The sequence below is a fragment of the Idiomarina sp. 017G genome, assembly GCF_004362265.1.
In the GTDB taxonomy this organism is placed as follows: Bacteria; Pseudomonadota; Gammaproteobacteria; order Enterobacterales; family Alteromonadaceae; genus Idiomarina; species Idiomarina loihiensis.
The window spans coordinates 633,137-1,060,579 of sequence record NZ_SNWT01000001.1 but is presented as its reverse complement, the minus strand read 5'-3'; the positions used below and the strand labels follow the sequence as shown (position 1 = coordinate 1,060,579).

The 427,443-nt window shown below is 46.0% G+C and carries 396 protein-coding genes, 3 tRNA genes, 1 other RNA gene, 4 pseudogenes and 1 riboswitch (1 of these 405 running past the window's edge); of the genes and pseudogenes, 249 read left to right on the top strand and 155 right to left on the bottom strand.

From position 1 onward, the window contains the following. The first annotated feature begins 129 nt into the window (after positions 1-129). Together DEU30_RS05140 and tyrA are read left to right on the top strand one after the other, a co-directional pair. Positions 130-732, top strand: a complete 603-nt coding sequence (locus DEU30_RS05140) for a DNA-J related domain-containing protein (RefSeq protein ID WP_011234958.1) — start codon at positions 130-132, stop codon at positions 730-732. Between the two features lie 11 nt (positions 733-743). After that, positions 744-1,886, top strand: coding sequence for a bifunctional chorismate mutase/prephenate dehydrogenase (gene tyrA, locus DEU30_RS05135; RefSeq protein ID WP_011234957.1), 1,143 nt, complete (start codon positions 744-746; stop codon positions 1,884-1,886). A 19-nt stretch (positions 1,887-1,905) separates the two neighbouring features. Here the strand turns inward: tyrA and DEU30_RS05130 are convergent, their stop codons facing one another. Then, the gene (locus DEU30_RS05130) at positions 1,906-2,262 is read right to left on the bottom strand and encodes a response regulator (RefSeq protein ID WP_011234956.1); all 357 of its coding nucleotides are present in this window, start codon (positions 2,260-2,262) and stop codon (positions 1,906-1,908) included. Between the two features lie 78 nt (positions 2,263-2,340). Here DEU30_RS05130 and DEU30_RS05125 point away from each other — a divergent pair, with 78 nt between their 5' ends. Then, entirely contained in the window at positions 2,341-2,988 is a 648-nt protein-coding gene (locus tag DEU30_RS05125; RefSeq protein ID WP_011234955.1) for a cytochrome b/b6 domain-containing protein, read from the top strand. Here DEU30_RS05125 and DEU30_RS05120 read toward each other — a convergent pair. Then, positions 2,985-3,449, bottom strand: a complete 465-nt coding sequence (locus tag DEU30_RS05120) for a cytochrome c (protein ID WP_011234954.1) — start codon at positions 3,447-3,449, stop codon at positions 2,985-2,987. The genes DEU30_RS05125 and DEU30_RS05120 overlap by 4 nt on opposite strands. A 141-nt stretch (positions 3,450-3,590) precedes the next feature. On the opposite strand from DEU30_RS05120, the gene DEU30_RS05115 reads away from it, so the two are divergent. Further along, positions 3,591-6,671: an amidohydrolase family protein gene (locus tag DEU30_RS05115; RefSeq protein ID WP_110013836.1), complete on the top strand. Its 3,081-nt coding sequence runs from the start codon at positions 3,591-3,593 to the stop codon at positions 6,669-6,671. Further along, positions 6,671-7,972, top strand: coding sequence for an amidohydrolase family protein (locus tag DEU30_RS05110; RefSeq protein ID WP_110013835.1), 1,302 nt, complete (start codon positions 6,671-6,673; stop codon positions 7,970-7,972). Before DEU30_RS05115 ends, DEU30_RS05110 begins: the two co-directional genes overlap by 1 nt. A gap of 97 nt (positions 7,973-8,069) precedes the next feature. Here the strand turns inward: DEU30_RS05110 and DEU30_RS05105 are convergent, their stop codons facing one another. Continuing rightward, a complete protein-coding gene (locus tag DEU30_RS05105; RefSeq protein ID WP_011234951.1) occupies positions 8,070-8,864 on the bottom strand; it encodes a response regulator in 795 nt (264 codons plus the stop codon). Positions 8,865-8,965: 101 nt separating this feature from the next. On the opposite strand from DEU30_RS05105, the gene DEU30_RS05100 reads away from it, so the two are divergent. Both DEU30_RS05100 and DEU30_RS05095 read left to right on the top strand, forming a co-directional pair. Beyond that, positions 8,966-9,271, top strand: coding sequence for an STAS domain-containing protein (locus DEU30_RS05100; RefSeq protein WP_011234950.1), 306 nt, complete (start codon positions 8,966-8,968; stop codon positions 9,269-9,271). Beyond that, positions 9,271-10,941, top strand: a complete 1,671-nt coding sequence (locus tag DEU30_RS05095) for a SpoIIE family protein phosphatase (RefSeq protein ID WP_110013834.1) — start codon at positions 9,271-9,273, stop codon at positions 10,939-10,941. The genes DEU30_RS05100 and DEU30_RS05095 overlap by 1 nt, the downstream gene beginning before the upstream one ends. Here DEU30_RS05095 and yciH read toward each other — a convergent pair. The 3 genes from yciH to DEU30_RS05080 form a co-directional block, all read right to left on the bottom strand. Continuing rightward, positions 10,922-11,257, bottom strand: a complete 336-nt coding sequence (gene yciH / locus DEU30_RS05090; protein WP_011234948.1) for a stress response translation initiation inhibitor YciH — start codon at positions 11,255-11,257, stop codon at positions 10,922-10,924. The two genes, DEU30_RS05095 and yciH, sit on opposite strands and share 20 nt — an antisense overlap. 5 nt (positions 11,258-11,262) lie before the next feature. Next, entirely contained in the window at positions 11,263-11,976 is a 714-nt protein-coding gene (locus DEU30_RS05085; RefSeq protein WP_227016289.1) for a hypothetical protein, read from the bottom strand. A 73-nt stretch (positions 11,977-12,049) separates the two neighbouring features. Then, on the bottom strand, positions 12,050-12,733 hold the full coding sequence (locus DEU30_RS05080; protein WP_110013832.1) for a HAMP domain-containing sensor histidine kinase: 684 nt from the start codon (positions 12,731-12,733) through the stop codon (positions 12,050-12,052). A 137-nt stretch (positions 12,734-12,870) separates the two neighbouring features. Between DEU30_RS05080 and cysB the strand changes: the two genes are divergently transcribed. Continuing rightward, positions 12,871-13,845 carry an HTH-type transcriptional regulator CysB gene (gene cysB / locus DEU30_RS05075; RefSeq protein WP_110013831.1) on the top strand — a complete coding sequence of 325 codons (975 nt, stop codon included), beginning with the start codon at positions 12,871-12,873 and terminating at the stop codon, positions 13,843-13,845. A 23-nt stretch (positions 13,846-13,868) separates the two neighbouring features. On the opposite strand, the gene DEU30_RS05070 is transcribed toward cysB, so the two are convergent. The 3 genes from DEU30_RS05070 to pabB form a co-directional block, all read right to left on the bottom strand. Beyond that, positions 13,869-15,242, bottom strand: coding sequence for an L-serine ammonia-lyase (locus tag DEU30_RS05070; protein ID WP_110013830.1), 1,374 nt, complete (start codon positions 15,240-15,242; stop codon positions 13,869-13,871). A gap of 96 nt (positions 15,243-15,338) precedes the next feature. Next, positions 15,339-15,953, bottom strand: coding sequence for a CoA pyrophosphatase (locus tag DEU30_RS05065; protein ID WP_110013829.1), 615 nt, complete (start codon positions 15,951-15,953; stop codon positions 15,339-15,341). Further along, entirely contained in the window at positions 15,950-17,332 is a 1,383-nt protein-coding gene (pabB, locus tag DEU30_RS05060) for an aminodeoxychorismate synthase component I (protein ID WP_011234942.1), read from the bottom strand. The genes DEU30_RS05065 and pabB overlap by 4 nt, the downstream gene beginning before the upstream one ends. 137 nt (positions 17,333-17,469) lie before the next feature. Between pabB and DEU30_RS05055 the strand changes: the two genes are divergently transcribed. Beyond that, on the top strand, positions 17,470-18,993 hold the full coding sequence (locus DEU30_RS05055; protein ID WP_011234941.1) for a fumarate hydratase: 1,524 nt from the start codon (positions 17,470-17,472) through the stop codon (positions 18,991-18,993). Beyond that, complete coding sequence (gene rmuC / locus DEU30_RS05050) at positions 18,993-20,336, top strand: DNA recombination protein RmuC (RefSeq protein WP_011234940.1); 1,344 nt, start codon at positions 18,993-18,995, stop codon at positions 20,334-20,336. The genes DEU30_RS05055 and rmuC overlap by 1 nt, the downstream gene beginning before the upstream one ends. A gap of 25 nt (positions 20,337-20,361) precedes the next feature. On the opposite strand, the gene cysZ is transcribed toward rmuC, so the two are convergent. After that, on the bottom strand, positions 20,362-21,102 hold the full coding sequence (gene cysZ / locus DEU30_RS05045; protein ID WP_011234939.1) for a sulfate transporter CysZ: 741 nt from the start codon (positions 21,100-21,102) through the stop codon (positions 20,362-20,364). A 145-nt stretch (positions 21,103-21,247) separates the two neighbouring features. Between cysZ and smc the strand changes: the two genes are divergently transcribed. The 3 genes from smc to ligA are packed head-to-tail and all read left to right on the top strand — an operon-like array spanning position 21,248 to position 27,733. Next, a complete protein-coding gene (gene smc / locus DEU30_RS05040) occupies positions 21,248-24,706 on the top strand; it encodes a chromosome segregation protein SMC (RefSeq protein ID WP_011234938.1) in 3,459 nt (1,152 codons plus the stop codon). Between the two features lie 24 nt (positions 24,707-24,730). After that, on the top strand, positions 24,731-25,708 hold the full coding sequence (gene zipA, locus DEU30_RS05035) for a cell division protein ZipA (protein WP_011234937.1): 978 nt from the start codon (positions 24,731-24,733) through the stop codon (positions 25,706-25,708). Positions 25,709-25,720: 12 nt separating this feature from the next. Continuing rightward, positions 25,721-27,733 carry an NAD-dependent DNA ligase LigA gene (ligA, locus tag DEU30_RS05030; protein ID WP_011234936.1) on the top strand — a complete coding sequence of 671 codons (2,013 nt, stop codon included), beginning with the start codon at positions 25,721-25,723 and terminating at the stop codon, positions 27,731-27,733. On the opposite strand, the gene DEU30_RS05025 is transcribed toward ligA, so the two are convergent. Genes DEU30_RS05025 through gloB form a run of 3 tightly spaced genes read right to left on the bottom strand, consistent with a single transcriptional unit; the run spans position 27,730 to position 30,689 of the window. Then, complete coding sequence (locus DEU30_RS05025) at positions 27,730-28,236, bottom strand: hypothetical protein (RefSeq protein WP_011234935.1); 507 nt, start codon at positions 28,234-28,236, stop codon at positions 27,730-27,732. The two genes, ligA and DEU30_RS05025, sit on opposite strands and share 4 nt — an antisense overlap. Positions 28,237-28,244: 8 nt before the next feature. Further along, positions 28,245-29,879, bottom strand: coding sequence for a LysM peptidoglycan-binding domain-containing protein (locus DEU30_RS05020; protein WP_011234934.1), 1,635 nt, complete (start codon positions 29,877-29,879; stop codon positions 28,245-28,247). 48 nt (positions 29,880-29,927) lie between these two features. Next, positions 29,928-30,689 carry a hydroxyacylglutathione hydrolase gene (gloB, locus tag DEU30_RS05015; RefSeq protein WP_011234933.1) on the bottom strand — a complete coding sequence of 254 codons (762 nt, stop codon included), beginning with the start codon at positions 30,687-30,689 and terminating at the stop codon, positions 29,928-29,930. A 74-nt stretch (positions 30,690-30,763) separates the two neighbouring features. Between gloB and DEU30_RS05010 the strand changes: the two genes are divergently transcribed. Together DEU30_RS05010 and DEU30_RS05005 are read left to right on the top strand one after the other, a co-directional pair. After that, positions 30,764-31,534, top strand: a complete 771-nt coding sequence (locus DEU30_RS05010) for a methyltransferase domain-containing protein (RefSeq protein ID WP_011234932.1) — start codon at positions 30,764-30,766, stop codon at positions 31,532-31,534. After that, positions 31,531-31,920, top strand: coding sequence for a rhodanese-like domain-containing protein (locus DEU30_RS05005; RefSeq protein WP_011234931.1), 390 nt, complete (start codon positions 31,531-31,533; stop codon positions 31,918-31,920). The genes DEU30_RS05010 and DEU30_RS05005 overlap by 4 nt, the downstream gene beginning before the upstream one ends. Before the next feature lies 1 nt (position 31,921). Here DEU30_RS05005 and rnhA read toward each other — a convergent pair whose 3' ends face one another. Beyond that, a complete protein-coding gene (gene rnhA, locus DEU30_RS05000) occupies positions 31,922-32,395 on the bottom strand; it encodes a ribonuclease HI (protein ID WP_011234930.1) in 474 nt (157 codons plus the stop codon). 51 nt (positions 32,396-32,446) lie between these two features. Here rnhA and dnaQ point away from each other — a divergent pair, with 51 nt between their 5' ends. The 9 genes from dnaQ (at position 32,447) to tilS (ending at position 44,464) form a co-directional block, all read left to right on the top strand. Next, positions 32,447-33,154: a DNA polymerase III subunit epsilon gene (gene dnaQ, locus DEU30_RS04995; RefSeq protein WP_011234929.1), complete on the top strand. Its 708-nt coding sequence runs from the start codon at positions 32,447-32,449 to the stop codon at positions 33,152-33,154. Then, on the top strand, positions 33,139-34,473 hold the full coding sequence (locus DEU30_RS04990; protein WP_016341366.1) for a TIGR03503 family protein: 1,335 nt from the start codon (positions 33,139-33,141) through the stop codon (positions 34,471-34,473). The genes dnaQ and DEU30_RS04990 overlap by 16 nt, the downstream gene beginning before the upstream one ends. A gap of 140 nt (positions 34,474-34,613) precedes the next feature. Further along, positions 34,614-34,690: transfer RNA gene (locus DEU30_RS04985), tRNA-Asp, on the top strand. Between the two features lie 26 nt (positions 34,691-34,716). Continuing rightward, positions 34,717-34,793, top strand: a tRNA-Asp gene (locus tag DEU30_RS04980). Between the two features lie 205 nt (positions 34,794-34,998). Then, on the top strand, positions 34,999-37,188 hold the full coding sequence (locus tag DEU30_RS04975; protein ID WP_011234927.1) for a M3 family metallopeptidase: 2,190 nt from the start codon (positions 34,999-35,001) through the stop codon (positions 37,186-37,188). A gap of 100 nt (positions 37,189-37,288) precedes the next feature. After that, complete coding sequence (locus tag DEU30_RS04970) at positions 37,289-38,584, top strand: NAD(P)/FAD-dependent oxidoreductase (RefSeq protein ID WP_011234926.1); 1,296 nt, start codon at positions 37,289-37,291, stop codon at positions 38,582-38,584. Between the two features lie 78 nt (positions 38,585-38,662). Further along, positions 38,663-42,139, top strand: coding sequence for a DNA polymerase III subunit alpha (dnaE, locus tag DEU30_RS04965; protein WP_011234925.1), 3,477 nt, complete (start codon positions 38,663-38,665; stop codon positions 42,137-42,139). A 15-nt stretch (positions 42,140-42,154) separates the two neighbouring features. Beyond that, positions 42,155-43,111 carry an acetyl-CoA carboxylase carboxyl transferase subunit alpha gene (accA, locus tag DEU30_RS04960; protein ID WP_011234924.1) on the top strand — a complete coding sequence of 319 codons (957 nt, stop codon included), beginning with the start codon at positions 42,155-42,157 and terminating at the stop codon, positions 43,109-43,111. Positions 43,112-43,117: 6 nt separating this feature from the next. Continuing rightward, positions 43,118-44,464, top strand: coding sequence for a tRNA lysidine(34) synthetase TilS (tilS, locus tag DEU30_RS04955; RefSeq protein ID WP_114981121.1), 1,347 nt, complete (start codon positions 43,118-43,120; stop codon positions 44,462-44,464). Here the strand turns inward: tilS and DEU30_RS04950 are convergent. Further along, the gene (locus DEU30_RS04950) at positions 44,430-45,335 is read right to left on the bottom strand and encodes a GGDEF domain-containing protein (protein WP_011234922.1); all 906 of its coding nucleotides are present in this window, start codon (positions 45,333-45,335) and stop codon (positions 44,430-44,432) included. The two genes, tilS and DEU30_RS04950, sit on opposite strands and share 35 nt — an antisense overlap. Before the next feature lie 167 nt (positions 45,336-45,502). Here DEU30_RS04950 and DEU30_RS04945 point away from each other — a divergent pair, with 167 nt between their 5' ends. The 9 genes from DEU30_RS04945 (at position 45,503) to DEU30_RS04905 (ending at position 59,227) form a co-directional block, all read left to right on the top strand. Then, on the top strand, positions 45,503-47,470 hold the full coding sequence (locus DEU30_RS04945; RefSeq protein WP_114981122.1) for a monovalent cation:proton antiporter family protein: 1,968 nt from the start codon (positions 45,503-45,505) through the stop codon (positions 47,468-47,470). A 120-nt stretch (positions 47,471-47,590) separates the two neighbouring features. Beyond that, on the top strand, positions 47,591-48,820 hold the full coding sequence (locus DEU30_RS04940) for an efflux RND transporter periplasmic adaptor subunit (RefSeq protein WP_011234920.1): 1,230 nt from the start codon (positions 47,591-47,593) through the stop codon (positions 48,818-48,820). A gap of 5 nt (positions 48,821-48,825) precedes the next feature. Beyond that, entirely contained in the window at positions 48,826-52,002 is a 3,177-nt protein-coding gene (locus DEU30_RS04935; RefSeq protein ID WP_114981123.1) for an efflux RND transporter permease subunit, read from the top strand. A 131-nt stretch (positions 52,003-52,133) separates the two neighbouring features. After that, the gene (locus DEU30_RS04930; RefSeq protein WP_110013812.1) at positions 52,134-52,844 is read left to right on the top strand and encodes a DUF599 domain-containing protein; all 711 of its coding nucleotides are present in this window, start codon (positions 52,134-52,136) and stop codon (positions 52,842-52,844) included. Positions 52,845-52,853: 9 nt separating this feature from the next. Then, complete coding sequence (gene astE / locus DEU30_RS04925; protein WP_114981124.1) at positions 52,854-53,885, top strand: succinylglutamate desuccinylase; 1,032 nt, start codon at positions 52,854-52,856, stop codon at positions 53,883-53,885. A 157-nt stretch (positions 53,886-54,042) separates the two neighbouring features. Then, positions 54,043-55,230, top strand: coding sequence for a thiamine pyrophosphate-dependent dehydrogenase E1 component subunit alpha (locus DEU30_RS04920; RefSeq protein WP_011234916.1), 1,188 nt, complete (start codon positions 54,043-54,045; stop codon positions 55,228-55,230). Then, the gene (locus tag DEU30_RS04915) at positions 55,230-56,207 is read left to right on the top strand and encodes a transketolase C-terminal domain-containing protein (protein ID WP_011234915.1); all 978 of its coding nucleotides are present in this window, start codon (positions 55,230-55,232) and stop codon (positions 56,205-56,207) included. The genes DEU30_RS04920 and DEU30_RS04915 overlap by 1 nt, the downstream gene beginning before the upstream one ends. A gap of 12 nt (positions 56,208-56,219) precedes the next feature. Next, positions 56,220-57,797 (top strand): dihydrolipoyllysine-residue acetyltransferase, encoded by a 1,578-nt coding sequence (locus tag DEU30_RS04910; RefSeq protein ID WP_011234914.1) that lies wholly within the window; start codon positions 56,220-56,222, stop codon positions 57,795-57,797. Between the two features lie 374 nt (positions 57,798-58,171). After that, positions 58,172-59,227, top strand: coding sequence for an endonuclease/exonuclease/phosphatase family protein (locus DEU30_RS04905; RefSeq protein WP_011234913.1), 1,056 nt, complete (start codon positions 58,172-58,174; stop codon positions 59,225-59,227). Here DEU30_RS04905 and DEU30_RS04900 read toward each other — a convergent pair. Both DEU30_RS04900 and DEU30_RS04895 read right to left on the bottom strand, forming a co-directional pair. Beyond that, positions 59,217-60,077, bottom strand: a complete 861-nt coding sequence (locus tag DEU30_RS04900; RefSeq protein WP_227016315.1) for a DMT family transporter — start codon at positions 60,075-60,077, stop codon at positions 59,217-59,219. The genes DEU30_RS04905 and DEU30_RS04900 overlap by 11 nt on opposite strands. 60 nt (positions 60,078-60,137) lie before the next feature. Next, positions 60,138-60,551: a DUF3293 domain-containing protein gene (locus tag DEU30_RS04895; protein ID WP_011234911.1), complete on the bottom strand. Its 414-nt coding sequence runs from the start codon at positions 60,549-60,551 to the stop codon at positions 60,138-60,140. 70 nt (positions 60,552-60,621) lie between these two features. Between DEU30_RS04895 and DEU30_RS04890 the strand changes: the two genes are divergently transcribed. Continuing rightward, positions 60,622-61,035 carry a VOC family protein gene (locus tag DEU30_RS04890; protein WP_011234910.1) on the top strand — a complete coding sequence of 138 codons (414 nt, stop codon included), beginning with the start codon at positions 60,622-60,624 and terminating at the stop codon, positions 61,033-61,035. A 142-nt stretch (positions 61,036-61,177) separates the two neighbouring features. After that, positions 61,178-62,473 (top strand): PAS domain-containing methyl-accepting chemotaxis protein, encoded by a 1,296-nt coding sequence (locus tag DEU30_RS04885; RefSeq protein ID WP_011234909.1) that lies wholly within the window; start codon positions 61,178-61,180, stop codon positions 62,471-62,473. A gap of 41 nt (positions 62,474-62,514) precedes the next feature. Here the strand turns inward: DEU30_RS04885 and DEU30_RS04880 are convergent. Continuing rightward, positions 62,515-64,087, bottom strand: a pseudogene (locus DEU30_RS04880) (AbgT family transporter). A gap of 39 nt (positions 64,088-64,126) precedes the next feature. Between DEU30_RS04880 and rnhB the strand changes: the two are divergent. The 4 genes from rnhB (at position 64,127) to DEU30_RS04860 (ending at position 68,775) form a co-directional block, all read left to right on the top strand. Beyond that, positions 64,127-64,753, top strand: a complete 627-nt coding sequence (rnhB, locus tag DEU30_RS04875; protein ID WP_114981632.1) for a ribonuclease HII — start codon at positions 64,127-64,129, stop codon at positions 64,751-64,753. A 66-nt stretch (positions 64,754-64,819) separates the two neighbouring features. Continuing rightward, a complete protein-coding gene (locus DEU30_RS04870; RefSeq protein WP_011234905.1) occupies positions 64,820-65,755 on the top strand; it encodes a 2-oxoglutarate and iron-dependent oxygenase domain-containing protein in 936 nt (311 codons plus the stop codon). Positions 65,756-65,767: 12 nt separating this feature from the next. Beyond that, positions 65,768-67,573, top strand: a complete 1,806-nt coding sequence (locus DEU30_RS04865; protein ID WP_011234904.1) for a 5'-nucleotidase C-terminal domain-containing protein — start codon at positions 65,768-65,770, stop codon at positions 67,571-67,573. Further along, positions 67,573-68,775 (top strand): multidrug effflux MFS transporter, encoded by a 1,203-nt coding sequence (locus tag DEU30_RS04860; RefSeq protein WP_011234903.1) that lies wholly within the window; start codon positions 67,573-67,575, stop codon positions 68,773-68,775. Before DEU30_RS04865 ends, DEU30_RS04860 begins: the two co-directional genes overlap by 1 nt. Positions 68,776-68,780: 5 nt before the next feature. Here the strand turns inward: DEU30_RS04860 and DEU30_RS04855 are convergent, their stop codons facing one another. Both DEU30_RS04855 and fadE read right to left on the bottom strand, forming a co-directional pair. Next, the gene (locus tag DEU30_RS04855) at positions 68,781-70,349 is read right to left on the bottom strand and encodes an AbgT family transporter (protein WP_114981125.1); all 1,569 of its coding nucleotides are present in this window, start codon (positions 70,347-70,349) and stop codon (positions 68,781-68,783) included. 103 nt (positions 70,350-70,452) lie between these two features. Beyond that, positions 70,453-72,906: an acyl-CoA dehydrogenase FadE gene (gene fadE / locus DEU30_RS04850; protein WP_114981126.1), complete on the bottom strand. Its 2,454-nt coding sequence runs from the start codon at positions 72,904-72,906 to the stop codon at positions 70,453-70,455. Between the two features lie 147 nt (positions 72,907-73,053). Here fadE and DEU30_RS04845 point away from each other — a divergent pair, with 147 nt between their 5' ends. After that, positions 73,054-73,803 (top strand): DUF3108 domain-containing protein, encoded by a 750-nt coding sequence (locus tag DEU30_RS04845; RefSeq protein ID WP_011234900.1) that lies wholly within the window; start codon positions 73,054-73,056, stop codon positions 73,801-73,803. A 171-nt stretch (positions 73,804-73,974) separates the two neighbouring features. Here DEU30_RS04845 and purN read toward each other — a convergent pair whose 3' ends face one another. The 5 genes from purN to DEU30_RS04820 form a co-directional block, all read right to left on the bottom strand. Next, positions 73,975-74,613 carry a phosphoribosylglycinamide formyltransferase gene (gene purN, locus DEU30_RS04840; RefSeq protein WP_011234899.1) on the bottom strand — a complete coding sequence of 213 codons (639 nt, stop codon included), beginning with the start codon at positions 74,611-74,613 and terminating at the stop codon, positions 73,975-73,977. Then, positions 74,613-75,668 carry a phosphoribosylformylglycinamidine cyclo-ligase gene (gene purM, locus DEU30_RS04835; RefSeq protein WP_011234898.1) on the bottom strand — a complete coding sequence of 352 codons (1,056 nt, stop codon included), beginning with the start codon at positions 75,666-75,668 and terminating at the stop codon, positions 74,613-74,615. Before purM ends, purN begins: the two co-directional genes overlap by 1 nt. 84 nt (positions 75,669-75,752) lie before the next feature. After that, positions 75,753-76,466, bottom strand: a complete 714-nt coding sequence (locus tag DEU30_RS04830; RefSeq protein ID WP_011234897.1) for a response regulator transcription factor — start codon at positions 76,464-76,466, stop codon at positions 75,753-75,755. Further along, a complete protein-coding gene (locus tag DEU30_RS04825; protein ID WP_011234896.1) occupies positions 76,463-77,494 on the bottom strand; it encodes a DUF4118 domain-containing protein in 1,032 nt (343 codons plus the stop codon). Before DEU30_RS04825 ends, DEU30_RS04830 begins: the two co-directional genes overlap by 4 nt. A 16-nt stretch (positions 77,495-77,510) precedes the next feature. Beyond that, entirely contained in the window at positions 77,511-78,962 is a 1,452-nt protein-coding gene (locus DEU30_RS04820; protein ID WP_016341364.1) for a TrkH family potassium uptake protein, read from the bottom strand. 121 nt (positions 78,963-79,083) lie between these two features. On the opposite strand from DEU30_RS04820, the gene DEU30_RS04815 reads away from it, so the two are divergent. From DEU30_RS04815 to DEU30_RS04795, 5 genes are all read left to right on the top strand, one after another. Continuing rightward, positions 79,084-80,226 (top strand): peptidase C39 family protein, encoded by a 1,143-nt coding sequence (locus DEU30_RS04815; protein WP_011234894.1) that lies wholly within the window; start codon positions 79,084-79,086, stop codon positions 80,224-80,226. Between the two features lie 72 nt (positions 80,227-80,298). Continuing rightward, positions 80,299-81,417, top strand: coding sequence for an NADH:flavin oxidoreductase (locus DEU30_RS04810; protein ID WP_011234893.1), 1,119 nt, complete (start codon positions 80,299-80,301; stop codon positions 81,415-81,417). Positions 81,418-81,452: 35 nt separating this feature from the next. After that, positions 81,453-82,106 carry an isoprenoid biosynthesis glyoxalase ElbB gene (gene elbB / locus DEU30_RS04805; protein ID WP_114981127.1) on the top strand — a complete coding sequence of 218 codons (654 nt, stop codon included), beginning with the start codon at positions 81,453-81,455 and terminating at the stop codon, positions 82,104-82,106. A gap of 101 nt (positions 82,107-82,207) precedes the next feature. Then, positions 82,208-82,566: a transfer-messenger RNA gene (gene ssrA / locus DEU30_RS04800) on the top strand. A gap of 192 nt (positions 82,567-82,758) precedes the next feature. Then, a complete protein-coding gene (locus DEU30_RS04795) occupies positions 82,759-83,976 on the top strand; it encodes an integrase domain-containing protein (RefSeq protein WP_110013793.1) in 1,218 nt (405 codons plus the stop codon). A gap of 539 nt (positions 83,977-84,515) precedes the next feature. On the opposite strand, the gene DEU30_RS04790 is transcribed toward DEU30_RS04795, so the two are convergent. Further along, on the bottom strand, positions 84,516-84,788 hold the full coding sequence (locus DEU30_RS04790; RefSeq protein WP_110013792.1) for a type II toxin-antitoxin system RelE/ParE family toxin: 273 nt from the start codon (positions 84,786-84,788) through the stop codon (positions 84,516-84,518). Between the two features lie 15 nt (positions 84,789-84,803). Next, positions 84,804-86,777 (bottom strand): LTA synthase family protein, encoded by a 1,974-nt coding sequence (locus tag DEU30_RS04785; RefSeq protein WP_011234889.1) that lies wholly within the window; start codon positions 86,775-86,777, stop codon positions 84,804-84,806. A gap of 116 nt (positions 86,778-86,893) precedes the next feature. On the opposite strand from DEU30_RS04785, the gene DEU30_RS04780 reads away from it, so the two are divergent. From DEU30_RS04780 to DEU30_RS04760, 5 genes are read left to right on the top strand one after another with little or no spacing between them, the layout of a single operon-like run. After that, positions 86,894-87,256 (top strand): diacylglycerol kinase, encoded by a 363-nt coding sequence (locus tag DEU30_RS04780; protein ID WP_011234888.1) that lies wholly within the window; start codon positions 86,894-86,896, stop codon positions 87,254-87,256. After that, positions 87,244-87,939 carry a phosphatase PAP2 family protein gene (locus tag DEU30_RS04775; protein ID WP_114981128.1) on the top strand — a complete coding sequence of 232 codons (696 nt, stop codon included), beginning with the start codon at positions 87,244-87,246 and terminating at the stop codon, positions 87,937-87,939. Before DEU30_RS04780 ends, DEU30_RS04775 begins: the two co-directional genes overlap by 13 nt. Further along, complete coding sequence (locus DEU30_RS04770) at positions 87,920-89,482, top strand: phosphoethanolamine--lipid A transferase (protein WP_114981129.1); 1,563 nt, start codon at positions 87,920-87,922, stop codon at positions 89,480-89,482. The genes DEU30_RS04775 and DEU30_RS04770 overlap by 20 nt, the downstream gene beginning before the upstream one ends. Further along, entirely contained in the window at positions 89,483-90,148 is a 666-nt protein-coding gene (locus tag DEU30_RS04765) for a response regulator (RefSeq protein WP_011234885.1), read from the top strand. Continuing rightward, positions 90,145-91,554: an ATP-binding protein gene (locus DEU30_RS04760; protein WP_114981130.1), complete on the top strand. Its 1,410-nt coding sequence runs from the start codon at positions 90,145-90,147 to the stop codon at positions 91,552-91,554. The genes DEU30_RS04765 and DEU30_RS04760 overlap by 4 nt, the downstream gene beginning before the upstream one ends. Positions 91,555-92,035: 481 nt before the next feature. Here DEU30_RS04760 and merA read toward each other — a convergent pair whose 3' ends face one another. From merA to merT, 3 genes are read right to left on the bottom strand one after another with little or no spacing between them, the layout of a single operon-like run. Continuing rightward, positions 92,036-93,439 carry a mercury(II) reductase gene (gene merA / locus DEU30_RS04755; protein ID WP_011234883.1) on the bottom strand — a complete coding sequence of 468 codons (1,404 nt, stop codon included), beginning with the start codon at positions 93,437-93,439 and terminating at the stop codon, positions 92,036-92,038. Positions 93,440-93,494: 55 nt separating this feature from the next. Beyond that, complete coding sequence (gene merP, locus DEU30_RS04750; RefSeq protein ID WP_114981132.1) at positions 93,495-93,794, bottom strand: mercury resistance system periplasmic binding protein MerP; 300 nt, start codon at positions 93,792-93,794, stop codon at positions 93,495-93,497. A 13-nt stretch (positions 93,795-93,807) separates the two neighbouring features. After that, on the bottom strand, positions 93,808-94,158 hold the full coding sequence (gene merT / locus DEU30_RS04745; protein ID WP_105307079.1) for a mercuric ion transporter MerT: 351 nt from the start codon (positions 94,156-94,158) through the stop codon (positions 93,808-93,810). A gap of 74 nt (positions 94,159-94,232) precedes the next feature. Here merT and merR point away from each other — a divergent pair, with 74 nt between their 5' ends. Continuing rightward, positions 94,233-94,676: an Hg(II)-responsive transcriptional regulator gene (gene merR, locus DEU30_RS04740; RefSeq protein ID WP_054490603.1), complete on the top strand. Its 444-nt coding sequence runs from the start codon at positions 94,233-94,235 to the stop codon at positions 94,674-94,676. A 48-nt stretch (positions 94,677-94,724) separates the two neighbouring features. Here the strand turns inward: merR and DEU30_RS04735 are convergent, their stop codons facing one another. The 5 genes from DEU30_RS04735 to DEU30_RS04715 all read right to left on the bottom strand — a co-directional run bounded on the left by DEU30_RS04735 (position 94,725) and on the right by DEU30_RS04715 (position 101,621). Then, the gene (locus tag DEU30_RS04735) at positions 94,725-95,060 is read right to left on the bottom strand and encodes a YnfA family protein (protein ID WP_006956209.1); all 336 of its coding nucleotides are present in this window, start codon (positions 95,058-95,060) and stop codon (positions 94,725-94,727) included. Between the two features lie 2 nt (positions 95,061-95,062). After that, positions 95,063-95,950 carry a cation diffusion facilitator family transporter gene (locus DEU30_RS04730; RefSeq protein WP_114981134.1) on the bottom strand — a complete coding sequence of 296 codons (888 nt, stop codon included), beginning with the start codon at positions 95,948-95,950 and terminating at the stop codon, positions 95,063-95,065. Between the two features lie 62 nt (positions 95,951-96,012). Beyond that, positions 96,013-99,210, bottom strand: coding sequence for a CusA/CzcA family heavy metal efflux RND transporter (locus DEU30_RS04725; RefSeq protein WP_011234877.1), 3,198 nt, complete (start codon positions 99,208-99,210; stop codon positions 96,013-96,015). A gap of 11 nt (positions 99,211-99,221) precedes the next feature. Continuing rightward, complete coding sequence (locus DEU30_RS04720) at positions 99,222-100,367, bottom strand: efflux RND transporter periplasmic adaptor subunit (RefSeq protein ID WP_114981136.1); 1,146 nt, start codon at positions 100,365-100,367, stop codon at positions 99,222-99,224. 3 nt (positions 100,368-100,370) lie between these two features. Further along, entirely contained in the window at positions 100,371-101,621 is a 1,251-nt protein-coding gene (locus DEU30_RS04715; RefSeq protein WP_011234875.1) for a TolC family protein, read from the bottom strand. Positions 101,622-101,832: 211 nt separating this feature from the next. Between DEU30_RS04715 and DEU30_RS04710 the strand changes: the two genes are divergently transcribed. Then, complete coding sequence (locus tag DEU30_RS04710) at positions 101,833-102,018, top strand: hypothetical protein (protein WP_016341360.1); 186 nt, start codon at positions 101,833-101,835, stop codon at positions 102,016-102,018. Positions 102,019-102,204: 186 nt separating this feature from the next. On the opposite strand, the gene cadR is transcribed toward DEU30_RS04710, so the two are convergent. Further along, the gene (cadR, locus tag DEU30_RS04705; protein ID WP_011234874.1) at positions 102,205-102,624 is read right to left on the bottom strand and encodes a Cd(II)/Pb(II)-responsive transcriptional regulator; all 420 of its coding nucleotides are present in this window, start codon (positions 102,622-102,624) and stop codon (positions 102,205-102,207) included. Positions 102,625-102,718: 94 nt separating this feature from the next. On the opposite strand from cadR, the pseudogene DEU30_RS04700 reads away from it, so the two are divergent. From DEU30_RS04700 to DEU30_RS04660, 9 genes and pseudogenes are all read left to right on the top strand, one after another. Continuing rightward, a pseudogene (locus tag DEU30_RS04700) lies at positions 102,719-103,596 on the top strand (cation transporter). Then, complete coding sequence (gene lspA, locus DEU30_RS04695) at positions 103,597-104,100, top strand: signal peptidase II (protein WP_011234872.1); 504 nt, start codon at positions 103,597-103,599, stop codon at positions 104,098-104,100. Positions 104,101-104,175: 75 nt separating this feature from the next. Continuing rightward, the gene (locus DEU30_RS04690; protein WP_006955685.1) at positions 104,176-104,499 is read left to right on the top strand and encodes a hypothetical protein; all 324 of its coding nucleotides are present in this window, start codon (positions 104,176-104,178) and stop codon (positions 104,497-104,499) included. A gap of 47 nt (positions 104,500-104,546) precedes the next feature. Further along, the gene (locus DEU30_RS04685; protein WP_011234871.1) at positions 104,547-105,794 is read left to right on the top strand and encodes a TolC family protein; all 1,248 of its coding nucleotides are present in this window, start codon (positions 104,547-104,549) and stop codon (positions 105,792-105,794) included. Beyond that, entirely contained in the window at positions 105,791-106,693 is a 903-nt protein-coding gene (locus DEU30_RS04680) for an efflux RND transporter periplasmic adaptor subunit (protein ID WP_011234870.1), read from the top strand. The genes DEU30_RS04685 and DEU30_RS04680 overlap by 4 nt, the downstream gene beginning before the upstream one ends. Positions 106,694-106,705: 12 nt before the next feature. Beyond that, a complete protein-coding gene (locus tag DEU30_RS04675) occupies positions 106,706-109,837 on the top strand; it encodes a CusA/CzcA family heavy metal efflux RND transporter (protein ID WP_011234869.1) in 3,132 nt (1,043 codons plus the stop codon). Positions 109,838-110,130: 293 nt separating this feature from the next. Further along, on the top strand, positions 110,131-110,691 hold the full coding sequence (locus DEU30_RS04670; protein ID WP_011234868.1) for a tyrosine-type recombinase/integrase: 561 nt from the start codon (positions 110,131-110,133) through the stop codon (positions 110,689-110,691). A gap of 122 nt (positions 110,692-110,813) precedes the next feature. Beyond that, positions 110,814-111,191 carry a hypothetical protein gene (locus DEU30_RS04665; protein ID WP_011234867.1) on the top strand — a complete coding sequence of 126 codons (378 nt, stop codon included), beginning with the start codon at positions 110,814-110,816 and terminating at the stop codon, positions 111,189-111,191. A 2-nt stretch (positions 111,192-111,193) separates the two neighbouring features. Then, complete coding sequence (locus DEU30_RS04660) at positions 111,194-111,385, top strand: LytTR family DNA-binding domain-containing protein (protein WP_011234866.1); 192 nt, start codon at positions 111,194-111,196, stop codon at positions 111,383-111,385. A gap of 7 nt (positions 111,386-111,392) precedes the next feature. On the opposite strand, the gene DEU30_RS04655 is transcribed toward DEU30_RS04660, so the two are convergent. Beyond that, positions 111,393-112,549, bottom strand: a protein-coding gene (locus DEU30_RS04655; protein WP_114981137.1) for an IS3 family transposase whose coding sequence is annotated in 2 segments (ribosomal slippage) — positions 111,393-112,303 and positions 112,303-112,549 — 1,158 coding nt in all. Because the reading frame shifts where the segments join, the coding sequence is not laid out codon by codon here. A 61-nt stretch (positions 112,550-112,610) separates the two neighbouring features. On the opposite strand from DEU30_RS04655, the pseudogene DEU30_RS04650 reads away from it, so the two are divergent. Next, positions 112,611-113,389 (top strand): annotated as a pseudogene (locus DEU30_RS04650) (IS256 family transposase); the annotation flags it as partial. Between the two features lie 173 nt (positions 113,390-113,562). Here the strand turns inward: DEU30_RS04650 and DEU30_RS04640 are convergent. Then, positions 113,563-114,780: a hypothetical protein gene (locus tag DEU30_RS04640; RefSeq protein WP_011234862.1), complete on the bottom strand. Its 1,218-nt coding sequence runs from the start codon at positions 114,778-114,780 to the stop codon at positions 113,563-113,565. 227 nt (positions 114,781-115,007) lie between these two features. On the opposite strand from DEU30_RS04640, the gene DEU30_RS04635 reads away from it, so the two are divergent. Beyond that, on the top strand, positions 115,008-115,805 hold the full coding sequence (locus DEU30_RS04635; protein WP_011234861.1) for a class III extradiol ring-cleavage dioxygenase: 798 nt from the start codon (positions 115,008-115,010) through the stop codon (positions 115,803-115,805). Positions 115,806-116,049: 244 nt separating this feature from the next. Here DEU30_RS04635 and DEU30_RS04630 read toward each other — a convergent pair whose 3' ends face one another. The 10 genes and pseudogenes from DEU30_RS04630 to DEU30_RS04580 form a co-directional block, all read right to left on the bottom strand. Then, on the bottom strand, positions 116,050-116,853 hold the full coding sequence (locus DEU30_RS04630) for a DUF3037 domain-containing protein (RefSeq protein WP_011234860.1): 804 nt from the start codon (positions 116,851-116,853) through the stop codon (positions 116,050-116,052). Further along, positions 116,853-117,368, bottom strand: a complete 516-nt coding sequence (locus DEU30_RS04625; RefSeq protein ID WP_011234859.1) for a HipA family kinase — start codon at positions 117,366-117,368, stop codon at positions 116,853-116,855. The genes DEU30_RS04630 and DEU30_RS04625 overlap by 1 nt, the downstream gene beginning before the upstream one ends. A 173-nt stretch (positions 117,369-117,541) precedes the next feature. Next, on the bottom strand, positions 117,542-118,546 hold the full coding sequence (locus tag DEU30_RS04620; protein ID WP_011234858.1) for an SEC-C metal-binding domain-containing protein: 1,005 nt from the start codon (positions 118,544-118,546) through the stop codon (positions 117,542-117,544). Between the two features lie 37 nt (positions 118,547-118,583). After that, positions 118,584-118,874 carry a type I restriction-modification system subunit M N-terminal domain-containing protein gene (locus tag DEU30_RS04615; protein WP_016341359.1) on the bottom strand — a complete coding sequence of 97 codons (291 nt, stop codon included), beginning with the start codon at positions 118,872-118,874 and terminating at the stop codon, positions 118,584-118,586. 191 nt (positions 118,875-119,065) lie between these two features. Then, a complete protein-coding gene (locus tag DEU30_RS04610; RefSeq protein ID WP_011234857.1) occupies positions 119,066-120,133 on the bottom strand; it encodes a macro domain-containing protein in 1,068 nt (355 codons plus the stop codon). 220 nt (positions 120,134-120,353) lie between these two features. After that, positions 120,354-121,506: pseudogene (locus tag DEU30_RS04600) on the bottom strand (IS3 family transposase). Continuing rightward, a complete protein-coding gene (locus DEU30_RS04595; RefSeq protein ID WP_011234854.1) occupies positions 121,472-121,999 on the bottom strand; it encodes a DUF4433 domain-containing protein in 528 nt (175 codons plus the stop codon). The pseudogene DEU30_RS04600 and the gene DEU30_RS04595 overlap by 35 nt, the downstream one beginning before the upstream one ends. A gap of 44 nt (positions 122,000-122,043) precedes the next feature. Then, positions 122,044-124,776 carry an AAA domain-containing protein gene (locus tag DEU30_RS04590; RefSeq protein ID WP_011234853.1) on the bottom strand — a complete coding sequence of 911 codons (2,733 nt, stop codon included), beginning with the start codon at positions 124,774-124,776 and terminating at the stop codon, positions 122,044-122,046. 49 nt (positions 124,777-124,825) lie between these two features. Further along, positions 124,826-125,386, bottom strand: a complete 561-nt coding sequence (locus tag DEU30_RS04585) for a hypothetical protein (RefSeq protein WP_011234852.1) — start codon at positions 125,384-125,386, stop codon at positions 124,826-124,828. 179 nt (positions 125,387-125,565) lie between these two features. Beyond that, entirely contained in the window at positions 125,566-126,417 is an 852-nt protein-coding gene (locus DEU30_RS04580; protein ID WP_011234851.1) for a LysR family transcriptional regulator, read from the bottom strand. 139 nt (positions 126,418-126,556) lie between these two features. Here DEU30_RS04580 and DEU30_RS04575 point away from each other — a divergent pair, with 139 nt between their 5' ends. Beyond that, positions 126,557-127,279 carry an NAD(P)H-dependent oxidoreductase gene (locus DEU30_RS04575; protein WP_011234850.1) on the top strand — a complete coding sequence of 241 codons (723 nt, stop codon included), beginning with the start codon at positions 126,557-126,559 and terminating at the stop codon, positions 127,277-127,279. A gap of 45 nt (positions 127,280-127,324) precedes the next feature. Here the strand turns inward: DEU30_RS04575 and DEU30_RS04570 are convergent, their stop codons facing one another. Continuing rightward, positions 127,325-128,242, bottom strand: a complete 918-nt coding sequence (locus DEU30_RS04570) for a LysR family transcriptional regulator (RefSeq protein WP_011234849.1) — start codon at positions 128,240-128,242, stop codon at positions 127,325-127,327. Positions 128,243-128,384: 142 nt separating this feature from the next. Between DEU30_RS04570 and DEU30_RS04565 the strand changes: the two genes are divergently transcribed. Continuing rightward, positions 128,385-129,251 (top strand): SDR family NAD(P)-dependent oxidoreductase, encoded by an 867-nt coding sequence (locus DEU30_RS04565; RefSeq protein ID WP_011234848.1) that lies wholly within the window; start codon positions 128,385-128,387, stop codon positions 129,249-129,251. Here the strand turns inward: DEU30_RS04565 and DEU30_RS04560 are convergent. After that, positions 129,191-130,018: a helix-turn-helix transcriptional regulator gene (locus DEU30_RS04560; protein WP_011234847.1), complete on the bottom strand. Its 828-nt coding sequence runs from the start codon at positions 130,016-130,018 to the stop codon at positions 129,191-129,193. The two genes, DEU30_RS04565 and DEU30_RS04560, sit on opposite strands and share 61 nt — an antisense overlap. Positions 130,019-130,116: 98 nt before the next feature. Here DEU30_RS04560 and DEU30_RS04555 point away from each other — a divergent pair, with 98 nt between their 5' ends. Continuing rightward, positions 130,117-131,292, top strand: coding sequence for an MFS transporter (locus DEU30_RS04555; RefSeq protein ID WP_011234846.1), 1,176 nt, complete (start codon positions 130,117-130,119; stop codon positions 131,290-131,292). Between the two features lie 125 nt (positions 131,293-131,417). On the opposite strand, the gene DEU30_RS04550 is transcribed toward DEU30_RS04555, so the two are convergent. After that, entirely contained in the window at positions 131,418-132,005 is a 588-nt protein-coding gene (locus DEU30_RS04550) for an ABATE domain-containing protein (RefSeq protein WP_011234845.1), read from the bottom strand. A gap of 101 nt (positions 132,006-132,106) precedes the next feature. On the opposite strand from DEU30_RS04550, the gene DEU30_RS04545 reads away from it, so the two are divergent. Further along, complete coding sequence (locus DEU30_RS04545) at positions 132,107-133,054, top strand: alpha/beta hydrolase (RefSeq protein ID WP_011234844.1); 948 nt, start codon at positions 132,107-132,109, stop codon at positions 133,052-133,054. Between the two features lie 56 nt (positions 133,055-133,110). On the opposite strand, the gene DEU30_RS04540 is transcribed toward DEU30_RS04545, so the two are convergent. After that, positions 133,111-133,527 (bottom strand): Rrf2 family transcriptional regulator, encoded by a 417-nt coding sequence (locus tag DEU30_RS04540; RefSeq protein WP_011234843.1) that lies wholly within the window; start codon positions 133,525-133,527, stop codon positions 133,111-133,113. 117 nt (positions 133,528-133,644) lie between these two features. Between DEU30_RS04540 and DEU30_RS04535 the strand changes: the two genes are divergently transcribed. Continuing rightward, entirely contained in the window at positions 133,645-134,340 is a 696-nt protein-coding gene (locus DEU30_RS04535) for a class I SAM-dependent methyltransferase (RefSeq protein WP_011234842.1), read from the top strand. Here DEU30_RS04535 and DEU30_RS04530 read toward each other — a convergent pair whose 3' ends face one another. After that, positions 134,341-134,940: a TetR/AcrR family transcriptional regulator gene (locus DEU30_RS04530; protein ID WP_011234841.1), complete on the bottom strand. Its 600-nt coding sequence runs from the start codon at positions 134,938-134,940 to the stop codon at positions 134,341-134,343. It lies immediately after the preceding gene. A 191-nt stretch (positions 134,941-135,131) separates the two neighbouring features. Here DEU30_RS04530 and DEU30_RS04525 point away from each other — a divergent pair, with 191 nt between their 5' ends. Beyond that, positions 135,132-135,521, top strand: coding sequence for a RidA family protein (locus DEU30_RS04525; protein WP_011234840.1), 390 nt, complete (start codon positions 135,132-135,134; stop codon positions 135,519-135,521). Between the two features lie 122 nt (positions 135,522-135,643). On the opposite strand, the gene DEU30_RS04520 is transcribed toward DEU30_RS04525, so the two are convergent. Further along, positions 135,644-137,632 (bottom strand): oleate hydratase, encoded by a 1,989-nt coding sequence (locus DEU30_RS04520; protein ID WP_114981143.1) that lies wholly within the window; start codon positions 137,630-137,632, stop codon positions 135,644-135,646. 229 nt (positions 137,633-137,861) lie between these two features. Between DEU30_RS04520 and DEU30_RS04515 the strand changes: the two genes are divergently transcribed. The 5 genes from DEU30_RS04515 (at position 137,862) to DEU30_RS04495 (ending at position 143,393) form a co-directional block, all read left to right on the top strand. Further along, entirely contained in the window at positions 137,862-138,881 is a 1,020-nt protein-coding gene (locus DEU30_RS04515) for an NAD(P)-dependent alcohol dehydrogenase (protein ID WP_114981145.1), read from the top strand. A gap of 93 nt (positions 138,882-138,974) precedes the next feature. Then, positions 138,975-139,496 carry a cytochrome b/b6 domain-containing protein gene (locus tag DEU30_RS04510; protein WP_114981147.1) on the top strand — a complete coding sequence of 174 codons (522 nt, stop codon included), beginning with the start codon at positions 138,975-138,977 and terminating at the stop codon, positions 139,494-139,496. A gap of 98 nt (positions 139,497-139,594) precedes the next feature. Further along, on the top strand, positions 139,595-141,019 hold the full coding sequence (locus DEU30_RS04505; protein ID WP_114981148.1) for a PLP-dependent aminotransferase family protein: 1,425 nt from the start codon (positions 139,595-139,597) through the stop codon (positions 141,017-141,019). 87 nt (positions 141,020-141,106) lie between these two features. After that, on the top strand, positions 141,107-142,465 hold the full coding sequence (gene ccoG / locus DEU30_RS04500; protein ID WP_114981150.1) for a cytochrome c oxidase accessory protein CcoG: 1,359 nt from the start codon (positions 141,107-141,109) through the stop codon (positions 142,463-142,465). A gap of 79 nt (positions 142,466-142,544) precedes the next feature. Further along, positions 142,545-143,393 (top strand): MBL fold metallo-hydrolase, encoded by an 849-nt coding sequence (locus DEU30_RS04495; protein WP_114981152.1) that lies wholly within the window; start codon positions 142,545-142,547, stop codon positions 143,391-143,393. 6 nt (positions 143,394-143,399) lie between these two features. On the opposite strand, the gene DEU30_RS04490 is transcribed toward DEU30_RS04495, so the two are convergent. After that, positions 143,400-143,615 (bottom strand): hypothetical protein, encoded by a 216-nt coding sequence (locus tag DEU30_RS04490; RefSeq protein ID WP_114981154.1) that lies wholly within the window; start codon positions 143,613-143,615, stop codon positions 143,400-143,402. A 230-nt stretch (positions 143,616-143,845) separates the two neighbouring features. Here DEU30_RS04490 and DEU30_RS04485 point away from each other — a divergent pair, with 230 nt between their 5' ends. The 3 genes from DEU30_RS04485 (at position 143,846) to DEU30_RS04475 (ending at position 145,729) form a co-directional block, all read left to right on the top strand. Further along, a complete protein-coding gene (locus DEU30_RS04485) occupies positions 143,846-144,061 on the top strand; it encodes a DUF1653 domain-containing protein (RefSeq protein WP_114981155.1) in 216 nt (71 codons plus the stop codon). Positions 144,062-144,070: 9 nt separating this feature from the next. Next, positions 144,071-144,604, top strand: a complete 534-nt coding sequence (locus tag DEU30_RS04480; RefSeq protein ID WP_114981157.1) for a DUF1543 domain-containing protein — start codon at positions 144,071-144,073, stop codon at positions 144,602-144,604. Positions 144,605-144,718: 114 nt separating this feature from the next. Then, positions 144,719-145,729, top strand: a complete 1,011-nt coding sequence (locus DEU30_RS04475; RefSeq protein ID WP_114981159.1) for a prolyl oligopeptidase family serine peptidase — start codon at positions 144,719-144,721, stop codon at positions 145,727-145,729. A 41-nt stretch (positions 145,730-145,770) separates the two neighbouring features. Here DEU30_RS04475 and DEU30_RS04470 read toward each other — a convergent pair whose 3' ends face one another. From DEU30_RS04470 to DEU30_RS04455, 4 genes are all read right to left on the bottom strand, one after another. Then, on the bottom strand, positions 145,771-146,211 hold the full coding sequence (locus DEU30_RS04470) for a histidine phosphatase family protein (protein WP_114981161.1): 441 nt from the start codon (positions 146,209-146,211) through the stop codon (positions 145,771-145,773). A 148-nt stretch (positions 146,212-146,359) separates the two neighbouring features. After that, positions 146,360-146,659, bottom strand: coding sequence for a DUF3325 domain-containing protein (locus DEU30_RS04465; protein ID WP_114981163.1), 300 nt, complete (start codon positions 146,657-146,659; stop codon positions 146,360-146,362). Continuing rightward, positions 146,656-146,997 carry a hypothetical protein gene (locus DEU30_RS04460; RefSeq protein ID WP_114981165.1) on the bottom strand — a complete coding sequence of 114 codons (342 nt, stop codon included), beginning with the start codon at positions 146,995-146,997 and terminating at the stop codon, positions 146,656-146,658. The genes DEU30_RS04465 and DEU30_RS04460 overlap by 4 nt, the downstream gene beginning before the upstream one ends. Continuing rightward, the gene (locus tag DEU30_RS04455) at positions 146,997-148,499 is read right to left on the bottom strand and encodes a PepSY-associated TM helix domain-containing protein (protein ID WP_114981167.1); all 1,503 of its coding nucleotides are present in this window, start codon (positions 148,497-148,499) and stop codon (positions 146,997-146,999) included. The genes DEU30_RS04460 and DEU30_RS04455 overlap by 1 nt, the downstream gene beginning before the upstream one ends. A gap of 143 nt (positions 148,500-148,642) precedes the next feature. On the opposite strand from DEU30_RS04455, the gene DEU30_RS04450 reads away from it, so the two are divergent. Continuing rightward, positions 148,643-149,188, top strand: a complete 546-nt coding sequence (locus tag DEU30_RS04450) for a DUF924 family protein (protein WP_114981169.1) — start codon at positions 148,643-148,645, stop codon at positions 149,186-149,188. Positions 149,189-149,286: 98 nt separating this feature from the next. Then, entirely contained in the window at positions 149,287-151,338 is a 2,052-nt protein-coding gene (locus tag DEU30_RS04445; RefSeq protein ID WP_114981170.1) for a TonB-dependent receptor, read from the top strand. A 3-nt stretch (positions 151,339-151,341) separates the two neighbouring features. Here DEU30_RS04445 and DEU30_RS04440 read toward each other — a convergent pair whose 3' ends face one another. Continuing rightward, the gene (locus DEU30_RS04440; protein WP_114981171.1) at positions 151,342-152,010 is read right to left on the bottom strand and encodes a haloacid dehalogenase type II; all 669 of its coding nucleotides are present in this window, start codon (positions 152,008-152,010) and stop codon (positions 151,342-151,344) included. A 169-nt stretch (positions 152,011-152,179) separates the two neighbouring features. On the opposite strand from DEU30_RS04440, the gene DEU30_RS04435 reads away from it, so the two are divergent. The 6 genes from DEU30_RS04435 to DEU30_RS04410 all read left to right on the top strand — a co-directional run bounded on the left by DEU30_RS04435 (position 152,180) and on the right by DEU30_RS04410 (position 161,110). After that, positions 152,180-154,555, top strand: coding sequence for a TonB-dependent receptor (locus DEU30_RS04435; protein ID WP_114981172.1), 2,376 nt, complete (start codon positions 152,180-152,182; stop codon positions 154,553-154,555). 65 nt (positions 154,556-154,620) lie between these two features. Next, positions 154,621-155,415: a DUF817 domain-containing protein gene (locus tag DEU30_RS04430; protein WP_011234816.1), complete on the top strand. Its 795-nt coding sequence runs from the start codon at positions 154,621-154,623 to the stop codon at positions 155,413-155,415. A gap of 21 nt (positions 155,416-155,436) precedes the next feature. Next, entirely contained in the window at positions 155,437-156,597 is a 1,161-nt protein-coding gene (locus DEU30_RS04425; RefSeq protein WP_114981173.1) for a benzoate/H(+) symporter BenE family transporter, read from the top strand. Beyond that, complete coding sequence (locus DEU30_RS04420) at positions 156,598-156,948, top strand: hypothetical protein (RefSeq protein WP_114981174.1); 351 nt, start codon at positions 156,598-156,600, stop codon at positions 156,946-156,948. 122 nt (positions 156,949-157,070) lie between these two features. Beyond that, the gene (locus tag DEU30_RS04415; RefSeq protein ID WP_114981175.1) at positions 157,071-159,386 is read left to right on the top strand and encodes a hypothetical protein; all 2,316 of its coding nucleotides are present in this window, start codon (positions 157,071-157,073) and stop codon (positions 159,384-159,386) included. Then, complete coding sequence (locus DEU30_RS04410; RefSeq protein WP_114981176.1) at positions 159,386-161,110, top strand: toxin-antitoxin system YwqK family antitoxin; 1,725 nt, start codon at positions 159,386-159,388, stop codon at positions 161,108-161,110. The genes DEU30_RS04415 and DEU30_RS04410 overlap by 1 nt, the downstream gene beginning before the upstream one ends. An 86-nt stretch (positions 161,111-161,196) precedes the next feature. Here the strand turns inward: DEU30_RS04410 and DEU30_RS04405 are convergent, their stop codons facing one another. After that, positions 161,197-162,132, bottom strand: coding sequence for a D-2-hydroxyacid dehydrogenase (locus DEU30_RS04405; protein WP_114981177.1), 936 nt, complete (start codon positions 162,130-162,132; stop codon positions 161,197-161,199). Between the two features lie 202 nt (positions 162,133-162,334). Between DEU30_RS04405 and DEU30_RS04400 the strand changes: the two genes are divergently transcribed. Beyond that, positions 162,335-163,378, top strand: a complete 1,044-nt coding sequence (locus DEU30_RS04400; RefSeq protein ID WP_011234810.1) for a hypothetical protein — start codon at positions 162,335-162,337, stop codon at positions 163,376-163,378. A 10-nt stretch (positions 163,379-163,388) separates the two neighbouring features. Next, positions 163,389-163,958, top strand: coding sequence for a LemA family protein (locus DEU30_RS04395; protein ID WP_011234809.1), 570 nt, complete (start codon positions 163,389-163,391; stop codon positions 163,956-163,958). Positions 163,959-164,030: 72 nt separating this feature from the next. Here DEU30_RS04395 and DEU30_RS04390 read toward each other — a convergent pair whose 3' ends face one another. Beyond that, complete coding sequence (locus DEU30_RS04390; RefSeq protein WP_114981178.1) at positions 164,031-164,846, bottom strand: NAD-dependent protein deacetylase; 816 nt, start codon at positions 164,844-164,846, stop codon at positions 164,031-164,033. Between the two features lie 160 nt (positions 164,847-165,006). On the opposite strand from DEU30_RS04390, the gene DEU30_RS04385 reads away from it, so the two are divergent. Then, positions 165,007-165,633, top strand: a complete 627-nt coding sequence (locus tag DEU30_RS04385; RefSeq protein ID WP_114981179.1) for an OmpA family protein — start codon at positions 165,007-165,009, stop codon at positions 165,631-165,633. A 38-nt stretch (positions 165,634-165,671) separates the two neighbouring features. Here the strand turns inward: DEU30_RS04385 and DEU30_RS04380 are convergent, their stop codons facing one another. The 7 genes from DEU30_RS04380 to DEU30_RS04350 all read right to left on the bottom strand — a co-directional run bounded on the left by DEU30_RS04380 (position 165,672) and on the right by DEU30_RS04350 (position 169,865). Continuing rightward, positions 165,672-166,259 (bottom strand): DUF938 domain-containing protein, encoded by a 588-nt coding sequence (locus tag DEU30_RS04380; RefSeq protein WP_114981180.1) that lies wholly within the window; start codon positions 166,257-166,259, stop codon positions 165,672-165,674. A gap of 1 nt (position 166,260) precedes the next feature. Beyond that, positions 166,261-167,769: a PH domain-containing protein gene (locus DEU30_RS04375; RefSeq protein ID WP_114981181.1), complete on the bottom strand. Its 1,509-nt coding sequence runs from the start codon at positions 167,767-167,769 to the stop codon at positions 166,261-166,263. Further along, positions 167,762-168,304: a PH domain-containing protein gene (locus tag DEU30_RS04370; RefSeq protein WP_114981182.1), complete on the bottom strand. Its 543-nt coding sequence runs from the start codon at positions 168,302-168,304 to the stop codon at positions 167,762-167,764. The genes DEU30_RS04375 and DEU30_RS04370 overlap by 8 nt, the downstream gene beginning before the upstream one ends. Before the next feature lie 124 nt (positions 168,305-168,428). After that, positions 168,429-168,869, bottom strand: a complete 441-nt coding sequence (locus DEU30_RS04365) for a BON domain-containing protein (RefSeq protein WP_011234803.1) — start codon at positions 168,867-168,869, stop codon at positions 168,429-168,431. A 72-nt stretch (positions 168,870-168,941) separates the two neighbouring features. Then, positions 168,942-169,238 carry a hypothetical protein gene (locus tag DEU30_RS04360; RefSeq protein WP_011234802.1) on the bottom strand — a complete coding sequence of 99 codons (297 nt, stop codon included), beginning with the start codon at positions 169,236-169,238 and terminating at the stop codon, positions 168,942-168,944. An 11-nt stretch (positions 169,239-169,249) separates the two neighbouring features. Then, entirely contained in the window at positions 169,250-169,621 is a 372-nt protein-coding gene (locus DEU30_RS04355; protein ID WP_114981183.1) for a phage holin family protein, read from the bottom strand. After that, positions 169,608-169,865 (bottom strand): DUF883 family protein, encoded by a 258-nt coding sequence (locus tag DEU30_RS04350; protein ID WP_011234800.1) that lies wholly within the window; start codon positions 169,863-169,865, stop codon positions 169,608-169,610. Before DEU30_RS04350 ends, DEU30_RS04355 begins: the two co-directional genes overlap by 14 nt. 234 nt (positions 169,866-170,099) lie before the next feature. Here DEU30_RS04350 and DEU30_RS04345 point away from each other — a divergent pair, with 234 nt between their 5' ends. Then, positions 170,100-170,240, top strand: coding sequence for a DUF3149 domain-containing protein (locus tag DEU30_RS04345; RefSeq protein ID WP_081423223.1), 141 nt, complete (start codon positions 170,100-170,102; stop codon positions 170,238-170,240). Positions 170,241-170,256: 16 nt separating this feature from the next. Continuing rightward, positions 170,257-170,571 carry an antibiotic biosynthesis monooxygenase gene (locus tag DEU30_RS04340; RefSeq protein ID WP_011234799.1) on the top strand — a complete coding sequence of 105 codons (315 nt, stop codon included), beginning with the start codon at positions 170,257-170,259 and terminating at the stop codon, positions 170,569-170,571. On the opposite strand, the gene DEU30_RS04335 is transcribed toward DEU30_RS04340, so the two are convergent. Further along, complete coding sequence (locus DEU30_RS04335) at positions 170,568-171,563, bottom strand: branched-chain amino acid aminotransferase (RefSeq protein WP_114981184.1); 996 nt, start codon at positions 171,561-171,563, stop codon at positions 170,568-170,570. The two genes, DEU30_RS04340 and DEU30_RS04335, sit on opposite strands and share 4 nt — an antisense overlap. A gap of 274 nt (positions 171,564-171,837) precedes the next feature. Here DEU30_RS04335 and DEU30_RS04330 point away from each other — a divergent pair, with 274 nt between their 5' ends. Both DEU30_RS04330 and arfB read left to right on the top strand, forming a co-directional pair. Next, positions 171,838-172,080 carry a hypothetical protein gene (locus DEU30_RS04330; protein ID WP_034821363.1) on the top strand — a complete coding sequence of 81 codons (243 nt, stop codon included), beginning with the start codon at positions 171,838-171,840 and terminating at the stop codon, positions 172,078-172,080. Positions 172,081-172,122: 42 nt separating this feature from the next. Continuing rightward, the gene (gene arfB, locus DEU30_RS04325; RefSeq protein WP_114981185.1) at positions 172,123-172,533 is read left to right on the top strand and encodes an alternative ribosome rescue aminoacyl-tRNA hydrolase ArfB; all 411 of its coding nucleotides are present in this window, start codon (positions 172,123-172,125) and stop codon (positions 172,531-172,533) included. Here the strand turns inward: arfB and DEU30_RS04320 are convergent. Together DEU30_RS04320 and DEU30_RS04315 are read right to left on the bottom strand one after the other, a co-directional pair. Continuing rightward, positions 172,530-172,724, bottom strand: coding sequence for a hypothetical protein (locus DEU30_RS04320; RefSeq protein ID WP_011234794.1), 195 nt, complete (start codon positions 172,722-172,724; stop codon positions 172,530-172,532). The two genes, arfB and DEU30_RS04320, sit on opposite strands and share 4 nt — an antisense overlap. Next, positions 172,705-173,124, bottom strand: coding sequence for a hypothetical protein (locus tag DEU30_RS04315; protein WP_114981186.1), 420 nt, complete (start codon positions 173,122-173,124; stop codon positions 172,705-172,707). Before DEU30_RS04315 ends, DEU30_RS04320 begins: the two co-directional genes overlap by 20 nt. A 133-nt stretch (positions 173,125-173,257) precedes the next feature. On the opposite strand from DEU30_RS04315, the gene DEU30_RS04310 reads away from it, so the two are divergent. Next, positions 173,258-173,914 (top strand): flavin reductase family protein, encoded by a 657-nt coding sequence (locus DEU30_RS04310; protein WP_011234792.1) that lies wholly within the window; start codon positions 173,258-173,260, stop codon positions 173,912-173,914. Here the strand turns inward: DEU30_RS04310 and DEU30_RS04305 are convergent. Then, entirely contained in the window at positions 173,904-175,085 is a 1,182-nt protein-coding gene (locus tag DEU30_RS04305; protein WP_114981187.1) for an MFS transporter, read from the bottom strand. The genes DEU30_RS04310 and DEU30_RS04305 overlap by 11 nt on opposite strands. 135 nt (positions 175,086-175,220) lie before the next feature. On the opposite strand from DEU30_RS04305, the gene DEU30_RS04300 reads away from it, so the two are divergent. Both DEU30_RS04300 and DEU30_RS04295 read left to right on the top strand, forming a co-directional pair. Then, entirely contained in the window at positions 175,221-175,535 is a 315-nt protein-coding gene (locus DEU30_RS04300) for a YebG family protein (protein WP_114981188.1), read from the top strand. Between the two features lie 76 nt (positions 175,536-175,611). Then, positions 175,612-176,523: a M14 family metallocarboxypeptidase gene (locus tag DEU30_RS04295; RefSeq protein WP_114981189.1), complete on the top strand. Its 912-nt coding sequence runs from the start codon at positions 175,612-175,614 to the stop codon at positions 176,521-176,523. Positions 176,524-176,551: 28 nt separating this feature from the next. Here the strand turns inward: DEU30_RS04295 and DEU30_RS04290 are convergent, their stop codons facing one another. Beyond that, complete coding sequence (locus DEU30_RS04290; RefSeq protein ID WP_011234788.1) at positions 176,552-177,802, bottom strand: DEAD/DEAH box helicase; 1,251 nt, start codon at positions 177,800-177,802, stop codon at positions 176,552-176,554. A 187-nt stretch (positions 177,803-177,989) separates the two neighbouring features. Between DEU30_RS04290 and DEU30_RS04285 the strand changes: the two genes are divergently transcribed. From DEU30_RS04285 to DEU30_RS04275, 3 genes are all read left to right on the top strand, one after another. Then, the gene (locus DEU30_RS04285; protein ID WP_034821361.1) at positions 177,990-178,532 is read left to right on the top strand and encodes a DUF6436 domain-containing protein; all 543 of its coding nucleotides are present in this window, start codon (positions 177,990-177,992) and stop codon (positions 178,530-178,532) included. Positions 178,533-178,557: 25 nt separating this feature from the next. Next, complete coding sequence (locus DEU30_RS04280; protein ID WP_227016290.1) at positions 178,558-179,463, top strand: sensor domain-containing diguanylate cyclase; 906 nt, start codon at positions 178,558-178,560, stop codon at positions 179,461-179,463. A gap of 77 nt (positions 179,464-179,540) precedes the next feature. Further along, positions 179,541-180,047, top strand: a complete 507-nt coding sequence (locus tag DEU30_RS04275) for a DUF2937 family protein (RefSeq protein WP_114981190.1) — start codon at positions 179,541-179,543, stop codon at positions 180,045-180,047. On the opposite strand, the gene DEU30_RS04270 is transcribed toward DEU30_RS04275, so the two are convergent. After that, the gene (locus tag DEU30_RS04270; protein WP_114981191.1) at positions 179,998-181,677 is read right to left on the bottom strand and encodes an isovaleryl-CoA dehydrogenase; all 1,680 of its coding nucleotides are present in this window, start codon (positions 181,675-181,677) and stop codon (positions 179,998-180,000) included. The genes DEU30_RS04275 and DEU30_RS04270 overlap by 50 nt on opposite strands. Before the next feature lie 133 nt (positions 181,678-181,810). Here DEU30_RS04270 and DEU30_RS04265 point away from each other — a divergent pair, with 133 nt between their 5' ends. From DEU30_RS04265 to DEU30_RS04250, 4 genes are all read left to right on the top strand, one after another. Next, positions 181,811-183,169 (top strand): MBL fold metallo-hydrolase, encoded by a 1,359-nt coding sequence (locus DEU30_RS04265; RefSeq protein WP_114981192.1) that lies wholly within the window; start codon positions 181,811-181,813, stop codon positions 183,167-183,169. A 54-nt stretch (positions 183,170-183,223) separates the two neighbouring features. Next, a complete protein-coding gene (locus tag DEU30_RS04260) occupies positions 183,224-183,742 on the top strand; it encodes a porin family protein (protein WP_011234782.1) in 519 nt (172 codons plus the stop codon). Positions 183,743-183,841: 99 nt separating this feature from the next. Beyond that, complete coding sequence (locus tag DEU30_RS04255) at positions 183,842-185,431, top strand: EAL domain-containing protein (protein ID WP_114981193.1); 1,590 nt, start codon at positions 183,842-183,844, stop codon at positions 185,429-185,431. Between the two features lie 54 nt (positions 185,432-185,485). Then, the gene (locus DEU30_RS04250) at positions 185,486-186,181 is read left to right on the top strand and encodes a 2OG-Fe(II) oxygenase (RefSeq protein ID WP_114981194.1); all 696 of its coding nucleotides are present in this window, start codon (positions 185,486-185,488) and stop codon (positions 186,179-186,181) included. 44 nt (positions 186,182-186,225) lie between these two features. On the opposite strand, the gene DEU30_RS04245 is transcribed toward DEU30_RS04250, so the two are convergent. Next, positions 186,226-189,000 carry a pitrilysin family protein gene (locus tag DEU30_RS04245; RefSeq protein ID WP_114981195.1) on the bottom strand — a complete coding sequence of 925 codons (2,775 nt, stop codon included), beginning with the start codon at positions 188,998-189,000 and terminating at the stop codon, positions 186,226-186,228. 215 nt (positions 189,001-189,215) lie between these two features. On the opposite strand from DEU30_RS04245, the gene udk reads away from it, so the two are divergent. Continuing rightward, entirely contained in the window at positions 189,216-189,848 is a 633-nt protein-coding gene (gene udk / locus DEU30_RS04240) for a uridine kinase (protein WP_011234778.1), read from the top strand. 13 nt (positions 189,849-189,861) lie between these two features. Continuing rightward, on the top strand, positions 189,862-191,070 hold the full coding sequence (locus DEU30_RS04235; RefSeq protein WP_034821333.1) for a NupC/NupG family nucleoside CNT transporter: 1,209 nt from the start codon (positions 189,862-189,864) through the stop codon (positions 191,068-191,070). Between the two features lie 38 nt (positions 191,071-191,108). Here DEU30_RS04235 and tesB read toward each other — a convergent pair whose 3' ends face one another. After that, a complete protein-coding gene (tesB, locus tag DEU30_RS04230) occupies positions 191,109-191,969 on the bottom strand; it encodes an acyl-CoA thioesterase II (RefSeq protein ID WP_011234776.1) in 861 nt (286 codons plus the stop codon). A 258-nt stretch (positions 191,970-192,227) separates the two neighbouring features. On the opposite strand from tesB, the gene acnA reads away from it, so the two are divergent. After that, complete coding sequence (acnA, locus tag DEU30_RS04225) at positions 192,228-194,897, top strand: aconitate hydratase AcnA (protein ID WP_011234775.1); 2,670 nt, start codon at positions 192,228-192,230, stop codon at positions 194,895-194,897. Positions 194,898-194,942: 45 nt separating this feature from the next. On the opposite strand, the gene DEU30_RS04220 is transcribed toward acnA, so the two are convergent. After that, entirely contained in the window at positions 194,943-195,650 is a 708-nt protein-coding gene (locus tag DEU30_RS04220) for an SDR family NAD(P)-dependent oxidoreductase (protein ID WP_011234774.1), read from the bottom strand. Next, positions 195,647-196,018, bottom strand: coding sequence for a 2-amino-4-hydroxy-6-hydroxymethyldihydropteridine diphosphokinase (folK, locus tag DEU30_RS04215; RefSeq protein ID WP_011234773.1), 372 nt, complete (start codon positions 196,016-196,018; stop codon positions 195,647-195,649). The genes DEU30_RS04220 and folK overlap by 4 nt, the downstream gene beginning before the upstream one ends. A gap of 145 nt (positions 196,019-196,163) precedes the next feature. On the opposite strand from folK, the gene DEU30_RS04210 reads away from it, so the two are divergent. Genes DEU30_RS04210 through asnB form a run of 5 tightly spaced genes read left to right on the top strand, consistent with a single transcriptional unit; the run spans position 196,164 to position 201,296 of the window. After that, the gene (locus DEU30_RS04210; protein ID WP_011234772.1) at positions 196,164-196,652 is read left to right on the top strand and encodes a hypothetical protein; all 489 of its coding nucleotides are present in this window, start codon (positions 196,164-196,166) and stop codon (positions 196,650-196,652) included. Then, complete coding sequence (locus DEU30_RS04205; protein WP_114981196.1) at positions 196,645-198,081, top strand: sodium:solute symporter family protein; 1,437 nt, start codon at positions 196,645-196,647, stop codon at positions 198,079-198,081. The genes DEU30_RS04210 and DEU30_RS04205 overlap by 8 nt, the downstream gene beginning before the upstream one ends. Next, the gene (locus DEU30_RS13720) at positions 198,068-198,190 is read left to right on the top strand and encodes a hypothetical protein (RefSeq protein ID WP_255801631.1); all 123 of its coding nucleotides are present in this window, start codon (positions 198,068-198,070) and stop codon (positions 198,188-198,190) included. Before DEU30_RS04205 ends, DEU30_RS13720 begins: the two co-directional genes overlap by 14 nt. 4 nt (positions 198,191-198,194) lie before the next feature. Next, positions 198,195-199,262, top strand: a complete 1,068-nt coding sequence (locus tag DEU30_RS04200; protein WP_011234770.1) for an aspartate carbamoyltransferase — start codon at positions 198,195-198,197, stop codon at positions 199,260-199,262. Between the two features lie 18 nt (positions 199,263-199,280). Then, a complete protein-coding gene (gene asnB, locus DEU30_RS04195; RefSeq protein ID WP_114981197.1) occupies positions 199,281-201,296 on the top strand; it encodes an asparagine synthase (glutamine-hydrolyzing) in 2,016 nt (671 codons plus the stop codon). A 14-nt stretch (positions 201,297-201,310) separates the two neighbouring features. Here the strand turns inward: asnB and msrB are convergent, their stop codons facing one another. Continuing rightward, positions 201,311-202,369 (bottom strand): peptide-methionine (R)-S-oxide reductase MsrB, encoded by a 1,059-nt coding sequence (gene msrB, locus DEU30_RS04190; RefSeq protein WP_279512849.1) that lies wholly within the window; start codon positions 202,367-202,369, stop codon positions 201,311-201,313. Positions 202,370-202,468: 99 nt separating this feature from the next. Here msrB and DEU30_RS04185 point away from each other — a divergent pair, with 99 nt between their 5' ends. Beyond that, positions 202,469-203,518 carry a hypothetical protein gene (locus tag DEU30_RS04185; protein ID WP_114981201.1) on the top strand — a complete coding sequence of 350 codons (1,050 nt, stop codon included), beginning with the start codon at positions 202,469-202,471 and terminating at the stop codon, positions 203,516-203,518. Here the strand turns inward: DEU30_RS04185 and DEU30_RS04180 are convergent. From DEU30_RS04180 to DEU30_RS04160, 5 genes are read right to left on the bottom strand one after another with little or no spacing between them, the layout of a single operon-like run. Next, positions 203,422-205,191, bottom strand: a complete 1,770-nt coding sequence (locus DEU30_RS04180; protein ID WP_114981203.1) for an ExeM/NucH family extracellular endonuclease — start codon at positions 205,189-205,191, stop codon at positions 203,422-203,424. The genes DEU30_RS04185 and DEU30_RS04180 overlap by 97 nt on opposite strands. Before the next feature lies 1 nt (position 205,192). Continuing rightward, the gene (locus DEU30_RS04175) at positions 205,193-205,672 is read right to left on the bottom strand and encodes a MarR family transcriptional regulator (RefSeq protein WP_114981205.1); all 480 of its coding nucleotides are present in this window, start codon (positions 205,670-205,672) and stop codon (positions 205,193-205,195) included. Positions 205,673-205,689: 17 nt separating this feature from the next. Continuing rightward, the gene (locus DEU30_RS04170; RefSeq protein ID WP_034821312.1) at positions 205,690-206,787 is read right to left on the bottom strand and encodes a peptidoglycan binding protein CsiV; all 1,098 of its coding nucleotides are present in this window, start codon (positions 206,785-206,787) and stop codon (positions 205,690-205,692) included. Between the two features lie 15 nt (positions 206,788-206,802). After that, on the bottom strand, positions 206,803-210,285 hold the full coding sequence (mfd, locus tag DEU30_RS04165; protein ID WP_114981207.1) for a transcription-repair coupling factor: 3,483 nt from the start codon (positions 210,283-210,285) through the stop codon (positions 206,803-206,805). Between the two features lie 47 nt (positions 210,286-210,332). After that, positions 210,333-210,941 (bottom strand): PilZ domain-containing protein, encoded by a 609-nt coding sequence (locus tag DEU30_RS04160; protein WP_016341348.1) that lies wholly within the window; start codon positions 210,939-210,941, stop codon positions 210,333-210,335. A 106-nt stretch (positions 210,942-211,047) separates the two neighbouring features. On the opposite strand from DEU30_RS04160, the gene DEU30_RS04155 reads away from it, so the two are divergent. From DEU30_RS04155 to DEU30_RS04145, 3 genes are read left to right on the top strand one after another with little or no spacing between them, the layout of a single operon-like run. Then, positions 211,048-212,277 (top strand): lipoprotein-releasing ABC transporter permease subunit, encoded by a 1,230-nt coding sequence (locus DEU30_RS04155; RefSeq protein WP_011234761.1) that lies wholly within the window; start codon positions 211,048-211,050, stop codon positions 212,275-212,277. Further along, a complete protein-coding gene (gene lolD, locus DEU30_RS04150) occupies positions 212,270-212,956 on the top strand; it encodes a lipoprotein-releasing ABC transporter ATP-binding protein LolD (RefSeq protein WP_114981209.1) in 687 nt (228 codons plus the stop codon). Before DEU30_RS04155 ends, lolD begins: the two co-directional genes overlap by 8 nt. Continuing rightward, the gene (locus tag DEU30_RS04145; RefSeq protein WP_114981211.1) at positions 212,956-214,191 is read left to right on the top strand and encodes a lipoprotein-releasing ABC transporter permease subunit; all 1,236 of its coding nucleotides are present in this window, start codon (positions 212,956-212,958) and stop codon (positions 214,189-214,191) included. Before lolD ends, DEU30_RS04145 begins: the two co-directional genes overlap by 1 nt. Here the strand turns inward: DEU30_RS04145 and DEU30_RS04140 are convergent. After that, entirely contained in the window at positions 214,188-214,703 is a 516-nt protein-coding gene (locus tag DEU30_RS04140; RefSeq protein ID WP_110013285.1) for a DUF2062 domain-containing protein, read from the bottom strand. The two genes, DEU30_RS04145 and DEU30_RS04140, sit on opposite strands and share 4 nt — an antisense overlap. A 50-nt stretch (positions 214,704-214,753) precedes the next feature. On the opposite strand from DEU30_RS04140, the gene DEU30_RS04135 reads away from it, so the two are divergent. The 5 genes from DEU30_RS04135 to kdsB are packed head-to-tail and all read left to right on the top strand — an operon-like array spanning position 214,754 to position 220,766. Further along, a complete protein-coding gene (locus DEU30_RS04135; RefSeq protein WP_114981213.1) occupies positions 214,754-217,051 on the top strand; it encodes a DNA internalization-related competence protein ComEC/Rec2 in 2,298 nt (765 codons plus the stop codon). 35 nt (positions 217,052-217,086) lie between these two features. Next, complete coding sequence (gene msbA / locus DEU30_RS04130; RefSeq protein ID WP_114981214.1) at positions 217,087-218,835, top strand: lipid A export permease/ATP-binding protein MsbA; 1,749 nt, start codon at positions 217,087-217,089, stop codon at positions 218,833-218,835. Then, on the top strand, positions 218,835-219,824 hold the full coding sequence (gene lpxK / locus DEU30_RS04125) for a tetraacyldisaccharide 4'-kinase (protein WP_011234755.1): 990 nt from the start codon (positions 218,835-218,837) through the stop codon (positions 219,822-219,824). Before msbA ends, lpxK begins: the two co-directional genes overlap by 1 nt. After that, complete coding sequence (locus DEU30_RS04120) at positions 219,811-220,008, top strand: Trm112 family protein (RefSeq protein ID WP_011234754.1); 198 nt, start codon at positions 219,811-219,813, stop codon at positions 220,006-220,008. The genes lpxK and DEU30_RS04120 overlap by 14 nt, the downstream gene beginning before the upstream one ends. Next, positions 220,005-220,766, top strand: a complete 762-nt coding sequence (gene kdsB / locus DEU30_RS04115; protein WP_034821294.1) for a 3-deoxy-manno-octulosonate cytidylyltransferase — start codon at positions 220,005-220,007, stop codon at positions 220,764-220,766. Before DEU30_RS04120 ends, kdsB begins: the two co-directional genes overlap by 4 nt. Here kdsB and DEU30_RS04110 read toward each other — a convergent pair. After that, positions 220,763-222,109: a 4Fe-4S cluster-binding domain-containing protein gene (locus DEU30_RS04110; protein WP_011234752.1), complete on the bottom strand. Its 1,347-nt coding sequence runs from the start codon at positions 222,107-222,109 to the stop codon at positions 220,763-220,765. The two genes, kdsB and DEU30_RS04110, sit on opposite strands and share 4 nt — an antisense overlap. Positions 222,110-222,325: 216 nt before the next feature. Then, positions 222,326-223,606 (bottom strand): citrate synthase, encoded by a 1,281-nt coding sequence (gene gltA / locus DEU30_RS04105; RefSeq protein WP_011234751.1) that lies wholly within the window; start codon positions 223,604-223,606, stop codon positions 222,326-222,328. 326 nt (positions 223,607-223,932) lie between these two features. On the opposite strand from gltA, the gene sdhC reads away from it, so the two are divergent. The 8 genes from sdhC to sucD all read left to right on the top strand — a co-directional run bounded on the left by sdhC (position 223,933) and on the right by sucD (position 233,811). Next, positions 223,933-224,307, top strand: a complete 375-nt coding sequence (sdhC, locus tag DEU30_RS04100; protein ID WP_011234750.1) for a succinate dehydrogenase, cytochrome b556 subunit — start codon at positions 223,933-223,935, stop codon at positions 224,305-224,307. Continuing rightward, entirely contained in the window at positions 224,301-224,648 is a 348-nt protein-coding gene (sdhD, locus tag DEU30_RS04095) for a succinate dehydrogenase, hydrophobic membrane anchor protein (RefSeq protein ID WP_011234749.1), read from the top strand. Before sdhC ends, sdhD begins: the two co-directional genes overlap by 7 nt. Then, positions 224,649-226,415 carry a succinate dehydrogenase flavoprotein subunit gene (gene sdhA / locus DEU30_RS04090; protein ID WP_114981215.1) on the top strand — a complete coding sequence of 589 codons (1,767 nt, stop codon included), beginning with the start codon at positions 224,649-224,651 and terminating at the stop codon, positions 226,413-226,415. Between the two features lie 12 nt (positions 226,416-226,427). Then, positions 226,428-227,141 carry a succinate dehydrogenase iron-sulfur subunit gene (locus DEU30_RS04085; RefSeq protein WP_011234747.1) on the top strand — a complete coding sequence of 238 codons (714 nt, stop codon included), beginning with the start codon at positions 226,428-226,430 and terminating at the stop codon, positions 227,139-227,141. Between the two features lie 111 nt (positions 227,142-227,252). Then, on the top strand, positions 227,253-230,060 hold the full coding sequence (locus DEU30_RS04080) for a 2-oxoglutarate dehydrogenase E1 component (protein WP_114981216.1): 2,808 nt from the start codon (positions 227,253-227,255) through the stop codon (positions 230,058-230,060). A 13-nt stretch (positions 230,061-230,073) separates the two neighbouring features. Next, positions 230,074-231,636, top strand: coding sequence for a 2-oxoglutarate dehydrogenase complex dihydrolipoyllysine-residue succinyltransferase (odhB, locus tag DEU30_RS04075; protein ID WP_114981217.1), 1,563 nt, complete (start codon positions 230,074-230,076; stop codon positions 231,634-231,636). Positions 231,637-231,772: 136 nt separating this feature from the next. Next, positions 231,773-232,939, top strand: a complete 1,167-nt coding sequence (gene sucC / locus DEU30_RS04070; protein WP_011234744.1) for an ADP-forming succinate--CoA ligase subunit beta — start codon at positions 231,773-231,775, stop codon at positions 232,937-232,939. After that, a complete protein-coding gene (gene sucD, locus DEU30_RS04065; RefSeq protein ID WP_011234743.1) occupies positions 232,939-233,811 on the top strand; it encodes a succinate--CoA ligase subunit alpha in 873 nt (290 codons plus the stop codon). The genes sucC and sucD overlap by 1 nt, the downstream gene beginning before the upstream one ends. Before the next feature lie 216 nt (positions 233,812-234,027). Here the strand turns inward: sucD and DEU30_RS04060 are convergent, their stop codons facing one another. The 3 genes from DEU30_RS04060 to DEU30_RS04050 form a co-directional block, all read right to left on the bottom strand. After that, a complete protein-coding gene (locus DEU30_RS04060; protein ID WP_114981218.1) occupies positions 234,028-234,393 on the bottom strand; it encodes a hypothetical protein in 366 nt (121 codons plus the stop codon). A gap of 125 nt (positions 234,394-234,518) precedes the next feature. Beyond that, a complete protein-coding gene (locus tag DEU30_RS04055) occupies positions 234,519-235,751 on the bottom strand; it encodes a PepSY-associated TM helix domain-containing protein (RefSeq protein WP_114981219.1) in 1,233 nt (410 codons plus the stop codon). Positions 235,752-235,763: 12 nt separating this feature from the next. Continuing rightward, complete coding sequence (locus DEU30_RS04050; protein WP_114981220.1) at positions 235,764-237,914, bottom strand: TonB-dependent siderophore receptor; 2,151 nt, start codon at positions 237,912-237,914, stop codon at positions 235,764-235,766. Between the two features lie 408 nt (positions 237,915-238,322). On the opposite strand from DEU30_RS04050, the gene DEU30_RS04045 reads away from it, so the two are divergent. Beyond that, positions 238,323-239,561: a M1 family aminopeptidase gene (locus tag DEU30_RS04045; RefSeq protein ID WP_114981221.1), complete on the top strand. Its 1,239-nt coding sequence runs from the start codon at positions 238,323-238,325 to the stop codon at positions 239,559-239,561. 35 nt (positions 239,562-239,596) lie between these two features. Here DEU30_RS04045 and DEU30_RS04040 read toward each other — a convergent pair whose 3' ends face one another. Together DEU30_RS04040 and DEU30_RS04035 are read right to left on the bottom strand one after the other, a co-directional pair. Then, positions 239,597-239,773, bottom strand: coding sequence for a DUF6435 family protein (locus tag DEU30_RS04040; RefSeq protein ID WP_114981222.1), 177 nt, complete (start codon positions 239,771-239,773; stop codon positions 239,597-239,599). A 219-nt stretch (positions 239,774-239,992) separates the two neighbouring features. Then, positions 239,993-241,567: a winged helix-turn-helix domain-containing protein gene (locus DEU30_RS04035; RefSeq protein WP_114981223.1), complete on the bottom strand. Its 1,575-nt coding sequence runs from the start codon at positions 241,565-241,567 to the stop codon at positions 239,993-239,995. Between the two features lie 169 nt (positions 241,568-241,736). Between DEU30_RS04035 and DEU30_RS04030 the strand changes: the two genes are divergently transcribed. From DEU30_RS04030 to DEU30_RS04015, 4 genes are all read left to right on the top strand, one after another. Further along, positions 241,737-243,176: a serine hydrolase domain-containing protein gene (locus DEU30_RS04030; protein WP_114981224.1), complete on the top strand. Its 1,440-nt coding sequence runs from the start codon at positions 241,737-241,739 to the stop codon at positions 243,174-243,176. Positions 243,177-243,305: 129 nt separating this feature from the next. Beyond that, a complete protein-coding gene (locus tag DEU30_RS04025) occupies positions 243,306-244,256 on the top strand; it encodes a prolyl oligopeptidase family serine peptidase (RefSeq protein WP_114981225.1) in 951 nt (316 codons plus the stop codon). A 251-nt stretch (positions 244,257-244,507) separates the two neighbouring features. Next, positions 244,508-245,056 (top strand): nucleotidyltransferase family protein, encoded by a 549-nt coding sequence (locus DEU30_RS04020; protein WP_114981226.1) that lies wholly within the window; start codon positions 244,508-244,510, stop codon positions 245,054-245,056. A 62-nt stretch (positions 245,057-245,118) separates the two neighbouring features. Next, positions 245,119-245,925, top strand: coding sequence for an alpha/beta hydrolase (locus DEU30_RS04015; protein ID WP_114981227.1), 807 nt, complete (start codon positions 245,119-245,121; stop codon positions 245,923-245,925). Between the two features lie 93 nt (positions 245,926-246,018). Here the strand turns inward: DEU30_RS04015 and DEU30_RS04010 are convergent, their stop codons facing one another. Further along, complete coding sequence (locus tag DEU30_RS04010; protein WP_114981228.1) at positions 246,019-247,257, bottom strand: aspartyl protease family protein; 1,239 nt, start codon at positions 247,255-247,257, stop codon at positions 246,019-246,021. 151 nt (positions 247,258-247,408) lie between these two features. On the opposite strand from DEU30_RS04010, the gene DEU30_RS04005 reads away from it, so the two are divergent. The 3 genes from DEU30_RS04005 to DEU30_RS03995 all read left to right on the top strand — a co-directional run bounded on the left by DEU30_RS04005 (position 247,409) and on the right by DEU30_RS03995 (position 249,727). Further along, entirely contained in the window at positions 247,409-248,218 is an 810-nt protein-coding gene (locus DEU30_RS04005) for an AraC family transcriptional regulator (protein WP_166649023.1), read from the top strand. Between the two features lie 31 nt (positions 248,219-248,249). Next, positions 248,250-248,654 carry a hypothetical protein gene (locus DEU30_RS04000; RefSeq protein ID WP_114981230.1) on the top strand — a complete coding sequence of 135 codons (405 nt, stop codon included), beginning with the start codon at positions 248,250-248,252 and terminating at the stop codon, positions 248,652-248,654. Positions 248,655-248,734: 80 nt separating this feature from the next. Continuing rightward, the gene (locus tag DEU30_RS03995; protein ID WP_114981231.1) at positions 248,735-249,727 is read left to right on the top strand and encodes a S41 family peptidase; all 993 of its coding nucleotides are present in this window, start codon (positions 248,735-248,737) and stop codon (positions 249,725-249,727) included. Between the two features lie 43 nt (positions 249,728-249,770). Here the strand turns inward: DEU30_RS03995 and DEU30_RS03990 are convergent, their stop codons facing one another. Continuing rightward, entirely contained in the window at positions 249,771-250,886 is a 1,116-nt protein-coding gene (locus DEU30_RS03990) for a DEAD/DEAH box helicase (RefSeq protein WP_114981232.1), read from the bottom strand. A gap of 276 nt (positions 250,887-251,162) precedes the next feature. Between DEU30_RS03990 and DEU30_RS03985 the strand changes: the two genes are divergently transcribed. The 3 genes from DEU30_RS03985 to DEU30_RS03975 all read left to right on the top strand — a co-directional run bounded on the left by DEU30_RS03985 (position 251,163) and on the right by DEU30_RS03975 (position 253,380). After that, the gene (locus tag DEU30_RS03985) at positions 251,163-251,594 is read left to right on the top strand and encodes a nuclear transport factor 2 family protein (protein ID WP_114981233.1); all 432 of its coding nucleotides are present in this window, start codon (positions 251,163-251,165) and stop codon (positions 251,592-251,594) included. 62 nt (positions 251,595-251,656) lie between these two features. Then, complete coding sequence (locus DEU30_RS03980; protein ID WP_114981234.1) at positions 251,657-252,658, top strand: hypothetical protein; 1,002 nt, start codon at positions 251,657-251,659, stop codon at positions 252,656-252,658. A gap of 278 nt (positions 252,659-252,936) precedes the next feature. After that, a complete protein-coding gene (locus DEU30_RS03975; protein WP_114981235.1) occupies positions 252,937-253,380 on the top strand; it encodes a CopD family protein in 444 nt (147 codons plus the stop codon). Between the two features lie 20 nt (positions 253,381-253,400). On the opposite strand, the gene DEU30_RS03970 is transcribed toward DEU30_RS03975, so the two are convergent. Continuing rightward, on the bottom strand, positions 253,401-254,174 hold the full coding sequence (locus DEU30_RS03970) for an MBL fold metallo-hydrolase (protein ID WP_114981236.1): 774 nt from the start codon (positions 254,172-254,174) through the stop codon (positions 253,401-253,403). Positions 254,175-254,282: 108 nt separating this feature from the next. On the opposite strand from DEU30_RS03970, the gene DEU30_RS03965 reads away from it, so the two are divergent. From DEU30_RS03965 to DEU30_RS03945, 5 genes are all read left to right on the top strand, one after another. Beyond that, positions 254,283-254,660 (top strand): hypothetical protein, encoded by a 378-nt coding sequence (locus DEU30_RS03965; RefSeq protein WP_133493647.1) that lies wholly within the window; start codon positions 254,283-254,285, stop codon positions 254,658-254,660. Further along, positions 254,644-255,285, top strand: coding sequence for a helix-turn-helix domain-containing protein (locus tag DEU30_RS03960; RefSeq protein ID WP_114981238.1), 642 nt, complete (start codon positions 254,644-254,646; stop codon positions 255,283-255,285). The genes DEU30_RS03965 and DEU30_RS03960 overlap by 17 nt, the downstream gene beginning before the upstream one ends. A gap of 125 nt (positions 255,286-255,410) precedes the next feature. Then, on the top strand, positions 255,411-256,658 hold the full coding sequence (locus tag DEU30_RS03955) for an acyl-CoA dehydrogenase family protein (protein WP_114981239.1): 1,248 nt from the start codon (positions 255,411-255,413) through the stop codon (positions 256,656-256,658). Beyond that, positions 256,651-257,736, top strand: a complete 1,086-nt coding sequence (locus DEU30_RS03950) for a phosphotransferase family protein (protein ID WP_114981240.1) — start codon at positions 256,651-256,653, stop codon at positions 257,734-257,736. Before DEU30_RS03955 ends, DEU30_RS03950 begins: the two co-directional genes overlap by 8 nt. Positions 257,737-257,778: 42 nt before the next feature. Then, the gene (locus DEU30_RS03945) at positions 257,779-258,549 is read left to right on the top strand and encodes an SDR family oxidoreductase (RefSeq protein WP_114981241.1); all 771 of its coding nucleotides are present in this window, start codon (positions 257,779-257,781) and stop codon (positions 258,547-258,549) included. 7 nt (positions 258,550-258,556) lie between these two features. Here DEU30_RS03945 and DEU30_RS03940 read toward each other — a convergent pair whose 3' ends face one another. Then, positions 258,557-259,015: a hypothetical protein gene (locus tag DEU30_RS03940; RefSeq protein WP_114981242.1), complete on the bottom strand. Its 459-nt coding sequence runs from the start codon at positions 259,013-259,015 to the stop codon at positions 258,557-258,559. Between the two features lie 76 nt (positions 259,016-259,091). Here DEU30_RS03940 and DEU30_RS03935 point away from each other — a divergent pair, with 76 nt between their 5' ends. Genes DEU30_RS03935 through glnS form a run of 6 tightly spaced genes read left to right on the top strand, consistent with a single transcriptional unit; the run spans position 259,092 to position 263,980 of the window. Next, positions 259,092-259,352, top strand: a complete 261-nt coding sequence (locus DEU30_RS03935; protein ID WP_110013260.1) for a hypothetical protein — start codon at positions 259,092-259,094, stop codon at positions 259,350-259,352. Positions 259,353-259,379: 27 nt separating this feature from the next. Then, the gene (locus tag DEU30_RS03930; RefSeq protein ID WP_110013259.1) at positions 259,380-259,784 is read left to right on the top strand and encodes a hypothetical protein; all 405 of its coding nucleotides are present in this window, start codon (positions 259,380-259,382) and stop codon (positions 259,782-259,784) included. Beyond that, positions 259,781-260,557 (top strand): 5-oxoprolinase subunit PxpA, encoded by a 777-nt coding sequence (locus DEU30_RS03925; RefSeq protein ID WP_114981243.1) that lies wholly within the window; start codon positions 259,781-259,783, stop codon positions 260,555-260,557. Before DEU30_RS03930 ends, DEU30_RS03925 begins: the two co-directional genes overlap by 4 nt. Positions 260,558-260,582: 25 nt before the next feature. After that, a complete protein-coding gene (gene pxpB / locus DEU30_RS03920) occupies positions 260,583-261,296 on the top strand; it encodes a 5-oxoprolinase subunit PxpB (RefSeq protein ID WP_114981244.1) in 714 nt (237 codons plus the stop codon). Continuing rightward, positions 261,293-262,246, top strand: coding sequence for a biotin-dependent carboxyltransferase family protein (locus DEU30_RS03915; protein ID WP_114981245.1), 954 nt, complete (start codon positions 261,293-261,295; stop codon positions 262,244-262,246). The genes pxpB and DEU30_RS03915 overlap by 4 nt, the downstream gene beginning before the upstream one ends. 48 nt (positions 262,247-262,294) lie before the next feature. Then, positions 262,295-263,980 (top strand): glutamine--tRNA ligase, encoded by a 1,686-nt coding sequence (gene glnS / locus DEU30_RS03910; RefSeq protein ID WP_114981246.1) that lies wholly within the window; start codon positions 262,295-262,297, stop codon positions 263,978-263,980. Here glnS and DEU30_RS03905 read toward each other — a convergent pair. The 5 genes from DEU30_RS03905 to DEU30_RS03885 all read right to left on the bottom strand — a co-directional run bounded on the left by DEU30_RS03905 (position 263,967) and on the right by DEU30_RS03885 (position 267,204). Continuing rightward, complete coding sequence (locus DEU30_RS03905) at positions 263,967-265,004, bottom strand: saccharopine dehydrogenase NADP-binding domain-containing protein (RefSeq protein ID WP_011234723.1); 1,038 nt, start codon at positions 265,002-265,004, stop codon at positions 263,967-263,969. The two genes, glnS and DEU30_RS03905, sit on opposite strands and share 14 nt — an antisense overlap. Before the next feature lie 4 nt (positions 265,005-265,008). Further along, positions 265,009-265,455: a ferric iron uptake transcriptional regulator gene (gene fur / locus DEU30_RS03900; RefSeq protein WP_011234722.1), complete on the bottom strand. Its 447-nt coding sequence runs from the start codon at positions 265,453-265,455 to the stop codon at positions 265,009-265,011. Positions 265,456-265,500: 45 nt separating this feature from the next. Then, positions 265,501-266,034, bottom strand: a complete 534-nt coding sequence (gene fldA / locus DEU30_RS03895; RefSeq protein WP_011234721.1) for a flavodoxin FldA — start codon at positions 266,032-266,034, stop codon at positions 265,501-265,503. 77 nt (positions 266,035-266,111) lie between these two features. Beyond that, complete coding sequence (locus tag DEU30_RS03890) at positions 266,112-266,327, bottom strand: DUF2788 domain-containing protein (protein ID WP_011234720.1); 216 nt, start codon at positions 266,325-266,327, stop codon at positions 266,112-266,114. A 100-nt stretch (positions 266,328-266,427) separates the two neighbouring features. Then, the gene (locus tag DEU30_RS03885) at positions 266,428-267,204 is read right to left on the bottom strand and encodes an alpha/beta fold hydrolase (RefSeq protein WP_114981247.1); all 777 of its coding nucleotides are present in this window, start codon (positions 267,202-267,204) and stop codon (positions 266,428-266,430) included. 106 nt (positions 267,205-267,310) lie between these two features. Here DEU30_RS03885 and DEU30_RS03880 point away from each other — a divergent pair, with 106 nt between their 5' ends. Together DEU30_RS03880 and pgm are read left to right on the top strand one after the other, a co-directional pair. Beyond that, entirely contained in the window at positions 267,311-267,793 is a 483-nt protein-coding gene (locus DEU30_RS03880; protein ID WP_011234718.1) for a replication initiation negative regulator SeqA, read from the top strand. Continuing rightward, positions 267,793-269,430 (top strand): phosphoglucomutase (alpha-D-glucose-1,6-bisphosphate-dependent), encoded by a 1,638-nt coding sequence (pgm, locus tag DEU30_RS03875; RefSeq protein ID WP_114981248.1) that lies wholly within the window; start codon positions 267,793-267,795, stop codon positions 269,428-269,430. Before DEU30_RS03880 ends, pgm begins: the two co-directional genes overlap by 1 nt. 4 nt (positions 269,431-269,434) lie before the next feature. Here the strand turns inward: pgm and DEU30_RS03870 are convergent, their stop codons facing one another. Next, positions 269,435-270,721: an MFS transporter gene (locus tag DEU30_RS03870; protein WP_011234716.1), complete on the bottom strand. Its 1,287-nt coding sequence runs from the start codon at positions 270,719-270,721 to the stop codon at positions 269,435-269,437. Positions 270,722-270,873: 152 nt separating this feature from the next. Between DEU30_RS03870 and DEU30_RS03865 the strand changes: the two genes are divergently transcribed. Both DEU30_RS03865 and hda read left to right on the top strand, forming a co-directional pair. Continuing rightward, positions 270,874-271,959: a DUF2066 domain-containing protein gene (locus tag DEU30_RS03865; protein ID WP_227016291.1), complete on the top strand. Its 1,086-nt coding sequence runs from the start codon at positions 270,874-270,876 to the stop codon at positions 271,957-271,959. After that, positions 271,959-272,672, top strand: coding sequence for a DnaA regulatory inactivator Hda (gene hda, locus DEU30_RS03860; RefSeq protein WP_011234714.1), 714 nt, complete (start codon positions 271,959-271,961; stop codon positions 272,670-272,672). The genes DEU30_RS03865 and hda overlap by 1 nt, the downstream gene beginning before the upstream one ends. Here hda and DEU30_RS03855 read toward each other — a convergent pair. From DEU30_RS03855 to arsC, 3 genes are read right to left on the bottom strand one after another with little or no spacing between them, the layout of a single operon-like run. Further along, positions 272,669-273,058 (bottom strand): DUF2069 domain-containing protein, encoded by a 390-nt coding sequence (locus tag DEU30_RS03855; RefSeq protein WP_011234713.1) that lies wholly within the window; start codon positions 273,056-273,058, stop codon positions 272,669-272,671. The genes hda and DEU30_RS03855 overlap by 4 nt on opposite strands. 9 nt (positions 273,059-273,067) lie before the next feature. After that, positions 273,068-273,625, bottom strand: coding sequence for an NAD(P)H:quinone oxidoreductase (gene wrbA / locus DEU30_RS03850; protein WP_011234712.1), 558 nt, complete (start codon positions 273,623-273,625; stop codon positions 273,068-273,070). Next, a complete protein-coding gene (gene arsC, locus DEU30_RS03845; protein WP_011234711.1) occupies positions 273,625-273,972 on the bottom strand; it encodes an arsenate reductase (glutaredoxin) in 348 nt (115 codons plus the stop codon). The genes wrbA and arsC overlap by 1 nt, the downstream gene beginning before the upstream one ends. Before the next feature lie 70 nt (positions 273,973-274,042). On the opposite strand from arsC, the gene DEU30_RS03840 reads away from it, so the two are divergent. After that, the gene (locus tag DEU30_RS03840) at positions 274,043-274,492 is read left to right on the top strand and encodes a TlpA disulfide reductase family protein (RefSeq protein ID WP_011234710.1); all 450 of its coding nucleotides are present in this window, start codon (positions 274,043-274,045) and stop codon (positions 274,490-274,492) included. On the opposite strand, the gene DEU30_RS03835 is transcribed toward DEU30_RS03840, so the two are convergent. Next, the gene (locus DEU30_RS03835) at positions 274,484-275,935 is read right to left on the bottom strand and encodes a M48 family metalloprotease (RefSeq protein WP_016341340.1); all 1,452 of its coding nucleotides are present in this window, start codon (positions 275,933-275,935) and stop codon (positions 274,484-274,486) included. The genes DEU30_RS03840 and DEU30_RS03835 overlap by 9 nt on opposite strands. 145 nt (positions 275,936-276,080) lie before the next feature. Here DEU30_RS03835 and DEU30_RS03830 point away from each other — a divergent pair, with 145 nt between their 5' ends. Next, positions 276,081-277,160, top strand: coding sequence for an AI-2E family transporter (locus DEU30_RS03830; RefSeq protein ID WP_011234708.1), 1,080 nt, complete (start codon positions 276,081-276,083; stop codon positions 277,158-277,160). Positions 277,161-277,182: 22 nt separating this feature from the next. Here DEU30_RS03830 and bcp read toward each other — a convergent pair whose 3' ends face one another. Then, the gene (bcp, locus tag DEU30_RS03825; RefSeq protein WP_011234707.1) at positions 277,183-277,653 is read right to left on the bottom strand and encodes a thioredoxin-dependent thiol peroxidase; all 471 of its coding nucleotides are present in this window, start codon (positions 277,651-277,653) and stop codon (positions 277,183-277,185) included. Between the two features lie 177 nt (positions 277,654-277,830). Between bcp and dapA the strand changes: the two genes are divergently transcribed. Genes dapA through purC form a run of 3 tightly spaced genes read left to right on the top strand, consistent with a single transcriptional unit; the run spans position 277,831 to position 280,546 of the window. Further along, the gene (gene dapA, locus DEU30_RS03820; RefSeq protein WP_011234706.1) at positions 277,831-278,721 is read left to right on the top strand and encodes a 4-hydroxy-tetrahydrodipicolinate synthase; all 891 of its coding nucleotides are present in this window, start codon (positions 277,831-277,833) and stop codon (positions 278,719-278,721) included. Next, positions 278,721-279,809 carry an outer membrane protein assembly factor BamC gene (gene bamC / locus DEU30_RS03815; RefSeq protein WP_011234705.1) on the top strand — a complete coding sequence of 363 codons (1,089 nt, stop codon included), beginning with the start codon at positions 278,721-278,723 and terminating at the stop codon, positions 279,807-279,809. Before dapA ends, bamC begins: the two co-directional genes overlap by 1 nt. Positions 279,810-279,832: 23 nt before the next feature. After that, positions 279,833-280,546 (top strand): phosphoribosylaminoimidazolesuccinocarboxamide synthase, encoded by a 714-nt coding sequence (gene purC, locus DEU30_RS03810; RefSeq protein WP_011234704.1) that lies wholly within the window; start codon positions 279,833-279,835, stop codon positions 280,544-280,546. Here the strand turns inward: purC and DEU30_RS13650 are convergent. The 5 genes from DEU30_RS13650 to DEU30_RS03785 are packed head-to-tail and all read right to left on the bottom strand — an operon-like array spanning position 280,543 to position 283,346. Next, positions 280,543-280,644: a hypothetical protein gene (locus tag DEU30_RS13650; protein WP_231378638.1), complete on the bottom strand. Its 102-nt coding sequence runs from the start codon at positions 280,642-280,644 to the stop codon at positions 280,543-280,545. The genes purC and DEU30_RS13650 overlap by 4 nt on opposite strands. A gap of 38 nt (positions 280,645-280,682) precedes the next feature. Then, the gene (locus tag DEU30_RS03800) at positions 280,683-281,387 is read right to left on the bottom strand and encodes a M15 family metallopeptidase (protein ID WP_011234702.1); all 705 of its coding nucleotides are present in this window, start codon (positions 281,385-281,387) and stop codon (positions 280,683-280,685) included. Continuing rightward, entirely contained in the window at positions 281,381-282,511 is a 1,131-nt protein-coding gene (gene dapE / locus DEU30_RS03795; RefSeq protein WP_114981250.1) for a succinyl-diaminopimelate desuccinylase, read from the bottom strand. The genes DEU30_RS03800 and dapE overlap by 7 nt, the downstream gene beginning before the upstream one ends. Further along, a complete protein-coding gene (locus DEU30_RS03790; protein WP_011234700.1) occupies positions 282,508-282,852 on the bottom strand; it encodes an arsenate reductase in 345 nt (114 codons plus the stop codon). Before DEU30_RS03790 ends, dapE begins: the two co-directional genes overlap by 4 nt. 20 nt (positions 282,853-282,872) lie before the next feature. Continuing rightward, positions 282,873-283,346 carry a PTS glucose transporter subunit IIA gene (locus DEU30_RS03785; protein ID WP_227016292.1) on the bottom strand — a complete coding sequence of 158 codons (474 nt, stop codon included), beginning with the start codon at positions 283,344-283,346 and terminating at the stop codon, positions 282,873-282,875. Between the two features lie 214 nt (positions 283,347-283,560). Here DEU30_RS03785 and yfbV point away from each other — a divergent pair, with 214 nt between their 5' ends. After that, positions 283,561-283,995: a terminus macrodomain insulation protein YfbV gene (gene yfbV / locus DEU30_RS03780; RefSeq protein WP_011234698.1), complete on the top strand. Its 435-nt coding sequence runs from the start codon at positions 283,561-283,563 to the stop codon at positions 283,993-283,995. A gap of 24 nt (positions 283,996-284,019) precedes the next feature. On the opposite strand, the gene xthA is transcribed toward yfbV, so the two are convergent. Then, positions 284,020-284,829 carry an exodeoxyribonuclease III gene (gene xthA / locus DEU30_RS03775; protein ID WP_011234697.1) on the bottom strand — a complete coding sequence of 270 codons (810 nt, stop codon included), beginning with the start codon at positions 284,827-284,829 and terminating at the stop codon, positions 284,020-284,022. Between the two features lie 121 nt (positions 284,830-284,950). Here xthA and DEU30_RS03770 point away from each other — a divergent pair, with 121 nt between their 5' ends. Beyond that, on the top strand, positions 284,951-285,274 hold the full coding sequence (locus tag DEU30_RS03770; protein WP_011234696.1) for a DUF3392 domain-containing protein: 324 nt from the start codon (positions 284,951-284,953) through the stop codon (positions 285,272-285,274). A gap of 14 nt (positions 285,275-285,288) precedes the next feature. Then, positions 285,289-286,356, top strand: coding sequence for a hypothetical protein (locus DEU30_RS03765; RefSeq protein ID WP_034821206.1), 1,068 nt, complete (start codon positions 285,289-285,291; stop codon positions 286,354-286,356). A gap of 1 nt (position 286,357) precedes the next feature. Here the strand turns inward: DEU30_RS03765 and DEU30_RS03760 are convergent, their stop codons facing one another. Next, positions 286,358-286,828 (bottom strand): hypothetical protein, encoded by a 471-nt coding sequence (locus DEU30_RS03760; RefSeq protein ID WP_011234694.1) that lies wholly within the window; start codon positions 286,826-286,828, stop codon positions 286,358-286,360. Between the two features lie 101 nt (positions 286,829-286,929). On the opposite strand from DEU30_RS03760, the gene DEU30_RS03755 reads away from it, so the two are divergent. From DEU30_RS03755 to DEU30_RS03740, 4 genes are all read left to right on the top strand, one after another. After that, a complete protein-coding gene (locus DEU30_RS03755; RefSeq protein ID WP_034821205.1) occupies positions 286,930-288,864 on the top strand; it encodes a PAS domain-containing protein in 1,935 nt (644 codons plus the stop codon). Between the two features lie 61 nt (positions 288,865-288,925). Next, complete coding sequence (locus tag DEU30_RS03750) at positions 288,926-289,762, top strand: MoxR family ATPase (RefSeq protein ID WP_034821203.1); 837 nt, start codon at positions 288,926-288,928, stop codon at positions 289,760-289,762. A gap of 8 nt (positions 289,763-289,770) precedes the next feature. Beyond that, positions 289,771-290,940 (top strand): VWA domain-containing protein, encoded by a 1,170-nt coding sequence (locus DEU30_RS03745; RefSeq protein WP_034821201.1) that lies wholly within the window; start codon positions 289,771-289,773, stop codon positions 290,938-290,940. Next, complete coding sequence (locus DEU30_RS03740) at positions 290,937-292,334, top strand: phospholipase D family protein (protein WP_114981251.1); 1,398 nt, start codon at positions 290,937-290,939, stop codon at positions 292,332-292,334. Before DEU30_RS03745 ends, DEU30_RS03740 begins: the two co-directional genes overlap by 4 nt. Before the next feature lies 1 nt (position 292,335). On the opposite strand, the gene DEU30_RS03735 is transcribed toward DEU30_RS03740, so the two are convergent. Genes DEU30_RS03735 through DEU30_RS03725 form a run of 3 tightly spaced genes read right to left on the bottom strand, consistent with a single transcriptional unit; the run spans position 292,336 to position 297,954 of the window. Continuing rightward, on the bottom strand, positions 292,336-294,150 hold the full coding sequence (locus tag DEU30_RS03735; RefSeq protein ID WP_114981252.1) for a DUF885 domain-containing protein: 1,815 nt from the start codon (positions 294,148-294,150) through the stop codon (positions 292,336-292,338). A 16-nt stretch (positions 294,151-294,166) separates the two neighbouring features. Beyond that, positions 294,167-295,045, bottom strand: a complete 879-nt coding sequence (locus DEU30_RS03730) for an MBL fold metallo-hydrolase (RefSeq protein WP_034821194.1) — start codon at positions 295,043-295,045, stop codon at positions 294,167-294,169. After that, positions 295,042-297,954, bottom strand: a complete 2,913-nt coding sequence (locus DEU30_RS03725; protein ID WP_114981253.1) for a ligand-binding sensor domain-containing diguanylate cyclase — start codon at positions 297,952-297,954, stop codon at positions 295,042-295,044. The genes DEU30_RS03730 and DEU30_RS03725 overlap by 4 nt, the downstream gene beginning before the upstream one ends. Positions 297,955-298,090: 136 nt before the next feature. On the opposite strand from DEU30_RS03725, the gene DEU30_RS03720 reads away from it, so the two are divergent. From DEU30_RS03720 to DEU30_RS03680, 9 genes are all read left to right on the top strand, one after another. After that, on the top strand, positions 298,091-299,140 hold the full coding sequence (locus DEU30_RS03720; RefSeq protein WP_011234686.1) for an NAD(P)-dependent alcohol dehydrogenase: 1,050 nt from the start codon (positions 298,091-298,093) through the stop codon (positions 299,138-299,140). Between the two features lie 44 nt (positions 299,141-299,184). Further along, a riboswitch (Lysine riboswitch) is annotated at positions 299,185-299,362 on the top strand. A gap of 95 nt (positions 299,363-299,457) precedes the next feature. Then, entirely contained in the window at positions 299,458-300,798 is a 1,341-nt protein-coding gene (gene lysC, locus DEU30_RS03715) for a lysine-sensitive aspartokinase 3 (protein ID WP_011234685.1), read from the top strand. Between the two features lie 81 nt (positions 300,799-300,879). Next, on the top strand, positions 300,880-301,224 hold the full coding sequence (locus DEU30_RS03710) for a hypothetical protein (protein WP_011234684.1): 345 nt from the start codon (positions 300,880-300,882) through the stop codon (positions 301,222-301,224). Positions 301,225-301,309: 85 nt separating this feature from the next. Continuing rightward, complete coding sequence (locus DEU30_RS03705) at positions 301,310-302,107, top strand: undecaprenyl-diphosphate phosphatase (protein WP_011234683.1); 798 nt, start codon at positions 301,310-301,312, stop codon at positions 302,105-302,107. An 11-nt stretch (positions 302,108-302,118) separates the two neighbouring features. Then, on the top strand, positions 302,119-302,946 hold the full coding sequence (locus DEU30_RS03700; RefSeq protein WP_011234682.1) for an ion transporter: 828 nt from the start codon (positions 302,119-302,121) through the stop codon (positions 302,944-302,946). After that, on the top strand, positions 302,930-303,646 hold the full coding sequence (locus DEU30_RS03695) for a SprT family zinc-dependent metalloprotease (protein ID WP_114981254.1): 717 nt from the start codon (positions 302,930-302,932) through the stop codon (positions 303,644-303,646). Before DEU30_RS03700 ends, DEU30_RS03695 begins: the two co-directional genes overlap by 17 nt. Before the next feature lie 110 nt (positions 303,647-303,756). Continuing rightward, on the top strand, positions 303,757-304,197 hold the full coding sequence (locus tag DEU30_RS03690; RefSeq protein WP_011234680.1) for a VOC family protein: 441 nt from the start codon (positions 303,757-303,759) through the stop codon (positions 304,195-304,197). A gap of 89 nt (positions 304,198-304,286) precedes the next feature. Beyond that, on the top strand, positions 304,287-306,512 hold the full coding sequence (locus DEU30_RS03685) for an NADP-dependent isocitrate dehydrogenase (RefSeq protein ID WP_114981255.1): 2,226 nt from the start codon (positions 304,287-304,289) through the stop codon (positions 306,510-306,512). A 103-nt stretch (positions 306,513-306,615) separates the two neighbouring features. Continuing rightward, positions 306,616-307,086 (top strand): hotdog fold domain-containing protein, encoded by a 471-nt coding sequence (locus tag DEU30_RS03680; RefSeq protein WP_034821246.1) that lies wholly within the window; start codon positions 306,616-306,618, stop codon positions 307,084-307,086. On the opposite strand, the gene DEU30_RS03675 is transcribed toward DEU30_RS03680, so the two are convergent. From DEU30_RS03675 to DEU30_RS03665, 3 genes are all read right to left on the bottom strand, one after another. Then, positions 307,076-308,392, bottom strand: a complete 1,317-nt coding sequence (locus DEU30_RS03675; protein ID WP_034821166.1) for a M24 family metallopeptidase — start codon at positions 308,390-308,392, stop codon at positions 307,076-307,078. The genes DEU30_RS03680 and DEU30_RS03675 overlap by 11 nt on opposite strands. A gap of 66 nt (positions 308,393-308,458) precedes the next feature. Continuing rightward, positions 308,459-310,021, bottom strand: coding sequence for an oligopeptide:H+ symporter (locus DEU30_RS03670; RefSeq protein WP_011234676.1), 1,563 nt, complete (start codon positions 310,019-310,021; stop codon positions 308,459-308,461). A 118-nt stretch (positions 310,022-310,139) separates the two neighbouring features. Next, positions 310,140-310,907 carry a TerC family protein gene (locus DEU30_RS03665; RefSeq protein WP_011234675.1) on the bottom strand — a complete coding sequence of 256 codons (768 nt, stop codon included), beginning with the start codon at positions 310,905-310,907 and terminating at the stop codon, positions 310,140-310,142. 161 nt (positions 310,908-311,068) lie between these two features. Here DEU30_RS03665 and DEU30_RS03660 point away from each other — a divergent pair, with 161 nt between their 5' ends. From DEU30_RS03660 to DEU30_RS03635, 6 genes are all read left to right on the top strand, one after another. Continuing rightward, a complete protein-coding gene (locus DEU30_RS03660) occupies positions 311,069-311,758 on the top strand; it encodes a GntR family transcriptional regulator (RefSeq protein ID WP_011234674.1) in 690 nt (229 codons plus the stop codon). Then, positions 311,755-312,633, top strand: a complete 879-nt coding sequence (prpB, locus tag DEU30_RS03655; protein ID WP_011234673.1) for a methylisocitrate lyase — start codon at positions 311,755-311,757, stop codon at positions 312,631-312,633. The genes DEU30_RS03660 and prpB overlap by 4 nt, the downstream gene beginning before the upstream one ends. Before the next feature lie 99 nt (positions 312,634-312,732). Next, positions 312,733-313,857, top strand: coding sequence for a 2-methylcitrate synthase (gene prpC / locus DEU30_RS03650; RefSeq protein ID WP_011234672.1), 1,125 nt, complete (start codon positions 312,733-312,735; stop codon positions 313,855-313,857). 83 nt (positions 313,858-313,940) lie between these two features. Next, positions 313,941-316,535, top strand: a complete 2,595-nt coding sequence (gene acnD, locus DEU30_RS03645; protein ID WP_011234671.1) for a Fe/S-dependent 2-methylisocitrate dehydratase AcnD — start codon at positions 313,941-313,943, stop codon at positions 316,533-316,535. Positions 316,536-316,547: 12 nt separating this feature from the next. Then, complete coding sequence (prpF, locus tag DEU30_RS03640) at positions 316,548-317,726, top strand: 2-methylaconitate cis-trans isomerase PrpF (RefSeq protein WP_114981256.1); 1,179 nt, start codon at positions 316,548-316,550, stop codon at positions 317,724-317,726. Beyond that, positions 317,727-317,981, top strand: a complete 255-nt coding sequence (locus DEU30_RS03635; RefSeq protein ID WP_110013224.1) for a hypothetical protein — start codon at positions 317,727-317,729, stop codon at positions 317,979-317,981. It begins immediately after the preceding gene. Between the two features lie 16 nt (positions 317,982-317,997). Here the strand turns inward: DEU30_RS03635 and DEU30_RS03630 are convergent, their stop codons facing one another. From DEU30_RS03630 to DEU30_RS03595, 8 genes are all read right to left on the bottom strand, one after another. After that, positions 317,998-318,612 carry a hypothetical protein gene (locus DEU30_RS03630; protein WP_110013223.1) on the bottom strand — a complete coding sequence of 205 codons (615 nt, stop codon included), beginning with the start codon at positions 318,610-318,612 and terminating at the stop codon, positions 317,998-318,000. A gap of 222 nt (positions 318,613-318,834) precedes the next feature. Continuing rightward, a complete protein-coding gene (locus DEU30_RS03625) occupies positions 318,835-320,802 on the bottom strand; it encodes a methyl-accepting chemotaxis protein (protein ID WP_237699331.1) in 1,968 nt (655 codons plus the stop codon). Positions 320,803-320,922: 120 nt separating this feature from the next. Further along, a complete protein-coding gene (locus tag DEU30_RS03620; RefSeq protein WP_011234666.1) occupies positions 320,923-321,669 on the bottom strand; it encodes a 3'-5' exonuclease in 747 nt (248 codons plus the stop codon). Between the two features lie 3 nt (positions 321,670-321,672). Further along, a complete protein-coding gene (locus DEU30_RS03615; protein WP_011234665.1) occupies positions 321,673-323,526 on the bottom strand; it encodes a DUF294 nucleotidyltransferase-like domain-containing protein in 1,854 nt (617 codons plus the stop codon). Between the two features lie 71 nt (positions 323,527-323,597). Next, a complete protein-coding gene (locus DEU30_RS03610) occupies positions 323,598-325,220 on the bottom strand; it encodes a BCCT family transporter (protein WP_034821243.1) in 1,623 nt (540 codons plus the stop codon). A gap of 292 nt (positions 325,221-325,512) precedes the next feature. Further along, positions 325,513-326,121, bottom strand: coding sequence for an outer membrane beta-barrel protein (locus tag DEU30_RS03605; RefSeq protein WP_011234663.1), 609 nt, complete (start codon positions 326,119-326,121; stop codon positions 325,513-325,515). Positions 326,122-326,227: 106 nt separating this feature from the next. Then, complete coding sequence (locus tag DEU30_RS03600; RefSeq protein ID WP_011234662.1) at positions 326,228-327,397, bottom strand: M14 family metallopeptidase; 1,170 nt, start codon at positions 327,395-327,397, stop codon at positions 326,228-326,230. Between the two features lie 8 nt (positions 327,398-327,405). Beyond that, complete coding sequence (locus DEU30_RS03595) at positions 327,406-330,222, bottom strand: TonB-dependent receptor (protein WP_016341337.1); 2,817 nt, start codon at positions 330,220-330,222, stop codon at positions 327,406-327,408. Positions 330,223-330,456: 234 nt separating this feature from the next. Here DEU30_RS03595 and katG point away from each other — a divergent pair, with 234 nt between their 5' ends. Then, on the top strand, positions 330,457-332,712 hold the full coding sequence (katG, locus tag DEU30_RS03590) for a catalase/peroxidase HPI (protein WP_114981257.1): 2,256 nt from the start codon (positions 330,457-330,459) through the stop codon (positions 332,710-332,712). 97 nt (positions 332,713-332,809) lie between these two features. On the opposite strand, the gene dbpA is transcribed toward katG, so the two are convergent. The 3 genes from dbpA to DEU30_RS03575 all read right to left on the bottom strand — a co-directional run bounded on the left by dbpA (position 332,810) and on the right by DEU30_RS03575 (position 336,517). Beyond that, a complete protein-coding gene (dbpA, locus tag DEU30_RS03585; protein WP_011234659.1) occupies positions 332,810-334,234 on the bottom strand; it encodes an ATP-dependent RNA helicase DbpA in 1,425 nt (474 codons plus the stop codon). Positions 334,235-334,320: 86 nt separating this feature from the next. After that, the gene (locus DEU30_RS03580) at positions 334,321-335,193 is read right to left on the bottom strand and encodes a DMT family transporter (protein WP_011234658.1); all 873 of its coding nucleotides are present in this window, start codon (positions 335,191-335,193) and stop codon (positions 334,321-334,323) included. 163 nt (positions 335,194-335,356) lie between these two features. After that, positions 335,357-336,517 (bottom strand): porin, encoded by a 1,161-nt coding sequence (locus DEU30_RS03575; protein WP_011234657.1) that lies wholly within the window; start codon positions 336,515-336,517, stop codon positions 335,357-335,359. Positions 336,518-336,829: 312 nt separating this feature from the next. Between DEU30_RS03575 and DEU30_RS03570 the strand changes: the two genes are divergently transcribed. The 6 genes from DEU30_RS03570 to DEU30_RS03545 all read left to right on the top strand — a co-directional run bounded on the left by DEU30_RS03570 (position 336,830) and on the right by DEU30_RS03545 (position 344,017). Next, on the top strand, positions 336,830-337,993 hold the full coding sequence (locus tag DEU30_RS03570) for an iron-containing alcohol dehydrogenase (RefSeq protein WP_016341336.1): 1,164 nt from the start codon (positions 336,830-336,832) through the stop codon (positions 337,991-337,993). A gap of 11 nt (positions 337,994-338,004) precedes the next feature. Next, complete coding sequence (locus DEU30_RS03565) at positions 338,005-339,366, top strand: hypothetical protein (RefSeq protein WP_011234655.1); 1,362 nt, start codon at positions 338,005-338,007, stop codon at positions 339,364-339,366. Continuing rightward, entirely contained in the window at positions 339,356-340,732 is a 1,377-nt protein-coding gene (locus tag DEU30_RS03560; RefSeq protein ID WP_011234654.1) for a sigma 54-interacting transcriptional regulator, read from the top strand. Before DEU30_RS03565 ends, DEU30_RS03560 begins: the two co-directional genes overlap by 11 nt. After that, the gene (locus DEU30_RS03555) at positions 340,725-342,173 is read left to right on the top strand and encodes an NAD-dependent succinate-semialdehyde dehydrogenase (RefSeq protein WP_011234653.1); all 1,449 of its coding nucleotides are present in this window, start codon (positions 340,725-340,727) and stop codon (positions 342,171-342,173) included. The genes DEU30_RS03560 and DEU30_RS03555 overlap by 8 nt, the downstream gene beginning before the upstream one ends. 33 nt (positions 342,174-342,206) lie before the next feature. Next, entirely contained in the window at positions 342,207-343,241 is a 1,035-nt protein-coding gene (locus tag DEU30_RS03550; protein ID WP_011234652.1) for a cyclase family protein, read from the top strand. A gap of 221 nt (positions 343,242-343,462) precedes the next feature. Next, a complete protein-coding gene (locus DEU30_RS03545; protein WP_011234651.1) occupies positions 343,463-344,017 on the top strand; it encodes a porin in 555 nt (184 codons plus the stop codon). Between the two features lie 263 nt (positions 344,018-344,280). Here DEU30_RS03545 and DEU30_RS03540 read toward each other — a convergent pair. Then, positions 344,281-344,357 (bottom strand) — tRNA-Val (locus tag DEU30_RS03540). Positions 344,358-344,552: 195 nt separating this feature from the next. On the opposite strand from DEU30_RS03540, the gene DEU30_RS03535 reads away from it, so the two are divergent. Further along, a complete protein-coding gene (locus tag DEU30_RS03535) occupies positions 344,553-344,816 on the top strand; it encodes a hypothetical protein (RefSeq protein WP_011234650.1) in 264 nt (87 codons plus the stop codon). 8 nt (positions 344,817-344,824) lie between these two features. Here the strand turns inward: DEU30_RS03535 and DEU30_RS03530 are convergent, their stop codons facing one another. Beyond that, positions 344,825-345,859, bottom strand: coding sequence for a DUF3080 domain-containing protein (locus DEU30_RS03530; RefSeq protein WP_011234649.1), 1,035 nt, complete (start codon positions 345,857-345,859; stop codon positions 344,825-344,827). Between the two features lie 31 nt (positions 345,860-345,890). Between DEU30_RS03530 and DEU30_RS03525 the strand changes: the two genes are divergently transcribed. Beyond that, positions 345,891-346,499: a riboflavin synthase gene (locus DEU30_RS03525; RefSeq protein WP_011234648.1), complete on the top strand. Its 609-nt coding sequence runs from the start codon at positions 345,891-345,893 to the stop codon at positions 346,497-346,499. On the opposite strand, the gene DEU30_RS03520 is transcribed toward DEU30_RS03525, so the two are convergent. Together DEU30_RS03520 and DEU30_RS03515 are read right to left on the bottom strand one after the other, a co-directional pair. Beyond that, positions 346,493-346,702, bottom strand: a complete 210-nt coding sequence (locus DEU30_RS03520) for a CPXCG motif-containing cysteine-rich protein (RefSeq protein WP_011234647.1) — start codon at positions 346,700-346,702, stop codon at positions 346,493-346,495. The genes DEU30_RS03525 and DEU30_RS03520 overlap by 7 nt on opposite strands. A gap of 33 nt (positions 346,703-346,735) precedes the next feature. Continuing rightward, positions 346,736-347,629, bottom strand: a complete 894-nt coding sequence (locus DEU30_RS03515; RefSeq protein WP_011234646.1) for a DMT family transporter — start codon at positions 347,627-347,629, stop codon at positions 346,736-346,738. Positions 347,630-347,795: 166 nt separating this feature from the next. Here DEU30_RS03515 and thrS point away from each other — a divergent pair, with 166 nt between their 5' ends. The 7 genes from thrS (at position 347,796) to DEU30_RS03480 (ending at position 354,720) form a co-directional block, all read left to right on the top strand. Next, complete coding sequence (gene thrS, locus DEU30_RS03510) at positions 347,796-349,712, top strand: threonine--tRNA ligase (protein WP_011234645.1); 1,917 nt, start codon at positions 347,796-347,798, stop codon at positions 349,710-349,712. A gap of 19 nt (positions 349,713-349,731) precedes the next feature. Further along, on the top strand, positions 349,732-350,277 hold the full coding sequence (gene infC, locus DEU30_RS03505) for a translation initiation factor IF-3 (RefSeq protein ID WP_011234644.1): 546 nt from the start codon (positions 349,732-349,734) through the stop codon (positions 350,275-350,277). A 73-nt stretch (positions 350,278-350,350) separates the two neighbouring features. Continuing rightward, a complete protein-coding gene (gene rpmI, locus DEU30_RS03500; RefSeq protein ID WP_011234643.1) occupies positions 350,351-350,548 on the top strand; it encodes a 50S ribosomal protein L35 in 198 nt (65 codons plus the stop codon). Positions 350,549-350,561: 13 nt separating this feature from the next. After that, entirely contained in the window at positions 350,562-350,915 is a 354-nt protein-coding gene (gene rplT, locus DEU30_RS03495) for a 50S ribosomal protein L20 (RefSeq protein WP_011234642.1), read from the top strand. Between the two features lie 123 nt (positions 350,916-351,038). Continuing rightward, the gene (gene pheS / locus DEU30_RS03490) at positions 351,039-352,019 is read left to right on the top strand and encodes a phenylalanine--tRNA ligase subunit alpha (protein WP_011234641.1); all 981 of its coding nucleotides are present in this window, start codon (positions 351,039-351,041) and stop codon (positions 352,017-352,019) included. Between the two features lie 13 nt (positions 352,020-352,032). Beyond that, complete coding sequence (gene pheT / locus DEU30_RS03485; RefSeq protein WP_011234640.1) at positions 352,033-354,420, top strand: phenylalanine--tRNA ligase subunit beta; 2,388 nt, start codon at positions 352,033-352,035, stop codon at positions 354,418-354,420. A gap of 3 nt (positions 354,421-354,423) precedes the next feature. Then, entirely contained in the window at positions 354,424-354,720 is a 297-nt protein-coding gene (locus DEU30_RS03480) for an integration host factor subunit alpha (RefSeq protein WP_011234639.1), read from the top strand. Positions 354,721-354,764: 44 nt separating this feature from the next. Here the strand turns inward: DEU30_RS03480 and DEU30_RS03475 are convergent, their stop codons facing one another. From DEU30_RS03475 to DEU30_RS03465, 3 genes are all read right to left on the bottom strand, one after another. After that, positions 354,765-355,442 (bottom strand): ChrR family anti-sigma-E factor, encoded by a 678-nt coding sequence (locus DEU30_RS03475; protein WP_011234638.1) that lies wholly within the window; start codon positions 355,440-355,442, stop codon positions 354,765-354,767. Further along, positions 355,432-356,052 carry a sigma-70 family RNA polymerase sigma factor gene (locus tag DEU30_RS03470; protein ID WP_034821078.1) on the bottom strand — a complete coding sequence of 207 codons (621 nt, stop codon included), beginning with the start codon at positions 356,050-356,052 and terminating at the stop codon, positions 355,432-355,434. The genes DEU30_RS03475 and DEU30_RS03470 overlap by 11 nt, the downstream gene beginning before the upstream one ends. 88 nt (positions 356,053-356,140) lie before the next feature. Next, on the bottom strand, positions 356,141-356,719 hold the full coding sequence (locus DEU30_RS03465) for an LON peptidase substrate-binding domain-containing protein (RefSeq protein ID WP_114981259.1): 579 nt from the start codon (positions 356,717-356,719) through the stop codon (positions 356,141-356,143). 145 nt (positions 356,720-356,864) lie between these two features. On the opposite strand from DEU30_RS03465, the gene DEU30_RS03460 reads away from it, so the two are divergent. The 11 genes from DEU30_RS03460 (at position 356,865) to DEU30_RS03410 (ending at position 365,494) form a co-directional block, all read left to right on the top strand. Continuing rightward, entirely contained in the window at positions 356,865-357,800 is a 936-nt protein-coding gene (locus tag DEU30_RS03460) for a DUF523 and DUF1722 domain-containing protein (RefSeq protein ID WP_114981261.1), read from the top strand. A gap of 2 nt (positions 357,801-357,802) precedes the next feature. Further along, positions 357,803-359,209 (top strand): deoxyribodipyrimidine photo-lyase, encoded by a 1,407-nt coding sequence (phrB, locus tag DEU30_RS03455; RefSeq protein WP_011234634.1) that lies wholly within the window; start codon positions 357,803-357,805, stop codon positions 359,207-359,209. Further along, positions 359,202-359,636, top strand: coding sequence for a nuclear transport factor 2 family protein (locus DEU30_RS03450; protein WP_011234633.1), 435 nt, complete (start codon positions 359,202-359,204; stop codon positions 359,634-359,636). The genes phrB and DEU30_RS03450 overlap by 8 nt, the downstream gene beginning before the upstream one ends. Beyond that, positions 359,633-360,364 (top strand): SDR family NAD(P)-dependent oxidoreductase, encoded by a 732-nt coding sequence (locus tag DEU30_RS03445; RefSeq protein WP_011234632.1) that lies wholly within the window; start codon positions 359,633-359,635, stop codon positions 360,362-360,364. The genes DEU30_RS03450 and DEU30_RS03445 overlap by 4 nt, the downstream gene beginning before the upstream one ends. Continuing rightward, on the top strand, positions 360,361-361,635 hold the full coding sequence (locus DEU30_RS03440; RefSeq protein ID WP_011234631.1) for an FAD-dependent oxidoreductase: 1,275 nt from the start codon (positions 360,361-360,363) through the stop codon (positions 361,633-361,635). The genes DEU30_RS03445 and DEU30_RS03440 overlap by 4 nt, the downstream gene beginning before the upstream one ends. After that, positions 361,632-362,354 (top strand): DUF1365 domain-containing protein, encoded by a 723-nt coding sequence (locus tag DEU30_RS03435; RefSeq protein WP_011234630.1) that lies wholly within the window; start codon positions 361,632-361,634, stop codon positions 362,352-362,354. Before DEU30_RS03440 ends, DEU30_RS03435 begins: the two co-directional genes overlap by 4 nt. Before the next feature lie 21 nt (positions 362,355-362,375). Beyond that, the gene (locus DEU30_RS03430; protein ID WP_011234629.1) at positions 362,376-363,614 is read left to right on the top strand and encodes a cyclopropane-fatty-acyl-phospholipid synthase family protein; all 1,239 of its coding nucleotides are present in this window, start codon (positions 362,376-362,378) and stop codon (positions 363,612-363,614) included. Continuing rightward, a complete protein-coding gene (locus DEU30_RS03425; protein ID WP_011234628.1) occupies positions 363,614-364,114 on the top strand; it encodes a DUF2878 domain-containing protein in 501 nt (166 codons plus the stop codon). Before DEU30_RS03430 ends, DEU30_RS03425 begins: the two co-directional genes overlap by 1 nt. Positions 364,115-364,117: 3 nt before the next feature. After that, positions 364,118-364,624 carry a chalcone isomerase family protein gene (locus tag DEU30_RS03420; protein WP_011234627.1) on the top strand — a complete coding sequence of 169 codons (507 nt, stop codon included), beginning with the start codon at positions 364,118-364,120 and terminating at the stop codon, positions 364,622-364,624. Position 364,625: 1 nt separating this feature from the next. Further along, a complete protein-coding gene (locus tag DEU30_RS03415) occupies positions 364,626-365,153 on the top strand; it encodes a DUF3833 domain-containing protein (RefSeq protein ID WP_011234626.1) in 528 nt (175 codons plus the stop codon). An 83-nt stretch (positions 365,154-365,236) separates the two neighbouring features. After that, complete coding sequence (locus DEU30_RS03410; protein WP_011234625.1) at positions 365,237-365,494, top strand: DUF3912 family protein; 258 nt, start codon at positions 365,237-365,239, stop codon at positions 365,492-365,494. Positions 365,495-365,541: 47 nt separating this feature from the next. Here DEU30_RS03410 and DEU30_RS03405 read toward each other — a convergent pair whose 3' ends face one another. Further along, positions 365,542-365,916, bottom strand: a complete 375-nt coding sequence (locus DEU30_RS03405; protein ID WP_114981262.1) for a hypothetical protein — start codon at positions 365,914-365,916, stop codon at positions 365,542-365,544. Positions 365,917-366,055: 139 nt separating this feature from the next. Here DEU30_RS03405 and DEU30_RS03400 point away from each other — a divergent pair, with 139 nt between their 5' ends. The 3 genes from DEU30_RS03400 to DEU30_RS03390 are packed head-to-tail and all read left to right on the top strand — an operon-like array spanning position 366,056 to position 368,494. Then, a complete protein-coding gene (locus DEU30_RS03400; protein ID WP_114981633.1) occupies positions 366,056-366,817 on the top strand; it encodes a Nif3-like dinuclear metal center hexameric protein in 762 nt (253 codons plus the stop codon). Between the two features lie 16 nt (positions 366,818-366,833). Then, positions 366,834-367,622: a methyltransferase domain-containing protein gene (locus tag DEU30_RS03395; protein ID WP_114981264.1), complete on the top strand. Its 789-nt coding sequence runs from the start codon at positions 366,834-366,836 to the stop codon at positions 367,620-367,622. A 2-nt stretch (positions 367,623-367,624) separates the two neighbouring features. Next, positions 367,625-368,494, top strand: coding sequence for an NAD(P)-dependent oxidoreductase (locus DEU30_RS03390; RefSeq protein ID WP_011234621.1), 870 nt, complete (start codon positions 367,625-367,627; stop codon positions 368,492-368,494). Positions 368,495-368,649: 155 nt separating this feature from the next. Here the strand turns inward: DEU30_RS03390 and DEU30_RS03385 are convergent, their stop codons facing one another. After that, complete coding sequence (locus DEU30_RS03385) at positions 368,650-369,999, bottom strand: DUF1329 domain-containing protein (protein WP_011234620.1); 1,350 nt, start codon at positions 369,997-369,999, stop codon at positions 368,650-368,652. 162 nt (positions 370,000-370,161) lie between these two features. On the opposite strand from DEU30_RS03385, the gene DEU30_RS03380 reads away from it, so the two are divergent. Next, positions 370,162-371,334: a YCF48-related protein gene (locus tag DEU30_RS03380; RefSeq protein ID WP_011234619.1), complete on the top strand. Its 1,173-nt coding sequence runs from the start codon at positions 370,162-370,164 to the stop codon at positions 371,332-371,334. Continuing rightward, a complete protein-coding gene (locus tag DEU30_RS03375; protein WP_114981266.1) occupies positions 371,335-373,665 on the top strand; it encodes an MMPL family transporter in 2,331 nt (776 codons plus the stop codon). Positions 373,666-373,750: 85 nt separating this feature from the next. Here DEU30_RS03375 and sbcB read toward each other — a convergent pair whose 3' ends face one another. Further along, complete coding sequence (gene sbcB / locus DEU30_RS03370; RefSeq protein WP_114981268.1) at positions 373,751-375,190, bottom strand: exodeoxyribonuclease I; 1,440 nt, start codon at positions 375,188-375,190, stop codon at positions 373,751-373,753. A gap of 62 nt (positions 375,191-375,252) precedes the next feature. Next, positions 375,253-375,489, bottom strand: a complete 237-nt coding sequence (locus tag DEU30_RS03365; protein WP_114981270.1) for a hypothetical protein — start codon at positions 375,487-375,489, stop codon at positions 375,253-375,255. Positions 375,490-375,578: 89 nt separating this feature from the next. Between DEU30_RS03365 and DEU30_RS03360 the strand changes: the two genes are divergently transcribed. Together DEU30_RS03360 and hrpA are read left to right on the top strand one after the other, a co-directional pair. After that, positions 375,579-376,616 (top strand): isoaspartyl peptidase/L-asparaginase, encoded by a 1,038-nt coding sequence (locus DEU30_RS03360; protein WP_114981271.1) that lies wholly within the window; start codon positions 375,579-375,581, stop codon positions 376,614-376,616. An 11-nt stretch (positions 376,617-376,627) separates the two neighbouring features. Further along, complete coding sequence (hrpA, locus tag DEU30_RS03355; RefSeq protein WP_114981272.1) at positions 376,628-380,557, top strand: ATP-dependent RNA helicase HrpA; 3,930 nt, start codon at positions 376,628-376,630, stop codon at positions 380,555-380,557. Between the two features lie 36 nt (positions 380,558-380,593). On the opposite strand, the gene DEU30_RS03350 is transcribed toward hrpA, so the two are convergent. The 6 genes from DEU30_RS03350 to ubiG form a co-directional block, all read right to left on the bottom strand. Then, positions 380,594-380,860, bottom strand: coding sequence for a GrxA family glutaredoxin (locus tag DEU30_RS03350; protein WP_011234612.1), 267 nt, complete (start codon positions 380,858-380,860; stop codon positions 380,594-380,596). A 102-nt stretch (positions 380,861-380,962) separates the two neighbouring features. Then, entirely contained in the window at positions 380,963-381,223 is a 261-nt protein-coding gene (gene yfaE, locus DEU30_RS03345) for a class I ribonucleotide reductase maintenance protein YfaE (protein WP_011234611.1), read from the bottom strand. Positions 381,224-381,226: 3 nt separating this feature from the next. Beyond that, positions 381,227-382,360 carry a class Ia ribonucleoside-diphosphate reductase subunit beta gene (gene nrdB, locus DEU30_RS03340; RefSeq protein ID WP_011234610.1) on the bottom strand — a complete coding sequence of 378 codons (1,134 nt, stop codon included), beginning with the start codon at positions 382,358-382,360 and terminating at the stop codon, positions 381,227-381,229. Between the two features lie 18 nt (positions 382,361-382,378). Next, complete coding sequence (nrdA, locus tag DEU30_RS03335; protein WP_114981274.1) at positions 382,379-384,709, bottom strand: class 1a ribonucleoside-diphosphate reductase subunit alpha; 2,331 nt, start codon at positions 384,707-384,709, stop codon at positions 382,379-382,381. Positions 384,710-384,981: 272 nt separating this feature from the next. Beyond that, positions 384,982-385,665, bottom strand: coding sequence for an HAD-IA family hydrolase (locus tag DEU30_RS03330; RefSeq protein WP_114981276.1), 684 nt, complete (start codon positions 385,663-385,665; stop codon positions 384,982-384,984). Continuing rightward, positions 385,666-386,397, bottom strand: a complete 732-nt coding sequence (ubiG, locus tag DEU30_RS03325; protein ID WP_114981278.1) for a bifunctional 2-polyprenyl-6-hydroxyphenol methylase/3-demethylubiquinol 3-O-methyltransferase UbiG — start codon at positions 386,395-386,397, stop codon at positions 385,666-385,668. A 149-nt stretch (positions 386,398-386,546) separates the two neighbouring features. On the opposite strand from ubiG, the gene gyrA reads away from it, so the two are divergent. The 11 genes from gyrA to DEU30_RS03270 all read left to right on the top strand — a co-directional run bounded on the left by gyrA (position 386,547) and on the right by DEU30_RS03270 (position 398,218). Further along, the gene (gene gyrA, locus DEU30_RS03320) at positions 386,547-389,186 is read left to right on the top strand and encodes a DNA gyrase subunit A (RefSeq protein ID WP_114981280.1); all 2,640 of its coding nucleotides are present in this window, start codon (positions 386,547-386,549) and stop codon (positions 389,184-389,186) included. Continuing rightward, the gene (serC, locus tag DEU30_RS03315) at positions 389,183-390,268 is read left to right on the top strand and encodes a 3-phosphoserine/phosphohydroxythreonine transaminase (RefSeq protein WP_114981282.1); all 1,086 of its coding nucleotides are present in this window, start codon (positions 389,183-389,185) and stop codon (positions 390,266-390,268) included. The genes gyrA and serC overlap by 4 nt, the downstream gene beginning before the upstream one ends. Before the next feature lie 31 nt (positions 390,269-390,299). Further along, a complete protein-coding gene (gene hisC, locus DEU30_RS03310; RefSeq protein ID WP_114981284.1) occupies positions 390,300-391,403 on the top strand; it encodes a histidinol-phosphate transaminase in 1,104 nt (367 codons plus the stop codon). Beyond that, positions 391,396-392,685 carry a 3-phosphoshikimate 1-carboxyvinyltransferase gene (aroA, locus tag DEU30_RS03305; RefSeq protein WP_114981286.1) on the top strand — a complete coding sequence of 430 codons (1,290 nt, stop codon included), beginning with the start codon at positions 391,396-391,398 and terminating at the stop codon, positions 392,683-392,685. The genes hisC and aroA overlap by 8 nt, the downstream gene beginning before the upstream one ends. 97 nt (positions 392,686-392,782) lie before the next feature. Further along, positions 392,783-393,475, top strand: a complete 693-nt coding sequence (cmk, locus tag DEU30_RS03300) for a (d)CMP kinase (protein WP_016341331.1) — start codon at positions 392,783-392,785, stop codon at positions 393,473-393,475. Between the two features lie 114 nt (positions 393,476-393,589). Next, complete coding sequence (gene rpsA / locus DEU30_RS03295) at positions 393,590-395,272, top strand: 30S ribosomal protein S1 (protein ID WP_034823106.1); 1,683 nt, start codon at positions 393,590-393,592, stop codon at positions 395,270-395,272. A gap of 38 nt (positions 395,273-395,310) precedes the next feature. After that, entirely contained in the window at positions 395,311-395,592 is a 282-nt protein-coding gene (gene ihfB, locus DEU30_RS03290) for an integration host factor subunit beta (RefSeq protein ID WP_011234600.1), read from the top strand. Positions 395,593-395,666: 74 nt separating this feature from the next. Further along, complete coding sequence (locus tag DEU30_RS03285; RefSeq protein ID WP_011234599.1) at positions 395,667-395,927, top strand: LapA family protein; 261 nt, start codon at positions 395,667-395,669, stop codon at positions 395,925-395,927. Positions 395,928-395,933: 6 nt separating this feature from the next. Then, positions 395,934-397,091: a lipopolysaccharide assembly protein LapB gene (gene lapB / locus DEU30_RS03280; RefSeq protein WP_114981288.1), complete on the top strand. Its 1,158-nt coding sequence runs from the start codon at positions 395,934-395,936 to the stop codon at positions 397,089-397,091. 4 nt (positions 397,092-397,095) lie between these two features. Next, positions 397,096-397,791, top strand: a complete 696-nt coding sequence (gene pyrF, locus DEU30_RS03275; protein WP_034823158.1) for an orotidine-5'-phosphate decarboxylase — start codon at positions 397,096-397,098, stop codon at positions 397,789-397,791. Positions 397,792-397,897: 106 nt separating this feature from the next. Further along, positions 397,898-398,218, top strand: coding sequence for a ComEA family DNA-binding protein (locus DEU30_RS03270; RefSeq protein ID WP_034823110.1), 321 nt, complete (start codon positions 397,898-397,900; stop codon positions 398,216-398,218). An 89-nt stretch (positions 398,219-398,307) separates the two neighbouring features. On the opposite strand, the gene rne is transcribed toward DEU30_RS03270, so the two are convergent. Beyond that, positions 398,308-401,265, bottom strand: a complete 2,958-nt coding sequence (gene rne, locus DEU30_RS03265; protein WP_114981289.1) for a ribonuclease E — start codon at positions 401,263-401,265, stop codon at positions 398,308-398,310. A 452-nt stretch (positions 401,266-401,717) separates the two neighbouring features. On the opposite strand from rne, the gene rluC reads away from it, so the two are divergent. The 17 genes from rluC to DEU30_RS03180 all read left to right on the top strand — a co-directional run bounded on the left by rluC (position 401,718) and on the right by DEU30_RS03180 (position 415,090). Continuing rightward, complete coding sequence (gene rluC / locus DEU30_RS03260) at positions 401,718-402,665, top strand: 23S rRNA pseudouridine(955/2504/2580) synthase RluC (RefSeq protein ID WP_114981290.1); 948 nt, start codon at positions 401,718-401,720, stop codon at positions 402,663-402,665. Positions 402,666-402,680: 15 nt separating this feature from the next. Then, the gene (locus DEU30_RS03255; protein WP_114981291.1) at positions 402,681-403,343 is read left to right on the top strand and encodes an HAD-IA family hydrolase; all 663 of its coding nucleotides are present in this window, start codon (positions 402,681-402,683) and stop codon (positions 403,341-403,343) included. Next, positions 403,340-403,936: a Maf family protein gene (locus DEU30_RS03250; RefSeq protein WP_034823118.1), complete on the top strand. Its 597-nt coding sequence runs from the start codon at positions 403,340-403,342 to the stop codon at positions 403,934-403,936. Before DEU30_RS03255 ends, DEU30_RS03250 begins: the two co-directional genes overlap by 4 nt. A 51-nt stretch (positions 403,937-403,987) precedes the next feature. Then, positions 403,988-404,515, top strand: a complete 528-nt coding sequence (yceD, locus tag DEU30_RS03245; RefSeq protein ID WP_011234591.1) for a 23S rRNA accumulation protein YceD — start codon at positions 403,988-403,990, stop codon at positions 404,513-404,515. Positions 404,516-404,531: 16 nt separating this feature from the next. Continuing rightward, entirely contained in the window at positions 404,532-404,702 is a 171-nt protein-coding gene (gene rpmF / locus DEU30_RS03240; protein WP_011234590.1) for a 50S ribosomal protein L32, read from the top strand. Positions 404,703-404,710: 8 nt separating this feature from the next. Further along, a complete protein-coding gene (gene plsX / locus DEU30_RS03235; protein ID WP_011234589.1) occupies positions 404,711-405,736 on the top strand; it encodes a phosphate acyltransferase PlsX in 1,026 nt (341 codons plus the stop codon). A gap of 16 nt (positions 405,737-405,752) precedes the next feature. After that, positions 405,753-406,715, top strand: coding sequence for a beta-ketoacyl-ACP synthase III (locus tag DEU30_RS03230; RefSeq protein WP_114981292.1), 963 nt, complete (start codon positions 405,753-405,755; stop codon positions 406,713-406,715). Between the two features lie 10 nt (positions 406,716-406,725). Beyond that, a complete protein-coding gene (gene fabD / locus DEU30_RS03225; protein ID WP_114981293.1) occupies positions 406,726-407,646 on the top strand; it encodes an ACP S-malonyltransferase in 921 nt (306 codons plus the stop codon). Between the two features lie 16 nt (positions 407,647-407,662). Then, positions 407,663-408,400 (top strand): 3-oxoacyl-ACP reductase FabG, encoded by a 738-nt coding sequence (fabG, locus tag DEU30_RS03220; RefSeq protein ID WP_011234586.1) that lies wholly within the window; start codon positions 407,663-407,665, stop codon positions 408,398-408,400. A gap of 118 nt (positions 408,401-408,518) precedes the next feature. After that, positions 408,519-408,758 (top strand): acyl carrier protein, encoded by a 240-nt coding sequence (gene acpP / locus DEU30_RS03215; RefSeq protein WP_011234585.1) that lies wholly within the window; start codon positions 408,519-408,521, stop codon positions 408,756-408,758. Positions 408,759-408,812: 54 nt separating this feature from the next. After that, positions 408,813-409,601, top strand: a complete 789-nt coding sequence (gene pabC, locus DEU30_RS03210; RefSeq protein ID WP_082815474.1) for an aminodeoxychorismate lyase — start codon at positions 408,813-408,815, stop codon at positions 409,599-409,601. Beyond that, positions 409,598-410,602, top strand: coding sequence for an endolytic transglycosylase MltG (mltG, locus tag DEU30_RS03205; RefSeq protein ID WP_114981294.1), 1,005 nt, complete (start codon positions 409,598-409,600; stop codon positions 410,600-410,602). Before pabC ends, mltG begins: the two co-directional genes overlap by 4 nt. Before the next feature lie 2 nt (positions 410,603-410,604). Then, complete coding sequence (tmk, locus tag DEU30_RS03200) at positions 410,605-411,222, top strand: dTMP kinase (protein WP_114981295.1); 618 nt, start codon at positions 410,605-410,607, stop codon at positions 411,220-411,222. Beyond that, positions 411,222-412,082, top strand: coding sequence for a DNA polymerase III subunit delta' (locus DEU30_RS03195; protein ID WP_114981296.1), 861 nt, complete (start codon positions 411,222-411,224; stop codon positions 412,080-412,082). Before tmk ends, DEU30_RS03195 begins: the two co-directional genes overlap by 1 nt. A gap of 23 nt (positions 412,083-412,105) precedes the next feature. Then, positions 412,106-412,462: a hypothetical protein gene (locus DEU30_RS03190; protein WP_114981297.1), complete on the top strand. Its 357-nt coding sequence runs from the start codon at positions 412,106-412,108 to the stop codon at positions 412,460-412,462. Between the two features lie 12 nt (positions 412,463-412,474). After that, positions 412,475-413,263, top strand: coding sequence for a YchF/TatD family DNA exonuclease (locus tag DEU30_RS03185; protein ID WP_114981298.1), 789 nt, complete (start codon positions 412,475-412,477; stop codon positions 413,261-413,263). A gap of 342 nt (positions 413,264-413,605) precedes the next feature. Beyond that, positions 413,606-415,090: a bifunctional 2-methylcitrate dehydratase/aconitate hydratase gene (locus DEU30_RS03180; protein WP_114981299.1), complete on the top strand. Its 1,485-nt coding sequence runs from the start codon at positions 413,606-413,608 to the stop codon at positions 415,088-415,090. Between the two features lie 54 nt (positions 415,091-415,144). On the opposite strand, the gene DEU30_RS03175 is transcribed toward DEU30_RS03180, so the two are convergent. From DEU30_RS03175 to sppA, 3 genes are read right to left on the bottom strand one after another with little or no spacing between them, the layout of a single operon-like run. Beyond that, on the bottom strand, positions 415,145-416,488 hold the full coding sequence (locus tag DEU30_RS03175) for a sodium-dependent transporter (protein WP_011234577.1): 1,344 nt from the start codon (positions 416,486-416,488) through the stop codon (positions 415,145-415,147). 33 nt (positions 416,489-416,521) lie between these two features. Next, positions 416,522-417,535: an asparaginase gene (gene ansA / locus DEU30_RS03170; protein WP_011234576.1), complete on the bottom strand. Its 1,014-nt coding sequence runs from the start codon at positions 417,533-417,535 to the stop codon at positions 416,522-416,524. Positions 417,536-417,573: 38 nt separating this feature from the next. Then, positions 417,574-419,424, bottom strand: a complete 1,851-nt coding sequence (gene sppA, locus DEU30_RS03165; RefSeq protein ID WP_114981300.1) for a signal peptide peptidase SppA — start codon at positions 419,422-419,424, stop codon at positions 417,574-417,576. A 108-nt stretch (positions 419,425-419,532) separates the two neighbouring features. Here sppA and DEU30_RS03160 point away from each other — a divergent pair, with 108 nt between their 5' ends. Beyond that, positions 419,533-420,099 (top strand): nitroreductase family protein, encoded by a 567-nt coding sequence (locus DEU30_RS03160; RefSeq protein ID WP_011234574.1) that lies wholly within the window; start codon positions 419,533-419,535, stop codon positions 420,097-420,099. Here DEU30_RS03160 and asnS read toward each other — a convergent pair. Next, positions 420,096-421,496 carry an asparagine--tRNA ligase gene (asnS, locus tag DEU30_RS03155; protein WP_011234573.1) on the bottom strand — a complete coding sequence of 467 codons (1,401 nt, stop codon included), beginning with the start codon at positions 421,494-421,496 and terminating at the stop codon, positions 420,096-420,098. The two genes, DEU30_RS03160 and asnS, sit on opposite strands and share 4 nt — an antisense overlap. A 107-nt stretch (positions 421,497-421,603) precedes the next feature. Between asnS and DEU30_RS03150 the strand changes: the two genes are divergently transcribed. After that, the gene (locus tag DEU30_RS03150; protein WP_011234572.1) at positions 421,604-421,963 is read left to right on the top strand and encodes a hypothetical protein; all 360 of its coding nucleotides are present in this window, start codon (positions 421,604-421,606) and stop codon (positions 421,961-421,963) included. On the opposite strand, the gene bioA is transcribed toward DEU30_RS03150, so the two are convergent. Continuing rightward, a complete protein-coding gene (gene bioA / locus DEU30_RS03145; protein WP_114981301.1) occupies positions 421,960-423,255 on the bottom strand; it encodes an adenosylmethionine--8-amino-7-oxononanoate transaminase in 1,296 nt (431 codons plus the stop codon). The genes DEU30_RS03150 and bioA overlap by 4 nt on opposite strands. Positions 423,256-423,356: 101 nt before the next feature. Between bioA and bioB the strand changes: the two genes are divergently transcribed. The 5 genes from bioB to htpX all read left to right on the top strand — a co-directional run. Then, complete coding sequence (bioB, locus tag DEU30_RS03140) at positions 423,357-424,394, top strand: biotin synthase BioB (protein ID WP_011234570.1); 1,038 nt, start codon at positions 423,357-423,359, stop codon at positions 424,392-424,394. A 24-nt stretch (positions 424,395-424,418) separates the two neighbouring features. After that, a complete protein-coding gene (locus DEU30_RS03135) occupies positions 424,419-425,549 on the top strand; it encodes an 8-amino-7-oxononanoate synthase (RefSeq protein WP_227016293.1) in 1,131 nt (376 codons plus the stop codon). Between the two features lie 38 nt (positions 425,550-425,587). Next, positions 425,588-426,355, top strand: a complete 768-nt coding sequence (locus tag DEU30_RS03130; RefSeq protein WP_114981303.1) for a methyltransferase domain-containing protein — start codon at positions 425,588-425,590, stop codon at positions 426,353-426,355. An 18-nt stretch (positions 426,356-426,373) separates the two neighbouring features. Continuing rightward, positions 426,374-427,042 (top strand): dethiobiotin synthase, encoded by a 669-nt coding sequence (bioD, locus tag DEU30_RS03125; protein ID WP_114981304.1) that lies wholly within the window; start codon positions 426,374-426,376, stop codon positions 427,040-427,042. A gap of 63 nt (positions 427,043-427,105) precedes the next feature. Beyond that, on the top strand, positions 427,106-427,443 hold the beginning of the coding sequence (htpX, locus tag DEU30_RS03120) for a protease HtpX (protein ID WP_034823144.1). The gene runs 526 nt beyond the window's last position; 338 of the gene's 864 nt are visible here — the first part of the coding sequence; the start codon lies at positions 427,106-427,108; its stop codon lies beyond the right edge, outside the window.

The following is a 427,443-nucleotide window of genomic DNA, read 5'->3' as shown; positions in this document are numbered from 1 at the left end:
GATATTACCCTCGTTCAATAAAAAGGCGGCCGCAACGTTATCCGATGCGACCGCCTTCTAAACCGACAGCCAGTTAGCTTAACTGACAAGCATTAAGCCTTGTGCTGGGTTTTTTGATAGTGTTTTAGAATGAACGAAGATATCGAAATATTAACCCAGATTTTAGCTGAAAATTTGGATACTCAGCACCACTGGACTGAGCATGAACTGATTGCGTCTTTGCAGGGGCCGCCTTATGAGTTCTTTGATAAAGAAGCTCTGCGTGATCCCTTGACCTTGTTTCAGACTCACTTTTTATTGTTTCACTGTCTTTATAAATTGCGTGAACGCTGGCGGAAAGAAAAAAAGTACGAGCTTTTTATTCATACCCTGAATATTGAGTGTCAGCCATGGCAACGTGGCGTTTCTGCATTGACAGAAAAGGACGCGTTAGCAGAATATTATTTAGATCTGAATCAACTGGGCTCGACATCCGGCGCTGATGTTGAATCTATGCTGGATGATTTTTGGCGGCGCATGGGGCATTCTTCTTCTAAGGTAGAAACCAGCATGCCTGTGAACGATGCCTGGCAGATTATGGAAGTTGAACCGCCGGCAAGTCAGGCCTTTATCAAAAAGCAATATCGTAAACTAGTACACAAGTACCACCCCGATAAAGGCGGGAGTGTGGCTAAAATGCAAAAAATTCAGAAAGCCTACCATAGTGTTATAGAAGCCATAAAAGAGGAATAAGATAACAGCTCATGAGCCATGACCCGGACCAACAATTATCAGAACTGCGTAATGCAATTGATGCCACTGATAACGAATTAATTGAGATAATTGCCCGGCGAGCAAAGTTAACTGCCGCTGTGGGAGAAACCAAACGTGCGTTGAAACAGCCTCTTTACGTTCCACAGAGAGAACGTTCTTTAATAAAAGCGCGCAGAAGCAAAGCCAAAGAGGCAGGCTTGTCGGAAGACTTAATCGAAGATGTTATTCGTCGTATTATTCGAGAGTCGTATCGGACGCAAACAGCACAGGCGGCTGCAACTTCGACTCAACTTGAACGACCGGTTTTTGTGTTTGGCGGTAAAGGGGCTTTGGGTGCGCGTCTGGTCAGTCAGTTAAGGCAAACAGGCTATTCGGTAATAACCATTGATAAAGACGATGACTGGCCAGATAAGGACGATTTAAGCCAAGCGCAGTTGGTATTGATGAGTGTGCCGGTCAATAAGACCGTTGAATTGATAAAGCAGTTACCACCTTTAGCGGAGGACTGTGTTCTGGCTGATGTAACCAGTATTAAAGCGGCTCCTTTAAACGCCATGCTGGCACAGCATAGCGGGCCGGTCGTTGGTTTGCATCCTATGTTCGGTCCTTCTGTGCAGAATTTGGCGAAGCAGCTGGTAGTTGTTACTCACGGCCGACAGCCTGAGCGTTATCAGTGGTTACTGGACCAGTTTGTTAACTGGGGCGCCCATTTACACGAAGTGAATGCCGATAAACATGACGACGCCATGGGCTGGATCCAGGCGATGCGCCATTTAAGCACTTTTGCTTACGGTGTTCACCTGGCTAATGAACGCGTCGATATTAAAGAGCTGTTGGAATTGAGCTCGCCTATTTATCGGATGGAATTAATGATGATAGGTCGTTTGTTTGCGCAAAATGCGGAACTTTATGCCGATATTATTGCTGCGAACAAAGGACAATTTGCATCGATCAGACGTTATCTGCAGCAATTCTCGGCAATCATTGATGATATCGAAAACGGTAAAAAATCTGACTTTATATCGCTTTTCGATGAAGTTAGCCAGTATTTCGGTGAATTTTCCAGTCAGTTCCTGAAAGAAAGCGAATCTTTGGTGCAGCTGGCAGACGACCAAAGATTAAAGCATCAATAATAGTTGCTGGCTACAAGCTTTATAAGTATTCAGTCATTAACTCGCTAAGCGCTTCTGGTGAAACTGGCTTATGCAATGTTGCATTCATGCCGGCTTCACGACAAGCGCTCATTTCGCTAGCGCTTTGATGACTGGTGATAGCGATAACCGGTGTGTTCTTGTGCATATCGCTTTGTCGCAACTCCTGGCAGACTTCAGCTCCCGACATGTCCGGCATTTCGTAATCCAGAAAGATAAGAACCGGAGCCTCTCCTGCCAGGTTCAAGGCTTCTTCCCCTGTCATTGCTGTTAATATACTTACCTCAAAATTGGCCAGCATCGCTTTTAACACTTCAAGGCTGATAAAGTCGTCGTCAGCAATAAGAACTTTGCGCATAGTCACTACCCATTTAATGGAATTAATTATACCCTAGCACTTAGCTTTTTATATTCCCAGTAATTTGGAGCTAACAACATGAATCAGAAAGGAAATTCTATAAAAGTTTGGGATAGCTTTATTCGTGTGTTTCACGGTTTGCTTATTGTTCTTTTAGGCGGGCTATGGTGGACCGTCGAAAATGGCCGCATGGAGCTGCATAAGGATATTGGAATTGCCTTACTTGCGTTACTTTTAGTCAGAGTTTGCTGGGGAATATTTGGTAGCGAAAATGCCCGTTTTAAAACCTTTTTAAAGTCTCCTAAGGCTATCTTGAAGCATCTGCATAATGTTTTTAAAGGGCGCTATGAAGCAGAAAACACCCACAGCACTGCTGGTGGCTGGGCTGTCATCATTATGCTTGGGTTGCTTTTAAGCCAGGTTATTACGGGGCTATTTTCAACCGACGGCATTTTATTTTCGGGGCCATTATCTAATTGGCTATCTTCGGATGGGCAAAAAGCGGTAACCAGCTGGCATAAAACCCAGTTCGACGTAATATTAATTGTTATTGCCGTACATATTCTGGCCGTGCTTTTTTATCGCTTTAAAGGAACACCTTTAGTGGCTTCCATGGTGCATGGTTACAGAATCACCAGTCAGCAAGCGCCAAATCTAAAACCCGGTTGGCAGGGGCTCATTTTAGCGGTTGCTGTCTGGTTAATCTTAATGTTGCTGCTTAACTAGTCTTTATATTCGTCGTGGCAACCTTTGCAGGTTTTTGCGGCGTCCATAAAAACGGGTTTTATTGAGTCAATAGAGCCTTCTTGGCTAACTTCAGCCAGTTTCGCAGCGTACTCTTGCAAGTCATTAGCGCGCTGCTGAAAGTCATCCCAGTTATCCCATATGGCAGTTAATGCATCAGAGTTATTGCCTGGCATTGCGCCTTCAACGGCAAAACCGGCCCACGGAATACCTGACATTTTCTCGAAATCATTTGCACGACGTTGAAAAAAATCTGCGTTGTATTCAACTTCGCCTTTTACCATAGCGGCCATAGCGGAAAAGTTTTCTTTCATAACAGACAATGCTTTTTGACGGTACTCTACGGCTTTCTCGGCATCGTTAAAGGCGGTTTCATCAGCGGCTACATTGAATGACAGAGTCATCAGGCCAGCTAGAGCTGTTGTTAGTAATTGTTTTTTCATTGAAACACTCCGTTTATTGAATTCACTGATCGTTAATAATACACGATCTGTCGGTTAATGCTTGTCACCTCTATGTATAACAAAGTAACTTATCTAATGAGATAACTAAATGACAAGAATAAGTCAAAATGGGGACAATTCATGAAAAAAGTGCATCAGTTCAGTGCTTTGACGTTAGCGGTAACGTCGGTACTGACCGCTTCGGTTGCGGCTGATCAGACTTCCCGGACAAACGGGATGCGGGATAACACACCAAGTCTGACGGCAATTCAGAATGCAACAATTATTACTGAGCCGGGAAAATCTATTACTAACGCCACTTTGGTTATTGAAAATGGCGCCGTTCAGTCAATTGAGCGAAATAATCGGGCTCCTGCCGGAGCGCGGGTGATTGACGGAACCGGGTACACGATTTACCCGGGATTTATTGACCCCTACAGCAGCTACGGAATTAACGTTAGCAGTGAGCAAGAACGTTCAGATACGCCAATTTATAACAATGAGCGTGAGGGCGGTAACGCGGCAAATGACGCGATTCACTCGCAAAAACACTGGTTCAGCGAGTTTAAAACCAACTCTGAAGATGCGAATAAATGGGTGTCACAAGGTTTCACCAGTGTGCAGTCAGCTAACTTAGACGGTATTTTTCAGGGGCAGGCGGTAACGGTTTCGCTGGCAGACAAAATACCTAATGACGTTATTTACCAAAGTGAGGCAAAGCACTTCGGTTCATTTGATAAAGGCTCCTCACAGCAGCAGTACCCGTCATCGCTAATGGGCAGTATTGCGCTGGTCAGACAAACCTTATCTGATGCTAACTGGTATGAAAACTCTTATGGAAAGCAGTCGCATAATCAATCGGTTGAATTTAATGCGGCGCTTGATTCACTGACAGATATCGAGAATACCGGAATTGTTTTTAAAGTAAGCAATGAAAAGTCATTGTTACGTGCTGATGATGTCTTTGATCAGTTCAAAGTGCCGTCGGTTTACGTTGCCTCTGGTTATGAATATGCGCGCTTAGGCGCGGTAAAAAATGCCGGGAGTGATTTAATTCTTCCACTTAACTTTCCGGCTGCACCAGATGTTGGCGATGTTGATGGGCACCTCGATGTCGATTTAGCAAAATTGCGCCACTGGGAGCGCGCTCCGTCTAACCCGGCAATGCTAGCCGAGGCCGGTGTCAACTTTGCTCTGACTTTGCACGACTTAGAAAAGGCGGACAGCTTCTGGCCTAACCTGCGCAAAGCCGTGAAGCATGGCTTGAGCGAAGAACGGGCTCTTGCTGCGTTGACGACTATTCCGGCGAAAATTGCCGGGGTAGACAACAAAGCAGGGAAGCTGGCTCAGGGTTACAAGGCTGACTTTGTTATGGTCAAAGGCGATTTGTTTGCAGATGGCACCATTCAGTCAGTTTGGTTGCAGGGCGAAGAAAACGAGCTGGTATCCCGGGATAAAGTCGATTTTGTCGGCAATTACAACATGAAACTGAATAACCAGGATATCGAAATTGCGATTAATTCTGGTGCTACGCTTAGCGGTGAAGTTAAGGTTAATGAAAAGACCAGCGCTTTACGTCACGTGCAGTCGGGTAATGAGTCTTTGTCTTTTGTTGCCGACCTGGACGCAGAACCGGCTGGAAGCTGGCGCTTTAAGCTGGAACCTGAAGCCCAGGGAACCTTTTCAGTAACGGCTGTCTCTCCTGATGGTGAGGAAGTCAGTTTACAGGCTCAAATGGATTCAGCCGAAAGCGAGACTGAAACAAGCGATGAAGCAGAACCAGTGGAATATGTTAGTGAACTAACGTTCCCGAATGTGGCATACGGCCTGGACGGTTTGCCGGAGCGTCAGGATGTTCTTATCCGCAACGTAACGGTCTGGACTGCAACTGACGACGGTATTCTTGAAGAAACGGATGTGCTGGTTCGAGATGGCGAATTTGCAGCCATCGGCAAAGACTTGTCTGCACCTTCCGGCGTGACTGAAATTGATGGCGCAGGAATGCATTTGACTCCGGGCATTATCGACGAGCATTCACATATTGCTATTGAAGGTGGTGTTAACGAAGGTTCTGAAGCGGTGACATCTGAAGTTCGAATTGGTGATGTGGTTAATCCGGACGATATTCACATTTACCGTTCGTTGGCCGGCGGGACGACCATGGCACAGTTGCTCCATGGTTCAGCTAACCCTATTGGCGGTCAGGCGCAAGTGATCAAGTTACGCTGGGGAGCCGATGCTAATGTCATGAAGTTCGATGCAGCCCCTGAGTCTATCAAGTTTGCATTGGGCGAAAACGTTAAACAGAGTAACTGGGGCGACAACATGACCGTTCGTTACCCTCAAACTCGTTTGGGCGTTGAAACCATTGTGCGTGACGGTTTCCAGGCGGCGCTTGAGTACCAGCAGCGGAAACAGGCTTATGAACGTATGAGCCGTTCTGAGCGTAATAAAGCTGCAGCTCCACGGCCGGATTATCGTCTGGAGACGTTACTGGAAATTCTGAACAGCGAACGCTTTGTTCATGCGCACTCTTACGTTGCGTCAGAAATTTTGATGTTAATGGAAGTCGCCGAGGACTTTGGTTTTACTCTGGATACCTTTACTCACATTCTGGAAGGCTACAAGGTAGCTGACGAAATGGCAGAGCATGGCGCCAGCGGTTCAACCTTTGCGGACTGGTGGGCTTATAAGTTCGAGGTTTATGATGCTATTCCACACAACGCGTGCCTGATGAGCGAACGAGGTGTGCTAACCAGTATCAATTCTGATAGTAACGATTTACAACGTCGTTTAAACACTGAAGCCGCTAAGTCTGTTCGTTATTGTGGTATGGATCCACACGAAGCATTGAAAATGGTCACCATTAACCCGGCTAAACAGTTGAAAGTGGACAGTTATGTAGGGTCTGTTGAAAAAGGCAAACACGCCGATTTCGTACTTTGGAGCCATTATCCGTTAAGTGCTTATGCGCGAGCAGAGCAAACCTGGATTAACGGCCGTAAGTTCTTCGACCGCGAACTGGATAAACAACGACAGCAGGCGGTTAAACAAGAAAAGAACGCACTTATCCAAAAAGTTTTAGCGGCAGGTGATGATGCAAAAATAGGGGCTAAAGACGGTTATAAGTCGGATCAGCCTACCTGGCATTGTGATACTGAACACGACTTTTGGTTAGATCACTTTACCGGTAAAGGGCATCAGCACGGAGGACAACACTAATGAATAAATTACTTACAACCGTTAGTGCCGCATTAGTCAGTGCGCTGACGCTTAATAGTGCTGCGGCACATGATGAAGTTCCGGGCGAAAAGCAAAGCAACCCTATTGTACTTCAGGGTGGAACCTTGCATACCGTTTCTGACGGAGTGCTTACCAACTCAGACTTGGTGTTTGAAAACGGTAAAATCACCGCTATTGGGCAGGATGTCAGTATTCCGGACGGCGCTGAAGTTATCGATATTTCCGGTCAGCACGTGTATCCGGGAGTTATTGCCATGGATACCACTATTGGCCTGAATGAAATTGAAGCCGTACGGGCAACCCGCGACGCGCGTGAAGTGGGTGATGTGCACCCGGAAGTTGCCGGTCACATTGCCTTTAATGCTGATTCGGAAATTATCCCGACGGTACGTTATCATGGCATTACACACGCTCAGGTAGCTCCTGAGGGCTCGCTGGTAGCCGGTCAGTCATCTTTAATGAACTTAGATGGGTGGAACTATCAGGACGCTCTGGTCGCCGGAGAAATAGGTGTGCACGTTTCCTGGCCGCGCACATATGTAGTAAATACCTGGTGGGAAAGACGTTCACCTGAAGAACAGCGTAAAGCGAACGAGGAATCCCGTCAGCAACTAATGAAAGTCTTCGCTGATGCAAAGGCTTACTACGATGCGAAGCAGGCCGATCGTAAAATTGATCTGGACCAGCGCTGGGAAGCTATGACGGGCTTGTTTGACGGCAGTAAGAAGCTGTACGTACACGCAGACGACAAACGTCAGCTGGAGCAGGCCATTGATACTGCTCAGGAGTATGGCTTTGAACTGGTGCTTATGGGAGCCAGAGATGCCTGGCGTATTGCCGATAAGCTAGCCGAGCTTAATGTTCCTGTTGTTTTTGGCTCGCCTTACGGTCTGCCGGCACGCAATGATGAAGGTTATGATCAGGACTTTGCTTCACCAGCGCGTTTGGCTGAAGCAGGAGTTAACTTTGCTATTTCTTATCCGGGTTACTGGGACGTACGTAACTTACCTTTTGCTGCCGGAAATGCGGTTGCTTTTGGCCTGGATCAACAGCAGGCTCTTGCAGCTATTACATTGAAGCCGGCTGAGATTATGGGAGTTGCCGATAAGCTGGGTTCACTGGAAGTGGGTAAAAGTGCCTCACTGAGTGTCTCTGAAGGTGACTTACTTGATCCAATAGGACAAAAGTTAACGCATCTTTATATTGATGGACGCAAAGTAAGCTTAAGCAGCCGACATACTGAGCTTTACGAGAAGTATCGTCAGAAACCATCTGAATAGCCGCTCTTTGGCTAAGTCTAAAACGAAAAAGCCCCTGTCAGTTCAACTGGCAGGGGCTTTTCATTTTAACGGACAATATTAATTCTTAAATTCAGGCTCAACTGTTTAATAAACGGGCGATGAGTTTTCTTAGCGTTGCCGGTTCAAAGGGTTTGTCGGTTAAGGCATCGACACCGCTTTGTTTTACGTTAGCAAGTTGTGGCTCATTGGCGCGTGCAGTCACCATCAGTACCGGAGTGTGAGCATGTGCTGAGCTATTGCGAATGTATTGGGTGAGTTCACTGCCGTTTACCTCCGGCATATGAAAGTCGGTGACGATCAAGTCAAATTGATGTTCCACTAAGATATCAATTGCCTGCTGACCATTTTCTGCTTCAACAAAGCTCTCCACACCCAGATTTTCAAATACACGTCTTAAGACATGGCGCGAGGTCATGCTGTCATCAACAATTAATACCCGCAAATCCTCGACATCATAAAGCTCAAGATGAAGTGGCTCGGGTTCCATCATGTCCATGGTAGCGGTAATAGCCCGCTGGAGCTGATCCGGCGTAAAAGGTTTTGGTAAAATGGCAATAATACCCGCTTGTTTGAATTGCTCCAGCTGATCGGCACGATGTTCGGATGACACCAACATAAAATGTAAAGTATCTTTTAAGTCGTTACTATTAATGAATTCAATGAGTTCATGTGAAGTGCCGTCAGAAAAATACATAGCGCTGGTGACAATATCGGGTTGCCAGCGAAGTATTTCTTCTTTTGCTTCAGCAATGGTTGAAGCGCCACGGGTATGTTGAATGCCCGCCTGGTTCAGGTGCTGAGTAATTACTTTTCTTTGCACATCGGAAGGTTCGATAAGCAAAATACGGAGTTCGTCAAAGGCTATTGCCATAATCACATAATTAGGATTTATTGTGACCGAAAGAGTAGGGTATTCAGCAGATAAACTCAATCAGAAAATCTGTGTTATGCTCATTAAAAAAAGAGGTGAGTATGAACGTTAGTCGCGACTTTTCAAATGATGGTAAGCAGTTAGTTATTGCTATTAAAGGGAAATTTGATTTTAGCCTGGTACAGGAATTCCGTCAGGCCTACAGTCATATTGGTGATTCACAACCAACCGTAATTATCGACCTGAGGGAAACCGATTATCTGGACAGCTCGGCGCTCGGTATGCTGCTCAACATGCGTAAGTCTTTAGGCAGCAGCGTTAAAGGTATTCAACTGATTAATGCTAAACCGGACGTGCGTCGTATTCTCGATATATCCCGCTTTGATAAGATGTTTGTTATTGCCTGATGAAGGTACTGATTGTCGATGATCAGCCTGCTAACCAGGTGATGCTGAGTGGTCTGATTAAACGCTTTGGCCATCAGGTCACCTGCGCTGATAACGGCATTGAGGCTATAGACATTTTCGCCAGTCTGGCGCCGGACGTGGTGCTACTGGACGTTATGATGCCGGTTATGGATGGGCTTAAGACTGCTCCCCGGTTAAAAGCCCTAAGCGGCGATGTCCATTTGCCGATTTTATTTATTACGGCACTGGATGATCAGGAAACCTTGTTGAAATGCCTTGAGGCCGGAGGGGATGATTTTATTAGCGTGCCTTTTGAGCCGGTTGTCCTGCAGGCAAAACTAAATGCTCATGCGCGGGTTCGCGAGTTGAGTTATTCCCTCAAAGGTAAAAATGAAACTCTGGCTTATCATTCTAACCGAATGGAGCGAGAGCAGAATGTGGTCAGGCACATGCTGGCTAACGCGCTGCAGGAAAACGAAACAGAATATCCGTTCTTAAAAACCTATCTTGCACCGGCCAGCGAGTTTAACGGTGACTTAGTTCTCTCTAAAGCCGGACCTCTGGGAAATTTTTATCTGTTTGTCGGTGACTTCACCGGACACGGGTTAGCTCCTGCTACCGGTGCTCTTCCCGTTGCTCAAACCTTTTTTGATTCAGCTGAAAAAGGGCTCTCAATAGCTAACATGGTTGAAGAGTTTAACCGCAAACTGGTTAAGCTGTTACCCGATGACATGTTTTGTGCTGCTTTTGTTGCTGAGTTGTCAGCCAATGGCGATCGTTTAACTTATTGGAATGGTGGCATTCCTGATGCTCTGCTGATAAATGAAGCCGGAGAAGTCGAGAAGCGACTGGTGCCTGAGCATATGGCATTGGGCATTTTGTCTCCGGAAGAGTTCAGTAGTCAGGTTAGTCATTGTTTTGTTGAGAAAAACATCCGCCTGATAACCTATACCGACGGTGTGGTGGAGATGACCAACAAGGCTGATGAACGATTATCTGAACGGGGATTCGAGGCTCTGTTGTTACGCTATGCCCGCGAGCGAGACTTTGAGGGGTTAGTCGGATCATTCCAGACTTTTCAGCAAGGGCAAGAACAGTTTGATGATATTTCATTGGTGTGTCTGGATTGTGAAGCCACCAATTTACCCGTTAGCCAGCCTGATACTAATGTAACTCATCTGCCCTTTCGGTTAGTGGTTTATTTAAAAGAAAATGAGATTAAAGGGCGCGATCCAATTATCAAGCTGGTGGATTCTTTAAGCCATCTTGAAGGTATCCGCGCGCACAAAACAACCTTGTATTTATTGTTAGCAGAAGCTTTTAACAATACCCTGGAACACAGCGTTTTGCAGCTGGACTCGGGAATTAAAGAGACCGGGCAGGGGTTCGATGAATACTACCGGACACGGGAAGCGCGGTTGGCTGTTTTAGAAGGGGTAGAAATAGAAATTGATATTGAATACAAACCGGATAACAAATTGCTTTCGTTTAGTATTTCATCCAATAGCGGAAATGGTTTTTCGGAATATCAGCAAGTATCCGACGATGACGAACAACAGGCGTTTGGTCGTGGATTACAGCTGATAAGAAACTTTTCAAGCCATGTTGAGTGGCGTGATGACGGACGACGTCTATATATTGAATACGACCTTAGCCGCCCGCACGCTTAACTTTATAGCCTTCCTTTTTTAACCAGCTTTCAATGCTGTCGCGCTGGTCGCCTTGTAGTTCTATTTCGTACTCTTTAACCGCGCCACCAACGCCACAGAACTGCTTGAGTTTTTTTGCAATCGACTTTAACTCTGTTTGCGGTTTATCCAGCCCAGTGACAATGGTTACTCCTTTGCCCTTTCGACCTTTGGTTTCGCGGCGAAGGCGGACAATACCATCACCTTCAGGAACTTCCTCCGGTTCAGGTTCCGGATCAATACGTCCCGAGTCTGTTGAATATACCATTTGGCTTAGCTGGTCTTTCCAGTCCGGCATTCTCTCTACCATTTTCTCTTAGGTTGAAACAGTTCTTCTAAATCGTCTTCTTTTTTATGTTTTTCTTTGTCTCGCGTATGAGCATCTTTCAACTCTTGTGCAATTTGTTCCAGCGCTTTTTTAATCGATTGCTGGCGCGACGTAGCGTAGTCGTCGCTAAAGCTCTGGTCTTCTATGGTGCGTAATGCTTTTTCATAATACTGTCTGGCGGAACCTAACATCTGACTTTCGTAAGCATGACGGCCCCGGCGTATTAAGGTTTCAATACTAATTTTCAGTTGCAACTTGGTTAAACGCTGATCTTCGACACTAAAAACATTGCTGTCGACCCGACCGCGGGAATGCTCATTGCGTAAAGTAGAACGTAAACGCTTCAGCCCATTGATCATTGCTATGATTTGCTTGTTGTTTTCCGGGATCTCAAAGTCTTCACTGATTAACGAGGTGTCGTTACGGTCAACACTTTGTATGCGCTCTTCGTAATCCTGTATTCGCGCCTTATAGTCTTTTGACGGCGATGCTGCGTTCATACCTTTAAGTATTTCTAACGCACGGCTATTAAGAACCACCAGCATGGATTTACCAATAGGGAAGAAGCTCGACATATGAATGAGATCTTCGATCTGTTCAAGCGAACTGCGAAAGCGCGCCAACTTCTTACGCCGCTCTAGTTCTAAACGCTGTCTGTTCTGTTGTACCGCACCAACTATAATTGCCATTATTATTAGTAATATAATCAATGCGATGACAATGGTGTAAATCATATTACGCTCGTTAAGTTATAATTATTTTTCAGGGTAATGTTAAAGAGAAAACACCACCACCTAAGTGTCCATTATTTTTCAGCTCGATAAAACCTTTTTTATTATTTCGCTCATGCGCGCTTGCAATCATCTGAGCAAAGTATAGACCTAATCCCGTCCGGGATTGCTGAATATTCAATTGTTGTATCGGCATAGCGGCGTTTTCCAGCATACTAGCAGGAAAACCATCGCCATTGTCGTGAACCATAATACGACATCCACCATCTTCGGTTATCTCTACTTTTATAAAGAGCTTATCGGCTGTGTAGCGCATTGCATTAATGATGATGTCATTAAGCAGATTAAAGATCAGGTCCCTGTCGAACCAGCCTGTTGCTGTTTCATCAATGTCGGTGCTGACAGTAATGTTCCGCTGCTCAAGGTAAAGCTCGTTATTTAGCAACAGCTCTTCGACAAGTTCGTCGACGTGGTGCTGGTCGCTATTGAGTGGTAAAGCGTTATTGTCGTTGCGATAAAGCGTGAGCATTTGCATCAAACTTGAATTGATACGCTGAGCCTCATAATGGACTTTCGCCATTTTTTCTGTTGCACTGCTGTCAGCGACCTGTTCTGATACTTCTTCTATCATCTGAATGAGTAAGCACAGTGAATTTTTCATGTCGTGCACAGAAGAAGCCAGGACGGTTGAAAAATCAAATGCGGGTTGGGTCATAGATGACAGTTCCTGTGGTCCAAAGAGAAGCCTCGACAAAATACTGTTGCGATAGCTTTTATATTTGTCATAGTTATCAAGATTATTATAGTATTTTCTTATATCACATTTAGCAAACTAGAGTGGCACGTTCCTCAATGAAATTACAGCAGTTACGTTACATTGTTGAAGTAACAAATCATAACCTGAATGTTTCTGCTACGGCTGAAAGCTTATTCACCTCGCAGCCGGGCATTAGTAAACAAGTCAGAATGCTGGAAGACGAGCTGGGCGTGCAGATATTTGGACGAACAGGCAAACACCTGACTCACATAACGCCCGCGGGTAAAGACATCATAGCAGTTGCTCAGCAGGTTCTGGATAACGTCCAGTCGATTAAGACGGTTGCTGCTGAGTACACCTTGCCAAACCAAGGCAAACTTAATATTGCGACGACCCATACTCAGGCTCGTTATGCCTTGCCGTCCGTTATTCAGCGATTTATTCAGCAATATCCCAAAGTGTCACTGCATATGCATCAGGGGTCTCCAGAGCAAATTAGTGAGGCGGCGGCGAAAGGGCGGGCAGATTTTGCCATTGCGACCGAGGCGCTGCATTTATATCACGACCTTATTATGTTGCCCTGCTATCACTGGAACCGCTCTATAGTAGTGCCTAAATCGCATCCGCTGACGCAACTGAGTAAGCTAACTATTGATGATATTGCTCAGTTTCCTTTGGTCACTTATGTGCATGGTTTTACCGGTCGTTCCGAGTTGGATAAAGCCTTTGCCGATGCGGGACATGAGCCTAAAATTGTCTTTACAGCAACCGATGCCGATGTGATAAAAACCTACGTCAGAATGGGATTGGGTATTGGGGTTCTGGCGAGTATGGCTTACGACCCGAAAGAAGATACCGATTTAGTGGCGATACCTGCGGAGCACATGTTTGCTCATAGTACGACTAAGATAGGTTTCCGGCGCGGAACATTTTTACGTACTTATATGTACGATTTTATTGAGAATTTTGCACCACACTTAACTCGCGATAGGGTGCAAAAAGCTACTCAGCTAAAAAGTCAGGATGAGATTGATAAACTCTTTGATAGTTGCTCACTGCCGATGCGCTAAGCACCGGCAGCAGCATCAACTGGTTAACATTCAATAATATTGACTGCCAAACCGCCGCGAGCGGTTTCTTTGTATTTGGTTTTCATATCGTTGCCGGTGTCCCACATGGTTTTAATCACTTTATCCAGAGACACTTTATGATCGCCTTCGCCTCGCATGGCTAAGCGGGCGGCATTAATGGCTTTAACCGAGCCCATGGCGTTTCGTTCAATACAGGGTACTTGTACTAAACCTCCCACCGGGTCGCAGGTTAGACCCAGGTTATGCTCCATACCTATTTCTGCCGCATTCTCGACTCTTGACGGGTCACCGCCCATAAATTCGGCCAGGGCACCAGCGGCCATTGAACAGGCAACACCCACTTCACCCTGACAACCGACTTCAGCACCTGAAATTGAAGCATTTTTCTTATAAAGAATACCGATAGCAGCTGAAGTCAGTAAGAAGCGCACGACTGCATCTTCGTCCAGCGTTTCGATGAATCTGTCAGCGTAGCTCATTACCGCAGGAATAATGCCAGCGGCTCCGTTAGTCGGGGCTGTTACAATGCGCCCGCCTGCGGCATTTTCTTCGTTAACGGCTAAAGCGTATAAATCGACCCAGTCCATGACCTGCATGGCATCGCTGGATTTTTCTTTCTTCAGTCGCTGATATAAAGACGATGCGCGGCGACGCACTTTAAGTCCACCCGGCAGAATGCCTTCGGTAGTAATACCGTTTTTGATGCTTTCCTGCATGGTGCGCCAAATCTTCATTAATCCGGCCCGAATATCCTCTTCACTGCGGAAGACTTTTTCGTTAGCCATCATTAATGAACTCATGCGCATACCGTGCTCTTTGCAATGCGCCAGAAGATCCGCTGCACTGTCAAACGGATATGGAATAGGTTTAGACGACTGTTCTATCGCTTCTTCCAGCGTCTCGTCAAAATCTTCATCGCGCACAATGAAGCCACCGCCGATGGAGTAATATAGGTCGCTATAGATGATCTCACCGTCCTTTAGCAGCTTGAGTTCCATGGCGTTGGCGTGTTTGGGCATGGTTTTGCGGCGGTGAAAAGTAATGGCGCCTTCGCTGGGAAAGGAGACTTCTTTCTCACCAAGCAAGTTTAGCTTTTCAGTCTTACGAGTTTGCTCCAGAAAATCTTCCACGCTGTCAGTGTCTACTGTTTCTGGTGTCTCGCCCACGAGCCCAAGGATAACAGCTTTGCCGGTACCATGACCTTTACCCGTTTGGCCAAGTGATCCGAACAGTTCGACTTTTATGCCATCGGCGTTATTTAGATGCCCTGATTTTTTTGCGGCATGCAAAAATTCATAGGCTGCTTTCATCGGCCCCACAGTGTGAGAACTGGAAGGACCAATACCAATTTTGTAGATATCAAAAACGCTGATCATATTTATCCTTACCTGTCGCGCATGCGTATTCTGTTTATTATAGTATTGTCGCATGATTCATGTGGGGGGAAGCAAGTTTTAAGCAAAAATAAGTGGTCAGTTCAGTGGTCTGAAGTAATTTTTGCCGTCGGGTTGTAACTGTTCTGATAATTCACGCAAGATACCGGCGGTTGCGCCCCAAATATTGCGGTGTTGCCAGGGAATAAAATACACCCGATCATAAATAAATTTACGAATACGGTACACGTAGTGGTTTCCGTGGTCGAGAATATCAGCCAGCGGTACTTCAAAAATCTCAGCGACTTCACTTTCCTCGGCAACCAAGGGCTGTTGTGGTGAGACAAAAGCCACATAGGGGCGAATCATAAAATACGATAAGACAGGGTAGTCGTGTAAACGTCCTATGACTTCGACCTGACTGCGGGGCAGGCCAATCTCCTCTTCGGTTTCCCGCAGAGCCGTGTCCAGTAAATCGCTATCGGTTTCGTCAAAGCGACCTCCGGGGAAGCTGATTTGACCCGCATGCTTGCGTAATTTGCTGGATCGCCGGGTGAGTATTAACGACAACCCATGCGGACGCTCAATAATTGGGATTAACACCGCCGCGGGGCGCAAACGTTTGCGCAAAGGCTCATCAATTCTGCGCTCAACCGGCGGCGAAGGATAAAGGCTAAATCGACGAATAAAGTCTGCGCGAGTATTGATTGTCATGAAGTTAACACCGGCAGTATGCGTGACACTTTGTCTTTGGTTTCCTGGTATTCATCTGCTGCTGTCGAGTCCGCGACCAGACCGCCACCGGCCCAGCAATATAAGTGATCATTTTCGGCGAGCAGTGTACGAATGGTTATGCTGGTGTCGCTACGACCGTGCTGAGAAAAGTAGCCCATACTGCCACAGTAGATACTACGGCGATGGGGCTCCAGCTCTTCAATAATTTGCATGGCCCGAATTTTCGGTGCGCCAGTAATAGAACCGCCCGGGAAAGCGCCGTTAAACAAACTTAATGCGGTACGGTCGGGTTGCAGTTTGCCAATAACTGTCGATACCAGGTGGTGAACCGCCGGAAAACTCTCTATGGCAAACAGGCTTGGCGTTTTGATGCTGCCCGGCTTACAGTTTTTACTGAGGTCATTACGCAGCAAATCCACAATCATCAGGTTTTCTGCGCGGTCCTTTTCTGAGGTTAACAGAGCCTGCTGACTAGCCTGATCTTTAAGCGAATTTTCAAACCGCGGACGCGTGCCTTTAATGGGTTTTGTTTCTACCAGTCCCTTGGCGTCGGTTAGCAGAAAGCGTTCCGGCGACAGGCTCAGAATAGCGCTGCCGGGAAGGCGCATAAAGGCAGAAAACGGTGCTGAATTCGCTTGTCGTAATTTAAGGTAAGCGGACCATTCACTGCCTTGATAACGGGCTGAATACCGTTGCGCTAAATTAATTTGGTAGGCATCTCCGGCCAGCAGATAGTTTTGCACGGCCTTAAATTTCTCGGTGTACTGCTGCTCGCTCATATTGCTTTGCCAGTCGCTTAGCAATTGAAAAGCGTCGGGCTTTTTTGTTGCTACTGGCTGTTCCCAGAATTCTCGAAGCTCTTCTGACCCTTCTATTGGTGCAACTAACCAGATCGCGTTGCTCTGCCTATCGATAATCAACGCCTGGCTGTAGTAGGCCAGTACTGCATCGGGAGACTGATAGATGTCTGCATTAAACTCAGGTATGACTTCCAGCGAACGGCCATGGTCATAGCCGACAGCCCCGGCAAACCCGCCCTGAAAAGGCAGTTCAGCAGGCCCCGAATAATGACCTGATAACTGATTCAATTGCCCGGCATAACGGCAAAGCTCGGCTGCGTCTTCGGGGGCTGGCGGTAGTTCTAAAGGAGCGTCTGTTGATACATTTAACTTGCCTGCTTTGCAGTTTAAAATCAGTTCTGGCTGTCGGAAGATAATATCGTAGGCACAGTTCTGGTGGCTTTGCGCGGCAGAGTCCAGTAATAGAGCGTAGCTTTCATGCTGACAACGCTGAAATAACTCAATAGCTGAGGCTTCGCAATCAAGTTTTATCGCACAGAGATCCGGGAAAACACTCACATCATGCTCGCAATTCAGGCTGGTTATTCATTACCAATATACTATCACAGCAAATATTCGCCGGTCAGTGGCACTGGTCAGTTGTTAGCGAAAACGCTATTATAGCGCCACGCAAAAGTTAACCAAGAGGCAGTTCCATGACCACCATTCGTCAGGCCGATTTTATTGACAGTATTGCCGATGCGTTGCAGTACATTTCTTATTATCACCCACTGGACTTTATTAAAGCACTGGACGAGGCATACCAGCGTGAAGAGAACGAAGCGGCGAAAAACGCCATTGCTCAGGTGCTGACTAACTCGCGTATGTCTGCGCAAGGGCACCGTCCAATTTGCCAGGACACCGGTATTGTCACCTGCTTTGTGAAAGTGGGCATGGGCGTGCAATGGGATAAAACCGACCTGACCGTTCAGCAAATGGTGGATGAAGGTACTCGTCGAGCCTACAACAACCCGGACAACCCACTGCGTGCTTCTATTGTGGCTGACCCGGCGGGCGCTCGTAAAAACACTGGCGATAACACGCCAGCTGTGGTGCATATTGATATGGTGGCGGGCAATGAAATTGAAGTGATGATTGCCGCTAAAGGTGGTGGTTCTGAGAATAAATCGAAAATGGCCATGTTAAACCCCAGCGATTCGATTGCCGATTGGGTTGTTGAAACCTTGCCGAAGATGGGCGCTGGCTGGTGTCCGCCGGGTATGCTGGGTATAGGTATTGGTGGTACAGCGGAAAAGTCTGCGGTATTGGCAAAAGAATCTTTAATGGAGTCTGTCGATATCCATGAGCTTATTGAGCGCGGCCCGCAGAATGCCGAAGAAGAGCTGCGTTTAGAAATTTTGAACCGCGTTAACGCATTAGGTATTGGTGCTCAGGGTTTGGGAGGTTTAACAACGGTGCTGGATGTGAAGATTAAGTCACTACCAACCCACGCAGCCTCTAAGCCTGTCACTTTAATTCCGAACTGTGCAGCCACCCGTCACGTTCACTTTACGTTAGACGGCAGCGGAGCAGCAGATTTAACCCCGCCGAAACTGGAAGATTGGCCGGATGTGACTTTTGAACTGGGTGATGATGCCCGCCGTGTGAACCTGGATGAAGTGACCAAAGAAGACATTCAGGACTGGAAAATGGGTGAAACCGTGCTCTTGTCCGGTAAGTTGCTGACCGGTCGTGATGCGGCGCACAAACGCATTAAAGGTATGCTGGATAACGGTGAAGAGCTGCCAGTTGATTTCAACAACCGCTTTATTTACTACGTAGGGCCGGTAGATCCTGTGGGTGATGAAGTTGTTGGTCCGGCAGGTCCTACAACCTCTACGCGTATGGATAAATTCACTGATCAGATGCTCGAAGAAGCCGGTATTATTGGTATGGTAGGCAAAGCAGAGCGTGGCCCTGAAGCTGTGGAAAGTATTCGTAAGCACAAAGCGGTTTACCTGATGGCCGTGGGTGGTGCCGCGTATTTGGTCGCTAAAGCCATTAAAAAATCCCGGGTTGTTGCCTTTGAAGACTTAGGTATGGAAGCCATTTATGAGTTTGAAGTGGAAGACATGCCGGTCACTGTTGCTGTGGATAGCGACGGTCAAAACGCGCATACCCAAGGGCCTGCTATCTGGAAAGCGAAAATTGCTGACCTCAATGAAAAATTAGGAGCTTAATGATGTCGCTGGCACTGTGGCAATGGATGGCAATAATTGGAGTGCCGGTTGTGACTGTCATTACGGCGTTGTTGTTGCTTTGGCAACAGCAGCGCCGTTTGCGTTTACAGGCAGAACAACAAAATGCGGCACTGGAGCAAGACGCGGATATTCTTCGTGAGCGCGTCGATGAACTTCAGCTCGAAGTCTATGAAAAAGACAGCCGTCTGCGTGAAACTCTGGCTAGATCTGAGCATGAGCAGAAAACCGCAGAAGAAAAGCTGAACCTACTGAAGGTTAGCGAAGAACGGCTGACCCAGCAGTTTGAAAATTTAGCCAACCGTATTTTTGATGAGAAGTCCAAAGGGCTGCAGCAACATCATCAGCAGTCGTTGCAGGCAACATTAGAGCCGTTCAAACAGCAAATTGATGCGTTTAAAAAGCAAATTACTCAGCAGTATACCGATGAGACCAAAGAGCGCTCGGCACTTAAAAATGAAGTGATGTCGCTTAAGGACTTAAATCGCCAAATGGCGTCTGAAGCTGAAGCCTTAACCCGGGCATTAAAAGGTGACACCAAGCAGCAAGGTAACTGGGGCGAAGTGGTACTGGAGCGTATTCTGGAGCAGTCCGGGTTACGTGAAGGGCACGAGTATCAGACACAGGAGCATCACCGCGATGAAGACGGTAAGTCGTTCAAGCCGGATGTGATTGTGCATTTGCCGAATAAAAAAGACGTGATTATCGACTCGAAAGTCAGTTTGTCGGCCTACGAGCGGTACTTCAACTCTGATGACGATACAGAACGTGAACGGGCGTTAAATGAGCACGTTCAGTCGCTGAAGCAACACATAAAACAGTTGGGTAAAAAGAGCTACCATCAACTGGAAGGGTTGCGTACGCTGGATTATGTATTGATGTTTATTCCGATTGAGCCGGCATTTTTGCTGGCTGTTGATCGTGACCCGGAGCTTATCCGGCTGGCGCTGGACAACCAAATTATGTTGGTAAGCCCGACTAACCTACTGGTTGCGCTGCGCACGGTGCATAACATCTGGCAGTATGAGTATCAGAATCAGAACGCCGAGAAAATAGCGACCGATGCGGCACGTTTGTACGACAAGTTTGTGGGCTTTGTCGAAGACTTAGAGAAAATTGGTAACGGCTTACAAACTCTGGATAACCGTTATCAGGAAGCTATGAAGAAGCTGAGTACCGGGCGCGGTAACCTTATTGGTCGGGTCGATAAGTTCCGCCAGATGGGAGTTCAAACGAATAAGCGATTAAACCCGGATTACCTCGACTCCGATGAAACAGGTCAGGAAGGTATTGAATCTGACGATGCTGATAAGAAAAACGACTGAGCCAATGCTCAGTCGCTTACTTTTATCAACTTAATGCACTGCGACGATAATGATCAACCCACAGTGAGGTTGCTCCACAAACCGCCAGCGGCATAATAATCAGGTTAATCAGCGGTATCATAGTCAGCACGGTTACCCCGAATCCAAACCCTAGTGTTTTACTGCGCTGTTGGTGTAATTCAGACCGCATACGCGGAAACGACAGTTTGTGATTATCGAACGGGTAATCTAAGTATTGTATCGACATCATCCAGCAGACAAAGATATACCAAAGGACCTGTCCAATTACCGGAATAACGAGCGATAACAGAAAAAAGCCAAGTGCTCGGGGAATGTAATACATGAGTTTCTGCATTTCCCGTTTTAAAGTCCTTGGAATGTCTTTAAACAAACCTAAGAATCCCTCGTCTCCTAAGCTCTCGCCGCTTTCATAGCGTTCCACTTTTTCCGCCAGAAGTCCGTTAAAAGGGGCTGCAATTAAATGCATGATGGTACTAAAAATAAACGAGAAGAGCGCAATAATGGTAATAACCGCCAGTGGCCATAAAATAAACTCCAGCCATTGGAAAAAGTCGGGCAGCCAGCTCATAAAGCGGTTCAGCCAATAGTCGACTTCGCCATACAGCCAGGTGAAAGCAAGTGAGAACAGGATAAGGTTGGTCAGAATAGGCACCACAACATAGCGACGCAGACCTTTGGTTCGGATAAGTTCTAAACCGCGTCCTATGTAAGCTAATCCCGAGTTGCTGTAGGCTGCTTTTTGCATGAAAACTCCAGAGGTTTTAATTTGCTTAGTATAATAAGGCAATACAATGGCAATGTGCGGGCTAAATTGTTACAAATGGCTACCGGATCTGCTAGAGTCTTGTGATAATAAACCGTCGTATTAAATTGATAATAAAAACAACTGAATGCGCCTAAAACACATCAAATTAGTTGGCTTCAAATCCTTTGTGGATCCAACCAAAGTTCCCTTTCCTGACCAAATGACCTGCGTCGTCGGTCCGAACGGCTGTGGCAAATCCAATGTGATTGATGCCGTGCGCTGGGTGCTGGGTGAAAGTTCAGCAAAAAACTTGCGTGGCGATGCCATGAGCGACGTGATTTTTAATGGCTCCAGTGCCCGTAAGCCGGTCTCTCAGGCCAGTGTCGAACTGGTTTTTGATAACAGTTCGGGACGTATTCAGGGCGAGTACGCGGCATTCAATGAAATTTCGGTTAAGCGCCTGGTGACCCGTGACGGCCAGTCTAATTACTTTTTGAACGGCAGTCGTTGTCGTCGCCGTGATATTACCGATTTATTTCTGGGAACCGGGCTGGGTCCGCGCAGCTACGCCATTATTGAGCAGGGCATGATTTCCCGCCTGATTGAATCACGTCCGCAGGAACTGCGGGTGTTTATTGAAGAAGCCGCAGGCATTTCAAAATACAAAGAACGTCGCAAAGAAACTGAAAACCGGATGCTGCATACGCGCGAGAACCTGGAGCGCTTGAGTGACGTTCGCGAAGAGCTGGGTCAACAGTTGGAGAAGCTGGAGCGTCAGGCCGCGGCTGCCATTCGTTACAAGGAGTTGAAAGCCAGTGAGCGTAAATTTAAAGGTGAACTGCAGGCCCTACGCTGGCTAAAACTGGATAATCAACGACAGCAGTTGCAGACACAATACGCCGAACAACAAACCGAGCTTGAACGCTGGCAGGCACAGCAAAGTGGTGATGAACGGGGCGCTATTGAACTGAAAGAGCAGGCTGAAGAAGCGCGCGACAGAGTAGAGCTGTCGCAGGAACAAATGTTTTCAGTGGGCAATGAAATTACCCGTATTGAACAAACTTTGAAACATCAGCAAGAACTAAAAGAGCAGCGCAGCCAGCGGCAACAGCAGTTAAATGAAGAAATAGATCAGCTTAATGAGCAGTTGGCGGATGATCGCCTGCAAAGAGAACAATTGGAAGAACAGCAGCTGATGCTGGAGCCACAACTGGAGCAGGTTGAGGAACAGATGGAAAGCGTGGCTGAACAGTCTCAGCAAGCTAATGAGAAATGGCGTCAGTGGCAGCAACAACAACGACAGCAGCAACAGCAGCAACGCGATGTCGAAAAACAGCAACAGCAGGCGCAACTTAAACTGCAGCAGCTGAAACAGAGCCAACAATATGCGTTGCAACAAGTGGAGCAATTTCACAGCCAGCAACAAGAGTTGCAGCAACAGGAACAAGCATTATCTGTTGACGAGAACGAACAGGCTCTGGTCGAACTAAAACGTCAGCTGGAGCAGGAAGAAACTCGGTATCAGCACAGTAAGCAGCAACTGCAGGCTCTGCAGCAAGGGTTTAAAGAACAGCAGCAACAGCACCGACAGAATCAGCAGCAACAAGATAAAGCTCAGGCTCAGTTAACAGCCATTGAGCAACTGTTGGAAGGGAAGCAAAATAACGATAGCCGCAGTGAAAAATGGTTACAGCAAAACTATCCAGACAGCTTGAAAGTGAGGGAGTTACTGCAGGCTGAAAGTGGCTGGGAAATGGCGGTTGAGCAGTTGGCTTACGACTGGCTGGATGCCGTGGTTCTGGAACAAACTCCGGAAGAATTGAAAGCGGTTTCTGGGGTGAAGCTGGTGTGGCCTGTGAGTGGACAAGAGCCTGAAAACTGGTCTCTGGCCAGTAAGGTTAAAGGTCCGTTACGTTATTGGGCGCCGTTGCAGCAGTGTCTGGCGATTGAACAGGATGCTGATGCGAAGCAGCAATTACAACAAAGCAATGCCAGTTTTGCGGTATCAAAAACCGGCAATTGGTATTGGCAGGACGGTTTTATCGCGGCTCGAGTTGACGAAGATAACAGTGTTCTTCATTTGCAGACACAGCGCCAAAATTTACTAGAACAACTGCAAGTGCTGGCTTCCAGGTTGTCTGAAAGTGAAACGCAGCTGGAGCAAACTCAGACGCAGGTTGAACAGGCGCAAGAGCAGCTGGAGCAGGTTAATGAGCAGGTTCAACAGACCCGTAACGAGCAGGGGAAAGTTGAAGAGCGGCTGCAGTGGAACTTACAGCAGGCCGAGCAAATACAGCAGCAGTTAATGAGTCTGCGAGATAAGCAGCAAGAGCAACGATTGCATGCGGAAAACGCCGCTGAGCAGCAACAGCAAATCGAAATGCAGTTGGAAGAGTATGAGTTGTTACTGGAGCAAACGGAGCAGGTTGATGAAGACTACGGTGAGCAACTGGAGTCTACAGTGCGTGCCGAAGATGAACAGTTACAGCAACTGCGTAGCCAACAGCAGCAGATGACAATGCAACAGCAGAATTTACAGGCTCAGGCTGCACAGTTACAGAAATTACTGCAGCGCAGTGAACAACGTTACCAGCAACTTCGGCAGGAACGCAGTGAGCAACAGACTAACGAGACAGATGAAAATCAGAGTGCTCTTGATGATCAGTTAACCGAATTGCTGGATAAGCGTGGTGAAGTTTCAGAACAATTGCAGGAACAACGTCAGCAATTGTCGCGGTTAGAGCACGACTTGCAGCAAATAACTCAAGGACAATCTGCAATTCAGGTCAAAATAAGCCAGGCCAAAGAGGCTATGCAGAGTACTGAAATTGAGCAGGCTAAATTGCAGGAACGTAGTCAGGCTGTGCTGGAAACGCTGGCTGAAACAGGCCTTACATTGAAAAATATACTGGAAGAACTCTCTTCCGACGCTGATGAAAAGCAGTGGCAGCAAGAGCTGGAGTCAATACAAAATAAAATAAAACGCTTAGGCGCTATTAACCTGGCGGCAATTGATGAAGCCGAAGCGCAAAGAGAACGTAAACAGTACCTCGACCAGCAAGTGGATGATCTATCATCGGCGCTAGACACTTTAGAAGCGGCGATTCGTAAGATTGATAAGGAAACGCGACATCGGTTTAAAACCACTTTTGATGCGATAAACCATGATTTACAAATTCTGTTTCCGAAAGTTTTTGGTGGTGGCAGTGCCACTCTGGAACTTACCGATGATGACTTACTGGAAACCGGGGTTACCATCATGGCAAGGCCACCGGGCAAGAAAAACAGTACAATTCATTTGCTTAGCGGTGGAGAAAAGGCACTGACCGCATTATCATTGGTATTCGCGATATTTCGCTTGAATCCGGCACCTTTTTGCCTGTTAGATGAGGTTGATGCGCCATTAGATGATGCCAACGTAGGACGGTTCTGCCGTCTGGTGAGTGAAATGTCGGAATCGGTGCAATTTATTTATATAAGTCACAATAAAGTGGCAATGGAAATGGCTACCCATCTGGCAGGGGTAACAATGCAGGAAGCGGGCGTTTCGAGATTGGTAGCGGTTGATGTTGAACAGGCTGTGGCGATGACAGACGCCGGATAACAAAATAAGCTTGATGGAGCAAAAATGGGCAGTTTACAAATAACCCTCAGTATTCTTGGGATCTTGGCAATCGCAGGTATTGTTGCGCATGGCGTATGGAAGATACGTAAAGGTAACCAGCAACAACGGCAGCGTGAACAACGGGTTGCAGAAAATCGTCAGCAGCAATCGTCCGGTTTTGATGACGACGGCATTGGCGAAGTTCGGATTTTAAAGAAAGAGACTTCAGATGACGGCTTTAACCATGACCAAGCCGTTGAACCAAAAGCAAAAACATCGTCGCACAGTAATGTGAGAACACAGGACAATGATGCGGAGGCTGTCGAGCAAATGTCGATGGACCTTAGCAATGATGACGATATGTCTGACTCATTACCGTCTATGCGTGTCAGCAATGATGAAACGGTTGAAGTAGAGCAAACTGAGCTTAAGTTTGATGGGGATGTTCCTTCAGAGCCTGATGACTCTTATAAAAGTGCCGCCGAACAGAGCTCTTTGCAAGAGTCGGAGCAGGAGCTTGAGCAAGAACCTGAACCTGAAACTGAAACAGAAGTCAGTGCAGATACGACTGATGATTTTGAATCAGCTCCGGAAGAAGTTATTGCGTTACATGTTAAAGGGCCGGTACAGGGCGCAGTGTTGTTGCAAATGATGACCGAGCTGGGCTGTAAATTTGGCGAACTGGGTATTTTCCACCGCTATGAAAACACCGCAGGCACCGGCCCCATGATTTTTAGTGTCGCCAACATGTTCAACCCCGGCACGTTTGACCTGGATAACATGGAAAACTTTGAAACCGAAGGCGTCGCGTTTTTTATGGCCTTACCTATGAAATTTGACGGTCAGCAGGCCTTTAATATGATGTTGAATGCGGCTAAAAAGCTCGCTACCGAAATTCCTCAGGGGCAGGTTTTGGATGGCCAGCGCCAATTATTGACCCGCCAGTCTATTCACGAAGCACGCCAGCGTATTCGTGAATTTGAACGTAAACACTCAGCTTAATTACAGGTCACTATGAATCAGTCTGTTCACCAGCGCATGCAAGAGCTGGAGCAATTACTTAATCGTTACAACCAGGAATATTATGAGAATGACGAACCATCAGTGCCGGACGCTGAATATGATCGTCTTTTTCGGGAACTGAAAACTCTGGAAACTGAACACCCGGATTTAAAAAGTGCCCAGTCTCCGACTATGAAAGTGGGTGGTAAACCCTTAGGTCAATTTAGAAGTGTTGAACACGAAGTTCCGATGTTGTCACTGGATAACGCTTTTTCTGTCGATGAGTTTGAAGCTTTTAGCAAGCGCGTTGAACAGCGGCTGGATACCAATCAAACTGTGACTTTTTGTTGTGAGCCTAAGCTTGATGGCGCTGCGGTCAGTTTACTCTATGAAAATGGCCTGTTAGTGCGTGGCGCAACCCGTGGCGATGGACAAAGCGGTGAAGATATTACCGAGAACGTTAAGACCATACGCAATGTGCCGCTAAAGCTCTCTGGCGATGTTCCTGAGCGACTGGAAGTACGGGGTGAAGTGGTTATGCCATTGGGAGCTTTTGAGCGCTTTAATGAGCAGGCCCGGCAGCGCGAAGAAAAGGTCTTTGCTAACCCCCGAAATGCGGCGGCAGGCAGTTTACGCCAGTTAGACTCCAGAATTACCGCAAAACGTCCTTTGCACTTTTATGCTTATAGTCTTGGGTTAATATCAGAAACCACACAACTTCCCGACAGTCATCACCAGCGTTTGTTACAGTTGAAAGACTGGGGACTGCCGGTGAATATTGAAATAAAGACGGTAGACTCGGTGCAGGGTTGCGACGATTACTACGAAGCTATTTTGGCCCGCCGGGATACCTTAAATTACGATATTGATGGCGTAGTTTTTAAAGTGGATTCTATTCGCTTGCAACAAGACTTAGGCTTTGTCGCACGTGCGCCGCGCTGGGCTATTGCACGTAAGTTTCCCGCGCAGGAACAACTGACGACCATTACCGGAGTTGACTTCCAGGTTGGCCGTACCGGCGCGATAACGCCGGTTGCGCGCTTAGAGCCGGTTAATGTGGGCGGCGTTACAGTATCTAATGCGACTTTGCATAATGCGGATGAAATTGAACGACTGGGTGTGCGTATCGGCGACTGTGTCAGTATTCGCCGCGCGGGTGACGTTATTCCGCAAGTGGTCAGCGTCATAAAAGATAAACGTCCTGAAAACACGAAGGCAATTGAATTTCCTCAGCATTGCCCGATTTGTCAATCCGATATTGAACGCGTTGAAGGCGAAGCCGTTGCCCGCTGTACCGGTGGTCTGTATTGCGCGGCTCAGCGAAAGGAAGCGATTAAACATTTTGCTTCCCGCAAAGCCATGGATATTGATGGACTAGGCGATAAAATTGTCGAGCAACTGGTAGAGCGGGACTGGATAAAATCGCCGGCCGATCTTTATCGTCTGTCCAAAGCTGAATTGGCAACTTTGCCGAGAATGGGCGCTAAATCTGCAGAAAATCTTCGAAATGCCATTAAAGCGACACAGGAAACAACTTTAGCCCGTTTTATTTATGCATTAGGTATTCGGGAAGTCGGGGAAGCGACGGCAAACGCGCTGGCGAACCACTTCAAAAACCTGGATGCTTTAATTGCTGCTGAAAGTGAACAGCTACAGGAAGTTCCGGATGTCGGTGCTGTTGTCGCTAAGCATATTGTGGCTTTTTTCCATGAAGCCCATAACCAGCAGGTGGTTGCGGAATTGCGTGAGTTTATTTCCTGGCCTGAGGGTGAGGAGGCAAGCTCCGTGCAAAGTGACCGCTTATCGGGCAATACCTATGTTATTACCGGTACTTTGTCGACTATGACTCGTGACGAGGCGAAGTCTGCTTTAGAAGCCTTAGGGGCGAAAGTTGCTTCTAGTGTTTCTAAAAAGACAACCGCGCTGGTTGCCGGAGAAAATGCCGGCTCAAAACTGACCAAAGCCCAGTCCCTCGGGCTTGATATATTAGATGAGAATGCGTTAGCTGAGCTGCTCAGCGACTAACGTCCTTTAACGCTCAGGTCTTTCAGAAGGCCTGAGCCATTGATATCGACAATGCCTTTTTCTTCATCAAACTCGAACCGGATAGTCGGGTGTGTGGTTTCCAGCAGATAGCTACGGTCATCAATCTGCACTCGCAGATGACTCAGTGGTTCATCTTCATCAAACTCTTGCCGGTGATTCATGCTGACTTTGTGATCACCAATATTGAGCTCGAAACCTTTGAAGAAACCATTAGCAAACTCTGCGACATAAACCTGTCCCTGCTTATTTACAAACAGATTAAGAATGTAATTTGGCGGCATTTCGGACGTACGCATTTGCGACTTTCCGGCAGTAAAAATAATGGTGTCATAAACCTTTTTATACTCAAAACCAAAGGTTAAAGGTTCCGTACGGCCTGATGGATAAATGACTTTACCACTACCTTCGGCTTTCCAGTCAGCTAAAGTCTGAGCGCTAAATAGTAGCGCTGCAAAGAAAAAAAAGTATTTTACGCTATTCATAGGTTGCCTCAACTACTTACCTCGGTAACATCTACTTTTAACTTAAGCATTTGTCCGGGTTGTAGATAACGATTGCGTTGAATGTTGTTCCATTGTTCAATTTGACGAATGGTGACATTAAATTTATCAGCAATCCTGGCTAATGAGTCACCGCTACGCACACGGTATCTTATATTACGCATGATACTGTTAATACTGCTTTGTATCGTCGAAGAAGGCTCGGCTTCCGTCCAAACCACGAGTTCTTGTCCTGGCCTTAAATAATCCCCCGGAGCCATTGAGTTCCAGCGAGCCAAGTCACGAAGGTTTACCTGATAAGCGCGACTGAGATCCCAGAGCGTATCGCCAGACTGAACAACGTGTTCAATACGTTTACCTGAACGTTTCTGATCTTGACGGTCTTCACGGCGCTGATCTTGCGATAACGTGTAATTGTCGATATCGAGTGTGGCAACTGGCACTAGCAAATGATCGCCTGCGCGGATGATATCACTGCTGATGTCATTAACCTGCTGTATCACGTCAACAGACGTATTGTATTTTTTGGAAATAACGAGCAGGCTCTCACCCGATTTAACCTCGTGGCGGGTCCAGCTCAGCCAGTCTTTTGGCTCTGTTTTATCCAAAGCCTGTTTAAATTTATCCGCATTTTGATTAGGCAGAAGTAAACGATGTGGGCCGTTCGGCGCCGTTGCCCAGCGGTTATAACCAGAGTTATACTGGTGCAGTAAATCCAGAGGCATATCAGCCATATCAGCAGCTAATGCTAAGTCGATTTGTGCTGGTGTCTCAACAACCTCAAGCTTTGGCTGATTTTCGATCGGGTACCATGCCACACCATACTCTTCACTGTTGGCTAATATTTCTGCTAAAGCTAATAGCTTGGGCACGTATGCGCGAGTTTCGCGAGGTAGCGACAGATTCCAGAAGTCAGTTGGTTTGTTCAGACGCTCATTCTTGCGAATTGCAGCGGCAACTCGGCCTTCACCTGAATTATAGGCTGCCAGTGCGTGCATCCAGTCACCGTCGAAGTATCGATGAAGTGCCTGTAAATAATCGAGTGCAGCGTGTGTTGCGGCAAAAACATCGCGACGACCATCGTACCACCAGTTGATATCCAAACCATATTGACGCGCGGTACCCGGAATAAACTGCCAGACACCAGAGGCACTGCCGTGCGAATAAGCAAACGGGTCGAAAGCACTTTCGACTATCGGCAATAAAGCCAGATCTACTGGCATATCACGTTTTTCCAGCTCTTCAACAATGAGATGCAGGTAAGGTTCAGCGCGTTTAGCAACGCGGTCTAAATACTCCGGGTGGCTGGCATACCAGTTGCGCTGGCTTTGCACTCTGGGTACATCAGGCACATGAAAGCTCAATTGCTGGCGAATACGCACCCATAAATCTTCCTGCTCTTGCGGGGTAAGCTTTACAGGTTCGCTGATTTTGATTTCTTCTTCGGCGTGCCGACTGATCACTTCTTCCGGAATGACCGTCAGTTTAAGCTCTGTAGTTTCGTTTTTTGTATTTACCGGTTCATTATTACTAAACAGCATTGTGCTCTGGCAGCCGCTTAATGCCAAACCACTGGCCACCATACAATACTTTAACCATACGTTCTTTTGCTTGCTGTTTATCATGCGTAATCTACTTCCGATAATTATTAAAATCTTGAGGAGTTTAAAGAATCACGCATTATCTTTCCACTGTCTAATTGTATAAAAAACATCCTCGGGGCTATTTTTTACACTTTCTGCATGCTTATTTGCTGCTGCAATAACACTTTTTTGGTCAAACCGGAGAAAAGGATTAATGGCTAACTCTAGTTGCAGCGTGCTTGGCAGAGTTATTTGCTCTTGTTCACGTAACATTCTGACCTTTTCAGCGTAACTTTGCAGCACAGCGTTCTCTGGCTCAACTTTCAATGCGAAATTTACATTCGCCTGAGTATATTCGTGGGCACAGAAGACTCGAGTTTCGCCCGGCAGCTTACGCAGCTTTAATAACGACTGCGTGAATTGTTCTGGCGTACCTTCAAACATACGGCCACAGCCACCGGAAAACAGTGTGTCACCGCAAAACAAAAAGCCGGGAGTATAAAAACTGATGTGGTCCAGTGTGTGTCCCGGAGTGGTTAATACCTGCCACTGAATACCTCCAACGGTCAGCTCATCGCCTTCTGTAACTGTCTTGGTGAGCGTTTTTATCTCTGGGTTTTCCGGACCGATGACCGGACACGGGCTCTGTTCTATTAATTCAGCTATGCCACCAGTGTGGTCGTAATGGTGATGAGTGACTAAAATAGTCTCAATACTTTTACTATTTTGTTCCAACCATTGTTGAACGGGTTGGGCTTCGCCGGGGTCTACAATAATAACCTTGTCTTTATCGTTGGTTTCAATTGCCCATATGTAGTTGTCGTCGAAAGCTTCAATAGCGTGCACTCGCATGTTAACCCCTATAACGCTAGGATGAGAAACCCAGCGAGTAAGTTGAAGATAAGTTCATAATACAGGAATTAGCCGTGTTAATTAAACCAGCATATTCGAAAATTGATTTAGCGGCTCCCGGGGACTGGCAGCAAATGGCCTGCGGGCACTACATGATGGAACAGACGGCTGAGTTAATTCGCGCTCATCAGCGACGGTTGAAACCAGGAAAAACCGTGGCTATAGGCTCTTTGAGTCCGGGGCTTAACGAGTGTATTAAAAATGGAGCTCAGTGGCTGACTGTCGGCACAGGTAGTGACGTAGCGGTTCGCAGCAAATTAACGGAGCTGGCTTTGAAGGAAGACAGTGTCGATAACCTAGTTGCTCCTTTTGTCCTTGAATTTTGTCGGCATCCGCACCAGCTACTTAGAGAGGCAACGCGAGTCCTGGACGACGATGGTGTATTAATACTTACAGGGTTTAATCCCTACAGTCCGGCGGTGGCCAGTGGCTTTTTCATTCGCCATAAAAAGAGTTTCCCATGGTGTGGAAGGTACTTTACGCCAGTACGAGTTAAAGACTGGCTGGAGCTGCTGGGGTTCGAAGTTCTGGAATCTGAATTTTATGTTTCCAATTTCCTGCATCATAGCGAGCACCGGGGAAGTGACTGGTCAACGAAGCTGAGCAACCTGGTCCCAGGGCTGCGTGCAGCTTATTTCATAGTGGCACGCAAACAAACTCTGATTAACAGATTAAAACCGTCAGCTCAAAGAAAGCAGCTTGCGGTTAATGGAAGACAGGCAGCAACAGCAATGACGACGAAACAGTTTTCAAAGTCGAATAAACAAATAAGAGGTAAATTATGATTACAGCACAAGAGTTATGTGGAAAAGCGAAATCGAACGTCAAAGAAGTAAACACCGAAGAACTACAAAAGGCCATAGAGCAGGGCGCGCGCGTTATTGATGTAAGAGAACCGGCTGAATATGGACAGGGGCACATTCGACAAGCGGTGAACATGCCCCGTGGTGTGTTGGAAATGCAGCTAAATCAGCACCCTGATGTGGCTGGATATGACAATGCTCTGGAACGCATCGCCGAAAAGCCTTTGTACCTTATTTGTCGAACCGGTGGTCGCTCAGCTCTGGCGGCAGAGAGCTTGCAACGCATGGGGCTGGATAATGTCTATAGCGTAGATGGCGGCATGAGTGCCTGGCAGGAAAATAAACTGCCGGTAGTTGCCGGCGAGTAATTTACTCGCCCCCAAATCCTTCATCTTCAAGCATAGGCTCGCGCGTTGCGGCGTCGCGGGCCAGTTCATCACAACGCTCATTTTGTTTATGCCCGGAATGGCCTTTAATCCATTTCCATTCAACTTTATGACGGTTAACTTCTTCGTCCAGTTGTTGCCATAAGTCTTTATTTTTAACCGCTTTACGAGCAGAAGTACGCCAGCCGTTTTGCTTCCAGCGATGCATCCACTGCTCGACACCTTGTTTCACATACTGGCTGTCGGTAGTCAGAATGACATGACAGGAGCGCTTTAACTCTCGCAGGCCAGCGATAGTAGCCAGCATCTCCATGCGGTTATTGGTGGTCAGACGATAGCCCTGACTTAATTCTTTGTGATGTTTTCCATATTCCAGTACAGCGCCATAGCCACCCGGCCCCGGGTTTCCCAGACAAGAACCATCAGTATATAAATGAACAGTTTTTGAGTTCGACATGTTACTTGCTACTATATCCTCTGTTTCCAGCGAGTATATCAGGATTTCACCATGCGTCAGGTCGTATTAGATACAGAAACTACCGGAATTGACCCTGCAAAGGGACACAGAATTATTGAAATAGGCTGTGTGGAGCTTATTAATCGCAAATTAACCGGTAATCATTTTCATGTTTACATTAATCCGGAGCGGGTGGTCGAGCAGGAAGCAATTGAAGTTCACGGTATAACCAATGACTTTTTAACCGACAAGCCCGTATTCGCTCAGGTGGTGCAAGATTTCATTGAATTTATTAAAGGCTCTCAGTTAGTTATTCATAATGCGCCATTTGACGTGGGCTTTATGGATGCTGAATTTAGTCGTATTCGCCCGGCGGTTGGCCTGACCAATGATTTTTGCTCGGTACTCGATACCTTGCAGCTTGCCCGTGAAATGCGCCCGGGGCAAAGAAACAGTTTGGATGCACTATGCCGCGCCTACGACGTTGATAACTCTGCGCGTGAACTGCACGGTGCCTTACTGGATGCCGAGATTCTTGCTGACGTCTATTTGATGATGACTGGTGGGCAAACGGCATTAAACCTGGCCAGCCACGGAAAAGACAATCAGGGTGGCTCACAAAAAGTGGAACATCAACGAATAACCAATCGTCCCGCATTAAAGGTTTTACGGGCAACGGCCGATGAAGAAGCATTACATCAGGAGCGTTTGGCGCGAGTCAAAGAAGAAGGTGGACATTGTCTGTGGCAAGACTCTTAGCAGTATTATTGGTTTTAATAAGTAGCTCATCAGCCTACGCGGTACAGAGTTTTAGCACGGTTGACTCTGACTCGAAAGAGGAAGTTGAAAAGCGTGCGATGAGCCTTATTGAAGGCGATCTTACTAATAAATTGCCAATTAAAGGGCAAAGTTTCCGCATAGACGAGAACGTTGAAGAGATTACTCTATTATTTTTCCGCGAGCCGGGTAGCAAGCCCCTGATTCTCATCAAGCCTGATGGGAGCAAGTGGTACGATACTCGTTATCCAGCGGAAAAAGTAACTTGGTATACCGATCCTAACTTTGACATTATCCGGATAAAAGAACCTCAGCCTGGTCCCTGGCAGGCGGCTGGTCGCATCGATGAAGAAAATAAAGCCTTAGTTATTTCTGATATTCGCTTTGAAGCTGAGCCTTTACCTAGTCCATTATTCCAGAACGAAGAGCTGAAAGTAGAAGGAAAACTCTATAATGGCGACGAAGTGGTTAAAACTTCACGTTTTCGTCAGACCGTTTTGCTGGATGTTCTATTTGTCAGTACCAATAACTCAGACTTTGATAACTTCGGCTCGAATCCGTCACGTGTGGCACAATTTGAAGACGACGGGCGAGGGCATGACGAAAGAGCGGGTGATGGTATATTTACCGGTTTCTTTAATCTGGATGTTGTACCAGGTGAGTGGATGGCCACTTATGAAATGACCACCCCTCTGTACCAACGAGTGTTTGAATCAGGCCCTGTTGAGGTTAAGCCGTTACCAGTTGAATTTAATGTTATTCAGTCAGAGTCTGTGGACGATAATCATCAATTAGTCGTTCGTGTTAATGAAGACTGGATAGATCCACAGAGCCTGGTGATTAATGGTGAAACCAGCTTCCCTAACGGAGAGGTTCGTAAATTTACGGTCAGCCAGATAGAGGGTTTTCCGCACAGTGTCGAAATTGCCAACCTGGCTTTTGGTAAACACCTTATAGACTTAGATATTTTTGCCACTAGTGTCGGGGGGCGTGAGTTTGAAGCCAGAATTGATGACTTTAGTTTTATTGCAAAGGAACCGCCTCCACCTGAACCGACAGCCGCAGAGCTGGCTGAACGACAGCAAATAGAGCTTGAGCGTCAACGTGAACAGGCAAGACTAGAACGCGAGGCCAAGCAAAAACAGGCGATGACCAATCTGATCATTATTGTTGTTGTTAATATTGTTCTCATTGCGTTAGCTTTAGTTGGGCTGTGGTGGTTTAAGTTTCGTCGGAAAAAAGTTGCCGTTGAGAGCGATGAAGCGGAAGCTGAAAAACCAGAGAAAAGTGGTAAAAAGTGACCTTTGTGGTTAAAAAAGCACAGATCTGAATATAAATCAGACAGTCGGTTAAAATCTTTAAAAAAAGTGTTGACTCATTTGCCCCTCACTCGTAATATGCACGCCGCGTTGAGGGAGACTTCAACGTGTAGTACTAATGCGGAGTGGTAGTTCAGTTGGTTAGAATGCCGGCCTGTCACGCCGGAGGTCGCGGGTTCGAGTCCCGTCCACTCCGCCATTTAGTACGCCTCAAAGAATTTTTGCGGAGTGGTAGTTCAGTTGGTTAGAATGCCGGCCTGTCACGCCGGAGGTCGCGGGTTCGAGTCCCGTCCACTCCGCCATTATTCTCTCTCTTAGTAATCCCCCCTGTAAAATCTAAATTAATTATCTTTTTTATTTTCTTTCGTTTGTTGTATTTTTTATCCATCTTAAGTTTTACCCCGAAGATCATGCTTTTTGCCGTTTAGCTCTTGAGCCTGAGCCTCCACAGGGCTAGAGTATTGTCACCAAAATCACAATGATAAACATAGACAACGGGAGATACCCATGCGGAAAACTTTACTGGCTGTAGCTGTGAGTGCGGCAGTATCGTTGGGAGCTTGCAGTGATGCAAATGACTCATCGACAACTGAGAACAAAACGGCTTCAACTGAAGCTTCTAAAGACAGCAGTCAACAAGCAAAAGAAACCAACCCATTCTACAAACCCAGTCCTCTGCTGTATCAGGCACCTGACTTCGATGCCATTGAGTTCAAACATTTTGAGCCTGCGTTTGAAAAGGGTATGGAAGAGCACATGGCTGAAATTGAAGCCATTGCAAATAACTCAGCAGAGCCAACATTTGAGAATACCATTGTAGCGATGGAAAAATCGGGTGCGATCCTTGGCCGTGTTTCATCAGTTTTCTACAACCTGTCATCGTCCAATAGTAATGAACAAATTCGCGAGTTGCAGGGTAAGTTAGCTCCTAAGTTAGCGGCTCATAGCGATAATATTCGTCTGAACGCTAAATTGTTTGCCCGAATTAAGTCACTTCATGACAAACGCGACGAATTAGAGCTGGATACTGCGTCAGAACGTTTATTAGAAGACACCTACAAAGGTTTTGTCCGTGCTGGTGCTGAACTAAATGAAGATGAGCAACAACAGATTCGCGATGTTAATTCGCAACTTTCCAGCCTGACCACAGAATTTCGCAACAGCTTAATGAAGTTGACCAAGGAAAACGTGATTGTCGTTGATTCTAAAGAAGAATTAGCCGGCTTAAGTGATAGTCAAATCAGTAGCTTGGCGAGTGCGGCTGAAAGCCGTGATATGCCGGGTAAATACGCCATTACTTTAACTAACACAACACGTCAGTCTATTTTGACGGATCTTGAAAACCGCGAATTGCGTCAGCGCATTTGGGAAGCGTCCTCAAACCGTGGCACAGGGAATACCGAAACCGATACTCGCCCAATGGTTGCAAAGCTAACTCAGTTGCGTGCAGAAAAGGCGAATCTATTAGGTTATGACACCTGGGGTGATTACGTTCTTGAAGAAAACATGGCCGGTAATCCAGAAGCCGCTCAAAAAATGTTGCGTGATCTGGTTCCTGCAGTTGTAAGCAACGTTGAAAGCGAAGCCGAAGAGATTCGTGCGATGATTAAGGCTGAAGGCGAACAGCATGAACTGAAACCGTGGGACTGGTTCTACTACGCAGAGAAAGTTCGCGAAGAAAAATACGCGATTGACTCTGACGAAGTGAAAAAATACTTCGAATTTAATCGTGTTCTGGAAGACGGCGTGTTCTATGCAATGAACCAACTGTTTGGCATCACTTTTGAAGAGCGTAACGATATCCCTGTTTATCAGGATGATGTTGTTGTTTATGAAGTGAAAGACGTAGACGGCTCAAGTTTAGGTTTGTTCTATGCGGACTATTATGCTCGCGACAGCAAACGCGGTGGAGCCTGGATGAGCTCGTTCCGTACTCAGTCTGAATTGATGAACCAGAAGCCGGTTATTTTGAATAACATGAACATCACTAAAGCGCCTGAGGGTGAACCAACCTTGTTAAGCTTTGATGAAGTTTCAACCATGTTCCATGAAATGGGCCATGCGTTGCACGGCATGTTCTCTGACGTGAAGTATCCATCTCAGGCAGGTACGTCTGTGCCGCGTGACTACGTTGAGTTCCCTTCAACTTTCCAGGAAGACTGGACGCTGAACCCGAAAGTTATTGCAAATTATGCAAAGCATTACGAAACGGGTGAACAGATTCCTGACGAGTTACTGCAAAAAGTACTGGATGCACGTAACTTTAACCAGGGCTTTGATACTTTAGAGTATATTTCCGCTGCGTTACTGGATCTTGAGTATCATACAGTGGAGCCGGGTACAGAAATTAGCGACGTTGAGAAGTTTGAGCAGGACGCGCTGGAGAAAAACGGTGTAGCGATTGAAGCTGTACCACCACGCTACCGTTCAACTTACTTTGCTCACGTATTTGCTGGCGGCTACTCAGCAGGTTACTACGCTTACATGTGGAGTGAAGTTCTGGCAGCCGATGCGTTTAAACACATGGGCAATAACGGTGGTTTGAGCCTTGAAAATGGCCAGGCTTTCCGTAAAGAAATTCTGTCCAAAGGCAGCAGTAAAGATCCTATGCAACAGTACATCGACTGGCGTGGTCAGGAGCCAACTGTTGAAGCCTTACTTGAGCGTCGCGGACTAACGAATCCTAGTATTGACTAAGTCATACTGAAATAATTTCGACTGAACAGTCGTTATCTAAAGCCACTGGCGTTATCATCGTCAGTGGCTTTTTTATTATCTGCAGATAGGCGAGGCACAAATGCAAGAACGGATTGTAATAGTTGGTGGCGGTGCAGGCGGATTAGAATTGGCTACTATGCTGGGAAGAAAGCTGGGTCGCAAGAAGAAAGCAAAGATAATGCTAATTGACAGAAACAGTACCCACTTGTGGAAGCCGTTGTTGCACGAAGTTGCCTCAGGTGCTCTGGACTCGCGGCTGGCTGAATTGGATTATCGCGGACAAAGTGCCCGCGAGGGTTTTCAGTTTCTGGTTGGCACTTTAGAGGCTGTGAATAAAAACGAAAAGTCTATTCAATTAGCGGCAATAAAAGATGAGCAGGGTAATGAAGTGTTGGCGCCGCGCAGTATTCAATACGATAGATTAATTCTTTCCATTGGCAGTGTTACCGCAGATTTTGGAACCCCCGGAGTTAGCGAACATTGCTACTTTCTGGACTCATTACGTCAGGCCGATGAGTTCCATGAACATTTATTAAATGAATTTTTACGAGTAAACCAGTCGATCGAAGACGGCGAAAATACGAAATTGTCACTGGCTATTGTGGGCGGCGGGGCGACCGGAGTTGAGCTGGCTGCTGAACTCATTCACTCAGTGTCATTGTTGTCTATTTATGGTCTTTCTTTCCTTGATCAAAAGCATTTTGAAGTTCGTTTGGTCGAAGCCGGTAAACGATTACTGCCTGCGTTACCTGAGCGTTTGTCAGCATCGGTAGAGAAGAAACTGAAATCGTTAGGTGTCGAAGTCATATTGGGTAACCCGGTTACTGAAGTAAAAGAAAACACTCTGGTGTTGTCTGAAGGAGAGAATATCAACGCCAATTTAATGGTTTGGGCAGCTGGTGTCCGGGCTCCCGATTTTGTCAGTGAATGGGGCCTGAAAGTTCGCAAAAACAATCAAATTGAGGTAAATGAGTATCTCCAGTCAGTATCTGACGAAAGCATTTATGCTATTGGTGACTGTGCGGGTTGCCGCATAGATGATGAACGTTGGGTACCACCAAGGGCCCAGTCCGCACATCAGATGGCTGAATGTTTGTATCAGAATATTGTACGTGAGTACCGCAACAAACCGGCAAAAGCCTTCAAATATAAAGACCGGGGTTCACTCGTCTCACTGAGTCGTTTTTCGGCGGTGGGTAATTTAATGCAAAGTAAAAGTCTGTCAATGTCGCTTGAAGGCACTTTAGCGCGTTGGGCGTACGCCAGTTTATATCGTATGCACCAGAGAGCCTTACACGGCTGGTGGAAGATGTTTTTGTTGTTAATGGTGGACAAACTTAACCATGTTGTAAAACCGCGACTGAAGTTACACTGACGATATACTTCAGAGGCTGCTTAAGGCACAATAACGACCCTAAAATGATAATGAAAAAAGCCAGACTGTATCCGTAAAATGACTGCACCAAATTTTGTTCACTTAAGAGTTCATAGCGACTTTTCCATGATAGATGGGCTGGCGAAAGTTGGTCCAATTTGTGAGGCTGTTGCTGAAGCGGGTATGCCTGCTTTAGCCATTACCGACCAAATGAACTTTTGTGGTCTGGTTCGCTACTATGGAAAAGCGCACCAATTGGGCTTAAAGCCTTTAATAGGGTGCGATTTCTGGGTGCAGGCTGACTATCCTGAATCTGAAATTTTCCGCCTGACCGCACTGGCAATGGATAATGAAGGTTATCAGCAGATAACTCAGCTTATTTCAAAAGCTTATTTGCGCGGTAATATTAAAGGCAAGCCGGTTATCGATAAAGACTGGCTGAAGGAGCATAACGAGGGCATTATTTTGTTGTCCGGAAGCCGTCAGGGTGATGTAGGACAGGCTCTAATTAAAGGCCATGACAGCCAGCTGGATGCTGCCCTCGATTTCTACCAGCAATATTTTCCTGACCGCTATTATCTTGAGCTTGTGCGCACCGGCCGGCCTCAGGAAGAAAACTATTTACATAAAGCGGTGGCTTTAGCCGGGGAAACAGGCCTACCCGTTGTCGCTACTAATGAAGTGGTTTTCCTGAAAGAAGAAGACTTTGATGCTCACGAAATTCGTGTGGCTATTCACGACGGGTACCAGTTGGAAGATAAACGTCGGCCGAAAAAATATTCACCACAACAATATTTGCGCTCCAGCGAAGAAATGAGTGAGTTGTTTTCTGACATTCCTGAAGCAATAGAAAATACTGTTGAAATAGCCAAGCGCTGTAATGTCACTGTGCGTTTGGGCGAATACTTCCTGCCTAAGTTTCCCACTGGCGACCTGACGACTGAAGAGTTCTTAATTAAGGTTTCGGAAGAAGGGCTGGAAGAACGTTTAGAGTTTTTGTTTCCTGACGCGGAAGAGCGAGAGCAGAAACGACCAGAATACGACGAACGACTTAAGCGCGAGCTTGGTGTTATAAACGATATGGGCTTCCCCGGGTATTTCCTTATCGTTATGGAGTTCATTCAGTGGAGTAAAGATAACGGCATACCCGTAGGCCCGGGGCGCGGTTCAGGTGCAGGCTCTCTGGTGGCTTATGCACTTAAAATAACAGATTTGGATCCGCTTGAATTTGACTTACTTTTTGAGCGATTCCTTAACCCTGAACGGGTTTCTATGCCAGATTTCGATGTCGACTTCTGTATGGATCGTCGGGATGAAGTTATCGATCACGTTGCTGACCTGTATGGTCGTGAAGCGGTTTCGCAAATTATTACCTTCGGTACTATGGCGGCTAAGGCTGCGATACGCGATGTCGGACGGGTACTGGCTCATCCCTATGGTTTTGTCGACCGAATTTCCAAGTTAATACCGGGCGATCCGGGCATGACTCTGGCCAAAGCCTTTGAAATTGAGCCCCAGCTTGGCGCCGCGTACGACCAGGATGAAGAAGTTAAGGCCATTATTGATATGGCTCGTATTCTTGAAGGCGTGACTCGTAATGCTGGTAAACACGCTGGTGGCGTGGTTATTTCTCCAACCAAAATAACCGACTTCTCGCCACTGTATTGCGATGATGAAGGTAACAACCCGGTCACTCAGTTTGATAAAGACGATGTTGAGTCGGCAGGTCTGGTTAAGTTCGACTTTTTGGGTTTGAGAACGCTGACCATTATTCAGTGGGCGGTTGATATGGTGAACCGCCGGCATGCTAAGAGCGGTAAAGATCCTATTGATATTACGTCGATTGATTTAACTGATCCGGCGTGTTTTAAACTGTTGAAAAAAGCCGAAACAACGGCGGTGTTTCAGTTAGAGTCGCGTGGCATGAAAGAGCTTATTAAAAAGCTTTTGCCAGACTCTTTCGAAGACATTATCGCCCTGGTGGCGCTATTCCGGCCGGGGCCACTGCAGTCTGGCATGGTTGATAACTTTATTGACCGGAAGCACGGCAGGGAAGAAATTTCGTACCCCGATGCTGAGTATCAGCATGAGAGTTTGCAGCCCATACTAGAGCCGACTTACGGTGTCATCCTCTACCAGGAACAGGTCATGCAAATTGCCCAGGTTCTGGCTGGCTACACTTTGGGTGGCGCAGATTTGTTACGCCGTGCAATGGGTAAGAAAAAGCCCGAGGAAATGGCTAAGCAACGAGAAATTTTTGCTAAGGGTGCGGCGCAAAATAATATTGACCCTGAACTGGCGACGAAAATCTTCGACTTGGTAGAGAAATTTGCCGGTTATGGCTTTAACAAGTCGCACTCGGCTGCCTACGCTTTAGTTTCATACCAGACTTTATGGATGAAAACCCACTTCCCGGCAGAGTTTATGGCTGCGGTGATGTCCGCCGATATGGATAATACCGACAAAATTGTCACTTTGGCGGACGAATGTGAACGCATGGGACTGGACTTGTTGCCTCCGGACGTAAACAAAGGCGAATATAAGTTTACCGTCGATGAACAGCAACGAGTGGTGTACGGTATAGGCGCAATAAAAGGTGTGGGTGAAGCGCCAATTGAGTCTATTATTAAAGCCCGGCAAGAAGGCGGGCCGTTCCGGGATTTATTCGACTTCTGTTGCCGGGTTGATCTGAAGCGAATGAATAAGCGCATTCTGCAGCGCTTAATTCGTGCTGGCGCAATGGACAACTTAGGACCTCACCGTGCTTCATTAATGGCGACGCTGGAAAAAGCCATTCGTCAGGCCGAACAGCATTTGAATGCGGAAAAAATTGGTCAGTCGGATATGTTTGGGGTACTTACCACCGAACCTGAAGCGGTTGAACAGGAGTTTGTCAGCGTACGTAAATGGTCGGAAGCGGTCTGGTTGGAAGGAGAGCGCGATACCCTCGGTCTTTATTTGACTGGTCACCCCATTAACCGTTTTCGTGCAGAGCTCAAACATTACATTAATAGTACATTGTCCAATGTTACTCCTACCCGTAAAGATGAGAGTATTGCTATTGCCGGGCTGGTGATTGATGTGAGAGTACTGACCAATAAAAGAGGTCAGCGTTTTGCTATAGTGACTTTAGATGACAAAACAGCGCGCATGGATGTACGCTTATTTAGTAACGAATACGAAAGTTATCAGGAATTGCTCGAAAAAGACCGAATTTTGTGGATAAAAGGTGAGGTCAGATTTGATAACTTCAGTAATAGCAATACAATGACTGCCAGAGAAGTGATGGCAATTGAGCAGGCTCGGGAAACTTATCTCCGGCATTTAGCAATTACAGTAACGGATGAGCAGCTTGCTAAAGGTCTTGCCGGAAAACTGGAAAAGCTATTACAGCCCTTTGCTGAAGGGACTTGTCCGATAAAAATGCGGTATCAGTCGGAACGCGTTGAAGCCACGTTAAATGTTGGCGCACAATGGTATGTGAATCCGTCTGATGAATTAATATACGAATTACAGAATTTGCTGGGAACTCAGCAAGTTTCACTTGAATTTTAAAGGAAATGACAGCGAATGAGCCTTAATTTTCTGGATTTTGAACAACCTATTGCGGAACTTGAAGCGCAAATCGAAGAACTGAAGTCTGTTGGCAACCGCGGGCAACTGGATCTTAACTTAGAAGAGGAAGTGCAGCGACTGACCACCAAGAGTCAGGAACTGACAGAGAAAATCTTTTCTGATTTAGGTGCGTGGCAGGTTGCACAGCTGGCGCGTCATCCGTTGCGTCCTTACACGCTTGACTATATTCGCATGATATTCACCGAGTTTGACGAAATGGCGGGTGATCGCTCTTTTGCTAATGACGAGGCGATTGTTGGCGGTATTGCGCGTTTAGACGGCACTCCGGTTATGGTTATAGGCCAGCAAAAAGGCCGTGAAACCAAAGAGAAGATCCGTCGTAACTTTGGTATGCCAAAGCCGGAAGGTTATCGTAAGGCGCTACGCCTGATGCAAACCGCCGAGCGTTTTAAAATGCCAATTGTTACCTTCATTGATACACCTGGAGCTTACCCGGGAATTGGTGCGGAAGAGCGCGGTCAGAGTGAAGCCATTGCACGTAACCTGAAAGTTATGGCTCGTTTAACCGTTCCTATTGTTTGTACTGTTATTGGAGAAGGTGGTTCTGGTGGTGCTCTGGCTATTGGTGTCGGTGACCGCGTTAACATGCTGCAATACAGTACGTACTCGGTTATTTCTCCGGAAGGTTGTGCTTCTATTTTGTGGAAAAGTGCCAGCAAAGCGCCATTAGCGGCAGAAGCTATGGGCGTAACCGCAGAGCGGAGTAAAGAGCTGGGTCTGGTTGATTCTGTGATACCTGAACCTTTAGGTGGCGCACACCGCCATCAGGAAGAAATGGCGGTACGCCTTAAGCGTCAGCTGATTGCTGATTTAGGAAGCTTACAGGGCTTAAGCCATGAGGAATTGCTGGACCAGCGTTATCGTAAACTCATGTCTTTTGGTTACTGCTAATTACCAATGATGAAAGATGGTCTTTACGACCTGTTTTGTGAAAGCTTAGAGTCTCTTGCATTAAAGCCGGGGCAGCAATTAGTTGCTGCCCTCGGTGGAGGGGCTGACTCGCAAACTATCCTCGATTTGCTGATGCGCTTTCGTCAGCAGAATCCTCAGTATCAGTATTTAGCCATTCATTTAGATCATAGTTTTCACCCCAGTTCAGCTGACTGGTCGTCGACTATTGAGCATGCTGCTAAGGCCTATGGTGTAAAAACGGTTTTTGAGCCGCTTACTGTTTCCGTACAAAATCGCCAAAGCAAAGAGGCCGCAGGGCGTGAAAGCCGTTACCGGAGAATGGCCGAGCTGACTGAGGATGATGCGGTATTGCTGTTAGGGCAACACCGCAATGATCAGATCGAGACCTTTTTTCTGCAATTAAAACGCGGCAGCGGGCCAAAAGGCTTATCCTCAATGGCTGTTATTCAGCCTTGGGTTGGCAGCCGTCGTCTCTGCCGGCCTTTGCTTAGTGTGAGTAAAGAAGACATTTTAAGCTACGCGCAGCAACAGAAATTAACCTGGATTGAAGACGATACGAACTACGATACCCGTATTGAGCGGAATTTTTTGCGGCATAAAGTGGTGCCGTTATTAGAGCAGCGTTGGCCTCAGTTTGGGAATAGCGTGCTGAGGTCAGCAAAACTTTGTGCCGAGCAACAGCAGGTGATGGATGAACTCTTGCAGGAAAAGCTGTATAAGGCGCAGAAGCACAAAAGTCACTTTCCCCTCAGTTTACTGAGTGAGCATTCTGCGGCTATGCAGCGAGCGTTACTGCGAGTCTGGCTGCAAGGACAAGAATACTCATTGCCCAGTTACGAGCAACTGGAGCAAATTCGCTTACAAGCTCAAAGCGCAACAGACGATAGCCAAATGCAGGTTCAGTGTGATGGCTACAGTGTGCGCTACTTTCAATACGCACTATGGTGTGACAACAATACCGGGCAATTACCGGCAGATTGTTGGTTAGCTGAGGCTAATGTCAATTTGGGGGAGTGGGGCACATTAAGCGTGCCAGATGCATTGCTGACGAATAATAATGAGTTGAGATTAACCTTTTCGTTAACCTCAGAAAAACTGGCAAAGCCTGGGCGTCAGGGGCGCAAAAAACTGAAAGACTGGCTGAAGCAGGCGGGAATTCCGCCGTGGTTGAGAGCCAGGCGGCCGATACTTGAGCTGAACGGTAAGTACGTGTGGGTAGCCGGACTTGGCTGGTTCAGCTACCAGGTTATTGAGAAAACAGAATTCGACAGCCTTCAGTTACCTGAGCCAGACTGGGTTAGCTCAGGTGCTGATTCTTACCGGCAACTTTAGCGGCGTAAAGGCGTCTGTCGGCTTCATCAATAATATCCTGGGGGCTATGAAAACTTTCCATAACCAGGCTACCGGCGCTAACGCCAATATTGAAAGTGGCAAGACTAATATCGTTATCGAGCGCATCCCGAATACGCCGAAAAACGTCCTCCGCTTGTGCTGGTCGCGTGTTTTCCAGTATTAATACGAATTCATCGCCACCATAGCGAAATACCCGATCCGTATCGCGCAATTGCTGTTGCAATAAATTGCCGAACAGCTTCAGTACTTCATCGCCTTGTTGGTGCCCATGACGGTCGTTGACGTTTTTAAATCCATCCATATCCAATAACATGACAATATGAGACTGTTTGTTATCGCGCTTTAAACGGGCACTGATGTGCTCAAGCGTTTCGTCCAGTAAGGCTCTGTTGCCAAGGCCGGTTAAATGGTCTCGTATTGCAACTTTTCTTAAACGTGAGAAATGCATAGCGTTACGCAAAGGGAAAGTCAGCTGTCGGTGCATTTGCTCCAGGCGCACTTTATTCACATAGGATGGTTGACGTTTGAATTGGTAAACCATTTGTCCTAAGTATTCTTTATCGGCATAAAGCATTACCGAGTATTCGCTCTCAAGGCTTTCGTAGTCACCAATTAAATTAATAATTTGGTCATCAGAGATAAATTGCAGGGCACTTACCGGTAAACGCTGAACCATGTAATCTGCGTAAATAGATAATACCTGATGCAAATCGAGAGATGTCTGCAACCGTTCAGTTAACGGGGTTGATTTGCTTTGCAAGTCAGCCGATGAGGTTAATTGACTGATAATTGCCTGAGTTTTGTTCTCAGTTGCCTTACTCTCAGTTTTTGCTACAGCTCTGTTTAGCATGACAAACCTTTTTGCCTGAATTTGATAATTGAAAATTTATCTGCAAATATTAGGCCAAGAATAGAAAAGCTATATTTTACAAAACGTTATAAGAGATAGTTTTTCTGAAACAAAAGAGTGTTACTATTTTGACACTCATAAAAACACAGAAATCCAGGAGTTTATGAATGAACGGTACATTTTCCAGCCTTCTGCTTTTATTAGCGGTTGCCGTTATTCTTGTCTGGCTCTTCAGAAGGGTGAAATTGCCGGCAATTTTAGCCTACCTGGTTGCCGGTATTATTGCCGGCCCCGACGTTATGGGCTGGATAGCTGACCCGGATGATTATCATCTGGTTGCTGAGCTGGGTATTGTCTTGCTCCTGTTTTCGCTGGGGCTTGAATTCTCTTTACCTAAGATGATCGCCATGCGGCGATGGGTATTCGGGTTAGGCGCGGCTCAGGTTCTTGGTTCCTTGTTAATCTTTTTGCTTATCGGCTTTATCTGGCTGGATGAATGGGCTGCATCTTTGGCTATTGCCGGAGCGCTGGCCTTGTCCTCTACTGCGGTTGTTATCAAGCAACTAAAGGAAAGCGCACAGACGTCAACCCGTCGCGGGCAGATGAGTGTCGCCATTTTGCTATTCCAGGATATAGCGGTGGTGCCACTGCTAATTATTATTCCTTTGCTGGCCTCCGATAACGGTAATATTGGCTACACCTTATTACTGGCTCTGGCGAAAGGTGCCGCCGTTATTGCTGTACTAATGACAATAGGAAAATGGGTCTTACCCTATTTATTCAAAGAAATAGCCAAGCAAAGAACCGATGAGCTGTTTGTTCTGGCGACGCTTCTGGTCGCACTGGTTGCCGGTGGTATGACTCATGTTTTTGGTCTTTCTATGGCGTTAGGTGCTTTTTTAGCCGGAATGATGCTAGGGGAAAGCCAGTATAAACATCAGCTGGAAGCCGATATTCGCCCGTTTCGCGATATTTTAATGGGCTTGTTCTTTACGACCGTAGGCATGCAGCTTCAGCTTTATGGGTTTGTCCAGAATTTTCATTGGATACTCCTCGCTTTAATTGTAATGGCCGTGATTAAAATTGCGTTAATTAGCTCAGTAGCACGTTTTATGGGCGAGCGGGATGAGGATGCCTGGGGCAGTGGTATTTCACTATTTCAAATGGGGGAGTTTGGCTTTGTCATTGTCGCCTTGGCTAGCAGCCATGGATTACTGAGCAAAGAGATTGTCACCAGTATGATAGGTATTGGTGTATTGAGTATGGCGATAACACCTATTGTTATCCACCGTTTGAAACCTTTAGTGAATCTGGTTGTTCGCCACCCTGATCCTCTGGTCGATATTGAACAGCAACGAACAACCGGTAGTGAAGGGCTGGAGAACCAGGTACTGATTTGCGGCTTTGGACGGGTTGGGCAAACCATGAGTCGATTTTTAGACGCAGAGGGAATTACTCATATAGCTGTCGATAATGACCCCATGCGAGTTCAGGAAGCCGTTGCCGGTGGTGCCCGGGTCTACTTTGGTGACAGTGCCAGAAAAGATATTTTACGTGCGGTAGGAGCCGAGAGTGTCGATCTGATTATTATCAGTTTCGCCGATGACCTGCGCGCTCTCGAAGTACTAAAAGAGCTTCGCCAGTTAAACCCCGATGCCTACATTATTGTACGGAGTCGTGACGATACAAGACTGACTCAGTTACAGGAAGCCGGAGCGTCTCAGGTGGTTCCAGACACACTGGAAGCGAGCTTAATGCTGATTTCTCATGTGCTCAGCCGCAGTGGTATTCCAATACGCCGTATTCTTGCGCGGCTGGATAAAGAAAGACGCAACCATTACGGTGAAATGCATGGCTTCTTTCAAGGGGATGAAACTGAGATTACGCCAGAACTTGCTGACAAACTTGAGTTTTTACGTGCTTTAACCTTACCTGAAGGTGCCTGGGCGACGGGCAAACGCATTGATGAATTAGACTGGGAAAAACATCAGGTACAGTTAAAAGCTTTAAGGCGTGACGACGAGGAAATTCAGGAGCCCGATGGTGATACCGAGTTACAACCGCAGGACGTGGTCTTGCTGGTGGGTAAACCGCGTTATGTTGAGGCCGCGGAACGTTGGTTACTGGAAGGCTGAAACAGTCAGTTACAACTTAGTGCCGGAATCACACAACTGGCAACAGTTAACGCCTAACATTTTACATTATTAACAGTAATAATAATGCTGTGAGTTAACCAATTATGAGAACAATAAAAAATGAAATTTAAAAAACGAGCCTTTATTCCGCCGTTAATTATTGTTGGAGCTATCGTTTTATCGATACTTGCAAGCATGTCTGCGGAGCCGCCAAAACAAAAAGAGCGAAGTAAGCCTGCTGCGATGGTTGAAGTTCTGGAAGTCAGCCCTCGTGACATGACGTTTATTGTTGATTCTCAGGGCACGGTAAAACCAAAGCATTCCACTACTCTGGTTGCAGAAGTGACCGGGCAAATTGTTGATGTCGCTGCGAATTACCATGCCGGTGGTTTCTTCAAAAAAGGCGATATGCTGGTTCAGGTCGATCCGTCTGACTATGAAGTTGCGGTCCAACAGGCCCGGGCTAACTTGTTGCAGGCCCAGTCCGAGTTAGAACAAGAGAAAGCACGTGCCCGCGTTGCTGAAGAAGAATGGTCGGCCTTCAAAGAAGGGAAAGCACCTGAACTGGGCTTGCGCAAACCGCAGCTTGCCAGTGCCATTGCCGCGGTAGAGTCAGCCGAAGCGAACCTGGCTAAAGCCGAGCGTGATTTAGAGCGAACCACCATAAAAGCGCCTTACGATAGCGTACTTCGTAGTAAAGAAGCCAATTTGGGGCAGTTTGTTTCAACGGGTAGCCAGATAGCCTTGGTATTTGATACCCGTACGGCAGAAGTTCGGTTGCCATTAAGTGACCTTGATATGACTTATATTCTAGATCCGGCTCTTGCTGAAGAAGCGCCCCGAGTGCAGTTAGAATCTATGGTTTCCGGTGAGTCGGCAACCTGGCAGGGACGTCTGGTTCGGACAGAAGGCGTTTTAGATGAAAACAGCCGGGTTATCTATGGTGTTGTAGAAGTTTCTGACCCTTACAACCTGGGTGAAGAGACACATCCTATTCCTTTGCGCTATGGGCGTTTCGTGCAGGCTAAAGTTGAGGGCACTGTGGCTCAGGGAGTTATGGAAATTCCTACCTATGCACTGAATCCTGATGGGTCTGTCTGGATTGTTCCTGAGAGTCGCGAGCTGGAAAAACGTGATGTTGAGGTTGTGCGAACTCAGGGCAATACAAGCCTTATAAGCTCCGGACTGGAAAGTGGAGATAAAGTGGTGCTGACGCAGCTGAAGAATGCGTTACCGGGTATGAAGGTACGTTTGCCCGGCGATCCACTGCCAGAGCAAATGGAAACAACGGCTAAAACAGATGAAAACGGTGAGAAAAAAGCCGAAGACTCTGAAAATGTAGGCGGGTAAACATCATGACGACTGAAAAACAAACCGGTCTGATTGCGTGGTTTGCACGCAACTCGGTAGCCGCAAATTTATTGATGATCATTATTCTGGTTGCAGGCGCGCTGTCAGTATTTACTGTGCGCAAGCAAATGTTTCCTGAAATTGAACTGAATATTATCAGTATCCAGGTACCTTTCCCCGGTGCTGCGCCACAGGAAGTGGAGCAGGGCGTTATTATGCTGATAGAAGATGCCATTGAGGATGTTGATGGTATCGAAGAGATGACCTCTCAGTCGCGCGAAGGCGGCGGTAGTGTCACTTTGGAAGTTGAACCTGACTATGACGTGCAAGTTGTCATGGACGAGGTGAAAATGCTGGTGGATGCCATTCCTAACTTCCCTCAGCAAATCGAGAAACCGAATATCTATCGGGTAAGACCACAGCGACAAGTTATCTGGATGTCGGTTTATGGCGACCTGGATGAGCGCTCCCGTAAAGAGCTGGCGAAGGAAGTCAGAGATGAGCTCAAGACTGTCGGCGGCATAACCAAAGTTGATGTGGTTGGTGACCGTGATTATGAAATTTCGGTTGAGATTTCTCAGCAGGATCTTGAACGCTACGGACTGACCTTCTCACAAATTGTTGACGCGGTTCGCGGAACCTCAATTGATGTTGCTGGTGGTTCAATAAAGACCCCTAACGGTGACATTTTACTGCGAGCCAATAACCAGGCTTACGTTGGCGGTGAGTTTGAGAAAATTGTTTTATTAAGCCGTGCTGACGGTACGCGTTTAACTCTGGGTGATATAGCCAAAGTAGAAGACGGTTTTATTGAAGAAGAGTCTTATACCCGCTTTGACGGTAAGCCGGCAACTTTTGTCCGCGTACAGTCAGTGGGCGATCAGAACGATCTTAAAATAGCAGAGTACGTCCGGGGCTATACGGAAAGAAAAAATGAAGAGCTGCCCGACGGCGTTCAGGTAGCAAAGTGGGGCGATTCGTCTTATTACCTGCAAGGCCGCTTAGACTTAATGATGAATAATATGTGGATGGGCGGGCTGTTGGTCTTCCTTATGTTGTCGTTATTCTTACAACTGCGTTTGGCGTTCTGGGTCATGATAGGTATTCCGGTGTGCTTTTTAGGCACCATTGCGTTAATGCCGCTGCCGATGTTTGATATCTCAATTAATATGATATCGCTGTTCGGCTTTATACTCGTGTTAGGGATAGTGGTGGATGACGCGATAGTCATAGGGGAAAGTGCCTATACCGAAATAGAGGAAAACGGTAAAAGTATCGATAACGTTATTGCCGGAGCTAAGCGTGTGGCAATGCCGGCCACCTTTGGCGTACTAACAACTATGGTTGCCTTTGTGCCCATGTTGACGGTTGAAGGAGGTATGGGTGCTATTTGGGAGTCTATTGCCTGGGTCGTTATTCTTTGTTTGGCCTTTTCCTTAGTGGAGTCAAAACTCATATTGCCAGCGCACATCGCTAATATGAAGTATTCCAAACAGAAAGGTGAAAAAGCCAACGCTTTCCAACGTTTTCGCAATAAATTCGCGAATGCAATTAAGTCTTTCGTAGATAATTACTATCGACCGTTCCTCAAAAAATGTCTGCACTACCGTTATACAACGTTAGCAACCTTTGTCGGTATGCTGATTCTGATGGTCGGTCTTATGAGTGGCGGTATTGTACGTTGGGTTTTCTTCCCGGATATTCCTAGCGATTTTATTCAGGCGAATGTGGAGATGCAGCCCGGCACCTCAGAAACTCGCACCATTGAAGTCCTGAACAGCGTGGAAAAGTCACTCAACGACGTGAACAGTCGGATTAAAGAAAACGACGGTGAAGCCGTTGTCCGTCATACCAATATCTGGATGGATGGCAATACTGCCGGTACGGTATTTGTAGAACTGAAAAAAGGTGAAGACCGCCAGATAGACGGGTTTGAAATTGTGAACCAATGGCGTGAAGCTGTTCCCGAATTGGCTGGAGTGCGAGCCCTTAATTTCCAGGGAAGCATGAGTGGCGGTAGTGGCTTTGATATTGAGTTTCAGTTAGTCGGTGAAAACCTGGATGAACTGAAAGCCGCAGCTGATGAGCTTAAGCTGGAACTTGCCGACTATGACGGGGTATTTGATATTGAAGATACCTTTGGCGACGGTAAAGAAGAAATTCTTCTGCAGACCAAACCGTTAGCGACTGCTATGGGGATTAATCTGGCTGAACTGGCTACTCAGGTGCGCTATGCCTTCTACGGTGCTGAAGCCCAGCGCATACAGCGAGGCGACGAAGAAGTTAAAGTCATGGTTCGTTACCCCCGTGACCAGCGTGAGTCCGTTGGCAACTTGCAGGATATGAAGCTGCGTGGTCCTGATGGTTCTGAAATTCCATTTACAGAATTGGCTGATATTGAGTTCGCTGAGGGTTATAGCACCATTACCCGTATTGACCGCCAACGCTCTGTGAACGTTCGTGCGCGGGTCGATAAAGATACAGTAGAACCTTTCCGCGTTGTAAATGAAGTTCGTGAACAAAAAATCCAACCAATTCTGGATAAGTACCCTAGTGTTAACTTCCAACTCCAGGGTGCGACTCAGGATGAAGCTGAAGCAACAGGCTCTCTTGCTCTTGGCGGTTTTTTGGCAATGTTTGCGGTCTACGCACTAATGGCCATTCCGCTGAAGTCCTATAGTCAGCCGCTGATAATTATGTCGGTGATACCCTTTGGTATTATTGGTGCAATTATTGGACACTGGGTTATTGGTATGCCGGTTAGTATTTTGAGCTTGTTTGGTATTATTGCGTTAGCCGGGGTTGTGGTGAACGACAGTCTGGTCATGGTTGATTACGTTAACCGGGCCCGGGAGATGGGAACGGATTTACGTAAGGCGGTGCTGGATGCCGGTTGTCGTCGCTTTCGCGCAATAACCTTAACCTCGTTAACGACTTTCTTCGGTTTGCTTCCGATAGTGCTGGAGAAGAGTCTGCAGGCTAAAATAGTGATACCAATGGCAATATCACTGGCCTTCGGTATTATTTTCGCAACGGTTATTACCTTGTTGTTAATACCTTGTTTGTACTTGATTTTGGCTGATACTAAGCGAGGGATGCGTACCATGCTGTCCTGGTATGGGCTGGCAACGCCGCCTGAACCTAAAGATATGAGTACCAAAGAGGCACTGGAGCACTACTAAGTGTCTGAGGAAATGAAAGAAAGCCGGAGCTAAGTCTCCGGCTTTATCGTATGGTTAGTCATAAACTGGTAAACTAATTACTCTAAACTGTTAAATTATTAATAACCGAACACTCCAGAGGAAACCCTGACATGTTGCTGTCGCTTCTTGATCTTGCCGCATTGCTATTTTTCTTTTTCTGCTGGATAGGCTATTCATTGTTTGCCCGCAAACGAGCCCGAACCACGCATTGTTTGTCGAGTATTCTGTGCTCGTTAAGAATTGACTGGTTTACCACTGTCATGCACAAAGAAAATCAAGTTGCTGACGCGTCACTTATTGGCAATGTCGAGAGAACTGTCACCTTTTTCGCCTCCTCTACCATTTTAGTTTTGGCCGGTGTTATTACGGTCTTAGCACATGCCGATGAAGTTGTGTTGGTGCTAAATGAAATTCCGATGAGTCCCGCTACCAGTTCTATTTTGGTGCAGTTTAAGCTGTCGGTGTTAGCCATTATCTTTATCTACGCCTTTTTTAAGTTTACCTGGTCTATTCGTCAGTTCGGCTTTGTGTCCGTCCTGCTGGGAGCCTCGGTCGAGTATCACCAGGGCAATAAACCGGAAGAAGAGCGTCAGCGTTTTGCTATGCACGCAGCAAAAGTACTGGATCAGTCCGGGCATGAGTACAATAAGGGTCTGCGAACATATTATTTTGCTTTGGCCTATTTATCCTGGTTTCTGCATCCCGTCATCTTAATTGCTTCAAGTGCTGTGGTGGTCGCAGTGCTTTATCGTCGTGAATATCGCTCACGAGTATTACGTGAATTGTTGGCAACGAAAGGCTATGTGCCGGGAAAAAAATAGGAGAAGGTTGTGAATAAGGTATTTTCTGATTTTCTGGCCTGGACTCGTGAACATGAGTGGGGTTGTAGCGAGAGCCATGACTTAACACTGGGCAATGGCACGAAACTGTCGGTCTGGGATAGCGGAGTGTTAGAAGTTTCACCGGCTAATCCGGGACACAAGGATATTGTGTTATCTTGTGCGGTGCATGGAAATGAAACGGCTCCTATCGAAATATGCCGGGATATCATTAATGACATTATTAATGAAAAACAGACAGTAACGCACCGCACGCTGTTTTTAATTGCAAACCCCGCCTCAATAAACAAAGGTGAGCGGTTTGTTGAAGAAAATATGAACCGGCTGTTTAGTGGTGAGCACAGTAAAGGCAGTACGCAAAATAAAGAACGCGAGCGCGCAGCAAAGATAGAAAGCTATGTGGAGCGTTTCTATCAATTGGCTCCGGAAGGAACCCGCGAACGTTTTCATTATGACTTACATACTGCTATTCGCGACTCAAAACGTGAGAAATTTGCGGTTTATCCGTTCACTCACGGCGCACCTTACAGCCGCCAACAGCTTCAGTTTTTGCTGTCTTGTGGTGTTGATACGGTATTATTAAATCAGGCACCGACAACGACATTTTCATATTTTAGCGCGCGTCAGTTTAACGCCCATGCGTTTACCGTTGAGCTGGGTAAAGTCCGTCCATTTGGCGAAAATGACAGGACTAAGTTTGCCGCAGCGGAAAGCACATTACGCAACTTAATTTCGCAAACTGAGCTGGATTTCGGTCCCTTTGAACCAGAACAACACTATGTGTTCAAAGAAGCGCAAACCATTAACCGCACACAACCTGACTTTGAGCTAAACTTTGCGGATGATGTGGCTAACTTCACCTCTTTTAATAAAGGGGAGCTACTGGCCTGGGATGGTGACAAGGCATGTTACGCGCAGCATGATGGTGAACATATTATTTTCCCTAATGCCAAAGTGGCGCTGGGGCACCGGGCGTTATTAACTGTGGTTAGAGTACCCACAGAGTCGCTCGATTTAGTCTGAAATTATTGAGCCTAAGTTGCCGAACTTTGTTAAGACTGTTCGTTTCTATTTACACTTAGCGCACTCAGTTTTCATTAGGGTGTGGTTTGCATGTCACTTTACGTAAAGGTAAAGTAGCGGCAATTTCCAACCCAGCTTAAAACCGAAAGAGAAGGTTATGGTCAAGGATAAAAAACACGACACAGAAATTGTGACGAAACCGAAATGGTTTGATAAAGACTCAGTCACAATTCCAATGCTGCAAATCTTAAAAGAAGATGGCAGTTTTCATAAAGATGCGGATATGCCGGAGTACGATAAAGAGCTGATCGTGAAAATTCACGACACCATGCAATTTATCCGTATTCTCGATGAACGCATGATCGCCGCACAGCGCCAGGGCCGTATCAGTTTTTACCTGGCCTCACGAGGTGAGGAAGCCGAGAGTGTGGCGTCTGCCGCCGCGCTGGATGCTGGTGATATGATCATGGGTCAATACCGTGAGCAGGGCGCATTAGCTTACCGTGGTTTTACCGTTGAACAGTTTATGAATCAGCTGTTTTCGAACGAAAAAGACTTAGGTAAAGGCCGTCAGATGCCGGTTCACTACGGTTGCGCTGACTTAAACTTTATGACCATTTCTTCGCCGTTGGGAACACAGATTCCACAGGCAACAGGTTATGCGTTTGGTCAGAAAATGGATAAAACCGAGAAGTGCACTATCTGTTACTTTGGTGAAGGTGCTGCCTCTGAAGGTGACTTCCACGCCGCCTTGAACATGGCATCGGTTTATAAAGTGCCGGTCATCTTCTTCTGCCGTAATAATGGCTACGCTATTTCTACACCGGCGCAAGGCGAACAGTATGCTGGTGACGGTATTGCCCCGCGTGGTATCGGCTATGGTATGAAAACCATACGTATTGACGGTAACGACGTTTTCGCTGTACTAAAAGCGACACAGGAAGCTCGTCGTCTGGCTGTAGAAGAAAACGAACCTGTTTTAATTGAAGCCATGTCTTATCGCATGTCTGGTCACTCGACTTCGGATGACCCTACTGGTTACCGTACGCGTGATGAAGAAGCTGGTTGGCAGGCGAAAGATCCGCTTGAGCGTTTACAAAAGTGGATGACGGATGAAGGCTGGTTGGATAAAGACCACGTTGAAGAGCATCACGCTGAAGTGAAGGCGAAAGTTCTGGCGGCGTTAAAAGAGTCAGAAAAAGTGCCGGTCCCGCACATTGATGAGCTGATCAATGATGTTTACGACGAACCGACTGACATGCTGAAAGAGCAGTTAGACGAGTTGAAAGAGCACATCCGTAAATACCCGGATGCCTATAGTAAAACGTCGGGGAGACTGGACTAATGGCTAAAATGAATTTATTACAGGCCATCAACAGCGCGCTAGACCTGGCGATGGCTAAGCATGACAACGTATACAGCTTTGGTGAAGATACCGGTGGTTTTGGTGGTGTATTCCGCGCCACTTCCGGCTTGACTGAAAAATACGGCAAGCATCGTAACTTTAATACCCCACTGGTTGAGCAGGGTATTATTGGTTTTGCTAATGGCCTGGCGTCACAAGGCAGTTATGCCATTGCCGAAATTCAGTTCGGGGACTACATTTTCCCGGCGTTTGACCAAATAGTGAACGAGACGGCCAAGTTCCGTTATCGTTCAGGTAATGAGTTCAATGTGGGTGGTTTAACCATTCGTACTCCGTACGGTGGCGGTATCGCCGGTGGTCATTATCACTCACAGTCTCCGGAAGCCTACTTTGCCCACACGCCGGGCATTAAAATTGTGACCCCGCGTAACCCGTACGAGGCCAAAGGGTTATTGCTAAGCGCTATTTTTGACAAAAACCCGGTGTTGTTCATGGAGCCTAAGCGGTTGTACCGCGCGTCAACAGGCGATGTTCCGGAAGAAGAATACACCATTCCATTAGGCAAAGCTGACGTGGTCAAAGAAGGTAAAGATATTACCGTTCTTGGCTGGGGCGCGCAGATGGAAATGATTGAAAAAGCGGTGGAAAAATCTGAAGAAGACGGCGTTTCGTGCGAAGTCATTGATTTGCGTACTATTTCTCCATGGGATGTTGAAACCGTTACAGAATCGGTTTTAAAAACCGGTCGTTTGGTGATCACTCAGGAAGCACCTATTACCGGTGGCTTCGCCAGCGAAATTGCAGCAACAGTTCAGGACAAATGCTTCCTGTATCTGGAATCGCCAATTGGTCGAGTGTGCGGTATCGACGTACCGTATCCGCTGTGTCACGAAAAAGAGTACATGGCTGATCACTTGAAGATTTATGAAGCGATCAAACGCTCAATGAACTACTAAGGACCCATCGACATGAGTAAAGACTTTATTCTGCCCGATATCGGCGAAGGGATCGTAGAGTGCGAAATCGTTGAGTGGCTGGTTGCCGAAGGTGACGAAGTTAAAGAAGACCAACCCGTAGTTGAGGTTATGACCGACAAAGCTATGGTTGAGATCCCGGCCAAAGACGACGGCATTGTGGAAAAACTGTATTACCAGAAAGGTGATATTGCCAAGGTTCACGAACCGTTATTTGCGATAAAGCCAGCTGACGGCTCTTCTGATGAGGCGCCTGCTAAAGAAAGCGAGCCGACTAAAAAAGAAGAACCGAAAACAGAGGAAGAACAAACCTCAAGCAGCGGTGATACAACTGACTTTATTTTGCCTGATATTGGCGAAGGTATTGTTGAGTGCGAAATCGTTGAATGGCTGGTGTCTGAAGGCGACGAAGTGAAAGAAGATCAGCCGGTTGTTGAAGTCATGACGGACAAAGCTACGGTTGAAATTCCGGCTAAAGACGACGGTACTGTGGTTAAGTTGTATCACAAAAAAGGTGATATCGCGGAAGTACATAAACCGCTGTTTGCACTGCAGCCAGCGGGTGGCGTTCAGTCATCTGGTTCAAATGCTCCACAGAGCCATGTTGACCCCGACGCTAAGACTTCGCCATCGGATTCCAAAGCAGAAGCGGAGCCACCCGCGAAGGCGCGTCAGGGCAAAGCTATTGCCAGCCCGGCTGTGCGTCGTCTGGCACGTGAGAGCGATATTAACATTGCTGAAGTACCAGGTTCAGGTAAAAAAGGCCGGGTTCTGAAGAAAGATATTGAAGCCTTTAAATCGGGTGAGCAGAAGTCAGCCGCATCAAGCGATAGCCAGCAACCGCAGAAAGCCGCGGCTACTAGCGGTGGTACTCGTACTGAAGCTATCCGTGGTGTGAAAGCGGCTATGGCTAAGCAGATGATGAGCTCGGTCAGTACGATTCCACATTTCACTTACGCCGATGAGTTCGATGTTACTGACTTAATCGCATTGCGTGAAAAGCTAAAAGAGCAATACAAAGAGAAGGGTATTCGTTTAACTGTTATGCCATTCTTTATCAAAGCTCTTTCGCTGGCACTGAAAGAATTCCCTGTGATGAATGCACAGGTGAATGAAGACTGTACTGAGATCACTTATTTTGATGATCACAACATTGGCATGGCCGTTGACACCAAGATTGGCCTGTTAGTACCTAACGTAAAACAGGTACAAAACAAAAGCATCATTGATGTAGCCAATGAGGTCACTCGTCTGACTCAGGCATCGCGTGAAGGTAAGTTGCCACAAGCCGATATGAAAGGCGGTACCATCAGCATTTCAAACATTGGTGTTATTGGCGGTACGGTGGCAACTCCTATCATCAATAAACCTGAAGCCGCGATTGTCGCTTTAGGTAAGGTGCAGGAACTGCCGCGCTTTGATGCCAACGGTAACGTGGTAGCCCGTAAAATAATGACGGTAAGCTGGTCAGGCGACCATCGTATTATCGATGGCGGCACCATTGCCCGTTTCAACAAACTCTGGCAGGAATACCTCGAAGACCCAACCAGCATGCTGGTTAACATGGTCTAGTCAGAAACAAAGAGTTAGATAAAGCTTCGGAACACGCCGTAAACCCATCCTTGGGGGCTTGGGTGACGCCATCCTTGGCGTCACACAGCTCCCGGGGGACTTTTAGTTTCGCTAGGAGTTAAGACCCTCTACTACAGGAGACGCGACGAGCTCATCCATGAGGGCTTGACGAAGGCCATCCATGGCCTTCGACACTCCTGTAGTAGAGGGCCTTAACTCTTACCGCTTCACTAAGTCCCGCCGGGAGCTGTAATGAGCAGAGGGTTTTGACTCCAAGCGGAGCGCTCTATCCGTAGGAGCGTTAACACTTCCTTTCACCTTATCCTTTGCAGCTGTGCTATTGTTTTCTTATCTGAGAAGTATTGAGAGTCAGCATGTTTGAAGTCATTTATCTTTCCTTAGCGGTATTACTGTTGGTGCTTACCCTGGCGCCATTGTCCCGAGCGCAAGTTTGGTGGATACGTGGTTTGGATTTTCCGCGTTTGCAGCTGTCGGTGTTATTAGCTGCCCTTCTCATAGTAGGGTTGGTTGTTATACGCGACTGGAATTCAATTAACGCGGTAACGCTGGGTCTGATTATTGGTTGTCTGGTCTGTCAGCTCTGGTGGGTTGTGCCTTATACCTTTTTCTTTCCTAAGGAAGTTGAAGCTGTCCGGCCGGGTAATGCTAACGGGCGCTTGCGCATTATGACCGCGAATGTTCTTACTCCTAACCATAATAGTGATGGCTTGCTAAAGCTTGTTCATGATTTTACGCCAGATGTGCTGGTCACACTTGAGTCTGATGACTGGTGGCAGGAGAAGCTGGATGCGATTGAATCGGATTATCCGCATACGGTAAAGGTACCTTTAGATAACCTCTACGGCATGCATGTGTATTCTCGTTATGCTTTGTCTGATGTCAGTGTTGAATATCTGGTTGAAGACGATAAACCGTCGGTACATTGTTTTATTGAGCTGCCTTGTGGACAGAAAGTAAAAGCGCATTTTGTGCACCCTGCGCCACCCAGCCCTTCTGAAAATGAAGAGTCGGCAGAGCGGGATGCTGAACTGGTGCTGGTTGCTCGTCGGGTTGAGCCGGAGAAATATCCGACTATAGTCACTGGAGATTTGAACGATGTTGCCTGGTCGCGCACGACGCTTCTTTTCCGCAAGCTTAGTGGCTTGTTAGACCCCCGTATCGGGCGTGGTATGTTTAATACTTTCCATGCGGAGTACTGGTTTGCCCGCTGGCCGCTGGATCATATATTCCACAGCCACCATTTTGCTCTGGTTTCAATGACTCGCCTACCGGGTTTTGGGTCAGATCATTTTCCATTACTGACAGAGCTTGCTTTAGCACCGGGAGAAAATGGTGCCGGCGATGGTCCGTCGCCGGATAAAGATGACAAAGAAGCCGCTGATGAGATTGTGAATAAGGCTATGGCTTAAGCTTACGCCGAAAGTGAATACGTTGAACTAACAGTCCGAAAATAATAAGCATAAGCCCAACTAGCGTACTTGGATAAATGGTTTCGCCAATCACGACCGAGAGCAGCAACAGCGAGATAAAGGGCGAAATAAAAATTAAGTTGCTGATAAGTGCCGTATTGGTGGCTGTTTTCATGGCTTTCAACCAGAATAGGAAGGTTATTCCCATTTCAAATAAGCCTACGTAGCTTACCGCTGCCCAGCCTTGCCAGGGTATTGCAGACCAGTCACTCCATATGAAGCTGGCGACAATAAGTATGGGTAAGGCTAAGCCGAAAGAAAGTACTAAGCTAACAACAGAGTCGGCGTTACGGCGTGTATTCAGGATCCAGTAGCCAGCCCACAAGAAAGTGGAAATTAACGCCAGTGTAACGCCCCAGGGGTCGCTGAAACTAAGCTCCAGCACATTACCTCGTGTGGCAATAACCAGCACTCCAAAATAACCTAAGGCGCAGGCTACCCAGTCGCGACGGCGTATGCTTTGTTTTAAAAACAGAGCGGCCATAATGCTAAGGGCAATGGCCCAGGTGTAATTAAGTGGTTGAGCTTCGGAGGCTGGCAGCAGTTTATATGCCTGAAAAAGCACCAGATAGTAAATAAGCGGATTAATAAGTCCCATGAGCAGGTAATACAAGGGCATTTTACGTAGCTCAAGTATCAGTTCACCGGTCTTTTTCTGAATAAGGCAGACCAGGCCTAAAATGACAAAAGAAACACTACTGGCAGCAGTAACCATCTGCAATGGGGTCATGTACTGCAGGGTTATTTTGAATGCGGTAGCCACCGTTGACCATAAAAGTACGGCGATGATCGCATAAATAAAGGCTTGTTTATCAGCGGCTATGGTGTGATGGCATGGTGACCCCTTAACTCATACGTCGATGAGTACTGCAGCTTGTTGGTATTCAATCCAGACCAGCGCATTTTGCTGGTACTCTCGTGCCAGGTCAATGGCTGTTTTTTTCTTGAGGCCTAAGACCATAAAACTGGCTTCCGGCGGCCATTGCTTGTCGCGGTCCTGACCTTCTCCTGAAAAACAGTGAATTTCATTCATTTGTTCTAAACGAGTCACTAATTGCTCGTTTCTGCTTTTATTTTCGCTCTTTGTAAGCAGTTGGCTTTGTGGGTTAAAGGCTGTGATAAAGGTGCCTGTAGTTTGACCAAGGCGCTCGCATAAACGGTCAAAGTCATTATTCTTTTGACCTATAGTCAAAGTGATTGCCTTTTTCCCAACTGCGAACCAATAATCCGTATTTTTATAGTTGTTTAGCAGCTCTTTATCCATGCTTTGACCCGAGTATCGATGCTATGTAGAGTACATAGCAAGAGTTTAGCGTTAACCGTGAAGATGTTCTATGAACCCCAGTATTAGTGTGATCACTTTAGGTGTTGATGATCTGAAACGTTCATTGGCGTTTTATCAGGACGGCCTGGGTTGGGAAACCGATGGCATTATTGGTGAAGAGTTTGAGCATGGTGCTGTCGTGTTCTTTAAGCTACCCAGTGGGCTCAGACTGGCTTTATGGCCACGTAAGAGTATTGCTGCAGAAATGGGCGTTGAAGTTGCTCGTGCAGCAAATGAAGTGTTGTTAAGCCATAACGTCAAGTCGCGCACTGCGGTTGACGACGTTATGGTGGAAGCCGAACGGGCAGGGGCCGATATTCTTAAACCCGCAAAGGACTTGTTTTGGGGTGGCTACGGTGGTTTCTTCAAAGATCCAGACGGACATATTTGGGAAGTAACCTGGAATCCTGCCTGGAGTGCTTAGCAGAAGTAAGAAATCCCATCAGCGAGTCATTGATATATTTCAATTTATCTGAATTTCCACTCAATAAAACGCTCACAAATGATCCTGAATCATTTTGCTGAGCGTATCTACTCATAATATTTATTATGAGTAGGAAAGCCCCATGTTTGGCTCAAAAAAGAAGTATCAGCTTGCACAAACCAGTAAAGAGCTGAGTGAATACGAGCAACTGATAAACGCCATTGACGGTAATATCGCCCGAATTGATTTTACCCCTCAAGGTGACATCTTAAATGCCAATAACCTGTTTTTGGAAACCATGGGTTATCGGCTTGACGAGATAGTGTCCAAGCACCATAAAATCTTTTGCGATAACAACTATGCGACAAGCGCAGAGTACCAGAACTTTTGGAAGCAATTGGCTCAGGGGCAGTCTCACCATGGCCGTTTTAAGCGATTCCGTAATAATGGCGATGTTGTCTGGCTGGAGGCTTCTTATTTTCCGATTAAAAACTCGGAGGGGCTGGTCGAATATATAACTAAAATAGCGAAAGATGTGACTCGCGAAGTTCTGGAGTTAGAACATCAGGTCGCTGTTAGTACTGCAATTGATAAGTCTATGGCAACAATAGAGTTTTCTCCATCGGGCGAGATTATTCGTGCCAATAAGAACTTTTTAGACACAATAGGTTACCGTGCAGATGAAATTAAAGGGCGCCATCACAGCATGTTTTGTGAACAGGCGTTTTATGATGAAAACCCCAGCTTTTGGAAAGAACTGAGTAACGGCCAGTTTAAAACAGGGCAATTTAAACGGCTGAGTAAGCATGGAGAGGCGATTTGGCTTGAAGCCAGCTACAACCCCATTTTTGATGAGAATGGGCAGGTGACAAAAGTTATTAAATTCGCCAGTGACGTAACGGCCAGCGTGGTGAAAGCTCAGCAAACTGCGGAAGCTGCTGCAGTGGCTTATTCTACCTCAAAGCAAACGGCTGCTATTGTCAGAGATGGAAAAGCCTCGATAGAGGTTTCTGTAGAAACCTCGAATGAGATTTTGTCTAAAAGTAATAAAACAGATGAAGTTATTGAACAGCTTCATGAGCAGGCTCGCAATATCGAGGATATTGTGAAAACGATTAATGGTCTGGCAGACCAAACGAATTTATTGGCGTTGAACGCAGCTATTGAGGCGGCCAGAGCCGGAGAACACGGACGGGGATTCGCCGTTGTTGCAGATGAAGTAAGAAACTTAGCGTCACGGACGACACAGGCAACCAGTCAAATTTCCGGAGTTATGGAACGCAGCTCTGAAGTCTCGCATGCGATATCGACATCGATAGATGATATTCAAAAGATGGCAGAACTGAGCAAAGAGCAAATTGAAAAAGTGAAAAACTTGATAGAAGAGATAGACGAAGGTGCGACGAATGTCGTAAATGCAGTGAGCCACCTTTCTTAAGGTGACTCACTGGTTTTTCATACGAGTTTAAATTCAGATATTTAGCCCGCAGGGTAAACGTAATTTGCCTGGATACCCAGAGGAAAGCCAAGAGTCCAGTAGAGAATAAGGAAGGCAGACCATAGTATTAAGAGCGCTACAGTATAGGGCAGCATCATTGCCACTAAAGTACCTATACCTGTGCCTTTAACATAACGCTGACAATAAAGAACGACCAGCGGGAAGTAAGGCAACAACGGCGTAATAATATTACTGGATGAATCACCTACACGATACGCCGCCTGAGTTAAGTCGGGTGAATAGCCTAACTGCATTAGCATAGGAACGAAAATAGGGGATATTAGTGCCCATTTTGCCGATGCTGAACCCACAAATAAGTTAATGAAAGCTACCAGAAACACAATTCCCACCATAGTGACTCCACCGGACAGCTCTAAGCTGGCCAGGAAGTTAGCCCCTTTTACGGAAATTAACGTGCCGAGTTGTGAGTCTCCGAACGCTTTTATGAATAAGGCACAGAAGAACGCCATAACCATATAGTAGGCCATGCCTTCCATTGACTTAGTCATTGCGCCGATAACGTCCTGCGAGTTGGTAAAGTTACCGGAAACATAGCCGTGAACAATGCCCGGAATAATAAACAGCAAGAAAATGAGCGGTACAATCATACCCATAAGAGGTGCTGAGTAAGATGCCAATTCACCGGTTGTCGGGTCAGCCAAAGGAGTATTTTCAGCCGTTGCTGAGAAATATAACAGAGTCAAACCTACGGCCATGGTGATTACACCAGCATAAAACGCTTTGCGGTCACGTGGGGAGACTTCGTCTAGCGCAGGCATATCTTCGGCGTCACCATCAATTTCGGCACCACGTAAACGGGGCTCAACCACTTTGTCCGTCAGGAACCAGCCAATAGCAACGACGACAATTGACGAAGCGGCTGTAAAGTAATAGTTGTTCAGCGGATTCAACTGCATGTCGGCGTCAATAATTTGCGCGGCACTTTCAGTAAAGCCCTGCAGTAATGGGTCTATTGCCGAAGGTACGAAGTTGGCACTGAAGCCGCCGGAAACACCAGCAAAGGCTGCAGCAATCCCCGCCAGCGGATGTCTGCCGGCCGCGTAGAAAATAACACCGCCTAAAGGAATAACCAGAACGTAGCCGGCATCAACTGCCGTATGACTGACTATAGCAACCAGAATCAAAACCGGCGTCAGCAACATTTTCGGCGTAACGTTCAACATGAGTTTTATGGCAACATTAATAAAGCCCGAGCGTTCGGCTACACCGACACCCAGCATAGCGACCAGCACAACCCCCAGGGGGCGCAAAACCCATAAAGGTATCAACCATATTGGCAAGAAAAGCCGCAAATTCGGTGCCGCTTAATAAGTTGATTACGCCAATAGAGTCACCCGTAAGCGGGTGTTTCTCATCAAAACTCACGCCGGACAACAGCCACGACATTACCCAGACAATGATTAATAAGCCAAAGAACATGACGGCCGGATCGGGCAGTTTATTACCGACCTTTTCAACGCCATCTAGAAGGCGATTTAACAGACTGTCTGGCTTATCCTTTTGCGAACGGTCTGGTTGTGGAGATTGAGCCATGGTGAAACCCCTGGTTGTTATTTTATTGGTCTAATTATTATGCGCAGGTATCATAACCATTATTGTAAGGTGGAACAAAGCGAACAAGGTGAAAAAGTGTCAATGATTTGTGGTACAGATGAAGCGGGTCGTGGGCCTATTGCCGGGCCGGTTGTGGCAGCGGCTGTCATTTTAGATCCGGACAATCCCATTGAAGGGCTTAACGACTCAAAAAAACTGAGCGAGAAGAAGCGTGAAAAACTGAGTCTGGAAATAAAAGAAAAGGCACTTTACTGGGCTATTGCTCAGTCTGACCCCGACGAAATAGAAGCCATTAATATTCTCTGGGCGTCGATGAAAGCCATGCAGCGAGCTGTGGAAGCGCTTCCGGTAAAACCCGATATGGTGCTGGTGGACGGTAACCGGGTTCCGGAGTTGAAGGTTCCGGCAAAAGCCATTGTTGGCGGCGATGCCAGCGAACAATGCATTGCTGCTGCTTCAATTTTAGCGAAAGTGGAGCGGGACAGACAGATGCTAAAGTGGCATGAATTGTACCCACAGTATGAATTCGATAAACACAAGGCTTATGGTACTCCCAAACACTTGGAGTTATTGGAAAAACACGGGCCTTGTCCTATACACCGTAAAGGTTTTAACCCGGTTAAGCGGCTCCTTGCTAACTTGTGATTTAACCCGAAAATTCATACAATAACGGCCTATTCACTAAGCTCTTTCAGGAAGTTGGAATTCACCATGCAGTCTATCCCGCACGTTGATATGCGCCGTTATCAGAATGATTTTGATGCTTTTACTCAAGATGTCGGTAATGGTTACGAAAAATACGGTTTTATTGCCTTAACCCAGCACGGCGTCGATACTGCGCTTATTGAACGGGCACTGGATACCTGTCGTGAATTGTTTGCATTACCTGAAGATGTAAAAAAACAATATCACCGCCCGGGTCAGGGCGGTGCCAGAGGCTACACGCCCTTTGGTACTGAAGTGGCTAAAGACGCGAAACATGTCGACTTAAAAGAGTTTTGGCATGTGGGTCGTGAAGTTGAAGGGGAGCCCGCATACCCACAACTATTGCCAAACGTCTGGCCACAAGAGCTGCCTAAATTTAAAGACGATATGCTGGCTATTTACGCAGCATTGGATAACTTAGGTAATCAGGTGCTGGAAGCTCTGTCCGTTTATCTGGGGCAGCCGAAAGACTTTTTCCGCAACAAAGTGAATAACGGCAATTCAATTTTGCGGCCTTTACACTATCCACCTATTATTGATGAAGATACGCCATCGGTTCGTGCTGGTGCGCATGAAGACATCAACGTTCTGACGCTCCTGGTGGGGTCGCGAGAACCGGGGTTGGAAGTGCTGGCGAAAGACGGCACCTGGGTGCCGGTAACGATTATTGAAGGTGCTATTATTTGTAACGTGGGTGACATGCTGCAGCGCTTAACGAATCATGTGCTGCCATCGACAACGCATCGGGTGGTTAATCCTCCGGCACCATTTAATGAAAAGTCGCGTTACTCAATACCTTTCTTTTTACATTTTAATCCGGATGTGATGATCACGCCGCTGGAAAGCTGTATTTCAGATGAAAATCCTCAGCGAGATGAACCTATTACAGCTGATGACTATCTAATGCAGCGCTTACGTGAAATTGGTTTGATAAAAGACTAAAAGGAACAGCTGGTGAAAACAGGCGAGTTTAATCTAAAACGCATAGTTCGGGGTGTGGCTGCTGTCACTGTTTCTGCATTATTAATCAGTTGCGCATCTGCTCCGCAGGAGCCTGAAAGCAATGAGTTTCGATTGACGTTGCTGCACATTGACGACCACCACTCTAATTTGGATGCCAAGCGGCAAACCTTAGTGTGGGGAGAGCAGGAGTGGCAAGTGGAAGCCGGCGGTTTCCCTCGTGTTGGCGCGCAAATCAAAAAGCTACGCGCGGCTAACGAAAATGTACTGACATTGCATGCCGGTGATGCCCTGACAGGCAGCTTATATTTCACCTTGTTTGGTAGTGAAGCCGACGCCCGCATGATGAACAACATTTGTTTCGATGCCTTCACTATTGGTAACCATGAGTTTGATACTGGCGATGCCGGACTGGCCGAGTTCCTGCAGGAATTGGGGACCAAAAGCTGTCCTACCGTGAAGCTTGGAGCAAATATTAAGCCAAAAGTTGGGCAGTCGGCTCTAACCCCCGACCGCGAATGGCAAATGTTTCAGCCCTACACAATAGTCGAACGTGGCGGTGAAGAAATAGCCATTATAGGTCTGGATATTGCCAGTAAAACCAAAAAGTCATCGCAGCCTGATGAATCCACTGAGTTTTTAGACGAGTTGGAAACGGCGCGCAAGTATATCGCGGAAGTTCAACAGCAGGGTATCGAGAAAATAGTGCTGCTGACGCACATTCAATACGAGCGGGACAAAGAGCTGGTGCAGCAGTTGCCAGGCGTGGATATTGTTATTGGTGGTGATTCGCATACGCTGTTAGGCGATTTCAGTGATTTTGGTATGGAGTCTGACGGGCCTTATCCAACCGAACTGACCAATGCCGACGGCGACAAAGTTTGTATTGGCCATGCTTATCAATATTCATTGGTAGTTGGCGAGATGCAGGCCGTATTTGAAGGTGACAAAATTGCAGAGTGCGGCGGGCGTCCGCATTATCTTCTGAGTGAAGACATTCAGGTCAGCGACGGCATTGTGACAACTTACGAGCCGATTAAAACCGCACTGGAAGAAAGTGAAGTCTTCAGCTTTGTTGAACCTGACGCTGAGCTGCAAAGCATGTTGCAGGAGTATCAAGGCAAAGTTGAAGAGTTTTCTGCCGAAGTGCTGGCGCAGGCGCCACAGCAAATTTGCAGTCAGGAAATTGACTTGCCGAGACGCGATGGTTGTGCTGACATTATGAGTTCTGGTGCTCATCGTCTGGTTGCTGAAGCTTTCCTGAACTCAGTGCCGGAAGCCGACTTTGCTATTCAAAATGGTGGTGGTGTCCGCTCTGGTATTAGTCAGGGGGACTTTACCGTGGGCGACGCTTTCAATGTACTGCCTTTTGCGAATACCCTGGTTAAGCTAGAACTGAGCGGCTCTGAGTTCAAACAGGCAATGGAAGAAGCACTGGCCTATTCCATTTCTGATGGCGGCTCAACCCGAGCTTATCCCTATGGTGCCGGTATTCGTTATTCGGTGGACTTAACCAAAGAAAAAGGCAGTCGTGTGTCTAACCTGCAAGTGTGGGATAAAGGCAGCAGCAGTTGGCAGCCAATGACCGCCAGAGCAACCTACGTGATGGTGACAAACAGCTTTATTGCAGGCGGTCAGGACGGTTATGACACCTTTTACCGTGTTAGTGAGCGCGGACGTGCCCGTAATACCGGAATAGACTATGCCCAGTCGCTGGTGGATTATGCCAGAGAGCAGGAGGTTTTGAAGCGTCCGCAAGAATTTGCGACGCAGTCATATGTTCCTGTGGGAGATAAATAATGGCTCGAGCATTCGAGCCAGCCCCGGTTTCCGATAACGCCAGATTCGATTTTATTGTTGTTATTCTGGCGTTATTGACGGCCTTTGCGCCACTTTCCATTGATATGTACCTGCCGGCTTTCAGCGCTATTGCGTCGGACTATGCGACCGATACACACCACGTTGAACTGTCGCTGACGGCATTTTTCTTCGGTCTTTTTATTGGGCAGCTGCTCTATGGTACAGCGACCGATAAATTTGGGCGTAAGAACCCGCTGTATATCGGTTTGGCTATATACGTAGTGACATCCATTGGCTGTGCCTTTGCGCCGGATATTCAGTGGCTTATTGCTTTACGTTTCCTGCAGGCTATAGGGGCTTGTGCCGGTATTGTTATTGCCCGCGCTGTGGTGCGTGATTTGTATACCCCGCAGGCTTCAGCTCGCGTGTTTTCGTTCCTGATACTGGTAATGGGGGTTGCACCTATTCTGGCGCCTCTGTTTGGTGCCTATGTCACCGAATGGATGGGATGGCGTGCTCTGTTCTTAATTGTTGCCGGTTTAGGTGTGGCCTCCGCTGTGACTATTCACTTTGTTTTGCCGGAAACCCGCGGGCGCCGTTACGACGTGCGTATGCGCAATACCGGCAGCACTTACTGGGCGGTTTTACGAGATCCCTCATTCCTGCGTTACTCGTTAACGGGTGCTATTGCTCAGTCGGGGTTGTTTGCCTACATCACAGGTTCGCCAAAAATGTTTATTGAGGTTTTTGGTCTTGAGCCCATGCACTACAGTTGGCTGTTTGGATTAAACGCTATTGGTATTATTGGCTTTTCGCAGCTGAATGGCTGGTTACTGAAATACCACTCCTCACGCAAGATCCTTAATGTTTCTTTACCGATATTGGCCGTAGTATCCATTGTAATGTGCGTTATGGCGTATTTTAATGCCGGCTTCTGGGGAATATTGCTGCCGTTATTTGCCTATATTTCGACTTTAGGCATGGTTTTCCCGAACGCTATGGCCGGGGCTTTGGCTGAACAGAAAGAACGCGCAGGTTCGGCATCTGCAGTAACCGGTAGCTTACAGTTTTTAATTGCTGGTTTAGTTTCTGCCGGAGTGAGTCAGGCTGGCTCATTCACTGATTACGCCATGGCCTGGGTCATAGGTGTGGCCGGCTTACTCGCGGTAATTGCATACCGCGTAATGCGCCGGCCAGAATAAGCTTTTTAGTTATAATAAGTCGGTGCGGCTGGTCCTACAGGGAATCCAAATACAAAGACCCAAAGGAAGAAAAGCACCGACCAGCCAACAAAGAAGAACATAGAATAAGGGAGCATCATGGCAACCAGAGTGCCAATACCTAAATCCTTCTTGTAACGAGCCGCAACGGCCAATATTAAGCCAAAGTAACTCATCATTGGTGTAATAACATTGGTGACTGAGTCACCAATGCGGTACGCCGCCTGAATGACTTCCGGCGAATAGCCAACCAGCATCAGCATCGGCACAAAAATAGGAGCGGTAATAGCCCACTGTGCAGAAGCCGAGCCAAGCATCAGGTTCACAAAGCCGCAGACCATAATGAAGAACAGGAAAATGATAGGGCCGGTCATGCCAATATTGGTCAGGAACTCTGCACCATTAATGGCAAAAATAGTCCCGAAATTAGTCCACTTAAAGAAGTTAACGAATTGCGCCGCAAAAAATACCAGCACAATATACATACCCATGGTACTCATGCTGTGCGACATCGCGTCGATAACATCGCGGTCGTTTCGCATGGTCTCAACCGTGCGGCCATAGACAAAGCCGGGAATGGCGAAAAAGAAGAAGATGTAAACAACCACGCCTTTCAGGAATGGCGAACCTTTAACATCACCGGTTTCCGGGTGACGTAAAATACCCCACTCAGGTACAACGGTTAGTGCCAGAATACCGGCCAGAACCAGAACGCTTAATCCTGCGTAAATTAATCCCCGTTTTTCCTGTTTGTTCAGAGGGTCCATTGAGGATTGATCGGACAAATCAATAGAGGCTTCGTCTTTGTTGTATTTACCCAGTTTGGGTTCGACAATTTTGTCGGTTATAAACGCGCCCATAATCGCAATCAGGAAGGTACTGACCATCATAAAGTACCAGTTGGCTTCTGCGCCAACGGTATAGGTCGGGTCAATAATTTTAGCGGCTTCTTCGGTAATACCTGACAGTAAAGGGTCTACTGTACCAATTAGCAGGTTGGCACTGTAGCCTGCGGAAACCCCGGCAAAAGCGGCCGACAAACCGGCTAACGGGTGACGTCCCAGACCGTAAAAAATCATGGCCGCAAGTGGTACCAGAACAACATAGCCCAGTTCTGCTGCGGTGTTAGAAATAACACCGGCAAAGACGATGGTTACGGTTACCAGACGCGGCGGAGCTTTCATAACCAGTCCCCGCATAGCCGCAGAAATTAAGCCCGAACGCTCAGCAACGCCAACACCTAAAAGAGCAACTAACACCGTCCCTAAAGGCGTGAAGCCGGTAAAGTTTGTGACCAGATTAGTGACAATGCGCTGTATGCCCTCAGCATTAAGCAAGCTGACGGCTTTAATAACGGTTTCACCATCTCTGGGGTCTACTGCGCTGACGCCAAAATAAGCAGCGACGCCACTAATGAAAATAATGAATAAGCAGAAAACTGCGAATAGGGTAATAGGGTGGGGTAACAGGTTACCAAGCCACTCAACGCCATCGAGAAAACGGGTAAACCAGCCTCGTTTGCTGGTAGCGTTATAGTCATTATTGGGAGACTGCATAACTCGCGCCTTTATTATAAGTTTTAGACCAGCGCAAGATTCTAGCATAAAAAAACGGCGCCGCTGAAATCAGGGGCGCCGTTTGTAGGTTAACCTTCAGCTGTTATGCAGCTTCATCTTTCTTAAGGTTTTTCAGGGCATAATCGAATGCTGCCTGACCGGCTAATAAATCTTCCGGAGCAAAGTCATCAACGTTTATGGTACGCAGGCGACCAACTTCCGTGCGCTCAAGCAGAGCAACTTCGTCGTCACTCAATACACCCAGCTCTTTACCTTTAGCGGCCAGCTGGTCTAATTGAGTAAAGCTGAAGCGTTTACCGGCTGCTTTACAAACTTTGTCGTACAGTGGCTCTGCGGCAATCACGTTCTTCAGGGTTTCTTCAAGGAAACCAAAGTGACCTTCAGGGCTCAGGAACTGGCCTTCACCTAAACGTGTACGGACGTCGTTTGGTGACATTAGCATACGGGCAATTTCATGATCGTTTTTATCTGTAGGACGTTTAGCAATACGGCCTAACGGATACATAACGGCGCGCATGAAGCTACCCACACCACCAAAGTTCGCCAGCATTTCCAGCTGCGCTTCCTGAAGCTTATGCAGAGTATCCTGCATAGCCCAGTGAACTAACGGCAAGTCTTCTTTAATGCGACCCTGGTCATGATAACGCTTCAGTACACAAGAACCGATGTACAAGTAGCTGAGCATGTCACCTAAGCGCGCAGAAACGCGCTCTTTACGTTTAAGGCTACCACCCAGTTTACCCATGGCAATGTCTGACAATAACGCCATGTTGGCACTAAAGCGGTTCATTTGCTGGTAGTACTTACGGGTTTCGTCGCTAGCCGGAACAGAGCTCAGACGGTGACCACCAAAACCATAGAACAGTGAACGAACAAAGTTACTGATGGCAAAGCCAATATGACCAAACACGGCTTTATCAAATTTCTTCAAGGCATCCGGGCCTTTTTCAGCCGAGGCTTCCATTTCTTTCAAAACAAATGGATGGCAACGAATAGCGCCCTGACCGTATATCATCATACTACGGGTAAGAATGTTGGCGCCTTCTACTGTAATGGCGACCGGAACACCCTGGTAACCACGACCAAGATAGTTATTCGGGCCTAAACAGATACCTTTACCACCGTGAACGTCCATAGCGTCGTCCATGCAAGCACGTAGCTTCTCAGTCATGTGGTATTTCGCAATGGCACCGATAACGCCAGGCTTCTCGCCTAAATCAATACCTTTGGTGGATAACATAGTCACCGCATCCATCAGGTACGCGTTACCACCGATGCGAGCCATTGGCTCTTCAACACCTTCCATTTTACCAATAGGTAATTTGAACTGACGACGGATGCGTGAATAAGCACCAGTTGCCAGAGCCATTTGTTTAATGCCACCGGCACTGTTTGAAGGCAAGGTAATTGAACGGCCGACTGACAGACATTCAACCAGCATACGCCAGCCCTTACCAGCCATTTTCTGTCCACCAATAATGTAATCTAATGGAACGAATACGTCGTTACCGCGAATTGGGCCGTTCTGGAATGGCACGTTCAGCGGGAAGTGACGGCGGCCAATTTCAACGCCTTTGGTGTCACGAGGAATAAGCGCACAGGTAATACCCAGCTCTTCTTCTTCACCAATAAGGTTGTCAGGGTCGTACATTTTAAATGCCAGACCTAAAACAGTAGCTACTGGTGCTAAGGTAATATAGCGCTTATTGAAATTCAGTTTAATACCGACAATTTCCTCGCCGTTCCACTCACCTTTACACACCACACCTGAGTCAGGAATAGCGCCTGCGTCAGAACCGGCTTCCGGGCTGGTTAGTGCGAAACATGGAATTTCGTCACCGCTGGCTAGGCGTGGCAGGTAATGGTCTTGCTGTTCTTTGGTGCCATAATGCTGCAACAATTCGCCCGGGCCTAATGAGTTAGGTACGCCGACGGTTGAGGCCAGCACCGTGCTAACACCGGCAAGCTTCTGTAAAACACGAGACTGCGCGTAGGCAGAGAATTCAAGACCACCGTACTCTTTCTTGATGATCATGGCGAAGAATTTCTCGTCTTTAAGATACTGCCAGACGTGCTCAGGCATGTCCGTTAATTCGTGGGTCACTTCCCAGTCGTCCAGCATTTTGCAGACTTCTTCACAAGGCCCGTCCAGAAAGGCTTTTTCTTCAGCCGTTAACTCGGCTTTAGGTACCTTATGAAGTTTTGACCAGTCAGGGTCACCACTGAATAAATCGCCGTCCCACCAGACCGTACCGGCTTCCAGTGCATCACGCTCGGTATCAGACATTTCTGGCATTACTTTGCGATATGCGCTAAGAATAGGCTTAGTCAGCAGGTTTAAACGAATTGGCGCTATGTTAAGCGGAACCAGAACAATTGCCAGAATAGCCCAAAGCACCGGGCCAACAATGTCGATTGCGCTACCAATAGCGAACATAATAACCAGACCGGCGCTGAACATAGCCAGGCTGGCTCGTTTGTAGATTAATGCAGCCGCGACTATAACAGTAGCGACAATCCAAAGTGCAATACTCATAATGTAATACTCCGATTTGGAGGTCTGACCAGTGATACTGTGCAAGTTAGATCAACCGGAGTATATTTTCAAGGAAAAATTGAACGGGCGTTTGAATTTTGTTGTCAATATAAACGTCCAGTAGTGAACAGAAGGGGAGAAGTGAAAGTGAAAAGGACCGTCAGTTGGCTGGTATCCAGCGTATTATTAAGTGGCTTGGCAATGAATACCGCTGTTGCAGATAGTCAGCAGAAAGCCGGGCAACCCATCGAACAATCAATGAAGCCGTATCAGGCTGACTACGTGATCACGCGTGGTGACAGCGAGTATGGGGAAGGTTACCGTTATCTTGAGGTGTCGCCGGAGGACGAATGGCAACTGCGAACAAAGTCGGATATTTCCTGGTTTATTTTGTCGGACACCCGTGAAGCTCGTTCAGTATTTATTGTGGATGAAGAGAATAGCCGGTTGGAGCCTCGCGAATTTATTTACATGAGAACCGGCACCGGATCGGATAAGTCCTTTCATGGTGAATTCAAACCGAATGAGAAAAAGGTTCGTAATGTGGACACCGGACGCATGCTGGGTGTGAACTGGGAAGACGCGTTATTTGATGAAGCCAATGTGACCGAACAATTACGTGTAGATTTGGCCAGCGGAGCTGAAACTTTTAAGTACCGGTTGGTTGATGAAAAAGGTCAAGAAGACGAATACCGTTTTGAGGTGCTGACAACAGAAGAGTTGTCGTTGCCTTACGGTGAGGTTGAAGCAATAAAAGTCGGGCGTATAAGGGATAATAACCGGCGCCAGACCTTTTTGTGGTTTGCGCCGGAGCTAAATTACGTGATGGTGAAAATGAAACAGTTTAAAGAAGGTGACGAGCAGGCCACCATGTCGCTGAAAAGCTTGTCTATGTGATCTGGTTTTTATGTAATTGGTATTTATGTAGCCTGACATTCATGTCAGGTGAGATATCAAACCGAGAAGCATTACCTAATGCATCAGGTAATATATCGAACCCAACTTAAAATCTAACGTATTGGGTAATATATTGGACATTGGACCTGACATAAATGTCAGGCTACGCAATTATTCGGTTGCGTAGCCTTGAGCGCCCAGAACTTCGCCGTCTAGTGTAACGCGACCGCCTTGCAGCTTAAGACGCTCCTGACAAAACCAGTTAACCACCAGCGGATAAATACGGTGTTCCTGCTCGTGCACGCGAGCCTGAACTTCTTCCACTGTGTCGCCCTCAAAAATAGGTACTTTAGCCTGCAATACCACTGGGCCACCGTCGAGTTCTTCTGTCACAAAATGCACACTCACGCCGTGTTCGGTATCGCCCGCGTCTAATGCCCGCTGGTGCGTATTCACACCTTTATATTTAGGAAGAAGAGAAGGGTGAATGTTGAACATGCGGCCTTCGTAGTGGCGCGTAAACTCACCCGTCAGAATGCGCATAAAGCCAGCAAGAACCACTAAATCGGGCTGATAACTGTCAATCAGCGACTTCAGTTCGGCGTCATAAGCCTCGCGAGAGTCAAACTCTTTATGACTCAATACCTCGGTATCAATGCCTTTAGCAGCAGCTTTTTCCAGGCCTTTAGCCGAGGCTTTATTGGAAATAACCGCAACGATTTCACCTGTTACTTTTTCATCTTCGCAGGCCTGTTGAATGGCCTGCATATTACTACCGGTACCTGAAATTAGTACAACAATACGTTTCATTAGTGAGTCTCGTCGGCCAGAATGTCGACTTGCTCTTCGCCTTCAGCCGCGTTTGCAATACGGCCAATTTTCCAGGCGTCTTCACCGGCGTCTGTCAGAATTTGAATGGCTTTATCTGCTTGCTCGTTGGGTACCGCAATAACCATACCCACACCACAGTTAAAGGTGCGGTACATTTCTTTCATGCTGATATTGCCGTTCTCTTTTAACCAGTCAAAAATAACTGGCCAGTCCCAGCTGTTGCCATCAATAACGGCTTTGCTGCCTTTCGGTAAAACGCGTGGAATGTTTTCCCAGAAGCCGCCACCGGTAATGTGTGACAATGCATGTACAGGTACGTGTTTAATCAGCTCCAGAACCGGTTTAACGTAAATGCGGGTAGGTTCTAATAAATGATCAGCCAGTGTTTTGCCTTGCAGATGAGACTCTAAATCGGCACCGCTCACTTCAATAATTTTGCGAATAAGCGAGTAACCATTTGAATGAGGTCCGCTTGAAGCCAGAGCAATTAAGGCATCGCCGTCGGCAACTTTGGTGCCGTCAATAATTTCAGACTTTTCCACCACACCGGTACAGAAACCGGCTAAGTCATAATCGCCGCCTTCGTACATGCCTGGCATTTCTGCGGTTTCCCCACCAATAAGAGCACAACCCGACTGTTCACAGCCGTCGCCGATACCGGCAACCACGTCAGCTGCTACGTCTACGTCCAGTTTGCCGGTTGCATAATAGTCGAGAAAAAACAGCGGCTCAGCACCCTGTACAATAAGGTCGTTGACGCACATGGCAACCAAGTCGATACCCACACCGCGGTGGCGCTTAAGGTCTATGGCTAAACGCAGCTTGGTACCTACACCGTCGGTGCCGGACACCAAAACCGGCTGTTTATAACCCGCCGGAATTTCACACAGAGCACCAAACCCACCAATGTTACCCATGACTTCAGGCCGGTGCGTGCGCTTGGTAACGCCTTTAATACGTTCAACCAATGCATTACCAGCGTCAATGTCGACGCCCGCGTCTTTATAACTTAAAGAAGGTTTTTTATCGCTCACAGAATAATCCCGACTGGCAAAATTTGCGCGCAAGTTTAACACGATTTAAGCCAGAAAAGGTAGCTTAAGCGGCTCCTTATTGTGTCAGGATTTCTCTGCGATAAACCGGTAACCGACACCGGGTTCTGTTTCTATATACTTTGGCTGCGCCGGGTCATCTTTGAGCTTTTTACGTACCTGGCTGACAAAAATACGCAAATAGTGGGTGTCTTCCTGGTGTGTTTGGCCCCAAATTTTCTCCAGCAACTGTTGCTGAGTAACGAGTTTTTGCGGGTGGCTGACTAAGAAGTCCAGTAAGGCGTATTCTTTACGGGACAAGTTAACTATCTCGTTTTGCAGAAACACTTTGTGTTGCTCGCGGTCGATGAGTAACTCACCAAAACGAAGCTGAGCCTCGGCTGTGGGTTGTTCAATGGAGAGGTCGCGTAATAAAACATGAATACGCGCCATAAGCTCCCGAATACCAAAGGGTTTGGTCAGGTAGTCGTTAGCACCACCTTCCAGCAGTTTCACTTTCTGCAGTTCGTCGTCGCGCGCCGTCAGTACCAATACCGGCACCTGACTCCATTCGCGCAGCTGGCGCATGACCTGATAGCCGTCAGCGTCAGGCAGACCTAAGTCCAGAATAACCAAATGCGGGTTCTGGCTGGTAATCTGCTTTATCCCTTGCTCGGCTGTCGCTGCTTCCAGGTAGGTATAACCTTCGGCAGTGAGAGAGGCCCGCATAAAGCGTCGTATCTGTGGTTCGTCATCAATGACTAAAATGCGGGGGCCGTCGGTGCGGGCTTGTGCATTCATGAGACTTCCTCTGTGATGTTGGCGCGTGGTAATTTAATTCGGACAAGGCAGCCATCAGGACTTTCTTCAATACCTATGTGGCCGTTATGAATATCGATTATTCCTTTAGCAACAGACAGCCCCAGACCGGTTCCGCCAGTGCCTGAGTCTTTCTCGCGCGACGAATAAAAAACATTAAATACAAGCGAGCGCTTACTGGTTTCTATGCCGGGGCCTTCATCTTTAATATCAATGACAATGAACTTGTCGGTTTCTGACAGTGACAAAGTAACCGGCGCTGTCTCGCCGGAAAAGCGCATCGCGTTATCAATAACATTAAACAATGCCTGCTCCAGCAGCGAGGACTGAACCTCAACCATAGCGTGCTGCAGGTTATCTTTAACCAGTAACCGTTCTTGTGAAGCAAAGCGCGAAAGCGTTTTACTGATAACCGGACGAATATCCTGCACTGCATGGGTCAAACGAATTTCGCCGTGCTGTAGTCGGGTAGCCTGTAACAGGTTTTCAATATAACGATGCAAGCGGTCACTCTCATCGAGCGCACCCTGTAACAGCTCGGCCCGTTCTTGTTCCGGCAAACGCTCCTGATACGCCTGCAATGTACTTAAATTGCCAATGACGCTGGCCAGCGGGGTTCTCAGGTCGTGTGAAACCGATAGCAGAATGTTTGAGCGCAGCTGGGCCTGACGTAAGCTTTCTTTTTGGTTTCTGAACAAGGTGACTAAGTGGCTGGTAATAACGCCCACGGCAATAAATACAATTGCAGTAACCATTTCGTCTATGTCAGTCATGTGCAGCGAATAGCGCGGTTCTGTAAATAAAAAATTAAACAGCAGCAAGGCCAGAACAACGGCAAGTAGTGCCGCGCGAAAATTGGTTAAAAATGCAATAAGCAACACCGCCAGTTGCAGAATGAGTACCGTGCCGGAGGTGGGCAATAACCAGTGATCGAGCAGGTAAGCAAGACCCGCCGCGGTGCAGGTGATGGCAACGGAGGCCAGGTAACCTAACCAGGGCTGTTTACTCATGTTCTAATCTCATGTGCTAGTCCCGCCAGAATTGAGGAAGTAACAATGTTAGCAAAGTAAAGTATTCAAGGCGTCCTAAAATCATTGCTAACGTCAGTACCCAGGTTCCGGTGTCTGATACCGGAATAAAGTTACTGGAAACTTCGCCAAAACCCGGACCAAGTACGTTCAGACACGCCGAAACGGCGGTAAATGCCGAGAAAAAATCCAGCCCGGTCAGCATCAGTATGAGGGTAAGCACCATGGAACTAATTGCGACCATTAGCATAAAGCTCATTACCGCCTGAATCACGTCGTTAGTCACCGCTTTTCCCTGATACACCACTTTCAGAATGGCACGCGGGTGGATGGCCTGCAGCATTTGGTGTTTCAGGATGCGTAAGGTAATGACATTACGGACAAATTTGTTGCCTCCGGCAGTTGACCCGGCGCAGCCGCCCAGGTAACTGGCTGCCACTAAAAAACCAGCCGTAGCCGCAGGCCACGCCGAAAGGTCATCGGCACCGTAACCGGTACTGGTCATAAAGGAAACGACATGAAAAACCGCCTGATTCAGAGACTCCCCGAAGGAATGATGAGTTTGAGCGTTAAATGCCAGAGCGGTAAGAATAACGCTGAAAACGGCCAATGCAATTAAAAACCAGCGAGTTTCCTCGTCTTTCCAGTAGCCACTTATGGCTCTGGCTGTAAACAGTTTATGGTGCAGGGCAAAACTGATAGCCCCCAGAATCATAAACACATCGGCAACTATAAGAATAATTGGTTGCTGAAAGTGGCCCATACTGGCGTCGTAGGGCGAAAACCCGCCGGTTGATACGGTCGTCAGACTATGGGCTATGGCATCGAAAGGAGACATTCCGGCCAACCAGTAACTGCCGGCACAGCCTATTGTCAGGCACAGGTAAACTAACCAGAGGTAACGGCTTGTACTCGCAACACGTGGTGCTAACTTCTCATTTTTAATGGGACCCGGAGTTTCAGCCTTAAGCAGGCGCATGCCACCCACGTTTAGCATGGGAAGAATGGCGACTACAAAAATCACGATACCGAGCCCGCCCATCCATTGCAGAAACTGGCGGTACAGTAAAAAGCTTTTGGGCATTTCATCAAGGCCGGTGAGAATGGTGGCACCGGTGGTGGTCATAGCGCTGACCGACTCAAATACTGCGTCGGTAAAGCTAACCCCGGTAACGGACATAATGGGTAATGCTCCCAGAACGCCTATTAAAATCCAGGTGAATGAAGCGAACGCCAAGGCTTCGCGGAAAAAGATTTTCTTTTGCTCGCCGTTATTAGTGCGTATGAATAGAAAGAGCGCGAGAACAAGGCAGAGCAAAGAGGAATAAATAAAGTCGGTAAAGGTTTTGTCCCTAAAGACAAAAACCGAAAGCAAACCAAAAAAACACTGAATTGAGGCAATCCAGATCATAGGCCAGGTTAATAGGCGCAACGTTGCTTTTAGATTCACTGTTACCTCATGCGACGAACCGACTTTTTCTATTGCTAAGGGTAATTCTGCAGGGCGTAAAATCTCTATACCGAAAGCGTCTTTAGGCGTAAAATCTGCGTAAAATTAAGGGGTTTATTTTATGGCCAGTATTCAACCGGCACGTAATGAGCATTTAGACGCGGTAGCGGCGCTAGAAGCTGTCACTTTCCCCGAAGATGCGATCAGTAAGCGCAGTTTTCGGCGGTTTATTGAGTCGCCTAGCGCCGATTTTCAGGTGTTACTGCTGAACGAAAAGGTCATTGGTTATACCGTTGTCCTGTACCGAAATAATACAAATCTGGCTCGACTCTATGCTTTGGTTGTCGAAAAGGAACATCGTAGTAAAGGCTATGGTCGACGTTTGTTGCAAGCTGCAGAAGACCTGGCCGATGAACGACACTCCCTGTTTTTACGTACCGAGGTAGCAACCTCTAATACAGTAGGGCAACAGCTGATGAACAGCGAAGGCTTCCGTGCAATAGAGCTGCGCGAAGCCTATTTCCCGCCTTCTGCATCGCAATCGACAGATGCTCTGGTTCTGCAAAAACTGTTGCCTCGTTACGAAATGGGCGAAGATGCGGGCGTGGGAGCAACCGAAGAATACGTTCCTATGCTGACCCAGTCGACGGAGTTTACCTGCGGCCCCGCAAGCCTGCTAATGGCTATGGACTACTTCGGCCGGCCCAGTAGCGACCCGCAAGCCGAAGAGCTGGAAATTTGGCGTCAGGCGACGACCATTTATATGACCTCCGGGCACGGCGGCTGTGGCCCTCATGGGCTGGCGCGGGCGGCGTTTCAGCGTGGCCTGAAAGTTCGGGTGGAAGTGAATACCGACCAGCCACTATTTGTGGATTCGGTTCGTCAAGAGCAGAAAAAAACGGTTATGCAGCGCATACAGCAGGCCGATATGACCTACCTGGAAAAACATGGTGTTCCCATTGTTGTACGCGACTATGACGTGACGTTAATAAAAGAGGACTTAAGCCAGGGCTGTCTGGTTATGGTGCTTATCTCTACTTATCAGTTTGACGGTATTAGGGCACCGCATTGGGTCTTAATTTGCGCGGCCGACGATGACTTTATCTACATAAACGACCCCGATTACGACACTTTACCCTGGGAATCTCCTACCGAACGTCAGTATTTACCTGTGCCTATAAGTACCTTCAGCAAAGCCTTTGGCTACGGTGGTCGTAAGCAAAAAGCAGCGGTTGTACTTTCAGCTGATTTAACAACAAAGTGATCAATTCCCCTTGAATTCTGCGTAATTATGCTCAAAGTCATATAACAGTATTAGATGAAAAAGGAATTCCGTATGAGTTCAGCATTTGATGATTTTGAATTAAAAGGCCACAAGCTTGAAAACCGTTTTGTTGTGGCTCCCATGACACGAACCAGTGCCGACAAGAAGGGCAAGCCAACGGAGTTAATGGGCGAGTATTACGAGCGTTTCGCGAAAGGTGGTTGGAGTATGATCATCAGCGAAGGCGTATACACAGACCGGCAGGCAAGCCAGGGGTATGAAAATCAGCCGGGCATTACCGACGCACCACAAACCGACGCCTGGAAAGAAATTGTCGAACGAGTACACAAACATGACTGCAAGTTCATTATGCAGTTGATGCATGCTGGCGCTCAGTTCCAGCATAATGAATACACAGACACACCCATTGCGCCCAGCGAAGTAAAGCCTAAAGGTGAACCGCTGGACTTGTATGGCAAAACCGACGGCTGGCCTGAAGTGAAAGCCATGGATGAAACCGATTTTGATGCCGTTATGAACGGTTTTGTCGGTGCCGTAAACCGGGCTAAAGAGGCAGGTTTTGACGGGGTTGAGTTGCACGCAGCTAATGGGTATTTACTGAATGAGTTTTTAAGTGACTACTTTAACCAGCGCCCTGATCAGTGGGGCGGAGACATGGCAAAACGCATGCATTTTCTGGAATTAGTGGTTAAGGCCGCGAAATCCGCCGCAGGCGACGACTTCATTGTCGGTGTGCGTTTAAGCCAAATTACCGTGACTGACTCTGATTATCAGTGGCCGGAAGGCGAGGACGCCATGATAAAAGTGGTGAAGGCCATGGAGAAAGCCGGTGTGGATTACATTCACACAACAGATACGGACGTAATGCGTAAGCCATTTAAAGGTGGCAGTAATAAGTCATTGGGCGACATTGTGCAGGAGTTTTCGGACATTCCGTTAATTGTAAATGGCGGTATTAGCGAGAAAAACTATGAGCATGTCGCGGGGCATTATCCTAATGCTTTGCTTGCTATGGCTAAAACGTCATTAGCGAATCCGGACTTTCCAATTCGCATTAAGTCTTCCGAGCCAATACGTCAGCTCGATTTTGCCATGCTGCAACCAACCGCTACACTTGAAAATGAGTGGAAGTGGCGCGATGAAAACGACGCGCACATTGAACTGGATTAAAGCGAATTTTAAGTAGCGGACAGGAGGTTTCGACTATGAAAAAAGTAGCAGTTATTTTATCCGGCTCCGGTGTTTTTGACGGAGCCGAAGTGAACGAAGCTGTATTAACCTTATTGCACATAGCAAAGCAGGGAGCCAGCTACGAATGCTTTGCACCAGACATTGAACAAATGCACACCATTAACCACCTTAAGGGTAAGGAAAGCGGTGATAAGCGCAATGTTCTGGAAGAGGCGGCGCGCATTACCCGCGGTGAAGTAAAACCTTTAACCGACTTAGATTCGTCTGAGTTTGATGCGTTGATATTGCCGGGCGGTTTTGGTGTTGCCAAAAACTTCTGCGATTTTGCCGTTAAAGGTGCTGATATGACGGTAAACGACCAGGTGTTGAAAGTTGGTAAAGCCTTCGTTGAGGCGAAGAAACCAGCAGGCTATATGTGCATTTCTCCTGTATTGTTGCCACACATATACGGAAAGGGTGTGAAAGTCACCATTGGTAGCGACGGCGAAGTTGCCAGCGCCATTAATAAAATGGGCGGCGAGCATGTGAACTGCGGTGTTCGCGATATTGTAGTGGATGACAAGCACCAGTTAGTGACCACACCGGCCTATATGCTGGCTGAAAACCTGCCGGATGCGGAAGAGGGCATTAGTAAGCTGGTTGAAAAAGTTTTGTATATGGCGGCTTAATACCTGACTTAGCGTCCAATAAATAACCGCTTGAGTGCAGAACTTATAGCACTTAAGCGGTGTCTGAGTTATAGTACACAAGTTACGTAAGTAATAGCTTTGGGGCTGATCTGGATTCGACGGGATACACGAAACCCAAGGTGCATGCCGAGGTGAGGCAGGCCTCGTAAAAAGCCTCAACCTAATAGTTGCAAACGACGACAACTACGCTCTAGCGGCTTAATAACCCGCTAAGCCCATCCCCCGGCGCTTTGTCTGCGAGACCGGACCAGGATGGCTCAAACTAATGTAGACTCGCGTGGAGGCTTTGTCCGGAGCTGAAGCGTTAAAACCAATCGGACTCGTCAGTTGTGAAGCCTGTCAGTCGGCGTCACACTGATTAACTAAAAGACTGACTAAGCATGTAGGACCGAGGATGTAGGTATTGCGGACGCGGGTTCAACTCCCGCCAGCTCCACCACATTATTAAATCAGGGCGCTCCAGTAGCGCCCTTTTTTATGCCTAGAGCCCCTTTCATAGAGCCTCTTAAGCTATTTTAGATTCTCAAGTAATCTCACGATATTCCAGGGAAGCCTAACGTTTTTGTATTCCAGGTTGTATTCCTGAGCGATGGGTATACAATCCAGGAATACAACGATTGGAGATTTTGATATGCCACGGCCTGTGACTCCGCTTAACGACAGTCAAATAAAAAAAGCTAAGCCAAAGGAAAAAGACTGTGTTTTTTCTGATGGTGGGGGGCTTCAGTTGCGCATTAGAGCTTCCAGTGGTTCAAAGTTATGGAATTTTAATTACCTGCATCCAGTTACAAAGAAACGTATGAATATGGGGTTGGGGATGTACCCTGAGGTTAGCCTAAAAAAGGCCAGAAGCTTAGCGGAAGAGGCTCGGGCAAAAGTTGCTGAAGGCATAGACCCTAAGCTTTCTAGAGATGAAAGTATTCGGACTCAGCGAACTGAGCAAGAGTCGACTTTACGTAAAGTTGCTGAAGATTGGTTTGAAACTAAGAAAACCAAAGTCACGGATGATTATGCGGATGACATTTGGCGATCACTAGAGCTTCATGTATTCCCAGACTTAGGCAAAAAGCCGATAAATGAAATTACTGCGCCGATGTTTATCCAGGTACTTAAACCGATAGAAAAGTCGGGGCGCTTGGAAACTGTGAAGCGTGTTATTCAACGTGTTAATGAAATCATGGTCTTCGCCACGAATACTGGTGTTATCCAGGCTAATCCCCTAGCTGGAGTGAAAGCAGCTTTTCAGTCGCCCAAAAAGCAGCATTTACCAACAATAGGAAAGGATGAACTACCGGTATTCTTGGATAAACTCCAAAACACTAGCGTCAGTAAGGTTACTAGGCATTTAATTAAATGGCAGTTACTTACGATGGTTCGGCCATCTGAAGCTGCTGGCGCTAGGTGGGAAGAAATTGAAAGGTTAGATAACGGTGAGGTTAATTGGATTATACCGGCTGAACGAATGAAAAAGCGACGTCAGCACATTGTTCCTCTACCGACGCAAGCCATAAAAGTGCTGGATAAAATGAAAGAGATTAGCGGTAACAGAGAGCATATTTTCATTTCAATGAAGAACCCTAACACGCATGTAAACAGTCAAACTGCGAATATGGCGATACGACGCATGGATTATAAAGATAAGCTCGTTAGCCACGGTTTAAGAGCTTTGGCGAGTACTATTCTAAATGAAGAAGGGAAGGATCCTGATCTGATTGAATCTGCGTTGGCGCATACTGACCCTAACCAGATACGCAGTGCTTACAATAGATCTCAGTATTTGGAACGCCGTCGGGAATTGATGCAGTGGTGGGGGGACTATCTTGATGAAGCCTTCCGCGCGGGCATATGAGACGGTATGGGATAAACGAGGGGCTCCTGAGAAGGCGTAGTAGCTCCACCGTGCTTTAATTAGCTTTTACAGCCTTTTTTGTCACAATTTATTTTTTCGTGTGAGTTCACCCAGTGACTTGAGTTTTCTTTAGTGTTGAATCCGCAACCAGTTCTCCCGCCTTTACTTCCTTGATGCACAACTCCGGTTGGTGTGTGTTTTACTGCCATAATTAACCTTCCTATTTTAAGCTTAGTGTTTAACTCTAATGTGAATTTTGTATATAGGTGATATTTTTTGAATGTGCAAACTAAACTCTGGATGAGAGAGGTTAGTGACAATGAAAATTAATTTTTTAGGCTCTATACCGCTTCTTCAACTCTTTCATTGCCGATTCTTGGCAGTCATCAATCTTTTTGCGTAACTTTTCACACGTATCGTTAGCAGTTGAATACTGAAAGCCTTCAATAATTTCTATAGTGCAGAAAAACTTAAGAATCGCCTGTACTTCGTACACTGATTCAATTAGAGAAACATGTTTGCTTTTGTCAATCGGTATCTTAGAGTGAACCGGCAAGCACTGCTAGGATGATCGTTTCAAAACCATCGTAACGGTACAGTGCGAGATGGCCACTCTGGCCAAAATCAATGAGCCACTCTCTAAATTCGACGGGCATATCATTCAGAGGGCGGCCATTTTCGGGTTGATGAGCCAAAACAAGGACGTCCTGGTGGATGTTTTTAACGGCCTCGCGGGCAGCTATCAGAGCCTTGTTTCGCAAAGGTACCTTAGAAATCCAGCACTTATGAAAGGAGGTTAGCGCCTCAACCATAGCCGAACGAATATGCTAATTTAGATCCTCCGGCACAAAGTAAGCAAGGTTTTGGTAAAGCCATGAAGGTAAAAGTGCGTGTGCTAAAGCGTCGTTATACAATGTGTCATGTACTTTGCTGCTTCTGACAAAACTGTTTTTATGGAAATCATAGTAACCAGCCATACTTCCGCTTGGCGTTAAAATGATCACAGCGTCGTTAGTCATCCACGCATAGTTATTACCAAATTGCATCATCGCACGATTGGCAAACGGTACATTTTCTGCAGATAGATCCTGCCCTATTGACGGAGTCCAGGAAGAAACACCCGCAAGCGATATAACAGTCGGTAACAAATCAATTTGACTGACTATTGAATCTATTTTCCTGGGTTTAATAGACCCTCCCAAAATAAGCCCGGGTATATGGAATTTATTAATGGGCACTAATTCGTTGCCGTAGACACGCGTATCATGGTCTGCAACAATTAGAAAAATCGTGTCCTCCCAATATTCACTTCTTTTTGCCTTTTTAATGAATTCACCCAGAGCGAAATCTGCGTATTTAACCGCATTTTCAACCGTATTCTTTGACTTCGAATAGAGCTCAATTGCATTGTCCGGAAACTCAAACGGCTCATGATTGGACGATGTAAAAACTAAACTAAAAAAAGGTTGCCCGATTTTTTCCAGTTCCTTAAATCGCTGATGCGCCGTATTAAATAAATCGCCGTCACTAGCCCCCCAACTGCCCACAAATTGTGGGTTAACAATGTCACCTTGCCCCAGTATTGATTGAAATCCGTTGCCGGTAAAAAAGCTCCCCATATTGTCGAAGTGGGTTTCACCACCGTAAATAAACTCGGTAAAATAGCCTTTACGCGACAACAAATCCGCCGCGGTATAAAAGTTTTGCTGCGATAAAGAGAGTTTTACGGTGCTTCTTGCAGGCGTTGGTAAAAAGCTTGAGATGACCGCCTCAATACCGCGAACCGAGCGAGTTCCTGTCGCGTACAACTGCTTAAACCACCAACCTTCCTGTCGTAACTGTTCAAGATTTGGTGTCACACCAACCCCACCTAAATCTTTAACAAAAGTAGCCCCCAGACTCTCCTCCAAAATAACAACAATATTTTTGGGTTTGTTGTAATTACGGGAGGCGGGATTAAAATGCACTGTTGGGTATTTTTCAGACGGAAAAGTTTTCTCAACTAAGTGAGGTTGTTTTTTCACGGTATTAAGTATCTGATCGATGGGAACCTTACCATACACACTGGCAGCGCTTGCCTCATGACGCATATTATAAATTGCATATTCGACAGAGTAAGCTGAACTAATAACTAAACTATTCACAAGCGCATCAGACGTCACTGCAAAAAAGGCTGGGTTAGCCGGCCGGTGCGCCAGAGTTGAGCGGACACCAGCAAAGACAAGGATCACTAACAACGGCCAGACAACCAGAGAACTGACAACCTTCTTGTTATCGATGGGGGGTGATGTATTCAAGCGCTTCGCTAATTTAGTTAACCCATATAAACAGCCAATCACAACCACGCCGCTTACAAATAACCAGGGTTTAAAACCAGCCCAGAGCATACTAAACACTTCTTTGGGATATTCTAAATATTCAATGAACAAGCGGTTAGGTCGCAAATCGTATTGCATAACAAAAGCTGGCGTTGATATCTCCATAAACGCAATATAGGTAATAGCGATAATCAACCAGATGCTCTGAAGTTTTTGCCATAGCCCCAAACCCCATCGGTTTAGAAATAACGGCGCAAATAACAATAATGGCAGTGTCAGATATCCCATTTGAACAACGTCAGCCCTCAATCCCATCACCATCAGATAGCCAATATTCGCCGCCTCCGTTACACGATCAAACTGCCAGATAAACAGCAGCAGACGGCTGACACTCAAAATGATTAAGCCAAGCGCAAATCCTACAATCAGCGTCTGATAGTGCGCTAAAGACCGCGTCGCTTTTTTTAGCAAAACATTCCACATTAAGAATCCAATCCATTTGTAGCTTTAGTGATGCGATGGATAGTAAAGGGGGAACCTTAAGCTGAACTTAATATTGGTCGTTTAGGATGTATTTTTTTATCGTGACAGGACTCATCATGAAACCAGGCAAAACAGGAGTAATCCGAATACTTCATGCAACGCGGTATTCCATAAAGGGGCTAAAAGCTGCATGGCTTTTTGAAGCCGCATTTCGGCAAGAAGTGTTACTGTTCATTTTATTAGCGCCTATTTTAGTGCTGGCACCGTTGGCGTTAGCAGAGCGGTTGTTAATGTTTTTGTCTCTGTCCGGCTTACTCATTACTGAGTTGCTTAATTCCGCTGTAGAAGCTGTAGTCGACCGTATCGGCGCAGACTTTCATGAGCTTAGCGCGCGAGCGAAAGATATCGCGTCGGCCGCTGTATTTCTTGCGATCATTCAGTTCATCATCGTTTGGGCAGCACTCTTATGCCAGCTTTGAAGATGACAACAACCAGCCAACGTTGGCTGATTACTCTGGTCATTTTTATTGCGGTGTTAACAACGGCAGAATTATTTGATCTCAAATTCCTATTTGCCAATGCACTCTATCGGCTAGAAGGGGGGCAGTGGTCACTTAAACACCACTTCATTACTGAAACCATTTTTCATGAAGGTGCTCGGAATCTCAATCTCATCGCTGTCATTTCGCTACTGGCCTTAACCTTATTCCAGTTTTTTCCGGGAAAAAATAACGCTCAGCGGCGTCGCTATGTGCTGCTGCTCTTATCTATTTTACTGTCTTTTGGCTTGGTTAATTACCTTAAAGCGACTCTGGGGATGGACTGTCCCTGGGATCTGCGTGTATACGGCGGCACCAAACCTTACTTCAGTTTGTGGTCGTTGAATGACAGCCCCTTTAGCTCAGGACGATGCTTTCCGTCGGGGCATTCGAGTATCGGTTTTGCCTGGATCGGGCTTTATTTTTTCTGGCGTAAAAGTCAGCCCGTCCTTGCTAATACATCGGCTGTTTTCTCACTTTTTGTTGGCTTCACTCTCGGCTTTGCACAACAACTGCGTGGCGCCCACTTCTTCGTCGACGATATCACTACAGCGTTTATTTGCTGGAGCATCGCGTTACTTATTTTTCATATAGGTGAGCATCATGAAACGACTGACACTTAATTTTTCAATACTGTTAATGGTTGTTGCAACTTGGTTAACCTTTGCCTACTCAGCGCCTTTATTAAACGCTTTGGAGGCTTATGGTGTCCAGTCATTCACACAGTTTAAGTTAATGGTATTCACACTCTGTTTTTATGCTTTTGTGCTGGCCTTAAGCCGGTTTATTAATGCGTTCAAGCCACTGGCGATTATTTTAATTATTGTGGCTGCGCCGGCCTCATTTTATATGCTGGAATACGGCATTGTTATTGACTCCGACATGCTCATCAATACCATGGAGACCGACCCAGCAGAGGCCGGAGACCAACTTTCTACCAGTTTTTTTATCACCTTAATGGCACTGGGTATCATCCCTTCGTTATTGCTGATGTACATAAAAATCCCCAAAGCAAGAACACTTACACAGATCAAACAAAGTCTTGTTACAGCAGCCTGCTTCTGTTTTTTAGCGGTCGGTATTGTTTATACAAGTTATGACGACTTTGCCTCCTTATTTCGTAACCATCGGGATGTAAAATATCGGATCGTCCCATTCAATGTCATCTCGGCGAGTGTTTCAGTCATAAGACAAAAACTAGAAAAGCCGGCTCAGTTTACCTCTTTGGGGCAGGACGCGGTGCAAACTAAAACTTCGGCAAAGCCAAAAGTAATGGTTGTCATATTGGGCGAAACAGCGCGTGCAGATCACTTTTCACTGAATGGTTATGAGCGTCCGACAACACCCATGCTTTCCCAGTTAGCAACTTCAGAACCAATCTTGAGCTACAAAGCTGCCATGTCATGCGGCACAGCTACGGCTGTTTCTGTTCCCTGTATGTTCAGTTTTTTAACGGCTGACACTTATTCCAATGCCGCCAGAAATTCCAGTAACGTATTAGATGTTTTAGAAAATGCCGGTATCAAAGCAACCTGGATTGAAAACAACTCCGGGTGCAAGGACGTCTGTAACCGTATTCATACCATTGTGATGGATGAAGATCGGTGCGGAGAAACGGGCTGCTACGACTTTGAGATGCTTGATGACTTGAGCTCCTGGTTACGAAACATCACTCAGGATTCGATTATTGTGCTTCACCAAATGGGTAGTCATGGGCCAGCATATTACAAACGCTCGCCAGAGAAACTCAAACATTTTTTACCAGAGTGTAAAAGCGAGGAATTAACAAACTGCACAAAAGAAGAAATTATTAATGCGTACGACAACAGTTTATTGATAACTGATCGGCTCGTGAGTCAGGCCATTAGGTTATTGAGGAGCCACAAAGAGCTGGAGAGCAGTATGATGTATGTATCCGACCACGGTGAGTCCCTGGGTGATAACGGTATCTACCTGCATGGTTTACCAAATTGGTTAGCGCCCGAGGAGCAACGACATATCCCTTGGATAGTTTGGCCTTCAGAGACATTTGAAATGACGGGGAATAATACAGACGCCAATATTAATCACGATAATTTCTCGCATACTGTATTAGGTTACTTTAATGTAGAAACGTCACTTTATAATGCAAGCCTTGATTTAACCCGTTTAACGAGAGATATGTAAATGCGTCTACTACTCCTTGAAGATGACAAAACCTTGGCAGAAGGTATCATTAAGGGTCTGAATCGTATGGGTTATATGGTCGAACTCGCTATGAATCTGTCGCAAGCGGAAAGTGCCCTTAAAACTGACCAATTCGAACTGGCAATTTTTGATCTTGGCCTGCCTGATGGCAATGCCGTATCCTTGATCAAAAAACTGAGAAAGGCAGGGCAACCCGTTCCTATTGTCGTACTCACCGCCTGGGATGATGTTGATACGAAGGTGCTGGCACTGAATGAGGGCGCCAATGATTACGTAGTAAAGCCGTTTGAGTTACGTGAGTTAGAAGCCCGTGTTCGGGTTCAGGTGCGAAAAGCAAACCTCCAACTCAATGATGTTATAAATTGCGGCGATCTGAGCGTTGATATTGCATCACAACAATGTCGCTTTCAGCGCAAACTAATTAATTTAACCCGGTTAGAATGGATATTACTCAAACAACTCGCGTTGCATGTCGGAAAGATAGTGAGTAAAGAGCAGTTAGAAACTGCATGTTATGGCTGGGATAGCGATAACGAAAGCAATTCGTTAGAGGTCCATATTCACCATTTACGAAAAAAACTGAACCCTAGCCTGATAACCACCATCCGAGGTTTAGGCTATCTGTTAAAAGATGAGTCATCATGAAATTCTGGTCGCTTCGCCGCTCATTGGTTATTGGCATTAACTTAGCTGTAGTTGCTGTATTAGCGTTCACAGCCTGGGCTAGCTATCGGGATATTCTGCACGAGTTAGATGAAGTTTTTGATGCGCAACTCGCACAAACCGCAAAGTCGCTGGCAGCATTTTATACACCCTCTTCGGAAACTCAGTCTGTACCTAAAAGGATCCCAATATCAAACTACAATGATACCGGTGAAGATGAGTCCGCTAATGAGAGAGGCCCTAGCGGCCATAAGTACGAATCTAAAATCGGCTATCACATATACAACTCTGAAGGTAAATTGCTGGCCTTAACTAATCAGTTGAAGATACTGCCGCTGAAAAATTTAGACGCAGGCTACCATACGTTAGAAAATGATGCGCAGACATGGTTTATCTTTAGTTATTTTTCGAAATCTAAGGGCATTTGGGTGCGTACCTTTCAACGGGAGGATGTACGCAGTGAGCTCAGTGGTTACTTGGCTACAGAACAGCTGTACCCGCTACTATTGATGTGGGTACCGATAAGCTTAATAATACTCTTTATTGTTTATCTTGTACTGAAACCGGTTAATCGATTCGCCATTCATTTAAGAGCCAGAGCGTTAAACAACCTGTCACCAATTGAGTCAGAACTGCCCAAAGAGTTGATCCCGATAAAGCAGGCAATTAATAAATTATTACATCAAATTAAGATGTTTTCAGAGAGGGAAAAGCGTTTTATTGCTGATGCGTCACATGAGTTACGAACACCGTTAAGCGCAATTCAAGTACATGCGGAAAATATTATTCACGCTGAATCGCTGGAGGATTCCAAACAGTCCGGTAAAGCCATTTTTAGTACCGTAGAGCGCATGTCGCATTTAGTTAATCAACTCTTGCGCTTAAATCGACTGGATAGTTTGGATAAGTCTACTGATTTCTCCGAGATTGAACTCAAAACGCTTGTTTCTGCAGCCATCAACGCTCTCCCCACAAACACGGTCGAGAATTATCAATGGCAAATCGACGCTCCCACAATCAAGATAGCCTGCAATGAAACTTTGATAATAAGCGCGTTGACCAATCTTCTATCCAACGCCATGAAATTTTCACCCGCAGATTCCAAGATACAAATAAATGCAGTTGAAACATCAGAAAGCATTACTATCAAAATAATGGATCAAGGCACCGGAGTACCCACAGAAATGCTTCAGCGAATGGGAGAGCGGTTTTATCGGTTTCAAGGGCATAGTGGAATCGACGGCTCTGGTCTTGGTTTATCCATTACCTCGAAGATAATACAATTGCACGATGGAAAAATATCATTCAACAATATTCATCCAACCGGATTTGCAGTACAAATAGAGCTTCCAAAAAGCACAGTTTTGGAAGCTAAGTTAAATTCATAAGTTAGGCGATAAGAAATAGTTGCCGTCAGGTTGAGTTGTTCGGATCCTGATGATTTAAACTTTACTTCAAGAATAATGTTTAAGTTACCAAGTCGTTAGCTCTAATTTGGCGATTTCTGTACAAATCTCGGCTTACCATCCCTCTCAAATCCACTAAATTTAGCAGTGTCTCTACCAGGTCATTATCAATTCCGTATTGGCGGTGTGCTTCTTTAATAAATAGATCATCAATGTGCATAATACCGTCGTCAATGGTACAAATTTAGGTGCCCGAGCCTTACTGACGGTACTTGCTCGCGAACAGTCTGAAAATTCTCAATGTTTCACGATGTATTGCATGCAATGAACCCGTATCTTTTGTTTTATAAATGTACTACTGCTCTTGGTAGGAGCCAGCAGCTCGTAGTTGCGAACCCTTCTCAAGCGTACTTTTACTGCTTATTGATCTGCCGTTGGTCTTGTCTTCTCCCTATCAATTGTCTCATCCAGCGCAGCAAGATAATTGCTTAACATCTTTAGTGAATGTTTGAGCACATAACTTTAAGCCTTCTACCATCGTAAGGTATGGGAAGAGCTCATCAGCCAACTCATTGACTGTCATTCCTGCTCTTATCGCCATTACAGCAGCTTGAATCAACTCACCAGCTTCTCCTGCGACGACTTGAACACCGAGCAGCCGGCCGCTGCCACTTTCTGCGAGAATTTTTATAAACCCTTGGGTATCGAAGTTAACCAATGCCCGTGGGACATTTTCAAGGCCCAACGTGCGGCTTTCGGTGACGTAACCACCAGTTTTAGCATCAGCTTCTGATAAACCCACCGTGGCGACTTGTGGATCAGTAAAGATAACCTCGGGCATGGCACTGAGATCAAGATGCGCATCACCGCCCGTCATGTTAATAGCGGCTCGGCTGCCGCCTGCGGCGGCGACATAGACAAACTTCGGCTGATTCGTACAGTCGCCTGCCGCATATACTCTTGAGTTAGAGGTTTGCATGCGATCGTTAATCGTTATTGCACCGCGTTCAGTTTGTACACCGATGGTTTTTAAATCGAGGTTTTCCGTATTGGGCGTACGGCCTGTGGCCACGAGCAGTTGTTCTGCTTTTAATGTTCCGGCATTGGTTTTGAGAATGAAGTGTTGTCCGTCGTAACGCACTTCGCTGGCTTCTGTATGCTCAAGCACATTGATGCCTTCGCGATCAAAAACAGTCGCTATTGCTTCACCAATGGCAGGCTCGTCTTGGGATAACACTCGACTGCGGGCCAAAACAGTAACGTCACTACCGAGACGCGCGAAGGCTTGTGCTAACTCAAGAGCAACGACCGAGGCTCCAATAATAAGGAGGCTCTTAGGAATGTCATTTAGCTCTAATGCGCTTGTCGAAGTAAGGTAAGGGGTTTCAGCTAAGCCGGGGATGGGTGGTTGTGCGGGTCGGGCCCCGGTGCCGATAAAAGCACGGTCAAAGTGAACCGTTTGCTCACCGCCATCGCAAAGTGATACGGAAAGAGTTTCATCGTCTATAAAGCGGGCTTCGCCGTTAATAACGGTAATGGCGGAATTCTCTCTAAGAATACTCTGGTATTTGGATTCACGGAGTTCTTCTATCCGAGCCTGTTGTTGCTCGAGGAGAGTTGATCGATTTACCTTAAGAGTATGAGTACTTAAGCCTTTATCAAAAGGGCTTTCTCGCCGCAGTTGGGCGATATGAGCCGCTCGGATCATGATTTTAGACGGGACACAGCCAATATTGACACAAGTTCCGCCAATAGTACCTCTCTCAATGAGCGTCACTCGGGCACCTCCTTCAGTCGCTTTGAGTGCCGCAGCCATCGCACTGCCGCCGCTACCAATGACAGCAATGTGTAAATTGTTACTACTCATAACGGTTACTCCTTGGTCTTTCAGTTTTACAGTAGCTATAAGGTATTGTGATGTTTCATGACTGATTTTTTGCCGCCGTTGCTTTCAGTGTTGATGGGTATCCTGCATTTGTCGTTGCTTCAGTAAGCTCCTTAACTGACGTTTTTTCGTCGTCGAATGTCACTGTTGCATCCCGCTCTTCAAAACGGACATCGACGGCGCTCACACCTGCGACTTCACCGAGTGCAGCTTTGACAGTAATTGGGCAGGTGACGCATGTCATACCGTGTACTGATAGCGTGACGGTTTTCTCAGCCGCCAATGCGGGCATACTAAACAGTAAAAATAAAATGGTTGTTATCATTGCTTTTTTCATTGTGTATTGCCTCCTAGTAAAAGAAAGGAACAACATAGGGGTAAGCCAGTGCTGTTAAAGTAAGTACCGCAACGAGCCAAAACATCACTTTGTAGCTCTTACGAGCATTTGGCGTTGCGCAGGTGTCATCAGGGTTGCAGTCATCAGCACGCCGGTATATTCGACGCCAGGCAAAGAATATGGCAATCAATGCAATGGCAATAAAAATGGGTCGATAAGGCTCAAGTGCTGTGAGGCTCCCAATCCAGGCCCCGGATACACCGAGTGCAAGTAATATGAGGGGACCCAGACAACACGCAGATGCCAGAGTCGCTGCGATCCCTCCTGCGAGAAGAGAGCCCCGACCAGATTTTGAATTTGACATAATAGTAACTCCTTCGGGCATTTTGCTTTAATGTGTTAATCTTAGGCCCGTACCTCACTACGGAAGCAATAGCTATGTTAAAAAAACGCAACGTAATGACAATTGGCACGCTGGCCAAAACAGCCGGCGTGGGCGTGGAAACGGTGCGCTATTATCAGCGCCGAGGGCTAATGAGCGAGCCGGAGAAGCCGTATGGGGGAATTCGACATTACGACGAACAAGCGCTTGCTCGGCTTCATTTTATTCGCGCGTCTCAATGGCTTGGATTTAGTCTGGATGAAATTGGTGAGCTATTAACTCTGCAAGATGGCGCTCATTGCGATGAAGCACGGGAGCTTGGAGAGCAAAAGCTCATCAGTGTTCGTCGAAAGATATCGCACTTACAGCAAATTGAACAAGCGCTGAATGAGTTGGTGCAAAAATGCAGCGCCGGACACGGAGATGTCTATTGTCCACTGATGGCGTCGCTTAATGATGGGTTTGAGGACGCTACGACGGACAAACATAAGGTGCGCTAGTCTGTGTAAAACTTTTGAGTGGAGTTCTTTAACTGAATTGCTTTATAGCTAACGCCAGCCATACACAAGAATCCCCATACCGGTTAGCACAAACGTCGTGCCAATCAGGTCGAAATTGGATAGTGGCGATTTATCGACAATTCGCAGCCAGACTATGGCAGTTAACACGTAAATACCACCATAAGCTGCGTAGACCCGCCCGCTTTCCGCTGGATGAAGTGTTAATAAGTAAGCAAATAAAGCTAAGCTTATTGCTGCCGGAATGAGCAACCAAACGGAATGGCCCTCTTTGAGCCATAGGTAGGGTAAATAGCAACCGACAATTTCGGCAATTGCGGTTGCAATAAATAACCCGAGCGTTTTCAATAAAAATAATGCACTCATTATCAGTTGTCCCTACACGCTTCATCAGGATCTTCTAGTTCTACCGTTGTATGGCTTAAAGCATAGGGCGCAAGGACGTCATCGATGCGCTGTTTTAAATTGCTACGGGCCTCGATATCAAGATTTTCAGTTAACACCAAATGAACGGTTAATACATGCTCCTCGCCATCTAGTGACCAAAAATGCAGATGGTGTAGGTCAGCAACATGAGGTAGCTCCAGTAAAGTGTCAGCGACTTGTCTGTAGGTTTCTTTGTCCGGAGTTGCTTGTATGAAGAGTTTCAGCGTTGCCCACAGGTTGCGCAGCACATTCACTAAAATAAATAGAGTAAAACCAATCGACAGTAGCGGATCGAGAATTGGCCAATCCACAAACAGCAAAACAATACCAACGATAAGTACAGCGACCCAGCCGAGAACATCCTCCAGCAAGTGCCAGTTAATAACGCGTTCGTTTAACGTTTTGCCCTCTGACAATTTGTAAGCAGCAAATCCATTAACTGTAATGCCAACGACGGCTAAAGCAATCATGCCATCAGCGACGGGCATCAGAGGGTTCCAGAGTCTGGGAATTGCTTCCACAAGTACCCAGGCAGAGCCTGCGATTAACACAACGGCATTAATAAATGCACCGGCAAGATTCAGTCTCTTATAACCGTAGGTAAAGTGTTGGTTAGCCTGTTTTTTGCCAAGTTTATTTAGTATCCACGCGAGACCTAACGACAGGCTATCGCCAAGATCATGAACGGCATCAGCTAAAATGGCGGTACTGTTGGTAAGAAAACCACCAATGAACTCAATAATGGTAAAAACAAAGTTAAGCAGAAATGCCCAACCTAATCGGTTGGACGGCATGTCCTTTGAGTGATCATGGTTATGGTGATGTCCCATAATACGTTCCTCTTTTAATAAAAGGGGGCGACAATAACCGCCCCCTTAAATGCTATTGAACCCTAACGGCTTAAATCCTTAATTTTTTGTTTCGAAAACCAAGGATAGAGCACGGGTAAGATAACCAATGTCAGCAGAGTAGCTGATACCAAACCACCAACAATGACGGTAGCCAGTGGGCGTTGAATTTCAGCCCCTGCACCGGTTGCAAACAGCATGGGAATGAGTCCTAACGCTGAGGTTATTGCAGTCATCAATACTGGGCGTAGTCGCGACCACGCGCCATCAAACACGGCATCATTAACCGCATGCCCATCGGTTATTCTCTGGTTAATACTCTCGACCAGAACCACACCGTTTAGTACCGCCACACCAAACAGTGTGATGAAACCCACGGCGCTGGGCACCGATAAGTACTGTCCTGACACATAGAGTGCCACAATACCGCCGATGACTGCCAATGGTACATTCACCAAAATCAACATGGCTTGACCCATGGTGCCGAAAGCAAAATAAAGCAGCAGGGCGATGAGTGCCAGCGATATGGGAACGACAATGGACAAGCGCTCCTGTGCTCGTTGTTGACTTTCGAACTGGCCACCAATGTCGACTGAGTAACCGGTTGGTAAATCCACCTTCTCGTCAATCGCCTTCCTAATATCGGCAACCACGCTACCCATGTCACGACCCTGAACGTTCGATTGAATCACAACGCGACGCTGTACGTCATCACGACGGATTTGCGGTGGTCCTGATTCAATTGCGACGTGGGCGACTTCGCCTAAGGTTACCCAGGCCCCTGAGGGAGTTAACAGGCGTAACGAACGAATAGACTCCGGCGTATCGCGGAATTGCTTGGCCAGCCGCACGTAAATATCATAGCGCTCATTACCGCGAATGATCTGGCCTGCCGAAGCGCCACCCAAGCCATTGTCGACAACGCTCAGTACATCGGTGACATTTAAGCCGTAGCGTGAGAGTTGCTGGCGTTTCGGCGAAACCACGAGTTGTGCTTCACCTTTTATTTGCTCCATCGCTACAGCAACCGCCCCGTCAACTTGCTTGACGGCACCTTCTATTTCCTGGCCTTTACGGGCCAACACGTCAAGCTCGGGTCCAAATAGTTTGATGGCTAGCTGCGATTTTACACCTGAGAGCAGTTCATCAACCCGTGTTGCAATAGGTTGTGAAAAATTAAACAACAAGCCTGGGTGAGCATCTAGTTTTGCCTCCATTTTTTCTTGTAAGGCGTAGCGATCGGATGCCGTTGTCCATTCGGATTGCGGCTTAAGGCCCACATATATCTCGATGTTGCTGATAGGCTCTGGATCACCGCCCACTTCAGCTCGTCCAATGCGGCTGAGTGCGTAGGTGGTTTCCGGGAACGACATCAGGATTTTTTCAAGCTTCGGAGCCACCTCTAAGGCCGTTTCAAGGTTAGAGGAGGGGGCTAATGTCACGCGAATATTAATCGTGCCTTCTTCCAATTCGGGCGCAAATTCTGTGCCGAGACGAGGCACTAACACCAAAGCGCCGACAAACAGCACACCGGCCAGGGTAATAACAGCCTTTTTACTGCGTAACGCCACCGATAATAGTCTTTTATAACCATTATCTAGTGGTTTAAGCAGTTTATTTTCACGAGGCTTAATACCCCGACTGAAAAAGTAACTGGCTAATGCCGGTACAACCATGATGGCCACAAAAACCGCGGAGATAATGGCCAACATAATACTGATAGCCATGGGCTCAAATAATTTAGCTTCAACACCCTGAAAACTAAACAGTGGCATAAAGACCACCAAGATAATCATGGCGGCAAAGAATACCGGTCGTGCCACTTCGTTCGCCGCTTCCTTAACTCGCAGCTTGATACCATGGCTATCGAGTTTGGCTGCCTGAGGATCTGGGTCGCGGTGCTCTGTGCGTTGCTCGGCGTCGTCTTGGTGTTCACTATCCGGACGACTTAAGTGCTTAAAGATGTTTTCAACCATCACCACGGAGCCGTCGACCAGCATACCAATGGCAACAGCAATCCCGCCCAGCGACATCAGGTTAGCTGACATGCCCATCGCGGACATTACCATCAGGGCAATGGCGATAGAAACGGGAATGGACAGTAACACTAAAAAAGTAGCGCGTATGTTGAGCAAAAACAGTGCTAATACTGCGATAATAAAGACAAAGGCAATGAGCAGTGAATACGCGACCGTAGATACGGCTTTTTGTATTAAATCGGCCTGATCATAATACGGCTCAAAGGTGACACCCTCGGGTAATGCTTGCTGAATAAGCGGAATGCGCTTTTTAATACCGTCGATAGTGGCTTTGGTATTCGAGCCCATGCGTTTGAGCACAATACCCGATACCACTTCGCCCAGCTGGTTGACCTCGCCGTCGACTTTACGCGACATTGAGACCGCCCCCTGGCGAATTTCACTACCGATTTCGACGTCGGCAACCTGGCCCAGTGTTACGGAAACGCCGTCAACGGTTTTGAGCGGTATTTGTCGTATTTGTTGCAGGCCTTTTTTACCGCTATCCAACCAACCGGTGCCGCGAATAACCAACTGCTCCTGACCGCGGGGCATATACCAACCACCAACGTTACCGTTATTCTTGTTGACCGCGCCCATTACGTCTTGCTGGGTAAGGTCGTAAGACAACAGCTTAGCGGGATTGAGGTTAACCTGATATTGCTTAACTTCGCCGCCAAAGGACAAGACTTCGGTAATTCCCTCAACGGGCATTAGTAGCAGTTTAACCACATAGTCGTTTAGACTGCGTAACTCCATACTGCTGACACCGGAGCCCGGTTCGGCAAGTAGCAGATACTGATAAACCTGGCCTAGGCCGGAGGAGTTAGGACCCATTTCGGGTGTACCTACGCCTTCGGGTATCAACTCCTTTGCCGCCTGCAGTCGTTCAAACACCAGTTGCCGGGCAAAGTAGATATCGACACTCTCGTCAAACACCACTGTAATGCCCGATAAACCTGTTTTTGAGATTGACCGAACCTCTTTGACGTCGGGCAGAGCATACATCACCGACTCTATCGGATAGGTAATCAGCTGCTCGACTTCGGTCGCTGCTAACCCGGGGGCCTCCGTATTTACCGTTACCTGAACGTTGGTAACATCGGGGAAGGCATCCAGATTAAGTTTGGGAATAACAAAAAATGACGCAATGCTGATGCTGAATAAAGCCAATACCAATAACAGGCGATTAGCGACAGCAAACTGAATAATGCGCTGAAACATACAACCTCCTGTTAGTGGTTATGTGGGTCAAAACCGCCTTTAGCGATTTGAGAGCGAATGAAAAACGCGCCGTTATCGACGTACTCTGTGCCTTCCTTAACGCCTCGAATGACTTTCCACGGACCTTTTTCATCAACCAATTCGACTTTCTTCGGTTCAAACTTTCCGGGTTCGTGCTCAATGAATATCTGCCAGTCACCATCAGATGCCCGCATTAAGGCTGAGTCCTTAACTGCAAGCACCGGTCCATCCGACTTGACTGAGAAATAAACATCCGCAAATAAACCAGGGTGTAATTGGTCCTTTTCGTTATTTACCGCAAGTCGTACCGTTCGGGTGCGGGTTTTATGGTCTATTGTGTGGCCTTCCTGAATGACTTTTGCCGCAAAGCGCTGATTGTCGACACTCACTGTAACAGGATCACCAAACTGCACATTAAGGTCAGCTGAGCCCGGTAGCCGAGCATTCACCCACAAGGTTTCTTCTTGCAGAACTTCAACCAAGTGGTTACCGGCATTGACTGGCTGACCCTGCTTGAAGTTATCGCTAACCACAATCCCGCCAATTTCTGAGGTCAGTTGGTATTCGCCGATAGGGTAGTCAGGTTTACTTAAACGCTTAATATCACTGGCTGACATACCAAATGCTTTGAGTTGCGCTTGCGCTGAGGTAAAGGCGTTTTTCGCTTCAACAAAGCGTTTTTCACCAACCGTTGACTCACCGAGTGACTGCACGCGTTGCCATTCGTTAAGTGTGACCAAATACTGACTTTGCGCCTCCGCCATGGTGGCGCTGAAGAGGGTGGCTAGTGGTTCACCTTTTTCGACGTGGTCGCCAATACTGACAAAACGTTTGAGAACGGTCGAATCGATGCGCGGACTCACGATATAGCTATTAAAGTCGTTAGCAACCACCTCGCCCGGAGCATAAACCGGGTATTCAATAACTTGAGTTTGCAAGGTTCGCGTGGTGATATCCGCCATGGACAGCTGCTTGCTGGATAGCTCCACGCCTGCACTTTCCTTATGTTCACCTTGCTCGTGTTTGCCTTTTTCCTTGTGGGTATCTTCTTTTTCGTCGTGTCCGTGTTCATCCTGCGCCATAACCGAAAAGCTCAGCGCAAGTGCTATTGCTGCGTATAAAGGTTTTACTGACATCGTTTACTCTCCAATCTCTGCGTTTGTTGGCTGGCTTAACGGCGATAACGTCAGCGCTTTACTGAGTTCGCCCGAACGGTACAACCATTCAATGGCGGCCAACCGATATTGTGTTTGCAGCGCTATCCCTGCAAATTGGCTATCGAGCTGCTGTTGCACAGCGGTGAGGTAGTCTGTGGTGGATAGGTCACCGGCGAGCCAGGACTGCTCAATCACCTGCATCGACTCATCCTGCCGAGATTGAAAGTCTTTTTGCCAGCTTTGCCACTGTTTTTTCACAAAACGATAATTGTTAAGAGATGATTTCAGTGCTGCTTGCCATTGTTGCCTTAGTGCAATCAAACGTTTTTCTTCAGCAACAGCTTCGCTATTGGCTGCGCGTACCGCATCGCTGTAGTTATTGCGAATCTGTAGTGGAATGCTGAATGATAAGCCAACTACTGTTTCGTTATCGCTCTCGCCCGCTTCGACGCCTATGGTTGGGTTGGCGGTGGTTAACGAGCGTTTCCAGTCGACATCGGCGCGCTTTAATTGCCATTGCAGGTAAGCGGCTTTTAACGCTGGATGTTGTTGCCAACGAGTCGTTAACGCAGGTTCAACGTTAAATAGCTCCTCATTAATGGAGAGTTGACCGACATCAGACGTTGTTAGCAGAGCGTTTAACTCTGCTTCAGCGGATTGCAGTTGTTGATAAGCCGCTGCCGTTTGTTGCAGTTGCCGACTTAGTGCGAGTACCGTCAGTTGTTCGTCGACGGCACCTAAGTCACCGGCTTTACGTCGTTCGGCAACCAAGCTTATCGCCTGTTTAACGATTTTCTCTTGTTGCTCGGCCAGTGCGTAACGCTGTTTTGCATCCAGCCATTGCACATAGGCATTCAACAGAGTTTTAGCATGCGATGTCGCCGACTGGCGATAAATACTCACTGCCATAGCCGTCATGGCGTCACTCTGACTGGCTCTTGCTTCATTGCGAGTGCTCCAGTCCAGCGTTTGGCTTAGGCCAACAGTGTAATTATTGATGTCACCCTCACGCTCTAAGCGTGACGATAAGCTAGGGTTGTACAAAGGCTGATTTAATTGTTTGCCCTGTTGGATCAGCGCTTCAGCCTGCTGTTGAGCGGCTTCAACACTGGGGTGTTGCTGCACAGTTTTTTGCCATTGATCGGGCAACTGTTGTGCATTGGCGTAGCTTGAACTTATTGCCAGACTAACGGCAATAAACAAGCGTTTGCTATGTGTCGAAAACGGACCCATAGATAGACTCCTCAGTCATATTACTGCGTAAAATAATGATTTTCTTGCGCTGCTAAAGCAGCTTATTAGGCAGTTATGAGGAGATAGGAGGCCGGAACAGCGGCGATGATAGAAGGTTAGTGTAAAACTCAGTATACCCAAGACGTATTGTGCCCATTCGTGGTAACGCGAGAGTTTTTTCAGCCTTCATGGCATATAAATGAAATGAACCATGGCAGTGACAGCAATGATGGCAGTCAAAGCTGATTTCGCCACTTTTAGGGAGATTGCGCTTATCGATGTGGGATTCGTCATGCTCAAAATTGAGGTGTTGCTCAGAAGAGGACTGGTGAGATTGATGCACATCAGCAACCGCCTGACTGATTTGAGTCAGAACAGCAACAAGCACCAGTATTAAAAATCCGAGTCTAAGCATCATTACCTACGGTTCTAAATAAGCAGCTTAACGGTACATTAATTAAAAATAGTTCTCAACTAGTGCATTCTGAATCGCCACTAGTTCACTAGACACTCAGTAGCCTAACGAAGCTCCGCTGGACAACCTTAAAAAATTGTGTAAGTACGTTGTGTAACCTCCGGAAATTTAGACGTCTCGGTTACAACTAACAGATTCTATTTCATCAATTTTATTAAGAACTGTACACGCAATAACTTTGCTTTGGCCAGTACAACTTGTTCTAATTGAAGTGAGTTGCTTCTCAAGATCTTGCAAAGAAGTAATTTGAGAGCGTATGTGCATTATGTGTTCATCAATCAGGGTATTAACGGCTGAGCAAGGTTGATGTGGATTGTCTTGATAATCTTGTAATCTGCGGGTTTCAGATAATGAAAGGCCTATAGCTCTGCAGCTACATACAAACTTAAGTCTTTTGTAATGTTTTTCAGTGTATACTCGATATCCGTTATAACTACGAGCTGGTAAAGGTAACAAACCCTTTTTTTCATAGAACCTTATTGTCTGGGTTTGAATTCCTAATAAGTCTGCTAGTTGACCAATACGCATAAGAAAATTTCCTATCTAGTTAAGTAATTTCTTGACCTTATAGTAACTTTATAGTTTTTAATTGTGAAACTATATATTTAAGGTAAGTAATACGATGGCTAGTTCCTTTGATACGGTTCGAACAAATGGCGACTCAAAAAATGCCTACGAAGAGTCAGGTAAACGGCTCATCGTTTACTCTGTAGCAAAAATGGATTGCCCATCAGAAGAACGAATGATTCGCTTGGCCTGAATGGGTTTGAGGAAATTCATTCATTATCCTTCGACTTGTCAAACCGTCGGCTGAAGGTATTACATGATGGTGAGACAGCCTTTATTACTTCTAAATTAGAGACTCTAGGTTTGGGTGCCTCGCTTGAAAGAGACACTGCTGCGGACTCCGAGGCAATCAAAGCTGAGGAGTTTTCGGCAAGTTCGGATAAGCAGGAGTCCCGCACCTTGTGTTGGTTGCTCACCATCAATACTCTTCTGTTCTTGGTGGAAATGACTGCCGGACTGCTTTGGCAGTCTGCTGGTTTGATTGGGGAATCTTTAGATAATTTTGCCGATGCGGCAGTTTACGGGCTTTCTCTTTATGCCGTAGCGCGTAGTGTTAATATGCAAATACGTGCTGCGCACCTAGCTGGCGTACTACAACTGGTTTTGGCTCTGGGTGTACTTGCAGAAGTTGTGAGACGCTTCGTATTCGGGAGTGAACCTGAGTCACTTGCGATGATGGGGATTGCATTTGTCGCGTTGATTGGCAATACCATCTGTCTTCTACTTATCTCCAAACATAGAGGAGGTGGTGCGCATATGAAAGCAAGTTGGATTTTTTCAGCTAATGATGTAGTGATTAACCTTGGCGTAATCATCGCTGGCATCCTCGTTGCGTTGACCGGGTCGAATTACCCAGATCTTATTATAGGTAGCATAGCAGGTTTAATCGTGCTTAACGGGTCAAGACGCATTTTTGCACTGAAGGGGAACTGAATGTCCTGCGTTGATAAAGGATTTTCGCCCTATATTTCTCTGTTAATTTCTGGTTTAACTGTAGTCTTTGACCAAGTGATCAAGTGGCAGACGCAGCAATCAATAGCTTACGGTGATTCGATTTCATTGACCCCTTTTTTCAATTGGGTACACACTTGGAACACTGGTGCGGCATTTGGCCTGCTTTCAAATGGTGGAGGTTGGCAGCGCTATTTTTTTATTGGGGTTGCTCTGCTAATGTCTGTGGCTTTAACGAGGTTGATCTTTAATAAAGTAAGTAAACGGGATGGCATTAGTTACGGGCTGATTCTTGGGGGGGCGGTTGGGAACCTCATTGACCGACTGTTTCGTGGCTATGTTGTCGACTCCCTTCATCTAGGTTGGCAAACGTGGCAATTGCCAGTTTTTAATATTGCCGATATTGCAATTACCCTAGGAGTTATCCTATTACTGTTAAGCAACTTGCAGGTCTCAATGATACCGAATCTACCGGGTTCTAAGTAAATAGTAAGTATAATAATTAATATGGCCGAGCTTATTTTGGATGGATTAGGAATTTATATTGAGTAGGGTAATTGAATGAAAATATCTTGGTTTTTAATACTGACTGTGCTCATTCATAGCTCTTTTGCCTGTGCTCCTGTGGCTGGTACTTTCAGTCAGTCTTCAATAAAGAGTGCAGGAGTTGCGTATGACTTAGTCTTAGAAATTGAGCGTGAAAATCAAGACTTAAATAAATCAATATATGATAGTAAACAACAAACACAACCTCATATTAGTTGCATTACTGGTTATAACCTCTTAATTTCAGCCGTGCCTGTTATTTTGGCACCCAACTCAAACTCGGTAGGTTTTGACCAAAGCCTGACTCACCAACCCCCTGTACCTCCACCAAACGCGTAACCGTTAACTTAGACTTTTTAAAACCTATAAGTTAATGGAGAAGCAACATGAAGTATTTATACTTCGTGGCAGCCTTTTGCTTAGGTGCGCTAGTGCCTGTGGCGACGGCTGCGACGACAGATTTAAAGCTGAAAGAAGCGTTACAAAAAACGATCAAGAATAACCCTGAGTTACTGGAGTATGATTATAAAATACGAGCTGCAGGAGCACTGATAGAGCAGGCTGAGTTTTCAGCGAACCCAAGGGTATCTGCGGAAATAGAAAACTTTGCCGGCTCAGGACGGCTAGAAGGTATCAGTAACTCACAATTGACCGTATCCTTTTCTCAGCTCATAGAGTTAGGGGACAAACGGCAGTTACGAGTTAAAGCTGCAACCGAAAAAGAGAAAGCTCAGCGAGCAGAGTTTGAGTATCGTCAAATTGAGGTTTTGGCAGAAACCACACAGCGTTTCTATGACATTTTAAAACTTCAGCAAGTCGCGCATACCAGCGAGCGTCAAATTCAGCGAACTGAGCGACTGATAAAAGTGGCACAGGAGCGTGTAGAAGCTGGCGCGGTGCCTAAATCCGAGGTTATTCGCATTAAATTACAGTTAGAGCGCCAATACGCTTTCTCTGACGAGTTGAACGGTAAACTGAAAAAGCAACAAGCTGAACTGGCTTCAATGTGGGCAGGCGAGCTCAATTTTACGCGCGTCTCTGGAGACTTTACTTTTCCGCTAAGCCTCCCGGAAAAAGCCAACGTGTTATCGGCTGTTAATCGGGCGCCGGAGTATTTGCGTTTACTGGACTCTGAGCAACTTCTACAAGCGCAAGCCAGAGCGTTAGCAGCGGACTCAAAGTCGGATATTACCGTTGGTGTCGGGGCTCGCTACAATAATGAGTTCGATGATGTAGGTTTAATCGTCCAGGCATCGATGCCATTGCAGTTCACTGACCCTAACGTCGGTCGCATAAAACAAAGCCGATTACTGCATCAGTCTATCCTGGCGCAGCAAAAACAGGTTCGGCAGCAACTAAAATCACTGGCTTTATCGCTAGTGCACAGTTTGCAAACTCACCAAAGTTATCTGCAAAAGATAAACCAGCGACTGATGCCGCTATCTGAACAGTTACTCGCACAAACTCAACAGGGTTACGCACGCGGAACGCACTCTTTGTTGCAAGTGTTAGACGCGCAAACAGAGTTAGCAAAACTCGAGTATGAAAAAATCTCCCGTCAACATGCGATTTACAGCGACATCATCGAATTAGAGCGCATGACCGGACAGCCGTTTTTAGGAGTACAACAATGAAACTCAACACATTGATTACAATTATCTGCATTGCCAGTTTTTCACTGCCCGTATTGGCTTATGAGAAAAAACACGAAGAGCATGAAGCACCCCATACCAATTTAAGTGATGCAGCAATAGAAAACGCGAAATTAACGTTGGCAACAGCGAGCGCTCAAAGCATTCGAGTAAAGCAAACAATTTTCGGTGTAATAGCCCCCAATAATAACAATATTGTGCATATCGGAGCGAAGTACAAAGGTATTGTTACGTCACTAAAGGCCAATATCGGCGATGACATAAAAGCCGGGCAAACTCTGGCTGTTGTTGAGAATGTTACGACAGGCACGGCATTTGAAGTCATCAGCCCAATTAGCGGAGAGGTAACTGCACGTTTTACCAATGTTGGTGAAGTGGTTGAGCAAAAGCCATTATTTGAAGTCCTGGATCCATCATCGGTCTGGGTAGAGCTTTCAGCGTTCCCGGAGAACATTGAGTCGTTAGAAGAAGAGCAAACGACCTATGTGTACGACTTGCATCATCATAAAACCGTCGAAGGAACTGTGTCTTATATCTCGCCACAAATGACTGGCGGACATATTGCACGCGCACTTATCGAGTTGCCCAATCAGTCGGGGCATTGGCGACCGGGAATGCACGTAAAAGCGGATGTCGTTACAGACAGCTTTAACGCGAGCTTGGCGATAAACAATGATGCTGTTCAACGTTTAGAAGATAACCCCGTTGTTTTTATTAAAGAGGGTAATCGTTTCGAAGCCAGGGAAGTTGAGTTAGGCCGAACTGACGGTGAATACACCGAGGTGTTATCGGGTATTGAGAATGGCGAAAGTTATGTCGTTGAAAACAGCTACTTGATAAAGGCTGACATTCTAAAACAAGGCGCAGGCCAAAGCCATTAGGGAGAGTAAACAATGATAGATGCACTCATTCGCTTTGCGGTTGATCGTCGATGGCTGGTGCTTGCCGCAACCTTGTTAGTAGCAGCTGCGGGCGTTTATAGCACATTAAAGCTACCCATCGATGCTGTGCCGGATATTACCAATGTTCAGGTACAGATAAATTCAGAAGCGCCAGGCTATTCGCCATTAGAAACCGAACAACGTATTTCTTATCCGGTGGAAACCGCGATGGCAGGTTTACCAAAGCTGGACTACACCCGCTCGATCTCACGCTATGGGTTGTCGCAAGTTACCGTGGTGTTTGAAGAGGGCACCGATATTTACTGGGCTAGACAGCAAATCAGTGAGCGATTGCAAAAGGTAAGGGGAGGAGTACCCGACGGTATCGAGCCGACGATGGGGCCAATAGCCTCCGGCCTTGGTGAAATTGTTAATTATGTAGTACGCGCGAAAGAGGGGGCTACCAATGCCGATGGCGAGGCGTATACGCCCGAGCAGTTGCGTACCATCCAGGATTGGATCATTAAGCCGCAACTGGTCAAGGTGCCCGGTGTTACCGAGATTAATAGTGTGGGGGGTTATGAAAAGCAATACCAGGTGGCTCCCATCCCCGGTCGTATGCTGGCCTATAAAGTGACCATGCAGGACCTTTTGGCAGCATTGGATCTTAACAATAGAAACGCTGGTGCCGGTTATATCGAGAAAAATGGTGAGCAATGGTTGGTGCGTTCGCCTGGACAGCTTAAGACACTTGACGATATTCGTGATGTGGTCGTGACAAAACGTGATGATGCACCGGTGCGCGTGAGTGACGTGGCTGAGGTCAAACTGGGAGAACAATTACGCACTGGCGCTTCAACCTCGGGCGAGAGCGAGGTGGTATTGGGCACGGCCATGATGCTTATTGGCGAAAACAGTCGCATCGTTGCACAGAATGTCGCCAATAAAATTGAGGAGGTGCAACGAAGCTTGCCAGACGGGGTGGTGATTGAAACGGTGTATAACCGTACTTCTCTCGTTGATAAAACTATTGCAACGGTCGAGAAAAACCTGTTTGAAGGTGCGGTGCTGGTTATTGTGGTGCTTTTCATTCTGCTTGGAAATGTCCGTGCAGCACTGATTACGGCGTGCGTTATTCCCTTGAGTATGCTGTTTGCGGTAAGCGGCATGGTCGCCAACAAGGTGTCTGGTAATTTAATGAGCCTGGGCGCAATTGATTTTGGTATTATCGTCGATGGTGCGGTCATTGTGGTTGAAAACGCTTTGCGACGGCTTGGAATTGCACAGCAACGCTTAGGCCGGGTACTTACCACTAAAGAGCGCTTAATTGAAGTAACCCATAGTACTCGTGAGGTATTTAACCCTGCGGTATTTGGTGTGCTTATCATTATGCTGGTGTACTTGCCCATATTTGCGTTAAGTGGTGTTGAAGGCAAAATGTTTCATCCCATGGCGTTTACTGTCGTAGCCGCGCTTTTAGGGGCTCTGATTTTCAGCGTTACCTTTGTACCCGCTGCTATTGCAATATTTGTCCGTGGCAATATTAAGCACGGTGAAAACCGAATAATGCGAGCCGCCCGCAAAGTGTATCAGCCGGTTTTACGGCAAACACTGAAGCTTCCAGTTGTCATTATTTTGCTTGGCTTTGGGCTGTTTGCGGTATCAATGTTTCAGGCGAGTCGCATGGGAACTGAGTTTTTGCCACAGCTTGATGAAGGCGATATTGCCATGCAAGCCTTGCGCATTCCGGGGACTGGCTTGCAGCAATCTATAGCAATGCAAAAAGATGTCGAGTCTGTGGTGTCACGCTTTGACGAAGTTAAACTGGTATTCTCAAAAATTGGTACCCCGGATGTTGCGACCGACCCTATGCCACCGAGCGTCGCTGATACCATTATTATTTTAAAGGAGCGTGAGGACTGGCTAAACCCAGAAAAAACCAAAGAGCAACTGGTTGCTGAAATACGAACTGCTGTGCAAGAGCTTCCCGGTAATAAGTACGAGTTCATTCAACCGATTGAAATGCGGTTTAACGAACTTATTGCAGGCGTTCGAGCTGACTTGGGGGTTCGTATTTATGGCGATGACTTGCAAACGCTTAAACGGTTAGGCGACTCAGCCGCCGCAGTCATTCGCACCGTTAATGGCGCTGCTGATGTTCGGGTTGAACAAATGACGGGTTTATCGACACTCTCAGTGATACCTAAGCGTGATCATTTAGCGTTATTAGGCCTAACAGTCGCTGATGTACAGCGAGCAGTTCAAGCTGCGGTTGGTGGAGTTCAGTCAGGGATTATTTACGAGGGGGATAAACGCTTCAAGCTAATGGTACGTCTCGACAAAGAATGGCGTAAGAGCATTGAACAGCTTAAATCACTGCCTATTGATCTGCCTGCCGGCAACCCTGAGCTGCGCTATGTGCCGTTGGGAGAGGTCGCCGAATTGAGTTTGGAAAGTGGACCGAACCAAATTAACCGAGAAAGCAGCAAACGCAATGTTATTGTGAGTGCGAATGTTGAAGATCGTGATTTGGGCTCTTTTGTGGCAGATGTTCAGGATGCGCTAACGACTGAGGTTGATTTGCCAGCAGGTTATTGGGTTAACTACGACGGTACCTTTGAACAGCTGCAATCAGCTTCCCAACGGTTGAGTTTGGTTGTGCCATTAGCGCTGCTATTAATTATTGGCCTGCTATACAGTGCGTTTAATTCGCTGAGCAGTGCACTCGTCATATTCACAGGCGTTCCCTTAGGGCTGACCGGCGGGATATTCGCATTAGCGCTGCGTGATATGCCGCTATCAATTTCCGCTGCAGTCGGCTTCATTGCACTGTCGGGCGTGGCGGTTTTGAACGGCGTGGTCATGCTGACATTCATACGGCAACTGCTGCGCGACGGACTGCCATTGAAAGATGCGGTGTTTGAAGGCGCGCAACAGCGGTTAAGACCTGTACTGATGACTGCTCTCGTAGCTAGCCTGGGCTTTGTCCCTATGGCACTTAATACCGGTGTCGGCGCTGAGGTACAGCGACCACTGGCTACTGTGGTAATCGGCGGCATTGTCTCGTCGACATTATTGACTTTGGTGGTGCTGCCAGCGCTTTACTACTTAGTGCAGCGCTTCAATGGAACTGCAAAAGCCTAAGTGGAGGCCTTAGCTAATTGCAAAGCACGCCCCGACTTGGGCGTGCTTTTTTATTGCTATATCGATGAGGAAGGTAAGAAGTTTTTGGCGACTCAGTGCTTAGAGTTGTGTCGTTCAGGTAATACTGATGTGTAATATTCTTAAATATATATTATGCCGAGTGAGCCTCAATTGCTAATGTTCCCAAATTGCAATAACGGGAACAAGCAAACCCACTAAAAACGGGCTATTTCCCCCTTTATACCCTCTTAAGTACTCAAAATCACGTTTTACAGCAAAAAAGGAACTCGATCATGGCCGAAGTACAAGCGGTTAAAGATCTGGATACCGTGAAGCTGATTAGCTACCTTCTCAAACGAACTTATGGTCAGCAAATTGCTGATGTTTGGGATGTTGGCTTAAACCTGGCGTTACGGATCTCGGATCTGCTATCCATCAAGTTTGAAAATATACACGATGAGCGTCTGACCTTGGTTGAGGGAAAGACGTCAAAACAAGCGACTATTAAATTGAACGACAAAGCACGGTCTATTATTGGTCGCATTAAAGAAGAGCATCCCGAGCATATCTACCTGTTTCAGTCTTACCGGAACCAATGGTCCAAAGGTTTGGACGAGGCCCCGATTAGCCGCCGTTACGTTTCGCGGGCGTTCGCGGCGATAGGGGAGGAGGTTGGCATTAAACTTGGAACTCATTCAATGCGAAAGACCCGAGGCTATCACCTTTACAAGAATACAAATGATATCGCTAGGGTGATGAAGATGTTGCGACATAGCTCTGAGGCTGTGACGCTGCGTTATATTGGCATTACTCAGGAGGATGTTGACCGTGACTTTGCTGAATTAGAGCTATAGGGGCTGAGTGCCCCTATTTTTTGTTTCGTATACCTAGAGTAACAACCAAGCGAAATTAAAACCTATATCACCTAATGGCAGTTACGGCTGCAGTTAATTAACTGTCAATTAGGAGAACATGTATGTCGAATGTAACGGTCGTATACACCAAGTCAGAGCTCGAGCGAGCTATCGAAAGGCAAGACAAAACGATAGCCGTAAAAAGTGCCTCGTTGGCTGATGACGTGAAAACATTAAAGTCAGCATCATCCGGTGCTTTTGCGTTAGCTGTCGGCTCAGCAGGAGTCTTTGCCACCAACTTCTGGAATCCGTTGGGGTGGGGCTCAGGTATTATTGGGACGTTATCTACAGGGACACTAGTCACTGCGATTATAGCCATTGGTCTCAGTTCGACATTGCTATTCGCTATCTACAACGATTACTCAATTAAGGGGCGAACATCGATTCAGCTGGCTGGTGGTAACAGCATTGATGCGGATTTGGTCATGGAGAGGGACTAACTATGGCTAGCATGAAACGAAACATTATTGCTGTTAAAACGCGCCCCGGTGAAATCCGTTTTGTTGCTGTTGCATCCATAGAGCGTGTGGAAGCGTTTGGTAACTACGTGAAGCTCTACTTCGGTAGTGAGCGCGTTCTTCATAGAGCGACTTTATCTGATATGGAAGAATTACTGGACGATAGATTCTTGTGAATCGCCACTAGTTCACTAGACACTCAGTAGCCGTTTTTTCAAAACGTTTTTCATACTCTACCGGCGATAACTGATCATTGGAACTGTGCCGGCGTTTCGAGTTGTAAAACATCTCAATATAGTCAAACACATCTCGACGAGCTTCAGCTCGGTTTGAATATATTTTCCGCTTAATACGCTCTCGTTTAAGTAGCTGGAAAAAGCTCTCAGCAACAGCGTTATCATGACAATTTCCACGGCGACTCATGCTGCCTTCCAGATTATTGCTCTTTAGGAATGAGCTCCAGTCATGGCTTGTATATTGGCTTCCTTGGTCGGAGTGCACCACGACTTTCTGTTTAGGCTTTCGTCGCCATATCGCCATGAGTAGCGCATCAAGAACTAACTCTTTTGTCATTCGTTGCTGCATTGACCAGCCGATCACTCGTCGCGAGAACAGATCAACAACCACCGCTAAGTAGAGCCAGCCTTCATGGGTTTTAATGTAGGTGACATCGGTTACCCAGGCCTGGTTAGGCTGCTCAGTATTAAACACCCGGTTTAATCTATTAGGCGTAACGATATGAGAGACACCACCACGGTGGCGAGGCTTACGATAACCAACCTGAGCCTTAAGCTGGCTTAGTTTCATCAACCGGTGAACTCGATTGATACCAATCCGCTCACCATATTCGCGCAGGTCGCTGTGGATTTTTCGATAACCGTAGACGCCACCAGATTCCAGCCAGAATTGCTTAATAAGACCCGTCTGACGAGCATCGCGCTTTTGTCGACGCGAGCAAGGCTCTTTGAGCCACGCATAATAACCACTCGGGTGGACGTCCAGTAAGCGGCATAACTTACGTATCGGCCAACAGTCCTTGTGATGTTTAATAAAGGCGTACCTTAGTCGGACTGCTTCGCGAAGTACGCCGCGGCTTTTTTTAATATGTCACGCTCTTCAGTGACACGCTGTAACTCTTTTCTTAAACGTTTTAGTTCAGCCTGCTCTTCGGTTTGAGCTGCGTGTTTTTCTGCTTCTGGACCGTACTTCTTAACCCAGGCATATAAACTATGAACGGAAACATCGAGCCGTCTTGAAACGTCAGCAACAGAATAACCTTTATCGGTAATTTGCCGGACAGCTTCGATTTTAAATTCTTCAGGGTATCGGTTGTTACTCATAAGCACCTCTTTTATGCCATTATCTATAGCTATGAGGTGTCTAGCAAATCAGTGGCGATTCATTATTTCCCAGGTGACCAACGCCGTCATGGACGAAGTAAAGGTCTGGCAACATCGACCACTGACAAAGCTTTACCCGGTCGTTTACCTCTATTGTCTGGTGGTTCGTAGCCGTGACTCCGGCGTTGTTCAAAATAAGTCGGTCTACCTGGCGCTTGGCATTAACACCGACGGTGAAAAGGGCTCCTCGGCCTGTGGGTGGCACAATCTGAAGGCGCTAAGTTCTGGTTATCCGTGATGAACGAGCTTAAAAACCACGGTGTCGATGACATCTTTATCGCCTGTTGCGATGGCCTGAAGGGCTTCCCGGAAGCCATTGAAGCGGTTTACCCAAAAACTCAGGTGCAACTGTGCATTGTGCATCAAATTTGCCACTCGCTACGCTACGTAAACTGGAAACAACGCAAGACCATCGCAGCTGACCTCAAATTGATTTATGGCGCAGCAACACGGGCTGAAGCCGAGCAGGCTCTCGAGCTGTTTGCAGAAAAGTGGGATGAAGAGCATCCGACCATCAGCCGTTCATGGCGTGCAAACTGGAAGCGGCTGAGCGTGTTCTTTGAGTACCCGGTAGAAATCCGAAAAGCTATTTACACCACCAATGCCATTGAGTCGCTAAACGCGTCACTGCGCAAAATCACCAAGACGCGGCGGTCATTCCCGAATGACGAAGCCGTCATGAATGTGTTGTACTTGGCCTTGCATCAGGCCTCGAAAAAGTGGACGATGCCCATACGCAACTGGAAACCGGCCATGGCGCAATTCGAGATCATGAACTAGGATTGGATTTAACAGTGCAATCAGTCATTTACACAAAATCTTTTACAGTCTCATTGTCGGCATTCTTATGCTTCGTTTATGCTTTCGAACGGCTACAATTATATGTGGGTAGCGAACCAGTTAGGGCATTCTAACTGGAATATGCTCGTACTAAGGTATGGACGATGGATTAACTAAGTTTCAGGACTGCTATCGTCTTTTTGAGCTTTTTTGCTTGTTTGCAATGAAAATTCTGACTTCCATTTTTCAGCCATTAACTCACCGATGACCATCGCTTTTTGTTTGTTAATTTCTTCTACTGAAAAATCTTTACTAGCTTCATCATTCGTTTGATCTACTACATGCTTTGCAAGCACCGAAAACTTAGTTAGCTCTAAGGATTGGTTATTAATATTATTTATAATGTTGATGCAATACTTCGCAAGACTTAGCAAAACAAACGAGACAGTTACCATGGCGGCAGTGACCGGGAATTTTGCTACTAAGAAGTTCAACGCGTCATCGAGATCATCAAATTCTTTACCAGAAAATGACAGGGCTTGTTCAATAATCACATCTACTGAACACCAAAGCAAAATCAAACATACAATAATAGCAAAGTAATAAAAATAGTTTATATTTCTGCTATGACTTCTATAGCCTTTAACTGTGTCGTTATAGTTACCGATTTCGCGATTTAAACTTTTAAGCTCAAGATTCTTGCCTTTGACTGACTTGTCTAACCTGGATAACTCTGCATTCTGTTTTTGAATAATTTCATTTTTAGTTTGGGTTTGATCTAAGAGCTTATTGAACCGCTCTTCGGCTCTTTCACGCTCTATTTCAAAAGTTTTAACCTCTCCACGGACTTCGGCCACGTGAGTTTCTAATTCTTCAATTTGACGTAGTAATATGTCATTGTCTTTTATTAACTCATTGTGTTTTTCTTTTTTATTATTAATTTCGCTTATAACCTCTCGGATATCACTAATATCAGATAAAATACCTGAGAAATCAGATTCTTCGTAGTAATAAATTGTTATGGACTCAATGAGAGTTTCGTCTTTTAGGCGAATTTGTATTTCATCGCAAGAAGAAAAAATATCGCAAAATATTCCTGCTTTTGATTCATTAACTTCGTATTTTTTGTATTGAGGTTCACCTGCAAGCTTTGAGACAACTGATAGAGAGTCACTGGTCAATTCTTTTGCTGTGATAATTATCTCTGCTACAAATCGACGTTCTCTAAATTTTAAGTTGATTTCACCATCTATACTATCAAAACCTAACTGATCCTCTTGGTTTATTAGATATCGATTATTATTTGCTATACGACCGTCTACGTCTTTTTTTTGTAGTTTTCGATAGTATTTTTCAGTTTTTATTTCTTCCAAACGCTCAAAGCTTGACATATAAATTTTTAAAGTTAATAGTTGTTGCGTTAACAATGCTGAAATTTAAAGTGGTTGTCAATTAATGGCACATATATTTGATAAATATAGAAGGTTTGTGGGTTCAACGCCCGCCAGATCCACCAATTCCATATAAAAAGCCGCTCATTCTGAAGTGACCCCATAAAGTTGCACGTCAGGTGTAGACTCTATCCTAAGAAGTAAACCGGATAAATGAGGAGTGATAGATGAGACAGGCATTATATATCGCCCACGGTGGCGGCCCTATGCCACTATTAGGCGACAAAACTCATGAGAGCCTGAATAAAGTGCTTCAAGGTGTGGCCGCACGTATGCCTAAACCCGATGCCATTCTTGTCGTTAGCGCTCATTGGGAAACTGATATACCGCATGTAACCACGGGTGAGAAACCGGAACTCATTTATGATTATTACGGCTTTCCACCGGAATCTTACCAAATCACTTATCCGGCACCTGGCGAGCCGGATCTGGCTAAGGAACTACTGGGCGCAATAACGGCGGCGGGTATCGAGTCGGTGGGGGAGTCGGAGCGTGGTTTTGACCACGGACTTTTTGTGCCTCTTAAAATTATGTTTCCGCAAGCCGATATTCCCTGCGTGCAGCTGTCTTTGATGAATACGCTTGATGCTAATGCTCACATGAAATTGGGAAAAGCCCTGGCTAACCTAGATTATGACAACCTGTTAATTTTGGGATCCGGTTTTTCATTTCACAATATGAAGGCATTTTTCTCCCCGGAAGACGCAAAAGCAGATAGTAAAAACGCAGAATTTCAAAACTGGTTAGAGCAAGTATGCAGCAGTGAAACGCTAAATGAAGAAGAGCGCGCCGATAAGCTCAGCCATTGGCAACAAGCACCATTTGCCGAGTTTTGTCATCCGCGCGAAGAACACTTGTTACCGTTGCACGTTTGCTACGGCGCCGCTGGCAAAGCTTGTGACGAAGCTATTACCGTAACAGCGCTTAATAAAGAAGCTCGGATGTTTTACTGGCAGCTAAATTAGTCTGTAGTTAGATATCTTTTCGAAGGTAATGCTCGCCTTAGTATGGTTACAAGACCATTAATTAAATGGCAACTGCTGATTATGGTTCGGCCATCTGAGGTTGCTGGCGCTGCGCTATATTGGCATTACTCAAGAGGATGCTGATAGGGCCTTTGCTGAACTCGAGCTATAGGGGCTTATAGCCCCTATTTTTTGATTTGAACGCTCATGAATGAGTTTGTCTTGTCAGAGTAAACCGGGTGAATCACGTGTTATTAGCAAAACTCAAAATTTCTGGAGAATCATTGGCGTTAGCGACAATTATCTCTCTTTGAGAAGCGATGTTAACGGCTTCAAAGTACGCTTCTTCAAACCCTTTGTCTGTTGGCTTTTCTACTGCCAGCATCATGTTGTGAGGCAACACTATCTGTTCATGTTGTAGGCGTGTGAGTCTATCTATCCACTGAGCTGCATGTTCGTAGGCTGCTAATGGCGTTTTTTGTTCAAACGCAAGAGGCCGAATGACTTTTGTACTGTTAGCACTTTTTTTAACGAATGGCAGCTTGAATTCACTGAGCTTTGTTTCGAGCACTTGAGCCTTAAAGTCTTTTACATTTTCACGTTTCAACAGTTGACGAATGTTTTGTTCTATTATGCTCTCGCGATACTTTTCGCTAAGGAAGCTTCTTTCGACATAATGCTCGTACAATTCGATGAGCTTATCGTCAATGTTATTAACTACTGCAGTGCTAACTCCCCCAAAAGAGATCACGCCTTCTCGGTGCCGGGTCAGCTCCTGAAATAACGCAGCGGTAGCTTTTCCTGGCTTGTCTATGGCGAATTCTTTTAGGCGATTAAGTTCGGCCTCTAAAAGTTGTAATGTGCTGCCGAACAACTTGCCATCGAGGTCTTCAAAGAATTGATTAACACGACCAAAACGCTTACGTGCAAGTTTAAACTTAATTTTACCGGTATCGGGGGCACAAACGACCACACCAACATTAGCAAACTCTTGGGTTTCAGCGAACGGCATAAAACGCACAGTGGCATACATGCATAACGTATTCATTATATCCGCTCCCAGAAGTTGTCATGGTTTATTAGACCTAATGTTAACCGAATCTGTTCCATAAAGTCATCTGTTAGATCCCACTCATCTGGTACCAGCGAGAATATTTCATCAAGCTGTCGAAGACAGTTACTCGCGCGATCTTGATAAAGTTGTCGCGATAATAAATCCCGCTGTTGTATCCAGGCGTCTCTGCCGAGGTGATCTTTAGTAAAGTCGTAAAATTCGAAGCTATCATCAAATGCCAAGTTATGATCTAAAGCCCAAAAGCGCTGCTCGGCAGGTTGATAGAATACATTTGGGTTGCCGCCCTTCATTGACAAAGTACGATCGCCGTTACGGACCCAAAGATCGAATATAAATAAGTTTGCAGCTACTTCCTGTCCAAAGTTCATCATTAGTTGATAGTTGACTTCTTGAAGACCATCGATAAATTCGGAAGCAAACGCATCATCTTCGCCGAGAGAGTCTTGTGCCTCCTCGTTGTCCTTTAACAACGTATTTTTTGCCATCATCGGCGACACATAAAAAGGGCTGAGTGCTGCCTTGCTCTAAGGGCCTGATAATTTCTTTTATCTCAATCATGTGTGGCTTCTGATCCTTACGCTCACCAAGGTTCTCAGATTATCGACTATCTCAACAAATCACAAACCTACTTTACCAGTAGGCGGTTAACGACAATCTAATTTTATTCAATCCTGAAGTTAAACGTCTCGTGCATTGACCGTAAACAGGTCACCTGGGCCGCCACTCGTTTACCATCAATAACGCGCCTAGGGTCAACCATGACAAATCCAAAGAATTGCAGAAAGCGATGAATAAAGCGTGATTCAATCAAAACGGCAAGTTTGTCTCTGTCCGACATGTATTCTTCCTCGTAGAGTTCATTGAGCAAATCAGGAAATGCCTGAATCATCTCATCCACCAACCGTTCGTGTGACTTATGATGCTGAAGTCGCCACAGCATGAATAGCCAGAAGTGCTGTAAAGGAATTTCATTTTCCCAAAGGTCAAAATAACCCCAATTGTATTTGTAAACGGCTGTTTCTAGCATGATGGGGAAAAACGATTCCAGGCCAGCTCGCTGGTATTGGTGTTTAGCCCAGGCAGAGACGTGGAACTTATTACTTTTTAGCTTAAAAATCCCCGCGATTTTAGCAAGAACACGGCAGTAATGCAGTGCGTTAAACTTGTCTTCATTGGCGCCTGCAAATTCACTAATGCTGATGGCCCGCTCGAATGGAGCAACAGCAAATTCGGGTAAAAATGCGCTGGCTTCTTTCACTAGCGCCGCCGGGAGATTCCCCTTGGCGGTCGCCTTAATCTGCCCACCGTTAGCTAATGCTGTCTCCAGCATCAGTTTTAAATAACGCATTACCGGACTGGTGCTTAAATCAGATGGCGTATTTATCGTGATGCCTTCTAACTCGGGAAAAGGGGCATAAAGCCAGTTATTAACTTGCCCAGGAGCCAGGCCGCAGAAGTCTTTGTGAGGTGTGGTATTAATTTTATTGGATTGGTGCTCGGCGATAATATTCAGCTCGTCCATCGAAAGATCAGGATTCATCGCCAACATCTGCTCGATGCTATCAACAAAGTCAGCTTGTTGTTTACCAACACCACTCATGCAACATCGCTTATATTTTTTACCGCTGCCGCAGGGGCAGGGTTCATTGCGACCGATCTTTGCCATTAATCGACACCTTATTTAAATTTATTCAGCCTATCCATTAAAAATCCGTCCAGCCATCTGATCCAACCTGTCCTTTACACTCTCCTAGTTCGGCATCACGCGGTAACACGAAGCGCTCGTTTTTCATCATTTCAATGATGAACTGTGGCTCATCACCATACTCTTCTGCATATTGGTCGTAATGGTCCTGCCATACATCCGAGATGTATTTTAGGAAGAGAGTGGTCAGAATGAAGTCTTTATAGGTGTCGGCACTGACTGTACCACGAAAGGTGTCACAAGCGTTCCAGAGTGCTTTGTTGATGCTGTCCTGGCTAATCGTTGTCATTGTTATTAACGTCCCCGTACAACTGATACTAAGCGTTATTGTTATCGCTCATTTGCAGTCATTATGCCACGGATAGCATTGATGTCACGGGTTCAAGTTTGGAGGAATGGTGCGACAGTTTGGGTCGCACTCTCATCGAGTATGGGTAGTCAGGGTAATACCAGTTCGATTGGGCAAGCTACTTGGGCTTGTTAGTGCAGCTTTCTCATTAATGCGGTGATAGCAATTGAGATGGCCTTTTTATCAAACATATTTAGTTTGCGCTGCGCCCATTTAGCACCAGCAGGCCAATAGGTTAATGCTTCTATTACACTATCCGCGTCTGGATTTACGTTCCCCTCAGTCATCAGCCAGTCAACTGTCGCGAGCAGCTCGAGTCCAAAGGGAGATTCGAACCCTTCAATAATTTCTGTCGCTTTGTCCAATGCATATTGAAACTCAGTTGCTTCGGCTTGTAGGAAAGCTGCAACGGTTTCCCGCTTATTATCATTAAAGGCAATCACATCTGTCGCTTTTGCGTCGGGAATACGCTTGTCCGACTGTAAATAGCTGCCATCTAATCGATTTAATAAGTGCGTTAAGTCACTGGCATAGGGTCCGTAATTTCTGGGCTGAAAGGTCAGTCTAAGTGGGCTCTCTTTCCCTTCTTGCTGTATGGCTCGTTGCAGGAACCATGCAAGCTTTTGCACCTCAAGTAGGGTACATTCATTACCTAATACCCAGTAACGTCTTATCAGCTCTGCAATCATTGCTCGAGCAGCTGTTAGTTGCTCAACTCCAGATTGTTTGCTGACGTTTTGGTACTGCTGCGTAGGCTGATAAATTTGAATATCGATGTCAGTCATATCGCCCAGATGCTTTTGTATCAGGGGAAGAACGTTATCCCAGTCTAAGCCACCATTGCCTGCTCCTAGAGGAGGGATAGCAATTGAGCGAATGTTATTATCAATAATGAAAGCTCTTAAATCTTTTAACCCTTCTTCAATCCATTCTATTTTTGATTTGGCACGCCAATGTTGCTTTGTCGGAAAGTTCACGATCCATTGAGGGTTGACCAGTTCGTTGGTGTGAGTAACGAACATTTTGCCTGTCTTCACTTTATTCTCTTTACAGGCCTGAGAATAGGCTTCCATATTTGCAGGAAACCTTTCTTTAAACATCAAAGCGATCCCTTTACCCATAACACCGACGGTATTTACGGTATTAACAAGGGCTTCAGCTTCAGATTCTAATAAATTGCCTGTCTTATAATTGAGCATCAAAAGTACCAATCTGGGCGGTTTATGACTTTTATATTTTGACCGTAGTTACCGACTTTTTGTTCGATAAATTGTTTTACTTTTTCGTCATAACACACAATACCTTTTAAAAGTGTAATAGGGAAGTGACGGTGGATTAAAGCCTCTGCCTGGTATCTATCGAGCTTGCCTAAGTCATTGAAGTCACGTTTAAAGTCACGCCGTTGGATGAGGTCGGGTTCTACCCCGTTATTACGGACGGTTTAAAATCGCACTAAACTGCTGATCTTGTTTTGCCAGTCTACGACGCATTCTTGGATTATGAAACCGTTCAATATAATCAAAGATGTCTGAACGTGCTTCATCTCTTGTTCGATAGCGGCGGTAATTCACTCTTTCACGCTTCAGTATCCCAAAAAATCCTTCACAGGCAGCGTTGTCGCTGCAATGACCGACTGCGCTCATGCTGCTGATCAGGTTATTAAATTTGAGAGCACGCTGATAATCACCGCTGGTAAATTGAGCGCCGCGATCCGAATGTAAAATCACAGGCTGACTACTTGTTCGTTGCCAGACGGCCATTTCCACTGCGCGAATGACCATGTACCGATCCTGACGGTGATGCATGGACCAGCCCACTATCAGCTTGCTGTACAAGTCTAGCACAACGCACAGAAACAACTTGCCTTCGGTGGTTGTCACCTCGGTAATATCGGTGACCCATTTAGTTTCAGGCTCTGCCGCTGTGAAGTCACGTGCCAGATGATTTTTAAGACCTTCGGGCCTAGCGGCCTGTCGCTTTCGGCCTCGTCCTTTCTTACGAGGCCAGCCCTGAACGCCATTGACGGCCATTAAGCGGGCAACCCGATTCAGACTCAGTCGTTCACCTTCAATAGACAGATCTTCATGCATACGTGGTGCGCCAATGACACCACCACTGTCCTCGTGGATCTCCTTAATGCGGGTCAGAATGCGCTGATTTTCCACATCACGGGCACTGGCCGGTCGTACTGCCCAGGCGTAATATCCGCTGGGTGACACTTGCAGGCATCGACACATTAAGCGTATCGGAAATTTATCGCGGCAACGCTCTATCGCCTGATATCTCAGGACGACTCTTTTGCGAAGAACGTTGCCGCTTCTCGCAAAAAATCCCGTTCCTTTTTAAGTCGGGCATTCTCGCGTTTAAGCCGCGCCATTTCTTCGTCGCGGGGGTTACCTGAGCCTTTGAAAGCTTCTTTAGAGGATGGCTCGGCTTCACGCCGCCAACGGCTGAGCAAATTGGGGTTAATACCGATTTCTATAGCCACCTGGCGACAACTTACACCGGGCTGTTTTGTCAACGCTACGGCTTCACGTTTAAACTCTGGGCTGTACTTTTTTCGTTTGGTCATGAACACTCCTTATGGGCATATTATGCCTCGTTTTGGATGTGTCCGTAAAATCTGGGTAGAACCCGTCCCAGTCGATCGTTCTAATGCTGTTCAGATCGGAGTAGTAATTAGCTAGTGCTGAGTATGCATGGCTGTCTGTATAAACGTAGTTTAAACCAGCCTCATTAACGTCGTACAGACTTGAAACGAGTATGATGATTTCATCATTGTTGCGTTGGACTACACCACCTCGCCCTGTTTTTATGTTGTAAAGCATCGGCGAAAAAGGAGTGAAATAGAAGGGAACATAATCACTTAGCATTCCTCCTGGCGCAATTGGGACCTCTTTCTTCGACCGCTTATCAATGAGCTCTTCACTGCCTATACTTACCCAGTCATCAGACTTATATTCACTGCTTGAAGCGTAAACCCCGTGCTGAAGAATCCACTCGAGATTATCTCGGTGGATAATCCGCCATATGAGCGCTTTTTCGGGATTTAAACTTTTAGACATGCTTTTCGTCCGCTATTCAGAATAGAGTATGGATATTAACTGACTTAGCCGGTGAGTTCGAGATCGTTCGGCTTATCACAGGCTTGCCTTAAAGTATCAAGAAAAGAGCTTATATTTCTAGAGACATGGGCTTCATCTGTATTCAAACGAAGTAGGGGGAGTCCAGCTTTCTCTAAAATACTATTTTTAAGCGCGTCTCGGCGCTTTTGCTCCGGAGTGTTATGGTGTCCACCATCAACCTCAATAACAGCTAATGGTTGCTTGCCAACTCTGTAATAGAAAACGAAGTCACATCTCGATAGATTCCTCATGAATGTGAGCTCGGCTTGAGTCAGGTCCTCTAAGTTGGGAGAGACTAACTGGATGAGCGCAACCTCAGCATGAAACGTAAACTCTCTATACTTTTCGTCGGATAACAACTGACGCAGTTCTTGAGCAACGATTTGTTCTGACTTGTACTGTGAGTCTTCAGGTCTTAATTTTGTTCTTAGCTTTTCTAGTGACCGATCGTACTCGTCATACAGTAAATCGAAGGAAGAAATAACAGGCGCGTGATATATACTTGATTGATCACCGTAATACTCCATATAACGAACTAATGCGGCGATACTGCTGTTACCAGCAGTAAAAACATTGTCGCCAGTGACTAGAGTAAACTTCTCTTTAGCACGAGAAACGGCAACGTTGACAAGGTTAGGGTTGTCGACGAACGTAATCTTACGTTCACTTTGATTGCTTAGCTTTTTATCTAAGACGGTCGAAAACACAATCTCATCACACTCGCGTCCTTGAAATTTATGCGTTGTCTTTCTAACAAAGTCTGTCGGTAAGTGAGAGCGAGATAGGTTAACTTGTGCATTGTATGGTGCTATGAACCCTTTACTATTCCTTTCGTCCCATCCCGCTCCTTCATTTTCAGTCTGAACTTTAATGAGTGATTCTAACTCTCTTTTGTTAGAGTAACCTCGTGCGTGATTGCCTTTAGCTGTGACGATAAGCTCCAGAGGATTTTTAGCGGTGTCGTCCCTCATTGGAATGAGTTCATTATTATAGAACTGTTGGTTACAGAACTGAATGATCTTAGGGTGACACCGATAATGCTCTTTAAGCAAAGTTATTGGAATGGATCCGCTGAACACTCGAGTAAAAGATTCAAGCAAGCTGTGTTTTTCACAGTCATACATGTCACTTGGCGGTAGTATTCCCGTCTGATTAGGAATATGTGGAAGCTGTTTTCGGTCACCTACAATGATCACGTTTCTCGCGCATCCTAAAGCTAGTATCCCAGGAATAATATCTTGCTGAGAAGCTTCATCGATGATGGCAAAATCTAGGATCGTTCCTTGATCGAGAGAGTTTATAATCGAATGAGTACTGCTACCCATTATAGGAAAACGCTGCAAAAATTGATGAAAATTTTGACGGTAATTTTCTGAATCAAAGTCTTCATGGGATGATACTTGATCAAATAGTGAGCTTTTCAGGTACGCCATTGAGGAATTAGTAACTGTTTCGAGCAAAACCTTAAAGTTACTCTGCTCAAGTATTTCTTCTTGCGTTTTTAATGCTGCTGTTTTCTCTTGTAAGGCGTAGTCGTAATAAAGAAGCTGAAGCGCATGAATGACGCTTTTTCGCTTCTCCCATGTATTAAAGAGTTTGGTTCTGAGAATACGGAAATGTAGCCATAGTTCGAGCCGATTCCATAGCGTAATGCGCTTTTCAGAAATATCGGTAAGGTAAGCGATAAAGTCCGTTATTTTTTGTGGAGACAGCTTATATTTGTTCGGTTGCATTATCGGCTTATGAATACTTTTGTCCTGCCAACCTAACAAACGTTTGCGCTCGATTTTTAATTCACTGATTTGGCTTCGTAGCTTAGATGCTTCATTTTGAGCGCTGAGAAGCTGCTCTAGTCGTTGTATTTGGCTTGTTATATCTTCAAGTGGCTTAGCCTGGTTAGGTTTTTCCTTTGGCTTCATAGGTAAACTTGCGAAGAAGTCTTTTCGATTCTGAACACTACCTAATTTGGCAGCTAAGTAACCTAAACTACTTTTTTCTAACTTTTCGTAAACGTTCTCTACTGCAGGATTGTTATTGGAAAGAATGGCTGCCTTTTCCCCTCGTAAAGCGATATTAGCGAGAATATTTAGTATTGTTTGTGTTTTCCCTGTACCAGGCGGCCCCTCAATAATACTGACTTGAGAGCAAAAAGCCTGCTGGACAGCTTGTTGCTGACTTAAGTTAATTCCGAACGGGTATACTAGACCGTTCGGCTTGGCCCTTTGTTGACTTTTTCCTGTGCAATAAGAGAATAGAGCAGTTTCTGGATAAGGTTCTATTTTTTCTAGTTGCTTAGCTATGTTCTCGGCAATATCCCGCTCTTCTCCCGAGGGAGCTAGGTTCATTCGAGCATTGGTTACTGAGGTAAAATAATTAAAGACGGTGCCGTTTTTGATGTTGGCCGTATCAGTAAATTCGATAGCGTCCATCTTCATTAGATATGGCTCTGATGAGCCAGGGTAGTGAACAATGGCATATTTATTAGCGTAGATTAACGCACTCTCGATAGTACTTACTTTGGAGCCATTCTTTGTTATAAGAAGCTTGTCTTTGACTTCTTCAGTAGGAGTGATCTCACATTCTTCTAGAGAACGAAAGAAGGCTTTATCAGAGCGAAAGATGCACTTAAGAACGAACTGTCCCTCTGAACCTTTAAATATTTTCCAATCAGCTATTTGTCGGGTTTTATCCTGGCCATTTACTATTAGTGAGAACATAAACATTCCGTGTTGTGATGAAAAATGTATGGATCGGCACTGACATTATTTATGCGGCACTGTTTTTCTTCACTTCGTCAGCCAGGCTTTCAAGCAAAGTTGTTTCAAAGACTTGTACTTCATTTGATAGGAAAGACTTATAGCTAACTTTTAAGCGGCAGAACTTGAGCAAATCTTGTCTTACTTCTTTTATGCTATCCGGCGAGACCAAAAATTGTAGATTTTTGTCATCTTCTAACTGCCAGAAACTGATTACTAAAAAGCTCTCATTTGCTGCTATAGCAAAGTGTTCAGAAAACTCACCAACTTGTACGCCGAATCTTTTACCGAGCTTTTCCTCTAGTTTGGATTGAAGCTCTTTCATCGTTATGGCTTTTCCATCCCAAGTCATCTCGAAGCTTTGAATTAAAGCAGGGCCCAACCCTTTATTGGTAAGCGTGTAGGAAAATATTAGCGGGTTTGTTTTTTCATCAAGGAAGTCTGATAAATAGGGTTTCACACTTGCTAAGTAGTTTCTTTTATTCCATGCATGCTGGCGCCAGGCTACCGCGCATGAAATGGCTGCTGTTAATGCGGTAAAAAATGTTGCGATGACCACAAAGCTATTCATTTTGAGTAGCGTCCACGTTTTAGATTTATCGGATTAGTTTTTCAGTATATCAACTGAGTTCTCAGCGAGCGAATTGGAGTTGCCGAGAGTCATATAAAATTCCACACAGTTAAGTTTCTGAATAATTTTCGTGTCGTTTCTGTCGTTTTTTATTGCTACGTGCTCCTTTGCATTATGGGTTAAGGGCTTAAAAGCCCCTCAATCCAATCTAAAAACGGAACGGCACTTCTGGTTTCGAAGCTTCTTTTATTTGGTACGTAATAGCACAAATCAGATTCTACCGGCTGGGTTTTAAATTGCTGGAGAAGGTTAGCGTTTAGCAACCGTTTTGTAAGCGTCGTAGAGCAGAATACCAGTCCATTTTCTGCCATAGCCTGCTGGATCCCGAACAGCTCCTGGTCAAATTTTTTGAGTTTAATATTCGACCCTTCCAGTCCATTCATTGCTAACCAGGCCTCTAAAGGCGAGTCTGGTAACGCTTTATTTTTCCATTCAGTGGTAAAAAGGGTAATGGGCTCATTTGACCAGGAAGGGGGCTTCATTCCAGAAGCACCGAAAACATTGAAGGATTCGGATTTAATGACATCTGACGGCTCAATGGCTGTAGAATCACCAAAACGAATTGGAATAATGTAGGACTGATTGTCGACCGACTCACCGGTAGATATTTCGACAGAAATACCAGGGTTGATTTGCTCAAATTCATTCTGCGAAGGAATAAGCACCATAGCAGCTAATGATGATGTTGTTGTTACTCTAACTGTATTGCCGGCGGTTAGCAGCTCTTCCAGAGAATTTTCAATTTTCCGGAATCCGTCAGAGGTCGCTTCAGCTAATCTTCTACCAGCCCCGGTTAACGCTATTCGCCTTCCTTGTCGGTGAAACAAGTTTACATTTAACCGACCTTCCAGATTGCTAATGTGGTGAGAGATGGCTGTTGGTGTCAGCGAAAGCTCTTCTGCAGCCAACTTGAAACTTCCCCGACGGGCTGCCGCTTCAAAGGCTTTAAGTGCTTGTAGCGAAACCTGCAATGTTATCCCCTGGCCAGTAATCAACTTAGTAAATAGTATAGATGAGTTAAATTCATCTATAAATGTATTTTTCTCGTTTGTCTTACTCTGCTCAGACTCACAAAATAGCTCCTGTTATTCAGCAACTAAGGTAATGAACATGAGCACGTTATTACATATAGATTCAAGCGTGAGAGCCGTAAGCAACACGAATCCAGACCACAATTCTATATCGAAGAGTATCGCTCTACGATTTATTGAGACATGGAAACAGCATCGGCCTCAAGATGAGTATATTTATCGTGATGTTGGAGTGAACCCGCCGGATTTTATTAATCAGGATTGGGTTGGTGCGGTGTTTACCCCCGATGATAAAAGGACTCCAGAGCAGAAAGAGAGACTGGCGTTATCAGATAAACTGATAGATGAAGTGTCAGCAGCCGACGTTATCGTAATTTCATCACCCATGTATAACTACGGAATGCCGGCGCAGCTAAAAGCTTGGTTTGATCAAATTGTGCGGATAAACAAAACCTTTGATTTTGATCTTTCACGAGGGGATTTTCCTTTGCAGCCTATACTTTCAGGTAAGACATTGATAACAGTGACTTCCAGCGGCGAGTTTGGTTTTGAAAAGGGAGGAGTAAGAGAAGGTTCTGGTCACCTGGCACCACACCTACGAACACTGAGCAAATATTTAGGCGTGGATACAATGTATGAAATAGTCTCTGAATACCAAGAGTTTGGTGATGATAGACACCGTGTGTCGGTAGCCAACGCAAAAGACCGGGCAGAATGTCTTGCATCAGAACTTAGTCTTTCAACTACGGACTCATTGTTGAAGAGTGATAGCGTTGGTTCTGATTTAGGCATAACCCCTTAATCTTCCAAAGTACCTTCCACTATCTTCCGGGCTTCCTTAGCCGCATTAAGGTTGCCCTGAACGTACGCTTCTTACTCCAATAGAGCGGACGAATGCCTTTGCTGATGGCGATAAGTGGCGGTGACTTAGGGTCAAATCGAATTCGGGTTCAGAACCCGTTAATGGATGATAGCTTATCTGGTCTCCTCGAAAGCCACTCATACTTTGAGGGACCACGGATACTCCTGCTCCAACAGACACTAACGACAGTACCGCGTGCATCCCGTGAGCCTCCTGAGTAACCGTCGGCACAAAACCAACGTTTGCACATAGTCGAATAACCTGTAAATGAAAGCCGCGCCCCTCAACCATTGGCCATAATATGAAAGGCTCTTCTGAAAGGTCAGTCAGTGTCAAATTTGACCGTTTATTGAGGGGATGCTCTTTCGGAATAGCTAAGCACAAGCGATCGGAGTCAAATGGTATCTGTTCAATATCTTCAGCATTCACAAGAGGTGGAATCAAAATGCCAACATCTAATGCGTTATTGCGTAGTGCTGCGACCTGCGCTGCGGTAGTTGCCTCTTTCAGCTCAAGACGTACGTCCGGATGACTCTGCCGAAAATCACGAATGACATCAGGTAATCTCCCATAAAGTGAGCTTCCCACATAACCCAGACGCACTAAACCTGTTCGTCCGGCAGCTGCATCTTGTGTGGCCGTGACGACTTGTTCTGCTTGCCTAAGAGTTTCACGTGCTTCATCAATAAAGTTCTTTCCCGCAGGAGTTAATCCAAGTACGCGTTTCCCTCGCTCAATCAATGTAACACCAATATCATCCTCCAGCTTACGTATAGCACTGGTAAGAGGAGGCTGTGACATATTCAGTCGTTCTGCAGCACGGTGAAAGTGTAATTCTTCTGCTACTGCAATAAATTGCTCCATTGCACGTAAAGTAATCCGTGTTCTGGTACTTATCGCCATTCTTGTCCTCACGAAGATTCATTTGAACATCATATTTTTAATACTCTAAATATATTATCTGTAATTAAAAATAGTATTTTTTATATCGTTAGATCAATTTTATTCTATTTCCTCAATCACATTCGTGAACGAAGGGAACGAGATGGTAGATTTCAATGATCAAGTAGTATTAATAACCGGAGCTGGCCAAGGGCTTGGTTTCTCTTATGCCAGAACCATCGCTCAGCTTGGTGCGATGGTTCTGATCCAGGATATCGGGGCCGACTCCGACGGCAATGGAGCTGATCCAAATGTCGCAGAGGCTGCGGCAGAAAAGCTGAGATTGGAAGGGTTGAATGCACAAGCACTCCTCGGAGAAATAGGATCGCGTGAAGGCTGCCATAAACTTTGTAAGGACGCTTTGAAAATTGGCGGACGACTAGATGCTTTGATCCATAACGCGGGTTGGGTTGCTTATGAAAATATTGAGTTGATAGAGGAAAGTTCTTTTGATCATATGATGGCTATTTCGGCCAAGGCTCCTCTATGGCTCGCACAGACGGCGTGGCCCTCAATGAAAGGCGCAGGATATGGTCGGATCGTTGTGACGACCTCTTGCCGGGCTCTCTATCCGCAATACGTTCAGAATGGCCTTGCGTCATACGCAGCGGCCAAAATGGCTGTAGTGGGGCTGATGAATGTCCTTGCTTCTGAAGGTGAAAAGGACGGCATTATCGTTAATGCGGTTTCTCCAGTCGCCAAAACACGTATGTGGGGTATAGAGGGAGAACCTGACGAACTACGCCCAGCCGATGTGGCGCCAGGGGTCGCGTATCTAGCATCCAAGGAATGCTATGAAGGTGGATGGATACTTCGCGCCGCGAATGGCCAGTTTCATGCGACTAAAGCCATGGAGGCCAAAGATATCGACTATCCTAGAAATCTTCGAGCGACTAAGGCCTCAACAGCTCAAGAGGTTGCGGAGAACTGGTCGTTGATTGCTATTCCTTGTGCCGAGCCCCGCGCATAAACAACCAATCGCAAATGGCGATCAGCATCGACAGTCATCGAAGTGTGCTCGAATGACACGGTTTCATTTTCTATTTTCATATCCCTGACGCCCTGACATGGGGCGTCGACATCGTGGCGATTCCACCATTGGCTGAAGTCAGGAGAAGCCTTTTGTAAATTGGTAACCAGAGCCTGAATATCTGCTTCTTGCGTTGCGTGAGCGTAATCGCGTCTGAAGCTGGATAACATTTGAACGGCTTGACTGTCCCAATCTACTAGTCGCTCGCGGAGAACGGTATCCGTGAACAGCATCCAGAGTAGGTTGCGTTGCCCCGGAGGGTGACGATTGAAGCCAAAAAGCAGATCCGCCTGCTTGTTGAAGGCCAGTACGTCCCATCTTAGGTTGAGCACATAGGCTGCGTGAGGTGAGAGATCTCTCATCAGCCTCAATATCAAAGGCGGAACTTCACAAAAGGTCTTGCCCGGTTCTGGCGGTAGTCGGCCATGGGCTAGCAAAAATAGGTGCCTGCGTTCAGCGGCATCCAGTTTTAGTGCTCGTGCCAGATTATCGAGAAAAGAGGAGGAGGCACTAATATCGCGCCCTTGTTCAAGCCATGTATACCAAGTCAGCCCTACGCCCGAGAGCGCTGCAACTTCTTCGCGCCGCAACCCTGGTGTACGTCGACGGCCTCCACAGGGAAGACCGACTTGCGTTGGAGATAGGCGCTCCCTCCGTGATTTTAGGAAAGTAGCAAGTTCGTGACGCTTGCGTTCTAGTTTACTCATCACATTCCTGTTGCTTTTAGTAATAGTATAAATAGTTAAATTGTAACACTTTAAACCGGCTCGTAGAATGCTCATTTTTCTTCACCGGAGAATCTACCATGAGTTTCAAAAGTACATCCTCAGTGTCGCCCACTGTTTACTTAATTGCATTAGGCGCTTTTGCGCTTGGTATGGCTTCCTACGTTACAGCGGGACTTATTCCAATGATTGAGCAGGCGTTTAGTGTATCTACTGGTGTCGCTGCACAGCTTGTAACAGCTTTCACTCTCGCTTACGGGATAGGCTCGCCAGTTGTTGTTGCTTTATTGCCCGGGAACCGACAGCGAAATGGGCTATTGGCGGCCCTTGGCTTGTTTGTAATCTCGAACGCCGCCAGTGCATTGTCGACTGACTTTTTGTGGCTGCTTATATTTAGGGCGTTAGCAGGAGTTGGCTCGGGTGTTTACCTTGCTGTAGGGATTTCAGCCGCAGCAACATTGTCGCCTGCCGGACGGGGTAAAGCTATAGCGGTGATTATGGGAGGGATGGCTGCGGGAACCGTTCTGGGTGTTCCTATCGGGCTTATTCTCGCAGAGCAATTAGGTTGGTCATCCGCATTTTGGTTGGTAACACTGTTGGGGGGAATTTCGCTTACTGGACTTTTTTGGCGCCTGCCAGTTTTATCCGGAGCTGAATTTATCCCTTTGCGTCGGAAACTTTCTGTGTTGGTCGATGGTCAGGTAACCGTTATTCTGTCCGTATCATTACTTGCAGCTATAGCCAGTCTCGGAATGTACACCTTTTTAGTTCCTCTAATGTCGGCTCCGGAGTACGGCGGGGTGGAATCAATTACTCCTTTTCTTTGGGTGTGGGGTATCGGTGGTGTTGCTGGAAGTTTTCTGGTAGGGCCCATGGCTGATCGTATTAAAGGGCCTCGGATGACTCTATTTATTATGTTAACCCTTGCTCTGTCTCTAGCGGTGTTACCGTTAATTGCATTCTGGAGTGTATGGTTGGCAATGGTTCCAATCTTGATCTGGGGAGCTGTCGGCTGGGCTTTGCAGGTGCCACAGAATAATCAGTTGCTCCACGTTAGGGGATCACAAGGTGATGGTAATCTCGCTGTTGCCCTCAATGAATCAGCTTTGTATCTAGGAAGTGCTATCGGAGCTGCGGTAGGTGGTCTGGCTTTAACATTCAATCCGCCGATATGGTCGTTACCTGCTGGTGCTGCGCTCATCGCGGCAATAGGGGCATTATTACAATTCATCAGCGTGCGTAAAAATGTACTTTAATTAACGAACAACTTAGGGTTGTTGTGTATCCAGGGCTAAGGATTGAAATCCGTACCCCTAGATACCTTAATTTTTAAGCAAACTAAACTGAAGCGCGAATTTTATTTCGTGCCATACTAATGTCACTAGTACTCGCGTTTTTTATTTTCGCTTCGGTTTCTTTTTCTATGAGCAGCCGCTTTCATGCGATTTCCACACAATGCCATGCTGCACCACCGCCGTCTGTGAGACTTGGTTTGGTCATGAAACATCAGTACGCAATCATCTGCCTCGCACTGTTTAACTAAACTGAAATCCAACTCAGTTAGCAAATGAAGAAACGCATGAGCTACTGGCTGCAAAAGTGCTTCGACCGTGAGTGTTGCGTGGTGGTAGTTAATGACAAACTTTTTCTCATTTTCCTGCCAGGCTATCTGTGGGTAGGGTGACCCCTTTTTCAGAATAGAGTTGGCGCACTTCGTTTCATAACCTATTCCTTTTTTAGCGTGAGCTATTGTCTGGTTCATTTCAGCGCGAAGCTCTTTCGCCAGAGGTAACAAATTAGGTAAAGCTTCAGGCTGCTTTGCGCTGATGAGGCTAGCGGCATGAAGCCATTCAAGTACGTTTTCTGCGCTTTCAAGTTTGTCTGAATATTGCTCGCCGACCCCAACCTCAGTGTTTACAAAATCCAGAGCTAAATTGTTAGCCACAAATATAAACTGCTCTGACTCCATAAATAACTACCTCGGAATAGTAACCTTTAAAATTATATTTGACAGGTTATCACTTCATTGCGTAACCTTCAAAGTGGTATTTTAATGGTTACGGAGGTTTTATGAATAAGAAGTCCATTCCTGCAACAGTTTTAGCTGCAAGTTTAACCGCCGGAGCTTCCGGCGGTGAGGTTGTAAAAGTACCCAGTGAGGTAGCCTTTAAGTATGAGCAGGTAGATAACGTGAGAGTCTTTTATCGCGAAGCGGGTAACGAAAATGATCCCACAGTATTGATGCTTCATGGGTTTGCAGCTTCGTCATTTATGTGGCGTGACGTTATAGACGCGCTTGCCGATGATTACCATGTAGTAGCACTAGATTTACCAGCCTTTGGCTTTACAGAGGTATCGGGTGATGATGAATACAGTTACACATTTGCAAATTTAACTGAAACCGTAGAAAAGTTCATTGAGCAAAAGGAGTTAACGAAATTTGCTTTAGCAGTGCATGATTATGGAGCACCTGTTGGCTGGAGGCTGGCTGTTGATAATCCAGAAAAAATCACTGCTATTGTTTCTCAAAACGGTAATGCATACGAAGAGGGCCTCGCTGATGGGTGGAAACCAATAAAAAAATATTGGAATAACCCAACGCAGGAGAACCGGGAGGCTTTGAGCGATTTCCCTACACCCGAGTCCATTAAGTGGCAATATGAAGAAGGGGTATCTGACTTAAGTAAGGTTTCTCCGGATGGATACACACTTGAAGGTTTTCACATATCTAAACCTGGCATGGCGGATATTCAACTCGATTTGCTGCTCGACTATGCTTCTAATGTAGAGCAATACCCAGAATATCAGGCGTACTTTAGAAAGCATCAGCCACCACTTCTTGCTGTCTGGGGGAAAAATGACCCGTTTTTCTTACAAGAGGGTGCTAAAGCCTGGAAACGGGATATTCCTGATGCCGAAATCCACCTGTATGATACTGGGCACTTCGCGCTTGAAACACATCACTCTGTCATTATTCCCGTTATAAAACAGTTTCTGGACAAGAATCTGAAATTATAATTTTTTAAAAGTAGATCAAGCTTGGTTGGCTACTTTCACTTGGCTGAAAGTAGCCTCTAGCTTTCTGAATCCGAGATATTTAAATCGTTAAGAGTAACCTTTGCAAACTTATCAAGTAACACTGCTTCTGCATCTTTCATTGTTTGCTCAAGCTGTGTGTTAACCGCTTTTTCTATCAAACATTTGGAATCAGGTTCAGTAAAGCCAATAGTAAATAGGTTCTTGTCACCCAAAGCCTTGTGTATGTCGAGTAGCGTTATCTCCCTCAATGATCGGGATAGTGACCATCCGCCGTTATGTCCTTTTACTGAGGTTACATACCCATTTTCACGAAGTCTTCCCATCATTCGCCGAACTACAACCGGGTTCGTCTTCAGCATTTTTGAAATAGTTTCGGATGTTACTGGATGAGGCTTCTGCCCAAGGTGTATTAATATATGCAGGGCTCGGGATAACTGACTGTCTTTTCTCACAATATTTTCTCGAATCTATTTTATGTTCTATTTTGTAACTTTTATTGTTACATACTTGATGCTATTCTTCATGATACTTTAAATATTACATGATATTAAGAGTTGGCTGGAGGGTGTGTGAATCAAGACGAACTTAAAGAAGCTTTTGATCAGCAAGCGACTGGTTACGAAGAGCGACAAATGAAACTCGCTCCCGTATACGAAGGGATCTACTTTCAACTTCAATGGGTTTTTTCTGGGTTACCTGACAATGCGAGGATACTCTGTGTGGGGTCTGGGGTCGGGACTGAAATATCTTATCTGGCTAAAAGGTTTCCTAACTGGCGATTTATTGCGGTGGAGCCTTCCGGTGGAATGCTCGATATTTGTCGAAAACGAGCAGAGCAGGAAGGGTTCAGTTCACGGTGCGTGTTCCATGAAGGCTATCTGGACTCGCTTTCAGGGTTAGAACCATGCGATGGAGCTACTTGCCTCATGGTCTCTCAGTTCTTTTTGGATAAAGAGGATCGCGTGTCCTTTTTTCAGTCAATTGCCAAAAGCTTAAAGCCCGGTGGCATTTTAGTCAGTTCAGATTTATCAGAAATGGTTGGCTCAAATGAATACAGTACTCTAATTAATTTATGGGCCAAAATGCTACATGGCTCAAATGTGTCATCTGACACGGTAGATAAGATACATTCTGCCTGGTTAAAGGATGTTGCAATTCTTCCTCCTGAAGAGATAAAACATCTCATACATAGAGGAGGCTTTGAACTGGCAGTCCAGACTTATCAAGCCTGCCTTGTACGAGCCTGGGTTGCGCGACGTTTATAGCTAAAAGAAGTCAGGACTCAATCTCTTTAGTCCTGACGCTAATAGTCGAAATGCTTCGATTGCTTTTGGGGTGACCTCCTGAGGGGTAGAGCTGGCAGCAATCCATAGGGCTGCATTGAGTGCAGAGCCATTAAGTAGTCTGGCAGCTGCCTCCGTGTCAACTTGCTTCATAACGCCTTGAGCTACCAGTTCCCTTACGGTTTGTCTGGTCGCTTCGAGGCAATTGCTCTGGCTAGGCCATTGTGAAGGGTCTCCCAGCACCGCCGGCCCATCAAGCAATACAATACGTTGCACTTCAGGATCAAGTGCCATGCGTATATAAGCTTCACCTTCTGCAAGCAGTCCTTCCCATACATTCTCGGCCTGTGAGCCAATTTCTTTCGCACGTAGTGCCATTTCTGTGTCAATTTGCTCTACAACTGCAGCGAGAAGTCCGCGTTTGTCACCAAAGTTGTGATACAAGGCTCCTCTTGTTAAACCGACTTCAGCAGTTAATTCATCCATCGAGGCCGACGTGTAGCCTTTCTCAGCAAAGGCTTTTCTTGCTGCTGAAATAATCTTTGCACGGTTTTCTGCCATTGTCTTTGTGCGCTGGTTCAATTGTTTATCCTTACTTTCATATACGCTCTGTATATTAAATTGACATACGATGCGTATAATTGTAGTTTACATACACGGCGTATATTAACGTGATCTAGTAACGCTTTGTACCTAAATCGCTGCCATTTGTGGTGTTCTGATAGCTAGTTTTAGCGGCTATTAGCTACTGTTAACTCAATGAGGTAAGAAATATGAACCAGCGCGAAGCAGTTTTCCCTGCCAACAGGCATAAACTTTATGAAGAACACGGCTACTCAGCAGCTATTCGCTCGGGCGATCTGTTATTTGTATCCGGACAAGTAGGAAGTCGTGAAAACGGTAGCCCTGAGCCTGAATTTGAACGTCAGGTTGAACTGGCTTTTGAAAACCTGCAGGCGACATTAAACGCCGCGGGCTGCACACTAGATGATTTAGTGGATGTAACAACTTTTCATACCGATCCGGAGAATCAGTTCGATACCATCATGAAAGTAAAACAAAAAATGTTTAGCTCACCTCCTTACCCGAATTGGACAGCAGTAGGCGTGAATTGGTTAGCCGGTTTTGACTTTGAAATAAAAGTTATCGCTCGCATTCCTTAAACCTTTTGTATTCCTGATCGATCGGTTGTTTACAAAAGGCTTTTATAAACAGCTCCACCAATTCCATATAAGAAGCCGCTCATTCGAGCGGCTTTTTTGTGCAAAAAACAAAACCTAACCCGCTATTTATCTTTGCTCGAAAAATTCTCCCTCAGCGAGTTAACCCAGCTTGAAAATTTATGTATTAAGTCACCGCCTTTACCCAGCAGTTCCCTTAGCTCTTCTTCAAAGTGCGTTTGCTTTTTCTCCTCCGGTTCGGGCAGCGGCGGCAGTATGTGGGCAAAGTAGGTTTTGTCGAGTAAGCGATGCAACATACGCTCGCCAATAAAAGGCTTATTGCTATTGAGCGCTCTGGCACCTTTTATGATGTTGCGAATATCGTATTGGGTGGGGCTTATATCCGGCACCTGTTTGGGAATATTCAGCAGCTTATACACACCAATACGGGCGGTGCGAATGGAGGCTTCCATGGTGAATATTATGTCATTGCGAGTTTCTACAAATTGTCCCACTAGGCCTAAATTGGTGCAGCCGTCAGGCACTACTCTGGGTCTGTCGCCCGCTGCTCTGGGCATAAACTGGGCAGTAATATAAGGCATAAGCGCAATGCGTATTTTGGTGTTGGCTATAATCTCATCTAACTGCTCTTCAATACCCAGATGATGGCAAAGCTCGGTCAGAATTTCTTTGCCGGTACATTCCGGCATGGTTTTGTTAATACGGTTGCCTTGCTTATCCATCAATAGACCATAAACCCACAAAACTAAGGTATCGTCTGGCTGGTCGGGGAAGTGAGGTTGGCGATTACAGGTAACGCTTAACAGCCAGTTAGAGTCAGTAAAAGTCACTATGCCGCCGGTTACGGTTCGACCGGAGTATGGGTTGTTTACTGATAAGGTTTTCAGTTTATCGACAAGGGGTGAGGGCTTGCAGGTAAGGGTGGCCGACTCCCATATAGACTTGTCTACGTCACCATAAAATTTTTCTGGCTTACCGAAAACAGGAGATTTCTTGGCGAGGTTCTTCCATAAGTTCCAGCCACTTTCGCTACCCGGGTCATGCCTTTCACAGTTAATCTCCGGCGCATCATCCATACCGGCATAAGCCGTCTGTTCAGTCATTGATCCGGTGAGGGCGAACACTAAATCATTCTTGCCAACTTCAATATATTGCTCTTCACCTTTAACAACGGCCTGAATTCCGGTTACCGTCTTGTTGTCTCCGGTAAAGCTCATATCAAGGTCATCTACTCTGGCTTCAAAGGTAAATTTCACTCCTTTTTCACGCAGAAAATTGGTCAGTGGCTTTATAAAGGTGTCGTACTGATTGTATTTAGGGAAAAGCAGAACAGACATGTCACCAAAGCCGTCAATTGAGTCCAGAAAACGATGCAAATAGAGCTTGGTTTCCAACAGGCTGTGGCAGTTTTTAAAAGCAAACATAGTACGGAATAAAAACCAGAAGTTGCTTTGTAAAAAGCCTTCACTGAAATATTCCTCAATGCTGGTGTCGTCTAGCTCTTCCTTTCTTTTCAGCATTAAGCGGATAAGTTCCCATTGCTGAGATTTACTCAGCCCCAGGTCTTCTGAGTCAAGAATTTCGCCGGACTTGTTAATTAAACGGGCCTTAGAATAATTCGGGTCGTTGTCGTTTATCATTCGGTATTCATCGAGAACAGAATACCCTTCAGGAAGCTCAAGGGCAGGAATGTCCTGGAATAGATCCCAGAGGGTGTCGTAGTTCCAGTTCATTTCACGACCACCGCGAATGATGTAACCGTCTTCAGGGTTACCCGCACCATCCATAGAGCCGCCTTCTACACTCATTTCTTCTAAAATAGTGATATTTTCGGCGGGCATATGACCATCGCGAATTAAATAAAATGCAGCAGCAAGCCCCCCGACACCGCCACCAATTATCCAGGCTTTACGCTTTTCGACTCCCGGAGTAGGTAAGGTTTTATGACGCGAGTAGGGCGATATAAAATCACCCGGTGGCAAAGTGTTAATCGGTTTATGGCACCAAAAACCGCCTGCTGCGTCAGGCTCATGCTCAAAACCTTCTGGTGCAGTTGCCGAGATATCAAATTTCGCAATTGTCTTTTTAGCCATTACGGATTCCTTCCCTTACTGAATAGAAATATTTGCTGTTCTCGCTGATACCCTTAGTGGTATTGCGAACGGCACTTTCAGTATAGTCGGCATCATGAGTTACCTAATGTAGTTAGATCAATTTAATTCCCGTTAATGAGCTTTCTCGGATTTTACAGCTTAGCTTTGATCCAATAACCCCTCATAAGAACTACAATTGAATACACACTCTAGTTAAAGGACTACCAACATGACTGAGAAAATTAAAGCGCTACGGCTCAAAAAACCGTTTGGCCTGGATAATATTCAAGTAACCGAAATGGAAGACCCTGGCCAGCCCGGGCCGGGAGAAATTCGCGTTAAAGTTAAAGCAAGTTCGCTTAATTTTCATGACTACGGCGTAGCTGCCGGTTTTATCCCAACAGAAGATGGACGCATTCCAATGTCTGATGGTGCAGGCGTTGTTGAAGCCGTTGGCGAAGGAGTGGAAGAATTCGCGGTAGGCGACAATGTTGTTTCTACATTTTTCCCGTATTGGCAAAGTGGACCGGCGCCAGTCGGCGACTTCCGCAATACGCCGGGTGATGGCATTGATGGCTACGCCCGAGAAGTTGTCGTGCGCCCGACTCAGTTTTTCACTCATCAGCCTAAAAACTACAGCCATGCTGAATCGGCAACGCTGACGACTGCGGGGTTGACGGCCTGGCGCGCTTTGGTCGTGGACGGTGGCATTAAACCGGGCAATACGGTGCTGGTGCTCGGCAGTGGTGGTGTTTCTGTATTTGCCTGCCAATTAGCGAAAAGCCTGGGGGCAACGGTATTTGCGACATCATCGTCTGACGACAAACTCCAGCAGTATAAAGAGCTCGGTGCGGATCATTTGATTAACTACAAAGAAGACCCGGAATGGGGCAAAACGGTTCGTAAATTAACTGGTGGCCGTGGTGTCGACCATGTGATTGAAGTTGGCGGTCCTGGCACCTTGCCGCAGTCTATTAACGCGGTCGCGATAGCGGGGCACATTGCGTTAATTGGTGTGCTGACTGGAAGCGAAGGTGAAGTTCCAACCGCCAAATTAATGGCCAAGCAAGCCAAGTTACAGGGGTTAATTGTTGGCAGTCGCGACAATCAGAAAGACTTTGTGCGAGCCCTGGAAGCCAATGGTGTGAAGCCGGTAATTGATAAAATTTTTGCTCTGGATGAATTAGCGGATGCATTCCGTTACGAGGAGTCTGGCAAGCACTTCGGCAAAATTTGCATAGAGTTTTAGCTTTCTGAAAAATATTTTAAGAAAATGTGCATTCTCATACTAATATCAGATAGGTAGCCTAAGGCGATATTTGATTAGTATGGGTACTCAAAAATGATGAATGACTCTAAAGCGCGTTATGGTTCTATAACGCGCTTCTTCCACTGGTCGATGGCCATTCTGGTTAGCTGGCAATTTCTAAAATTCTTTGACCGTATAAACGATGGTGAACACTGGGTGGGTGAAACGCTGGTTCCCTGGCACATATCCATTGGTTCCCTTCTATTGGTACTTATTGTTTTACGCTTAGGTTGGACAGCAAAAGAAAAGGGAAACCGGCCCGAACATGAGTCTATTATTGGCGTTCTGGCAAAAATCGGCCACGGTTTGTTGTATGCCGCGTTGGTATTGATGCCTGTGACCGGAATTTGCTACATGGTGGGTAACGGTTATGGGCTGAGTGCATTTAACCTTGAAATTATTGCAAAAGGTGAGGAAGTTAGCTGGCTGATAAACATTGGTAATCTGCATTCTTACATAGCCTGGGGCTTATTGTTTCTAGTTGCAGGTCATATCGGTATGGCTTTCATCCATCAGTTTATTATAAAAGATGGAACACTAAAACGGATGATGTAAAAGCCTTGCTGCTTTGATTTTGCCGTAACGGGCTTTCTATAACAGTTAAAACAATAATCTGTTATTATTTAGCTCGTTCGGTTCATCAGAGTATTTTCATGAAAAAGTATGAGCTACTGGCAAATCAGCTAAGGCTTCAAATTGAGAAAGGCATATGGTTACCCGGTGAAAAGCTACCTTCTTTAAGAAGACAGGCGGAGCAGTCCGGTTACAGCCTGATGACGGTTTTACACGCTTATCAAATGCTTGAGTCTCAGGGCGTTCTGGCGGCGCGTGAGCGTTCAGGCTACAGCGTTTCTGCCTCGGTAAAATATCCTCAAAATCCGTCTCATTCTATTCAGCCAACTGAAGCTGTTAGTGTGAACGATTTTGTATTTGAAGTGCTGCAGGCGTCTCGTAACGTTCATACGTTAAGTTTAGGTTTTGCGTATCCTGACCCTTCTTTGTCTCCGCGTCACCAACTGAATAAGGCGGTTGTTTCAGCAGCAAAACAGTCTTCTTTAATGACTGCGCTGGATAACCTGCCACCCGGTAACGAAGAGTTGCGGCATCTAATTGCTAAGCGTTACGCGGCACGGGGTATGAATATTTCTCCCGATGAAATTGTAATAACCGCAGGGGCGCTGGAGGCGCTGAATTTGAGTCTTCAGGCCGCGACTCAACCCGGCGACTGGGTGGTGATTGAAGCACCTGCTTTTTATGGCGCCATGCAGACCTTAGAGCGGCTTGGTCTTAAAGCTATTTCTGTGGCGGTTGATCCTGAGCATGGTTTGGATATGTCGTCTCTGGAGCGGGCGTTTCAGAGCTATGATGTTAAGGCCTGCTGGTTAATGTCGAATTTTCAAAACCCGGTGGGCTATTCGCTAAGCAATGAAAAAAAGCAGCAGGTGGCGCAACTGCTGGAAAAGTACAACGTGGTCTTAATTGAGGACGATGTGTACAGCGAGTTGTATGAAGGAGATACGGCACCGCTGGCGGTAAAACAGTTTGATAACAGCGATAACGTGATGCTGTGTTCATCATTTTCTAAATCGCTTGTAGCCGGGTTTCGTATTGGCTGGGTGGCCGCCGGTAACCGCGCACTGGAAGTACAAAAACGTCAGCTAATGAGCACCTTAGCGACCAGCGCGCCTATTCAGTTATCCTTAGTGGAATATCTGTCGACAAAAAATTACGAGAAGCACCTTAAAGAATTACGCAAAACGTTGGCTTCCCGAAAACGTAAAATGCACGAGTTTTTGCAGCAGCAGCAGCTAAGCGACATTGCCAAAATCTATAACCATAGTGGCGGTTATTTTTTGTGGCTGGAGTTTGACGCCAGCGTCGATACCACGGTGTTATACCGGGAGGCGCTGGATAAAAATATTACGCTGGCTCCGGGCAAACTGTTCGCGTTACAGGATGAGTTTAATCATTGTTTACGGGTGAATGCCTCATTTGAATTAACCGACGCTAACAAACAGCTTCTGCAACAACTTTGCCGCCACCTGAGGGAGCACATTGCTCGCCGTTCTGCTGACTGATCTAGCTTTTTAGTCCGTTTCTGTATCTACCCCCGAAAACCACGGTAATTAGAATTCCTCTGTGTTGTTCATTGCGGAGTAATTACGGTGAGTTCCAAGCAAGTTTCAAAAAAGGATGTCATTTTCCAGACTGGCGTGCCAGATGGGAAAATTTATATAAAAGAGGAAACCGGTAAATATCAGCGAAACCGCCGTTACCTGAACGTTTTCCTGATGCTTCTTTTCATTGCCATTCCATTTATTCAATACAATGGACAACAGGCTATTTTGTTCGACGTAGCACAGCAGACCCTCAGGTTTTTCTCCATTAAGTTGTTTCCGCAAGACCTCATCATATTCAGCCTGATATTTATCCTTGCTGCCTTTGCTTTGTTTTTTGTGACGGTTCGTTATGGCCGGGTGTGGTGTGGTTTTACTTGTCCGCAGACAGTCTGGATGTTGATGTTCAACTGGATCGAGCGTCGTATTGAAGGAACTGCGAACCAGAGTAGGGCGTTAGATAAAGCGTCTCTGAGCGTTGAAAAAGTCGCGAAAAAAGGATTTAAACACTTCATATGGGTGACGGTTGCTTTACTTACTTCGCTAACTTTTATGTCCTACTTTACTCCCGTAAAAGAACTTTATTCTGGCTTTTTTACCCTTTCAAGTTCTGGTCTTATTTACGGCTGGGTTCTTGTTCTGGCTGCCTGCACATACGGCAATGCTGGCTGGTTGCGTGAAAAAATGTGCCAGCACATGTGCCCCTATGCCCGCTTTCAATCCGCAATGTTTGATTCCGGTACCAAACTCGTGACTTACGACGCTACCCGTGGTGAAGACAGAGGGCCGAGGAAAAGAGGGAGTGCTCCTTCGGAGCTGGGTGATTGCGTTGATTGTAAGCTATGCGTACAAGTTTGCCCGGCGGGTATCGATATTCGCAACGGCTTGCAATATGAGTGCATTAACTGCGGTTTGTGTGTGGATGCCTGCAATAAAGTGATGGATAACTTTGGTTATGAAAGGGAGCTCATCGGTTTTCGTAGTGAGCAAAAGTCTGCACGCAATGGCGGCGGGCAATGGTTATATGGCGTGGTGTCTGCGCTCATCATTACCGGGATAATTGTCTGGATGCTGACATGGCAGAGTTTTGAAGTAGGCGTGATAAGAGACCGTCAGGCTCTGTATCGCATTAATAACGAGGGGCTGGTTGAAAACGCCTACACCGTCACTTTGCTGAATAAATCCAGTTACGTAAAAAACTTTGAAGTAACGGCCTCCGGATTGGCTGGTGCTCAACTTTCTGAAAATGGTCCTTTTGCCGTAGGCCCCGGAGAGAAGCGAAGTGTTGTACTGACATTAACGACGGAAGAAGAACCGCAGACTACAATCTCACATTTTGATTTCGTTATTGAGTCTCGGGAGTCTGACGAAACCGTTGTTCATGAAACTATGTTCTATTCAGGGTGATGCTTAACGCTTAGTTTTAAAGTGCTCTTAATTGCTTCCTGAGACGTAGGTATTTAATAGATAAAACCAGGAGTAATTTATGAAAGTACTGTTTAGTCTGATTTTATGGCTCGGTATTTGTGGTGCTTTGGCGGCAACCGAGTATTCAATAGAGAAGGTTAAGGGTAATGTTTATCGGTTTTCTGCCGGGCATTACCATTCGGTGTTTATGGTAACTGAGCGGGGGATTTTTGTTACTGATCCTATTAATGCGGATGCGGCAGCTTACCTTATAAAGGAACTCAACGAGCGTTTTGAGCAACCGGTACGATACTTAGCTTATAGTCATAACCACGTTGATCACACCTTGGGCGGTGATGTTATCGCCACGGATAATGTAGAGGTGATTGCGCATGAGTATGCGGATGAAGATTTACGCTGGACTAAAACGCCAACCGCTTTGCCCACAATGACGTTTAGCGATGAGCTGACTATTAAACTCGGCGAACAATCGGTTCAAATGAAATATTACGGACCAAACAATGGGCGTGGTTCTGTTAGCATGCGCTTTATGCCTGAGAATGTGCTGTTTGTGGCTGACTGGATTGTGCTGGGCCGCATGCCTTATCAAACGCTTCCGGGCTATGATATTCACGGAATGATACGCTCGACAAAAGCCGTGTTAGATGAAAAGCCATTTGATGTGTTTGTTGGTGCTCATGCGGATATGGGAACGCGTAAAGATGTTGAACGCTATTTAAGCTATCTTCAAGCCTTATACGCTGAGGTTCGCGACGGTATGTTGGCTGGCAAAAGTTTGGAAACACTTCAACAGGACATAAAGCTTGATGAATTCTCTGATTTAAAAATGTACGACCAGTGGCTGCCGCAGAATATCGAAGGTGTTTATAACACGCTAAATGAGCAGTCTTATTTTGACCGACGTTAGGGGGAATTAAAGCTGCTCATTTTTCGCCTTCTCTTTACGCGCTTTCCACCAGTGGTATAGCGCTGAAAAAACGAGCGCTATGATAAGATCCTTAAACTCGAGATTGTGTAGAGTAACCTCACCCGATTTAAAAGAGCTGGCGATGGTACCACCAACAAGGTAGGCGCCAATAAAAACCAGCGCCAAGTATATGGTCGAAAGTATTTTATTATCTGTTTTCATATCTGCAACTCATAGCATTCTCAGTGTTTCTGAAACCATCCTCGCATGGCAGCCAGTGCGGAGTCATTAATACTGTTGCCATTTTCTTTTCAAGATTATTAGTTAAGCCCTTTAATCACAAACCATTCTTTTCGGGGTGACCGGGAGCAAATGAATAAACGCTAAACGACAACTTTTGGTAGCATGCTTTCAAAGTATTTTAGTAACCATAAGCATTGGAATAAACCAACATGACCATAAAGCCGGGTATTTACGAACACTACAAAGGCGGACGTTACCGCGTTATTGATACCGCCCGTCATAGCGAAACTGAAGAGTGGATGGTGATTTATCAGCCCCTTTACGGTGAACAAAAGCTTTGGGTTCGACCCTTTGAGATATTCGTGGAAACGGTCAACATAGACGGCAATAACGTGCCCCGATTCTGTTTTATTGGCAATGAGTAAGGGAAGACAATGAACGAAACCGATAACAAACTCTTTTTAGTTTATGTGGGCGGCACGGCGCCTGGAGCCAACATTGAGCTGCATGACATTCGCTTTGTAGTAGGGCCAAGCATAGAAGAGACTTATTCGGCTATTAGAAAAGGCTGGTTCGGCATGCAAAAAGGACTGCACCTGGACAGCTTTGTTCATTTGCACCATGTGGATGGCTACCGAATTCATCTTACCTCTAAACCGCCTGAGAAACCTGCGCAAAAACACTTGTACTTCGTTAACTTCGGTGGTTATTTTCCGAATAAGCTGGCCGAGTATCATGACTTTACCGTGGTGGTCGCAGACTCACTGCAATCTGCAAAACAACTGGCTCGCGCACAAGTTTCCAAAGCCGGCTTAGCGGACGCTGAGCAAATTCATAAAGACGACTTACTGACGGTGGACGACTGCTTGTGTGTCGATTTGGTGGATAACCACTATGTGACGCTTGAATTTGACGGTGAACAGCAGCCGTTGGTGCCGGACTGGAAAGGGTATCAGCCGTTACCATAAATTTTGCACCTAAATTTATCCAGCTTTTCGTTTTCTTGTTATTTTAATCATCATAAAGTAAGTTGTTAAAAGTGTTGATTAAATGTTTTTTAGCGACAAGTCGGAGAAAAAAAAGTGATAAAAATAATTAAACAAACCGTAGTTTTTACACTGCTTACGGTAGCTGGTTTTATCGCTATGCCTGCGCAGGCGGAACTGGATGTCGAGTTAAAGGGCTCAAGTGAGTGTTTTAGAGGCCCTTTTGCCAATTACGATAGCTGGCTAAAAATGCTAACTAGCCGAGGTTCTGATGATGCTGACCCTGAGCAGTTAATGGAAAAAATGAAGGCCTTTTATAAAAAGGAAGACTTTGAAAGATACAAGGAAAGCCTTGAATGCAAGAACTTCATATATAAAGTCAATGACGCCATGGTTCATGGCTATTATGTGGCTCCTAAAGGTCAGTCAGACTTACCAGTGATTATCCATAATCGCGGGGGGAACGGGAGCTATGGTGCCTGGGTTTTTACCAGAGCTTATAACCAGCTTTTTGGTTTAGCTAAAGAAGAAAATGTTGCTATTTTTGCCTCCAATTATAGGGGCACAGCACCTAAACTACCCGGTAAAGATGAGTTTGGTGGTGCCGATGTGAATGACGTGGTTGCTTTACCACAGCTGTTTAAACACTTCCCTAACGTTAATCCAGAAAAGGTTGGGGTGTATGGTGCCAGTCGCGGTGGCATGCAATCTTTGTTAGCGGTAAAGCGTGGTTTAGAGGTTGATGCAATAGTTCTTTATGCGGGTCAGTACGATTTATTCGAGGGACAAAAGCATCGCCCTAAAATGGAACGGGTACATAAAGCACGTATTCCAAATTATGATGAAAATAGAGATGAAGAGTTAAGAAAGCGCTCAGCTGTTTTCTGGATGGACGAAATTGATAACGACATTCCTATTCTGCTAATACATGGCGATAAAGACGAACGTGTTTCAGTGGAGTCCAGTATTGCTTTGGATAAAGTGCTTGAGAAAGAAGGGTTCACGCATAAACTTTCGATTTATGAAGGGCTAGGCCATCGTTCTTTCCCCAAGAAAAAAGAAATAAGAAGCGAAATGATGTCCTGGTTCAGAACGCACTGGGAATAATATGTTGCGGTAGCAAGGCTACTTGCCGGTTGTGTGTTCTGCTAACGCACAACCGGAACATAAAGCCTGTTTGTCACTACGCTGTCACCGTTAACAACAACCTGAAATAAGTCACCGTAGTCATCTTCTTCAAGTGTTTTGGCGGTTCCGCCTGCGGCTTTTACTAACTCCGATATCGTGTTGCTGTGACCGATAATAAGTGCATTCTTTTTCAGGCCTTTGATACTGGCTATTATTCCATCAAAATCTTTAGAAGGGTAACTCTGAACGGAGAGGCCAAGATGCTTTCCAAGAGCTTCGCCTGTCTGTTTGGTGCGTTTAAAATTGGTAGAAAATATAGCCTCAATATTACTGTTTTTTAAAGTTTGAGCCAGCATGTGCGCCCGCTGTTGACCCGCAATACTTAGCTCGGGGTCAGTTTTCTCATCGGTTTTCTCCATGTGACGAGTAAAGTAAAGAGTATAAGTGTCTGCAAATGCCATAGTAGTGAAAGTACTAACGAAAATTAAAAGACAAAGTAAACGGCGCATAAGATTTAGAGGTCATAGTTTGTGTTTGGTTTTTGAGAGTAAAACATAACTTTATGTTCCTTCTGGAGCAAGTTTGTGGCGCATTCTTTTTATTAAGCTTTTAACGTTTAAAAACCTTATGCTCTCGTTTGCGTTGCTGCTGAACAGCTAATAGCGCGGAAATAAGCAGTGAAGCGAAAGTCAGAATACCAAACCAGACCAGTATTCCGTCTACAGGGTTTGGCATTAAGCTTGTGCCGGCCAGAGCAAGACTGAGCAATATAAAGCCTGCAATTTTATAGATCCGCTCGGCACGCTGGCTTAACGGCTTTAAATGAAATAGCTTTCGGTGCCGGGCTGTGACAATACACAATAACCAAAAGCCCGCTACGCTCAGAAGCCAAAGGGTAATAGATATCATGATGTCACCTCTGTTGAGGTTGGCTGGTTTGAATTATGTGACTGCAGTTGCGTAAAGCCAATAGTCAGAGCAATGCCACACAGCAACAGTATGAGACTTGTTTTCAGTAATTTGCGAGTGGCGATAATCCACATAATCAGGCCGCAGTAGACGCCGAAACTCAGTAACATCATCCACATTAAGCTTGTGGCTTTATTCCAGCCAAAAACCGATAAAAACAGTTCAGGTGTGAAGACTGTAATAATAAGCGTAAAAATAAACCCACCGACTGTTGCTAGCAAAACTCGATAACTTACGGACAGTTTAGACGGCGCATTTGCTATTTTATCTTTAAACATTACTTGTCACTCTCCTTTGAATTCCATTTGCGGAATAGGTACCAGTTAAGTCCTAAAAACGCGGCTGCTGTTAAAATGAAACTGGTATCCATGCCAAATAGAGGCCAGTCGCGCGGATACTGATAATTCAGAAGGTGCCGGTCGACAGTAATAAAGCTGATAAAAGGCAAGCTTAGGTAGGCAAGACCATTAAGCAGTGCACCGTCTCGCCAGGTTTTTTTGGCGCCGCGAAGCAGCGGGTAGCAGACCATTAACAACCAGCCAAAGAAGAACCAGGCAATTTCAAGTTCAGCCCGGTTATCGGCAGCTATGGGCAGCAAACGATTACTGAGGAAGTAGGTGGCAACGGCAAGTGGAAGACCCATAATAAAACCTGCGTTTAACCCGCTTACTAAGTAATGGCCGAATGACAGGTTGCCACTGGCTTGCAGTTTCTTTTTGCGTTTTTCAAACCATAAGACCAAGCCTGTGGCTATCATCAAGGTGCCTAGAATTCCTGAGAAGAAGTACAGCCAACGCAGCTGAGTATCGGCAAAGCGACCAGCGTGCAGGCCTATCATGGTCCGCCGTGTCAGCTCTGCGCTATTTTCTACGGGTTGGACATGCAGTTGCTCACCAGTTACGGCTGAATAAGTCAGCGTCGTATAGTCTGACATAAGCGATTGGGTAGGCGCTTCGTAAAAAGTGACGGTGGCATTCGTATCTCCGGGATGACTAATTTGAGCTAAACGAATGGGGTTGCCCTTTATGTCTTCCCGCGCTTTAAAATAAAGCTCCTGCAAGTCAGCTAAATCTGCGCTTTCACCACTTGCCTGTAGCGTAGGGGGTTGGGACTGTAAGTCGTTAAAAAACTCACCCCTGTCGCCATAGCTTAATGACACCGCCGAGGACATATACATCAGCATTAATGTGACTAAGCCGGTGTAGGTGATCATAAAATGGAAAGGTAGAGCTAATACCGACGTAATGGTATGGCCGTCGAGCCAGCTGCGTGGACCTTTGCCGGGCTGAAAGGTGAAAAAGTCTTTGAATATTTTTTTATGTATGACTATGCCGGTAACTATGGCTATCAGCATAAGCATGGCGCATATGCCGACCAGCCAGCGAGCAATAAATACCGGCATATAATGCAGATCAAAATGAAAGCGATAGAGGAAGTTGCCGCCGCGGGTTTCACGTTGCTCAATTTTTTTACCATCGCCGTCAAGAACGGCGAACTCAAAACCACGGCCATTACTGGCATTAGGGTCACGCCAAAAGACCGTGGTAATGGGAGAACGCTCATCGGGCAAGGTAATGGACCAGCCTGGCGAGTCAGCGGCTTGCTCTTCAAGGTAGTCTTGTGCTTGTGCAACCGCTTTTTCGGGGGTGGCATGTTGCTTTACATCGGGAAGCATCCATTGTGTAATCTCGAACTGAAAATAGGCTAATGTTCCGGTCAAAAAAACCGCAAACAGTATCCAGCCTACAACTAATCCAGCCCACGTATGGAGCCAGGTCATACTGTCTCTGAATCGTGCTTTCATAATAGTAAAAGTGATTTGTTTAGTTTTTGTCAGAGCAGTATTAAATCACAAAATGCATATTAATGAAAACCATTATCATTTGCGTTATCAGTGTTTAACTTAACTTTTGGAGACTTTATATGGTTGCTAAAGCGAACGAGGTTATCGAGTTCTGGTTCAATGAGCTGACGCCAAAGCAATGGTTCGTCAAAAGTGACGAGCTGGATAAATCGATTAAGAAGCGGTTTTCTGACACCCTGGAAGCCGCTGAAAAAGGGGAGCTTTGGCATTGGCGTGGGACTGAAAAAGGGCGTTTAGCCGAGATTATTGTACTTGATCAATTTTCGCGCAATATCTATCGGGATACGCCGAAAGCCTTTGCACAGGACGCTATAGCTTTGGTGCTGGCGCAGGAAGCAGTAGCTCAGTGTGCAGACGAATCGTTAAAATCCCATGAAAAATCTTTTTTATACATGCCTTATATGCACAGTGAGTCGAAGTTGATTCACAAGCAGGCTATTGAGCTTTTCGACCAACCAGGCCTAGAAAACAACTATCAGTTCGAAGTGAGGCATAAAGAAATTATTGATCGTTTTGGTCGTTACCCGCACCGAAATGCCATATTAGGTCGTGAATCCACCTCTGAAGAGGAAGCGTTCCTTAAACAGCCGGGGTCCAGTTTTTAACTTTGTCGCCAGATTCAGCCTTTTGCTCTCAAATTTTCACCGCGAGCGCTTTCCGTAAGGTAAACTGCGAAAAATTTTGAGAAGGGATAACTCCGTCAATGAAGACTTTTAAGTTCGCGTTTCTTTCTGTGGTTGTTTCAGGTGCTTTGTTTAACTCCGCGCAGGTAGATGCGCACGATGGTATTGAACGAATATTAGTTTCTGGGCATCAGGCGAATTTGCTGGGGCAGGCCATGTCGGCTTCTGAAGGTGTGCTGGGGCAACCTGAAATAGAAATTCGGCCTATGTTGCGCACCGGCGAGTTAATGGAACTGATTCCGGGAATGAGTGCAACTCAGCACAGTGGCAGCGGCAAAGCGAACCAGTACTTTTTACGTGGCTTCAACCTCGACCACGGCACTGATTTCGCCACTTATATTGATGGTATGCCAGTTAATATGCCAACTCATGGACACGGTCACGGCTATACCGATATTAACTTTCTTATTCCTGAGCTGATTGAACAGGTGACCTATCAGAAAGGTTCTTATCACGGTGATGTGGGCGACTTTTCCAGTGCCGGTAGCGTGGGTTTCAGTACCCAAATGAACCGGAAAAAAGGCCTTGCAAAAGTGAGCCTGGGTGAAGACGCTTATCAGCGGGTTTTGCTGGCTGACAGCGTTTCTCAGAACAGTACTAATACGACATTATATGGGCTTGAGTATCAGACTTATGATGGCCCCTGGACGGATATTGACGAGGACGTTGATAAAATCAATGCGGTAATACGTCACAGCATCCGTACTTCTGAGGGTGTTCTCACCTTTGGAGCTATGGGTTACGAGAATGAGTGGAACAGTGCTGACCAAATTCCTTCCCGGGCGGTAAGTCAGGGCATTATTGATGAGCTGGGTTCTATTGATGACACTCTGGGCGGCAAAACTCATCGCTACAGCGTCAATGCCATTTACACAACGGCCGATTACGCGCTAACCGCCTATGTTATCGACTACGAGTTGTCGTTATTCTCAAACTTTACGTATTACCTTGATGATCCTGTGCTGGGCGACCAGTTTGAGCAAGTTGATGACAGAAAAATTTACGGTGCATCGGGTAGTTGGCATCCGGATGACAACCTGACTCTGGGCTTCTCAACCCGCTACGACGACATTGGCGAAGTCGGCCTGCACAAGTCGCAACAACGAGAACGACTGGGTACGGTAAGAAGCGATGAGGTTAACGAATGGAGCACCGGCGTTTATGCCAGCTACGACTATCAGTGGACGAGTAGACTACGAACGAATGTGTCATTGCGCTATGACTACTTTGATTTTGACGTTAACTCCTTAGTTGATACTAATATCTATAACGTGGCTCTTGCTCCGAACGACGGTGAAACTTCGGATGACCTCTGGTCTTTTAAAGGAAGTGCCAACTATTTATTAACTGACGACGCGGAGTTGTATCTGTCAGCGGGGCAGGGCTTTCATTCCAACGATGCAAGAGGCACTGTGACAAGTGTTGACCCGAATAATGGCGACGCCGTTGATTCAGTTGATCCGTTGGTCAGAACCTTTGGTTACGAAGTTGGTGTGCGCTGGCGGCCTAATGCCAAATTTAACAGTTCACTGGCACTGTGGTCATTAGAACAGGACAGCGAGTTATTGTTTGTGGGAGACGCTGGTAATACAGAGGCCAGCCGTCCATCAAAACGGCAGGGCATCGAATTGGCTGCCTATTACAATTACAGTGACCAGCTAAGTTTTGATCTTGAATACGCCTATACCGATGCGGAGTTTGATGACAGCAATGTGCTTGAACAGGAAATACCCGGTGCTATGGAAGACATTCTTCAACTGGGCGTGACAAAACGCTTTGATGACAACTGGTTTTCAACGGTTCGTCTGCGCTATTTGGGAGAGCGTCCGTTGGTTGAAAATAACTCAGAGCGTTCCGACAGCTCGACGGTTGTAAACTTCATGGTTGGCAAGAAATGGAACGCATGGGCGGTGAACCTACAGGTTCTTAATGTGTTTGACAGCAATGATCATGACATAGACTACTTTTACGCATCGCGGTTGCCGGGCGAGCCGGCAACCGGTGTGGAAGACTTGCATTATCATGTAATGGAGCCAAGAACCGTTCGTTTTGAACTGTCGTACGAGTTTTAAACCTCACTTTATATTTTCAATCAGCTGTGAAAGCGAGCTTACGGTAATAGTAGGCTCGACTCCCCATGGGTCAAACTGAGCCTCTTTAGTCCGTTTTACCCAGGCGGTTTTCCAGCCCGCGGCGTTAGCTCCAATAATGTCAAAACTGTTACTGGAGATAAGCCAGGTGCTGTCAGCCTGACCGTCCGTTTTATCAAGAAAGTATTGATAAACTTCCGGGTCAGGCTTGAAGCTTTTAATGTCTTTGCAGCTTATAACCTCATTAAAATAGCTGCTTAACTCGGCTTTCTCCAGTAACCCGGAAACGGCCTCCTGGCTGCCATTGGAAAAAGCAAAGCAACCCATGCCCGATAAGCTCAACTTGCTAAGCGCCGCCCTGGCATCATCAAATGCGGGTAGACGCGTATAGGTATCGAGCAAGTCTTCTTTTTGCTCTTCATTTAAAGGTGAACCGTATTCGTTGTTGGTAAACTCCAGGGCTTCTTTAGTGCAAATTGCAAAGTCCTGATATTGCCGCATAAGTCCGCGACGAAACGAATATTCTAATTGCTTATCACGCCAACGACCGGAAAAACTCTCTGCTTTGTCTGTGCCAAGGTATGAACTTAATGTTGAAACCACACCTTGTGCGTCGATAAGCGTGCCATAAACGTCAAAAGCCAAATTCGTCAAAACTACACTCCAGATACTTTAAATACAGGTTCTTCTTCTACGAAAAAAATGAGGATTTAGCTCGCTTTTGTTTTTAGTAATGCGAATTGTTGTTATTTGTATTTACATTTGTAAACAGCATGGGTAGCATACGCAACCGCTTAACTCACACATTTAAGGATAAACAGAAATGGATAAACTTCTACCCAGTTCACTGGCAATACTTATTGCATCGGCTCTAGGAAGTAGTGCCTTGGCAGACGAATACACGGTTCCTGACGATATTGAGCGTATTGTCGTAACAGCCGCTGGATTTGAGCAGAAAATTACCGAGGCACCTGCAAGTATTTCTGTTATCTCAAATGAAGAAATCCGCTCGCGTTCTTTCACTTCGCTGCTCGATGCGGTGAAGTATCAGGAAGGTATCGATATAGGAACCAGCCGCGATAAAACCGGTCAGGGCAGTATCAGTATGCGGGGGTTAACCGGCGACTACACGTTAATACTGGTGGACGGTATACGACAGAACAACCATGGTGATATTTATCCGAATAACTTCGGTGGCAATGCTTTTAACCATATTCCTCCACTGGAAACCATTGACCGAATTGAAGTTATTCGTGGTCCGGCTTCCACCTTATATGGCGCCGATGCGCTTGGCGGTGTCATTAACGTCATTACTAAAAAACACACGGAGGACTGGTCAGGTGCTGTAACCTTCGGACGTAGTCTGCAAACGAACGACAATTTTGGTGATGACTTTACAACGGACTTCAGTGCCACAGGTCCGTTAATTAAAAATGTTTTAAGTCTGGGAGTACGTGGAAGCCTGTATGACCAGCAGGCGTCTTCTCCAGAATTTGAGCCGGCAGTTGATCCAAATGGCACAATACATGTTCGTCAGCTGGGTTTTGGCAGTGGCGGGCGTACTGTTGACAACAAAGACGAGCACTACGGGTTTTCCTTGTCTTACACGCCAGCAAAGAATCATCATATAAAATTTGATTACGATGACTCACATCAGTCTTACGACAATACGCCTTCTTATGATGTTGAAAATGACACTATTACTTATCCTCTGGGCACCAAAGACAGCATAGAAGCTCTTTGGCAGGCGCGTGGAGGAAATGTAAACCCTCGTGCAGGTTATGCGGCGGATCAGACTTTTGATCGTACCTGGTGGTCAATCGCGCATGATGCGGACTGGTCGTTTGGTACCAGCATGATTTCCTTATCCTATGTAGACACACAAAATAATGGCAGAACTTTGCCGTTAAGCGTGGATGAGCGTTTGTTATTGCAGGAAATGTACGATGGCACCGGTGAGTATGCTGGCTTGGGCGAAGATGAGCGGCGCTCAATTGCAGAAGAAACTTTCTTGCCACGGCCGGCTCGTCAGTTAGACAGCAGTCAGTATACCGTTGATGCACGACTGGACATTCCTGTCTCTGGTTTTGCCGGACATCATAACTTTGTTATTGGCGGTCAGCTTATTGATGGTGAACTGGAAGACGGTGTATTTGGTTTAGAGGAAGGCAGTGCTGGCGCTATTCAAGAGCAGAAAATGTACTCTTTGTTTGTGGAAGATAACTGGATGCCAATTGCTGACTTCACCCTGACCGGTGGTGTTCGTTACGACAAACACGACGTTTTCGGAAGTCAGGTATCGCCGCGCCTTTATGCGGTTTATAACCTGAGTTCCGCATGGACGCTGAAAGGAGGCGTTAGCACCGGTTATAAAACGCCGAAAACCACCGACTTGTATGATGGCATCGTTGGGTTTGGTGGACAGGGAACCATGCCTTTTGCCGGTAATCCGGAGCTACAGCCTGAAACCAGCGTAAACTCTGAAATTGCAGTTTACTGGAATTCAGATAACGGCGATCACAACTTTAACATCACCTACTTTAATACGCGGTTTGAGGACAAAATTGCCCGTGGCGATACAGTTTTAAGCTGTGAAGCAACCGATAACGTGCGTCCTTGCGTTAACTTAGGTGAATATGAGCAGCTGGGTTATGACTCATGGGCGCAAAGTATCAACATTGACGAAGTCGATGTGCAGGGCGTTGAGGTTGCAGCGCGTTACGCAATAAGCGAAGCCTGGTCACTACGCGGTAATTATACATGGACAGACAGCGAGCAGAAAAGCGGTAGTCAGATTGGTCAGCCTTTAACGAATACAGCGGAGCACATGGCCAATTTATGGCTGAACTGGAGTGCTTCGGATGATCTTTCTATCTACTTACAAGGTGAATTCCGTTCCGATCGCTACCGTGGTTATGACAGTGTTACCGAACAACAACTGTACTTTGAGAACTACAGCTTGTTTAACTTAGGCGCTAACTACAAGTTAACGGAGTCGGTAGACTTGAACCTGCGCATCAATAACTTATTGGATCGCGATTTCACAACCTACTCAACAACTTATACTGACCTTAACGGTGATGGTGAGTTTGAATACATTACCGGACGAGGTGCCGTTAGCGAAGTTGTTTTCACTGATGATTACAATGTGAAAGATAAAGCCAGAAACTTCTGGTTTGGTGTTACCATTAGCTTCTAAATTGCCAGCAGGTAAGGCACTATTATTCAGTGCCTTACCTGTTCTGAATTCTCTGGATTGAAGATATGGACATCAAAACGTTTGCAAAGGAACTGTGGTTATTTGGTGTAAAACAAGCTTACGCCTGCGTTTTCGGTGGTTTTTTACTGGCACTCATGTTGATAACCAAGTTCTGGTATCCGCTGGAAGCATTACATCGTTACGACTTCATTTTCCTGGCCGCCATCGGCTTTCAAATTCTTCTTTTAGTCTTCAGGCTTGAGACTCTGCGTGAATGCGTTGTCATTCTGGTGTTCCATATTGTAGCAACGATTATGGAGTTGTTTAAAACCTCAGACGCAATAGGTGCCTGGGTTTATCCGGAAGATTATGTCTTTGGTATTGCCAACGTGCCTCTATTTACAGGGTTCATGTATAGTGCCGTCGGAAGTTATATTGCCCGGGTCTGGCGCATCTTCGAATTTGAATACTCTTATTATCCGCCCAAGAGCCTCACTTTGGTGTTAGTAACTCTGGTTTATATCAACTTTTTTAGTCACCACTATATTTGGGATATGCGCTGGGTTTTACTGGCTTTTACATTCTTTCTGTTTTATCGGACAGCTATTTATTACAAAATCAACAGCACACATCGTAGTATGCCTATTTTACTGGGATGGTTCCTGGTTGCGCTATTTATCTGGTTTGCTGAAAATATTGCCACTTATGCCAATATCTGGATTTATCCGAACCAGTCTGGCGAGTGGCAAATGGTGCCGCTTGCCAAATTAAGCTCCTGGTTTTTATTAATGCTACTGAGCTTCGTATTAGTGGCTTCAATTAATAGAATTAAAATACGCAGAAGAAACGAAGCGATATAAACAGACCACAAAGGAAGTGCCATGAGGTTTTCCATTTCTCATATTATGGCTGGGGCGACAGCTGTTTTTGTTGGTTACAGCAGTGCGGTTGTTTTAATTCTCGAAGCCGTAAAAAGCCTCAATGGCTCGGTGGCGTTGCAGAGTTCCTGGTTGCTGGCTTTAGGTTTAGCTATGGGGCTAAGCAGTATTATTCTGTCGTGGCGATATAAAGCCCCGATATTGACTGCATGGTCCACACCGGGTGTTGCACTACTCATTATTGCACTTGCCGGTGTTTCAGTCGCTGAAGCGGTTGGCATTTTTATTTTTTCATCGGGTTTAATTTTACTTAGCGGCCTAAGCGGTATCTCTGACCGACTTTTAAAATACATTCCTGTCGAAATAGCGGCTGCTATATTGGCCGGAATTTTACTTAAGTTTGTGCTCGCTTTAGTTCCGGCCTTTGATAATCAGCCTTTAATTACTGCAACTTTAGTCATTGTTTATTTTGTGATGCGGAAGCTTACACCCAAGCTGGTTTTTTTCTGGGTGTTGCTGGCTGCAGTGGGCTTGCCAGTACTGACGAAGCAGTTTGATGCAAGCAAATTGATTGTCTCCGCTCCAGATTGGGTCTGGGTATGGCCTGATTTCAACTTCTCTTTACTGGTTGGGGTTGGCATTCCTTTGTATGTTGTCACTATGGTTTCCCAGAACCTGCCGGGCATTATGATGTTGCGCAGTAACGGCTATGCGGTGCCGCTGTCACCGCTGTTACGGGTGACTGGGTTATTCGGTGTCATTATGGCTCCACTTGGGGTTTTCGCAATAAATCTGGCCGCAATTACAGCCGCAATTTGTCAAACCACAGATGCCGATACTGATCGCAATCAGCGTTACAAAGCGGCCATAGCAGCGGGCGTTTTCTATATTATTGCCGGGCTTGCTGGCTCATTAATTGTTGGGCTGTTTCTGGCTTTACCAACCGAAGCAACGTCGGCTCTGGCTGGCTTAGCTTTACTACCTGTGCTTGCGGTTAATTTTCGGCAGGCGTTTAGTTCTGAAGATACTTTGCTTGCTTCGGTTATGGCTTTTATTGTTACAGCATCTGGGGTCAATTTCTTAGGTATTAATAGCTCATTCTGGGGCTTATTAATTGGTTTAGTCGGGTATTATTTTCTGAGTAATGTCAGCAGGGAAAAGTAGATGAAAAAATTTATTTTATTAAGTGCATTCATATTATCTGGTGCAGCATTCGGAGATACGCTGACAACAGAACACTATATTGTTGAAATTGAACGCCACTGTCAGGAGGGTTCTGTTACATGCGATAACGTGAGTTATGTCGGCGTGTCGAAAATATCAGGCAATCGCATAGAGCTTAACGGCAAAACTCTTCATTCACTTTGTGCTGATGGAGTGACTCCTTGCCGTTTTCAGGGGTATCAATTCAAAAACGGGAATACGACTTATAAAGTCTTTGAATCAGGTTTACTTCAAATTATTCAAAATAATGAAGATGTTCTGGTGGAAGAACAGGGCGACTGGTCATATTAAGTACTTAATTGAATTATCAGTGTAAAGGATCTGTTAAGACTGGCAGTCTGTATTGAGCCAGGATTTAATACTGCTTATTATATGACTTTATTCATATTCGTTTATAAATTTTAAGGAAGCTTATGTTAGGGCGTCTATCATTCGTGGCTTTTTCAGCTCTTCTCGTTGTAGCTTGTTCTGAAAGTGGCCCTCCAACGACCTTATCGTTTAACCCCGATGACGGTGAGCAGCGACGGTATCAAATGTACTCGGATACCAACATCAAAGTTGAGAGTAAGCATTACGGCAACCGTTCAGAAAGACTCAAAACTATGATGTTACTGGACTATGAAGTGTCCGATAAATCCGATGTCTACAGCATAAGAATGAAACCTCAGTATATGCGAATGGAGTTTCCGCAAGGAGATTTTACGAGCTTTGAAGATGATGGTCGTGGAAGCTCTGGTGATAGCATTCGGAAAATGATGGATGCCGGGTTCACGGTTGATATTGATAAAGACACCAGTGCAATGGTGGACTTTACTATTCATGAAGAGCCGGAAGATCTTCGTAAGCAAGGGTTGGATCCTTTACAAGAAATATTAAACGACGAGTTCGGACGTCCGGGTTTTATTAATGACTTAAAAGTTGAAAAAGGCGCAACTCAGACCATAGAGCTAAAAAAACCATTACCGGAAATTACCTTTCAAGTAGAAGACTTTACCGATAGTACGGTGACTTTATCAGCGACTGGTGAAAATAATGAGGCAAAAGTGTTCGGTTATGTTGTGCTGGAACGTGACACTGGCTGGACTGAACGTTTAACTATGATTATGGATATGCCGCTTCCTGAAGAAGCTGCGGTATCTAATGGCTCAATGCGAATGGTGACGTCAATTTACCCGGAAGACTGGCTGTATGGTCAGAACCTGGAGCATTTGGGTTATGACGAGCCTTTTACCATTGATAATACGGACTTTAGCGAACTTAACTCAAACAACAAAGCGACCGATGCAGAAGTATTAGCTAATGATTCAGGAAAAATCGATTTTTACGGCGGTCATATTTCTTTGACATATAGCCATCCCGGGGTAAGTTTTGAAAGTATGGGCTCTATGTCGATAAAAGCGAAAGACTTTATAGCTAAAGATAGTGAGGGGAACGCTCTTGATATTAAGCTTCATGAAAATGGGGTTTTTACATATACAGACAGTAGTAACGAAAAATCAGAAACGTTAATGCATTTACTCCCTTTGGGCTGGACTGATGTCGTTGATGATTTTGAGCAAATGACATCAATAGAAGCGACTCTGGAACGCTATGAAACAAGCTATGAAATTGTTGAGTTTCCAATAGATAAAGATGGCTCGAGCATAGAAATGCATGGCGCCAAAGCGATTTTGGTTCCCACCAAAAAGGACAAAGAGTTTGAACTGAAATTAACGGCCACTAATGACGCTTATTTCGATAGCCAGGTAAATGGGGTTAGCCGGGCGGTTTTAAATTACGACACAGATGCATCGGCACCTGACTGGGTATCTAGTGCAGAGAGCCGCGCGTTAGCTATTGCCAAACGAGGAGACTATGCGGTAACTCTGAGAATAGCGTTTGAGGATGAATTGCCTGAGACAATTGAGCTTAAATTTAACCGTGTTACAGATAATAAAACTTCTGAGAAGAAAATTGTTTTTTATGATGAAGAAACGCTTAGAAGTGATACCTCGATTGCCCCGGTTGATACCGTTCCTTTGTTCAAATCGGATGAGATGGCGGTCTCAGTTAATGATCGGGATCTTGAGTTTTCTACATCGACATTGGGTGAGTTAGAGCCTACCAGTTTTGACCGCCCTCAGCTGTACTTAACTCTAAGCCCTGAACAGGCGGGTGTTTGTGAGCTGGATACCGAGGGCAAAAGTGAGGGAAACAAACATAAGCTGGTCATGAGAGAAAATGCTGATCCCAATAGACGTAATGTTGTTTCGCATTTAAAAATGCCGAAAAAAGTGGTCTATCAATTAATGACAGACGACGGTGTACAGCGTTTCTTTTACGATACTGAAGTTGTCTTAGAACTTCGTTGTGACGGGCGGCCGGAATGGCAGTCAGTCGATATCGCTTTAGGTGAAAAAAGCTGGATGATTCCGGTTGAATCTCTATTGGGTGAAGACTGGGACGAACAGCAAGCAGAAGTCGTTATGAGTGAGTTCTTAAGAAAGTATCGTTTTTTGAACGCTAAAGGAAAGGCGTTAGCAGTCCTGCCACAGAACGATGGAGGCTATTCTGTCGACTACTTAAATTCAGAGTTTAGTGACTTTGTGTCCGATGACGGTTTTTTACGCATTGGTGGGCGAGTAGACAAAGTTGAGCAACTTATTGCTAAAGGTGACCCGGTAACAAAAGAATGGACTCACCAACTGCCCCCTATGCCTGATTTTGAATCTTTACAGGAGGCCAATTAATGACTTTCAGTAAAGTACTTTTTGCTATCGCTTCCAGTTTAATTGTGTCTAATGCCTTTGCATTTTCTGCCGAGCAAAATGGTCAGAATAATGAAGTGCCGGAAACAGTGGCTGAAGCTGAGAAGTCAATTAAATGGCTGGATGATGAATTACAGCCAACAGATGACAGAAGTGAAGCCGAATATTTATTAGATAAAGTAGAAAAGACAGACGACGGTTTTCGTCTTTTTATCAACTACATTGATGGCGGGCCTTATTATGAAACCGGCTCAGATTCCCTTAATTTTGCTGAGGCCATAGCGATTGGGCCGTATAAAACCTACTTTGAATCTGGTGTTTTAAGATCGGAAGGTCAGCGGGATACTAATGGTGAACAGCAAGGTGAAACTACCGTTTACTCCAAAAATGGTCATAAAAAACGTGAGATGACCTATAAAGATGGTGAGCTCAATGGACCTTACAGAACTTATGCGTCGACAGGTTACTTATTGACCGAAAAAACCATGAAGGACGGCGAGCGTAATGGTTTGATGCGTCATTATTATGAAAATGGTCAGGTTAAGTATGAAGCTGAATATAAAGATGATGTTGAGCAAGGAATAGGAAAACGTTGGGACTTTGAAGGGAATTTGGTTAAAGAATCCTTTTATGAGGATGGTGTGCTCAATGGTTTGTCAACTGACTATTATGAGGATGGTTCGGTTAAACGAACGCAAGAATATAAAAATCGTAAACGGGTAGGCGAAACTAAGCTGTATCACAAAAACGGCGAATTAAGGCAATATGAAAAGCGTAACGACGATGGAAAACTGCTTACATCCCGTAGCTATGATGAAAACGGTCAGTTAATTCGTTCAAGCGAACATGTTGAAACCGCCGAACACGGCTTAGTTAAAGTAAAAAAATGGTACAACGATTCGGAGCAACTGACCCGCTTAAACCGTCAGGCTGTTGATAACAGCTGGCGATTAAATGAAAGTTATGACGAAGATGGAAACGTGCGAGACCGCCGTGAGTTTAAAGGCTACGATCTGCATGGCCTTTATATTTCTCGATATGGAAATGGTCTGGAAAAAGTCCGTTTTGTTGAAGGTAAGCGGCATGGCCCCTATACGATAACCGATAAAGACGGAAAGGTTACGACCTCCGGTGAATACGATCATGGGAAGAAAGTTGGTGAATGGGTTTCAAAAGACAGCTACGGTGAGATAAACGAGCATTACGACCAAGAGGGTAAGCTTGATGGTGTCCGTGAAGTCTATGGTGAAAATGGTGATTTGCGTTTACGCGAGCACTATAAAGATGACTTGCTAGACGGGGCTTATCAGGAATACGCCGACGGTGAACTCGTTGTTGAAGGCGAGTATGTCGAGGGTAAACGCGAGGGAGAGTGGCAAGTTGCTCTTGGCTATGCGCCTTATGAAATATCCCGGGGAAGCTATGAAAACGGCGTTAAAGTAGGGGAGTGGCGTACTTATTCTCCACAAGGTTACTTGCGTGGCGTTGAGTCATTCGATAGTGAAGGCTACCTGGACGGTATTGTTGTGAACTTCACTGATGAAGGCGCGTTATACAATATCAGCGAGTATAAAAGAGACAGGCGACATGGAAAAAGCTGGTCTTATACACAATCAGGGCAGCCGTTTTCAATCTCTGTTTACGAGGATGGCAGGTTGAAAGAGGAGCGCTTTGAGGATGAATTTGAACTGAGTGAATTTCCTTAAACGGAAGCTTATTAACCTTGATTAATACGTGTTGGCAGCCTGAAAACAGTTGCCAACACATTAATATTCGAAAGTTAACTCAAGTTTTAGTTCTTGCCCTGAATACTCTGAATATTTTCGGCAGTAAGCTCCACAATGCGCTGCCGCGCTTCAGGTGATGTCCAGGCGTTGTGAGGTGTGACAATCATGTTTAATCCCTCGTTCATCGCATCCAACAAGGGGTTGCCACCTTTAGGCGGTTCCTGAGGCAGAACATCAGCGGCAACACCACCTATTTCTCCCGCTCGTAGCGCCTCGGTAACATCCTGTTCATTGATAACACCACCCCGGGCATTATTAATAATTAGAGCGTCTTTTTTACAAAGTTTGAGATTATCTGCGTTAAGCAAGTTTTTGGTGTCATCCGTTAACGGACAATGAAAAGAGATAACGTCCGCCGAAGGTAGTAGCTCATTTAGCGTTGGCCGCGGATCATCTTTCTTTCCGGGGCGTGCTGAGAACTCAACGTGCATCCCCAAAGCTTCTGCCAGAGTTTTTACCTCCTGGCCGAGCTCACCAGAACCAACAATAACTAACTTCTTGCCGGCCAGTTGAATAATGGATGGGTCTAACAGGCAGAACATGGACGAACTTTGCCAGTCACCGGCGGCAACTCGTTTTTGCATAATGGGTTGCTTAGTCGCCAGCGAAAGCATCATCATCAAAGTATGCTGAACCACGCTTTGTGTACCGTAAGCTTCAACATTTTTAACCGGAATACTCCGTTTTTTGGCAGCAGCTAAATCAATATTGTTCATTCCCGTGGCTAACACGCAAATTAGCTTTAACTGTTCAGCGGACTCAAGGGCCTGTTCATTAATGACGACTTTATTTGTGATAACAATTTCAGCATCGTTAATTCGCTCATTAAGCTGTTCGGTCGTTGTTGAATCATATAAAACCAGTTCGTCGACGGACTTTTCAATAGCGGAGAGATCAATTCCCTTGCCCAGGGTTTCTGCATCGAGTATGACAGCTTTCATTAATTACCTCTTAATGGCGTCTTTATTTGCATAGGAGCTAAGCATCTTAGCAGAAATTATAAAAGCTCATTTAGTTAAGCTTAATTTTTTAGCGCTATTTACACTCATAAAATGAGTCCGTTAAGGGCTGAGTTTTACAAATATTAACTGGTATCGAAAAGACCGAAGCATTAAACTGGACACCTATTTTTAACTAATTCCTATGTTGATTGCCGTGCTCTATCAGAAAAACAACAAAGCCCTTATTGAATTGCTAAAGCGCACTGAAACGCAGGCGCATAACAGCCGTACCCGAGAGAATCTCGACGCGGTTATTGATGACTTGAAAGGTTTTTCCGGAAGCTACCAGTTTAATATGAAAGCTTACTGGATAGCTTTTGCCGTGTTTTTGTTAGCAACTGCCGCATTAACTTACTGGGACTGGTCTCAGTGGCAACGCTTTCAGCAAAGTACCTGGATTATTCTGGCCGTAGGTAGTGTTTTAACTTTGGTTGCCGGAATAACTGCTTTTTACCCGGGCAGGCTGATGGCAAAGGCGTCGCATGCTTTACTGCAACGCGATGGTTTACTGGACAACGACTTGTCGCCCGCTGTATTTGAAAGCAGAGCCGCATCAAATGAGTTCCAGCAGCGCTTCAGTGATTTTAATCGGGGGAATTACAAACGTGAAATTCGTGCGCTTTATGATGGAAGCTACAGTGGCAGCGAATATTCGTTTCAGTATCAGTATTATCACTTTCACTATGTTGATGAGCGGATTGTCACTGAAACCTATACGGACAGCAAAGGTGAGGTAAGAACACGCAGAAAGAAAGTGTACGATCATTATGATCGCTACGGGCTTATTTTGCCTTTTGGCTTGTTACGCAATGTTGCTGTTGTAGGTTTTGGCCTTCCGGGGGCAGGAAAAGCCACTTATAAGCCAGCTTCCAACCGTTTTAACAAAGAATTTAAAGTGGTTGCAGCCAGTGAATTAGAAGCTGCAAAAGCGATGAAACCAACCGTGGTTATCGCTTTTGAAGAGTTCTCTGAGGTATTATCGCAAGTGAATTTCGAGGTGAATGACGCCGGTGACTTGTGTCTTTCGTTTGCGGATAAAGACCTTATTGCTACAACGAAAGAGGCTAAGATATGCGACTATGAGGCATTTATTGAAGCCTTGGATGGCGAGCAGGAGTTTGCAAAATTAAAGACATCGCTTGATTTTATCCACTATGTAATGACCAAACTGGACAGTAACTTTTAGGAGTAAAAAAATGACAGGAACATGGATAGCCATTGGCATAGCCCTTGTTTTAGTAATAGCCGTTATTGCGATATATAACGCCATTATTAGCCGCGCAAATGCTGTCGAGAGAGCATGGGCTAACGTTATTACACAAGAGCGTCAAAAAAATAAAATTATTCCGCACTTAGAAGATGTCGTGAAAGATTATAAAGAGTTCGAACAGGGCACTTTGACCAAAGTGACCGAACTGCGTAGTGCTCTGCAGGGTCTGGATAGTGGTAAAGTCGATACGGCTAAGCTTGAGCAGGCGGAAGCCAGAACTGGCGAACTGCTTAAAAGCCTTAACGTTACTGTCGAGAACTACCCGGAACTGAAGGCCTCAGAAACTTATCAGAAATTGATGAGAGAAATTACCGACCAGCAAGAAAACATTGGTGCGGCAATTCGTATCTTTAACCAGAACGTAGAAGACTTTAACAACGGTATTGAAGTGTTCCCAAATTCATTGGTTAACTCTATGCTGAACCATAAAGAAAAAATAAAAACTTTCTCCGACTCTCAGGCTGAAGAAGGTTTTGAGTACAAGCCGAATATTTAATACTCTTGTTTTTCCCTACAGCCCGTTAATTTCATAACGGGCACTTAACTGGAAAGAATAACAGCATCTGGTTCATGCCAGTACGTCCTTGATAGAGCAGTTGAGCTTTAGAGTTGCCAGCTCATCGGCTCGTGTTTTCCCCAGAGTTAACAGAGCAACAGGTTGATTGTTTTGGTGAGCCTGACGTGCAAAGCGATAACCCGAAAAGACCATAAGCGAGGTGCCAATAGCGAGTAGGGCGTTACTGTTCTCTAGCGCTTTTTGAGCTTCTTCAACTCGCGGGCGGGGTACGTTGTCACCAAAGTACACGACATCGGGTTTTAGAATACCACCGCAGCTTCGGCAGTCGGCGACTTTGAATTGTTCAAAGTCGGCTTCAAGGTCTGCATCACCGTCCGGAGCGGCGGTTGCCTCTAAAGCAGCAAAGTCCGGGTTCAATTTCAGACTGCGTTCATGCATCTCCAACCGTGGGGTTATTTTCCTACAGCTCATGCAGACCATGTCGTTGGCGTATCCGTGTAAGTTAATGACACGAGTGGCTCCGGCTTTTTGGTGTAGGCCGTCCACATTCTGCGTGATAACACAGCCAATAAGCCCTTGCTGCTGCAATTTGGCTATCGCGTAATGCGCTGAGTTAGGCCTGGCGTGATAAAGCACTGGCCAGCCAAACAAGCTTCGCGCCCAGTACCTTTTTCGTACCGCTTCGCTGCGCATGTAATCCTGATGCTGAACCGGAGGCGTACGCTTCCATTCGCCATCATTATCGCGATAGTCGGGAATTCCTGAGTCTGTACTTATGCCGGCGCCGGTAATGACTGTTACGGGGGCATTGTCTCGCAAGAATGTCATTAGGGCCTTACGAGCCTGGGTAGGGTCAGTTATTGTCATATAAATGGAAACGCATATGTGAGTTACTACTTTTCTTATAAGTTATCACTGCTGGGCATTAAGAGAAAATAAGTTAAGTAAAAAATCTGCAAATCTTATCAGAGACTATACTAAAGCATGCTAGCTTTTTGGGCATTCATTGTTTTGATGGAGTTAGAGTATGAAAAAGTTAGTTTTGACTATGATGTTCTCTTCGTTAGCACTTGTGGGTTGTGCAAATATGAGTAACACCCAGAAAGGTGCGTCTATTGGTGCGGTCACTGGCGCTTTGCTGGGTAAAGGCACGGGCGACCATGATAAAAGCCGGTATGTATGGGGCGCGGCGGTTGGCGCCTTAGCCGGAGGTGCCATTGGTTCCTATATGGATAAGCAGGAAGAAGAGTTTCGGGAAGAACTGGCCGACAGTGGTGTGAAGGTAATACGTGACGGCGATAATCTCCGTTTGCAGTTACCTAGTAACATTACCTTTGCTACCGGTAGTGCAAATATTTCTCAAAGCTTCAACCCAGTACTGGACGATGTTGCGCGAGTGCTGAAAAAGTATGAAAAAACCACCATGCTGATAGAAGGACACACCGACAGTACAGGTTCTGCTGAATACAATCAGCAACTGTCGTTAAATCGTGCTAATGCCGTACGCAATAATTTAGTGGGTAACGGCGTGGACTCCCGCAGGGTAACAACCGAAGGTTATGGAGAAAGTATGCCGGTTGCAGATAACGATACCGAAAGCGGACGTCAGTTAAACCGTCGGGTAGAGTTACGTATTGTTCCTAATACTAAATAACGCGTCTTAGCTTTTGTTAGCCCTTGATTGATAAAGGGCTAACGTTTAAATTCCAGCAGCTGGTTATTGGCCGGCAAAGCGTGCATCTTTTTCAGCTCAAAGCCTTGCTGATTGGCCAGCTCTGCAATCCATTGCCAATCGCGTATTCCCATGTCGCTGTTACGCGACTGCAGCGACTGGTGAAAGCGACGGTTACTGTCGCTGGTAAAATGACCGTTGTCGTTAAAAGGCCCGTAAATACATAAAGACTTCACACTACTAAGACTGTCTCCCAAATGCTCGAAGAGCCTTTCAACCCCTTCTTTGGGCATAATATGGCAGGTGTTTGCGGTGAAAAGAGCGTTGAATGTTCCTTCCGGTGCGTCTGCAAATACATCAAATTCAACCGGTAATGGCTGGTTAGTTACGCCTTCCTGTTTTATCCGTGCCGTCACTCCCGGCAGGTACTCTTTTTGATCACTGGCTTGCCAATGAATATTAGGCATTTGGCTGGCAAAGTACACGGCATGTTGACCTGTGCCACTGCCTACTTCCAGAACACGAGTGCAGTTTGAAAATGCCGTTTTAAGAACCCGGAGTATAGGGTCTTTGTTGTTTTCACAGGCTTGCGAGAAAGGTAGTTCCATATCACATCCAGGATTTTTTCAAAGCTTCCACCTGATAAAGACAGGTGTCTATGAGTTCTTCACCGATTCGAGCGTTAATAAAAGGCAGGGTTTGCCCACCAGAGGCTAGTACAAATTTTACTGAACACAACTGAAAGCGGCGCATAAACCAGCTTTGCGAAAACTTTGTCTGCTGAACTTTATGAATAGGGAAGCAGCGGTAATTAACCCCAATCAGGCCCTTTCTGAGATAAATAAAGTTGTTATCAATTGCATAGCCGCGGCGCTTCCAAGCCAGAATGATAAAGCCGGTAGCTAGCACAAAAGCAGTAATTGAAGCTGCTGCCAGCTCTGTTTTTTCAAAATAAGCAAGCACGGAAGCAAAAGGAACAAACAGCCAAAAAGCGATGAGTGTGTTTCTAATAGCTAGTCGCTTGCTGACCGGGTTATAGCTTATGCTGCTTAATTGATTATTGGGCCAGGTTTCTGTTGCCAGGTTATGTGCTTCTTCGAGAGTAACCGATGGCACAATAATTTTGCCACCTGAAGTTCCTGCGGACTGGCGTTCAAAGTTGGCGTTGAGCTGCTCGAACTTTAAGTTAACTCTTTGCAGTAAGCGATCAAGCCAGTTTTGTTGTAAAGCAATCATTTGCAGTCGTGACAGTTTCATAACGACTTCGTGACGGGTAAAAAGTCCGTTTCGGCGAATATAGCGATCGTCACTGCGAGTTAACTTAAAGTCGTAGAAGGTGATGACAGAGCCTAAGACAGAAATTAATGCCATTAGGGCAATAACAATAAAGGCGATAGAAAAGAAGAATAATATGTATTGCCAGAAAGCGTATTGTGAAGAGGCCATAAGCGCATCAACATCCACTCCGAAGCTTTCTACGCTTTCAACAACCTTGTCTGAAAAGGAGTTAAAGAAAGGGGCTAACGCACCCAGCACAATCCAGATACGATTACTGGCCAGGCCATGAATAACTAAGTCTCGCATGGAACGGGAATTTAGCAGGCGTTCTTCATTAAACTGAGCTTGGTGATCTGTTGTTTCATGAGTATCTTCGGTTTTATAAGCGAGTATTTCTTGTTTTAGAGACTCGGCTACGTTTTTGGGTAAAGCAATAATTTTTGCTTCGAGTTTATTGGAACCGGCCGTGTCCAGAAGCATGCAGACATGATTCGTCGGGCGGTAAAAAATGGGTTGTTCAAAACGGACATTCTGTATGCGCTCGAAGGGAAGGTCTATATGCGTTTTCTGGAACACGCCGGAATGAATCTGAACTCGACCTTCGCTCAACCGGTACTGATAGAAATAAAATTTGAGCAAAGCGGAGATGGCGACAAAGACTAATAGAGCACCAAGCCCGGACAGTATTATCAAGGCATTTTCTGAAAACTGATTGTAGCCAACAAAAATAGCCGGCAGTAAATAAAATAAGTTGTTACCAATGGTTTTGATGAACTGAACAGCGAAATAAATAATCGCTACAGGTGATAGCTTCAGCCATTGGTTCTGGTAACTAGTCATTGGCTGCGATGTCGCTATGGGTTAGTACGTAGGAACGTATTTCGCGAGCTTTCTCTTCTGGTAAGCCCGGTATTGCGAAAGTGTGCATGGCACCGCCGGCACTGAAAATCTCCAGACTGGCCAGTCCAAAGTGTCGGTCAATCGGTCCGTGTTTTAATTCAACATGCTGAATACGTAAAATAGGCTGACTGACTACTGACTGGAATATAACACCACTACGATAGCTAAAGTCGTGCTCTCTTATGGCGTACCCTTTGTTTTTGTCAGCTAAAATTCCATAAACCGAACTTAATAAGCCAAAAACTCCTGCGGTTAATTGTATCTGGGGCAGATAAACTTCTAGCAGCCTGGGAAGAGCAACCCAGGGCTGCCAATAAAGAATTAATAAGGCGCTCACCACCATCAACCAAAAAATTAAGCGACACATTAGGTTGACCTTAATATAGGTATTACTTAATGGTGTAAAGGACTGAGAGTTTATCTGAGGAAGTTCTTCAGGTGTTATGGGGTGATTGCTAAATTCATCTTTTGACATAGTTTAGATTCTTATTTTTGTTATGTCGTAAAGTTATCAGTAATTTACTTGATGTTCTAGTTCTGAGGATATAAAAAAAGCGGCTAAGAAGCCGCTTTTTATCAGGGAGTATTAAAAAATATGATTAATTTTCTTCGCGAACCTGAATATCGTTTTCGATGTCTTTAACACCTTTTACGGTAGCCGCTAGATTCTCTGCTGTGTCGATATCGGCATCGCTTTCAACGAAACCTGACAACTGAACAATTCCGTTGTTCGTTTCTACATTGATATCCATGCTGCTCAGATTGTCGTCTTCGAATATAACGGCTTTGACTTTAGTGGTGATGACAGCATCATCAACATATTCACCCGCGTCTTCAGCCTTTTGCTCAGTGTAGCTTTTTGCTTCCTGAGCTTTTTCTTTAGTTTCTTGCATCGCGTTTTCAGTTTTATCTTCAGCTTCCTGCATAGCGCTTTCAGCTTTCGACTCTGCTTTTTCTGTTTCAGCATCACTGCAACCCGAAAGTGTCAGCATTGAAATTGCGATTAAACTTGCTGGTAGTGCCATTTTAAAGTTCTTCATGGGTAACCTCCTGTTATTAAAAATTATTACCACGCTCACTATAACTGGAACTGCGTGAGTTTACGGTTATCTTTACAGATGTTTTGCAAAAGTGCTGGCACTTTGTACGCCAGCAATAAGTCTTAATACTTTAATAACTCTATCTGTGGCAGATTTTTTCCCACCGGAAGACTTTGTCTGCTTTTTCGGCCGATTTGCCATTTCTCCGATAAAGAAACCTGCACCTGCGGCAACGCAAAGAGCCGTGGGAGAGGCTAGTTTGTCATGAGTTGTCGAAATAACGCTTTGTGAACGAACCTTAACAGCTAATTTGCGAAGCTGAAGGTCTTTTTGCGTTTGCGCTATTTGATAATCAAGGTCTGATGCCATAAGCCCTCCACTTAGAGACTGCTACTGGTTTCTGCAAACAGTAGGTCGCGACTTCTTCGTTTTATATATCTGACAATATAAAAAGCCGCTGCCAAATGAGCGACGGCAACAATGACTAATGCTGTTGTTAAAGACATTACACTACTATTTACAATCGCTATTACAGCAGCTGTAACTAAAACAGCCCACGCCGTAAAAGCTAAGCAAGCGGCCAGCACAGCGAAGGCGACCATACGCACAAAACTCTCCCCAGCTCTGCGGGTTTCCATACCCGCGAGCTGGAGTTGTGTTTTTACAACGGCGCGAACTTCACTCTCCAGTGCTTGAACTTGCTCAAGCAAACTTTCTGTTTCGTTCGCTTCAGGTTGCTTATGAGCGGTCACTGAACAACCTACTCAGTAAATAACCACTTGCAGCCGCAATACCTAAAGATTTAATCGGGTTATCTTTAACGTAATCAGTTGCAGTCGAAAGCCATTTTTCCTGAGTTTCTTTAAGATTATGTCCTTTTTCACCCAGGTTGTCAGATGCATGTTTCGCTGCGTCTGCCACTTTATCGATGGTGTCGTGAGCTTTATTTGCTGACTTGTTTACCGCGTCTTCTGCTTTTGCTTGATTGTTACTCATAATACCCTCGGTTTTTATTGAATGTACCTATTAAGGAAAGACGCAAATTCGGATATACGCAAATTTTTTACACTGCTTTACAAACTGTAAAGATGAATACTTTTCGGTATTCGATGGGAATAAACTAAAAAGCCCCTAAAAAAATCAGTGTTATTCTTGTTATTGATTGGGATCAATATCGTCATTGTCAAGTTTGAATAAACTGAAATCAAGAATTCAAACAGGGGAATAACCATGAGTTTATGGCAAGAGTTTTTTAAAGATCCGGTCATCTTTTTTTCTTTTACAGGCTTAGCGATTGTTATTGGAATGTGTGTTTTTTACGCTATTTTCTTTTACTTAAAAATGGTTAAATCAGAGAATAAACGTAAGTAGCGCTAAAAGAGGAACTATGAAGTATATTTTTCAGGTTCGTATCAAAGAAGGTCATACGGCAGAGGAGTATGCAGAGGCTTGGGTAAAAGCCAGTGAAATAATCCAGCAAGCACCAGGAGCCCGAGGTACGGAGTTACACCGCAAAATCGGTGATGACAAAACGTTAATAGCCATAGCGTCGTGGGATAGCAAAGAAAAACGCGACGCTATGGAAGGACAGCATAACTCCGAAGTGGCTAAGATTATTCGCAGTGCTGCCCCATTTTGTGAAATAACACCTTTAGGTGAATTCAGAGATCCTGAATGGGTGGTGTTGCCGCCGGAAGGTTAGATTTTAGTTAGCCAACTGTGTTTATCTTCCGCCTTACCCCACTGAATATCGTTCAGCGCTTTGCGTAATTTCAGTGTGGTAGCGCCTGATTTCCCACTACCGACAGAAAATTCTTTTCCGTTATGAATCAAAGTACCAACTGGCGCAAGTACCGCTGCCGTGCCAGACAAAGCGGCTTCGCAATCAGGTTTTGAAGCACGCTCCAGTAGTTCATCTACGCTAAGCTCTCGTTCAGATACAGTCATTCCCATATCACGCGCAATGGTGAGAATAGAGTCTCGGGTTACGCCATGCAGAAAGCTACTGTCCAGTGCTTTGGTGATAATTTCGTTGCCGTCAATAAGCAAAAAGTTGGCGGCTCCAGTTTCCTGTACGTCGCCATTAGGGCAGAACAGAACTTGATCTGCATTCACGGATTCCCGTGCCTGAAGAATGGGTTGTAACGCACTGGCGTAGTTGCCGCCGCTTTTAACCATACCCATATGAGCCGCGCAACGTGAACCGTCTTCCTCGAGCAATAAGCGTAAGGTTTTATCGCCGCCGGAAAAATAATCACCGACAGGCGATAGCAATACATAGAGCATTGATGAGCTGGTTGGCGAGGCTGCCTTGCCAATAGCCGCTTCGGTACCAATGTGAGTAGGGCGTATATACATTGACCCCGGTGGTTTTGGAACTTCGTCGCTGAAGTGTTTCACTACATCTGTAATCATTTTTTGCAGCAAGCCAGCATCAAATGCCGGTAAGGAAAGCAAACGGCTGCTTTGCTGCATGCGCTCAATGTTGCGGTTCATACGAAATAGATTGATAGAGCCATCTTCATGGCGAAACGCCTTTAATCCTTCAAAGCAAGTGCTGGCGTAATGCAGAACATGAGCTCCGGGGTGTAACTGTATTGCGTCAGAAGAGACTAATTCAGGTTTATTCCAGTCTGAATTCTCGAAAGTTGCCATCGTCATTTGTGGCATAAATACGGTGCCAAAGGCTGCCATAGGGTTGTCCTGATCTAGAAAATAATGCGCAGTAATATACCATAATTTTTAACATTCGGATGACTCTGGCGGTTTGCTTCTTTCGCATCATGCTCTTACATTGAGGAATTTGTGGGTAGTTGGGAAGTGACAGGCTAATACATTGCTGGTGAACAAGGATTTAACGAGCATGACTTTGTGCGGGATGTACTCGAAGCTCTATAAAAATTCCCTCAGAGTATGCCGAACAGTGATAGACTGTTGCCACCATACGGACGTATACCGAGACCTTATTATGAACGAAGAACAGCAAGTAACTCAAAGCAAACATACCCAACAATACAGTGCTGACGGTAAAAATGTAGAGATAGATATTTACCGTACCGAGGACAGCGGCTGGATTCTGGAAATTGTTGATGAGAATAATAATTCAACGCTTTGGGAAGATGCGTTTGAGAACGAAGATGATGCGCTTGCTGAAGCCCTCGACGCTTTGAAAGAAGAAGGCATAGATAACTTTATCCAGCCCGCTGAGTGATGTGGGTAAAATCGTTTAATTTTTTTGGTAATAAAGAGAAAAATGATTCAGATATCGCAACGAGTTGAGTTAGCAGAGAGCGAAATTGAATGGCAGTTTATCCGTTCCAGTGGAGCGGGTGGGCAAAACGTGAATAAAGTAGCAACTGCGGCTCAACTCATTTTTGATATTCAGGCCTCTTCACTTCCTGACTTTTATAAAAATCGCTTGCTGAAAAAATCTGACCACCGTATTACCCAAAGCGGAAAAGTGATTATAAAGTCTCAGGAAACTCGCAGTCAGGCACGTAATAGAGAGTTGGCACTGGAACAACTAATTGATTTAATCCGCAGCGCATCCCAGATTCAGAAAAAACGCATTCCGACGAAACCCAGCCGCTCGGCTAAAGAAAGACGACTAACCACTAAAAAGCAGCAGGGACAGAAAAAAGCACTTCGAAAGAAAGACTTCTAACCGTCGAAGTTCTGCAATGAGCCGGAACAGTTTATTCTGGCGCATTCAAGTATCAACTGTTTAAGCTCGCACTGACTGCAGTAATCACTGCAACGAATATCACTCGCCACTAACTTTTGCTCAAGCAGCAGTTTTTTAAGTTGCTCTTTACTCATTGAAAGTTGCAAGCGTTCAGGTTTGTTCATGCGCATAACCGGATTCCTCTAATTGTTGCATACAGTGCCCCAGGCAACGAGAATGCTGACAACCGGTAATTAGGAGTTGATAGCAGTAGCGACATAACTCTTCTAGTGGCCGAGTTTTAGCCTGATTAAGCCATGACGTTAGTTGCTCAACACTCTCTTGTTGAAACTCATACGCCTGTAGCTTTTGCTGGCAGCGAATATGGGTAGCAATTAACAAAATAGAACAGGTTGTAAAGCTTTGGATGGCATTACCCACCAGTACAGGTTCACTGAAGGCCCGTTTTGCTGAGTCGCGTGCCTGACTGAGAAATGTCGTTGCAGCGCGATAATCTTTTTGGTTGAGCAGTGAGCTCGCTATTTTTAGCTTTTCCTGAGAGTTAAAGTACTCTTGATAGGCGTTAGTCATTATGCATCCTTTATTCTGGCTTTGATTAAACAAGCTAACGCAAATGATAATAGTTCGCAATAAGTTATTTGTAAACGATCGTAATTGCAAAATAAAACGTATAGATAGCCGACAAAAATAAACTGGAGCTTTAATGAAAACCTACAAACAGCAAGATTTAGCGAAAATGAATGACCGCGATCGCGCACGTTTTGTGAATTGTTTATCCGGGTTTAAAAGTGCCAATGTCATTGGTACCCGAGACCGGCATCAGCAAAATAATTTAGCCATGATAAGTTCTGTTGTTCATCTGGGAAGTAACCCACCTCTGTTAGGGTTTGTTATGCGCCCTCAGTCAGTAACCCGACACACCTGGGAAAACATTGAAGAGAGTGGTGTTTATACGATTAATCAAGTTAACGAAAATTTTTTTCGCCAAGCACATCAGACCTCAGCACGGTATCCCAGAGAAACATCAGAGTTTGAAGCTTGTGGCCTGACGCCCGAATTTGTCGACGGTTTTCATGCGCCGTATGTGGCCGAAAGTTCGCTCAGAATAGGTATGCAGCAGGTTGAAATTATTCCGATACAACATAACGACACTGCATTAATTGTTGGGGAAGTTCGTTGGGTTGAAGTTAAAGAAGAGGCGGTGAAAAGCGATGGTTTCATTGATATAGAATCGCTCGGCACAATGACAATTTCAGGCCTTGATGGGTATCATCGCACTCAGCGGGCTGCGCGTTTGTCTTATGCGAAACCCGATGAGGAGCTTAGTGAATTAGATGCAGAAGGCGAGCCTAAAGACTAACTATGTTGGGTGTTCTGCGACTGTGCTTTTTAGTAACCCAAAAGAGTAGCAGACCGGCCAGCGATAGCGCGCACCCAACCCAGCCGGTTCCTTGCCAACTAAGTGGAGAAATAATAGCAAGACCACCCAGCCAGGCACCTAAGGCGTTAGCCGCATTAAAAGCGGAGTGGTTTAACGATGCTGCTAAAGTCTGGGCTTCTCCGGCAACGTCCATTAAACGTACCTGCAGAGCCGGAACCAGCGCGGCGGAACTACCAAGTAATAACACCATAGGCATCACCGTCCAGAGACTCTGCAGTGTTAAGGGATAAATTGCCAGCACAATTGCCGACCATACCAGAGAACCGCCAATGGTTAATTTCAGATTTCTGTCGGCAGCCCAGCCGCCGACCAAACTACCCGCCAAGGATCCCAGTCCGTAGATAAATAAAGCAACAGGTATCCAGTGAGAATCCAAGCCGGTGGCGTTTATTAGTGTTGGAGCTATGTAGCTCAGTACCGCAAACATGCCGCCGAAGCCAATGGCCCCTATGGCTAAAGTCAGCCAGACTTGAGGGTTTTGTAATGCCTGCATCTCTCCACGGGCAGAAGTTTTCTTTTCATTCGGGTGTTTGGGTACCACAATGAAAATCATGACAAAGGCCAGTAAGCCTAGAGCTCCCACGGTATGATATACGGTGCGCCAGTCAATAAGCTGCCCTAACCAGGTGGCTAAAGGATTTCCGACCAGGATAGCTACCGTGAGTCCCATCATCACCATAGTTACTGCCATACCACGTTGATTTTTACGAACCATATCGGCCGCAACCAAACAGGCAATCCCGAAATAAGCACCGTGAGGCAGGCCAGTTAAGAAACGTAACACCTGAAGTAATGTGTAATTGTCTGCTGAGGCACTGGCGAAGTTGCCCAGAGAAAATGCCAGCATTAGTGCAAGTAACATAGGTTTGCGTGGCAGCCTGGCAAATAAAATGGTAATAAGCGGAGCTCCGATAACCACACCAAGCGCATAAAGACTGATTAAGTGGCCTGTTTCCCGGGTGTCGGTATTAAAGTCTGCAGCGACGTCGGGCAGCAGCCCCATAATGACAAACTCACCAATACCAATGGCAAAGCTTCCAATTGCCATTGCAAAAATGGCCAGTAGAACTTGTATTTTTGAGAACTGCATAGGGCGGATTTACTTCCTGTCGTAACGAAGGCCTGTTCGGAGTGCGCAGTTTAGCGAATGCTACAACTATTGCAATCTATGTCACTTTACTGTACAAATAAACAGTATATTTACACATCAGCAAAGGACCATACCATGGCTGTAGTAACCCAATATGTAGTTATTCGCGACGGAGCCGAGAAAATGACCTTCACTTCAAAAGCCGAAGCCGATGCGCACGATAAAATTCTGGATATGGCAGAAGCCCTGAACCCATTAATTAAAAGTAGCGAACTGTTTACTGATGAGCAACAGCTTGAGGATATGGCTCTGTTTTTAGCGAAAGAGCGTGAAAATGTACTTATTGCATTAGGGGCTAAAAAGCCCAAAAAACCTAAGACCGAAAAAACATCGACAGAAAAAGCCGAAGTGTCTAAGCCTGCGGATAAAGAATCGACCAAAGCGGCTTAGTTACCGGTATTTCATTTGGTGCCGGCAAAGACTTTGCTAATATAGCCGCCTTGTTTTAAGTGAATAGGATTAAAATATGACGCAACAAACGATTTACCATATCGGAACACCGGGCACCCCATGGGGAGCGACAGAAAAAGCTCAGTGGCTGGCCGAGCAAACGAAAAAGCGCTCTTACTTCGATGATGTGGTTAGTAAGATTGAAACCTTTAAAAGCGATTTCGATGTAGACCAATATGGTGAACTTGCGTACGACAGCGGTACTTATCCTTTATTTGTGGTCAGAACAAAAAACTGGGATGACTCGAAGCCAACGGTTTTGGTTACCGGCGGAGTACATGGGTATGAAACCAGTGGTGTCCATGGTGCGTTGCGCTTTATTGAAACCAAAGCGAAAGATTACCAGCCACACTTCAATGTGGTGGTAGCGCCATGTTTGAGTCCCTGGGGCTATGAAACCATCAACCGTTGGAATCCGGCGGCCATTGATCCTAATCGCTCTTTTGTCGCTGATTCTCCTGCCGGGGAATGCGCGCACATTATGAATTATGTTGCTGGCTTAGGCGTAGATATTCTGGCCCACATAGATTTACACGAAACAACGGATACGGATAACAGCGAGTTTCGTCCGGCCAAAGCGGCGATGGATGGAAAAGTGAATACGAACTGGAATATTCCGGATGGGTTCTATTTGGTTGGAAATTCAGAAAAGCCTTATCCTGAGTTTCAGAAGGCGGTGTTAGATTCGGTGGAAGAGGTCACTCATATTGCCGATGCCGACGACGAAAATAAACTGATAGGCGAGGATATTGCTCAGCGTGGCGTTATTTTATTGCCAACGGCGAAAATGGGTTTGTGCATTAGCTTTAGCAAAGCAGAGTATGCGACGACTACAGAAGTGTATCCCGACAGCCCGAAAGCAGAGCCTGAACAGTGTATTCAAGCACAAGTTGCTGCGGTAACCGGAGGACTGGACTTCTTAAAGTAAAGTCCGGTCCTACAGGTCTGCGGTAGAATTAACGTCGTGTGTCCGGGCGCTTCTGGCGAGGCGCACGACGAGAGTTTTGAGGACGCCCCGTACGAGGCTTCTGAATCGGCTCCGGCTTTATGCTGGGGTCTGGTTCAAAACCCGGAATAACTTCCCTGGGTATCTCATTTTTAGTTAGCTTTTCTATATCGCGCAGCAATTTATGCTCATCAACACAGACTAAAGACGCCGCTTCACCTTCACTTCCTGCACGACCTGTACGGCCAATACGGTGTACATAGTCTTCAGCGACCTGAGGCAGTTCAAAGTTAATAACGTGTGGCAATTCATCAATATCAATACCGCGTGCAGCGATATCCGTTGCAACCAATACTCGTAATTTACCGGCTTTAAACTGTGCTAAAGCCTTGGTTCTTGCGCCCTGACTTTTGTTACCGTGGATTGCCATAGCGGGGAGGCCATCATCAGTTAACTGTGTTGCCAGTCTGTTAGCACCATGCTTGGTACGCGTAAAGACCAGCACTTGTCGCCAGTTACGGCTGCCAATTAAGTAACTGAGTAGCTCTCTTTTACGTTTTTTATCCACCGGATAAACACGTTGCTCAATGGTATCGGCTGCGGCATTTTGGCGTGCTACTTCAATCAGCTTGGGTTGCTGCATAAACTGCTGAGACAGTGCCTTAATTTCACTAGAAAAAGTCGCTGAAAACAGCAGTGTCTGGCGTTTTTCAGGAATGAGCTTCATGACCTTTTTAATGTCATGAATAAATCCCATATCCAGCATGCGGTCAGCTTCGTCCAGAATCAGTACGTCAATTTTACTTAAATCAACGGTTCCCTGACGACTGTGATCCAGCAAACGGCCGGGTGTTGCAACAAGAATATCAACACCACGACGCAAGGCACTAATTTGTGGGTTAATACCAACACCACCAAAAATCACCAGGGACTTAAGACCGGTATATTTTGCATAGGTATTCAAATTGTCTTCAACCTGTGCTGCCAGCTCTCTGGTTGGCGTAAGAATTAACGCCTTAATAACAGGCTTTCCGTCGGTCTTTGTCTGCGACAATTTGTGCAGCAAAGGTAGCGTAAAACCAGCTGTCTTACCGGTACCCGTTTGCGCGGCGGCTAATAAGTCGTGGCCGGCCATAACGGTCGGAATGGCTTGCTGTTGAATTGGTGTTGGGGTGGTGTAACCGCATTCAGTAACGGCTCGTAAAATATCGTCGCTCAATCCGAGTGACTGGAATGAGGATGGGTTTTGTTCTGTGGACATGAAGCTCCGGGAATTATGATAGTAGATACCGCGCTAATGAGCGGCTTTTCGACATTGTATCACAAACGAGACTAAACCTTTATTTAGAAAAGTACCCTGAAACTGAAGTTTTTCTTGATCCGCTGAAAAAGCGGGCGCATCATTTCCGCAAAATGTCATTTCGCAGTAGGGCGTTTCATTGTCATTCATGAAATCAGGTAAGGCTCGTTCCCGTTGGCTTATTATCGCCGTTGTGGCCTGGTTTGGGCTGGTGCTTCTGGGTATCAGTTATTTACTGGAACAGCGGCTGGTCTGGTTTGATGAAAAAGGTGAATTACTGGAGCTCAGCAATAACGAAAAGCTGGAACCTCAGTTAGTGGCTGAGCTCACGCGTCTTGGTTATTCCGTTGCTGGCAGCGTTTTTCATATTACCTCCGGGGACTGTTCTTGTAACTGGCGCTCATCCGGGCATATGGCCAGCGTAAAAAGAAAGGTAGCGGAATCTGAAGGAGAAAACCGGGTTGTTGATATCGATCAATATCCAACCTTAAAGCGCTTCGTTCCTGCAACTCCAGCGATTATCATGTTTAATAAATCATCAAAACTGATTTACATTGGCCCATATGCCGATGGTGCTTTTTGTACTACTGATAGTAGCTTTGTAGAAGAGCTGATACCTTCCGTTTCGGGGGAATCAGCGGCTCCTAAATGGGTTAATACCGTTGCAAAAGGGTGTTATTGCAAAGTTTAATGCGGCAGAACAGTGGAGCCACATAATGATGGAAGTAAAACAAACCTTTATTGAGTTCCTTGAAGTGATACCGGACGGTGCAATAGTTATTAATTCTCAGGGACTCATTGTTGGTGTTAACCAGGCTGCCGCGGCAATGTTTCGCTATTCCTCGTCATCTATGCTTGAACTGCATCTTAATGAACTGTTACCTGAAGGTATGCGTGAAAAGCATGATCAGCACTTAGAAAAGTTTTTTAAGTACCCGGGCAGGCGCTCTATGGGGAATGGCTTGATTTTCCCCGCAATTCGTCGGGATGGTTCAACTTTTTATGCCGATATTATGCTGAATCAGCTGGATATCGAAGAGCAGTTGTACGGCATAGCAATAGTGCGGGATTACACTCTGCAGAAAAAATCGGAAGATAAAATCCGTCTCGAACTGGAATTTGAGAAACGTCAGGCTCTTACCGACCACTTAACCGGAATAATGAACCGACGTGCCTTTACCGCACAGTTACAAGATGAAATAAACCAACTGGAAACCCATGGTACGCCCTTTGCTGTGAGTTTTATCGATTTGGATGACTTTAAAGAAATAAACGATGAACATGGACATCACTTCGGCGACCTGGTTTTGCAAAAGATAGCCGATTTAATTCGTTTGCACAGTCGACATACCGATTATGTTGCCCGTATTGGAGGTGACGAGTTTGCTACCATTCACCCTATGATTTCCGCTGAAGACGCCAGACTTATGATGCACCGTTTACGTTGCCAGTTAGTGAGTGGAATAGGGCATGCCGAGTTACCTGTCACCTTGTCTATCGGCCTTTGTCAATGCGATAAGCCCTCAGAGCATTACACCATTGAAGGCATTATGGCCCGGGCAGACAAAGCTATGTATCAGGCAAAGAGCGAAGGTAAAAACGCGGTCGTGCTGACAAGTTAAGTGTAATGAAGCGTAATTAAGTTTGATTGTCGCTTAAGGTCTGCTCTAAAGTGGTTCAGGGCTTTTAAGGAGAGACCATGGCAATCTTCACTTCCTATCTACGAATTATTCTGCTGATTTCGGGTGTACTCGCCGGAATACAGTTGCCCGGCTTTGTTGATCAGTACGGTAAAAGTTTGCAGGCTCATATGATTGAGTCAGAGCGCAGCCTGAACGAGTTTCGTGATGAAGCCGAAAAATTTTTCGACGGTAGTATTGAGGAACTTATTGCTCACTATCAGGCCAGTGACGACAGAGTGTTTCAGGAAGGCGGGCAAAGCATCAGTGCCATTTACCAACGTAATCAACTGTTAGAACAAGCCTTTCGTAGCTTCAGTAAAAATTCCTGGAGTGCTTATCAACAGGCATTTTTTACCCCAGTTGAGGACATTCAGCGCGAGGTTCGCAGCAGCTTTTCTTATACTGTAAAACTCAACCCCGGCGCTATTTTGTTTGGTTTAGTTTCAGGCTTGTTGCTGGCTGTATTTGGCGAACTTATTGTGCGTCTGCTGGCGAGGCCCTTTCGACAATCGCAGCACAATTAAGCCCTGTGGGTAATGTGCCATAGTTGAGTCCGGCATTTGCTGCTAAGCGGCTGGCACAAAAGGCATCGGCAACGTCCGTACCGGCGTGTTGAACTAATAAAGCGGCTTGTAACCCAACGGCCATACTGTCCGTTATAGTGCGTGCACGATACTGAAGCATATTCCTGTCAGTAAACTCACTTTTCAACCGCATAATAAACTGGTCGAGTCGTTTATCTGCACCTTGTGCGCGTTGCAGTTCGGCAAAATAGACATCGAGAACCTCTGGTTGTTTTTCTATTGCTCTGAGAACATCAAGACATTGAATATTACCGCTGCCTTCCCATATAGCGTTTACTGGCGACTCTCTGAACAGTCTCGGCATAATGTGGTTTTCCATAACACCGCTACCGCCAATCACTTCCATAGCTTCATAAGCATGATTCGGTGTGCGCTTACAAATCCAGTATTTGCCTATGGGTGTGGCAATACGGGACAAAAGCATTTCATGCTCGTCGTCCTGGTTATCCATCGCCCGCGCTATGCGCATCATGTAAGTCATGGCGGCTTCGCTTTCAATGGCTAAGTCCGCCAGCAAATTTTGCATTAGTGGTTGTTCACTTAACTTAGCACCAAAAGCTTCGCGGTGGCTGGCGTGGTGAATGGCCTGAACCACGGCTTGCCGCATGCCGGAAGAGGAACCAATCATGCAGTCGTAGCGGGTAGTTGCCACCATTTCTATAATAGTGCGAACGCCTTTACCTTCTTGACCTACCATCCAGCCCAGTGCACCTCGCAACTCAGTTTCACTGGAAGCATTGGCCGCGTTTCCCATCTTTTGTTTCAGTTGTTGAATCTGAATTGGATTCTTTGAACCGTCCGGACGCCAGCGCGGCACCAGAAAACAGGATAACCCGCTGGCTGTTTGAGCAAGCACCAGAAAAGCATCGCACATTGGTGCTGACACAAACCATTTGTGACCAACCAGTTCGTAAGTCTGGCCTGAACCTTCTTTGTCTATTGGGTAAGCGCGAGTGCTGTTCAGCCGGACATCAGAGCCACCTTGTTTTTCGGTCATCGCCATACCAATGGTCACGGCACTTTTTTCGGTATGGGGGATATTCCTGGGGTCGTATTGCCTGGCGGTAATTTTTGGTCCCCACTCTTTGAACAAATCGGGTTGGTGTCTTAGTGCGGGTATAGAGGCAAAGGTCATGGTAATAGGACAGCCATGAGAGGCTTCAACCTGAGTGTGTAGATAATATTTAGCGGCACGTGCAACATGAGCCCCTAATTTAGGTTCGCTCCAGGGACTCGCGTGTAAGCCATGCTCGATGGCTGTCGACATAAGCTGGTGATAGGTCGGGTGAAAATCAATGAGATCGATACGGTGCCCGTAGCGATCGTGAGTTCTCAGTTCAGGCTGGTATTTATTTGCCTGAAAACCCTGTTCGATACTGTCTGCTTTACCCGCCAGTTCGCCAAAAGCGATAAGATCGGAATAAGCCCAGCTGGCACCTTCGCGCTCAACGGCTTTTCGTAGTGCTTTATCAGCCAGGTAAAGATTATAGTTTTCCAGCGCCGTCGGCTGATTCTCAACCTGATGAGTGCTGGCCATAAACTGATCGGCTCGGGGATATTTATGAGTCATGTTCTTACTCCTTATCTTAATTGAGTGAAGCAAGATTATTAATGATCGTCAATGCACGAATAGTTGTCTTTCGTCTATTTTTCTACGACAGTGAAGTGAGATACTTTATCGTCGGTTTAAATAAGGACACGCAATGAGAGTCGTATTTTTAGGTGGTGCGGAAACGGTTACCGGTTCCAAATATTTAGTTGAAACAGAGTCAACCCGAATTCTAATAGACTGTGGCCTTTTTCAGGGCTACAAGTGGTTACGGCGACGTAATTGGCAGCCTTTGCCAATGGGGATTAATCAGGTTGACGGTGTCGTATTAACCCATGCTCATCTTGATCATTCGGGGTTTGTTCCTGTGCTATATAAAGAAGGTTTCCGGGGAGCTGTTTTCGCGCATCATGCAACATCTGGTTTGTGCGATATCCTGTGGGCCGATAGCGGAAGAATTCAGGAAGAAGATGCGAAATACCTCGGTAAACATAAGTTGAGCCGTCATGAAAAACCAGAACCTTTGTATGATGAGGCAACGGCAAAGTCAGCTATACGGCTGCTTCAGGGCGTTGAGTTTCATCAACAATTTGAAATTGGCGATATTAAAGTGACTTTGCAGCCAGCCGGTCATATTTTGGGGGCTTCAAGCGTGATTATTGAAGCCGAAGGTAAGCGTGTTGGCTTTTCCGGTGATATCGGGCGTCCGCAGGATATTATGATGTATCCACCTGAACCTCTACCGGATTTGGACTTGCTACTGCTTGAGTCAACATACGGCAATCGACTTCATGCTAAAACCGAAAATGCGGAAGAGCAGTTGGCAGAAGTCGTTAATGAGACGGCTCGATCCGGCGGTGTGTTATTAATTCCGAGCTTTTCTGTCGGCAGAGCACAATTGCTGCAATATCTGTTAGTAAAGTTGATGGATGAGGGGCGGGTACCTAAGCAACCTATTTATTTGGATTCTCCCATGGCTATTAACGTTTCAGGGCTTTACCAGCGCTTTCATAGCCTTCACAAACTGACGGACTCAGACTGCTCCCGAACCTTTGCAAGAGTCGAGTACACGCGTTCTGTCGATGAATCAAAAGCTATTGCGTCTCAGTCGGGGCCTCATATTATTATTGCGGGCAGCGGTATGGCGACAGGCGGGCGAATTCTGCATCACTTTAAACGCTGGCTGAGTGATCATCGCGCGACGGTTTTATTCAGTGGGCATCAGGCAGGGGGGACTCGTGGTGCCAAAATGCTGCAGGGCGTGGAGTCGATAAAACTGCATGGCCAATGGTTACCGGTAAAAGCTCGAATCCGTTCTTTAGAAGGGCTGTCAGGGCATGCTGACTACCAAGAAATTGCTGATTGGTTAGAGCAGTCCAGTTTAAAACCAAACACACCAATTCAATTGGTACATGGTGAGTTAGATGCATTGGAAACTTTCCGTGACTATTTAATGCAGAACACCACTTATAATGTCGATGTTGCTGATTACCAAGGGGTATATCACCTCTAACAGAGTCTGGTAAACTACTCTTACTTAGGTGTACCAGATTAATAAGGAAGTCGTATGAAGTTTTTGAAAGCTGTTTTCTGTGGTAGTACGCTTTTATTTGTCAGTGTGTTTGCCCAGGCGCAGGACAGTGGTTACTACGGTGCCGCATCCTTAGCTCAGTTGAATGTTGATACCGAGCTTGAGGGCGCCCCGTCATTTACCCCTCATACGATGAACCTGATGCTGGGTTATCGTTACAGCAACAGCCTTTCGGCAGAAGCACGCTACGGTTTTGGCGTACACAGCAGCAGTGATAAAGGCACCAAGTTTGAAACCGATTACACGGCCAGCATTTTAGCTAAGCCTCGTTTGTATTTGTCACCCGACGTCGCTCTGTATCTTACCGGTGGTTTTTCGCGGGGAAAATTTACGGTAGGTGGTCAAAATACAACACTTAACAGTATCAGTTACGGCGGCGGAGTTCAGTATGATCATAACCCCAGAACAACTTACTTTATCGACTGGATAAAATTGATTGATAAAGACGAATACACAATTGATGCGCTAAATATAGGCGTAACCTATCGATTTTGATCAAACTATCTGTGGTAACAGGCTGTCATTATTGAGGCGGATTCGGTACATTACAAAAAAGTAACATCTAATTTGTTGACCTTGACTGAGCAGGCATTGATGCGTAATCCATTTTTATTAAAGCAGTATATAAATACGTTAGAGTCTGCTGCAATATGTGCGCGCTTGTCGCCGGACGGTAATATTCGCTGGATGAGTGAATCTCTGCATAAATTGTTAGGAGTTCACTACTTAAAGCGCACAACCGCATTTTCTGAGTTTCTCCACATTGATAGTCGCAACGATGTGACTGGCGAGATAAATCAAGCTGCCGCTAATGGTGAAGTCTGGAATGGACGACTTTGCCTGACAAGTACCAACCGCAGGCGCTGGTGTCGCTGTATTGCAATTCCCTTATACGAAACTGATGGCTTTTTAGCTGAGCAAATATTGTTGTTTCAGGATATCTCACGAGAGATTCATCTTGATGAACTGCTACAGGAAGCGCGCTTTGATCAGGTTACCGCTCTTCCTACCCGAATAGACTTGCTCAACGACCTTAAACAGATAGGGGCTCAATGCCTTGCCGTACTGGATATTCGTAAGTTTCGAAGTTACGCCGACTTCTACGGTTTAGAATTTGGTGATGCGTTACTGCGTGAATTTAGTGACTGGGCTTCGGCATTTTTGCGAACCAAACACATCAACATTTACCGTTTGCATGGCGATAAATTTGCGTTAATTCCAGATTTCAGAATGATCCCCAGTTTATTCGAGAGACAATTGCTTAGCTTTTATAAGGCGTTGTCGTTACACAAACTCAAAGTAGAAAATAGTGATGTCACTCTGGATGTTGCCATAGGCATGGGTGTTGGGCGTAAAAAGCAGTTACAGCTTGCGGAAAGCGCCTTGTCGAAAGCGAAAGCCATTTACTCCGGCTACAAGGTGGAAGTGGTTTATGAACGTGAGTTGCTTGACGAGAATAAAGTGAACTGGCTTCCTAAAATTCAGTCAGCGCTGGTTGATCATCGCTTTGTCAATTACTACCAGCCCATTCAAAGTACGAACAAAAATCAGCCCAGCTATTACGAGGCGCTGGTCCGGTTAAGAGATAACAATAAGGATTTAGTGCCAGGGCTGTTTTTAGACGAGGCAAAAACAACACGTTATTATTGTGAAATTACCCGCTCTGTTATTGAACAGGCGGTGCTCACGTCCGAGCAATACCAAGTCGCAATATCCGTGAATGTCTCCATCGAAGATATTTTGAATGAAGAGACGGTCAGTTTTATTCATTATGTGCTGTCAGAACATAAGAAAGCACAACTTATTTTCGAAATTACGGAAACCGAATCCACAGAAGATTTTACCAAGGTTCAGGCTTTTGCCAGAGATGTCAGACGTTTAGGTGGACAAATTGCGATAGATGATTTTGGTGTCGGTTATTCAAACTTCTCGCGGCTGATAAGTCTTCGTCCGGATTATTTGAAGATTGATGGCAGCATAGTTCAAAACGTATTACATGACCCGACAAGTGCCAGTATTCTGAATGGCCTGATCAGTATCTGTAAGGAATTACATATTCCTATCGTGGCTGAATTTGTTGAAAATAAGGAAGTAAATAGCTACTTGTGTGACCAGCAAATTGAGTACTTACAGGGCTATTACATTGGTAAGCCATCGCCGGAAGTCAGTCGCGTATTGAATTAATTTTTTAGCATGTTATCTCGGCCAAACGTATAGCAATTAGAAAGAGTCATGTTTATGAATGATTTTATCGAAACCTATGATAATGCCTTATCCTCCGAATTGTGCCAGCAGCTCATCACAGTTTTCGAAAAATCAGCGCATACCTTTCAAGGCCGCACCGGCGGTGGTGTTGATGTGAGTAAAAAGTCGAGTACGGACTTAGCATTGAACGCTCACCCGGAGTACCAGAAGCTGCTGCTGGAAATACAGAAAATCACAGCCCGATATGCGTTGGAGTATTTTAAAAAATATCATTTTGCCTTGATAGCGCCAGTCGCGCTAACGTTGCAGCACCCTAAAACTCAGCAGCCAGCCGCTTTAACACATGATAATTTTGATGAGATAGCGAAAGGCAAAGAAATGGCAATTATGCAAAAGCTGTTTCGTGTCGGTGCAATACAAATGCAGCGTTATCGCAAAGGTGAAGGAAATTATAATTACTGGCACTGCGAAGCGTATCCTCAGAAAGGCTCAACGGAGCCATTGCATCGGGCTCTGTTGTTTATGTATTACTTAAACGATGTAGACGAAGGTGGCGAAACGGACTTTTATTATCAGGAACGGTCGCTAAAACCCCAAGCGGGTCAAATGGTTATAGCGCCAGCTTACTTTACTCACACGCATAGAGGCAGAATACCTGTATCAAATGATAAGTATATTTTAACCAGCTGGATCCTTCATAGTCGCGCAGAGCAATTATTTGGTGAGTAATGAGAGAGAAATTCCCCCAGTCAGAAAGACTGGGGGAGACGATGTTACTTCACGTCGCTTTCTTTTAGAATAGTTACCTCACCTAAATTCAGTGAACGTACTTTTTCTTCAATTTCAGCCAGGTCACCAACGATAACCCAGGTCATAGCGTCAGGTTTTAGAACCTTGTCCGCATTATCCTGAATATCGTTAAGCGTAATGGCGTTTATGCGCTGACCATAGTTCTCGAGATACTCAACATCTTTGCCTTTATTAAAGGTGCTGACTAAACCGTTCAGCAAGCTGCCTTTGGTTTCGTAGGCGCCAGGTAATTTAGCTGTTTTGTTGGCTTTTACTTTTGCCAGCTCGTCTGCGGTTGCTGGTTTGTCACCTTCGTATTGAGTAAATTCTTTCATAATTTCCTGAATCGACTCTTTAGTTTTATCGGTTTGAACCGGAGCCAGTGCAATTAGTAACCCTGGGCCTTCGTTATCTAACCAAATAGAGCGAGCACCATAAGACCAGCCTTTGTCTTCACGTAAGTTCATGTTCAGACGACTGGTGAAACTGCCGCCAAGAATGGTGTTCATTACGTCAATAGTATCAGCATTGTCGACTTGGCCAGAAGGAGCCAACTGACCCGCTATTATCACTGACTGAGGGTTTCCTGGTTTATCAATCAGGAATACGCGACTGGTTTCAGATGCCATCGAAGTATCAAGAGTCTTTTCTGGTTTATCAGAAGCCGGAGCCTGCCAGCTGGCAAACTGCTCTTCTAATAAAGATTGAGCTTGTTCAACGTTGGTATCACCCACAATCACCAGTTTTGCGTTGTCCGGGCGTAACCAGGTTTGAGCGTGCTGGACTAAGTCTTCACGAGTTAATGACTTAATGGATTCAGGAGTACCTGAGCCAGTTAATGGCTGGCTGTAAGCGTGTCCTTCCCCAAACATTAAGCCGGGCAACACGCGTAAAGCTTGAGTTTGAGGGCGAGCTTCTTCCTTGCGAATGCCTTCTATCCAGTTTGAACGCTTGCGTTCAATTTCTTCGTCAGAAAAAGCCGGATTCTGCAGCACATCATTCATCAGTGCTAAGCTCTCGGCAAAGTTTACACTAAGTGTATCCATACTAATGCGTGAACTATCGAGGCTGGCTGACGCATTTAAGTTGGTTCCTAAAGACTCTAAACGCTCATTTAATTCCAGTGCGCTTAGGTTTTCAGTGCCTTCTTTTAGCATCGACATGGTGTAACTTGCTGTTCCGAGTTTGCCGCCAACATCCGAAGCATAACCACTGTCAAAGACCAGACTCATTTCAATGGTTGGCGTATCGCTACGTTGAGCCAGATAAACTTCTAAACCATTAGATAAGGTGAAAGTTTTAACTTCAGGCAATTCTAGCTGTGGCAAGTCGCCAACGTCAGGTAATTGTGAGCGATCGGCATTAGTTTCCTGGGTAATATATTCAGGTTGTGGTACAACATTAAGCACAAAGTCACCAGAGCTTAACCATTGTTCTGCCGCATTTTGTAGGTCATTGACGGAAGCTTGTTTTGTCCATTCCATCTCTTGTTGGTAGAAGCCGGGGTTATCATGGTAAACCGCTCCCGAAGCCAGAATGTCAGATTTACCACCAAAGCCGCCAACTTTTTCAGCGCGACGAACAAAGTCAGCTGTGGTGCTGAATTTGGTGCGTTGCAATTCTGCCGCCGTTGGACCTTCCGTAATTAAACGCTCAAGCTCTTCATCAATAATTTTTTCAATTTGCTCAAGCTCAACACCTGGTTTGGCATCAGCCGTAATAAAGAATTGACCAGAGAGTTTGCGACCATATTGGAAGGCACCAACAGAGCTGGCAATTTGTTCGTTATAAACTAAGCGTTCATAAAGTCGTGAGTTTTTACCGTTAGCCAGAATGTCCGCCAACAGGTTAAGGTATTCGGAGTCGGCAGTCCCCATTTGTGCGGTATTCCATACCTTATAAATCCGTGGGGCCGGAACACGATCTTCCATAGTCGAGCGTTTTTGCTCATCGCGTTTAGCAACCCAGGCTTCCTGTTTTTGCAGTGGTTTACCAGGACCAATATCAGCAAAGTATTTGGTCACTTTTTCTTTCGCGGTTTCAACATCAATATCACCGGCTAAAACCAAAACTGCGTTAGCTGCACCGTAGTAATCCTCAAACCATTGGTGAACGTCGTCCAGAGAAGCTGCGTTCAAGTCTTCCATAGAGCCAATAACCGACCATGAGTACGGATGTCCTTCGGGGAAGGTCTGTTCGGCGATATAACTCCAGGCCTTACCATACGGCTGAGCTTCACCCTGGCGCTTTTCGTTTTGCACAACGCCGCGCTGCTCGTCTAGTTTGTCTTGAGTTATGGCTCCTAACAGATGGCCCATACGATCAGACTCCATCCACAAGGCCATATCCAATGCCGGTGTAGGAACATTTTCAAAATAGTTGGTACGGTCATTGTTGGTGGTGCCGTTCATTTCTGTTGCACCAGCGCGTTCAAAAGGACCGAAGTACTCGTCATCGTAGTTTTCGGTACCGTTAAACATTAAGTGCTCAAATAAGTGGGCAAAACCCGTTTGGCCCATTTTTTCGTCTTTAGAGCCAACGGCGTACCAAACATTAACCGCAACGATAGGCGCTTTGCGATCTTCATGAACAACAACCGTTAAACCGTTATCCAATGTAAATGTCTCGTAGTTGACCTTTACTTCGGGAAATTGTGACTGGCTGACATCCTGCCCGTTATTAGCTAACTGAGTTGTCTGACAACCGCCTAGTAACACAGTTGCTACAGCAACGGCGGTTAAAGTTTTCATCATTTTCATAGTGGTTCCTGGATTATTTTTTTATTTAGCGAACTTACTATAAGAGAGGGGGCACTGATATGCATGCTTATGTTCAGGCTAAATTGTAACGAAATTAAACATATGAGGGATTATCGGCCAAAGTTATGACAATAAAGGTGTCAGTCAAGTCTTTTAATTACGCAGACAATCAAGGATAATTGCGCGCGGTTTGCAGCAATTAGAAACGGAAGCTTGTGAGTAAAATAACAGTTATAGCGATAGCTGGCGCCTCAGCGTCGGGAAAAAGTCTGTTTGCCTCCACGGTGTATCAGGAGTTAGTGGCTGAATTAGGAACTGACGGCATTGCTATTCTGGCCGAAGACGCTTACTACCGTGACCAGAGTCATATGACCATGGAGCAGCGGGTGTTAACTAACTATGATCAACCTGCTGCTTTTGAACATGATTTGCTGATGCAACATTTACGGCAGTTAAAGGCCGGTGAAGCGGTCGATATGCCACAGTACAGTCATACTACGCATACCCGCCTGGAAAAATCTATACGGGTTGCTCCGGCAAAAGTCGTAATGGTTGAGGGTATTTTGCTGTTAACCGACGAAAAGTTACGTGAACAGTTTGATATCTCGGTATTTATGGACACGCCATTGGATATTTGCCTGCTGCGCCGTATCAAGCGCGATATTGAAGAGCGTGGACGTACGCTGCAGTCGGTTACTGAGCAATATGAGCAGTATGTTCGTCCCGCATTCTTTGACTTTATATTCCCGTCTAAGCAGTTTGCCGATCTCGTTGTCACTCGCGGTGGTCAGAACGAAATCGCCATTGATATAATAAAAACAAAAATACGTCAGTTGCTGGCGGAATAAAATTGGTTCTTCTATGAATAGTATTCTCGGCATTGCCGTCATCTTTATCGTTGCCTATTTAGTTTCAACGAATCGTAAAGCTATCCGCTGGCGAACGGTTATTGGAGCCTTTGCTATACAGGTTATTCTTGCAGGCTTTGTGCTTTATATTCCTATTGGGCGTGAGCTGTTGTTTGGTTTTGCCCAAGGAGTTTCCGCTGTAATTGGTTACACGCAGGCGGGCATCGACTTCTTGTTTGGTAATCTGGCATCTGAAGATTTTGGTTTTGTTTTTGCCATTCAAGTTTTGTCAGTCATTGTTTTCTTCTCCTCTCTTATTTCCGTTTTGTACTACTTAGGCATTATGAAATGGGTTATTCGCATTTTGGGCGGGGGGCTACAAAAGCTCTTGGGCACCAGTCGCCCGGAGTCCATGTCCGCCGCTGCTAATATTTTTGTCGGACAGACCGAAGCACCTATGATGGTGCGGCCATTTATCGGAACGATGACCCGTTCTGAGCTTTTTGCCGTGATGGTGGGGGGAATGGCGTCGGTGTCCGGTTCAGTTTTAGCGGGTTACGCCGGTGTTGGAGTTGAGTTGAAATACCTGATCGCCGCAAGCTTTATGGCAGCTCCCGGTGGTTTCCTCATGGCGAAGATGATGATTCCCGAGTGCGAGAAACCGCGTAACGATTTAGAAGAAGTGGAAGTAGAAGACAATTCTGCAAACGTGATTGATGCCGCGGCTACGGGCGCGTCGAGCGGTCTGCAATTAGCCATGAACGTTGGTGCTATGTTGTTAGCCTTCGTTGCGCTTATTGCACTGGTTAACGGTATTTTTGGCTGGGTTGGCGGTTGGTTTGGGTATTCTGAAATCACCTTACAGCAAATTTTTGGTTATGTATTTCAGCCCGTTGCCTATGTATTAGGGGTCAGTTGGGATGAAGCTAACCTGGCGGGAAGCTTTATTGGTCAGAAGCTGGTTATTAATGAATTTGTCGCCTACCTCGATTTTGTCAATTACAAAGATCAGTTAAGTGAAAACTCGCAGGTTATCATTACCTTTGTGCTTTGCGGGTTTGCGAACTTTTCGTCTATTGCTATTTTGCTGGGCGGGTTAGGCGGTATGGCGCCCAGCCGACGCCATGACATTGCTCGTTTAGGTATGCGGGCTTTATTAGCAGCGACTTTGGCAAACATGATGAGTGCTGCAATTGCCGGTTTCTTTGTTTCTCTGACCTAATCAGTAAACGTCAATACGCCCTAATATCGGGGTCGCGTTTAGCCGCGATCCCGAATCACTCCTTCTTGAATTGTCGATGCTACTAGCACACCATCACGCGTGAATATTTGCCCGCGCACTAAACCGCGCTGACCACTGGCAGAAGGGCTATCTATTGCGTAGAGCAGCCAGTCATCCATACGGAAGTCGCGATGGAACCACATGGCATGATCAACGGTTGCAACCTGCATATGGGGTTGAGCAAAGCTCACGCCATGAGGCTGCAGTGCTGTCGGTAAAAAGTTAAAGTCTGACGCATAAGCCAGCAAGTATTTGTGCACACGCTGATCGTCCGGCATGTTGCCGTTAGCTCTGAACCAGACATAACGGCGAGGCTCGTCTTTTTCAGGTTTAAATGGGTTATATGGGGTAACAAAGCGCATTTCTATGGGCTTGTCGCAAATGAACTTTTTGCGTAATGGTGCCGGTATTAACTCTTCGTGTTCACGATAAATATCCAAGTCTGAAACTAAGCCTTCAGGACCCGGCACTTCAGGCATGGTGTCCTGATGCTCAAAGCCTTCTTCCTGTTGCTGGAAAGACGCCGTCATGTAGAAAATGGGTTTACCATATTGTATGGCTTTGACTCTGCGTGCGGAAAAACTTTTGCCGTCACGTATGGTTTCAACGTCATAAACAATGGGTTTTTTGGCGTCACCCGGGCGTAAAAAGTAACTGTGAAACGAATGGCACACTCGCTCCTGAGGTAAAGTTTCTTTAGCCGCCGACAGCGCCTGTCCAATGACCTGACCACCAAAAACTGCGCCAAAGCCTAGATCCTGACTTTGTCCACGGTAAAGACCGTCCTCAATGCTCTCCAGGGTTAGCAGGTCGAGTAAATCATCGAGTACCTGACTCATCCATTATATCCTTATTTTATTCACTAAGACTGATGTCTGATTGATCTTAAACACTTTTTACCGACTATGTAATATAAACACAATTTATAATAAAAATAGTTGCTTAACTGAGTACTTAACCAGCAGTTAATTGGCACAAACTTTTGATTTATGTTTTCATCAAAGCACACATTTGATGGCTGAAACGGTTCTGTTTGTCTATATTTAAGAGACCGTTTAGTTCACAACGACGCTTTGGAAGCGAATGGGAGAGAATCTATGTCAGGCAAAGACAGTCTGAAAACCTTAAGTTCGTTAGATGTTAAAGGAAAAACCTTTCATTATTATAGCCTGCCTAAAGCAGAGGAAGCCTTAGGAGACATTTCTAAACTTCCTGCTTCAATGAAGGTTTTACTCGAAAACCTATTGCGTAATGAAGATGGCGAAACCGTCACGAAAGACGATTTGCAAGCCATGGTCGACTGGTCGAAGAAGAAGAAAATTGACCGCGAGATTCAGTACCGGCCTGCGCGGGTTCTGATGCAGGACTTCACCGGTGTTCCGGGTATTGTCGATTTAGCGGCAATGCGTGACGCCGTGGCGAAAGCCGGGCATGACCCTGAAGTCATTAACCCGTTGTCGCCGGTCGACCTGGTCATTGACCACTCGGTAATGGTAGACAAATACGCAACTGAAGGGGCCTTTAAAGAAAACGTCCGCTTTGAGATGGAACGTAATAAAGAGCGTTACGAGTTCCTGAAATGGGGGCAGGGTGCCTTTGAGAACTTCCGCGTAGTACCGCCGGGGACCGGTATTTGCCACCAGGTGAACCTGGAGTATTTAGGCAAGAGTGTCTGGACGAAAGAAGAAGACGGCAAAACTTTTGCTTATCCTGACACTTTGGTTGGCACCGATTCGCACACCACCATGATCAACGGTATTGGCGTACTTGGCTGGGGCGTTGGCGGTATCGAAGCCGAAGCTGCAATGCTGGGGCAGCCTGTTTCTATGTTAATACCGGAAGTTGTCGGCTTCCGTATGACCGGAGCGCTGAAAGAAGGTGTAACCGCGACAGACTTGGTATTAACAGTTACTCAAATGCTGCGTGAAAAAGGCGTAGTAGGTAAATTTGTTGAGTTTTACGGTCCTGGTCTGGACAACTTACCGTTAGCTGACCGCGCAACCATTTCAAACATGTCGCCGGAATATGGCGCAACCTGTGGTTTCTTCCCGGTAGATGATGAAACCCTGCGCTATTTCCGTCTGTCAGGTCGTGATGAAGAAACCATTGAGTTGGTTGAGAAGTACTCTAAAGCTCAGGGTTTGTGGCGCGACAATGATAACGAACCGGAGTACACCGATACGCTGGAATTAGACTTAAGCACCGTAACAGCCTCGCTTGCCGGTCCAAAACGCCCGCAGGATCGAGTGAATATGGAGCAGCTTGGCAGTAATTTCGACCTGATACTGGAAACTAACGGTAAATCGGGTGAGAAAGACAAAGAAGTAAAAGTTAAAGGTAAGGACTATTCCTTATCGCACGGTGATGTTGTCATCGCTGCTATAACTTCTTGTACCAATACGTCAAACCCAAGCGTCATGATGGCAGCAGGCTTACTGGCTAAAAAAGCAGTGGAAAAAGGGCTGGTTCGTAAGCCATGGGTGAAATCGTCATTGGCTCCGGGTTCTAAAGTAGTTACTGATTATTTCGCAAAAGCCGGTTTAGATGAGTACCTTGATAAACTTGGCTTTAACTTAGTGGGCTACGGTTGTACTACCTGTATTGGTAACTCTGGTCCGCTGGACGATGAAATAACGGAAGCCATTAATGAAGGTGACCTGACGGTATCTTCTGTGTTGTCAGGAAACCGTAACTTTGAAGGCCGTGTTCACCCTGAAGTTAAAGCGAACTGGCTGGCGTCACCACCGCTAGTGGTTGCCTACGCGCTGTCGGGTACAACGCGTACTGACTTGAGTAAAGATCCTTTAGGTAAAGACTCTGACGGTAATGATGTATTCCTGAAAGACATTTGGCCTAGCAGTTCAGAAATTGCTGAAGCTGTGAAAATGGTTGATAACGAGATGTTCGGCAAAGAATACGGAGAAGTCTTTGAAGGTGATGAAGAATGGCAGTCAATTAGTGTTGCCAAAGGCAATACCTATAACTGGCAGGACGACTCTACTTACGTTAAGAACCCACCGTTCTTTGAAGGTATTGATAAGCCACTGCAGGCACCGAGCGACATTAAAGACGCTAACGTGTTGGCGGTATTTGCGGACTCAATTACGACGGATCACATTTCACCGGCAGGTTCTATTAAGCCAGATTCGCCAGCAGGTAAGTATCTGCAGGAAAATGGCGTCGAAATTAAAGACTTTAACTCTTATGGTTCGCGTCGTGGTAACCACGAAGTCATGATGCGCGGTACTTTTGCCAATATTCGTATTAAAAACCAGATGCTGGATGATGTTGAAGGTGGTTACACCAAGTACATTCCAACTGGCGAGCAAATGGCCATTTACGATGCCGCCATGAAGTATATGGAAAATGACACACCATTGGTTGTATTAGCTGGTAAAGAGTACGGTACCGGTTCTAGCCGTGACTGGGCTGCCAAAGGTACAACGCTGTTAGGTGTTAAGGCCGTACTGGCTGAGAGCTATGAACGTATTCACCGTTCTAACCTGGTGGGTATGGGCGTTCTGCCGCTGCAATTTGTTGAAGGTGAAGGTGTTAAAGAACACAAGCTGACTGGCGAAGAGCAGATATCGATTTTAGGCCTTGATGATAACCTCAAGCCTGGACAAATGCTGAAAGTTGTTGCTAAACGCAAAGACGGAAGCGAAGTCGAGTTTGAGGTTAAGTGCCGTATCGATACTGGTAATGAAATGAGCTACTACAAAAGTGGTGGTATCTTACATTACGTATTGCGCGGAATGCTTAAATAAGAGTCGCTATAGTGAACTGAAACCCGGCCACCGTGCCGGGTTTTTTTATATCATTAAGCCGCGACCGCCGTCGACTTTAATGGACTCGCCCGTAATAAACGGGTTGTCGCGTAAAAAGCGAACGGTTTCTATCATTGGCTCTAAACCCCCTTCAACCCGCAATGGTGTCTCATCCAGAACCTGCATACGATGTTCTTTATCGTGCTCTGGTAAAAATAGAATAGGGCCTGGCTGAATGGCGTTGACTCTTACTGATGGCGCTAAACTTTTAGCAAAGGCCTGGGTCATGTTGGCGAGCCCGGCTTTCGCTGCGCAATAAGCAATATAGTCTGTAGACGGGCGGTCAGCGTAGATGTCCGTAATATTAATAACCAGTCCATTCCCGGAATGGCTTAATTGCCGTTGCAAGCCGCTTATAAGCAGATAGGGTGCCATTCCGTGTACCTGGAATACCGCAGCTAACGCGTTGTTGTCGTTATCAACGGTTTCGTTGTCGAAAAAACAGGAAGCGTTGTTAACCAATAGATCGACAGAGTCCGTAGCGCTGCTAATAGTACGCACCATGGCCTGAATACTGTCTATGTTGGTGAAATCTGCTTGTACGCCCTGAGCGCCAAGTGCTTCCAGCTCGTCAATACCGTCACGCGAGCTATTGTAGTGAGCAAATAACTGGTAGCCTTCAGTCAGCAAGGCTTTGGCCAGTTCAAAACCAAAACGTCGTCCGGCGCCTGTAATAACTGCTGTTTTTCTCATGAGGTGAGTCCTAAATCTGGTAATAAAGAGGTTAAATATTCCGGTACCGGAGGTTTCTCTTCAAGCCGTCCCAGGATATCAATATCTATGGTGCGATCTTTAAAGCTTCTTTGTGGGTCTGAGCGGTCGCGGCCCATAGCCTCTTCGATAGCATTAAACTTTTGCTTTAATTCATTCGCAGACATAGGCGTGCGAATAATAAATAAGGCGTTCAAAAAATCGTTATTCGTATCCATGTCGACTGGTGAAGTCGGTATGTTTCGTGAAAAGCGTATATCGTCGGATAAAGCTTTAAGGGCCACTTGTGCCTGAGGAAAATGTGTTTCAGGCTCAAGGTTTGAACCGAGACTGCATAAATACTTTTGCATTGAATGACTGACCACTAAACGTAAATAATATGTTGAACTGATTACGAGCAATAACAGTAAACAGATGACTATTTTAAACAGTTGAAATTAAAAAATTCTGCTGCTAGCCTGAGATTTCAACTAATGCTAATGAGCAGAAGTTTTAATGACAACGCAGAAAAACGGCTTTAACTATTGCTATATTTTGTTTGCTTTATGTTTGTTGGTAATGTTGCCAACAACTGCGCATGCGAGCTCGTTAAAACTGAGCGGGCCGGACTCCGTTGTAAAAGAAGGTTACTTCACTGTTTCTGTTAGCGCTCTGAATTTTGACGAGCTTAACAGAGTTACTATTGAAGTTGCCAGCAATTCAGAGTTTGCCAAGAGTACTCGTCAGTTTCCTACACTAGGTGACTTCCAGGATATTTCACTTACCGGTTTTAGCAATGGAACTTATTATTTGCGTGCTAGAGCCGAAGGTCCTGATAACCAAATTTATACCAGCAATACTATTGAGATAACGGTGGAGCACTATCCGCTCTGGCAATCTCTGACTTTATTCTTCGTCGGCCTGGTTATTTTCATTACTTTGGTAGCAACCTTATTATTGCTTCATCGGCAATGGATCCACTCCAGACAAGAGCGCCATGACTGAATTCGCACTGGATACGAGTACCGGCATCACGATTATCGTCCTGTTTGGGGTGTTCTGGGTAGCCTTTGGTTATTGGCTGGGGCGGAAGAACCGCAGCCACGAGGACTTTGCTCTGGCAGGGCGGAATGTTGGTTTTGCGTTTGCAGCGGCAACGGCTATGGCCACCTGGGTTACCAGTAACACCACGCTGGTTGCTCCCCAGTTAACCTATCAATTCGGCATTTGGGGCATGGTAGGGTATTCCTTTGCTGCTCTGGGCTTAGTGCTGTTTGCACCTATGGCTAAACGCATTAAGGAACTGCTTCCTAACGGTTATACATCGGGCGACTTTGTGCGTTTGCGTTATGGCAATCTGGCCTGGCTCGTCTTTATCATCATTTCTGTGGTTTATGCTTTTGGCTGGTTAATTAGTCTGGGTATGGCTGGTGGTATTTTGCTTGAGTCACTCAGTGGGCTCGATTATCACATTGGCATGACCACCATACTGGTAATTTGTGTCGGCTATACACTTTTTGGCGGAATGCGGGCGGTTATTGCTACCGACTTTATTCAGGCTTTAATCATCATTGTCGGTGTCAGTTTTATCGCGTACTGGATAATTGATAATGTTGGCCTGGAGAGCATCCACAGCAACCTGACAAGTGAGCATCCGCAGCTTTTGGACATGCTGTTTCCGGCTGCCGTCATGTTTCTGTTTAACAATATCTTCTTCGGCCTTGGGGAAATCTTTCATTCCAATGTCTGGTGGTCACGGGCGCTGTCTTTTAAAAAGAATGTGGCTTACAAGGCTTACTTAACTGGTGGCTTATTATGGCTGCCCATTCCTATTGTTACCGGGTTTATTGCGTTAGCAGCGCCTCAGCTGGGAATTTTTCCACCAAGCCCCGATATGATTGGCCCTACCGTTGCCGCTGCTGTACTCGGTAAAGCCGGAGCCATTATTGTTTTTATTGTTATTTTTTCTGCGTTGGCGTCCAGCCTGGACTCGTTACTGGCAGCGACTTCAGATTTAGTCACACAGGATATTTTCCATAAAAAACTGAAACCTAAAGCCAGCGACAAAACATTAATGCGCTTTAATCGCAGTTGTATCCTAGGCTTAGGAATCGTTACCTGGTTATTGTGCCTGCCGCGCGTTGCAACCTTAGGTGCTTTATTGAATTTTGCCGGAGCTTTTGTTGCCAGCACCATCTGGCCAATAGTACTGGGGCTGTATCATCGTCGGCTGACAGGAACATACGCGGCGTGCGCTATGGCGTTCGGTACGGCGTTTGGTATGCTGAGTTATTTTGTTGTCGGCTTCTATGTCGCTGCTTTGGTGTCATGTGCGGTTTCCGGTCTAATATGTCTAATAGGCATTTTACGCAGTAGCGAAGAGTTTGACTGGGACGGGCTAAATGAGAAGGAGCAGCCAAATGCTGATCAGTGAACTGGCTTTTGAGTGGTTAATTTCTCTGGCGCTAATAATGACTTGCTTAGCTCCGGTTTTGTTACTGGGGCTTTTTATTAAAGATTTTATTTCTAAAACCATATGGTAATTGTATGACTATAAAGGATGTCTCCTTTGAACGAGAGCGCCCCGACGTTTGCGGCGATGCTCATCCAAAGGCGTTATTAAAAGCAATTCAGGAAGATGGTGATTACTTGCTGAACTTGTCGAATCAGCATGTTGTGTCTGCTGATCAGTTTTCGCAGCTGGGCATGCTGCAACTGTTCCGGCTTGCTGCAAAGTACGAGGCTAATCCTCGTCGTTTTAGTACCTCATTACAGGGCAAAATTTTAATCAGCGCGTTTTACGAGCCAAGTACTCGTACTCGTTTGTCATTTGAAAGTGCCTGGCACCGTCTGGGCGGCGATATTATGTCAATTACGGATCGTTCTACTACCGGCATAGCCAAAGGCGAACGTTTAGCCGATGTGGCTGAAATGTTTAATAACTATGGTGATTGCGTGGTGTTGAGGGACAATAATGAAACCTCACTGGAAGAGATGATCGATTCGCTGCGCATTCCCATTATTAATGCGGGTAATGGTTCAGATGAACACCCGACTCAGGCGCTTACGGACATGTATGCACTGTTTAAATGGCGTCCCGATTTAGTCACGGACGAAGCCGATAAAGCGCCGATAAAAATTGGCATTATTGGTGTGCCAAATAAAATGCGCACCGTGCGTAGCTTTATTAAATGTTTAGTAAAGTTTCCAAAAGCAATTGATGAAATTGTCATTATTCATGACGAGGAATCGTCGACTCAGCTGTTTGGAAGTGAGCAACGAGAACAGATTGAGCAAGCCGGAATAAAGATTCGTACGACCCGGGATTTAGAGCAGGTACTACCAGAGCTCGACGTGGTTTATATCAACGCGATTTCGTGGGAAGGTGATACCTTTAGTACTTATGGCAGTGAGTTTCACTTAACGGCGCAGTCTCCGCTAAAAGACAGCGCTATTATTTTACACCCTTTAGCGCGCGGTGAAGAATTATCCGCCGATCTCGACCATACGCCTCATAACTGGTATTTCAGCCAGGCACGGGGTGCGGTGTTTTTACGTATGGCGCTACTGACCTGTATGGTACAGCGAGCTGAACGCGTCATTGATGTCGTCTGATACGAGGAAAAGCAAAGAATGTGCGGAATTGCTGGCGTTTTTCATCATCAAACGGAAAGAGCGATTGAACCCCAAATCTTAGTGAATATGGCTGCGATAATGCATCATCGTGGCCCCGACGGGTTTGGTTATGAAGTACAACAAGACTATGGCGTTGGATTTAGTCACGCCCGTTTATCCATTATCGACCTGGATGAAAAGCGAGGTCGGCAACCTTTTATATCAGCCGATAAAAGACTGATGCTGACCCATAACGGTGAGTTTTACGACTTTAAACGCATACGTGCGGATTTAACCGCTCGTGGCGCACGGTTTAACAGTAAAAGCGACTCTGAAATTGTTCTTCACCTGTTTGAGCGTTACGGACTGGAGGACACCCTAAAGGAGCTTCGTGGAGAGTTTGCTTTCGGCCTGTTCGATGCCGAAGACGAAAGCCTTTACCTGGTGCGCGACAGATTTGGAATTAAGCCTTTATACTGGACGGAAACGGAGCACGGTGTGGTGTTTGGCTCTGAGCTGAAAGTCTTGTTCGCTCATCCGGATGTTAAACGAGAGTTTTCGGCAGAGGGCTTATACCACCAACTGATTCAAGTGATGGTTCCGGGCTCTACGGCTTTTGAAGGGATTAACCAGGTTCAGCCGGGTTATGTGGTCAAGTTGCAGCGTAAAAATGGCAAAGTGGTTGCAACAGAGCATAAGTACTGGGATGTCGATTTTCCGCCGGAGGAGAGCTACCCGGGCGCCGATGTTGATGAGGAATCTTATATTGAAGGGGTCCGCGCTAAGCTACTGGAAGCCGTTCAGCACCGAATGACAGCTGATGTACCTGTAGGTTGCTATTTGTCCGGTGGTATTGATTCATGTGCCATTCTGGGACTTGCATCCGCCTCAACCCAGACTTCGGTAAAAGCTTTTACCATAGGTTTTGATTCTGCCGACTACGATGAGACACCTATTGCAGAAGAAATGGCTGAAGCCACTCAGGCTGATCACCATATTATGCGGCTGAAAGCCGATGATCTCTATGACCATTTTGTGAAAACCTTATGGCATACCGAGCGAACAATATACAACACTCTGGGTGTAGCCAAGTACTTAATGAGTAAAGAAGTACACGAGGCGGGTTATAAAGTTGTGATGACAGGTGAGGGTTCCGATGAACTCTTTGCCGGTTACCCGGCTTTTAGAAAGGACATGTTCCTGCATGGACTCGACCATTTACCGGAAGTAGAGCGGGTTGAGTGGCAGGAGCTGTTGGAGAAAAACAATAAACTCTTTAAAGGCGCGATGTTGGCTCGCGAAGAGTTTGTCAGCGACGCTTTTAACCAGAAAATGGGTTTTACTCCAAGTTGTGTGCAGCCGTGGCTTTCCTGCTCATCGGTTGCGCTGCCGCTTATGTCGGAGAACAAGCGAAAACAGGTTGAAGGCTATGACCCCAGCCTGGCTATTGCCAACACACTTGATAAAGACATGCTGGATGGTCGGCATCCGCTGGACAGAGCTCAGTATGTCTGGATTAAAACCATGCTGGAAGGGCAAATTCTGACCTGGGGCGGCGACCGGGTGGATATGGCTAATTCAATGGAGGCGCGCCCGGCATTTTTAGATCATCACTTGGCGGAATACGCTTTCACTGTGCCGCCGCACCTGCGTATTAAAGGCAATAAAGAAAAATATGTGTTGCGTGAAGCCATGAAAGGCTTGTTGCCTGAAACGCTGTATAAACGGGAGAAGTTCGCTTTTATGGCGCCGCCGGCGCACACTGACCCAGAGAAGTGGAAAGCTGTTGAGAAGCTGGCGGAGCAATTCCTGAATGCTGAGGCAGTTAAGTCAGCCGGTTTGCTTGACTACGACGAAGTGGTGCGGACCTTTGAACGGCATCAGGATGAGAATGTTCCGAATGAAGAGCGTGTGCAGCTTGATGCCGTCATCAACCATATGCTTGGTGTTCAGGTGCTGCATCATCACTTTGTGGCAACTGATGTGCCCAAGCAAGCTCAGCAGCGCGCTACTGAGCTGGGCTGGACGGCCTGATTATTACCGCTTAACTAATCATCGGTGACTGCAGGAATGTAGTCGCCGTACCCTTCTTCCTCCATTTCTTCTAAAGGAATAAAGCGCAGCGCCGCCGAGTTCATGCAATACCTTAAACCGGTAGGCTGAGGGCCATCCTTAAAGACATGGCCTACATGAGAGTCCGCTTTGCGGCTGCGAATTTCAGTGCGGGTGTAGAACCAACTGCTGTCATCTTTTTCTACTACCGCATCAGGGCTTATGGGTTTGGTAAAGCTTGGCCAGCCGGTGCCTGACTCGTATTTATCTGCTGAAGAAAAAAGCGGTTCACCGCTTACTACATCCACATAGATGCCATCGCGCTCATTGTCCCAGTAGCGGTTATCAAAGGCGGGTTCCGTTTGGTCTTCCTGAGTCACCGCATACTGAATATCCGTTAGGCGTTGTTTCAGTTCACTGTCGCTGGGTTTAACAAAGCTTTGCTGCCCAGATTCACCTGTCGGGTTGTCATTCGTAAATTGCTGATAGTCAACGTCCGAGGTATCGCCCCAATGCTTTTCAACGAAGTCATAACGTCCTGAGTTGTAGGTATAAATACGGTAGCGAACGGGGTTCTTGTCGTAATAGTCCTGGTGGTATTCTTCCGCTTTGTAGAAGCTCTTAAAGGGTGTTATTTCAATAACCACCGGGTCAGGGAAGGGACCATTTTTATCCAGCCACTCGCGCGACTTCATAGCTATACGCTTTTGTTCGTCATTGTGATAAAAAACAGCGGGGCGATATTGTTTACCGCGGTCAACAAACTGTCCGTCGTTGTCGGTCGGATCACTGATACGCCATAACTTCTGAAGTAGTGCTGCGTAGCTTACGACATCGGGGTTGTAGTATATCTGGGCTGCTTCCGTATGCCCGGTTTTACCTGCTGAAACCTGCTCATAGGTTGGGTTAGCTTCATCACCTCCGCTGTATCCTGAGATGACTTCCCGGACTCCGGCCATTTTCTCGAAAGCTTCTTCAACACACCAGAAACAGCCGCCGGCAAAAGTCGCGACTTTTTCATTTTTTTGCTTTGTTGGCTCGCTATTCTGTGCCATGCTGAAACATGATACTAACAAACCGACAATAACAAATATAAGGCGAAACGACATAGTGTTCTCCAACCAAAGGTGATGTTTAGTTATAGACCATTCAATATGAAAAAGATTACTTGGTTAGCTTTTATTTTTAGTCTTGGTTGCCAGTCAGCTACAGCAGCTCAACAGGCTGATGAAGAAGATGATATGTGGCTGGACAGTTTCCGCAGCGGACTTGGAACCTCGGTAGATGCAACCGCGCGCTGGTTTGACGGCTTGTTCGGAGATGAAAGTATTAATCAATATGAACGCTCTTACGGGCGGCTTTCGGTTGCGCCGCAATGGGATCAGCACGATGGCTTTGAAGTTAAGTCCCGATTCAGAGCCCGGGTAACCTTACCTAAGCTAAAAGAAAACGTTTCAGCTTTCATTGGCCGGGTGGATGAAAATGAGTTTCTGGATGATGACTCTACTGGTCGCCCTTCAGTTATTCGTTCTCCACAGTCAGACGAAGAATGGCTAGTGGGTTTAGGCTTCGACCCTGAAATTAATGAAGCGCACCGAGTGTCTTACAGTATAGGGATACGTGGTGGGTTAAGGTTTGATACCTATGCCAGAGCCCGCTATATGACAGGTTTTGTTTTTTCAGGCAATCAGCAAGTTCGTATGCAGTCTTCAGCTTTCTGGCGCGACAGTGACGGCTTTGGTGTTGCACAGAGAGTAGATTATGAAGCCACATTAACTGATACATGGTTATTACGGTGGGCTTCTAAAGGCACTTTTGCAGAAGAAACAGACGGTATTCGCTGGAACAGTACTGCGCGTTTATATCATTTGTATGGGCAGGAAAAAGCCTGGGCGACAGAAACCTGGATAGAGGGCAATACTGACCATGAAGTGCCTGTTCAGGACTATGGATTGCGCTTTCTTAATCGTCAGCGATACTTACGGGAATGGTTTTTTGTGGAAACTTGGGTTGGGTACCACTGGCCTCACAATCTTATGACGGAACAGCGTAGCGGCCAGTGGTTGGTTGGTGTTGAGTTCGAGGTTCACTTCGGAACCAATAATGCCTACATGCCAGAGCCGGAAAAAACTAAGTCCAGTACTAATGGATCATGGTCAGAAGAGCGGAATGGACCTTCTGCAAAGTATGCCTCATCGCGGTAATCATATAGCTGGGGTTCGTCAGCATTAAAGGGTAGGTGATACACTTCCTGAATCGCGTCTTTAAGTGAGTCGGCAACAAAAACGTGATCTAAAGCCCCGGCCTGACTGTCATAAACGTAAGAATAGTCTTTTGCGCCTGAAGGGTTATAAAAACCATTGTCAGCAAAATAACGCACCGGGTCTTCCTGATAATAAGCGTTAAAGTCACCCAGTAATACCGGGTTTGTTAAAGACTCGCTCTGAATCCATTGCGTTAATTCCCGCGAGGACTGAAGTCTTAAATCGTTCCAGCACGCCTGCCCATCATTTTGATTACTGTTTGGGCTTTCAGAGTCCTCCGGACAACTGCCCTTCGACTTGAAGTGGTTTACCACAACACTGAATTCTTGATCGGTGTTGGTGGCGATAAAGCTTTGCGCAAGAGGAGGGCGACTTCCCCAGGAGAAAGGCCCCTGACGTGTAAATATCGCGTGAGAACTTGGCTTTACACGCTTGGGTTGATAAATAATACCGACAGTAATTTGGTCTGTTCCGATTTTTTCTGCACGCGGCTCAGCTATTGCGTAATCTTTTCCTGACGCTTTCTCCAGTGCCTTGACCAGTTGCATTATTGCGCTGCGCTCACCAAATCCGTCATTCTCAATTTCCATTAAGCCAATAACATCAGCATCAATAGCCGTTAGTGCGGCAACAATTTTTTTCTGTTGTCGTTGCATTTGCTCAGGCGTGTCGGCTCCTCTGGGAGTCGGAAAACCTTGTCCGGCGCCGTTTCCATTAAAGAAGTTCAGTACATTAAAACTGGCGATGCGCAGGGCCTTATCGGACTTCTCCGCCAGTTGCGGTTGCACAGACGGTGCTTCTAGTTCTAAGTCGTCGGTTGGCTGAATTCGGTAACGGTTATTGAACTGGCTGATAATACCGGAGAAGCTTTTTAGGGTAGAGCCGGAACGCAAACTACTTTGTTCACCATGCTGAAGCTCGGAATAAGGCAGCGGACGTGGTTCGGTGACATTGCTGTTGTCATCAACCTGCAAGCGGTTCAATTCGTTTTCCTGTGCCTGAAGTTTTGCATCTTTTCCCGGCATAACGATTTGAGTCGGCGTCCATAAGCGCCCGCCGGAAATATCGAAAAAACCGTAGCGAGGGTAATTGTAATTGCCTGAAACCGTCAGGCTCTCGCCTTTAGTCGCGGATAAAATAACAGGCATACCTTCTAAGGCTTCAAGCTGGTCAAGTGATCCAACCGGGAGGTTCAGTTCAGTTGTCGCAGGAAGTGTTTTTGCTTCACCACAGGTCGTTATATTGGATACCTCAATTAACGAGGTTAATTCCGAACGCTCTTCAACTTGTCCCGTCACTCTTACCCATTCACCGCTATTAACTTGTGAATGCTGCTTATTGGTAACTATAAATAAACCCTCTGAGGTGGCAGAGTTTTCATCTATATCCTCAGGCAAACTGTGAATAAAAAAGCCGCCAAGTTGCTCAGACGGCTGCCAGCTTGCGGTAACAATACCGCGCACGGTTACTTGCTTATCAACTTTTGGAGACTGGTTACTGTCTCCTTGTACCTGTGAAATAGGAATAATCTCTTTGTCACTTCCACAGGTTTCTGCAATTGCAGTTCCCGATAAAAGCAGAGCTGGTAATAAGCTAAGTAGTTGTTTGTGCATGTTAGTGGTCCAGTTTATGGTAGCTTCCAACTTCAAGTACGGGGGCGGCGTCAAGACGTTCCGCATCCATCATATTGGCAATTCTTTGCATTGACGAGAGCAGCAACGACTGCTCCCATTCATCCAGTGCCTGAAACTTTTCGATAAAATCTTCCTGTAACGGCTGTGGTGCCTTTTCCAGAAGACTAAGCCCCTGTTCAGTCAGATAAAGAGACACACGGCGTTTATCTTGTTCACTGCGGTGTCTGTGGATTAACTGTCGGTGTTCAAGGCGTTCGATGACATTAGAGACGGTTGCCGGGCTTAGGTTGATATTTTGTGCAACCTTACTGGCGGTTATACCGTTTGCAGCATTTATTTCACGCAAAATTAGTAACTGAGGTGCGGTTAATCCGGAATACTTATTTAGCTGCTTAGAGTATAAGTCGATGGCGCGAATAACTTTTCTTAAGGCCAGTAGCAGTTCTTCGTACTTTTCCATAATTGCCTCGTAACTTATTAGTACCTTGGAGCCGATAAGTCAGTACGGCGAATTTGAACGACAACCCCGAGTTTGGGGTGATCAAAGTAATGTGTTTCGTGACTGATAACGCGCCGTAACTGAGAAAAGTAATAGCTACGTAAATAAGGTGTTTGTTCACTCGCTCCATTAAGAGCATACGCCGCCTGAGTTTCTAAGTTGTTGGCAATACGTTTGATTTCATCTTGTTCGCGTAAGTTGAACTCACCGTCAATATGCAGATAGTTACCGACCAGAAAAATATGCATTAAGCCATCAAATTCCCAGGCGAGCTGAGGGTTCCCGGCTGCCGTGAGAGGCGGGCGAACCGGGGTGTTATCTTTCGGGCTGATAAAGGGAGCGGTGCCGGATTCAATAAGGTTGAACAGGCGTTGGATATTATCCATGCGCTGCTCCTGACCGGCACTGGACAGCGGTGTATCGAGTGGTTCCTGCTCTTTGGGAAAACCATTATAGAAGAAGTCCTTGCCATAGTTTTTGCCGCCAAATAAGCGCATTTTACGACCGACACTCCGGGTAAAAACTGGTTGTCTCCAGGCTAGATGCAACAGCGATTTAGCCTGACCTTTGCGCTCGAGTTCGGTTCTGACTGGAGATAGTTCAAGGGCATCTGCAGGCATCAGGAACGGCTGCGAGGCCTGCTCTATATCGCCACCGGGGCCATCGATAACAACCTCAGTAGAGGCCATTTCAGATAACTTGTGTTCCGGTGCGAATGGGTTACCGGCAATAGGGATCCATTGTTCTTCGTTGTCATACTGGCAGGCAATATCAATTTGCCAGTTTTGTTCAGAGAATGCTTCGCAAACAGGCAGAGCGCTGCGAAGAGAGCGATTTTGTCGGCTGTAGTGAGGGGTTAATAAATCCCGGCTTTTATTAACCGCAATAGGCTGCATGGTTAAAGAAAAGTTTTCACCGGACTGATCGGTAGCGGTTTGTTTGAAGACCAGAACTTCAACTTCAAACCAGCGCCAATAATCTTTATTTGCCTGGGCCATAGCATTTACAGACACTAAAGCCGTTAATGCGGTTGCTAAACCCAGTATCGATTTTACACCCCGATGTACCAGCGCCATTTATTCACTCCTGTGTTACGCCGCCTGAGATTGCTCTGCAAACTCGTCTAGCAGAGACTCTACCAGTTTTAAGCGGCTTTGAGTATCTTCCAGTGGTTGACTCAAACGTAAACGGTTTGGCCCGTCCAGCTTATAATAGCTGGGCGCTTTTTGAATTAACCCAATAATTATCTCGGGGTTAATTTTCGTGTCGTCGGCAAACTCAATAATACCGCCCTGATTACCAATATCAATTTTGCGTATACCTAACTGTTCCGCATTATTGCGAAGTTGTGTCTGCCGAATCAGGTTTTTTGCGGCGTCCGGTAACAGGCCAAAACGATCAATCAATTCTACTTGCAGATCATCAAGCTCTTTGCTTGTTTCGCAGTTGGCTATTCGCTTATACAAACTTAAACGATTATTGACGTCTGGTATGTAAGCTTCAGGTAAAAGTGCCGGCAGTTTCAGGTCAATTTCAGCACGTTCGTGTAGCAGTTGCGCAAGCGCGGGTTCTTTGCCTTCTTTTAAAGCTTTAACCGCTTGCTCCAGCATGTCCATGTATAAAGTAAAGCCAATGCTTTCAATCTGACCACTCTGATCATCGCCCAGCAGCTCGCCGGCACCACGAATTTCCAGGTCGTGAGTTGCAAGCATAAAGCCGGCACCCAGGTCTTCCAGCTGAGAAATCGCTTCGAGGCGCTTGTGTGCGTCTTTGGTCATGCGTTTGGGGTGTGGCGTCAATAAATAGGCGTAAGCCTGATGATGCGAACGTCCGACCCGGCCCCGCAGCTGGTGCATCTGCGCCAGACCCAGGTGATCGGCGCGATCCATAATAATGGTGTTGGCGCTGGGTATGTCGATACCGGTTTCAATAATGGTGGTACAGACCAGCACGTTAAACCGCTGATGGTAGAAGTCCGACATAATGCGCTCAAGGTCACGTTCACGCATCTGTCCGTGAGCAACCACAACCCGCGCTTCCGGAACCAGAGCTTCAATATCGGCCGCAGTTTTTTCAATGGTGTCGACATTGTTGTGTAAGAAATAAACCTGACCACCGCGCAGAATCTCACGCAATATTGCCTCACGAACCGTTGGCTCGTCGTATTCGCGGACAAAGGTTTTTACTGCCAGTCGCTTAGCTGGTGGCGTGGCTATAATTGAAAGGTCACGAATGTTGTTCATGGCCATATTCAGGGTACGCGGAATCGGTGTTGCGGTTAGCGTCAGAATATCTACGTCAGCGCGCAGGCGTTTAATTGTATCTTTTTGTCTTACACCAAAGCGGTGTTCTTCGTCGACAATAAGCAGACCTAAGTCATGACACTTAACATTGTCTTGCAGTAACTTGTGGGTACCAATAACAATGTCGACTTTGCCGTTGGATAAGTCTTCAAGAATGCCTTTTGACTGCTTGGCGGTTTTAAAGCGCGACAGCACTTCAACCCGAATGGCCTGATCAGCAAAACGGTCACTGAAGTTTTCGTAGTGTTGCTGGGCAAGTAGGGTGGTAGGAACCAGCACCATTACTTGTTTACCTTCATTAACTGCAATAAAGGCCGCGCGCATGGCCACTTCAGTTTTACCAAAGCCCACGTCGCCGCAAACCAGTCTGTCCATAGCGCGGGGCTGTTGCATGTCCTGCTTAACCGCATCAATTGCAGTCTGTTGGTCAATGGTTTCTTCAAACGGAAAGCCGGCGGCAAAACGTTGGTAATCTTCTTCGTTAATGTTAAATGCATAGCCGGGTTTCGCTTCGCGGCGAGCGTAAATGTCGAGCAGTTCTGCCGCAACATCACGGACTTTTTCCGCAGCACGTTTTTTGGCCTTGTCCCAGCTGTCGTTCCCCAGTTTGTTTAACGGCGCATGGCTTTCTTCACCGCCACTGTAGCGGCTTAAAACATTAAGGTTGGCGACCGGAACGTAGAGCTTAGCGCCGCCAGCGTACTCAATGGTAACAAATTCGGTGGTGACATTTCCGGCATCTAAGGTTGTCAGCCCCTGATAACGACCAACACCGTGGTCCAGGTGAACAACCGGCTGACCGGCTTGCAGTTCTGCTAAATTGCGAATCAGTGTATCGGCGCTGACAGTGGCTTTTTGCTGACGTCGACGGCTTTGTACCACGCGGTTACCAAACAATTCGGTTTCGGTAATAAACCAAAGTTTGGCGTCTGGTAAATAAAATGAATTAATAATGGGGCTAATGATTAACCCAATTTGTTGGGTTGGGCATTCATCCAGCCCCGAGCAAAGTCTTACCTGAAAACCAAGCTTGCTGACAATTTCCCGGAAGGCTTCGCGGCGGCCTGCGCTCTCGGCTGACAGCAGAACTTTGTCACCCGTTGTCAAAGCCTGTTCCAGTTTGGTCTTTAACTTGGCAAAGGGTTGCTTTTGCTGATGGTCAGCTGCTATTTCCGTTACTGCCTCTGTCAAAAACGGCGTGGGACCGGGTTGTGCCATTTCTGCAGGTACATTGGCACGCACCCGTCGGTACTGTTTGAAACCGGCGTGAATATTATCGACCGGAAGAAACAGCTCATTTGGGTGCAGTAACGGCCGTAAAGGGTCAAACTGACGCTGATCGTAGCGGTGGTTAATATCCTGCCACAGTCGTTCCAGGCTCGCCTGAATGTTGCCGAAAGTAACCAATACCGTGTCTTCGGGAAGGTAATCAAACAAGCTGGCAGTTTCTTCAAAAAATAACGGCAGATAGTACTCTATACCACCAGGTAACTGGCCTTTACTGACTTGTTGATACACCGATTCACGCTCAGTGCTCGCCTCAAAGTGCTCACGGTAATTTGCGCGAAAGCGTTCAATTGCCGTTTTTGTCAGTGGAAACTCGTGTGCGGGCAGCAAGTTAATGCCGTCTATTGGATCTTTTGATAGCTGAGTCTCAGGGTCAAACGGCCGAATGGTATCGACTTCGTCGTCAAAAAAGTCGAGTCGGTAAGGTGTCTGGCTGCCCATAGGGTATAAGTCTAAGATAGAGCCGCGGGCACTGAACTCGCCATGCTCCATTACTTGATTAACATGACGGTAACCGGCATTCTCAAGTTGCTGGCGCAGCTTCAGGCTATCGAGTTGCTGGCCTTTTTCAATTTGTAACGCTTGCCCCTGCACAAAAGAGGTTGGAGCAATTCGGTGCAGCAGGGTATTAATGCTGACAATCAGTGCGCCGCGCTTTGCATCAGGAAGGCGTGCCAGCACACTGAGTCGGTCAGAAATAATGTCCTGATGCGGCGAAAAGCTGTCGTAAGGCAAAGTTTCCCAGTCGGGAAAAAGCGTAATGTCGTCATGGTATTCGGTGTGCTCACCGGCAAAGTATTTCACTTCCTGTTCTAACCGGTGTGCCTGGTTAGCATCTGCGGTGACAATTAAAACCCGCCCTGGCGTGGCGTCAATTAGCCTCGCTATCGCCATTGCCGGCGAGCTGCCATGCAACTCCTGCCAGGTAAGGTCTTTGTTTGCTGCCGGAGGAAAAGGGGGTCTTAATACAGATGCCTTAGTCATGACTACTCAACTGGTTTGGAAAAACGTCGGTATTATACCGAAATCAATCAGGATTTGGATGACAGGTTGTCGTTTTGTTTTTCTTCGCGGCGTTGTTTGGAACGCTCTTTAAGCTGGCGACTCTGGGCATGAAGACTGGCCCGAATCAATAGCTCCTGATCTTCCTCGCGAATTTGAGCAAAGCTGAGAGTGCAACGATAAGTCTCACCCTCGTCTTCTGGTTCTGAGTTTTCAGCTGTCAGATAACAGTAAATTGCCAGAGCTTCTTCTTTAAAAAATAGTTTTGCCTGAAATGTCTGACCTTCGGTTAGTGGCGACTCATTTATTATGCGAATACCACCGCCGCCGTATTCAACGCCTTCAAAGCGGTGAGCCGGATCATCCTCGTTGCGGAGCATGTAGCCCAACAATATGTTCATGCGTTTGTGTTGCTGTTCTAGAAAGGCGACCAGAGCGCTGCCTGATGACTGTTCAACTTTAATACTTTGCAGTTGCTGCTGGTCACTTTCAGCCATGCTGGACGCAATAGTGAACAGTTCCGGGATTTCAGCAATAAACGCGTCTTCGTCAGGGATACTGTCAGCCGAATCCAGCGCAATTAAATTGACCGGGAAACGATCTCTTACGGTGAAGAAATCTCCGATTGGTGATGTCATTGATGTCTGCGATTGCGTCATTGTGTCGGCTTTTAGTTGTCAGGCTCAATACAACTCATTATCCTTGCTCGTTATGAATTAGCAACCATCAAATAATTGAGGGTATATGTTTCAGCCGGTCGTGCTGTTTATTGGCCTGCGCTATAGTCGGGCAAGGCAGGGGTCTGCGTTTACCGCCTTTATCAACCGCTTTGCCTTTGCCGGTATTGCCCTTGGGGTTATGGCTCTGGTGGTTGTCATGTCGGTTATGAACGGTTTTGAAGGCCAATTGAAAGAACGGATTTTGGGCGCAGTCCCTCAGGTAACCCTAACCGACGCTGACAGCACTACGGAACTGACAAACTGGCGTAAAACCCAGGAGCAACTGCCCGAACTAGAGGCTATTAAAGGGTCAATGCCGTATGTGCAAACGCAGGGCATATTGCAGTTTTCAGAAAAGATGTCGGTAGCCAATATACAGGGCATTTACCCGGATGCGGGCGAGGTACCTCTTTCACTCGAAGATAAAATGGTGGTTGGTGACTGGCTCAGTCTAACCCCGGGCAGTTATCACTTGATAATAGGTCAGCGACTGGCGCAAAAACAAGGAATAACCGTTGGCGATAACATTCGAATTATTGCCGCGCAGGGCGGTGTTTATACACCTTTTGGACTAGTGCCGTCGCAGCGCCGCTTTGTCGTTACCGGGTTCTTTTCTATGGGCTCAGAGGTGGATGAATCGGTTGTTTTTGCCCACGGTAGTGACTTAGCTCGTTTAATTCGCTTACCTGAAGGAAAAGTGAGTGGGCTGCAGTTGTTTTTAGATGACGCTTTTAAAGCCCCCCAAGTGGCAGAAAGTCTGCGCAATAAAACGCAATTAACGACCAGCGACTGGCGACAAAATTATGGCCAGTTATTTGAAGCAGTTGGCATGGAAAAACGCATGATGTGGTTAATGCTGGCGCTAATCATTGCTGTTGCTGCGTTTAATACTTTATCGGCTCTTATTATGGTGATAAACGACAAACGCCACGATATCGCCATATTACAAACGTTGGGTTTATCTAACGGGCGTATACGCACGGTATTTTTATTGCAGGGGCTTTATAACGGCGTTCTGGGATCATTAATTGGCGTTATTCTGGGGCTGATATTGAGCTGGTATCTGAATGATATTCTGGCTTTATTCGGTGCACAGATCTTTGCCGGATCAGATGAAGGTTTGCCAATTATTATTAACGTGTCTCAGGTTATTATTACCGTGGTTGCCGCAATTACCTTAACTTTGGTGGCAACGCTATATCCCGCATCACAAGCCGCACATGTTCAACCCTCGGAGGCATTACGCTATGACTGACGCGCTGTTGCGTTGCAAAGAATTGAGTAAATCCTATCAGGACGGGGGCGACCAGGTTACCGTTTTAAAAGACATTGATTTTGCGCTGCAAGCCGGAGAAATGGTTGCCGTAGTCGGAGCGTCAGGCTCGGGTAAAAGCACTTTGCTGCATTTGTTGGGTGGACTGGATAAACCCTCATCGGGTCAATTATTTTATAAAGATCAGGAAATGACGCCCTGGAAAGCCGACAAGTTGGCGCAGTGGCGTAACCAGAACCTTGGCTTTGTGTATCAGTTTCATCATTTATTGCCGGAATTTTCAGCGTTGGAAAACGTTGCAATGCCGCAAATGATAGCGGGTAAGAGCCCTGTTGAGGCTAAAAAAAACGCGAAGCAGTTACTAGTGCGTGTGGGATTAGAGCACCGGTTATCGCATCGTCCGGCACAGCTTTCCGGTGGTGAACGTCAACGGGTTGCTATAGCCAGGGCTTTTGTGAATAAACCACAGGTGGTGCTGGCCGATGAGCCAACCGGTAATCTGGATGGTAAAGCGGCTGAGAGTATTTATCAGTTAATGCTGGAGCTAAATCAGGAAATGGGCACGGCCTTTATTGTGGTCACTCATGACTTACAGCTGGCTGAGCAACTGCAGCGCGTAGAAGTTTTAAAAAATGGAATTTTGCATAAGGAGCAAGGCTAATGCAGCTTGCCTGGTTAATTGCCCGACGCTTTCGTAAAGGTACTGCGAAACAGGGCTTTTTGTCATTTATATCGGCTTCATCCACTATTGGTATAGCGCTTGGTTGCGCGGTTTTAATTGCGGCCTTGTCGATGATGAACGGTTTTAATCAGGTGCTGCAGGAGCGGTTACTGGCGGTTGTTCCGCAGGTTGAGTACAGTGCAGTAGAAGGCGCGCTGGATGACTGGCAAAAAATAGCAAAAATCGCGCGGGAGCACCCGCAAGTTATAGCGGCGGCTCCGGGAATTAATTCCACCGTTATGGTGCAAACCCAGTCAACTTTTCATGGCATACAGGTTCGGGGAATATCCGCAGAGCAGGAACAAAAAGTATCGGATATATCCAACTATGTAAGTAACGAAGACTGGCAAAGGTGGCAGCAAAAAGGCGGTTTATTGCTTGGGGCAGGTTTGGCCGAGAAGCTTGACTTAGCTGTTGGCGACTCTGTTTCCTTACTAACCCCGGAAAAATCTGAGCGAGGGTTTCGTTCGCCAGAGCGGGTGCGACTGGAAGTCACCGGGTTGTTTAAATTTGGCGGACAAATTGACTATCAAAATGCCTACGTCTCTCTGGAAACGGCTAAGAATGAGTTGAGTTTTGCTAGTGATGTCAGCTCCGTACGCTTGCGGTTAAAGGATGTTTTTTCGGCTCCTGCGGTTGCCCGGGAAATAGGTAACCAGTTGCCAGAATTGGTCTATCTGGATGACTGGACCCGAAGTCACGGCCATTTATATCGCGATATTGAGTTGGTGCGCTGGGTAGTGTATCTGGTTTTGATTCTGGTTATGGCTGTAGCCTGTTTTAATATTGTTTCAACACTCATTATGACGGTAGCGAAAAAGCGCAGCCAAATTGCCATGTTGAAAACCTTAGGTATGAAAGATAGTTCCTTACTGCAGTCCTTTGTGTTTCAGGGGTTAATGAATGGACTATATGGAGTGGCTATCGGTTGCTTCTGCGGGATACTTCTGGCGCAGTTTCTACCGGATATTATGCTAACGCTTGAATCCTGGTTCCACTTTGAGCTGCTTTCCAACGATATCTACTTTGTTGGTGAGGTGCCCTCTGAATGGGTTTGGGGCGACGTTATTTTAGTCGCCAGCGTGGCACTGGTAATGAGTTTGCTGGCCACTATTTATCCAGCCTGGAGGGCGGTCAAAGTTGAACCCGCCAAGGCCCTGCACGAAAGTACTTAATTGCCTTCAGGGTTGCGACGGCGCCAGGCTTTGACCACCGACTGGCGCCAAAGCAGGCGAATACCGATGTAACCGATAAAGCTGGATAACGTGCCAAGGATCAAACACCCAAGCAGTAATGCCGGACCGATGGTCGAAATGCTGTGCATTAGCCATTCCCAGCTAAGTTCAAAAGCAAAGGGTTGTGGTGGCTCTGCGAGCAGGGCATTACCGACTAAATAGCACAGATAGAACATTGGCGGCATAGTAATAGGGTTTGAGACCCAGACAAGCCCGACCGAAAGTGGCAAGTTAACGCGAAAAGGAATTGCCGCCGCTGCCGCCAATAACATTTGAAAGGGTACTGGTATAAAAGCGCAGAATAAGCCGACTGCAAAGGCGCCTGAAGCTGAACGTCGATTTAAATGCCACAAGTTTGCATCGTGCAGAAGGCTGCCGAACAAACGAATCGCTTTGGATTCGCGCACTTTTTGATGATCAGGCATTAAGCGTTTAATGAAGCGTCTGGCCATAATGTGACGTTTATTACCTATCCGGTTACTGCCCCAGGGAAGGAGCAACGATGGATCGTTGGTTACTGGTCTTTGTTGGCGGAATATTGTCCGCCTCGTTACACTCTGACATCAAATTTTGGCTAATTTTTTCAACTATCGCACTACTACTTTTGGCGACAGTTAATGCCTTTTTTTATTTTAGACAGAGGGAAGTAAAACAGCGAACCATCGTACTACGACTGATGGTGTTATTTTGCGGCATTTTATGGGGTAATGCCAACCTTTATTGGCAAAATTTACGCGCGATACCAGACGAATTGATGGGTAATGAAATTCAATTGACGCTTGTCGTGGATGAAATGTCGCGTCGTTATCCTTTTCATTTGCGTATGACGGGCAGAGTAGAAGTTCTGGCTGGTAAAGTTTTGCCATTCTGGCTGCAACCCCGGGTTCAACTGAGTTGGTATAACAGCCACCATAAACAGGTGCCGAAAGCTGGTGAGCGTTGGCAACTGGAAGTGAAGCTGAAACAGGCAACGGACTACCGCAACCAAGGGAGTTTTCGATACCGGAAATACTTATTACGTAATAATATTTATGCCTTAGGAACGGTCAAAGATGGCGAAAAACTGACTCGTGTAATCAGTTTTCGGCAGAGAGTTTTCGATGGCATAGAACGAGCTGATTTATCTGAACCGGGTATATTGGCTGCATTAACTATTGGCGAACGTAGCCTGTTAACCTCTGCCACTCGTGAAAGCTGGCAAAAAACGGGGTTAGCTCATAGTCTGGCCATATCCGGCTTGCATCTGGGGATGGTTGCAGGCTCAACTATTCTATTCTTTCGTTTTTGTTTTTACTGTTTTCCTATCAGCTTAAAAAATAGAGAGCGACTAGACATTCGGCTGTGGTCGCTGGTCTTCGCGGCAATTGTGGTAAGCGGCTATGCGGGCATGTCAGGTTTTTCAATATCGACTGTAAGAGCTTTAACCATGTTTCTGGTGGTTCTTCTGCATATTGTGTTAAAGCTCAAGTTAAATCCGCTAAGCTTATTGTTGCGAGTGGTGGCTGCGGTACTAGTGGTTGATGTTTTTGCCTGGCAGGATCCCGGTTTTTGGTTATCTATTACTGCCGTTGCCGCACTTTTTCTTGCCAGTTGGCGCTGGAGCAAAAGTCGTGGCCGTTTCTCCGCGGTAAAAAGCCTTTGGTCAATTCAATGGCAGCTGTTGGTGGTGATGTCTCCTTTATCATTTTTATTATTTGGCGGCTTTTCGCTTTTTGCTCCCGTAGTCAATTTGTTGGTGTTGCCTGTTATCAGCTTTTGGTTATTGCCGCTGGCATTAATAGGAACTGTTTTTGCGTTGTTTGGTTCTGATATTGCTGTGTCGTTCTGGCAGTTGTCTGAACTACCGGTTACCTGTTTGACCCCACTATTGGACGCTTTAGCAGGGCACCCGGCTAATTGGTTGGAACTGAATCAATGGCCGATAACCCGCGCAGCACGGTTTGCTGTTTTGTTCGCACTTACTGCGGCCATGCTGTTGCCTGTAAGTCGTGGTTGGCAAAGGTTAGGTTTATTATTGTGCTTGCCTGTTGCGGCTTTTTCATTTTTTAATCAACGGGACGGGAAGTTGCGTCTTCATGTTCTGGATGTGGGGCAAAGCCAGGCTTTAGTAATAGAGAAGGACGGCAAAGCCATGCTCATTGATACCGGTATTGAGTTTAGTTCGGGTTTCAGTGTTGCAGAAGCGGTTATTGAACCTTTTCTTAATTATCATGGTTTGCGGCCTGAGCTGGCTTTTATCAGCCATGGCGATAGAGATCATAACGGCGGCAGAGATTTTCTTAGACAAAGGTATCCTCAGCTAGAGTGGCGCGGAGATGCCAGTGATAAACCCTGTCGCGCCGGTGATACAGGTGAATGGAACAGCATACAATGGGAGGTTCTGTGGCCAACGTCTGCTTATCAGGATGCAAATCGGTTAAGTAAAAATAATCGTTCATGTGTATTACGCGTCAGTTATAAAGACTTCAGTGTTTTTCTGCCCGGAGACATTGAAATGATGGCGGAGCAATTATTGTTGAAGTCTTTACATAAGCTGCCTGAAGCTAACTCCGATGTTCTGTTGATTCCACACCATGGCAGTAAAACATCCACTAGCTGGCCTTTGTTACAGGCGGTCGATGCGGACATCTATCTTATCAGTTACGGTAAACATAAAGGATATGACTTTCCCCATCGCTATACACAGGAAAGACTTTCCCGTACTCAAAAGCCTTGGTTTGGAACCAGAGACAGCGGACAACTGACCATAGTTAGTGACGGCAACACATGGAGTTTGGAGTTACCCTTTGAAAACAGGTAGAATATCAGAAGTGTTAATGACTAATATGAGATTACATGGATTCTCAGCTTAAAAAAAAGACGACCTTTAAACGCTTATTAGGTTATATCAAACCTTATAAGGCAGCTTTTATTGCTGCGGTCTTATGTATGATTGGTTACTCTGCCATTGATACATTGTTTTTATCCCAAATTGAAACCTTAATAGATGACGGGTTAACAGAGCAGGACTCTAATATACTGCTTTATGGTGCGCTTTTTGTTCCTTTTATTTTCATCCTTCGCGGTTCTTTGAATGTTGCCTCCAGCTATTTCCTGCATTGGGTTGGCTTTAAAGTTGTTACTAAAATGCGGCAGCAATTGTTTGACCATATGATGAAACTACCGGTCGGTTTCCATGATCAGCACTCAACTGGCGACTTGATTTCAAAAATAACTTATGACACTCAGCAGGTGGCAGAAGCGAGTAGTCGGGCCGTTCTGGTTTTGGTAAAAGAAGGAGCCTTCGTCGCCGGATTATTAGGTCTAATGTTTTACCAAAGCTGGCAATTGTCATTAGTATTTTTAGTGATAGGCCCTCTGGTTGCAAAAGTTGTTGGGGTCGTTTCTCGCCGCTTTCGTAAAGTAAGTAGCCGTATTCAGACAGCTATGGGTAACGTAACCACAACCGCAGAGCAGATGATCAACGGCCATAAGGTTGTGATTATGCATCAGGGGCAAAAAGGTGAGTCTGCCCGCTTTTCGAACATAAACAATATTACTCGTAACCAGAATATGAAGCTGGTGAATACCCGCGCTATTAGCACTTCGGTTATTCAGTTTATAGCGTCCTTAAGTCTTTCTATGGTCTTAGTTATTGCCAGTTTCCCCGAAATGCTGGGAGAATTATCTGCTGGTGCCTTTACTACGTTACTTACCGCTATGATCATGCTGCTGCGTCCTTTGAAGCAGCTTACTAACGTAAACAGTGATTTCCAGCGCGGTATTGCGGCGGCGACCAGTGTGTTTGCGATTCTTGACGAACCGATTGAAGTTGATAAAGGCTCGCGGGTGGTTGACCGGGCTGCGGGCGATATTGTTTTTGATGACGTGACCTTTTCTTATCAAAAAGGTGATGAACCCGCGCTTCAGCACATTAACTTTAAAGTTGATCAGGGCAAAACCATTGCGCTGGTAGGTCGTTCAGGCAGTGGTAAGTCAACAATATCGAATTTGCTCACGCGCTTCTACGATGTCGAGCAGGGCCGCATTCTGCTTGATGGCCATAATATTAACGACTATAAATTGAAATGCTTAAGGCGTCAGTTTGCGCTGGTATCTCAGCACGTAACCCTGTTTAACGACACCATAGCAAACAATATTGCTTATGGTGCCTCGAAAGATGTCTCGCGTGAAGACATCACTAAAGCCGCTGAGCAAGCTTACGTTACTGAGTTCACCGACAGCATGCCAAAAGGCCTGGATACTATGGTGGGCGAGAACGGGGTGATGCTGTCCGGTGGTCAACGTCAGCGTATTGCTATAGCCCGTGCGCTACTACAAGACGCGCCTATTCTGATACTGGATGAAGCAACATCGGCTCTGGATACCGAGTCCGAACGCCATATTCAGGATGCGTTAGGAACCCTGAGAAAAAACAGGACAGCTATTGTTATTGCGCACCGTTTATCAACTATTGAAAATGCCGATGAAATTTTGGTTATGGACAACGGTGAGATTATTGAGCGCGGTACACACCAGCAATTGCTTGATCAGGAAGGCGCATATTTTCAGCTGCATAACTTGCAGTTTAGCGGGAGCGCCTAATGTGGCTTCAAAAGCAGTGGTATAAAGCCAGGCTGCACCCTTTACTGTTTTTGCTGACACCACTGTCGCTGGTGTTTTGGCTGGTAACAAATTTGCGTCGCAGTTTTTATGCTTTGGGGTTAATGCCACGCTATAAAGCTGATGTTCCGGTCATAGTAGTGGGAAACATTAGCGTGGGCGGCACTGGCAAAACACCTATGGTTGTGGCCTTAAGTCAATGGCTCAAAGATGAGGGCTGGAATCCGGGCATTATCAGTCGTGGTTACGGTGCAAAAGGGCCTTTTCCTTATGAGGTTTTAGAGAGCGACTCTCCGGAAAAAGCCGGTGATGAACCTTTGCTCATGCGTCGTCGCACTGGCTGCCCTGTTGTTATTGCGCCCAAACGAGCTCAGGCTGCAAAGCTTATGGCGGAACAACACCCCAAAGTAGACGTTATTATCTGTGATGACGGGTTACAGCATTATGCACTCAAACGCGATATTGAATTAATTATGATAGACGCTGAACGAGGCACCGGAAATGGATGGCTTTTGCCTGCGGGCCCATTACGGGAAGGCCCATGGCGTCTCAAAGGTGCGGACTGGGTTATTTCTAACTATGGTCGTCATGCATTCGCCCGACATGTTGTGGATGTCGAGCCTGGCAACTGGTACCGGGTTGATAATAACGAGCAAGTTGCGTTAAAAACCGAGAGCAAATTTAATGCCGTGGCTGGTATTGGTTATCCGCAGCGATTTTTTAACTCGCTAATTGAGCAGGGTATTGAACTGGAGAACAGTCAGAGCTTTGCGGATCATCACGCTTTTAGTCAACAGGACTTTTCTAACCTGGCTAGTAACCCTATATTAATGACAGAAAAAGATGCTGGTAAATGCCAGTCTTTTGCGCAAGCTGACTGGTATTACCAAACAATTGAAGCGAAGCTGCCCGAAGTGATGAAAACTAACTTATTGGCAGAGCTGGAAAGGAAGAAAAATGGCCATCGATAAAACGACATTAGCAATATTGGCGTGTCCAAAGTGTAAAGGGAAACTGACCTATTACGCCGATAAAGACGAGTTAGTATGCCGCGGAGAACGCCTCGCATATCCAATAGACGAGAATATTCCCGTGCTTATAGCGGATAAGGCTCGCGAGTTATCATCAGAAGAGTTAGAAAAGGTTCCTTCATGAGTTTTACCGTTGTCATTCCAGCTCGCTACGGTTCCAGCCGCTTGCCGGGCAAACCTTTAGCCGATATTGCCGGTAAACCGATGATTCAGCATGTGGTTGAGCGAGCTGAGGCTAGTGGCGCTGCCGAAGTCATAGTTGCTACCGATGATATGCGGATTAAAGAGGGCGTTGATAAGTTTGGTGGTCGCGTCATGATGACCTCAAGTGAACACTCCTCGGGTACGGAACGTTTGGCTGAAGTTATCGAACAATTAGCTCTGGCAGAAAACGAGGTGGTGGTTAATGTTCAGGGTGATGAGCCCTTTATTCCGCCTGAAATTATTCGACAGGTTGCCGATAACTTAGCCAATCAACGGCAGGCACCTATGGCGACACTGGCCGTGCCCATTACTGACGCTGAAGATATTTTTAACCCGAATACAGTAAAAGTGGTTACCGATGCTGCGGGTTATGCGCTGTACTTTAGCCGTGCCGCAATTCCGTGGGACAGAGAGCACTTTTCTGCCGACCGGGCGACAAATGTCGTTACTGAGCATTATCATCGTCACATTGGTATTTATGCTTATCGGGCGGGTTTTGTCAGACGTTATATTGAATGGGAGCCAAGCCCTATTGAACAGCTTGAGTCGTTAGAACAATTGCGGGTGCTTTGGCACGGAGAACGTATTCATGTCGCTGAAGCCATTCTCGCACCGGCTACAGGCATTGATACTGAAGAGGACCTGCAGCGGGCACGAAAACTGGCAGGCGATGATTAATCCATCGCCGACATTTTTGAATACTCATCTTCGAAAAAGAATTTTTCCTCACCAAAAGCTGGTTTTAAGTGATGCAGCCAGGTGGCATCCGGATCATATTTAGCGAAGAAGGGACGTTGTACCCAGTCCGGATTGCGCCCCTGGATAAAGCGTAAGGCAAAGACTTTCTCACCAGCAATTTCAGTAACACCCTGAACTTCTACTTTCCCCGGGCCGGCACTCATCGAGGGGCCTCGCACGGTACGAGCTATACCTGAAACCTGCTGGTACGCTTTCTGGAAAATTTCCCAGGTACGCTCCAGCGGTACTTCAAAGTAACGTTTTGCTCCGGTATCCCGCTCGACAAACATATAATAAGGGATTAATCCGAGTTGTACCTGCTTCTCCCACATAGAAGCCCAGACATCCGGGTCGTCATTAATGTGCTTGAGTAAAGGAGCCTGACAGCGGATTTGAACACCTGTAGCGCGCAGGCGACGAATGGCCTCCTGACATACTTCAGTGCGTAATTCATTCGGGTGGTTTAAATGCGCCATTATCGACACATGCTTGCCACCATCAACTAAGCGCTCTAATAAACGCAGTAAATCGTCCGCGTCGGGGTCGGTGATAAAGCGATATGGCCAGAAGGTTAATGATTTAGTGCCAATGCGTATGGTTTTAATGTGCTCGAACTCAGGTTGCAGTAAACCCTCTAAGTAATGGGCCAGCTTGCGCGTGCGCATAACCATAGGGTCGCCGCCGGTCACCAGCAAGTCAGTAACTTCTTTGTGCTGAGCCAGATAGCGGTGCAATTGATCCGCGTCATTTGAATTAAAGCGGGTAGCTTTACCGACAAATTGCGCCCAACGGAAGCAGAAAGTGCAGTAAGAATGGCAGTACTGCCCCTGAGCCGGGAAAAAGAGCACCGTTTCGCGGTACTTATGCTGCATGCCCGGCAAAGGCTCACCGTCAACATGCGGCACATTCATTTGCATTTGTCCGGCAGGGTGAGGGTTCATTTCATCGCGTAGCTGAGTCGCCAAATCAAACACTTCATTGGTGGTGTGCTTGCCTGACATTAGGTCTGCCATGCGCTGGTACGCAGAAGGCTCCAGCATATCTTTTTGCGGGAAAGTTAGCTGAAACAGCGGGTCATTGGGTACATTTTCCCAGTCAATCAGTTCGTTAAATACATATTCATTAACTCTGAATGGCAGTACATTAGCGACGACTTTCATTTCAAAACGCATGTCATCAGGAACTTTCTTTAACGCCTCAATTTTATCTAACTGGCGATGCTGATATACCTTGAATTTACGTGGTGTAATGATGGGTTGTTGTACATTGACTACTTGCTGCATAAGCCTCTCTGTAATTATCTGCAACTTGCTAAAGCACGTTGAAAATGAATTTGTCTGTCAGCTCTCTCTTTGGCGACCAACGAAATGCGACGTAGTATAAAGAATTTAAGGCTTCGTTGCACGTTCTGTAAGGTGTGAAAAGCAATGTACTCAAACTAATTAAGAGCGGGCATAAAAAAAGGCGCTCAACCGAGCGCCTTCTTAACTCAAACCAATTTATTTTTTAATTGGTGAAAACTCACGTTTTGTATAACCAGTATATAACTGACGAGGACGACCAATTTTCTGGTTTTCTTCGCCCATCATTTCGTGCCAGTGAGAAACCCAGCCGACAGTACGTGACAGCGCAAAGATAACGGTGAACATATTGGTAGGAATACCAATAGCTTTCAGTACGATACCTGAGTAGAAGTCAACGTTAGGGAAGAGTTTCTTTTCAATGAAGTAGTCGTCTTCCAGAGCGATACGCTCCAGTTCCATTGCGACGTCAAGTAATGGATCATCACGATCCAATTCTTTCAGTACTTCGTGGCAAGATTCACGCATTACCGTTGCACGAGGGTCGGTGTTTTTGTATACACGGTGACCAAAGCCCATTAGACGGAAAGGATCGTCTTTGTCTTTTGCTTTCTCAATATATTTTGGAATGTTTTCAACAGAGCCAATTTCAGCCAGCATACGCAAGCAAGCTTCGTTTGCACCACCATGGGCTGGTCCCCATAAAGACGCAACACCCGCAGCGATACATGCGTAAGGGTTAGCACCAGAAGAACCGGCAAGGCGTACTGTTGACGTTGATGCGTTTTGCTCGTGGTCAGCATGCAAAGTAAAGATGCGATCCATAGCGCGAGCTACCGCAGGGCTTATTTTGTAGTCTTCCGCAGGAACCGAGAACATCATGTTCAGGAAGTTTTCTGCATAACCTAAGTCGTTACGTGGGTAAACGAAAGGTTGACCAATGCTGAATTTATAAGCCATTGCTGCAATTGTTGGAATTTTTGCAATCAGACGGTAAGCACTACGTAAACGTTGGTTTTCATCGTGAATCTCCAGATCATCATGATAGAACGATGATAAAGCTCCCGTTACGGCACATAACATTGCCATAGGGTGAGCATCGCGACGGAAACCATTAAAGAAATTGTGAATTCCCTGATGCACCATAGTGTGTTTAGTAATGGTGTTTTTGAATTCATGGTATTGCTTTTCGGTAGGAGCTTCGCCGTGCAACAACATGTAGCAAACTTCTAAGTAATCTGCTTTAGTTGCTAACTCACCAATAGGGTAACCGCGGTGCAGTAAAACGCCGTTTTCACCATCTATATAGGTGATAGCCGACTCGCAAGAGCCTGTAGCCAGAAACCCTGGGTCAAAAGTAAAATAACCATGTTTTCCCAGAGTTCGGACGTCAACTACATCCTTTCCTGCCGTTGGTGATAGTACCGGCAATTCAATGGATTGGCCGTCAATCTGTAAAGTGGCTTTACGATCAGCCATAAGGAATTCTCCTCGCTATCTACTTTGAAAAAGTGCGCTAATTTAACTCGATCATGCCCGTAAATGTCAATTTTAATCGGGGAACATGAACCAATTATAGCGAAATATACGTAATAAACATGACGAAAAGATTACTCAGATTGAAGAATTATCTTGTTAGGTTAGACTTTAGTAGTAAAGCGTATTTTAGTCAGCGTTCAAATCTGAGTTTGTCGTTGTAATTAATAGCTTGGCTAGATATACTTTGCGCCGTATTGGTGGCATGTTTCTGTGTCGCGCAAACGAAAATTGCATTTCTTTTGTGCTTTATTAAAAGGCAATCTATCGTGAAAAAAGAAAGACCTGTTAATTTAGACTTATCAACTATCAAGCTTCCTGCCGCTGCCAAAGCATCCATACTGCATCGTATTTCCGGTGTTGCTATGCTGTTCTCTCTGGCTTTTCTAATTTGGGCTTTTGCCGTGTCACTTAGTGGCCCTGAAGGCTTTGCTCAAATCGAGAGTATCATGACCAGCTTTATCGCTAAATTTATTGGCTGGGGTATTTTGACAGCGCTAGGATTTCACTTAATCATTGGTCTGCGTCACTTAGTAATGGACATGGGCTACTGGGAAGAACTCGATTCCGGAAGAATCAGCGCAATTGTCTCAATTGCTCTTTCTGTGATCTTTTCCGTATTAGTAGGAGTTTGGCTATGGTAACAGCAGCAGCTACTTTTGGTCGTAGCGGTTCTCATGACTTTATTTTATTGAGAGCCAGCGCGATTGTAATGGTTCTATATTCACTGTTCATGGCTGGGTTCTTCCTTTCTACGCCAGATGTAACTTATCAAGTGTGGAGTGGGTTGTTTGCCAACATTTGGATGAAAGTGTTCACTATGCTGGCCTTATCTTCTGTGTTAATTCACGGCTGGATTGGCATTTGGCAAGTATCAACAGACTACGTGAAAGCGTCCGGTCTCAGAGCTTTTATCCAACTGGTTTTCAGCGTTGGTCTGATCGCTGTTTGGCTCACTGGCTTATTCGTACTGTGGGGTGTTTAAGTGACTGTTAAAACTTTAGAATATGATGCAGTGGTGATTGGTGCTGGCGGTGCCGGCATGCGAGCAGCACTGCAAATTTCCCAAGAGGGATTGAGCTGCGCGTTGATGTCCAAAGTGTTTCCAACACGCTCTCACACAGTTTCTGCTCAGGGTGGTATTACTGTAGCATTAGGTAATGCGCATGAAGATAACTGGGAATGGCACATGTTCGATACCGTTAAAGGTTCGGACTATATTGGTGACCAGGACGCTATCGAATACATGTGTAAAGCTGGCCCTGAAGCTATTTTAGAAATGGAAAACTTAGGTTTACCATTCTCGCGTTTTGAAAACGGCAAAGTTTATCAACGTCCATTTGGTGGTCAGTCGAAGAACTTTGGTGGCGAGCAGGCTGCTCGTACTGCCGCTGCAGCTGACCGTACCGGTCACGCTTTGCTGCATTTGCTTTATCAGCAAAACGTGAAGAAAAAAACCACCGTATTTTCAGAATGGTACGCGCTGGATATCGTTAAGAACCAAGACGGCGAAGTTTGTGGTGTAACCACCATGGATATCGAAAGCGGCGAAGTTTACTTTGTTAAAGCTAAGGCCGTTGTTCTTGCTACCGGCGGTGCGGGTCGTATTTATTCTTCAACGACCAATGCTCATATCAACACCGGTGACGGTATTGGTATGGCACTGCGTGCCGGCGTTCCTGTACAAGATATGGAGATGTGGCAGTTCCACCCAACCGGTATTGCCGGAGCGGGCTCGCTTGTTACAGAAGGTTGTCGTGGTGAAGGTGGTTACCTGCTGAACAAAGACGGTGAACGCTTTATGGAGCGTTATGCGCCAAACGCGAAAGATTTGGCATCACGCGACGTTGTTTCACGCGCTATGATGACTGAAATCCGTGAAGGACGTGGTTGTGAAGGCCCATGGGGTACTCACCTTAAACTGAAACTGGATCATCTGGGTAAAGAAACCCTGGAAAGCCGTTTGCCGGGTGTTTGTGATTTATCACGTACATTCGCACACGTTGATCCGGTGAAAGAGCCTATTCCGGTTATTCCTACCTGTCACTATATGATGGGCGGTATTCCGACGGACGTTAACGGACAAGTGTTGTCTGTAGACGACAATGGTCAGACATCTCACGTTAAAGGCCTGTTTGCTTGTGGTGAAATTGCTTGTGTATCCGTACACGGTGCTAACCGCTTAGGCGGTAACTCACTGCTTGACCTGGTGGTATTCGGTCGTTCAACTGGTATGCATCTGGGTGAAACGCTTGCAGCTAACGTAGAAGCCAGAGAAGCAAGTAGCGACGACATTGACGCGGCACTAGCGCGTTATAATCGTTGGGAAAACACTCAGAAAGGCGAAGATCCGGCACAAATTAAGAAAGACCTGCAACAGTGCATGCAACTTAATTTCTCGGTTTTCCGCGAAGGCGATTCAATGAAAGAAGGGCTTGCTGAGCTGCGCGAAATTCGCGAACGTCTGAAAAACGCCCGTCTTGATGACACCTCTAAAGAGTTTAATACTCAGCGCGTCGAGTGCCTTGAGCTAGATAACTTGATGGAAACGGCTTACTCAACTGCAGTTGCTGCCAGCTTCCGTACAGAAAGTCGCGGTGCTCACAGCCGTGCAGACTACCCGGATCGTGATGATGAGAAGTGGTTAGTACACACTGTTTATCGTCCTGAAAAGGAAGATATGGTGACGCGGGAAGTCAATATGGCGCCTAAACTGCGTGAAGCTTTCCCTCCGAAAGCTCGTACCTACTAAGTTGGAGGGTATATGAAAAAATACACATTTTCAGTTTATCGTTATAATCCTGATGTCGACAACGCGCCTCATATGAAAGAGTACACGTTGGAAGTAGAAGATAATCAGGATTTGATGGTGCTAGAAGCACTGATCAAATTGAAAGAACAAGATCCATCGCTGGCATTCCGCCGCTCGTGCCGTGAAGGTGTTTGTGGCTCCGATGGTATGAATATTAATGGTAAAAATGGTTTGGCTTGTATCACTCATTTGTCTTCTTTGAAATCAGACAAAATTGTGATTCGTCCGCTACCAGGCTTGCCTGTCATTCGTGATTTGATTGTTGATATGAGCCAGTTCTATCAACAGTACGAGAAAATCAAACCGTACCTTATCAACGATGACAAAACGCCACCAGCGCGTGAACGACTGCAGTCGCCGGAAGACCGTGCTAAGCTTGATGGTCTTTACGAATGTATTTTATGTGCATGTTGTTCATCTTCGTGCCCGTCGTTCTGGTGGAACCCAGATAAATTTGTTGGGCCAGCTGGTCTGCTGCACGCTTATCGTTTCTTAATTGATAGTCGTGACACAGCAACGGACGAGCGTCTGGACGAACTTGATGATGCCTTTAGTGTATTCCGTTGTCACGGAATCATGAACTGCGTTAACGTATGTCCAAAAGGGTTGAATCCAACAAAGGCTATTGGACACATCAAATCGATGCTTTTGAGTCGCGCTGTTTAACTCGTTAAATTGTCGCGCCAATTTGAACGGTTGATGTTGTGGATGGCCATCCCACAAAGGATGGCTATTTTTTTATAAAAACGGTTTATCTATTCAGGTGAAGGAAACGCAATGCAAGATGGTGTAATGCGTGAATGGTTAGAAACATCGCATCTAGCCGGTGGTAACGTTGCCTACATTGAACAAATGTTTGAGGCGTATCTGGATGATCCGACGGCAGTCAGTGATGAATGGCGTCAAATGTTCGATGCGTTGCCGAAGGATAATCACATTGTTGATACTAAACTCAGCGATGTCCGGGAGCAGTTTCGCCAGGCCGCTAAGAATAAGCTCAAGCAATCTCAAACAGGCAGCACGACTGCCGCAGATCAGAAGCAAGTTAAAGTTTTACAGCTCATTAATGCTTACCGATTCCGCGGCCATCAGCACGCCAACCTTGATCCTCTTGGTTTATGGAAACAGGAAACCGTTCCAGACCTTTCATTAAACTTCCACGATTTAAGCAAAGACGACTTAGAACGCGAGTTTAATGTCGGCTCTTTAGCTGTTGGCAAAGACACAATGAAGCTGAGTGATATTCACGAGGCGTTGGAAAATATTTATTGTGGCTCTATTGGTGCCGAGTACATGCACATTGTTTCAACCGAGGAAAAACGCTGGATTCAGCAACGGTTGGAGGGTGTTCTTGGAAAGCCCAAGTTTGAAAAAGAACAGCAGACTAAAATTTTAAAAGAGCTGATAGCCGCTGACGGACTGGAAAAGTATCTTGGGTCAAAATTCCCGGGAGCTAAGCGCTTTTCATTAGAAGGTGGCGACAGTCTGGTTCCGTTGTTGAAAGAACTCATTTCACGCTCTGGTGAGCAAGGTGCCAAGGAAGTCGTTATTGGTATGGCTCACCGAGGTCGTTTGAACGTTTTGGTCAACGTTCTGGGTAAAAAACCACAGGACTTATTTGACGAGTTTGCCGGCAAGCATGACAGCACAAAGGGCTCAGGTGATGTTAAATATCATATGGGCTTTTCTTCTGATTATGCGACCCCGGGCGGCGACGTCCACCTTGCATTGGCCTTTAACCCGTCGCACCTTGAAATTGTAAACCCGGTTGTTATGGGATCGGTTCGTGCGCGCATGGACCGCCTGAAAGACCCGGAAGGCAAAAAAGTGCTGCCTATTACCATTCACGGTGACGCTGCTGTTGCCGGTCAGGGTGTGGTACAAGAAACCTTTAATATGTCGCAGACACGTGCTTACCGTGTAGGCGGCTCTATCCGTATCGTGGTGAATAACCAGGTTGGTTTCACTACATCTAAACAGGAAGATGCGCGCTCTACTCAGTATTGTACTGACATTGCCAAGATGGTGCAGGCGCCAATTTTCCACGTTAATGCGGATGACCCTGAAGCCGTTGTTTTTGTCACTCAGTTAGCGCTTGATTACCGTAATGCATTTCAGCGCGACGTGGTTATTGATTTGGTTTGTTATCGTCGTCATGGACATAACGAAGCCGATGAGCCAAGTGCAACACAGCCGCTGATGTATGCAAAAGTTAAAAAACAACCCGTTGCCCGCGAGCTTTATGGCAAGCGTCTGATAGAGAAGTCGATAGTAGATGAAGACACAGCTAAGCAGTGGATGTCTGACTATCGTGATGCATTAGATAAAGGCGAAGTGGTGGTTGATGAACACCGTCCTATGCGTCAGCACTCTGTTGACTGGTCTCCCTACATAGGAAACGACTGGGACGTTGAGTACGACTACAAAGTCTCAGCAGATAAGCTGAAAGATCTGGGCGAAAAAATCACTCAGTATCCGGAAGAAGACAAGCTGAATTCCCGCGTTGAAAAAGTGTATCAAGAACGTCTGAAAATGGCGAAAGGCGATAAACCAATGGACTGGGGTTTCGCTGAAACTTTGGCTTATGCCACCTTAGTTAACGACGGCACTCATATTCGTTTGACCGGTCAGGACAGCGGCCGTGGTACCTTCTTCCACCGCCACGCGGTATTGCATAACCAAAAAGATGGTTCTACCTATATGCCACTGAACAATTTAGGTTCAGATCAGGGGCAAATTGAAATTTATGACTCAGTTTTATCAGAAGCTGCAGTTGTGGCCTTCGAATACGGTTACGCTACGGCTGAACCGCAGTCTCTGGTTATGTGGGAAGCTCAATTTGGTGATTTCGTTAACGGCGCCCAGGTTGTTATTGACCAGTTCTTAAGTTCTGGCGAGCAGAAATGGGGACGTTTATGTGGTTTAACATTGCTATTGCCGCACGGTTACGAAGGGCAGGGTCCTGAGCACAGTTCAGCCCGTCTTGAGCGTTTCCTGCAATTATCGGCCGATCACAACTGGTCAGTCTGTGTACCGACAACGCCTGCACAGGTTTTCCACATGATCCGTCGTCAGCACTTACGTCCGGTTCGCCGTCCGTTAGTTGTTATGACGCCTAAGTCATTGTTACGTCATCCGTTAGCGGTTTCAGAAATGGATGATTTAGCGGATCTTGGATTCCAGAACGCGATTGGTGAAATCGATGATCTGAATCCGAAAAAAGTAAAACGCGTGGTATTTTGCTCAGGTAAAGTCTACTACGATTTACTGAAAGAACGCCGCGAGCGTGAACAAGAAGATGTTGCCATTATTCGTATCGAACAGCTGTATCCGTTCCCTGCGGAAGAAGTGGCAGAAATTATGAAAGATTATCAGCACGTTAAAGATTTTGTCTGGTGTCAGGAAGAGCCTCAGAACCAGGGTGCATGGTATAGCAGCCAGCATCACTTCTGGGCCGCAATTCCGAAAGGAGCTCAGTTGTCTTATCGTGGTCGTAGTGCGTCAGCCGCACCGGCGGTCGGATACATTTCAGAGCACAACAAGCAGCAGCAAAACCTTGTTGACGAAGCGCTAACCATTAAATAGGTGAAGATGAACCATGGCGATTGATATTAAAGTTCCTCAATTACCCGAGTCTGTTGCAGATGCAACAATTGCAACATGGCACGTAAAACCTGGCGATAAAGTGTCTCGCGACCAGAATCTGGTTGACATCGAAACCGACAAGGTAGTGCTGGAAGTGGTTGCGGAAGCAGACGGTGTTTTGGGCGAAATTACTGCCGAAGAAGGCACTACCGTAACAGCTGAAGAAGTTATCGGAAAAATTGAAGAAGGTGACGGTGCGTCGGCATCTGACGATAAATCAGACAATAAAGACTCAGACGACGACAAGAAGTCAGAGAAAAAAGAATCTGATTCTTCAGAAGACAAAGGCTCTGACAAAAAAGGTTCTGGCGAGAAAATGGAAGTTAAAGTTCCTCAACTGCCAGAATCAGTCTCTGATGCCACTGTTTCTATCTGGCACGTTAAAGCTGGCGATGCAGTAAAACGTGACCAGAACCTGGTTGATATTGAAACCGATAAAGTGGTTCTGGAAGTGGTTGCTCCGGCTGATGGCGTTTTAGCTGAAATTAAGCACGAAGAAGGCGCGACAGTCGGTGCTGATGACGTTATCGGTATTGTCGAAGCTGGTGGGTCTGCTGGCGGTAGTTCAAGCAAGTCCGATGACAGCAAATCTGAATCTTCTTCAGAAAGTAAAGACGATGACGGTGACAACGAAGTAGCGGGTCCTGCGGTTCGTCGTTTACTTGGTGAACACGGCCTTAAGCCAAGTGACGTTAAAGGCACTGGTAAGGGCGGTCGCGTCACTAAAGAAGACGTGGAAAAACACGTGAAAGCTCAGTCTTCTAAGTCTTCGGATAGCAGCAAACAGCAGTCTTCACAGCCAGCCGTTTCAGGTGACCGTGACCAGAAACGTGTACCAATGACACGTCTGCGTAAACGTATCGCTGAGCGTCTGTTGCAAGCTAAGAACGACACCGCGATGTTGACCACGTTTAACGAAATCAACATGAAGCCAATTATGGACTTGCGTAAGAAGTACAAAGACGTGTTTGAAGAAACTCACGGCACGCGTCTTGGTTTCATGGGCTTCTACGTCAAAGCTGTAACTGAAGCACTGAAACGTTTCCCAGACGTCAACGCATCCATTGATGGCGACGATATTGTTTACCACAATTTCTTCGATATCAGCATTGCGGTATCAACGCCTCGTGGTCTGGTAACTCCAGTTCTGCGCGACACTGACCGTTTAAGCATTGCGGATATGGAAAATGGTATTCGTGACCTGGCTATCAAAGGCCGTGACGGTAAGTTAACTATGGATGAAATGCAGGGTGGTAATTTCACCATTACTAACGGTGGTGTATTTGGTTCACTGCTTTCAACGCCAATTTTGAACCCACCACAAAGCGCAATTCTGGGTATGCACAAAATCCAGGAGCGGGCGATGGTGGTAGACGGTAAGATTGAAATTTTACCGATGATGTACCTGGCTCTTTCTTATGACCATCGAATTATTGATGGTAAACAATCGGTAGGTTTCCTGGTTACCGTGAAAGAGCTATTAGAAGATCCTCAACGTCTTATCCTGGATATCTAAAGACGCTGAGAACCAGCCGCAATGCAATTTAGCTTGCGGCTGTTAATTATGCGCCGAGCAGGTTAAAATTCGGCGCGGTATTCGGGTAGGCAGCACTTTAGCTGCTTAAGTTGTTTCAACGAATCGGAAGAGCATCATGAATTTGCATGAGTATCAGGGTAAACAACTCTTTAAAGAGTTTGGTTTGCCAGTATCTGAAGGTTATGCCTGCGACACTGCTGATGAAGCGGTAGAAGCGGCAAAACGTATTGGTGGCGACATTTGGGTTGTCAAATGTCAGGTTCACGCTGGTGGCCGCGGTAAAGCGGGTGGCGTGAAATTAGTGAAAAGTTTAGACGACGTTCGCGCATTCGCTGAGCAGTGGTTAGGTAAAAACTTAGTAACTTTCCAGACCGACGAGAAAGGTCAGCCGGTTGCTAAGATTTTAGTTGAAAGCTGCACTGACATTGCAGACGAGCTTTACTTAGGTGCAGTTGTTGACCGTGCTTCACGCAAAATCGTGTTCATGGCATCAACCGAAGGCGGCGTAGAAATTGAAACCGTTGCTGAAGAAACACCTGAGAAAATCTTGAAAGCTGAAATTGACCCTACGGTTGGTGCGCAGCCATACCAAGGTCGCGAGCTAGGCTTTAAACTGGGTCTGACTCCAGACCAGGTTAAGCAGTTCACTAAGGTCTTCATGGGCCTGGCGAAAATGTTCGAACAGTACGACTTAGCGCTGTTAGAAATTAACCCATTGGTTATTACTGACGAAGGCAACGTTCACTGTCTGGATGCGAAAGTTGGCATCGACAGCAACGCATTGTACCGTCAGCCTAAAATCCGTGAAATGCACGATCCGTCACAAGACGACGCACGTGAAGCAGAAGCGGCTAAATGGGAACTGAACTACGTAGCACTAGACGGCAACATTGGTTGCATGGTTAACGGTGCTGGTTTGGCGATGGGTACTATGGACATCGTTAAACTGAGTGGCGGCGAACCAGCTAACTTCCTTGACGTTGGTGGCGGCGCGACAAAAGAACGTGTTTCTGAAGCGTTCAAAATTATCCTGTCAGACAGCTCTGTTAAAGCCGTATTGGTTAACATCTTCGGTGGTATCGTACGTTGCGATATGATTGCTGAAGGTATTATCGGCGCTGTTGAAGAAGTGGGTGTTAAAGTACCGGTTATTGTTCGCCTTGAAGGTAACAACGCTGAACTGGGTACCCAGAAATTGAACGAAAGTGGCCTGAACATTATCGCTGCAGAGAGCTTATCTGATGCTGCCGATAAAGTGGTTGCTGCGGCAGGAGGTCAATAATGAGCATTTTGATCGATAAAAATACCAAAGTTATCTGCCAGGGCTTTACTGGCGGTCAGGGTACTTTCCACTCTGAACAAGCTATTGCTTACGGTACGCAAATGGTTGGCGGTGTTACACCTGGTAAAGGTGGTCAAGAGCACTTAGGTCTGCCTGTATTCAATACTGTAAGAGAAGCTGTAGAAGCAACTGGCGCAACTGCTTCAGTTATCTACGTACCAGCTCCTTTCTGTAAAGATTCAATCATCGAAGCAGCAGACGCTGGTATCGAACTGATTGTTTGTATTACTGAAGGCATTCCTACACTGGATATGCTGTACGTTAAAGAATACCTGACGCACAAAGGCGTGCGCATGATCGGTCCAAACTGCCCGGGTGTTATCACTCCGGACGAGTGCAAAATCGGTATCATGCCTGGTCACATCCACAAGAAAGGTAAAGTGGGTATCGTGTCACGTTCAGGTACATTAACGTACGAAGCAGTTAAGCAGACTACTGACGCTGGTTTTGGTCAGTCTAGCTGTGTTGGTATCGGTGGCGACCCTATCCCGGGTTCTAACTTCATCGATATTCTGGAACTGTTCGAGAAAGATCCAGAAACCGAAGCTATCGTTATGATCGGTGAAATCGGCGGAACAGCAGAAGAAGAAGCGGCAGAGTACATTAAAAACAATGTATCTAAGCCGGTTGTTTCTTACATTGCTGGTGTTACTGCTCCTCCGGGCAAACGTATGGGCCACGCTGGTGCCATCATTGCCGGCGGTAAAGGTACTGCTGACGAGAAATTTGCTGCACTTGAAGCCGCAGGCGTTAAAACTGTACGCAGCCTGGCCGATATCGGCAAAGCTGTAGCAGAGAAAACTGGCTGGTAATAACTGCCAACGCTTAAACAAAACCCGGCCTTCGAGCCGGGTTTTTTTGTTTCTGGCTCTGAGGGAATAAGGACTCGGCATCACGGAGACGCTACGAGCACGTCCGTGTGCGCTTGTCTCAGGCCATCCTTGGCCTTCGACACTCCGTGAGGACGAGCCCTTATTCCCTTGCCTAGCAACAAACTCCGCTGCTCTGACGAAGGTTCTTTCTGAAAATTAAATTAATACGGAATTGAACAGCAGGGCGGGCATAAAAAAGCTGAAGGAGAAGGCCATTGAGCCTGTAATAGCAAGCGCGGCGCAGCAGAATGTTGCCTGGGTAATAAACACAGATGGCTTGGTCGACGCGCTTTGCGTGAACGACAGATAAGCGGTAAATAGCTTAACTTCTAGTTCGCTGTATTTAGCCTGGAGCCACAGCAAAGTGGGTTTGAGGTACAAAAGTAAAAATGCGAAAGCGACTTCAATGCCACCAAATTGAACCAGCATAGCAAACTCGGGAGCAAGCAGTGCTAAAGCCATTAGAACAACACCAGCTACCGCCTTTTGTAAAAAGGTTAAATCTTCCCACTTTTTCTTCATAAAATCCCTTTAATAAACAGCCTACTATGGCTGGAATCCTTATCTGATAATTATTTTAAGTTACACTAAACTTTGTGCGTTGTACAGATTGCGACCATTTGTAGGTTTAGTGTTAAGGAATAAATTTACTCTGAGTAGTTAGATTTTTTGGTTTTAAGCTGTTCAAGCTGCGGAGAAATTGACGTGGAGGTGTTGCTGTAGTCGTCGAAGACAACGGTAGTGTAGATGAGTGCTACAACGCTTAGTACAAGCGATAAACTGCCGGTAATTCCCAGCCATTTGGCGGTGTTTGGGTCGCGCTTTTGAGTCCGTAAATAGTGCATTCTCATTCCGCCTGCAACTAATGCCACTAGCATAAGCCCGAAGAAGGCGTAAATAAGTTTTACGGTCAGTCCGGAGAAGTCACCAAAGTGGAGTGGGTCGGCTGTATCAGAAATTCTGGCAACAATACCTAAATTGCCGGCGTACTGAGTTCCTGCAATCTCTCCGGTAACCGGGTCAAGATATACTCTGTTAGCGCGGTCACGCACCAGTATTGAACCATTTTGTCCGGTAAAAGACATGGGTTGGTTGTATTGGTGCGGATAGTAGAATCGGGTAATGTCCATATCTGGTCGGGCGGCTTGCGCAATACTAACGAGCTCCGTGAGTGAAAGCGCGGGTTGTTGCTGTTGCGCTTTGGTATGCTCAATTTTTGGTGCTGCCGGGTAATGTTCAATGTCAAAATTGAACATCATATGTTCGGCTAAATACCATATTCCCGTAATTGTAATGGTAGCGATAAACCACCAACTCCAAAGCCCCATCCATTTGTGCCAGGAGGACCACTCCGTTCGTTTTTTCCAACTGAGCTTAGCGGGTTTCGCGAGAAATCCGCGCCACCATTTGCGGTAAACATAAAAGCTGGAAATAAGCGAAATAAGAAGCAGGAGGCTGGTGAGGGTAACAATGTATTTACCTATTCCACCCATAGACAAATACATGTGAATGTCGCGTAAGTAGCGTGAAACTTGCCCCCAGCCACCTTCACCCAGTAATTGTCCGCTGGCCGCATCGAAATAAACAAAGCGAAAGCCATTTGGGGTCATTAAACGGACTTCGCCGGAGAGGTAGTCTTGCGAGTGCACCTGCGCCCCTAAAATATGGCTCTCAGGGTAGTTTTCACTCAGGCTAGACTCTAGCTCTTTCCAGGCCACCGGGCCTTCACGTTCTTCTAGAGCCCGGTATTTTTCGTCACTAAGGTATTGAATTTCGTAACTCAAAGTAGCTAAAACGCCAGTGATACAAATGAGCAGCAGAAGCCCCGCAAAGGCGAAGCCAGCCCAGGAATGAAATTTGAACCACTGGCGGTTAGTCATTGAGCAAAGTCCTTAAAAACGATATTTAACCGATGCGTAAATGCGGCGAGGTTCGCCCGGGAAGTGTCCGGTACGGGTTAAGAAGCCGCTTGAAGCATATTCCTTATCAAATAAGTTTTTGATATTAACCTGAACTAACCACTGGTCAAACTCTGTCTGCCAGCTGACATCAAACACTGTGTAGGGTTTAACTCGTTGAGCCGGGTTCGAAAAGCTTATTTGCTCGCTCACGTAATCCATACCACCGCTGATAGAGGAGTTCAGTGCAGGCAAGTCATAGCGCGTCCATACACCCATTTGGTGCATAGGAGCGTTTGCGAACTGGTCACCGACTGCGTTGGTAATACCCTGGCCAGGTACGGTTTCTACCACTTTTGCGTCGTTGTACGCATAGTTAGCATTAATGACCCATTGGTCGGTAATGTCGCCCAGCACATCAATTTCAAACCCACGGCTGCGTACTTTGCCTACGTTGCCTAAAACATTGCGACCGTCTTCGCTGACTTCACCGGTTGCCTGCAAAATGTTTTCGCGGTTAATTTCGTAAACTGCGGTGCTGACGCGAATGCTGTCGTTAATCAATGACCAACGGGCGCCCAACTCCTTAATATCCGATTGTTCCGGCTCGAAAGGACCGCCAACCTCTGATTCCTGATCACCGGCAGACTGTGGCGAGAACCCTGTACCGTATAGCGCATAAGCCCGAACCCAATCAGCAAATTCGTAGGTTCCACCAATACGGTAGGTTAAGTCACTGTCATCAAAATCTGCTGCATTGGTCTCGTCTTCAAACTGGTCGTAACGCAAACCCAGTAACAGGTTTACTTTTTCGTTAAACGAAATTTGATCTTGCAGGTAGAAGCCGTCGCGCTGAGTTTTGGTAACTCTTGGGGTCGCATTTTCTAATGCGGTAGAGTAGGGGCCTGAGGTCAGTCCGTAAACTGGGTTATGGATCTCTAAATTGGGAACTTCGCCAGGGTTTGCGTTGTTGCCAATAAAGGTGTTGTCTGCCGTATAACTCTCAGCACCCATCAAAACCGTATGTTCAATGCCGGAAATGCTGAGTTCACCAATCAAGTTGCCGGTAACACTGGTGGCTTCGTTTTCACGATACTGATTACGGAATTGTCGTTGACTGTAAACCGCCTCTCTAGGGTCGTCCACCGGATTTAAGTCGGCATCAAGCAGGCCGCGAGGCTCATGATAATTCTGACGCTCGGTGTTTTCATAATGGCGAACGGTTAAGTCGCCGCGCCAGTTAAGCGAGAAGTCGTGATTAATACGAGCCTGATAAACGGTAGCTTCTAATCTTTGGAAGTCGCTCGCTTCGTTATGGTTCCATTTACGGTCGGTGACAAAGTTACCGTCATTATCAACCGGCACGCCGCGGAGGCGAGCGCCCTGGTAGTCTTGCTCATAGTCGGTTAGCTGAAGAATGACTTCGCTGCTGCTTCCGATATCAAAAGCGTAACCTAAGTCGAGAATTTTATTGGTTTGCTCTGTGTTATAGCGAAACGGTTTTTCGTTATCGTAATAGTAACCGGCACGGTAACGCTGCGAAGCATCTTCTGTGAGCGGTCCGCTTAATTCAACAGAACCGCGTTTGTAGTCGTAATTTCCGAGCCCCAGTTCAATGGAACGCTCCGCTGTTGCTGTCGGCTTTTTAGTCACATAGTTAATAACACCGCCGGGCTGACCGCTACCAAACATGGCACCACTCGGGCCTTTCAATACCTGAATTTGCCCAATGTTGAACAGCTGGGGAACCGCGAATCCGTTAAAGGGGTCACCACGAACACCGTCATAAAAAATGTCATCCTGACGGAAACCGCGGAAAGTAATGGTGGAGTAACTGAACGAATTCACACCACTAATACTGCGGTACAAATCGGTTATTTGGCGGGCGGCCTGATCTTTCATGAGTTCTTCGGTCAGCACCTGAACGCTTTGTGGAATTTCTTCAATAGGCGTATTCGTGCGTGTAGCAACACTGCTTGAGTCCTGACGGTATAGCGTTTGGGCACGACCCTTAACGTTAATGTGCTCAATGTTCTCGTGAGCCTCAGTTGTGTCAGATTTTGTTGTTTGTGTCTCTTGTGCCAGTAGTGGTGTGTTTGTCATACCGGCCAGAGTCAGTGCGATAAAGCATTTTGTCAGTTTCATTGATACCCCCGTGAAATGTCGGAGGAGGATCATAAATGAGAATGATTTGCGTTTCAATGTAAAGCTAAAATAAGTTTTCAGTTTATTTGTATACAAGTGGTATGCGGGCTTTGGAGTGTGTTGAAGGTGGCCTTAGTAAAAAAAGTTCCCTAGCCGAAGCTAGGGAACAAATTTGCACTTCCAGAGAGAGGAAAAGCAAAGACCTGTAAAAGCAAAACTTAAGAGTGCTTAAGTAATTGCGGGGAGGGTAATAATGAGAATTATTACTATTTGAAAGTTTGTTTTAGATATTATTAATGGGGAGTGGGTGCATAGATTTCAGAAGCCAATATTTTGTAACAAATAGGTTAGTGAGAAACCTGACCGGGACTGCTAGTGTAAGGCACAAATAATACACAGGGAACGAACATGAGAATAGCCTTTTTGCTCTCTATTTTATTTCTTCTGCCAGGTGCCGCTATTGCCCAGAGCCCGGGAGACTTCGCGCAATACGATACCTCAGCCAAGTTTGATATTGAGTCTGGGGAGTTGAAAGTAACGACAGAGTTAACGATTCCGGCGTCGGCTTTAACGAGTAATGAGGCTCGGTTATTTCTCAACAAGAGTTTTACTATTGCTGATATTTCAGGTGAAGGTTTAAAAGGATACTCGGTTAATCCTTCGGAAAAAGTACCACCATGGAACGAAATTGCTTTGGCCTTTGAAGAGTCCTCAAAAACACACGAAATTACGCTTTCTTATGCTGGTGTAGTCGACAATACCGGTGGGCATGGCAACTTTATTACTGAGGACGGTATTCATCTGAGTATAGATTCTGCCTGGCACCCGTTCTATACGAATTTCGCAACACCTATGCAGGGCGAACTTGAAGTGAAATTACCGTCTGATTGGAAGATGTATGGCCCCGGAACTGTTGTTCAGAATGGCAACCAATACAGACTAAAGAGTACAAAAGGCTGGATTGATGTGTCTTTTTACGCGACTTCAAGCGGTAGCGAGTACAACGACGGGAGTTTCTCTGTTGTTTATGACAAAGCAAATGAAGAGCACGCCAGACCACTGGCAGCATTAGGTAGTAGCTGTCAGGCCTCGTTGAACCAAAAATATGGTCAGGAAGACAAATTGGAGTCAGCTACTTTAGTGATTTTAGATCGTGACGGCCCCAGCTTCGCGCGCGGAAATTATTTGTCAGTCAGTAGCCAACGGCTGCAATCAAAGCAACAGAGTTATCACTATATTTGTCACGAGCTTTCTCATAACTGGACAGCATTTGGCGATGCCATGTCGCATGATTACTGGATGATGGAGTCCTTTGCCGAATACGTGGCTGCCCAAGAGGTGAAATCAAGTTTTGGCGTTGAGGCATACGAGCAAATACTGGCTGAGTGGAAAGCACGTGCAAAAGGGCAGAGCTATGTCTGGCGTGCTGACACTGAACAACGAGCTTCTTTCAAAGTGAATTACGGCCTTGGCCCGCTTATGTTGAAAAAGTTAAAAGACAGAATTGGTGAGGAGAAATTTGAGCAGTTACTGCATTGGTATATGACAGAACCCGTAACCGAGACTGAACAACTTCTAGAACACTTAGAACAGGTGACCAGCAATGAGAACGAAGAGTGGTTTAAGCTATTGCTGGAAGGACGGTAGGCGAAAAGTGGGTTGCCAGTTAGCAACCCATAACCTTATTTATTCTGGCTTTCCAACGCCTGAATCTTGTTCCAGAGTTCGTCTGCTTGTTGGCTGATATGCGAACTATCGCGAATGTTTCCGTTACGCTGCATTTCCATGGCTTTTTCTTGCAGCTGCTTTAGTTCTTTGCGCATTTTCTTCGTAGGGTCTGACTTAAAAAGTCCAAGCATTAATGACTGCCTCAAATTATTAAATGTATTTAGCAGTACGATAAAATCTGGTTAAAAGTTTATTTTTCGTTTAGGGACTTGAACTTTAGGCGAGTCCATATAAAGGTGGTTATCGGAACTAATATTAGAATACTGAGGCCGAAGAATAGCCAACTGGTACTAGCCGTCCAGGCATTCTTTCTTCGTCTCCTGAATTTAAATATCGCAAAAGCGCTTTCTTTAAGTTGCAGGAGGAATACGTTTTGGCATCTTCTCTCTGTTTTTTGATTCAATCAAATCCAGTAAACGATTAAAACGCTTTGAAGCCGTAACTGATGAATTTAGAGGCAGATGAGTATATCGATAGGTGTTGGTGAATCCTTCCTCGACTGCAAGTTCGAGTTTCTCTACTGCTTGCTCAGTCTGGTTATTGGCCATTAATACTATTCCCTCCAGAAAAGTTAGTTCAGCCCACTGGTTTCCATGAAATTTGAGTTCTGCAACTTGTGCCCCTAAGTCAGTTAATTTTGAGCTGTCCATTTTAAGTGCGGCCAGATAGACTTTCGCTGGCAGACTATATCGTCCTCCTAGTCGGGATGCCTCGGCAAACTCGTTAATTGCTTTTTCAGTTTGTGTATCTATTAATAGCGCCATCCCCATTAGCCAATGGGCTTGCTGCGAATACTGCTCTTTTTGAATCACTTCACGTAACAAGGGAATAGCTTCAATATGTCGCCCGCTTGCAAGAAGGTACTCACTAAAAAATAACCGGGATATAAGAGAATTAGGTTCTTTATTTAATGTTTCGTTGAATTGCTCCTCGGCTGCAGAGAAACGATATGATTGCCGGTAAAGCTCTCCGAGAGACGCGTTAGTCAATGGATTTCCGGGGTCGAGTTCAACCGCCGATGTTGCAAGCTTGTGTGCCTCGATTAGGTGACCTAATTGAATGTGTGCAAGTGAGGTATAGGCTGATACCTCTCCCCAGTTGGGTTCTATTTGACGAGCAAGATTGAATGAAGCAATTGAGTTTTCAAACTGCCCGGATAAATAGTAGGCAAGCCCAAGAGATTTGTGACTCCAGGCTAAGCTGTCATTAAGCCGCATAGCTTTCTCCGCATACTTTTTTCCAAGTTCCAACCAAGTTTCGTTCTTACCATAATGCCAATACCCTTGGAGATATGCGTCAGCCAGACCGCTATAGTTTGAAGCTTTTTCAGGAGCGCTATCTATCGCATCCTGATATAAGGAAATCGCAGTGTCGTTATCTTTTTCAGTATATTTAAAATAGTACTGAGCGGCTTTGTAACTGAGAACCTCGTTTCTTTGATTAAATGGGCCCTCCTTATGAGGGGTAAGGATTAGGAATAAAATGGTTCCTATGGCGAGTAAACCAAGGGCGAAAAATGACACCACCGGCAAGCTGGAGGTCGGTCTTTTATTTGAAGAAGTAGATTGGGAGTCGGCACCATTACTATTGTTATTCCCCTCTGAATTCATGATTTTTGTGACCGGAGCAATGCATCGATACCCCATGCCGCGTTCGGCGACAATGTACTTTGGTTCAGAATAAGTATCTGATAGTGATTCTCTTAAGCGGGATACTCGCTTTTTAAGGTTCTCATCAGAGACGACCCTCTCTTTCCAGACGGCTTCAATAAGCTGGTCATGGGTCACAATATCGGGAGCATTTTCAACAAGCACTTTCAGTAAGCGATAAGACAGCTCAGGTAAAGGGATATTGTCCCCATCCTTTACTACCTTTCTGTTTAAAGTATCCAGGGTTAGGTCGTTCCCCACTTTAAAGACATTCATTATCAAACTCACTTCTTTAATTTTAACTAATTGATTTTAATTACTTTATTTAGTCGTCACTATAAGTCACCGAAAAAGACCTGCTGAGTCATGCTTCTTTTTATATATTCAGTACGGTTCCTCAACTTAGTGTGAACCTTATCTTATTTCGAACGACATAAGGATATTTATGTACATAAAATTATTGAGCATTTCCTTCCTGCTTGTGGCGACTGCCACTGCCGTAGCGACGGAAGGCAAAGCCAAAAAATTAGATGATTTTATTGAGTCATACGCTGAAAATCGCGAGTTTAATGGTTCGGCGTTGATTTCTTATAAAGACAATGTACTGCTGGAAAAAGGTTATGGCTATGCCAATATGGAGTGGAAAATTCCCAATTCGGTTGATACAAAATTCAGGATAGCCTCCACAACCAAGCCTTTTACAGCTGCTTTGGTTCTAAAGTTAGTCGAAGAAGGAAAGATAAAGCTAAGCCATCCTATCAGTGACTACCTGCCTGATTATCGCAGTGACACTGGCGGAAAAGTTAGTATTCATCAGTTGTTAAATCATACATCAGGCATTCCAAACGTCTTTAGTCACCCTGAGTTCAGAAATATAGAAGCAAATAACCCTTATGGCCTGGATGATTTTATCTCAAAATTTTGTAGTGGCGATCTGCAGTTCGAACCTGGCACTCAGTTTCGTTACAGTAATGCTGGCTACACTATTTTGGGGAAAATAGTAGAGCAGGTAAGCGAGTTAAGTTATCAACAGGCTTTGCAGAAGTATATTTTCGATCCATTGAAAATGCACAACAGTGGAGATTCCTACGCCGAAGCTGTTGTTCCGAAATTAGCCGAAGGTTACGAGAGAACGTTAGCAGGGTTTAAACCAGCGAAGAACATTGACATGACCGTTACGTATGCAGCTGGATCGATTTATTCAACAGTTAGGGATTTATATCAGTTCAGCAAGGCTTTACATTCAGGTGGACTATTGAGTGAAGAGCTAAAGCAAAAAGCTTTTTCAGTGTCACCTCACCGCAACTATGGTTACGGCTGGTTAATTACTGACTTACCGAAGGACGAGTTCGGTAGAAAACTAACTCAAATACACCATCCAGGAATGATGCCCGGCTTCAATGGTGACGTGGTTCGGATTATTGAAGACGATATTACTATCATCATTCAAAATAATACTGGAGGCGCTCCACTTCGTGCTATGACTGAGGGGATCCTGAATATTATTTACAATAAGCCAGTTACTTTTGCGAAAATCGGTATTGAAGATAAGCTCTATTCTACACTTCGCCAAAATGGGCTCGAAGCTGCCATTAATGCGTATATGCAATTTCAGAAATTGGACCGTGGTTTCAGTGAGCGAGGTTTGAATTCTTTTGGTTATCAATTGATGGAAGTAGGAAATAAAGAAGCGGCGATAGCTTTCTTTCAGATTAACTCTGAAGAGCACCCAAACTCATCCAATGCCTATGACAGTCTCGGTGAGGCTTACCTTGCGAACAAGGAATTTAAGAAAGCATTGGTAGCTTACGAGAAAGCACTTTTACTGGATGAAGATAATCGAAATGCGGCTGAAGCTATCGTTAAGATAAAAAAGTCACTATGAGCCATGGCTGACTTGTGAATCGTTTATATACTCATTGTTAAAAGAACTAATAACAATATTTTGAGTCAGATAACATTCCATCGCTATCACGCGAATAACACTTTAATTATGGCAATCTGAGACTGAAATATGATAGGGAACATCACAAAATTAGCTTTAATATTTATTCCGTTAATATTTTCAGACAGCTCATTGGCGAATGAATCTGGCGATATTCTTAGAGAGAAAAAGTGCCTCGGGGATACTTATGAAGAGGCCAAGCACTCAAGAATAAACAAAAAAGAGTTCCTGGATTTAAAAGCTAATTTTACCTGTAAGGTCATTGTCTACCAAAGCGGCCAGTATCCTGTTGGCGGAATACTGTTAACTCCGAAAATCGAGAACGACGAGAAAGTCCCCGTGGTCATTTTCAATCGGGGAGGTAATGGCCGCTTTGGGGCTCTAAATTACTCCAGTATTTTCCTGCATTTGAAACCTATAGCAGAAATGGGCGTTGCTGTTTTAGCCACTCAATACAGAGGTGGAATGGAGTTAACTGATGGACCGGCCGAGAGTGTTGATGAGTTTGGCGGAAGCGATGTGAAAGACGTTATTAATATTGTTCGGCTAGCCTCTCAGTTACCATACGTAGATGAAAACCAAATTCATATGGTTGGGTTTAGTCGGGGAGCAATGTCGGCTTTTATATCACTAAAAGAACTGAGCAATATAAAATCATTGACGGTTCTTGGTGCCCCCTCGGATTTATTCAAAACAATTGAAGAAAGGCCTGAAATGGAAAAGGTCTTCGATTATAGAGTCCCCAGTTTCACGAGTAACAAAGAGTCGGAATTAAGGAAGCGCTCAGTAGTTTATTGGTTAGATGAGCTGCCTGATGAATTACCTATCCTGATACTTCACGGAGCCAAGGATGAAAGGGTTTCGGTGGAGCAAGCAAAGATCTTAGCGGATAAGTTATCCGATATTAATCATCCCCATAAGCTGGTTATTTATGATGATTACCACGGTTTACCGTTTTCGCAAGGCCTAATGTATAAAGAGATAAAAGCATGGATAACGGGAGAGCGCAGGACAGAATAAACGGTAAACTAGCCTGCAACGGCAACCGTACTGTTTTTAACAGGAACTTGGGCTAATAGTCGAGCAAGGTGTATTAAGAGTAGGTACTGGGAAGCCGTTCATGGGTATGTGTTTGAATTGCCGTTTTAATTCGTTTAATGTCAGTTACATAACGAAATTAAAATTAGCGTTATCGGTGCGATGCAGAATGCCGTCAGTAATTGGTCGAGTTACTAAGTACGTATGCACAATATATAAATATCAGGCATCCAATGGACTACGAAGAACAGCTCAAAAAATGGATAAAAGAAGACTCGGAACGCATGAAGGCACTTTATTTGGCTGCTGAACAGCGTCTGCCGGACTGGTGTCTTGCTGCAGGCTTTGTCCGCAACCTCGCGTGGGACAAGATGCATAGTTTTTCATCTGCAACGCCGTTTAACGATATAGATTTAATCTACTTCGATCCGAAAGATATCGCCAAGACTAGAGATCGCGGTATAGAAGAGAAGCTCAACGGCATTTCTGATTTTCCCTGGTCGGTAAAGAATCAAGCGAGAATGCATGAGCGGAACTCGGATAAACCATATACGTCAGCTTCAAACGCTATGAGTTACTGGATTGAAGTGGAAACAGCTGTCGGAGCTAGGTTGGATGATAATGGGGAGGTCACCATTGTTGCCCCTTTCGGCGTCGAGCCTCTATTTAATTACTCCATTACGCTGAATAACAAGAGGCCCAAGCCAATTGATTTTAGAAAGCGCATAGCTGAAAAAAGATGGTTGGAAATTTGGCAGAAACTAACGGTGAAAAGTGTTTAACCAAGCGCTGCATATAATAATCCTGTGAGTGCAGTATTAGCACTCTATAGTAAGGAAACCCTGTGCAAAAACTGATAGGTACTTTTCTTTTTATCTTTCTAAGCGCTCAGGCAGGTGCATCATCCATGATAGAAGTGGATGGCGGTCGTATCGAATATGAGATAAAAGCAGGTGGCGACACTGTCGTTCTATTTGATGCGGGCGCGTTGTCCGGAATGGCTGGCTGGGACTCAATCTGGAGTGATTTGCCAGAGGGAATAACCGCCGTACGTTTTTCCCGGCTGGGTGAGGGTAACTCCGACCCCTGCACAGGACAGCGGAATATTTCAGACTACGTGAATGAAGTTGACCAGTTGCTTACCAAGTTGAATATAGACAGACCTGTCGTTTATGTGAGTCATTCTCTTGGTGGAGTAACAGCGAGAAACTTTGCTGCTAAACATAAGCACGATGTCGCGGCATTACTTATGATTGATCCTGCAAACCCTCGCGATGTTGATATCGTTAAAGAGCTGAATCCGTCAGGTGGCCAGGATGAAATCGATGCAATTAAAAAGAACGATTACGAGATGGGCGAGGGGAAATGGTGCTTTTTGGATGTGATTTGGGATAAATCTGAGGCTGTAGGTTTTTCAGAGATTGGTGATATACCTGTCACCTTGATAGCAGGTGTTAAGGTGGCAGAACAACCGTCAAACGCATTTGAGACAGCGCGAGGTCGTGAACTGTGGGGACAATATCAAAGCGAGTGGGTGAATCAATTCCCTCAAGGTGAAGCGATTCTGACAGAGAATAGTGGCCATTTTGTTCAGGTCGATGAGCCTGAGCTTGTGCTGAATGAGTTAAATAAGCTTTTAGGTAAACTATAAATGCCTAAAAGCTCATTCGATGGCCACTTCTGACATTGCCGAAATCATCGATATGAGAGAGTCTGCGGCTTTCTTAGTAAAAGCTAAAGTCAGTTATAATGAGATGCGATCTTCCAGCTTTAAATTACCGCATTCTGTTCGGTCATTTGCTTGCCAGCATAGGTTCACAGATGACTCCTTACTGCTTAATAACGCGCGCAGTTCATCAAAGTTGTCTTCAGTTATTTCTTCGCCGTTAATTTCTCTCATTATCGCTGGTGCAGTAATGCCAAGTTCTGCTGCATGAGAGTTTTCTGCTACCTGTTCTATTAGGCCTCCCAGCCGGTGTGGTTCCATTACCAAGCCACTGCGGTCAATATAAGTTTTATTACTAAACAACTTATTTTTTACGAGCGTAATAGTGCCTTCCTCGTAATTAAAATGGACATCAAATTTCCGAAGCAGCCCGCTGCCTATCAAACCAACTCCGTGAGAGTCTTTAAAATGTGGTAAATCATGTGCTGCTACATTCTGAAATTCTGCATCGCCCAGTCCCAAAACGTCGATGCGGCTGGTTTTAAATACCTGTTTGCCGTCAAAGTTTTGTGTTTGAGTTTCAAAATATTCCACTGGAAACTCTACACCATCTGCCAATTTTTCATTCAAATAAACATAGTCAGGGGCACCTGTGTCTACCACAAAAGCATATTTTGTCTTAACGTCGTCTTTGTTTTTCATTGTGGCATCAACGTAAGGAATTCGGCCATGAATCGACAATGGTAAAGTAATGCTGTTTTCGTTGCTGAATGCACTTTTCGTGTCTCTTTGAGAGAACTGTAGTGACTGTTCTGCGAAAAGAACCGTTATATTGAAGTGGTTCAGTAAGTCGTAGCCAATCGCGCCGTCAAAATAAGCTGTGTCATAGTCGTTAAAGAGCGGGTTTTGCTCAATAGGAATCTGGATAAAGGTTAATTCTGAAAGCTCTAGTTCTCCAATTCGGATAACTCCATTATTAACCACGTTGACTTGCCGGCCCTGAAGATTAAGCTGTCTTTCCACATCTAACGGCAGGTTTTGAGTTCGGGGAGTATCAAAAATAACGGTCGCAGCGGCAGCTGAATCAAAAGCGAGCCTTAAAGGTTCGGTATCATTTACGTTTACTTCAATAATGATATGGCCGTCATGCCAAACGAAGGGAACTTTGAAGCTTTCTTCTTTACTTAACCATGTTTGCGACGCCAGAGCATTGCCGCTTTGTAGGTTGATGATCCCTTTGGCTGAGCAACTTGCCGTTAATAATGCGACGGTTACCACTGCAATCAATTTAGCGAAAACGACGTAGTGTTTAATCAAGATATATACTCCCAATGAATGTTTGGGCTATAGTAGCTCGGCTAGCCTATATGTTATTGAACGATATTGCGATTATATGAATAAAGTGACATGAGGCATTAAAAAGGCTTTGGCATAGCTTGAAATGAGTCAATTCAGGAGTACCGCAGGGATGGGGAAGAACAAGAGTTGGGTGAGCAGAGCCGACGGCGAAACAGAACGAATCGAAGCCTGTTTTAGTGGACTTGCTTATGCACCACACAGCCATGACACATACACTTTAGCTTTAACGACACAAGGTGTTCAAAGCTTCAATTATCGCGGTGAATTACGACACTCCCTTCCCGGTGAAGTGGTGATACTGCATCCTGATGAAACTCACGATGGTCAGGCCGGGACAGATGACCCTTTTGCTTACCGAGCGATAACCATTGATCCTGTTGACGTGCAAAATATATTGCAAGGCTTCAGCCTGCCATTTTTGGACGGAGGAGTAACAAAGCAGCCTCAGTTTATTGAAATTGCGAAAAAGCTATTATCTGAATTTAATCGGCCGCTGGAAAAGTTAGAGCATCAGGATCTTATTTATGCTTTTGCCAACTGTTTACAGCAGACTACGTCGAACAGTATTAAGCATACTCAAGCAAACTACCATGCAATGAAGCGAGTGCGCGAATATATTGACGATATCATTACCATAGATTCCAGTTTATCTGTCGACATTACATTGGATGAACTGGCTGTGATTTCCGACTATAGTAAGTGGCAGGTAACACGCGATTTCAGAGCTCTATATGGCACCACCCCTTATCGCTACGTAACCCTGAAACGCTTACAAAAAGCAAAAGCTTTAATTGAGTGTGGCATACCATTGTCTCAAGTGTCATTCAGCAGTGGTTTTGCAGACCAAAGCCATATGACGAGACATTTTAAAAAATGTTTTGGCACAACCCCGAAAACCTGGGCAAACTTGAGTCAGTGATGTTCAAATTTAATATAGAACGAGACTTATAATGGTTAATTCAGCCAGAAAATATGCCTTTCAGGCTGTTAAGGTCACAATTACGGCGATTATGCTGTGCGTGTTCTGCTGGCTGTTTTTCAGTAACCCGGACTCGACTACAAATACTCAGTTCGTCGTAGCCGATACGTCTGTTACGTCCCAGGCAAATGGCGACACTGTTGTCTCGGCTTCAACATACTCAAGCGCTAGTCAATTTGAACACCATAAACAGTCGGCAAACTGGCAGTTTGAGCGTGTTGATGAAACTAAGTTCAGCGTTGCCGTTGCTAATATTTATTTGCTCACCGAACCCATTCTTACTGATTGGTTTTTAATAAAGCCATCAAGTCGTTTTCACCTGTCCGGGTGGAAAGACGTTGGCATACAATTCAAAATTAAGAACGCCTTTATCTGAATCCATTAGTTCCTAAACGAATAACGAAAACTGGACTGGTTCAAGCCAGCCCTTACTAATGGATTTTTAAAGGTAAACTCATGAAAAGTATTTTATTTAAACCGTGCAGACTCATTGCTCTGCTACTGTTGCTTATTTCTCTGCTGTCCAATTCGGAACTCTCTCAGGCAGATGAGAATAACCTGTCGCCAGATCATGTTCGTCAGCTGATGACTAAAACGTTCGATGTTATGCAGGCCAATTACATAGAACCGGAAGTGGTTCCCGAGTTAAGGGCGTTATTTCTAAACAAGCTAGAGTTGGGACAGTACGATTCGCTGACGTCTCTTGATGACTTCGCGCACGTATTGGGACAAGATTTACGAGCAGTTACGGGCGATAACCATCTAAGTTTGTATACCGTTAACCCAGACGAAGAAATTACCCATATATTGACCCATAAAGAAGGGAAGTTAACCAATAACTATGGGTTCGAGGAAGTGCGTTACCTGAGCGGTAACATTGGCTATGTGAAGTTTAATAAGTTTTCGCCGGACAAGCAGGCCAGAGACGCCGTTGACGCAAGCTTCAACTTTCTGGAGCAGAGCGACGGTATCATTATTGACTTGCGAGATACCGTTGGCGGCTCGCCCGATTTAGTTCAGTACATGCTGAGCTATTTTCTGCCCGACGAAACGCCTCTTTGGTATGTGCTTGATTCTGTAAACGAGAAGACGGCAGAGATTTCAGCATCTGATACGGCAGCTCACCAAGGCTTTCGCGGTGATTTCCCGGTTTGGGTATTAACCAGTCGCAACACAGCCAGTGCTTCTGAAATTTTCGCTGGTGTCTTGCAGGCTAATTCAAAGGCCGTACTGGTTGGTGATACCACCGCTAGTGCCGGCTTTTATGTCGGAGTACGCCGAATTACCGACACGCTTGCGTTTCGCATATCACTATTTAAACCAATAATAACGGCAACCGGGAATAACTGGGAGCGCACGGGAATTATTCCGGATATTGAAGTGCCAGCTATGGATGCTTTAGACCGTGCTCATGAACTGAGTGCTAAAACTATCCGCGCTGATCTTTAGTCGAAGCCGGCGTAGTTCCAATAAGTTCGACGTCGGCAAAGCCTTACAGCTCGCGCTGCTCAATCCGCTCCCCTATAAGATCCTCAATGGCCTTCAGCGCTTCAGCGTCCTCGTCCGTTACCAACGATATAGCATGACCGGTTTGGCTTGCGCGGCCAGTGCGACCAATACGGTGTATGTAGTCTTCCGCAACGTGGGGGAGGTCGTAGTTGATCACGTACGGCAGCTTTTCAATGTCGATGCCGCGTGATGCGATATCGGTGGCGACAAGCACCTGCACTTTGCCACTTTTAAAGTCAGCCAGCGCTTTGGTACGGGCACCCTGGCTTTTGGCGCTGTGAATAGCCGCTGCCAAGAAGCCGGCTTTATCCAGCTGTTTGACTAACCGGTTAGCGCCTTGCTTGGTGCGCGAAAACAGAAGCACCTGGGGTAAGTTAAGACTTTTCAGTAGCTTTAATAGCAGCCCCAGCTTTTGGCTTTTTTGTACTTCACACACTGTTTGCTCAATAGGCTCGGCTGTGGAGTTGGGTGGTGCCACGGCAACTTCTACCGGGCTTTTCAGCAAGCCCTTAGCCAGCGTACGAATGTCATCGGAAAAGGTTGCCGAGAACAGAAGTGTTTGGCGCTTAGCCGGAAGTAACTTAATAATTTTCTTTATGTCGTGAATAAAGCCCATGTCGAGCATACGGTCGGCTTCATCAAGCACCAATACTTCTAACTTGGGGAAGCGAACCGCGTTTTGTTTGTACAAGTCGAGTAGGCGACCGGGTGTGGCGACAAGAATATCCACGCCTTTGCAAAGCTTTATCATCTGAGGATTAATTTTCACACCACCAAATACCACCGCATAATTCAGTGGCAGACCGGCGCTTAATTTAGCAACACTTTCACCCACCTGAGCCGCCAACTCGCGAGTGGGCGTTAAAATGAGCACGCGAGTTGTGTTTGCCTTGGCACGCTCGTTACTTTTCAGAAGCTCTAAAATAGGTGCGGTAAAAGCGGTTGTCTTTCCCGTGCCCGTTTGCGCCGCCGCCATGACATCTTTCCCCGCGAGCACCAACGGAATAGCTTTCGCCTGAATGGGCGTGGGTTCGCTATAACCCTGACGTGAGAGGGCAGTAAGGGTTTCAGGAGAAAGTCCGAGATCAGAAAAAGTCATGTATTAATAAGCAACTCAATGGTGATGATTATTGGCATTCTACCTGAGAGCCGTGGGTGCTGCATTTCATTTAATTGTTGGGTAAGGTCTGAATCCAATAGGGGCTCTCGCTCAATTTAAATGTTTTATGTCTGGGTTGCTTTATTGTTATAAAAGAGTAGTTTAATTGGTTGATAATTAAACTGATCAGAGAACTGCGCGTAATGAAACTCTATAATGCTTAATAGGAATAACTAGCGCTTCGGTAGTTAATTAACAGATCCTCAAGGAGGAGAAATGAAATATTGTTATGTAATTTTTGCTTCGCTATTACTCTCTAGCGTGGCCTCTGCAAGTGACTTAACAGCCAGAGTTAACCAGTATTTCGAAGCGCAAAAAGCCGTAGAGCATAGAAATTCGACTAAAAGCGATGTGACTAGTTTATTAGCACTGCTAACGGAAGACGCAACATTTGAACACCCCAGATTTAATGCTGTTCAATCCAAAGATGAATATGAGAAAGGCCTGCTTTACTATTTAGGAAGTTATGGCGAATGCGATATCCAGGTAAAGAATGTCATTGAAGGGCTTAATGCTATCATCGTCGAATACTTACATCCCTGCATTGATAAAAATGGAAACTCTGATCCTGAAAATAACAAGCAAGAACTAGTTACTTTATTCGAATTTGAAAACAACAAGATAACGCTGATTAGGCACTACTTCTGATCGGTGGCTTAACAAGCGAATAAGTTGCGTATCAACTGTATACAAAATGAAGGATCTCTAAGATGGGATGGAAGGGAACGGTTAGGTCTATCGGTGCAGCGGTTCGTGCAGCAGAACGAGATGCGAAACGCAGACAGAAAGAATTAGAAAGAAAGCATAAGCAATATGCGAAAATGCAAGAGTTAGAGCAAGCTGCATACGAAGTTGATGTTTATGAAAACCATATCGAGGTGATTCAGTCGACCCATAAAGAATGCAGCTCGCTTGTAGACTGGTCGAGTGTTGCAAGCTCTAAACCACCTAAAGAGCCCAAAAGAACGAACCATAGAGAGGAAAAAGCTCAGCTTAAATTAGAACAATACAAGCCTGGAGTATTCGCTCGACTTTTCAATAACGAGGAAAAGAAAAAAGCGATCATCGCACAAGAAATTGAAATAGCGATAAAAGCTGATAACGATGAATATGAATCGAGAGTCTCGCTCTGGAAACAAGGATTTGCAGAATGGAAAGAGAGTGTGGATATAGCTGAAGCTCTATTAAAAGGGGAGCCCAAAGCTAAGCTCGAAGCAATAGACAATCTACAGCCTTTTACCGAAATTTCTAATCTTGGCTCGAGCATATCGGTGGTTGTATATGACAATGGTCTGTTGGAAGCGACAATTAACGTTCATGGTAACGATATCGTGCCAATCGAGTCGAAGAGTCTTTTAAAGAGCGGAAAGCTGTCTGTTAAAAATATGCCGAAAGGAAAATTTAATGAAATATATCAAGACTATGTGTGCAGCTGCGTGTTAAGAGTAGCTAATGAGCTGTTTTCATGTATTCCAGATAGCTTGGTGATTGTTACAGCTGTAGATGAACTACTTAACTCTAAAACAGGGCATTTAGAAGAACCCCCGGTATTATCTGCCGCCATATCCCGCAGTACGATGAATAGTCTCAATCTCGAAACAATAGATCCTTCAGATTCGATGAGTAATTTTATACATAATATGTCTTTTAAAAAAACAAAAGGTTTTGAACGGGTAGAACGCCTAGACTCAGAAAATTTAAGCCGTACATAGCTTATCCGGTCTTGTAATAGTATCTAGAAATAGTTGTGATACGTGAAACTAACAAAATTTGAAATGAAACTTCGATGATAAGTACAAAAACCTTTGGAGTGGACCGAGATCGATGTAGTGGCAGACTTAAGCTCAAGGACTCCTTTAAGTGGCAGTACTACCTTTGAAGAGGTACTCCATGGCAATTCGGGTATGACGCTGCTAATTTAGTGGTTGAACAAGGCTAGAGCTCTTGCCCCAAGTTTTCCGCCGTCGCTGGCGTTATCCAAGAGGTACCAATGTACGGCTCACTTTTACTACTCCACATTCTTGCAGCAACCATATGGACCGGTGGGCACATTGTCTTATCTGTCGTTATACTGCCCAAGGTTTTGAAGGAGCGGTCACCTCAGTTACTCCTCGATTTTGAGTCTGTGTATGAAAAAATTGGCATGCCCGCGCTCATCATTCAAATAATTACAGGCGTAATGCTGGCGCACAGGCTGCTCCCAGATGTCAGCCTGTGGTTCAATACCAGTAACCCGGTTGCTTATCCAATAATGACAAAACTGGGTTTGCTTGCGTTGACGATTGGTTTTGCTATTAGCGCAAGGTTTTTCGTCATACCCAACCTTTCGCCAGCAAACCTCAAAGTAATGGCATGGCACATTGTGTCGGTTACTGTTATTTCCATTCTATTCGTTGTTGTGGGTGTCTCGTTTCGAACAGGCTGGTTTTATTGAAGAACCCTGAAAGGGCGCTCTCACGAAGCCAAAATAGTCGCTCCGTCGAGCGGTATATGAACTTTGTCTGTTAATAGCTGCTCTTTAACAGAATCCATGAGTTGGCTACGAGTTACCGGGCAATGATCCAGTGCCTCTAAGTGATTGGCGACAATATTTCCTTTGCTTAATGTGCTCACTTCCAGAACCTCTTCAATACCCATAATGATATGTCCTCCAACATCAAACTGTGCTCCTCCAGCGGGCAGTACTATCCACTCTGGCTGTTCTGAAGTAATACAGTGGCGAACGTCGTCAGTTAATAAGGTGTCACCGGTAATATATAAGCTGGGTTCATTGGCTTGCTTAATTAAAAAGCCATGACCATGCTCCATGAGTCGGCCAATAATGCCTTCTCCGTGAACACAGGGAGTAAGGTTAATAGTACCGTCTAAAAAGGGGTTAGTTTGTTCAGTACTTAGCGACTGCACGTTCAGTCCTTTACGTGCCAGAAATCGTGCGTCTTTATCGGAGCAATAAACAGGAATTTGGTGCTGTCTAAGCCACTTTGTTGCAGCTTTGTCTAAGTGGTCAAAGTGTCCTTTTTGACAATGCGTGATCAAGCACGCTGTGACGCTATCCAATAGTTTATCGGTATTGTCAGGCAGCGGGGCTGTTGGGTTCCTTGTCCGCGTAGTAGTGAGATATTTCAGTGGTGGAATAGCGCCTTTCGGTGCAAGCATTGGGTCAACAAGAATAACTTCATTTTCGTAATGGATAACAATGGTCGCGTTTCTTATTTGGGTAATCTTCATCGTTGGTAGCTTCCTTATTGGTAATGAAGCCATTGTATTTTTATTGAGCACTCATCATAATGGCTGTTTACGACATTAATCATTCAATATCAGCCACGCGGGTGTGAAATGAGAATTGGTCTGGTGGTTTACCCAGGATGCATGGCGTCCGGTCTGCTGGCTTTCGCGGAGTTGCTCGAGGCTGCCAATCAACGCTCTGGAAAAACGCAATTTGATGTTGTCTGGACAGGCGTTAACGATAAGCCTGTAAATATTCAAGTGACTCGGTACGGGGCTAATGTTTCTGTCGTACCCGCGTTGCCAATGACAGACGATTCACTAGAAGCATTGCTTATCTCAGGTTTCTGGACGGGCGGTGAGGACGACCTAAGCGGTTTACTGGATAACTATGATGACCTTATCAGTACCCTGAAGGGGATATCTCCATCGACCCAGCTTTGGGCTTATTGCTCCGCGGTGAGTCTCCGCGGTGAGTCTATTGGCTGAAGCCGGTCTTTTGAAGAACAGGAGAGCAACATCAACCTGGTGGCTTACTGATTTTCTTTCTGCCCGAAACCGCGAAACGTTCTGGCGTTTTACTCAGACCTTTGTTGCCGACGGAAATGTCATGACAGCCTCAGGGGTTAATGGGCATTTGCCTATCGCACAGGCGATTATTGAACAGGAGCTTGGACACAACATACTGAGGGATATTATTGAAGTTATGGTTGTTCCCAAGCCGGAACATAAGGTAACCCCCTTACGTGCTGTCAATATGATGCAGTTTGAAGAACCATTGATCCGTCAGGTTTATGCCTGGGTTGAAGAAACAGCAGCGAATTGTTTAATGGTATCTGCTCTGGCTCAAGTACTTCATACAACTGAACGGACACTTGCGAGAAAAGTGAAGGCAATAACCGGGCTGTCATGCGCTCACTTTATGCGGCTTGTGAAAGTTAAACAGGCATCGGATTATTTAATCTATAGTTCTCAATCGGTTTCGCAGATCAGCGACCAGATAGGTTTCACTGACGACAGCTCATTTCGCAGAACCTTTAAAAGCATTATCGGCTATACTCCTTCCGATTATCGCAGTCATTTTGGGCGTCTCAGCTTCACTTCAGGTAATTGAATCGAATCTTCCTGTTTGACGAGTTGGAATCCGAATGTGCAATAAAGTTTTGTGGTCAACTCTGGTTGTACCACCAGCCCTTTCATGTCTACAATGCTGTTTAACGTTGGCTGGGAGCGGGCATTATGGACTTTTCCTACAGTGCGAAAACAAAGGACTACTTAGCGCGGCTAGATGCGTTTATGCGCGAGCATATTGAGCCGTATGAAAACCAGTATCAAAAAGAGAATTACCGGCTGAACAGCACATCGAACTGGCGTGAGTGGCAGGTGCCGCCGCGGGTGGCTGAGCTTAAGCAAATGGCGAAAGAGCAGGGGCTTTGGAACCTGTTTTTGCCCGACGAAGAGCTTGGTGCTGGTTTGACAACCTTAGAGTACGCTCCGTTGGCTGAGCGCATGGGGCGCAGCCTCTTAGCACCCGAGGTCTTCAACTGCAACGCACCCGACACGGGTAATATGGAAGTGCTCTATCACTTTGGTGATGACCCGCAGCAAGAGCAGTGGTTAAAACCGCTTTTAAACGGCGACATCCGCTCGGTGTTTTGTATGACAGAGCCCGATGTCGCCTCCTCCGACGCCACCAATATGCAAACCACCATTAAAGCTGACGGCTCCGACTGGGTCATAAACGGTCGTAAGTGGTGGAGTACTGGTTTGGGTCATCCGGACGCTGAGATTGCCATTGTTATGGGTCTGACCGACGAGGACGCCGACAAACATCATCGCCATTCCATGGTATTGTTGCCGTTAAACACGCCGGGCGTGAATATTGAACGTATGTTACCTGCTCTGGGCGAGTACGATGCCCCTTATGGCCATGGCGAGGTGGTGTTCGATAACGTGCGCGTACCGAAAGAGAACATTATTGTTGGCCCTGGTGCCGGTTTTAAAATTGCGCAGGGGCGTTTAGGCCCGGGGCGCATTCACCATTGCATGCGCGCTATTGGCGCGGCTGAACGTGCGTTGGAGCTTTTCATTGAGCGTGGTGTATCGCGCATTGCCTTTGGCGAGCCATTAATGAAGCTTGGCGGCAACACCGAGCGTTTAGCTGACTTGCGCGTAGCCATTGATCAGGCAAGGTTACTGACACTGCACGCGGCGTGGCAAATCGACAACGTTGGTGCCATGAAAGCCATTAAAGAAATATCGGCCATTAAGCTGGTGGCACCCAATGTGCTGCAGCGGGTGGTGGATGAAACCATGCAGTTGTTCGGTGGTGCTTCTATGTGTCATGACACGCCACTGCCGGGCTTATTAACCGTTGCGCGTTCGCTGCGCATTGCCGATGGACCCGACGCGGTGCACCGCGCGACTATTGCAAAAACAGAGTTGAAACAAAGAGAAAAACAATTGAAAGGGCGCTCTAATGACTGATCCATCATCCGCCGTAGTCGATCAGGCGAGTGACGTACGCGAAGAAGAAACTTTGCCCGTAGAGGCATTAGATAATTGGCTGGCGGAGCACATTGGTGACGAGCTACCCGAAGACCGCGGTACTTTGCGCATTACCCAATATACCGGTGGCGTGTCGAACTGGACTTACCGTTTAGATTACAACGGCCTGGCACTGGTGCTGCGTCGACCACCAGACGGCACAAAAGCCAAGTCAGCCCATGATATGGGACGTGAGTTCCGTCTGCAAAAACGCCTGAGACCGGCGTTTCCTCATGTGCCCCGAATGCTGGCATATTGCCGTGACGAGTCGGTTATTGGTGCTGAGTTTTATGTGATGGAGCACGTGACCGGCATTATTCCGCGGAGGCGTTTTCCTAAAGGACTGGAGTTAAGTTCTGAGCAGGCGCGGCAGCTATGCACTAACGCGCTGGATAAACTGATAAAGCTGCACCAGGTGGATTTAGACAGCACCGGACTACGAAAAATAGCTAAAGGTAAAGGCTATACCGAGCGTCAGGTAAATGGCTGGTGTGGCCGTTATGAAAAAGCAAAGACCTGGAATGTATTCGGCGCGGGTTCGGTTATGCGTTGGCTTAAAGAGAACCAGCCGCCAAGCGAGAAAATTTGTCTGGTTCACAACGACTTTCGTTTGGACAACCTGATACTCAACCCGGATGACCCAACCGACATTATCGGCATTCTGGACTGGGAGCTGGCGACCTTAGGCAATCCGTTAATGGATTTAGGTAACTCTCTGGCTTATTGGATAGAAGCAGGCGATGACAAAGTGGCGCGTGCGACCAAGCGTCAGCCGAGCGACTACCCGGGCATGCTAACCCGCAAAGAAGTTATCGATTATTACTGTGAGCGCACCGGAACCAAGGTAGAAGACTTTGCCTTTTACGAGGTGTTTGGCCTATTCCGTTTAGCGGTGATAGCCCAGCAAATTTATTACCGGTATCACCACAAACAAACCACCAATAAAGCCTTTAAGAACTTCTGGTTTTTGGTGAACTACTTGCTATGGCGTTGCCGCCGTCGTATTGCCAAAGCTTAAAAAATACGAATAAAAAACAATAACAATAAAGAGAGCTCAATAATGTCTCAACAACGGAAGACCATTTTAATTACCGGTGCCAGCTCTGGTCTGGGGCAGGGTATGGCTCGCGAGTTTGCCGCTCAGGGCAAAGATTTGTGCCTGTGCGCACGTCGGTTAGACCGGCTGGAAGCCTTAAAAATCGAACTGGAAGAAAAGTATTCCGGTATAAAAGTGAGCATTAAAGCCCTGGATGTAAATGCTCATGAAGACGTATTCCGCGTGTTTCAGGAATTTAAGCAAGAGCAGGGGCAAGTTGACCGTTTTATTATTAATGCGGGCATGGGTAAAGGCGCGGCGCTTGGCACTGGCTACTTTGAAGCGAACAAAGCTACAGCTGAAACGAACTTCGTAGCCGCGTTGGCGCAGTGCGAAGCGGCTATGGAAATTCTCCGCGAACAAAAGCAAGGCCATTTGGTAACGATTTCGTCCATGAGTGCTTTCCGCGGTATGCCACGAGCCATGACGGTGTATGCAGCAACCAAAGCTGGTTTGGCGTCGTTAACCGAGGGCATTCGTGCGGACTTAATGAAAACCTACGGCAGCAACAGCCCAATAAAGGTTTCGACTATTTACCCGGGCTATATTCGTTCGGAAATTAACGAGAAGGTGAAAAACACACCTTTTATGGTGGACACCGAAACTGGCTGTCGCTTATTAGCAAAAGCCATTAATAAAGAGCCAGTGAAAGCGTATGTCCCTTACTGGCCCTGGGCATTAATGGCGTTTTTAATGAAGCGTTTGCCGTTAAAGTGGGTGTTAAAGCTAGCTTAACTTTCGGTTATTCACCAGAGTCAGAGCACACGGCGTCGCCACGGGTAGACACCTGTACCGACAGAGACTGGCTGACGCCTTGTGCATCGTTAAACAAAAATACCGGTTCGACTAAAAACATGTCGCCGCGCTTGCCATCGTGGTTTATTTCCAGTCTCTGATCAGATAGTTCCAGTTTAATGCAGCCATCGTGTTCGGTGGTCATTATGCGTTCCCATTTATCCGGCTGTGGTTCGTGCAGCCAAATTTCATGGCCCTGCCAACTTTGTTTTTCACCCCGTTCGCACCAATAGCTGTGAACCTCCAGCGCGCCGTCTTCACTGGTTTCCAATTGGCGGATCTGGCACTCGTCTTCATGCGGTAATTCAGGCTCCATAGCGGTGTACTGGTACACAACAACACTGACAAAAATGACGAGAAGTGTGACGGCCGAAGCGCCTAACCAGATAAGAATTTGCTTTAACATATGGCTCCAGAACCTGATACAGTATAAGTTCATAGTATAAAGACAATAATTATAAGAACAATGACTTGGGGGAAGTATGTGGCAACGTGTTTTGGCATTACTGATTCTTATTGTGGGTTTGCTTCTGGCCGTTCTGGGTGTGGTCAGTGACAACGATACTCCCGTTAGGTTAACCGGCGCGGTTCTGATGTTAATAGGTATTATCTGGTTGTATAAGCAACCGACTTTACAGTCGCTTAACCGCACGGATAAACCCATTTTGAAATGGTATCAATCTCCAATTCTCTGGATACCGATTATTGCTATCATCTTCTTTATTATCAGTTTGTTTATGTAGGCTGAAAATCAGTTAGGAATCGAATTCATGAATATAGCAAAACGGATTGTTATTTTGGCCGGCGCGGTGGGGCTGTTTTTTTATACCGCGGAACAGGAAGAACTGATTACTTTAATTGCGAATTTTAATCTGAGTTGGTACAAACTGGGCGTTCCTGTTGCCTGGGGCTTAGTCATTGGCGGGCTGTGCGCACTGTTAAAGTTCCGTTGGCTGCTGTCCTGGATGGCACCTGTTACCTTAGTTGCCAGCGCCATAACGACTATGGGGCTCACTGGTGCAGCAGCGGTATTTGTGAAACATCAACTGGTGGTGCTTTGCTTGCCGCCGTTACAACTCGCCGCGGTAGGCGTTGGTTTGTACTTGTTTGCCGTGGGTCTGGCTAAGCTAATGGGAGACATTGAAGCCAGAAAATCGGAAAAAGGTGAGGAATGAATCGTCAAAGTAGCCAGGGAATTACATTAAACAGCGATATTGGTGAAAGCTTCGGAACCTGGAAAATGGGTGCCGATGACTTAATTATGCCGCACATCGACTGCGCTAATGTGGCTTGTGGTTTTCATGCGTCAGACCCGTTAACTATGCTTAAAACAGTAAAGTTAGCCAAGCAGCATAACGTGACGATAGGCGCGCACCCTGCGTATCCCGATCTCGTTGGTTTCGGCCGACGTCATATGGCGTTAAAACCCGATGAAGTAACCGCTTTAATTCAGTATCAGGTGGGGGCTTTACAGGGCATTTGTGCCGGCCAGAAAACCGAAGTGAAATATGTGAAGCCACACGGCGCACTTTATAACGACATGTTAAGCGACGGTCAGCAATTCGATGCTGTTTGTCAGGCCATTGCCGCTTTGCAGGAAGACAGACATGAGCCCTTGCCGTTAATGGTTATGGCAACACCCGAAAATGACGCCTGGCGCCACCGCGCGCAGCAGTTTGGTGTTGAATTATGGTTTGAAGGTTTTGCCGACCGCGCTTATGACGACAATGGGCAGTTGCGCTCGCGGAGCAACCCTGATGCCGTGCACGGTGATGTTGAAGCCATGTATGCTCAGGCGGAGGCTTTTGCGACAGGTCGTGCTATTGAGAGTGTGTCGGGCAAGTCGCTGCAAATTGAAATTGATTCTCTTTGTGTTCACGGGGATAACCCTAAAGCGATAGAAACCGTAGAGAAGCTGCGGAATATTGTCCGGCAAGCTAACGAATAAACTCAGGAATGACTAAAGTTCAGTTATGAAAGAAGAGTCTGATTTTCCAAAACTCGTTTCAGCCGGCGCCGATGCCGTTATAGTCTATTTAGGCGAGGGCATTAGTGTGTCGGTTAACCAGCGTGTTCTGGCTGCGGTTAAGGCAGTAAAGGAGCAACTGTCTGATGTTGTGCTGGATTTAGTGCCCTCCTATAACTCCTTAATGGTTTACTACAATGTGTTGAACATTGATGAGCCTGAAATACGTGAACGCTTGCGCGAAGCTCTAGCTGACCTCAGCTCTGATACTAGCGAGCAGAGTGGCAAGCGGCATCGCATTCCGGTTTTTTATGATGAAAGTGTCGGGCCTGATCTTGCCCGCATTGCTGAAATGAACAACTGCTCTGTTGATGATGTAATAAAAACGCACGCCGAGCAAACGTACCGCGTGTACGCCATGGGCTTTGCACCGGGCTTTGCTTATTTAGGTGAAGTGAGTGAGAAAATCAGAACGCCTCGTTTAGATAACCCCAGAAAGCGCATTACCGCAGGCAGCGTCGCCATTGCTGAGAGTCAGACGGCAGTTTATCCGTCGGCATCGCCCGGAGGCTGGAACATTATTGGCCGTACTTCTACTCAGTTATATGACCCGTCATCGGGGACTATCAGCCCGCTGAACGTAGGCGATGAAGTAGAATTTTACGCGGTAAGCAAAGAGCAGTTTATTGAGGAAGGCGGTGACACGGAGGCCTTGTCATGATGCGTATTATTGAGCCGGGTATGCGCTCAGCCGTTCAGGATTTTGGGCGCTTTGGGTATTTGTCGAAAGGCCTGACCCGCGGCGGCCCCATGGATGAACACGCGTTCTTATGGGCTAACCGCTTATTGAGCAACCATTTTAATGCCGCTCAAATAGAAATTACCCTGGGTGGCTTTGAGGTAGAATTTGACCGAGACTGCCAGTGTGCTGTGACCGGTGCCGATGTCGAATTGACGCTGGATGACGAAGTGTTAAATACCTGGCAAAACTTTAAAGTACGCGCGGGGCAACGCCTGAAGATGGGCTACGCCAGTGCTGGTGTCAGAGCCTATTTAGCGGTGCAGGGCGGTTTTCAGGTGGAGCCTAAGTGGGGCAGTTGCGCAACCGTTACTCGCGACGCGGTCGGCGGCTTGCACGGCGATGGAGCGTTTTTACAAGCGGGTGACGAACTGAGCTTTAATGAGCAGAACTATCAGGTATCGCGGCGCGTGGGCTGGGCCTACAGATCCGACTATCAGAAAACTCCGGTTATTGGCTTAATACCGGGCTTTCAGTACGACGCCTTTCCCATGTCTGCAAGAGAAGCTTTCTGCTACGAAGATTACGAAGTGACTAAAGACAGCGACCGCATGGGCATTCGCTTGTCCGGTAAAGCGTTGGAATATAACGGTGAGGGTTTGGTGTCTGAAGGCGTGAATGTGGGGTCTGTACAGGTGCCCGCAAATGGCCAGCCTATTATTATGATGAACGACCGCCAGACCTTAGGTGGCTACCCGAAACTGGGCACCATTAACCCGTTCGATTTAGGTCGGCTGGCACAATGCCAGCCGGGGCAGACCGTTCGTTTTACCCGCATTGAGGGTAAAGTTGCACAGCAGCAATTGCGCCGTTTTTATCAGTTTTTTAATGTTCGCTTAGCTTGTCAGGCTGACGATAACCTGCGATCATAGCCGCTTCATATTATCCGGTGTTGATTTTGTAGCGGAGACAAAAGGTTCATGGCAGATACTGACTCTCGTCCCAGTAATTTTATTCGTCAAATCATTGATAAATATTTGGCCAGTGGTAAGCACGCAACTGTACACACCCGTTTTCCTCCGGAGCCGAATGGTTACCTGCATATTGGCCATGCCAAATCGATAGTGCTGAACTTCGGTATTGCCGAAGACTACAACGGCACCTGTAACCTGCGTTTTGATGATACCAACCCACTGAAAGAAAAAGTGGACTATGTGAACTCCATTAAAAAAGACGTGGAATGGCTGGGGTATCACTGGGAAGGCGAGCCGCGTTATTCCTCTAATTACTTTGATCAGCTACACGCGTTTGCGGTTGAGCTGATTGAAAAAGGCCTGGCCTACGTTGATTTCAGTTCGCAGGATAAAATGCGCGAAATGCGCGGTACTCTGAAAGAGCCGGGCGTAAACAGCCCTTACCGTGATACTTCTGTGGAAGAGAACTTAAAGCACTTTGCTGACATGACAGCAGGTAAGCACGAAGAAGGCACCGCCGCATTACGGGCAAAAATTGATATGAGCTCGCCGTTTATGTGTATGCGCGATCCGGTAATTTACCGTGTGCGCTTTGTACACCATCACCAGACCGGTGATAAATGGTGCGTTTACCCAATGTACGACTTCACCCACTGTATTTCGGATGCGCTGGAAGGTATTACACATTCACTGTGTACGCTGGAATTCCAGGACAACCGTCGCTTGTATGACTGGGTACTGGATAACATCAGCATTGACTGCCATCCACAGCAAATTGAATTCTCGCGTCTGAATCTGCAATACACGGTAATGAGTAAACGCATTATTAATACGTTGGTAGATGAGAATAAAGTAAGCGGCTGGGATGACCCGCGTATTGCCAGCATTGCTGGTTTGCGTCGCCGTGGTTATACACCAGATTCAGTTCGTGAGTTCTGCCGTCGTATTGGTGTGACCAAAATGGATAACCAGGTAGAAATGAGCATGCTGGAAGCCTGCATTCGTGATGACCTGAACGTTAATGCACCACGCGCTATGGCGGTGATGGATCCGGTTAAAATTGTTATTGAGAACTACCCGGAAGGCGAACAGGAATTGCTGGATGCGCCAAACCACCCGAATGACCCGGAAATGGGCTCGCGTCAGGTGACTTTTAGCCGCGAAATCTGGATTGAACGTGAAGACTTCCGTGAGTCGGCTAACAAGAAGTTCAAGCGTCTGGTGCTGGATAAAGAAGTGCGTTTACGTAATGCCTATGTTATTCGTGCAGACCGGATAGAAACCGACGATAACGGCGAGATCCAGACCATTTACTGTCATTACGACGCTGACACTCTGGGTAAAGACCCGGCAGACGGTCGTAAGGTGAAGGGCGTTATTCACTGGGTGTCTGCAGAAACTGCAAAAGCAGCAGAATTCCGTGTGTATGACCGCTTATTCCAGGTGCCTAACCCGGCAGCCGAGGAAGACTTGTTCTCAACCCTGAATCCGGAGTCTTTGGTTATTAAGAAAGGCTTTGTGGAAGCTAACTTAGCGAGTGCGAAACTGGGCGAGAACTTCCAGTTTGAACGTCTGGGCTACTATTGTCTGGATCAGGATGCTGAGACTGAAGGCCGTTTAATATTCAACCAGACCGTTGGTTTACGTGACAGCTGGGCGAAAATAGAACAGGAACAAACTACTGGATCTTAAACTGGTCCAGTAGCTTAGCGCCGTACAAACGTGAGGGGGGGTAAAAGCCCCCTGACTGCTTCTGGCTTAAGGTATGAATGGCTATCTCAACAGCTCCTTCGGCAGTTAGCGAATAGCCGTTTTTCACTTTAACCCGCATACTTTTCTTATTGCCTTTGGCATCGCTGATTTCACCCCAAACGTAAGTGGGGTTATTCTTCCGTTCTTTTTCTTCAGGGCCAGCAGGCTGTGATTCGAGCTTTTTCTTCAGTTTAGCCTGAACCCATTTCCACTTAAATACCCAACGGAACCAGTTCATCCGGCGCATTTTCTTCACTAAGCGTGGGCTGGCCGGTATGTACACTTCAATATTGGGTATTTCCGTGGTGTAGTAGGCGGTAGAGACATCGCCCCAGGGAATGGTCATGGCATATTTTTCGCCATTACCAAAATCTATCCAGCGAGAATGCCATGCGTGAGGGACATCGGTAATTTGTCCTTTAATACGAGCGGCGCCACCACGACCTAAACGTTCTATGCTGGTTCTGGCAGTGCCACGACTCATGCGTGAACCTGAATCAAAGCCTAAGGCCAAGTGTGTAGCTTCCGGCATCTGCGCATTGAGTCGCGCGGCAATACAATCGGTTGGAATAACATCGAACCCAACGCCCGGGCATAAAACAATACCGGCTTCACGCGCGGTTTTGTGCATAGAGTGAGCGTATTCAAATACGTCTATCTCGCCGGTAATGTCTAAATAGTGGGTTTTGGTATCAATACAGGCTTGAATAAGGGGAATTGCGGTCTGGCTGAATGGGCCTGCGCAATTAACGACTAAGTCTACGTCTTCTAACTGCTTTTGAACTTCATCAATACTGTCGAGCGAGAAGACCTTGTATTGAAAGTCTAAGTGACGTGCTACTGGCTCAAGGGCGTTTTCGTTACGGCCGGCTAAAATAGGTTGGTAACCGCGTTTTTTAGCCTGATGGGCAATAAGTTTGCCTGAATAACCGTATGCACCGTAAATGAGCCAGCGCAGTGCCATATTATTACTCTGCCTCAGCGGCAGCTTTGTATTCGCAGCCTTCGCCACGCTGACATTCACCGTAAAGGTACAAACTGTGGTTAGTCAGTTTAATTTTATTTGCTGCGGCTACTTTTTCCTGACGCTCTTCGATTACGTCATCTTCAAATTCAAAAACGTGGCCACAGGTTAAACACACCAGATGATCGTGGTGGTGCTTTGCACTCAACTCAAATACCGAACGCCCACCTTCAAAGTGGTGGCGAGTAATAATACCAGCGTCATCAAACTGGTTTAGTACCCGGTAAACGGTAGCCAGGCCAATTTCATCTTTTTGTTCCAGCAGAATTTTATAGACATCTTCGGCACTGATGTGTTGGTTATCTGGTTTTTTCAAAATCTCCAGAATCTTCATCCGTGGGGAAGTGACTTTTAGTCCTGCTTTTTTCAGCTGTTCGTCGTTACTCGCCATAATAATTAGTATCTCAGTTAAACATGTATAACAGCATACCCTGTATTAGCTGTCACTTGCCAGTTCTGCCAGACACATTTCTTCATAAACTTGCTGGCACCATTTGCTAACGCGTTCTTTGGTTAACTCTGGCTGACGGTCTTCATCTATGCCCAAACCGACAAAGTGTGTGTCGTCGGCCATACCTTTAGAGGCTTCAAAATTGTAGCTCTCGGTAGGCCAGTGTCCGACAATAATGCCACCACGAGCTTCCACAATGTCGCGAACCATGCCCATGGCATCAAGAAAGTATTCAGCGTAATCTTCCTGATCACCACAGCCAAAAATGGCAATGAGCTTGTCCGTAAAATCGATTTCTTCCAGTTCGGGGAAAAAGTCATCCCAATCGCACTGAGCTTCGCCGTAATACCACGTCGGAATACCGAACAATAGTAAGTCGTAATTGGCAATATCTTCTTTACTGGATTTGGCGATGTCTTTTACATCAACGAGCTTTTTACCAAGCTCTTTCTGAATCATCTGTGCGACGGCTTCGGTGTTACCGGTGTCGCTTCCAAAGAAAATTCCAACAGTTGCCATAAGTCAATTTTCACCTGATTATACGAATAAACAGTACTGAACGGGTTGCCATTCAGCGGCGTAAATTATCAATTGGGTTAAACTCCGGATTCCCAGAGCACCTGAATAATACCTTTAGCGATAAAGCCAAAACAGCCAAGAAAGAGCACCATCCAGACAATAACCTGGCCAAATTTGGGCACTGCAGAACGTTTTAACACGTCCCGAATGGCTAAGCCTATTAGTAAGAATAGTATGCCCAGCGTAAAATTGGTGGCCAGAACTTCAATTTGTTCGTAATACTCAGCTAACATACTGCTTAACCTCGCTGGTACTTAACCTAAGAATGCTTAATGCGGTCTTGACTGTTTTTTACGGCGCTTAGATTACCATAAAGCACGGCTGGTGGCGAGATTACTGCGCTATAAACTCAATGACCAGGCGGTTAAATATTCTTGGTTTCTCGGCATGTAGCCAGTGGCCTGCACCTTCAATAACTTTTACCGAGGCATTGCTAAATCGGGCTGCCACGTCTTGTTGATGCTTTTCTGCGAGGTAGTTTGAGCTACCTCCTTTTATAAAAAGCACCGGACCGTCGTATTGGCCTTTGCTGACAGCCGCTGAAATTTGCTGATAATTTTCTCTTAGCGCTTTTAGGTTAAGCCGCCATTGGTAACCGTCGTCAGTTTTTTTCAGGTTTTTCAGCAGAAACTGGCGTATACCTTTTTCTGAAATTGTCTCGGCTAACTGTTTGTCGGCGTCGCCGCGGCTTTTTACCTGGTCTATGTCCAGGTTAGAAAGAGCGTCTAATATGCTGTCGTGGGTACCGTCGTAAGCGGCGGGTGAAATATCGGCAAATATCGCCGCTTGAATTCGTTCAGGGGCTTTTATGCAAGTTTCCATTGCTATTTTGCCCCCCATAGAATGACCCACTAAATAAAACTGTTTCAGGTTCAGCGAGTCAGCCAGTTTGATAATGTCCTCTGCCATGTCCGGGTAAGTCATGCTGTCGCTGTGAAACGATTCACCATGATTACGGGCGTCGGGCAAAATGCAGTAGTAGTTTTCTGACAGTTCACGGGCAAGACTTTTTAAATTGTCTTTATCGCCAAACAGGCCGTGAATAATGATGATAGCCGGATTGCTATCCGTACCTAATGTTTCGTGATTCAACAATGAAGAGTCTGCCATCGAACTGCCTTTAGTGATAAACTTTGGTCTATATTTTCAAGGCTTTGTCGGGGTGTTGCAAGTGACAAAGCGCAACCTTTCAATTTTTAGAGGTAGAAAGTCAACAATGAAGCGGATTGACATTGACGATGACTTATACACGTACATTGCAAGCCACACCAGGCAAATAGGCGAGAGCGCATCGGATATTCTGCGTCGTTTGCTGGACGTGAATAGCAGTGAACCTGAAGCCGACAGCAAAAGCGAACCCACTGAGTCGGTTTTTAACCGTTTGAATGAGCAGGATGTGCGTATTCAGAAAAGCGTAGTAGCGCGCTTTCTGTATATTTTAAGCATGTTGTACCGCTGCCACCCGAGCGAATTTTCGCAAGTGCTGGATATTCGCGGTCGTGATCGTCAATATTTTGCCCGCTCAGAAGAAGCTTTACTGACATCGGGGAACAGCACGAACCCGAAGCAGATTCCGGACTCTCCATTTTGGGTAATTACCAATACCAATACGACTAAGAAAAAAGCCATGCTGACTCAGGTAGCAGAAAAACTGGGTTATCAATCGGCTGATGCAGAAAAAATTAGGGACTTTTTATAATGGCGGATCACGAGCGAGCAGGCCAGTTGGCGCAGGCCAGCGACTTGACCAATATAGCGCAATTGACCAGTGCGTATTATGTTTATGAGCCGGACCCACGCAAAGCGGCTGAAAAAGTCAGTTTTGGTACCTCGGGTCATCGAGGCAGTTCATTGAAGCGTTCCTTTAATGAAGCGCATATTCTGGCTATTGCTCAGGCTATTTGTGCTTATCGCGAGGAGCAGGGCATTACCGGACCTATTATGGTGGCTAAAGACACTCATGCGCTGTCTGAGTCTGCTTACATTAGTGCGTTAGATGTTTTTATTGGCTATGGCGTAGAGGTTCAGGTTCAGACTGAGCATGACTACACACCAACTCCGGTTTTAAGCCGCGCGATTATTGAGTGGAACCGTGAGAACACAGCTAAAGCCGATGGCGTGGTGATTACACCCTCGCATAACCCACCAGAAGATGGCGGTTTTAAATACAACCCGTCACATGGTGGTCCGGCAGACTCTGACGTGACCCGAACCATAGAGAAATACGCAAACGCGTTACTGTCTTCAGGACTTGTCGGCGTGAATACCTGTGAGAGTGAAGACGTATTACAGCACCCGAAACTAACCTTTGTTGATTGGCGCACGCAGTATATTAGCCAGCTTGATGACTGCATTGATATGTCGGCTATTCAGGATGCGAAACTGAGACTGGCGGTTGATGCCATGGGTGGCTCGGGCGCTAAGTACTGGACGCAAATTGCAGAGCATTACAACTTATCGATTGAGGTTCGTAATGCCGTGGTCGACCCGACATTCTCTTTTATGCCGTTGGATAAAGACGGAAAGATTAGAATGGATTGCTCGTCGCCTTTTGCCATGGCCAGCTTGCTCGAGCTGAAAGACAATTACGATTTGGCTTTTGGTAACGACCCGGACTATGACCGTCACGGCATAGTGACTCCGACACACGGTTTACTGAATCCGAATCATTATTTGTCTGTGGCAATAGATTACTTATGTAAGAACCGCGACTGGGATAGCAGTATTGCTATTGGAAAAACTCTAGTGTCCAGTGCCATGATTGACCGCGTGGTGGGCGCAAACGAGCGACCATTGATGGAAGTACCGGTGGGTTTTAAATGGTTTGCTAAAGGGTTGTTTGAACGTTCAATTGCGTTTGCCGGTGAAGAAAGTGCCGGTGCTACTTTACTTGACCGTAAAGGCAATACCTGGACGACCGATAAAGACGGCATTGTCATGGCACTGCTGGCGGCTGAAATACTGGCGAAAACCGGTAAAAACCCCGGCCAGTATTACGATGACTTATGCCAGCAACATGGTACGGCTTATTATCGTCGCGTTGATACGGCTTCCAGTGTGCAAAAGAATGCGCGCTTTAAAGACATTCGTGCCTACAAAGTAAAGCTGCCTGAACTGGCGGGTGACAGTGTGTCTGATATTTCTACCAAAGCGGCAGGGAATGACGCCCAGTTTGGTGGGATAAAAGTGACTACTGATAACGGCTGGTTTGCTGCCAGACCTTCAGGCACAGAGCCTGTTTATAAAATTTACGCAGAAAGCTTTGTCAGCGAGCAACATCTGGATGACATTCTGGAGCAGGCCACCACCTGGGTGAATGACCTGCTGTCAGACTAAGCCTTTAACGAAGGACGGCGTTGGATTCCATTTCCTCGTCGTCTTCTTCTTCCGTTTCCGGGGCTTCCTCAGCCATTGACGTTAAAAGCTCATCAGAAGTTTGTGACGGTGCCAGTATGGCAAAGTTGCTGTGCAGCTGGTCTTCTGCTTTTGCCCGACGTGTAATGCGGTACAGAGAATAAAAGCCAACACAGGAGGTAAGCGCGGCTAAAAGTAAAAAGAAGTAATTAATGGCACCAAACTGCATTAACGCAGCTACCGCAGGCGCACCAATAATAGAGCCTGCTCCTCCAATTTTAATGATGGCACCGGTTGCTCCCACCATTTGATCTCGTTCCAGAAAATCGTTTGTGTGCGCCATGCCGAGTGAATATAAAGGCAAGATGAACGCACCGAGCAGACCAACGTTTAAATAAATGAAAATAGCGTTAGATGCACTAAGCTGTGAAAGGGTCGCCGCGGTAAGTGTCCCTCCGGCGGCACAAATAGCCATAACAAAACGACGGTCGATGCGGTCCGACAATAAGCCAAATGGTGCCTGCGAAATTAAGCCTCCGGCAATAAAGGCGGCCATGAAAAAGGTAATTTGCAGAACACTAAGGCCTATGTAGGACGCATACATTGGCCCTATACCGTAAAACATGGCGTAGCAGGCCTGCATTATAAACGCATTAATTACGCCCAGTGGAACGGTTTTCAGCAGCAGTGAAATGGGGACTTTTCTGTTTTCGTGCGTTGTAGGCTCAGCCGTAACGCTGACCAGAATTGGAATAAGCGCTAAGTTAATGAGCAGAGCAACAATAGCGAAAGCAACAAAGCCAGCCGGGTCGGCGACACCGAGAATCAGCTGCCCGACAATGAGTCCGCTGTATATAATGACCAGATAAACTGACAGCAGGGTACCGCGGCTACGGTTATCGGCCATGGTATTAAGCCAGCTTTCAACAATGACGAAAATACCAGAAATAGCGAAACCGGTTATAAAACGCATGACGAACCAGACCACCGGATCGACCCAGATGGCCTGCATCAGAATACTAAAGGCAGCCAGCGCGGCAAGGCCGCCGAATGAACGAATATAGCCTACCCTGCGAATATCTTTTGGTGCGCGGGTCGAGCCAAATAAATAGCCGATAAAATAAGCCGACATGATAAAGCCGGTGACTAAGGTACCAAAACCTTCAATGGTAGCGCGCAAACTTAACAGGGTGCTGGTCATGCCGACACAAACCCCAATTAAACTGATACTGCCGAGCAGAGAGCTGATACCGCGAAGTTGTTGTTTTAGCATGCCTTTGTCACCCTTCGTCCGTTTGTCGCAATACTACCGTTAGTGGCTTTATTTTCCTAGTGAAGATTCCCACAAGCTTATCCACAAGTTGTTACTTGCTGTTCGCTACCTAGCTGTTTAATATGCTCTCAAAGTCTTATTTGGATAATGACATGTCAAAGTCGCAGATTCATTACTTCGCTGCCAGTTTATTTTTTCTGTTTAGCCTTTTTAAGGTGACAGGTGCCGAAGCGCGGTTAATAGAAAATTTGTATTCGGCAGAAGTGGCAGTGGCCTCGCAAAGTTCATCTGACCGGCAACAGGCAATAGGACAAGCGTTTGACCGTGTTATCACAAAATTAACGGGGCAAACCGAATTGGCCGGGCATGATGCGATACAGCGAGCAAAACGTGATGTGAATAATTATCTGGTTCAATACGGTTACAGTGAAAATGAAGGACAGCGAACTTTAACGGCGACATTTGACGGCCGCAAGTTACGCGCACTTCTGGCTGAGCAGCAGTTACCCTACTGGGGCAGCCGGAGACCACAACTGATGCTGTGGATAGCGAAGGAAAACAGCAACGGTCAGCGCGTAATCATTGATAGTAATAGTGAATCAGTATTTACCCAGCAACTGAGATTCTTTGCGCAGCAATACAGTATTCCAATTCAGCTGCCGCTGATGGATTTGACCGACAGTTTCACCATAAATGCGACCGATGTCTGGGGGCGCTTTTTAGACCCGGTGAGAACCACTACAGAGCGTTACGGCACAGACGGTTTATTGATCGGTCGTATCATTCGTCAGGACAACGAGGAAAAGCCCTGGAGTTTAAACTGGTTTGTTGAAGTGGGAGACGACCGTTTCTCCGGTGAAGTGACAGCGACCAGTCCAGACTGGCTAGCGGAGCCTCTGGTCGAGCAGCTAATGGCGCAGTTGGCTAAGCAGTACAGTGTTACTGCGGGTGATGAGAATGTTCGTAATACGTTGATGATTAAAGTTGAAAAATTAAGTAGCTTAAATCGTGTTTTAGAGTTGGAAGCGTTTTTAGATAGCATTGTCTCTGTTAGCGACGTTCGTTTACTTGAATACTCGCAAGCTATGAGTGAATTCGAGATTGTGGTTAACGGCCCGGTCGATCAAATATTGCAGGCTATCAACTTGGATGGACGCCTGGTTTCACAGGAACTCGGGCCGTTTGTTGCTGCGCGACAGACTGAAACACCGGTTTATCGTTGGAATGAGAGCCGCTGATGTCACCACAGCAATTACCGTTAGCCGTACAGTTGCCGGATGACGAGATATTTTCTACTTTTCTTGCGGGCGACAACTCAACCTTATTAAGTTGGTTAGAGAGTTTGCCTACAACTGAGCCACCGCTGAGGAGAAGCCAGCAATTGACCTGGTTGTCGGGAGCGAGTGGGGTAGGAAAAAGCCACTTAATGCACAGCGTTATAGCTTCGGCCGGGTCGCAATACCGCATTGCGTATTTACCTTTGCGTGAGTTGGCTAAAGCCGATGCATCGGCCGTTCTGCAAGGAATTGATCAGGCTGATCTTATTTGTCTGGATGATATTGATACGGTAACGCTGGAACAGAATTGGAGTTTTGAGTTGTTCTCGCTTATTAATCGCGTAACCGATAATGAGTCGACACGTTTGGTCATGACGGCTAAACAGTCTGCTGCTCAAACTAAAGTTCTGTTACCGGATTTACAGTCGCGTTTCCAATGGGCAACGGGCTTTCAGGTTCAGCCGCTGAACGACGAAGAAAAAATTAATGCGTTAATTTTGCGGGCACAATGGCGTGGACTGGAGTTGCCGAACGATGTTGCGGCTTTTATGACTCAACGACTGGGTCGTTCCATGCGGGATTTAATGAAAGCGTTAAACGAGCTTGATAAAGCCTCTATTACTTACCAACGCCGCTTAACAATTCCTTTTGTTAAGCAGGTTCTCGAAATTTAGTCGTAGTCTTTTAGTTTTTTCAGCCCTAACCCCTGAGCTCTTCCCTGATAGCGGGCATAACCTGTTGCGCCAATAAATGCGCCGGTTGTAAATATCAGTTCCAGTATTGACCACACACGCTCATCCGGGTGGGTGTAGACCACGGTTAAGCCATGCAGAAAGTAAAACATTAAAACAAAATTAGTCCATGCGTGGGTATAAGGTTTGCCTTTAACCAGACCATGCAGAGGGAATAACAACGGCAGCACCCAGAGGAACAAAGCAATATAAACTGGCAATGTACCCGGCGCGTCGGTTGGCATACCGTGCCACAGTGCAACTAAAATGAGCAGTGGCCAGTAACAAACTTGTGTTAACCAGCGATAAAAGCGTGGAGAAGTCGGCATTGATAATTCCTATGATGAGAGCTTAGAAGCGGTTTGCGTGACTCGTTTACCCAAAGCGATAGCGCATTGCTTTTCATGGTCAGTTAACTTATTGCTGTGCTCATGGTGGCTGGCACCATAAGGTGAACCGCCGGACTGAGTCTGATGCAGAGCCGGTTCAGAATAAGGAATGCCAACCAGCATCATACCATGATGCAGCAGCGGTAAAGCCAGAGTCAGCAGGGTCGATTCTTGTCCCCCATGAAGAGAACTGGAGGAAGTGAACACCGCACCGGGTTTGTCAGTTAACGTAGCCTGCAACCATTCGCGCGAGGTGCCTTCCCAGAATTTTTGCAGGCTTGAGGCCATATGCCCAAATCGAGTCGGACTGCCCAGAATAAGAGCATCGCAGGTTTCAAGGTCAGCGTTTTCAACTTCCAGATCGCGGTCACTGACGGCATCACTGCCGTGCCCGGTGCTGCGTAAAACAGCTTCGCCTCCAGCCGCCGTAACGCCTTCGGCTATCGCGTCAGCAAGCTGCTGAGTAGCCCCGTTACGGCTGTAATAAAGAATAACGACGCGGGTCATTATAAAATATCCAGTACAGCTTCAGGAGGGCGGCCAATGGCCGCTTTATTACCCCGAATAACAATAGGGCGCTCAATAAGCTTAGGGTTATTGACCATTGCGGTAATCAATTCATCTTCGTTATTGATACCGGCCAGACCAAGTTCTTTATATGCGTCTTCTTTTTTGCGCATTAGCTGATCGGCAGAAAGCCCTAACTTTTCCAGTATATCTTTTAATTCTGCAGCGTTAGGCGGAGTTTTAAGGTATTCAACAACTTCCGGCTCAACGTCATTCTGCTTGAGTAATTCAAGAGTTTGTCTTGATTTTGAGCAACGCGGGTTATGATAAATTGTTACTTGGCTCATAAGTATCGTACCTTGTAGTATCTGATTATTAGGTAAGTATAAGTTAATAGTAACGTAATTGAGGTAAGGAATGAAACTGAGAACGCTAGTGTGCGCGGCAGCTGCTGTGCTGATAACAGCTTGTTCGCAAGAGCCGGATGTGGTTACCGATGCCGACAATGAGTTTCGCTGGGGCGACCTTGGTGAAAAAACGGTGGTGGTAAACTACTTTGCTGAGTGGTGCGCTCCTTGTTTAAGAGAGTTACCCGAGTTAAACGAATTTAACCAGCACAAAGCAAAAGATGTTGAGTTAGTCGGTGTCAGTTTCGATCCAATGTCTAACGCTGAACTGGCTGAGCTGAAACAGCGTCATGGAATAGAGTTTCAGTTGGCGTTGATGGAGCCTGCGCCAAAGTTTCCGTTTCAGCGCCCGCAGATGTTACCGGCTACCTACGTAATAAAGCCGGACGGCAGCGTCAAAGGGCCTTTAATGGGAGAGCAGGACTTAGAATCGCTGGAAAATGCGGTTAACTCACATTAACGATTTTATTTGCTGCTCTAAGCTGCGCATTTGCTCAATACGTGCATTCAGACGTTTATGCGTCAGATCGCTATCGGTATGGTTATGTGCAGTGTGCAGCTGATCAATGGCGAGCCGGAAGTTTCCTCTTAACGCCAGTGATTCCGCTCGGGTTTCGTACATAGCCGCTCGCTTGCCACTACGCTCGTACACTTGAGTGAGAAGATCAAGCGCCAGCGGGTGGTCCGGTTGTTTTAGTAAAAAATCGCGCAGAAGCTTCTCAGCTAACTCGGTGTCTTCTGCTTGAAGGGCCGCGTTAGCAAAGTTAAGAGTAATAACAGGCTCGGTTGGCTGCTGAATGTACTTGCCTCGTAGCCAGCTTAAAACCGTCTCGTAATCTTTTTGTGCCAGTAGAATGTCGGTCTGGACATCAATATAGAATGGATCATTAGGATAGCGCTCTAGTAGTGGCTGCATAAGCTTATAAGCTACATCAATGTTGCCACCGTCTAACGCGCGTATGGCTAAACCATATTGCCCTGCTTGTTGGTTAATTGAATTGCTACTGGAGCGCATAGATTCAAAGTCACTATTCGTGGTGTTGCCAATATACCGAGCCTGAACTCTGGTTTTAGCCAGGGCAAAGTCGAGGCTGGGGGGGACGTCCACTCTTTGCATATTTTCAGCGCGAGCACGAGTGTCTGCTATGCGGGACTCAGGCAATGGGTGAGTCATGAGCATTTCCGGGGGCTTGCTTACATAGCGGTATTTTTCTGCCAACCGACCAAAAAAGTCGGGTGCGCCACGGGGATCAAAACCTGCGGCTAACAACGTAGAGAGACCGATGCGGTCGGCTTCCATTTCATACAACCTAGTGTAATTAATTTGTGACTGACCGGCCATACCCATTGTGGCGTAAAGGCCTGCAGCACCGGCTTCAGGGTTGGCCATGCCGACTAAAATAGAGCCAATGATACCAGCAATGGTCATAGGCATACTGCGCTGTTGTTCCTGCATTCGACGAACCATGTGACGTTGAGTAATGTGCGCGACCTCGTGTCCAAGTACCGCCGCGAGCTCTGACTCGGTTCTTGCTTCGTCAATTAAGCCCGTATGCACACCTACGTAGCCGCCCATGAAGGCGAAGGCGTTTATTTCCTTATTGTTAATCCAAAAAAAGTTGAAAGGATAGCGCACACCGCTGGTGTTTCTGACTAACCGCTGGCCAATGCTGTTTAAATAGCTGTCTAATACCGGATCGTGAACAATAGGGGCTTGTGAGCGTACCTGACGCATGTAAAAGTCGCCTACAACACGTTCACGTTCGATACTCATGAAAGCCGCGCCGGTAGTTCCAATTTCTGGTAAACGTTGGTTATCCTGCATAGCGTTGCTGACAGCACTAAAGCTGATTGCAAAGATCAATAAACAAGCGGTGAAAGTGTGTAATATTTTGGTGGACATCAACTACTCATAGGCCAAATGAAACGGATTTAATCTTCTCTTAAGAGCAAAATTCTTATCTTTAGTTCCTTTTTACTCTATGGGGTTATGGAAAGATTGCAAGGACTGATATTATCATCTCAACAAAGGTTAAGAGATAGTGGTTATGTGGGAATACATTCAACAGTGGTATCAACGGAAATTTTCTGACCCTAATGCAGTAACTTTATTTCTGTTACTGGTTGTTGTGGTATTAGTCATTGTGTTTTTCGGTAGCTTAATTGCGCCGTTGTTAATTGCTATATCTCTGGCCTATTTGCTAGACTGGCCGGTAATGCGATTGATGGGGCTTGGTTTATCCCGTTTAACCGCCACGATTATTACCTTTTCGTTATTCCTGGCATTAATGATTGTTACTTTGCTGACTCTGGTTCCCGTTATTTGGCAACAAAGTACGACTTTGATTCAGGAAATGCCTGATATGGTTACGAACCTGCAAATTTGGCTGCATAAACTACCTGAAATGTTCCCGACTATTGTCGATGACAGCCAAATTACTGAGTTTACTCAGGAAGTAAAAAGACGAGCAGTGAGTTTAGGAGAAAGCCTGTTAACGGTTTCCCTGACCTCTATTGTGAACGTCATGGCCATGCTGGTTTATCTCATTATCGTGCCGCTTTTAATCTTTTTTATGCTAAAAGACCGCGATATATTGATTGCTCATTTCAGCCGTCTGTTGCCTTCAAACCGTCAGTTAATTTCGCAGGTCGGGCAGGAGATGAACCTGCAAATTATGAACTACATTCGTGGCAAAGCAATTGAAGTGGTGGTGGTTGCGATAGTCACTTTTGTTACCTTTAGCTTATTTGGGCTGCGCTACTCGGCATTACTGTCCATTATGGTCGGTTTATCGGTTTTAATTCCCTACGTAGGCGCTGCGGTCGCAACCATTCCGGTGGTATTAGTGGCTTTATTTCAGTTTGGGCCAACGGCGGCATTTGTTTGGGTGACCGTAGCCTATCTGGTTATTCAGGCTCTGGATGGTAACTTACTGGTACCGCTATTGTTCTCAGAGGCAATAAGCTTAAACCCAGTCTACATTATTGGCGCGGTATTAATTTTTGGCGGCATATGGGGGTTCTGGGGCGTGTTTTTTGCTATTCCGCTGGCCAGTCTGGTCAAGGCGGTACTAACAGCATGGGACAGTGGCACCGGGGAAAAGGCAGAAGAGCAAACACCGCTTTAGTGCGGTGTCTGCTCTATAGAGCTTAAGCTTGCTTAAGGTGCTCCAGCACCACTTCGTGATGCTCTTTAGTTTTAAATTTATTGAAGACTTTTGAAATGCTTCCGTCCTGTTCTACTAAAAAGCTAATACGGTGAATACCATCGTATTCTTTACCCATAAACTTTTTCAGGCCCCATACGCCAAAGTCTTCAGCCACTTTATGGTCTTCGTCGCTTAACAAGGTGAAGTTTAACTCATCTCTATCAGTAAACTTAGCTAAGCGTTTAGGCGCATCAGGGCTTATACCAACAGAGACAACATTAAATTCCTCAAGCTGCTTACGGCTGTCGCGTAAGTTTTGTGCCTGCACAGTGCAGCCCGGTGTCATGGCTTTTGGATAAAAGTAAACCAGTACCCGGTTCTCTTTTAATAACTCCGATAAGGTCACTGAGTTCTCGTTCGCATCCGGTAAAGTAAAGTCAGGCGCTTTATCGCCCTGTTGTAGTGTCTGCATTGCATTCTCCTGGAACTTAGTTAACAGTGCCAACATCATAGCGGACAGATGCCGTCTTGGAAAATGCCATACCGGCAAAAGTTTACGGAACCTTCTTGGCAAGTTACGTTCCTATCACTTGTGTTTCGTCAGGGCTGGCATTACCATTGGAGCCCCAATTTAGGACTTGGAGAATGTATGCTTAAGGGCAGTATTGTCGCTTTAGTTACCCCTTTTACAAAATATGGCAATGTTGATTACAGTGAACTTGAGTTTCTGGTTAACAAACATTGCGAAGCGGGTACCGACGCTATTGTAGCGGTTGGCACGACAGGGGAGTCAACAACCTTAACGCATGAAGAACATATCGCTGTCGTTAATGCCATGGTCGAACTCAGTGCCGGGCGCATCGATATTATTGCTGGAAACGGTTCAAACTCGACCAGCGAAGCCGTGCAACTGACAGAAAAAATGACCCAGGCGGGTGTAAGTGGCTTTTTAAATGTTACGCCATATTACAATAAACCTTCTTTAGCAGGCTTAATTGCACATTATCAGGCCTGTGCCGATGCTACGGATAAACCCCAAATTCTATATAATGTTCCGGGGCGCACCAGTCTTGATATGACACCGGACATGGTCGAACAGCTGGCAAAAATTGATAACGTTATTGGTATAAAAGAAGCTACCGGTGACGTGAGTCGGGTTCAGGAACTTAAAGAGCGCTGCGGCGATGACTTTATCTTATTAAGCGGTGATGACCCTACTGCACGCGAATTTATGTTTGCGGGTGGTCATGGTGTTATCAGTGTTACCGCTAATATTGTTCCGGCAAAAATGAAAGAACTGGTAACGGCGGCACTTGCTGGTGATAAAGAAAGTGCGAATCAGATCGATGCTGAGCTGGCACCTTTGCATAATATGTTATTTGTTGAATCCAACCCCATTCCGGTAAAATGGTCGCTCGCTTTAATGGGTTGGGTCAGCGCAAATTATCGTCTGCCACTGACACCTCCGGAAGAGAGTAATCAACAATTGATTGAGTCAGTGTTACAGAAAGCAAACCTACTGAATATTCAGGAGTCGTAATGAAATTGTCTCGCCTTGCGTGGATGGGCGTAGCTGCCGTAGTTGTAACAGGTTGTTCGTCGGTAGAGAAAGAACGTGCCAGCGGCGGGTTTGAATACGTGAACATTCAACCTACTGCCTCACTGAATATTCCAGGTGGTCTGGAGAAGCCGGAAAAAGGAACTCAGTATCAAATTCCGGATACGAACATAGCACCAGCTCCTGTTGGTTATAAAGTCAATATAATGGCTCCGCAGCAGGTTCGTCCTATTGGACTGGGCAGCCGGGTGTTAGAAACTGAAACCGAAACCCGGGTGTACTTTGATATTGTCGATGGCATGGGAGACTCAGTAACCGAGTTTGTTCGTCAGGCGGCATTTGATGTACTGGAAAGACGCGACATTCAATGGGAAAAGGTGGGTGATAACCGTTGGCTTACCGAGCAAATGACGGTACAGCAAACCATTGAGGGCGACAGCGGCTTTTTCGGATTTGGCGGAGAGAGCGACAGTGATCTGGAAAGAACTTTCCGCTATGAACTAACTCAGGAAACCGAATCGCATCAGCGCAGCACCGCACTACGAGTCGATGTTAACGACTTTACTCAGGTGATTGGTGGTGAAGAGCAAGAGGTTGCTCCTTTGGTTGTTCGTAATTTGGAAGCTGATTTACTTAATGCGATTATTTCGGAAGTTAACCGGAAACAACAACTGGCTGTAGCTCGTGAAAAAGCGGCCGGTATTGAAACTAGCTTGTCAAAAGCCGCAGAAGGACATTCAGTTTTCATTGTTGAAGACAATTTTGAGCAAGCATGGCCATTAGTTAACTTGGCTCTTCAGAATATTGGTTTTGAGGTTGAAGATTTAAACCGCGAGACAGGAACCTATTTTGTTGAGTACAGCGAACCCGGCAGCGGCTTCCTGTTCATTGGTGGCGATGACTACGAAGACCTGGGCATAGCCGAAGGTGAGTACGAATTCCGATTACTGGAAGACGGTGAAAATACCTCGGTTACGGTTTACCAGGGTGAGGAAATTGTTTCCGACGAATGGATTAATCAAGTATTTGAAGCCTTTAAAAACGCTGTTAAACAGCAAAGCCAACTTTAACTTAAGCGCGAGTGGAAAGATTCATGGAAAAACGCAGTGAACTGTATCGGGGAAAAGCAAAGACGGTCTATCATACCGACGATCCTAACCGCCTGGTGCTGGAGTTTCGTAATGACACTTCGGCGTTCGACGGCGAGAAGGTCGAGCAGCTTGATGACAAAGGCATGGTGAATAATAAGTTTAACCATTTTATTATGTCTAAGCTGGAAGAAGCGGGCATTCCGACGCAGTTAGATGAGCGTTTGAGCGATACCGAGTCTTTGGTTAAAAAGCTGGATATGATACCGGTAGAATGTGTTGTCCGTAACGTGGCAGCAGGTTCTCTGGTGCGCCGTTTAGGCGTTGAAGAAGGTAAAGAGCTTAACCCTCCGACATTCGAGTTTTTCTTAAAGAACGATGCGCTGCACGACCCTATGGTTAACGAGTATCATATTCAGGCCTTTGGATGGGCAACAGCAGAGCAAATTGAGAAAATGAAAGAACTCACCTTTAAAGTGAACGACGTTTTAAAAGCTTTGTTTGCTGATGCTGGTCTGTTGTTAGTAGATTACAAGCTTGAGTTTGGTGTGTTTGACGGCGAAATTATGCTGGGTGACGAGTTTACTCCAGATGGCTGCCGCCTTTGGGACGCAGAGACTCGTGAGAAGCTCGATAAAGACCGTTTTCGCCAGGGCTTAGGCGGTGTTGTTGAAGCTTACCGCGAAGTGGCTAAGCGCCTTGGCGTAACGCTGGATTAATCTTTATTTTTGTTTTTAGGGTCCTGGTCGGAGTCATCTTCGGTTTTAGATGATTTCGTACCAGGCCATTTAAACTTAGCGGTATACTTCAGCACCATAAGGTTACTCACAACCACGCCTACTACCAATAATATTATTAGCCACACCAAATAGTCGTCCATCCGTCATCCTCCGTTATTGTATCAATGTACTGATTTTTTATTTGAGCCAGGTTATCCAGAATAATGGGTTTTCCCTCTATGGCTAATGAGTCTACGGTTTCGGCTAGCAGCTCAAGGTTCAATTGCTTATGGCATGGCTGTGAAACGGCGCGGAAGCTCAAGTGCCAGGGCTCCTGTGCAACACCGCCCTGATAGCGTGCATAAGGAAAGAAAAAACCACTTTCATGCGCATGCCGGGTTAGCCATTGCCACAGTTCATGACAGGGGCCTGATTGGTCAATATACTCGCCGGGCACTAATTGCAGTTTTAGTTCACTGTCCTGAAAAGGGCGGGGGTCGTAAATATCGAAATCACTTCCCCAGTGGTGACGGCTACTTCCCGGTAACGAAGACCAATGTAAAATTGCGTGCATTTTCTCAACGTCGCTTAAGTTTGATGCATCCAGTAGCTCACCCTCTTTGGAGCGAAGGGGCAGCTTTCCTCGCCATTTTCTATTCCAGATAGACAGTTGCCTGTCCAGTGAGCGGAAACCACTGGCTATGGCCAGTTCAATACCCTCAGCCGCTGCTGCTTTTTGCATGGCGAGATAAGCTTCTGCTGCATCAGGATGCAGTTTATGCCCATCTACTGCAGTTAAGTGTGTTTCGCAGGCACCTGTCAGTTCTGTGCTGCTTAACATAAAAGCTTCTCCAGACAGCGGTAATAAACATCACTGAGTTTATCCAAATCACTGATTTTAACGCATTCGTTCACTTTGTGAATGGTAGCATTTACGGGTCCCAGCTCAATGACCTGAGCACCGGTTGGTGCAATAAAGCGCCCGTCGGATGTGCCGCCCGCGGTAGAGAGGGTAGTTGAAAACCCACATTCGTGTTCAATGGCCGCCTGAACGGCTTCAACTAATGCGCCTGATTCAGTTAAAAAAGGCGGTCCGTTAAGCTTCCATTGCAGGTGGTATTTTAGCGAGTGCTTATCGAGAATGGCTTCAACTCGTTGCTTAATTTTCTCGGCTGTGAGTTCTGTCGAGAAGCGGAAGTTAAACTGGGTATCAATACGCCCGGGTATCACATTGCCGGCACCAGTTCCTGCCTGAATATTAGATACCTGAAACGTGGTTGGCGGAAAACTGGCGTTGCCTTGGTCCCATTCTTCGTTAATTAGCTCGCTGAGGGCTGGTGCAAGATCATGTACCGGGTTTTTTGCTAAATGTGGATAAGCAACGTGACCCTGTATACCCAGTACGGTCAAGTCTCCGGTTAAGCTGCCTCTGCGCCCGTTTTTAACGATGTCCCCCAGGGTATCAGTACTGGATGGCTCCCCGACAATACACCAGTCTATGTTTTCGTTACGCTCCTGCAGTGTTTCAATGACACGTTTGGTGCCATTAATAAAGGGGCCTTCTTCGTCACTGGTTATGAGAAAACCAATGTCGGCGTCCACATTCGGATAGTCTTTAATAAACCGCTCCGTCGCGGTTATCATCGCTGCCAGGCTGCCTTTCATATCAGCGGCTCCGCGACCGTATAAATACCCTTCGTGCGTTGTAGGTTCAAAGGGCGGAAACTGCCAATTGTTGATGTCACCGGGTGGCACAACGTCGGTATGGCCGGCAAAGCAAAACAATTTACGGCCTTGCCCGCGTCGCGCCCATAAGTTGGTGGTATCTTCAAATATCATAGACTCAAGGTTGAAACCCTGAGCCGCAAGCCGTTCACCTATGAGTTGCTGACAACCTTCGTCTTCCGGCGTAATGGACGGGCGGGAAATGAGCTCACGGGCAAACTTTAATGTCTCTGAACTCATAAGTAGCGTTCACTCCAGAGTTTCTCATTAAAACCGCAATGAACAGCCTGACCGGACTCAACTAACGGACGCTTAAACAATGTTGGTTGTTCGGCAACTAATTCAGCTATGGCATTAGCGTCGACAACAGATTTTTGTTCATCTGACAGGTTGCGCCAGCTGGTGCTGCGCTTGTTCAATAAAGATTCCGCCGGCAGTTTTTGTAACCAGCCGCTAACGGTTTCTTTTTGTAGTGGTTGCTGGCGAACATCAATAAATTCGTAGGCGACTTCGTTTTTATCTAACCATTTAAGTGATTTTTTAACGGTGTCGCAGTTTTTAATGCCATAAACGCGCAACATAGGTACAGCTCCTGTCGGTGTTAATAAGTAATAAGTGGACTGTCTTTCGCAGTAATAAGCCCCGGGGTTAGCCATTCGGGCGATTCGCTATCGTGCCCGGAATTCAATGAACAAAGCAAAACAGCAAGACGCTGCTGCGAGGGTTTAAGGCTGCGCAGTAATGACTGGTTAATCTTAACCAGAGGATCACCACACTTAACCTCTGTCTGTTCGCGACAAAGCACAGTTAAAGCGTCGTGGTTGCCGAACGCATCGCCGGAACCTATGACTAATTGTAAGGAATAGGTGTCGTTTAAGCGTAACGACAAGTAATCGCCACCACTGCTGATATGGCTCAGTGAGCCATCAGCCGGGGCGTATAGCGTACTGCCGGTCATTTCTATGACAATGCCTTTGCCAAGCAGGCCATGCTGGCATACTGCGGCCGAAGGTTGTGCTGCTATGATGCGACCGGTAACCGGCGCATAAAGAGAAGGAAGCTGACTTGTTGTCACTGCTGACACCATGCGACTGACTAATTCAGTTAGTATAGTGGCAAAGCTAAAGCTCCGGTGCAACTGTATCCACATTAACTGTGGATATCTTTGTGAACTACACGGTTGTAACAGTGTAACTTTATGAAAAATAAAGATAATATTAAAAGTGCGAATATCGTACAATAGCTCAGTAATCGATTATAATTACAGCAGGTTTGTCTAAGAGGTCACCATGAGTCGTTCATTTTTTGCGGTTTTAAGAGATGGAAAGAGGTATGCCGATAAATGGCCTCATCATTCAGTTGTTGCCGCTATGGCAGAGTCGCGAATTATCCCTATAACTCGCAAAGCCATTAGCTGGACTCCGGGAATAGCAGTACTCAATGCTGCGCTGACCTGGCAGTTTATGCCGCAGGAGCAGTTAGCCCCGGGGCTGATGTTGTCACTTATTATGTTGAGCTTACCCTTGCAGGGTTTGTACTGGCTCGGCTGGCGTTCCAGACAACCTTTAAAGCCAATGTTACGGAACTGGTATAAAGAGCTGAGAGATAAGCTGAGAAAGCAGGGCGTTGAGTGTCAGCCACAGGGTGAGAAAGGCCCTGAATACATGGATTTGGCGATTATTTTGCGTAAAGCACTGGAAACATTGCCGCCGGAAGAGCACTAAGGCCAACCGACGGCAAAATGACTATCAGTCTTTAAATGTAGACCAGACGGGGGCATGATCCGAAGGTTTTTCTATGCCTCTGAGCTCATAGTCTATACCGCTGTCTTCGCATTGCTTGGCGAGAGCTTTAGTGGCAAGGATAAGGTCGATGCGTAAACCTCTGTTGTCATCAAAGCCACGTGAGCGGTAATCAAACCAGCTGAACTGGTTATCCACATCCGGGTTTAGCTGACGATAAGTGTCAGTAAAACCCCAGTCCATTAATCTTTGTATCCATTCCCGTTCTTCCGGAAGGAAGCTGCATTTCCCGGTTTTAAGCCAGCGTTTGGCGTTGTTTTCGCCAATACCAATATCTAAATCGATACGGGATATATTTACATCGCCCATAACAATCACTGGCTGTTCCGGCGAAAGATCGTTATCCAGATAGCTCATTAAGTCCTGATAAAACTTTTCTTTAGCTGGAAATTTCGTAGGGTGGTCACGACTTTCGCCCTGCGGGAAGTAGCCATTTAGAATACGTACATGGCCACCATCTGCCAGTGGATAATCACCCATTATCATGCGGCGCTGTGCTTCATCATCGTCAGTAGGGAAGCCAAACTGCGGGTTTTCCAGTGGCTTTTTACTGAGCATGGCCACGCCGTAATGACCTTTCTGGCCGTGGTAAATAACGTGATAACCCATGGCTTCCACGTCTTTTAGCGGAAACTGGTCGTCATGTACTTTGGTTTCCTGCAGACCGATAACATCGGGCTGATGTTTATCAATTACTGCCTGTAACTGATGCAGTCGCGCTCGTATACCATTGATATTGAATGAAATGATTTTCATGGAATGTCCTGTAAATAAGCTTCTTTATGAGCTTAGGATAACACAGCAAATCGTAAACTTGGGATGCGAAAACGACAGAAAATTCGTATACTCGGACGATGCTTTTCAGAGGGGTACTAGCGTGCAGAATGTGTTGAATAATTTGGGCATGATGATCCGTCCACATTTCTATGAACTGGCTATGGCGATCATTGCCACACTACTGGTGATTTATGGCGCAGAAGTGAACCGCATGGTGCAAAGGCAAGTGGCGCACTGGCATTTTGTATTCAGGACTTTGGTCTTCATCGTGGTTTGTGCATTTGGTTACGGTTGGCTGACCGTCTGGTTTACGCCAGTTTTAGCCGGCTGGTTAAGCCTTATTCCTTTGCACCTGCTGGCAGTCAGTACCATTGGAATATTGTTTTTCTTAGGTTTTCTCGCAGAAAGAAAACGACAACTGTAAAACAGGGAAGTTGTATGACGGATTGGATTAACATAAAAGCAGGCTCGTCGGCTTATCAACATATTCAGGAGCAGGGACTGAAAGCCGATGATATCGGTTTGCTGCTAGGTGCTTCAGGCGGGCCGAAGTGGTTTGTGCTTCAGGGGCTTGATAAATGGATGTTCGGTGAATTCTTTAAAGACAAGAAAGCGCCGCTGAATACCCTGGGGACTTCCGCAGGTGCCTGGCGTTTCGCAGCATTGGGGCAGCAAGACCCTGTTGCCGCCAGTGATTTATTTTGTCGTTTATACAGAACCCAGACTTACAGCGCGAAACCCGACCGGAATGAAATTACCAGTGAAGCTAAAGCCTTGCTGGCCAAGTACGTTCCTGATCAGGCGGTAACAGAAATACTGGGACAGTCGGCGGTTCGACATCATTTTATTGTTGCACGTTGTAGAGGCTGGACGGCAGCCGAAACGAAAAAGCAGATGCTGGGATTGTTAAGTTCTGCTTTTGCTAACAGTATGAACCGTCGCTGGCTGGGCCGGTTTTATGAGCGCGTTATCTTTCATCATCCACAGTCAGACTTAAGCTTTGCAAAAGGCTGGAACGACTTACCGACACATCATGTTGAATTAACTCAAAATAACTTTCAGCAGGCGTTACTGGCGACTGGTTCAATTCCTTTAGTACTGGATGGCGTGGTTGATATTCCCGGAGCACCTAAAGGCATTTATCGTGATGGCGGTGTTACCGACTATCACTTTGACCTGGACTTCTCTGACGTGAATGGTTTGGTGCTTTACCCTCACTTTCATAAAGAAGCGATTCCGGGCTGGTTTGACAAGCGTTTGAGTTGGCGCAGAACTACCGGTAAGAAATGGCCAGGCGTGGTATTTATTACGCCGTCGGAAGACTTTATTCAATCACTGCCTTACGGGAAAATTCCTGATCGCACTGACTTTGCCAAGCTGGACGCTGCGACTCGTATTGATTACTGGGAAAAAGCGGTGGATGCAGGAAAACGTATGGCGGATCAGCTTCAGGATTGGGTTGCTACAGGAAAAATACGAGAAAAAACAAAGCTGTGGTTACCTTAAACTACAAACCATGAACATCGAAACTGGCATCACAAATTTGTTCAAAGCGCTCGGCGGCAAGCTGACGGGCGCTGTTTAATTGCCTTGCCGTAAGCTGGTGTAGAAAACCATCAATGATTTTAGCCGCTTCGCTTTCACCGGCGCGATCCGCTAGCGTTAGCCAGCAACAAGCGTGAAATATACTTTCTGGTAAATCCTTGCCTTGCAAAAACATTTGTCCTAAATACAACATGGCCTTGCTGTGGCCAAATAACGCGGCGCGCCGAAAGTGCTTGGCGGCTTCAAACCCTTGTCCGGTTTTAAGTAAGTCTGCGGCTCGCACATAATGATGTTTTGCAAAACGTTGCCAGTATTCAGGCCCCCGGATAGTTGGCTTCTGTCGACCAGGCAAACGGGTTTGCGCCAACTCTATGAGTTGATCAACTTGTGTCAGTAGAGCTGTTTGCCATTCATTGACGTTTGCCTGAGTCATTCGGATGTCGTTGTTTTTATGTTATCGTTTTTGCCAGTGTACACCAAGTTGCTACTGCGGCAAACTGGTTGCAAGAAAGCCTTTAAAGTGAGTCCGAATAAATGCCAACACGTATTTCCAATGAAAACCTCGCAGCTCTGCTGAATGTGGGAAGTCATTTAAGTCTGTTTATTTGGGAGGATGCTCCGGGGTGGCCAGTACGTTTTGTTTCAGACAACATACAAGACCTTTTAGGCTATAAAAAAACGCGCTTAGAAAGCCATGAAATTCAGTACCGGGATCTCATTAATCAGGACGATTTGCCCCGTGTCATGGAGGAGGTCAATTCACTTCTTAGCAAGGAATCCGGCTCTTCATTGACTCATCAGGATTATCGGGTAAAGCATGCTAAAGGACACGATGTATGGGTATCTGATACAACGGTACTATTACGATACGAAGATGGTAAGAACCATCTTTATGGTTACTTGATTGATGTGACTGAACGTAAACAGTTGCAAATTGCGCTCGAGATGGAGCGTAACCGATTACAGCTTATTTTAGATGCGACCCGTTTAGGTACCTGGGAATGGAACCCGCAAACCGGCGTTACTATTTTTAACCAACGCTGGGCTAGTATGTTTGGCTGGGATGTCTGCGAGTTGGAAACGAATGTAGAAAGCTGGTCGAGTCGTTTGCACCCTGAAGATTACGACGACGTATGGCAGGCGATTAAGAATCACCTGGACGGAGTGACTCCTTTCTATGAAAGCCTTCATCGCATAAGGCATCGTGACGGTCATTGGGTTTATGTACTGGACAGAGGAAAGATTATAGAGCGGGACAACCAAGGCCGGGCCATTCGCTACACCGGAACGGTTACCGATGTCACAGAACAGAAAAAAGCCGAGTTGAATGCGTTAAAAGCCGCTCATGCAAAAAATGTGTTTCTGGCGAATATGTCACACGAAATTCGAACCCCTCTACACGGTATACTGGGTATCGCCTCTGTGTTGGAGTCAACAGACCTCAATCCATATCAGCAGCAATTACTGGGTACAATAAAGAACAGCGGCGACTATCTGCTGACAACGTTGAATGATGTGCTCGATTTAACCCAGGCCGAAGAAGGGCAGCTAAAAGTCAAAAGAGGTGTTCACTCGCCGGCAAAAGTGTTGGGCCATGTTATTCAGCTGTTTGAACAGCCTGTAAAAGATAAAGGTCTGGAATTTATTATCGATATTGATGCTGATATTCCGGAGCGAACATTAATGGATCGGGCTCGTATTGCCCAGGTGATCAGTAATTTAGTCAGTAACGCTTTAAAGTTTACCGAGCGAGGCTCTATAGCGATTAAAGCAAGTTGGGAAGTTGATAGCGAAAAACAAAGCGAAGGCGACCTTATCGTAAAAGTACAGGATACCGGAGTTGGTATTTATGATACTCAGCGTATTTGGCAACTTTTTGAGCAAGAGCAGGATGGGTTAAACCGTCCGGAAGGCGGCAGCGGACTGGGGCTTGCCATAGTACGTAACCTGGTGCAGTTATTAAGCGGCACGATTCAGGTGGACAGCGAGCCTGAACAGGGATCCTGCTTCACGCTCTGCATACCAATGAGCGTTCAGTCTGAAAGCACACACCAACCGGAGCAAAATGTTCTGCCTAAGCTATCGAAAAAACAGGTGTTGGTCGTTGATGATAATAAAATCAACCAATTGATAATAAAAGAAATGCTGCTGTCACTTAACCAATATGTTGATTTGGTAAGCGATGCCCATAATGCGTTAAAGATGATGCAGGCCAGAGACTACGACGTACTCTTTATGGATCTTCATATGCCGCATATGGATGGTATGGAAGCAACCAGAGCGTTGCGGGATATGCACATTCACCAACCTTATGTGATTGCGCTTACCGCGGACGCTTACCCTGAGACACGCACTCAGGCGTTGCGTTCCGGTATGGACGATTACGTGACAAAACCCTTTGTCAAAGCCGATATAGCCAGAGTGCTTGAACGCTTTGATATGCTGTTATCCAGAAAGCCCACTGATTAGCACCGCCAGAGTGTGTGTTGTATCATAGACTCAGTTTCAAGCTTAATGTAAGGGATATAGAATGGATTTTAGCAGTAGCTCTCAGTATGTCGTGTCGCAAGAACTGGCGACAGCCGTTAACGCCGCCGTAACGCTAGAGAAACCTTTATTACTGAAAGGCGAGCCGGGCACAGGCAAAACTCGCCTTGCCGAGGAACTGGCAAATGCTTTAGATACCCAGTTACTGCAATGGTCAATTAAATCCACAACGAAAGCACAGCAGGGCTTGTACGAGTACGATGCTGTCTCTCGTTTACGTGATAGTCAGCTGGGCAGTGAAAAAGTACACGAGATTAGTAATTATATTCGCCCCGGTAAATTGTGGCAGGCGTTTACCGCGGAGAAGCGTCCCGTTCTGCTCATTGATGAAATCGATAAAGCGGATGTTGAGTTTCCGAATGACTTATTGCACGAGCTGGATCAAATGGCGTTTCACGTTTATGAAACCGGTGAGCAGATTAAAGCCGAGCAGCGTCCCATTGTGCTGATTACCTCGAACAATGAAAAAGCCTTGCCCGATGCGTTTTTACGCCGCTGCTTTTTCCACTACATTCAGTTTCCTGACAGCGACACATTAAAAGCCATTGTCGATGTACACTTCCCTGATTTACATCGTGATTTACTGGATACCGCGCTAGCGTTGTTTTTTGAGTTGAGAGATGTGCCCGGGCTAAAGAAAAAGCCGTCGACATCGGAGTTACTGGACTGGTTACGCTTGTTATTGGTCGAAGATATTGATGCCAATGAATTGCGTAAAAGCCGTGAACAGGGCGGCTTGCTGCCTTTATCTGGTGCTTTACTCAAGCACGAACAAGATGTGGAGCGCTTAGCTGAATACGCTCGCATTCAACGGCGCTAATTCACTCTATGTTTATTGATTATTTCCAAACCCTGCGGCGGCACGGGCTAAAAACCAGTATTACCGAATGGCTGGATTTACTCAGTGCCATGAAAGCAAACTTAGCGTTTGCCGATGTGGAGCAATTTTATTATTTATCGCGACTTATTCTGGTAAAAGATGAGTCCCAGTATGACAAATTCGACCGTGCCTTCAGCGAATATGTGGATAAAGTTGCCAAGGTTGATGTGACTGAGAAAATCCCGGGAGACTGGCTGGAAAACGCGTTGAAACGCAACTTGAGCGATGAAGAAAAAAGCAAAGTTCAGCAGTTGGGCAGTCTGGATGAGCTCATGAAAACTTTTCAGGAGCGCTTAAAAGAACAGCAAAAGCGTCATCAGGGCGGCTCGAAGTGGATAGGTACAGGCGGAACTTCGCCTTTTGGAGCGTATGGTTATCACCCCGGTGGTATCCGCATTGGACAGGACGGTAACCGTAATCGCAGTGCGGCGAAAGTATGGGACAAGCGCGAATTCCGTGATCTGGATGACAATGCCCGGCTTGAGCAGCGCGGTTTTCAGGTGGCGCTCAGAAAGCTACGTCAGTTCGCCCGCACCGGTGCCGCGACTGAACTTGATTTAAACAGCACCATTGAAGCCACTTCAAAAAAAGGTGGTCTACTTGATTTGAAGTGGCAGTCCGAGCGTCATAATGCGGTTAAAATTATTCTACTGTTAGACGTTGGCGGTTCAATGGACGACTATGTTTACCAGTGCGAGCAATTGTTCACCGCGTTAAAAAACGAGTTCAAGCATCTGGAGTTGTTTTACTTTCATAACTGCGTATATGAAGGCGTGTGGCGGGAGAATTCACGCCGGCGCGAGGAGCAAATTCCGACTAAACAGTTAATCCAGACTTACGGCGAGGACTATAAGCTGTTGTTTGTCGGCGATGCTACTATGGGGCCGTACGAGATAGCGTATCCGGGGGGCAGTGTAGAACACTGGAATGAAGAGCCCGGCGAAGCCTGGATGAACCGTTTAACCCGTCACTTTGACAAAGTGGCCTGGCTTAACCCGCAGCCAGAAAAACATTGGCGTTATTATATGTCGGTTAGAATGATACATGACATAGTGGATGGAAGAATGTACCCATTGACTCTCGAAGGGCTTGAAAGGGCGATGAGTGGATTGCGATGACACCTTTACTGCCCGCGGCGTGCCCGGACAATCAGTTTCAATTGCTGGAAAATGCTCACCGGGCGCTGATTGAACGGGTGAGGTTAATACGTCAGGCCAGGCATCATATTGCGTTACAATACTATTTGTGGCGCCCCGACAGCAGTGGCCTCACTCTGCTTAAGGAATTACTGGATGCCGTCGAGCGTGGCGTGCGGGTCGACCTTCTGCTGGATGATTTGCACAGCAAACCTTTAGAACCTTTATTGCGAGATTTATCCTCCCGCGCTAATTTCAATATTAGGCTTTTTAATCCGTTTAAGCACAGACGCTGGCGCTGGCTAAACTGGTTAACCGACTTTAAGCGCATGAATCGGCGAATGCATAATAAATCGATGCTGGTCGATGCGGAAGTGGGGATTGTCGGTGGGAGAAATGTTGGTAACGAGTATTTTGGTACACATGCCGGACAACTGTTTTCCGATCTTGATGTAATAGCGAAAGGCAAAATCGTTAAGACGTTACTTGATGACTGGCGGCAATACTGGAACTGCACTTTATCGGTTGCGGTTAACGCAATAAGCTCGTCGGATAAACCGAGATTGTTTAACGATATTTGGAAAGGTTATCAAAAACAACCGGAACTTCGAGATTTACACCAGTTTGTTCTTTCTGACGAACACTTGACAGAAACTCCCCAGAGCGACGCTGAAACTTGGTATCAGGCAACCGCAACGGTTGTCAGTGATGATCCTTTAAAGGCTCTGCCTGATAGTAAGCCGAGCCGGTTGGTGACGCAGCAGTTAACGCAAACTCTTGGCTTGGCAAAGCAATCTATTGTTTTGGTTTCTCCTTATTTTGTGCCGACGCCTACAGGTGTTAAAGAGCTGGAGAATTTGTCGGAGCAGGGAGTAAAAGTTCGCGTGCTGACTAATTCACTGGCAGTGACAGATGTCCCGGCCGTACATGCGGGCTACCAGCGACACCGACGAAGGCTGTTGTTGTCAGGTGTAAAACTGTTTGAGCTGAAACGAACCGAGGAAAAACCTTTACGCAAAGATGTGCGTCCTTATTTCAGACGCTCGGCGTCTAGCCTGCATGCTAAAACCGTGACAGTGGACAGTGAGAAAGTCTTTGTTGGATCATTTAATTTTGACCCGCGTTCTGCGCAAATTAACACAGAGTCGGGGCTTTTAATTGAGTCAGCGGAGATGGCAGAGAGAATTAACGCGATGTTTGAGCACGAACTACCGCTGCGATCGTATGAGGCTCGACTCAACCGTTTTTATAAACTGTATTGGCTGGATAAAAGTAAAATACCGGCGTTACGGCTCTACAAAGAGCCGGGAGCCGGTATTTGGCGACGGTTGGCGGTTTGGTTAACCGCCAGGTTGCCGGTTGATCATTTACTCTAGCTTATAGTTGTTGGGCAACCCAACGTTTCACTTTACGCTCAAGTACGGTAAGCGGAACAGCTCCGTCCTCTAGTACCACTCGGTGGAAGGCTTTTATATCAAAGTTCTCACCGAGCTTTCTCTCTGCGTCGCGACGCAATTCACTAATTTTTAGCTGCCCAATTTTGTAAGCCAGCGCTTGTCCCGGCAGTGCCATAAAACGTTCTGCCTCAGACACCGCTCTTGCTTCGGCTACCGGTGCGTTGTCGTACATGTAATCCAATACCTGCTGACGGCTCCAGCCTTTTGCATGAATACCGGTATCCACTACTAGCCGAATAGAGCGCCAGAGTTCGGCCGCAAGCTGACCAAAACGTTGGTATGGGTCATTATAAAGTCCCATGTCGTAGCCCAAAGATTCAGAATAAAGCCCCCAGCCCTCGGTATAGGCAGTTTCCCGGCCAAACTTACGAAACTTGGGTAAGTCTTCCAGTTCTTGTTGTATCGAAATCTGGAAGTGGTGTCCTGGAGCGGCTTCGTGCAGAAACAGCGCGGTTTTAGCCCAACTGGGACGAGACGATAAGTCGTAAGTGTTCAGGTAGAAAATGGCCGGACGTGAATTATCTGTAGGGGCTGCCTGATAAGACCCTGAGCTCGCCGATTGTTCGCGAAACTCTTCAACTTTACGAATTTCGTATTCGGCTTGAGGGAAGATATCAAACAATTTATCCACGGTATTATCAACGGAACCGCGTAAAGAACGGTAATCCTCCAGCATTTCATTTCTGCTTTCGTAAATGAATTGCTCGTCGTTGGTCATGAAATCGAAGAACGACTGTAAATCGCCTTCAAATTCCGTTTCTTCCATAATGTCGCGCATTTCATCATGAATACGGGAAACTTCGTCTTTACCTATTTTATGGATGCGATCAGCACTGAGCTCTGTCGATGTATTGGCTTTTATTTGATAGTCATACCAGCCCTTGCCGCCGGGGAGTTGCCCCAGACCAAAGCTCTCGGTGCGAGTTTCCGGCAAGTACTCGTTACTCAGGTAATCGCTCAGCTTCTGGTAAGCGGGGATGACCGTATTGGTAATAATGTCGCGGTACTGTTTACGAATAGCATCGGCATCGGTGTCTGCAATGTCGTCTGGTAACTCAGTAACAGGTCGCCAGAAAATACTCTCGGTGACATCCTCTGTAATTTGAGCCTCAATTTGAGGAATGGCTTTTTCAATTAACACCCGGGGTTGAACAATATCCTGTTCAACGCCTTTTTTCATGTTCTCAATGGCCTGATCAAACAGTCTTGGGATTTTCTCCATGCGACTGGCCCAGGCACGATAATCTTCGGCTGTATCAAAAGGTTGTGCTGAAGTACCTGATGCCAGCATCGCAAGTTGTCCGGCTATATTATAAAACTGGTTAATAGGTATCAGGTGGTCAGGGTATTGAGCTCCCTCAATGGCTAACTCGCGGTTACGTTTAAAGATTTCGTAGCTGATTCTTTCAGCGCGTGGTAATTGCTCTGCGTTTATCTTCTTAACTTGCTCTAGATAGCGAGTTTCTAACTGGAGAGAGCTAGTCCGGTGACTTTCAGAATAAAAATTAGGTAACTGGTCATTGTAGCGGTCATCACCAATGTAAGTAGCTAATAAAGGGTTTAGCTGCAGTTGTTCATCAAAGTAGTTATTATAAATCTCTTTTAACTGCTCTGTTTGAGACGTTTGTTTGATTGTACTCTTTTGTGATTCAGCGTTTTGTCCTGCTTGCTGGGGTTGGCCACAACCGGCCATAAGCAGCGACAATGAAATAGCGAGAGTGGTTTTCTTTATCATGTTAAATACCTGCTGATTACAAGCGATTCAGTGGAACCTTCAGATAAACAGTGCCGTTATCTTCTGCCGGTGGAAGCTGTCCGGCGCGAATGTTTACCTGAATTGACGGGATAATGAGTCGGGGCATATTTAGCGTCGCGTCACGTTCTTCACGCCATTTCACAAACTGGTCTTCAGTGGCTTTGCCGCCGACATGAATGTTATTTTGCTTTTGATCCGCTATCGACGTTTTACATTGATGCTGACGTTCTTCCGGCGGGTAGTCGTGGCAAATATACACTTCGGTGGTGTCTTCCAATTCAAATAATTTCTGAATAGAACGGTAGAGGGTATTGGCACTGCCACCCGGAAAATCGCATCGGGCAGTGCCAACATCGGGGTTAAAAAGTGTGTCGCCGACAAACACTTTGTTTTCATTAATTACGTAGGCGATATCTGCGGGTGTGTGTCCCGGTGTATGTATCACCCGAATTGTCATTGACCCAAGGTGAAAGGTTTCACCATCTTGCAGAAGTTTGTCAAAATGCTCGCCGTTAGGGAGAAACTCTTTATCCAGGTTATAAACCTGCTTAAACGTTTTCTGCACTTCTGTAATGTGTTCACCAATAGCAATAGGTGCCTGAAGATGTTCTTTTAAATAAGGCGCCGAGCTTAAGTGATCAGCATGAGCGTGAGTTTCTAATAACCAAGCAACATTAAGCTTATTGTTTTTTACAAACTCGATAATACGGTTAGCACCTTCGGTATAGGTTTTCCCGGAGGCATAGTCAAAGTCGAGCACCGGATCAATAACAATGGCGTCTTTACTTTCTGAATCGTAAACTACATAGCTGAAAGTTTCGCTGTCGTTATCTAAAAACGCCTTAACCTGAATTTTCTCTACTTCTTCACTCATGGTTTTGACTCCACACGGTTGCGGCCTTCACTCTTGGCCTGGTACAGAGCTTTATCTGCAGCAACTAGTAAACTTGAATGGTCAGCATAGTCGTAGCTGCTGGCTACGCCAATACTAACGGTAATCTTCATATCTTCAACCAAGTCATCAAAGAGGGTTGTAGCAATACGTTCGCGCATTCTCTCACTGGCTTCTCTGGCAATTTCCAGTTCAGAGTTGGTAATGAGAACCGCAAATTCTTCGCCACCCCAGCGGGCAACGTAGTCTATGTCGCGTATTTCATCATTTAAAGTTTCGGCCAGACGAATAAGCACTTTATCACCGATAGTATGCAAATAGCGGTCATTAACCTCTTTAAAATAATCGACATCAATAATAGCCAGGCTTAAATAGGTTCCGTCGCGGCGACAACGATTAAGTTCATGCTGCAACCGCTCATCAAAGGCTCGGCGGTTCCCCAGGTTAGTTAAGGGATCTTGTCGAGCCATGGTTTCCAGGTCGGCGGTTTTCTCTTTGACCATTTGTTCGAGTTGCAAACGGGTTCTGTTGTATTGATTAAGGCGCGCTCGAACGATAACCAGAACCAGCAGGGCAGTGATTAAAGAGGCAATAATCCAGAACCAGTGTTGCATCCAAAAATGAGCGGACTGCCGAAATGAAAAATAGTCGGGCTGACTCCACTGGCCTCCGGGGTATCTTGCCCTTACCTGAAAAACATAGTCTTTGACCGGCAAAGTCGTGTATTCAACTGAATTGAATGAGTTTTTATCCACCCAGTCTTCGTCAAAACCTTCTAAGCGTACCTGATAATCAATGTGTTCAGCCATAAGGTAACCGGGAGCAACAAACTCAAATACAATACGATCAGTATCTGCGCTCAACTCTTCGCCAAAAATGACCGGTTCATTGTCTGCTTTTACCGATTCAATATTGACTTCCGGAGGGAGGTTACCAATTTCGGTGATGGTATTTGGGTCGACGACCGAAATACCTTTGCTTGTCGCCAGCCAGATGCGTCCATCGGAACTTTCGAGAATTGAAGGGCCGCCCGTATTAATTTGAGCACTTTCAAGACCATCAACTTCGGTATAGCGCTGAAAGTCGAGCGTGTCTGCTTGCCCGTTTAAAACCTCTGTAAATGAGTCGTGTTCCACCATGATAGGCCCCCGGCTTGAACCAAGCCAAAGGTTCCCATCGCCGTCAAAAGCAACGGACATAAAATTATCGAAAGGAAGCCCTGTGTCACGATTAAAAATTTGCCAACTATTCTTATTGATATTGTGAACAATAAGTCCACGGTCGGTTGCAAGCCAGAGGTAGTCGCCCCGTTCCGTAATATGAAAAGCGAGTTGCGCATTATTAAGGTGAGTTAAGTCAATGGGGGTTATTTGATAATTAAAACCCTCTTCTTTGGCGACAATTTCTATTTGAGCGACACCGGCGCCGGAGCTGACCCAAAGTTTTTCGTTCTTATCCAAATACAGTGCCATGACAAAGTCATTAGACAGTACATCTTCTAAAGGGATATGCTGCGATACCCAAGTGCTTTGCGTATTTTGATACAAATGGGTGACGCCATTTGGTGTGGCTAGAAAAATTCCGAGTTGCTCATCGACTGCAATTTGCCGCACTTCATTTGATTGGAGCAAGCCATCACTAGTGAAATGTCTGGTAATGTTTTCCCCATCCCAGATATAAAGACCGTCAGTGTAACTGCCAATGTAGAGTTTTTGCTCATCGTCATAAGCCAGAGACAATACGGACAAATTGCTTAATAGGGTGTCTGCAGCCAGCGGAGAGATATCGAATTCATCAATAACAGATACTCCAACACTGGAGCCTACAATAATTGCGCCATCCTTATTTTCAGCTATTGCTCTGACGTAGTCTCCTGTAAGGCCATTTTTAGTCGTATAAGAGGCAAATAAGGAGTCTCTGAACTGCACTAGACCGCCGTGTGTTGCTACCCAAAAGCTGCCTTCTTTGTCTTGAATAATGTCGAGTACGTGGTTATTAGGTAAGCCCTGTTTAGTGCTAAGTCTTTCGATACCCGATTGATTTATTCTTAGCAGTCCATCCTGATAGGTTCCTAACCAAATTTGGTCGTCGTCAGTCTGGAAAATAGTGCTTATTCTGCTGTCAATTTCAGGTTTAAAAGGTTCAAACTCGGTATCATTAACCTGTTTATAAAGGCCTTTCTCTGTACCGACGAGTAAACGGTTATCGTTTAACTCGAATAAAGTGATGATAACGTCCTCTGGAATCGTTGTTATATCGATAAACTTCGATTTACCCGCCTTTTTAACCTGCAAACCTTTATTCGTTGCGGCCCATAGGTTTCCATCGGAATCAACAAAAGAGTCAAAAATGAACATGGAATCTAAACCATGTTCGGTGGTGAACTGAGCAATACGTTCATTATTTTTATAAACAAGTATGCCAAGCGTTGAGGTGGAGACCCAGAGATTACAGTTTCTATCAATGGCTAAATCGTTGACAAAAGGAGGAGCTGACTGAAGCGTTTGCCAGTGGCCATCATAAAAACGGGCAATACCGCCGCGGTTACCGGCAACATAAACGCTGCCATCGCAAGGGCTATAGGCTAAGGTGTACATACCTATATCGGGTAATCCGGTCTCGCGTAAATTATCATAGATGTCAAAACGACGGCCGTTAAAGCGGGTCGGCCCCTGCCAGGTAGCAAACCATAAATAGCCTTTATCATCTTGAATAATTTCGTTGATAGAGTTGTGAGGCAAACCATCGCGGGTTTCCCAGTGTCGAATCAAATAGTCGCTCAGTGGACGTATTTCATTTTCTGCACTATTTTCATCAACAAAAGCTGCCGCCACTGATACCTTCAGAGACAGAAACAGGGTAACCAGCAGTAAGGAAAAGTGATACTTCATAGGTCTTCAATTATTGAACAGCATTTTTGAATGGTATGTTGTCCCTGACTGGGTTGCAATAACTCAAAAGGACTACAATCTAAAAAATGAATTGATGAGTACATTAGTGTGATAAATCAAATGAAAGGAGCAACAAATGACCAAAGCCTATGCCGCACAATCGGAAACTTCTGAGTTAGCGCCTCACCCAATAGAACGTCGTGAGCTGCGTAGCGACGATGTTGCTATTGATATCACTTACTGTGGCGTATGCCATACCGATATTCATTATGCAGAAAACGACTGGGGTGGAACCATTTATCCGGTCGTGCCGGGGCACGAGATTATCGGAAAAGTCACGGCTGTCGGTGACAACGTGAAGGGGTTTAAAGTAGGAGACTCGGTTGGGGTTGGTTGCATGGTTGACTCTTGTCGCGAATGCTCTTCATGTGAGCAGGGGCTGGAGCAGTACTGTCTGAATGGAATGGTTCCAACATACAACGGTGAAGACTTGCACGATAAAAGTGTGACTTACGGCGGCTACTCAGAAAAGATAGTGGTCAGTGATCGTTTTGTGGTGCGGGTGCCGGAAAAACTCGATCCGGCAAAAGCGGCGCCGTTATTGTGTGCGGGCATTACCACTTACTCTCCGCTGCGTCACTTTGGTGTAAAAGAAGGGCATAAAGTGGGCGTTATTGGCATGGGTGGCCTGGGTCACATGGGCGTCAAGTTCGCCAAAGCCATGGGTGCCGAAGTCACTATCTTCACCCGTTCGGAAAGCAAAGTTGCTGAAGCAAAACGGCAGGGCGCAGACAATGTCATCATCTCAACCGACGATGAGCAAATGGAAGCGGCCGCTGAGACTTTTGATTTCTTGTTGGATACCGTACCGGTGCAACATGATTTAAACCCTTATATTAACTGTCTTAAAGTTGATGGCACTCATATTCTGGTCGGTTTACTGGAACCTGTAGACCCAGCGTTGCAAGCAGGAGCTCTGGTCATGAAACGCCGGGTGTTGGCAGGGTCTTTAATTGGCGGTATTCCTGAAACTCAGGAAATGCTGGATTTTTGTGCGGAGCACAACATTCACTGTGACGTGGAAATGCTTGATATCCAGAATATTAATGAAGCCTTTGTGCGGATGAAAAAAGGTGATGTTAAATACCGTTTCGTTATTGATATGGACACGTTAAAACAGTCTTAAATCGCAAATGAATTGACCACGCTTTATTGGGCGTGGTCTAATTCAGGCCGAGAAGAGGTGCGTACATCAGGGACTTTTGAGCTTAGGCCGCCAAAGCCAGAGTTAAGTCGAAAGAGAGGGGATGTCACGCCGAGGTAATATTGTCATTTTGGCGCAATGTTGCCGGTTGCAGGGTTTGAACACCCGCAACTGTCACCTTTCAGGTGGAGAGCTTCTGGTGTTTGCATCCCCTTTAGTGGCTAAATCCAGCTACTGTTATTTTTTCTGCAAAGCCTAAGTTCTCCGAACACTTTTGTTGTTTTGTTCGGGAGAAAACTGTGACTTTTACCGTTGCAAAGTTCGGAGGTACAAGCGTCGCTGATTACGCTTCAATGCTCCGTTGTGCTGAAATTATTCAAAGTAATTCATCTATCCGTCTGGTAGTTGTTAGTGCCTGTGCGGGTGTGACTAATCGATTAGTCGCGATAGCAGACCTGCAGGGAAGGCAGATAGAAAAGCTATTAAATGAGATCTACGAGATTCATTTCGCTATTCAGAAAAGGCTCAAAAATGCCAGCCAGGTGCAAAAATCATTAGAGCAACTGCACCATAAACTCGCGCTTCATTGCCAAAAAACTACAGAAGACCAAGCTTCATGGCGAGATGAGTTGCTGAGCTTCGGTGAACGATGCTCCAGTCTGCTATTTTCCTCATTACTTGTTGAGCAGGGACTGTGTTCCAGTACTCTTGATGCCCGGCAGCTACTTAAAACCAACAGTGATTTTGGTCGTGCTCAGCCAGATGAAGTGACTACAAAATCTCATTGTCTGGAGCAGAAACAAAAGCTTGAGTCCGGATGTGTGCGGGTAACTCAGGGATTTATTGGTTCTGATGAAAATAACCAGACAACGACTCTGGGCCGCGGTGGAAGTGACTACAGTGCGGCGCTTTTAGCGGCAGGCTTTAATGCAACGGATTTACAAATTTGGACCGATGTTGCGGGCATTTATACTACCGATCCCCGAATCTGCCCCAGTGCACGTGCTATAGCGGAAATGAGCTTTTCTGAAGCAGCGGAGCTGGCCACCTTTGGGGCAAAAATATTGCACCCATCAAGCCTGGCTCCGGCAATAAAAAACGACATTCGCGTATTTATCGGTAACAGTCAGGATGCGCTTTCTGGTGGGACCTATATTTCTGCCAGTCCGACAAGCCGGCCCGATGTTCGCGCTATTGCGCTGCGCCGTGACCAGACTTTAGTGACTGTTCATAGCCTGAATATGTTGCATGCAAGCGGCTTCCTCGCAAGGCTTTTTGAAATACTGGCTCGGTATAACGTGAGTGTTGATTTGGTTACCACCTCAGAAGTTAGCATTGCGTTAACTCTGGATGAAGGCGGCAGTGCAGCGAATGGGCAGGCTTTATTACCGGCAGCAGCCCTGGAAGAACTGGAGCAATTTTGTCGGGTTGAAGTGGAAACAGGTCTATCTCTTGTTGCTATTATTGGTAACGGCATTGGGCGAGATGCACACATTAGTCAGCTGACTTTTAACACCGTTAATGATTATGCAGTGAGGCTCATATGTCAGGGAGCCAGCGAACATAACTTATGCTTTCTTGTCGCAGACAATGAAGGCGAGAATGTAATCCGCACTTTGCACGACAGAATATTGCGTTAATAATGTGTAAATAATTGTCTATTTATTGTAAATATAAACTACAGTTAAAAAGATTCTGGCAACCAAATTCAGGTGATTATTATGAAACAACTGACATCGAAAACTCTGGCAATTACATCGGCTCTTTCCGTCGCTTCAGCAATGAGTATGGGGGCTGCTCAGGCAAATCCCTTTGAAGCCACCGAACTGTCGTCTGGCTACGAAATGTCTCAACCACAGGAAATGAAGTGTGGTGAAGGTAAATGTGGCGAAGAGAAGAAAGAAAAATCTGAAGAGATGAAAGATAAAAGAGATATGAAAGACAAAGCTAAGGAAGGCAAGTGTGGAGAAGGCAAATGCGGCGAAGGAAAGCGTGGTGACGAAATGAAACATGAAAAGTCTGAGAAAAAAGGTGAAAAGTCAGAAGAAGGTAAATGTGGCGCCTAATCGCTTAATGTTACTTTCGTTCTAAGGACGAAACTGACTATAATGCTCGCTTTCTATTTGAGCAGAATGAAGGCGAGCATTTTTAATGGATTTCTTACAATCGATCATCCTGGGCATTATCCAGGGAATAACCGAGTTTCTTCCAATATCCAGCTCTGCTCACTTAATTTTAATGCCTATACTTACCGGCTGGGACGATCAGGGTGTAGGCTTTGATCTTGCTGTTCATGTCGGTACTTTACTCGCCGTAATTCTGTATTTTCGCAAAGATGTCAGTGAACTCTTTATTGACGGACTTCGTTCTATTGCGGCACGCCAGCATGTTGGACAAAGCCGATTAGGTTGGGCTGTTGTTGTCGGAACTATACCTGCCTGCATTGCCGGAATACTGTTACTGGATTATATAGACACAGCACTAAGGGCTGTGGGCGTTATCATAACCACTACGGTTGTGTTTGCTGTACTTTTGGCTGCTGGAGATAGATTCGCCCGGGGCAGCAGAACTTTGCAGGATATTGGTTTCAAAGACGCTATTATTGTTGGTCTTGCTCAGGCTGTAGCGCTTATTCCGGGAACCTCTCGCTCTGGAGCAACCATAACCGCCGGGTTGTTTTTAGGTCTAAATCGGGAATCAGCTTCAAAGTTTTCATTTTTTATGGCCATTCCAATTACGGCGGCGGCGGCTTTGGTAAAGTTATTAACCATAGCTTCAGAGTCTATAGCCGTAGATTGGTTAGGTTTTTTAGTTGGCGGTATTGTATCTTTTTTAACCGCTATTACAGCTATTCATTTCTTCCTTAAGTGGCTTAATGCGTTCGGTATGTGGCCTTATGTTATCTATCGTTTAGTCTTAGCGGTTGTCTTGTACTTATTATTCTTCTGAGCAGTTACTTTATGTACGAAAAAATAAAAAAACAGTTATTTCAGCTTAAAAGTAACAAAGCTTTTGAAGCGTTGGTGGTTGCCGTTATCATTATTTCGGCATTAGAGATTGGCGCGAAAACCTATGAGTTACCTGCTTTTGCTAATAGCCTGACGTACGGTTTAGATCTCTTTATCACGCTGTTCTTCTTAATTGAGATTAGCATTCGCTTCATCGCGGAAGACAATAAGAAAGCGTTTTTCAAAGACGGTTGGAATGTGTTTGATACTCTGGTTGTAATCATGAGTCTCATACCTATAAATGATTCTGAACTGGCTCTGCTGGCGCGATTGGTTCGGATATTCCGGGTACTGAGAATGATATCAATTATTCCGGAGCTGCGAACCTTAATAAACTCCTTGCTCAAAGCGCTTCCGCAGATGGGATATGTCGTCCTGCTGATGTTTATTATCTTTTATATCTATGCGGCTGTTGGCAGTTACTTATTCGCCGATATCAATCCGTTCTTATGGGACAACATCGCCACTTCAATGCTCACGCTGTTCAGGGTGATGACTTTTGAGGACTGGACAGACATTCAGTACGAAACCATGGAAGTGTACGGCTGGAGCTGGATTTACTATATGACCTTTATTTTCCTGACCGCTTTTGCGTTCTTGAATATGGTTATTGGTATTGTGATTAACGTCATGGATAAAGAGAGCCGGAAAATTGAACTTACTGAGGACGGCTTGGGTGAGGGCTTCGTGGACAAAGAACCTACTATAAGCGATCTGCAACAGGAAATTCGCGAATTGAAACAACTGATCGTGGCTCAGCAAGATGTCGAAAGAAAGTAAAAGCTTATACAGCGCAAAACTTCTTATTAACGATATTCCTGTTACGGTTAAAAGTAAGCGCATAAAAAATATGTATTTAAGGGTGCGTGCGCCTTCAGGCGATGTTGAAGTCTCAGCTCCTAAGCAGTGCTCGCTAAATGAAATTGAACGCTGGCTGTTTGAACGTCACGATTGGCTGATAAAGCAACGTGAAAGAGTTGCTATGCAGCCAAGTCCACCAGAACTTCAGTTTGTATCAGGAGAGGAACACAAGCTTTGGGGTAAAAGTCACACACTGGATGTTGCAGTTAAAAAGCGCGGAGCCTCAGTGAAATGTGAGGGTGAGCAGTTACAACTGGTTTCTCTGCCACATTACAATGCTGATAAACGTAAAAAGATTATGGATCGCTGGTATCGAGAGCAAATTACCCGGGAAGTTGAAGCTTTACTGGATATCTGGCAACCGCGAATGGGAGCATATAGTAATAGCTTTGGCATCAGGGCAATGAAAACCCGTTGGGGTAGCTGCAACATACGCAGCAAAAAAATATGGCTAAATTTAGAACTGGTTAAAAAACCGGTCGAATGCCTGGAATACGTGCTAGTTCACGAACTTACACACCTCTTTGAGCGTTATCACAACGCGCGCTTCTACGCCTTGATGGATGAATTTCTCCCGGACTGGCGTGAACGAAAGAAGCTGACCAACCAGTTTATCTAAGCTCTTCACCTATTTGATAGTTATGAACCATTGCAGGTGTCTTAGCCGTACTGTGAAGGGATAGATGAGCGTGGTGCAAAAGCTCTAATTGAAAAAATAGGAGATTAGCGGTGCAATATTTACATACGATGGTACGTGTACATGATTTGGAACAATCTTTAAATTTCTATTGTGATTTACTCGGCTTGAAGGAAGTCAGCCGCAAGGACGTGGAAAAAGGGCGTTTCACCCTGGTTTTTTTAGCAGCACCAGACGATATTGAAAGAGCGAAGAAAGATCAGGCTCCCATGCTGGAACTTACCTATAACTGGGATCCGCAAACTTACCGCGGTGGTCGTAACTTTGGCCATTTAGCCTTTCGGGTTGAGAATATTTACGAGCTTTGCCAAAAGCTGATGGATAACGGTGTCATTATCAACCGGCCACCGCGAGACGGTCATATGGCGTTTGTACGTTCACCGGACAATATCTCCATTGAGCTATTACAGAAGGGTGATAGCTTGCCGCCGGAAGAGCCGTGGACATCCATGGAAAACATTGGCGAATGGTAATTAAAGGGCAGATCCTCTATAATCTGCGCCACAAAACTATGTAAGTAAATGAAGCAATTTTTACTTTGGTCCAATAAATAGGAATGACTATGTCGACTGATAAAGCAAAGATTATTTATACTGAAACGGACGAGGCCCCGCGCCTTGCTACCTATTCGTTTCTGCCTTTTATTGAAGCATTTACTAAAGCTGCAGGTGTTTCAGTTGAGACTCGTGATATTTCTTTGGCTGGTCGTATTATTTCGCAGTTTCCGGAGTACCTGACCGAAGAACAACGTCAGTCAGATGCTTTAGCTGAACTGGGCGAAATGGCGAAAACCGCAGAAGCCAATATTATTAAGCTGCCAAACATCAGCGCGTCTATTCCGCAAATGACAGCCTGCATTAAAGAACTGCAAAAACAGGGCTACAAACTGCCTGATTATCCGTTTGACCCGCAAACCGATGAAGAGACAGACGTTCGCTCACGTTACGATAAAGTGAAAGGCAGTGCGGTTAACCCGGTACTACGTGAAGGTAACTCTGATCGTCGCGCACCAAGCGCTGTAAAAAATTACGCGAAGAAGCACCCGCATCGTATGGGTGAGTGGTCTAAGGACTCCAAATCACACGTTGCTCACATGAATGAAGGTGACTTCTACGGTAGCGAAAAGTCTGTGACGTCTGCCAGCGAAGATACCTTCAAGATTGTTTTTGAAAGTAATGGTGAGCAAAAAGTACTGAAAGAATCTGTACCAGTATTGGCTGGTGAAGTAGTTGACGCGGCTACTATGAGCAAAAAGCAACTGCAGGCGTTCTTTGAAAAAGAAACGGTAGCGGCAAAAGAGCAGGGCGTGCTGCTGTCATTGCACTTAAAAGCCACCATGATGAAAGTTTCTGATCCAATCATGTTTGGTCACGCGGTACGTGTTTTCTATAAAGATGTTTTAGAAAAACACGCCGATTTAATGAAAGAGATTGAGTTTGACCCAAGCAACGGTATTGGTGACCTTTATGGCAAGCTGGACAAGCTAACCGCAGAGCAACGCGATGCCATTGAAGCAGACATGAACGCGGTTTACGCTAAGCAGCCTGAACTGGCTATGGTCAACTCGCATAAAGGCATCACTAACCTGCACGTTCCAAGCGACATTATCATAGACGCATCTATGCCGGCGATGATCCGTGACTCTGGCAAAATGTGGGATACCAAGGATAGCCAGCAAGACGCAAAAGCAATGATCCCGGATCGTAGCTACGCTGGCGTTTATCAGGAAACCATCGACTTCTGTCGTGAAAACGGTGCCTTTGATCCGGCAACTATGGGCACAGTGCCTAACGTTGGCTTAATGGCGCAAAAAGCAGAAGAGTATGGTTCGCACGATAAGACCTTTGAAATTCCAGCCGACGGAGTCGTGAAAGTTTTCAATAAAGCCGGTGATGTCGTTTTCGAACACAACGTGGAAGAAGGTGATATCTGGCGCATGTGTCAGGTGAAAGACGCACCTATCCGCGACTGGGTTAAGCTAGCGGTTAACCGTTCACGCTTAAGCGGTATGCCGGCGGTATTCTGGTTAGACAGCAACCGTGCCCACGATGCTCAATTGATTAAGAAAGTGGAAGAGTACTTAAAAGAGCACGACACTGACGGTCTGGACATTCAGATTATGGCACCGGTTGAAGCGACTCGCCACACGTTACAGCGTGTGAAAGAAGGCAAAGACACCATTTCTGTTACCGGTAACGTATTGCGTGACTACCTGACTGACTTGTTCCCAATTCTGGAACTGGGCACCTCAGCGAAAATGCTGTCAATTGTTCCGTTAATGAACGGCGGTGGTTTGTTTGAAACCGGTGCCGGCGGTTCAGCGCCTAAACACGTACAGCAGTTTGTTGAAGAGAACCACTTACGCTGGGACTCTTTAGGTGAATTTTTGGCGTTAGCGGCTTCTCTCGAGCACTTAAGCCGTACTTTTGATAACAAACGTGCTTTAGTGTTGGCCGACAGCTTAGATCTGGCAACAGCTAAGTTCCTGGAAGAAAACAAATCGCCATCGCGTAAAGTTGGCGAAATTGATAACCGTGGTTCACACTTCTACCTGGCTATGTACTGGGCAGAAGCACTGGCTAACCAGAACGAAGATGCCGAGCTGAAAGAACGTTTCAGTAAGTTGTTTGAAAAACTGTCTGGTAACGAGCAGGCGATTATCAACGAGCTGAACGAAATTCAGGGCGTTAAAGTAGACATTGGCGGTTACTACAAGCCAAATACAGATAAGGTTTCAGCAGCAATGCGTCCTTGTTCAGTGTTAAATGAAACACTTGGCAGCTTATAGTTTACATAGTGTAAACTAAGCTATAAGTTTAAGAAGCAGGCTTCGGCCTGCTTTTTTTATATCAATAAACTGTATGTACTAAACCCTATTCGGAGTAATGATTGTGGCCAGTGGCAACTACCTGATTAATTTATACGAACGCTGCTTAAAACTGCCTTTTGGACGTAAGGTTTTCTCGACAATGTTTGCCCGAAAAGCGCCTTACTTTAAAACGATTAAACCGCTAATTACTGAATTAAAACCGAACTTTTGTCAGCTAGTTTTCAAAAAACGTAAATCAGTACAGAACCACATAGGCACCGTGCATGCCATTGCTGTGTGCAACGGTATGGAAATGGCAATGGGGGCATTAGCCGAAGCATCTATTCCTAAACATCTGCGTTGGTTACCGAAAGGTATGAATGTGCAGTATCTGGCGAAAACTGACAGCGATGTGACCATAGAAGCGTCTAGCTCAGAGTCCACCTGGCAATCGGGCGATCAGCCTATATCCGTAGAAGCAAAGCGTAGCGACGGCACGGTTGTAGCCGCCGGGCACATTACTATTTATGTTTCGGAAAAGCCTAATCGATAAGATGAAAGGACTCCTGTCTGCCGTTTAAGTAGCTAACACCGTCACCATCAAAAAATGCATCTTCTTCCAGCATGATGGTGATGCCTTTATCCTCAAATGTGGTTTTGTTATTAAGCTCTATAGAATAAGCCGTATTGGAAAATAACGGGTATTCTCCTCCACCTGGTATCGCGTGCTGTTTATCCCACATGCCAATGGTAGGCCCTGATCCATGGCCGTAATAACCAATAGGGTGGGTATAAATCATAGGTTCCAGGCCTTTGCCCCTAGCTTCTTCTAAAGCCGCTAACAAAATATCATTGCCTGAATGTTTTTCTTTAAACTGCTTAGTCAAAATATCCTGTAGTTGATTGGCGTTGGCTAATGCCTGTTTTAGGGGGGCAGGTGCGTCTGACTCACCTTCTTTTAAAACATAGGCGTGTTGTTGAGTATCGGTGTTTAAACGCAGATAAGTAATACCAAAATCGACATGAAGTAAGTCGCCGGGCTGTATGGTAATTCCGGTTGAGCGTGGATGTCCAGGTTGAGGATCATCGACACGTTGCACACTCACTGAAGGATGGAACCAAACTGGCAGGTTTTCTTCCGCCGCCCGTTCGCGGAACCACCACTGGAGATCTTCGGTGGTGGTCTCACCAACTGAAACAACCTTGCTGGAAAAACCTTCCGCTATAATTTGATGGGCTAACTTAACGGCATTTCGATAATAGGGCAGTTCGGCCTTTATTCGCTTTTCAAGCCATGAAACGGCAAGCGGCTCCGCACTGACAATTTTATTCTTTAAATTATCCGGTAAAACAGCCATGAAAAGGGCTTTATCCGTTGCTGTAACCCCGTCGGCCTGAGCGAAATCTTTCGACTGGTTAATCGCAATAGTATCTGGGTTACGCTCGGTAATAATTTCTGTCAGGCGTTGCCATTGATCAGGCTGCAGCTCCGGGTTCCATGCACTTTTAAACACTTTACCCACGTCATATCGGGCTATTGCTAAAGTTTCCAGCTTTTCACCGTTGCCCGGGTTATGGATAACCAGAATAGTTCGGCGCCTGGCGGATAACCAATCGCTGGTAAGAAAGGTTCTAAGCACTGGGTCTTCGTTGTACTCGCGACTTATTAATACCCACATATCAATGTCATTTTGTTGCATTAACTCAGGGAGTAGTTGCTGTACTCGTTTCTGAAGAAGATCATCAATAACCTCTGCACGTTGTTTAAGAGGTAGGGGGGTTATATTTTCAGCAAACAGATTAGCGGAAAAGGCAGTACTGCAAGTTAGGCCGGCGAGGAGAATGATGTTTTTTAGCATAGTGCTACCGATATTAAAAAAGGGACCTGAAGGTCCCTTTCTAGCAGTTTTTTACAAAGAAGTGAATTATGGTTTGCCGACAGGCTCATTAGCATCAATGACAGCACCTGGGTGGTCATCATTGTCAGCATTATCGTCGTCAGGTGGGAGTTTTTCCCATTTACGGGTAAACAGAGCAAGTACAAATACAATAGCACCAACAGTGACACCAAATAAGAATATGGTCCAGAATAGCTCAGGCATCGCCGCAGGATTTTCAGGATCTAACCCGCCAGCAAGAATACCGGCTACGACGTTACCGACAGAGTAGGTGAGTACAAATATCCCCATCATCTGACCGGCCATGCGTTTGGGTGATAACTTACTGACAGCACTTAACGCGACTGGACTTAAGCACAGCTCACCGACGGTATGAATAAAGTAAACGGCAACCAGCCAATAAGGAGCTACCTTCAATCCACTGGCAGCCGCTTGAGAAGCAAAGAACATGACGATGAAACCGGTGGCCATAATGATGAGACCAATCGCACTTTTGAAGCCATACGACGGGTTAATCATGCGTTTGCTCAAATTAATCCATAGCGCTGCAAAAAATGGCGACATGATGACCAGAAAAATTGAGTTAAGCATTTGGAACCAAGTCGTGGGGATCTCAAAGCTTCCTACCATTCGGTCTGTTAAGTCACGAGCAAACAGGTTAAATGAAGAGCCCGCTTGTTCAAAACCTGCCCAGAACATGGTCGATGCGATACACACTAGAAATAGTGCTCCCAGTCGCTTCATTTCATTTTTGGTTAGTTTACCGAATAAGAAAATACTAGCGTAATATCCGAAGAAAATAACCGTAAATACAATAGCAACATTACTGGCGACAACGATGGGATCAATAATAATAATGCCATTTAATGCAAGTGCTGTAATGATTGCTAAGCCCGCTAACAGTACCCCGATAACGATCCAGCTGCGTTTCATTCCGGCAGCGCTTAGAGGTTTAGGAGGTTTTGCCCCCACACCTTTTAGCTTTGGTAAGGTTAATCGATACTGAATAAGGCCCAATGCCATACCAACTGCTGCAGCACCAAAGCCCCAGTGATAACCCGCTTCTACTTGCAAATAGCCTGTTACCAGATACCCAATGATGGAACCAAAATTAATACCCATGTAATACAGGGTATAGCCACCATCACGTCGATCGTCATTGGGACCGTAGAGCTGTCCAACCATTGCTGTGATGTTTGGTTTTAATAAGCCAGTGCCCAGAACGACTAAAATCATGCCGATAAAAAAGCTGGCTGTACTTGGTATTGCTAAAACAATGTGACCTAACATAATCACAATGCCGCCATACCATGTCGCTTTTTGCCCACCTAATAAACGGTCAGATATCCAGCCGCCGGGCAGGCCCATAAAGTAAACGGCACCAGTATATAAACCATAAATAGCTGTGGCAGAGGCTACCGTTAAAGCTAAACCACCTTCTTGTAAGCTTGCGGTCATAAAAAGAACCAGCAATGCGCGCATACCGTAGTAACTCATGCGCTCCCACATTTCGGTAAAAAACAGGGTTTGTAAGCCCCCTGGTTGTCCGAAAAAACTTGCGTCTTTGTCGACTATTTTTGTTGGATCCATTGTTATTATCCGTTTAGTTATTGAAACTTTGGTCCTGTTCGACTTTGGTATAAGTCAAAAAAAGTGGCGTTACTTTACTAGCGACCGCCGTGAAATAAAACCGAAAACGATGAAATACTCAATTTTTAGGATGTTTATCTCCCGGTATACCCTTGCGCAACTCCACTGGTTTCGGCTTTTTGCGGTTAGATCGTATTTTAAGATTGAGCATTTCAACTGCAAGAGAGAACGCCATAGCGAAATAGACATAGCCTTTAGGTACGTGAAATCCGAATCCTTCGCCAACTAAGGTCATGCCTATTAAAATTAAAAAGCTAAGAGCCAACATTTTAATGGTCGGGTGTTTGTCGACAAAATCGCTGACCGACTTTGCTGCCACCAACATGACACCTACCGAAATAATTACGGCAATGACCATAACACTTAACTGTTCAGCCAGGCCAACAGCTGTAATGACTGAATCCAGCGAAAAAACAACGTCCAGAATGGCTATCTGTATAAGAATGCCGATAAAAGAAGCGGCGACAGGGGATTTTTCTGTTTGCGAATCACCTTCCAGTGCATGGTGAATTTCTAACGTGCTTTTTCCAAGAAGAAATAAACCACCTAACAGCAAGATTAGATCGCGCCCTGAAATTTCCTCTGCAAAGATACTGAATAGCGGATCGGTAAGAGTCATTACCCATGTTAGGGAAAAGAGCAGGAGTAACCGCGTGCCCATAGCCAGACCTAAGCCTATGGTGCGGGCTTTGTCTCGTTGATGCTCAGGTAGGCGCCCAACTAAAATGGAAATAAAAATGATGTTATCAATACCCAGCACAATTTCTAACGCGGTTAAGGTTGCCAGCGCAATCCAGGCTTCTGGCATGGTAATCCATTCGAACATGTTGATCTCTGTAGTCCTGATAAAGTGATAGTTGCTATATTGAAAGGTATTAGTGATAAAAACAATCGATTTTAGATTGTCGACAATTTAATTTAGTTCGCCTTGCAAATATCGGTTTTTTCGTGGAAAATAGCTAAATCAATAATTACTGTCGACAATTAATGCAAATAGTCAGCCCTTTAGAACGTTCCGCCATTACTTCATCAGACCGCGTTTTGTTTGAAATACAGCGCGCTATTGTCGAAGGAGATATTGCGGCGGGTTGCAAAATTAGCGAACCGGAGCTTGCCCGGCGTTTCAATGTCAGCAGAGCGCCATTGCGTGAAGCTTTAGCCAGACTTGAGCGTTGCCATCTTATTGAACGAATTCCGAATGCGGGTGCCAGAGTGGTTACCCTGTCTCTGGAAGGATTAATTTCGTTATATCAAATACGGGAAGAGCTTGAAGGCCTGGCCTGTCGTTTAGCGGCAGAGCAAATGCCCGACAATGAAATTGACGAGTTAAGGCAGCTTTTAGATAAGCATCTGCAAACTCAGCGGGTTCGTGAAGGTGAGAGTTACTATCAGGAAGCCGGTGATTTAGATTTTCACTATCGCATTATACTCGGCAGTAAAAATCAGTATTTAATTAATATGCTTTGCGACGAACTCTACTATCTTGTCCGTATGTATCGAGTACAGATGGGTATGAATGGCCCGAGAGTTTCGCGCGCCTTCGATGAACATAAAGCCATTATTAATGCTATTGCTAATCGCGATGGTGAATTGGCCGATCTGCTAATGCGCCGGCATATTGGCGCGTCTCGTAAAAACATTGAATTACGGTTACAAACAGAAAAGGAAACATCATGACTCATATGACAAGCCCGGGTGCTAAGTTGCGCCAAGCTATTGCCGACGAAAATCCTTTACAGATTGTTGGCACCATTAACGCCTACACAGCAATGATGGCAGAAAAGGTTGGGCACAAAGCGCTATACCTGTCTGGCGCTGGGGTAGCGAATGCGTCTTTCGGTTTACCTGACTTAGGCATGACCTCGTTAAATGATGTTTGTGAAGACATTCGCCGTATTACTGCAGCAACCGATCTCCCTTTGTTAGTTGATGCTGACACAGGCTGGGGCGGCGCTTTTAATATTGCCCGTACCGTTCAGGAAATGACACGTGCCGGTGCTGCCGGAATGCACATTGAAGACCAGGTGGCTCAAAAGCGCTGTGGCCACCGCCCAAATAAAGAAATTGTGACGCAGGAAGAGATGGTTGACCGAGTGAAAGCAGCCGTAGATGCACGTATTGACGACCAGTTCCTTATTATGGCGCGTACTGATGCACTACAACAACAAGGTCTGGAGGCCGCTATTGAACGTGCACAGGCTTGTGTGGATGCCGGCGCTGATGCCATTTTTGCAGAAGCCGTTCATACGCTTGATCAATATAAAGCCTTCACCGAAGCCTTGAATGTACCGGTTCTGGCCAATATCACTGAATTTGGCGCTACGCCATTGTTTAATAAACAGGAGTTAGCTGATGTTGGGGTGGAAATTGTTCTTTACCCCTTAAGTGCATTCCGGGCAATGAACAAAGCCGCACTTAACGTCTACAATAGTATTTTAGAGAATGGCGATCAGAAAGCCGTTATTGATGACATGCAGACTCGCGCAGAGTTGTATGACTTTTTGAACTATCACGATTTTGAAGAAAAGTTAGACCAATTATTTAAAAAGTAGCCTGACATTTATGTCAGGTGAGATATCGTTCCTGACGTAAACGTCAGGCTACGAGCGATGGCAGATATCAAATACAAAAATTAAGAAGGGAACAACATTATGGCAGAGAAGAAACTAAGTGGCGCAGGTTTGCGCGGACAGTCAGCCGGCGAAACGGCACTATGTACTGTTGGTAAAAGCGGTTCAGGTTTAACCTACCGTGGCTATGACATTTCTGAACTGGCGGAAAAAGTCAGTTTTGAAGAAGTGGCTTACCTTTTAGCGAAAGGCGAGTTGCCGAATAAGCAACAGCTAACAGACTACAAAAAGCGCTTGAAGTCACTGCGTACTTTACCTCAGGAAGTTAAAGACGTACTTGAGCGTATTCCAAAATCAGCGCATCCAATGGATGTTATGCGTACCGGTTGTTCTATGCTGGGTAACCTGGAAACGGAAGAAAGCTTTGATGAAGCTGACGATCATATCGAACGTTTGCTGGCGACTTTCCCGGGTATCGTACTGTACTGGTACCGCTATACTCACGACGGCGTGCGTATTGATACCGATTCTGAAGAAGAGTCTATTGGTGCACACTTCCTGCGCTTGTTACACGACAAAGCACCTTCAGAGCTGCACGCAGCAGTAATGAACACTTCGTTAATTCTGTATGCTGAGCATGAGTTTAACGCATCAACCTTTACGGCTCGTGTTTGTGCTTCAACCTTGTCAGATATTCATTCTTGTGTGACCGGTGCCATTGGTTCATTACGCGGCCCACTTCATGGTGGTGCAAATGAAGCGGCAATGGAGCTGATTGAGGGCATGAAAGACGCTGACGATGCCGAGCAGAAACTGAAAGGCATGCTGGAACGCAAAGAGAAAATCATGGGTTTTGGTCATGCCATTTACCGCGATTTTGATCCGCGTAACGACGTGATTAAAGCCTGGTCTAAGAAGCTGTCGGAAGAAGTGGGTGATAGCCGCTTGTACGACGTGTCTGTGCGTTGTGAAAAAGTCATGTGGGACGAGAAGAAATTGTTCCCGAATGCGGATTTCTTCCATGCATCGGCTTATCACTACATGGGTATTCCAACCAAATTGTTTACACCAATCTTTGTTATGTCGCGTGTGACCGGCTGGACCGCTCATGTGAAAGAGCAGCGTGCAAACAACCGTATTATCCGCCCAAGTGCCGATTATACAGGCCCAGAGCCGCGTAAAGTTCCGGCTTTAGAAGAGCGTTAATCTGTTCTTCGACTGATAAATAGTACAGGAGCAGTCATCTACTGCTCCTTTTTTCGTTTAACCATGACGATAAGTGGTAACTCATGACTTCATACCGTAAAAAACTCGCTGGTACTACGCTCGAGTACTTTGATACTCAAGCCGCTGTAGATGCGATTGAACCGGGTGCCTATGCGCGCCTGCCTTATACTTCCCGTGTATTAGCTGAAAACTTAGTCCGTCGCTGCCCGGCGGATATTCTGACGCAATCGTTAGAACAGTTGATTTACCGCAAAAAAGAACACGATTTCCCATGGTTCCCGGCACGCGTTGTCTGTCATGATATTTTAGGTCAGACAGCCTTAGTGGATTTAGCCGGATTGCGTGACGCCATTGCTGAAAAAGGCGGGGACCCCGCCAAAGTGAACCCTGTGGTACCAACCCAGTTGATTGTTGATCATTCACTGGCCGTTGAGCATGCAGGTTTTGATAAAGACGCTTTTGAAAAAAACCGGGCTATTGAAGACCGTCGTAACGATGACCGTTTTCACTTTATTAACTGGACCAAAACGGCGTTTAAAAACGTTGATGTCATTCCTCCCGGCAACGGCATTATGCACCAGATCAACCTGGAGAAAATGTCCCCGGTAGTTCAGGTACGCGACAATGTCGCTTTTGTCGATACCTGTGTAGGTACTGACAGCCATACGCCAATGGTTGATGCCTTAGGTGTTATCTCTGTCGGTGTTGGTGGCCTGGAAGCGGAAAGCGTTATGCTGGGGCGTGCATCTTATATGCGCTTGCCTGACATTATTGGCGTTGAGCTGAGCGGTAAACTGCAACCGGGTATTACCAGCACGGATTTAGTGTTGGAAATGACCGAGTTCTTGCGTAAAGAGCGTGTCGTTGGCGCCTACCTGGAGTTTTACGGCGAAGGTGCAGAAGCCCTAACCGTTGGCGACCGTGCAACCATTTCTAATATGACACCGGAATACGGCGCGACTGCGGCCATGTTCTATATTGATGATCAAACTATTGATTACCTGAAACTGACCGGTCGTGACGATGACCAGGTAGAATTGGTTGAGCATTTTGCCAAAGAAACCGGATTGTGGGCCGACAGCTTAAAGTCTGCCGAATATGGCCGAGTACTTAAGTTCGATTTATCGAAAGTTAAGCGTAACCTGGCCGGGCCTTCGAACCCGCATTCGCTGCTACCGGCATCGGAACTGTCGGAGCGTGGTGTTGCGAAGCACATTGAGAACCCGGAAGAGGGCAAAATGCCTGACGGAGCGGTGATTATTGCGGCTATTACCAGCTGTACTAATACCAGTAACCCACGCAATATGATTGCGGCTGGCCTTATTGCCCGTAACGCGAACAAGTTGGGGTTAACCCGTAAGCCATGGGTGAAATCATCGCTGGCACCGGGATCTAAGACGGTCAAAATGTATCTGGAAGAAGCTGAATTGTTGCCTGAGTTGGAAGATTTAGGCTTTGGCGTGGTGGCGTTTGCCTGTACCACCTGTAACGGTATGAGTGGTTCGTTGGATCCGAAAATACAGCAGGAAATTATTGATCGCGACTTATTCTCTACGGCGGTATTGTCTGGTAACCGTAACTTTGACGGTCGTATTCACCCTTATGCTAAGCAGGCGTTCCTGGCGTCTCCGCCATTGGTCGTAGCCTACGCCATAGCGGGTACCATTCGCTTTGATATTGAGAAAGACGTATTGGGCATTGACCCGGACGGTAATCCGGTAACGCTGAAAGACATTTGGCCAAGCGACGAAGAAATTGATGCCATTGTGAAACAGAGTGTTAAGCCTGAGCAATTCCGTAAGGTGTATGACCCGATGTTTGACCTGTCGGTGGATTACGGCGAGAAAAACAATCCGCTATATGACTGGCGCCCGCAAACCACTTATATTCGTCGTCCGCCATATTGGGAAGGCGCATTAGCTGCAGAACGTACCATGAAGGGCATGCGCCCGTTAGCCGTGCTGGGTGATAACATCACCACCGACCATTTGTCACCGTCAAACGCCATTATGGCTGACAGTGCGGCGGGTGAGTATCTGGCGAAAATGGGGGTTCCGGAAGAGGACTTTAACTCTTACGCAACGCATCGTGGCGACCATTTAACAGCGCAGCGCGCGACCTTTGCTAACCCGAAACTGTTTAATGAAATGGTGAAAGGCGAAGACGGTAAAGTCATTCAGGGCTCGCTGGCACGCATTGAGCCGGAAGGTAAAACCGTGCGCATGTGGGAAGCCATTGAACACTATATGGAAAACAAACAGCCGCTGATTATTGTCGCTGGTGCAGACTACGGTCAGGGCTCGTCACGCGACTGGGCGGCAAAAGGTGTGCGCTTAGCGGGTGTTGAAGTCATTGTTGCCGAAGGTTTTGAGCGTATTCACCGTACCAACTTAATTGGTATGGGCGTATTACCGCTGCAGTTTGAAGAGGGCACTACACGTAAAACGCTGAATATTGACGGCACTGAAACCTTTGATGTGAAAGGTACACCTGAGGCCGGGTCTAAGCTAACGCTGGTGATTCATCGTGCCAATGGTGACAGTGAAGAAGTGCCGGTACAGTGCCGCTTAGACACCAAAGAAGAAGTGTCAATTTATGAAGCCGGCGGTGTGCTGCAACGTTTTGCTCAGGACTTTTTAGAAGCAGAAGCAAGCTAAGGAGTTCTAATAATGAAGCAGAAACCACAAATTAAAATTCCCGCCACCTATATGCGTGGCGGGACCTCGAAAGGCGTATTTTTCCGTTTGCAGGACTTACCCGAACCGGCACAACAGCCGGGTGCTGTGCGTGATGCCATGCTGATGCGTGTAATCGGTAGCCCGGATCCTTATGCCAAGCATACCGACGGTATGGGAGGTGCGACCTCGAGTACCAGCAAAACGGTTATCGTCTCTAAAAGTGAGCAACCAGGCCATGACGTAGACTACCTGTTCGGTCAGGTGTCTATTGATAAGCCTTTTGTCGACTGGAGCGGAAACTGCGGGAATTTATCTTCAGCAGTAGGACCATTTGCTATTGCTAACGGTCTTGTCGATGCTGAGCGTGTACCTGAAAACGGTGTGTGCGAAGTGCGCATCTGGCAAGCCAATATTGGCAAAACCATTGTCAATAAAGTGCCTATGGTTAATGGTGAAGTGCAGGAAACTGGTGACTTTATTCTGGACGGTGTCACCTTCCCGGCGGCTGAAGTTCCGGTGGAGTTTATGGACCCGTCTGCCGACGGCGAATCCATGTTTCCGACCGGTAACTTAATCGATGATCTAGAGGTTCCTGGCATTGGTACATTAAAAGCTACGATGATTAATGCGGGCATCCCGACCATTTTCCTCAATGCGGAGGAAATTGGATACGACGGTACTGAGTTGCAGGGAGTCATTAACGGTAGTCCGGAAGCTCTGGAGCGCTTTGAAACCATACGTGCCTATGGCGCGGTGAAGATGGGCTTGATTGATGATATTGCCGAAGCGGCTAACCGTCAGCACACCCCAAAAGTGGCTTTTGTGGCAACGCCAAAAGACTACACCGCATCCAGTGGCAAGGTCATTAAGGCCAACGGCATTGACTTGCTGGTAAGGGCGATGTCGATGGGAAAATTGCATCACGCCATGATGGGCACTGCTGCTGTTGCTATCGGCACTGCTGCAGCTATTCCAGGTACAACCGTTAATTTAGCCGCGGGCGGTAAAGACCGTACTATGGTGAATTTTGGCCATCCTTCAGGTACCTTGCAAGTAGGCGCTGAATGTAAACAGGTGAATGGTCAATGGACAGCCATTAAAGCCATTATGAGTCGCAGTGCCCGAGTGTTAATGGAAGGGCAGGTGCGTATTCCGGGGGACGTTCTTTAAGTGGAAAAAGCTACGCAAGTCAAGTTACTTAAAATTGCCATGGTCACCGGCATTACCCTAATTTTGTTAGGGCATGTTGTGCTGGCTGTGACTATTGGCAACGATGATATTGATTTTCGTGGCTATATTTTGGGGGCAGCGATGAATGCTGTTGGCGTTATTCTGTCGCTGCCCACCAAAATTTATCTCACTCTGGTGCTAATGGAAAAGGAAGAAAAAAGTAATAAAAATACGCACTGGAGCGATATTAATTAGTTTTACTCGGCAAACCTTAGTCCGCGTATCCCCATGGAGTAGCTGGTGTTTCAACCGGCTCCGTTAAGTCAAAGTCCACCCGAAACTCGCGACCTTCTCTAACCAAACGATACGTAAAGGTATTGTCGTGAATGTACATTTGCCAGGTGTTTGTATTTGATTGCGGGACGCCAAGTTCAATAAATAACTCTTTAGAATAGGCATCTACAGGAAAGGATTGTGCAGTTGCATAGCCCTTGTCAGTGGTATGTCCGCCATACATAGTTAACGGATCATAGTTGCCGTCAGGTTTACGGTGATCGTGTTTTAGGCTAATACCTGAGCCTGTTTGGGTTAATATCCAGGTGCGCGAGTGGTTGTCTCCGACATGAAAAGGGATTTCGATTCGTTGTTCACCACACTTACGAACGTGCATCACTAAGTCACCTTCGAACCCTTCTGAAGTTGGCGTATCGACTGTTACCTCGCCTGCATAAGAATTACCACAAAGCTTGTTTATAGCAGCAAAAAACTCAGCCTGAGCCTGAGTTGAAACCCTGGGAGCTGGTTTAATCACTTGATCCTGAGCGATCGAGGTATGAGATAATGCTGTTCCTAAAAGTAAAGTAAGCATGGAAAGCCGGATTTTCATTATTGTTACCTTTTTGCTTTTTATAAAACCAATTTCTGATGTGGTTTTTTTGAGACTAAGAGAGCAAGGGTGATATTAATTAGCGTCAGAGTCCAGACTTTTTACTTAACTTCACACGCGTTGAATTAAACAAGAAATTACCCGCAGACTCTTTTCTGAGCGCCCTGAGAACAGAAAGCCCGACAATAAAAAAGTCAGGCCTTATAGTCATTGAGGTAACAATTAAGCGGTTTTAAACTCCATCGCTAAATCTTGTAATTCTCTGGCCGATTTAGCCTGTTCCTCGGTTACGCTCTTAATCTCCTGCGAGCCTGTCAGAATAAGAAGCGACGCTTCATTAACTGACTCCATATTGTTGGCAATATCTTTTGCTACAGCAACTTGCTCTTCAGATGCGGTCGCTATTTGAGTCGACATTTCGGAGATACTATTTATGTCCTCAGATATGACTGCAAAAGCCTGTTCTAGCTCTCTGGCTTGCTCCTCTGTTGCTGTGGCTATAGATTTACTTTCATTCACATCTTTATAGGCGGCATCTGATAGCTGCTGAAAACCGGTCAGCATTTCAGAAATTTCATTGGTTGAATTATGAGTCTGGCTTGCTAATTTTCGCACCTCGTCAGCCACAACTGAAAAACCACGACCATGTTCGCCTGCGCGAGCGGCTTCGATTGCAGCATTTAGCGCAAGTAAATTAGTCTGGTCGGCGACATTTTGAATAACGTCAATAACGCGATTAATGTTAACGCTGCGTTCCTGCAATTGACTAATTACTTCGCCTACATTTCCTATCGCAGAAGCTAAGGCTCTGACACTGTTGATACTTTCGCGAACAGCGGCTTCACCTTTGTTTTTGCTGTTGATGGAACTATCGGCAGCATCGACAACGCGTTGAATATTCTCGCTAATTTCTGATGCGGTAGCGCTCATTTCTTCAGTGGCAGTAGCGACCTGTTCGGTTTGTTTTTGCTGACGGGTTATTTGCTCCGAGTTTTGCGAAGCAGTAGAGCTTGTTTCTTCGGTTGCCGTGGCAAGCTGAACACTCATTTGATCAATTTTATTCAAAGAAGCGTTAAACTTCTCCAGCAACTGGTTAAAAGCCGAACCAATATTCCCCAGTTCATCCGTTGTTTTACTTGAAACTTTCCGGCGTAAATCTTTGTTTTTCATTACAAAGTCTATGCCTTCGAGGAGCTCTCTTACCTGGCTGTATATTCCTTTCAGAATAAAGAACGTGAGTACTACAATCGCCAGGATAAAAGCAGAAATCAGAATAACTAACAGCCACAACTGGCTTAACGTTTCGCTTGCTGTTGCTATAGAGGATTCACTAACGACTTCGAGCACCGCCTGATTCGCTTTATTGATTCTGGTGATATATTGAGTACTGAGTTGGAACCATTCCATACCACTCAGTTGAGAAAAAACATCGCTTTCCAGAAGCTGCTCGCGTGTGGCTTTTACTTTAGCCAGCTGAGACGAATTTATCAGTTCTTCTATCAGCGGTTTTAACGACTTATTCGCGGCATAGAAGGCGTTATCCAATAGCGCATGCTGTTGTCCGGACAAACTTTGCAGTTTAGCCAGTTCTTTCGTATTGGCTTGTCCGGAGGCTAAATAAGCAGCGACAGACGCTCGTTCTTTTCCTGCCGCTTCGGCTGTATTTGCTATTAAAGAATAGGTGCTGAGTTCCCGCGTAATTTGCGAATTTGAGGACTCAGCAATGACATCGTCGACAACACTAAGTAATGAGCTTATGGCTTGAGTATAAAGGTTCACCATTTGCTGGCGATCCATTTGGCGGCTGTCTATTTTACCGCGCCACTCATCCAGTTTATTGTTTTGTACAGCTTCAATTTTCTGCTGAATTTTCTTTGAAAAAGTTATTTCAGCTGCAATATTTTGTGTTTTAGTTAAGAACTGGTTAATAAATTGATCCAGCTCATCGCGCTGCCGCTGTAAATTGTCTACATTATTCTGACTGAAGCCAGAGGCCATAGTCAGTGCTGAAAGACCACGTTCACGTTGTAAGGCCCCAACCACGGGAGCACTGGCAACGGTTAAATCAGTTAATAATTCAATATGGTGTGCTTCTGAGTAACGCTGATATGTCGAAACTAAGTTCGTTACCGCAAGAAACATCATCATAAATAAGGGGGGAAGCACCAACAACAGTAGTTTGTTGCGCATTGATAAATTGCCCAGCCAGTTCATATTTGCCCTCGATTCGCCTAAGCCGAAATTGAATATTATATTTCGGCTTAGGCGCGACAATCGCTCACCTTTAAGGCGTACCTCCCAACGAGTAGATCAAGGCAGCCAAATCTCACCAAGTGGGGTATCTGGCTCAAAGTGATAGGCTATCTGAGCCTGCAGAAGTTCCGCACATGCCAGTGCGTCAGTTAACGCATTATGCGGCGGATAAAAAGGTAGGTTATAGCGGGTACGACTGTCCGCAAGGCGAATTGATTCCGGTTTTTTTCCAAGTAGTTTTTGCCAGAAGGATAACGGTTTACGGTGGAATCGAGCTTCAATTTCCATTGTATCAATAAGCGGAAACTGGATGTTTTCGTGCAGGCGTTCTTTAATTCCCCGTTGCAGGAAAGGGCGTTCAATGCCGTGGTAATGAACAACCCAGACTTTTCCGGCGACAAGCTCCAGTAGCTCATCAATAATACTTTCTAAATCGGGGGCGTGTTCAATTTCGCTATGAGTAATACCATGTATAACGACGGATTCATCCGTAAGACTGCGTCGTGGTTTAACAACCCAGCTTTTTGCCTCTGAAAATAAAATCCGCTCTGTGGTCATAGGTATTGCGGCGATGCTGACTATGCCATGCTGTTCAGGATCTAAGCCCGTGGTTTCAAAGTCGACGGCAACCATGGGCGTTTTATTAATGGGCGTATCCGGCGAACTGATGCCCTGACTGTAATACCGTTTAAGCGCCTGAGAGTGGCTCAGCTGTTCTAAGGTTTCAAATTGTTTGGGCCAGTCAATGTTCTTAGATTTTCTGGGCTTTTGTTTTTGTTTGTTTTCCGGGGCAAGATAAAGCATTGCCTAGCCTCCCGAGTAACGGTAACGCAAATATTTTTGTGCGTTACTTAGAATTTGAAAGGCGTCTTTTAAGTTTTTACGCTCAAAATGAGATAAGTCTTCCGGAGCAACGTTATTGTCAGGCACTTCACCCGCCGAAATGGCTAACGCCTGATGTCGAATTCTCACCATAGAAATTAATTCCAGAGCATCACGTAAATCTGGTCCGCGACCTTGTGGCAAAATTTGTGAATCAATAATGTCTTCAAGACGAGTAAAGGAATTGCGCTGTGATGAAGCAATGGCCAGAGCATGAACACGGATCAAATCTGCAACAGGGCCGGTGCCGCGACGTTTGGTATTGATGCTGTCACGGTGTTTGCCATCTTTTTCCATGACAAAGTCTTTAAAAAAGCCCAGAGGGGGCGTGCGGTTTAGCGCATTACGTGCCATAGAGCCTAAAAACCGTTTATTTCCTTTGGCTTTTTTTCGTATCAGTGAATTGAGCTCATCGGCGAATTTTTGTTGCCCCCAGACGCCGTCCAAATCAAAAAATATGGAGGAGTGCAGCAGCTTTTCCGGTGACGGGTTTTCAATCCAGTCGGTAAAGTAGTTTTTCCACACTTTTAACGGTTGTCGCCAGGCATCGGTGGTGGCCATAATGCCGCCCGTACAATAGGTATAGCCGCAGGCATTTAAGCCGTCGGCCACAAAGCCCGCTAACTCTTTAAAGTAGGCATCGTGCTGTTTGGGATCAAAATCGTCGTGTAAAACCATAGCGTTGTCCTGATCCGTGACAATACTTTGCTCGTCACGTGCCATTGAACCCAAAGCCAGGAAACAGTAGGGCACCGGTGGCGGTCCGAATTTCTCCTCGCCAAGCTCTAAAAGCCGCTGTTTGAACGAACGACCAATGGTAGCCATTGCCGAACCTATCATCCGCGAGTTCGCATCTTCGTTAACCATGCGCACAAAACTGGCGCGGACACTTTCTGCAAGTTCGGTTAGCTCTTCAATAGAGTTTTGCTTAAAAATACCACTGACAATAAACAGAGTACTTTTTGACTCATGCTGTGCCACATCCGATAAAGCTATGACACCTACAACCTGACCTTTTTTCAGCACCGGCAAATGGTGAAGGTTGGTTCGCATCATTATCAACAAAGCTTCGAACACGCGGTTATTATGCTGAACAAATGTCAGGTTCTCGGTCATTATAGAAGACACAGGATGGGTGCTGGAGCGGTTTACCGCCAGAACACGTTTGCGCAGATCTTTGTCCGTTATAATGCCCACCGGAAGATGCTGTGTTTCATCGATAATAAGTAGTGATGATACCTTTTCATCTGTCATTTTAGCGGCTGCATCATGAATGCTGGCATTCAAATCAATAGAAACCGGCTCACGCGTAATGATTGTATCGACGGTTGCAGAAAGCGATTCATTACGATTTTCCTGCTCTTTTACTGCTTGATTTATGCGCCTGTGCCCTTCAACTTCAACTGCGTCGGCAAAGCTGTCATATTCATCGAACAAGCGATTAAATAAACTGCCGGGAATAAAGTAGATAAGCGTATCTTCTAGTGCTTTGACGGGGTAGCGAACACGACCTTTACGCAGTAAACCCGCTTCACCAAAAAAACCACCTTCGCTTAAACGATTAAACAGGTCGCCGTTACGGTTGTAGGTTTCTACTGAACCGTTCCTAATGACGTATAAATCAGAAATTGACTCATTATATTCAAGTACTTGAGAGCCGGCTTTGAAATAGCTGATTTCAGTGTTTTTGGCAAGCTCAACAAGTTCGTCTTCAGGTAACTCATTGAAAGGAGGGAAACGACGTAAAAAATTCAGAATTTCCAGATGTTCGGCTTCCATAATTGTACCTGTTATAGCAAAAGCGGCGCTTCAGCGCCGCTTTTAAATGGGTAAGGAGCTTTCGCTAATAGCTACTTAGCAGGTTTACCAACTCTTGGCTCGGAACGCAATCCCTGAACGACTGCAAAACAGGAAGCCAATAAAACAATGGTAAACGGTAAGCCTAAGGATAAGGACATTGCCTGCAGGGCAACGAGACCACCGCCAAGTATCAGCGCAATTGCGACTAACCCTTCAAACGTACACCAGAATATACGCTGAGGTACCGGTGCTTCAACTTTACCGCCTGCGCTTATGGTATCGATAACCAGCGAGCCTGAATCAGACGAGGTAATGAAAAATACCATAACCAGAATAATACCCACAAACGATGTTACTTCTGTCCAGGGCAAGCCTCCCAGCATAATAAACAGTTTGAGTGAAAGCTTTTCACTGGCTATTTGCTCAGCTCCCGCAACGAATTGCTCTATTGCCGCGGTACCGAATACTGTCATCCAAAATACGCAGGCCAGAGAGGGTATCAGTAATACAGAGATTAAGAACTCACGCACTGTACGGCCTCTTGAAACGCGGGCAATAAACATACCTACAAAAGGTGACCATGCAATCCACCATGCCCAGTAAAACGATGTCCAGCCTTGAGAGTAACCCAGGTCTTCTCGTCCAACCGGATTTGACAGGGCTGGGAGGTTAACAATGTAATTGTAAAGGTTTTCCGCGAAACCGGTGAAAATAGCTACCGTCGGGCCGACAATAATGACAAACAGCATCAGAATAGCCGCCAGTGACATATTCACTTGCGATAGTCGCTGTACACCTTTTTCCAGGCCTGCAAGAACTGAAATTAATGCGATAGCGGTTATCCCCATAACCAGCAGCACATCGGTGGTATCACCTTCAGCCCAGCCGAATAAAAAGTTTAGTCCTGCTGCCGCCTGAGAAGCACCCAGTCCAAGTGATGTTGCAAGACCGAATAAGGTTGCCAGTATTGCGATAATATCAATGATATGTCCTGGCCAGCCCCATACGCGCTCGCCCAGAATTGGGTAAAAAATAGAGCGTATTGTTAATGGTAAGCCTTTGTTGAAAGAAAATAAGGCTAAACCTAAAGCAAGAACGGCATAAATAGCCCATGGGTGCAGAGCCCAGTGAAAAATGGTTGCAGCCATGCCTAATTTTATTGCTGCAGCCTGGTCACCGCCAGCACCGCCAAGAGGTGCTGAGTCGGTACGAATACCATCCGCGTTAAACTCAGTTCCACCAAATGCAGCACTAAAATGAGTAATCGGCTCAGAGACACCGTAAAACATGAGTCCAATACCCATGCCTGCGGCAAACAGCATTGAAAACCAGCCCAGGTAAGAAAAGTCGGGGGTTGCTTCAGTGCCGCCTAAACGCACGTTCCCTAATGGTGAAACAATTAAGAATAGACACAGAAGCACAAAAATATTAGCTGCACCAATAAAGAACCAGTCCAAATTAGCGGTTAACCAATTTTTTGTACTTGTGAATACCGGCTCCGCCTGATTCTGGAACATTAAAGTAATCACCACAAAGGCGACGATCGCAAGTCCGGAGATAGCGAATACGCGGTTATGGAAATCCAGACCAAAAGGTCCTACTTTCATAACAACGTTATCTTGTCCTACTTGGTAATCCGTATCGATTGGATTGACTTCACCGTCAGGAATCATTGGGTCGTCGGCTTTGCGCTCGCGCTCGAGGTCTTTGTCACCGCGGAGCACTTCCTCTTCTTTTTTATTCATTTGCTCTCCCCTGTATAAAAATAGGTACTCTTACGCTTTAAATTTAAGCGTTTATTCTAAATTTACTAATAGAGTATAGAGAGCTACGGAGGTTTCTTAAAGTTAGATCGGTTTTTTGCAGTAAAAATAATGAATTAGAAAAATTAAAAATATTGGAGTGGTGTGCTGGCGTGTCTCTATAGAAGTTGGCACGCCAGCGTTTAAGCATTTAGACTGAGAGTTAGAAGCTGTACCGGACTGTTGCGGCGACAGTATCGACGTCCTGATCGATTTCATCTAAATCGTAGAGTTTATAACCAACACCAAGAGAGAGGTTACTGGTTAAGTGAAAGAAAGCTGAAGCGTCATAACGAATACCATTTTCGTCATCAATGTCCAGATAGTCAGCTTTCACCGACAGCTCAAAAAAGTCGGTGATCATTGAACGAATGCCAACGCCGGCTCCGTATCCTGATTCATCGAAAGATTCTGAGCCAAGGGCGTCTACTGAACCAACAAGTTCAAGCTTTTCGTATGTAACTGTGGCGAAGACGTCGGTCGACTCTGTGATACCGTGATTAAAGCCGATACCTGCATTAAGTGAATCTAAATCAACATCACCGAGATCCGATTCATCACCAACGGAGTCGAAATTGGCCAATACAAAAATTGAGTCACTTAATGAAAGCGAGCCGGCTACGGCGTAACCATCCATTGTAATGTCTTCGTCGATAGGCGTTTCAATATCGGTTTCTATGTAGGAGGCCTGAATTTTATCCCAGTTAGGAGAGTCGGCAAACGCGCTAGTTGAAGTTCCAATCAATGCAATTGCAATTAATGTTTTCTTCATAATGCTTCCTTAGTTGAGAGTAGTTATTCAAAAAAGTAACCAAGCGGTTATCTCTCTTTAAAGCTAGCTACACCTCGGTCAGTCAGCAAGGCCCTTTACGAAACCTTTAATCTAAGCGGTTAATTAAAGAGATCAGAGCGGCTTCCGCAACCTTTTTAATGTTATTGCGTTCTTCGTTGTCACTTACTTCATAGGTCACCGCGTGAGCGGCAAATTCATCAGCGATAAACTGCTTAAAAACACCACTTTCAGGATGAGCTCCGGGCTGATAATCAAGTTCTACTGAACCGACAAGTTCTTCAATTTCCTCAATCCAGTTGTAGACTCTTTGAGGGTTTCTCAAAGGCACGCCACTGCGGGGTTCGTAGTCTTCAGGCATGGTGTAAAACACATTTTTTCTGGTAGAATGGAAGTCAATTGCAAATTCAATTTTGCCGCCGTCTTTAACCAGCTTTTTGAGATAATTAGCCATGGCCTGAGTTTCCGGCAGGGTCAGATTTTTCCAGTCTCTGTTCATATCGATGCCTGCCGCGGTTAAGCGCCAGTTACCATGATAGACCCCATCCGGATTCATATTGGGTACCAATAGAATGTTGTACTTTTGTCGAAATTTAACGACGTAAGGCTCGTCGCTAAACAGCAACTCACCAAAATGCAGTAGTGCTAACGCGCCGGTAACTTCGGGAGGGTGTTGACGGCCAATTAAAATTATCCATTTATCGCTGGACTCAACTCTATGCTCCAGAGCTGCCAGGTTACGCCCTTCACTGGAGACACCAAGAGAAATAACTTCGGTCTGTTGCGGCTCTTTAATAAGACTACTGAGCCACTCAATATAATGAACGTTATCAATAATCTCCTGTCCGGCAATATACTCTTTGGTTTGGCCTGAAAGGGTTAATTCAAATTGAAGCGTGCCGTCGCCCTCAGAAAATGGAATTGCGTGCCAAATATCATCGCCTTCACTACGTTTGGGTTTATATCGAGAAACCCCTTCACTGGCGACCAAAGTAATATCGATTGTTTGGCTTGTTTCAGTTTTATTTTTTACCGCAAAAGCATACCAGGGACTTGGGTTAATTTTTTCCCGTTCAGGCTCCAGAAAAAGCTTGTATTGATTATCACCTGTTTTCTCACAATGGTTCAGGCGTCCCACAGCAAAATTGATAGTGAACTCGATCTGCTCAAAAGAGCAGTCCTCCGGTTTTTTATCCGTCTCTCCGGGCTGCTGAAGTGCTAACTGGCTTAATAACGCAACATTAGCTAGTGTGAGCATTTATACTCCTAAAATGCCCACGACAAAGTTGCGTATGTATAACGTCCACGATTTGAATGAACATCGGAAAAGTAACCGAAGCTTTCATCTGCAATGGGCGGGTTTTTATCAGCCAGATTGCGGGCACCGATTCGCAGACTTAAGCCATCGAGTGACTCCTGATTAAAATAGTAGTCGAGATAGATATCGGTTGTGATCCAGCTATCAATTGGCATCATGTCTCCATCCGACGTTGTAACGCTAGTTTCGTAAAAGTCATCAACATAGTTGACTCGTATACCCGCGCCCCAGTTCCCGAGATCCCAGTCTAGACGAGCAAACGAACGCCATTTAGGGTTGCCGTCCATTTGCCGTAAATCACCTGCGCCAACCACCGGAATGTCAATAGGAACGGCAGGGTTACCATTTTCCTGAGCTTCCAGAACAATGGCACTTATAGGGTCCGGGGTTTGCATAAATTTACGCAAGTGAGCTGCATTTAAGGAAAAGTTGAACAACCCAAATGCCTCACTGTTAACTTCATAATTAATACTGATATCGGTGCCGGAAATTTCCCGAACTTCAAGGTTGTCGTACTGATTATTTACGTAAACAACTTCCAGGTCATCGTTACGTATAACGGCTGGATTTGAGCTGCCTTGTGAACGCAGCAGTGAATCATAAAGTAAGTGGGTTTGGCTGTTTAAAATTCCGACAACGTTTTCTTGTTCAATTGTCCAGCGATCGACAGTAATAAGAAAGTTATCGAAAGGGGTAATGGCAAAACCGACATTATAAATTTCGTCGTCTTCTGGTGTGAGTTTGCTATTGCCGCCTCTAATCTCGGTTATGCTGTAGCGGTCATCAATAACAGGATCGGTTCTGGAATTGGTTCGGGAAACACTTTCCTCAACCACCTGAGGTAAGTTAGGTGCGCGGAAACCACCGGAGTACGATGCTCTTAATTGCAACCAGTCCATCGGCAACCAGCTAAGGGCGACTTTAGGTTTGGTTACGCTGCCGACATCGTTAAATCTTTCGTAACGAAGCGCCAGTTGCATATCTATGGTTTCGTGCAGGGGTACCAGGAGTTCAGTATAAGCTGAGAAGACGTTACGACTGCCTTCTGAGTCTGGTGTAAAGCTGCTTCCCAGAACATCGGAGTTGGTCATGAGCTCGCCAGTGACTTGATCGTAGAAAGGGCTAGAGCCATCCAGCAAGTAGTGACGATCATCGGCATAGGCTTCGTAGCGATACTCAACGCCTGCAGCAATACCAATGTCACCTGCGTACCAGGATGTAAGCACAGGGTTTGATAGTTTGAAGTCCCATTGCGCTAGTTCGCTGGTACTGTCGCGGGTTATGTCTTCGGTCAGCCCGGCTATAACCTCAGCTGAGTTATAGACTGACGTGCCGTTATTTAGGTTATCCGGGTTACCGCCAATAAATGGATTATAAGCTTCTTCTATATTGGTTGAGTTAATTGCCTCTTGCAGCGCACTCACGTGGATGCGGTTATAACCCGTATCCAGTGTGTCGGCTCTGGAATAGAGCAGGGCGGATTCCCATTCCCACTGTTCTGAGTAACCTTTTATGCCTCCCAGTAGACGGTAACTGGAGTCTTCAACTTCTATTCTTCTTGGGTCGACATCCATTGGCCGTATGTTGCGTAATGTTACGGTTTCGCCAAATGGGTTGTAAGCGGCATCTTCGCTAATAGTGAAGCGCTGCGCGGTAAGATTGGCATTTTGTTCGCGACGACGCTTGGATAGCGCCTCGTAGTACAAGGCCTCGCCAAAAAGCTCTAAGTTAGGCGCAAGAGAATGTGTGTAATAAGCAAATAGGTTTACCCGGTCTATTGCCGAGGTCATGCTCTGATCCTGAGCTGAGTCGTAACGCATATCTCTGGGAATCGAGCCTTCGGCAGCACAGACTCCATCAGACAAAGTTTGAAAGCAATCACCCATAGATTCCGGGCGAATATGGAAACGGCCAATATTTTCACCATCGTATATTGCCCAGGGGCTGGATAACGAACGGTTGTCTAATTGGGTATCACCGACAAAAGCCTCTGGTATTCTGTCGTTAAAACGACGGTCTTCGCTGGCTGAATATGAGCGCTCATTGGCGCCGATTTCATCACGGGTGTAATAAGCGAAAGACAGACTTAAATGGCTTTTATTGTCGTTAAAAAATACGCCGGTTGAACCGCTGGCAAGGTACTGTTGCATTGAAGTTCCTTCAGCGTTGCCGGCGCTCAGGTTTAACTGAGTTTGAGTGACTTCTTTTTTCAGCACATAATTAACGACACCAGCTACGGCATCGGTTCCATAAAGTGCCGAGGCACCATCACGAAGTACTTCAAGTCGTCTTAAGCCGGTTACCGGAAGCGTGTTTGAGTTTACCGTGGTAACAGGAACAAAGTTCTCGGTCTGGGTTCCCGGGTGCAAAACCAGGCGACGACCGTTGAGCAGAGTTAAGGTATTACCTGTGCCTATGCCTCGCAAGTTAATGGAAGCGACATCGCCACGTGCATCATTAACGCCACCAATAGATCGCTCGTTGTTAAAACTGATATCGCCCACTTGAGGAATAGAGCGAAGCAGCTCATCCCCAGTAACAGCGCCTGTATTAATGATGTCATCTGAATCGAGGATAGTCACCGGGAGTCGTCCGGCAGCTTGCGCCCCCCGAATATTACTGCCTACCACAGTAATTTTCTCTATAGCTTCCTCGTCATCTTTATTGCGCTCTTGCTGCATAGCCAGAGCCTGCGGTTGGAGAGCAAACGAACTTAAAGCGGCAAGAGTACAGAGTGATAAGTAGCTTTTTCTGTGTTTATTCATAATAAAACCTACACTGTTTTAACAATTAACTTAGTTGTAGGTATATACCCAGATCGTTATTTTTACCTCAATTTTTAAACATTCTTAACATATTTATGACTCAAATTTTTGGGTCAAGACTGACAATCCGATTATGGCAATCTATTTTTCGAGCCTATCTGAGCCCCCTAAAACACTGCGTTTGTTTTATATTACTGACGCACTTATTGTGTCTAACGAAAAGGGTAATTAATCATGTTTAAGAAAACAGTACCTTTACTTTCCGCTGTAGCGATTGCGATATCGTTTTCAGCCGGAACGGGTGTTGCAAATGCTCAGGAAAACGCATCTTATGAGGTGAATTCTCCAGAGCCTAAGTCGAACGATTTCTGGTGGCCAAATAAGCTCAATTTAGAGCCATTGCGTCAACATAGTCCTGAATCAGACCCTTACGGCGATGATTTTGATTATGCCGAAGCCTTCAGTCAGCTTGACCTTGAGCAGGTTAAAAAAGACATTGAAGAGCTGATGACCTCTGATCAGGACTGGTGGCCAGCCGACTACGGTCATTATGGTCCATTCTTTATTCGTATGGCCTGGCATGGTGCCGGAACCTACCGGGTTCAGGATGGCCGCGGCGGTGCGGCAGGCGCTCAGCAACGTTTTGAACCTTTGAACAGCTGGCCGGATAACGTCAGTCTGGATAAAGCGCGCCGTCTGTTATGGCCGGTCAAACAGAAATACGGAAGAGATATTTCATGGGCTGACTTGATGGTGCTAACCGGTAACGTTGCGCTTGAGTCTATGGGTTTCGAAACTTTTGGTTTTGCCGGCGGACGTGAAGATGCCTGGGAACCTGATATTGTTTACTGGGGCCCCGAAAAAGAATGGTTAAAGGGTGATGAGCGTTATTCAGGCGATCGCGAACTTGAAAACCCTCTGGCCGCTGTTCAGATGGGTCTGATTTATGTTAACCCCGAAGGCCCTAACGGCAAGCCTGATCCTTTACTGGCTGCGAAGGACATCCGTGACACCTTTGGCCGCATGGCAATGAACGACGAAGAAACCGTTGCTCTGATTGCCGGTGGACATACCTTTGGTAAGGCACATGGTGCGCACAAGCCAGAAGAATGTTTAGGCGCGGAACCCGCGGCTGCAGGTGTTGAAGAGCAAGGTCTGGGCTGGAAAAATAAATGTGGTAAAGGTAACGCCGAAGATACCATTACCAGTGGTTTAGAGGGGGCGTGGTCAGTGAACCCGACAGCCTGGACAACTCAGTATCTGGATAACCTGTTTGGTTTTGAGTGGGAACAGACTAAGAGTCCAGCCGGTGCTATTCAGTGGATCCCTGTTGATGGTCAGGCGTCTAATTTAGTTCCTGATGCTCACGTTGAAGGCAAGCGTCACGCACCTATTATGTTTACGACGGATCTTTCGCTAAAAGAAGACCCTGAGTATCGCAAAATTGCTAAACGCTTCCATGAAGACCCTAAAGAGTTTGAACTGGCGTTCGCAAAAGCCTGGTTCAAATTGACGCACCGCGATATGGGGCCTAAACAGCGTTATCTTGGTGATATGGCTCCGCAGGAAGATCTTCTGTGGCAGGATCCAATTCCTGCAGTCGATTTTGAACTGATTAACGAGAATGACGTTGAGCAGCTTAAGGTTGCAATTCTGGACTCAGGCCTTAGCGTGCCTCAGTTAGTTCGTACGGCCTGGGCTTCGGCATCAAGCTTCCGCGGTACTGACATGCGTGGCGGTGCTAACGGCGCTCGTATTGCATTAGAGCCTCAGATGAACTGGGAAGCGAACAACCCGGCTGAGCTTAAGAAAGTGCTGGATACGCTGAAAGGCGTTCAGGAAGACTTTAATGATGAGCTGTCCGGCGACAAGTACGTGTCTTTGGCTGATGTTATCGTTTTAGGCGGCGCTGCGGCTATTGAAAAAGCGGGGAAAGATGCCGGTTACGATGTGACGGTACCTTTTGAGCCGGGTCGTACTGATGCCTCTCAGGAAATGACGGACGTTAACTCGTTCTCGTTCCTTGAGCCTAAAGCTGACGCATTCCGCAACTACTATGCTGAAGGCAACCGTGTTTCACCAGCTCAGCATATGGTAGATAAAGCTGACCAGCTAACCTTAACGGTACCGGAAATGACGGTATTAGTGGGTGGCTTACGTTCGCTGGACGCTAATTATAACGACAGTGATCATGGTGTTTTCACAGACCAGCCGGGCACGTTGAATAATGACTTTTTCGTTAACCTGCTAAGCATGGATAACGAATGGAAAAAGTCATCGGACAACGAAGCGATATACGAAGGCTTTGATCGTAAAACTGGAGAACAGAAATATACTGCTACGACGGTTGATCTGATTTTCGGTTCAAACTCTGAATTGCGTGCTGTTGCAGAAGTGTATGCAATGAGTGATGCAGACGAGAAGTTTGTTAACGACTTTGTTCAGGCATGGACGAAAGTCATGCAGTTAGATCGCTTTGATCTGAAATAATAGTTAAGCGTGTGAGCGGTGGTATTCTCTTCAGAACGAAGAGAGTATCACCGCTTTTTACATTGTCATTTAAGAGAGCAGGCTGAGACACCGCGAATTAAAGTACTTTTGCCCGAAACTTCTTACCTTTTATTTTATTATTATTGATAAGCCCTAAAGCGTGCTTAGCCAAACGGGAGTTTACCGCAACAAAACCAAAGGTACTTTCCAGCTTTATTTTTCCAATGTCGTCAGCACTTAAAACGTTATCCTTCGTTAGGGCGCCAACAATGTCACCCGGTCTCAACTTGTCCTTTTTCCCGCCACTGACTTGTATGGTCGACATATTGGCTTTCAACGGTCTATTGTTAGACAGCGCTGGCGCAGGTTTTACCTGAATGGGTTCGGCAAAAGTATCCTCAAGCAAGCGCATTTTATAATCATCTTTTTCCGCAATTAAGGTTATTGCGACGCCTTCTTTGCCCGCGCGTCCAGTACGACCTATGCGGTGGGTATGAGTGTCTAAATCATGAGCCATATTAACGCTAATCACTAAATCAAGTTCGGCGATATCCAGCCCACGGGAAGCGACATCGGTTGCAATGAGTACGCGAGCACTGCCATTACTAAATTGTATAATCGCCTGATCGCGATCTTTTTGTTCAAGCTCACCATGCAGAGCCAATACGCTGAATTTATTGGCCCGAAGTGTGTTAAAAATGTCTTTTACTTCGTTCTTGGTGTTGCAGAAAACCAGACAGTTTTCGGGTTGATGATCGCCCAGTAAATTCATTACCAGCTGTGCGCTGTCTTCATTATTCATGGCATAAAAGAGCTGCTCAATTTGCGGCTTTGCCTGCTCTTGAATGGCCTCAATATTTCTAGCCTTAGTTGTCACCTGTTCTGCTAAGGCAGCGATATTTTTAGGGTAGGTGGCACTGAATAATAGTGTCTGTCGTGTTTTTGGAATGTGTTTAACGATGGCGTTCAGGCTGTCCTGAAATCCCATTTCTAACATTCGGTCGGCTTCATCAAGAACCAGAGTCGTCAACATAGACAAATCAACATTGCGCTGCTCAAGATGATCAAGTACCCGCCCGGGTGTGCCAACTAAAACATGAGCGCCATGCTCAAGCGAGTTGGTCTGAATACGTGATGGCTCGCCACCGCACAGGGTCAGTATTTTGATATTAAGCATTGACTTAGCCAGCTTACGAACCTCGTCAGCAACCTGATGGGCGAGTTCACGAGTAGGGCACAATACCAACGCCTGTGGCGAAAAGCTTTTTGCCTCCAGCTTTGCCAGCAAAGTCAGCGCAAAAGCGGTGGTTTTTCCTGAACCGGTATCAGCGCGAACAACGGCGTCGGTGTTATTTAAAATGACCGGCAAGCTTAAGGACTGCACCGGTGTCATTTGTTGGTAACCAATTTCATCAAGCCGTGTCAGTAACGCTGGCGGCAGGTTCAGTTGATTAAAGTGAAGGAGTTCAGGTGAAGTCTCAGAAGTGTTATCCGAGATATTTTCAGGCGTATTTATAGGCATTAAAGGGGCCACTTTCTGTGTCAGGTTTCTGTGGTTATTGTAACAGGGTTCCGGACAAATACACTGAGGTAATCTGAGCAAAAGCTTCACTGTTTGCTCGAATAAACACCCAGCGCAGTGACCGTAGCCAGTATTATCAGCATTCCTAGTACCTGCGTGTAAGCCAGCACCTCACCTAAAATAATCACGCCGAATAGCGCTGCCGTAACGGGTTCTATTGTCGCCACTATAGATGCCAGCGCGGGCAATGTTCTTCTCAGCCCAATAATATAAAGAATAAATGATGCGCCACCGCCCAGTACTCCGAGAATAGCAAAGAGCGGCCAGTCTGCTGAGTTCACGACTCTGCCGGCTTCCTCTATATCAATTAATGTCCCCAGAGCCAGTGTCAGGGTAGAAAATGCGATTGCAAGAACCGCCTGCGGACTACCTTGCCTGGCGGCGTATTTAAAGCCAAAAATAAAAAGCGCCAGTGACATACCTGAAAGAAGTCCGGCTATGACGCCTATAGGAGTAATACCACTGCTGTCGATTTGATACACACGGGTGAGCAATACGACACCAGCCATGACTAACAATATTGCAGCACATTTGCTTAACGTGGGGCGTTCAATTTTAATAGCGAAAGAAATTAGGTAAACAAATATGGGGGCGCAATACATGAGTGTCGCTGCAACGGCAACGCTGCTCTCAGAAATACTGAAGAAATAAAAAGCGAAATTTCCGGAGACCCCAAACCCGGCGATGATAGACCACAACCATAACTTACCGTTAGTGAACCCACTATTGCGAGGTCTTAAAACCAACCACATCAGCACAAATATAAGCCCGACAGCACCCCGGCAAAAAGATACTAAAACGGCATTCCAATCGTCGTTGATTAGAATGCCGGCTATTCCGCCGGACAGTCCCCAGAACAGCGCCGCTGACGCCACCAGTATGATGCCTGAATTCGTCATTGCTTCGGTCAACTTCTGTTGGAGTGCTGAATGAACCTAAAGTATTGAATTTAGAAGACAGGAAGGAGATTTTCAAATGGTGCTTAGCTACTAAACTGCCAGTTTGACAGTCATTGCTCTGAAAGCGCGAGCAGTGACTGTCTATTGAAAATAATGCTAATGATTAAAATGACAGCGCAAAGCCGATACTGAAAGCTTCGTTTTTAATGCTTTGGTTCATGTGGTTTTCTGCTTCTAGCGCCGACACTTCAGCCGAAACCGTAAAAATTTCCCATAAGGTGTGATAAACGGCAGCGCTGACTTTTGTTTGTTGTTTGACTTGCTCTAAGCTGTCTACGCCAGCTAAGTCCACTTTTGACGTGCCATAATTCAGGCCAACTTTGGTTGCACCAAATTGATGGGTTAGCTGTGTAAACCAGCCTGAACTGTCGCGTGGACTGCCGTTGATGTCAGCAGCATCAATTAATAAGCCATAATAGCCCAGGCCTGACGCATCAAAAGCTGAGAGTGATAACCGAGTGTCATCAAGCTGAATGGCGGCAGTGATATCGATTCCTTTTGCATTGTAATCATCAAGTGAGGTACTGACCTTTTGATTATAGAAAGTTGTTGAAATAAACCCGTAATCGTAGTTATAGCGAAGCCGTCCATGAAGTCCAGGGCGTTCAGAACCTGAATCGCCAACATAACCATTACCGCCGAAACTGACAGAATCTAAAGGTTGAAAAATGCCGATATCAGCGTGGAAGTTTTCTCCTAGTTCACGACTGTATGTAATTTGAGAAAGTCGGTCGGCAAAAATATAGCCATAGCCCGCGGCACCCAACGAGGTATTTAATGGGCTGCGAATTGAGGCCGGCGCACCGACACCGCTCAATGCCATATCCTCTAAAACGACATCAATGCCAAATACTCCATAGCCGCGTCCGACTTTTAACGTTCCGACATCGTCATTTCCTACTGTAAAATACGCTCGGTAAGCCCGATTGTCTCCGTTGCCGTTAAAGGCACTGTTATCAGTAGATCCTGGCTCAATTGCTAAAAATGCTTTTATATCGAAATCATGTGTCTGAGTTGTTGCTGAGAATTGAAAGCTGGAGGGGCTGTATCCATTTGATACTGACGTAGCATCTTCACCAATACATAGCAGCGCGTTTCCTGCGACGGTATTATCAGAGTCGTCACAGCTTGCGTATACCGCATGTGCATTGATGTAGCCGTTAAAGTTGAAATCCCAGTCCGGAGTTGTCTGCGCTGCTGAGCTTCCACTGATTAACATTCCTGCAATACTTAGCGACCGGTAAATAGTGTATTTGTTATTCATTTTTATAATCCCTGGTTTTTTATTATTTGACTAATGTCAGCGGTTTGAGTAGCAATGCTTGTGCCAAACGGTGGGCTTCGAGTAACTCTATGTTTTTTATGATTTTTTAATGTATTTACATTTAACTATTTGATGAAATATCTCATCAAATATTGGTGTATTGATGATTTAATTCATCAAGATATTTTAATTTCAGCAGGTGAAGTCACGTAAAGTAATTTAAAAACAAAGGGTTATATAATTTTGTTGTGAGTGGTACGGGTTTTGCTACAGTTTATTGACATAACTTGAAGGTATAGATGAAGGAAATCTATGACAGCTAATAGCGTACAGGTTTTTAAAACGGCGGGACGATTGCTTACCGGCTCAGGAGCAAGTAACCAGCTATTTTCCGAGATGTGCAGGCTTAACTTGAGGCATCCCTTAATTGTGACGGATAAAGGCGTACTTGATGCCGGGCTAATCCAACCTATTGTTGCCGAACTTAAAAGTCAGGGCATTACGGGTATTGTTATTTACTCTGAGATATCAGCGGAGCCAGAAACCCATGTCGTTGAATCGTGCCGTGACGTTTTCATTAATGAAAGCTGTGATGGGATTATTGGAATTGGTGGCGGCAGTGCAATGGATACCGCAAAAGCCGTTGCGGTATATCAAAGTGAGAAGAGAGCTTTGAACGAACTGTTTGGCGAGAACAATTGTGCGCGGCGAACCGTGCCTTTAATTTGTTTACCGACCACCGCAGGAACAGGCTCCGAAGTCACTAATATATCCATCCTGTCAGACGTAGAGGCACAACTGAAAAAGGGGATTGTCAGCGATGAACTGCTGCCGGATGTGGCGATTGTTGCACCGGAATTGACGCAGAGTTGCCCGCCATCTGTAACGGCAGCAAGTGGCATTGATGCATTGGTGCACGCCGTAGAAAGTTATATTTCTAATTTTGCTTCAGATATCACCCGGGCGTTATCAGTAGGCGCCATAAAAATGATCGTCAACGCCTTGCCCGATGCTTATCGACGTCCTGACGATCTCGACGCAAGAGAGCGTATGGCTACCGGTAGCTTAATGGCTGGGTTGGCATTCGGAAATGCAGGAGTTGGTGCAGTACATGCCTTGGCTTATCCCCTGGGCGGGCGTTATCACTTGTCGCATGGGGTTAGTAATGCACTGATGTTCACTCACGTCATGCGCTGGAATCTATCATCCTGCCCAAATGATTTTCTCAATATCGCGCTGGCGATGGGGGCCGAGGCAACGATTAGCGAAGCCGACGCAGGAGACTTCGTTATTGAGAAACTTGAATCCCTCTGCCGGGCTGTCGAAATTCCGGGCGGATTAAGAGAGTTTGGTATTGAACGCAGTGATCTGCGTTCAATAGCTGAAGCGGCGAGTGGTGTGACTCGTTTATTGAGAAATAATCCTCGTGAACTTAGCGTCGATGATATCGAAGCAATTTATCAGGCCGCTTACTAAAAGGACTCATTATGTCGTTATGGAAACAACGAAAAGACGGGGCTGAAGCACCTTTCTGGCCTATGGGACCATTCAAGGTCAGATTGCCATTTCTGCACTATCGCTTTGAGTGGCCAGACTATCTGCAGGGATTATTAATGTGCGCCGTCGATTTGGCGGCAATATCGTTAATGACCGAATTACTGGGAATGCCATTTGAAGCGGCATTAGCGGTTGTTTTGATTAATGGCGCGTTTTATTTGTTGCACCATTTATTGGGCGACCCTGTTGTTCCAGGATGGATAACGCCCGCTATTCCTTTATTGATGATGTACGTATCGACCTTTCCGGAGGGGGAAGCGAGAGTGCATGCTTTGATAGCGTTTCAGATGATGCTGGGACTTTTTGCTATTGGGCTGGGAGCATCCGGTGTTGCAAAACGGGTAGTACAGCTTATTCCCAGTGCTATAAAAGCTGGGATCATCATGGGCTCCGGATTAGCTGCGGTAGCGGTAGTATTTGAGGAGGGAGGCCGTTTCGAATCCTATCCGTTTACTATCTCAATTGCGGTTGGCATTGCTTTTTATCTTATTTTTTCACGTCATTTTGCGACGGTTCAGAATAAACACTGGGTTCTTCGTGCACTGGGTAAGCTCGGCATTTTTCCCATTATCGCTTTGGCTATTGTGATTGCACCACTGGCTTCAGAAGCTCCATGGCCAGATATCGAATGGGGCATAACATCACCTGACTTCGCAACCTTATTCGCGCATTACACCGTTTTTGGTGTCGGGCTACCGCCTCTCAGTATGTTTTTAACTGCCATACCAACGGTGCTGGCAGCTTATATTGTGCTGTTCGGCGATGTGTTACAGAGCAAAGCTATTCTGGCGGAAGCAGATGAGATGCGTCAGGACGAAAAAATTGATTACAACGCCGATCGCGCGCATCTCATTTTTGGTGCCCGCAACTTTGGTATGAGTATTATTGGCCCTGATGTTGCGATGTGCGGACCGTTATGGGCGGCAATGCATGTGGTAATTGTTGAGCGCTTTAAAAAAGGGCGGAAAGCTATGGACTCCATTTTTGGAGGCGCGGGTTCTTTTCGCTGGGGAACCAATACCGGCCTTTTACTTCTGCCGGTGGTTAGCTTAGTTCAACCGATTCTGGGAATTGCTTTAGCTCTGACTTTGCTTATACAAGGCTACGTCAGCGTTCGTATTGGCATTCAGGAAGCAAAAACGGAACGCGACCTGGGCATAGCTGGAATTATCGGGGCAATTCTTGTAGTTAAAGGAGCAACCTGGGCTTTCGCTGCAGGGCTGCTGTTATGTTTTTTGCTATATGGCTGGCGTTTGCGCGCACCTAAAAAGGAGCAGAGCGATGTTCGGTAGCGATAGGTTACAGCGTGTATTAGATGCGATGAGCGACGGTGTTTATATCACCGATGGTAACGGCATTACGATAACGGTTAATACGGCTTATGAGCGTATTACCGGTATTCCGAAGGAAAAGCTTCGGGGGTTACATATGTCCGAAGTTGTGAAGCGTGGCTATATTTCGCGCTCGGTATCTTTGGAGGTTTTGAAAGAAAGAAGACCTGTTACTTTGACGCAGGACGTAAGTAAAGAGCACCAAATTTTAGTTTCTGGTACACCAATGTTCGACTCCGACGGGCGTATTGAATACATCGTTACCACGGTTCGGGATGTCACTGAGCTGCTAAAAGCTAAAAGAGCGCAGGAAAAGCTGGAACAGTTACTGAGCTTACGAGAGCAATATGGGGCTTCTGTTTCAACCGATGGCCATAAAGAGCCTTTTGTCATTAGTCGGCAAATGAGAGCTTGCTATGATCTCGCAAAACGAGTCGCAAGCTCCTCTGCAAAAGTGTTGCTACAGGGAGAAACAGGTACCGGGAAAACACTGCTTGCACGGACTATTCATAGTTACAGCAATGTCGCTAACGGGCCTTTTATTGAATTAAATTGTGCCGCGATGCCAGAATCTCTGCTTGAGTCTGAGTTATTTGGTTATGCTTCCGGGGCGTTCACCGGAGCCTCAGAGAAAGGCAAGACAGGGTTACTTGAGGCGGCTAATAATGGCACTTTGTTTCTTGATGAAATTGGTGATTTGCCACTAACTCTTCAAGCCAAGTTACTTAAAGTTATTGATGAGAAGCGGTTTTTACCGGTCGGCGCGACATCGTTTAAGCAAACGAACTTTCGGTTAATTTCTGCAACACATCATGACTTAAAGAAACTTGTTGCCGAAAGTCATTTTCGGGAAGACTTGTTATACCGATTAAGTGTGGTACCGATTGAACTGCCTCCCCTGCGAGAAAGGATGGAAGAAATCCCCGTACTGCTTGAACATTATCTCAACCATTTCAATGAAAACTATGAGCTGGACTGTCGTTGGCATGCGGATGTGATTGCTCGTCTTAAACAATATGAATGGCCGGGCAATATTCGCGAGCTGATTAACCTGACAGAACGATTAATGGTGACTTCTGAACAGTCGCTGATCACAACGGCTCAGTTACCTATAGAAATAGCAACTGACAGGCCGTTAGGGCGTGAAGGTTGCTCGCTAAAAGAGCAGGTAGAGATGCTTGAGAAGAAAGTAATTGAAGAGGCGTTATTGATACACGGTACGACGCGGGCGGCAGCCAGCGCTCTGGGAGTTGATCAGTCGACTTTAGTTAAAAAACAAAAACGCTGGCGCATAGAACAAAAAAGGGACTTACCGAACGATGAATAATGAACAAGTTTTACAGCCCGATAATGTGGAGTTAATAAAAAACAGCCGGGTTGGCACGTCAACAAAAAGCTCAATAGCTGTTGATGATCCTGCAACTGGACATGTGATAGGTCACGTACCCGATTTAACACCGAGGCAAATTTTACGTGCTATAGAGTCTGCGGAAACCGCTTTTTACAAGTGGAGAGACGTTCCTCTCAGAGAGCGATGCGAGAAGCTGTTCCGCTGGTATCAACTCATGCATGAAAAGGAAGAGGAGCTTGCTGGCATTTTGACCAGTGAGCAGGGTAAACCATTATCTGAGTCGCGAGGCGAGATACGTTACGCAGCAAGTTACATTCAATGGTATGCGCAGCCAAGCCTGCAAGACCAGGGGAGCGTTCTGCCGTACTCGTCAATCGATGAATCGATGATAGTTATTACTGAGCCGGTAGGTGTTTGTGCTGCGATAACACCCTGGAATTTTCCTGCGGCGATGATCACGCGAAAAGTTGCGCCGGCACTGGCGGCTGGTTGCACAATGTTGGTGAAACCAGCTCTTGAAACCCCACTGACAGCAATTGCAATTGCTGAGTTAGCGATACAGGCGGGGATTCCCGAAGGTGTTTTAAGCATTGTAACCGGCGACGGGGAGGCTATTGGCAAAATATTCAGTGAAAGTGCCGTGGTCAGAAAGTTAAGTTTTACCGGCTCAACTCGAGTCGGGCGTTTACTTATGGCTTCATCAGCTTCAACGATTAAGCGACTCTCACTTGAACTCGGCGGAAATGCGCCTTTTATTGTTTGTGAAACCGCAGATGTCGAGCGTGCAGTGCAAGGAGCTATCCAATCAAAATTTCGCAATGCGGGGCAGACCTGCGTATGTGCCAATGCCTTTTACATTCATACCAAAGTTTATGATGAGTTTACTGAGAAGTTCATCGCCTGCGTGAATCAACTCATGTTGGGTAACGGCAAAAATGAGTCCGTCGATATTGGTCCATTGATTAATGAAAATGCACTCGAAAAAGTGGAGCAGATAGTCGCAGATGCAGTAAAAAAAGGTGCCGTAATCGCCTGCGGCGGAGAGCGGTGGGTAAACTCAGAGCGTTGGTATTACCCGACTGTGTTACTCAATGCTGATAGCTCTATGCGTTGTGTGAATGAAGAAATTTTCGGGCCTGTTGCACCTATTGTTCGATACAACGATGAGACAGCTTTATTAGAAGAACTCAGACAGCAACAAACCGGATTAGCTGCTTATTTTTACAGCCAGAACTTAGGACAGGTTAACCGTCTTTCGAGAGCTCTTGAAGTTGGAATGATTGGTGTTAATAGCGGCGTTATATCTGACGCGGCAGTGCCTTTTGGCGGCGTTAAATCGTCGGGGATAGGCCGTGAGGGCGGGCGTCATGGAATTGAAGAATATTTGGAAACTAAGTACATCAAACTTAGTTATTAATATAAGCGTTAGAACAACAAAAAAGGAAGAACAATGAAAACTATAAAATCAGTACTATCAATGGCTTTAGCTACCGCACTTATGAGTGCCTCGGGAGTTTCGTTGGCTCAGACCAGCGATATTGAAAACCTTCAAAAAGATATGCCCAAAAACTGGGGGAAATGGGGCGATGACGATCAACTTGGAGCCCTTAACTACCTTGATGAAAAACAGGCCTTACGTGGTATAAAAGCCGTTCGTTCAGGTGAAACTTTTACGTTGCAACTGCCGATTACTCATGGAGTGGGACCTGTGTTCCCGGGACGCGTTCCGGCTATGCACTTCATGACGCAGGACGAGAGTATGTACAGCGTAAATAAGCTGGATGAGCTGGCCGGTGGCGTTAAGTACTCAGACGATGCAGTTTTTATGTACTTACAGGGCACGACGCACATGGATGCACTAGGTCACGCCTGGTATGGCGATAAAGTATACGGCGGGGTATCAGCCGATAGCACAGTGCATGGACATGATCATGTTGATGTCGGTGTATTAGCTGAACACGGTATTGTTGGCCGCGGAGTACTGCTGGATGTCGGGCATTTGAAAGGTGGTGACGTAGGACGGCTGGCACCGGGCTCATGCATTACGTTACAAGACTTGAAAGATACGGCAGAAGCGCAGGATGTAACCGTTGAAAAACGCGATATTTTGTTAATAAGAACAGGATCTGTAGGGCGTTTCTATCAGGAGGAACCAGATGCTGAGTGGAGCGCAACAACAGAGCCCGGCCTGTGTTATAGCAAAGACCTGATCAAATGGATTGATAATATGGAGATACCCGTGATTGCGGCTGATAACCTGGCAGTTGAACTTGTACCGCAAAAGATTGAAGGTAAAGATTATGTGATCCCGCTGCATGGGGCGCTTATTCGGGACTTAGGTGTGGTGTTGAGTGAGCTTTACTGGCTGGACGATTTAGCTGCAGATAGCCTTGAAGACGGTCAATATACCTTTATGTTTACTGCCGCGCCTTTAAAAATGGAGCGAGGCTCGGGTTCTCCAATTAATCCTATCGTTATTAAGTAGCTTTTCACTCGAGAGTATGCAGGTATATCTACCCGCATACTCTCTTTGCTTTTTGTCGTAAAAAATGTCGATAATCATATGATTATCAACTAAAAAACAACAAAAAATATAAGTTTATTTCGTTATTATTACATACATTGCTTCGCTGAATGAAGCAGTGCTGCCTGGCAGCTCGGAAGTAGTAAGTGCGGGACACGCACGACATAACGGAGTATTAAAGAATGAAAAAAGCAGTATTAGCTACACTTATCGGCGCCGCGTTATTTAGTGGTGCAACTTTAGCCGCAGACCAAGGTTCTGACTTTGATCGCGTAGAAGCACGCTACATTGACGCTAGTGATTTTGATGGCGATGCTTTCGGTCTTAATGGTCGTGTAATGCTTGACGAGTCTATTTACTTGACGGGCGATTACATCCACACTAGTGACCACGGTCTTTCATCTGACCAAGCTCTAGTTGGTGTTGGTTATAAGCATGACTTTACTGAGCAGCTTGCGGGTTTTGTCGATGCTAACCTAGCTTATGCGGATGCTTCTGGTATTGATGATGATTATGGTTATGCAGTGCAAGCTGGTGCTGTTTATCGTTTAAACGAAGCGGTTGAATTTGGCGGTTTAGTTCGTCACCTCGACATCTATGAAGATGATTACCAACAATTTGAATTGTCTGCTCGTTGGTACATTAACAGCTCATTCAGCTTAAGTGCAGCTTATGTAGATGGTTTTGACAGCGATACAGATGATAGCTATTTCATTGGCGCTGCTTGGCACTTCTAAGCAATCCAGTTAAACCTGCTGCCTGTCGTTTTAGACGGGCGGCAAAATTTACCCTAAAAACTTCCCTTACCTTCTTAAAGCCCGCGCTAGTTAAACTTCGATACAAACAATGTTTCATTTCAATTAAGAAATTCACAGACAGAACCTGTCCAGGCTTTAGTCGTTGTGTTTCCATTAAAGTCAAAGTAAATGAATAAAACTTGGGGGTATTTTAATTAACAGAGTAAAAGTATTTTTCTATGGGTTAAGCCGGGCGCTTAGAATGGTGCGTCCGAGTAGACTCGAACTACCGACCTCTGCCATGTCAAGGCAGCGCTCTAACCAACTGAGCTACGGACGCACTTTATGGGGAATGTCGTTAACGACGGGCGGTATATTAGTGATTTGCGCTCACAGGTGCAAGTGATTTTTTACTAAATGCATTTGTTTGTCGAAATTCTATTCAGCTTTGAATAACTGCGCTTACCTTCTTAAGAAGGCTTTTGCTAGAATGTTCACTACACTCAGTTTTTACTGACGAAAAAGAGGTGGTTAAATGTTTACTTTTTTACGAGTAATACGTGCCGTTGCAGGGCTTCTTTTTTTGGCGACCATCGCCGGCATTATTGCACAGCTCGCTTTTAATATATTACATGTCGATATTTTGATGCGCTCTTCCGTCATTGTTGTTATGGCGGGGGCTCTACATGCCGCGTTCTGGCTTTGGGTCTTTATTGGCTTACGGTACGTTATCAATGAAATTCATCAAAAAGAGCAGGGTACGCCACACCCTGGCCTAACTAAACACTGGCATCTTTAAGCGAACCGCTAATCCAGCCCTGGTGTAAAGTCACAGGCACTATAGAATTTTTGCCATGGGCGTACAAAATGCACTGATGCATCGGTTAGCTTTTTACTGAGTGTACCGAGTTCTGCAATGTAAGCTTTTAGCTCCGGTTGAGGGGCTATACCTGCGAGGTTCTCCAGAGTCATGAGTAAGCGCTGATGCTGTTCAATCAATTCTGCTATGTCACTTTGCATTTCTTTGAGGTAAATGGCGTTAAAAGCTTCTTTTAGTGCTAATGCGTCATCTGGCACTTTTCCATTTTGACAATAAACTGACTTAGGAACTTCAGGCAGCAGCTCGGTCATTTTCTCCAGTTTATAAGAGTAATCTAGCATAGTACGGAACAAGTCAGGAAGGTAGTCACTGCGCTCTAAACGACCGAGCATCTCTATTAGCTCATCGGGGGCATCTGCTTCTTTTGTGTAGCTCCAACGCTCTAAAATGCGGGTAAATCGCTCCAGCGCATTCACAGCGTAGTTGTACTCCGTCACATGTATTTTAGGTAACGAATTATTACCAACAGACAGAGCTTTTCTCAGCCCGTCGTCACGAGCGAAAGCATTTGCCAGGCTGTTCTGCAGTTGAGATTCCTTATGCACTAATGCTTCTTTCAATTTATCTTTAACATTGGTTGATTCAGGATGCTCAATGCATTTCTTCAGTGCCTGAATCATATTCAGGTCAGCATGATAGCGGCTAAACCCATCTTTTAGCTTTCCCAGTGAACTGTTGTTTTCAGCAATTAGCTGGCCTAACTGACAGTGATTAAGCCGAAGACTTTCCAGTAAGCCCATGCTTCTCCGCTCAATATTTCGGGTTAGTGGGCGCTTGCCCGGATACTGGAGCTGAGGTTTGGGGGCTTCTATTGAGTTATTGGGGAGTTTTAGTGTACTTTGGACACGGCTATGCAGTGCATCTGCGTATTCCGTTAGACCCTGGTCATCTGAGCAGGCCGATAACCCTAAAGCGACTAACGCATAGCCAAAAGAGCGGAAAATCAGTACACTTCGCTTCATTGTATTATTCCTTGCAATAAGGTTCTTATCGATGTTTACCGGTATAGTTCAAACCCAAGCTACGATATTTTCAGTCTCCGACCAAGGATCTTTTCGACATCTGGTTGTTAAAACTGAACCCCAATTTCTGCAAAACCTGGCTATTGGTGCAAGTATTGCCATAAATGGTTGTTGTTTAACTGTGGTTGAATTTAGCGATACTGAGGTGCACTTTGACGTTATTGATGAAACCCTGCGACTAACAAATTTAGGGCTGTTAGGAGAGGGAGACAAGGTTAATTTGGAGCGGTCACTAAAAGTGGGCGATGAAATTGGCGGGCATGCAGTTTCAGGTCATATTCACTGCCAGGGCAAAGTGAATAAAATTGACACCTCTGAGAATAACGTTGCTATGTGGATAGAACTACCAGAGCAATATACCCCGTACTTGTTTGCCAAAGGGTTTATTGCGGTTAACGGCGCCAGTTTGACGGTAGGTCAGGTTGAAGCTAATTGCTTTAGTCTGCATTTAATTCCGGAAACTTTGCGCCTGACCAATTTGGAATCAACGCAGGTGGGTGACAGTCTGAATATTGAACTTGATCAGCAAACCATCACTATTGTTGAAACAGTTGAGCGTGTGCTGGCTAAACGTCAGTAAAACTGCTCATCGTTACCATCTACTTTCACCCGTGCCTGCTGGTTAACTTCATCAACTTGTAACTGAACATGAATGAGGTCACCGCAGGCAGCACATTCTTCCTGATAATCCTGATTTCCCTCTGAGGCATCAATATCTAAAAAGGTATTGTGCCCACAGTGCGGGCATTTCACCGGCACACTTTGTAAGTTTTCTTCGTTCATAATTCACTCGTCACTATAAAGTCCTGCTTGTAACTATAGAAATAAAATACTGATTCCGCCCAATGCGATTAAAGCTCCGGTTATGGAACGCGAGGTAATTCGTTGTTTTTTCAGTAAAGAAATCGGTATCAAAAAGAGTGGTGCGGTGGAGAGTAAAGTCTGGGTAAGGCCCGGGTTGATATTGGCGATAGAAATTTGTTGTAACCAAATAGCCAGGAACGTACCGAACACAATGGCGCCGAGTAGCGGCAAAGGGTTAATAGAGCGAACTTGTTTTATGATTGCGTTGTACGCGCCTCGTTTCGAAAGTCCGACAATTATGGCGAGTAAAAAGGAGCCGGCGGCAAGACGCACAAATGCCGCATCAATAGCGTTTACGCTGGATTGCTTTAGCACCGCAAAAGCCATGACTAAACCGGTAGCCTGACAGAGTGCGGCGCCGCAGCCGAAGAATATACCTGATAATGAAAGCGCAGGCTGTTTGTCTGGGGCTTTTTCAGTAACGACCCACAGAACACCGCTTAAGGTTATGACCGCACCGGTAATTTCAATGGTGGATAAACCGTCACTTAAAAACGCCCAGGCCATGAATGCAGCTATTGGTGGTGCCAGATATTCCAGCAACATAGCGTGCCAGGGGCCTAAACGGCGCAGTGCAGCAAAATGACAACTGTCGCCAATGGTAATACCTATAATGCCGCTTAGGGCGAGTAACCACAGGCTAGAGCTTAGCTCTAATGAGTTACCCAGCAACAAACTCATTATCAAAAGCAGGGGAGTGGCAACAACGCCTTTAACTAAGTTCATTTGTAAGGGCGAGAAGTGGCTACCGGCACGGTGGTACAACACGGTGGCGACAGCCCAGAAGGCAGCTGCTAATAAAGCGGCAAGTTGCCCGGTTAATTCTCCAGTAATGTCTGATGTCAAAACAGGCTCGGCGGTTGCTCAAATGTAAGCGGTCGATTATAGTAGCCTCTAGCGTTCGATGGTACCGAACGCAAAAATTTCGTAGGTTTTTTCTATAAAGCAGATAAAACCAAAATAGAGCACGTGGCACTTGGTAGGTGTCACCACTGGTTGGAAAGGAAGTTTCATGCCTGTAATTACTCTCCCTGACGGAAGTCAACGTGAATTCGATAAACCTGTAAGCATTATGGAAGTTGCCGCCGATATCGGTGCTGGCCTTGCGAAAGCAACAGTTGCCGGCCGTATTGACGGTGAGCTGGTTGATGCCTGTGAACTCATTGAACATGATGCCCGTATTGAAATTGTGACACCAAAAGATGACGACGGCGTACACATTATTCGCCACTCTTGTGCTCATTTAATGGGGCATGCTGTTAAACAGATGTGGCCAGACGCAAAAATGGCAATAGGTCCCGTCATTGATAACGGTTTTTACTACGATATTGATGTTGATCACACCTTCACTCAGGAAGACCTTGAGAAAATTGAAAAGCGGATGAAAGAACTGGCTAAAACGGAATATGCCGTTGTAAAGAAAAAAGCCAGCTGGAAAGAAGCCCGTGAAACTTTCGTAGAACGCCATGAACCCTACAAAATAGAGATTCTGGACGAAGACATCCCGACCGATGCAACGCCAGGGCTCTATCACCACGAAGAATACATCGACATGTGCCGTGGTCCGCATGTACCCAACATGAAGTTTTGCCAGCATTTTAAAATTATGAAAATGGCCGGTGCATACTGGCGTGGTGATTCTGACAACAAAATGCTGCAGCGTATATACGGTACGGCCTGGGCAGATAAAAAACAGCTAAAAGCCTATTTGCAGCGTCTAGAAGAAGCAGAAAAACGCGATCACCGTAAAATTGCTAAAGCTCAGGATTTATTTCATTGGCAGGAAGAAGCGCCGGGTATGGTGTTCTGGCACCACAACGGTTGGACCATTTTCCGTGAGTTAGAAACTTACATTCGCGAAAAAATGCGCGAATACGAATATCAGGAAGTTAAAGGTCCTATGATGATGGACCGGGTGCTGTGGGAGAAATCAGGTCACTGGGAGAAATTCTCAGAACTTATGTTTACCACCTCATCGGAAAACCGCGAGTATGCCGTTAAGCCTATGAACTGCCCGGGGCACGTTCAAATTTTCAATCAGGGCTTAAAGTCGTACCGCGACTTACCATTACGTATGGCTGAATTTGGTAGCTGTCACCGTAATGAACCATCTGGTGCTTTGCACGGTCTGATGCGTGTTCGAGGTTTTACACAAGATGATGCACACATTTTCTGTACCGAACAACAGGTTCAGGAAGAAGTCGCTGGTTGTATCAAAATGGTGTACGAAACCTACAAAACCTTTGGTTTTGAGAACATCGATGTGAAGCTGTCTACCCGCCCGGAAAAGCGCTTAGGCGACGATGCTACATGGGATCGCTCGGAGACAGCATTAGCTCAGGCTTTGAAAAATAATGACATCGATTTTTCGTATTTGCCGGGTGAAGGTGCCTTTTATGGTCCGAAAATAGAATTTACTTTGTTCGATTGTCTGGGCAGAGCGTGGCAATGTGGTACAATACAGCTCGATTTTGCGTTGCCAGGGCGTTTAGGTGCCACATACGTAGGCGAAGATAACGAGCGACACACGCCAGTTATGATTCACCGCGCTATTTTGGGATCACTTGAACGTTTCATGGGTATTCTCATTGAAGAGTACGCAGGGCACTTCCCATTGTGGTTGTCGCCAACGCAAGTTGTATTAATGAATATCACGGATAATCAAAGCGATTATGTACGAAAAGTTGTCAAAACCCTGAACGAAAAGGGAATTCGTGCATCAGCCGACTTGAGAAATGAGAAGATAGGCTTTAAAATCCGTGAACACACATTAAAACGTGTTCCATATTTACTGGTTGTCGGCGATAAAGAAGTCGAAGCTGGTGAGGTTGCGGTACGTACACGTGGTGGTGAAGACTTGGGCAAATTCCCGTTAGAAGACTTCATTACTCGTGTAGAGGACGAAGTCCGTACTCGCAAAATTGATTAATTGTTTGGAGGAATAAACCATTAAAGGCGGAAAAAGAACTCAGAAAGCTGCAGATAAAAACCGTATCAACGAACAAATTACAGGCGTTGATGAAGTTCGCTTAATCGGAACCGATGGTGAACAAGCTGGTGTCGTCAGTATTAACGAGGCTCTTGATGCAGCAGCGGAAGCTGGTGTTGATTTGGTGGAGATGAGCCCTAACGCAGAACCACCAGTCTGCCGCTTGATGGATTACGGCAAGTTCCTCTTTGAAAAGAGTAAAGAACAGAAAGAGCAGAAGAAAAAACAGAAACAGATTCAGGTCAAGGAAGTTAAGTTCCGACCTGGTACTGATGAGGGCGACTACCAGGTAAAACTGCGCAACCTGCGTCGTTTCCTCGAGGGAGGTGACAAAACTAAAGTCACTATCCGTTTCCGTGGCCGGGAAATGGCACACCAAGAGTTGGGCATTGAATTGCTGAATCGCGTTAAAAACGATTTAGAAGAAATCTCAATTGTTGAGTCGTTCCCAAGACGTGCCGAAGGGCGCCAGATGATTATGGTCTTGGCACCCAACAAGAAGTGATCGTGGTTTACAAGTAGTCTGATTGTCAGGCTCACCCTTTCACACTTTTATCAACAATGCGGAGTTTAATTTCATGCCAAAAATGAAATCGAACAAGGGCGCTTCCAAGCGCTTTAAAAAGACTGCTTCTGGTGGTTTTAAGTGCAAGCAATCTCACTTGCGTCACATTCTGACTAAGAAGAGCCCTAAGCGTAAGCGTCAGCTTCGCGCTAAGAGCATGGTCCATGAGGCCGACGTTAAATTAGTCGTTCGCATGTTACCGTACGCATAAGGAGAGATAGCAAATGGCACGAGTAAAACGTGGTGTAATCGCGAGAGCGCGTCACAAAAAAGTCCTGAAGCAGGCGAAAGGTTATTATGGTGCCCGTAGTCGCGTTTATCGCGTAGCGGTCCAGGCAGTAACTAAAGCAGGTCAATATGCATACCGTGACCGTCGCAACAAAAAACGTCAATTCCGTCAATTGTGGATTGTTCGTATCAATGCTGCGGCTCGTCAAAACGGTCTGTCTTACAGCCGCTTTATCAATGGTCTGAAAAAAGCATCTATTGAAATCGATCGTAAAATCTTAGCCGATATCGCTGTTCATGATCAAAACGGTTTTGCCGCTTTGGTTGAGAAAGCAAAAGGCGCACTGTAATTATTCAAAACCTTTATGGGTTCGAATAAACAGATTTAGAAGGGAGCCAATTGGCTCCCTTTTTCATTGAAAATTCGCTATCATAGCGCCTTTATTATTTATCTTGTGTTGTTGAGGGATACGATGCAGCTAGAGCAAATTGTTGAGCAGGCTGAATCGGCCATTGCGGCCGCAGATTCACCGACTGCGTTAGACGAAGTCCGCGTCGAGTATATGGGCAAGAAAGGGCAGCTCACTGAGCTTTTAAAAGGCTTAGGTAAGTTAGATCCGTCTGAGCGCCGGGAAGCCGGACAAAAAATTAATGAAGCCAAGCAACAAGTTCAGACCAGTATCAATGCTCGTAAAGAGCTATTGAAAGCGGCTGAATTAGCGCAAAAGCTGGAAGCGGAACGCATAGACGTTACTTTACCCGGACGGCATTCAGCGGTAGGCGGTGTGCATCCGGTTACTCAGACGATTCGCCGCATTGAGCAGTTTTTTGGTGATTTAGGCTTTAGCGTAAAAGAAGGCCCGGAAGTAGAAGACGGTTTTCATAACTTTGATGCGTTGAATATTCCGGCGAATCATCCGGCACGAGCCGACCACGATACGTTTTATTTTACCCCCTCAACAATGCTGCGTACGCAAACTTCTGGTGTACAAATTCGTACTATGGAAAATGAAAAACCGCCACTGCGGATCATTTCTCCAGGAAGGGTTTACCGGAATGACTACGACCAGACCCACACACCGATGTTTCATCAGGTTGAAGGGTTAATGGTTGATACCGACGTCAGCTTTACCCAATTAAAAGGAATTTTAGAAGACTTCCTGAATCACTTTTTCGAAGAGTCGCTGACGGTGCGTTTCAGACCTTCGTACTTCCCATTTACCGAACCTTCGGCAGAAGTTGATGTCATGGGTAAAGATGGTAAATGGCTAGAAGTTTTAGGTTGCGGCATGGTGCACCCAAACGTGTTGAAGGCGGTAGGCATTGATTCGGAAAAGTACACCGGCTTTGCGTTTGGTATGGGCGTTGAACGTCTTACCATGTTGCGCTACGGCGTGAATGACTTACGTGCGTTCTTCGAGAACGATCTGCGTTTCCTCAAACAATTTAACTAACGGGCAGTAAGCAATGAAATTCAGTGAACAATGGTTAAGGGAATGGGTTAACCCCGACATCAGCAGTCATGAATTGAGTGAACAGCTCAGCATGGCAGGTCTTGAAGTAGATGCTGTTGAGCCGGTTGCCGATGAATTCCATACTGTCGTCGTTGGTGAAGTGATTGAGTGTGGTCCTCATCCGGACGCAGATAAACTGCAAGTGACCAAAGTTAATGTTGGCGAAGACGAGCCGGTGGATATTGTTTGTGGCGCCTCTAACTGCCGCTTAGGCATTAAGGTTGCGGTTGCTAAAGTTGGTGCGGTATTGCCTGGTGATTTCAAAATTAAGAAAGCGAAGCTTCGCGGTCAGCCGTCAAACGGTATGCTGTGCTCGTTTAAAGAGCTGGGCCTTATTGATGAGCATGATGGCATTATTGAGCTTCCGGCTGATGCTCCGGTTGGAGAAGATTACCGTAAATACCTGCAACTTGACGACAACAGTATTGATATCGACTTAACGCCTAACCGTGGTGACTGTCTGAGTATTCGTGGTATTGCACGTGAAGTAGGGGTATTGAACCGTCTGGATGTCACAGTACCAGAAAGTAATGAAGTAACCGCTAGTATTGAAGATACGCTGAGCATTAGTTTGTCTGCGGCTGAGCAATGTCCGCGTTATTTAGGCCGTGTTATTAAAGGTGTCGATTTAACTCGTCCAACGCCGGTATGGATGACAGAAAAGTTAAGACGCAGCGGTATTCGTAGCATTGACCCGGTAGTTGATGTCACTAACTACGTGCTGCTTGAACTGGGTCACCCCATGCATGCTTTTGATCTCGACTCGCTGGAAGGGAACATTGATGTTCGCTTAGCTAAGCCGAAAGAGCAGTTGACCTTATTAGATGAGCAATTAGTTGAACTAGACGAAGACACCCTGGTTATTGCTGACGAGAAAAAAGCACTAGCCATGGCGGGGGTTTACGGTGGTAAAAACAGCGGTGTAACAGAAAGCAGTAAAAACATTTTTCTGGAAAGCGCGTTCTTTGCACCGGATGCCATCTTAGGCAAAGCGCGTCGTTACGGGTTACATACCGATGCGTCTCATCGTTATGAGCGCGGCGTAGACCCTCAGTTGCAGCGTACTGCAATGGAAAGAGCAACAGAATTATTGTTGGCGATTTGCGGTGGTGAAGCAGGGCCGGTAACCGAAGCCGTAGCAGAAGCATTTTTACCTAAGCGTGACGGCATTACCTTAAGAGCCTGCCGATTGGCGAAAGTACTGGGTGTCAGCATTGCTAATGACAATGTCACTGAAATTCTAGAGCGTTTAGGCTTTGATGTTTCATTTGACGGTGAACAGTGGCAGGTGGGCATTCCTTCATACCGTTTTGACTTAAGCATTGAAGAAGACTTAATTGAAGAAGTTGCCCGTGTTTACGGTTACAACTCAATTCAGGCTGCACCGCCGGCAGCGCAACTGCGTATGACCGAGCGCAAAGAAAGCCAGCTTAGTACCCATCAGTTGGTGGATGCTATGGTCAGTCGTGGCTATCAGGAAGCGATAACCTACAGCTTTGTCGATCCAAAGCATCAGGCACTGATGTTTGATGAAACCGCAGCGCTGACCTTGCCACACCCAATTTCGGTTGATATGTCTTCTATGCGTGTAAGCTTATGGCCGGGATTAGTCGGCGCGGTTGCTCATAATCAGAAGCGTCAGCAGTCTGTGCTGGCTTTCGTAGAAACGGGTTTGCGTTTTATTCCAGACGAGTCAGCTGAAAACGGTGTTCGTCAGGAAGCGGTTATCAGCGGTATACGTTCTGGTAAAGCGCATTCAGAGCATTGGTCGGAAGGTGACCGTCCGGTTGATTTTTACGATGTAAAAGGTGATGTTGAAGCTTTGTTGGCTCAAACAGGCAATGCTGCGGCCTTCCGTTTTGTTGCATCGCAAAATCCGGCACTGCACCCGGGGCAATCAGCGGCAATTTACCGCGGCTCTGAAAAAGTCGGTGATATCGGCGCTTTGCATCCCAAGTTTGATAAGGCTTTAGGGCTTAACCAGCGCACCTTTGTGTTTGAACTGGCGTTATCAGTCGTGACTGAGCGACCTTTACCGCAAGCTAAGCCGGTATCTCGTTATCCATCTATTCGTCGCGACCTTGCTGTTGTGGTTGATAAGGACCTTGCGGCAGGTGAGCTGATAGCTGCGATGGAAAATGTTGGCGTAAAACAGTTAGTTGACCTAAACTTGTTTGACGTTTACATCGGTGATGGTGTGGCAGAAGGTAAACAAAGCTTGGCTCTATCCGTTACTTTGCAAGACAGCGACAAAACTTTGGAAGAAGCGGAAGTCACTGAGCTTATGACTAAATTTATTGAGACATTAAAGAGTGAGTTTAATGCAACATTGAGGGATTAAACTATGGCGCTGACCAAAGCAGAACTGGCAGAAGTGCTGTTCGACAAATACGGTGTTAGTAAACAAGATGCCAAAGTGTTAGTTGAAGATTTTTTTGAAGAAATCAGAGTTGCTTTGGAAAGAGGCGAGCAGGTGAAGTTGTCAGGTTTTGGCAATTTTGAACTGCGAACTAAAAATCAGCGCCCTGGGCGTAACCCGAAAACGGGCGAGGAAATTCCTATTTCAGCGCGTCGGGTTGTCACCTTCAAACCTGGTCAGAAATTTAAAAGTCGAGTCGAAAACGCAGAACCCGAGGATTAACCTCGGGTTCTTTTTTATTTGAGTCTGTACTTAGTCGCCGGGAATTAACGAAAGAAGAGCTGGCTAAAGGGATTCAGTAACCGGCTGATACCAGACGTAAAGTGTAAAGGTGCATCCAGCGTAGCCAGAGTTAAACAGTCTTCATCCTGAGTTTCCGGAGTATGGGTACGGCTGGGGTCTAACAAAATAAAATCACCGTCCCGGTACTCGCTCTGCTCGTCATTAAAAACACCATCAATAACCAGAGTCGCCTCTTTTCCTTTATGCGTATGTTCAGGGAGTTTTGCGCCTGGTGCCATGTAAATCAAGTTCGTCTGATTTCCATTGTCCAGAGTTAATGGTGCGCGCCAGAGTTTACCGACCAGTTTCGACCACTCACCAATGCGGTGACTATTGTGCGCCAGGGTACGAGGCAGTGTAAAACGACGACCTTCCAGAGAGAGCATCTCATTCGGTTGGTGTGCTTGTTTGTTACATGCAGAAGACGCGAAAATGGCTTCCAGCATTTGGTCACACTGAGACTTGCTCATTGTTGTACTGGCAACACTAACCAATGTATCCAAATTTTCTTCACACAGCTTCTGCTCAATCTCACACACGGTTTGACGACAGGCTTTACACATATCGATGTGTGTGCCGACAACTAACGTCATTGCCGCGCTAAGATCGCCAGAGGCGTATTGATATAAAAGGCCTTCGCCTGGGTGTGATTTAATCATCATCGACTATCAACTCTTTCAATTTTTTTAATGCTAGACGAGTTCGGGACTTAATTGTCCCTAAAGGTACTCCCAGAGCGTCAGAGACTTCCTGCTGAGATTTACCTTCAATATAAATCTTCTCAATAACAACCCGTTGTGCATCGGGCAATTGAGCGTAATAAAAAGAAATTTCCTGCATCAGAACATCGTGATCCAATGCGTAACCGTCATCGAGGCTATCGTTCTGCTCGGAGAGAATCGGCCAGAGTTCATCAGCACTGATATCATCTTTGCGTTTTTTGTTCTTACGAAGCAAATCGAAGCGGATGTTACGAGCTATGGTAAATATCCAAGTAGAAGGAGAGCCACGGTCAGGCTTGAACAAGTGAGCTTTATGCCAGACGTTAGTCATGGTTTCCTGGACGAGATCCATAGCCGTTTGTTCATTACCAAATTGTCTTGTAGCGTAAGATTGTAGTTTTGGTGCAAATAACCTAAAGAGTTCACTAAAGGCAGCGCGATTTCTATTTTCTGCAATCTTTGCCAGCAGTTCCGCGGCTTTCTCGGCAGCGTCTGTCTGGGTGGTAGCCATAGACCCCCGTTTCGATGTTCTTTCTGACACCATTTGCATAATTAGACCTGCTTCTTTTCACACAATGTTCTAACTATTACGGGGTGTTGAGAAAATGGATCACCCAGATGGCAGAATGTTTACTCAATTAACGAATTAAGTCTAACAGATATTCTTTTGCTTTTAGACAACTTTCGCATCTTATCAGCTCTTGTTTTGTATAGACGTCCAGAGGCAGTATTTCAAGCCACCTTGAACAAACCCAGTCAAGTTTCTCGTAGCCGAGATCAGGTAACAACTCGGAAAGTTCCGGGTAGGTCTCGAAAGCTTCCTGTAATCGAGTCTTGAGTTTATCGGCTGCGTTATCCAGAGAAAGTTCAGGCCAGTTTTCGAGGTACTCTATTTTCCCAAACCTTAATTTATCGCTTTCAGACCAATGCTCGTCAATACGAACCCGACTTTTCCCTTCAACGGTTATACCGAGTAAGCCATCATCTCTTGGTTCAAAATCAATAATTTTCACGGTGGTGGCGTAAGGAAGAAGGTAATCGCTTGATGTCGTTGCATGTTCGTTGTTAAACATGGCCACCACAAACTCACTGTTATTTTGCAGACACTCTTTTACCAGCCTGGTGTAGCGCGGCTCGAACACCTTCAATTTCATGCGTCCGCCCGGCATTATATGCGAGGTAAGCGGGAATAGCGGTAACTGCTGATACTGCTGCATATAACCTCATTTGGCTAGTAGTTTGAACAATTAAGAAACATTACGTTGAGGTGGGTCTGGTTGGATCTTTTTTATCGAATAAATGCCAAACTATTTTTATCGATATACCGTACATTATCATCAGTGAAATTCAACAGGGGTTAAAATGGTAAAGTTAAAAGTGGGTATTAGTTCCTGTTTAATGGGCGACGAGGTCCGGTTTGACGGGGGACACAAGAAGTCCGCATTCTGTGTTGATGAATTAAGTCGACACATTGAACTGGTACGGTTTTGCCCGGAAGTTGGTATTGGAATGCCGGTGCCAAGACCGACTATTCGCCTTGAGCAACATGACGATGTACAGGCGGTAGTGCCCAAAACCGGTGAAAATGTTACGTCACAGCTAGCTGCCTTTGCCGATAAGGTTCAGGTTAAAGTAGAGCAGTTAAGCGGTTATATTCTATGCGCAAAATCTCCCAGCTGCGGTATAGAGCGGGTCAAGTTATATGATCCGGAAACCGGGCATGCACAAAAAGCTGGAATGGGAATTTTTGCCGCGCGGCTTAAAGAAAAGAATCCCGCTTTGCCTTTAGAAGAAGATGGCCGGCTCAATGACCCGCATTTACGTGAAAACTTTGTGATGCGGGTTTATGTGTTTAGTCAATGGAAAGAAATGACGCAGAAGCTTTCCAAACATCAGCTTTTGCAGTTTCACCAGCGCTGCAAGCTACTTTTGTTAGCACATAATCAGCAACGTTACCGCGAGTTGGGTAAACGTCTGGGAGAACAAGAAGTCATCGACAGTGCCTTTGCGGAGCAATATATCATTGATGTGATGGACGCTTTATCAAAACCAGCGTCGCGCAAGAACCACACCAATGTGCTTCAACATATCCAGGGTTATTTTAAAGCGGATCTCGCCCATGAAAGACGAGAAGAGCTGAGTGATATCATTCTCCAGTATCACGATGGCATTCTCCCTCTGATGTCCCCTCTAACGTTAATACGACATTATTTGCGCGAGTTTCCGAAAGAATATTTAGAAGGGCAATGGTATCTGACGCCATATCCCGATGATTTAAAATTACGTTATGGGCTGTAGTGATGCGAGAAGCAATTTGGTTTCGTAGTGATTTAAGAATTTTAGACAACCCGGCCGTGTTTTCTGCATGCCACGGCGATGAGCCACCCTTGGCTATATTTTTTGTGTGCCACGAAACCTGGAAAAGCCATGACTGGGCACCGATAAAAGTTGACTTTATTTGGCGAAACTTAGAATGCCTGCAGCAGGATTTAGCCGAAAAGGGCATTGAACTGCAAGTGCAGTTAGTACCCAAATTCAGTCAGGTTCCAGGGGCTTTACGATCCTTTTGTCGGGAAAATAAAATTGCCCGGGTACATATTAATGCGGAATATGCGCTGGATGAAAAGCGTAGAGACGCGGCTACCAATGCGGTACTAAGCAATGATGATATTGAACTGGTTTCGCATCATGGTAACTTGTTGGTGTCGCCCGGAGAGGTCAGAACACAACAAGGTGACTACTACAAAAAGTTCACGCCTTTTAACCGGCGGTGGCGACAAGTATTAAGCGAAAAAACTTACAGCGAACCGCTGCAAATTAAATCTTATTCTCGAGTTACCGCAAAAGGCCTGCCTGAATGCCCGTTGGGGAGAAAAGATTCGTCTGACTGGAGTGCCGGCGAGCAACAAGTTTTGGGGAAACTGGGTCAATTCGTTGGCCACAGCGTTGATGATTATCAACAAGCCCGAGACTTGCCGGCTGAAAACGGAACCTCACAACTTTCCGCTTATTTGGCGCAGGGCGTTATCGGACCGCAGACGGCTGTCCGGGCATTACACAAGTTTTCGCCGGAGTTTCCGTTTGGGCTTGCTTCCGGGGCTGATACCTGGCTTACGGAACTGGCGTGGAGAGAGTTCTATCAGCATTTAATGTACTTTGTGCCGCGTTTATCAAAAGGTGAGAGCTTTCAGTCTGAAACTGACAGCATTCAGTGGTTAGAGGACGATGACGCTTTCCAACGCTGGTGTGATGGCCGAACCGGGTATCCAATTGTTGACGCCGGAATGCGTCAATTGACATCAACCGGATGGATGCACAACCGCTTAAGAATGATTACAGCTAATTTTCTGGTAAAAGATCTATTAGTGGATTGGCGAAAAGGTGAAGCCTTTTTCATGCAGCATTTAATTGACGGGAGCTTTCCGGCAAACAATGGCGGCTGGCAATGGAGTGCTTCGGTCGGAACTGACGCCGTTCCATATTTTCGTGTTTTTAATCCGGTTAAGCAAAGTGAGAAATTTGATCCTGACGGGCAGTACATTCGTAAATGGGTAGAGGAACTTAAGGAAGTACCAACAAAGTATATTCACTGGCCTCATAGTTGGCTTCAGCAACAAAGCAGTAATAACTATTGCGACCCCATGGTCGAGCACAAGTTTGCTCGTGAACGATTCCTAACAACGTTTAAGCAGGTGAAAAATGGATAACAGTGAATTAGTCGAAAAACTCAAAGAGTTCTACGATGAGCTGAAAACCGAAAACCTTGATGATCTGGATGAGTTATACCATGACGAAATTTCGTTTACTGATCCAATACAACATGTCGTCGGGCTGGACGACTTTCGCAAGTATCTAAAACACACAATGGAAAACGTTGAGTATTGTCACTTTGCCTTTGACGATGAATGCGTTGGGGAAGAGCAGGCGTTCCTTACATGGCAGATGCGTTACGCACACCCCAAGCTCGCCAATGGCATGGAAATTATTCTGCCGGGAGTTTCGTATTTAACCTTTGAAGACGGCAAAATCAGAGAACAAAGAGATTATTACGATCTCGGCGCAATGCTTTATGAACACGTACCGCTAGTCGGCTATGTCATTGATAAAATTAAAAATAGGCTAACAGACGAATGAAAGTCTTAATTACTGGAGCTTCATCAGGTATTGGGCGCCAGCTGGCTCTGGATTATGCAGCTGACGGCAATGACGTTGTTGTGTGCGGAAGAAATAACGACGCGTTGTCAGAGGTACAAAAACAATACCCTGAAAAAATAACCTGCAGCGCCTTTGATATTACCAACAAAGAATCGGCGAAAAGTGCTTTAGCACAAATTAACGGTATTGATGTCGCCATACTGTGCGCGGGCGTGTGTGAATACCTCGACGTTAAAGCGTTCGATGCCGACATGTTCGAGCGTGTGTTTAAAGTGAATGTATTCGGCACAATGAATTGCGTGGAAGCCTTGCTTCCTCAGTTCAATGACTCAGCGCGTCTGGTCATTGTTGACAGTCTGGCGAGACTTCTCCCGTTTACCCGGGCTCAGGCTTATGGCGGTTCGAAAGCGGCAATGCACTATATTGCCCGGGGACTGGAAGTTGATTTGAAATCTCAGGGAATCAAAGTTCAAACCGTATCACCCGGGTTTGTGAAAACACCAATGACTGATGCCAATGATTTTGAAATGCCAATGCGCGTTGACGTTGAATTTGCGTCGAAGGCAATAATAAAAGGTATTAATAAAAACAAACGGGACATCGCATTTCCGTGGCTATTTAGTAGCCTTCTGAAGTTAATGTCTATTTTGCCGGAAGGCTTACAAGTGAAACTATCAGAACAAATGGCAAGGAAGCAGTCGTCATGAAGATAGCCGTTATTGGAAGTGGTATTGCGGGTCTTACCAGTGCTTATTATTTAAGTCGTGAACATCAAGTCAGTGTATTTGAGAAAAATGACTATATTGGCGGGCATACATGCACCAGCGATGTAAAAATTAATGGCAGTATGTATGCTGTGGATACAGGCTTTATCGTTTTTAATGACAAGACGTATCCACGCTTTAAACGCTTGTTGACAGAGCTGAAAGTGGCCTGGCGCGACACTGAAATGAGCTTTAGTGTACGTGATCCTAAGTCGGGACTGGAGTTTAACGGACATAACTTAAATACACTGTTTGCACAGCGGAAAAATTTGTTTAGCTTGTCTTTTTACCGTTTGTTACGGGGGATTCTGAAATTTAACGCTGCCGCTAAAAGCGCGTTAGAAGAGGATGTCAGCGAAGCGGACAATGTCACGTTGGCAGAATTTCTTACTCGGCACGATATTCCGGAATCGGTCTCGCAGTACTACTTATTACCAATGGTTTCGGCTATATGGTCTGCAAGCCTGGCCGATGCGAAGGACTTTCCTCTGGGCTTTTTCTTACGTTTCTTTGATAACCATGGGTTATTGAATGTTAGCGACCGTCCTCAGTGGCACACGCTGGTTGGTGGTTCTCACGCGTACATTCCTATGCTGACCGAACCGTTTAAAGAAAGGCTTGAGCTAAACAGTGAAATTGTTGCGGTTAAGCGCCAACAGGAACAGGTTGTTCTTGTTTTTAGTAATGGCGAGGAACGGTATTTTGATGAAGTGGTTTTCGCCTGTCACAGTGACCAGGCGCTTGCTTTACTTGACGATGCCAGCCCCGACGAAAAACGTATTCTTGGTGAGATAAAATATTGCCCGAATGAGGTTGTTCTGCATACAGACGAGAATTTGTTACCCAGAAACCGACGTGCCTGGGCAAGTTGGAATTACCTATTAAGAGAAGATGATGCAGCAGAAGAACAACCCAGTTCAGTAACCTATAATATGAATATCCTGCAAGGGTTGCAGTGTGATAAAACCGTATGCGTTACATTGAATAATACAGCTGCCATTGACTCTGATGAGATTATTAAAACCTTTACCTATGAACACCCGCAATATTCTGTTCAGTCTTTAAAAGCCAGAGCAGAACGAAATGCGATTTGCGGAAAGAACAGCACCCATTTTGTTGGTGCTTATTGGTATAACGGTTTTCATGAAGACGGCGTAAGAAGTGCTATTGATGTTGCTAACCGTTTGAATACTGAAGCGATTGATAACTCATGAAGAGCGCCATATATTGGGGCGATGTTTTTCATGTAAGACATCGCCCCAAACATCATGCCTTTAATTACCGTTTTCAACAATGGTGTATTGATTTATCTGAACTCGATCAAGTCAGTTCTATAAGCCGTTGGTTATCCTGTAACAGTTTTGCTCCCCTTTGGTTTCGTCGAAAGGACTACCTAAAAGATGAAGAGGGCAATTTACACCAGGCGGCACTAAAGAAAATGTCCTCCCTTGCCGGAAAAGATTTAACCGGTCAGGTTCTATTTGTCGGTAACTTACGTACCTTTGGAATTTTTTTTAGCCCCATTAATTTGTATTTTCTTCGGCAGGACAATGACGAATATACGCACATGTTAGCTGAAGTCAGTAATACGCCCTGGCTGCAACGTCATTATTACTTGGTCGATTTGTCAGAAGAGTGTCCTGAAACCGTAAAGCAATTCCACGTTTCTCCATTTAATCCTATGGATATGACCTACCACTGGCAGATAGAGCCACCCACCGAGAGTTTAAAAGTCACTCTAAGCGCCCACCAGCAAGAGAAAGATTTTGTTGCCGGTATGAAATTAAATAGACAACCGCTAAACCGTACTGAAGTTTACCGCGTATTAAGAACAACACCTGTTATGGCTCTAAAAATTATTGGGGGCATTTATTGGCAGGCGTTAAAGCTTTTTATCAAGCGGGTTCCATTTTACGGAAACCCTGGTAACTAAAATAATTAGAAGGCAGTTTGTATGTCCAGTGGTGAAACAACTATGGTAGCGCCTATTCAGTATGGTGTGTTGGATAAGCTTTTCCGAACTATCGCTTTTAAACTACTAGCTCATTTGCAGTATGGGCAGTTGACGATAAAAGAGAAAGGCACGTTCATTGAAACTTTCGGGCATTCCGATAAAGACCTGAACGCTGAAATTGACGTGAAGGATTCATCTTTTTACCGTCGCCTGGTTACTGGTGGCAGTATTGGTGCAGCCGAGTTGTATATTGATAAGCATTGGGATACCCCCGATTTAACCTCGGTTATTCGTATTTTTGCCCGTAACTTACCGGCCTTAGATAAACTAGAAACGCGACTGGCCTGGTTAACTTTTCCCTTTAATAAATACCAGCATTGGAGTAATCGTAACCACAAAGGACAGGCAAAAAAGAATATCTCCGCTCACTACGATCTGGGCAACGAGCTTTATACCCGTTTTCTTGATAGCGCCATGCAATATTCCAGTGGTTTATTTAAAGAGCCTGCCGACTCACTGGAGCAAGCACAGTGCAATAAAATGCAGCGCTTATGCGATTCGCTTGATTTAAAGGCGCAAGACCACTTGTTGGAAATAGGCACGGGCTGGGGTGGCCTGGCCATTTATGCGGCCAAAAACTATGGTTGCAGGGTAACCACGACGACCATTTCTGATGAGCAGTTTCAGTACGCTAAGCAGCAAGTTGAAGCGGCGGGCTTGTCCGACAGAATTGAACTGTTGAAACGTGACTACCGTGACTTAGAAGGGCAGTACGACAAGTTGGTCTCGGTTGAAATGATAGAAGCGGTAGGAAAGGAATACTTACCGACTTTTTTCAAAACCTGCAACAAACTGTTGAAAGAAGACGGAAGAATGTCGTTACAGGCTATCACTATTGCCGACCAGCGAGCGAAATCCTATGCTCGCTCTGTAGATTTTATTCAAAAGCATATCTTCCCCGGTGGTTTTCTTCCGTCTTTAAGCCAAATGACGCAACTGTTTACGCGTTACACCGACTTGGTGGTACGTGACGTGCACGACTTCGGTCTGAGTTACGCAAAAACCCTGAGACAGTGGGAAGAGCGTTTTAACGCCCATGAAAGCGAGCTCGAAAAGCTTGGCTACGATGAACGCTTTTCCAGACTTTGGAACTACTATTTCAGCTATTGTGAAGGTGGCTTTCTGGAACAACGGGTATCGGTTGTTCAGGTTACCGCCAGCAAATCGCAGGCCTACTAATGACTTCTATTCAGCATAAAATTGTCAGTTTTGTTCTGTTCAATGCGCTTTGGTTAAGTGCCGTTTCCGGCCGTGAGAACTATATTGTGCTTAGTGGCGTTTTATTAGCCTTGCAATTTTTCTATAGCATTGCCGTAGCCAGGGTCAGCTGGACCTTAATTTTGCGGCTGTTTGCGGTTGGATTATTGCTGGAAGCAATTGTGATTAGCCTGGGCGTTATCGATTTTGCCGGAGGATACTTTCCTTTGTGGTTGGTTATGCTGTGGCTGGGTTTTTCATCTATGGCACCGGTTGCACTGGACTGGATTGCACCTAAACCTGCAATAGCTGTTCTGCTCGGTGCTGTTTCAGGTCCTCTAAGCTATGTTGCAGGAATAAAGCTTAATGCAGCAACCGTTAACTCAATGCCCGTTGTTATTGCCTGTTATGCCGCTGTATGGGGACTAATGATGGCGTATTTTGTTTTTTCCATGTCACCTAAGAAAGAACAGGGAGTGTAGAGTATGAGATTCATTTTATGCGGAATTATTGCGCTTTTCAGCCTTAATTCCTATGCCGCTGAATGCACCGCTTCCGTACCCGATGACTTTTCTAAAGTTGGGCAAACTCGGCTCAGCGTGTATTTCTGGGACGTTTATGATGCCACTTTATATAGCCCGTCAGGTAAGTATAAGCAGGACGAACGACAAGCTTTGTTACTGGCGTACCTGCGTGATATTAAGGCGAAAGATCTTATCGAGACAACGGAAGAAGAATGGCAGAAGCTGGAACTGAATAGCGATAAACATGAGCAATGGTTAGAAAAACTGGACTCCATCTGGCCTGACATTAAAGAGGGCGACTGCCTGCTCTTAGTTGAGAAGAAAGACGGGACAGCAGAATTTTACCAGGGCGATAAGTTGCTGGGCGAAATTGAAGATAAAGACTTTACTGAGCAGTTTTTAGCTATTTGGTTGTCGGAAAATAGCCGTTTTGAATCTGAGCGCAATGAACTCATTGGGGAGAAATAAAATGAAGGCTTTAAAGGTTTTAGGTTTTACTGTTTTACTCAGTTTGCTTGCGGCGTGCTCAACCGGCATTGATGCCTATAAATCAGCAGAGCCAAAGTTAAAGCTTGAAGAGTTCTTTAACGGTGAATTGGTTGCGTATGGTATGGTTCAGGACTACAGCGGTGAAGTGATTCAGCGTTTCGAGGTAACCATGACAGGTACCTGGGAAGGTAACGAAGGCGTTCTCGATGAACATTTTACTTATGCTGATGGTCGTGAGCAGCAACGAGTCTGGCACATAACGAAAACCGGTCCGAATAGCTATGAAGGGCGTGCAGACGATGTTGAAGGCGTTGCTAAAGGTACAACAGCAGGCAATGTTCTTAACTGGGAGTACCAACTGGAAGTTGTGGTAGACGGCGAGCCTCTGGTATTGACGCTGGATGACTGGCTGTATCTTATTGATGAGAACAATATGATCAATCGTACCGACATGTCTAAATGGGGCTTCCCTGTTGGTGAGATAACGCTTTATATTGGTAAGAAATAAATATCAAGAATCTCTGTCGGTGACCGATAATAGGAGTATAATCCTGGTATTGATATAGCCTTATAAGGTTTAGGGAAACGGCAGTGGCAATTAATTATCCGACATTTTCTTATAACAACCCCCGAATACAAGGGCAGACGATTTTTATTAAGCGTGGACCGCATCAGGGGAAGTTAGGAATTATAGCAAAAACACTGGATAACGACCGCTTCCTGGTGTCTCAGGCTGACTTTGGTTCTGAAAAAGTCATTTTTAAACGTAGCGACTTTCTGGTGCACCGTTACCGTAAAATTAGAGTTCCAATAGATCGCGTTGCCGGCAAAAATCCGGACGTTCTATAACGAAAAAAGCGACCATTAAGGTCGCTTTTTTTACTTATAGCGGTGGCTTACGCACTGCCTCGGGGTAAACGACAATCGCTGTCTTTACCTTCTAGCTTTTGCTTCCACAGTTCTTTTGCGGTTAAGCCGCCAGAGCTGGATTTTTTCGCTGAAGATTGCTTAGCCGAAGATTTCTTCGCAGCAGGCTTTTTCGCTTCTGCTTTTTTGGGTTCAGTCTTCTTCGGCTCCGACTTTTTAGGCGCAGACTTTTTCTCTTTACCAAGCGCTTTTGCGTCGTCAGCTAATTGACTCAGGCGTACATTTTTGCCTCCATCAACGCTATACCAGCCGTTACTGCTTTCAATTTTAGGCTTTTTACCGTGAGCTTTTTGATAAGCTTCCGTGTATTCAGCGATTACCTTATCTTTGTCCAGGTTGCTCATTCAAGTGTTCCTTTATTCAAGGTTTGGTTTAAAAGTATTGTATAAAAATGCTTCGCTATTCGTTTATACCGTTTTTTCGGATTATTGTCTAATTTCGGGTAAACTGAAGCCATTCAACGAAGCAATTTGGTTTTTAGATATGCCGATAAATAGAAATGAATTACAGAATTATCTTAATAAACTATTAAACAGTGAGCAGATTAAAGACTATTGTCCTAATGGACTGCAAGTAGAGGGCAAATCTGAAATTCAGAAAGTGGTCAGCGGGGTAACAGCATGCCAGGCTCTGGTTGACAGAGCTGTTGATGAGAAAGCCGATGCGATTCTGGTTCATCATGGCTATTTCTGGAAGGGCGAGCCGGCGGAAATTGTTGGTATGAAAAAGCGGCGCTTACAGCAGCTGTTGAAGCATGATATCAATTTATTTGCCTATCACTTACCGCTGGATGTTCACCCTGAGCTTGGAAACAATGCGCAGTTGGCCAAACTGATGAATTGGCAATTCGATGGGCCGGTGGATCCTTCTGATCCGGCATGCCCGCTGGTAACCGGTCAGTTAGCTAAATCCATTTCCTGCGATGAGTTTGCCAATGAACTGGAACAGCGCTTAGAGCGGTCGCTGGTTTGTCGTGTCGACAGTTTGAATAAAATTAAGAAAGTAGCCTGGTGCACTGGTGGTGGACAAGGTTTCATTGACAGAGCCGCTCAGCTTGGTGTCGACGCTTTTATTACCGGTGAAGTCTCAGAGCCAACCATCCACAGCGCCAGGGAGCAGGGTATCGCATTTTTTGCGGCCGGGCATCACGCCACCGAGCGTTACGGCGCAAAAGCGCTGGGCGAGCACTTAGCAAGTCAGTTTGAACTGGATGTTAAGTTTATTGATATTGACAGTCCGGCCTGATGAAAAGAAGCCTTTAATGAATAAAAAGAAGCAAGAACGCGGCGACTTTAGCGGTATCAGCCAAAAGTTCTCTAAATCCATTTATGACACCACTAAGGGACAACTCAGGGTTGAGGTGCTCAAGCGCGATTTAGCGCCGCTGTTAGCGACTGAGCCATGTTTAGTGCTTGATGTAGGAGCCGGCCTTGGTCAGGTGAACCAGTGGTTTCAGGAAAAAGACTTTGCGGTGGTGCATTCTGATCTTTCAACCGAAATGGTTGAAGAAGCTGAGCGCCGTCACAAAGCGGCAGGCCTGGGGCATAAGTGCAAATATGTTGCGGCAAGTTTAACCGAGCTTGCTAATCAGCAACCGCTAAGTCAATACGATATTATTCTCTGCCACGCCGTGCTGGAATGGCTGCCGGATACTGAGCTCGCCATTCATCAACTGGCTTCATTATTAAAGCCTGGCGGCAAACTGTCACTTATGTTTTATAACTACCACGCCAAGCTTTTTGCTAACGCTATTTACGGCAACTTTGATTATATTGAGCGCGGCCTGAAGGTAAAAAAGACTGTTCGTTTGAGTCCTGAGAATCCAGCCGTACCGGAGCAGGTTGGCTGCTGGTTAGAGCAAGAAGGGTTAAACGTTCAGCAAAAGACCGGTGTTCGCTGTTTTCATGACTATTTACGCGACCTGACTCATCAGCAACGGTTCGATGAGCTACTGGCACTGGAGATGAAATACAACCAAATGTCCCCTTATCGTGAGCTGGGACGTTATCAACACTGGCTTATAGAAAAACCGAATTGTCAGGAGGAATGACTATGTCGAAGCAATGTGCATTTATTGGATTAGGCGTTATGGGTTACCCAATGGCCGGTCACTTACAAAAAGCGGGCCATAAGGTAACGGTTTATAACCGCACTCAGGCTACAGCCGAAAAATGGGCAAAGGAATACTCCGGACACTGCCAGCCCACCCCGGCTGAAGCGGTTAAAGAAGCTGACTTTGTTATGGTTTGTGTTGGTAACGATGACGATGTACGCAGTGTATTTTATGGTGACGACGGCATATTGGCGAATTTAAAACCCGGAGCTGTTGTTGTTGACCACACTACGGCTTCTGCTGAATTGGCACGAGAGCTGGAACAAGCTGTAAATGAAAAGCAGGGCAGCTTTTTAGATGCGCCGGTTTCAGGCGGCCAGGCCGGAGCGGAAAACGGTGTTTTAACCGCGATGATCGGTGGTGAGCAGCAAACTTTTGAAGCTGCAGACGAGCTTTTCCAATGCTATGCCAAAACTCGTCAACTGATGGGACCTGTCGGTAGTGGACAATTAGCGAAAATGGTCAATCAGATTTGTATTGCCGGCGTTTTGCAAGGCTTGTCTGAAGGGCTTCAACTGGCACGTAAAGTCGGCTTAGATCCTGATAAGCTTATTGCGGCTATTAGTCAGGGCGCTGCAGGCTCCTGGCAGATGGAAAATCGCTATAAAACCATGTGGAATAACCACTACGAGCATGGCTTTGCTGTAGACTGGATGCGTAAAGACTTAAAAATAGCCTTGGCTGAGGCCGACCGTCAGGGCTTGTCGCTGCCGGCGACTGCATTAGTTGACCAATTCTATGCTGACGTTCAGAAAATGGGTGGCAGTCGCTGGGATACATCGAGTCTTCTGGCTCGTCTGGAGAAGTAGCCTGATGCTATTGCATCAGGTGAGGTGATCCGTAACAACCGAGATGCTGCTGCCTTCTTACGTAATAACGTCAAGCTACATAGAACTCACCAGGCTGCGGACATTAAAAAAGGAGACTCGAATGAGTCTCCTTTTTCCGTTTTAGCGGTATTAACTTATCTGAAGCCTTTACGACGTAATGCGTTAGTACTGAAGTCTTCACGGTTTGGAGAAATATCCCATTCCATGTAAGTACTTTCTTCATTACCCAGACCCAGAGAAATATAACGTCCAGAGTCTAAGTCATATAACGCTTCTGCAGCCATCCACGGAACGTCCTGATTATAGAACTGAGTATTCAGAGCTTCACCAACACGCCATAGTTCGCCACGTCCGTCGTAGTGATCAACCAGTGACGCTGTCCAGGTATCTTCATCAAGGTACATTGTACGCTTAGAGTAGATATGGCGTTCACTGTCTTTAAGACTACCTTCAACCACCCAAACACGGTGTTTTTCATAACGGATCAAGTCCTGATTCATATGACCAGCTTTAATGATTTCGTCATAACTCAGTTCAGGATCCATGATCTTGAAGTTGTTGTAAGGAATATAAACTTCTTTTTTACCTTTTAATTCCCAGTTGTACTTATCTGGTGCACCGTTGTACATATCGAGGTTGTCAGAAGTACGTAAGCCATCTGCTGCAGTGCCTGGTCCGTCATAAGCAACGTTAGGTGCACGACGAACGCGACGCTGACCGGCATTATAAATCCATGCGCGACGGCCTTCTTTTACCTGGTTAATGGTTTCATGAACCAGCAAAACCGTACCGGTTAAGCGAGAAGGAGCTTCAACTTCCTGCATAAAATAAAACAGAACGTTGTCGTCAGCTTCCTGGCGACCGGTTTCTAAGTACTCAGGGAATACCAGGGTTTCTTTAAGTTCTACCGTGGTGTAGTTACCGTTAGACAGAACCGGGAACTGCGCTACGTTACGAGTAACTGCGCCGCCACGGTAACGAGTAATATGGTTCCATACAGCCTCTAACCCATTTTCCGGAATAGGGAACGGAATGGTGGTATCAAAGTTTTCGACGCCGTTACCACCGGCAACCATTTCTGCATTTTCTGCGTTGGATTTAATTTTAGGCCAAAGTTCATCCGGATAAGTTGCCGAACGACGGGTTGGATACACAATCATTTTATAGTCTGAGTATTTATCGAACATAGCGATTTGGCCTTCGCTCAGATGTTCTTTGTGCTCATCCAGGTTATCGTGAGTGATGGTAAACAAAGGTTTATCATCAGCATACGGGTCATTACCGCGAACAACTTCAACCGCGTGATCGGAGTAACCACCATCCCAGGCTGGGATAGAGCCGTCGGCGTTTGCCGCTTTTTCAGCACCAATAGGGGTTAGGTCCTGACCAAGCCGTGCGGCTTCTTCTGGTGATACTTTCGCCGCAACGCTCGCGGAAATCACCGATATGGCAAAAACGCCAGCTTTTAGCATCAGTTTATTCATTATAATTTTCCTTGTTGTTCTACTTTCCAACATCACTTTGCCAGAGGACTGACCTCTCAAGCAATACTTTAACGAAAAAAAGCACGAATTTAACGAAAAAAGGTTTTCAAATTATCTTGAGCTTATACAATCCTATGACATTTTTAGTACCCGGGAGGTTCCATGCGCTTGTCTTTAACCCCATTAGGGGTGTTGTTGGGGGCTATTTTTAGCACCGCAGTGCTCGCACAGGATAGCGACACAACAACGATTACTGATTACGACGTGATCAGTGCACCAGCATTGTCATCAGACAGAATTAAAAGCGAAGTACTTATTGAAGTGACGACTGTTGGAACGCGACTTATAGCCGTCGGTGCGCATGGAAATATTATCTGGAAAGAGGGTGATGACTGGCAACAGGCAGAAGTAGATACAAGCGTACTGTTAACCAGTATCGCTTTTGCTGACGAGCAAAATGGATGGGCGACCGGGCATCATGGCGTCATTATTAAATCAGAAGACGGCGGTAAAAGCTGGAAGCGCCAGTTAGACGGTTTTGAACTAATGACGTTAGAAGAAGGCTATTTTGAAAATCGAATTGAGAAACTCAACGAACAACTCGAATCAACCGACGATGAAGACGTTATCGGTGAACTGGAGTGGCAGCTTGAAGAAGCTCAGTTTCAGGTTAGTAATATAGAGGCAGCCAGAGAAGAAGGCCCCAGCAAGCCCTTTTTAGATCTTTATGTTAAAGACAGTCAGACCGTGCTGGCGATAGGTGCTTATGGTACCTTCCTTAAAACTGAAGATGGCGGCGAAAGCTGGCAGGTTATATCGGGTCGTTTGGAAAACCCGGGCGGTTATCATTTGAATACCATTTTTGGTCGGGGTGACGACTTATACATTGTCGGGGAAGCCGGATTAGCCTTTGCGAGTTACGATGGTGGTGAGAATTGGGAGACCCTTGATTCTCCTTATCGCGGTTCGCTGTTTGGCGGACACCTTGATGCCGAGGGCCGTGTTTGGGTTTACGGCTTACGCGGCAATGCCTTTGTCTCAGACGATAAAGGACAAAACTTTACAACCGTTGATACAGGCACCAGAGTTAATCTGTCAGCGGGAACCAACACTAACAAGGGTACTCAGCTAATTGTCGGGCATTCCGGAACCATTCTTGAGATTGATGACCAGCTAGAAGTAAAGAACCGGACACATCCGAGCGGTTCAGTTATGACCGATATTATTGAAGTGGCCGAAGGCGAGTGGATTATGACGGGGCGCAGTGGTTTATTGCACTGGCCGGCCAAAATCACTGAAGAAGAAGCATTAGCAACGCAACAAGGAGCGCAGTAAATGGATAATCCGAGTGCGAATAAACCAGCGGGACTGCTGGAGAAGTTATTATTCACGGTACGGGCTCCCTGGCTAATTGTCTTTTTGTTACTGACCTTGTTTTTGGGTTATCACGCGTCACAGGTTCGCCCCGATGCCAGCCTGACCAAAATGATCCCGACCAACCATCCATTTATTCAAAACTATTTTGAGTATCAGGACGACTTAGCCAGTTTGGGGAACGTTGTCCGAGTGGCGGTTGAAAATAAAGACGGCGATATTTTTGAAGCCGATTTTCAACAGGAACTGCAAAAAATAACCGACGAGATCTTTTTTATTCCGGGCGTTAACCGCTCCGGGCTTCGCAGCTTATGGACCCCCAATGTCCGCTGGATGGAAGTAACCGAAGAAGGTTTTGTCGGTGGCCCGGTTATTCCCGATGGCTACGACGGCAGTGAAAACTCCTTAGATCAACTAAGAACCAATGTTTTGCGTTCAGGTGAAGTAGGGAACCTGGTTGCCAATAACTTTAAGTCAACCATCGTCTATATTCCGCTGGATGAAGTTAATCCGGAAACCGGTGAAAAGCTCGATTATCAGCAGTTTTCGGAAAAGCTGGAAACCCTGGTTCGTGACAAATATCAAAGTGATGATATTGAAATTCACATTACTGGTTTTGCGAAACTGATAGGCGACCTTATTGAAGGCGCCGAGCAGGTTGGTTTGTTCTTCCTGTTGGCTATTGCTATTACGCTGGTCATGCTTTATCTCTACAGCCGCTGTTGGCGCAGCACCTTTATGGTACTTAGCTGCTCAATTATCGCGGTGGTCTGGCAACTGGGTATTATTGAACTTATAGGCAGCGGTATTAACCCGTATTCAATGCTCGTACCATTTTTGGTCTTTGCCATAGGGGTTTCGCACGGCGTACAAATTATTAATGCCATTGGCTCTAACCGGGTTGCCGGGCTTGATAAAGTTGCTGCGGCTCGCACAGCGTTCCGTGGCCTGTATATTGCCGGGTTAACCGCTCTGGCCAGCGACGCCATTGGCTTTACGACCTTGATGGTTATTGATATTGAGGTAATCAAAGAACTGGCAATAGCCGCCAGTATTGGTGTTGCCGTGGTAGTGCTGACCAACCTAGGTTTATTACCTATTTTAATGTCGTACCTGGGAACGTCAGACAATGGTGTTGCTTACCAGAAGAAAATAAAGGACGAGCGTCATCCACTATTTGATTTCTTCGCTAAGTTTACTCAGCCTAAATGGGCGTATTCGGCGCTAGTTATTGCTCTTGTTATGCTGGCCTGGGGCTTAGTCAATAGTCAGAATATGGCAATTGGTGACCTTGATAAAGGCGCGCCGGAGCTTCGCCCGGACAGTCGCTACAATCAGGACAATGCCTTTATTGTTGAAAACTACAGTTCCAGTACCGATATTTTTGTGGTGATGGCGGCTTCCGCGCCTGAGCAATGTATTGCCTACGATAACCTTGAGATTATGGAACGTTTTAGCTGGCATATGGAAAATACCAGCGGTGTTCAGGACGTTAAATCTGTCGTCTACGTCTCTAAAATGGGCATGTTTGGTATTAACGAGGGTAACCTTAAGTGGTTTAGTTTAAACCGTAATAAGTATGTTACTAACGCCTCGTTAAGCCGTATTCCGGATGGTTTGATCAACAACGATTGTTCAATGGCACCGGTCATTATTTACCTGGATGACCATAAAGCTAAAACCTTAGAGAATGTCGTTGGCTCGGTTAATGAGTTTAACAAGAACTATCAACAGGAAGGTTTAGAACTGTTGATGGCAGCGGGCAACTCGGGTATTGAAGCGGCAACCAACTCAGTTATAGAAGCAGCACAAAATAAGATGCTGCTATGGGTTTATGGCGTTGTTATCGTGCTGTGCTTTATTACCTTCCGTAGCGTTCGTACAGTAGCTTGTATTGTACTGCCGCTGGCCTTTACTACTGTTATGAGTCAGGGACTAATGGCGGTGTTAGGCATAGGCATTAAAGTGGCTACCTTGCCGGTTATTGCCTTAGGGGTTGGTATTGGTGTCGACTACGGCATTTATATCTACAGTAAAGTAAAAGAGGGCTTGCAGCAGGGCATGTCGTTGCAGGAAACCTACAAGTACTCGCTGGATAACACCGGCAAGGCCGTCGGCTTTACTGGCTTAACGCTGGCTATAGGCGTCGCTACCTGGATATTCTCACCCATTAAATTCCAGGCCGATATGGGTATATTGCTGACCTTTATGTTCCTGTGGAATATGTTGGGTGCACTTATCTTAATTCCGGCACTGGCAAGGTTATTCAGAGTAGGGAATAAAAAAGCTTAGCTCTTACCTTATAACTTGAGTTAGTGAATTAAGGCGTCGGCTTTTATTAAGTCGGCGCCTTTTCTTTTATAGCGATAGTGAGCTATTAAAGCGATGCGGCGTAGTCATACAGTGACTTCAGCAACCGCAGTTTATGCGCATCTTCCTGATGCTGATTCGCTAAGTCTTCCAGCTTCAATGCAAAGTCTTCTGCAGATAATAAGCCTTCTGGCGGCTCGACTAAGCGCTGCTGACAAAACAAACGCCACTTATTTAGTTCTTTATCGCTAAGAGTCGACGGGTAGTTTCGTGCCCGGTAACGGAACAGCAGCGTAGGCATACGCGGGTCCTGAAAATCCAGTTCCAACCCTGCCAGTTGGTGTGGCTCTGACGAACGGATAATCTCCATATGCTTTTTATCCTGAGGGGAGAAAAAGCCATCGTATATCTGGTGGTCAACGTCGGTTCTGGGGGCAAACTCTTTGGTTTGTTCAAACACCTGCATGAGTTTGTCGCGGAAGTCGCTGTTTTCCTGTAACCATTTAGCGTTTGTCTCCAGGGCGGCTGTATCTAATGCGGCACTATTAGCAGCTTCAGCAGAAATGGTTTTAATGGGGGCTAAGAAAGGACAGCGACCCAAGTGAATATTTTGGATGCCGCTCTTCTGTAAGCCTTGCTCCTCCAGTTCCCTACGACTGGTGTAGGTTAACTCCGTTAATTCTTCTACCGATTTATCGGCAAAATCCATGGGAGGAACTCGCAAGTCCCAGGCAATAACGTTGTTATTTTGCTTAGGATGAAAGCCTAGCGGCAATATAGCCGACAAATAGCGGTTAGCCGTACCGTAAAACCCACTGACATGGGCCAATGGTTCCGGAGCCTGCCAGTTAAACAAATTCAGTAGATTTTGTTTACGGCGAATATTGTAAGCCCACTGCCACAGCTTAGGCTGTTTTTCGCTGATAAGTTTTGCCAGACCAATGCTCGCGTAAACGTCCGACATAGCATCGTGCGCCTGGCCGTGCTCAATGTTATTGGCAACACTCAAGTGCTCCAGTTTTAGACTGGGTTGTCCGTCAGAATTCTCCGGCCAGTTAATACCGTCCGGGCGTAATGCAAAGCAGGCTCGCACCACATCAATTAAATCCCAGCGTGAATTGCCGTTTTGCCAGCTGTATTCGTAAGGGTCATAAAAGTTGCGATAGAACAGCAAACGGGTGACTTCGTCATCAAAACGAATGTTGTTGTAGCCAATAATTGTGGTATTGGGCTTTTGAAACTCATTTGCTATGGCTTTGCTGAATTCCGCTTCACCGACACCTTGTTTCGCAGCAAGCTGCGGGGTTATGCCGGTAATTAAAGTCGCTTCGGGGTTCGGCAGAAAATCCGGTGTGGGCTGAGCGTAAAGCGTTAAAGGCCGACCGATAACATTAAAAGCTGTGTCTGTGCGCAAGCCCGCAAACTGTGCAGGGCGATCCACTAGCGGGTTAGCCCCCCATGTCTCATAATCGTGCCAGTAAAAGGTTTCTTGTTCGTTTTGTGCCATAAGCCTAACTGCTCAGCGGAAAAGGAAAACTATAGCACGAGCCTGCAGATAAATTCAGCCACTCACTCCCTTTCAATCTTATTCACTTGCACGTCGTAAGCTTTGTCCAGCTTTTGCTCTAATGTGCGGTCGTCTTCGTGGCGAAAAGCAAGTTCGGCGTGCGGCAGAATGCGGTCGGCTAAACGCTGTGCAACGGTGTCTCTGAACTTTTGTTCGTTATCTAGTGCTTCATTATCTACTTCCAGCGTAATTTGCTGTCTGTCGCCTAAGTGTGTGTACTCAACGCGATAAGTCGGCATCTGTATATCTCCTCGTTGTCAGTTCGTTGCTTTCCTGCGACTATGTTGTGACTAACAATCTAGCCTATAACAATAAAATCGAGGTCAGAATGAAAAAACTCTACTTATCAGCATTACTTGCCACCGCTGCGTTTGGATCGCTATTACCAGCCGCACAGGCGGATGATCATGATGTTGAATACGCTATGGCCATTCACGGCGGTGCCGGTACTATTACCCGTGCGAATTTAACCGCCGAACAAGAGCAAGCCTACAAAGATAAATTGACGGAAGCTTTAGAAGCTGGGCGTAAGGTATTGAAAGAAGGCGGTGACAGCACCACCGCTGTTATCGCGGCTATTCAGGTAATGGAAGCATCGCCACTGTTTAACTCTGGCAAAGGCGCGGTTTATACCTGGGATGGAGAACATGAGCTGGATGCTTCGTTAATGGAAGGCCTGAATGGCAATGCCGGAGCCGTTGCCGGTGTGAAGACAGTAAAAAGCCCAATAGAACTGGCGCGTGAAGTAATGGAAGAGTCGGTACACGTCATGCTAAGTGGTGAAGGCGCAGAGCTGTTTTCCCGGCAACAAGGGCTGGAGCAGGTCGAGAACAGCTACTTTAATACTGAGCACCGTTATCAGCAGCTACAAAACGCCAAGGAAACCATTAAGAAAAGTGAACAGCCAGAGCAACAAGCCTGGGAGTATCTGGATTTAGACTACAAATACGGTACCGTTGGCGCTGTGGCTGTTGATAAAAACGGGTTATTGAGCGCTGGTACTTCAACCGGCGGCATGACAGCTAAACGTTATGGTAGAATAGGGGATTCCCCCATTATTGGCGCCGGCACTTGGGCGGATAACGACAGCTGTGCAGTGTCTGCTACTGGACACGGGGAATATTTTATTCGCTTCCATGTGGCGGCTGATATCTGCTCGCGGGTTAAGTATAAAGGGCTTTCGGTCAGTGAGGCCGGCGATGAAGTCATTCACGGGGTGCTGGAACAAGCGGGTGGTACCGGAGGCGTTATTATTATTGACGCAGAAGGCAATATTGCTATGCCGTTTAATACCGAAGGTATGTATCGTGGCTATATTAAGGGCGAAGGTGATGCCCATATTGCTATTTATAACGAGGATGAATAAGTTCGGAGTCTATGAGTCGTCAAAAATCGCAGGATAAATCACAAAGTCAGCCTTTTGTTGATAAATTTCAGACACAATTAGAGCAATGTACAACACAACAGGCCGCGCTTTTGCGCGGTCGTTTGCGTGGTCTGAGTAAAATTAAAAACGAGCAACGACAGCAGCAGGTGCTGGAGCGGATAGCTGCGGACATTGAAATTGCCGAGTTGGCATATTTAGAGCGTCAGCAGCAAAAGTTTCATATTAGTTATCCCGAAGAATTGCCGGTTGCCCAGCAGCGTGATGACATTAAAAAAGCCATTGAGCAGAATCAGGTGGTGGTCATTGCCGGTGAGACCGGTTCGGGTAAAACCACTCAGCTACCGAAAATGTTGCTGGAACTGGGTTACGGTCGCAAGGGTACCATTGGTCATACTCAACCACGACGTCTGGCAGCTCGCAGTGTTGCCGCCCGTATTGGTGACGAGCAGCAGGATCACGCGAAAAAACAGGTGGGTTATAAAATCCGCTTTCAGGATGAGACCGCACCAACGACAGCAATAAAGCTAATGACCGACGGTATGCTGTTATCCGAACTGCAGCAAGACCCTCTGCTACTGCAATACGACGCCATTATTATTGATGAAGCGCATGAGCGCAGTCTGAATATTGACTTCTTGCTGGGTGTTCTGCATACGCTGCTGCCCAAACGCAATGATCTTAAAGTTGTTATTACCTCAGCGACCATTGAAACCGAACGTTTCTCCAAACACTTTCATGATGCTCCCGTACTGACGGTAACCGGGCGAACCTATCCGGTGGAAGTTCGGTATCGACCGCCAAAAGAAGACGGCAAAGCAGCCGATACAGACGTACTTCAGGGCGTTTGCGACGCGGTAGAAGAGCTGCAGCGGGAAAGTGAAGGTGACATTCTAATTTTTGCGAGCGGTGAGCGAGAAATTCGTGATTACGCGGACGCTATTGGTGACTTGCAACTGCGTAATACGGAAGTTTTGCCCTTGTATGCGCGTTTATCGTCGCACGAGCAGAATCGTGTGTTTCAGTCGCACAGTCAACGGCGTGTGGTTATTGCCACCAACGTAGCAGAAACCTCATTAACCGTGCCGGGCATACGCTTTGTGATTGACCCGGGCACAGTGCGTATGAGCCGTTACAGTTACCGCACTAAAGTGCAGCGCTTACCTATTGAGCCTATTTCACAGGCCAGCGCCAACCAGCGCAAAGGCCGTTGTGGCCGTATTGGTCCGGGTATTTGTATTCGCTTATACAGTGAAGAGGACTTTTTGCAGCGTCCGGAATATACCGATCCGGAAATTCTCCGTACCAATTTGGCGGCGGTCATATTGCAAATGTCGTCGTTGCGTTTGGGTGACATTCGCCAGTTTCCTTTTGTGCAGAAGCCCGACGAACGTTTTGTCAAAGATGGTCTGAACTTACTGGAAGAGCTGCATGCGATTAAACCCGGACGTAAAAACGAACAACCGAAATTAACGGATACAGGACGGCAACTGTCGCGGCTGCCTCTGGATCCGCGCCTGGCCAGAATGGTCATAGCCGGGCAGCAATATGGTTGTGTTCGGGAAATGCTGATAATTACCGCGGCTTTGAGTATTCAGGATCCGCGTGAACGGCCGCACGATGCACAGCAAAAAGCGGACGAATGGCACCAGCGTTTTCGCGACAAAAGCTCCGACTTTATGGCGTTTCTCAATTTATGGAATTACGTCAAAGAACAGCAGAAAGCTTTATCAGGAAATCAGTTCCGTAAGCAAATGGGTCGTGAGTTTATTCATTTTATGCGCTTGCGCGAGTGGCAGGATATTTACACGCAAAGTCGGCAAACGGTTCGGGAAATGGGACTATCCATTAATGAGGAAGCTGCCACCTTTGAGCAAGTGCACCGGGCGTTAATTACTGGCTTATTGTCTCAGGTGGGTGTTAAAGAAGACCGACACGAATATCAGGGAACACGCCAAACGCGTTTTCATATTTTTCCGGGCTCGGGTTTATTCGGTAAACCACCCAAGTGGCTTGTTACCGCAGAACTGGCGGAAACTTCAAAATTGTATGCGCGTATTAATGCCGATATTGACCCTTTGTGGATAGAGGAAGCCGCGCCGCATTTAGTTAAAAAGCAATACCTTGAGCCTCATTTTGAGAAGAAACAAGGCAGTGTGATTGCCGATGAGCAGGTGACGTTACTGGGACTTATTCTGGTGCCCAGAAGGCGCGTTCAATTCGGCCCAGTGTCGCCGGTTAAAGCCCGTGAAATATTCATTCGCGAAGGGCTGGTTAATTCGCAGCTAACGCGCAAACTGCCTTTTATTCAACACAACGTAAAGTTGATAGAAGATGTTCAGGCGCTGGAGGCGAAATCACGGCGGCGCGATATTCTGGTGGATGAAGAGGTGTTGTTTGAGGCTTACGACCGCGCCATACCCGAAGGCATCTATAACGAAAAGTTGCTGGCAGGCTGGTGGCATAAGGCGGCCAAAAAAGAGCCTAAGTTGCTGTTTTTTGAGCGTGACGACCTTATTGCCGGCGAAACTGAGCATATTACAGAAAATGAGTATCCGGAGTTTTGGCGACAGGGCAACCTGCGACTGCCGTTAAGCTACCATTTTGAGCCTAACGCTGAAGACGACGGCGTCAGTGTGAATATTCAGCTGGGTATTCTGAACCAGGTGAAGCCGGAAGGTTTCGACTGGCATATTCCTGCGTTGCGCGAGGAGCGTATTGCCCACTTAATTAAGTCGCTGCCAAAAACCTTACGCCGTAATTTTGTACCGGCGCCTAACTTCGCTGGCGCGATTATAGCCGATGTTGAGCCGTTGCAGGGACGCTTAACTGGCGCTATGGCGACTAAGTTGCGCCGTATGACCGGCGTGACAGTTCCGGAAGAAAACTGGGATGAGTCCTCGCTACCGGCTCATTTACGCATGAATTTTAAGATTCTTGACGGTAAGAAACTGGTGAATCAGGGGCGCGACTTGCAAAGCCTTCAGCAGCAGTTATCCGGTAAAGTGCAGCAGCGGCTGGAGAAAACCGCCGGTGATGATATTAGTCGCGAGTGGGTGGAAAGCTGGGACTTTGATGACTTACCGGAAGTTATTACCGAGCGCCAGCAAGGTTTTGAGCTTAAGGCTTACCCGGGCTTAATCAATAAAGGCAAAGGACAGGTTGCGCTGCAATTGTTCGATAACCCGGAGCAAGCGAAGAAGCATCATAAAGCCGGTGTGCGCGAATTGTTACTGCAACAAATACCGTCACCTATTAAGCATTTACAGAAGTCACTGTCGAATAAAGCCAAATTGGCCATGTATTTTAACCCCTGGGGTAAAGTGGATGCGTTAATAGCCGACTGTATAGCAGCGGCGGTAGACGGCCTTATTCAGGAACAAATTGAACAGGGCAATGGGCTTAGGGAGCAAAAGGGCTTTGAGCAATTAAAAGATATTGTTCGTGCTAATTTGAATGAACGTGTTGAGCAAATAGCCCTGGAAGTTGAACAGTGCCTGCTATTGTCACAACAGGTGAGAAAGTCTCTTAAAGGTAAAATCCCATTGGATCAAATCCAGTCCCGGGGCGATATTCAGGACCAACTGGATAACTTAGTGTTCGCCGGGTTTGTCTCTGCTTTTGGTGGGGAGCGCTTGAGTGACATTGTGCGTTATTTAAAAGCTATTCAACGTCGGCTGGAAAAGCTGCCGGTTGATCCGAATAAAGACAGATTAATGACTCTGACTCTGGCAAATCTGGAAGAACAGTATAAAGCAGCGGTGAAAGTTTATGAAAATAAAGGCTCGGTTGTTCCCGATGACGTTACTGAAATTCGCTGGATGATTGAGGAGCTGCGAGTATCATTTTTCGCGCAGACACTGGGGACAAAGTATCCGGTGTCGGAAAAGCGGGTTAAACAAGCAATAGAGGCGGCTAAATAGCCGCCTCTACGATAGGGTTACATTGCTAACACAGAATTATGCAGTATATAGCCCTAAGTTTTCTTTTGCGTAGGCTTCAAACTCTGTGAAACCACCAACGTGTTGTTCGTCGACAAAAATTTGAGGAACTGTTTGTACCGGTTTGCCTACTGTTTTCTCAAGGTCAGCTTTACTGATGCCTTCAGCGTGAATGTCGACATAGCGATAATCAAAATCTTCCATATCGGCTTTTAATTTATCCGCAACTTCTACGGCACGAACACAAAAAGGACAACCCGGACGTCCAAAAATGACTGTAAACATGAAATACCTCTCTCACAAAAATTTATGGTGCCATTATCCAGATTTTATTGCTGGTTAACAATTGTTCTGCACGATGGGCACAATCGATTTAATGAATAATACTTAGTGGTCAATGTCCAGATCTGACTCCGGGACACAACAGCAGGGCAGAATGTCGCCTTTTCTGACATAAGCCAGAGGTTCTGTTGTATAACGGACTTTACCGGACTTTAGGGTGCTACGGCAGGCACCACAAAAACCACTGCGGCAGTGGTAGTGCATTTCTAACTGATGCTTTTCTAAGGCCTCGAGTAAGGTGCCTTCAGTCGCGTCAACGGCAAGTTCGGGCCCACCGTTGACAGTGACTTTAAAGGTGTTAGCCATAGCTTAGAGATCAAAGTCCCCAAGGTCGGAAGCATTAACTTCGCTGTCTATCTGACCAACAAGGTAAGAGGTGATTTCTGATTCCTGCGGCGCTACCTGAACGTTGTCTGAAACCAGGTACTTATTCATCCACGGTAATGGGTTGGAGCGCTGGTTCTCAAACGGTGCATCAAAGCCAATGGCCTGCATACGTAAGTTCGCAATATATTCGACGTACTGGCAGAGCATGCTCTCATTCAGGCCAATCATTGAGCCGTCTTTAAACAGGTAGTGCGCCCACTGTTTTTCCTGCTTCACTGCAGTCATGAAAATTTCATAGGCATCGTCACGCAGTTCTTCGGCAATCTCTTTCATTTCCGGGTCATCTTCGCCGTATTGCCACAAATTAAGAATGTGCTGTGTCGATGTCAGGTGAACGTTTTCGTCACGGGCAATCAATTTAATAATTTTTGCGTTGCCTTCCATTAACTCACGTTCTGCAAAAGCGAACGTGCAGGCGAAACTGACATAGAAACGAATAGCTTCCAGCGCGTTAACTGAGTTAATGCATAAGAATAGTTTCTTCTTAATTTCCCGCTGGGTCACGGTGTGGGTTTTGCCTTCAACAACGACATCGCCTTCACCGTGCGTCTGCAACAGCTGAGTATAGAAAATAAGATCATCGTAGTATTTGGAGATGTCATTCGCGCGAATTTTAATTTGCTCATTAATGACGATATCTTCAAAGACTTCGCTGGGGTCACTAAACAGGTTACGCAGAATATGTGTGTACGAGCGCGAATGTATGGTCTCAAAGAATGACCAGGTTTCAATCCAGGTTTCCAGTTCCGGAAGAGAAACAATAGGCAGTAACGCGATATTCGGCGAACGCCCCTGAATCGAATCTAACAGTGTTTGATACTTCAGGTTAGAAATAAACACATGCTTTTCACTGGCTGTTAGCTTGTTAAAGTCGATGCGGTCGCGGCTGACATCGATTTCTTCAGGTCGCCAGAAAAAGCTGATTTGTTTTTCAATCAGCTTTTCAAAAATGCTGTGTTTTTGCTGGTCGTAGCGAGCAACGTTAACGGAGTTGCCTAAAAACATAGGCTCCGTTAACGGGTTATTCTGCTCTTGATTAAAGGTTGAGTACGACATTCGCTAAAATCCTTCTTATTAAATTTTGCAGGCGCCGCCGGCACAGTCATCATCTTCTTCAATGATCACTTCTGTCGGCTGAGCTTGAGACGCAGCAGCACCTTTACGTGCAGCAATGTCGGATTGATTATCCGCAGCACCGTCACGGGTGTTGTGATAGTAAAGCGTCTTAACACCAAGCTTATAGGCCGTTAATAAGTCCTGCAGAAGCTGCTTCATTGGTACTTTACCGGCTTGGAATTTACTTGGATCGTAATTGGTGTTCGCAGAAATTGTCTGGTCGACAAACTTTTGCATAATACCAACCAGCTCAAGGTATCCCTTGTTGTTCGGGATTTGCCATAACAGCTCGTACTTGTCTTTTAAGTTTTCGTAATCAGGAACTACCTGTTTGGTGATACCGTCTTTTGACGACTTAATGCTGACAAAACCACGAGGCGGTTCAATACCGTTAGTCGCGTTAGAAATCTGCGACGATGTCTCAGAAGGCATTAACGCTGATAACGTGGAGTTACGCATGCCGTGTTGTTTGATGTCGGCACGAAGCTTGTCCCAGTCCAGATGCAGAGGTTCATCGCAAACCTTATCCAGGTCTTTCTTGTAGGTATCGGTTGGCATAATGCCCTGAGAGTAGGTGGTCTCATTAAATTTAGGGCACGCACCTCTTTCTTTAGCCAGATTCATTGACGCTTGCATCAGATAATACTGTATTGCCTCAAAGGTCTGATGAACCAGACCATTTGCAGAGCCGTCTGAATATTTAACGCCGTGCTTAGCTAAGTAGTAAGCAAAGTTAATCACACCAATGCCCAGAGTACGACGGTTCATTGTTGCATTATAAGCGGCCGGAACAGGGTATTCCTGATAGTCCAGCAGGCTATCCAGTGCGCGAACGGCTAAGTCGGCTAAGTTTTCAAACTCGCCCAGGTTTTCAATTTTGCCTAAGTTAAAGGCCGACAGCGTACAAAGGGCAATTTCACCTTCTTCGTCGTTCACATGACTTAGAGGCTTAGTTGGTAACGCAATTTCAAGACACAGGTTGCTCTGACGAATAGGAGCAACTTTAGAATCGAACGGGCTGTGTGTGTTGCAGTGGTCAACGTTTTGTACGTAGATACGGCCAGTACTGGCGCGTTCCTGCATAAACAAACCAAACAACTCAATGGCTTTAATACGTTTTTTGCGGATGCTTTCATCCTGCTCGTACTGAAGGTACAAACGCTCAAATTCGTCCTGATCTTCAAAGAATGCGTCGTAAAGGCCTGGCACATCCGACGGGCTGAACAAGGTAATGTAATCGTCTTTAATCAGACGCTGGTACATGGTGCGGTTAAACTGCACACCGTAATCCAGATGGCGAACCCGGTTTTCTTCAACACCGCGGTTGTTTTTCAGTACCAATAAGCTTTCAACTTCCAGATGCCAAAGCGGGTAGAACAGGGTAGCGGCGCCACCACGAACACCACCTTGCGAACAGCTTTTTACCGCTGTCTGGAAATATTTATAGAACGGAATACAACCTGTGTGGAAGGCTTCACCGTTACGGATCGGGCTGCCCAGAGCGCGAATACGCCCTGCGTTAATGCCAATACCGGCACGCTGCGATACGTATTTTACGATGGCGCTTGAAGTGGCATTAATAGAATCGAGACTATCGCCGGCTTCAATCAGAACGCAGGAGCTGAACTGACGCGTAGGCGTGCGCACACCCGACATAATAGGTGTTGGTAGCGAGATTTTGAATTCAGAAGCGGCGTCGTAGAAACGTTTAACGTAGTCCATACGAGTGCTTTTCGGGTAGTTGGCAAACAAACAAGCCGCTACCAGAATGTATAAGAACTGAGCGCTTTCATAGATGTCGCCGGTAACCCGGTTTTGAACCAGATATTTGTTCTCTAGCTGTTTAACGGCCGCGTACGAGAAGTTCATGTCACGCCAGTGATCCAGAATTTCGTCCATCTGGTCAAATTCTGCTTCAGTATAGTCTTCCAGCAGGTGCTCATCGTAGCGATGCTCTGCAACCATCTTTTTGACCTGGTCGTAAAGACGCGGTGGCTCAAACTTACCGTAGGCCCTTTTGCGCAAGTGGAAAATAGCCAGGCGCGCAGCCATATATTGATAGTCGGGCGCTTCTTCTGAAATTAAATCAGCTGCAGCTTTGATGATGGTCTCGTGGATATCTTCGGTTTTAATACCGTCGTAAAACTGAATGTGAGACTTAATTTCGACCTGAGAAGCTGAAACATTGTTAAGACCTTCAGCGGCCCACATGATAACCCGGTGAATTTTATCGAGGTTTAGCGGTTCGCGTTCGCCGCTGCGTTTAGTGACATAAAGTTGCTCGTTCATTTTGCGCCGACTCTTAGCTTTTTGTTATATGTTTGTAGCCACAAGATATTGTGCTTATTAGTTGTACAGGGCGATATTTACACAATATCTAGTGTCTTGGGAATGAAGAGTATGCTAGGTCTAACTGCCACTTCGATCAAGTAAATTTACGGGCAAAAACAGGAATAATTTTGATTTAGAAATCTTGATTTTTTGTCAGCCTTTGTTTGGCGTGAGTTTGCGCTGGTAATCTTGCTATATATTTTTTTGATCTTTTAAAAGATGTTTATAGATCAAGAGTTATCAATAGCTAGTAACTTCAGTAACTCCAGTGGTGAGGCGATATGATAGTCGGCTTGCCAGCGTTGCGGCTGATCCTCATTGCTAATATAACCATATTCAGCAAGCACAGTAACCATGCCGGCATTGCGACCAGCTTCGATATCCCGTTCCGCATCTCCGACATAAAGACAGTCGGCAGGTTCTATTCCCAGCTTTTCAGCCGCATAGAATAAAGGTTCCGGCGAAGGCTTTGCTACGCTTAAGGTATCACCGCTTACGACCACACGAATAGCTTCAAACTCCGGGAAGTGAGGCAATAATTGTTGGGTTAGGCGCTCTGGCTTATTGGTGACTATAGCAACTTGAATAGATTCACGCTGCAGCACGGCAAGTAGCTCCAAAACCCCAGGGTAAGGTTGCGTATGAATGGCTATGTTCTCTTTATAAGCACTAAGAAACGCATGTCGCAATTCGGCTTCCATGTCGCTGTACTCATTGGCAAAAGCTAGCTGCAGCATGCCTCTGGAGCCATGCGACGCGACTGGCGTAAACACCTCCGCCGTAATAGCAGGGCGTTCGTATTGTTCGCATACGGCGTTCAATGCAGCACCCAAATCGGGGGCTGTGTCAAGCAGCGTACCGTCCAAATCGAACAACACCGCCTTTACCGGAGACTTTCTGTTTGATGAGGCCATTTATGACTCCGGTTTTTTTAAAGCGATAATGTAATTCACATCAACATCTTTTTCTGAAAGAACAAAGCCTTTCAGTGGATTAAAAATAAGACCGTTAATGGCGATATCTTCCAGCGCTGCTTGATCAGTCATACGCAACAGCTCCGAAGGCTTGATAAAACGTTGATGCTGATGAGTTCCTTTGGGAACCCAGCCTAAAACATGCTCAGCAGCAACAATACCTAATAGCCACGATTTTACATTCCGGTTTAGTGTGGAAAAAAAGATCTTCCCACCAGGTTTTAGTGCTTTAGCACAGGCTTTTACAATAGCCTCAGGGTCAGGTACATGCTCCAGCATCTCCAGACAAGTCACCACATCGAAGCTTGCTGGCTGCTGTTCTGCCAGAGTTTCAATAGCAATGCATTGATAGTCAATTTGACGGCCGCTTTCTAAGGCGTGCAAACGTGCCACTTTTAATGACTGTTCGGCTAAATCAACCCCCGTAACCTGAGCGCCACGTTCAGCCATAGCTTCACTGAGTAATCCACCGCCACAACCAACATCCAGTATTTTTTTTCCAAACAGGCCTTCAGTATGGTTTTCAATGAACCCTAGTCGAACGGGGTTTATTTTATGTAAAGGTTTGAATTCTCCATCAGGATCCCACCAGCGCGAGGCTAGGGCTGAAAACTTTGCGATCTCGTCCGGATCGACGTTTTTTTGTTCACTTTTAGAGCGACTGGTGGTCATAGATTATGCGTCTTTAAGAGATGGATAACGCGGCTAGTCTACCTCAGGCAAAGAATAAGAAAAAGAGGGTGCGAGACGCGTTTGGGATGGGTACAATGATTGGATCAAAATAACAATGAATATGCGGATCTATATTTAGGGAATAAACTATGAGCGATCTAGGCAGAGAAGTGTCACCGGTAAATATCGAAGACGAACTGAAAAGCTCGTACCTCGATTATGCCATGAGCGTCATTGTTGGGCGTGCTTTACCAGATGTTCGTGACGGCCTGAAGCCAGTACACAGACGAGTCTTGTTCGCAATGAACGAATTGCGCAACGACTTTAATAAACCTTATAAAAAGTCAGCTCGTGTCGTTGGTGACGTTATTGGTAAATATCACCCGCACGGTGATAGTGCTGTTTACGACACTATTGTACGTATGGCACAGAACTTCTCCTTGCGTTATATGCTGGTCGACGGCCAGGGTAACTTTGGTTCGGTTGACGGCGATTCTGCTGCCGCGATGCGTTATACCGAAATTCGCATGGCGAAAATTGCGCATCAGTTACTCGCCGATTTAGATAAAGAAACGGTTGATTTTGTAGACAACTATGATGGTACTGAGCGTATTCCTGACGTTCTGCCTACCCGCGTACCTAACCTGTTAGTTAACGGTTCTTCCGGTATTGCCGTTGGTATGGCAACCAATATTCCACCACATAACCTGACCGAAGTTATCGACGGTTCACTTGCCATGATTGATAACCCGGAGATTGATGTTGAAGGGTTAATGGAATACATCCCGGGACCGGACTTTCCGACAGCGGCGACAATTTCTGGCCGTAGCGGTATTGTCGAAGCTTATAAAACGGGTCGTGGCCGTATTCATTTGCGTGCTCAGGCTGAAATTGAAGTTGATGAGAAATCGGGTAAAGAAACCATCATTGTTACGGAAATTCCGTATCAGGTGAATAAAGCTCGCTTAATTGAAAAAATTGCTGAGCTGGTTAAAGAAAAACGCGTTGAAGGTATAAGTGCCCTGCGTGATGAGTCAGATAAAGACGGTATGCGTATCGTTATTGAAATTCGTCGTGGTGATGTTGGCGAAGTTGTTCTTAACCATTTGTACGCTAATACTCAGTTACAGGTTGTCTTTGGTATCAACATGGTTGCCCTGGATAAAGGTCAGCCGCGTCTATTTAACCTGCGCGACATGCTGGACTGCTTTATTCGTCACCGTCGCGAAGTAGTCACGCGTCGCTCAGTCTACGAGTTACGTAAGGCACGTGAGCGTGCTCATATTTTGGAAGGTTTGGCGATATCGCTGGCCAATATTGACGAAATTATTGAGCTTATCCGTCGCTCGCCAACGCCTGCTGAAGCTAAAGCTGGTCTAATTGCCCGCGCATGGCAGCTGGGTGATGTTGCTGCAATGCTGGAAACTGCCGGTGTTGATGCTGCGCGTCCTGATCATCTGCCAGAAGAATACGGCATTCGCGATGGCAACTATCACCTGACCGAAGAACAAGCTCAGGCTATCCTTGATTTACGCCTGCACAAACTGACCGGTTTAGAACACGAAAAAATTCTGGATGAATATAAAGGTCTGCTAGAACAGATTGCTGAACTGCTGCATATTCTGAACAGTTCAGAGCGCCTGATGGAAGTGATTCGTGAAGAACTGGTAGAAATACGTAACAACTTCGGCGATGAGCGTAAAACGGACATTACTGCTGCTGCACACGACATCAGCATGGAAGATTTAATCAACGAAGAAGACGTGGTTCTGACCCTTTCTCACGAAGGCTATGTGAAGTATCAGCCATTGACTGAATACGAAGCACAACGCCGTGGCGGTAAAGGCAAAGCAGCCACTAAGATGAAAGACGAAGACTTTATAGAAAGACTGTGGGTAGCGAACACGCATGACACTATTTTGTGCTTCTCAACCCGTGGCCGTATTTACTGGATGAAAGTTTACCAGTTGCCGCTGGCTAGCCGTGCGTCGCGTGGTAAACCAATAGTGAACTTGTTGCCGCTTGAAGCCGACGAGCGCATTACCGCAATTCTGCCAACGCGGGACTATCCGGATGATAAATTCGTTGTTATGGCAACGAAGAAAGGCACGATTAAGAAAACGCCATTACCAGAGTACTCACGTCCTCGTAACGGCGGAATCATTGCACTGAATCTGGTTGATGACGATGAACTGATTGGTGTTGATATCACTGACGGTAACGGTGAAATTATGCTGTTCTCTGACGCCGGTAAAGTGGTGCGCTTCGCTGAAGAGCAGGTACGTTCAATGGGTCGTACCGCAACAGGTGTCCGTGGTATTCGCTTAGAAGAAGGGCAACGTGTTGTATCACTGATTGTTCCTCGCGAATACGAAGAGGAAGAAGCGAATGTATTAACCGTGACTGAAAACGGTTACGGCAAACGTACGCCGCTAAGTGAATATCCGGCTAAGAGCCGTGCGACCAAAGGTGTTGTCTCTATTAAGGTCAGCGAACGTAATGGTTCCGTTGTCGGCGCCATGGAAGTTATCGACGGCAATGAAATCATGCTTATCAGTAATAAAGGTACTCTGGTAAGAACTCGCGTCAACGAGGTTTCTACTGTTGGTCGTAACACTCAGGGCGTGCGCTTAATTCGCACCGCTGATGACGAAAAAGTCGTTGGCTTACAGCGTATTGACGAAATTGATGAAGATGAAGTGTTAATTGACGGCGAGGTTGTTGCTGAAGAAGGTGAAACCGCAGCTGAAGACAATACTAAAAATCAAGAAGGTTCCGACGAGTCATGAGTCAGTTGTTTAACTTTTCTGCTGGACCGGCAATGTTGCCGGTCGACGTTTTGAAACAAGCTCAGGAAGAGTTACTGAACTGGAATGGGCAGGGCGTGTCGGTGATGGAAATTTCTCACCGCGACCCTGTTTATGTCCATATGGCACGTGAAGCCGAGCAAGACCTGCGCGACCTGTTAAACGTACCTGATGACTATGAAGTACTCTTTTTGCAAGGAGGTGGCCGCGGCCAGTTTTCTGCGGTTCCGCAAAATATCGCGTCACCGGATGCCACGGTAGATTATCTGGATACAGGAATTTGGTCTGGTTTTGCTATCCGGGAAGCCGAAAAATTTGTTTCCAGAGTGAATGTTGCCGGACAAGTTCAGGAAGGCGCTAAAGGCAAAGAAATTCAGTCTCCAGAAAACTGGAAGCTGTCTGAAAATGCCGCCTATTTTCATTATTGTCCTAATGAAACCGTCGATGGTATTGCGCTGCATGAAATTCCTGATGTAAAAGCACCAATTGTCGCTGATATGTCATCGAATATTCTTTCTGAACCACTGGATGTCTCAAAGTTTGGCGTCATATACGCTGGAGCTCAGAAGAATATTGGCCCTTCCGGTTTTGCCATTGCGATTGTTAAAAAGTCCCTATTAGGCGAGCCGCAGAAGCAGGTGTCGTCTATTATGGATTACCAGCTTCAGGCCAAAGACGGGTCTATGTACAACACGCCCAACACCTTTGCCTGGTATCTGGCTGGGTTGGTATTCAAGTGGCTAAAAGCTCAGGGCGGACTAACCGCTATGGGCGAACGCAATCGTCATAAAGCGCAGCTTTTATATGACTTTGTCGATAAGTCCGATTTTTATAGTAACACTATTAATCCGGCTTACCGCTCAATTATGAACGTTCCTTTCCAGTTGGCCGACGACAAGCTTGATGCTGAATTTTTGCAAGGCGCTAAAAACCAAGGTTTACTGGGGCTAAAAGGGCATCGTTTTGTTGGTGGCATGAGAGCCAGTATTTATAACGCAATGCCGGTGGAAGGCGTGGAAGCATTGCTAAGTTATATGGCTGATTTTGAGCGCAAGCTTGGCTAAATAAATAGAATAAAAAAGGTAGTGAATCGTTATGGCAGAATTTAATGCATTAGAACTGGTTAATTCCGGAGTAAAGCAGTTACGTCCGTACCAGGCGGGTAAACCTACGTCTGAATTGCAGCGTGAGTTAGGTCTGCAGCACGTAGTTAAGCTGGCTTCAAATGAGAACCCTCTGGGTTTGAGTGAAAAAGTAAAAACCGCGCTGGAAGCCGAGTTAACTGATTTAGTGCGTTACCCCGATGCTAACGGTTACTACCTTAAAAGTCGTCTGGCTGAGTTACATGAAGTTGGAACGCAGCAAATAACTCTGGGTAACGGTTCTAACGATGTTCTGGAAATTTTAGCCCGTACCTTTGTGTCGGATGAAGACGAAGTTATTTTCTCACAACACGCATTTGTAGTGTATCCGCTGGTGACTCAGGCTATTGGTGCTAAACCTGTTGCTGTTCCTGCAGTAGATTACGGGCACGATCTTGATGGCATGGCAAAAGCCGTTACCGATAAAACCAAGATGATTTTTATCGCTAACCCGAATAACCCAACGGGTACATTTTTATCAACCTCAGTACTGAAAGGCTTCCTGGATAAAATTCCGCAGCATATTATTGTGGTTCTGGATGAAGCTTATTACGAGTATGTGCCGGAAGACGAACGAGCGCCGTCGGTAGAGTGGATAAAAGAATATCCTAACCTGGTGGTCAGCCGGACATTCTCAAAAGCTTATGGGTTAGCGGGTTTGCGCGCCGGTTATGCGGTAAGTCATGAGAGCGTTGCAGATGTCCTTAACCGTATTCGCCAGCCATTCAACATGAACTCGCTGTCACTTAAAGCTGCTGAAGTCGTATTAGATGATCACGCTTATTTGCAAAAAGCCGTTGAACTAAACGCTCAGGGTATGCAGCTATTAACTGAGTTTTGTGAAGAGTCCGGACTTAACTACATTCCATCTTACGGTAACTTTTTAACCATAGAAGTTGGGCCCGATGCTGAGAAGCTTTACGACGAGCTTCTGCATGAAGGCGTTATTGTACGTCCTGTTGGCGGCTATGAGTTGCCTAATCATTTACGTGTCAGCATTGGCCTGCCTGAAGAAAACCAGGCCTTTATTAAGGCAATGAAAAAGCTGCGTGGTTAATTCTATTCGTTTAGAGCCGCGACAGCATTGTCGCGGTACTGTCACCTTACCCGGTTCAAAAAGCATTGCTAACCGGGCATTGCTTATGGCTGCTTTATGCCAGACTCCCGTCACCTTGCATAATTTACTGGTTAGCGATGACACCAGTCGCATGCGTGAAGCTCTTAATGCATTGGGAGTGAGCTTTGACGATGACAAACTCACTACCCGGGTGCATGGCTTAGGAGGGCATTGGAACAAAACTGTTTCTGATCTCTATCTGGGAAACGCCGGTACAGCAATGCGGCCGCTCATAGCCGTGTTAGCGGCAACATTAGAAAGCGAACATCAAGCAGTCGTGCTAAAAGGTGATGCCCGAATGCATGAGCGCCCGGTTAAGCACTTAATTGATGCTTTGCAGCCTCAGGGCGCAGGAGTTAAATATCTGGGGGAGACAGGGTTTCCTCCGTTAGAAATGACTTCCGGTTTAAAGTCGGGTCACTTTGAAATTGATGGTTCGGTATCCAGCCAGTTTATCTCGGCTTTACTGATGGCGCTTCCGTTACTGCCAGGTGACTCAACCCTGACATTAAAAGGGAATGTGGTTTCACGACCTTACATTGAACTGACGCTGCAAATGCTGGCGGGCTTTGGCATTTCGATAAAAGAAGACTCTCCTCAGCGCTACGCTATTACCGGCGGGCAATACTACCAGTCGCCCGGCGAATACTGGGTCGAAGGCGATGCCAGTGCTGCGTCTTATTGGATGGCTGCCGCGTTGTTAGGTAAAGGTCCGGTTGAGATTATCGGTGTTGGTAAAAACTCTATTCAGGGCGACAAACGTTTCGCCGAAGTCATTGAGGCCATGGGCGCGTCAGTGAGCTACCATAAAAACAGCATAACCGTATCCGGCACAGGAAGTGTACAGGGCATTGACCAGGACTTTAATGATATTCCCGATGCGGCAATGACAGTCGCGCCACTGGCTTTATTCGCAAATAAGCCGACGACAATTCGTAATGTCGCAAACTGGCGGGTTAAAGAAACCGACCGTCTTCATGCTATGGCAACAGAGCTGCGCAAGCTCGGTGCCACAGTCGATGAGGGCGAGGACTTTCTCCACATTGAACCGCTGAAACACTGGCAACATGCTGCAATTGATACTTATGACGACCACCGCATGGCAATGTGCTTTTCCCTGGTAGCGTTTTCCTCCGCTGGAGTGACAATCAATGATCCCGGTTGTTGTGCAAAGACCTATCCCGACTATTTTTCCGAGTTTTCACGGCTCTGTCACAGTTAACTCTTAGACTCGCTGACTTTGATTAATGCAATTTTTTTACAAATGCGTATAATTGCGCGGCTAAATGCTGCGTAATGCAGAGCAATTAGAGGATTTTATGACAACTCATATTCCAGTCATTACGATTGACGGGCCGAGTGGGGCAGGGAAAGGAACTATCAGTCGATTATTGGCTGAAAAGCTAGGATGGCACTTGCTGGACAGTGGCGCAATTTATCGCGTACTGGCATTAGCGGCTTTGCACCATGATTTTACGCCGGAAGATGAAGAAAGCCTGGTGGCTTTGGCGGCGCACCTGGATGTGAAGTTTGAAGCAGAAGAGGAACGCTCATTGACACATATTATTCTTGAAGGCGAGGATGTGACCATGACCATCCGTACCGAGCAAGTGGGTAATATGGCCTCAAAAATAGCGGCTTTACCACGAGTCAGAGAAGCTCTACTGCGCCGCCAGCGTGGGTTTAAAGAGCTTCCGGGTCTGGTGGCCGACGGCCGTGATATGGGAACTGTTGTTTTCACTGATGCCGATGCCAAAATCTTTTTAACGGCTTCTGCCGAAGAGCGTGCAAGACGACGCTTTGGGCAATTGAAGGAAAAAGGTTTTGATGCTAATATTGATCAATTAGTGAACGAAATTAAAGAAAGAGATGATCGTGATACGAATCGCTCGGTGGCACCTCTTAAGCCAGCTGAGGATGCGTTGTATCTGGATTCCACTGATACGTCCATAGAGGACGTGTTGGAACAAGTATTGACGTTTGCGCACAGCAAACTCTCAAAGACTAGCTAGGGTCAGGTGACCTTAATTAGGCGTCTGTTGTAAGGAAGCGAACAGACTATTTTAATAACCCCGCTGTATACGGAAGTTCAGTGGACGTCTTATTTATAAGCGAAGTTAATTACTATGTCAGAAAATTTTGCAGAATTATTTGAAGAAAGCCTAAAGGAAGTTGAAACACGCCCGGGCTCCATTGTTAAAGGTACTATCGTTGCTATCGAAAAAGATTTGATCCTGGTTGATGCCGGCCTTAAATCAGAAAGCGCGATTCCAGCAGAACAATTCCGTAATGCAGAAGGTGAATTAGAAGTCAGCGTCGGCGACGTAGTTGACGTAGCCCTTGATGCAGTTGAAGACGGCTTTGGCGAAACCATTCTGTCTCGCGAAAAAGCGAAGCGTTATGAAGCATGGCTGCAACTGGAAAAAGCACACGAAGACAATGCAACCGTTATCGGTATTATCTCTGGTAAGGTTAAGGGTGGCTTTACAGTAGACTTAGGCGGCGTTCGCGCGTTCTTGCCTGGTTCACTGGTTGATGTACGTCCAGTACGTGAAACAACGCACCTGGAAAACAAAGATTTAGAATTCAAAGTTATAAAGCTTGATCAAAAACGTAACAACGTTGTTGTTTCTCGCCGTGCTGTTATCGAGAAAGAAAACAGTGCAGAGCGTGAAGAGCTGCTTGAAAACTTGCAAGAAGGCCAGGAAGTTCAGGGTATCGTTAAGAACCTGACTGACTACGGCGCGTTCGTTGACTTAGGCGGCGTAGATGGCTTATTGCACATTACCGATATGGCTTGGAAACGCGTTAAGCACCCAAGTGAAATCGTAAACGTTGGCGATGAAATCACTGTTAAAGTATTGAAGTTTGACCGTGAACGCACTCGTGTATCTCTTGGCCTTAAGCAGTTAGGCGAAGATCCATGGGCTGATATCGCAAACCGTTACCCAGAAGGGCATCGTTTAACTGGTCGTGTTACGAACTTGACTGATTACGGTTGCTTCGTCGAAATCGAAGAGGGTGTTGAAGGTCTTGTTCACGTATCAGAAATGGACTGGACTAACAAAAACGTTCATCCTTCTAAAGTGGTTAACCTGGACGACACTGTTGAAGTTATGGTTCTGGAAATTGACGAAGAACGTCGTCGCATTTCACTAGGCCTTAAACAGTGTAAACCTAACCCATGGGAAGAGTTTGCGAAAAACCACAATAAAGGCGAGCAAGTTACTGGTAAGATCAAGTCAATCACTGACTTTGGTATCTTCATCGGTCTTGACGGCGGTATTGATGGTTTGGTTCACTTGTCAGATATTAGCTGGAACGCTACTGGCGAAGAAGCCGTTCGTGATTACAAAAAAGGTGAAGAAGTTACCGCTGTAGTCATGCAAGTTGATGCTGAACGTGAGCGTATTTCACTGGGTATCAAGCAGCTTGAAGAAGACCCATTCAATAACTACCTGGCGGCCAATAAAAAAGGTGCTATTGTTACAGGTACAGTTACTGAAGTAGACGCTAAAGGCGCTAAAGTTGAATTAGCTGAAAGCGTTGAAGGTTATGTTCGTGCCGCTGACATTTCACGCGAGCGCGTTGAAGATGCAAGCACTGAACTGAGCGTTGGTGATTCTATTGAAGCTCGCTTCATGGGCGTTGACCGTAAAAACCGTACTCTGAGCTTGTCTATCCGTGCGAAAGACGAAGTTGAAGAGAAAGAAGCGGTTGAAAGCGTTAATAAGCAACAGGACAGTGGTTCTGGTCTTAACAGCGCAATGGCAGAAGCCTTTAAAGCTGCAAAAACTGACGACGAATAATTTACTGCACTGTTGCAGTTAATTTGAAGGAGGTAATGATGACTAAATCAGAGCTGATTGAAAGGTTAACTTTGAAGCACGAGTTACCTCCTAAGCAGGTTGAAGCTTCGGTAAAAGAGATACTCGAACAGATGGTGCAATCCTTATCGCAAGGTAAGCGCGTTGAAATTCGGGGCTTTGGAAGCTTCTCTTTGCATTATCGGGCTCCTCGTGTTGGCCGTAATCCTAAAACAGGTGATCCTGTTGAATTGGATGGAAAATATGTACCGCATTTTAAAGCGGGCAAAGAGCTTCGCGAGAGGGTCGATACATTAAGTTAGTTTTTACGCTCGATTGATAAAAACGGCATGCTATACTGGCATGCCGTTTTTTTATAACTAACAGGTAAGCAATTATGCTTAAAAAGCTGCTTATTCTCATTCCTGTATTAATCATATTTCTTTTAGCAATGGCGTTTGGGGCTCAGAACCCGCAAACTGTGGTTGTTAATTTACTGGTGCTGCAAACAGAAATGGCTGTTGCATCGCTGCTTGCTATCTTTTTTGGTAGCGGTTTTCTGGTTGGTATTTTATTACTTTGCCTATCGAGTTTATCCTGGCGCTATCGGTATAACCGTTTAGTTAAGCGTTTAAATAAACTGGACAAGGAGAGTTAACGGCTCATGTTGGAGCTTCTCTTCCTGCTTTTACCAATTGCTGCTGCCTATGGCTGGTTCATGGGCCGCAATAGTGTTCGCACAGAAGAACGAAAAGAGCAGAAACGTTTCTCCAAAAAGTACGCCACAGGTATCAATCTTTTACTGTCAGATCAGCCAGATAAGGCAGTTGATTTATTCGTCGAGTTATTAGACGTCGACAGCGAAACCATAGAGACTCACTGGACCTTAGGCAAGTTATTTCGCCGCAGAGGCGAAGTTGACCGCGCAATAAAAATTCATAAAAACCTGACATCACTTCCCAATCTGTCTGAGCACGATCGCTTAACGGCTATGTACGAGTTAGGTAAAGACTATCTTTCGGCCGGAATCTATGACCGCGCTGAACAAATGTTTGCCGGCTTGCAGAGTTACAAATTATTCCGGGAAAAAAGCCAAAAGCACCTTCTTGAGCTTTATGAGTCCACGCACGAATGGGATAAAGCCATTAAAATAGCTTTGCGTCTGGCGAAGCAAAGCAGCCACGCGCGAGTCGTTCTCGCTCAGTTATATTGCGAACTTGCCGAATTAGACGACAATGTTCCGAGTAAAATAAAGCATTACAGCAAAGCGCTTAAACACGATACTAATTGTGTTAGGGCTGTTCTCTCCCTGGGTAAAATCTACATGAAAGAAGGGGAGTACGGGGAGTCTATTAATTACTTAATCCGGGTGTTCGAACAGGATAAATCCTTCGTTTGCGAAACCATTCCTTTGCTAGAGGAAGCTTACGAGAAAATATCGGATACCCATGCTTTTATCGAATTTCTACACAGTTGCGTTGAACACAATGCGGGGATAACGGCCGCTATTACATTGTCAGAAAAAATCTGTGAATCGCAAAGTATTGAAGACGCAGAACACTTTATGACTCACGTTTTAGAGCAGCATCCAACAATGCGCGGATTCCATCATTTAATGGGGTTACACATTAGAGCCGCTGATGTGGGCAATGCGCGTGACAGCCTCCGGAGACTGCGCAAAATGGTTCACGAGCACATAGTGCAGCGCCCCAATTATAAGTGCCGTCACTGTGGTTTCTCCGGACATACTTTATATTGGCGTTGTCCATCGTGTAAGAGCTGGGCAACAACAAAACCTATTTTTGGATTAGATGGTGAATAACAACATGGCGTTACCGAAAATTTATGTTGCATTAGATTGCCAGACACAGGAAGCCGCTGACAATTTAGTGAGTCAATTACCAGCTGGAAAAGTTGGTCTTAAAGTGGGTAAGGAATTGTTTACTGCTATTGGACCCGACTGGGTGAAAAAGCAGGTTGAGCAAGGTTTTTCAGTATTTTTAGACTTAAAGTTTCATGATATTCCAAATACAGTGGCTAAGGCGGTAACCTCAGCAGCTAAAATGGGTGTTGATATAGTGAACGTGCACGCCAGCGGCGGTACCGAAATGATGAGCGCGGCAAGGGATGCATTAAAGCAATTTGATAAACCACCTTTATTAATAGCCGTGACTGTACTCACCAGCATGAGTGATTCTGACCTAAACGAAATAGGAATTCAGGCAACTGCGGAACAGCAAGTACTTAAACTGGCAAAACTAGCGCAGCAGGCTGGCTTGAACGGCGTGGTTTGTTCTGCTCAGGAAGCTCGTATGCTGAAACGTGATTTGGGTACGTCATTTAAGCTTGTAACGCCGGGTATCCGACCTGCCAACAGCGCCACTGGTGACCAAAAGCGGGTTATGACACCAGAAGCCGCAATAGAGGCTGGAGTCGATTACATGGTTATTGGGCGACCCATTACGCAGGCAACTGACCCAACCGCCAGCGTTGCGGAGATATTAACCTCTATAGGAGAATAACTCACTTACGCCTTCGCAATGTCGTAATCTTCTAATAGGGCTAAAAACTTCGGCTATAGTGTCTTTACTGCAGTGACGCAGTGATTTTTCAATAGGGAATGACACTATGAAGCTAAAATTAATTTCCATACTTGTTGCCTCATCGCTGTTTTTAGCAGCAGGGGCGCAAGCCACTCCATTATCCGCCTTACCAAACTTATCTCCAGTAGCACAGGCTGAAGAGGTTAAAACCGTCAATATCAATACGGGTTCAGCACAAGAGATATCGGCTGTTCTGGTTGGTGTCGGTGAGAAACGGGCTGAGCAGATCATCGAGTTAAGAGAGCAACTGGGTGGTTTTACCGAAGTAGAGCAGTTACTTGATGTAAAAGGTATTGGTGCTAAAACCTTAGAGAAAAACCGAGCCTTTATTACTATTAAGCCGTGACGGCAAGTAAACTCCAGAGATAAAAAAAGGCCGGTAGTTTGTTGCTACCGGCCTTCCTATTTCCTTACTAAACTTTCGTTTAGCTCAATTTAGTCACACTTTGCCATTTCGGCATAAGAAGTCGAACGCGCCTGAGAAATACTGGCGATACGACTGTCTTTAACAAACTGAGGGCGATTATCTGATGAAGCTACAGGCAGAGCCTTAAAGGCTTCTTTGCGTTCTTCAGCTGTTGCCTTTGTCATTGCAGAAAATGATGAACCACTTAATGAACGGTTAGGTATAACCGCTTCGGTTTTCATTTGCTTGCGTTTTTGCCCCGCAGCCCGTTGATGACGAGGAGAGCGGCGAGAGCGATCTCTGCTTTTCTTCTCTTCAGCCTTAGGCTCTGGCTTTTCTTCAACAGTGTCTTCTGTCTCAGTTGGCTTTGCAGGCTCTTCAGCGGTTTCAGAGCTATTACTTTGCTCTTCTTTAGCTGGTTCTGGCACGGCTTCACTGGCTTGCTCAACTGATGTTTCTGCTTTGTCATCAGATGCCACTTCTGGCTGAGCTTCAGGTTTAGTTGTGTCCGGCGTTTGCACTGTTTCGTCTGTACTGGTTTCAGTTTGTTGAGTTGCTTGAGTGTCCGCTTGAGGTGCTTTCTCTTCGCTACTCTCATCAACACTCTTCTCTACGCTCTTCTCTTCGCTCTGTTCTGCCGGAGTTGCAGATTGAGTCTGATTTTGTACCAACTCAGCAGCTGCCTGCATACGCGGATCCAGCACCTTATCAGAAATTGCTTTATTCTCGCTCTTGTCAGAACCCGATTGCTTTGCAGGTTTCTCTTTAGCCTGGGTTGGCTTTTGAGTATCTGCACCATCAGTCGACGCATCAGCAGACTTTTGAGCTGGCTGCGTTGGTTCTTTAGCTTCTACTGAATCGCCAGTCGATGAAACGCGAACGGATTTTTCAATCGGCTTACGTTGACGACGAGGTTTATCCTGAACAGCTTTAGCCTCTTTTGGCTTTTCTGCTTCAGCCGGGCTATCAACTTGCTCGTTCTTAGCCGCTTCTGGTTTTGGCTGCTGCTGATTTTTATTGCTGCGGCCACGACGTCTGCGATCGTTACGGTTGCGACTATTACGGTTACCTGCGTCATCGCGAGATTCCGTTGATTTATCTTCTGTAGCTGCAGAGGGGTTTTCTTTACTGGCTTCCTTGTCCTTACCCGCTGACTGGTTGCGGCCTCGCTGCTGGCGGTTTCCTGAGCGGCGATTACGGCCACGACGTTGCTGATTCCGCTGGTTCTGAGCATTGCGTTCTTTTTCTTTCTCAGCTTCAGCCTGTTTCTGTGCTTCATCTGAACCAAATAAGCCAGAGAACCAAGTCGCTAAACGACTCAACAAGGATGGTTGAGCTGCTTTTTTCTCTTCAACTTTAGGAGCCGGTGCTGGCGTAGGAGCTGCACTCGGTGCCTGAAGGCCTTTTAATGCAGGCTCTTCAAATTTAGCTTTATCCTGAGTCAAAGTAATAGAAACCGTAGATTCAGTTTGCTCCGGTTTTTGCACCAACTCAAAACTGGCCGATTCCGGAACTTCGTCATCACGAATACGTAACACTTCAAAGTGAGGTGTTTCCATATGGTGATTCGGGATAATAACGATTTTCACGTTATGACGCTTTTCAATATGATTTACGGATTGACGCTTTTCATTGAGCAAATAAGTTGCGACATCGACCGGAACCTGAGCATGCACCTGAATGGTGTTGTCTTTTATGGCTTCTTCTTCAATCAAGCGCAAGATCGACAGAGCTAAAGAATCGCTCGAACGTATAGTTCCCTGACCATTACAACGAGGGCAAACATTGTTTGCTGATTCGCCCAGCGAAGGACGTAAACGCTGACGAGACATTTCCATCAAGCCAAAGCGCGAAATGCGGGCTACCTGAATACGCGCTCTGTCCTGAGATAAGCTATCGCGTAAACGATTTTCAACATCACGTTGATGGCGGGCAGGGGTCATATCAATAAAGTCGATAACCACTAAGCCGCCAACGTCGCGTAAACGCAACTGACGTGCTATTTCTTCGGCTGCTTCAAGGTTGGTCTGCAATGCCGTTTCTTCGATATCGCCACCTTTAGTTGCACGTGACGAGTTAATATCGATGGATGTCAGTGCTTCGGTTGGGTCGATAACAATTGAACCACCTGACGGAAGGCGGACTTCGCGCTGGAATGCAGATTCAATTTGGCTTTCAATCTGGTAGTGACTGAAAAGCGGAACATCGCCTTCGTATTGTTTTACGCGTTGTAAAAAATCCGGACGAATAAGCTGTATATGACTACGGACTTGCTCGTAAACTTTCGGGCTATCGATGAGAACTTCACCGATGTCTCGGCGCAGGTAATCGCGTAAGGCGCGGAAAATAACGTTGCTTTCCTGATGAATAAGGAAAGGAGCAGGGCGCTCGTCTGCAGCTTTGCTAATGGCTTCCCAATGGTTAAGCAGAACATTCAAGTCCCACTCGAGCTCTTCTTTTGACTTGCCTACACCGGCGGTACGGACGATCAGTCCCATTTCTTTCGGAACATTGAGGTCAGATAGCGCCTCTTTTAGTGCTGAACGTTCATCGCCCTCAATACGGCGAGATATACCACCGGCTCGGGGGTTGTTCGGCATGAGCACCAAATAGCTGCCAGCCAGGGAAACAAAGGTAGTCAAAGCGGCGCCTTTTTGGCCTCGCTCTTCTTTGTCTATTTGAACAATAACTTCCTGGCCTTCTTTAACCACATCTTTGATGTTGGGGCGACCCTGGAAGGTATAACCTTGTGGAAAATAGGTTTTAGCTATTTCTTTAAGAGGAAGGAAGCCGTGGCGTTCTGCGCCATAATCGACAAAGGCAGCTTCGAGACTTGGCTCTATGCGTGTGATTTTGCCTTTATATATGTTTGCTTTTTTCTGTTCGTGACCAGGGCTTTCAATATCTAAATCGTAAAGGCGCTGGCCGTCAACCAGCGCAACACGCAACTCTTCTAATTGCGTGGCATTAATTAGCATTCTTTTCATTACTGTGACTCAATTCTTTGGGCCACAATATGACACGCCCCAATGGCGATCGTGCAATTATCGAATTCGTCTGTCGCTGCAAGCCCTTTGGGACCTGCGTTACCCGTCATCTACAACGTGTAACTAAAATGAGTTTGACTGTGCCGATAACACCAACTGTTCGGTGTCATATTGTCGCTAAATTTTACGTCTGCAATCGATTATGAAACAAAGCGTATTCAATGTGCTGTGTTCTTCTCCGTGCCATCAACATCTCGGCTAGTCACTTCATTAGACTTTAAAACCGTACGCTGATGTGGATAATGCGTCGCTCTGCTATTTCGATTGCGCGAAATATATTCTTCGTCTGCCATCTTCGATGGACTTTGACACTTAATTATTCCATGAAAACCACTGAAAATACAAGCAACAATTTCGCTGTTGAATCTTGTAGATGATGGTAAAATAGCGGCATGAAAACAATTCAACAAGAAGTACGCTGGCATACTGTCTCTGCAGAAGAGTCAGGGCAGCGAATAGATAACTTTCTCATTGCGCAATTACGCGGTGTACCTAAGTCTTTGGTGTACCGAATTGTTCGTAAAGGTGAAGTGCGGGCGAATAAAAAGCGGATAAAACCGGACTATAAGTTAAAGGAAGGTGACCTCATTCGCATTCCTCCGGTAAAAGTGAGCGAAAGGCCTGACCTTCCGTCTGCTAATTTAGAGCAGGTTGCAGCTCTGGAGCACGCGATCCTCTATGAAGATGACGCTTTGATGTTAATTAATAAACCATCAGGAGTCGCCGTACATGGCGGCTCTGGGTTGCAGTTCGGTCTTATTGAAGGCTTAAGAGCGCTGCGGCCAAAAGAGAAAAGCTTAGAGCTGGTTCACCGAATAGACCGCGACACCAGTGGCTTGTTGCTGGTTGCTAAAAAACGTTCAGTGCTGAGAAGTTTGCATGAACAGTTGCGTAACAAAGAAATGAATAAGCAATATCTGGCGTTGGTTCGCGGTCAATGGCAAAAACGGGTTCGCAGTGTTGAGGCGCCGTTAAAAAAGAACACCTTAAAATCCGGCGAGAGAATTGTACGCGTTGATGCAGAAGGCAAAGCCTCTTTGACGCGTTTCAGAATTCAGCAAAGGTATAAGGAAGGGACATTAGTTGAAGCGTCGCCAGTTACCGGCCGCACCCATCAAATTCGTGTTCACGCGTTACATGCGGGTCATCCTATAGCGAAAGATCCTAAGTACGGTGATACAGATTTCGACAACGCAATGTCCGGGCTTGGGTTAAACCGACTGTTTTTGCACGCTTGGCAGCTGCGTTTTCTGCATCCTGTTACAGGAAAAGAAGTGGCTTTTGAAGCCCCTCTGGATGACAACTTACGGCAAACGTTAAAGCAGCTGACGGCACAATAATAAGGACAGCTTATAATGATGTACGATAAGCGACTTGTGGTGTTTGACTGGGACGGCACTTTAATGGACTCCATTGGCCGAATTGTGTCATCTATGCAAAATACAGCGCAGCATACGGGGTTACCCGTTCCGACCGAGATTTCAGTCAGAGATATTATTGGTTTAAGCCTTGAACCCGCAATAGAGAAACTGTTTGGCGTGCTTAACGCGGCACAACTGAATAGTTTTTTGACTCAGTATCGTGATGAATATGTCGACTTGAATACAACGCCGTCGCCATTATTTCACGATGCAAAAGCGGTGCTTTCTCAGTTATCCCATGCCGGTTATCGTTTGGCCGTTGCGACGGGCAAGGCTCGGCGTGGATTACAACGAGTCTGGGCGGAAAGTGAAACCGAACATTACTTTGATACTTCGCGGTGCGCCAGTGAAACTAAAGGTAAGCCTGACCCCCAGATGCTTTATGAAATTATGAATGAACTTAAAACTCAGCCTGAACACACCCTAATGGTTGGAGACTCTGTTCACGATATGAAAATGGCGGTTGCCGCTGGTGTACAGGCAATTGGTGTAAGCTTTGGCGTGCATGACGCTGAACGTTTACGCGAAGCCGGTGCTACAATAGTGGTCGATTCGCTTTCAGAACTCAGCAATAAACTTGTCAGGGAGACATTATGACGTTGCCATTAATTCTGGGATCAGGTTCTAAGTACCGTCGCGAAATTTTAGATAGACTGCACTTGAACTACGATGTTGTGAAGCCGGACATAGATGAGAGTGCGATTAGCTCAGAAAGCCCACAACAGTTAGTGGGGCGTTTAGCAGAAGCAAAAGCCCGGGCAGTTGAAAAGAGAATGACTTACGATAACGCTATTATTATTGGTTCCGACCAGGTTGCTGTTTGTGATGGCAATATTCTAGGTAAACCCGGCAACCATGAAAATGCGGTGCGACAATTGTCCAGCTTTATTGGCAAAACGGTAACCTTTTATACTGGGCTGGCTGTTTTTAATACAGAGGCTCAACAATGCGAAGTAAGAGTAGAGCCGTTTGAAGTTGAGTTTCGTCAATTGACTGCCGAAGAAATAGAACGTTACGTTGAACTTGAAAATCCCTTTGATTGTGCCGGCAGCTTCAAAAGCGAAGGGCTGGGAATCAGTTTGTTTAGTGGTTTAAAAGGCAACGACCCCAATACACTCATCGGGTTACCAGCTATCGCTTTACTGGATATGTTGAGAACTCACGGAATTAACCCTCTAAATAAGGATTAACGACAGATTTCCCTTGTCAGTAAAGCGGAACTTCGTTAACATTCGCGCGCTATGCAAAAAGTTCGTATTCCCGTAACAGTAGACCCAGTCAAAAGTGCCAACAAGAAAGTGGCATATGATGGGGTTGTGCCTGGAAAAACATTAACAAGACTTCAGGAAAGTTTGGTAGAACCTTGCCCCGATCCTGAGGCCAGTGTTGAGTTTGGAATTGATGAGCAGGGCATTAGTTATTTTACAGGGAAAGCAAAAGTTGCTGTAAAAGTACTTTGTGAACGCTGTAATACGCCCCTGGATGTTGATATTCTCGCGCAATTTGCGTATGCTCCTGTCACTAAGCGACAGGTGGCAGATGACTTTCCCGATAGCTACGAAGCTATTGAGGTAAACGACTTTGGAGAAGTTAACCTGCATGGGCTTGTTGAAGACGAATTAATTCTGGCTATGCCAATAGTTCCTAAGCACGACGCTAAGGCATGTCAGGTGGATCGTGATGCGATGACGTGGGGCGAAATTGACGAATCAGCTGCTGAAGAGTCTGAGAACCCGTTTGCCGTATTGCAAGAATTGAAGCGTAAATAATCAGGAGATAGCGTAAATGGCTGTTCAAAAAAGTAAGAAAAGTCGTTCAAGACGCGACATGCGTCGTTCACACGATGCAATAGACGGCCCAACACTGTCGGTTGACTCAACTACGGGTGAGACGCATCGTCGTCACCACGTAACAGCCGACGGTTATTACAAGGGTCGTAAGGTCGTTAACAAGTAAGACAGGCCATGCCTGAACTGAACATAGCGATTGATGCAATGGGGGGCGATAACGGCCCCTCTATTGTTATAGAAGCCCTGGAAAAAGCGGTTCATCGGTATCCCGATGTTAAATTCACCGTTGTCGGGCATGAGCAACAACTCACCCCGTTACTCGATAAATTCAATTTAAGCTCGCATCCTTCCATAAATCTTGTTCATGCAGAACAAGTTATCGAAATGGATGATAAACCGGGCCAGTCTCTGCGTAGTAAACCTGAGTCCTCCATGCGCGTTGCGCTGCAAAGCCTAACCGACGGTAATTGTCAGGCAATGGTAAGCGGTGGCAATACTGGCGCGTTGATGACTAATGCTTACTTTACACTTAAAACGCTTCCTGGCGTGTTGCGCCCGGCGTTGATGACGGCTTTGCCGAATCAAACCGGCGGAAAATCTTATTTGCTTGATTTAGGTGCTAATGCCAGCTGTGATTCAGAAACCTTGTTTCAGTTTGGTGTTATGGGTGCTGTGGCCGCTGAATATTTATCGGGTGTACCAGCTCCTAAAATTAGCCTGTTAAATATGGGTGAAGAAGACATCAAAGGTAATGATGTTGTGCGCAATGCAGCGGCCAGACTCGCTCAATGTGAGCAGCTAAACTACATTGGTTTTATTGAAGGTAATCATTTATTTAGTGGCAGAGCTGATGTTGTGGTTTGTGATGGTTTTGTCGGTAATGTAGCACTTAAAAGCTGCGAAGGTCTGGCAACATTCATTATCGATCAAATGCGGGACACACTAAATTCGCACTGGCTTTATCGTTTTTTCTTTCGTTTTTTACAAAAACGGACGCACAAGTCCTGGGATAGGCTGAAGCCCGACCACTACAATGGTGCGAGTCTGATAGGATTGCGCCATGTCGTGATAAAAAGTCACGGTAGCGCTAGCGCCGGCGCTTTTTATAGTGCAATTCAACAAGCCGTCGCAGAAGCGCATGAACAGCTTCCTGAGCGAATTAAACATCGTGTCGAAGCAGTCTTATCAGAACAGCTGTAATCAGTTAAGTAGCGCTATGACTTATGCAAAAATTGTTGGTACCGGGCACTATCTGCCCGAGCAACGGCTTACTAATGAAGAACTCTCCCAGCGGGTTGACACGTCTGACGAATGGATAACAGAAAGAACCGGTATTAAAGAACGGCGCATTGCGGCACCTAATGAAACCGCAGCGACTGTAGGTTATGAAGCGGCAAAAGAAGCACTGGCTGCCGCCGGTTTAAGCCCCCGCGATATCGATATGATTGTGGTGGCGACCACATCGGCCGAGCACGCTTTTCCTAGTGCGGCCTGTGAAATTCAACGAATGCTGGGCGTCACATCTATTCCGGCTTTCGACGTTGGAGCAGCATGCTCTGGCTTTATTTATGCGCTTTCTGTCGCTGACCAGTTTATTAAAAGCGGACAACATCAACGTATTCTGGTTATTGGTACTGATGTATTGGCGCGTTTATGTGACCCTAATGATCGCAATACCGTGGTGCTTTTTGGTGATGGTGGCGGAGCCGTTGTCCTGGAACAAAGTGACACTCCCGGAATTATCTCCACTCATCTATTTAGTGCAGGCGAATACAGTCACTTATTAGGGGCCAAACAAGCCTCCAGAGCGTCAGACCGCGGTACAGAGAACGCCTGGATGTACATGAAAGGTAACGAAGTTTTTAAAGTTGCGGTTTCAAAACTCAGTAGTTTAGTGACCGAAACTTTAGCGGAAAATCAATTACAGGCGCATGATTTAGACTGGTTGATTCCGCATCAGGCAAATTTACGTATTATTAATGCAACAGCGAAAAAATTACAGATGCCGATGGAGCGCGTGGTAATTACTCTGGACGCAACAGGGAATACTTCTGCGGCATCGGTACCAATTGCACTTGATTGGGCGGTTAAGGACGGACGTATTAAGCGTGGTCAGAAACTCTTGCTAGAGGCTTTTGGCGGCGGTTTTGCATGGGGTTCGGCGCTCGTTCAATATTAAGAGGATGATTATGACTAAAACGGCATTGTTATTTCCGGGGCAAGGCTCTCAAAGCGTTGGCATGTTAAGTGAATTGTCGAATGATTTTGCATTAGTGAAAGAAACATTCGCAGAGGCCAGCAGTGTTTTGGATTATGACCTTTGGCAGTTGGTACAACAGGGACCTGAGCAGCAGTTGAATGAAACGCAACGGACACAGCCTGCGTTATTAACTGCCAGCGTTGCACTATACCGTGTAGCTAAAGAGAAAGGGTTGGCCGACGTTACCGTTATGGCCGGGCATAGTCTGGGTGAGTATTCAGCGCTAGTATGTGCCGGAGCATTAGAATTTACTGACGCGGTTAAACTTGTAGCCCTGCGCGGCGAGTTTATGCAGCAAGCCGTAGCCGAAGGTGAAGGCGCTATGGCCGCGGTTATTGGCCTGGAAGATGCCGAAATTGAAAAAATTTGTTTAGAGCAGGCAGGAGAACAAATAGTAACTCCGGTTAATTATAATTCGCCGGGGCAGGTGGTTATAGCAGGACATGCAGACGCCGTAGCTCGCGCTGCAGAAGCTTTAAAGGAAGCCGGAGCTAAACGGGTTTTGCCATTACCTGTTAGCGTGCCGTCACACTGTGCTTTGATGCAGCCAGCAGCCAGTCAATTGGCCGACGCGTTAAAGTCGATAAAGTTGAAACAGCCACACACCCCGGTCATTAATAATGTGGACGTTGCAATAGCTGATAGCGAAGATGCCATTAAAGATGCCTTGGTGCGTCAGCTCTATCGCCCTGTTCGCTGGACTGAAACGATTGAACAGATTGCGAAATTGGATGTCGAAACAGCCTATGAAGTTGGTCCGGGAAAAGTACTGACTGGATTAAACAAGCGTATTACTAAGGCTTTTGGTTGTAGTGCGTTGAATACGCTAGACTCTTTGAACTCACTTTAATAAAAAGGTTATTTACGTGCAAAACTTTGAAAATAAAGTCGCATTAGTTACAGGCGCAAGCCGGGGAATAGGAAAAGCAATAGCTGAACTGCTTGCTAGTCAGGGAGCGAAAGTTATTGGTACAGCGACCTCTGATAAAGGTGCAGCTGCAATCTCCGAATATCTTGGTTCAAAAGGCAAGGGCCTGGCGTTGGATGTAACCGATTCTGATAGTCTGCAGCAGGTTATTAAAGAGATTGAATCAGAGTACGGTTCTATTGATATTCTGGTGAATAACGCCGGCATTACCCGCGATAACCTGATGATGCGAATGAAAGACGACGAATGGGATGCTGTCTTAAACACGAACTTGTCAGCCGTATTTAAAGTTTGTAAGGCGGTTGTACGCGGCATGATGAAGCGCCGTAATGGCCGTATTATTAATATCAGTTCAGTTGTTGGCACAACAGGAAACCCGGGGCAGGTTAACTATTGTGCGGCGAAAGCCGGACTGGTTGGTTTCAGTAAGGCAATGGCTAAAGAAGTTGCAGCGCGCGGCATTACCGTGAACTGTGTTGCGCCTGGCTTTATTGATACAGATATGACAAAAGCTCTGAATGATGAGCAAAAACAGGCTATTTTTGATAATATTCCGGCAGCACGTTTAGGCGAGCCAAAGGAAATTGCTGCTGCGGTAGCATTTTTAGCATCAGAAGGTGCAGCTTATATCACTGGTGAAACCATTCACGTTAATGGTGGTATGGCGATGGTTTAAGAGGTTAGCGGTACGACCTCTTAACTTTATGCTATTTTTTACTTTATTAATGAGGCTGGTTTCACTACACTACAGCCAATTTTCACTCTCGCGATGACTATTGAGGGATTTTATAATCATGAGTACTATTGAAGAACGCGTTAAAAAAATCATTGTTGAACAATTAGGTGTTAAAGAAGAAGAAGTTAAGCCTGAAGCGTCATTTGAAAATGACCTGGGTGCTGATTCTTTAGACACAGTTGAACTGGTAATGGCTTTGGAAGAAGAATTTGAAACTGAAATTCCAGACGAAGAAGCTGAAAAAATTAAAACAGTTCAATCAGCTATCGATTACGTAAATAATCATTCTAACGACTAATTTGTCGTAGAACGTGATATAAAAGGCGGAGCCATTGGTTCCGCCTTTTTTGTTATGACAATAAGAAAAATACTACTTAATAATACGCCTTTCCATTGTTCTGAAATAGACAGAGGGCTGCAGTTCGGTGACGGGCACTTTACAACCATACGAGTTGTTCAAGGTGTGCCTTTGCATATAAAGCGACATTTGAACCGACTGTCTGAAGCTAATACCCGTTTATTTATAAACCATCCAAACTTTAACTTTTTGCATCAGCGTATCCTTAACGCTTGTGATGGCATTGAAAACGGTGTGTGTAAGGTTATTGTCACTAGAGGTTATGGTGGCCGAGGGTATGGCTTTTCAGACGGCGCAGTGGCGAATGAATATATTCAGGTAAGTGATGCTCCGGGTAACCTTAAATCGGTTAGTCTTGGTGTTGCTGAATTGAACTTAGCCAGACAACCTAAGCTGGCCGGTTTAAAAACATTAAATAGGCTGGAGCAGGTTCTGTTGACTCAGGAGCGCAGCGTTTCTGAATATGACGATTTACTGGTCTGCGACTCGGAAGGTAATGTTGTCGAAGCCATACAGGGAAATGTTTTTTGGTACAAACAAGGGCAATGGTACACCCCCGATCTGAGTTTTTCCGGTGTACAAGGAATTATTCGCCAGTTGATTATTGATGAAGACATGCTTGCGCCTTTGCGTATCGGTCATTTTTCATTGAATGAGTTAGCTGACGTTGAGCAGATTATCCTCAGCAACAGTGTCAGAGGCGCTGTTACGGTCACTCAGTTTAATGGTAAAGTATTGGATAAGAGTAAATTGCCGGCGGTATTAGAGCAGCTTATATTATGAAAAAACGTCTTATTTTAGCGCTGCTTGTTGCAGCTTTTGTGGTTTCGGTCGTGGCTGTCTTTGTATCCGGGCGCTGGTATTTATCTCAGCCAATACAAAGTGACGCTAGTACGCCTCTATTGTTAGATTTTAGAGGAGGAGCAACTGCCCGTAGCGTAACCATTCAAGTAACAGAGCACTTTGAGAAGGGGAACTCTGCATTAATTTATCGCCTGAGTCAGGTTTTTGACGATGTCGACCATTTGCAAGCTGGCCTTTATGAAATTAACGGACAACAAAGCTGGTTTGATGTCTGGAGTATTTTGACTCAAGGGCGGGAAAAAACCTTTACTGTGACTCTGGTTGAAGGATTGACTCTCGAGCAGTGGAGAGCTCAACTAAAACAGCTACCTTACCTAAAAGATGAGTCTTCTGAATTGGATCCGGCGGAACTCAGGCAAAAGCTGGGCGTTACAGAAACCTCTATTGAAGGTGTTTTATTACCTGAAACCTACAGTTACAGAGCTTACACAACGGATATTGCTATTCTGAAGCAAGCGTACCAATCTATGCAGCAGGTGCTGGAAAATGCCTGGCAAGAGCGTTCAGACAGATGCCCTGTAAACTCACCTTACGAATTGCTGATACTGGCTTCTATTATTGAGAAAGAAACCGGTTTGGCCGATGAACGTCCGCTGGTTGCAAGCGTATTTGCCAATCGTTTAGCTGTCGGCATGCGGTTGCAGTCTGATCCGACGACAATCTATGGTATTGAAAATTTTGACGGCAATCTGACTCGTACTCATTTGCGCGAGAAAACAGAATACAATACTTATCGAATTAACGGATTACCGCCAACACCAATTGCGATGCCCGGCAAAGCCTCAATTAAAGCAGCAGCAAATCCGGCACGTTCTCCGTACTATTATTTTGTTGCGGATAAATCAGGTGGCCATGTTTTCTCGGAAACACTGGAAGAACATCAACAGGCTGTACGCCGATATCAACTGAATCAAGAGTGATTATGTCAGGAAAGTTTATTGTTATTGAAGGACTCGAAGGAGCCGGTAAAAGTTCGGCTATCGCAAGTGTTGTCACGCATCTTCAGGCGAAAGGAGTTCAGGTTGAAACAGTTCGTGAACCAGGCGGTACACCGTTAGCGGAATCGCTGCGGGATCTGGTAAAAAAGAAGTGGGAAGAAAAAGTCAGCCCCACGACAGAGCTTTTACTTATGTATGCCAGCCGGGTTCAGCTGGTGGATAATATTATAAAACCCGCGTTATCCAAAAACCGTTGGGTTATTGGTGATCGCCATGATTTATCTTCCAGAGCCTACCAAGGGGGAGGGCGCGAACTCGGTGATGAATTGTTGCAAAAGATCCGGAAAATCACTTTAGGGAATTTCACCCCCGATTTAACACTACTACTTGATGTTGAAGAAAAGAAAGGTCTTGAGCGAGCGCGTGAGCGAGGGGAGCTGGATCGTATTGAAGAAGAAGATTTAGCCTTTTTTCAACGAACCCGGCAACGCTATTTGAATATTGCGGCTAAAGATCCAAGCATTATTGTCATTGATGCGAATCAGTCTATGCTGGATGTGCATCAGTCAATATTGAGAGCAATTGAGGAGTATCTGTTTTAATGGCTTTTCCCTGGCTGCGAGAACCCTGGTTAAGATTAGTAGCGAGTGCTGAAGCCGGACGTCTGGCTCATGCTTACTACTTACAGCATAATGTTGATGGCGGTTCGACTGAGTTTATTCAGCGCCTGAATCAATTTCTGTTGTGTAAGCAACCAGGCAAAAGTGCCTGCGGGAAATGTAAATCCTGTTTACTTTACCTATCGGGTAATCATCCGGATACCTGGACTATTGATGGTGCACAAGTTAATCGAATAGGTGTTGATACGGTACGCGAATTGCAACAAAACGTAACGCAGACAGCGAACCAGAACGGATTAAAAGTCGCTGTCATACTCGAAGCGGAAAAAATGACAGAACAGGCTGGCAACGCACTGCTGAAAGTTCTGGAAGAACCTCCGGCCGATACACATTGGCTGGTTTCAACTAAAGATGCCGAGCGCTTACTGCCCACCTTAAGAAGCCGTATGCAGTGGCTGAGCATTGCCTATCCGACAACCGTACAAAGCGACGAGCAGGTGACTTTTGCAAAGCAGCTGCTGGCCGGACTACGGGGACAGCAGGAATTACCCCTGTTAAAAGATAAAGATGGCGCATTAAGCTGGCTGGATGTTTCCGAGAACTTATTAATGGATTGGTTGTTGATTAGCCAACGAGCTGCGGCTACGCGTTTGCGTTATCAGCAATTGGCGGACGAATTACAACACATCAGCAACTATGAGTGGGTCAATGTCGCGCAGCTGAGTGAATGGGTATCCGAATGCCGACAGCTACGTCAGCGATATCAGGGCTCAACGGGGATCAATTTGCCGTTATTATTAAGTTTTGCCTGGAGTCGCTGGTCAAATACTCTTTCAGCGTAGCGACTCCGTAAAACGGAGTTGTCATGCTGACGCTAAAATTAAGCCCACAATCCGCAACAGAGCTTGCTGCTCATGTTGTTCCTGAATTTCAGTCCCTTACTTTGCTGATCAACAGCGAAACAACCGATATTGCGGTAGATGACAGAGCCAGATTAGAGTTCCAATGCCCGGACATAGAAGGTAAACCTCTATGTTTAGAGGTGAGCGTGGTTTTTCGTTTTGAGGCTGGAGAACTAAAGAACTGGTTGGCTGTCGCTGTTCTGCCTTCACAGCAAGCCTTGATTCATCATCTTCGTTACCTTTGCCGCCATCATACAAACGAATATGGTAAACTCTTCCACCAACTGGTTAACGACTTTTGTCACTCAAATCAACGCTAAGTGGAGCTATCTATGTTCGTCGACTCACACTGTCATTTGGATAAAATCAACCCTGAAAAAGCGGGTGCCGATTTAAAAGAAATTGTTGCAGCGGCACGTGCGAATAAGGTTGAACACATGCTGTGTGTATGCGTTACCCTCGAAGACTTTCCAGCCATGCAGGTTGCTGTGGCCGAATTCGATGATGTTTCAATTTCTTGTGGTGTGCATCCTCTGTATGTGAAAGACAGTAAGACTCCAATAGCTGAGTTAGGTGCTAAATTGCGTGAGCTAACAGCACTGAATAGCGTTGTTGCGGTAGGAGAGACCGGGCTCGATTACTTTTACCATCCTGAATCAAAAGTACTACAGCAGGAGAATTTCGAGCAACATATTGAAATAGCCAACGACGTTAACAAACCACTGATTATTCATACGCGCGATGCTCAGCAGGACACCTTGTCATTATTAAGAAATGGCCATGCTGAAAAGCCTGGTGGTGTCTTGCATTGTTTTACCGAGTCTCTTGAGATGGCAAAAAAAGCCATTGATGATCTCGATTTCTTTATTTCTATTTCCGGTATTGCTTCGTTCCGGAACGCTCAGGAACTGCGTGACACAATCAAAGCATTGCCACTGGAAAAACTTTTAATTGAGACCGACAGTCCCTGGTTAGCGCCGGTTCCTCATCGTGGTAAAGAGAACCAGCCAGCCTATGTTGTCGACGTTGCAAAATGCGTGGCTGACGTAAAAGGCATTACGTTAGAAGAGGTGGCTAAGACCACGACAGCTAACTATTATAAACTGTTCGCTAACTCTTAATTAGCTGTGTATAACCTGTGTTCTTTTTGGTTAAAATTATTCAAAAACAGTAAGATAAAAAATTTCTTAAAAAAATTAGACATCCCTTTGATATTGTCTAAACTGAAGTTTACCGAATGAATTTTATGCGACCTAATGCAGTGTTTTTGTCATGAGTTAGCGCACGGCTCAACCTTTGAGCCATTCCCCTATACCCGGAACAATCTGGATTGGTTCCGGGTTTTTTTTATCCTTTTCTTCCTGTTTCTTAACAGTTCATGGCGATCAAAAAGGCACTTTTCAGGGTACATATAGACAAACGGATAGCCCGTTCTGATAATAAAATTAACTAAGGAGTCAGTGATGAGTACAACCGTTGAAAGTAATGAACGTCCCGACTACGACGAAGTCATTCAAACCATTGCAGACTATGTTATCGATTACAAAGTAGACAATGAGGAAGCGTGGAATACGGCTCGTAACTGCCTGATGGATACCCTGGGGTGTGGCTTATTAGCACTGCGTTTTCCTGAATGCAGTAAACATTTAGGTCCTCTGGTTGAAGGAACCACGGTTCCAAACGGCGCTCGGGTGCCGGGTACCCAGTTCCGTATGGACCCTGCTAAAGCAGCCTGGGATATAGGTTGTATTATTCGTTGGCTGGACTTTAATGACACCTGGCTGGCAGCCGAGTGGGGGCATCCTTCTGATAATTTAGGCGGCATACTGGCAACCGCTGACTATATTTCGCAAAAGCGAGTGTCTAAAGGTGAGAAGCCTTTAACCATGAAAACCGTTTTAGAAGCGATGATTAAAGCTCATGAAATTCAGGGTAATTTAGCCATAGAAAACAGTTTTAACCGGGTTGGTCTGGACCATGTTGTGTTGGTGAAGGTAGCCTCGACAGCTGTGGTTACCTGGTTAATGGGTGGCTCCAGAGAGCAGATTATGGCTGCTGTCTCGCAAGCCTGGGTTGATGGTCAGTCGTTGAGAACCTATCGGCACGCACCTAATGCCGGTTCGCGTAAATCCTGGGCTGCCGGCGATGCCACATCAAGAGCTGTACGTTTGGCCGACATAACCATGCGCGGTGAAATGGGAATTCCCGGGGCATTAACGGCTCCGCAGTGGGGCTTTTACGATGTGCTGTTTAATAAGACCAATAAAGACCAGCAGTTGAAACCGAAAGAGGATTGGAAATTTAAGTTTCAGCGTGACTACGGCAGTTACGTAATGGAAAATATTTTATTTAAATTGTCTTTCCCGGCGGAGTTTCATGCTCAGACTGCCTGTGAAGCTGCGGTGACATTGCACTCAGAAGTTAAAGGCAGAATTGATGATATTGAGAAAGTTGAGATAACGACTCATGAGTCGGCTATTAGAATCATTTCAAAACAGGGGAAGCTGGCTAATCCGGCGGACAGAGATCATTGTTTGCAATACATGACTGCGGTACCGCTAATTTTCGGCGAGTTAACAGCTGATCACTACGAGAATAGCTTTCATAAAAATAACCCGGTTATTGATCGAATTCGTGAAAAAATTGAAGTGCTTGAAGATAAGCAATTTAGCCAGGATTATCACGACCCGGAAAAGCGTTCTATAGCCAATGCGTTACAGGTATTCTTCAAAGATGGAACTCATACTGAAAAAGTTGTGGTGGAATATCCGATAGGGCACAGACGGCGCCGGGAAGAGGGCTTTCCTGTGCTAGAAAGCAAGTTTAAAGCGAATTTAGCGACTCGTTTCCCTGAGCCCCGGGTTAAATCGATTTTTGACCAATGCAGTCAGCAGCAGTCTTTTGAGAATATTGCGGTTAACGAATTTATGGATATGTTTGTTATCTAATTGGCTTATATAAAAAAGGCTCTTCAACTTATTGAAGAGCCTTTGCAACGGTTATTAACCGCGCCAGATAACCAGCAGAATCAGTATCGGACAAATGAACTTTACGTACCACGGCCATACCTTCCAGAATAAGCTTTTATCAATGTCTGGTGAGCCTTGTTTTAACGCTTTTAATAAATAATTTTGACGTAATACCCAGGTCAGCATAACACCGAACACTAAAGCCATTATTGGTTGCATATAAACCGTGCTAAAGGTAATAACGGCGCCAAAAAGTAACTCAAAATTATAGATTATCGTCGTGGAAATAGCGGTTACGATAAGCGCAATGATCCAGACGCCACTACTACGGTCGCAGTTTGCTTCTTCGCGTAATGCATTGACCGGTGCTTCCAGCATAGAAATAGATGAGGTAATAGCGGCAATAACCATTAGCAGGAAAAAGCCAAAAGACATAAATAGTCCAGCGTAACCTAGTGCATCAAACATCGCAGGTAATACGGTGAAAACTAAAGTATCCGCCGAAAGCAGAGTACCATCGTCTGCATAAATGGTGATGCCATTAGATTGTGCTACGAACATCGCTGGTAGAATGAGCAGGCCAGCTAAAAACGCAACGCTGGTATCAATGCCTGCTACCCAGGCTGCTGTTTTGGGTATGTTCTCGGAGTTTGAAAGGTACGCACCGTACGTCATCATGACACAAACACCGAGCGACAAAGAGAAGAATGCCTGCCCCATAGCCCGAATAATCAGGTTCGGATCGGTAATTGTTGAGAAGTCGGGAAGCAGATACATTTTCAGGCCCTGTATCGCACCGTCCTGCGTTAAAATGTAAGCGGACATGCCAATCAACAATATGAACAATAATGGCATTAATCGTCTGGACCAGCGTTCTATGCCGTTGTTTACACCAGAACGTACAACGTAAACGGTTAACAGCATAAAAAATATCATGGTAGTTATATTTCGGGAAACCGAAAACTCTGTAAACCATAGAGCAGTTTCAGGCTGACCGATTAAAACCATCAGTGGTGCCAGCATATAAGAAACAAGCCACCCCGATACAATGGCGTAAAAACTCAATATTAAGCTTAAGACAATAAGGCCGATGACCCCGGCGATAGCACCTGAGCCTCTTAAAAAGGGTTTACTGGATAAGTTACGTAATGCTTCTATTGGGTTCTGACGTCGTATACGGCCAATGGTTATTTCGGCTACCAGCATAGGGTATGCCAGTAAAACAATCATAATCAGATAGACCAATAGAAAAGCACCGCCGCCATTACTGGCGGCCTGGGTAGGGAAGCCCCAAATATTACCAACACCAACCGCTGAGCCAGCGGCAGCTAATATAAACCCTAATCGTGTTGCGAACGCAGGTGATGAATTTGCCATAATTTTTCTTATTATTATTTAAGCTGCGTCAAATTATGGCGGAGTTAATTCGCCACGTAAATTCTTCTGTAACAATTTCTGCATTTTACTCAGGCTCAAATCTTGTGACAGCAGATAATGCAATTTAGTCAGTGCCGCCTCAATGGTCATATTTGCCCCGGACACGATACCTATTTCAGCCAGAGCATTGCCGGTCGCATAGCCGTCCATATTGACCCGGCCGCGAAAGCATTGAGTACAGTTTAGAATGGTAATCCCCTGGTTAATTCCTTCTTTCAGGCTAGTCAGCAGTGCATCGTCTTGTGGCGCATTGCCGACACCGTAGCTTTGTAGAATCATGGCTTTTACCGGTTGTTGCAGCTGGTTTTTTATAATTTCAGCGGATATTCCCGGATAAAGCATGACCACACCGATTGGCTGAGGGGTCATTTCAATGACTTTTAATGGCTGGTTTGAGGGCTCTGAGAGCTCTCCTGCGTTTAACTGAATCTGGATTCCTGCTTCAAGTAAGGAAGGGTAGTTAGGGGAGGCAAAAGCATTAAATCCGTTAGCGTCTGCTTTGGTCGAGCGATTCCCCCGGTAAAGCGTATTATTAAAGAACAAACCAACTTCAGGAATAGGGTAGTTCGCAGCCACATAAAGCGAATTGAGCAAGTTGGTCTGTCCATCAGATCGCAGGGCGGCTAAAGGTATCTGTGAACCAGTTACAATAACGGGTTTACTCAAATTTTGTAGCATAAAGGACAAAGCCGACGCCGTATAAGCCATGGTATCGGTACCGTGCAAAATGACGAAACCATCGTAATCGTCGTAGTTCCTTTCTATATCACGAGCAATGGTCACCCAGTCAGACGGCGCCATATTTGATGAGTCCATTAATGGTGAATATTCATTAATGGTAAATTCGGGCATTTCTTCCCGGAAAAACTCCGGCATGTTTTCAACGCACCGGCTCAGGTGTCCCGCAACCGGAACATAACCCTGAGCTGATTTTTTCATACCTATGGTGCCGCCAGTGTATGCGACATAAATCTTTTTACGAGGCAAAGTTCACTCCTGTGCTCTGCGAAATAACCGCGATAATTCTATCGCGGTTGAAGGCAGAGTGCACAGTAAGAGTAAACATTTTTAGGATCATTAAAGTTTTGTAAAACCGCAGTTTCAGATTTCACTTTATTAAGTGTACCCATTAACCAGTGTTGAGCCTCACCACCAACAGATGGAACAGGGAGGTACTCTGAAGAGCTGTTAAACATGTTGGCAAAAAATTGCTCTTTCGATGACAACTCTTGTTGAACAATTTTTACATCGTAATCATCAATGGCAGCCAGCTCAGCGGCCGCAGCTACTGAGTCGTCAAAGTCTCCAAGTTGGTCAACTAATCCACGCTCCATTGCTTGTTTACCCGTCCAGATGCGGCCCTGAGCAACTTCATGCACATCGTCGCGGGACATGTTGCGAGCCTTGCTGACAATAGTCAAAAAGTCTTCATAGGTGGCTTCAACCGAGCTTTGCACCAATTTCTTTTGGTAATCAGTCATTTCTTCCAGTGGGTTTAAACCTTGTATCTCAGTCGTACTGACAGTATCGCTATGAACGCCAATAGCAGCCAGACTGTCTTCTAAAGTCATTAACAGGCCAAAGACACCAATTGAACCGGTAATGGTAGTTGGTGCGGCCACAATTTTATCGGCATCTGCTGCTATCCAATAACCACCAGATGCTGCCACGGTGCTCATTGATGCCACAACCGGAATACCGGCTTCTTTTGCCTGGAGGATTTCCTGACGGATAATTTCAGAGGCAAAGGCACTTCCGCCGGGGCTGTCTATGCGCAGCACAATCGCTTTCGTCTGCTTGTTATTGCGTGCTTCACGAATCAGTTTTGCGGTGCTGTCACCACCAATCATACCGGCTTTTTGCGAACCGTTAACGATTTGCCCACGAGCAACAACAACCGCGATCTGGCTACGATCTGTCGGTTGCAGGCTTTCCGGGACTTCCATTTCAGTCGCCAGATAGTTGTCGTAGGTAATATGACGGAAGGTATCTTCTTCTTTGTCGTATCCGGCTAAATTGATGAGCTCGTTACGAACTTCGGTACGTGTACGCAGCGCATCAACCATGTTTGTTTCTAGCGCCATTTTGGCCATATCGCCATTGGCACTGTTAAAGGCCGACATGTAATCATCAACTTTACCACTGGTAACCAACGGATTAATGTTACGGGCCGCTGTCACATCGGTGCGGAAGCTATCCCACAAAGCTGAATAAAGAAACTCATTGGCTTCACGTGCTTCATCAGACATGTCGTTACGAATAAAAGGTTCAACAGCCGCTTTAAATTTACCGACCTTAAAGACTTGAGGCTGAACTTTAAGCTTGTCGAGTAAGTCCTTAAAGTAAAGTTGAGTGTAATCAAGCCCTTCAAATACAACTCCGCCCATTGGGTTTAGGTAAAGCTGATCTGCATGCGCTGCAAGATAATACTGATGCTGATCATAGTAATCAGCATTACTGATAATGGGTTTACCAGAGGTACGGAAATCGTCAAGAGCCTCGGCAACTGCCTGTAACTTATTGAGTCCGCTTGGGTACAAGTTTTGTAAGTTTAAATACAGTGCGCCTATACGTTCGTCTGTTTTGGCTTTCTCAATTGAGTCGACCACATCAGATAACAGAACTTCGGGGATATCATCACTGCTTCCCATAGCTTCATTCAGGAATTGACTAAAAGGATCAACCCAAGTCTTCTCTTCAACCAGCATGCCATTAGGGTTAAGAACCAGAATGCCATTCTCCGGTACTTCGATAGGATCCTCTCCGCTAAATAGACTAACGAGAAAAACCGCGAGGATTAAAAAGAATACAAGGTTCAAAATGACCTTGCGCGTACCGTTGATTATTTTCCACAAATAACTGAAGATTGAGCGCATATTTAAATTCTCATTAGCTAATAAAAACAGGCCTTAGCATATCGAATGTGCGAGTAACAGACCAGTCAGAGAATGTAACTAACCATTACACATTGAATAAGGTGAAGTATGAATGCCGAAGAGTTATTAACCAGCCGTTCCTCCATGCCGCGTTTGAGTGAACCCGGTCCTACTATAGAGCAACTGGAGTTAATTAAGGCCGCAGCTGTTCGTGCGCCTGATCATATGGGACTAACGCCATATCAGTTTATTCAGTTTCAGGGAAAAGAGAGGCAGGTTCTGGCGGATATCTACCAGCAGGCTGCGCGTCTTAGCGACTTTTCAGAAACGGTCATAGAGCAGGCTGGGCAGCTGCCATTTCGGGCCCCAACGATAATTGTTTCTTGTCTGCGTTTTCAGGAGCACCCGAAAGTCCCCCGTGATGAGCAACTGTGTACGGTTGCCTGTGCCACTCACGGCATGCAGCAAGCGGCCTTTGCACAAGGTATAGGTGCTATTTGGCGTACCGGATGGATGGCCGAGGACGACTTTATCAAGGAGCAGTTGGGATTGTCTGTGGACGACGCCATTGTCGGCTTTCTGTACGTAGGGACACCTGCAGTCCCTACGCCAATAAAGCCTCAGAAAGATTCATCACCGTTTTTTATGAACGGTAATGACTTAGTGCTGGATTAAAATTCGGCACTTTTCGGAGCCCGTGGGAAAGGTATAACGTCACGAATATTTTGTACGCCGGTGACATAAGCCACTAAGCGCTCAAAACCCAGGCCAAAACCGGCGTGAGGAACGGTACCGTAACGACGCAAATCGCGGTAGAAGCCGTATTCTTCTTTTGGCAGGTTCATTTCGTCAATTCGCTGGTCAAGAATGTCTAAACGTTCTTCACGGGCGGAACCACCGATAATTTCCCCAATACCCGGCGCTAAAACGTCCATAGCGGCAACGGTTTTGCCATCTTCGTTCTGGCGCATGTAAAAGGCTTTAATATCGCGCGGATAGTTTTTCAGAATAATTGGTGCGCCGACATGTTCTTCAGCTAAATAACGCTCGTGCTCTGATTGTAAATCCACACCCCATTCAACCGCGTATTCGAATTTTCTATCGCAGTTCTTCAGTATCTCAATGGCGTCGGTGTAATCCATGTGCACAAAGTCATTATTTACAATGGCTTCTAAACGGCTGATAGCGTCAGAGTTAATGCGTTCGGCAAAGAACGCCATGTCGTCCGGGCGCTCTTCCAGAACGGCTTTAAACACATACTTAAGCATGGCTTCGGCTAAGCCGGCAACATCATCTAAAGTTGCAAACGCCAGCTCGGGTTCTACCATCCAGAATTCAGACAAGTGACGGCTGGTGTTCGAGTTTTCAGCACGGAAGGTTGGGCCGAATGTATAAACTTTAGATAAAGAGCAAGCGTAAGACTCTACGTTCAGCTGACCCGACACCGTTAAAAACGCTTCTTTACCGAAAAAGTCTTCAGAGTAGTCGACTTCGCCTTTATCTGTTTTCGGGATATTCAGCATGTCCAGTGTTGAAACACGGAACATCTCACCGGCACCTTCACAATCGGAAGTCGTGATGATTGGTGTACTCACCCACAAATAACCTTCCTCATGGAAGAAGCGATGAATAGCCTGAGATAACGCATTACGAACACGCATGACCGCACCGGTAATGTTGGTACGCGGACGCAAATGCGCGTATTCACGTAAGTATTCCATGCTATGACGTTTAGGAGCCATAGGGTAGGTATCGGGATCTTCCACCCAGCCATATACATGAACTTTGGTTGCCTGCAGTTCAAATGACTGACCTTTGCCCTGAGAAGGGACAACAACACCGGTAATAGCTACAGAACAACCGGTCGTCAGTTTCTGCACTTCATTACTGTAATTGGGAAGTTCTGCCGGAACCACGGCCTGAATGGCATCAAAGCATGAGCCATCGTGCAAGTTAATAAATGAAATACCGGCTTTCGAGTCACGGCGGGTGCGTACCCAGCCCCGGACTGTGACGGTCTCATCGACAGCGACTTTTCCCGTCAGAACATCCACTACAGAAGCATACGACATGAGTTGGTTTTCTCCGAAATTTACACTATTTTGCTATAGAAAGGTTGCTATGTTACCGCGCTTTGGCGCAGACTCAAGTATAACCCCTGATAACCGAGAGAAAAATTATGAAAAGGGGATCCTTAGCGGATTTAAAGCAGGTACCATTTTGGTCCCGTGTTCTGGGATGGCTGTCTATTTTCGGCTGGTTTATCTTTGTCGTTGCCGCTATCGTTTTCAATTATGCAAAACCTGAGCGCGATACCATTTTGACTGAAATTTTTGGTATTCCTGTTCGCGAAGACTGGCTCATCACATTAGGTGACTTATTCGTTATTCTTTTAGTTATTGGCCTTTGTGTGAGTCTGCTCAGCTTTGTTCTTAATTATGTTCTTTTTCGCAAGGACAAACAGCATTTGTGGATCAATATCCTGATACTGATCATGAGTTGTTTGGGTGGCTTGTCGGTTTATTTCTTTGGTTATTAAGCTTTAATAGAGCTCTGAGTTTCAACGTAGTCTTTCATGGCAACGGTTAAACGGCTGAGCTCGTTCGTAGAAATAACATAAGGCGGCATAATATAAAGTAAGCGTCCGAACGGGCGTATCCATACCCCTAATTCAATAAAACGCTTCTGCGCAATGGCAACATCAATGGGGTGGTGCATTTCTAATACGCCAATAGCCCCAAAAACTCGTGCGTCTTTTACTGCATCACATTCAGCCAGGGGAAGAAGTTGCTGCTTTAACTGAGCTTCAATTTCAGCAACCTGTTGCTGCCACTTACCCTCAGCAATAATCGCCAGTGACTCAGCTGCAACCGCGCAGGCTAAAGGATTCCCCATAAAAGTAGGGCCGTGCATTAATGCGCCTCCGCCGGGGCCGTGACCAATGGTTTCTGCTACCTGTTTCGTGGTTAGCGTGGCTGCCAGCGTCATGTAACCACCGGTCAGAGCTTTACCAACGCAGAGAACATCAGGCGTAATTCCAGCGTGTTCACAGGCGAATAACTTGCCGGTACGACCAAACCCTGTTGCAATTTCATCCGCTATCAGTAATACATCAAAATCGTCGCAAAGCTGGCGTATTAGCCTTAGGTATTCAGGGTGATAAAAACGCATGCCACCGGCTCCCTGAACAACAGGTTCAAGAATAACCGCCGCCAACTCATGGTGGTGTTGCTCGAACCAGTGTCTGAGTTCGTCACCAGCCGTCTCTGCCCAGTCATCGTCCGGGGTTAGTCTGGGGGCTTCAGCAAAAAGCTGGGAGTTAATAGCTCTGTTAAAAAGATGGTGCATGCCGTTGACCGGGTCGCAAACCGACATCGCTTTAAACGTGTCGCCGTGGTAGCCGCCTTTTATGGTTAGTAGTCGGTGCTTCTCCGGACGTTCTTGCGCCAGCCAGAACTGCAAGGCCATTTTTATGGCAACTTCAACGCTGACAGAGCCTGAATCGGCAATAAATACTCGTTGTAGAGGCTCAGGAGTCAGTTCAATAAGACGTCGAGCAAGATCAATCGCGGGTTGATGCGTGATACCGCCAAACATAACGTGGCTCATTTTATCTATCTGACGGTGAGCAACGGCATCTAAGCGTGGATTGCGGTATCCGTGAATAACAGCCCACCAGGAAGACATGCCATCAACCACCTCATGGCCGGTATCCAGAGTTAATCTGCAACCTTTTGCTGACTCAACTTTATAAGCAGGTAAGGGGTTCAGCATAGAGGTATATGGGTGCCAAATGTGCTGTCGATCAAACTCAATATCGCTTTTGCTCATAAATTAAACTATTGTAAAGTATTAAACTGAAAGTATATTGACAGTGTATCGAGCTGGATTATTCTAGTCGACCATAATTTGCCAAGCACACGAGATTTACCATGCCACAAATTCGTAACGACTGGACCATTGAAGAAGTTCAGAATCTTTTGCAGATGCCGTTGAACGATTTAGTTTTCGAAGCACAAACAGTGCATCGCCAGCACTTTAACCCGAACGAAGTTCAGGTCAGTACCTTGTTGTCGATTAAAACCGGTGCCTGCCCCGAAGACTGTAAGTATTGCCCGCAGAGCGCCCATTATCACACCGGGTTGGATCGCGAGCGCCTGATGGCAGTTGAAAGTGTGCTGGCTGAAGCACAGGCAGCGAAAGAGAAGGGCGCGAGCCGTTTTTGCATGGGCGCCGCCTGGCGTAATCCGAAAGACCGCGATATGCCTTACGTCATTGAAATGATCAAAGGCGTGAAAGCATTGGGTTTGGAAAGCTGTATGACACTTGGCATGTTAAGTAATGAACAGGCAAAAATGCTGCAGCAGGCCGGTCTTGATTATTACAACCACAACCTCGATACCTCTCCGGAGTTCTATGGTGACATCATTACCACCCGAACTTATCAGGATCGCCTTAATACGCTGAATAATGTGCGAGACGCAGGTATGAAAGTCTGTGCCGGAGGCATTGTTGGTATGGGCGAGAGCGTCACCGACCGTGCCTCTTTATTAGTGCAGTTGGCGAATCTGCCTAAGCACCCGGAAAGCGTACCGATTAATATGCTGGTTAAAGTAGAAGGCACGCCTTTTGCCAAACTGGAAGACTTAGATAACTTTGAATTTGTGCGTACCGTTGCCGTAGCCCGTATTTTAATGCCAGCTTCGCATGTACGTTTGTCCGCCGGCCGTGAAGACATGAACGATGAAATGCAGGCGTTGTGCTTTCTCGCCGGTGCTAACTCAATCTTCTATGGTGAAAAACTGCTGACCACAGCGAACCCTGAAGCAGATGCCGATTTACGTTTATTCGAGCGTCTGGGCATTAAGCCTGAACAGCGCGACGGCTATGATGATGAAGTTCACACCGCGGTTATTGAAGATGCGATTAAAGAACAGCAAAACCCTGTTCGATACTACGACGCGTCTTAGTAGAGAATAGGCAGAGAATAGAGAGTGGAGAAAATCGTGTTGGGGTATGAGCAGCGGCTTAATGAGCGTAAAGACTCTTCGCTGTTTCGCTCGCGAAAGGTACGTAGCTCCGACGCTCATTGGCAATTGGATTTCAGTACCAATGATTACCTCGGCTTAAGCCAGCATCCGGATATAAAGCGTGCATTTAAGCAAGCTATTGATATCTGGGGTGTTGGCAGTACTGGCTCACCGTTACTCAGCGGTTACAGTAAAGTTCATCAGGAACTGGAAGAGTTGCTGGCCGAGTGGATGAATAAAACCAGAGCTTTGCTGTTTAATTCAGGTTTCGCGGCAAATCATGGTGTGTTGACAACCCTGGTCGATAAACAACAAAAGCTGTTCGCCGACAAACTGGTTCATGCGTCAATAATTGACGGTATGCAGCACGGTGAAGGGCGTTTTAAGCGGTTTCCGCATAACCAACCTGAACCAGTTGTTAGCAAAGCCAATCCGTGCGACTGGCTGGTGACCGAAGGTGTTTTTAGCATGGACGGAGACGCCTGTGATTTAAACCTGTTGGCTTATTTAAAGCGCAAGTATGGCCTCAAGATTATACTTGATGACGCCCATGGAGTAGGTGCTTATGGTGTACAGGGGAAAGGGTCATTATATGCGGACTCCGCTGTTGCCGATGTCATAACCGGCACCTTTGGTAAAGCGTTGGGCGTCGGTGGAGCCTTTGTTTGTGCCGATGATGATGAAATTGAAAGTTTAATTCAGTTTTGCCGTGATTATATTTATTCCACTGCTATGCCGCCGGCTCAGGCCGCTGCAATAAAAGCCTCTGTAGAAATTGTACGCAGCGCAGAAGGCGATGACCGCCGCGGAAGACTTGCTGAGCGCATTCAGTATTTTCGGGAACAGCTGAAACAGCGCGGTTTAAAAACGATAGAATCAAACTCGGCCATACAAACATGGTTATTTAACTCCGATGATGACGCGCTAAACATGGCAACAGAACTACAGGCTCAGGGGTATTTATGCAGCGTTATTCGTCCGCCAACAGTACCTGCGGGAAGCTCCCGTATCCGTTTTAGTTTAACGTCAGAAATGTCGACGCCCGAACTTGCTCAATTTTGGTGTCGGGTAGATAGGATTCTTAGCCAGTTATGAAGTCTCCGTTATGAAATCTAAGTTATGAAACCTCCGTTATGAAAATAATGAATTTTCAACAGGCTGTTGCGCGGCAGTTCAATAAGGCGGCGAAAGACTACCACCAGCACGCGAGTATTCAGCGGTTAACAGCCAACCGGCTATTAAGCCTCGGGCCGGCTAATGTGAATCAGGCGCTTGATGTTGGCTGTGGTCCCGCGTCAACGACAGCAGACCTCTTACTCCGGGCGAATCATTATCTTGGTGTTGATATTGCTCCGGCTATGTTGTCTAAAGCTGCCGCTGATTATCCTGAATTGAGTTGGCTTAATGGCGAGTGGGAAGCTTTGCCTGTAGCTGACAACTCAGTCGACTGGCTTTTCGCTAATTTGTCTATGCAATGGGTCGATAATTTGCAAAACGCGATGAGGGAAGCTCATCGCGTTTTAAAGCCGGGTGGTGTTGTAACCGTTAATACCGTTGTTGAGGGCACTTTCAACTCTTTCATAAAAAGCTGGAATGGTGTTGACGATTTGCAACATACGCACCGCTTTAAGCCCGCAGAGACGGTGCAGAATGAAGTCGGCTCAGTTAACTGGCGTCACTCAGAATTCGTGACAGAAGAACACACCCAGTATTTTGCCAGTGTCCGTGAACTTATAGGCAGTATTAAGGGGGTTGGCGCCAACTATGTGAGGCGAACTGATAACGCCGGACTGATGACGCGCAACCGCTTACAGCAGTTGGAAAATGCCTTTGAAAATTATCGAACTTTGCAGGGATTGCCACTTGAATGGTCAATTCTTAATATTAAATTAGTTAAGTAGCATTGAGTTTAAGTTGATATGAACACTTATTTTATTACCGGAACAGACACTGACGCAGGAAAAACCGTTGCAGCATGTGCTTTTGTTCAATACTTAGTAAAGCAGTCGCAACAAGTTGCGGTAATGAAGCCAGTTGCATCCGGTTGTCATTGGCAAAACGGGCAGTTGGTGAATGAAGATGCACTGAATTTAATGCGTCAGTCTAATACTTCCTTTGATTACGATAGAGTTAATCCTTATACCTTTGAAGCCGCAATTGCGCCTCATATTGCGGCAGCAGACAGTGGCGTGGTCATAGACAAAGAACGCCTGTTGAAAGCGGTAGACTGGTTTCATGAGCGGCCAATAGACAGTTTAGTGATTGAAGGTGCCGGTGGCTGGCAGTTACCTCTGGCTTCCGGACTGCGTATGCCGCAAGTGGTAAAGGAGGTTAATGCGAAAGTTGTGCTGGTGGTCGGGTTAAAACTGGGTTGCCTGAACCATGCGTTGCTTAGCCTGCAATCAATAAAGCAGGAAGGTTGCGATGTTGCAGGTTGGATTGCCGTGCAAACCGGGCCGAAGCCGATGCCGCGACAGGCCGAGAATCTGGAGTCGCTACGTGAGTTGATGGGCGAAAACGAGCTCGCTAATATTCCTTATTTGCCAGGCTGGAAAGAGAAAGATTTGAGCATTTATTTCCATGAGTAAGATTGAAATACGACTAAATACCCCCACATAACTTAGCAGACTAAGTTCCCCGGAGTACGAGCAATGAAGAGAATTTTGCTGTTTTTAGCGACTAACATGGCCATTCTGCTGGTTGTTAGCGTGGTCTTTAATATTGTGATGGCGGTAACCGGCATTGATGCACAAGGGTCAGTGGGTTTACTGGTGTTCTGTGCACTGTTTGGTTTTGGTGGTGCGTTTGTATCGCTCTGGATATCACGCTGGATGGCAATTCGTTCAACCGGAGCCAGAGTCATAGAAAAACCACAGAACCAGTCTGAAGAATGGTTGTTCCGTACCGTTCAGCAACAGGCGCAAAAAGCAGGGGTTCCTATGCCTCAGGTCGCGGTTTATCAATCGCCGGAGCCTAACGCTTTTGCTAC

Bases quoted from the DNA above. Each gene is read 5' to 3' on its own strand.
- DEU30_RS04625 (WP_011234859.1), bottom strand. From the start codon at position 117,368: ATGATGGCAAAAAATACGTTGTTAAAGGACAACGAGGAGGCACAAGAC.
- DEU30_RS04665 (WP_011234867.1), top strand. From the start codon at position 110,814: ATGTCGAATGTAACGGTCGTATACACCAAGTCAGAGCTCGAGCGAGCT.
- ihfB (WP_011234600.1), top strand. From the start codon at position 395,311: ATGACTAAATCAGAGCTGATTGAAAGGTTAACTTTGAAGCACGAGTTA.
- DEU30_RS04040 (WP_114981222.1), bottom strand. From the start codon at position 239,773: ATGCTTGGACTTTTTAAGTCAGACCCTACGAAGAAAATGCGCAAAGAA.
- DEU30_RS04570 (WP_011234849.1), bottom strand. From the start codon at position 128,242: ATGGCGATAAGTACCAGAACACGGATTACTTTACGTGCAATGGAGCAA.
- DEU30_RS05100 (WP_011234950.1), top strand. From the start codon at position 8,966: ATGAACGTTAGTCGCGACTTTTCAAATGATGGTAAGCAGTTAGTTATT.
- ligA (WP_011234936.1), top strand. From the start codon at position 25,721: ATGAATCAGTCTGTTCACCAGCGCATGCAAGAGCTGGAGCAATTACTT.
- DEU30_RS03905 (WP_011234723.1), bottom strand. From the start codon at position 265,004: ATGGCACTGCGCTGGCTCATTTACGGTGCATACGGTTATTCAGGCAAA.
- yciH (WP_011234948.1), bottom strand. From the start codon at position 11,257: ATGCCGGACTGGAAAGACCAGCTAAGCCAAATGGTATATTCAACAGAC.
- DEU30_RS03830 (WP_011234708.1), top strand. From the start codon at position 276,081: ATGTGGGAATACATTCAACAGTGGTATCAACGGAAATTTTCTGACCCT.
- DEU30_RS04160 (WP_016341348.1), bottom strand. From the start codon at position 210,941: ATGACATCACCAATCGGAGATTTCTTCACCGTAAGAGATCGTTTCCCG.
- cysB (WP_110013831.1), top strand. From the start codon at position 12,871: ATGAAATTACAGCAGTTACGTTACATTGTTGAAGTAACAAATCATAAC.
- rluC (WP_114981290.1), top strand. From the start codon at position 401,718: ATGAAAACAATTCAACAAGAAGTACGCTGGCATACTGTCTCTGCAGAA.
- DEU30_RS04390 (WP_114981178.1), bottom strand. From the start codon at position 164,846: ATGACAATAACTGACCCTACCCAGGCTCGTAAGGCCCTAATGACATTC.
- DEU30_RS04935 (WP_114981123.1), top strand. From the start codon at position 48,826: ATGACGACTGAAAAACAAACCGGTCTGATTGCGTGGTTTGCACGCAAC.
- DEU30_RS04470 (WP_114981161.1), bottom strand. From the start codon at position 146,211: ATGGCATTTGCAGACACTTATACTCTTTACTTTACTCGTCACATGGAG.
- DEU30_RS04380 (WP_114981180.1), bottom strand. From the start codon at position 166,259: ATGGAACTACCTTTCTCGCAAGCCTGTGAAAACAACAAAGACCCTATA.
- DEU30_RS03400 (WP_114981633.1), top strand. From the start codon at position 366,056: ATGCCGATAAATAGAAATGAATTACAGAATTATCTTAATAAACTATTA.
- pabC (WP_082815474.1), top strand. From the start codon at position 408,813: ATGACAATAAGAAAAATACTACTTAATAATACGCCTTTCCATTGTTCT.
- DEU30_RS04480 (WP_114981157.1), top strand. From the start codon at position 144,071: ATGAACGAAACCGATAACAAACTCTTTTTAGTTTATGTGGGCGGCACG.
- DEU30_RS03670 (WP_011234676.1), bottom strand. From the start codon at position 310,021: ATGGATCCAACAAAAATAGTCGACAAAGACGCAAGTTTTTTCGGACAA.
- DEU30_RS04405 (WP_114981177.1), bottom strand. From the start codon at position 162,132: ATGAAAGCTGTCATACTCGATGCAGAAACCCTGGGCAAGGGAATTGAT.
- DEU30_RS04860 (WP_011234903.1), top strand. From the start codon at position 67,573: ATGGCTCGAGCATTCGAGCCAGCCCCGGTTTCCGATAACGCCAGATTC.
- DEU30_RS04310 (WP_011234792.1), top strand. From the start codon at position 173,258: ATGAAAACCTACAAACAGCAAGATTTAGCGAAAATGAATGACCGCGAT.
- katG (WP_114981257.1), top strand. From the start codon at position 330,457: ATGTTTAAGAAAACAGTACCTTTACTTTCCGCTGTAGCGATTGCGATA.
- dapE (WP_114981250.1), bottom strand. From the start codon at position 282,511: ATGAGTTCAGAGACATTAAAGTTTGCCCGTGAGCTCATTTCCCGCCCG.
- DEU30_RS04975 (WP_011234927.1), top strand. From the start codon at position 34,999: ATGCGGAAAACTTTACTGGCTGTAGCTGTGAGTGCGGCAGTATCGTTG.
- DEU30_RS04490 (WP_114981154.1), bottom strand. From the start codon at position 143,615: ATGAAAACAGATAATAAAATACTTTCGACCATATACTTGGCGCTGGTT.
- dapA (WP_011234706.1), top strand. From the start codon at position 277,831: ATGCTTAAGGGCAGTATTGTCGCTTTAGTTACCCCTTTTACAAAATAT.
- DEU30_RS04035 (WP_114981223.1), bottom strand. From the start codon at position 241,567: ATGAATGTCTTTAAAGTGGGGAACGACCTAACCCTGGATACTTTAAAC.
- DEU30_RS04315 (WP_114981186.1), bottom strand. From the start codon at position 173,124: ATGACTAACGCCTATCAAGAGTACTTTAACTCTCAGGAAAAGCTAAAA.
- DEU30_RS03855 (WP_011234713.1), bottom strand. From the start codon at position 273,058: ATGCCGACTTCTCCACGCTTTTATCGCTGGTTAACACAAGTTTGTTAC.
- DEU30_RS03570 (WP_016341336.1), top strand. From the start codon at position 336,830: ATGACAGCTAATAGCGTACAGGTTTTTAAAACGGCGGGACGATTGCTT.
- cysZ (WP_011234939.1), bottom strand. From the start codon at position 21,102: ATGCAAAAAGCAGCCTACAGCAACTCGGGATTAGCTTACATAGGACGC.
- DEU30_RS05140 (WP_011234958.1), top strand. From the start codon at position 130: ATGAACGAAGATATCGAAATATTAACCCAGATTTTAGCTGAAAATTTG.
- DEU30_RS03450 (WP_011234633.1), top strand. From the start codon at position 359,202: ATGGATAACAGTGAATTAGTCGAAAAACTCAAAGAGTTCTACGATGAG.
- hrpA (WP_114981272.1), top strand. From the start codon at position 376,628: ATGAGTCGTCAAAAATCGCAGGATAAATCACAAAGTCAGCCTTTTGTT.
- fur (WP_011234722.1), bottom strand. From the start codon at position 265,455: ATGGCGAGTAACGACGAACAGCTGAAAAAAGCAGGACTAAAAGTCACT.
- DEU30_RS04110 (WP_011234752.1), bottom strand. From the start codon at position 222,109: ATGCAGCAAGTAGTCAATGTACAACAACCCATCATTACACCACGTAAA.
- DEU30_RS03425 (WP_011234628.1), top strand. From the start codon at position 363,614: ATGACTTCTATTCAGCATAAAATTGTCAGTTTTGTTCTGTTCAATGCG.
- thrS (WP_011234645.1), top strand. From the start codon at position 347,796: ATGCCTGTAATTACTCTCCCTGACGGAAGTCAACGTGAATTCGATAAA.
- plsX (WP_011234589.1), top strand. From the start codon at position 404,711: ATGCCTGAACTGAACATAGCGATTGATGCAATGGGGGGCGATAACGGC.
- DEU30_RS03685 (WP_114981255.1), top strand. From the start codon at position 304,287: ATGTCGACTGATAAAGCAAAGATTATTTATACTGAAACGGACGAGGCC.
- DEU30_RS04005 (WP_166649023.1), top strand. From the start codon at position 247,409: ATGGGGAAGAACAAGAGTTGGGTGAGCAGAGCCGACGGCGAAACAGAA.
- DEU30_RS03520 (WP_011234647.1), bottom strand. From the start codon at position 346,702: ATGAACGAAGAAAACTTACAAAGTGTGCCGGTGAAATGCCCGCACTGT.
- DEU30_RS04895 (WP_011234911.1), bottom strand. From the start codon at position 60,551: ATGGATAAAGAGCTGCTAAACAACTATAAAAATACGGATTATTGGTTC.
- DEU30_RS04950 (WP_011234922.1), bottom strand. From the start codon at position 45,335: ATGCTAAACAGAGCTGTAGCAAAAACTGAGAGTAAGGCAACTGAGAAC.
- DEU30_RS04020 (WP_114981226.1), top strand. From the start codon at position 244,508: ATGGACTACGAAGAACAGCTCAAAAAATGGATAAAAGAAGACTCGGAA.
- DEU30_RS04775 (WP_114981128.1), top strand. From the start codon at position 87,244: ATGCCAGCTTTGAAGATGACAACAACCAGCCAACGTTGGCTGATTACT.
- gyrA (WP_114981280.1), top strand. From the start codon at position 386,547: ATGAGCGATCTAGGCAGAGAAGTGTCACCGGTAAATATCGAAGACGAA.
- DEU30_RS03405 (WP_114981262.1), bottom strand. From the start codon at position 365,916: ATGAGCAACCTGGACAAAGATAAGGTAATCGCTGAATACACGGAAGCT.
- DEU30_RS03445 (WP_011234632.1), top strand. From the start codon at position 359,633: ATGAAAGTCTTAATTACTGGAGCTTCATCAGGTATTGGGCGCCAGCTG.
- bamC (WP_011234705.1), top strand. From the start codon at position 278,721: ATGAAATTGTCTCGCCTTGCGTGGATGGGCGTAGCTGCCGTAGTTGTA.
- DEU30_RS03525 (WP_011234648.1), top strand. From the start codon at position 345,891: ATGTTTACCGGTATAGTTCAAACCCAAGCTACGATATTTTCAGTCTCC.
- DEU30_RS03180 (WP_114981299.1), top strand. From the start codon at position 413,606: ATGAGTACAACCGTTGAAAGTAATGAACGTCCCGACTACGACGAAGTC.
- DEU30_RS04870 (WP_011234905.1), top strand. From the start codon at position 64,820: ATGCAGTCTATCCCGCACGTTGATATGCGCCGTTATCAGAATGATTTT.
- DEU30_RS04545 (WP_011234844.1), top strand. From the start codon at position 132,107: ATGAATAAGAAGTCCATTCCTGCAACAGTTTTAGCTGCAAGTTTAACC.
- DEU30_RS03390 (WP_011234621.1), top strand. From the start codon at position 367,625: ATGTCGAAGCAATGTGCATTTATTGGATTAGGCGTTATGGGTTACCCA.
- DEU30_RS04855 (WP_114981125.1), bottom strand. From the start codon at position 70,349: ATGCAGTCTCCCAATAATGACTATAACGCTACCAGCAAACGAGGCTGG.
- DEU30_RS04365 (WP_011234803.1), bottom strand. From the start codon at position 168,869: ATGAAGAACTTTAAAATGGCACTACCAGCAAGTTTAATCGCAATTTCA.
- DEU30_RS03970 (WP_114981236.1), bottom strand. From the start codon at position 254,174: ATGAAGATTACCCAAATAAGAAACGCGACCATTGTTATCCATTACGAA.
- wrbA (WP_011234712.1), bottom strand. From the start codon at position 273,625: ATGACCCGCGTCGTTATTCTTTATTACAGCCGTAACGGGGCTACTCAG.
- DEU30_RS03940 (WP_114981242.1), bottom strand. From the start codon at position 259,015: ATGTTAAAGCAAATTCTTATCTGGTTAGGCGCTTCGGCCGTCACACTT.
- DEU30_RS04085 (WP_011234747.1), top strand. From the start codon at position 226,428: ATGAAAAAATACACATTTTCAGTTTATCGTTATAATCCTGATGTCGAC.
- DEU30_RS03175 (WP_011234577.1), bottom strand. From the start codon at position 416,488: ATGGCAAATTCATCACCTGCGTTCGCAACACGATTAGGGTTTATATTA.
- DEU30_RS03750 (WP_034821203.1), top strand. From the start codon at position 288,926: ATGGATTTTAGCAGTAGCTCTCAGTATGTCGTGTCGCAAGAACTGGCG.
- DEU30_RS03730 (WP_034821194.1), bottom strand. From the start codon at position 295,045: ATGAGTGAAGAAGTAGAGAAAATTCAGGTTAAGGCGTTTTTAGATAAC.
- DEU30_RS04460 (WP_114981165.1), bottom strand. From the start codon at position 146,997: ATGTTTAAAGATAAAATAGCAAATGCGCCGTCTAAACTGTCCGTAAGT.
- odhB (WP_114981217.1), top strand. From the start codon at position 230,074: ATGGCGATTGATATTAAAGTTCCTCAATTACCCGAGTCTGTTGCAGAT.
- DEU30_RS04515 (WP_114981145.1), top strand. From the start codon at position 137,862: ATGACTGAGAAAATTAAAGCGCTACGGCTCAAAAAACCGTTTGGCCTG.
- DEU30_RS04915 (WP_011234915.1), top strand. From the start codon at position 55,230: ATGGCTAAAATGAATTTATTACAGGCCATCAACAGCGCGCTAGACCTG.
- DEU30_RS04930 (WP_110013812.1), top strand. From the start codon at position 52,134: ATGTTGCTGTCGCTTCTTGATCTTGCCGCATTGCTATTTTTCTTTTTC.
- DEU30_RS03630 (WP_110013223.1), bottom strand. From the start codon at position 318,612: ATGAAAATCCGGCTTTCCATGCTTACTTTACTTTTAGGAACAGCATTA.
- DEU30_RS04455 (WP_114981167.1), bottom strand. From the start codon at position 148,499: ATGACCTGGCTCCATACGTGGGCTGGATTAGTTGTAGGCTGGATACTG.
- DEU30_RS03790 (WP_011234700.1), bottom strand. From the start codon at position 282,852: ATGTTGCGCGTTTATGGCATTAAAAACTGCGACACCGTTAAAAAATCA.
- merR (WP_054490603.1), top strand. From the start codon at position 94,233: ATGTTAAAAAAACGCAACGTAATGACAATTGGCACGCTGGCCAAAACA.
- DEU30_RS03605 (WP_011234663.1), bottom strand. From the start codon at position 326,121: ATGAAGAAAACATTAATTGCAATTGCATTGATTGGAACTTCAACTAGC.
- DEU30_RS04885 (WP_011234909.1), top strand. From the start codon at position 61,178: ATGTTTGGCTCAAAAAAGAAGTATCAGCTTGCACAAACCAGTAAAGAG.
- DEU30_RS03555 (WP_011234653.1), top strand. From the start codon at position 340,725: ATGAATAATGAACAAGTTTTACAGCCCGATAATGTGGAGTTAATAAAA.
- DEU30_RS03460 (WP_114981261.1), top strand. From the start codon at position 356,865: ATGGTAAAGTTAAAAGTGGGTATTAGTTCCTGTTTAATGGGCGACGAG.
- DEU30_RS04970 (WP_011234926.1), top strand. From the start codon at position 37,289: ATGCAAGAACGGATTGTAATAGTTGGTGGCGGTGCAGGCGGATTAGAA.
- DEU30_RS04330 (WP_034821363.1), top strand. From the start codon at position 171,838: ATGAACGAAGAACAGCAAGTAACTCAAAGCAAACATACCCAACAATAC.
- DEU30_RS03190 (WP_114981297.1), top strand. From the start codon at position 412,106: ATGCTGACGCTAAAATTAAGCCCACAATCCGCAACAGAGCTTGCTGCT.
- DEU30_RS04200 (WP_011234770.1), top strand. From the start codon at position 198,195: ATGACTATAAAGGATGTCTCCTTTGAACGAGAGCGCCCCGACGTTTGC.
- DEU30_RS13720 (WP_255801631.1), top strand. From the start codon at position 198,068: ATGCTGATCAGTGAACTGGCTTTTGAGTGGTTAATTTCTCTGGCGCTA.
- DEU30_RS03800 (WP_011234702.1), bottom strand. From the start codon at position 281,387: ATGTTAAGCAGCACAGAACTGACAGGTGCCTGCGAAACACACTTAACT.
- DEU30_RS04905 (WP_011234913.1), top strand. From the start codon at position 58,172: ATGTTTGAAGTCATTTATCTTTCCTTAGCGGTATTACTGTTGGTGCTT.
- xthA (WP_011234697.1), bottom strand. From the start codon at position 284,829: ATGAAAATCATTTCATTCAATATCAATGGTATACGAGCGCGACTGCAT.
- DEU30_RS04335 (WP_114981184.1), bottom strand. From the start codon at position 171,563: ATGGCAGCCTTTGGCACCGTATTTATGCCACAAATGACGATGGCAACT.
- DEU30_RS04555 (WP_011234846.1), top strand. From the start codon at position 130,117: ATGAGTTTCAAAAGTACATCCTCAGTGTCGCCCACTGTTTACTTAATT.
- DEU30_RS04250 (WP_114981194.1), top strand. From the start codon at position 185,486: ATGAATGATTTTATCGAAACCTATGATAATGCCTTATCCTCCGAATTG.
- DEU30_RS04505 (WP_114981148.1), top strand. From the start codon at position 139,595: ATGAAAAAGTATGAGCTACTGGCAAATCAGCTAAGGCTTCAAATTGAG.
- DEU30_RS03285 (WP_011234599.1), top strand. From the start codon at position 395,667: ATGCTTAAAAAGCTGCTTATTCTCATTCCTGTATTAATCATATTTCTT.
- merA (WP_011234883.1), bottom strand. From the start codon at position 93,439: ATGAGTAGTAACAATTTACACATTGCTGTCATTGGTAGCGGCGGCAGT.
- nrdB (WP_011234610.1), bottom strand. From the start codon at position 382,360: ATGTCGTACTCAACCTTTAATCAAGAGCAGAATAACCCGTTAACGGAG.
- DEU30_RS03565 (WP_011234655.1), top strand. From the start codon at position 338,005: ATGTCGTTATGGAAACAACGAAAAGACGGGGCTGAAGCACCTTTCTGG.
- hda (WP_011234714.1), top strand. From the start codon at position 271,959: ATGTCACCACAGCAATTACCGTTAGCCGTACAGTTGCCGGATGACGAG.
- DEU30_RS04920 (WP_011234916.1), top strand. From the start codon at position 54,043: ATGGTCAAGGATAAAAAACACGACACAGAAATTGTGACGAAACCGAAA.
- DEU30_RS03435 (WP_011234630.1), top strand. From the start codon at position 361,632: ATGAAGAGCGCCATATATTGGGGCGATGTTTTTCATGTAAGACATCGC.
- mfd (WP_114981207.1), bottom strand. From the start codon at position 210,285: ATGACTAAGGCATCTGTATTAAGACCCCCTTTTCCTCCGGCAGCAAAC.
- DEU30_RS03595 (WP_016341337.1), bottom strand. From the start codon at position 330,222: ATGAATAAACACAGAAAAAGCTACTTATCACTCTGTACTCTTGCCGCT.
- DEU30_RS03130 (WP_114981303.1), top strand. From the start codon at position 425,588: ATGAAAATAATGAATTTTCAACAGGCTGTTGCGCGGCAGTTCAATAAG.
- DEU30_RS04055 (WP_114981219.1), bottom strand. From the start codon at position 235,751: ATGACTAACCGCCAGTGGTTCAAATTTCATTCCTGGGCTGGCTTCGCC.
- DEU30_RS03975 (WP_114981235.1), top strand. From the start codon at position 252,937: ATGTACGGCTCACTTTTACTACTCCACATTCTTGCAGCAACCATATGG.
- tesB (WP_011234776.1), bottom strand. From the start codon at position 191,969: ATGAGTCAGGTACTCGATGATTTACTCGACCTGCTAACCCTGGAGAGC.
- ubiG (WP_114981278.1), bottom strand. From the start codon at position 386,397: ATGACCACCAGTCGCTCTAAAAGTGAACAAAAAAACGTCGATCCGGAC.
- DEU30_RS03740 (WP_114981251.1), top strand. From the start codon at position 290,937: ATGACACCTTTACTGCCCGCGGCGTGCCCGGACAATCAGTTTCAATTG.
- DEU30_RS03395 (WP_114981264.1), top strand. From the start codon at position 366,834: ATGAATAAAAAGAAGCAAGAACGCGGCGACTTTAGCGGTATCAGCCAA.
- pheT (WP_011234640.1), top strand. From the start codon at position 352,033: ATGAAATTCAGTGAACAATGGTTAAGGGAATGGGTTAACCCCGACATC.
- DEU30_RS04790 (WP_110013792.1), bottom strand. From the start codon at position 84,788: ATGGTTGAGGCGCTAACCTCCTTTCATAAGTGCTGGATTTCTAAGGTA.
- DEU30_RS04050 (WP_114981220.1), bottom strand. From the start codon at position 237,914: ATGAAACTGACAAAATGCTTTATCGCACTGACTCTGGCCGGTATGACA.
- DEU30_RS04145 (WP_114981211.1), top strand. From the start codon at position 212,956: ATGCAGCTTGCCTGGTTAATTGCCCGACGCTTTCGTAAAGGTACTGCG.
- DEU30_RS03250 (WP_034823118.1), top strand. From the start codon at position 403,340: ATGACGTTGCCATTAATTCTGGGATCAGGTTCTAAGTACCGTCGCGAA.
- DEU30_RS04425 (WP_114981173.1), top strand. From the start codon at position 155,437: ATGAGGTTTTCCATTTCTCATATTATGGCTGGGGCGACAGCTGTTTTT.
- DEU30_RS04550 (WP_011234845.1), bottom strand. From the start codon at position 132,005: ATGGAGTCAGAGCAGTTTATATTTGTGGCTAACAATTTAGCTCTGGAT.
- DEU30_RS03990 (WP_114981232.1), bottom strand. From the start codon at position 250,886: ATGACTTTTTCTGATCTCGGACTTTCTCCTGAAACCCTTACTGCCCTC.
- hisC (WP_114981284.1), top strand. From the start codon at position 390,300: ATGGCAGAATTTAATGCATTAGAACTGGTTAATTCCGGAGTAAAGCAG.
- rplT (WP_011234642.1), top strand. From the start codon at position 350,562: ATGGCACGAGTAAAACGTGGTGTAATCGCGAGAGCGCGTCACAAAAAA.
- prpF (WP_114981256.1), top strand. From the start codon at position 316,548: ATGAAGCAGAAACCACAAATTAAAATTCCCGCCACCTATATGCGTGGC.
- DEU30_RS04910 (WP_011234914.1), top strand. From the start codon at position 56,220: ATGAGTAAAGACTTTATTCTGCCCGATATCGGCGAAGGGATCGTAGAG.
- bcp (WP_011234707.1), bottom strand. From the start codon at position 277,653: ATGCAGACACTACAACAGGGCGATAAAGCGCCTGACTTTACTTTACCG.
- DEU30_RS04175 (WP_114981205.1), bottom strand. From the start codon at position 205,672: ATGGAAAAGTACGAAGAACTGCTACTGGCCTTAAGAAAAGTTATTCGC.
- DEU30_RS04290 (WP_011234788.1), bottom strand. From the start codon at position 177,802: ATGTCCACAGAACAAAACCCATCCTCATTCCAGTCACTCGGATTGAGC.
- DEU30_RS04210 (WP_011234772.1), top strand. From the start codon at position 196,164: ATGACAACGCAGAAAAACGGCTTTAACTATTGCTATATTTTGTTTGCT.
- DEU30_RS03980 (WP_114981234.1), top strand. From the start codon at position 251,657: ATGGGATGGAAGGGAACGGTTAGGTCTATCGGTGCAGCGGTTCGTGCA.
- DEU30_RS04305 (WP_114981187.1), bottom strand. From the start codon at position 175,085: ATGCAGTTCTCAAAAATACAAGTTCTACTGGCCATTTTTGCAATGGCA.
- DEU30_RS04945 (WP_114981122.1), top strand. From the start codon at position 45,503: ATGAACGGTACATTTTCCAGCCTTCTGCTTTTATTAGCGGTTGCCGTT.
- DEU30_RS03330 (WP_114981276.1), bottom strand. From the start codon at position 385,665: ATGGCCTCATCAAACAGAAAGTCTCCGGTAAAGGCGGTGTTGTTCGAT.
- DEU30_RS03885 (WP_114981247.1), bottom strand. From the start codon at position 267,204: ATGGCAGACTCTTCATTGTTGAATCACGAAACATTAGGTACGGATAGC.
- DEU30_RS03695 (WP_114981254.1), top strand. From the start codon at position 302,930: ATGTCGAAAGAAAGTAAAAGCTTATACAGCGCAAAACTTCTTATTAAC.
- DEU30_RS03995 (WP_114981231.1), top strand. From the start codon at position 248,735: ATGAAAAGTATTTTATTTAAACCGTGCAGACTCATTGCTCTGCTACTG.
- tilS (WP_114981121.1), top strand. From the start codon at position 43,118: ATGATGAAAGATGGTCTTTACGACCTGTTTTGTGAAAGCTTAGAGTCT.
- DEU30_RS04715 (WP_011234875.1), bottom strand. From the start codon at position 101,621: ATGGGTCCGTTTTCGACACATAGCAAACGCTTGTTTATTGCCGTTAGT.
- DEU30_RS03765 (WP_034821206.1), top strand. From the start codon at position 285,289: ATGACGGATTGGATTAACATAAAAGCAGGCTCGTCGGCTTATCAACAT.
- DEU30_RS04300 (WP_114981188.1), top strand. From the start codon at position 175,221: ATGGCTGTAGTAACCCAATATGTAGTTATTCGCGACGGAGCCGAGAAA.
- DEU30_RS05055 (WP_011234941.1), top strand. From the start codon at position 17,470: ATGACCACCATTCGTCAGGCCGATTTTATTGACAGTATTGCCGATGCG.
- fadE (WP_114981126.1), bottom strand. From the start codon at position 72,906: ATGAGTATTGCACTTTGGATTGTCGCTACTGTTATAGTCGCGGCTGCA.
- DEU30_RS03865 (WP_227016291.1), top strand. From the start codon at position 270,874: ATGTCAAAGTCGCAGATTCATTACTTCGCTGCCAGTTTATTTTTTCTG.
- DEU30_RS03380 (WP_011234619.1), top strand. From the start codon at position 370,162: ATGCGCTTGTCTTTAACCCCATTAGGGGTGTTGTTGGGGGCTATTTTT.
- DEU30_RS04265 (WP_114981192.1), top strand. From the start codon at position 181,811: ATGAGAGTCGTATTTTTAGGTGGTGCGGAAACGGTTACCGGTTCCAAA.
- DEU30_RS03160 (WP_011234574.1), top strand. From the start codon at position 419,533: ATGAATGCCGAAGAGTTATTAACCAGCCGTTCCTCCATGCCGCGTTTG.
- DEU30_RS03615 (WP_011234665.1), bottom strand. From the start codon at position 323,526: ATGGAAGCCGAACATCTGGAAATTCTGAATTTTTTACGTCGTTTCCCT.
- DEU30_RS04795 (WP_110013793.1), top strand. From the start codon at position 82,759: ATGCCACGGCCTGTGACTCCGCTTAACGACAGTCAAATAAAAAAAGCT.
- DEU30_RS04525 (WP_011234840.1), top strand. From the start codon at position 135,132: ATGAACCAGCGCGAAGCAGTTTTCCCTGCCAACAGGCATAAACTTTAT.
- DEU30_RS04590 (WP_011234853.1), bottom strand. From the start codon at position 124,776: ATGTTCTCACTAATAGTAAATGGCCAGGATAAAACCCGACAAATAGCT.
- rnhB (WP_114981632.1), top strand. From the start codon at position 64,127: ATGCGCAGGTATCATAACCATTATTGTAAGGTGGAACAAAGCGAACAA.
- DEU30_RS03255 (WP_114981291.1), top strand. From the start codon at position 402,681: ATGATGTACGATAAGCGACTTGTGGTGTTTGACTGGGACGGCACTTTA.
- DEU30_RS04690 (WP_006955685.1), top strand. From the start codon at position 104,176: ATGAAAATATCTTGGTTTTTAATACTGACTGTGCTCATTCATAGCTCT.
- DEU30_RS04235 (WP_034821333.1), top strand. From the start codon at position 189,862: ATGAATAGTATTCTCGGCATTGCCGTCATCTTTATCGTTGCCTATTTA.
- DEU30_RS03870 (WP_011234716.1), bottom strand. From the start codon at position 270,721: ATGCTAAAACAACAACTTCGCGGTATCAGCTCTCTGCTCGGCAGTATC.
- DEU30_RS04385 (WP_114981179.1), top strand. From the start codon at position 165,007: ATGAAAAAGTTAGTTTTGACTATGATGTTCTCTTCGTTAGCACTTGTG.
- DEU30_RS04360 (WP_011234802.1), bottom strand. From the start codon at position 169,238: ATGGCATCAGACCTTGATTATCAAATAGCGCAAACGCAAAAAGACCTT.
- DEU30_RS03545 (WP_011234651.1), top strand. From the start codon at position 343,463: ATGAAAAAAGCAGTATTAGCTACACTTATCGGCGCCGCGTTATTTAGT.
- DEU30_RS04140 (WP_110013285.1), bottom strand. From the start codon at position 214,703: ATGGCCAGACGCTTCATTAAACGCTTAATGCCTGATCATCAAAAAGTG.
- rnhA (WP_011234930.1), bottom strand. From the start codon at position 32,395: ATGTCGAACTCAAAAACTGTTCATTTATATACTGATGGTTCTTGTCTG.
- zipA (WP_011234937.1), top strand. From the start codon at position 24,731: ATGGGCAGTTTACAAATAACCCTCAGTATTCTTGGGATCTTGGCAATC.
- fldA (WP_011234721.1), bottom strand. From the start codon at position 266,034: ATGGCAACTGTTGGAATTTTCTTTGGAAGCGACACCGGTAACACCGAA.
- folK (WP_011234773.1), bottom strand. From the start codon at position 196,018: ATGCAAAAGTATTTATGCAGTCTCGGTTCAAACCTTGAGCCTGAAACA.
- DEU30_RS03360 (WP_114981271.1), top strand. From the start codon at position 375,579: ATGAAAAAACTCTACTTATCAGCATTACTTGCCACCGCTGCGTTTGGA.
- gloB (WP_011234933.1), bottom strand. From the start codon at position 30,689: ATGCGAGTGCACGCTATTGAAGCTTTCGACGACAACTACATATGGGCA.
- accA (WP_011234924.1), top strand. From the start codon at position 42,155: ATGAGCCTTAATTTTCTGGATTTTGAACAACCTATTGCGGAACTTGAA.
- DEU30_RS04025 (WP_114981225.1), top strand. From the start codon at position 243,306: ATGATAGGGAACATCACAAAATTAGCTTTAATATTTATTCCGTTAATA.
- DEU30_RS05130 (WP_011234956.1), bottom strand. From the start codon at position 2,262: ATGCGCAAAGTTCTTATTGCTGACGACGACTTTATCAGCCTTGAAGTG.
- bioA (WP_114981301.1), bottom strand. From the start codon at position 423,255: ATGAGCAAAAGCGATATTGAGTTTGATCGACAGCACATTTGGCACCCA.
- merP (WP_114981132.1), bottom strand. From the start codon at position 93,794: ATGAAAAAAGCAATGATAACAACCATTTTATTTTTACTGTTTAGTATG.
- DEU30_RS04205 (WP_114981196.1), top strand. From the start codon at position 196,645: ATGACTGAATTCGCACTGGATACGAGTACCGGCATCACGATTATCGTC.
- dnaQ (WP_011234929.1), top strand. From the start codon at position 32,447: ATGCGTCAGGTCGTATTAGATACAGAAACTACCGGAATTGACCCTGCA.
- DEU30_RS05125 (WP_011234955.1), top strand. From the start codon at position 2,341: ATGAATCAGAAAGGAAATTCTATAAAAGTTTGGGATAGCTTTATTCGT.
- yceD (WP_011234591.1), top strand. From the start codon at position 403,988: ATGCAAAAAGTTCGTATTCCCGTAACAGTAGACCCAGTCAAAAGTGCC.
- DEU30_RS04735 (WP_006956209.1), bottom strand. From the start codon at position 95,060: ATGAGTGCATTATTTTTATTGAAAACGCTCGGGTTATTTATTGCAACC.
- dbpA (WP_011234659.1), bottom strand. From the start codon at position 334,234: ATGCCTATAAATACGCCTGAAAATATCTCGGATAACACTTCTGAGACT.
- DEU30_RS03465 (WP_114981259.1), bottom strand. From the start codon at position 356,719: ATGCAGCAGTATCAGCAGTTACCGCTATTCCCGCTTACCTCGCATATA.
- DEU30_RS04565 (WP_011234848.1), top strand. From the start codon at position 128,385: ATGGTAGATTTCAATGATCAAGTAGTATTAATAACCGGAGCTGGCCAA.
- DEU30_RS04030 (WP_114981224.1), top strand. From the start codon at position 241,737: ATGTACATAAAATTATTGAGCATTTCCTTCCTGCTTGTGGCGACTGCC.
- DEU30_RS03965 (WP_133493647.1), top strand. From the start codon at position 254,283: ATGAGAATTGGTCTGGTGGTTTACCCAGGATGCATGGCGTCCGGTCTG.
- DEU30_RS05110 (WP_110013835.1), top strand. From the start codon at position 6,671: ATGAATAAATTACTTACAACCGTTAGTGCCGCATTAGTCAGTGCGCTG.
- DEU30_RS04560 (WP_011234847.1), bottom strand. From the start codon at position 130,018: ATGAGTAAACTAGAACGCAAGCGTCACGAACTTGCTACTTTCCTAAAA.
- DEU30_RS04135 (WP_114981213.1), top strand. From the start codon at position 214,754: ATGGATCGTTGGTTACTGGTCTTTGTTGGCGGAATATTGTCCGCCTCG.
- DEU30_RS03430 (WP_011234629.1), top strand. From the start codon at position 362,376: ATGTCCAGTGGTGAAACAACTATGGTAGCGCCTATTCAGTATGGTGTG.
- DEU30_RS04610 (WP_011234857.1), bottom strand. From the start codon at position 120,133: ATGCTCAATTATAAGACAGGCAATTTATTAGAATCTGAAGCTGAAGCC.
- DEU30_RS04275 (WP_114981190.1), top strand. From the start codon at position 179,541: ATGGCAATCTTCACTTCCTATCTACGAATTATTCTGCTGATTTCGGGT.
- DEU30_RS04725 (WP_011234877.1), bottom strand. From the start codon at position 99,210: ATGTTTCAGCGCATTATTCAGTTTGCTGTCGCTAATCGCCTGTTATTG.
- DEU30_RS05070 (WP_110013830.1), bottom strand. From the start codon at position 15,242: ATGATCAGCGTTTTTGATATCTACAAAATTGGTATTGGTCCTTCCAGT.
- arfB (WP_114981185.1), top strand. From the start codon at position 172,123: ATGATTCAGATATCGCAACGAGTTGAGTTAGCAGAGAGCGAAATTGAA.
- rpsA (WP_034823106.1), top strand. From the start codon at position 393,590: ATGTCAGAAAATTTTGCAGAATTATTTGAAGAAAGCCTAAAGGAAGTT.
- elbB (WP_114981127.1), top strand. From the start codon at position 81,453: ATGAAAAAAGTAGCAGTTATTTTATCCGGCTCCGGTGTTTTTGACGGA.
- DEU30_RS03720 (WP_011234686.1), top strand. From the start codon at position 298,091: ATGACCAAAGCCTATGCCGCACAATCGGAAACTTCTGAGTTAGCGCCT.
- DEU30_RS04780 (WP_011234888.1), top strand. From the start codon at position 86,894: ATGAAACCAGGCAAAACAGGAGTAATCCGAATACTTCATGCAACGCGG.
- DEU30_RS03185 (WP_114981298.1), top strand. From the start codon at position 412,475: ATGTTCGTCGACTCACACTGTCATTTGGATAAAATCAACCCTGAAAAA.
- lpxK (WP_011234755.1), top strand. From the start codon at position 218,835: ATGTGGCTTCAAAAGCAGTGGTATAAAGCCAGGCTGCACCCTTTACTG.
- DEU30_RS04395 (WP_011234809.1), top strand. From the start codon at position 163,389: ATGACAGGAACATGGATAGCCATTGGCATAGCCCTTGTTTTAGTAATA.
- merT (WP_105307079.1), bottom strand. From the start codon at position 94,158: ATGTCAAATTCAAAATCTGGTCGGGGCTCTCTTCTCGCAGGAGGGATC.
- sbcB (WP_114981268.1), bottom strand. From the start codon at position 375,190: ATGGCACAAAACGAACAAGAAACCTTTTACTGGCACGATTATGAGACA.
- DEU30_RS04280 (WP_227016290.1), top strand. From the start codon at position 178,558: ATGATGGAAGTAAAACAAACCTTTATTGAGTTCCTTGAAGTGATACCG.
- DEU30_RS03835 (WP_016341340.1), bottom strand. From the start codon at position 275,935: ATGTCCACCAAAATATTACACACTTTCACCGCTTGTTTATTGATCTTT.
- sucD (WP_011234743.1), top strand. From the start codon at position 232,939: ATGAGCATTTTGATCGATAAAAATACCAAAGTTATCTGCCAGGGCTTT.
- DEU30_RS03725 (WP_114981253.1), bottom strand. From the start codon at position 297,954: ATGAAGTATCACTTTTCCTTACTGCTGGTTACCCTGTTTCTGTCTCTG.
- DEU30_RS04295 (WP_114981189.1), top strand. From the start codon at position 175,612: ATGACGCAACAAACGATTTACCATATCGGAACACCGGGCACCCCATGG.
- DEU30_RS04170 (WP_034821312.1), bottom strand. From the start codon at position 206,787: ATGGCGCTGGTACATCGGGGTGTAAAATCGATACTGGGTTTAGCAACC.
- DEU30_RS05020 (WP_011234934.1), bottom strand. From the start codon at position 29,879: ATGATAAACAGCAAGCAAAAGAACGTATGGTTAAAGTATTGTATGGTG.
- DEU30_RS03550 (WP_011234652.1), top strand. From the start codon at position 342,207: ATGAAAACTATAAAATCAGTACTATCAATGGCTTTAGCTACCGCACTT.
- DEU30_RS03890 (WP_011234720.1), bottom strand. From the start codon at position 266,327: ATGTTAGCTGAGTATTACGAACAAATTGAAGTTCTGGCCACCAATTTT.
- DEU30_RS04180 (WP_114981203.1), bottom strand. From the start codon at position 205,191: ATGCACAAACAACTACTTAGCTTATTACCAGCTCTGCTTTTATCGGGA.
- DEU30_RS03535 (WP_011234650.1), top strand. From the start codon at position 344,553: ATGTTTACTTTTTTACGAGTAATACGTGCCGTTGCAGGGCTTCTTTTT.
- DEU30_RS05025 (WP_011234935.1), bottom strand. From the start codon at position 28,236: ATGAATAGCGTAAAATACTTTTTTTTCTTTGCAGCGCTACTATTTAGC.
- gltA (WP_011234751.1), bottom strand. From the start codon at position 223,606: ATGGCTGATCGTAAAGCCACTTTACAGATTGACGGCCAATCCATTGAA.
- DEU30_RS04815 (WP_011234894.1), top strand. From the start codon at position 79,084: ATGGCCAGTATTCAACCGGCACGTAATGAGCATTTAGACGCGGTAGCG.
- DEU30_RS04810 (WP_011234893.1), top strand. From the start codon at position 80,299: ATGAGTTCAGCATTTGATGATTTTGAATTAAAAGGCCACAAGCTTGAA.
- DEU30_RS05005 (WP_011234931.1), top strand. From the start codon at position 31,531: ATGATTACAGCACAAGAGTTATGTGGAAAAGCGAAATCGAACGTCAAA.
- DEU30_RS03560 (WP_011234654.1), top strand. From the start codon at position 339,356: ATGTTCGGTAGCGATAGGTTACAGCGTGTATTAGATGCGATGAGCGAC.
- DEU30_RS04730 (WP_114981134.1), bottom strand. From the start codon at position 95,950: ATGGGACATCACCATAACCATGATCACTCAAAGGACATGCCGTCCAAC.
- DEU30_RS04420 (WP_114981174.1), top strand. From the start codon at position 156,598: ATGAAAAAATTTATTTTATTAAGTGCATTCATATTATCTGGTGCAGCA.
- DEU30_RS04635 (WP_011234861.1), top strand. From the start codon at position 115,008: ATGAGACAGGCATTATATATCGCCCACGGTGGCGGCCCTATGCCACTA.
- DEU30_RS04485 (WP_114981155.1), top strand. From the start codon at position 143,846: ATGACCATAAAGCCGGGTATTTACGAACACTACAAAGGCGGACGTTAC.
- DEU30_RS04830 (WP_011234897.1), bottom strand. From the start codon at position 76,466: ATGAATGCACAAGCCCGCACCGACGGCCCCCGCATTTTAGTCATTGAT.
- DEU30_RS03660 (WP_011234674.1), top strand. From the start codon at position 311,069: ATGCAAATAGTCAGCCCTTTAGAACGTTCCGCCATTACTTCATCAGAC.
- rpmF (WP_011234590.1), top strand. From the start codon at position 404,532: ATGGCTGTTCAAAAAAGTAAGAAAAGTCGTTCAAGACGCGACATGCGT.
- DEU30_RS04220 (WP_011234774.1), bottom strand. From the start codon at position 195,650: ATGAGAAAAACAGCAGTTATTACAGGCGCCGGACGACGTTTTGGTTTT.
- lapB (WP_114981288.1), top strand. From the start codon at position 395,934: ATGTTGGAGCTTCTCTTCCTGCTTTTACCAATTGCTGCTGCCTATGGC.
- DEU30_RS04720 (WP_114981136.1), bottom strand. From the start codon at position 100,367: ATGTCAGTAAAACCTTTATACGCAGCAATAGCACTTGCGCTGAGCTTT.
- sucC (WP_011234744.1), top strand. From the start codon at position 231,773: ATGAATTTGCATGAGTATCAGGGTAAACAACTCTTTAAAGAGTTTGGT.
- DEU30_RS04120 (WP_011234754.1), top strand. From the start codon at position 219,811: ATGGCCATCGATAAAACGACATTAGCAATATTGGCGTGTCCAAAGTGT.
- DEU30_RS05095 (WP_110013834.1), top strand. From the start codon at position 9,271: ATGAAGGTACTGATTGTCGATGATCAGCCTGCTAACCAGGTGATGCTG.
- DEU30_RS04415 (WP_114981175.1), top strand. From the start codon at position 157,071: ATGTTAGGGCGTCTATCATTCGTGGCTTTTTCAGCTCTTCTCGTTGTA.
- asnS (WP_011234573.1), bottom strand. From the start codon at position 421,496: ATGTCGTATGCTTCTGTAGTGGATGTTCTGACGGGAAAAGTCGCTGTC.
- DEU30_RS05105 (WP_011234951.1), bottom strand. From the start codon at position 8,864: ATGGCAATAGCCTTTGACGAACTCCGTATTTTGCTTATCGAACCTTCC.
- DEU30_RS04185 (WP_114981201.1), top strand. From the start codon at position 202,469: ATGAAAAAGATTACTTGGTTAGCTTTTATTTTTAGTCTTGGTTGCCAG.
- DEU30_RS03195 (WP_114981296.1), top strand. From the start codon at position 411,222: ATGGCTTTTCCCTGGCTGCGAGAACCCTGGTTAAGATTAGTAGCGAGT.
- DEU30_RS04255 (WP_114981193.1), top strand. From the start codon at position 183,842: ATGCGTAATCCATTTTTATTAAAGCAGTATATAAATACGTTAGAGTCT.
- dnaE (WP_011234925.1), top strand. From the start codon at position 38,663: ATGACTGCACCAAATTTTGTTCACTTAAGAGTTCATAGCGACTTTTCC.
- yfaE (WP_011234611.1), bottom strand. From the start codon at position 381,223: ATGGCTAACACCTTTAAAGTCACTGTCAACGGTGGGCCCGAACTTGCC.
- cmk (WP_016341331.1), top strand. From the start codon at position 392,783: ATGACAACTCATATTCCAGTCATTACGATTGACGGGCCGAGTGGGGCA.
- DEU30_RS04510 (WP_114981147.1), top strand. From the start codon at position 138,975: ATGATGAATGACTCTAAAGCGCGTTATGGTTCTATAACGCGCTTCTTC.
- DEU30_RS05085 (WP_227016289.1), bottom strand. From the start codon at position 11,976: ATGGCAATTATAGTTGGTGCGGTACAACAGAACAGACAGCGTTTAGAA.
- DEU30_RS04435 (WP_114981172.1), top strand. From the start codon at position 152,180: ATGGATAAACTTCTACCCAGTTCACTGGCAATACTTATTGCATCGGCT.
- prpB (WP_011234673.1), top strand. From the start codon at position 311,755: ATGACTCATATGACAAGCCCGGGTGCTAAGTTGCGCCAAGCTATTGCC.
- DEU30_RS03705 (WP_011234683.1), top strand. From the start codon at position 301,310: ATGGATTTCTTACAATCGATCATCCTGGGCATTATCCAGGGAATAACC.
- DEU30_RS03755 (WP_034821205.1), top strand. From the start codon at position 286,930: ATGCCAACACGTATTTCCAATGAAAACCTCGCAGCTCTGCTGAATGTG.
- pgm (WP_114981248.1), top strand. From the start codon at position 267,793: ATGGCGGATCACGAGCGAGCAGGCCAGTTGGCGCAGGCCAGCGACTTG.
- DEU30_RS03470 (WP_034821078.1), bottom strand. From the start codon at position 356,052: ATGCAAATGGTGTCAGAAAGAACATCGAAACGGGGGTCTATGGCTACC.
- msbA (WP_114981214.1), top strand. From the start codon at position 217,087: ATGGATTCTCAGCTTAAAAAAAAGACGACCTTTAAACGCTTATTAGGT.
- DEU30_RS03760 (WP_011234694.1), bottom strand. From the start codon at position 286,828: ATGACTCAGGCAAACGTCAATGAATGGCAAACAGCTCTACTGACACAA.
- DEU30_RS04045 (WP_114981221.1), top strand. From the start codon at position 238,323: ATGAGAATAGCCTTTTTGCTCTCTATTTTATTTCTTCTGCCAGGTGCC.
- kdsB (WP_034821294.1), top strand. From the start codon at position 220,005: ATGAGTTTTACCGTTGTCATTCCAGCTCGCTACGGTTCCAGCCGCTTG.
- DEU30_RS03840 (WP_011234710.1), top strand. From the start codon at position 274,043: ATGAAACTGAGAACGCTAGTGTGCGCGGCAGCTGCTGTGCTGATAACA.
- DEU30_RS04370 (WP_114981182.1), bottom strand. From the start codon at position 168,304: ATGTCAAAAGATGAATTTAGCAATCACCCCATAACACCTGAAGAACTT.
- DEU30_RS04445 (WP_114981170.1), top strand. From the start codon at position 149,287: ATGAAGACTTTTAAGTTCGCGTTTCTTTCTGTGGTTGTTTCAGGTGCT.
- glnS (WP_114981246.1), top strand. From the start codon at position 262,295: ATGGCAGATACTGACTCTCGTCCCAGTAATTTTATTCGTCAAATCATT.
- DEU30_RS04680 (WP_011234870.1), top strand. From the start codon at position 105,791: ATGAAACTCAACACATTGATTACAATTATCTGCATTGCCAGTTTTTCA.
- tyrA (WP_011234957.1), top strand. From the start codon at position 744: ATGAGCCATGACCCGGACCAACAATTATCAGAACTGCGTAATGCAATT.
- DEU30_RS03675 (WP_034821166.1), bottom strand. From the start codon at position 308,392: ATGCTAAAAAACATCATTCTCCTCGCCGGCCTAACTTGCAGTACTGCC.
- DEU30_RS04260 (WP_011234782.1), top strand. From the start codon at position 183,224: ATGAAGTTTTTGAAAGCTGTTTTCTGTGGTAGTACGCTTTTATTTGTC.
- DEU30_RS04660 (WP_011234866.1), top strand. From the start codon at position 111,194: ATGGCTAGCATGAAACGAAACATTATTGCTGTTAAAACGCGCCCCGGT.
- DEU30_RS04285 (WP_034821361.1), top strand. From the start codon at position 177,990: ATGAAATCAGGTAAGGCTCGTTCCCGTTGGCTTATTATCGCCGTTGTG.
- DEU30_RS04675 (WP_011234869.1), top strand. From the start codon at position 106,706: ATGATAGATGCACTCATTCGCTTTGCGGTTGATCGTCGATGGCTGGTG.
- DEU30_RS04890 (WP_011234910.1), top strand. From the start codon at position 60,622: ATGAACCCCAGTATTAGTGTGATCACTTTAGGTGTTGATGATCTGAAA.
- DEU30_RS03610 (WP_034821243.1), bottom strand. From the start codon at position 325,220: ATGATTCCTGACGGTGAAGTCAATCCAATCGATACGGATTACCAAGTA.
- DEU30_RS03375 (WP_114981266.1), top strand. From the start codon at position 371,335: ATGGATAATCCGAGTGCGAATAAACCAGCGGGACTGCTGGAGAAGTTA.
- DEU30_RS03365 (WP_114981270.1), bottom strand. From the start codon at position 375,489: ATGCCGACTTATCGCGTTGAGTACACACACTTAGGCGACAGACAGCAA.
- DEU30_RS04595 (WP_011234854.1), bottom strand. From the start codon at position 121,999: ATGTCTAAAAGTTTAAATCCCGAAAAAGCGCTCATATGGCGGATTATC.
- yfbV (WP_011234698.1), top strand. From the start codon at position 283,561: ATGAGTCGTTCATTTTTTGCGGTTTTAAGAGATGGAAAGAGGTATGCC.
- bioB (WP_011234570.1), top strand. From the start codon at position 423,357: ATGCCACAAATTCGTAACGACTGGACCATTGAAGAAGTTCAGAATCTT.
- pxpB (WP_114981244.1), top strand. From the start codon at position 260,583: ATGAAAGAAGAGTCTGATTTTCCAAAACTCGTTTCAGCCGGCGCCGAT.
- DEU30_RS03955 (WP_114981239.1), top strand. From the start codon at position 255,411: ATGGACTTTTCCTACAGTGCGAAAACAAAGGACTACTTAGCGCGGCTA.
- DEU30_RS03230 (WP_114981292.1), top strand. From the start codon at position 405,753: ATGACTTATGCAAAAATTGTTGGTACCGGGCACTATCTGCCCGAGCAA.
- DEU30_RS03580 (WP_011234658.1), bottom strand. From the start codon at position 335,193: ATGACGAATTCAGGCATCATACTGGTGGCGTCAGCGGCGCTGTTCTGG.
- DEU30_RS03575 (WP_011234657.1), bottom strand. From the start codon at position 336,517: ATGAATAACAAATACACTATTTACCGGTCGCTAAGTATTGCAGGAATG.
- DEU30_RS03985 (WP_114981233.1), top strand. From the start codon at position 251,163: ATGAAATATTGTTATGTAATTTTTGCTTCGCTATTACTCTCTAGCGTG.
- nrdA (WP_114981274.1), bottom strand. From the start codon at position 384,709: ATGAACGAGCAACTTTATGTCACTAAACGCAGCGGCGAACGCGAACCG.
- DEU30_RS04320 (WP_011234794.1), bottom strand. From the start codon at position 172,724: ATGCGCATGAACAAACCTGAACGCTTGCAACTTTCAATGAGTAAAGAG.
- fabD (WP_114981293.1), top strand. From the start codon at position 406,726: ATGACTAAAACGGCATTGTTATTTCCGGGGCAAGGCTCTCAAAGCGTT.
- DEU30_RS05120 (WP_011234954.1), bottom strand. From the start codon at position 3,449: ATGAAAAAACAATTACTAACAACAGCTCTAGCTGGCCTGATGACTCTG.
- DEU30_RS04765 (WP_011234885.1), top strand. From the start codon at position 89,483: ATGCGTCTACTACTCCTTGAAGATGACAAAACCTTGGCAGAAGGTATC.
- DEU30_RS04825 (WP_011234896.1), bottom strand. From the start codon at position 77,494: ATGAGTAAACAGCCCTGGTTAGGTTACCTGGCCTCCGTTGCCATCACC.
- DEU30_RS04080 (WP_114981216.1), top strand. From the start codon at position 227,253: ATGCAAGATGGTGTAATGCGTGAATGGTTAGAAACATCGCATCTAGCC.
- DEU30_RS04940 (WP_011234920.1), top strand. From the start codon at position 47,591: ATGAAATTTAAAAAACGAGCCTTTATTCCGCCGTTAATTATTGTTGGA.
- sdhD (WP_011234749.1), top strand. From the start codon at position 224,301: ATGGTAACAGCAGCAGCTACTTTTGGTCGTAGCGGTTCTCATGACTTT.
- DEU30_RS03880 (WP_011234718.1), top strand. From the start codon at position 267,311: ATGAAGCGGATTGACATTGACGATGACTTATACACGTACATTGCAAGC.
- DEU30_RS04770 (WP_114981129.1), top strand. From the start codon at position 87,920: ATGAAACGACTGACACTTAATTTTTCAATACTGTTAATGGTTGTTGCA.
- asnB (WP_114981197.1), top strand. From the start codon at position 199,281: ATGTGCGGAATTGCTGGCGTTTTTCATCATCAAACGGAAAGAGCGATT.
- DEU30_RS04270 (WP_114981191.1), bottom strand. From the start codon at position 181,677: ATGACTCATAAATATCCCCGAGCCGATCAGTTTATGGCCAGCACTCAT.
- DEU30_RS04465 (WP_114981163.1), bottom strand. From the start codon at position 146,659: ATGATATCTATTACCCTTTGGCTTCTGAGCGTAGCGGGCTTTTGGTTA.
- DEU30_RS04245 (WP_114981195.1), bottom strand. From the start codon at position 189,000: ATGAAAATGATGAAAACTTTAACCGCCGTTGCTGTAGCAACTGTGTTA.
- DEU30_RS05115 (WP_110013836.1), top strand. From the start codon at position 3,591: ATGAAAAAAGTGCATCAGTTCAGTGCTTTGACGTTAGCGGTAACGTCG.
- DEU30_RS04410 (WP_114981176.1), top strand. From the start codon at position 159,386: ATGACTTTCAGTAAAGTACTTTTTGCTATCGCTTCCAGTTTAATTGTG.
- DEU30_RS03440 (WP_011234631.1), top strand. From the start codon at position 360,361: ATGAAGATAGCCGTTATTGGAAGTGGTATTGCGGGTCTTACCAGTGCT.
- DEU30_RS04340 (WP_011234799.1), top strand. From the start codon at position 170,257: ATGAAGTATATTTTTCAGGTTCGTATCAAAGAAGGTCATACGGCAGAG.
- DEU30_RS05080 (WP_110013832.1), bottom strand. From the start codon at position 12,733: ATGACCCAACCCGCATTTGATTTTTCAACCGTCCTGGCTTCTTCTGTG.
- DEU30_RS04495 (WP_114981152.1), top strand. From the start codon at position 142,545: ATGAAAGTACTGTTTAGTCTGATTTTATGGCTCGGTATTTGTGGTGCT.
- serC (WP_114981282.1), top strand. From the start codon at position 389,183: ATGAGTCAGTTGTTTAACTTTTCTGCTGGACCGGCAATGTTGCCGGTC.
- lolD (WP_114981209.1), top strand. From the start codon at position 212,270: ATGACTGACGCGCTGTTGCGTTGCAAAGAATTGAGTAAATCCTATCAG.
- DEU30_RS03620 (WP_011234666.1), bottom strand. From the start codon at position 321,669: ATGCTTTATCTTGCCCCGGAAAACAAACAAAAACAAAAGCCCAGAAAA.
- DEU30_RS03480 (WP_011234639.1), top strand. From the start codon at position 354,424: ATGGCGCTGACCAAAGCAGAACTGGCAGAAGTGCTGTTCGACAAATAC.
- DEU30_RS05065 (WP_110013829.1), bottom strand. From the start codon at position 15,953: ATGACAATCAATACTCGCGCAGACTTTATTCGTCGATTTAGCCTTTAT.
- acnD (WP_011234671.1), top strand. From the start codon at position 313,941: ATGACTTCATACCGTAAAAAACTCGCTGGTACTACGCTCGAGTACTTT.
- DEU30_RS03925 (WP_114981243.1), top strand. From the start codon at position 259,781: ATGAATCGTCAAAGTAGCCAGGGAATTACATTAAACAGCGATATTGGT.
- DEU30_RS04155 (WP_011234761.1), top strand. From the start codon at position 211,048: ATGTTTCAGCCGGTCGTGCTGTTTATTGGCCTGCGCTATAGTCGGGCA.
- DEU30_RS04670 (WP_011234868.1), top strand. From the start codon at position 110,131: ATGGCCGAAGTACAAGCGGTTAAAGATCTGGATACCGTGAAGCTGATT.
- DEU30_RS13650 (WP_231378638.1), bottom strand. From the start codon at position 280,644: ATGGTGCTGAAGTATACCGCTAAGTTTAAATGGCCTGGTACGAAATCA.
- DEU30_RS03700 (WP_011234682.1), top strand. From the start codon at position 302,119: ATGTACGAAAAAATAAAAAAACAGTTATTTCAGCTTAAAAGTAACAAA.
- purC (WP_011234704.1), top strand. From the start codon at position 279,833: ATGGAAAAACGCAGTGAACTGTATCGGGGAAAAGCAAAGACGGTCTAT.
- sppA (WP_114981300.1), bottom strand. From the start codon at position 419,424: ATGCGCTCAATCTTCAGTTATTTGTGGAAAATAATCAACGGTACGCGC.
- DEU30_RS04000 (WP_114981230.1), top strand. From the start codon at position 248,250: ATGGTTAATTCAGCCAGAAAATATGCCTTTCAGGCTGTTAAGGTCACA.
- DEU30_RS03945 (WP_114981241.1), top strand. From the start codon at position 257,779: ATGTCTCAACAACGGAAGACCATTTTAATTACCGGTGCCAGCTCTGGT.
- cadR (WP_011234874.1), bottom strand. From the start codon at position 102,624: ATGCGTATTGGTCAACTAGCAGACTTATTAGGAATTCAAACCCAGACA.
- DEU30_RS03735 (WP_114981252.1), bottom strand. From the start codon at position 294,150: ATGATAAAGAAAACCACTCTCGCTATTTCATTGTCGCTGCTTATGGCC.
- rmuC (WP_011234940.1), top strand. From the start codon at position 18,993: ATGATGTCGCTGGCACTGTGGCAATGGATGGCAATAATTGGAGTGCCG.
- DEU30_RS03625 (WP_237699331.1), bottom strand. From the start codon at position 320,802: ATGCGCAACAAACTACTGTTGTTGGTGCTTCCCCCCTTATTTATGATG.
- DEU30_RS04640 (WP_011234862.1), bottom strand. From the start codon at position 114,780: ATGTCAAGCTTTGAGCGTTTGGAAGAAATAAAAACTGAAAAATACTAT.
- acpP (WP_011234585.1), top strand. From the start codon at position 408,519: ATGAGTACTATTGAAGAACGCGTTAAAAAAATCATTGTTGAACAATTA.
- DEU30_RS04345 (WP_081423223.1), top strand. From the start codon at position 170,100: ATGAGTTTATGGCAAGAGTTTTTTAAAGATCCGGTCATCTTTTTTTCT.
- DEU30_RS04520 (WP_114981143.1), bottom strand. From the start codon at position 137,632: ATGGCTAAAAAGACAATTGCGAAATTTGATATCTCGGCAACTGCACCA.
- lspA (WP_011234872.1), top strand. From the start codon at position 103,597: ATGTCCTGCGTTGATAAAGGATTTTCGCCCTATATTTCTCTGTTAATT.
- mltG (WP_114981294.1), top strand. From the start codon at position 409,598: ATGAAAAAACGTCTTATTTTAGCGCTGCTTGTTGCAGCTTTTGTGGTT.
- DEU30_RS04060 (WP_114981218.1), bottom strand. From the start codon at position 234,393: ATGAAGAAAAAGTGGGAAGATTTAACCTTTTTACAAAAGGCGGTAGCT.
- DEU30_RS04620 (WP_011234858.1), bottom strand. From the start codon at position 118,546: ATGGCAAAGATCGGTCGCAATGAACCCTGCCCCTGCGGCAGCGGTAAA.
- DEU30_RS04710 (WP_016341360.1), top strand. From the start codon at position 101,833: ATGGCAGTGACAGCAATGATGGCAGTCAAAGCTGATTTCGCCACTTTT.
- prpC (WP_011234672.1), top strand. From the start codon at position 312,733: ATGGCAGAGAAGAAACTAAGTGGCGCAGGTTTGCGCGGACAGTCAGCC.
- DEU30_RS04350 (WP_011234800.1), bottom strand. From the start codon at position 169,865: ATGAGTAACAATCAAGCAAAAGCAGAAGACGCGGTAAACAAGTCAGCA.
- DEU30_RS03935 (WP_110013260.1), top strand. From the start codon at position 259,092: ATGTGGCAACGTGTTTTGGCATTACTGATTCTTATTGTGGGTTTGCTT.
- smc (WP_011234938.1), top strand. From the start codon at position 21,248: ATGCGCCTAAAACACATCAAATTAGTTGGCTTCAAATCCTTTGTGGAT.
- DEU30_RS03420 (WP_011234627.1), top strand. From the start codon at position 364,118: ATGAGATTCATTTTATGCGGAATTATTGCGCTTTTCAGCCTTAATTCC.
- DEU30_RS03385 (WP_011234620.1), bottom strand. From the start codon at position 369,999: ATGAATAAACTGATGCTAAAAGCTGGCGTTTTTGCCATATCGGTGATT.
- DEU30_RS04630 (WP_011234860.1), bottom strand. From the start codon at position 116,853: ATGAATACGTTATGCATGTATGCCACTGTGCGTTTTATGCCGTTCGCT.
- DEU30_RS03530 (WP_011234649.1), bottom strand. From the start codon at position 345,859: ATGAAGCGAAGTGTACTGATTTTCCGCTCTTTTGGCTATGCGTTAGTC.
- tmk (WP_114981295.1), top strand. From the start codon at position 410,605: ATGTCAGGAAAGTTTATTGTTATTGAAGGACTCGAAGGAGCCGGTAAA.
- phrB (WP_011234634.1), top strand. From the start codon at position 357,803: ATGCGAGAAGCAATTTGGTTTCGTAGTGATTTAAGAATTTTAGACAAC.
- DEU30_RS04400 (WP_011234810.1), top strand. From the start codon at position 162,335: ATGTTGATTGCCGTGCTCTATCAGAAAAACAACAAAGCCCTTATTGAA.
- DEU30_RS03665 (WP_011234675.1), bottom strand. From the start codon at position 310,907: ATGTTCGAATGGATTACCATGCCAGAAGCCTGGATTGCGCTGGCAACC.
- DEU30_RS03415 (WP_011234626.1), top strand. From the start codon at position 364,626: ATGAAGGCTTTAAAGGTTTTAGGTTTTACTGTTTTACTCAGTTTGCTT.
- acnA (WP_011234775.1), top strand. From the start codon at position 192,228: ATGTCAGGCAAAGACAGTCTGAAAACCTTAAGTTCGTTAGATGTTAAA.
- pyrF (WP_034823158.1), top strand. From the start codon at position 397,096: ATGGCGTTACCGAAAATTTATGTTGCATTAGATTGCCAGACACAGGAA.
- msrB (WP_279512849.1), bottom strand. From the start codon at position 202,369: ATGGCACAGAATAGCGAGCCAACAAAGCAAAAAAATGAAAAAGTCGCG.
- DEU30_RS04685 (WP_011234871.1), top strand. From the start codon at position 104,547: ATGAAGTATTTATACTTCGTGGCAGCCTTTTGCTTAGGTGCGCTAGTG.
- rpmI (WP_011234643.1), top strand. From the start codon at position 350,351: ATGCCAAAAATGAAATCGAACAAGGGCGCTTCCAAGCGCTTTAAAAAG.
- DEU30_RS03930 (WP_110013259.1), top strand. From the start codon at position 259,380: ATGAATATAGCAAAACGGATTGTTATTTTGGCCGGCGCGGTGGGGCTG.
- DEU30_RS03270 (WP_034823110.1), top strand. From the start codon at position 397,898: ATGAAGCTAAAATTAATTTCCATACTTGTTGCCTCATCGCTGTTTTTA.
- DEU30_RS04785 (WP_011234889.1), bottom strand. From the start codon at position 86,777: ATGTGGAATGTTTTGCTAAAAAAAGCGACGCGGTCTTTAGCGCACTAT.
- DEU30_RS03475 (WP_011234638.1), bottom strand. From the start codon at position 355,442: ATGATGATTAAATCACACCCAGGCGAAGGCCTTTTATATCAATACGCC.
- purN (WP_011234899.1), bottom strand. From the start codon at position 74,613: ATGAAACGTATTGTTGTACTAATTTCAGGTACCGGTAGTAATATGCAG.
- DEU30_RS03600 (WP_011234662.1), bottom strand. From the start codon at position 327,397: ATGCTCACACTAGCTAATGTTGCGTTATTAAGCCAGTTAGCACTTCAG.
- DEU30_RS03150 (WP_011234572.1), top strand. From the start codon at position 421,604: ATGAAAAGGGGATCCTTAGCGGATTTAAAGCAGGTACCATTTTGGTCC.
- DEU30_RS03950 (WP_114981240.1), top strand. From the start codon at position 256,651: ATGACTGATCCATCATCCGCCGTAGTCGATCAGGCGAGTGACGTACGC.
- DEU30_RS03745 (WP_034821201.1), top strand. From the start codon at position 289,771: ATGTTTATTGATTATTTCCAAACCCTGCGGCGGCACGGGCTAAAAACC.
- DEU30_RS03710 (WP_011234684.1), top strand. From the start codon at position 300,880: ATGAAACAACTGACATCGAAAACTCTGGCAATTACATCGGCTCTTTCC.
- bioD (WP_114981304.1), top strand. From the start codon at position 426,374: ATGAACACTTATTTTATTACCGGAACAGACACTGACGCAGGAAAAACC.
- DEU30_RS03350 (WP_011234612.1), bottom strand. From the start codon at position 380,860: ATGTTTACAGTCATTTTTGGACGTCCGGGTTGTCCTTTTTGTGTTCGT.
- rne (WP_114981289.1), bottom strand. From the start codon at position 401,265: ATGAAAAGAATGCTAATTAATGCCACGCAATTAGAAGAGTTGCGTGTT.
- DEU30_RS04615 (WP_016341359.1), bottom strand. From the start codon at position 118,874: ATGACAACGATTAGCCAGGACAGCATCAACAAAGCACTCTGGAACGCT.
- DEU30_RS04430 (WP_011234816.1), top strand. From the start codon at position 154,621: ATGGACATCAAAACGTTTGCAAAGGAACTGTGGTTATTTGGTGTAAAA.
- DEU30_RS04375 (WP_114981181.1), bottom strand. From the start codon at position 167,769: ATGACTAGTTACCAGAACCAATGGCTGAAGCTATCACCTGTAGCGATT.
- arsC (WP_011234711.1), bottom strand. From the start codon at position 273,972: ATGAGCCAAGTAACAATTTATCATAACCCGCGTTGCTCAAAATCAAGA.
- DEU30_RS04585 (WP_011234852.1), bottom strand. From the start codon at position 125,386: ATGAATAGCTTTGTGGTCATCGCAACATTTTTTACCGCATTAACAGCA.
- DEU30_RS03915 (WP_114981245.1), top strand. From the start codon at position 261,293: ATGATGCGTATTATTGAGCCGGGTATGCGCTCAGCCGTTCAGGATTTT.
- pheS (WP_011234641.1), top strand. From the start codon at position 351,039: ATGCAGCTAGAGCAAATTGTTGAGCAGGCTGAATCGGCCATTGCGGCC.
- DEU30_RS04575 (WP_011234850.1), top strand. From the start codon at position 126,557: ATGAGCACGTTATTACATATAGATTCAAGCGTGAGAGCCGTAAGCAAC.
- DEU30_RS04760 (WP_114981130.1), top strand. From the start codon at position 90,145: ATGAAATTCTGGTCGCTTCGCCGCTCATTGGTTATTGGCATTAACTTA.
- DEU30_RS04450 (WP_114981169.1), top strand. From the start codon at position 148,643: ATGGTTGCTAAAGCGAACGAGGTTATCGAGTTCTGGTTCAATGAGCTG.